General features: G+C 63.2%; 323 protein-coding genes, 3 tRNA genes and 2 riboswitches (1 of these 328 only partly in view). Of the genes, 157 read left to right on the top strand and 169 right to left on the bottom strand.

The genetic code is table 11. From position 1 onward, the window contains the following. Window positions 1-259: 259 nt before the first annotated feature. Window positions 260-1,204 (bottom strand): LysR family transcriptional regulator, encoded by a 945-nt coding sequence (locus BLU15_RS11450; RefSeq protein ID WP_060521343.1) that lies wholly within the window; start codon window positions 1,202-1,204, stop codon window positions 260-262. Window positions 1,205-1,535: 331 nt separating this feature from the next. Here BLU15_RS11450 and BLU15_RS11445 point away from each other — a divergent pair, with 331 nt between their 5' ends. Both BLU15_RS11445 and BLU15_RS11440 read left to right on the top strand, forming a co-directional pair. Continuing rightward, window positions 1,536-3,131 (top strand): GMC family oxidoreductase, encoded by a 1,596-nt coding sequence (locus tag BLU15_RS11445; RefSeq protein WP_060582918.1) that lies wholly within the window; start codon window positions 1,536-1,538, stop codon window positions 3,129-3,131. Between the two features lie 201 nt (window positions 3,132-3,332). After that, on the top strand, window positions 3,333-4,376 hold the full coding sequence (locus BLU15_RS11440) for a Tim44 domain-containing protein (RefSeq protein ID WP_371589773.1): 1,044 nt from the start codon (window positions 3,333-3,335) through the stop codon (window positions 4,374-4,376). 75 nt (window positions 4,377-4,451) lie between these two features. Here the strand turns inward: BLU15_RS11440 and BLU15_RS11435 are convergent, their stop codons facing one another. After that, the gene (locus BLU15_RS11435; RefSeq protein WP_244546731.1) at window positions 4,452-5,381 is read right to left on the bottom strand and encodes a LysR substrate-binding domain-containing protein; all 930 of its coding nucleotides are present in this window, start codon (window positions 5,379-5,381) and stop codon (window positions 4,452-4,454) included. 80 nt (window positions 5,382-5,461) lie between these two features. Between BLU15_RS11435 and BLU15_RS11430 the strand changes: the two genes are divergently transcribed. The 10 genes from BLU15_RS11430 to BLU15_RS11385 all read left to right on the top strand — a co-directional run bounded on the left by BLU15_RS11430 (window position 5,462) and on the right by BLU15_RS11385 (window position 14,657). After that, complete coding sequence (locus tag BLU15_RS11430) at window positions 5,462-5,950, top strand: DMT family transporter (protein WP_060521346.1); 489 nt, start codon at window positions 5,462-5,464, stop codon at window positions 5,948-5,950. Between the two features lie 257 nt (window positions 5,951-6,207). Further along, window positions 6,208-6,780 carry an MFS transporter gene (locus BLU15_RS11425; RefSeq protein ID WP_090295426.1) on the top strand — a complete coding sequence of 191 codons (573 nt, stop codon included), beginning with the start codon at window positions 6,208-6,210 and terminating at the stop codon, window positions 6,778-6,780. A gap of 51 nt (window positions 6,781-6,831) precedes the next feature. Then, on the top strand, window positions 6,832-7,452 hold the full coding sequence (locus tag BLU15_RS11420; RefSeq protein ID WP_090295424.1) for an MFS transporter: 621 nt from the start codon (window positions 6,832-6,834) through the stop codon (window positions 7,450-7,452). A gap of 63 nt (window positions 7,453-7,515) precedes the next feature. Next, the gene (locus tag BLU15_RS11415) at window positions 7,516-8,994 is read left to right on the top strand and encodes an aldehyde dehydrogenase family protein (RefSeq protein WP_090295421.1); all 1,479 of its coding nucleotides are present in this window, start codon (window positions 7,516-7,518) and stop codon (window positions 8,992-8,994) included. A 116-nt stretch (window positions 8,995-9,110) separates the two neighbouring features. Next, window positions 9,111-10,031, top strand: coding sequence for a polyphosphate kinase 2 (ppk2, locus tag BLU15_RS11410; protein WP_060530005.1), 921 nt, complete (start codon window positions 9,111-9,113; stop codon window positions 10,029-10,031). A 122-nt stretch (window positions 10,032-10,153) separates the two neighbouring features. After that, window positions 10,154-10,996 carry a MurR/RpiR family transcriptional regulator gene (locus BLU15_RS11405; RefSeq protein ID WP_034802348.1) on the top strand — a complete coding sequence of 281 codons (843 nt, stop codon included), beginning with the start codon at window positions 10,154-10,156 and terminating at the stop codon, window positions 10,994-10,996. 292 nt (window positions 10,997-11,288) lie between these two features. Then, on the top strand, window positions 11,289-12,752 hold the full coding sequence (locus BLU15_RS11400) for an MFS transporter (protein WP_034802351.1): 1,464 nt from the start codon (window positions 11,289-11,291) through the stop codon (window positions 12,750-12,752). Then, window positions 12,749-13,408 carry an aspartate/glutamate racemase family protein gene (locus BLU15_RS11395; protein ID WP_060521350.1) on the top strand — a complete coding sequence of 220 codons (660 nt, stop codon included), beginning with the start codon at window positions 12,749-12,751 and terminating at the stop codon, window positions 13,406-13,408. The genes BLU15_RS11400 and BLU15_RS11395 overlap by 4 nt, the downstream gene beginning before the upstream one ends. Before the next feature lie 132 nt (window positions 13,409-13,540). Continuing rightward, window positions 13,541-14,131, top strand: coding sequence for an ankyrin repeat domain-containing protein (locus BLU15_RS11390; RefSeq protein ID WP_060611016.1), 591 nt, complete (start codon window positions 13,541-13,543; stop codon window positions 14,129-14,131). A 22-nt stretch (window positions 14,132-14,153) separates the two neighbouring features. Then, window positions 14,154-14,657, top strand: a complete 504-nt coding sequence (locus tag BLU15_RS11385) for a YHS domain-containing (seleno)protein (protein ID WP_051659626.1) — start codon at window positions 14,154-14,156, stop codon at window positions 14,655-14,657. 27 nt (window positions 14,658-14,684) lie between these two features. On the opposite strand, the gene BLU15_RS11380 is transcribed toward BLU15_RS11385, so the two are convergent. Next, window positions 14,685-16,904: an adenylate/guanylate cyclase domain-containing protein gene (locus BLU15_RS11380; RefSeq protein ID WP_090295418.1), complete on the bottom strand. Its 2,220-nt coding sequence runs from the start codon at window positions 16,902-16,904 to the stop codon at window positions 14,685-14,687. A 170-nt stretch (window positions 16,905-17,074) separates the two neighbouring features. On the opposite strand from BLU15_RS11380, the gene BLU15_RS11375 reads away from it, so the two are divergent. Genes BLU15_RS11375 through BLU15_RS11365 form a run of 3 tightly spaced genes read left to right on the top strand, consistent with a single transcriptional unit; the run spans window position 17,075 to window position 20,395 of the window. Beyond that, window positions 17,075-18,493, top strand: a complete 1,419-nt coding sequence (locus tag BLU15_RS11375; protein WP_090295415.1) for a DUF1254 domain-containing protein — start codon at window positions 17,075-17,077, stop codon at window positions 18,491-18,493. Window positions 18,494-18,510: 17 nt separating this feature from the next. Then, on the top strand, window positions 18,511-19,533 hold the full coding sequence (locus tag BLU15_RS11370) for a DUF1254 domain-containing protein (protein WP_090295475.1): 1,023 nt from the start codon (window positions 18,511-18,513) through the stop codon (window positions 19,531-19,533). Between the two features lie 34 nt (window positions 19,534-19,567). Beyond that, window positions 19,568-20,395 (top strand): alpha/beta fold hydrolase, encoded by an 828-nt coding sequence (locus tag BLU15_RS11365; RefSeq protein ID WP_060521353.1) that lies wholly within the window; start codon window positions 19,568-19,570, stop codon window positions 20,393-20,395. Window positions 20,396-20,443: 48 nt separating this feature from the next. On the opposite strand, the gene metH is transcribed toward BLU15_RS11365, so the two are convergent. From metH to BLU15_RS11345, 4 genes are all read right to left on the bottom strand, one after another. Next, window positions 20,444-24,214 carry a methionine synthase gene (metH, locus tag BLU15_RS11360; protein ID WP_090295414.1) on the bottom strand — a complete coding sequence of 1,257 codons (3,771 nt, stop codon included), beginning with the start codon at window positions 24,212-24,214 and terminating at the stop codon, window positions 20,444-20,446. 165 nt (window positions 24,215-24,379) lie between these two features. Next, the gene (locus BLU15_RS11355) at window positions 24,380-25,534 is read right to left on the bottom strand and encodes an AGE family epimerase/isomerase (protein WP_162728692.1); all 1,155 of its coding nucleotides are present in this window, start codon (window positions 25,532-25,534) and stop codon (window positions 24,380-24,382) included. Between the two features lie 9 nt (window positions 25,535-25,543). After that, complete coding sequence (locus BLU15_RS11350; RefSeq protein WP_034802370.1) at window positions 25,544-26,038, bottom strand: heme-degrading domain-containing protein; 495 nt, start codon at window positions 26,036-26,038, stop codon at window positions 25,544-25,546. A gap of 5 nt (window positions 26,039-26,043) precedes the next feature. After that, window positions 26,044-26,940: an ROK family protein gene (locus tag BLU15_RS11345; protein WP_090295407.1), complete on the bottom strand. Its 897-nt coding sequence runs from the start codon at window positions 26,938-26,940 to the stop codon at window positions 26,044-26,046. Between the two features lie 252 nt (window positions 26,941-27,192). On the opposite strand from BLU15_RS11345, the gene BLU15_RS11340 reads away from it, so the two are divergent. Together BLU15_RS11340 and BLU15_RS11335 are read left to right on the top strand one after the other, a co-directional pair. Beyond that, window positions 27,193-27,269, top strand: a tRNA-Arg gene (locus tag BLU15_RS11340). A gap of 54 nt (window positions 27,270-27,323) precedes the next feature. Next, window positions 27,324-27,860, top strand: coding sequence for a GNAT family N-acetyltransferase (locus BLU15_RS11335; protein ID WP_244546730.1), 537 nt, complete (start codon window positions 27,324-27,326; stop codon window positions 27,858-27,860). Between the two features lie 7 nt (window positions 27,861-27,867). Here the strand turns inward: BLU15_RS11335 and BLU15_RS11330 are convergent, their stop codons facing one another. After that, window positions 27,868-28,770 (bottom strand): LysR family transcriptional regulator, encoded by a 903-nt coding sequence (locus BLU15_RS11330; RefSeq protein ID WP_090295402.1) that lies wholly within the window; start codon window positions 28,768-28,770, stop codon window positions 27,868-27,870. A 112-nt stretch (window positions 28,771-28,882) separates the two neighbouring features. On the opposite strand from BLU15_RS11330, the gene BLU15_RS11325 reads away from it, so the two are divergent. After that, complete coding sequence (locus tag BLU15_RS11325) at window positions 28,883-29,605, top strand: SDR family NAD(P)-dependent oxidoreductase (protein WP_090295399.1); 723 nt, start codon at window positions 28,883-28,885, stop codon at window positions 29,603-29,605. Window positions 29,606-29,686: 81 nt separating this feature from the next. Here BLU15_RS11325 and BLU15_RS11320 read toward each other — a convergent pair whose 3' ends face one another. Further along, window positions 29,687-29,890 (bottom strand): hypothetical protein, encoded by a 204-nt coding sequence (locus BLU15_RS11320; RefSeq protein WP_090295397.1) that lies wholly within the window; start codon window positions 29,888-29,890, stop codon window positions 29,687-29,689. Between BLU15_RS11320 and BLU15_RS11315 the strand changes: the two genes are divergently transcribed. Next, window positions 29,889-30,158 carry a hypothetical protein gene (locus BLU15_RS11315; protein ID WP_090295394.1) on the top strand — a complete coding sequence of 90 codons (270 nt, stop codon included), beginning with the start codon at window positions 29,889-29,891 and terminating at the stop codon, window positions 30,156-30,158. The two genes, BLU15_RS11320 and BLU15_RS11315, sit on opposite strands and share 2 nt — an antisense overlap. A 40-nt stretch (window positions 30,159-30,198) precedes the next feature. On the opposite strand, the gene BLU15_RS11310 is transcribed toward BLU15_RS11315, so the two are convergent. The 3 genes from BLU15_RS11310 to BLU15_RS11300 all read right to left on the bottom strand — a co-directional run bounded on the left by BLU15_RS11310 (window position 30,199) and on the right by BLU15_RS11300 (window position 31,732). Continuing rightward, window positions 30,199-30,567 (bottom strand): VOC family protein, encoded by a 369-nt coding sequence (locus BLU15_RS11310; RefSeq protein WP_060582868.1) that lies wholly within the window; start codon window positions 30,565-30,567, stop codon window positions 30,199-30,201. Window positions 30,568-30,693: 126 nt separating this feature from the next. Beyond that, the gene (locus BLU15_RS11305; RefSeq protein WP_089044368.1) at window positions 30,694-30,855 is read right to left on the bottom strand and encodes a Thivi_2564 family membrane protein; all 162 of its coding nucleotides are present in this window, start codon (window positions 30,853-30,855) and stop codon (window positions 30,694-30,696) included. Window positions 30,856-31,009: 154 nt separating this feature from the next. After that, entirely contained in the window at window positions 31,010-31,732 is a 723-nt protein-coding gene (locus tag BLU15_RS11300) for an META domain-containing protein (protein ID WP_090295391.1), read from the bottom strand. 208 nt (window positions 31,733-31,940) lie between these two features. On the opposite strand from BLU15_RS11300, the gene dxr reads away from it, so the two are divergent. Continuing rightward, a complete protein-coding gene (gene dxr / locus BLU15_RS11295) occupies window positions 31,941-33,116 on the top strand; it encodes a 1-deoxy-D-xylulose-5-phosphate reductoisomerase (protein WP_090295472.1) in 1,176 nt (391 codons plus the stop codon). Window positions 33,117-33,161: 45 nt separating this feature from the next. On the opposite strand, the gene hemA is transcribed toward dxr, so the two are convergent. From hemA to BLU15_RS11275, 4 genes are all read right to left on the bottom strand, one after another. Beyond that, entirely contained in the window at window positions 33,162-34,376 is a 1,215-nt protein-coding gene (gene hemA, locus BLU15_RS11290) for a 5-aminolevulinate synthase (protein ID WP_090295389.1), read from the bottom strand. Window positions 34,377-34,704: 328 nt separating this feature from the next. Next, window positions 34,705-35,502 (bottom strand): FAD binding domain-containing protein, encoded by a 798-nt coding sequence (locus tag BLU15_RS11285; protein WP_090295386.1) that lies wholly within the window; start codon window positions 35,500-35,502, stop codon window positions 34,705-34,707. A gap of 15 nt (window positions 35,503-35,517) precedes the next feature. Beyond that, on the bottom strand, window positions 35,518-37,863 hold the full coding sequence (locus BLU15_RS11280; protein WP_090295382.1) for a xanthine dehydrogenase family protein molybdopterin-binding subunit: 2,346 nt from the start codon (window positions 37,861-37,863) through the stop codon (window positions 35,518-35,520). A gap of 99 nt (window positions 37,864-37,962) precedes the next feature. Further along, window positions 37,963-38,451 carry a (2Fe-2S)-binding protein gene (locus tag BLU15_RS11275; protein WP_034802397.1) on the bottom strand — a complete coding sequence of 163 codons (489 nt, stop codon included), beginning with the start codon at window positions 38,449-38,451 and terminating at the stop codon, window positions 37,963-37,965. Window positions 38,452-38,881: 430 nt separating this feature from the next. Here BLU15_RS11275 and BLU15_RS11270 point away from each other — a divergent pair, with 430 nt between their 5' ends. From BLU15_RS11270 to BLU15_RS11255, 4 genes are all read left to right on the top strand, one after another. Continuing rightward, complete coding sequence (locus BLU15_RS11270; protein ID WP_034802400.1) at window positions 38,882-39,139, top strand: glycine zipper domain-containing protein; 258 nt, start codon at window positions 38,882-38,884, stop codon at window positions 39,137-39,139. Between the two features lie 221 nt (window positions 39,140-39,360). Beyond that, a complete protein-coding gene (locus BLU15_RS11265; RefSeq protein ID WP_060521366.1) occupies window positions 39,361-40,590 on the top strand; it encodes an MFS transporter in 1,230 nt (409 codons plus the stop codon). Between the two features lie 257 nt (window positions 40,591-40,847). Further along, window positions 40,848-42,761 carry an autotransporter assembly complex protein TamA gene (locus BLU15_RS11260; RefSeq protein ID WP_082566522.1) on the top strand — a complete coding sequence of 638 codons (1,914 nt, stop codon included), beginning with the start codon at window positions 40,848-40,850 and terminating at the stop codon, window positions 42,759-42,761. A gap of 103 nt (window positions 42,762-42,864) precedes the next feature. After that, window positions 42,865-47,043: a translocation/assembly module TamB domain-containing protein gene (locus BLU15_RS11255; protein ID WP_090295379.1), complete on the top strand. Its 4,179-nt coding sequence runs from the start codon at window positions 42,865-42,867 to the stop codon at window positions 47,041-47,043. Between the two features lie 202 nt (window positions 47,044-47,245). Here BLU15_RS11255 and BLU15_RS11250 read toward each other — a convergent pair whose 3' ends face one another. Beyond that, on the bottom strand, window positions 47,246-47,740 hold the full coding sequence (locus tag BLU15_RS11250) for a MerR family transcriptional regulator (RefSeq protein WP_051659627.1): 495 nt from the start codon (window positions 47,738-47,740) through the stop codon (window positions 47,246-47,248). A 231-nt stretch (window positions 47,741-47,971) separates the two neighbouring features. Here BLU15_RS11250 and BLU15_RS11245 point away from each other — a divergent pair, with 231 nt between their 5' ends. Continuing rightward, complete coding sequence (locus tag BLU15_RS11245; protein WP_244546729.1) at window positions 47,972-48,763, top strand: APH(3') family aminoglycoside O-phosphotransferase; 792 nt, start codon at window positions 47,972-47,974, stop codon at window positions 48,761-48,763. A 66-nt stretch (window positions 48,764-48,829) separates the two neighbouring features. Here BLU15_RS11245 and BLU15_RS11240 read toward each other — a convergent pair whose 3' ends face one another. Together BLU15_RS11240 and BLU15_RS11235 are read right to left on the bottom strand one after the other, a co-directional pair. Further along, complete coding sequence (locus BLU15_RS11240; protein ID WP_034802409.1) at window positions 48,830-49,312, bottom strand: VOC family protein; 483 nt, start codon at window positions 49,310-49,312, stop codon at window positions 48,830-48,832. 111 nt (window positions 49,313-49,423) lie between these two features. Continuing rightward, the gene (locus BLU15_RS11235; protein WP_034802411.1) at window positions 49,424-49,858 is read right to left on the bottom strand and encodes an Lrp/AsnC family transcriptional regulator; all 435 of its coding nucleotides are present in this window, start codon (window positions 49,856-49,858) and stop codon (window positions 49,424-49,426) included. 155 nt (window positions 49,859-50,013) lie between these two features. Here BLU15_RS11235 and rocF point away from each other — a divergent pair, with 155 nt between their 5' ends. From rocF to BLU15_RS11215, 4 genes are all read left to right on the top strand, one after another. Beyond that, window positions 50,014-50,937 carry an arginase gene (rocF, locus tag BLU15_RS11230; RefSeq protein WP_060582860.1) on the top strand — a complete coding sequence of 308 codons (924 nt, stop codon included), beginning with the start codon at window positions 50,014-50,016 and terminating at the stop codon, window positions 50,935-50,937. Window positions 50,938-51,074: 137 nt separating this feature from the next. Then, window positions 51,075-52,280 carry an ornithine--oxo-acid transaminase gene (gene rocD, locus BLU15_RS11225; protein WP_090295376.1) on the top strand — a complete coding sequence of 402 codons (1,206 nt, stop codon included), beginning with the start codon at window positions 51,075-51,077 and terminating at the stop codon, window positions 52,278-52,280. A 285-nt stretch (window positions 52,281-52,565) separates the two neighbouring features. Next, window positions 52,566-53,045 carry a chemotaxis protein CheW gene (locus BLU15_RS11220; protein ID WP_034803080.1) on the top strand — a complete coding sequence of 160 codons (480 nt, stop codon included), beginning with the start codon at window positions 52,566-52,568 and terminating at the stop codon, window positions 53,043-53,045. A gap of 421 nt (window positions 53,046-53,466) precedes the next feature. Then, window positions 53,467-55,251, top strand: a complete 1,785-nt coding sequence (locus tag BLU15_RS11215) for a methyl-accepting chemotaxis protein (protein WP_090295374.1) — start codon at window positions 53,467-53,469, stop codon at window positions 55,249-55,251. A 144-nt stretch (window positions 55,252-55,395) separates the two neighbouring features. On the opposite strand, the gene BLU15_RS11210 is transcribed toward BLU15_RS11215, so the two are convergent. The 7 genes from BLU15_RS11210 to BLU15_RS11180 all read right to left on the bottom strand — a co-directional run bounded on the left by BLU15_RS11210 (window position 55,396) and on the right by BLU15_RS11180 (window position 63,446). After that, window positions 55,396-55,629 (bottom strand): formate dehydrogenase subunit delta, encoded by a 234-nt coding sequence (locus tag BLU15_RS11210; RefSeq protein WP_034802422.1) that lies wholly within the window; start codon window positions 55,627-55,629, stop codon window positions 55,396-55,398. Further along, on the bottom strand, window positions 55,619-56,458 hold the full coding sequence (gene fdhD, locus BLU15_RS11205) for a formate dehydrogenase accessory sulfurtransferase FdhD (protein ID WP_090295371.1): 840 nt from the start codon (window positions 56,456-56,458) through the stop codon (window positions 55,619-55,621). Before fdhD ends, BLU15_RS11210 begins: the two co-directional genes overlap by 11 nt. Before the next feature lie 21 nt (window positions 56,459-56,479). Further along, window positions 56,480-59,359, bottom strand: coding sequence for a formate dehydrogenase subunit alpha (fdhF, locus tag BLU15_RS11200; protein ID WP_034802427.1), 2,880 nt, complete (start codon window positions 59,357-59,359; stop codon window positions 56,480-56,482). 10 nt (window positions 59,360-59,369) lie between these two features. Further along, window positions 59,370-60,926, bottom strand: a complete 1,557-nt coding sequence (locus BLU15_RS11195; protein ID WP_090295368.1) for a formate dehydrogenase beta subunit — start codon at window positions 60,924-60,926, stop codon at window positions 59,370-59,372. Continuing rightward, the gene (locus BLU15_RS11190; RefSeq protein ID WP_060586415.1) at window positions 60,923-61,402 is read right to left on the bottom strand and encodes a formate dehydrogenase subunit gamma; all 480 of its coding nucleotides are present in this window, start codon (window positions 61,400-61,402) and stop codon (window positions 60,923-60,925) included. The genes BLU15_RS11195 and BLU15_RS11190 overlap by 4 nt, the downstream gene beginning before the upstream one ends. 176 nt (window positions 61,403-61,578) lie before the next feature. Then, a complete protein-coding gene (locus tag BLU15_RS11185) occupies window positions 61,579-62,475 on the bottom strand; it encodes a LysR family transcriptional regulator (RefSeq protein WP_060521374.1) in 897 nt (298 codons plus the stop codon). A gap of 203 nt (window positions 62,476-62,678) precedes the next feature. Continuing rightward, on the bottom strand, window positions 62,679-63,446 hold the full coding sequence (locus BLU15_RS11180; RefSeq protein WP_090295366.1) for an SDR family NAD(P)-dependent oxidoreductase: 768 nt from the start codon (window positions 63,444-63,446) through the stop codon (window positions 62,679-62,681). Between the two features lie 172 nt (window positions 63,447-63,618). On the opposite strand from BLU15_RS11180, the gene BLU15_RS11175 reads away from it, so the two are divergent. From BLU15_RS11175 to BLU15_RS11140, 8 genes are all read left to right on the top strand, one after another. Beyond that, entirely contained in the window at window positions 63,619-64,383 is a 765-nt protein-coding gene (locus tag BLU15_RS11175; protein ID WP_043619091.1) for a DeoR/GlpR family DNA-binding transcription regulator, read from the top strand. 131 nt (window positions 64,384-64,514) lie between these two features. Next, the gene (gene glpD, locus BLU15_RS11170; protein ID WP_090295363.1) at window positions 64,515-66,032 is read left to right on the top strand and encodes a glycerol-3-phosphate dehydrogenase; all 1,518 of its coding nucleotides are present in this window, start codon (window positions 64,515-64,517) and stop codon (window positions 66,030-66,032) included. A gap of 130 nt (window positions 66,033-66,162) precedes the next feature. After that, entirely contained in the window at window positions 66,163-67,233 is a 1,071-nt protein-coding gene (locus tag BLU15_RS11165; RefSeq protein WP_090295360.1) for an ABC transporter ATP-binding protein, read from the top strand. 21 nt (window positions 67,234-67,254) lie between these two features. Continuing rightward, on the top strand, window positions 67,255-68,325 hold the full coding sequence (locus BLU15_RS11160) for an ABC transporter ATP-binding protein (RefSeq protein ID WP_034802449.1): 1,071 nt from the start codon (window positions 67,255-67,257) through the stop codon (window positions 68,323-68,325). Window positions 68,326-68,327: 2 nt separating this feature from the next. Continuing rightward, window positions 68,328-69,194 (top strand): carbohydrate ABC transporter permease, encoded by an 867-nt coding sequence (locus BLU15_RS11155; protein WP_034802451.1) that lies wholly within the window; start codon window positions 68,328-68,330, stop codon window positions 69,192-69,194. Between the two features lie 22 nt (window positions 69,195-69,216). After that, complete coding sequence (locus BLU15_RS11150) at window positions 69,217-70,035, top strand: carbohydrate ABC transporter permease (RefSeq protein ID WP_090295357.1); 819 nt, start codon at window positions 69,217-69,219, stop codon at window positions 70,033-70,035. Continuing rightward, window positions 70,035-70,457 (top strand): DUF2160 domain-containing protein, encoded by a 423-nt coding sequence (locus BLU15_RS11145; protein ID WP_034802456.1) that lies wholly within the window; start codon window positions 70,035-70,037, stop codon window positions 70,455-70,457. Before BLU15_RS11150 ends, BLU15_RS11145 begins: the two co-directional genes overlap by 1 nt. 82 nt (window positions 70,458-70,539) lie before the next feature. Beyond that, window positions 70,540-72,261 (top strand): ABC transporter substrate-binding protein, encoded by a 1,722-nt coding sequence (locus tag BLU15_RS11140; RefSeq protein WP_034802459.1) that lies wholly within the window; start codon window positions 70,540-70,542, stop codon window positions 72,259-72,261. Window positions 72,262-72,377: 116 nt separating this feature from the next. Here BLU15_RS11140 and BLU15_RS11135 read toward each other — a convergent pair whose 3' ends face one another. Beyond that, window positions 72,378-72,833 carry a hypothetical protein gene (locus BLU15_RS11135; RefSeq protein ID WP_143034210.1) on the bottom strand — a complete coding sequence of 152 codons (456 nt, stop codon included), beginning with the start codon at window positions 72,831-72,833 and terminating at the stop codon, window positions 72,378-72,380. 334 nt (window positions 72,834-73,167) lie between these two features. On the opposite strand from BLU15_RS11135, the gene BLU15_RS11130 reads away from it, so the two are divergent. Together BLU15_RS11130 and BLU15_RS11125 are read left to right on the top strand one after the other, a co-directional pair. Then, window positions 73,168-74,652 (top strand): nucleobase:cation symporter-2 family protein, encoded by a 1,485-nt coding sequence (locus BLU15_RS11130; RefSeq protein ID WP_090295352.1) that lies wholly within the window; start codon window positions 73,168-73,170, stop codon window positions 74,650-74,652. 156 nt (window positions 74,653-74,808) lie between these two features. Then, entirely contained in the window at window positions 74,809-75,720 is a 912-nt protein-coding gene (locus BLU15_RS11125) for a DMT family transporter (RefSeq protein WP_090295349.1), read from the top strand. Window positions 75,721-75,781: 61 nt separating this feature from the next. Here BLU15_RS11125 and BLU15_RS11120 read toward each other — a convergent pair whose 3' ends face one another. Beyond that, window positions 75,782-76,210 carry a Fur family transcriptional regulator gene (locus BLU15_RS11120; protein ID WP_034802472.1) on the bottom strand — a complete coding sequence of 143 codons (429 nt, stop codon included), beginning with the start codon at window positions 76,208-76,210 and terminating at the stop codon, window positions 75,782-75,784. A gap of 120 nt (window positions 76,211-76,330) precedes the next feature. Between BLU15_RS11120 and BLU15_RS11115 the strand changes: the two genes are divergently transcribed. The 4 genes from BLU15_RS11115 to BLU15_RS11100 are packed head-to-tail and all read left to right on the top strand — an operon-like array spanning window position 76,331 to window position 79,873. Continuing rightward, window positions 76,331-77,236, top strand: a complete 906-nt coding sequence (locus BLU15_RS11115; RefSeq protein ID WP_034802475.1) for a metal ABC transporter substrate-binding protein — start codon at window positions 76,331-76,333, stop codon at window positions 77,234-77,236. Then, window positions 77,233-78,168 (top strand): manganese/iron ABC transporter ATP-binding protein, encoded by a 936-nt coding sequence (locus tag BLU15_RS11110; RefSeq protein WP_090295347.1) that lies wholly within the window; start codon window positions 77,233-77,235, stop codon window positions 78,166-78,168. Before BLU15_RS11115 ends, BLU15_RS11110 begins: the two co-directional genes overlap by 4 nt. Then, a complete protein-coding gene (locus BLU15_RS11105; RefSeq protein WP_090295344.1) occupies window positions 78,165-79,025 on the top strand; it encodes a metal ABC transporter permease in 861 nt (286 codons plus the stop codon). The genes BLU15_RS11110 and BLU15_RS11105 overlap by 4 nt, the downstream gene beginning before the upstream one ends. Continuing rightward, on the top strand, window positions 79,022-79,873 hold the full coding sequence (locus BLU15_RS11100) for a metal ABC transporter permease (protein WP_060611074.1): 852 nt from the start codon (window positions 79,022-79,024) through the stop codon (window positions 79,871-79,873). The genes BLU15_RS11105 and BLU15_RS11100 overlap by 4 nt, the downstream gene beginning before the upstream one ends. A 40-nt stretch (window positions 79,874-79,913) precedes the next feature. On the opposite strand, the gene BLU15_RS11095 is transcribed toward BLU15_RS11100, so the two are convergent. Together BLU15_RS11095 and BLU15_RS11090 are read right to left on the bottom strand one after the other, a co-directional pair. Beyond that, a complete protein-coding gene (locus tag BLU15_RS11095; protein WP_090295342.1) occupies window positions 79,914-80,663 on the bottom strand; it encodes a F0F1 ATP synthase subunit A in 750 nt (249 codons plus the stop codon). A 330-nt stretch (window positions 80,664-80,993) separates the two neighbouring features. Continuing rightward, window positions 80,994-81,899 (bottom strand): aminoglycoside phosphotransferase family protein, encoded by a 906-nt coding sequence (locus BLU15_RS11090; RefSeq protein ID WP_090295339.1) that lies wholly within the window; start codon window positions 81,897-81,899, stop codon window positions 80,994-80,996. Between the two features lie 41 nt (window positions 81,900-81,940). Between BLU15_RS11090 and BLU15_RS39510 the strand changes: the two genes are divergently transcribed. Together BLU15_RS39510 and BLU15_RS11085 are read left to right on the top strand one after the other, a co-directional pair. Continuing rightward, the gene (locus tag BLU15_RS39510) at window positions 81,941-82,102 is read left to right on the top strand and encodes a hypothetical protein (protein WP_162731870.1); all 162 of its coding nucleotides are present in this window, start codon (window positions 81,941-81,943) and stop codon (window positions 82,100-82,102) included. A gap of 81 nt (window positions 82,103-82,183) precedes the next feature. Further along, complete coding sequence (locus BLU15_RS11085) at window positions 82,184-83,098, top strand: DUF6030 family protein (protein ID WP_060521384.1); 915 nt, start codon at window positions 82,184-82,186, stop codon at window positions 83,096-83,098. Window positions 83,099-83,134: 36 nt separating this feature from the next. Here the strand turns inward: BLU15_RS11085 and BLU15_RS11080 are convergent, their stop codons facing one another. Then, the gene (locus BLU15_RS11080) at window positions 83,135-83,566 is read right to left on the bottom strand and encodes an Lrp/AsnC family transcriptional regulator (protein ID WP_043619168.1); all 432 of its coding nucleotides are present in this window, start codon (window positions 83,564-83,566) and stop codon (window positions 83,135-83,137) included. A 125-nt stretch (window positions 83,567-83,691) separates the two neighbouring features. Here BLU15_RS11080 and BLU15_RS11075 point away from each other — a divergent pair, with 125 nt between their 5' ends. Further along, on the top strand, window positions 83,692-84,795 hold the full coding sequence (locus BLU15_RS11075) for a saccharopine dehydrogenase family protein (protein ID WP_034802496.1): 1,104 nt from the start codon (window positions 83,692-83,694) through the stop codon (window positions 84,793-84,795). A gap of 86 nt (window positions 84,796-84,881) precedes the next feature. Here BLU15_RS11075 and BLU15_RS11070 read toward each other — a convergent pair whose 3' ends face one another. The 8 genes from BLU15_RS11070 to BLU15_RS11035 all read right to left on the bottom strand — a co-directional run bounded on the left by BLU15_RS11070 (window position 84,882) and on the right by BLU15_RS11035 (window position 94,555). Next, window positions 84,882-86,309 (bottom strand): mannose-1-phosphate guanylyltransferase/mannose-6-phosphate isomerase, encoded by a 1,428-nt coding sequence (locus BLU15_RS11070; RefSeq protein WP_090295337.1) that lies wholly within the window; start codon window positions 86,307-86,309, stop codon window positions 84,882-84,884. 178 nt (window positions 86,310-86,487) lie between these two features. Next, on the bottom strand, window positions 86,488-86,889 hold the full coding sequence (locus BLU15_RS11065) for a F0F1 ATP synthase subunit epsilon (RefSeq protein WP_034803086.1): 402 nt from the start codon (window positions 86,887-86,889) through the stop codon (window positions 86,488-86,490). A gap of 120 nt (window positions 86,890-87,009) precedes the next feature. Next, on the bottom strand, window positions 87,010-88,527 hold the full coding sequence (gene atpD, locus BLU15_RS11060; RefSeq protein ID WP_034802502.1) for a F0F1 ATP synthase subunit beta: 1,518 nt from the start codon (window positions 88,525-88,527) through the stop codon (window positions 87,010-87,012). Between the two features lie 24 nt (window positions 88,528-88,551). Beyond that, entirely contained in the window at window positions 88,552-89,433 is an 882-nt protein-coding gene (locus BLU15_RS11055) for a F0F1 ATP synthase subunit gamma (protein WP_034802504.1), read from the bottom strand. A gap of 27 nt (window positions 89,434-89,460) precedes the next feature. Continuing rightward, window positions 89,461-90,990, bottom strand: a complete 1,530-nt coding sequence (gene atpA / locus BLU15_RS11050; protein WP_034802507.1) for a F0F1 ATP synthase subunit alpha — start codon at window positions 90,988-90,990, stop codon at window positions 89,461-89,463. Next, on the bottom strand, window positions 90,990-91,556 hold the full coding sequence (locus BLU15_RS11045) for a F0F1 ATP synthase subunit delta (protein ID WP_034802509.1): 567 nt from the start codon (window positions 91,554-91,556) through the stop codon (window positions 90,990-90,992). The genes atpA and BLU15_RS11045 overlap by 1 nt, the downstream gene beginning before the upstream one ends. 257 nt (window positions 91,557-91,813) lie before the next feature. Beyond that, window positions 91,814-92,200: an AGROH133_08824 family phage infection protein gene (locus BLU15_RS11040; protein ID WP_034802512.1), complete on the bottom strand. Its 387-nt coding sequence runs from the start codon at window positions 92,198-92,200 to the stop codon at window positions 91,814-91,816. A gap of 138 nt (window positions 92,201-92,338) precedes the next feature. Next, complete coding sequence (locus BLU15_RS11035) at window positions 92,339-94,555, bottom strand: primosomal protein N' (RefSeq protein WP_090295334.1); 2,217 nt, start codon at window positions 94,553-94,555, stop codon at window positions 92,339-92,341. Between the two features lie 179 nt (window positions 94,556-94,734). Between BLU15_RS11035 and fsa the strand changes: the two genes are divergently transcribed. Continuing rightward, on the top strand, window positions 94,735-95,388 hold the full coding sequence (fsa, locus tag BLU15_RS11030; RefSeq protein WP_034802519.1) for a fructose-6-phosphate aldolase: 654 nt from the start codon (window positions 94,735-94,737) through the stop codon (window positions 95,386-95,388). Window positions 95,389-95,443: 55 nt separating this feature from the next. Here fsa and BLU15_RS11025 read toward each other — a convergent pair whose 3' ends face one another. Together BLU15_RS11025 and BLU15_RS11020 are read right to left on the bottom strand one after the other, a co-directional pair. Beyond that, window positions 95,444-96,577, bottom strand: a complete 1,134-nt coding sequence (locus tag BLU15_RS11025; protein ID WP_090295332.1) for an AAA family ATPase — start codon at window positions 96,575-96,577, stop codon at window positions 95,444-95,446. Between the two features lie 68 nt (window positions 96,578-96,645). Then, window positions 96,646-97,569, bottom strand: a complete 924-nt coding sequence (locus BLU15_RS11020) for a GNAT family N-acetyltransferase (protein WP_090295330.1) — start codon at window positions 97,567-97,569, stop codon at window positions 96,646-96,648. Window positions 97,570-97,704: 135 nt separating this feature from the next. On the opposite strand from BLU15_RS11020, the gene BLU15_RS11015 reads away from it, so the two are divergent. After that, window positions 97,705-98,640: a tyrosine recombinase XerC gene (locus BLU15_RS11015; RefSeq protein ID WP_034802532.1), complete on the top strand. Its 936-nt coding sequence runs from the start codon at window positions 97,705-97,707 to the stop codon at window positions 98,638-98,640. Between the two features lie 99 nt (window positions 98,641-98,739). Next, window positions 98,740-99,825 carry a TraB/GumN family protein gene (locus tag BLU15_RS11010; RefSeq protein ID WP_090295327.1) on the top strand — a complete coding sequence of 362 codons (1,086 nt, stop codon included), beginning with the start codon at window positions 98,740-98,742 and terminating at the stop codon, window positions 99,823-99,825. A gap of 44 nt (window positions 99,826-99,869) precedes the next feature. Here the strand turns inward: BLU15_RS11010 and BLU15_RS11005 are convergent, their stop codons facing one another. After that, on the bottom strand, window positions 99,870-101,108 hold the full coding sequence (locus BLU15_RS11005) for an MFS transporter (RefSeq protein ID WP_090295326.1): 1,239 nt from the start codon (window positions 101,106-101,108) through the stop codon (window positions 99,870-99,872). Window positions 101,109-101,232: 124 nt separating this feature from the next. Here BLU15_RS11005 and BLU15_RS11000 point away from each other — a divergent pair, with 124 nt between their 5' ends. Next, complete coding sequence (locus BLU15_RS11000) at window positions 101,233-101,829, top strand: TetR/AcrR family transcriptional regulator (RefSeq protein WP_090295324.1); 597 nt, start codon at window positions 101,233-101,235, stop codon at window positions 101,827-101,829. Here BLU15_RS11000 and BLU15_RS10995 read toward each other — a convergent pair. After that, window positions 101,826-102,302 carry a DUF2867 domain-containing protein gene (locus BLU15_RS10995; RefSeq protein WP_090295322.1) on the bottom strand — a complete coding sequence of 159 codons (477 nt, stop codon included), beginning with the start codon at window positions 102,300-102,302 and terminating at the stop codon, window positions 101,826-101,828. The two genes, BLU15_RS11000 and BLU15_RS10995, sit on opposite strands and share 4 nt — an antisense overlap. A gap of 199 nt (window positions 102,303-102,501) precedes the next feature. Between BLU15_RS10995 and BLU15_RS10990 the strand changes: the two genes are divergently transcribed. Next, the gene (locus BLU15_RS10990) at window positions 102,502-102,996 is read left to right on the top strand and encodes an acyl-CoA thioesterase (RefSeq protein WP_034802542.1); all 495 of its coding nucleotides are present in this window, start codon (window positions 102,502-102,504) and stop codon (window positions 102,994-102,996) included. 149 nt (window positions 102,997-103,145) lie between these two features. Here the strand turns inward: BLU15_RS10990 and lpdA are convergent, their stop codons facing one another. The 17 genes from lpdA to sdhC form a co-directional block, all read right to left on the bottom strand. Continuing rightward, window positions 103,146-104,552 (bottom strand): dihydrolipoyl dehydrogenase, encoded by a 1,407-nt coding sequence (gene lpdA, locus BLU15_RS10985; RefSeq protein ID WP_090295320.1) that lies wholly within the window; start codon window positions 104,550-104,552, stop codon window positions 103,146-103,148. 24 nt (window positions 104,553-104,576) lie between these two features. Next, window positions 104,577-105,329, bottom strand: coding sequence for an SDR family oxidoreductase (locus tag BLU15_RS10980; RefSeq protein WP_090295465.1), 753 nt, complete (start codon window positions 105,327-105,329; stop codon window positions 104,577-104,579). Further along, entirely contained in the window at window positions 105,326-105,826 is a 501-nt protein-coding gene (locus tag BLU15_RS10975; RefSeq protein ID WP_089044341.1) for a hypothetical protein, read from the bottom strand. Before BLU15_RS10975 ends, BLU15_RS10980 begins: the two co-directional genes overlap by 4 nt. Before the next feature lie 2 nt (window positions 105,827-105,828). Then, on the bottom strand, window positions 105,829-106,470 hold the full coding sequence (locus BLU15_RS10970) for a LysE family translocator (RefSeq protein ID WP_090295318.1): 642 nt from the start codon (window positions 106,468-106,470) through the stop codon (window positions 105,829-105,831). After that, window positions 106,467-106,892 carry a VOC family protein gene (locus BLU15_RS10965; protein WP_090295317.1) on the bottom strand — a complete coding sequence of 142 codons (426 nt, stop codon included), beginning with the start codon at window positions 106,890-106,892 and terminating at the stop codon, window positions 106,467-106,469. The genes BLU15_RS10970 and BLU15_RS10965 overlap by 4 nt, the downstream gene beginning before the upstream one ends. Window positions 106,893-106,923: 31 nt before the next feature. Then, window positions 106,924-107,337, bottom strand: a complete 414-nt coding sequence (locus tag BLU15_RS10960; RefSeq protein ID WP_060521399.1) for an MAPEG family protein — start codon at window positions 107,335-107,337, stop codon at window positions 106,924-106,926. Between the two features lie 151 nt (window positions 107,338-107,488). Then, complete coding sequence (odhB, locus tag BLU15_RS10955; protein WP_090295315.1) at window positions 107,489-108,721, bottom strand: 2-oxoglutarate dehydrogenase complex dihydrolipoyllysine-residue succinyltransferase; 1,233 nt, start codon at window positions 108,719-108,721, stop codon at window positions 107,489-107,491. 56 nt (window positions 108,722-108,777) lie between these two features. Next, on the bottom strand, window positions 108,778-111,774 hold the full coding sequence (locus tag BLU15_RS10950) for a 2-oxoglutarate dehydrogenase E1 component (RefSeq protein ID WP_060521400.1): 2,997 nt from the start codon (window positions 111,772-111,774) through the stop codon (window positions 108,778-108,780). A gap of 244 nt (window positions 111,775-112,018) precedes the next feature. Then, the gene (gene sucD / locus BLU15_RS10945) at window positions 112,019-112,921 is read right to left on the bottom strand and encodes a succinate--CoA ligase subunit alpha (RefSeq protein WP_034802559.1); all 903 of its coding nucleotides are present in this window, start codon (window positions 112,919-112,921) and stop codon (window positions 112,019-112,021) included. A 15-nt stretch (window positions 112,922-112,936) separates the two neighbouring features. Next, window positions 112,937-114,130: an ADP-forming succinate--CoA ligase subunit beta gene (gene sucC, locus BLU15_RS10940; RefSeq protein WP_090295314.1), complete on the bottom strand. Its 1,194-nt coding sequence runs from the start codon at window positions 114,128-114,130 to the stop codon at window positions 112,937-112,939. A 108-nt stretch (window positions 114,131-114,238) separates the two neighbouring features. Continuing rightward, window positions 114,239-115,204, bottom strand: coding sequence for a malate dehydrogenase (gene mdh, locus BLU15_RS10935; protein ID WP_034802565.1), 966 nt, complete (start codon window positions 115,202-115,204; stop codon window positions 114,239-114,241). Between the two features lie 183 nt (window positions 115,205-115,387). Further along, window positions 115,388-116,542, bottom strand: a complete 1,155-nt coding sequence (gene zapE, locus BLU15_RS10930; protein WP_090295312.1) for a cell division protein ZapE — start codon at window positions 116,540-116,542, stop codon at window positions 115,388-115,390. Window positions 116,543-116,601: 59 nt separating this feature from the next. Continuing rightward, window positions 116,602-117,150 (bottom strand): protease inhibitor Inh/omp19 family protein, encoded by a 549-nt coding sequence (locus tag BLU15_RS10925; protein ID WP_034802570.1) that lies wholly within the window; start codon window positions 117,148-117,150, stop codon window positions 116,602-116,604. A gap of 299 nt (window positions 117,151-117,449) precedes the next feature. Beyond that, the gene (locus tag BLU15_RS10920) at window positions 117,450-118,229 is read right to left on the bottom strand and encodes a succinate dehydrogenase iron-sulfur subunit (RefSeq protein ID WP_034802573.1); all 780 of its coding nucleotides are present in this window, start codon (window positions 118,227-118,229) and stop codon (window positions 117,450-117,452) included. An 18-nt stretch (window positions 118,230-118,247) separates the two neighbouring features. Further along, complete coding sequence (gene sdhA, locus BLU15_RS10915; RefSeq protein WP_060521403.1) at window positions 118,248-120,089, bottom strand: succinate dehydrogenase flavoprotein subunit; 1,842 nt, start codon at window positions 120,087-120,089, stop codon at window positions 118,248-118,250. 7 nt (window positions 120,090-120,096) lie between these two features. Then, complete coding sequence (gene sdhD, locus BLU15_RS10910) at window positions 120,097-120,477, bottom strand: succinate dehydrogenase, hydrophobic membrane anchor protein (protein WP_034802578.1); 381 nt, start codon at window positions 120,475-120,477, stop codon at window positions 120,097-120,099. Window positions 120,478-120,493: 16 nt separating this feature from the next. Further along, window positions 120,494-120,886 carry a succinate dehydrogenase, cytochrome b556 subunit gene (gene sdhC / locus BLU15_RS10905; RefSeq protein ID WP_060586452.1) on the bottom strand — a complete coding sequence of 131 codons (393 nt, stop codon included), beginning with the start codon at window positions 120,884-120,886 and terminating at the stop codon, window positions 120,494-120,496. Window positions 120,887-121,191: 305 nt separating this feature from the next. On the opposite strand from sdhC, the gene BLU15_RS10900 reads away from it, so the two are divergent. Continuing rightward, window positions 121,192-122,013: a hypothetical protein gene (locus tag BLU15_RS10900; RefSeq protein ID WP_090295311.1), complete on the top strand. Its 822-nt coding sequence runs from the start codon at window positions 121,192-121,194 to the stop codon at window positions 122,011-122,013. 76 nt (window positions 122,014-122,089) lie between these two features. Here the strand turns inward: BLU15_RS10900 and BLU15_RS10895 are convergent, their stop codons facing one another. Genes BLU15_RS10895 through tsaD form a run of 5 tightly spaced genes read right to left on the bottom strand, consistent with a single transcriptional unit; the run spans window position 122,090 to window position 125,709 of the window. Next, the gene (locus tag BLU15_RS10895) at window positions 122,090-122,749 is read right to left on the bottom strand and encodes a class I SAM-dependent methyltransferase (RefSeq protein ID WP_090295309.1); all 660 of its coding nucleotides are present in this window, start codon (window positions 122,747-122,749) and stop codon (window positions 122,090-122,092) included. 48 nt (window positions 122,750-122,797) lie between these two features. After that, a complete protein-coding gene (locus tag BLU15_RS10890) occupies window positions 122,798-123,229 on the bottom strand; it encodes an EVE domain-containing protein (protein WP_090295307.1) in 432 nt (143 codons plus the stop codon). A 7-nt stretch (window positions 123,230-123,236) separates the two neighbouring features. Next, on the bottom strand, window positions 123,237-123,530 hold the full coding sequence (locus BLU15_RS10885; RefSeq protein WP_034802587.1) for a YciI-like protein: 294 nt from the start codon (window positions 123,528-123,530) through the stop codon (window positions 123,237-123,239). A 56-nt stretch (window positions 123,531-123,586) separates the two neighbouring features. After that, entirely contained in the window at window positions 123,587-124,588 is a 1,002-nt protein-coding gene (locus BLU15_RS10880; protein WP_090295306.1) for an NAD(P)H-dependent glycerol-3-phosphate dehydrogenase, read from the bottom strand. Between the two features lie 26 nt (window positions 124,589-124,614). After that, window positions 124,615-125,709 (bottom strand): tRNA (adenosine(37)-N6)-threonylcarbamoyltransferase complex transferase subunit TsaD, encoded by a 1,095-nt coding sequence (gene tsaD / locus BLU15_RS10875; RefSeq protein ID WP_077968123.1) that lies wholly within the window; start codon window positions 125,707-125,709, stop codon window positions 124,615-124,617. 74 nt (window positions 125,710-125,783) lie between these two features. Between tsaD and hemC the strand changes: the two genes are divergently transcribed. The 6 genes from hemC (at window position 125,784) to BLU15_RS10845 (ending at window position 131,723) form a co-directional block, all read left to right on the top strand. After that, on the top strand, window positions 125,784-126,713 hold the full coding sequence (gene hemC, locus BLU15_RS10870; RefSeq protein ID WP_089044334.1) for a hydroxymethylbilane synthase: 930 nt from the start codon (window positions 125,784-125,786) through the stop codon (window positions 126,711-126,713). A 4-nt stretch (window positions 126,714-126,717) separates the two neighbouring features. Continuing rightward, entirely contained in the window at window positions 126,718-127,431 is a 714-nt protein-coding gene (locus tag BLU15_RS10865) for a uroporphyrinogen-III synthase (protein WP_090295304.1), read from the top strand. A 102-nt stretch (window positions 127,432-127,533) separates the two neighbouring features. Next, window positions 127,534-128,814 carry a COG4223 family protein gene (locus tag BLU15_RS10860; RefSeq protein WP_090295302.1) on the top strand — a complete coding sequence of 427 codons (1,281 nt, stop codon included), beginning with the start codon at window positions 127,534-127,536 and terminating at the stop codon, window positions 128,812-128,814. An 11-nt stretch (window positions 128,815-128,825) separates the two neighbouring features. Further along, entirely contained in the window at window positions 128,826-130,472 is a 1,647-nt protein-coding gene (locus tag BLU15_RS10855) for a heme biosynthesis protein HemY (protein WP_090295301.1), read from the top strand. 26 nt (window positions 130,473-130,498) lie between these two features. Beyond that, window positions 130,499-130,981 (top strand): tellurite resistance TerB family protein, encoded by a 483-nt coding sequence (locus tag BLU15_RS10850; RefSeq protein WP_090295299.1) that lies wholly within the window; start codon window positions 130,499-130,501, stop codon window positions 130,979-130,981. Between the two features lies 1 nt (window position 130,982). Beyond that, complete coding sequence (locus BLU15_RS10845; protein ID WP_371589731.1) at window positions 130,983-131,723, top strand: glutamine amidotransferase; 741 nt, start codon at window positions 130,983-130,985, stop codon at window positions 131,721-131,723. A 21-nt stretch (window positions 131,724-131,744) separates the two neighbouring features. Here the strand turns inward: BLU15_RS10845 and BLU15_RS10840 are convergent, their stop codons facing one another. Beyond that, window positions 131,745-132,986 (bottom strand): MFS transporter, encoded by a 1,242-nt coding sequence (locus tag BLU15_RS10840; RefSeq protein WP_060521413.1) that lies wholly within the window; start codon window positions 132,984-132,986, stop codon window positions 131,745-131,747. 237 nt (window positions 132,987-133,223) lie between these two features. On the opposite strand from BLU15_RS10840, the gene BLU15_RS10835 reads away from it, so the two are divergent. Beyond that, window positions 133,224-133,517 (top strand): YggT family protein, encoded by a 294-nt coding sequence (locus tag BLU15_RS10835; protein ID WP_089044330.1) that lies wholly within the window; start codon window positions 133,224-133,226, stop codon window positions 133,515-133,517. Window positions 133,518-133,538: 21 nt separating this feature from the next. Further along, window positions 133,539-133,856, top strand: coding sequence for a DUF167 domain-containing protein (locus BLU15_RS10830; protein ID WP_090295297.1), 318 nt, complete (start codon window positions 133,539-133,541; stop codon window positions 133,854-133,856). A 3-nt stretch (window positions 133,857-133,859) separates the two neighbouring features. Here BLU15_RS10830 and ppa read toward each other — a convergent pair whose 3' ends face one another. Then, window positions 133,860-134,393, bottom strand: a complete 534-nt coding sequence (gene ppa / locus BLU15_RS10825; RefSeq protein WP_090295295.1) for an inorganic diphosphatase — start codon at window positions 134,391-134,393, stop codon at window positions 133,860-133,862. 160 nt (window positions 134,394-134,553) lie between these two features. On the opposite strand from ppa, the gene BLU15_RS10820 reads away from it, so the two are divergent. Beyond that, window positions 134,554-135,153, top strand: coding sequence for a hypothetical protein (locus BLU15_RS10820; RefSeq protein WP_090295293.1), 600 nt, complete (start codon window positions 134,554-134,556; stop codon window positions 135,151-135,153). Between the two features lie 33 nt (window positions 135,154-135,186). Here the strand turns inward: BLU15_RS10820 and BLU15_RS10815 are convergent, their stop codons facing one another. From BLU15_RS10815 to BLU15_RS10805, 3 genes are all read right to left on the bottom strand, one after another. Further along, window positions 135,187-135,693 (bottom strand): GNAT family N-acetyltransferase, encoded by a 507-nt coding sequence (locus BLU15_RS10815; RefSeq protein WP_034802619.1) that lies wholly within the window; start codon window positions 135,691-135,693, stop codon window positions 135,187-135,189. A 208-nt stretch (window positions 135,694-135,901) separates the two neighbouring features. Continuing rightward, window positions 135,902-137,728, bottom strand: a complete 1,827-nt coding sequence (gene typA, locus BLU15_RS10810) for a translational GTPase TypA (protein ID WP_034802622.1) — start codon at window positions 137,726-137,728, stop codon at window positions 135,902-135,904. A 201-nt stretch (window positions 137,729-137,929) separates the two neighbouring features. Then, entirely contained in the window at window positions 137,930-139,495 is a 1,566-nt protein-coding gene (locus BLU15_RS10805) for an alkaline phosphatase D family protein (RefSeq protein ID WP_090295292.1), read from the bottom strand. Between the two features lie 263 nt (window positions 139,496-139,758). Here BLU15_RS10805 and BLU15_RS10800 point away from each other — a divergent pair, with 263 nt between their 5' ends. Beyond that, window positions 139,759-141,069, top strand: coding sequence for an amidase (locus BLU15_RS10800; RefSeq protein ID WP_244546728.1), 1,311 nt, complete (start codon window positions 139,759-139,761; stop codon window positions 141,067-141,069). Here the strand turns inward: BLU15_RS10800 and BLU15_RS39505 are convergent. Together BLU15_RS39505 and BLU15_RS39500 are read right to left on the bottom strand one after the other, a co-directional pair. Next, window positions 141,040-141,210: a hypothetical protein gene (locus tag BLU15_RS39505; RefSeq protein ID WP_162731863.1), complete on the bottom strand. Its 171-nt coding sequence runs from the start codon at window positions 141,208-141,210 to the stop codon at window positions 141,040-141,042. The genes BLU15_RS10800 and BLU15_RS39505 overlap by 30 nt on opposite strands. 163 nt (window positions 141,211-141,373) lie before the next feature. Then, window positions 141,374-141,535 carry a hypothetical protein gene (locus BLU15_RS39500; protein ID WP_090295460.1) on the bottom strand — a complete coding sequence of 54 codons (162 nt, stop codon included), beginning with the start codon at window positions 141,533-141,535 and terminating at the stop codon, window positions 141,374-141,376. A gap of 241 nt (window positions 141,536-141,776) precedes the next feature. On the opposite strand from BLU15_RS39500, the gene BLU15_RS10790 reads away from it, so the two are divergent. The 6 genes from BLU15_RS10790 to BLU15_RS10765 all read left to right on the top strand — a co-directional run bounded on the left by BLU15_RS10790 (window position 141,777) and on the right by BLU15_RS10765 (window position 148,044). Continuing rightward, window positions 141,777-142,280: a hypothetical protein gene (locus BLU15_RS10790; protein ID WP_034803102.1), complete on the top strand. Its 504-nt coding sequence runs from the start codon at window positions 141,777-141,779 to the stop codon at window positions 142,278-142,280. 147 nt (window positions 142,281-142,427) lie between these two features. Next, on the top strand, window positions 142,428-143,573 hold the full coding sequence (locus tag BLU15_RS10785) for a PspA/IM30 family protein (protein WP_244546727.1): 1,146 nt from the start codon (window positions 142,428-142,430) through the stop codon (window positions 143,571-143,573). A gap of 5 nt (window positions 143,574-143,578) precedes the next feature. Further along, entirely contained in the window at window positions 143,579-144,208 is a 630-nt protein-coding gene (locus BLU15_RS10780; RefSeq protein ID WP_090295287.1) for an OB-fold-containig protein, read from the top strand. Window positions 144,209-144,240: 32 nt separating this feature from the next. Then, window positions 144,241-145,917: a flotillin family protein gene (locus tag BLU15_RS10775; RefSeq protein ID WP_060611126.1), complete on the top strand. Its 1,677-nt coding sequence runs from the start codon at window positions 144,241-144,243 to the stop codon at window positions 145,915-145,917. A 430-nt stretch (window positions 145,918-146,347) separates the two neighbouring features. Beyond that, a complete protein-coding gene (locus BLU15_RS10770; protein ID WP_162731864.1) occupies window positions 146,348-147,454 on the top strand; it encodes a DUF937 domain-containing protein in 1,107 nt (368 codons plus the stop codon). A 92-nt stretch (window positions 147,455-147,546) separates the two neighbouring features. Beyond that, window positions 147,547-148,044, top strand: a complete 498-nt coding sequence (locus tag BLU15_RS10765) for a hypothetical protein (protein ID WP_090295283.1) — start codon at window positions 147,547-147,549, stop codon at window positions 148,042-148,044. Between the two features lie 332 nt (window positions 148,045-148,376). On the opposite strand, the gene BLU15_RS10760 is transcribed toward BLU15_RS10765, so the two are convergent. After that, window positions 148,377-148,466: transfer RNA gene (locus BLU15_RS10760), tRNA-Ser, on the bottom strand. A gap of 295 nt (window positions 148,467-148,761) precedes the next feature. Between BLU15_RS10760 and rplU the strand changes: the two genes are divergently transcribed. From rplU to BLU15_RS10740, 4 genes are all read left to right on the top strand, one after another. Then, entirely contained in the window at window positions 148,762-149,136 is a 375-nt protein-coding gene (gene rplU, locus BLU15_RS10755) for a 50S ribosomal protein L21 (protein ID WP_034802644.1), read from the top strand. Between the two features lie 33 nt (window positions 149,137-149,169). Continuing rightward, on the top strand, window positions 149,170-149,439 hold the full coding sequence (gene rpmA, locus BLU15_RS10750; protein WP_034802646.1) for a 50S ribosomal protein L27: 270 nt from the start codon (window positions 149,170-149,172) through the stop codon (window positions 149,437-149,439). Window positions 149,440-149,565: 126 nt separating this feature from the next. Then, window positions 149,566-150,198 (top strand): GNAT family N-acetyltransferase, encoded by a 633-nt coding sequence (locus BLU15_RS10745; protein WP_034802649.1) that lies wholly within the window; start codon window positions 149,566-149,568, stop codon window positions 150,196-150,198. Continuing rightward, on the top strand, window positions 150,195-150,779 hold the full coding sequence (locus BLU15_RS10740; RefSeq protein WP_060586506.1) for a GNAT family N-acetyltransferase: 585 nt from the start codon (window positions 150,195-150,197) through the stop codon (window positions 150,777-150,779). The genes BLU15_RS10745 and BLU15_RS10740 overlap by 4 nt, the downstream gene beginning before the upstream one ends. Before the next feature lie 42 nt (window positions 150,780-150,821). On the opposite strand, the gene BLU15_RS10735 is transcribed toward BLU15_RS10740, so the two are convergent. Further along, window positions 150,822-151,682, bottom strand: coding sequence for an endonuclease/exonuclease/phosphatase family protein (locus BLU15_RS10735; RefSeq protein WP_090295281.1), 861 nt, complete (start codon window positions 151,680-151,682; stop codon window positions 150,822-150,824). A 135-nt stretch (window positions 151,683-151,817) separates the two neighbouring features. On the opposite strand from BLU15_RS10735, the gene obgE reads away from it, so the two are divergent. The 10 genes from obgE (at window position 151,818) to BLU15_RS10685 (ending at window position 162,091) form a co-directional block, all read left to right on the top strand. Continuing rightward, entirely contained in the window at window positions 151,818-152,840 is a 1,023-nt protein-coding gene (obgE, locus tag BLU15_RS10730) for a GTPase ObgE (protein WP_090295280.1), read from the top strand. A 1-nt stretch (window position 152,841) separates the two neighbouring features. Then, window positions 152,842-154,011 carry a glutamate 5-kinase gene (gene proB, locus BLU15_RS10725; RefSeq protein ID WP_060521426.1) on the top strand — a complete coding sequence of 390 codons (1,170 nt, stop codon included), beginning with the start codon at window positions 152,842-152,844 and terminating at the stop codon, window positions 154,009-154,011. Further along, window positions 154,004-155,287, top strand: coding sequence for a glutamate-5-semialdehyde dehydrogenase (locus BLU15_RS10720; RefSeq protein ID WP_090295457.1), 1,284 nt, complete (start codon window positions 154,004-154,006; stop codon window positions 155,285-155,287). Before proB ends, BLU15_RS10720 begins: the two co-directional genes overlap by 8 nt. A 16-nt stretch (window positions 155,288-155,303) precedes the next feature. Further along, window positions 155,304-155,912: a nicotinate-nucleotide adenylyltransferase gene (locus tag BLU15_RS10715; protein WP_089044395.1), complete on the top strand. Its 609-nt coding sequence runs from the start codon at window positions 155,304-155,306 to the stop codon at window positions 155,910-155,912. 102 nt (window positions 155,913-156,014) lie between these two features. Beyond that, the gene (rsfS, locus tag BLU15_RS10710) at window positions 156,015-156,446 is read left to right on the top strand and encodes a ribosome silencing factor (RefSeq protein ID WP_034802667.1); all 432 of its coding nucleotides are present in this window, start codon (window positions 156,015-156,017) and stop codon (window positions 156,444-156,446) included. 263 nt (window positions 156,447-156,709) lie between these two features. Continuing rightward, the gene (rlmH, locus tag BLU15_RS10705) at window positions 156,710-157,192 is read left to right on the top strand and encodes a 23S rRNA (pseudouridine(1915)-N(3))-methyltransferase RlmH (RefSeq protein WP_060521428.1); all 483 of its coding nucleotides are present in this window, start codon (window positions 156,710-156,712) and stop codon (window positions 157,190-157,192) included. Between the two features lie 159 nt (window positions 157,193-157,351). Further along, the gene (locus BLU15_RS10700; protein WP_090295278.1) at window positions 157,352-158,746 is read left to right on the top strand and encodes a murein hydrolase activator EnvC family protein; all 1,395 of its coding nucleotides are present in this window, start codon (window positions 157,352-157,354) and stop codon (window positions 158,744-158,746) included. Then, window positions 158,736-160,058 carry a S41 family peptidase gene (locus BLU15_RS10695; RefSeq protein WP_034802677.1) on the top strand — a complete coding sequence of 441 codons (1,323 nt, stop codon included), beginning with the start codon at window positions 158,736-158,738 and terminating at the stop codon, window positions 160,056-160,058. The genes BLU15_RS10700 and BLU15_RS10695 overlap by 11 nt, the downstream gene beginning before the upstream one ends. A gap of 244 nt (window positions 160,059-160,302) precedes the next feature. Then, window positions 160,303-161,517: a divergent polysaccharide deacetylase family protein gene (locus BLU15_RS10690; protein WP_034802692.1), complete on the top strand. Its 1,215-nt coding sequence runs from the start codon at window positions 160,303-160,305 to the stop codon at window positions 161,515-161,517. Between the two features lie 52 nt (window positions 161,518-161,569). Then, window positions 161,570-162,091 carry an RNA pyrophosphohydrolase gene (locus BLU15_RS10685; protein ID WP_090295277.1) on the top strand — a complete coding sequence of 174 codons (522 nt, stop codon included), beginning with the start codon at window positions 161,570-161,572 and terminating at the stop codon, window positions 162,089-162,091. A gap of 76 nt (window positions 162,092-162,167) precedes the next feature. On the opposite strand, the gene bfr is transcribed toward BLU15_RS10685, so the two are convergent. The 5 genes from bfr to BLU15_RS39495 all read right to left on the bottom strand — a co-directional run bounded on the left by bfr (window position 162,168) and on the right by BLU15_RS39495 (window position 169,083). Then, window positions 162,168-162,659 carry a bacterioferritin gene (bfr, locus tag BLU15_RS10680; RefSeq protein WP_034802698.1) on the bottom strand — a complete coding sequence of 164 codons (492 nt, stop codon included), beginning with the start codon at window positions 162,657-162,659 and terminating at the stop codon, window positions 162,168-162,170. Next, a complete protein-coding gene (locus BLU15_RS10675; protein WP_034803108.1) occupies window positions 162,625-162,936 on the bottom strand; it encodes a (2Fe-2S)-binding protein in 312 nt (103 codons plus the stop codon). The genes bfr and BLU15_RS10675 overlap by 35 nt, the downstream gene beginning before the upstream one ends. Before the next feature lie 360 nt (window positions 162,937-163,296). After that, window positions 163,297-166,665: an error-prone DNA polymerase gene (locus tag BLU15_RS10670; protein ID WP_090295276.1), complete on the bottom strand. Its 3,369-nt coding sequence runs from the start codon at window positions 166,663-166,665 to the stop codon at window positions 163,297-163,299. Next, entirely contained in the window at window positions 166,662-168,215 is a 1,554-nt protein-coding gene (locus tag BLU15_RS10665) for a DNA polymerase Y family protein (RefSeq protein WP_244546733.1), read from the bottom strand. Before BLU15_RS10665 ends, BLU15_RS10670 begins: the two co-directional genes overlap by 4 nt. Beyond that, on the bottom strand, window positions 168,130-169,083 hold the full coding sequence (locus BLU15_RS39495) for an ImuA family protein (RefSeq protein WP_090295274.1): 954 nt from the start codon (window positions 169,081-169,083) through the stop codon (window positions 168,130-168,132). Before BLU15_RS39495 ends, BLU15_RS10665 begins: the two co-directional genes overlap by 86 nt. A 169-nt stretch (window positions 169,084-169,252) precedes the next feature. Between BLU15_RS39495 and BLU15_RS10655 the strand changes: the two genes are divergently transcribed. Continuing rightward, on the top strand, window positions 169,253-169,687 hold the full coding sequence (locus tag BLU15_RS10655; RefSeq protein WP_034802708.1) for a metallopeptidase family protein: 435 nt from the start codon (window positions 169,253-169,255) through the stop codon (window positions 169,685-169,687). Window positions 169,688-169,962: 275 nt separating this feature from the next. Here the strand turns inward: BLU15_RS10655 and BLU15_RS10650 are convergent, their stop codons facing one another. Together BLU15_RS10650 and BLU15_RS10645 are read right to left on the bottom strand one after the other, a co-directional pair. Further along, complete coding sequence (locus tag BLU15_RS10650) at window positions 169,963-170,169, bottom strand: DUF1737 domain-containing protein (RefSeq protein ID WP_034802710.1); 207 nt, start codon at window positions 170,167-170,169, stop codon at window positions 169,963-169,965. Continuing rightward, window positions 170,166-171,071 carry an HpcH/HpaI aldolase/citrate lyase family protein gene (locus BLU15_RS10645; RefSeq protein WP_090295273.1) on the bottom strand — a complete coding sequence of 302 codons (906 nt, stop codon included), beginning with the start codon at window positions 171,069-171,071 and terminating at the stop codon, window positions 170,166-170,168. The genes BLU15_RS10650 and BLU15_RS10645 overlap by 4 nt, the downstream gene beginning before the upstream one ends. 125 nt (window positions 171,072-171,196) lie before the next feature. Here BLU15_RS10645 and BLU15_RS10640 point away from each other — a divergent pair, with 125 nt between their 5' ends. The 9 genes from BLU15_RS10640 (at window position 171,197) to BLU15_RS10600 (ending at window position 178,399) form a co-directional block, all read left to right on the top strand. Further along, window positions 171,197-171,451, top strand: a complete 255-nt coding sequence (locus BLU15_RS10640; RefSeq protein ID WP_060521435.1) for a hypothetical protein — start codon at window positions 171,197-171,199, stop codon at window positions 171,449-171,451. A gap of 217 nt (window positions 171,452-171,668) precedes the next feature. Beyond that, window positions 171,669-172,085, top strand: a complete 417-nt coding sequence (locus tag BLU15_RS10635) for a VOC family protein (protein WP_034802718.1) — start codon at window positions 171,669-171,671, stop codon at window positions 172,083-172,085. 155 nt (window positions 172,086-172,240) lie between these two features. Then, window positions 172,241-172,846: a 3-isopropylmalate dehydratase small subunit gene (gene leuD, locus BLU15_RS10630; protein WP_034802725.1), complete on the top strand. Its 606-nt coding sequence runs from the start codon at window positions 172,241-172,243 to the stop codon at window positions 172,844-172,846. A 9-nt stretch (window positions 172,847-172,855) separates the two neighbouring features. Further along, on the top strand, window positions 172,856-173,236 hold the full coding sequence (locus tag BLU15_RS10625) for a RidA family protein (protein ID WP_034802728.1): 381 nt from the start codon (window positions 172,856-172,858) through the stop codon (window positions 173,234-173,236). A gap of 104 nt (window positions 173,237-173,340) precedes the next feature. Continuing rightward, window positions 173,341-174,180 carry an AAA family ATPase gene (locus BLU15_RS10620; protein WP_034802731.1) on the top strand — a complete coding sequence of 280 codons (840 nt, stop codon included), beginning with the start codon at window positions 173,341-173,343 and terminating at the stop codon, window positions 174,178-174,180. Then, window positions 174,177-174,620 (top strand): NUDIX hydrolase, encoded by a 444-nt coding sequence (locus BLU15_RS10615; RefSeq protein WP_090295271.1) that lies wholly within the window; start codon window positions 174,177-174,179, stop codon window positions 174,618-174,620. The genes BLU15_RS10620 and BLU15_RS10615 overlap by 4 nt, the downstream gene beginning before the upstream one ends. A 242-nt stretch (window positions 174,621-174,862) precedes the next feature. After that, a riboswitch (SAM riboswitch) is annotated at window positions 174,863-174,940 on the top strand. Between the two features lie 61 nt (window positions 174,941-175,001). Next, window positions 175,002-175,928, top strand: a complete 927-nt coding sequence (gene metA, locus BLU15_RS10610) for a homoserine O-acetyltransferase MetA (RefSeq protein WP_034802737.1) — start codon at window positions 175,002-175,004, stop codon at window positions 175,926-175,928. A 6-nt stretch (window positions 175,929-175,934) separates the two neighbouring features. Next, window positions 175,935-177,119: a vWA domain-containing protein gene (locus BLU15_RS10605; protein WP_090295270.1), complete on the top strand. Its 1,185-nt coding sequence runs from the start codon at window positions 175,935-175,937 to the stop codon at window positions 177,117-177,119. Between the two features lie 263 nt (window positions 177,120-177,382). Further along, on the top strand, window positions 177,383-178,399 hold the full coding sequence (locus tag BLU15_RS10600; protein ID WP_090295268.1) for an aldose epimerase family protein: 1,017 nt from the start codon (window positions 177,383-177,385) through the stop codon (window positions 178,397-178,399). 166 nt (window positions 178,400-178,565) lie between these two features. On the opposite strand, the gene BLU15_RS10595 is transcribed toward BLU15_RS10600, so the two are convergent. Continuing rightward, a tRNA-Gly gene (locus BLU15_RS10595) sits at window positions 178,566-178,640 on the bottom strand. A 251-nt stretch (window positions 178,641-178,891) separates the two neighbouring features. Here BLU15_RS10595 and BLU15_RS10590 point away from each other — a divergent pair. The 4 genes from BLU15_RS10590 (at window position 178,892) to BLU15_RS10575 (ending at window position 181,507) form a co-directional block, all read left to right on the top strand. Next, window positions 178,892-179,401 (top strand): prolyl-tRNA synthetase associated domain-containing protein, encoded by a 510-nt coding sequence (locus BLU15_RS10590; RefSeq protein ID WP_082572987.1) that lies wholly within the window; start codon window positions 178,892-178,894, stop codon window positions 179,399-179,401. 58 nt (window positions 179,402-179,459) lie between these two features. Further along, entirely contained in the window at window positions 179,460-180,434 is a 975-nt protein-coding gene (gene trxA / locus BLU15_RS10585; RefSeq protein ID WP_034802750.1) for a thioredoxin, read from the top strand. Window positions 180,435-180,626: 192 nt separating this feature from the next. Further along, window positions 180,627-181,307: an LON peptidase substrate-binding domain-containing protein gene (locus BLU15_RS10580; RefSeq protein WP_034802753.1), complete on the top strand. Its 681-nt coding sequence runs from the start codon at window positions 180,627-180,629 to the stop codon at window positions 181,305-181,307. Window positions 181,308-181,318: 11 nt separating this feature from the next. Then, window positions 181,319-181,507: a Trm112 family protein gene (locus tag BLU15_RS10575; RefSeq protein ID WP_034802755.1), complete on the top strand. Its 189-nt coding sequence runs from the start codon at window positions 181,319-181,321 to the stop codon at window positions 181,505-181,507. A 166-nt stretch (window positions 181,508-181,673) separates the two neighbouring features. On the opposite strand, the gene BLU15_RS10570 is transcribed toward BLU15_RS10575, so the two are convergent. After that, on the bottom strand, window positions 181,674-182,888 hold the full coding sequence (locus tag BLU15_RS10570) for a ubiquinone biosynthesis hydroxylase (RefSeq protein ID WP_034802758.1): 1,215 nt from the start codon (window positions 182,886-182,888) through the stop codon (window positions 181,674-181,676). Between the two features lie 84 nt (window positions 182,889-182,972). On the opposite strand from BLU15_RS10570, the gene tesB reads away from it, so the two are divergent. The 7 genes from tesB to BLU15_RS10535 all read left to right on the top strand — a co-directional run bounded on the left by tesB (window position 182,973) and on the right by BLU15_RS10535 (window position 192,988). Then, window positions 182,973-183,857 (top strand): acyl-CoA thioesterase II, encoded by an 885-nt coding sequence (gene tesB, locus BLU15_RS10565; protein ID WP_060521446.1) that lies wholly within the window; start codon window positions 182,973-182,975, stop codon window positions 183,855-183,857. 234 nt (window positions 183,858-184,091) lie between these two features. Next, window positions 184,092-184,430, top strand: coding sequence for a P-II family nitrogen regulator (locus tag BLU15_RS10560; RefSeq protein WP_034802765.1), 339 nt, complete (start codon window positions 184,092-184,094; stop codon window positions 184,428-184,430). Between the two features lie 28 nt (window positions 184,431-184,458). Beyond that, complete coding sequence (locus BLU15_RS10555) at window positions 184,459-185,820, top strand: ammonium transporter (RefSeq protein WP_060611213.1); 1,362 nt, start codon at window positions 184,459-184,461, stop codon at window positions 185,818-185,820. A 236-nt stretch (window positions 185,821-186,056) separates the two neighbouring features. Further along, complete coding sequence (locus tag BLU15_RS10550; protein ID WP_090295267.1) at window positions 186,057-188,714, top strand: FtsK/SpoIIIE family DNA translocase; 2,658 nt, start codon at window positions 186,057-186,059, stop codon at window positions 188,712-188,714. A 206-nt stretch (window positions 188,715-188,920) separates the two neighbouring features. Then, the gene (locus BLU15_RS10545) at window positions 188,921-189,583 is read left to right on the top strand and encodes an outer membrane lipoprotein carrier protein LolA (RefSeq protein WP_034803111.1); all 663 of its coding nucleotides are present in this window, start codon (window positions 188,921-188,923) and stop codon (window positions 189,581-189,583) included. Window positions 189,584-189,763: 180 nt separating this feature from the next. Beyond that, window positions 189,764-190,570 carry an exodeoxyribonuclease III gene (locus tag BLU15_RS10540; protein ID WP_060611217.1) on the top strand — a complete coding sequence of 269 codons (807 nt, stop codon included), beginning with the start codon at window positions 189,764-189,766 and terminating at the stop codon, window positions 190,568-190,570. A 234-nt stretch (window positions 190,571-190,804) separates the two neighbouring features. Next, entirely contained in the window at window positions 190,805-192,988 is a 2,184-nt protein-coding gene (locus BLU15_RS10535; RefSeq protein WP_090295265.1) for a TonB-dependent siderophore receptor, read from the top strand. Between the two features lie 19 nt (window positions 192,989-193,007). On the opposite strand, the gene BLU15_RS10530 is transcribed toward BLU15_RS10535, so the two are convergent. Both BLU15_RS10530 and BLU15_RS10525 read right to left on the bottom strand, forming a co-directional pair. Beyond that, the gene (locus BLU15_RS10530) at window positions 193,008-193,463 is read right to left on the bottom strand and encodes a cyclic nucleotide-binding domain-containing protein (RefSeq protein WP_034802780.1); all 456 of its coding nucleotides are present in this window, start codon (window positions 193,461-193,463) and stop codon (window positions 193,008-193,010) included. Window positions 193,464-193,586: 123 nt separating this feature from the next. Continuing rightward, on the bottom strand, window positions 193,587-194,270 hold the full coding sequence (locus BLU15_RS10525) for a response regulator transcription factor (protein ID WP_034802783.1): 684 nt from the start codon (window positions 194,268-194,270) through the stop codon (window positions 193,587-193,589). Between the two features lie 143 nt (window positions 194,271-194,413). On the opposite strand from BLU15_RS10525, the gene BLU15_RS10520 reads away from it, so the two are divergent. Further along, a complete protein-coding gene (locus BLU15_RS10520) occupies window positions 194,414-194,962 on the top strand; it encodes a L,D-transpeptidase family protein (RefSeq protein ID WP_090295264.1) in 549 nt (182 codons plus the stop codon). A gap of 18 nt (window positions 194,963-194,980) precedes the next feature. On the opposite strand, the gene BLU15_RS10515 is transcribed toward BLU15_RS10520, so the two are convergent. From BLU15_RS10515 to rplS, 5 genes are all read right to left on the bottom strand, one after another. After that, window positions 194,981-195,517, bottom strand: coding sequence for a SixA phosphatase family protein (locus BLU15_RS10515; RefSeq protein WP_034802788.1), 537 nt, complete (start codon window positions 195,515-195,517; stop codon window positions 194,981-194,983). A gap of 131 nt (window positions 195,518-195,648) precedes the next feature. Further along, a complete protein-coding gene (gene leuC, locus BLU15_RS10510; RefSeq protein ID WP_060521449.1) occupies window positions 195,649-197,058 on the bottom strand; it encodes a 3-isopropylmalate dehydratase large subunit in 1,410 nt (469 codons plus the stop codon). A 243-nt stretch (window positions 197,059-197,301) separates the two neighbouring features. Then, on the bottom strand, window positions 197,302-198,123 hold the full coding sequence (locus BLU15_RS10500; protein ID WP_060521450.1) for an amino acid ABC transporter permease: 822 nt from the start codon (window positions 198,121-198,123) through the stop codon (window positions 197,302-197,304). Window positions 198,124-198,132: 9 nt separating this feature from the next. Further along, entirely contained in the window at window positions 198,133-198,942 is an 810-nt protein-coding gene (locus BLU15_RS10495; RefSeq protein WP_034802798.1) for a transporter substrate-binding domain-containing protein, read from the bottom strand. A gap of 126 nt (window positions 198,943-199,068) precedes the next feature. Further along, window positions 199,069-199,587 carry a 50S ribosomal protein L19 gene (rplS, locus tag BLU15_RS10490; RefSeq protein WP_043625625.1) on the bottom strand — a complete coding sequence of 173 codons (519 nt, stop codon included), beginning with the start codon at window positions 199,585-199,587 and terminating at the stop codon, window positions 199,069-199,071. 327 nt (window positions 199,588-199,914) lie between these two features. Here rplS and BLU15_RS10485 point away from each other — a divergent pair, with 327 nt between their 5' ends. Further along, window positions 199,915-200,661 (top strand): sulfite exporter TauE/SafE family protein, encoded by a 747-nt coding sequence (locus BLU15_RS10485; RefSeq protein ID WP_060521571.1) that lies wholly within the window; start codon window positions 199,915-199,917, stop codon window positions 200,659-200,661. Here the strand turns inward: BLU15_RS10485 and trmD are convergent. The 6 genes from trmD to BLU15_RS10455 all read right to left on the bottom strand — a co-directional run bounded on the left by trmD (window position 200,643) and on the right by BLU15_RS10455 (window position 205,109). Further along, window positions 200,643-201,335 carry a tRNA (guanosine(37)-N1)-methyltransferase TrmD gene (trmD, locus tag BLU15_RS10480; RefSeq protein ID WP_090295450.1) on the bottom strand — a complete coding sequence of 231 codons (693 nt, stop codon included), beginning with the start codon at window positions 201,333-201,335 and terminating at the stop codon, window positions 200,643-200,645. The two genes, BLU15_RS10485 and trmD, sit on opposite strands and share 19 nt — an antisense overlap. An 11-nt stretch (window positions 201,336-201,346) precedes the next feature. Further along, complete coding sequence (gene rimM / locus BLU15_RS10475) at window positions 201,347-201,910, bottom strand: ribosome maturation factor RimM (protein WP_034803120.1); 564 nt, start codon at window positions 201,908-201,910, stop codon at window positions 201,347-201,349. 145 nt (window positions 201,911-202,055) lie between these two features. Further along, entirely contained in the window at window positions 202,056-202,418 is a 363-nt protein-coding gene (gene rpsP / locus BLU15_RS10470; RefSeq protein ID WP_060521452.1) for a 30S ribosomal protein S16, read from the bottom strand. 37 nt (window positions 202,419-202,455) lie between these two features. Then, window positions 202,456-202,791: a chorismate mutase gene (locus BLU15_RS10465; protein WP_034802805.1), complete on the bottom strand. Its 336-nt coding sequence runs from the start codon at window positions 202,789-202,791 to the stop codon at window positions 202,456-202,458. Window positions 202,792-202,805: 14 nt separating this feature from the next. After that, entirely contained in the window at window positions 202,806-204,371 is a 1,566-nt protein-coding gene (ffh, locus tag BLU15_RS10460; protein ID WP_090295262.1) for a signal recognition particle protein, read from the bottom strand. Window positions 204,372-204,626: 255 nt separating this feature from the next. After that, a complete protein-coding gene (locus BLU15_RS10455) occupies window positions 204,627-205,109 on the bottom strand; it encodes a MarR family winged helix-turn-helix transcriptional regulator (protein WP_090295261.1) in 483 nt (160 codons plus the stop codon). Between the two features lie 78 nt (window positions 205,110-205,187). On the opposite strand from BLU15_RS10455, the gene BLU15_RS10450 reads away from it, so the two are divergent. From BLU15_RS10450 to BLU15_RS10425, 6 genes are all read left to right on the top strand, one after another. Then, complete coding sequence (locus BLU15_RS10450; protein ID WP_034802812.1) at window positions 205,188-206,201, top strand: MBL fold metallo-hydrolase; 1,014 nt, start codon at window positions 205,188-205,190, stop codon at window positions 206,199-206,201. A gap of 92 nt (window positions 206,202-206,293) precedes the next feature. Beyond that, on the top strand, window positions 206,294-207,205 hold the full coding sequence (gene dapF / locus BLU15_RS10445; protein ID WP_089044391.1) for a diaminopimelate epimerase: 912 nt from the start codon (window positions 206,294-206,296) through the stop codon (window positions 207,203-207,205). Further along, complete coding sequence (gene mtaB, locus BLU15_RS10440; RefSeq protein WP_090295259.1) at window positions 207,202-208,476, top strand: tRNA (N(6)-L-threonylcarbamoyladenosine(37)-C(2))-methylthiotransferase MtaB; 1,275 nt, start codon at window positions 207,202-207,204, stop codon at window positions 208,474-208,476. The genes dapF and mtaB overlap by 4 nt, the downstream gene beginning before the upstream one ends. Before the next feature lie 18 nt (window positions 208,477-208,494). Beyond that, window positions 208,495-210,309 carry a signal recognition particle-docking protein FtsY gene (gene ftsY / locus BLU15_RS10435; RefSeq protein WP_090295258.1) on the top strand — a complete coding sequence of 605 codons (1,815 nt, stop codon included), beginning with the start codon at window positions 208,495-208,497 and terminating at the stop codon, window positions 210,307-210,309. A 108-nt stretch (window positions 210,310-210,417) separates the two neighbouring features. Continuing rightward, entirely contained in the window at window positions 210,418-211,050 is a 633-nt protein-coding gene (locus tag BLU15_RS10430) for a septation protein A (RefSeq protein ID WP_090295448.1), read from the top strand. A 5-nt stretch (window positions 211,051-211,055) separates the two neighbouring features. After that, complete coding sequence (locus tag BLU15_RS10425) at window positions 211,056-211,640, top strand: DUF2585 domain-containing protein (protein ID WP_060611309.1); 585 nt, start codon at window positions 211,056-211,058, stop codon at window positions 211,638-211,640. Window positions 211,641-211,899: 259 nt separating this feature from the next. Here BLU15_RS10425 and BLU15_RS10420 read toward each other — a convergent pair whose 3' ends face one another. From BLU15_RS10420 to ccmA, 5 genes are all read right to left on the bottom strand, one after another. After that, window positions 211,900-212,508 carry a DsbE family thiol:disulfide interchange protein gene (locus tag BLU15_RS10420; protein WP_060521458.1) on the bottom strand — a complete coding sequence of 203 codons (609 nt, stop codon included), beginning with the start codon at window positions 212,506-212,508 and terminating at the stop codon, window positions 211,900-211,902. Further along, entirely contained in the window at window positions 212,505-212,681 is a 177-nt protein-coding gene (gene ccmD, locus BLU15_RS10415) for a heme exporter protein CcmD (RefSeq protein WP_090295256.1), read from the bottom strand. Before ccmD ends, BLU15_RS10420 begins: the two co-directional genes overlap by 4 nt. Beyond that, window positions 212,678-213,448, bottom strand: a complete 771-nt coding sequence (locus BLU15_RS10410) for a heme ABC transporter permease (RefSeq protein ID WP_060611226.1) — start codon at window positions 213,446-213,448, stop codon at window positions 212,678-212,680. Before BLU15_RS10410 ends, ccmD begins: the two co-directional genes overlap by 4 nt. A 164-nt stretch (window positions 213,449-213,612) precedes the next feature. Then, the gene (gene ccmB / locus BLU15_RS10405; protein WP_034802831.1) at window positions 213,613-214,272 is read right to left on the bottom strand and encodes a heme exporter protein CcmB; all 660 of its coding nucleotides are present in this window, start codon (window positions 214,270-214,272) and stop codon (window positions 213,613-213,615) included. A 63-nt stretch (window positions 214,273-214,335) separates the two neighbouring features. After that, complete coding sequence (gene ccmA / locus BLU15_RS10400; protein ID WP_090295254.1) at window positions 214,336-214,986, bottom strand: heme ABC exporter ATP-binding protein CcmA; 651 nt, start codon at window positions 214,984-214,986, stop codon at window positions 214,336-214,338. 271 nt (window positions 214,987-215,257) lie between these two features. Here ccmA and acnA point away from each other — a divergent pair, with 271 nt between their 5' ends. The 3 genes from acnA (at window position 215,258) to BLU15_RS10385 (ending at window position 219,646) form a co-directional block, all read left to right on the top strand. Next, window positions 215,258-217,948, top strand: coding sequence for an aconitate hydratase AcnA (gene acnA / locus BLU15_RS10395; protein WP_034802837.1), 2,691 nt, complete (start codon window positions 215,258-215,260; stop codon window positions 217,946-217,948). 205 nt (window positions 217,949-218,153) lie between these two features. Next, on the top strand, window positions 218,154-218,927 hold the full coding sequence (locus tag BLU15_RS10390) for a DUF1223 domain-containing protein (RefSeq protein WP_090295252.1): 774 nt from the start codon (window positions 218,154-218,156) through the stop codon (window positions 218,925-218,927). A 314-nt stretch (window positions 218,928-219,241) separates the two neighbouring features. Then, window positions 219,242-219,646 carry a DUF2794 domain-containing protein gene (locus tag BLU15_RS10385; protein WP_176960281.1) on the top strand — a complete coding sequence of 135 codons (405 nt, stop codon included), beginning with the start codon at window positions 219,242-219,244 and terminating at the stop codon, window positions 219,644-219,646. A gap of 118 nt (window positions 219,647-219,764) precedes the next feature. Here the strand turns inward: BLU15_RS10385 and BLU15_RS10380 are convergent, their stop codons facing one another. The 4 genes from BLU15_RS10380 to BLU15_RS10365 form a co-directional block, all read right to left on the bottom strand. Beyond that, a complete protein-coding gene (locus BLU15_RS10380) occupies window positions 219,765-220,319 on the bottom strand; it encodes a GNAT family N-acetyltransferase (RefSeq protein ID WP_034802847.1) in 555 nt (184 codons plus the stop codon). A gap of 123 nt (window positions 220,320-220,442) precedes the next feature. Then, window positions 220,443-221,189: a Bax inhibitor-1/YccA family protein gene (locus tag BLU15_RS10375; protein WP_090295248.1), complete on the bottom strand. Its 747-nt coding sequence runs from the start codon at window positions 221,187-221,189 to the stop codon at window positions 220,443-220,445. 221 nt (window positions 221,190-221,410) lie between these two features. After that, window positions 221,411-223,963 carry an ABC transporter permease gene (locus tag BLU15_RS10370; protein ID WP_090295246.1) on the bottom strand — a complete coding sequence of 851 codons (2,553 nt, stop codon included), beginning with the start codon at window positions 223,961-223,963 and terminating at the stop codon, window positions 221,411-221,413. Next, a complete protein-coding gene (locus BLU15_RS10365) occupies window positions 223,960-224,685 on the bottom strand; it encodes an ABC transporter ATP-binding protein (protein WP_090295445.1) in 726 nt (241 codons plus the stop codon). Before BLU15_RS10365 ends, BLU15_RS10370 begins: the two co-directional genes overlap by 4 nt. Before the next feature lie 66 nt (window positions 224,686-224,751). Between BLU15_RS10365 and BLU15_RS10360 the strand changes: the two genes are divergently transcribed. Beyond that, window positions 224,752-225,393 (top strand): arylesterase, encoded by a 642-nt coding sequence (locus tag BLU15_RS10360; RefSeq protein ID WP_090295245.1) that lies wholly within the window; start codon window positions 224,752-224,754, stop codon window positions 225,391-225,393. A 114-nt stretch (window positions 225,394-225,507) separates the two neighbouring features. After that, entirely contained in the window at window positions 225,508-226,098 is a 591-nt protein-coding gene (gene thpR / locus BLU15_RS10355; protein WP_090295243.1) for an RNA 2',3'-cyclic phosphodiesterase, read from the top strand. Here the strand turns inward: thpR and BLU15_RS10350 are convergent. After that, complete coding sequence (locus BLU15_RS10350) at window positions 226,035-226,511, bottom strand: low molecular weight protein-tyrosine-phosphatase (protein ID WP_090295240.1); 477 nt, start codon at window positions 226,509-226,511, stop codon at window positions 226,035-226,037. The genes thpR and BLU15_RS10350 overlap by 64 nt on opposite strands. A gap of 85 nt (window positions 226,512-226,596) precedes the next feature. Here BLU15_RS10350 and BLU15_RS10345 point away from each other — a divergent pair, with 85 nt between their 5' ends. The 7 genes from BLU15_RS10345 to BLU15_RS10315 all read left to right on the top strand — a co-directional run bounded on the left by BLU15_RS10345 (window position 226,597) and on the right by BLU15_RS10315 (window position 232,719). Beyond that, complete coding sequence (locus BLU15_RS10345; RefSeq protein WP_060611238.1) at window positions 226,597-226,914, top strand: 4a-hydroxytetrahydrobiopterin dehydratase; 318 nt, start codon at window positions 226,597-226,599, stop codon at window positions 226,912-226,914. Window positions 226,915-227,000: 86 nt separating this feature from the next. Then, window positions 227,001-227,378, top strand: coding sequence for a YkvA family protein (locus BLU15_RS10340; protein WP_034802857.1), 378 nt, complete (start codon window positions 227,001-227,003; stop codon window positions 227,376-227,378). Window positions 227,379-227,775: 397 nt separating this feature from the next. Continuing rightward, window positions 227,776-228,279 carry an invasion associated locus B family protein gene (locus tag BLU15_RS10335; RefSeq protein WP_034803141.1) on the top strand — a complete coding sequence of 168 codons (504 nt, stop codon included), beginning with the start codon at window positions 227,776-227,778 and terminating at the stop codon, window positions 228,277-228,279. 232 nt (window positions 228,280-228,511) lie between these two features. Continuing rightward, window positions 228,512-229,747: a dual-specificity RNA methyltransferase RlmN gene (gene rlmN / locus BLU15_RS10330; protein WP_034803143.1), complete on the top strand. Its 1,236-nt coding sequence runs from the start codon at window positions 228,512-228,514 to the stop codon at window positions 229,745-229,747. Window positions 229,748-229,886: 139 nt separating this feature from the next. Then, a complete protein-coding gene (locus BLU15_RS10325) occupies window positions 229,887-230,840 on the top strand; it encodes an ABC transporter substrate-binding protein (RefSeq protein ID WP_090295239.1) in 954 nt (317 codons plus the stop codon). A 209-nt stretch (window positions 230,841-231,049) separates the two neighbouring features. Further along, the gene (locus BLU15_RS10320; protein WP_090295237.1) at window positions 231,050-231,928 is read left to right on the top strand and encodes an ABC transporter permease; all 879 of its coding nucleotides are present in this window, start codon (window positions 231,050-231,052) and stop codon (window positions 231,926-231,928) included. Continuing rightward, window positions 231,925-232,719, top strand: coding sequence for an ABC transporter ATP-binding protein (locus BLU15_RS10315; RefSeq protein ID WP_034802864.1), 795 nt, complete (start codon window positions 231,925-231,927; stop codon window positions 232,717-232,719). The genes BLU15_RS10320 and BLU15_RS10315 overlap by 4 nt, the downstream gene beginning before the upstream one ends. 63 nt (window positions 232,720-232,782) lie before the next feature. Here BLU15_RS10315 and BLU15_RS10310 read toward each other — a convergent pair whose 3' ends face one another. Further along, window positions 232,783-233,424, bottom strand: coding sequence for a LysE family translocator (locus tag BLU15_RS10310; protein WP_090295236.1), 642 nt, complete (start codon window positions 233,422-233,424; stop codon window positions 232,783-232,785). Between the two features lie 171 nt (window positions 233,425-233,595). Between BLU15_RS10310 and BLU15_RS10305 the strand changes: the two genes are divergently transcribed. Beyond that, window positions 233,596-234,813, top strand: coding sequence for an argininosuccinate synthase (locus BLU15_RS10305; RefSeq protein WP_034802869.1), 1,218 nt, complete (start codon window positions 233,596-233,598; stop codon window positions 234,811-234,813). Window positions 234,814-234,912: 99 nt separating this feature from the next. On the opposite strand, the gene BLU15_RS10300 is transcribed toward BLU15_RS10305, so the two are convergent. The 5 genes from BLU15_RS10300 to BLU15_RS10280 form a co-directional block, all read right to left on the bottom strand. Continuing rightward, entirely contained in the window at window positions 234,913-236,145 is a 1,233-nt protein-coding gene (locus BLU15_RS10300) for a multidrug effflux MFS transporter (RefSeq protein WP_060521468.1), read from the bottom strand. Then, window positions 236,142-236,645 (bottom strand): MarR family winged helix-turn-helix transcriptional regulator, encoded by a 504-nt coding sequence (locus BLU15_RS10295; protein ID WP_034803154.1) that lies wholly within the window; start codon window positions 236,643-236,645, stop codon window positions 236,142-236,144. The genes BLU15_RS10300 and BLU15_RS10295 overlap by 4 nt, the downstream gene beginning before the upstream one ends. Before the next feature lie 159 nt (window positions 236,646-236,804). Beyond that, window positions 236,805-238,631: an ABC-F family ATP-binding cassette domain-containing protein gene (locus BLU15_RS10290; protein ID WP_090295234.1), complete on the bottom strand. Its 1,827-nt coding sequence runs from the start codon at window positions 238,629-238,631 to the stop codon at window positions 236,805-236,807. A gap of 3 nt (window positions 238,632-238,634) precedes the next feature. Beyond that, window positions 238,635-239,285: a thiamine diphosphokinase gene (locus tag BLU15_RS10285; RefSeq protein WP_060586625.1), complete on the bottom strand. Its 651-nt coding sequence runs from the start codon at window positions 239,283-239,285 to the stop codon at window positions 238,635-238,637. Between the two features lie 84 nt (window positions 239,286-239,369). Then, window positions 239,370-239,855 (bottom strand): GNAT family N-acetyltransferase, encoded by a 486-nt coding sequence (locus tag BLU15_RS10280; RefSeq protein WP_060586552.1) that lies wholly within the window; start codon window positions 239,853-239,855, stop codon window positions 239,370-239,372. 135 nt (window positions 239,856-239,990) lie between these two features. After that, window positions 239,991-240,109, top strand: a riboswitch (TPP riboswitch). 51 nt (window positions 240,110-240,160) lie between these two features. On the opposite strand from BLU15_RS10280, the gene thiB reads away from it, so the two are divergent. The 4 genes from thiB (at window position 240,161) to BLU15_RS10260 (ending at window position 245,351) form a co-directional block, all read left to right on the top strand. Further along, window positions 240,161-241,189, top strand: coding sequence for a thiamine ABC transporter substrate binding subunit (thiB, locus tag BLU15_RS10275; protein ID WP_090295233.1), 1,029 nt, complete (start codon window positions 240,161-240,163; stop codon window positions 241,187-241,189). Between the two features lie 7 nt (window positions 241,190-241,196). Continuing rightward, window positions 241,197-242,822: a thiamine/thiamine pyrophosphate ABC transporter permease ThiP gene (gene thiP, locus BLU15_RS10270; protein ID WP_255380607.1), complete on the top strand. Its 1,626-nt coding sequence runs from the start codon at window positions 241,197-241,199 to the stop codon at window positions 242,820-242,822. After that, window positions 242,819-243,538 carry a thiamine ABC transporter ATP-binding protein gene (gene thiQ, locus BLU15_RS10265; RefSeq protein WP_060586556.1) on the top strand — a complete coding sequence of 240 codons (720 nt, stop codon included), beginning with the start codon at window positions 242,819-242,821 and terminating at the stop codon, window positions 243,536-243,538. The genes thiP and thiQ overlap by 4 nt, the downstream gene beginning before the upstream one ends. Before the next feature lie 301 nt (window positions 243,539-243,839). Continuing rightward, window positions 243,840-245,351 carry a M48 family metalloprotease gene (locus BLU15_RS10260; RefSeq protein WP_034802887.1) on the top strand — a complete coding sequence of 504 codons (1,512 nt, stop codon included), beginning with the start codon at window positions 243,840-243,842 and terminating at the stop codon, window positions 245,349-245,351. A 217-nt stretch (window positions 245,352-245,568) separates the two neighbouring features. Here the strand turns inward: BLU15_RS10260 and BLU15_RS10255 are convergent, their stop codons facing one another. The 8 genes from BLU15_RS10255 to BLU15_RS10220 form a co-directional block, all read right to left on the bottom strand. Continuing rightward, window positions 245,569-246,435, bottom strand: a complete 867-nt coding sequence (locus BLU15_RS10255; RefSeq protein ID WP_034802890.1) for an RNA polymerase factor sigma-32 — start codon at window positions 246,433-246,435, stop codon at window positions 245,569-245,571. A 310-nt stretch (window positions 246,436-246,745) separates the two neighbouring features. Then, window positions 246,746-247,315, bottom strand: a complete 570-nt coding sequence (locus BLU15_RS10250) for a CarD family transcriptional regulator (RefSeq protein WP_034802893.1) — start codon at window positions 247,313-247,315, stop codon at window positions 246,746-246,748. A gap of 411 nt (window positions 247,316-247,726) precedes the next feature. After that, window positions 247,727-248,065 (bottom strand): ferredoxin FdxA, encoded by a 339-nt coding sequence (fdxA, locus tag BLU15_RS10245; RefSeq protein ID WP_060521473.1) that lies wholly within the window; start codon window positions 248,063-248,065, stop codon window positions 247,727-247,729. A gap of 270 nt (window positions 248,066-248,335) precedes the next feature. After that, entirely contained in the window at window positions 248,336-248,749 is a 414-nt protein-coding gene (locus tag BLU15_RS10240; RefSeq protein ID WP_060521474.1) for an RNA-binding S4 domain-containing protein, read from the bottom strand. 8 nt (window positions 248,750-248,757) lie between these two features. Continuing rightward, window positions 248,758-251,823 (bottom strand): helicase-related protein, encoded by a 3,066-nt coding sequence (locus BLU15_RS10235; RefSeq protein WP_034803172.1) that lies wholly within the window; start codon window positions 251,821-251,823, stop codon window positions 248,758-248,760. A gap of 653 nt (window positions 251,824-252,476) precedes the next feature. Then, window positions 252,477-253,202: a beta-ketoacyl-ACP reductase gene (locus tag BLU15_RS10230; protein ID WP_034802902.1), complete on the bottom strand. Its 726-nt coding sequence runs from the start codon at window positions 253,200-253,202 to the stop codon at window positions 252,477-252,479. Window positions 253,203-253,219: 17 nt separating this feature from the next. Next, the gene (locus BLU15_RS10225; RefSeq protein WP_210187437.1) at window positions 253,220-253,471 is read right to left on the bottom strand and encodes a hypothetical protein; all 252 of its coding nucleotides are present in this window, start codon (window positions 253,469-253,471) and stop codon (window positions 253,220-253,222) included. Between the two features lie 121 nt (window positions 253,472-253,592). Then, complete coding sequence (locus tag BLU15_RS10220) at window positions 253,593-254,774, bottom strand: acetyl-CoA C-acetyltransferase (protein WP_034802919.1); 1,182 nt, start codon at window positions 254,772-254,774, stop codon at window positions 253,593-253,595. Between the two features lie 223 nt (window positions 254,775-254,997). Between BLU15_RS10220 and phaR the strand changes: the two genes are divergently transcribed. Beyond that, entirely contained in the window at window positions 254,998-255,576 is a 579-nt protein-coding gene (gene phaR, locus BLU15_RS10215; RefSeq protein WP_034802922.1) for a polyhydroxyalkanoate synthesis repressor PhaR, read from the top strand. A gap of 94 nt (window positions 255,577-255,670) precedes the next feature. On the opposite strand, the gene BLU15_RS10210 is transcribed toward phaR, so the two are convergent. The 5 genes from BLU15_RS10210 to mtgA all read right to left on the bottom strand — a co-directional run bounded on the left by BLU15_RS10210 (window position 255,671) and on the right by mtgA (window position 258,815). Then, on the bottom strand, window positions 255,671-256,072 hold the full coding sequence (locus BLU15_RS10210) for a membrane protein (protein ID WP_034802925.1): 402 nt from the start codon (window positions 256,070-256,072) through the stop codon (window positions 255,671-255,673). Window positions 256,073-256,229: 157 nt separating this feature from the next. Continuing rightward, window positions 256,230-256,415, bottom strand: coding sequence for a 50S ribosomal protein L32 (rpmF, locus tag BLU15_RS10205; protein ID WP_034802928.1), 186 nt, complete (start codon window positions 256,413-256,415; stop codon window positions 256,230-256,232). Window positions 256,416-256,560: 145 nt separating this feature from the next. Then, window positions 256,561-257,208: a glutathione S-transferase family protein gene (locus BLU15_RS10200; RefSeq protein ID WP_034802931.1), complete on the bottom strand. Its 648-nt coding sequence runs from the start codon at window positions 257,206-257,208 to the stop codon at window positions 256,561-256,563. After that, entirely contained in the window at window positions 257,205-257,939 is a 735-nt protein-coding gene (locus tag BLU15_RS10195; RefSeq protein WP_089044288.1) for a DUF1868 domain-containing protein, read from the bottom strand. Before BLU15_RS10195 ends, BLU15_RS10200 begins: the two co-directional genes overlap by 4 nt. 102 nt (window positions 257,940-258,041) lie before the next feature. Then, entirely contained in the window at window positions 258,042-258,815 is a 774-nt protein-coding gene (gene mtgA, locus BLU15_RS10190; protein WP_060529995.1) for a monofunctional biosynthetic peptidoglycan transglycosylase, read from the bottom strand. A 145-nt stretch (window positions 258,816-258,960) separates the two neighbouring features. Here mtgA and BLU15_RS10185 point away from each other — a divergent pair, with 145 nt between their 5' ends. From BLU15_RS10185 to BLU15_RS10175, 3 genes are all read left to right on the top strand, one after another. After that, entirely contained in the window at window positions 258,961-259,875 is a 915-nt protein-coding gene (locus tag BLU15_RS10185; protein ID WP_090295225.1) for a polyprenyl synthetase family protein, read from the top strand. A 4-nt stretch (window positions 259,876-259,879) separates the two neighbouring features. Continuing rightward, window positions 259,880-260,935: a histidinol-phosphate transaminase gene (gene hisC, locus BLU15_RS10180; RefSeq protein ID WP_090295223.1), complete on the top strand. Its 1,056-nt coding sequence runs from the start codon at window positions 259,880-259,882 to the stop codon at window positions 260,933-260,935. Window positions 260,936-261,016: 81 nt separating this feature from the next. Next, window positions 261,017-261,658, top strand: a complete 642-nt coding sequence (locus BLU15_RS10175) for a LysE family translocator (protein WP_090295222.1) — start codon at window positions 261,017-261,019, stop codon at window positions 261,656-261,658. A gap of 31 nt (window positions 261,659-261,689) precedes the next feature. Here the strand turns inward: BLU15_RS10175 and ispG are convergent, their stop codons facing one another. The 4 genes from ispG to BLU15_RS10155 form a co-directional block, all read right to left on the bottom strand. Beyond that, the gene (gene ispG, locus BLU15_RS10170; protein ID WP_034803175.1) at window positions 261,690-262,943 is read right to left on the bottom strand and encodes a flavodoxin-dependent (E)-4-hydroxy-3-methylbut-2-enyl-diphosphate synthase; all 1,254 of its coding nucleotides are present in this window, start codon (window positions 262,941-262,943) and stop codon (window positions 261,690-261,692) included. Window positions 262,944-263,106: 163 nt separating this feature from the next. Beyond that, the gene (locus BLU15_RS10165) at window positions 263,107-264,291 is read right to left on the bottom strand and encodes an MFS transporter (protein ID WP_034802948.1); all 1,185 of its coding nucleotides are present in this window, start codon (window positions 264,289-264,291) and stop codon (window positions 263,107-263,109) included. 29 nt (window positions 264,292-264,320) lie between these two features. Continuing rightward, entirely contained in the window at window positions 264,321-264,707 is a 387-nt protein-coding gene (locus tag BLU15_RS10160; protein ID WP_090295220.1) for a VOC family protein, read from the bottom strand. Then, window positions 264,704-265,486 carry a DeoR/GlpR family DNA-binding transcription regulator gene (locus BLU15_RS10155; RefSeq protein WP_090295219.1) on the bottom strand — a complete coding sequence of 261 codons (783 nt, stop codon included), beginning with the start codon at window positions 265,484-265,486 and terminating at the stop codon, window positions 264,704-264,706. The genes BLU15_RS10160 and BLU15_RS10155 overlap by 4 nt, the downstream gene beginning before the upstream one ends. Window positions 265,487-265,759: 273 nt before the next feature. Here BLU15_RS10155 and BLU15_RS10150 point away from each other — a divergent pair, with 273 nt between their 5' ends. The 3 genes from BLU15_RS10150 (at window position 265,760) to BLU15_RS10140 (ending at window position 268,078) form a co-directional block, all read left to right on the top strand. After that, window positions 265,760-266,533, top strand: coding sequence for an amino acid ABC transporter substrate-binding protein (locus BLU15_RS10150; RefSeq protein WP_090295217.1), 774 nt, complete (start codon window positions 265,760-265,762; stop codon window positions 266,531-266,533). A gap of 106 nt (window positions 266,534-266,639) precedes the next feature. Then, window positions 266,640-267,320 (top strand): amino acid ABC transporter permease, encoded by a 681-nt coding sequence (locus BLU15_RS10145; protein WP_090295216.1) that lies wholly within the window; start codon window positions 266,640-266,642, stop codon window positions 267,318-267,320. Further along, a complete protein-coding gene (locus tag BLU15_RS10140; protein ID WP_060586573.1) occupies window positions 267,317-268,078 on the top strand; it encodes an amino acid ABC transporter ATP-binding protein in 762 nt (253 codons plus the stop codon). Before BLU15_RS10145 ends, BLU15_RS10140 begins: the two co-directional genes overlap by 4 nt. Before the next feature lie 121 nt (window positions 268,079-268,199). Here the strand turns inward: BLU15_RS10140 and pyc are convergent, their stop codons facing one another. Next, window positions 268,200-271,658: a pyruvate carboxylase gene (gene pyc, locus BLU15_RS10135; protein ID WP_060586575.1), complete on the bottom strand. Its 3,459-nt coding sequence runs from the start codon at window positions 271,656-271,658 to the stop codon at window positions 268,200-268,202. A gap of 119 nt (window positions 271,659-271,777) precedes the next feature. Next, on the bottom strand, window positions 271,778-272,518 hold the full coding sequence (locus BLU15_RS10130; RefSeq protein WP_034802969.1) for a helix-turn-helix transcriptional regulator: 741 nt from the start codon (window positions 272,516-272,518) through the stop codon (window positions 271,778-271,780). Between the two features lie 388 nt (window positions 272,519-272,906). On the opposite strand from BLU15_RS10130, the gene BLU15_RS10125 reads away from it, so the two are divergent. Both BLU15_RS10125 and BLU15_RS10120 read left to right on the top strand, forming a co-directional pair. Next, on the top strand, window positions 272,907-274,664 hold the full coding sequence (locus BLU15_RS10125; RefSeq protein WP_090295215.1) for a glucan ABC transporter ATP-binding protein/ permease: 1,758 nt from the start codon (window positions 272,907-272,909) through the stop codon (window positions 274,662-274,664). Between the two features lie 154 nt (window positions 274,665-274,818). Continuing rightward, window positions 274,819-275,451 carry a LysE family translocator gene (locus BLU15_RS10120; RefSeq protein ID WP_090295214.1) on the top strand — a complete coding sequence of 211 codons (633 nt, stop codon included), beginning with the start codon at window positions 274,819-274,821 and terminating at the stop codon, window positions 275,449-275,451. Between the two features lie 29 nt (window positions 275,452-275,480). Here BLU15_RS10120 and BLU15_RS10115 read toward each other — a convergent pair whose 3' ends face one another. From BLU15_RS10115 to BLU15_RS10105, 3 genes are all read right to left on the bottom strand, one after another. Further along, window positions 275,481-276,635: an OpgC family protein gene (locus BLU15_RS10115; RefSeq protein ID WP_090295213.1), complete on the bottom strand. Its 1,155-nt coding sequence runs from the start codon at window positions 276,633-276,635 to the stop codon at window positions 275,481-275,483. A 315-nt stretch (window positions 276,636-276,950) separates the two neighbouring features. After that, the gene (ndvB, locus tag BLU15_RS10110; protein WP_090295212.1) at window positions 276,951-285,578 is read right to left on the bottom strand and encodes a cyclic beta-(1,2)-glucan synthase; all 8,628 of its coding nucleotides are present in this window, start codon (window positions 285,576-285,578) and stop codon (window positions 276,951-276,953) included. Window positions 285,579-285,939: 361 nt separating this feature from the next. After that, window positions 285,940-286,833, bottom strand: a complete 894-nt coding sequence (locus BLU15_RS10105) for a LysR family transcriptional regulator (RefSeq protein ID WP_034802979.1) — start codon at window positions 286,831-286,833, stop codon at window positions 285,940-285,942. 113 nt (window positions 286,834-286,946) lie between these two features. Between BLU15_RS10105 and BLU15_RS10100 the strand changes: the two genes are divergently transcribed. The 4 genes from BLU15_RS10100 (at window position 286,947) to BLU15_RS10085 (ending at window position 292,660) form a co-directional block, all read left to right on the top strand. After that, window positions 286,947-288,347 carry a 2-oxoadipate dioxygenase/decarboxylase HglS gene (locus tag BLU15_RS10100; protein ID WP_034802982.1) on the top strand — a complete coding sequence of 467 codons (1,401 nt, stop codon included), beginning with the start codon at window positions 286,947-286,949 and terminating at the stop codon, window positions 288,345-288,347. Window positions 288,348-288,357: 10 nt separating this feature from the next. After that, complete coding sequence (locus BLU15_RS10095) at window positions 288,358-289,779, top strand: FAD-binding oxidoreductase (protein ID WP_090295210.1); 1,422 nt, start codon at window positions 288,358-288,360, stop codon at window positions 289,777-289,779. Window positions 289,780-289,868: 89 nt separating this feature from the next. Further along, entirely contained in the window at window positions 289,869-291,401 is a 1,533-nt protein-coding gene (locus tag BLU15_RS10090) for an L-piperidine-6-carboxylate dehydrogenase (RefSeq protein ID WP_090295209.1), read from the top strand. A 26-nt stretch (window positions 291,402-291,427) separates the two neighbouring features. Further along, the gene (locus BLU15_RS10085; RefSeq protein ID WP_034802990.1) at window positions 291,428-292,660 is read left to right on the top strand and encodes a pyridoxal phosphate-dependent aminotransferase; all 1,233 of its coding nucleotides are present in this window, start codon (window positions 291,428-291,430) and stop codon (window positions 292,658-292,660) included. 34 nt (window positions 292,661-292,694) lie between these two features. Here BLU15_RS10085 and BLU15_RS10080 read toward each other — a convergent pair whose 3' ends face one another. Continuing rightward, window positions 292,695-293,243, bottom strand: coding sequence for a cupin domain-containing protein (locus BLU15_RS10080; RefSeq protein ID WP_034802993.1), 549 nt, complete (start codon window positions 293,241-293,243; stop codon window positions 292,695-292,697). Window positions 293,244-293,392: 149 nt separating this feature from the next. Between BLU15_RS10080 and BLU15_RS10075 the strand changes: the two genes are divergently transcribed. Then, on the top strand, window positions 293,393-294,730 hold the full coding sequence (locus tag BLU15_RS10075; RefSeq protein ID WP_090295207.1) for an omega-aminotransferase AptA: 1,338 nt from the start codon (window positions 293,393-293,395) through the stop codon (window positions 294,728-294,730). A gap of 111 nt (window positions 294,731-294,841) precedes the next feature. Here the strand turns inward: BLU15_RS10075 and BLU15_RS10070 are convergent, their stop codons facing one another. The 9 genes from BLU15_RS10070 to BLU15_RS10030 form a co-directional block, all read right to left on the bottom strand. Further along, window positions 294,842-296,107, bottom strand: coding sequence for a glycerate kinase type-2 family protein (locus BLU15_RS10070; protein WP_090295442.1), 1,266 nt, complete (start codon window positions 296,105-296,107; stop codon window positions 294,842-294,844). Between the two features lie 9 nt (window positions 296,108-296,116). Beyond that, window positions 296,117-296,434: a Dabb family protein gene (locus BLU15_RS10065; RefSeq protein WP_090295206.1), complete on the bottom strand. Its 318-nt coding sequence runs from the start codon at window positions 296,432-296,434 to the stop codon at window positions 296,117-296,119. A gap of 7 nt (window positions 296,435-296,441) precedes the next feature. Continuing rightward, the gene (locus tag BLU15_RS10060; RefSeq protein ID WP_034803005.1) at window positions 296,442-298,097 is read right to left on the bottom strand and encodes a GMC family oxidoreductase; all 1,656 of its coding nucleotides are present in this window, start codon (window positions 298,095-298,097) and stop codon (window positions 296,442-296,444) included. A 104-nt stretch (window positions 298,098-298,201) separates the two neighbouring features. Next, window positions 298,202-298,981 (bottom strand): 3-ketoacyl-ACP reductase, encoded by a 780-nt coding sequence (locus tag BLU15_RS10055; RefSeq protein WP_034803008.1) that lies wholly within the window; start codon window positions 298,979-298,981, stop codon window positions 298,202-298,204. After that, window positions 298,978-300,477 carry an FAD-dependent oxidoreductase gene (locus BLU15_RS10050; RefSeq protein WP_090295204.1) on the bottom strand — a complete coding sequence of 500 codons (1,500 nt, stop codon included), beginning with the start codon at window positions 300,475-300,477 and terminating at the stop codon, window positions 298,978-298,980. Before BLU15_RS10050 ends, BLU15_RS10055 begins: the two co-directional genes overlap by 4 nt. Window positions 300,478-300,483: 6 nt before the next feature. Further along, the gene (locus tag BLU15_RS10045) at window positions 300,484-301,599 is read right to left on the bottom strand and encodes an ABC transporter ATP-binding protein (RefSeq protein WP_034803014.1); all 1,116 of its coding nucleotides are present in this window, start codon (window positions 301,597-301,599) and stop codon (window positions 300,484-300,486) included. Between the two features lie 4 nt (window positions 301,600-301,603). Then, window positions 301,604-302,485: a carbohydrate ABC transporter permease gene (locus BLU15_RS10040; RefSeq protein WP_034803016.1), complete on the bottom strand. Its 882-nt coding sequence runs from the start codon at window positions 302,483-302,485 to the stop codon at window positions 301,604-301,606. Continuing rightward, a complete protein-coding gene (locus BLU15_RS10035) occupies window positions 302,485-303,363 on the bottom strand; it encodes a carbohydrate ABC transporter permease (protein WP_090295203.1) in 879 nt (292 codons plus the stop codon). Before BLU15_RS10035 ends, BLU15_RS10040 begins: the two co-directional genes overlap by 1 nt. Window positions 303,364-303,538: 175 nt before the next feature. Continuing rightward, window positions 303,539-304,771: an ABC transporter substrate-binding protein gene (locus BLU15_RS10030; protein ID WP_371589769.1), complete on the bottom strand. Its 1,233-nt coding sequence runs from the start codon at window positions 304,769-304,771 to the stop codon at window positions 303,539-303,541. A 314-nt stretch (window positions 304,772-305,085) separates the two neighbouring features. Here BLU15_RS10030 and BLU15_RS10025 point away from each other — a divergent pair, with 314 nt between their 5' ends. Then, window positions 305,086-306,150 (top strand): LacI family transcriptional regulator, encoded by a 1,065-nt coding sequence (locus BLU15_RS10025; RefSeq protein WP_034803036.1) that lies wholly within the window; start codon window positions 305,086-305,088, stop codon window positions 306,148-306,150. A 99-nt stretch (window positions 306,151-306,249) separates the two neighbouring features. Here BLU15_RS10025 and BLU15_RS10020 read toward each other — a convergent pair whose 3' ends face one another. From BLU15_RS10020 to BLU15_RS10000, 5 genes are read right to left on the bottom strand one after another with little or no spacing between them, the layout of a single operon-like run. Further along, window positions 306,250-307,758, bottom strand: coding sequence for an aldehyde dehydrogenase family protein (locus BLU15_RS10020; protein ID WP_090295200.1), 1,509 nt, complete (start codon window positions 307,756-307,758; stop codon window positions 306,250-306,252). Next, on the bottom strand, window positions 307,758-308,537 hold the full coding sequence (locus BLU15_RS10015) for an enoyl-CoA hydratase/isomerase family protein (RefSeq protein WP_090295199.1): 780 nt from the start codon (window positions 308,535-308,537) through the stop codon (window positions 307,758-307,760). The genes BLU15_RS10020 and BLU15_RS10015 overlap by 1 nt, the downstream gene beginning before the upstream one ends. Then, window positions 308,530-310,149, bottom strand: a complete 1,620-nt coding sequence (locus BLU15_RS10010) for an acyl CoA:acetate/3-ketoacid CoA transferase (protein ID WP_090295197.1) — start codon at window positions 310,147-310,149, stop codon at window positions 308,530-308,532. Before BLU15_RS10010 ends, BLU15_RS10015 begins: the two co-directional genes overlap by 8 nt. A gap of 4 nt (window positions 310,150-310,153) precedes the next feature. Continuing rightward, window positions 310,154-311,155 carry a Gfo/Idh/MocA family protein gene (locus tag BLU15_RS10005; protein ID WP_090295195.1) on the bottom strand — a complete coding sequence of 334 codons (1,002 nt, stop codon included), beginning with the start codon at window positions 311,153-311,155 and terminating at the stop codon, window positions 310,154-310,156. Continuing rightward, window positions 311,152-312,192, bottom strand: a complete 1,041-nt coding sequence (locus tag BLU15_RS10000) for a LacI family DNA-binding transcriptional regulator (RefSeq protein WP_090295193.1) — start codon at window positions 312,190-312,192, stop codon at window positions 311,152-311,154. The genes BLU15_RS10005 and BLU15_RS10000 overlap by 4 nt, the downstream gene beginning before the upstream one ends. 297 nt (window positions 312,193-312,489) lie before the next feature. On the opposite strand from BLU15_RS10000, the gene BLU15_RS09995 reads away from it, so the two are divergent. After that, window positions 312,490-313,662 (top strand): dihydrodipicolinate synthase family protein, encoded by a 1,173-nt coding sequence (locus tag BLU15_RS09995; protein ID WP_089044270.1) that lies wholly within the window; start codon window positions 312,490-312,492, stop codon window positions 313,660-313,662. A gap of 88 nt (window positions 313,663-313,750) precedes the next feature. Here the strand turns inward: BLU15_RS09995 and BLU15_RS09990 are convergent, their stop codons facing one another. Then, window positions 313,751-315,904 (bottom strand): TonB-dependent receptor domain-containing protein, encoded by a 2,154-nt coding sequence (locus BLU15_RS09990; RefSeq protein WP_090295440.1) that lies wholly within the window; start codon window positions 315,902-315,904, stop codon window positions 313,751-313,753. Between the two features lie 165 nt (window positions 315,905-316,069). On the opposite strand from BLU15_RS09990, the gene BLU15_RS09985 reads away from it, so the two are divergent. Next, complete coding sequence (locus BLU15_RS09985; RefSeq protein ID WP_090295192.1) at window positions 316,070-317,545, top strand: glycosyl transferase family protein; 1,476 nt, start codon at window positions 316,070-316,072, stop codon at window positions 317,543-317,545. A 17-nt stretch (window positions 317,546-317,562) separates the two neighbouring features. On the opposite strand, the gene BLU15_RS09980 is transcribed toward BLU15_RS09985, so the two are convergent. From BLU15_RS09980 to BLU15_RS40620, 3 genes are all read right to left on the bottom strand, one after another. Next, window positions 317,563-319,626, bottom strand: coding sequence for a M3 family metallopeptidase (locus tag BLU15_RS09980; RefSeq protein WP_090295190.1), 2,064 nt, complete (start codon window positions 319,624-319,626; stop codon window positions 317,563-317,565). 106 nt (window positions 319,627-319,732) lie between these two features. Continuing rightward, on the bottom strand, window positions 319,733-320,374 hold the full coding sequence (locus BLU15_RS09975) for a LysE family translocator (protein WP_034803056.1): 642 nt from the start codon (window positions 320,372-320,374) through the stop codon (window positions 319,733-319,735). A gap of 47 nt (window positions 320,375-320,421) precedes the next feature. Next, complete coding sequence (locus BLU15_RS40620) at window positions 320,422-320,553, bottom strand: hypothetical protein (RefSeq protein WP_255380610.1); 132 nt, start codon at window positions 320,551-320,553, stop codon at window positions 320,422-320,424. 197 nt (window positions 320,554-320,750) lie between these two features. On the opposite strand from BLU15_RS40620, the gene leuB reads away from it, so the two are divergent. Both leuB and BLU15_RS09965 read left to right on the top strand, forming a co-directional pair. Next, entirely contained in the window at window positions 320,751-321,863 is a 1,113-nt protein-coding gene (gene leuB, locus BLU15_RS09970; protein ID WP_090295188.1) for a 3-isopropylmalate dehydrogenase, read from the top strand. A 230-nt stretch (window positions 321,864-322,093) separates the two neighbouring features. Beyond that, window positions 322,094-322,783, top strand: a complete 690-nt coding sequence (locus BLU15_RS09965; protein ID WP_034800174.1) for a phosphatase PAP2 family protein — start codon at window positions 322,094-322,096, stop codon at window positions 322,781-322,783. A 101-nt stretch (window positions 322,784-322,884) separates the two neighbouring features. Here BLU15_RS09965 and BLU15_RS09960 read toward each other — a convergent pair whose 3' ends face one another. Further along, on the bottom strand, window positions 322,885-324,774 hold the full coding sequence (locus BLU15_RS09960) for an MFS transporter (protein ID WP_034800173.1): 1,890 nt from the start codon (window positions 324,772-324,774) through the stop codon (window positions 322,885-322,887). A 485-nt stretch (window positions 324,775-325,259) separates the two neighbouring features. Between BLU15_RS09960 and BLU15_RS09950 the strand changes: the two genes are divergently transcribed. Together BLU15_RS09950 and BLU15_RS09945 are read left to right on the top strand one after the other, a co-directional pair. After that, window positions 325,260-326,294, top strand: a complete 1,035-nt coding sequence (locus tag BLU15_RS09950; RefSeq protein WP_034800169.1) for an aspartate-semialdehyde dehydrogenase — start codon at window positions 325,260-325,262, stop codon at window positions 326,292-326,294. A gap of 193 nt (window positions 326,295-326,487) precedes the next feature. Beyond that, window positions 326,488-327,309 carry a lytic murein transglycosylase gene (locus tag BLU15_RS09945; protein WP_034800180.1) on the top strand — a complete coding sequence of 274 codons (822 nt, stop codon included), beginning with the start codon at window positions 326,488-326,490 and terminating at the stop codon, window positions 327,307-327,309. A gap of 79 nt (window positions 327,310-327,388) precedes the next feature. Here BLU15_RS09945 and BLU15_RS09940 read toward each other — a convergent pair whose 3' ends face one another. Beyond that, window positions 327,389-328,042, bottom strand: a complete 654-nt coding sequence (locus BLU15_RS09940) for a carbonic anhydrase (RefSeq protein WP_034800167.1) — start codon at window positions 328,040-328,042, stop codon at window positions 327,389-327,391. A gap of 129 nt (window positions 328,043-328,171) precedes the next feature. Beyond that, window positions 328,172-329,053: a pyridoxal kinase PdxY gene (gene pdxY, locus BLU15_RS09935; protein ID WP_060609297.1), complete on the bottom strand. Its 882-nt coding sequence runs from the start codon at window positions 329,051-329,053 to the stop codon at window positions 328,172-328,174. A gap of 285 nt (window positions 329,054-329,338) precedes the next feature. Here pdxY and BLU15_RS09930 point away from each other — a divergent pair, with 285 nt between their 5' ends. Beyond that, window positions 329,339-334,132 carry an NAD-glutamate dehydrogenase gene (locus tag BLU15_RS09930; protein ID WP_090295186.1) on the top strand — a complete coding sequence of 1,598 codons (4,794 nt, stop codon included), beginning with the start codon at window positions 329,339-329,341 and terminating at the stop codon, window positions 334,130-334,132. A 132-nt stretch (window positions 334,133-334,264) separates the two neighbouring features. After that, window positions 334,265-335,692, top strand: a complete 1,428-nt coding sequence (locus tag BLU15_RS09925; RefSeq protein WP_090295185.1) for an MFS transporter — start codon at window positions 334,265-334,267, stop codon at window positions 335,690-335,692. Between the two features lie 55 nt (window positions 335,693-335,747). Here BLU15_RS09925 and purH read toward each other — a convergent pair whose 3' ends face one another. From purH to htpX, 4 genes are all read right to left on the bottom strand, one after another. Then, window positions 335,748-337,358 (bottom strand): bifunctional phosphoribosylaminoimidazolecarboxamide formyltransferase/IMP cyclohydrolase, encoded by a 1,611-nt coding sequence (purH, locus tag BLU15_RS09920; protein WP_090295437.1) that lies wholly within the window; start codon window positions 337,356-337,358, stop codon window positions 335,748-335,750. A gap of 223 nt (window positions 337,359-337,581) precedes the next feature. After that, a complete protein-coding gene (locus tag BLU15_RS09915; RefSeq protein ID WP_090295183.1) occupies window positions 337,582-339,267 on the bottom strand; it encodes a heparinase II/III family protein in 1,686 nt (561 codons plus the stop codon). A gap of 213 nt (window positions 339,268-339,480) precedes the next feature. Further along, a complete protein-coding gene (locus tag BLU15_RS09910; protein WP_090295182.1) occupies window positions 339,481-340,893 on the bottom strand; it encodes an RsmB/NOP family class I SAM-dependent RNA methyltransferase in 1,413 nt (470 codons plus the stop codon). Then, window positions 340,893-341,852 (bottom strand): zinc metalloprotease HtpX, encoded by a 960-nt coding sequence (gene htpX, locus BLU15_RS09905; RefSeq protein WP_034800156.1) that lies wholly within the window; start codon window positions 341,850-341,852, stop codon window positions 340,893-340,895. Before htpX ends, BLU15_RS09910 begins: the two co-directional genes overlap by 1 nt. Window positions 341,853-341,977: 125 nt before the next feature. On the opposite strand from htpX, the gene BLU15_RS09900 reads away from it, so the two are divergent. Further along, complete coding sequence (locus tag BLU15_RS09900; protein WP_034800155.1) at window positions 341,978-342,178, top strand: DUF1674 domain-containing protein; 201 nt, start codon at window positions 341,978-341,980, stop codon at window positions 342,176-342,178. 124 nt (window positions 342,179-342,302) lie between these two features. Here the strand turns inward: BLU15_RS09900 and acs are convergent, their stop codons facing one another. Then, window positions 342,303-344,252 carry an acetate--CoA ligase gene (gene acs, locus BLU15_RS09895; protein ID WP_060583722.1) on the bottom strand — a complete coding sequence of 650 codons (1,950 nt, stop codon included), beginning with the start codon at window positions 344,250-344,252 and terminating at the stop codon, window positions 342,303-342,305. A 227-nt stretch (window positions 344,253-344,479) separates the two neighbouring features. On the opposite strand from acs, the gene BLU15_RS09890 reads away from it, so the two are divergent. Next, complete coding sequence (locus BLU15_RS09890) at window positions 344,480-345,181, top strand: DUF1013 domain-containing protein (protein ID WP_034800153.1); 702 nt, start codon at window positions 344,480-344,482, stop codon at window positions 345,179-345,181. 75 nt (window positions 345,182-345,256) lie between these two features. On the opposite strand, the gene BLU15_RS09885 is transcribed toward BLU15_RS09890, so the two are convergent. Next, window positions 345,257-345,643 carry an ectoine synthase gene (locus tag BLU15_RS09885; protein ID WP_043624205.1) on the bottom strand — a complete coding sequence of 129 codons (387 nt, stop codon included), beginning with the start codon at window positions 345,641-345,643 and terminating at the stop codon, window positions 345,257-345,259. Between the two features lie 140 nt (window positions 345,644-345,783). Between BLU15_RS09885 and BLU15_RS09880 the strand changes: the two genes are divergently transcribed. Continuing rightward, window positions 345,784-346,653: a LysR substrate-binding domain-containing protein gene (locus BLU15_RS09880; RefSeq protein ID WP_371589669.1), complete on the top strand. Its 870-nt coding sequence runs from the start codon at window positions 345,784-345,786 to the stop codon at window positions 346,651-346,653. Between the two features lie 43 nt (window positions 346,654-346,696). On the opposite strand, the gene BLU15_RS09875 is transcribed toward BLU15_RS09880, so the two are convergent. Together BLU15_RS09875 and BLU15_RS09870 are read right to left on the bottom strand one after the other, a co-directional pair. Further along, entirely contained in the window at window positions 346,697-348,604 is a 1,908-nt protein-coding gene (locus BLU15_RS09875; RefSeq protein WP_090295180.1) for a propionyl-CoA synthetase, read from the bottom strand. 112 nt (window positions 348,605-348,716) lie between these two features. Beyond that, complete coding sequence (locus tag BLU15_RS09870) at window positions 348,717-349,376, bottom strand: YggS family pyridoxal phosphate-dependent enzyme (protein ID WP_060583727.1); 660 nt, start codon at window positions 349,374-349,376, stop codon at window positions 348,717-348,719. Between the two features lie 223 nt (window positions 349,377-349,599). Between BLU15_RS09870 and leuS the strand changes: the two genes are divergently transcribed. From leuS to holA, 3 genes are read left to right on the top strand one after another with little or no spacing between them, the layout of a single operon-like run. After that, window positions 349,600-352,227 (top strand): leucine--tRNA ligase, encoded by a 2,628-nt coding sequence (leuS, locus tag BLU15_RS09865; protein ID WP_090295178.1) that lies wholly within the window; start codon window positions 349,600-349,602, stop codon window positions 352,225-352,227. Then, a complete protein-coding gene (lptE, locus tag BLU15_RS09860; protein ID WP_034800148.1) occupies window positions 352,214-352,738 on the top strand; it encodes an LPS assembly lipoprotein LptE in 525 nt (174 codons plus the stop codon). Before leuS ends, lptE begins: the two co-directional genes overlap by 14 nt. 11 nt (window positions 352,739-352,749) lie before the next feature. Continuing rightward, window positions 352,750-353,784: a DNA polymerase III subunit delta gene (holA, locus tag BLU15_RS09855; protein ID WP_090295177.1), complete on the top strand. Its 1,035-nt coding sequence runs from the start codon at window positions 352,750-352,752 to the stop codon at window positions 353,782-353,784. A gap of 208 nt (window positions 353,785-353,992) precedes the next feature. Here holA and BLU15_RS09850 read toward each other — a convergent pair whose 3' ends face one another. The 5 genes from BLU15_RS09850 to mnmE form a co-directional block, all read right to left on the bottom strand. After that, window positions 353,993-354,883 (bottom strand): ParB/RepB/Spo0J family partition protein, encoded by an 891-nt coding sequence (locus BLU15_RS09850; RefSeq protein WP_034800146.1) that lies wholly within the window; start codon window positions 354,881-354,883, stop codon window positions 353,993-353,995. A 35-nt stretch (window positions 354,884-354,918) separates the two neighbouring features. Continuing rightward, on the bottom strand, window positions 354,919-355,713 hold the full coding sequence (locus BLU15_RS09845) for a ParA family protein (protein ID WP_060521519.1): 795 nt from the start codon (window positions 355,711-355,713) through the stop codon (window positions 354,919-354,921). A gap of 14 nt (window positions 355,714-355,727) precedes the next feature. Beyond that, window positions 355,728-356,369 (bottom strand): 16S rRNA (guanine(527)-N(7))-methyltransferase RsmG, encoded by a 642-nt coding sequence (gene rsmG, locus BLU15_RS09840; protein ID WP_034800144.1) that lies wholly within the window; start codon window positions 356,367-356,369, stop codon window positions 355,728-355,730. Then, entirely contained in the window at window positions 356,366-358,249 is a 1,884-nt protein-coding gene (mnmG, locus tag BLU15_RS09835) for a tRNA uridine-5-carboxymethylaminomethyl(34) synthesis enzyme MnmG (RefSeq protein ID WP_090295175.1), read from the bottom strand. Before mnmG ends, rsmG begins: the two co-directional genes overlap by 4 nt. A 90-nt stretch (window positions 358,250-358,339) precedes the next feature. Then, a protein-coding gene (gene mnmE, locus BLU15_RS09830; RefSeq protein WP_090295174.1) for a tRNA uridine-5-carboxymethylaminomethyl(34) synthesis GTPase MnmE crosses the window boundary here: on the bottom strand, window positions 358,340-359,161 show its 3' portion. 507 nt of this gene lie beyond the right edge of the window; only the last 822 of its 1,329 coding nucleotides appear in the window; the start codon falls outside the window, past its right edge; it ends in the stop codon at window positions 358,340-358,342.

Raw genomic sequence — 359,161 nt, 5'->3', positions numbered from 1 at the left:
CAGGAAACTCTAGAGCGAAGGTCGTCGTCGCCAGCAGCGCCGCCGCCCTCGTCAGTGATCGGGCTTATAGACCCCCATCCTCACAGACGTCAACAGCCACGTTCAAAAAAACTTCAAAAATCGACAAATCTCTGAATTTAAACAATAATTCCAGCTGTTGATAAACTAGGTCGATTTTGATCCGCGAGACCCCGGTCTTTCGGTCCGTAAATCACTGCCCTTGGTTGCAAGATCATATATCGCCACAATCAGGCAGGATTTAGGAGCGCGATAGGTGCCTAACGTCTGTGGTCGGCAGTGCCATTTCACGGGTGAAATGGCCGCGGTTTTCCCTGACGCTCTGCATCAGGAATTCGCGCACCGCCCTTACCCGCGGGACGGCAACCAGGTCTCTATGGCAAACCAGCCAGTAGGTGCGCTTGAGCTCGATCTCTTCCGGCAGAACGATCTCCAGGTCGTCTTCCTGCTGCGCGATGAAGTGCGGCAAGACGCAAAGACCCAGCCCCTGCCGCACGGCCTTCAACTGCGTCAGGATGCTCGAACTCTGGAAATGGGCATGCAGGCCCGGCTGCAGCTCCCCCAGGTAATCAAGACCCGGCGCGAAGATCATGTCGTCGATATATCCGACGAAGCGGTGTGCGGCGAGATCGTTGCGCCCGGTGATCGGCGGGTGCTTCGAGAGATAGCTGCGCGCGCCATAGACATGCAGCGTGTAGGGCGTCAGCACCTCGGATTGGTAAGGCCCGGCCTTCGGCGCCGTCAGCGCCACCTGGATATCCGCCTCCTTGCGCGACAGAGACATGATCTGCTGGATCGCCAGCATCTCCAGGGAGACGTTCGGATAGCGCGCCGCAAAGTCCGCCAGCCGGTCGGCCAGAAAGAAGTTGCCGAAGCCTTCGAGTGTGCTGAGACGGACGACGCCGCGCTGCGCCGTCAGACCGTCATTGATGTCGAGCTGCAATTGTTCGGTCTCGCGCTCGATCCGCTCGGCGGTTTCGACGAAGCGCTGGCCCATGCCGGTCAAGATGTAGCCGCGCGGATTGCGCTCGAACAGCTTGACCTTGAGCGCGAATTCCAGCCTGTCGATGCGACGAGACACCGTGGCATGGCTGGTCCTCAAGCGCCGCGCCGCCGTCGACAGTTGCCCGGTGCGGGCCACCGCCAGAAAGAACTGCAGATCGTCCCAGGTGAAATTCGGATTCATGCTTACTCCCCGTCTGTCCGAAAATGAACAGATCCTGTTTTGCAATTTACGGTTCCGGACGCTTGCATCCAAGCGGTTTTTTCCCGATTGTACGCGTCAGAGCGGACATCTGAGGAGCATGTCTGGCCAAATATGAACAGACCGAAACGAACGCCCCCGGCGGCCACCATCCGGCGCCGGAGTATTCCTGCGTTCGTTCGCGGCGGCTGGCGGTTCAGGAAGAAGACAAGATGACGAAGCTCAAGAATGCGGCGCCGGGGCGCGGCTGAAGGAGCGATGTCGCCCGAACCCGGGATCTGAAGGGTCGCGCCGTACATATCGAGGGAGAACCATGGACATATACGACTTCATCGTCGTTGGGGCAGGTAGCGCCGGCTGCGTGCTTGCCAACCGCCTTTCGGAAAACCCGGGGCATCGCGTGCTGCTGCTCGAAGCCGGCGGCCGCGACAACTACCATTGGATCCATATTCCGGTCGGCTATCTCTATTGCATCAACAATCCGCGCACGGACTGGTGTTTCACGACCGCAGCGGAAGAGGGCCTGAACGGCCGTTCACTCGGCTATCCCCGCGGCAAGGTGCTCGGCGGCTGCTCGTCGATCAACGGCATGATCTATATGCGCGGCCAGGCTGAGGACTACGACCACTGGCGCCAGCTCGGCTGTACCGGCTGGGGCTGGGACGACGTGCTGCCGCTCTTCAGGAAATCCGAGGACCACTATCGCGGTGCCAACGAGATGCACGGCGCCGGCGGCGAATGGCGGGTGGAAAAGGCGCGCGTGCGCTGGGACGTGCTCGACGCTTTTCAGAAGGCGGCAAGCGAAGCCGGCATTCCCGAGACGCCGGATTTCAACCGCGGCAGCAACGAAGGCTCCGGTTATTTCGATGTCAACCAGCGTTCCGGCATCCGCTGGAACACCGCAAAGGCATTCCTGCGCCCGGCCCAGAAGCGCGGCAACCTCACAGTTCTGACCAAGGCGCATGTGCGCAAGCTGATCATCGAGGGCGATCGCATCGCCGGCGTTGAATTCCAGCATGACGGCACAGTCAAGCGCGCCGGCGCAACCCGCGAAACTGTGCTCTCCGCCGGCGCGATCGGCTCACCCCATATCCTCGAACTCTCCGGCATCGGCCGTGGTGACGTGCTGCAGGCAAACGGCATCGAGCTTCGCCACGAACGCGCCGGCGTCGGCGAAAACCTGCAGGATCATCTGCAGCTCCGCATGGCCTACAAGGTCACCGGCGTACCGACGCTCAACGAAAAGGCAAACTCGCTGTTCGGCAAGGCGTCGATCGGACTCGAATATCTACTGAAGCGTTCCGGGCCGATGGCAATGGCGCCGAGCCAGCTCGGCATCTTCACCCGCTCCGGGCCGGAAAAGGAAACGCCGGATCTGCAGTATCATGTGCAGCCGGTGTCGCTCGACAAGTTCGGCGAGCCGGTTCATTCCTTCCCGGCAATCACCGCCAGCGTCTGCAATCTGCGCCCGGAAAGCCGCGGATCGGTACATCTGAAGGGTCCGGATTTTGCCGCCGCGCCGGACATCAGGCCGCGCTACCTGACGGCGGAGGCCGACCGCGATGTCGCGGTCAGCGCCATCCGGTTGACGCGGCAAATCGTCAAGCAACCCTCGTTCGCCCGCTTCAACCCGGTCGAGTTCAAGCCGGGCCCGTCCTACGAGACCGAGGAGGACCTGAAGCGCGCGGCCGGCGATATCGGCACGACGATCTTCCATCCGGTTGGGACCTGCCGCATGGGCGCCGATCCGGAGAGCGTCGTCGATCCGGAACTGCGCCTGCGCGGTCTGAAGGGATTGCGCATCGCCGACGCCTCGGTCATGCCGACGATCACCTCGGGCAACACCAATTCGCCGACGATCATGATCGCCGAAAAGGCGGCAACGATGATCCTGGCAGTCAATCGTTAGGCGTCAGCGGCAAGGGCGGGCGGCACTCGGGCGTCCGCCGAAGATGCTGATTCCATGCCGGATTCGGCCAGCTAGCGGTGTCGGATAACGGTAAACTGGCCGAAAAGCGACGCGAAAAGCTTAAATCTCAGGCGTTGAGCCCCTATATCAGGTCCTGATGGCTCGGTTGAGCCCAAGCAAGATTTAGGGGTTGTGATGGCAATGCAGCGATTTGGGCGTTTTGGACGAACTCTGGCAATGATGGCGATCGGCATGGTCGTTGCGCTGACCGTTGTGGACGTCGCCGAAGCGCGGCGTTCGGGCGGCGGCTTCGGTAGCCGCGGCACCCGCACCTTCTCGCAACCGCCGGTCACCCGTACCGCGCCGACCAACGCGGCACCGATCGACCGTTCGATGACGCCGCGCCAGGACGCAGGCCCGGCCGCGACCAATCCGGCAGCCGGCCAGACGCGCCCGAACGCCACCCAGCCGAACGCCCGTCCGGGCTTCTTCAGCGGCTTCGGCGGTTCGCTGCTCGGTGGCCTGATGGTCGGCGGCCTCATCGGCATGCTGATGGGCGGCGGTTTCGGCGGTGCTGCCGGCTTCCTCGGCCTGATCGTGCAGATGCTCCTGATCGGTGGCCTGATCATGCTCGCCATGCGCTTCTTTAACCGCAACCGCCAGCAGACAGCCTATGCCGGCCCGTCCGAGCGCTCGTCGGGCCAGCAGCCATCGAACGGCATGCCGTCGTTCAAGATCCCGAGCATCGGCGGCGGCCAGGCAAGCGGTCAGGCGCAGGCTCGACCCCAGGCAGCCCCTCAGGCGGCGCCCGTCACCGACGGCCCGGCCGATGAAATCGGCGTCCAGGGGTCTGACCTCGAGCAGTTCGAAAAGATGCTGAAGGACGTGCAGGCGGCTTACGCCGCGGAAGACTACGGCACGCTGCGTCGCCTGACGACGCCGGAAGCCATGTCGTACCTAGCAGAAGAGCTCAGCGACAACGCCACGAGCGGCGTCAAGAACGATGTGCGCGACGTGCACCTCGTTCAGGGCGACGTCGCCGAAGCCTGGTCGGAGAACGGTACCGAATTTGCGACCGTCGCCATGCGTTACGAGAGCATCGACGTCATGCGCGACCGCACCACCGGCAAGGTGATCAGCGGCGATCCGGACAATCTGACGGAAGCCGTCGAGCTCTGGACTTTCGTGCGCAAGCCGGGTGCCGAATGGCAGGTTTCGGCGATCCAGGGCGTCAGCCACGACTGAAGCGCAGCAAAGCCTATAGAAAAAAGGCCCGGTCGGCATCGCCGCACCGGGCCTTTTCGTTTTCAGGCCGTCCAATCACACGGCCGCGGGGGCCCCAGTCGGCGGCGCGAGGATGCCGGTGATCAGATCCCGCAGCCAGCGATGGGCGGGGTCGCCGTCGCGCCGCCGGTGCCAGATCTGCCGGAAGGCGAAGGGCGGGATCGCGAAGGGTGGCGCGAAGATGGCGAGCGGCCCGATCTCCCCGTCGCGGGGCAGGATCCGGCGCGCAACCGTTAGCACGAGGTCGGTTCCCGGAACGAGACCCGGCGCCGCACTCCAATGAGGCAGGGCCAGCGCAATGCGGCGCTTGTGTCCAATAGCCGAAAGCGCAAGGTCGATCTCGTTGCCGGTATCGCCACGCAGGGAGACGAGAATATGCGGCCGCTGCAGATAGGCCGAAAGATCCATCGTCGTTTCGCCGCCGAGGCTCGCGCGATCGGCCAGGCAGGCGAAGTGCTCCTCGAACAGCAATGATGTCCTCAGATCCTCGGCAAGCGTCGGGAAAACCCCGAGCGCCAGATCGATTTCGCCGTCGACGGCCTGCGCCATCATCACTTCGCGGCTTGCCTGGCTGACGAGGAGATCGACGTTCGGCGCCTGCCGGCGCAGCACGGTCATCAGTTGCGGCAGCAGCACAAGCGCAGCGTAATCGGACATCGCCAGCCGGAAGACGTGGGGCTCGCGCGCCGGATCGAATGGCTGAGAACCCATGAGCAGACGCATATGCGCGAGCGCTTCGGCAAGCTGCGGCGCGATCGCCAGCGCCCGCACCGTCGGCTCGAGATGGCCGCCATGGCGAACCAGCAAGGGATCGTCGAACAGAGCGCGCAACCGCGCCAGCGCATGGCTGACGGCAGGCTGGCTCTTGTTCAACCGCAGAGCCGCGCGCGAGACGTGGCGCTCCGCCAGGAGCGCGTCGAGCACCACGAGCAGGTTCAGGTCGATTGCGCCAAGATTATTCATCATACGAATATAGCACGTGAAAAATTGGAATTTCCATTCCCAAGATAGATGATGGAGGGTCGCCGCAACAAAAAGGAAAAACAATGCCCAATCTCTCCTCCCTCCTGTTGCTTGCCGTGGCGATCTTCGCCGGCGCCGTCGTCCCCCTCCAGGCCGGCGCCAATGCCAACCTTGGCCGCCTCCTCGGCCATCCGCTCTGGGCGACGGTCGTCTCGCTCGGCGTCAGTCTCGCGCTCATCCTGCCGATGCTGATTGCCTTCCGGGCGCCGTTGCCCAGCCTGGCTGTGGCATTCAAGGGTCCGTGGTGGATCTGGGTCGGCGGCCTCGCCGGCGTGATCTACATCACTGCGGCTCTTCTCCTTGCGCCGAAGCTCGGCGCGGCAAGCTTCATTGTCGCCGTCATCGCCGGCCAGATGGTCATTTCCATGTTGATCGATCACTACGGCCTGATGGGTTTCCCGCAAAAGCCGGTCAATGCGGCGCGGCTGACCGGCCTGTTCTTCATCGTCGGCGGCATGGTGATCACCCAGATCGCCAATGTCACGCCGGCCTTGGCCAACGCGCCGCGATAGCACAGAGCCGCATCTCGGCAGCGGCAGCCATGACGATCAAGGCTGCCGCTTGTCACCTGAGAAGCACCCATGGTAAATGGCTGACCATGTCGAGCGAACCCCATTTGATGGCCTGATTTGCCCCGCAAGGCGGGGCTTGCATCTGTGAGCCCAGAACCGTCCGCCTCTTGCGCGGGCTTATCCTGTTCGCATTCGATCTCATCAAACCTGCCCAATACAGCAGACCCGAGATCGATTGCGTCTCATCGGGCTCTCCTATGGACAAATCCAATCTTTGGGGCGATGCCGCCTTCCGGCGCATCAGCCTCGTCCTCACCGTCGATTCCTTCTGCTCCTGGATGCTCGTCGCCGCGCTGCCGCTCGTCGTTGCAAGCCGCTTCGGCGCCGGTGCGGAACTGGTCGGCAGTCTTGCCTTGCGTCTGCTGCCGAGCCTCCTGCTTGCGCCGATCGTCGCCTCGCTCCTACGGCGCAGCGGCCCGCAGCTTCCGGTGCTGTGCTGCCTGTCGGTGACCGCCATCGCCATTCCCGGCCTTGCGTTCGCGCCGGACGCAATGACATTGCACATGATCGTCCTGGTCATCGGCGCTGCGGACGCGGTGGTCACGCCGGGTCTGTTGATGCTGCGCGCCGCCGTCGTTCCAGCCGGCCGCAACATGGAGGCCAACACCGCCTTCCAGGCGATCGACCGCTTCGCCAAGATTTTCGGTCCGCCGGCGGCGGGTCTGGCAGCTGCCTCCACCTCGATCGTGACAACCCTTCTTGCGCTGTCCCTTGCCCAGATCGGGGCAGCCCTTCTGCTGGTGCTTCAACCACGCGACAAGCCGGTGTAGGAGAACGCGGCACCCTCGCACGCATCGGGCTTCGGACGGGAAACCCTTGCGATGTTTCGCGAGAACCCCTTGCTCTGGGCTTTGCTGCTCCCGGCCTTCGGCTACATGGTCTCGCTCGGGACACTGCAGCCGTTCCTGTTCTGGCTCAGTCGTGACCAGTTTCATCTCGGCCCGGAGATGTGGACCTTGCTTCTGGCGGCACAGGGCGCCGGCGCCCTGATTGGTGCCGTCGTCTCGCACCGATTGGCGGGAGCTTTGACCAGTACGCAGGCGCTGCTTCGCGCCTATCTTCTCTCCAGCCTGCTCGAAGGCCTTTCGACCTTCGCGCTGATTTTTGCCCCCAACTCCCTGGTGGCCAGCGGACTGCTGATCGTCGGCGGCATACCGGAGATGATCGCTTTCGCTACCTACTTTACCCTCCTGCAACGCTGCCTGTCCCTGGAGCGCCAGGCAGTGTTTTACGCCGTGAGCTTGCCACTCATGGATGCCTGCTTGATCGCCGGCATCGTCTCGGGAGCCTTCTATACCAGCGATCTCGTGACCCTCGGGCAGTTCTGGCTCTTTGCCAGCGCCTGCGCCGTGCTTCCGGTTCTGCCGTTCCTCGCGTGGCGCGGGTCGGCGACCGACCGTCAGAGCAGTGTCTCGCGGCAAAAAGATCAACGCCAGCCGTAACTTACGGCTGGCGTGTTTCACTTTGACTGGCCATACTCGCACCGGGCTATAAAGGGGTATTGCATGCAGGACCGGTTGTTCATCGATGGCAAATGGGAAAAACCGCGGCGCGGCGGCACGCTCGACGTGATCGATCCGGCGACGGAGGAGATCATCCATCGTGCACCTGCGGCAACCTACGAGGACGTGGACCGGGCCGCAAAGGCGGCCCGCATCGCCTTCGATAGCGGCCCCTGGCCAAAACTTTCGGGCAGCGAGCGCGCCGCCTATCTGCGTGCAATCGCCGCCAAGATCGAGGAAAAGCGCCACTCGCTGGCCCGGCTCGAAGTCGCCGACAACGGCAAACCGCTGCCGGAAGCATTGTGGGACATCGACGATGCTGCAGGCTGCTTCCGCTATTATGCCGGCCTCGCCGAGGAACTGGACACCAGCCCTGAGGAGGCGATCGCCGTCGGCGACAGCCGCTTCACGTCACGCGCCGTGCGCGAACCGCTGGGCGTCGTCGGCGCGATCACCCCGTGGAACTATCCGTTGCTGATGGTGTCGTGGAAGGTGGCGCCGGCGCTGGCCGCCGGCTGCACCATCGTGCTCAAACCGTCGGAGCTGACACCGCTGACAGCACTTGAGCTCGGCGTCATCGCCGAGGAAGTCGGGCTGCCGGCCGGCGTGCTCAACATCCTCACCGGCACCGGCCAGGACGCCGGCCAGCCGCTGACCGAGCATCCACTGGTCGACAAGCTTGCCTTCACCGGCTCCGTCGTCACCGGCCGCAAGGTGATGATGGCCGGTGCCCAGGACATCAAGAATGTCAGCCTCGAACTCGGCGGCAAGTCGCCCTTCGTCGTCTTTGCCGACAGCGACATCGACAAGGCCGTCGAATGGATCATGTTCGGCATCTTCTGGAACCAGGGCCAGGTCTGCTCGGCGACCTCGCGCGTGCTCGTCGAGGAGACGATCTACGAGACCGTCGTCAAGCGCCTCTGCGAAGAAGCGGCGAAGATCACCATCGGCAATGGTCTGGAAGACGGAAACCTGCTCGGGCCGATCGTCTCGAAGGGGCAGTACGACAAGATCATGGGCGCGATCGACCGCGCCCGCCAGGACGGCGCCACGGTGGCTGCCGGCGGCGGCCGCCCGGCCGGCCTCAACAGCGGCTACTTCATCGAACCGACGGTGCTGACCGATATGCGCGAAGACAGTTACGTCTGGCGCGAGGAGATCTTTGGTCCGGTCGTCTGCGTCAAGCCGTTTGGCGAAGAGGCCGACGCGATCCGCATGGCCAACAACAGCCGCTTCGGTCTTGCAGCCGCCGTCATGTCGGCCGACAGGGACCGCTGCGAGCGCGTCGCCCGCGCTTTTCGCGCTGGCATCGTCTGGATCAACTGCTCGCAGCCGACCTTCACCGAAGCACCCTGGGGTGGCTACAAGCAATCGGGCATCGGCCGTGAGCTCGGCCGCTGGGGCCTTTCCAATTATCTGGAGACCAAGCAGATCACCAGTTTCGACGCCGACGAGCCCTGGGGCTGGTACATCAAGGGATAGCGCCGATCGGGGCGTGGAGGTCAGCGTCAAATTCCCTTCATGCGGCTGTGAAATAAGCCGACTAACGATGGCATCACGCAAAGTTGTCGTCGAACACACGCAATCCGGAGGGTCAGATGAACAGGTCGAACGACGAGATCGAAACGCAGGACTGGCTGGAAGCGGAACTGGCCGACACGCTCGACGAGGACTACGAACTCGAGCTTTCCGAACCGGCGCTGTCGGAAGAGATCCGCAAGATCTACCGCAAGAACCACCCGCCATCGATCCCGCGCATCGATTACTTCCGCTCGCTGCTGAAGTTGCAGTCGGAACTGATCAAGCTGCAGGACTGGGTGGTCCATCACAAGGAAAAGGTGGTGGTGATCTTCGAGGGCCGCGATTCCGCTGGCAAGGGCGGCGTCATCAAGCGCATCACCCAGAGGCTCAATCCCCGCGTCGTGCGTGTCGTCGCGCTGCCGGCACCGTCCGACCGCGAAAAGACGCAATGGTATTTCCAGCGCTACGTGCCGCACCTGCCGGCCGGCGGCGAGATCGTGCTCTTCGACCGCTCCTGGTACAACCGCTCCGGCGTTGAGCGCGTCATGGGCTTCGCCACCGAGGACCAGGTCGAGCAGTTCTTCGACGACGTGCCGGAATTCGAGCGCATGCTGGTTCGCTCCGGCATCCGGCTGGTGAAGTACTGGTTCTCGATCACCGACGAGGAGCAGCAGATGCGCTTCCTGGTGCGCATTCACGACCCGTTGAAGCAGTGGAAGCTGTCGCCGATGGATCTGCAGTCGCGGGTGCGCTGGGAAGGTTACACCAAGGCCAAGGAGGAGACCTTCGCCCGAACCAACATCCCGGAAGCACCCTGGCATATCGTCGAAGGCAACGACAAGAAGCGCGCCCGTCTGAACTGTATCGACCACCTGTTGAGGCAGATCCCCTACGAGGACGTGCCGCACGAGGAAATCTCCCTGCCGGAACGCGTCTTCAACCCGGACTACGAGCGCAAGGTTCTGCCGCCGGAACTCTACGTGCCGTCGAAATACTGACGCACGCGGGCAACCGCCCGCGTCTGCAGCCGTTGAAAGCGAGGCGGCATCCGCCCGCCTCGCTTGCAATATCCCCGCGAAAATCAGAGATTGCCGTGAAACGCCAGTTTCATGGACATCGCATGAGCCCGAAAGAACGTTCCTTCCTCACCCGTGTTCGCCAAGTGCTGCCGGAACTGCATCCGGCCGAGCGGCGGCTGGGCGACTTCCTCTGCGATTTTCCAGGCGAGGTCGCCAGCTACTCAGCCCAGGAACTGGCGGCGCTCGCACATGTGTCGAAGGCGACGGTCTCTCGCTTCATCCAGCGGCTCGGCTACGACAATTACGAAGAAGCGCGTCGGCATGCCCGCGCCGACAAGCAGACCGGTTCGCGCCTGTTCCTTGCAACCGCCACCGACAGCGGCGGCGAGCAGTCGCTCACGTCCCATGTGGCGCAGGGCGTGGCCAATATCGAAGCGACCTTTCTCGCCATTTCCGAAACCCAGGTGACGGCGGCGGCAACCGCCATCCTTGGCGCCCGCAAAGTCTGGGTCATCGGCTTTCGCGCCAGCCATTCCTTCGCCACCTATCTGCAATGGCAGATGACACAGGTGGTCGAGCACATCTCGGCCATTCCCGGCGGCGGCCAGACGCTCGGCGAACATCTGGTCAGCATCAACAACGACGACGTCGTCATCCTTTTCGGCCTGCGCCGGCGCGTCACGTTGATGGAACCGATCCTCGCGCAGCTCGAAAAATCGGGCGCAAGGCTGCTCTATATCACCGACGAAGGCGTTCCCTTCCTCAACCAGGCAGAATGGCATTTCCGCTGCCAGACGCTGGCGCCGGGGCCCCTGTTCAACCACGTCTCGGTGATGGCGCTCTGCCATCTGCTCACCACGCGTTGCATCGAAATCGCCGGTCCCGCCGGCCGAAACCGCCTGCGCGGCATCGAGGCGATCAACGACGCTCTCGACGAATTGTGAGCGCCGATTGGGCATTTGCCTGAAACGGCAGAACATTTTTCGAGCACAAGAAATCTGGGTTTCAACCGCCCGTTAGAGTGCAATCTGTCGCCAAGCTTTTGACGGCAAACGAGAAACTGTCGTTTCCCGTCGAGTGGCACGAAATCTGCATTCCATAACCTGGGTTGCGAGCGGCCATTTCCTTTCGCAGCGCGTCATAGAATCTCCTATGAAACTCAGATTTCATGATGTAGATTTCATGAAACTGAGTTTTCACATTTTCACGTTGTTAAGCCATAAAGGGGAACGAACCATGGCAGCGGAAAATATGGTACCGTCCGGCAGGTCATCGCCGGTCATCAGACAGTTGGAATCAGCCTTCACCAAGATCGGCGTCACCGGCGCCCACAAGCAAATTCTCGCCCTCGTGCTCATCGGCTGCCTGTTCGACAGCTTCGAACAGAACACCATCGGCGTTGCCGGCCCGATCCTGAAAGAACATTGGGGCCTTACCGGCACCGACATCGGTTTCCTCAACACCATCACCTTTGGCAGCGCGGCGATCGGCCGCCTGCTTTCAGGCATCCTCGGCGACCGCTACGGCCGACGCGTGATGCTGACCATCAACCTCCTGCTCTTCACCATTGGCTCGGCCGCCTGCGCCATGGCGCCGAACTTCGCCACGCTCTGCTTTGCCCGTGCCATCGTCGGCTTCGGCGTCGGCGGCGAAATCTCGACGGCCGTTACCATGCTGTCGGAATTCTGCTCGCCGAAATTCCGCGGCACGGCGGCCGGCCTCGTCAATGTCGGCGCCGGCGGCTTCGGCAACTTCCTGGCGCCCGCCTTCGGCCTGATGATCTTCACCCTCTTCCCGGGTGAAAACAGCTGGCGCTGGCTCTTCGCCGCCCTCGCGCTCCCGGCTCTGCTCGTCGTCTTCTACCGCCGCTTCGTGCCGGAGACCCCGCGCTTCCTGGCTTCGCAGGGCAAGATCGACGAAGCCAACAAGGTGCTCTCCATCCTTGCCTCCGGCTCGTTGCGCCCGCGCAATCTCAAGGTCCAGGAGTATCTGACCAAGGATCACCTGAAGGACGAAGAGCCGGCCAAGAGCGACTGGAAGGAACTCTTCCGCGCGCCCTTCATCGGCCGCACGATCCCCGTCGCCATCGCCATCCTGATGAGCTACGGCGCCCAGCTTTCCGTGCTGACGCTGATGCCGATCATCTTCGTCTCCATGGGCTACACGCTGCAGGGCAGCCTGCTCTACAGCATGATCATCCAGAGCGGCAGCGTGCTTGGTGCCATCGCCGCCTCGATGTTCGGCTACTACTTTCCGCGCAAGAAGGTGCTGACGCTCGGCGCCGTGTTCGCCTGCCTCGCGGCGGTCTCGATCGCCTATCTCGGCACCAACATCTATCTGGTGCTGATGTTCGGCGCGATCTTCCAGTTCTTCGTGCTGCTGCTCAACACCTCGATCTGGATCTATGCGCCCGAACTCTTTCCGACCCGCATCCGCGCCTTCGGCGTGGCGCTGATCCTGGCAACCGGTTCGGCCGCGGGTTCCTTCGTCCCCACCATCGCCGGCGCCCTCTTCGACGTCTACGGCATGGTCGGTGTCTTCGGGCTTGCCGCCGGCATGTATGCGGTCTTTGCCTTCTGCATCCAGCTCGGCCCCGAAACCTACGGCATGTCGATGGAAGACCTCACCCAGCCTGCCGATGCCGACCTGGCAAAGGCTGACACTTCTGAAATCAAAGTCGGCGTGGAACTGAGAACGTGAGCGCACATATCCTTCTGATCAACCCGAACAGTTCGCGTGCCACGAGCGACATGATGGTCGCCATCGCACGCCGGGCGGCATCAGGACGCATGGCCGTGGCAGTCGCCACGGCCATGCGGAACCCGCCGATGATCGTCACGCCGGAGCAGCTGGACGCATCCGCTGCCGAGGTCGTCGAGATCGGCGAAAAGCATGAGGCCGGATGCCTCGGCATCGTCGTCAGCGCCTTCGGCGATCCCGGCCTTGCCGCGCTCAAGCACCGGCTCGATATCCCCGTCATCGGAATCTGTGAGGCCTCGATGATCGAGGCCTCACAGGGCGGCCGCAAATTCGGCGTCGCCACCACGACGCCGGAACTGATCCAGGCGATCGACGACCGCGCCCGCGATCTCGGCGTCTGGGAACAATATACCGGCATCCGTTGCACTTCGGGCGATCCGCTGGCGCTTTCCGCCCACCCGGATCGGCTGCTTTCGGCTCTCGGCGATGCGGTCCGCCAATGCATCGAGCTCGACGGCGCCGAGGCCGTCATCATCGGCGGCGGCCCGCTCGGCCAGGCGGCCGACGAGCTCCAGCCGATGTTTTCGACGCCGATCATCGCCCCCATCCCGAGCGCAATCGGCCGCATGCTCGACCTGATGCAGGTCGCCGCCTGACAGGCATTCCTCATCGCAGACACCCAAAAGGAGTATGGATCGGGCGGCGCTAATGCCTGTTTCCGCCGGCCGCCCTGTGGTATTTTCGCCCTTCCTAATTGGCGAGACCGAAGCTGGGGCGGAGGTTACGCGATGAAATCTCTCTTTGCTTCGCTGGTCGCGGTGGCGTTCTTCGCCGCGGCGGCGAACGCGGGTCCTTTGCATGACGCGGCACGGGACGGCGACACGGAACGCGTCAAACAGTTGCTCGATCAGGGAACCGACATAACCGAGCCGGATGCGGCCGGTGAACCGGCGCTGTTGATTGCCGCTCTCAAGGGTCGCGCCGAGGTCGTCGCCCTTCTCATCGAGCGCGGCAACGACATCGAGATCCGCAATAAGGGTGGTCTCACCGCGCTTCACGCCGCGGCCTATGGCGGCAATCTCGAAACCGTCAAACTACTCGTCGCCAAGGGCGCGGCGGTCAACGACGTCGCCAACTTCTACAAGATGTCGCCTCTGCATGCAGCAGCCGAAGAAGGCCACGCCGAAGTGGTCGCCTTCCTGCTTGCCAACAAGGCAGACATCGAAGCCAAGGAGCGCAACGGCTATACGCCGCTCACCCAGGCCGGCTGGCGGTCCTATTGGCCGGCCGCCGAACTTCTGTTGAAGGCCGGCGCCACCTGCCAGAAGGCCGAGCTTGTCGGCGAATGGCTCTACGGCGAATGCACGAAACGTCAATAGATCCGGAAACGGAGGAAACGGCATGTCTCGACACTCCATACGATTTATAATCGCGGCGACAGCGGCGTTCCTTGCGCCGGCCGTCCCGTCACTGGCAGAAGAGCCCGTGAACACCGGCTACTTCGGTGACGTGGCGATCAAGGGTTACGATCCCGTCGCCTATTTCACCGAGAACAAGGCTGTCGAAGGATCACCCGAATTCAGCTATCGCTGGCTTGGCGCCACCTGGCAGTTTGCCAGCGCCGAGCATCGCGACCAGTTCATCAAGGAGCCGACCCGCTATGCGCCGCAATATGGCGGCTACTGCGCCGATGGCGTCTCCTTCGGCACGGTCACGACCAACATCGATCCCAAAGCCTGGCGCATCATCAAGGACAAGCTCTATCTCAGCTACGATCCGGGCGCAGCCGACGGACTGGTGAAGAACCCGAACAAGGTGGTCGATTCGCGCAAGCACTGGTCCGAGGTCGAGCAGACGCTGCTCACCGAGAAGGCGAACATCAACTGGACGCAGCCCCGGCCCTGAAGGCCGGCGGCTCGGCGATGACAACCGTCACTTCTCGATCGAGAAGAACTTCAGCGACTGCGGCGTGACATTGATGTAGTCCGCCGTGCGCTCGCCCTTTGCCGTATTGCGGTAGACATAGCCGCAGACCATGCGGTCGAGAAAATAGCCGTCATATTTTTCGCAGAGCTGGTTGCCCTTCACTTCAATCCGACCGGTGATGTTGGTGTTGCTGGTGCGATAGGCGGTGTTGCCGTCCTTGTCGAAAAACTGCGCAAAGCCCGTGCCGTTCTTGTGCACGCCGACCCAGGTCTTGTCGGTGGTCAGTTGTTTCAGCTCGGCCGGGCCGAGCCGGTCGCTGGCGGCGCCGACGAAGCCGAAGGGCCATTCCGGAATACCGGCGACGCGAAGGCCGAAGAGGTGGCGATAGAGATCCTCTTCGCGCCAGTAGTCGTAGAGATAGCCGTAGTAGCTCAGGTTCGTGTCCGGGAAGAGCTTCAACAGCTCGTCCGCTTCGGCGGCCGCACTCTGCTGGTCGCCGCGCTGGGCATAGGCCGACGCCAGATACTCCCGCACCGCCTCCGCCTTTGGCAAGGATGCGCCGGCCGCTTCAATCAGGGGGATCGCCTTCTCAAGGTGACGCGTCGTGTAATAGACGATGCCCGAAAGCAGCTGCAGGCTCGAAGATGGCGACGGATCAAGCCTCAGCGCCCGCTCGATATCGTCGAGCGCCTGCTCGTGTTCACCGGTCTGGGCCAGTATCAGCGCCAGATTGGCGAGCGCCTCGGCATCCCCCGGCTGCGCCGAGACGGCTCGAAGCGCCGATTCCTTTGCCTCAAGGGGACGGCCGTCCACCAGCTGCAGCAGCGCCAGCACGGTATGGGCGCGGGCGTTGTTGGCGTCGAGCTTCAGGGCCTGTCCCGCCGCATCATAGGCGATCTTGCGCGCCACGGCCGCGGACCAGAGATAGTTGTAGTCGTTGCGCCAGACGTCGACGGCGACCCGGGCGATACCGGCATGCGCATCGGCGAACTTCGGATCGAGATCGATCGCCCGCTGATAATAGGAAAGCGTCTGGCGATAGGTGTCGACGTCGCGCCAGATCAAGCCCTGCTGCTCGGCGCGCATGTAGTTGTCGTAGGCCTCGAGATTGTCCGTCGGAATGCGCGCCAGCTGGTCGCGTTCGCCCTCGCTGAGCTTGACCTCGAGCGCTGCGATGATCTTGCCGATCACGTCGTCCTGAACCGCAAAGAGGTCGGCGTATTGCCGATCGTAGCGCTCGGCCCAGAGCGAAAGACCGCTCATCGCATCGATCAGCTTGACGTTGATGCGCAACCGCTGGTCCGCCCGCTGCAGCGTGCCCTCCAGCACATAGTGTACGCCAAGCTCGGCGGCCACGTCCTGGATCTTGTCGGTACTGCCCTTCAGCGCGAACACCGAATGGCGCGCGATGACAAAGAGGCCGGACACTTTCGAGAGTTCTGTGATGAGATCGTCCGTCAGCCCCTCGGCCAAATGGTCGTGATCGCTGTCGCCGCTGACATTGATGAAGGGCAGCACGGCAACCGAAGGCTGGTCCGGCAGCGGATAGGCGAAGCGCTGCGCCATCCCCTCCTGCCCGATCCACGTCCAAGGCTGCCACCAGGCGACCGCAGTCGACAGCGCAATCGCGACGAGACCAACGACCGATCCCTTCACCCAGGCCGCATTGCGTCGAGGCTTCTCGACAACCGTCCTGCCGGCGGCCCCCGGATCGAGGAGGACCCGGTAAACCCGGATCGGCTCGGCAAGCCCCTTGACCGTCTGTTGACCCAGGGACGCAAATCCGACTTTCAGCTTGGAGCTGACCTGGTCGTAAGCCGTGCCGGAGATCGCAATACCACCCGGCTCGGCAAGTCCCTGGACCCGATCGGCGATGTTGACGCCGTCGCCATGGATGTCGTCACCCTCGACGATGATGTCGCCAAGATTGATGCCGATGCGGAAGTCCAGCCTCTCGCCATCTGGCGCCTTGTCGGCTTCCGCCTCCGCCTTGCGCCGCTGGATCTCGACTGCGCATTGGGTCGCGTCGACAACGCTGCGGAATTCGACGAGCAGGCCATCGCCCATCGTCTTCACCAGACGCCCGTGATGCTCGCGGAAAAGCGGCTCGAGAATATCGCCGAGATCCGACTGGAATCGCAAGCGCGTCCCTTCCTCGTCCAGCCGGCTCAAGCGGCTGTAACCGACGACATCCGCGATCAGGACGGCTGCGAGACGGCGCTCCATCGACGGGCTCTCAACGTGCGATGTACTCCAGAGGCAATGGTACCGCAGCTTGGCGGGCGGCGCCATCGGCACGCATGGACGAGACGCGTCGACCAGGCCGTAACCGTTACGTACTTGCAGGACCTCGCTGAAGTGCCACGATTACAGGCGATCATCCGAAGGAAGCTGCCATGCTCAAACGACGGTCTCTGCTGGTGCTCGGCGCTCTTGCCACGGCACTTCCCGCACTCAAGTTGACGAGCGCGAGGGCTGCCGATGCAGGCCTCTCTGCGGACGAGGCGCGCGCCATTGCCAAGGACGCCTATATCTACGGTTTCCCGCTGGTCGACAGCTACAGGGTGCAGCATTCCTATTTCGTCGATCACGGCAATCCCGAGTTCAAGAGCGGCTGGAATACGCTCAACAATACCGCGCGGGTCTATACGCCTGACGACAAGGCGATCCAGACGCCAAATTCCGATACGCCCTACTCCTTCCTGGGCGCGCACCTGCGCGCCGAGCCGCTGGTCCTGACCGTGCCGGCGGTCGAGAAGGAGCGCTACTACTCGCTCCAGTTCGTCGACATGTACACCTTCAATTTCGCCTATGTCGGAAGTCGCGCCACCGGCAGCGAGGCTGGCACCTTCCTGCTGGCGGGACCGGGCTGGAAGGGTGAAACCCCGCCCGGGATCAAGGCGGTGATCCGGTCGGAAACGGAATTCGCTTTCGTGCTTTACCGCACGCAGATGTTTGATCCCGCCGACATCGAGAACGTCAAGAAGATCCAGGCGGGCTACAGGGTCGAGCTGCTGTCGAGCTTCCTTGGTCAGCCGGCTCCGGCACCGGCCGCGGCCGTCGATTTTATCACCCCGTTGAGCGCGGCTGACGAAAAGACCTCGCCTGACTTCTACAGGGTCCTGAATTTTATCCTGCATTACTGCCCGACGCACCCGTCCGAAACGGCGCTGATGCAGCGTTTCGCCGATCTGAACATCGGTGCGGGCAAGACGTTCGACATCACGGCTTTCTCGCCGGAGATCCAGAAGGCGATCACTGACGGCATGGCGGACGCCTGGGCGGCGTTCAAGGAACACAAGGAAACCGAAATCGACACCGGCAAGGCTTCGAGTGCCGACGCGTTCGGCACGCGGGAGTTCCTGAAGAACGACTATATGCAGCGCATGTCCGGCGCGGTTCTCGGTATCTACGGCAACTCGAAGGACGAAGCTCTCTATCCCGCCTATTTCGTCGATGACCAGAAGAAGCCGCTGACCGGGTCGGGCCACTACACCTTGCGCTTCGAACCCGAGCAACTGCCGCCGGTCAACGCCTTCTGGTCGCTGACCCTCTACGAACTGCCGTCGAGCCTGCTCTACGCCAATCCGCTTAACCGCTATCTCATCAACTCGCCGATGCTACCGAACCTGCAAAAGGACGCCGATGGCGGCGTGACGCTCTACGTCCAGCACGAGAGCCCTGGGCCTGACAAGGAAGCAAACTGGCTGCCGGCGCCGAGCGGCCCGTTCTTCACCGCCATGCGGCTCTACTGGCCAAAGCCGGACGCATTGGACGGAAAATGGAAAGCGCCGCCGATGCGGCGCGCCAACTGATCAACGAGGATTTGAATATGAAACACTATCGTTCGTTCCTCATTGCCAGTGCACTGGCGATGGCTGCCGCAACCCAGGCAAGCGCCGCCGACCCCGTAACCGTCGGTGTCGACAACTTCGTTCGTGCCGAGAGCGACATGTACCTCGCCTCCATGGTCAAGGACGGCGCCTTCGGCAAATTCGTGCATCGGCGCGAACCGGCTTCGATCGACAATCAGACCGTCATTCGCCTCAACCGCGATACGCTCTATTCATCGGCCGTGTTCGATCTCGACGCGGGCCCGGTTACGGTCACCATGCCGGACGCGGGAAAACGCTTCATGTCGCTGCAGGTGGTCAATGAGGACCACTATGTGCCGGAGGTCGTCTACGGCGCCGGAGAGGTGACGTTGACCAAGGAAAAGGTCGGCACGCGCTACGCCGTTGTCGGCGTCCGCACCCTGGTCGATCCGACCGACCAGAAGGATATCGCCGAAGTCCACGCCCTGCAGGATGCGATCAAGGTGACCCAGGAGAAGGAAGGCACGTTCGAAATCCCGGCCTGGGACCCGGCCAGCCAGAAGAAGGTGCGCGAAGCCCTGCTTGCGCTCGGCGCCACCATGCCGGACTTCAAGAAGGCCTTCGGCACCAAGGCCGACGTCGACCCGATCCGCCATCTGATCGGCACCGCGACCGGCTGGGGCGGCAACCCCGACAAGGACGCGTCCTATCTCAACGTCACGCCCGCCAAGAACGACGGCAAGACCATCTACAAGCTCGACGTCAAGGACGTACCGGTCGATGCCTTCTGGTCGGTCAGCGTCTACGACGCGCAAGGCTTCTACGAAAAGAACGCCTACAATGCCTACGCGATCAACAATATCACCGCCAAGAAGGGCGACGATGGCAGCGTCTCGATCCAGTTCGGCGGCTGCGACGGCAAGATCGCCAACTGCCTGCCCGTGGTCGACGGCTGGAACTATACGGTGCGGCTCTACCGGCCGCGCAAGGAAATCCTCGACGGAACCTGGTACTTTCCCGAGCCGCAGCCGGTAAACTAGGCGTGCCGCGAATTTGGCAGCGGAGGCCGCATGCATGGAACACAGCGATGACAACCTTGCGGCCTTCGCCGAGCATGGCGCAACGCCCCTGCCCGCAGCAACGGGTGAAGGCCGTGTCGAGCGTGACGGCGCACGAATCTGGTATGCGACCTATGGATCGGGCGAACCGGTTATCCTCTTGCACGGCGGCCTTGGCCACAGCGGCAACTGGGGCTTTCAAGTCCCGGCCCTGCTCGACACTGGCCACCGCGTCATCCTGATCGACAGCCGCGGCCATGGCCGCAGCACCCGCGACCGAAAGCCCTACACCTACGAACTGATGGCGGCGGACGTGCTTGCGGTGATGGACAGGCTGGATATTCAGAAGGCCGCCTTTGCCGGCTGGAGCGATGGCGCCTGCATCGCGCTTATCCTCGCCTCACAGACGCCGGAACGCGTCAGCGGCGTCTTCTTCTTCGCCTGCAACATGGACCCGAGCGGAACGAAGGACATCGAGCCGAGCCCGGTGCTCGACCGTTGCTTCAGCCGTCATGCCGAAGACTACCGCGCGCTGTCGGCGACGCCCGACGATTTCAGCACCTTCGTCGACGCCGTCAGCGAAATGCAGAGAACCGAGCCGAACTACACGGCGGAAGATCTCGGCAAGATCCGCGTGCCGGTCGTGATCGTCCAAAGCGAAAACGACGAGTTCATCAAACACGAGCATGCTGACCATCTCGCCCGCAGCATTCCCGGCGCCGCGTTCATCCTTCTCGATGGCGTCAGCCACTTCGCCCCGCTGCAGCGGCCCGACCGCTTCAATGCCGCGCTCACGGCTTTCCTTGTCGCACTCGAAGACGAGCCCAAAGGCGACGCGCAATGACGGCATTGACGAGCCCTTGTCGGCTCGTCATCTCGCCCTCAGGCGACGCTACTCGGCCGCTTCGGTCTCAGGCATCGGCACGTAGTTGAGGATCGGCGACAGCCAGCGCTCGACCTCGCGCACCGGCATGCGTTTACGTGTCGCATAGTCCTCGACCTGGTCGCGCTCGACCTTGGCGACACCGAAGTAATAGGCTTCGGGATGGCCGATATAGAGGCCGGAAACCGACGAACCCGGCCACATCGCATAGCTCTCGGTGAGGCTGACGCCGATCGTTGCTTCTGCGTCAAGCAGCCGGAAGAGCGTTGCCTTTTCCGTGTGATCGGGCTGGGCCGGATAACCCGGCGCCGGGCGGATGCCGGCATAGGGCTCCCCAATCAGCTCCACGGGCGTAAACGTCTCGTCCGCCGCATAACCCCAGAGTTCGGTGCGCACATATTCATGCATGCGCTCGGCAAAGGCCTCGGCGAAACGATCGGCCAGCGCCTTGACCATAATCGAGGAGTAATCGTCGTTGGCGCGCTCGAAGCGCTCGGCGATCGCCACTTCCTCGATGCCGGCTGTGACAACGAAACCGCCGACATAGTCGTTGGAGCCGCTATCAACAGGCGCGACGAAGTCGGAAAGGGCCACGTTCGCACGGCCATCGCGCTTGCTGAGTTGCTGGCGCAGCGTGAAGAAGGTCGCAAGTTCAGCGGCCCGATCCTCTCCGGTAAAGAGCCGGATATCGTCGCCGACCGTGCCTGCCGGCCAGAAGCCGACAACCGCCTTCGGCGCAAACCACTTCTCCTCGATGATCTTTTTCAGCATCGCCTGCGCGTCGTCGAACAACTGGCGGGCAGCCGCACCTTGCGCCTCGTCGTCGAGGATCTTCGGATAGACGCCCTTCAGCTCCCAGGTCTGGAAGAACGGCGTCCAGTCGATGTAGCGGGCAAGCTCCGCCAGATCCCAGCTTTCGAACACGCGCGTGCCGAGGAACGAGGGCGTCTTGGCCTGATAATTCGACCAGTCAACCCGATGCTGATTGGCACGTGCCTGCGACAGGGGCAGCCGGCGCTTTTCCGCCTCGTTGCGCGCATGCGCGTCGGCGACCTTGCGATACTCCGCCCGAACCGTCTCCATGTAATTGTCGCGCGCTTCGGGCGAGAGCAAGCTCGATACGACGCCGACGGCGCGGCTGGCATCGGTCACGTAGACCGTCTGGCCGCGATCGTAGCGCGGATTGATCTTGACGGCGGTGTGCACGCGGCTGGTGGTCGCGCCGCCGATCAGCAGCGGTACGTCGAAGCCTTCGCGCTCAAGTTCCGAGGCGACATGCACCATTTCATCCAGTGAGGGCGTGATCAGGCCAGAGAGACCGATGATGTCGACCTTCTGCTCGCGCGCCACTTCGAGGATCTTCGCCGAGGGCACCATGACGCCGAGATCGATGATCTCGTAATTGTTGCAGGCCAACACGACGCCGACGATGTTCTTGCCGATGTCGTGCACGTCGCCCTTGACCGTCGCCATCAGGATCTTGCCGGCGCTTTCGCGCGCCTCGCCGCCATTGGCGAGCTTTTCTGCCTCCATGTGCGGCAAGAGCACGGCGACCGCCTGCTTCATAACGCGTGCGGATTTGACCACCTGCGGCAAGAACATCTTGCCGGAACCGAAGAGGTCGCCGACGACGTTCATGCCGGCCATCAGCGGGCCCTCGATGACATGCAGCGGCCGCGCTGCCTCAAGCCGAGCCTCCTCGGTATCAGCCTCGATGTATTCGGTGATGCCGTTGACCAGCGCATGTTCGAGGCGCTTTGCCACCGACCATTCGCGCCAGGAAAGATCCTTCTCGCGGCCCTGCGAGCCGCCCTGTCCGCGATAGCGCTCAGCGATCTCCAGCATGCGCTCGGTCGAATCGGCGCGGCGGTTGAGCACCACGTCCTCGCAGGCCTCGCGCAGATCGGCATCGATGGCGTCATAGACGGCGAGCTGGCCGGCGTTGACGATGCCCATGTCCATGCCCGCCTGGATGGCGTGGTAGAGGAACACCGCGTGCATTGCCTCGCGCACCGGCTCGTTGCCGCGGAACGAGAAGGAGAGGTTGGAGACGCCGCCCGACACATGCACGTGCGGCAGGGTCTTGATGATCTCGCGCGTCGCCTCGATGAAGTCGACACCGTAGTTGTTGTGTTCCTCGATGCCCGTCGCCACGGCGAAGATGTTCGGATCGAAGATTATGTCTTCGGGCGGGAAGCCCGCCTGTTCCGTCAGGAGCTTGTAGGCGCGTGTGCAGATCTCGATCTTGCGCGCCTGGGTGTCGGCCTGGCCGACCTCGTCGAAGGCCATGATGACGACGGCGGCACCGTAGGCGCGGCAAAGCCTGGCATGGTGCAGGAACGCCTCTTCGCCTTCCTTCATCGAGATGGAATTGACCAGCGGCTTGCCCTGAACGCATTTCAGGCCCGCCTCGATCACTTCCCACTTCGACGAATCGATCATCACGGGAACGCGGGCGATATCGGGTTCGGAGGCGACGAGGTTCAAGAACTCGATCATCGCCTGCTTCGAATCGATCAGGCCCTCGTCCATGTTGATGTCGATGATCTGGGCGCCGTTCGCCACCTGGTCGCGCGCGACGTCGAGAGCGGCCGAATAATCGCCGGCAGTGATCAGCTTGCGGAACTTCGCCGAGCCGGTGACGTTGGTGCGCTCGCCGACGTTGACGAAGGGAATGTCGGAGGTGAGCGTGAAGGGCTCCAGCCCGGAGAGCCGCATCAGCGGCTCGACCTTGGGGATCTCGCGCGGCGGATGCTTGGCAACGGCCTTGGCGATCGCGCTGATATGGGCCGGCGTCGAGCCGCAGCAGCCGCCGACAATGTTGAGCAGCCCGTCGCGCGCAAAGGCTTCCACCTGGGCGGCCATCTGCTCCGGCGTTTCGTCGTACTGGCCGAACTCGTTCGGCAGGCCGGCATTGGGATAGGCGCAGACGAAGGTATCGGCAACGCTTGAAAGTTCGTCGATATGGGCGCGCATGGCATTGGCGCCGAGCGCGCAGTTGAGCCCGATGGTGAAAGGCTCGGCATGGCGCACCGAGTGCCAGAAGGCCGTCGGCGTCTGCCCGGACAGGGTGCGGCCCGAGAGGTCGGTGATCGTGCCGGAGATCATGACGGGCAGGTCGATACCCTTCTCCGCAAAGACTTCCTTGGTCGCGAAGATCGCCGCCTTGGCGTTCAGCGTATCGAAGATCGTCTCGATCAGAATGATGTCGGCGCCGCCGTCGATCAGACCGCGGATCTGTTCGGCATAGGCGATTCGCAAATCGTCGAAGGTGACGGCGCGATAACCGGGATTGTTGACGTCGGGCGAAATCGACGCCGTGCGGTTCGTCGGCCCGAGCGCGCCGGCGACGAAACGGCGGCGACCGTCTGCGGCTTCGGCCCGCTTGGCCGCGCGCCGAGCCACTCGGGCACCATCGCGGTTGAGATCATAGACCATGTCTTCCATGCCGTAATCGGCCTGGGCGATGCGGGTCGAGGAGAACGTGTTGGTTTCAAGGATATCCGCGCCGGCGATGGCATAGGCGTAATGGATGTCCTCGATCGCCTTCGGCTGGGTCAGCGTCAGAAGGTCGTTGTTGCCCTGTTGATGACAGGCGCAGCCGCCAAATCGGTCGCCGCGGAAATGCTGCTCGACAAAGCCGAGCTGCTGGATCTCCGTGCCCATCGCGCCATCCATGATCAGGATGCGTTCGCGCGCGGCCTGGGCCAGCGCCCGCTTGATCTCGGAGCCATCCGGCTTGCAGGAAACATCGCCGAAAAGGGCGTCGATGGCGGACATGGGAAATCTCCCGTTCTGAAAACGACAAACACTAAGGCAAGTCAATCACATAAAGATATCTTTATGTCAACATATGCGGCAATCACATTTACCCCTCGGAGCAAAGAAAATGGCCCGCCGCAATCGCGACGGGCCATAATGAAAGCGATACTCTGGATCGGCAAATCAGATCCGGGCTAGGCAGTCCTCGGTTTCATAAATGGCGCAGAGGATATGGTAGAAGCTGCTCGCCGGCGCCGGCTCCTCGACGAAGGTGCCGTCGGCCTTCTGCTTGTCGCGCCAAAGGCCCGCAATCGGCGTCGCCAGAAACGTCTGAAGGGCCGCCGCTGCTCGCGCGGCCGAAGCAAGATAACGCTCGCGCTCGGCACCATTGGTGAGTGCGGCAAAGCGGACGGCCGCCTTCAGCCACTCGGTCTGCGGCCAAAGCCTCGCGATCGGATCTGCCACCGACAGATCGTCGAGAAGCGTCATGATCGCGACGTTGCGGTTCGCGCAGATGCCGTGGGCCTCACCGATATCGAACAGCCGCCGTGCCTTGACGATCGCCTCGGCGCTGCCGCGGCGCTCCGCCCAGCGCAAAAGCAGCCACGCCCATTCGAACAGATGTCCAGGCTCGACGATCCGGCCCTTTTCGCCTGCCATCGGCGCCCAGTCGTGATCGAAGAATTCGCGCAGCACACCGCTCTCGGCATCGATGAAATAATCCATCGCCAGATGCGCAATTTCGTCGGCGAGGTTCGCCCAGCCAACCCGATCGAAGCCCTCGACCGTCTCGCTCGCCAGGCACGCCTCAAAGAGATGCATATGCGGATTGGAGCAGAGCGGCAGGCGCGAGGGATTGTCTTCCTCGAAGCCGGCGACCGGATGCTTGACATGCGCCTCGATCCGCGAGCGAAGGTCATTGCTGCGCTCGATCATCTCGGCCTTGCGGGCCGGCACGACCTCGCCCAGATAGGCGAAGGCAAGCAGCGCGAAGGCCTGGTTGTAGAGGTCAAAGGACGGATCGAGCAGATTGCCGTCGGCATCGGCGAGCGCGCCGTAAAAGCCGCTCGGCTGCTTGAAAATGCGATCGAAATAGGCAAGCCCGCCTTCGGCGGCACCGCGCCAATCACCGGACCAGCCGCGCCGCCCGGCCTCGGCGAAACAGTAGACCTGCCGCGGCTGAACGCGTGCACGCCGGTTGGCGCGAGTCGGCTCGCCTGCCATATCGATCGTCTCGACGAAGCCGCCTGAATGATCGACACCCTTGTCGCGCCAGAGCGGCAGGGCCTTGTCTGCCAGCCAATCCGACAGCACGCGTGATTGCGAAATTATATCCAATGCCAATTCTCAGTCCTCGAGCTTCAAGGCGCCATGATCCTTGCCGAGCAGGGCCGAGAGCGCTTCGACCACCATGTTGTGGTCCTCGCGTTGCGGCAGGCCGGATACGGTGACGGCACCGATACAGCCGGTACCTTTGACGACGATCGGGAAGCTGCCACCGTGCGCTGCATAATCCGCATCGGCAAGGCCGAGCTTGGCCTGCAGATTGGTCTGCGCCTTGGCCAGCTCGCGGCCGGTGGCATAGCTGCTCTTGAACAGGCGGAACACGGTGTTGCGCTTGCGGCGAACCCAGTTCGGATTATCCGGCGTAGCCCCGTCGAGCGCGGCATAGAACACCTGCATCGAGAAGAGCGTGATGTCGATGACGACGCCAAGCTTGCGCTCGGCCGCCATCTTGCGCAGCAGTGAGCCAAGCTCCCACGCCGCATCGAGATCGAAGCGCTCGAACTGCAATTCCTGTTCCTGCCGCGCGATGCGGGCGAGGTCCTTGTCGATATTCATGGGGGTCATTCCTTCCAGAGCCAGGCCGCACCGCGCACGCCGGAACTGTCGCCGTGCAGGGCCTTGCGAATGGGCGTTTCGAACGTGTCGCCGAAGAGGTAGTTGACGACCCGCGGCGGCACGTCCTGGTAGATCTCGTCGACATTCGACATGCCGCCGCCAAGCACGTAGACATCCGGGTCGACGATGTTGGTGAGCAGTGCCAGGCTGCGCGCCAGCCGGTCGACGAAGCGCTCATAGACGCCCGTTGCAACCGGATCGCCCGCCCGCTTCGCCTCGATGATATCGCGCCCGCGCTTCTCGCCGCCGGTCGTCAGGCGATAGTCGAGCTCGACACCCGTGCCGCAGGCATACATGTCGAGGCAACCGTGCTTGCCGCACCAGCATTTGTGGCCAGGATATTCGTCCTGCGTCATCCAGGGCAGCGGATAATGGCCGATCTCGGCGGCAACGCCCTGGTAGCCGGCGTGCACCTTCTTGTCGATCGCAAGGCCGCCGCCATGGCCAGTGCCGACGATAACGCCGAAGACCACATGCTCATTCTTGCCGGCGCCGTCGACCGCCTCCGAGACCGCCAGGCAATTGGCGTCGTTGGCAAGCCGGACCGGCCGGCCAAGCGCCGTTTCGAGGTCACGCCCAAGGGGCTTGCCATTGATCAGCACCGCATTGGAATTGCGCACGATTCCGGTGCGCGGATTGGGACTGCCGGGAATGCCGATGCCGATCGAGCCCTGTTCGCCCGCCGTCTGCTCGGCGGCAGCAACCAGATCGAGAACGGCGCGGATGCAATCGTCATAGCCGCTGGTCGGGGTCGAGACGCGATGACGGGCGCGTGTTTCGCCATCGCGGCCAAGCGCGATGACTTCCATTTTTGTGCCGCCCCAATCTATTCCGATGAACATATGTGGATCAGGTCTCTGATGAAGGACTCAATGGGGAGCGCCAGCTTCCTCGGGCCGGCGCTTGCTTTGCTTAGCATTCAGAGGACATGGAAGACCAGCCCCCGTTTCATCGTCGTTTTCAAGCCTGCCGGTCCGCGTCGGCACACCACCCGGACGAGACGACCCAAGCTCGCCGCCACCTGCATTTCCGCGGGCACGCACGCAAAAACACTTGGCGAAGAGCCCTTGCTTTTGTATGGGTGCTATTCAAGTGGTCCCGTAGCTCAGCAGGATAGAGCACCAGATTCCTAATCTGGGGGTCCCGCGTTCGAATCGCGGCGGGATCACCATTCTCCAAGACCCCCCTTAATCGAATTGGACGCGGCGCACGCCGTGCTGACGCCGTGGATGACAGCAAAGCAACCCCCTCCGGAGAAAACACGGTTCATCTGCTCGTGACCTATATGGAAATGCTCGAACGTCCGGCGGGCGACGCGTTTCCGGCACCGATCGCGCAAGCGGTGGTCGCGTCCGAACGTCCGGATGCCGCTGCGTTTCTTTCGCTCTATCGCGCCGTCGGCGAACCGTTGCGCTGGGATCAGCGGCTGCGCATGCCGACGGCCGATCTCGACGACTTTCTCAGAAGCGCCTCCACGATCCTCTACATCGTCCGGCTGGATGGCCGCGCAGTCGGGCTCTGTGAATTCGACCGCGCCGATACCGGGGATGTCGAGCTCACCCATTTCGGCCTGATCCCGGATGTTTACGGCCAAAGGCTGGGGCCATTTCTGCTCGATAGCGCGCTGCGCGCCGTCTGGGACCGAGGTGCAAACCGGATCTGGCTACATACGGACGAATGGGATCACCCGAAGGCGCAGGCTACCTATCGCCGCGCCGGCTTCAGCGCCTTTGCGCAGAAGCTCGAGGAGATCGTGCCCTAACGCACGCTCACCGAAGCGGCTGCCACGCCGGGCCGCCCCAGGCTTTGAGTTCCTGCAGAAACACCTGCAGCCGCGATGGCAGGAAGCGCCGCGTCGGATAGACCGCATGCACAAAGACATCCGGCGCGGACCATCCCGGAAGCACGCGCAGAAGCTTGCCGCTCGCAAGCAGGCTGTCACAGAAGATCGGCGGGAGCCGGCCGATGCCGTGGCCGCGCTCGGTCATGGCACTCGCCGACTGGATATCGTGGACCGACACCGCCCCGGTCACACGCAGGCTGGCCGCTTCGCCACCCTTGACCAGATGCCATTCGGCCTCGTTGCCCCGGGCATTGACCAGGACACAGCGGTGGCCACTCAGGTCTTCGGGTCGCGATGGGGTGCCATGTTTGTCGAGATAGCCGGGTGCGGCCACCAGGAAATGGGTGCTTCGACCCAAACGCTGCGCGACAAGCGACGAATCGCGCAAGTCTCCGAACCGCACTGCGACGTCGATGTTTTCGGCAACGAGGTCCATGAACATGTTGGTGACGAGCAGATCGACCTCGATCTCGGGATACGTCTTCAGAAATGCGGACAGGAAATCAAAGAAGGGCGGCTGCCCGAGGGTCATGGGAACGGTGACCCGCAGCAACCCCTCCGGTCTTCTCTGTGCCTCGCTCAGCACCCGCTCCGCGTCGCGAAGCTGCTTCAGCGGTTCGCCGCATTCCGCATAATAGGCGCGCCCCTGCGCCGTGAGACTGAGCTTGCGCGTCGTGCGCTGGATGAGCGTGACGCCCAGTTGCTCCTCGAGCGCCGTGACCTTGCGGCTGACGGTGGAGACCGGCATGCCGAGCGAACGTGCCGCCCGGCTGAAACTCTCGAATTGGGCAACGGCCGCAAAGACCGCGATATCATTCAGATCGACCATGGGAAGATTTTTGCATCGTTGGAAAAGTAATTCCAGATATTTCCGCCTAATCGCACAATCTGGCAGCAGCCATATTGATCTCACCGAAACCGTCCATCCACGGAGAGATCAGATGACAAACAAAGTCGCCATCATCACCGGTGCATCCCAGGGCATCGGCGCGGGCCTCACAAACGCTTTTCTGGCAGAGGGCTACAGCGTCGTCGCAACCTCGCGCAATGTCAGCCAATCGCGCGAAATCACCGAATCGGACCGACTGGCCCGGGTCGACGGCGATATCGCCGATCCGGAGACGGCGAAACGCGTGGTCGAAACCGCGATCGCCCGGTTCGGCTCGATCGACGCGCTCGTCAACAATGCCGGCATCTTCTTCACCAAGCCCTTCGTCGACTACACCGCCGAAGACTACCGGCAGCTGAGCGCCACCAACATCGAGGGATTCCTCCACACGACCCAGCTTGTGATCAAGCAGATGCTTTCGCAGAAAAGAGGCGGCAGCATCGTCAGCATCACGACACCCCTTGCCGACCGACCGATTGCAGGCATGAACGCTTCGGTCGCCATGCTGACCAAGGGCGGCATCAACGCGATCTCGAAGAACATCGCCATGGAATACGCAAGGGACGGAATCCGCGTCAACGTCGTGGCCCCCGGTGTCGTCGACACGCCGCTCCACAAGGACAACCCGCGGGATTTCCTGAACACGCTCTCGCCGATGCACAGCATTTCCAGCGTGGCCGAGATCGCGGATGCCGTCCTGTTCCTGACCGGGGCGCCGCGCATAACCGGGGAGGTGCTGAACGTGGACGGCGGCGCGCATCTGGGCAAATGGTAGAGTGGGAGCGCCCGTTGCTGGCGCAGGGCGGCGCAGGGGAAAAGAAACGCGCTGACGTCATGCGCCTGTCACGAACGACAGCTAAACAACACTCACATCTTCCTGATGACCACGGATGAACTGGCATCGACGGAAGGTGATGAGGAAGGTCGGGTTTGCCCCGGCCTTTTTTTGTTGGGCCGGTCCCGTTCCTTCGATCACGATCGCAAGGTTGCCGCGCTGGGCGGCTGGCTTGACAGGAGATGCAGTCTGCCTGACGGTGCGCGCCTGACGGGAGGACACCATGGGTAAGCTTCTGCAAATCATCGCCATCGTCATCATCCTGGCCGCTCTGGCCGCCGCGATCGCGCTGCTCGCTGCCGATCCGGCAACGGCGCAGCTTCGGGCGCTCGTCATACTGCCTTGGGCCTTGAGCGCGATCCTGAGCGGCATACTTCTCGCGGCTTTCGGCTCGATGCTGCGGCAGCTCAGCGCGATCCGCGCCGCGACCGAGCGTCAGGCCGCCCTGTTCCAGGCCATCCTTGACCGCAGAGCGCCGACGGCCGCGCAATAAGCGTTGCTATCCGCGTTCGGTCCACCAAAACCTGATGATTTCAATCATCGGGCCGGCACACGCGCAGCCGATGTCCATCCGGGTCCAGCGCGACGAAGGTGCGGCCGAAGACCGCCGTCTTCAGCTCCTGCTCGATCGTGATCCCTTTGCTGCGCCATTCCGCATAAAGGCGCTCGACCTCGGCATCGTCCTTGACCATGAAGGCGACTTCAGAGCGGTGACCGCTTCCCGACGAAACGAAATCCCGTGCACCGGTGGACCAGAGACTGAACGTCAGCCCGTTTTCGAGTTGGAAGGCGACATAGGTCGGGAAGGATGCAACGGGTTCGCGTCCAAGCAGGCCGGTATAGAAGGCAGCGCTTCCGGTTGGGTCTTCGACATAGAGCAGGATAAGGTTCGGTGACAGCATCGTCGGGTCTCCTTTTCGATGCCCGGACCCTAGGCACTGCCGCTGTCAGATCCTGTCAGCATCAACCGGACGGTCAAAGGCCGCCGGGCCTTGCGATCCGGCGGCCTTTGGCTGGAAGCCGACACATCAGAAGACGGCGAGATATTTCAACAGAGAGATGATGCCGATGATGATGACGATGATCTGGACGATCTGCTTGGCGCGCGCGTCGAGCGGCAGACGCTGGACGAGATAGAGCACCAGCACGATGACGAGGAAGGTAATCAGAATTCCGATAAGCAGCCCCATGGAACACTCCCATTTTCACACAACAGCGCCGCGATGGCGTCGGGATTGTAACTAGGACGCGAAGGAAAAAGTTCCAATCGAGGCGACAACTTATGCCACTGGTTCACCCAGGCGCAGGCCGCGCCTGGTGTTTCCGCTCAGGCGAGAAGCCGGCTCAGGATGCCGGCTTGCAGGCGGTTCCCCGATCCTCGTCGCCTTTGGTGGCATCATACAGCGTTGCTTCCTCGCCCTTCGTCCACCAGACATATTGCCCGCCGGCATATTTGGCTCCGGACGCAGCTATCACGTTTGAGGCGACGACGAATGTGCCGTCGATGGTGAAGGTCACCAGCGAAACCGGGCCGGCATTGATGTATTCCGCCTCGATCGCCTTGCCGCCGCAGTCGTAGCGGACCGATTGCCGGTCCACCGCATCGGCGCCGGGAACGCGGATCGTCACGTCGGCGCCTTCAGACGCTGCCGTCATAGACGCCAGTTTCAGGGCGATGCCGCCGCCGGCCTTGCCAAGCACGAGCTTCGATCCTTCCACCGACCAGGAAAGCTCGTTGCTGAGCGCCTTGAGGAACTTCTGCTCCTGGTTCATCACCGCGTGCACGCACATCTTGCGTGTCGATGCCGCCGGGCCGAAGGTGATCTTCGAGCCGGAGAGACTGAAAGTACCGGTGAAATGGTTGCAGCCGGCCATGCCGCCATAGGTCCCGTCCTCGCGGATCTCCAGGGTCGACTGGAGATTGTCGATGACCCCACCCCCACCGATATCTTCGGCAAGCCAGGTGGCGACGAGCTGCGGCGGCACGTTTTCTGCCGCAACCGGCTGCATCGATGCCATTTCGATCGCGACGCAGGCGCAGGAAACGGCGGTTATGATTTTCAGCATCGCGAACTCCTCCGGACCCCGACTCAAGGCACCCAATTCTTAGCCTGCGGACGAGACGGAATGAAGACCGCGCCCTTGTTGCCGGCGGATTTCGCCTGTAGAGCCTAGCAAACAACATAAAAACTCGGATCGATCTCGTGAAGATCATGCGCCCGCGGCGAAGGCTCAGCCGGGCATCCCGTCCGAAAAGAAGAACATGGGTATTGGCATGGCATCCCACGACAGTGCGAAGCGCCGACTGACGATCCTCGGCTCGACCGGTTCGATCGGCACCAACACGCTCGACGTTATCGAGCGCCTTGGCGGCCGTGAGCGCTTCGACGTCGTCGCCGTCACCGGCAACGGCAACATTCCCCTGCTCGCCGAGCAGGCCGTGAAAGTTGGCGCCGAACTCGCCGTCACCGCCAACGATAGCCAGTACGAAAACCTGAAGGCCGCGCTCGCCGGCACCGGCATTCAGGTTGCCGCCGGCAAGAGCGGCCTGATCGAGGCGGCCGAGCGCAGCGCGGACTGGGTGATGGCGGCGATCGTCGGCAATGCCGGCCTGGCGCCGACGCTTGCCGCCGCCCGCCGCGGCGCCGACATCGCGCTTGCCAACAAGGAGTGCCTGGTTTCCGCCGGCAGTCTGTTCATCGACGCGGTGAAGAAAGGCGGCGGTCGGCTGCTTCCGGTCGACAGCGAACACAATGCCATCTTCCAGGTTCTGGAAGAACACCAGCGCCATGCGGTCGAGCGCATCATCCTGACCGCTTCCGGCGGCCCGTTCCGCACCAAGTCGCTGGAAGAAATGCGTCACGTGACGGCGGACGTGGCGCGCGCCCATCCGAACTGGTCGATGGGGCTGAAAATCTCGATCGACAGCGCCTCTATGTTCAACAAGGCGTTGGAGATGATCGAGGCAAAGCACCTCTTCGCGCTCGAACCCGCGCAGGTCGAGGTGATCGTGCATCCGCAGTCGGTGATCCACTCGATGGTCGGCTATACCGACGGATCGGTGCTCGCCCAGCTCGGCTGCCCGGACATGCGCACCGCCATCGGCTATGCGCTCTCCTATCCGAGCCGCTGCAGCCTGCCGATCGAGCGGCTCGATTTCGCCAAGCTGTCCCGCCTCGATTTCGAGGCTCCGGACGAAGTGCGCTTCCCGGCCATCCGCCTGGCGCGACGCGCCATGGTCGAAGGCGGGGTGCAGGGTGCGGTCCTCAACGGCGCCAAGGAAACCGCGCTCGACGCGTTCATCGCCGGCCGCACCGGCTTTCTCGCCATGGCAGAGATCGTCGAAAAGGTCATGGACAAGCTCGCCGACCTGCCGGCGGCAGCAACGATGGACGACGTCTTTGCCGCCGACGAAAAAGCCCGGCACTTGGCGGCCGGGCTGCTTCGGTAATTCAGAGCTTTCTGACCGGCGCGCATGGCGCCGGCAAGATTGGCCTTACGCGACAGCGCGGGCCAGCGCACAGCGCGACCACAGCGAATGCAGCGCGCCGACGAGATGGTCGATATCGGCATCCGAATGGAGCGGCGTCGGGGTGATGCGCAGGCGCTCGGTCTTCTTCGGCACCGTCGGATAGTTGATCGGCTGCACGTAGACGCCGAAATTATCGAGCAGGAGATCCGAGATCCACTTGCACTTGGCAGCGTCGCCAACCATGACCGGCACGATATGGCTCGGGTTCGGCATGTGCGGAATGCCGCGCTGGTCGAGCAGCGAGCGCAGGCGACGCACACGTTCCTGGTGCGCGAAACGTTCGACCTGGCTTTCCTTCAGGTGGCGGATCGAGGCGAGCGCGCCGGCGGCAAGCGTCGGCGGCAGCGCCGTCGTGAAGATGAAGCCGGAGGCAAACGAGCGGATGAAGTCGCAGAGTGCGGCGGAGCCGGTGATGTAGCCGCCCATGACGCCGAAAGCCTTGCCGAGCGTGCCTTCGATCACCGTCAGGCGGTGCATCAGGCCTTCGCGCTCGGCAATGCCGCCACCGCGCGGGCCGTACATGCCGACCGCATGCACTTCGTCGAGATAGGTCATGGCGCCGTACTTGTCGGCGAGGTCGCAGAATTCCTTGATCGGCGCGATGTCGCCATCCATCGAATAGACGGACTCGAAAGCGATGAGCTTCGGCGCACGCGGATCGGCGGCAGCGAGCTTGGCCTCGAGGTCAGCGACCGAATTATGCTTGAAGATGACGCGTTCGCACTTGGAGTGACGGATCCCCTCGATCATCGAAGCGTGATTCCCGGCGTCCGAGAAGACGATAACACCGGGAATCTTGGAACAGAGCGTTCCGAGCGCGGCCCAGTTGGACACGTAGCCCGAAGTAAAGAGCAGTGCCGATTCCTTGCCATGCAGGTCCGCGAGCTCGCGCTCAAGCAGGACGTGGTAGTGGTTGGTACCGGAAATGTTGCGGGTGCCGCCGGCGCCGGCGCCGCATTCGTCGATGGCGCGCTTCATCGCCTCGGTGACGACAGAATGCTGGCCCATGCCGAGATAGTCGTTCGAACACCAGACGGTGACTTCCTGAACGCCTTCAGCCGTATGGCGCACGGCCTTCGGGAATTGGCCGCGATGACGGGCGAGGTCTGCGAAAACCCGGTAGCGGCCTTCCTGATGCAGCCCGTCCAGCTCGTTCTTAAAGAAATTCTCGAAATCCATCATTTTCTCCAGTGCCCGGCCGCTTTTCTTCAATCAAAGCGACCTGGGGTCAACCTCGGAATGCCCAGCATCTGCCAACTGCGGCAAAAGGCCCTTGACGCGCTGCCTTCCCAGCGAGTGCATCCGAGATGATCTAGCATTTTTGAGCCTGAGCATCTTCGCTGCTTTCACTGAAACCGTTTCAACGGGAACAGCCCTAGTTTTGAAACATTCCAAAGAAAGCCTTAGTGCATGTTCATCACGTCAAGCTTGATCGAAGTCAAGCAAGGATGAAAAAAGGACGGCCGAAGCCGTCCTTTTTCAATGTTGGTGTGACGGCGAAGGCTGGTCATGCCGCCGCAACGGCGCGTTTGGCCATGACCTTCACCAGATTGGCGCGATAGGCCGCATCCGCGTGAATGTCGGAGAGCAGCTCCGAGGCATCGACGCTAATATTGCCGAGCGCATCCGGCGTCCAGTTGGCAGCAAGGGCTGCCTCCATCTCCGCCTGACGGAAAACGCCATTTGCGCCCGCACCCGTGACCGCGACCCGGATCTCGCCATTGTCGCGCTTGGCGACGAAGACACCGGTCATCGCGTAGCGCGAGGCCGGGTTGGCGAATTTCTGGTAGGCGGCCTTTGCCGGGGCGTCGAAGCTGACCGCGACGACGATCTCGCTGTCTTCCAGCGCCGTTTCGAACAGACCGGTGAAGAAATCGTCGGCCGCGATCTCCCGCCGGTTGGTCACGATCGTCGCGCCGAGCCCGAGCATCGCTGCCGGATAATCCGCCGCCGGATCGTTGTTGGCGATGGAGCCGCCGATCGTGCCCATGTGTCGCACATGCGGATCGCCGATATGGCTGGCAAGGCTGCAGATCGCCGGACACACAGCTTTGAGCGCCGCCGACGAGGCGACCTCATAATGTGTCGTGGCCGCGCCGATCCGCACGGATCGGCCGTTGACTGAGATGCCCTGCATGTCGGCGATGTGCCGAAGGTCGATCAGATCGCTCGGCGACGCCAGCCGCTGCTTCATCGTCGGAATGAGGGTCATGCCACCGGAGACGTACTTGCCTTCGCCGGCCGCATCCATTCGGCTGACGGCGTCCTGAACCGAGGACGCCCGGTGATATTGGGTCTCGTACATGAGGTGTCCTCCCGTTCACTTGGCCGCGTGCGCCGCCGCCCACACCTTCTGCGGTGTCGCCGGCATGGTAAGCGCGTTGTTGCCGATGGCATCTGTGATGGCGTTGATCAGCGCCGGTGGCGAGCCGATGGCGCCGGCCTCGCCGCAGCCCTTGATGCCCAGCGGATTGTTCGGGCAGGGCGTGTTCGAGGTCGAGACCTGGAACGACGGCAGGTCGTCGGCGCGCGGCATGGCGTAGTCCATGTAGCTCGCCGTCAAAAGCTGGCCGGAGGCATCGTAATGCACGCCTTCGAGCAGCGCCTGGCCGATGCCCTGGGCAATACCGCCATGCACCTGTCCCTCGACGATCATCGGGTTGATGATGTTGCCGAAGTCGTCGGCCGCGACAAACTGGATGATCTTGGTTCGGCCCGTTTCCGGATCGACCTCCACCTCGCAGATGTAGCAGCCGGCCGGAAAGGTGAAGTTGGCAGGGTCGTAGAAGGCCCCCTCCTTCAACCCCGGCTCCATGCCGGCCGGCAGATTGTGGGCGGTGTAGGCGGCAAGCGCCATCTGGAACCACGGCACGGTCTTGTCGGTGCCGGCGACCTTCAGTTCGCCGTTTTCGATGACGATGTCGCTTTCGTCCGCTTCCATCAGGTGAGCGGCAATCTTCTTCGCCTTGGCTTCGACCTTGTCGAGCGCCTTGACGACGGCCGACATGCCGACAGCACCGGAGCGCGAGCCGTAGGTGCCCATGCCCATCTGCACCTTGTCGGTATCGCCATGCACGATGTTGACGCTGTCGATCGGCACACCGAAGCGGTCGGCGACAAGCTGGGCAAAGGTCGTCTCGTGGCCCTGGCCATGGCTGTGCGAGCCGGTCAGGACCTCGATCGTACCGACGGCGTTGACCCGCACTTCGGCCGATTCCCAAAGACCGACGCCAGCACCGAGCGAACCCACCGCCGCCGACGGTGCGATGCCGCAGGCCTCGATGTAACAGCTCATGCCGATGCCGCGCTTCATGCCGCGCTTTTCCGCTTCCGCCTTGCGGCCGGCAAAGCCATTCCAGTCGGCCGCCTGCATGGCCGCTTCGAGCGAAGCGTCGTAGTCGCCGGCGTCATAGTTCATGATGACAGGCGTCTGATGCGGGAAGGAGCGGATGAAATTGACCCGACGCAATTCGGCAGGCGAGACGCCGAGTTCGCGGGCCGCCGTCTCCATCGTGCGTTCCAAGAGATAGGTCGCCTCCGGCCGCCCGGCGCCGCGATAGGCGTCGACGGGCGCAGTGTTGGTATAGACCGTGCGCACATTCGCATGGATCGCCGGGATGTCGTACTGCCCGGAGAGCAGCGTCGCATAGAGATAAGTCGGCACCGCCGAGGAGAACAGCGACATGTAAGCGCCGAGATTGGCGATCGTATCGACCTTGAGCCCGATGATGCGGTTGCTCGCATCGAACGCCATCTTCACCTTCGACACGTGGTCGCGACCATGCGCATCGGTGAGGAACGCTTCGGTGCGGTCCGACGTCCATTTGACCGGCACGCCGGTGCGCTTCGACGCCCAGAGACAGACGATCTCCTCCGGATAGATGTAGATCTTCGAGCCGAAGCCGCCGCCGACATCGGGCGCGATCACCCGCAGCTTGTTTTCCGGCGCGACATTATAGAAGGCGCTCATCACCAGCCGGGCCACATGCGGGTTCTGGCTGGTGGTGTAGCAGGTATAGTGGTCGTCGCCGGCGTCGTAGATGCCGATCGCCGCACGCGGCTCCATCGGGTTGGGCGAAAGCCGGTTGTTGTGGATGGTGATTTCGGTGACATGCGCCGCAGCGCCGATCGCCTTGTCGGTCGCCGCTTCGTCGCCGATCTGCCAGTCGAAGATCAGGTTACCGGGCGCTTCCGGGTGAAGCTGCGGCTGTCCCGCCTCAAGCGCCTTTGAGGCGTCGATCACGACGGGAAGCTCCTGGTATTCGACGACCACGGCTTCGGCAGCATCACGCGCCTCGGCGACGCTGTCGGCAACGACGATCGCCACCGCATCGCCGACGTATCGCACGGTCTCGTGCGCGAGCGGCCGCCAGGCGCCCATCTTCATCGGCGATCCGTCCTTGGAATGGATCATCCAACCGCAGATCAGGTTGCCGATACCATCGGCGAGCAACTGCTTGCCGTCGAGCACGCCGATCACGCCTGGCATGCCGATCGCCGCCGACCCGTCGACTTTGAGGATCTTCGCATGCGCATGCGGGCTGCGCACGAACACCGCATATTTCATCCCCGGCACGGACATGTCGTCCGTATAGCGGCCCTTGCCGGTCAGGAACCGCTTGTCCTCCTTGCGCGCCACGCGCGCGCCAATGCCTTCAACGCCCATTGCCTATCTCCTCCCGAGATATCCAGCGACAGTCCCGACGGCCATGCATCGGTCCTGAGTGACATGCGTCAGGGGCGAGATTCCGCCCCCGTTCTGCCGCTATTCTGCGGCCACACGGGCGCCGCTCATCTCGGCGGCGGCGGCAAGGATCGCTTTCACGATGTTGTGGTAACCGGTGCAACGACAGATGTTGCCTTCGAGCTCGGCGCGCACCGTCGCCTCGTCCAGCTGACCCTGATGCCTGCGGATCATGTCGACGGCCGTCATCACCATGCCGGGCGTGCAGAAGCCGCATTGCAGGCCGTGATTGGCCTTGAAGGCCGCCTGCACCGGATGCAGTTCGCCATCGGCCGCCAGCCCTTCGATGGTGGTGATCGTAGAGCCTGCGGCTTGCGCGGCGAGGATGGAACAGCTCTTGACCGACTTTCCGTCCATATGGATGACGCAGGCGCCGCACTGCGAGGTATCGCAGCCGACATGGGTGCCGGTCAGTCCGAGATTTTCGCGTATGAATTGCACCAGCAATGTGCGGTCGTCGCAATGACCGCTCACCTGACGGCCGTTGACCGTCATTGTTACTTTCGCCATTTCGCTCCTCCGGGGTCGGTCAATGCCAACACGAGCGCGGCCGGAAAGTCGGGTGAGATGGTTCACGCGACTAGGGTACGCGCCAACTGATATCGATGCCCGTCGCCCACGGATCCGCTCCTCCGGATTTTCGCAGGCTTGTTTGTATCATTTGTCTTTTTTTGGAATGCCGCAACCGCCCCTGCCCGCCGAACGACAAAATTTTTCCACGCCGGTTGTGCCGAAGGGAACTGCCTTCATGTCCCGTTCAGGAACGATATCATTATCTTGCCGGCAGGAAGAAACCGCAGCGCTCCCGTAGACTTTCGATGGGGACCGCGTATTTTCCGAACCGCAAGTTCCGGTGGAGCGGGATGTTCCCGGCTTCGCCATCATCCACGGGACGGACTGAGCGATAGGCTTGAGATCCGTAGACATCGGAGAGAACAACATGAAGAAAGCCATCGCACTTGTGCTGGTCGCCCTGGCGGTCGCAAGCTGCACCCAGACGGAAAAGGGCGCCGGCATCGGTGCCGTTTCCGGCGCGATCATCGGCGGCGCTGTTACCGGCGACGTCCGTGGCGCTGCAGTCGGCGCGGCAATCGGCGGTGTTTCCGGCGCAGTCATCGGCAACGTCACCGAGCAGCCCGGCCAGTGCTACTATCGCGACCGCTACGGCCGCCGCTACATCGACTCGTGCCCGCGCTAAGGCGACAGGCAGCCTGCCGTCGGCTGCAGCTTGAGCCGCCCGACGGTCTGGTTTGATGTTTCCCCCTCACGGCTGACCGCCCTGAGGGGGTTTTTCGTTGCGGCAACCGCATCCTCTGCCGCACACAACGCGCAGCGGCCAACGAAGGCGCCGAAATCGGGTGGCAACCGCCGAAGCAATCCCGTCTGCTGACCTCGACGTTTCATGATCGAGGTTCTTCCATGCCAAACCCACCACGCGACACCCTGCCACCGGCCTTCAAGCGCATCGGCTGGTCTAACCTGTTCGCACAGTTTTCCGAGCAGATGGCGCTGGCCGCCGCTCCGCTCGCCGCCGTGCTTCTGCTCGCCGCAGGCCCTGCGGAAACCGGATGGCTGCAGATGGCGCAGACGCTGCCATTCCTTCTGCTCTCCATTCCCGCCGGTCTCGTTGCCGACCGCGCATCGCGGCGCAGGCTGATGGTCTCCTCGGAAATGCTGCGCGCGCTGTCGCTGGTTGCCACGCTGTTGCTGATGCTCGGCGGCCTGCTGTCGCTGCCGCTGCTCGCCGTCATGGGCTTCGTCGGCGCCATTGGCACGGTCTGCTACAATGTCGCCGCCCCAGCCCTGGTGCCGGCGATCGTGCCCCGTCACCAACTCGCCGACGCCAATCGCTGGCTGGAGCTCGCCCGCAGTCTCGCCTATTCCGGCGGACCGGCGATCGGCGGCGCGATCGTCGCATGGACCGGCGCATCGCTCGCCTATGTCGCCGCCACATCCCTGTCCCTTCTCTCTGTCGTCCTGCTCGCCGGCCTTGGCGACCAGCAGCAACCGACCGCTCCCAGGCGCAACCTCCTTCAGGATCTCGCCGAAGGCGCCCGGTTCCTGGGCGGCCACGCGCTGCTCAGGCCCATTCTGGTGACCGCCATCGTCTTCAACACGGCCTGGTTCGTGCTGCAGGCGGTCTATGTCGCCTATGCCATTCAGACCCTCGGGCTGACGGCGACCGGCGTCGGCATCACGCTTGGCATCTATGGCGCCGGCATGATGATCGGCGCCTTCGCAGCCCCCGCCATTGCGCGCCGGATCCCCTTCGGCCTGATGATCGCCCTCGGCCCGCTCGGCGGGTTGACGGCTGCGGCCGTGATGCTCTCGACCATCTGGGTTCCCTCAGGCGCCCTTGCCGGTTTGAGCTTCTTCCTGTTCGGCGCCGGCCCGGTGCTCTGGTCGATCGCCACGCTCACTTTGCGGCAGGCCGTCACCCCCAATGCGATGCTCGGGCGCGTATCGGCCTTCATCACCACCGCCACCTTCGGCGCCCGGCCGATCGGTGCAGCGCTCGGCGCCATCGTCGCCACACGCTTCGGCGTCGAGGCGTGCCTTGCCGTCGCAGCGGTCGGTTTCCTCATCCAGTTCCTCGTCATCATCGCTTCCGGCGTACCGCAATTGCGGGCGCTGCCCGAGGCGGCGTAGCGGCTCGATACAGCGGACAAGGCGGCATTTAAGCCTCCAAAAAGGCGCAGCGCCTTACTGGTTGTCGGCGGTGGTTGTGCTGCGCCGACAACATTTCCGCGCTTTTTCGACGGAATCGGCACCGAAATTCGGCATCAGGGGTGGATGCAGCGGATCGTCATCGTTAACAGATGGAAAACCTTAGGCATGCGATAGTGACCCAGCCGCATAAGCAGGCAGTTTGTATTGGGTCGCCTGAAGACGGGATGCGGAAGCGAATGTCCCCACCACGGTCGAGTATTGCGTACTGGAAGGCAGCGACTTCGCTTGCTGTTGCCTTTTCGTGCGCGCTCGGCCCGCTTTCCGCCGAGAAGGCCTATGCCTTCAAGCTCTTCGGCATGAAGTTTTTCGAGAGCGACGAGGAAGAGGCGCCGGTGATCGACCCGGTCAACTATACCCTCACCTTCGACGCCGGCACCGAAGACAAGGAACTGAAGGAAGCGCTGGAAAACAGCTCGCAGCTCGTGCAGGGCCAGGAAAAGCCTGTCTCCGGCGATCTTGGCCTGGCAATTCGGGCGCGTGACGACCGCGACCGGCTGCTTGCCGCACTCTACGAAAAGGCCCGCTACGGCGGCACCATCGCGATCCGCATCAACGGCCAGGATATCGACAGTCTGCCGCCGGATCCGTCTTTCCCGGATGGCAAGCCGATTCCGGTCACCGTCACCGTGACGCCGGGTCCGGTCTTCAACGTCGGTTCCGTCAAGTTCGAAGGCGATGCGGCCGGTTTCAGTCCCGCTGATTACGGCCTGCCCGCCGGCGCGCGTGCCGATTCCACCTTGATCATCAAGGCCGGCGAAAAGGTCGTGAACGATCTGCGCGAGCAGGGTCGCCCCCTGGCCAAGCTCACCGAACGCAGCGCTGTCGCCAACCACGCCAACTCGACCGTCGACATCGTCATCGGCGCCAGCGGCGGCCCGGTTGCCCCAGTCGGCGAAGTCAGCGTCGACGGAACGAAGACCGTCGACCCGGGTTTCGTGCGCGACTACTCACGCCTCAACGAAGGCCGTCCCTATTCGCCCGCGGACATCCGCAAAGCCTCCGAGCGCCTGCGCCAGCTCGGCGTCTTTTCGAGCGTCACCATCAAGGAAGCCAATGCGCTTTCGCCCGATGGATCTCTCCCGATGAAGATCGAGGTGTCCGAAGGCAAGCACAAGTATTTCGGCTTCGGCGCCCAGGTCTCGACCACCGACGGCCTCGGGCTTTCGGGCTACTGGGGACACCGCAACCTTTTCGGCCGCGCCGAATCGCTGCGCATCGAAGGATCGGTCGACCGCATCGGCGAGACCAAGGAACTGGACAAGCTCGACTATTCGGTTGGCATCCTGTTTGCCAAACCCGGTGCCTTCGGCCCGGCTTCCACCTTTACCGCGAGCGTCAAGGCCAACATCCAGGACCCAGACGCCTACCGCGCCAAGATCCTGACGGCAGCGGCCGGCGCCACCTTCGAGCTCTCGGACACCGACACCGTCTCAGGCGGCGGCGAGCTCAGCTGGGCCAATATCGACGACGCCTTCGGCTCGAACTCCTATCTGACGGCCGCGATCCCGCTCGAATATGTGCGCGATACCCGTAACGACAAGCTGAACGCGACCGAAGGCTACCGGGCGATGATAAACGCCAAGCCGAGCTACGAAATCAAGGGGCAGACCTTCTTCTCGTCCTTCGAAGCCTCGGCATCCGGTTACCATGCGCTCGGCGACGAGAAGCGCTTCGTGCTTGCCGGCAAGATCGGCGCCGGCATGCTCGTCGGCGGCAGCGGGCTCGAAGACATTCCTGCCAACCGCCGCTTCTATCTCGGCGGTGGCGGCTCGGTACGCGGCTATTCCTACCAGGAGATCGGCCCGCGCAATTCCGACAACGAGGAGACCGGCGGACGCTCCTATGTCAATGCCTCGCTCGAAGCCCGCATCGCCATCACCGACACCATCGGCGTCGTGCCTTTCATCGACGCCGGTACGGTGTCTGCGAAGACGACGCCGGATTTCTCCGACATCCGCGCCGGCGCCGGCATCGGCCTGCGTTACGCCACGCCCTTCGGCCCGATCCGCCTCGACTTTGCCGTTCCGCTTAACAAATATCCCGGCGGCACCAAGTACGGCATCTATGCCGGTATCGGCCAATCCTTCTGATCCGGGCCGTTTCTTCCACCAGAACCTGCAAATCGCCGCCATTGCCGGATAGTTTCTGCCGGCGGCGATTCCGCTTGGGAGCAACTTGCGTTATGGGTAGATCATGAATCAGGTCGTCCGCTTCCTTCGCGCGACGCTGCGCTATGGCCTTCGTGTGCTTGGCGTGATTGCGGTCGTTGCCCTTCTTCTCGTCGCCTTCGTGGGCTTTACCACACCCGGCGCAAGGCTCGTCGCCTGGGCAATCGAGAAGTATGCGGCAACCCCCGACCAGATCGTGCGGATCGCCGATCCGAGCGCGCTGTTGACCGGCAAGTTCACGGCCGGAAGCATCACGCTGTTCGATGGCGAGGGCGTCTATGCCGAAGTGCGCGACCTCGATCTCACCTGGTCGCCCGCCGCCCTTCTCTCCTTCCGCTTCGAAGCCGCAGCACTCTCGGCCGGCTCGGTGCGCGTCGAGCGCCTGCCGATCCCCTCCTCCGAGACCAAGGAAGTCCGCTCGACCTTTGCGCTTCCCGTGGACGTCAAGATCGACGCGATCGATCTCAAGGAGGTCATCATCGGCAAGGCGATCGCCGGCGAGGACCAGTTCCTGACCGCCAGCGGCAAGGTGAACGCGACCAACGAGAGCATCGCCCTTCAGCTTGCGGCCGCCCAGCGCGACCGGCCGGAGGCGCGCGCGGTCGCCGATATCGTCTTCAATCCGGCGGGCAACGAACTGAAGCTCGAGGCGACCGTGGACGAGCCCAACAACGGCGTGCTGGCAAAGCTGCTTCGCCTGCCCAACGAGCCCGCAGTCAACATCAAGCTGACCGGCGAAGGCCCGCTTTCCGACTGGGCCGGCAGCGCCACGGCCGCACTCGACGGCAGCGAAATTCTCAAGCTCGACGGTCGCCACGTCCAGACGCCCGACGGAATGCACCGGCTGACCGTTAACGGCGGCGGCGGTTTCGGCTCGCTGATGCCGCCGGCGCTGCGCCCGATGTTCGAGGGTGACACCAGTCTCGACATCGCCGCCGCGTTCAACGACCAGGGGCTGGTTCAGGTCGACAAGGCTCATGTGACGACGGGCGCGCTCTCCTTTGCCGCTTTCGGTACTTACGACAGCAAGGGCGAGAACAACCTCAAGGCCAGGCTTGCCGGCACCAACGGCCCTGTCGACTTCCGCTGGCCGCTGCAGAAGGGTGAAGCGCAGGCCAAGATCAATGCCGTCGATTTCTCGCTGATCGGCGACGCGCAAGCCGCGATCCTCGATCTCACCGCAGACGTCACCTCCCTGGCGGTGCCCGACGTGGCGCTTGGCGCAGTCAAGCTTTCGGCACGCAGCGACGGCTTCAATCTCCAGGCGCAATCCGGTCCGGTGAAGGCGGCAATCGAGGTGGGCGAAGCCGGCTTCAACGACCCCAACCTCGCCCGCCTGGTCCAGGTGCCGCTGAAGGTGGACGCAATCCTCTCCGTGACGAAGGAAAACATCGCCTTCAACCCGGTGACGATCGAAAGCCCCGGTATCGGCGGTTCGCTCACCGGCGCCTTTTATCGCGACGAGAACACGGTTTCCGCGGCCTTCAAGCTCTTCGCCGTTCCGGACGCGTTGCCGCCGGCGGCCGCCGCGAAATTCGATGGCACGATCGCACTCTCGGGCGAAGTGAAGACGGCAACCGACGGCGGCGTCACCGTGGAGGGCCTCGAGCTCAAGTCGGGCACGATCGAGGCCGCCGGCACCGTTGCGCTCGCGCAGAGCAACCTGACGGCCGACCTTAGGGGTACCCTGCCTGATCTCGGCAAGCTGCTTGCCGATGCCAAGGGCCAGGCCGACTTTACCGCCGCCGTGACCGGCCCGCTTTCGGAACTCGGCATCAAGGCCGAGTTGACGTCGAGCGGCGCGACACTGGCCGGACGCACGCTCAGCGACCTCAACGTCAAGGCCGACGCCAAGGCCAACCCTTCGAGCCCGCAGGCAAGCCTGACGGCGACCGGTGCACTCGACGGCCAGGCCATCGACGTCAAGGCCGACGTCGTCTCGAAGGATGGCCAGACCGCAATCCCGGTGCTCGAAGCCAGGATCGGCGAGAACAAGCTGACCGGGGCGATCAGCTTCACCCCCGATTTCAAGCCGGACGGCACGGTCAGCTTCGACCTGCCCGATATCGGCCTCTTGGCCGCCATGGCCGGGCAGAAAGCATCCGGCGACCTCAACGGCTCGGCGGCCATCAAGACTCAAAACGGCATCACCTCCGTCGTCGTCAAGGCCGGCGGCAGCGGCATCAAACGTGACGCACTGACGATCTCCAGGCCGACCGCCGACATCACCATCGCCGACCTCGCGGCCCTGGCGATCAAGGGCAGCATCCGCGCCGAAACGGTGGCGCAGGGCGAAAACCGTGTTTCCGGACTTGCCGTCGATTTCGAGCAACAGGCCGGCCGCACCGGTTTTGCCATCGACGGCAAATATGACGGCGGACCGCTGACGGTGAAGGGCGACCTCGCGGGCGCCAAGGGCCGCACGGAAATCCGCCTCGCATCCTTTGGCGCAACGCCGAAGGGCATTGCCCTGAAACTGGCGCAGCCGACGGTGATCGCCATCGAAAACGGCACCGTCCGTCTCAACGCGCTGACGATCCAGGCATCGAAAGGCACGATCGCAGTCAACGGCACGGCTGGCGAAAAGCTCGACATCACTGCGAAGCTCAACGCCCTGCCCGCAGCACTGGTCAACGCCTTCGCACCGGACCTCGGCGCCGAGGGCACGATCGCCGGCACCGTCGATGTCGAGGGCGCAGCGTCTGCCCCGGTCGTCGCCTACGACCTCAAATGGTCGGGCGCCTCGCTCGCGGCAGCCCGCACCGCGGGCGTTGCGGCCTTCGATGTGACGGCGGACGGCAAGTTTGCCAACAACAAAGTGACGCTCGATACGACGCTTTCGGGCGCCGGCGGACTTTCCTTCAAGGGCGGCGGCAATGTCGACATCGGCGGCAACATGCCGATCGCGATGAAGTTCAGTGGCAACGTCCCCTTCGCCCTCATCGCCAACCTGATGGCGGAGAAAGGCTTCACGCTGACGGGCCAGGCAAATGTCGATGTGGCAATCTCCGGTTCCGCCAAGGCGCCGCAGATCGCCGGCACGATCACCACGTCAGGCGGGCGCCTCGTCGACGTGCGTCGCAACCTGGCGCTCAACGACCTGACCGCCAATGTCGCGCTCGATGGCAAGCAGGCGACGATCTCCAGGCTCTCGGCCAATCTCGCGACCGGCGGCTCGGTCGAAGCCAGCGGTACCGTCGGCACCGTACCCGGTTCCGGCTTCCCGGCCAACCTGACGATCAAGCTGAACAACGCGACCTACGTCGATGGCACCCTGTTCAACGCCAACGTTGCCGGCGAGATGACCTTGACCGGTCCCCTGGTCGCGACCCCGACGCTCGGCGGCAAGGTGACGATCCGCAAGGCATCGATCACCATTCCGGAGAAGTTGCCGACGTCGCTTTCGGCCATCGACATCAAGCACAAGAATGCGCCGCCCAAGGTGCGGAAGATGGTCAAGGACCTGCGCAAGGACGAAGTGCCGGCCGCAGGCGCCAATGCCAGCGGCGTGATTGCCTTCGATCTCGGCGTCAACGCCCACCAGATCTTCGTGCGCGGCCGCGGCATCGACGCGGAGCTTGGCGGCGACCTGACGATCCGTGGCACCGCCGTGCAGCCAATTGTTTCCGGCGGCTTTGAGATGCGCCGCGGACGGCTCGAAATCCTCGGCAAGCGCCTGACCTTCACCGACGGCAATATCGGCTTTGGCGGTGACCTGATCCCGACGCTCGACCTCAAGGCGACCTCCAGCGTCGGCGCGACCACCATCACCGTCGCGGTCGCGGGCCTCGCCAACAATCCGCAGATCGCCTTCTCTTCCTCCCCGGCGCTGCCGCAGGACGAAATCCTGGCGCAGCTCATCTTCAACCGATCGCTGTCAAACCTCTCGGCCTTCCAGATCGCCCAGCTCGCCTCGGCCGTCAGCCAGCTTGCCGGTGGCGGATCGACCTCGCTGCTCGACGGCCTGCGCAACAAGCTCGGCGTCGACGATCTCGACGTCACCACCGACGAGAATGGCGGCGCCTCCGTGCGCGCCGGCAAGTATCTCAACGACCGCACCTATATCGAGCTGCAGCAGGGCTCCGATTCCGCCTCCAGCAAGGCGGTCATCAATCTCGATGTCGGCAAGGGCGTGAAGCTCAAGGGCTCGGCCGCCGGCGACGGTTCGGCCTCGGGCGGCGTCTTCTTCGAAAAGGAATATTGAGCGGCGGCGGGCGTAAACACGCCTGTCCCGCCCGCATCACAAGGAAGCCGGTGGGTCGATCGCGATCCACCGGCTCCAGAGCCCCTGTGTTGCCCGCTCGACAGCAAACTCACTATGGTCCTTTGGAGGCACCGGCGGCGCCTGAAGCCGTGATCGGTCGCATGTCATCGGCGCGGAGCGCGCTGCCCTTCTTGCGCCTGTTTCAGGCCCAGCCATTCTCGGGGACGAAGGAGACCTCGCGGCGTGGGCGCGTCAGCTCGTAGCGGTTCCATGCGACGGCGTCAGGCGACAGGCCGGTCATCTCGGTTTTTCGGGCGAGCATGAGGAGTTCGTCGATCGACAGGGCATCGCCGCGCTCGATCTTCTGGAGCGCCGCATCGATCAAGGACAGGCTGTGTTCGACACGGTCGCGCAGGTCCAAGAACGCCGATTGCTGGACGGCTAGCGTTTGTCCGAGGGCCGGCGCAGTACCGGCGAGCATTTCGGTAATCCGGGTGAGGCTAAGGCCAAGCCGCCTCAAAGCCATGATTTCGGTCAGCCGCGCGATTTCGACCGCACCATAGAGCCGCCACTTCTTCTCCGTCCGCCGCGGCGTGATCAGGCCGCGGTCCTCATAGACCTTGAGAGCGCGGATGGTAAGGCCAAGACGGTCGGCGCATTCGGCCGCCGACAGCAGTTCATTGTGGTTCACGCCCATGAGCACCTCTTCGAAACACTTCTAAAAAGGTGACTTTGCGGTCGAGCCGAGCGGGCTTTGCGAAGCTTTGATGGAGATTTGGCGAAGACGCACCGTGAAAGGCGATTTACCGGCACGCGCCGTCAAAACTTGCGGGACCGCTCCGTGGAAATGCCACTTTGCCAAACCTACATCGGCATCCAGGCGCGACCGCGCGCCCCGTTGTTTCATTCCTTTTTTCAGGTGATTGCCTTGCCCTCTTCTTTTCCGCGTCCCGAACTGCCCGAACCATTCCGCCCTCTTGTCGCTGGCTATCAGTGGAACCGTGATCTGCTCGGGCAATCCGACTCGAGCATCTTTCTTCTGAAGGCGCCCGATCGACCCATGCTGGTGCTGAAGCTCGAGGAAGCCGGCCCGTTCAGCGAGTTCGTCGACGAGGCGGCGCGGCTTGATTGGCTGGCATCAAAGGACTTGCCCTGCCCGCGGGTGATCGCTCGTGCCTTCGGCGCGGAGACGAACTGGCTGCTGCTGCAAGCAGTGCAAGGGACGGACCTCGCCTCCACGACGCTCTCGCCCAAGGACCAGATCGTCATCCTCGCGGACGCGCTGAAGCAACTGCATGCGCTGGATATCGCCAACTGCCCCTTCGATCACCGGATCGAAGAGCGCATCGCCATCGCGAAGGCGCGCACCCAGGCAGGCGTGATCGATGAAAGCGACTTTGACGAGACGCGGCTCGGCCGAACGGCGGCGGATCTCTTTGCCGAACTGCAGGCGCACGTGCCCCAACCCGGTGAACTCGTCGTCACCCATGGCGACGCCTGCCTGCCGAACATCATCGAGAAGAACGGCCGGTTTTCCGGCTTCATCGATTGCAGCCGGCTGGGCGTCGCCGACCCCTACCAGGACATCGCTCTTGCCTGCCGCAGCATCGTCCACAATCTCGGCGAGGAGTGGGTTCAGCCGTTTCTGACCCGCTATGGCCTCGACAAGGACGATTCGGAGAAACGTGACTTCTACTGCCTGCTCGACGAGTTCTTCTGATCGTCAGGCAGCAGGCATAAAATCCACCCAGAGCACATGCCCGGGTAGCGAAAGGCCCGCAACGTCTCAGGCGGCGTTGCGGGCCTCGATGCTCAGATCGACGACGTCGGCATCTTCCATAGCGTTGAACAACGCCCAGATGTGGCCGAAGGGGTCGATGAAGGCGCCGACGCGATCGCCCGTCGACAAGGTTTCGGCCGCATTGCGAAGGCTTGCGCCTGCGCCGATCGCTCGGCCGATGACGCGATCGACGTCGCGCACATGCAGCTCCAGGATCACCGCCGTGGTGCCGAGCGCATGCGGCGAGCGCGGCCCGCCAAGCTTGGGTTCCGCATCGCGGCGCGGATTGGCCCCGGCAATACGGAACACCGATTCCCCGATCCTCAGATCCGCACTCGTCAGAATGCCGCTCGGCCATTCATGCCTTTGCAGCAGTTCGGCGCCGAGTGCTTCGCGATAGAAGGCGATGGCGCGATCCTCGTCGCCATGCCTGACGAACAGCTTCACACAGATCTGCCGATCGGCAAGCCTGCCGCCATTGGCAACCATGACATCCTCCATCTTGGGTGAGGCGGCCATCATAGCGAAATACGAGAACAAATCAAGAACAATTCGACTCTGAGAGGCATTTTCCTCACCGCTTCGGGCGGCCAGAAATGCTCAGAACGCGCCGGTCATCTTGCTGGTTTTCAACAGGATATTCGTCTCCGTAACGGTGATGCCGTCGATCAGGCGGATGCGCCGCAGCGTTTCGTCGAAAGAGACGAGATCGCGGTCCTGAAGCTCGGCGATGAAGTCCCAGCGGCCATTGGTGCTGTGCAGCGCCCGCACCTGCGGCAGTCCGCGCAATTGCTCGGCGACACGATCGGCCATCTTGCCGTGCACCTCGATCATGACCACGGCGCGCACCCCGGAGGTCGGGATTTCGGCACCGGTGCGGATGGTGAAGGCAGCGATCGTACCATTGGCGACCAGCCTGTCGATACGGGCCGCCACCGTCGCCCGCGACACGCCCGTCATTTCCGATAGCGTCGAAACGGGAATGCGCGCATTCTGGCGCAGAGCGCTTATCAGCGCCTGGTCGAGATCATCCATAGTCTGCCACTTTGTAAAATCGGACTTAGCAATCTGTCGAAACTAGCTCACTAATCGGCAGTTTTCCATCTTTTTGCTGACGCCCATTTTGGCCATAATCCACACATCCCGGACGGGATCACATGGGAATTATCTTGAAAAGGAATCGGGCGGACATGACGACCATCACGCTGATCGGCGCACCCATCGAGGAAGGTTCTGGACGACGCGGCGCGGCCATGGGCCCGACGGCTCTGCGCATCGCCGGCATCGATACGGTGCTGCGCGATCTCGGCCATACGGTTCACGACGAAGGCGACGTCAAGCCGCTGCCGGCGCGCGATCTCGCCAACCATCCCGGCGCCAACAACCTGCAGATCGTCGCAGCCTTCGCCCGCGCCCTGCATGATTCCGTGCACGACACCGTGCGCAAGGGCCATTTCCCGATCATTCTGGGTGGCGACCATGCGCTTTCGATGGGCAGCGTCTCCGGCATGGCGCGCTATGCCGCAGACGTCGGCCGGCCGCTGTTCGTGCTCTGGCTCGACGCCCATGCCGACTTCAACTCGCCGTCGACCTCGCCCTCCGGCAACATGCACGGCATGCCGGTCGCCTTCTTCTGCGGCCAGGCCGAATTCGCCCCGATCCTGCCGTCCGACCGTCCTCTCGTCGATCCGAAGAAGGTCTTCCAGGTCGGTATCCGCTCGGTCGACGACCGCGAGCGCGAAGAGATCACAGAACATGGCGTGCGCGTCTTCGACATGCGCGCCGTCGACGAACTCGGCATGGCTCACATCATGCGCCAGATCCTCGAAGAGGTCCGCGCCGCCAATGGCCTGCTGCATGTCAGCCTCGATGTCGATTTCATGGATCCGGAACTGGCGCCCGGCGTCGGCACCACCGTTCCGGGCGGCGCCACCTTCCGCGAGGCGCACCTGATCATGGAAGTGCTCTGGGAAAGCGGGCTCGTTTCCTCGCTCGACGTCGTCGAGCTCAACCCCTTCCTCGACGATCGCGGCAAGAGCGCGCGCATCCTGGTCGAACTGACGGCGAGCCTCTTCGGCCGCCGCGTCCTCGACCGGCCGACCCGCAGCGCCTAGATCACGGAGATCTTGGGTCGACTGGATCCAAGATCATAAGCGTGAACGGCTCTCATAAGTCTAAGCGGGATGCAGGCGGAAAACCGCGCACACTTTTCCTCATCCCGCTCAGACAAAGAAACACCGGAGGACGATATATGAACACGACGGCTGCCCTGATCGAAACCGAATACCGGCTTGGCGCCCATAACTACAAGCCGCTCGACGTGGTGCTTTCGCGCGGCGAAGGTGTCTATGTCTGGGATATGGAAGGCAACCGCTACCTCGACTGTCTCTCGGCCTATTCTGCCGTGAACCAGGGCCATTGCCACCCGAAGATCCTGAAGGCGATGATGGAGCAGGCGCAGAAGCTGACGCTGACCTCCCGCGCCTTCCGCAACGATCAGCTGGCGCATTTCTACGAAGAGATCGCTGCGCTGACCGGCTCGCACAAGGTGCTGCCGATGAACTCTGGCGCCGAAGCCGTCGAGACCGCCGTCAAGGCCGTGCGCAAGTGGGGCTACGAGGTCAAGGGCGTGGCCGAGAACAAGGCCGAGATCATCGTCTGCTCCAACAACTTCCACGGCCGCACCATGGGCATCGTCGGTTTCTCGACCGATCCGGATGCCCGCACCGGCTTCGGCCCGTTTGCGCCGGGCTTCAAGGTCGTACCCTTCGGTGACATCGACGCCTTCCGTGCGGCGATCAACGAAAACACGGTCGCCTTCCTGGTCGAGCCGATCCAGGGCGAAGCCGGTGTCATCGTCCCGCCGGTCGGCTACTTCACGACGGTGCGCGAGCTCTGCACCAAGCACGGCATCACGCTGATCCTCGACGAGATCCAGACCGGGCTTGGCCGCACCGGCAAGCTGCTTGCCGAAGAGCATGAGGCGATCGAAGCCGACGTGACACTGATCGGCAAGGCTCTGTCCGGCGGCTTTTATCCGGTCTCGGCGGTGCTTTCGAATTCCGAAGTGCTCGGCGTCTTGAAGCCCGGCCAGCACGGCTCGACCTTCGGCGGCAACCCGCTTGCCTGCGCCATTGCCCGCGCGGCGCTGAAGGCGCTGACCGAGGAAGGCATGATCGAGAACTCGGCAAAGATGGGCGAGCGCTTCCAGAAGGGCCTCACCGACATCCGTTCCAACATCATCAAGGACGTGCGCGGTCGCGGCCTGATGCTGGCGGTGGAACTGGTGCCGGAAGCCGGCGGCGCGCGCAAGTATTGCGAAGCGCTGAAGCAGCTCGGCATCCTTGCCAAGGACACCCACGGCGACACGATCCGCATCGCGCCGCCGCTCGTCATCACCGCCGAGCAGGTGGATTGGGCGGTCGAACAATTTGCCAGGGTTCTCGCCTCCGCTTGATCGCAAATCGCTTCCGCCCCGGGGTCACGCCCGGGGCGAGATCTTCGTAAGCACTTGCAAAAGCAAGTCTTAACGAATCCCGGCCTATAGTCCTTTCCCAAAGCGCAAAGCGGTTCCTCCGCGCATGATGCAGCTGCGCCCTGCCGGATGTGATCGGCGGACTGGAAGGATCTCTCCTTTACGGATCATTGACCGCGCCTGATGCGCCGTCAGCCATGCGGAGAGATCTGGAGTTTGGCGGTGTCGCGCCCAGAGGCGTCGACCGGAAAGCTGGAAGGACCTTCGATGACAAGCACACTCAGGACGGCCGGGTTCGACGGCGAGACGCTGGAAATCATTGCGTTCCGCCTCCACGATCAGGAATTCTGCGTCAAGACGACGACGATCCGTGAAATCCGCGGCTGGGCGCCCTCGACGCCTATCCCGCATTCGCCGCCGGAAGTGATCGGCGTCATGAACCTGCGCGGCACGGTGATCCCGATCATCGACCTCGCCCACAAGCTCGGCATGAAATCGACCACCGCCAACGAGCGCAGCGCCATCGTCGTCGCCGAAGTGCACAACATGGTCATCGGCCTCGTCGTCGACCGCGTGTCGGATATCCTCACGGTCCAGGGCAGCCAGGTGCAGCCGGTGCCGGAAGTGACCGCCTCCTTCGACAAAAGCTTCGCCGAAGGCATCATCGCCAACGAAACCGGCATGATCTGCTTCCTGAACCTTGCCCGCATGTTCAAGGAACGCGAGGTCGAGGAACTGGCCGCCTAAAGCAACAGCTCAGCGATATTCAAGGCCGTCCGACGTCTCGTCGGGCGGCTTTTTTGTTGGTTATTTGCTCAGCCGGAGGGCAATACTTTAGAAAAACAGGAGAAACTAATTCAACTAAAATTGGGATCTACGAGTTCTTACAACTGAAATTTGATAGTTGCTATTTTAACACCTGCTTAATAGTCCTATCACTAACCTAGATTGCATAAACACGGCGCCTGGGCATGAAGCCCGCCAGTTCGAACTCCCCTCACGAAGCACTAAATCGCTGACCCGGTGGGCCGGCGCGGGACGACCAGACATGTTTCGGCAGGCCGGCATTTGTCTTAGTCCGGGAGTTTGCGCCGCTTCGGCTCCGCAAACCCTGTCAAAGAAGGCACGAAGCCCCCGGCTTGAGCCAACAAACGAGAAGAGGGTTACAATGTTCGCTCTCGGAAAAATTGCAGACGCGAACCAGATCATCGCCGCGCTATCGAAGTCGCAGGCTATCATCCAGTTCGACCTGACCGGCAAGATCCTGACCGCCAATGAGAATTTCTGCCAGGCACTCGGTTACAACCTCAGCGAAATCGTCGGGCAGCACCACCGCATGTTCTGCCCCGCCGACTACGCCCAGACGCAGGAATACCGCGACTTCTGGGCCCGGCTCGGCCGCGGCGAATTCGACGCCAATGCCTACAAGCGTGTCGCCAAGGGCGGCCGCGAAATCTGGATCCAGGCGACTTACAACCCGGTGCTTCGGGGCGGCAAGCCCTACAAGGTGGTCAAGTTCGCAAACGACATTACTGCCGCCAAGGCAAGGGCCACGGAAGATGCCGGCAAGCTCGACGCGATCTCCCGCTCCCAGGCTGTAATCGAATTCACCCCATCGGGCGAGATCCTGACCGCCAACGAAAACTTCTGCGCCGCGCTCGGCTACAGCCTCCAGGAAATCCAGGGCAAGCACCACAGCATGTTCTGCGAGCCCAACTATGCCCGCACCGCCGAATATGCCGACTTCTGGAAGCGGCTCGCCGCCGGCGAGTTTTTCTCCAACGAGTTCGTGCGCTACGGCAAGGGTGGCAAGGAGATCTGGATCCAGGCGGCCTATAACCCGATCCGCGACTTCAGCGGCAAGGTCTACAAGGTCGTCAAGTTCGCGACCGATGTCAGCGAGCGCATGAGCGCCATCAACAGCCTCGGCGCGGGCCTGCGGGCGCTCGCCGAAGGCGATCTGACGCGCAACCTCGACACGCCCTTCGTACCAAGCATGGAAGCGGTGCGGATCGACTTCAACGATGCCACCGCAAAGCTGCGCGGGGCGATGCGAACCGTCGGCGACAATGCCAGCGCGATCGCCTCCGGCGCCCGCGAGATCCGGGCTGCCGCCGACGACCTGTCGAAGCGCACCGAGCAACAGGCCGCTTCCGTGGAAGAGACCGCCGCAGCGCTCGACGAGATCACCACGACCGTCTCGGACTCCAGCCGCCGCGCCGAGGAGGCCGGAGGCCTGGTCGGCAAGACCAAGGCCGGTGCCGAACGCTCCGGCAATGTGGTCAAGAGCGCGATCGGCGCCATGGACCAGATCGAACAGTCGTCACGCGAAATCTCCAACATCATCGGCGTGATCGACGACATCGCCTTCCAGACGAACCTTTTGGCGCTGAACGCCGGCGTCGAGGCGGCGCGCGCCGGTGAAGCCGGCAAGGGCTTCGCCGTCGTCGCCCAGGAAGTGCGTGAGCTGGCCCAACGCTCCGCCAGTGCCGCCAAGGACATCAAGTCGCTGATCGGCACCTCGACCGAACACGTCAAGAACGGCGTGTCGCTGGTCGGCCAGACCGGGGCGGCGCTTGAGGAAATCCTCGTCCAGGTCCAGGAGATCAACGCCAACGTCTCGGCGATCGTGGAGGCGGCACGGGAACAGTCGACCGGCCTCAAGGAGATCAACCAGGCGGTCAACTCGATGGACCAGGCGACCCAGCAGAACGCCGCGATGGTCGAGGAAAGCACGGCCGCAAGCCACGCCATGGCCCGCGAGGCCGAAGCCCTGCACGAACTGCTCCGCCAGTTCCGCTACGGCGAGCAGGCCCAGGTCGTCGACGCGAACCGCCACCTCGAAGATCGCGCGCAGCCATCACGCCTGCATGCCACCGCCCGCGCCATGCGCGGCGGACAACGAACAAGCCTCGCCGCGGCACCGGCTGCGGATGGCTGGCAGAATTTCTGAGCGCACATCCCTGCACCCCGCGCTCGGGAATGGGGAAGGCGGCGACCGGTAGCCGCCTTCCCTTAAATCTTTTCAGGAGAGTGCCCGCTTAGGAAAACACTCTCGATGAGCGCGCAGAAAGCGCTGGCGGGTAAGGAATGCAGGCTAGGCCGCTTCCGGACGTTTGATCTTTGCGGCCGCCTCCAGCACCAGCGGCGTCAGCCCCTCGCCGCCATTGTCGATATGCTCGAACAATTTGCGCCGCATGCGCGGCTCCCAGTACTTGTTGATATGGGTGGCAACGCCCTGCGCCGCCTCGCTCTCAGGCTGGCTCTTGAAGAAGGTGGCGATCTGGTTCGCCATATAGATCAGCTTGGCGTTGGTATTGTCATGCGACATCGACGGCAGCTCCGGACTTGATACGTTCGGCATGGGTGAAAATCTCGAATTCGTCGCCGCGCACGAGCGCAATCAGCGTCATGCACGCAGCTTCCGCCGTGCGGATGGCAAGCGCCGTCGGCGCCGAAATGGCGATGATCACAGGGCTGCCGACGACCGCCGTCTTCTGCACCATCTCGACGGACACCCGACTGGTGACGACCACGGCGCCCTCGCTGCCCTTGAAGCCGGCGCGTGCGGCGGCACCCACCAGCTTGTCGAGCGCATTGTGGCGGCCGACATCCTCACGCACCGCGATCAGCCCTCGGCCCGGCACATAGAAGGCGGCACCGTGCACGGCGCGCGTTTCGAAATGCAGCGGCTGCTGGCCATTGAGCAGCGCTACGGCCGAAACCACGTCCTCCTGCGACAACGTCAGTCTCGAACGGGAAACGTCCGGCGTCGGCCGTACCGCCTGCTCGATCGATTCGATGCCGCAAAGGCCGCAACCGACCGGCCCCGCCATGTGCCGTCGGCGTTGACGCAGCATGTCGTTCTCTTCGTCCTGAAGCACGATCTGCAAGTCGATGCCGAGATTGCCGGCGACCGTCTCGGAGACGACCTCGACCGTTTCGATCTGGCCGGGATCGGTAATGATGCCTTCGGTCAGGCTGAAGCCGACGGCGAAATCCTCGAGATCACCGGGCGTGGCCATCATCACCGCATGGGTCGAACCACCATAGCTGAAGGCGACCGGCGTCTCCTCCGGCACGGCGCGCGCACCGTCCCGAAGCGCGCCGTTGCGGCGGGCAGCCTCGGGAACGGTCTTGGATGTCCTAAACGTCGCCATGATCGGTCGCAGCGAAAGGCATTACTCCGCCGCCTCCAGCTTGCCGGAAATCCGGCGCGACTGGCGGGCCTGCTCGTCATAGTCGACCTGCCAGTCCGACGGGCCGTTCGACGGCATCACTTGCACCGCCGTCACCTTGTATTCCGGGCAGTTGGTGGCCCAGTCGGAGAAGTCGGTGGTGATGACGTTTGCCTGCGTCGTCGGGTGGTGGAAGGTGGTGTAGACGACGCCGGGCGCGACGCGATCGGTGATCAGCGAACGCAGGGTCGTCTCGCCGGCGCGGCTTGCGAGCCGGATCCAGTCGCCATCACGGATGCCGCGCTGCTCGGCGTCGTGCGGGTGGATCTCCAGCCGGTCTTCCGCATGCCAGACGACGTTGTCGGTGCGTCGCGTCTGGGCGCCGACATTGTACTGGCTAAGGATGCGGCCGGTCGTCAAAAGCAGCGGGAAGCGCGGGCCCGTGCGTTCATCCGTCGCCACATATTCGGTGCGGATGAACTTGCCTTTGCCACGCACGAAACCGTCGATATGCATGATCGGCGAACCCTCGGGATGCGCCTCGTTGCAGGGCCACTGCACCGAGCCCATCTTTTCGAGATAATCGTAGGAAACCAGCGCGAAGCTCGGCGTCGTCGCGGCGATCTCGTCCATGATCTCGGACGGATGGCGGTAGTTCCAGTTGAGGCCCATGGCCTGGGCGAGCTTCTGCGTGACCTCCCAGTCGGCATAACCGTTCTTCGGCGTCATCACCTTGCGCACGCGGTTAATGCGGCGCTCGGCATTGGTGAAGGTGCCGTCTTTTTCGAGGAAGGTCGAACCGGGCAGGAAGACGTGTGCGTAGTTGGCCGTTTCGTTCAGGAACAGGTCGTGCACGACGACGCATTCCATCGCGGCGAGGCCGGCTGCCACATGCTTGGTGTCCGGGTCGGACTGCAGGATGTCCTCGCCCTGGATGTAGAGCGCCTTGAAGGTGCCGTCGACCGCGGCATCGAGCATGTTGGGGATGCGCAGGCCCGGCTCGTTGGAGATCTCGACGCCCCAGAGCTTCTCGAAGGTCTCGCGGGTGGCATCGTCGGAGATGTGACGGTAGCCCGGCAGCTCGTGCGGGAACGAACCCATGTCGCAGGAACCCTGCACGTTGTTCTGGCCGCGCAACGGGTTCACGCCGACGCCCGGCCGGCCGATATTGCCGGTGACCATGGCGAGGTTGGCGATCGCCATGACCGTCGTCGATCCCTGGCTGTGCTCGGTGACGCCGAGACCGTAATAGATCGCGCCGTTGCCGCCGGTGGCATAGAGCCTGGCCGCGCCCCGCACGAGATCGGCCGGCACGCCGGTATAGGCTTCGGTCGCCTCCGGGCTATGGTAGGGCTCGGCCACGAAGGCGGCCCAATCCTCGTACTCCGACCAGTCGCAGCGCTCGCGGATGAACTGTTCGTTGGCGAGGCCTTCGGTGACGATCACATGGGCGATCGAGGTCAGGATCGCGACGTTGGTGCCGGGCTGCAGCGGCAGGTGATAGGCGGCCTCCACGTGCGGCGAGCGCACGATGTCGGTGCGGCGCGGATCGATGACGATCAGCTTGGCGCCTTCGCGCAGCCGCTTCTTCAGTCGCGAACCGAAGACCGGATGGCCGTCGGTCGGGTTGGCGCCGATGATGACGGCGACGTCGGTGAACTCGACACTGTCGAAGTTCTGCGTACCGGCCGAGGTGCCGAAGGCCTGGCCGAGGCCGTAGCCGGTCGGCGAATGGCAGACGCGGGCGCAGGTATCGACATTGTTGTTGCCGAAGCCGGCGCGCACCAGCTTCTGCACCAGATAGGTCTCTTCATTGGTGCAGCGCGACGAGGTGATGCCGCCGACGGAATCGCGGCCGTACTGATACTGGATCCGCCGGAACTCGGAGGCCACATGCGCGTAAGCCTCCTCCCAGGTGACCTCGCGCCAGGGATCGGAGATCTTCTCGCGGATCATCGGGTTGAGGATGCGGTCCTTGTGGTTGGAATAGCCGTAAGCGAAGCGGCCCTTGACGCAGGAATGGCCGCGGTTGGCCTGGCCATCCTTCCACGGCACCATACGCACCAGTTCCTCGCCGCGCATTTCCGCCTTGAACGAGCAGCCGACGCCGCAATAGGCGCAGGTCGTCACTTCGGAATGTTCGGGCTGGCCGATCTCGATCACCGACTTTTCGATGAGCGTCGCCGTCGGGCAGGCCTGGACGCAGGCGCCGCAGGAGACGCATTCCGACGACATGAAGTCTTCCGCCATCCCGGCCGAAACGCGGCTGTCGAAACCGCGGCCGCCGATCGTCAGCGCGAAGGTGCCCTGCACTTCCTCGCAGGCGCGCACACAGCGCGAGCAGACGATGCATTTGGCCGGATCGTAGGTGAAATAGGGATTGGACTCGTCCTTCGGCATCCACTTGGCGTTGATCTCGCCATTGTTGCGCGCCGTGACGTGGTTCTCGCCCTCATAGCCGTAGCGCACGTCGCGCAGGCCGACTGCGCCGGCCATGTCCTGCAGCTCGCAATCGCCATTGGCAGCACAGGTCAGACAGTCGAGAGGGTGGTCGGAAATGTAGAGCTCCATCACCCCGCGGCGCACGTCCTTCAGCCGCGGCGTCTGGGTGGAGACCTCGATACCGGCTGCAACCGGCGTAGTGCAGGAGGCCGGCATGCCGGCGCGTCCCTTGATCTCGACGAGACAGAGCCGGCAGGAGCCGAAGGCATCCATCATGTCGGAAGCGCAGAGCTTCGGCACTTCTATGCCGGCATCCATCGCCGCGCGCATGATCGAAGTGCCCTCGGGCACGGTGACCTCGCGTCCGTCGATCGTCAGCGTCACCAGTTTTTCGGACTTGGAGGCCGGAGTGCCGTAGTCGATTTCATGAATGAGAGACATGGTCTTTTCCTCACTCCGCCGCTTGAACGCGCGGTGCCGGCTGAAAATCATCCGGGAAATGGGTCATGGCGCTCATGACCGGATAGGGCGTGAAGCCGCTAAGGGCGCAGAGCGAACCGAACTTCATCGTGTTGCAAAGATCGGCGAGCAGTTCGCGGTTCTTCTCCGGCTCGATGCCAGCGGCGATCCTGTCGGTCACCTCGACACCGCGCGTCGAACCGATGCGGCAGGGCGTGCACTTGCCGCAGCTTTCTACCGCGCAGAATTCCATCGCAAAGCGCGCCTGGTGCAGCATGTCGACGGTGTCGTCGAAGACGACGATGCCGGCATGGCCGATCAGACCGTCACGCGCGGCAAAGGCTTCGTAGTCGAACGGCGTATCGAACAGGGCACGGGGAAAATAGGCGCCGAGCGGACCGCCGACCTGCACGGCCTTGACCGGCCGGCCACTCGCCGTGCCGCCGCCGATGTGATCGATGATCTCGCCGAGCGCCAGGCCGAAGGCGGTTTCGTAGAGACCGGCATGCTTGACGTTGCCGGCGATCTGGATCGGGATCGTGCCGCGCGACCGGCCCATGCCGAAGTCGCGGTAATAGGCGGCGCCCTTGTCCATGATGATGGGGACGGAGGCGAGCGAGATCACGTTGTTGATCACGGTCGGACAGTCGAAGAGGCCCTTGTGCGCGGGAAGCGGCGGCTTGGCCCGCACGATGCCGCGTTTGCCTTCGAGGCTATTGAGCAGCGCCGTTTCCTCGCCGCAGACATAGGCACCTGCGCCCTCGCGCACTTCCATATCGAAGGCCCGACCGGAACCGAGCACCGAGGTGCCGAGCACGCCGGCCTTGCGGGCGATCTCGATCGCCTCAGCCATCGCCGCGATCGCATGCGGGTATTCGGAGCGGGTGTAAATGAAGCCCTTGGTCGCGCCGGTCGCGATGCCGGCGATCGCCATGCCCTCGATCAGCACGAAGGGATCGCCTTCCATGATCATCCGGTCGGCAAAGGTGCCGCTATCGCCCTCGTCGGCGTTGCAGACGATGTACTTCCGATCACCCGCCGCATCGAGAACGGTCTTCCACTTGATGCCGGTCGGAAAGCCTGCGCCGCCACGGCCGCGAAGGCCGCTTTCGGTCACCTGCGCGACAATGTCCTGCGGCGCCATGGCAATGGCATTGCGCAGACCGGCGAGTCCGCCATGGGCCTGGTAATCGTCGAGCGAAAGCGGATCGATGATACCGCAGCGGGCAAAGGTCAGCCGCGTCTGCTGCTTCAGGAAGGGGATCTCCTCGGTCTTCCCGAGACAGAGTGCATGATCGCCGCCGTCGAGCAGGGCGGCATCGAGCAGCGAGGAAACGTCACGTGCCTTGACCGGGCCATAGGCAACACGGCCGTCAGCCGTTTCCACCTCGATCAGCGGCTCCAGCCAATGCATGCCGCGCGAACCGTTGCGCACAATCGTGGCGTCGAGGCCGCGTGCGCCGATCGCCTCGGCCATTGCCTTGGCTACCTTGTCGGCGCCGAGCGCCACGGCCGCGGCGTCCCGCGGAATGTAGATCTTTGCGGTCATCGACGCGCCTCCTGAACGAGCGCTTCGAGATCGGCGGCATCGACCCGGGCATGCACTTCTCCGTCCAGCATGGCGGAGGGTGCGCAGGAACAGAGCCCGAGACAGTAGACCGGCTCCAGCGTCACCGCGCCATCCGGGGTCGTCTGGTGAAAATCGATGCCGAGCAGCCGCTTCGCGCGCTCGGCCAGCTGGTCGCCGCCCATCGACTGACAGGCTTCGGCGCGACAGAGCTTCAGCACGTGGCGCCCGGCGGGGTGCTCGCGGAAATCATGGTAGAAGCTCATCACCCCATAGACTTCGGCGCGCGAGAGGTTGAGTTCGCGGGCAATCACCGGAAGACATTCCTGCGGCACATAGCCGAACTCTTCCTGCAGCTCGTGCAGGATCGGCAGCAAGGGGCCTTCCAGCCGCTTCAGCTCCTCGACGATGGCGAGCGTGGTTTCCGCGATATCGGCGCGCGGCTGATGGATGTTCAACGGGAGCCCTCCCGGCTCGTGGGCGAGGCGGCAGCACCCGAAACGGACGACCGGCCCAGCCGACATTTCACTTCTGGCGAAGGCCGTTCCTCGGCGGTCTCCGGCCATGATCAAAAAGCTTCGCGCTTATGGCCGCATGGGTCAATAAGGCTGTTCCGTCGATCGATAGAAAAAATCTATTGAGCCTGATTCCGCTCGCCGAGAATGCGTGCTTCGTGAAGCAAGGCCGACACCAGCGGCGTAAACGGCTCACGATGCGTCGCAACCAGGCCGACCGTGTGACGGGCGTCCGGATCGACGATCGGGATCATCCGGATATCTTCGTGAAAACCGAATGATTTCGCGACGTTGAATGGCATGATGCTGGCCCAGCGGCCGGTGCGCACATGCGAAAAAAGCACGATCATCGAGTTCGATTCGAGCGTCGGTTTGGCGACGGCACCGGCCTCCGAAAAATGCTGGTTGATGATGCGGCGGTTCTGCATATCGGCCGTCAATAGACAAAGCCGAACGTCGCTAACCTCTTTCCACGTCACGCTTTCCCGCTCCGAAAGCGGTGTTCCGGCGGCGGTGACGAGGTGATAGCGCTCGACCTGGAGCGGAACGCTCGTCACCCGGCCGAGCGGCTCGTTCTCCAGATAGGTGAGCCCCGCATCGATCTCGAGATTTTCGAGCAGCGCCAGGATCTGCACCGATGTCGTCGAGAGCACGGAAAAGGTGACATCAGGGTGCTTTTCCTGGAACGGCGCGGTGATCATCGGCACCATGGCAAGTGTCGTCGGCACCGCGGCCAGCCGGATATGGCCGGAAAGACCCTTGCGCGCCGCCCGCATCTCCTCACGCATGGTGCGGGTATCGCCGACGATGCGCCGCGCCCATTCGAGTACGCGCTGGCCCTCGGGCGTCAGGCCCTGAAAGCGCGACCCGCGGCTGACGAGCATGACGCCGAGCTGATCCTCAAGCTGGCGGATGGCCGCCGACAGCGTCGGTTGCGTCACCCCACACTCCTCCGCCGCGCGACCAAAATGCCTTTCGCGGGCGAGAACGAGGAACATTTCCAGCTTGTCGATCATGTCCGGCCTTCAGTTGTTGTGGCTCTGCCCCTCACCCTAACCCTCTCCCGCTTGCGGGACGTGGCGCTTCGCGAGGTCGCCCCTTCATGATGCAGGCCCCGAATGGAATGGGGACGCGAGCGGGCGCCGCAGCCTTCCTTCTCCCCGCAAGCGAGGAGAAGGTGCCGGTAGGCGGATGAGGGGCAGCCGACTTCATCTACCGCTCAAACGATCAGCTGCCCGCCATTCACCTCCAGCACCTGCCCGGTGATGTAACCCGACAGCACATGCGAGGCGAGGAAGAGATAGGCGGGCGCGCAGTCTTCCGCCGTCCCGAGCCGACCAAGCGGAATGGTCTTGCGGGTCGCCTCCAGCTTCTCCGGCGATGAGTAGCGCTCGTGGAATTCGGTGGTGATCGTCCCCGGCGAAACGCAGTTGACCCGGATGCCCTCGGGCGCGAGTTCCCGCGCCAAGGCCTTGGAATAGGTGGAAACGAACGCCTTCGTCGCCGAATAGATCGACGACCCGGCGCTGCCGCCGGTAACCGCAGAGATCGAGACGGTGTTGACGATCGCCGGATGCGTACCCTTGCGCAACAGCGGCAGCATCGCCCGCGTCATCTCGACGACCGCGGTCTGGTTGAGCTGGACGACGGTCTGATACTGCTCGTCGGACAGCTCCGCCGCCGGGAAGCGGCCGACCATCGTGCCGGCATTGTTGATGAGGATATCGATGCTCTGGAAGCGGCTGCGCACCACGTCGGCCAGCCCCTCGACACCATCCGGCGCGAGAAAGTCCGCCGTCGCCACATAGGCCCGGCCTTCCGTCGCCGCAGATTCGAGAAAATCGGGCAGGTCGCCGATCGACCGGCCGGCATGGACGAGTACATGCGCGCCACAATCCAGGAACTGCCGGGCAACCTCGAGCCCGATGCCGCGCCCGGCACCGGTGATCACGACGGTCATGCCCTTGAACAAGGCCGGATGAAACATGTCTTTCCCCTCTTCACTCCTAAGGCAGGGTCGCCTATCGCCGTAGCGAATGCAACGCGCGCCGACACCCTGGACCCGCTGCGAAAGCAATTTCGCCGCAAACGCCGATTCTGAAATTGCGCGGCTTTCGTTTTTGCATATTATGAAACAAAACGAAAATGGGGAGGATGGAATGTATTTGACCGGTCGGCAGGAGGAGATCCTGGAACTGGCAAAAAGCGAGGGCCGGGTACTGGTCGAGGAGCTGGCGCAGCGCTTTTCCGTCACGCCGCAAACCATCCGAAAGGACCTGAACGACCTCTGCGACGCCAAGATCCTGAACCGCATTCATGGCGGCGCGATCTTCCCGAGCGGCAAGGAAAACGTCAAATACGACGCCCGCCGCCAGATCGCGGCACTTGAGAAACAGGCGATCGGCAAGGCCGCCGCCGAACTCATCCCCGACAACGCGTCGCTGTTCATCAATATCGGCACCACCACCGAAGCTGTGGGCGAGGCCCTGCTCGACCACAAGGAACTGATGGTCATCACCAACAACATCAATGTCGCCAATCGCTTACGCGTTTTCCCCTCGATCGAGGTGGTGATCACCGGCGGCGTCGTGCGCGGCTCGGACGGCGGCATCGTCGGCGAGGCCGCCGTCGATTTCATCAAGCAGTTCAAGGTCGACTTCGCCGTCATCGGCGCCTCGGCGATCGACCATGACGGCGCGCTGCTGGATTTCGATTTTCGCGAAGTGAAAGTCGCCCAGGCGATCATCGCCAATGCGCGCCATGTCATTCTGGTTTCCGACTCGACCAAATTCGAAAGAACCGCGCCTGTTCGCATCGGCCATATATCGCAGGTCCAGACCTTCATCACCGACCGCTGCACGCTCGAAAACGTCAGGAAAATCTGTGTTGAACAGGACGTTCGCCTGATCGAAACCGACGCCTGAAACGGGAGATTTAGCCACCCCTAAAGATTCGGGGAGCATTCGTTTGACATTCGATATGTTTTCGTTTTAACTGATTTCACTTTCGCTGATGCATCAATTTGTGCATCGCGAAATGTGGAGGGGAAACAGCAGTGTCAGAGCAGGCAATCTACGACGTCTTCGTCATCGGCGGCGGCATCAACGGATGCGGCATCGCGCGCGACGCGGTCGGCCGTGGGTACTCGGTCGCCTTGGCCGAAATGAACGATTTCGCTTCCGGCACGTCCTCCGGCTCCACCAAGCTCATTCACGGCGGCCTGCGCTACCTCGAACATTACGAATTCCGCCTCGTGCGCGAAGCGCTGATGGAGCGCGAAGTGCTGTGGGCGATGGCGCCGCACGTCATCTGGCCGATGCGCTTCGTGCTGCCCTATCACAAGGGCGGCCTGCGCCCGGCCTGGCTCATCCGCCTCGGCCTCTTCCTTTACGACCATATCGGCGGCCGCAAGCTGCTGCCGGCAACGGCGACGCTGGACATGAACCGCGATCCCGCCGGCAAACCGCTGAAGCGCCTGTTCAACAAGGCCTTCGAATATTCCGACGGCTGGGTCAACGACGCCCGCCTCGTGGTCTTGAATGCCCGCGACGCTGCCGACCGCGGCGCCGTCATCATGGCCCGTACCCGCGTCGTCGCTGGACGTCGCGACGGTGGGCTCTGGGCCATCGAAACCGAGAACCAGGCAACCGGCGAACGCAAGACGCTCAAGGCCCGCATGCTCATCAATGCCGCCGGCCCCTGGGTCGACGCGGTTCTCTCGGGCGCGCTCGGCAAGAACGACGTGCACAATGTCCGCCTCGTTCAGGGCAGCCACATCGTCGTGAAGAAGAAGTTCGACGATCCGCGCGCCTATTTCTTCCAGAACCCGGATGGCCGCATCATGTTCGCCATCCCTTACGAAGAAGACTTCACGCTGATCGGTACCACCGACCGCGACTACACCGGTAATCCGGGCGAGGTGCGCATCAGCGACGCGGAGGTCGACTATCTCTGCCGGGCAGCAAGCGAGTATTTCCTTGAGCCGGTGGAAAAGGACGACATCGTCTGGACCTATTCGGCCGTTCGCCCGCTTTACGACGACGGCGCCAGCAAGGCGCAGGAAGCGACGCGCGACTACGTGCTGCGGGTCGAGGGTGACAAGGGTGCGGCACCGCTGCTCAACGTCTTCGGCGGCAAGCTCACGACCTATCGCCGCCTCGGCGAATCCGCGCTGGAAAAGATCGGCGAGGCGATCGGCGTCAAGGGTTCGAAATGGACCGCCGGCTCCAGGCTTCCGGGCGGCGATTTTCCCGCCCAGGGTTATGCCGACGAAGTCGCAAGACTGCGGAAGCAATATCCCTTCCTTGCGCCCCAGCATGCGCGTCGCCTCGTGCGCCTCTATGGCACGCGCGCCGCAGCACTTCTGGGTTCGGCGTCGAACGAGGCCGGTCTCGGCCACCATTTCGGCGCCGATCTCTACGAGGCCGAGGTCAAGTGGCTGATGACGCAGGAATGGGCGCGGCACGCCGAGGACGTGCTGTGGCGGCGCACGAAACTGGGATTGAAGCTGACGCCGGGCGAGGCGGCAGCGCTGGAGGAATACATGCGAGGCGCGGCCAACGCAGCCGCCTGACAACGCTCGCATTCAATGCATTTCCAACACGGGCGCGCGCGCCCGGAAATGCAGAAAACCGATGAGATAGAGCGTTTCCGCGCTGGGGTGGAAAACGCTCGGACTGCCGACAGGCTGGGTGGAGAATTCAATGCTTGAAATGAAGAAGATATCCAAGGTCGTAGGCGGGGAGACGCATATCTACCCGACCGACCTGGTGCTGGAGAGGGGGTCGCTGAACGTTCTGCTCGGCCCGACCCTTTCCGGCAAGACGTCGCTGATGCGGCTGATGGCCGGTCTCGACAAGCCCGCCTCCGGTTCGCTCCTTTTCGACGGCGCCGACGTCACCGGCCTGCCGGTGCAGAAGCGTTCGGTCGCCATGGTCTACCAGCAGTTCATCAACTATCCGGCGATGACCGTTTACGAAAATATCGCCTCACCGATGCGCATCAGCGGCGCCGACACCGCCACCATCGACCGCGAGGTGCGCAAGGCGGCCGATCTGCTGAAGCTGACGCCTTATCTCGACCGCACGCCCTTGAACCTCTCGGGTGGCCAGCAGCAGCGCACGGCACTTGCCCGCGCCATCGTCAAGAACGCCGATCTGGTGCTGCTCGACGAACCGCTCGCCAACCTCGACTACAAGCTGCGCGAGGAACTGCGCGAGGAACTGCCGAAGATCTTCGCCGCCTCCGGCGCCATCTTCGTCTATGCGACGACCGAGCCTTCAGAAGCGCTGCTGCTCGGCGGCAACACCGCAGCCCTCAGCCAGGGCCGCATCACCCAGTTCGACAAGACAATCGACGTCTATCGCCGCCCGGTCGACCTGATCACCGCCCGCACCTTCGCCGATCCGCCGCTGAACTGCATCGAGCTGGTCAAAGCGGGTTCGGCCTTCACGCTCGACGGCAAGTCTGTGCTCACCGTCCCGGCACATCTGGCTGGCATTGGCGAAGGTCCCTGCACCGTCGCCTTCCAGCCGCATCACCTGTCGTTTGACCGCCCGCAGGGCGGCGGCGATGCGCTGACGGTGAAGACGGCGATCTCCGAAATTGCCGGCTCCGAAAGCTTCATTCACGTCGGTTTTGCCAATGCGCGCTGGGTGATGCTGGCGCCGGGCATTCACGACATCGAACCCGACGCGACCCTCGAGGTCTTCGTCGATACCCGCCATCTCATGGCCTTCGGGCCGGACGGACGCGCCATCGGCGGCACGGCCTAAAGGAGGCGCTGGGAGGAAAACATGGCACGCATCAATCTCAACCATATCCGCCACGCCTATGGCGCCAAGCCGAAGTCGGAAAACGACTACGCGCTGAAGGAAGTGCACCACGAGTGGAACGACGGCGGCGCCTATGCGCTGCTCGGGCCCTCCGGCTGCGGCAAGACCACGCTGCTCAACATTATCTCTGGCCTGATCAACCCGTCCGAAGGCGAGATCCTCTTCGACGGCAAGGACGTGACGCATCTGTCGACCCAGGAACGCAACATCGCCCAGGTGTTCCAGTTCCCGGTCATCTACGACACGATGACGGTTTACGATAATCTGGCCTTCCCCTTGCGCAACCGGCATGTGCCGGAGGCCGAGGTCGACCGCCGCGTCAAGGAAACGATCGAGATGATCGGCCTTGGCGGCTGGGCGAAGAAGACGGCTCGGGGCCTCACCGCCGACCAGAAGCAGAAGATCTCGCTCGGCCGCGGCCTCGTGCGCAACGACGTCAGCGCGATCCTCTTCGACGAACCGCTGACGGTCATCGATCCGGAAATGAAGTGGGTGCTGCGCTCACAGATCAAGCGCCTGCACAAGCAGTTCGGCTTCACCATGGTCTACGTCACCCACGACCAGACCGAGGCGCTGACCTTCGCCGACAAGGTCGTCGTCATGTATGACGGCCAGATCGTGCAGATCGGCACGCCGGCGGAACTCTTCGAGCGCCCGCGCCACACCTTTGTCGGCTACTTCATCGGCTCGCCGGGCATGAACGTGCTGCCGGTCAAGCTCGACGGCGGCACCGCGACGATCGGCGGCGAGCAGTTGGGCCTCACCTTCCAGCCCAAGGTCAAGGCCGGCGCCAAGACCGAGCTCGGCATCCGCCCGGAATTCGTCTCGCTCGGTCGCGAAGGCATGCCGGTCGCGATCACCAAGGTCGAGGATATCGGCCGCCACAAGATCGTGCGCGCCCGTTTTGCCGACCAGCCGATCTCGATCATCGTCGACGAGGACGGCGAGATCCCCGCCGAGCCGCGCGTCACCTTCGACCCGAAAGCCATCAATATCTACGCCGATTCCTGGCGCGTCGGCGAGGAGGCCTGACCATGGAGAAAACCTGGAACAACAAGGCCTGGTTCATGGTGCTGCCGGTCCTCGTGCTGGTCGCCTTCTCGGCCGTCATCCCGCTGATGACCGTCGTCAACTATTCGGTCCAGGACACCTTCGGCAACAACCAGTTCTTCTGGGCCGGCACCGACTGGTACGTGCAGGTGCTGACGTCGGACCGCTTCTGGGACGCGCTCAGCCGCAACCTGATCTTCTCGGCGATCATCCTGGCAATCGAAATCCCGCTCGGCATCATCATCGCGCTCAACATGCCGAAGAAGGGTCTCGGCGTACCGGTCTGCCTGGTCCTGATGGCGCTGCCGCTCTTGATCCCGTGGAACGTCGTCGGCACCATCTGGCAGGTCTTCGGCCGCGTCGACATCGGCCTGCTCGGCCGCACGCTCGAAGCGATCGGCATCAACTACAATTACGTGCAGAACCCCGTTGCCGCCTGGGTCACGCTGATCGTCATGGACGTCTGGCACTGGACGAGCCTCGTCGTCCTGCTCTGCTATGCCGGTCTCGTCTCGATCCCCGACGCCTATTACCAGGCGGCCAAGATCGACGGCGCCTCGCGCTGGTCGGTGTTCCGCTACATCCAGCTGCCGAAGATGAAGCGCGTGCTTTTGATCGCCTTCCTGCTGCGGTTCATGGATAGTTTCATGATCTACACCGAGCCCTTCGTCGTCACCGGCGGCGGTCCCGGCAACTCGACAACCTTCCTGTCCATCGACCTCGTCAAGACGGCCATCGGCCAGTTCGACCTCGGTCCTGCGGCAGCGCTATCGATCATCTACTTCCTCATCATCCTGCTGCTCTCGTGGATCTTCTACACCGTGATGACCACGAGCGACGCGCAGGGCTGACAAAGGCGGGAGGAGAAACAAAATGCAAAAACAACTACTTACCGAACGCCTCTCCTGGCTGGTGCCGACGGTCTACATCGTCTTCCTGCTCCTGCCGATCTATTGGCTCGTCAACATGAGCTTCAAGGAAACGAGCGAGATCCTGAGCACCTTCTCGCTCTGGCCGGTCAATCCGACGCTCCGGAACTACCAGGTGATCTTCACCGATCCCTCCTGGTACAACGGCTACATCAACTCGATCATCTACGTCGTCATGAACACGGTGATCTCGGTGACGGCAGCGCTGCCGGCGGCCTACGCCTTCTCGCGCTACCGCTTCCTCGGCGACAAGCACCTGTTCTTCTGGCTCTTGACCAACCGCATGGCGCCGCCGGCCGTCTTCGCGCTGCCCTTCTTCCAGCTCTATTCGGCCTTCGGCCTGATCGACACGCACATCGCGGTTGCCCTTGCGCACTGCCTGTTCAACGTGCCGCTCGCGGTCTGGATCCTGGAAGGCTTCATGTCGGGCGTGCCGAAGGAGATCGACGAGACCGCCTATATCGACGGTTACTCGTTCCCGCGCTTCTTCGTGAAGATCTTCATGCCGCTGATCGCCTCGGGCATCGGTGTCGCTGCGTTCTTCTGCTTCATGTTCTCCTGGGTCGAACTGCTGCTTGCCCGCACGCTGACGACCACGGACGCCAAGCCGATCGCCGCCACCATGACCCGCACGGTCTCCGCCTCCGGTCTCGACTGGGGCGTGCTGGCGGCCGCCGGCGTGCTCACCATCATTCCGGGCGCACTCGTGATCTATTTCGTTCGCAACTACATCGCCAAGGGCTTTGCCCTGGGGAGGGTATGATGACCGCTCAACCCGTTCGCAACGCTCGCTGGCAACTGCCGTTTGCCGCCGTTCTCGTCGTCTACGCCGCCGTTGCCGGGCTGCTCTTCAGCATGCTGCCCATCAAGGACGGCGCGCGCGACTGGTTCGCGCCGCTTATCCCCGGTGGCTGGATGGCCTGGTCGTTTCCGTCGGCCATGTTCTTCCTGACGATCTTCGCACTGCTGTCGATGATGGCGGTCTGGGAATATGCCTCGCCCGGTGGCAACCCGCGCGTCGGCATCCTGCGCTTCGAGACGACACGGGGCGATCGCCTCTTCGTGTCACTGCTCGGCAGCGCCTTCATTCACCTCGCATGGCTCGGCTTCGTCGGCGGGCAGAACCTGTGGTGGGCGCTCGCGCTCTCCCTGGTCTATGCCGTCGGCGTCTTCCGCTACGTCTGAGGCGAACCGATTTGAGGGGCCGCCAGACGGGCGGCCCCTCGAAAGATAAAGAACCGCATTCGCAAACCTAAGGGAGGGAATTATGCGACGGCATCTTTTGACTACGACGGCAGCTATGCTGCTGGCTTTCACCGGCAGCGCTTTTGCCGGCATGGACGAAGCCAAGAAATTCCTCGACAGCGAGATCGGCGACATGTCCTCGCTCGACCGCGCCGGCCAGGAAGCCGAAATGCAATGGTTCGTCGATGCGGCGAAGCCCTTTGCCGGCATGGAAATCAAGGTCGTTTCCGAAACGATCACCACCCATGAATACGAATCGAAGACCCTGGCCAAGGCCTTCTCCGACATCACCGGCATCAAGATCACCCACGACCTGATCGGCGAAGGCGACGTCGTCGAAAAGCTGCAGACGCAGATGCAGTCGGGCGAAAACGTCTATGACGCCTACATCAACGACTCGGATCTGATCGGTACCCATTGGCGCTACCAGCAGGCCCGCAGCCTGACCGACTTCATGGCCAATGAAGGCAAGGACGTCACCAACCCGAACCTCGACATCGACGACTTCATCGGCAAATCGTTCACGACAGCACCGGATGGCAAGCTCTACCAGCTTCCCGACCAGCAGTTCGCGAACCTCTACTGGTTCCGCTACGACTGGTTCAACGACGAGAAGAACAAGGCGGACTTCAAGGCGAAGTACGGCTACGACCTCGGCGTTCCGGTCAACTGGTCGGCCTATGAGGATATCGCCGAGTTCTTCACCGGTCGCGAAGTCGACGGCAAGAAAGTCTATGGCCACATGGACTACGGCAAGAAGGACCCGTCGCTCGGCTGGCGCTTCACCGACGCCTGGCTGTCGATGGCCGGCAACGGCGACAAGGGCATCCCGAACGGCAAGCCGGTCGACGAGTGGGGCATCAAGGTCGACGAAAACTCGCGCCCGGTCGGCTCCTGCGTTGCCCGCGGTGGCGACACCAACGGCCCGGCCGCTGTCTACTCCATCCAGAAGTATCTCGACTGGATGAAGGCCTACGCACCGGCAGCTGCGCAGGGCATGACCTTCTCGGAATCCGGCCCGGTTCCGTCGCAGGGCGAAGTCGCCCAGCAGATGTTCACCTACACGGCGTTCACCGCCGACTTCGTCAAGCCGGGCCTGCCCGTCGTCAACGAGGACGGCACGCCGAAGTGGCGTTTTGCTCCGAGCCCGCATGGCGTCTACTGGAAGGACGGCATGAAGCTCGGTTACCAGGACGCCGGTTCCTGGACGCTGCTGAAGTCCACGCCTGACGACCGCGCCAAGGCCGCCTGGCTCTATGCGCAGTTCGTGACCTCGAAGACCGTCGACGTGAAGAAGAGCCATGTCGGCCTCACCTTCATCCGCCAGTCGACGCTGGACCACAAGAGCTTCACGGACCGCGCTCCGAAGCTCGGCGGTCTGATCGAGTTCTACCGTTCGCCGGCCCGCCTGCAGTGGTCGCCGACCGGCACGAACGTTCCTGACTATCCGAAGCTGGCTCAGCTTTGGTGGCAGGCGATCGGCGATGCATCCTCGGGTGCCAAGACCGCTCAGGAAGCCATGGACTCGCTGTGCGCCGAGCAGGAGAAGGTTCTCTCCCGTCTCGAACGCTCGGGCGTTCAGGGCGACATCGGTCCGAAGCTCGCCGAAGAGCACGATCTCGAGTACTGGAACAAGGATGCCGTTTCCAAGGGCAACCTCGCTCCGCAGCTGAAGATCGAGAACGAGAAGGAAAAGCCGCAGACCGTCAACTACGACGATCTGGTCAAGAGCTGGCAGAAGTAAGAAACCAACGGCCGCCTGCAAAACGGGCGGCCCTCATCTCCTCGGGAGATGCGGCACCGGGGTCGGCAACGGCCCCGGTATTTCTTTGCCCATAGGCGTGAAAGGACCTGTCGCGCCTACATGTGGGCAAGCCGCAGGCGTCCGGATTTCTCGGATCGTCGCTTGTCGAAGATGGCCCTGACCGCCTGCGTCGAGCCATCATCCATCCGCACGCTCATATCCATGTGGAGATGCTCATCGACGATCGTGATGCGGATGTCGAACGGCTTGCCGCGATAGCGGCCGGCGCCGTCCTCGTTCCAGCGCCCGATGCCCGCAGCGCTCGAACCGCCGCCGACGCGCCCGAGATGGGTCACCGCGAACCATCCATCCCTCCCCGTCACCTTCAGCACGGGGCCGTTCCGCCGGATCTCGACCGAGCAGCTCTCGAAGTCACCGGCGCCGGACGTGACCTGCTGCCATTGCCCCTGGAAGCTGACGCCGCTCGCCCCGGCGATCGCCGGCCAGAGAACGATCAGCAACACGAAAAGCGCACGGCAGGGAGACGAAAAGGCCAATCTGCAAGATTTCATCGACATGATCCCCAACGAACCGCGGCGGAGCCTTCGCACCCGGCGCGACGAACCATCGTCGCTTCGCATTGCAGCAACGTTGCATCGTTGCTAGGATCAAGCTGTTCGTTGGCGCGCCTTGAGGCCTTCTTCGGCAATACCTGCCCGGTCGGCGCCGTTCGACGGTCAAATCCGAACCTTTCCCGCCCGGATCACCCCTCGACAACTTCCCCCGAAATCCGGAAAGTGTTTTCGTTCCGGCGATACTTGCGACATTCTGTCTCGACAACCGAAGATAGCGTTCCCCTGTTGGAGGACGGGGGCCGGACTGGTCGATGTAATGGGAGGAGGAACCATGAGCGACGTTTCCAGCATACACCCGGTGGACGAGAGGCTGCCCGTGGGCAGACTTGCGACCCTCGGGTTGCAGCATGTCCTTGTCATGTATGGCGGCGCCGTCGCGGTGCCCCTGATCGTCGGCCGCGCCTTGCAGCTCAGCCCCCAGGACGTCGCTTTCCTGATTTCCGCCGATCTTTTCGTTTGCGGCCTCGTCACCATCATCCAGTCGCTTGGCCTCGGCCGCAGCATCGGCATCCGGCTTCCGGTCATGATGGGCGTTACTTTCGCCTCGGTCGGCCCGATGGTCTCGATGGCGGCGATGACACCCGGGCAAGAGGGTGCCCGGATGATTTTCGGCGCCATCATCGGCGCCGGCCTCGTCGCGCTCCTGCTCGCGCCGGTCATGGGCCGGCTTCTGAGGTTCTTCCCCCCCGTCGTCACCGGCACGATCATTCTCGTCATCGGCGTTTCGCTGATGCGCGTCGGCGTGAACTGGATCTTCGGCAATCCCTTCGGTCCGACCGCACCCAAGCTCGTCGATCCGAGCCATGCGGAATGGCTGGCGGAGCTCAAGAAGGCCGCGGCCACCGGAGGCCCGGCGGTACCGGACGGCCTGGTGCTTGGCGCCAGCGTCCCGAACCCGCTCTACGCCGAGCCGAGCCACATTGCGCTGGCCGGCTTCGTGCTCCTCTCCATTCTCGTGATCACCCGCTTCGGCCGCGGACTGATCAGCAACATCGCGGTGCTGACCGGCGTGGTCGTCGGCTGCGTCGTCGCCGCAGCACTCGGCATGATGCATTTCGACCGGGTGGCCGATGCCGGCTGGTTCGCGGTGGTCACGCCGCTGCGCTTCGGCATGCCGATCTTCGATCCGGTGCTGATCGCCACCATGTCGCTGGTGATGATCGTCGTGATGATCGAATCGACCGGCATGTTCCTGGCACTCGGCGAAATCACCAATCGCGAAGTCTCGCGGCAGCAGTTGACGGCGGGGCTCAGGGTCGATGGCCTCGGCACCATGATCGGCGGCCTGTTCAACACCTTCCCCTACACGAGCTTCTCGCAGAATGTCGGGCTTGTCGGCGTCACCGGCGTCAAGAGCCGCTACGTCTGCGTGATGGGGGGCGTCATCATGATCGCGCTCGGCCTCATCCCGAAGATGGGCGCACTGGTCGAAGCGGTTCCGACCTTCGTGCTCGGCGGCGCCGGCCTGGTGATGTTCGGCATGGTCGCTGCGACCGGCGTGCGCATCCTGTCGACCGTCGATTTCAAGTCGTCGCGCAACAACCTGTTCGTGGTTGCCGTCTCGGTCGGCTTCGGCCTGATCCCGCTGATCGCGCCGAACTTCCTGATCTGGCTGCCGCATGCGATCCACCCGATCATCGAGTCCGGCATCGTGCTTGCCTCGATCTCGGCCGTCGTGCTCAACGCCTTCTTCAATGGCCTCAGCTTCGAAAGCACAGCCAGCGTCAACGCGGCCAAGCTCGCCGACAGCCATTGAGCCACCCGCAATCACGGAACCCCGGCTTTCCCACGAAAGCCGGGGTTTCGCTTTTTCACATCTCGGAGGATCCCGATACTTCGATCGCCAACGAAGCATCCGCCGTAAGCGTCGCGCTAGAACGATGGCAACAATGACGACAAGGATGCGATCCCGATGGCCAAGACCAACCTTTCTTTCGAACTCCTGCTGCTTCTTGCGCTCGCAACGCTCTGGGGCGCCTCCTACACCTTCATCAAGATCGGCATCGAGACCATTCCGCCGGTTACACTGATTGCCGCCCGCACCCTGATTGCCGGCGCGCTTCTTCTTGCCGTTCTGCGCTGGCGTGGTCTCAGCCTGCCGCGTGACGCGGCGACCTGGCGGCGCTTCCTGTTCCAGGCCTGCCTCAACAGCGTTGTGCCCTTCACGCTGATCGCCTGGGCCGAGCAGACGATCGATGCCGGCATCGCCTCGATCCTCAATGCGACGACGCCGATCTTCGCCTTCCTGATGACGGCGCTGATCACCCGCCACGAAGCGGTCACGGCCCGCAAGCTCGTTGGCATCGTCGCCGGCATGACCGGCATCAGCCTGATCATCGGCATGGAGGCCCTCGGCGGCCTCGGGGAACAGTTGCTGCCACAGTTGGCCGTGGTGCTCGCCACCGTCTGCTACGCGGGCGCCGCCATCTTCGGTCGCAGCTTCAAGGGACTCGACCCGATGATGCCCGCCGCCGGCTCGTTGATCGCAGGTGCTGCCCTGCTGATCCCGGTAAGCCTCGTCGTCGACAGGCCCTGGACGCTTGCGCCGTCGACGGAGTCGCTGCTGGCACTGCTCGGCCTCGCCGTCTTCTCGACCGCCCTTGCCTTTGCCATCTACTTCCGGCTGATCCAGACACTGGGCTCGGTCGGCGCCACGGCACAGGCCTATCTGCGCGTGCCGATCGGCGTTGCCATCGGCGCGCTCTTCCTCGGCGAACGGCTGTCGGACACCGCCTGGATCGGCCTTGGCTGCGTCATCGTCGGGGTCGCGGCCATGACCATTCCGGCGCGGCGACGCGTCGCCGCGATCGCCGACCGCGGCTGAGGCCACTTACGGATAAAGAGAAGAGATTGCGCGCGCCGTCTGGCGCGCCATTGCCGACGCCTCAGTCCTTGCGCTTGCGGCAGTAGAGTTCCAGCCGGTGACGTACGAGGTCATAGCCGAGTTCGGCGGCGATTTCCGCCTGAAGCTGCTCGATCTTGTCGGAGCGGAACTCGATCACCGCACCGGTGTCGATGTCGATCAGATGATCGTGGTGCGGCGCGTCGGCGGTCTCGAAGCGAGCGGTCGCACTCTCAAAGGCATGGCGCTGCACCACGCCCTGTTGCTCAAGCGCAGACAACGTCCGGTAGACCGTCGATAGCGAGACGGTGGCGTCGATTTCCTTCGCCCGGCGATGCAGTTCGTTTGCATCCGGATGGTCTTCGGCGGTGGCGAGGATCTTCAGAATAGCGGCACGCTGGCGCGTCACGCGCACGCCGCCATCCCTCAACACGCCTTCCAGTTCTTCGACACGATTCTTGTTCTGTTTCATGGTCGTACACTAGCCAAGGGCACGGCCTTTGAAAATAGCTAGTTGCGAATGCTTCTCATTTGCATTGACTTATGCAAATCATTCCCCTACTCCTGTGAGCATCAACACTGGGAGTAGAGAATGATCGATCAGACGAGGCGCGCGATCCTGGCGGCAATGACGGCCGTCGCAGCCATTGCGCTCGTTCCAGGCGCCGCTTACGCGCAGGAGAAATTCAAGGCAGTGACGACTTTTACGGTCATTGCCGACATGGCAAAGAACGTCGCGGGCGACGCGGCCATCGTCGAATCGATCACCAAGCCGGGCGCCGAGATCCACAACTACCAGCCGACGCCGCGCGATATCCTGAAGGCGCATGACGCCAAGCTGATCCTCTGGAATGGCCTGAACCTGGAGCGCTGGTTCGAGAAATTCTTCCAGAACTTCGACGATGTTCCCGGTGTCGTCGTCTCGACCGGCATCGACCCCATGGGCATTGCCGAGGGCCCCTATACCGGCAAGCCCAATCCGCATGCCTGGATGTCGCCATCGGCCGCGTTGATCTATGTCGACAACATCCGCGACGCCTTCGTGAAGTATGACCCTGATAATGCCGAGACCTACAAGGCCAATGCCGAGGCCTATAAGCAGAAGATCGAGGCGACCATTGCACCGATCCGCGCCGAGATCGCCAAGATCCCCGAGGACAAGCGCTGGCTGGTCTCGAGCGAAGGCGCCTTCAGCTACCTGATCCGCGATTTCGGAATGAAGGAACTCTATCTCTGGCCGATCAACGCCGACCAGCAGGGTACCCCGCAGCAGGTCCGCAAGGTGATCGACGCCGTCCGGGCGAACCATATCCCTGTGGTCTTCTCCGAAAGCACGATTTCGCCGGACCCGGCAGAACAAGTGGCGCGCGAGACCGGTGCAAAATACGGCGGTGTGCTCTACGTTGATTCCTTGAGCGAAGCGGACGGCCCGGTTCCGACCTATGTCGACCTGCTGCGCGTCACATCGGAAACCATCGCCAAGGGTCTTGCACAATGAACCTTCAGGTGAAGACGCGCTCCGGGCCAGCACCTTCTTCCGGTGAGCAAGGAAGCGGCATCCGCGTCGCGGGTGCCACCGTCACCTACCGCAACGGCCTGCGGGCGCTGCTTGACGCCAGCTTCGAGATCCCGACCGGCACGATCACCGCGCTCGTCGGCGTCAACGGCAGCGGCAAGTCGACGCTGTTCAAGGCGATCATGGGTTTTGCCCGCCTGTCGCGCGGCGAGATCGCGATCCTCGGTCTTTCCGTGCCGGACGCGCTGAAGAAAAACCTCGTCGCCTATGTGCCGCAGGCCGAAGAAGTCGACTGGAACTTCCCGGTGCTGGTCGAGGACGTGGTCATGATGGGCCGTTACGGCCACATGAACATGTTGCGCATCCCGAAGAAAGTCGATCACGAAGCGGTCGAGGCAGCCCTTGCCCGCGTCGGCATGAGCGACTACCGCAAGCGCCAGATCGGCGAACTCTCCGGCGGCCAGAAGAAGCGCGTCTTCCTCGCACGCGCCCTTGCCCAGGACGGCAAGGTCATCCTGCTCGACGAACCCTTCACCGGCGTCGACGTCAAAACCGAGGACGCGATCATTCGGCTTTTGATCGGCCTTCGCGACGAGGGCCGGGTCATGCTGGTCTCGACCCACAATCTCGGCAGCGTACCGGAATTCTGCGACCGCACCGTGCTTCTGAAGAACACCGTGCTCGCCTATGGCCCGACCGAGACGACCTTCACCCGCGAGAACCTCGAGCTCGCCTTCGGCGGCGTGCTGCGGCACTTCGTGCTCGGCGGCGATAGCCTGCACGACGACGCCGATCCCCGCCAGCTTGCCGTCATCACCGACGACGAGCGTCCGCTCGTCATGTATGGCGACAAGGACCGCATGGTGGCGCAACCGGCAAAGCCCGAGACCAACGGGGAACAGAACGGCAAATGATCGCCACGCTCTCCGAACCCTTCACCTACGGCTACATGCTCAACGCCATGTGGGTGAGCGCACTGGTCGGCGGCGTCTGCGCCTTCCTGTCCTCCTATCTGATGCTGAAAGGCTGGTCGCTGATCGGCGACGCGCTCTCGCACTCGATTGTGCCCGGCGTTGCCGGCGCCTACATGCTCGGCCTGCCCTTCTCGCTCGGCGCCTTCTTCTCCGGGGCCCTTGCCGCCGGCGCCATGCTGTTTCTCAATCAGCGCACAAGGCTCAAGGAAGACACGATCATCGGGCTGATCTTCACCTCCTTCTTCGGCCTCGGCCTCTTCATGGTCTCGCTGTCGCCGACGTCGGTGAACATCCAGACAATCGTGCTCGGCAACATCCTGGCGATCACGCCCGCCGACACGCTGCAATTGGCGATCATCGGCATCGTCTCGCTCATCATCCTGACGGCCAAGTGGAAGGACCTGATGGTGACCTTCTTCGACGAGAGCCACGCCCGCTCGATCGGCATCCCGACGACCTTCCTCAAGGTCTTGTTCTTCACGCTGCTTTCGGCCTGCACGGTCGCGGCCCTCCAGACCGTCGGCGCCTTTCTCGTCATCGCCATGGTCGTAACACCGGGCGCCACCGCCTATTTGCTGACGGATCGTTTTCCGCGGCTGATCCTCATCAGCGTCGCCATCGGCACGCTGACGAGCTTCTTCGGCGCCTATTTCAGCTATTTCCTCGATGGCGCCACCGGCGGCATCATCATTGTGCTACATACGCTGATCTTCCTCACGGCCTTCGTCTTTGCCCCGAAGCACGGGCTTCTGGCCGCGCGCCGGCGCGGCGCCGAACCGGTGGAGGCCGGCCGATGATCTCGCTCGACATGATGCTTGCCGTGTTCGAATTCGAGTTCATGCGCAACGCGCTTTTGATCTCGGTGCTGGTGGCGATCCCGACCGCGATGCTCTCCTGCTTCCTGGTGCTGAAGGGCTGGTCGCTGATGGGCGATGCGATCTCACATGCCGTCTTTCCCGGCGTGGTGATCTCCTACATCGTCGGCCTGCCGCTCGCCGTCGGTGCCTTTGCCGCCGGCATGTCCTGCGCGCTGCTCACCGGCTATCTCAAGGAAAACAGCCGCATCAAGCAGGATACCGTCATGGGCGTGGTCTTCTCCGGCATGTTCGGTTTCGGCCTGGTGCTCTACACCAAGATCCAGAGCGACGTGCACCTCGATCACATCCTCTTCGGCGACATGCTCGGCATCGGCTGGCCGGACATTGTCGAGACCGGCGCGATCGCGCTCGTCGCCGCCGGCATCCTCGCGGTCAAGTGGCGGGATTTCCTGCTGCATGCCTTCGACCCGGCCCAGGCCAAGGCGGTCGGCCTGCCGGTCAACTGGCTGCACTATGGGCTGCTGGCGATCCTGTCGCTAACGATTGTCGGTGCGCTGAAGGCGGTGGGGCTGATCCTCGCCATCGCCATGCTGATCGCGCCCGGCGCCATCGCCTTCCTGATCACCCGGACAATGGGCATGATGCTCATCGTCGCCGTGCTGATCGCGATGACGGCGTCCTTCACCGGCGTCTATCTGTCCTTCTTCATCGACAGCGCGCCGGCGCCGACCATCGTGCTCCTGATGACCGCAATGTTCCTGATGGCCTTCGCCTGGTCGTCCTGGCGGACCTACCGCAACGAAGCCCGGCGCGTGGCGGCCGAATGAAAAAGAGGCTCCCCTTGGCGGGGGAGCCTCTTGCCTTTTCTCAGTGGCTCGGATGCAGCGCGTCGTTGAGATACATGCAGGTCAGCATGGTGAAGATATAGGCCTGGATCAGGGCCATCAGCAGCTCCAGCCCCGTCAGCGCCACCGTCATCAGCAGGGGCATGATCGCCGCCAGAATGCCAAGCGCGCCGAAACCGCTCAAGCCCACGACGAAGCCGGCGAAAACCTTGAGCGTGATATGACCGGCGAGCATGACCGCGAACAGACGGACCGAGTGGCTGACCGGGCGCGACAGGTAGGAGACCACCTCGATCGGGATGATGATCGGTGCCAGGATCAACGGCACGCCTGAGGGCATGAACAGCCTGAGAAAGCCGAGGCCGTGCCGGTAGAGGCCGTAGAGCGTGACCGTCAGGAACACCAGCATCGCCAGCGCGAAGGTGACGGCGATATGGCTCGTTACCGTGAAGGCATAGGGAAACATGCCGATCAGGTTGGCGGTCAGGATGAACATGAACAGCGAGAACACCAGCGGGAAGAAGCGCATGCCCTTTTCGCCGGCGTTGTCGCGCAAAGTCTTTGCCGCAAACTCATAGAGGATTTCGGCAGCCGACTGCGCCCGGTTCGGCACGAGGCCGCGTCTCCTGGTCGACAGGATCAGGAAGAGGCTGGCGATCGCGATCGTCAGCACCATGTAGGCGGCCGAGTTGGTAAAGCTGATCTGGTGGCCGCCGACTTCGGCGATTGGGAAGAGCGACTTGATCTCAAATTGTTCGATGGGTCCGGCCATCATCAACCTCGTGCGTTGGTGACGAAACGTCGGCGGCGCGCGCAGGCGGCCACCTGCGCGCTTCAATATGTTGGGAAAGCGATCGGCGGCCGAGATCGTTCCACGAAACGATGGCTTCCGGCGGGGCAATTGGGCTGCTCGATGAAGGAATTGGTCACGCGGACGTGCCGCGGGCTACAGGGCTGCATGGTACGATCGTCTCCAATATCTCGGTCGAGATAATGGGGCCGTCCCCAGGCGAAACACCGACGCGGGTCGTCCCGCGTCCGCCTGACCTAGAGGCAATTTGCGCCGGGGTCAAGTCGGCGCTTGGCCGCCGCGCAACCGGTCTCAGCCGTAGCGACGGTGATCCGCAAGCACCTCGTCGATCACCACGCGCTGCTTTGCCTTTTCGCTCGCGGGCGCGCCAGTCATGTCGGCAAGGACGATCAGCGCCTTCCACAGCGTCCAGCCGCGGCCGCGCGCCCAGGCGCCGCGATCGAGAGCCATGCCGTCGCGGAAAACCTCGCGGCTCTCGCCGTCGAAAAACGTCCAGGCGATCGCCAGATCGCAGGCCGGATCCCCGACGCCGGAGGTGCCGAAGTCGATGACGCCGCTCAAGCTGCCGTTCTCGACCAGCAGGTTGCCCCAGGCGATATCGCCGTGAAACCAGACAGGCGCTCCTTCGAAAGACGCGGCAAGTGCGGCCTCCCACACCTCTGCTGCCACTGTCGTATCGACATTGTCCGCAAGCAGCGTGAGCGCCTGACGCGTCTGCGCGTCATAGAAGGCGGGCGGTCCGCCGCGATGGAAATTGTGATCGCCGGGCAAGGGTGCCCCGATGGCATCCGCTTGCATCAGCGCGCGCAGGAACCGCGCCAGGTCCTTCGCCACCTGACTGACATCGTCGACCCGCTCGACAGCCAGTGTTTGCCCGGGGAGATAACGATAGACCGACCAGGGCCAGGGAAAACCTTCTCCCGGCACGCCCTTGCCGAGAGGCACCGGAATGGGCAGCGGCAGTTGCGACGCCAGCAGCGGCAGCCAGCGATGTTCCTTTTCGACCTGCAGAACGTAGTGTTCGGCGCTCGGCAACCGGACGGTCATCCGGTCGCCGAGGCGAAACGTCCGGTTATCCCAGCCGCCCGGTTCGATCGGCCGTACGTCGAGTTCCGACCATTGCGGAAACTGCGCCGCGAGCAGCCGGCGCACCAGTGGTACGTCGATCGAGGGAGTTGCGGATGTCGGCTCTGTCATGACGAACGTACGCCCCGTTTGAATGTCTGCGGACGCAAGCTATGCAATCGCTTCCGGATTTCAACTTTTTAGTTCACGCCGACAACCATTCACCGGCGCGTTGCACCGGGATGCAACAGTCGCCGCGCGGTTATCGGCGGTTGCATATTGCCGTCGCGACGGATTTCGAGGATGAAGAAAGCTTGGACATCTTGCTAGCCTGAGATCATGGAAACCCGGCAGACCGATCGCCCTTCGCTGGAGGCTCCGCAGCTCATCGCCCATCATCGGGCGGGCGAGGCTGCATGAGCACGGCCAAGGGCAAGACGCCCGCCGGCAAGCCGGCCCGCAGCACCGGTCTGCGCTTCTTCATCGTGGCCCTGCTGCTGATCGTCACCGCAATCGTCGCGACGGCCCTGCTCGCCAACGAGCAGCGCAATCTGAAAAGGGTTCTGCTCGCATTCGGCCTGCCGACGACCTTCCTCGAACGGGGAAAGCCAGACGAGACGACGGGCACGAAGCGCGCGAGGCGCGTGCCACCGCGCATCGCCCTGCCCGCCTGGACCTTCCAGGATCTGCAGACGCCGGAGCAGCCGTTCCTGCGCGCCATCCGCAGCGACCCCAAGGCGCTTTGCGACGAGTTGCGCGACGCCGGGTTTCGGGAACTCGAATGGAAATCGAGCGCCGGCGAACAGGCCCAATGGGAATGCTCCTCGCTCATTTCCTTCCCCCGGCCGGGCGAGGACAAACCCTCCTCGATCTTCATCTTCGTCAAGGGCAGCGGCGAGGAAGAGATCTCATCGTTCCGGGTCAAGCTCAACATCGAGCGCCAGGAGGACAGCCAGGCGGTGACGACGGCGGCGGCCCGCGCGGCATCCGTGTTCCTCGACCACGTGCGCTGGGCGGATGCGGCCAGCGTCACCTTGCAGATCCAGGCGCTGAGGGAATTCGACCTCAAGCGCTTCGGCAGCCGCATCCAGCTCAAGCGTGAATCCGACGAGGAGACGCAGCGCTACAATTTCCTCGCCAATCAACCCGCCCGCGCCCGCCCGAAGAACATTGCCGAACAATATTTCGACCGCAGCAAGTGGCTCGCCTATGGCGATGGCAGCCTGCGCAGTTTCGTTCGGGGGCCGAGCGCCTGGAACGCTCCAGCCAAGGTGCCCGACGGAACGGGTAGCAACAAAGAGGAATCCGCGCCGTCCGCTAGCCCACCCTGACGGCCGCGTCGCTTGTCGCTTGAGCCGAAGGACGGCCTAGCGGTCGATCCGCGTCGAGAGGATGATCGACGACAGCGTCCGGTCGACACCGTCGATTTCGCCGATCCGATCGATCAGCAGATCGAGTTCGCTGATCGACGTCGCGGCGACCACGGCGATCAGATCGAAGCTGCCGCTGACCGAATGCAGCGTCTGGATTTCCCGGATGGCGCTCAGTTCTGGGGTCACGCGCGAGAGCGCCCGCGGCGCAATGGTGATCAGCACATGCGCCTTGACTAGCCCCTTCTCGTAGCTTTCCGAGAGGCGCACGCCATAGCCGGCGATGATGCCTTCGCGCTCCAACCGCTCGATACGGGCCTGCACCGTCGTGCGCGACAGACCAAGCCTTCGGGCAATCGTCGCCGTCGGCATGCGGGCGTTCTCGCTCAAGATGGCGAGAAGCTCGCGATCCTTGTCGGTGATCTGCATTTCGTCGATCCTGTTGGGCAATCTGCCGAATTTAGATAGGCGATTTAGTCATATCAGCGCTTCAAATCAACAGCCCCTCCCGCGACAATAGAGACACAAACAGTTCTCATACCCCGGGGGAAAGAATGAAGAATATCGTCGTCATCGGAGCAGGCAAGATCGGCTCCACCATCGCTCGCATGCTGGCCCACACCGGCGACTACAGCGTCTGCGTCGCCGACCGCGCCGCCGAGCAGCTGGAACAGGTCGAAAAGCATGCCGCGATCACGACGGCAACCGTCGACATCGGCGACAAGAAGGCGCTCGTCGCCCTTCTCTCCGGCAAGTTTGCCGTGCTCAGCGCCGCTCCGTTCCACCTGACGGTCGCAATCGCCGAAGCCGCTGCCGAAGCCGGCATCCACTACCTGGATCTTACCGAAGACGTCGAATCCACCCGCCAGGTCAAGGCGATCGCCGCCAAGGCGAACACCGCCTTCATCCCCCAGTGCGGCCTCGCACCGGGCTTCATCTCGATCGTCGCCAACGATCTCGCCAGCCGCTTCCAGACGCTGGAAAGCGTGCGCATGCGCGTCGGCGCCCTACCGCAGTACCCGTCGAACGCTCTGAACTACAACCTCACCTGGAGCACCGACGGCGTCATCAACGAATACATCGAGCCCTGCGAGGCGATCGTTGAGAGCAACCTGATCGAAGTTCCGGCCATGGAAGAGCGCGAAGAATTCTCGCTCGATGGCGTCACCTACGAAGCCTTCAACACCTCGGGCGGCCTCGGCACGCTCTGCGAGACGCTGAAGGGCAAGGTCCGCACGCTGAACTACAAGACGATCCGCTACCCGGGTCACGCAGCCATCATGAAGGCGCTGCTGAACGACCTCGGCCTGCGTCACCGCCGCGAAGTCCTCAAGGACATCTTCGAAAATTCGCTACCGACCACCACCCAGGACGTCGTCGTGATCTTCGTTACCGTTTCGGGCTTCCGCGACGGTCGCCTGATCCAGGAAACCTACGCCAACAAGGTCTATAGCGGCGTCGTTGCCGGTCGCATGCAGAGCGGCATCCAGATCACCACGGCCGGCAGCATCTGTGCCGTGCTCGATCTGCTCGCCGAAGGCAAGATCGCCCAGAAGGGTTTCGTTCGTCAGGAAGACATCGGCCTCGACACCTTCCTCGCCAACCGCTTCGGTCACTACTACGCCCAGAAGGGCGAGAGCGCGCGCGTCGCCGGCTGAGCCAATCAGTCCTGACGCGCCGACTTCAATGCCCGGGTTCAGCCCGGGCATTTTTCGTTTCACGGTCCGCCAACGATGCGATGCGCTTAGTTGCGGCCGAATTCGTCTTCAATGCGAACGGTGTCGTCGTCGCCGAGATAGGAGCCGGTCTGCACCTCGATCAGCTCGAGCGGAATCTTGCCCGGGTTGTGCAGCCGGTGCACCGTGCCCTGCGGAATGAACACGGACTCGTTCTCGTGCAGGAGCCGCGTCTCGCCGCCCATAGTGATCTCCGCCGTGCCGCGCACGACGATCCAGTGCTCGGCGCGGTGATGGTGCTTCTGCAGGGAGATCTTCTTGCCGGGCGTCACACGCAGCCGCTTCACCGAGAAGCGCTCGCCGTCGGAAAGCGCGGCCACCGCGCCCCAGGGACGGTAGGCAGTGGGGTGCACTTCCGTCAGCGCTGCGGTTTTGGGAGAACGCGCGAGCGCCTTGACGATATGGCCGACGCTCTGGCTGTCGTCTAGCCGCCCGACATAGACGGCGTCCTCGCCGGCGATGACGGCCACGTCTTCCAACCCCTGCACCGCCAGGTGAATGTCGCGTGACAGAACCAGCGAGTTGCGGGTGTTCGACACCGTCGCCCGGTCCGTGACGACATTGCCGTCGTCATCCTTGCGCCCGGTCTTCCACACCGCATCCCAGCTTCCGAGATCCGACCAGGGGAAGGACGACGGCACAACGGCTGCATGGTCGGTCTTTTCGAACACGGCGTAGTCGACGGAAATATCCGGAGCGGCTGCAAAGCTCTCGCCGTGCAGCCGGGTGAAATCGAGATCCTTGTAGGCACCTTCGACCGCAGCCTTCGCTGCGTCGAAGACTTCGGGCGCAAAGCGCTTCAACTCGTCGAGGAAGAGCGTCACCGGCAGCATGAACAGGCCGGAGTTCCAGAGATAGCGCCCGGTCGCGATCATCGACTCGGCTTTCGCCCGATCCGGCTTCTCGACAAAACGCACCACCCGGTTCGTACCTTCGGCCAGCTCGTCGCCACACTCGATATAGCCGTAACCGGTGGCCGGCTCGGTCGGCGTGATGCCGAAGGTCACCAGCTCTCCCCGCCCGGCGGCCGCCTGCGCTCTCAGGATGCAGTCCTCGTAGAGGACGCCGGCATCGATCTCGTGATCGGAGGCGAGCACCTGCATGATCGCCCCTTCGCCGTAGCGGCCAAGGACTGCAAAGGCGGCGGCGGCAAGGGCCGGTGCGGTGTTGCGCGCCACCGGCTCCAAGAGGATGTCGCCGAGCTCAGCCTCGATCGTACGGGCTTGCTCGGCGACGATGAAGCGAAAGTCGCTGTTGGTGACAACGATGGCAGGTTCGTATCGCGTGCGGTCGCCCACGCGTTCGAGCGTCTGCTGGAACAGCGATCGCTCGGAAAGAATCTGCAGGAACTGCTTGGGCGCGGCGGAGCGCGAGAGCGGCCACAGTCGGGTGCCCTTTCCGCCGGCCATGATGACAGGAACAATCTTCGACGTCATGCCAGCGGTCTCTCTTCCTAGGCTGAACGATGCCGGCTCAGTACAGCAGCTCTAATGAAGAATGGCTAAAGCGGCCGGTCCGGCTGCTATTGGTTACAAGATCGGACAAAACAGGCAACAAAAAACCCCGCTCGAGGGCGGGGCTTTCTCATTCGCTTCACCCTTCCGGGTGTCCCTTTCAGGCCGGGATCACGATCTCGCCGAGCTTCGTCAGTTCGGCGACGAACTGCTCCAGACGGGTCTTCTTTTCGTCGCCGGCGCCTTCCAGCTCGGCACGAACCGCGTCGATACGGCTTTCGAGAGCCGTGCGGTCGAGTTCATCGACATGAACGGCGGATTCGGCGAGCAGCGTGCAGCCGGTCGGCAGGATGTCGGCAAAGCCGCCAAACACCGCAAAGCGCTCCGTCTTGCCGTCGGCCAGCTTCACCGTGACCACGCCGGGCTTCACCGTCGTCATCGTCGGCGCGTGATTGGCCATCACGGTCATCTCGCCCTCGGTCGCCGGGATGACGACTTCCGTCACCTTTTCAGAGACGAGCAGGCGCTCGGGGGAAACAAGCTCAAAGTTGAAATCGGCCATGACCATTCACTTCTTGTGGGCGCGCCACCTGAGAGGCGGCTGTGCATGTCTTCCCTATCCTTGCGAAAGGACAGGATGAAAGCCTCGGCGCTTGTGCAGCGCCGAGGCTTAACAGTGCTATCAAGCGGCTTCGGCAGCCAGCTTCTTGGCCTTTTCAATCGCTTCTTCGATCGAGCCAACCATGTAGAAGGCAGCTTCCGGCAGGTGGTCGTACTCGCCGTTGACCAGGCCCTTGAAGCCCTTGATCGTGTCTTCGAGAGCGACGAGCTTGCCCGGCGAACCGGTGAAGACTTCGGCGACGAAGAACGGCTGCGACAGGAAGCGTTCGATCTTACGAGCGCGGGCAACGGCCAGCTTGTCTTCTTCAGACAGTTCGTCCATGCCCAGGATGGCGATGATGTCCTGGAGCGCCTTGTAGCGCTGCAGGGTCGTCTGCACCTTACGCGACACTTCATAGTGCTCTTCGCCGACGATCATCGGGTCGAGCATGCGCGAGGTCGAGTCGAGCGGGTCAACGGCCGGGTAGATACCCTTTTCGGCGATCGAGCGCGACAGAACGGTCGTTGCGTCCAGGTGGGCGAACGAGGTTGCCGGTGCCGGGTCGGTCAAGTCGTCGGCCGGAACGTAGATGGCCTGAACCGAGGTGATCGAGCCCTTGGTCGTCGTGGTGATGCGTTCCTGCATCTGACCCATGTCGGTCGCCAGCGTCGGCTGGTAACCCACGGCCGACGGAATACGGCCGAGCAGAGCCGACACTTCGGAACCTGCCTGGGTGAAGCGGAAGATGTTGTCGACGAAGAACAGAACGTCCTGGCCCTTGTCGCGGAAGTCTTCAGCGATCGTCAGACCCGTCAGGGCGACACGAGCGCGGGCGCCCGGCGGTTCGTTCATCTGGCCGTACACGAGAGCAGCCTTGGAGCCTGCGCCACCGCCGTGCTTGTTAACGCCGGACTCGATCATTTCGTGGTAAAGGTCGTTGCCTTCGCGGGTACGTTCACCCACGCCTGCGAACACCGAGTAACCACCGTGCGCCTTGGCGACGTTGTTGATCAGTTCCATGATGAGAACGGTCTTGCCGACGCCTGCGCCGCCGAAGAGGCCGATCTTGCCGCCCTTTGCGTAAGGAGCGAGAAGGTCGACGACCTTGATGCCGGTGACGAGGATCTGCGCTTCCGTCGACTGCTCGACGTAGGACGGCGCTTCCTGGTGGATGGCGCGCTTGCCCGAGGTGACGAGCGGGCCTGCTTCGTCAACCGGCTCGCCGATGACGTTCATGATACGGCCGAGCGTTTCGTCGCCAACCGGAACCGTGATCGGTGCGCCGGTGTCGGTGACCGACTGGCCGCGGACGAGACCTTCGGTCGAGTCCATGGCGATCGTACGGACGGCGTTTTCGCCGAGGTGCTGTGCGACTTCGAGAACGAGGCGGTTACCGTTGTTGTCGGTTTCCAGCGCGTTCAGGATCTGCGGAAGCTGGCCTTCATCGAACGCGACGTCGACGACGGCGCCGATGACCTGCGTTACGCGACCGACAGCGCCGGTTGCGGCTGCTGCTGCGGTCTTGGCGGAAGCTGCCTTCCTCGGTGCAGCGGGCTTCTTCTCCGCTGCGGTTTCTTTCGGGGTAGCTGCCTTAGCCATAATCCTTACCCTCTTCTCGTGACCTTAGAGCGCTTCCGCGCCCGAGATGATTTCAATGAGTTCCTTGGTGATCTGAGCCTGGCGCTGACGGTTGTAGTTCAGCGTCAGCTTGTTGATCATCTCACCAGCATTGCGCGTCGCGTTATCCATCGCGCTCATCTTGGCGCCCATTTCGCCGGCGACGTTCTCGAGCAAGGCCCGGAAGATCTGCACCGAAATGTTGCGCGGAATGAGATCGCTGAGGATCGCGCCCGCGTCCGGCTCATATTCGTAGACAGCGGAAGCATCCGATGCTTCCGCTGCGACCGGGCCGGCCGAAGCGGGGATCAGCTGCTGAGCCGTCGGAATCTGGGCGATAACGGACTTGAACTCAGAATAGAACAGCGTGCAGACATCGAACTCGCCCTTTTCGAAGAGCGCGATGATCTTGTGGCCAATCTGGTCGGCGTTTTCAAAGCCGATCTTCTTGACCTCACGCAGGTCGACACGATCGATGATCAGCGACGCGTATTCGCGGCGCAGAATATCGAAGCCCTTCTTGCCGACGCAGATGATCTTGACCGTCTTGCCGGCTGCAAGCAGCTTGCGAACGTGGTCGCGGGCATGACGGGCGATCTGCGAGTTGAAGCCGCCGCAAAGGCCGCGTTCAGCCGTGCAGACGACCAGAAGGTGCGTATCGTCCTTGCCGGTTCCGGTCATCAGCGCAGGCGCGCTGTCGTCCGCGCCAACCGCCTGGGCGATGTTGGCGAGAACGGCAGCCATACGCTGCGAGTAAGGCCGGGCGGCCTCGGCCGCCTCCTGCGCGCGCCGAAGCTTCGCCGCGGCGACCATTTTCATCGCCTTGGTGATCTTCTGCGTCGCCTTGACGGAGGCGATCCGGTTCTTCAGATCCTTAAGTGAAGGCATCCGTTATCCGTCCTAAATGAAATCCGCTCAGGCGAAAGACTTGGCGAAGCTGTCGATTGCAGCCTTCAGCTTGCCCTTGACGTCGTCGGAGATCGCCTTGTCCTTGCGGATGGTTTCCAGGATGTCCTTGCCTTCCGAACGCATGTACGAAAGCAGGCCCTGCTCGAACTTGCCGACCTGGTTGACCGGCAGCTTGTCGAGGTAACCGTTGACGCCTGCGAAGATGACAGCGACCTGTTCTTCCGTCTTCAGTGGCGAGAACTGCGGCTGCTTCAGGAGTTCGGTCAGGCGGGCGCCGCGGTTCAGCAGGCGCTGCGTAGCGGCGTCGAGGTCCGAGCCGAACTGCGCAAAGGCGGCCATTTCGCGATACTGGGCGAGTTCGCCCTTGATCGAGCCGGCAACCTGCTTCATCGCCTTGATCTGCGCGGCCGAGCCAACGCGCGAAACCGACAGACCGACGTTAACGGCCGGACGGATGCCCTGGTAGAACAGGTCGGTTTCGAGGAAGATCTGGCCGTCGGTGATCGAGATCACGTTCGTCGGGATGAACGCCGAAACGTCGTTACCCTGCGTTTCGATGACCGGCAGAGCCGTCAGCGAGCCAGCGCCCATGTCGTCGTTCAGCTTTGCAGCGCGCTCGAGCAGACGGGAGTGCAGGTAGAAAACGTCGCCCGGGTAAGCTTCGCGGCCCGGCGGGCGGCGCAGCAGGAGCGACATCTGGCGGTAGGAAACAGCCTGCTTCGACAGGTCGTCGTAGCCGATCAGGGCATGCTTGCCGTTGTCACGGAAGTATTCGCCCATCGCGCAACCGGCGAACGGTGCGAGGTACTGCATCGGAGCCGGGTCGGAAGCGGTCGCAGCAACGATGATCGAGTACTGCAGAGCGCCACGCTCTTCCAGAACCTTCACGAACTGGGCAACGGTCGAACGCTTCTGGCCGATTGCGACGTAGACGCAATACAGCTTGTCACCTTCCGGACCATTGTCGTGAATGGCCTTCTGGTTGAGGATCGTGTCGAGGATGATCGCGGTCTTGCCGGTCTGGCGGTCGCCGATGACGAGTTCGCGCTGGCCACGGCCAACCGGGATGAGGGCGTCGATGGCCTTGAGGCCGGTCGACATCGGCTCATGCACCGACTTGCGCGGAATGATGCCCGGAGCCTTGACGTCAACGCGCGAGCGCTGCTTGGCGTTGATCGGGCCCTTGCCGTCGATCGGGTTGCCGAGCGCGTCGACGACGCGGCCGAGCAGTTCCGGACCAACCGGAACGTCCACGATGGCGCCAGTCCGCTTGACGGTGTCGCCTTCCTTGATGTCGCGGTCCGAACCGAAGATAACGACACCGACGTTGTCGGCTTCGAGGTTCAGCGCCATGCCGCGAATTCCACCCGGGAATTCGACCATTTCGCCTGCCTGGACATTGTCGAGGCCGTAGACGCGGGCAATACCGTCACCGACGGAAAGCACCTGACCGACTTCGGAGACTTCTGCTTCCTGGCCGAAATTTTTGATCTGATCTTTGAGAATTGCGGAAATTTCCGCGGCGCGGATATCCATCAGCCGACCTCTTTCAGTGCAAGCTTAAGGGTAGAGAGTTTGGTGCGAAGGGAAGTGTCAATCTGGCGGGACCCGACCTTGACGATCAGACCTCCAAGAATAGACGGGTCGACGGTGACGTTGACCGCCACGTCTTTGCCGGTGACGCTCTTCAGCGTCGCCTTCAATTCAGTTTCCTGCGCCGCGGAGAGCGCATGGGCCGACGTGACGTCGGCGGAAATTTCACCACGATGGCGCGCGGCGATCAGGCGGAACGCCTTGATCATGCCCGGCAGCGCGAAGAGGCGGCGATTGCGGGCAACGACCTTGAGGAAGTTACCGACGAGCCCGGAGATGCCAGCCTTCGCGGCAACTGCCGAAATGGCCTTGAACTGGTCGTCTGCAGAAAAGACCGGGCTGGCGATCAGCCGCTTCAGATCGTCGCTGCCGTCGATCAGGGCCTGGACGCGGGTAAGATCCGCACCGACTGCCTCGACCGAACCGGCGCTGAGCGCGAGTTCAAAAAGCGAGGACGCATATCTTTCTGCAACACCGGAAATAAGCTGGGATGTGTCTGCCACGGGCACAAGCTTCTCTCAATTTCATCCAAGAACTGCGCTGGCGGTGGGCCGTCAACTTAAAATCTTGAATTTGCTGCAATAATTTGCAGGATATCGAGGCCTGGCGACCCACTTCCCCCGCAATTCGCGGTTCGTCTAGCATAGGATGTTTGGACTCGCAACACGCGAAGGGCAGGAATGCGGCATAAGTCGGCCACCTTTGGCCGAATTTTGCCGTAAATTCGGTCCTGCGCTGTGAATCGCGGGGAAGCCCGCAATCGCAATCAGATCATGCCGAAGACATAGGCGAGCGGAAGGATGGCGAGTGCCGCCTGAACGATGAGCGCCGCCCAGTTGTAGAGCGTGCTGCCGTTGTCGCTCATCATCGAGAGGATTCGGCCGAAGGCGGCGAGCGCAAAGGCCGCGCCGACAGCGAGATAAACCATCGGCTGGGCGAGCAGAATGGCGGCAAGACCGAGCCCCACATGCATGCCGCCCATGGTCGAGCGCGCCTCGGCAAGGCCGCCGCGCCGCCCCTCGGCAATACCGATGCCGGCTGCGCGAAAGGTCAGCCGCGGAGCAAACAGCATGACGACGCCGATCAACGCTGCTACCGCCGCCGCGCAGAAGGCGAGGAACTCGCCGGTTTCCGTCGGAATATAAAACTCCATGCCCGTTCCCGCAGATGAGCCCGTTGTCATGCTGCCCCGTCGTCGGCCGGAGCAATGCGTCCCTGACCTCTAGCGCATGTAGCCCCGGTTGTGAATCGCCCACGGGCTTCAGAATGCGGCGATCACAGGAAACTTGAACTACAGGAAGCTCTGCGGATCGATGTCGAGCTGGACGCTGATCGAGCCGCGCTCCTTGGGACCGGCGGCGATCATCGCCTTGACGAAGGCCTGCATGTCGCTGTTACGCCGGCCATGCACCAGCAGCCGGAAGCGATGCCGCCCACGCACCAGCGCCAGCGGCGCCTCGGCCGGACCGAGAATACTGATACCCTCGGTGCGGGGGGCGGCCATCCGCAAGCCGCGCGCGTGGCCCTCGGCATCCTGGCGCGTGTCGGCCGAAACGATCAGCGAGGCAAGCCGGCCAAAAGGCGGCAGCAGCGCTTTCTCGCGCTCGGCGATCTCGCGGTCGTAGAAGGCGTCGGCATCGCCGGAAACGATCGCCTGCATCACCGGATGCTGCGGCTGATAGGTCTGCAGCAAGCCGAGGCTTTTGAGACCCGTTCGGCCCGCACGACCCGTCACCTGCGAGAGCAGCTGGAAGGTCCGCTCCGCCGCACGCGGATCGCCGTTCGCAAGACCCAGATCCGCATCGACAATGCCGACCAGTGTCATCAGGGGGAAGTTATGTCCCTTGGCGACGAGTTGCGTGCCGATGACGATATCGGCTTCGCCACGCGTGATGGCTTCAAGCTCCAGCCTCAACCGTTTGACGCCCATCAGGTCGGAAGAAAGCACGATGGTGCGCGCCTCGGGGAAATGCCGCTCCACCTCTTCGGCGATGCGCTCGACCCCCGGCCCGCAGGCCACCAGATGATCGAGCGTGCCGCATTCCGGGCAGGCTTCCGGCGTGCGCTCGGAGTAGCCGCACTGGTGGCACTGGATCTGCCCGCGGAAGCGATGCTCGACGAGCCAGCTCGAACAATCCGGGCACTGGAAGCGATGGCCGCAGACGCGGCAGAGCGTCAGCGGTGCGTAGCCGCGACGATTGAGGAAGAGCAACGCCTGTTCGCCACGCTCGACCGCCTTGCCGACCTGGTTCAAGAGCACCGGCGACAGAAAGCCGCCGCGTGCCGGCGGGTGCTGACGCATGTCGACGACGCCGAGCCGCGGCAGCGCCGCATCGCCGAAACGGGTCGGCAGGTGGATCGGCTTGTAACGGCCGACGTCGCCATTGACCCGGCTTTCGAGCGACGGCGTCGCCGAGACGAGCACGACGGGAAAGCCGGTGATGCGACCACGAACGACCGCCATGTCGCGCGCATTGTAGAAGACGCGATCTTCCTGCTTGTAGGCGGGGTCGTGCTCTTCGTCGACGATGATGAGGCCCAGTTCCTCGAAGGGCAGGAACAGCGCCGAGCGGGCGCCGGCCACGACGCGGACGGTGCCTGTCGTCACCTGGCGCCAGACCTTTTCGCGGGTGCGGGGAGCCAAGTCCGAATGCCACTCGGCGGGCTTGGCGCCAAAACGATCCTGGAAGCGCTCGAGGAAGCTCGACGTCAGCGCGATTTCGGGAAGCAGGATCAGCACCTGCTTCCCGGCGCGAAGGGTCGCAGCGATCGCCTCGAAATAGACCTCGGTCTTGCCGGATCCGGTGATGCCGTCGATCAGCGACACCGAGAAGCCGCCCTCCTCTACCGCTGCCAGCAGATCGGCGGCCGCATCCTTCTGTGGGCCTTCGAGCCGGGGCGCGGCGAAATCGGGATCTGGCAAGGCGACGACAGGCGGCGGCGCCATGAAGACGGTCTCGAAGACGCCTTGCTGGGTTAGCCCTTCGATCACACTCGACGACGTGCCGGCGGCATGCGCCAGCCCCGAACGAGTCCAGGAAAAACCGTCACTGGCGGCAGCGATTACGCGCTCGCGCGCAGCCGTCATGCGCTCCGGCCGCATCTCGGTGAGACGCAGTGCCTCCACCATCGGTTCGGGATCGAACGCCGCCGGTGCGCGGAGCGCCATACGCGCCACCAGCCCCGGCGGCGTGACGGTATAAGCGGCCACCCAATCGAGAAAGGTCCGCATGTCGCGCGTCAGCGGCGGGCAGTCGAAAGCCTTCTCGATCGTCTTGAGTTTCTTGGCATCGACGCTCCCGTCATCATCGCCATCCCAGACCACGCCGACGACGAGACGGGGGCCCAGAGGCACCTGCACGATCGAGCCCGGTTCGACCGCCATGCCGTCGGGAACCGCATAGGAATAGGCTTTCGGCGCCGGCATGGGCACCAGGACCGGCACGACGCGACGGGCCGAAACGGGCCCGAGCAAATCGCCGAATAAATCGGTTGAATCGCGAGTCATTTTGCCGTGACCTTGCCACGTGTTTCGGTTAAAGAAAACTGCGCTGCGAACCGCAGCCTTGCAGGCCGCAGGGTTTGTCACGGTTCCACCAGAGTTTCAACGCGCGCGATCTCTGCCAACGGAATTCCTCCCCGGTAGATATGCGCCGAACGGCAATCGTGCCCCAAGGGAGTGACCCCATGAAATTTTTCGTTGATACCGCCGACGTCAAGGAAATCCGTGAGCTGAACGATCTCGGCCTCCTCGATGGCGTCACCACCAACCCGTCGCTGATCCTGAAGTCGGGCCGTGACATCACGGAAGTCACCAAGGAAATCTGCGGCATCGTCGAAGGCCCGGTTTCGGCTGAAGTGACCGCAACCGAATACGCCGAGATGATGAAGGAAGCCGCCGTTCTCTCGAAGATCGCCGACAACATCTGCATCAAGCTGCCGCTGACGCTCGACGGCCTCAAGGCCTGCAAGGCGCTGACGTCTGACGGTCACCAGACCAACGTGACGCTGTGCTTCTCTGCCAACCAGGCCCTGCTCGCCGCCAAGGCCGGCGCGACCTTCGTCTCGCCTTTCGTCGGCCGCCTCGACGACATCGCGTTTGACGGCATGGACCTGATCCGCGAGATCCGCCACATCTACGACAACTACGGCTACGAGACCGAAATCCTCGCAGCTTCGATCCGCACCGTGAACCACGTCAAGGAAGCCGCCCTCATCGGCGCGGACGTCGTCACCGCACCGCCGGCAACGCTGAAGGCGCTGGTCAAGCACCCGCTGACCGACAAGGGCCTCGAAACCTTCCTGGCCGACTGGGCCAAGACCGGCCAGAAGATCGCCTGATACTTTCAGGAAAGTTCAGAAAGAGCCCGGCCACCGCGCCGGGCTTTTTTGTTGCCTACTCGTCATCGTCCATCAGCCCTGTCAGCCGCATGCCGTCGATCCAGGTGGCGCTGTCCTTGCGGATCACTCGCCGCGGACGAATGCCCGAGCGTTGACGCACTTCCTGCGCCAGCCGCTCCGAATGGGTGACGATCCAGACCTGGCTTTCGCGCGACGCGCTGGCGATCATGTCGGCAAGCGCCGGCAGCATGTCCGGGTGCAGGCTCGTCTCCGGCTCGTTGAGCGCGATGAAGCGCGGCCGGCGATAGGAAAGCAGTGCGGCCGCCAGCGCCAGAAAACGCATCTGCCCGTCGGAAAGCTCGCGCGGCGAAAACGGTCTGTTGGGAAAATCCGGAAAGACCAGCGAAAACTCGGCGAACTGGCCAGGTTCGGGAACACCGAGGTAAGCGCCGCCGAACGCGTCGGCGATGGCCCGGTCGAGATCGACCGTGTCCTCGCGCGTGTGACGGAGCGTTGCAAAGACGGCCGCCATATTGACGCCGGTCTCGTCGAGCATCGGCGCGGTCACCGCAAGGCAGGGCAGCCGCAACGGCGAATCGCGGTCGGTGCGGAAGCCGTGAAAAAAGCGCCACTGCTCGACCGCACGGCGGAAGGTGCCGACCTCCGGATAATGGCCGGCATCGCCGAGCAGCGAGATCGCCGTTTCGGACGTCAGCGCCTGCTCCGGATAATCCTCCATCCGCCCGCGTTCGCCGCGCACGAAGATGCCGGGGCCCACGCGTTTCATCATCGTCACCGGGCGGCGGCCGGTTTCGACCGTCAGTTCCTCTTCCTTGACCTGTGGCTCATAGGCGAACCCGGCCGCAGCCTTCGGCGGACGCAGCCCGGCCTCGATGCGGTAGCGGAAGGTGATGGCCCGCTCCTCGTCCAGAAGCTCGGTTTCGAGCCTTATGCGCGCCGGCTTGTCGGCACGCCGGCGGCCGCTCCAGAGCGCCGACGACATTCCGCCCTCTTCGGCAATCTCGCGCGCCAAAGTGCCCCGCGTGGCGGCTTGCACGAGTTGAAGCGCCCGGTAGAGATTGGACTTGCCGACGCCGTTTTCGCCGATGAACAGGTTGACCCCGGTCAGATCCATGCGGATCGACCTCAGCGAACGGTAGTTTTCGGCAAACATGGATTGAAGCTGCATGGCTCAGACCTAGCCGATCCGCCGCGCGGGGTGAAGCCCGCCAGCGTTTCCGTAAGCCACGACAGTCGCTAGAGCGCGGCCGCCGTTTGCAGCCGGGGCTTGAAGGCCGCGTCGGCATCCAGCGCCAGATCGAAGACCGTGTGTCGTTCGAGCGCCTTCGTCACCTCGCCCGTTTCACCTTCCAGCGCCTCCGGCGGGATGAGGTTGCCGATGCGAAAGTCGAAAAGATCGCCCTTCTTGTTCAGCAGTTCGTGGAACACGGTCATGTCGCGCAGCTCGGTCGACCATTTGGCGAACCAGTAGAACAGGCCGGAATTGCGGGCGCTCATATGCACCGGCAGGATCGGCAGGCCGTATTTGCGCGCAAAGCCCACGGCCGATGTCTTCCATGGCCGCTCGTTGAGACATCCTTCGGCCCAGTAGGCGATGCGTCCCGAGGGGAAGAGCACCGTCGCCTTACCCTCGCCGATCGCCCGGTTGGTCACCTGCAGCGTCTCACGCGCCTTCAGCTTGCTCTTGTGTTCCTCGCGCCATTCGACCGGGATGACCATTTCGACGAAGCGCGGATTGACGCGGATGGCGTCGCGATTGGCGAAGAACATCATGTCCGGCCGCCGGCTCTTCAAGAGGTCGAAAACGGCGATCCCATCGGCAATGCCGGTCGGGTGGTTGCTGACGAGCAGGAAGCCGCCCTTGGCGGGAATGCGCTCGGCCCGGTCGACCTGCACCTCCAGCGAAAGCAGCGAGCTCAGGTGCTCGAAGGCCTGGAATCCCGGCATGTTGGCGACGGCATCGGCGAACTCGTGCGCCTTGCGATAGTTCAGCAACGTGTAGAGAAAAGGCCGCATCAGCGGCCATAGCGGGCTCTTGACGATCCGCTGGCCACGCTCCGCGATCAGCGTGTCGACGATGTGGCCAGGCTGCCCCTGGGAGACCAGGGTGATTACTTCTGCAAAATGCGCGAATCCGTTCACCGAATCCCGTCCCGCCATAGTCCGATCCGTTTGTTTGCGGCTGACCATCGCAATTCTATATGATCGAAGGATGACAGATTCCAAGGGTGCATTAGCAAAAACCTAAGATGCGTCAGGGCATTGTCGCGGACCGACAAACTCAGGAAAACGACAATGAACGAGTTCCTCGTCATCGGCCATCCCGAGCTACTTGCCGAGCGTCAGCGCTGGCTGGACGGCCTCATGCGGGAGCGCCGCCTCTCCGACAATACCGTCGAGGCCTATGAGCGCGACACCCGGCAATTCCTGACATTTCTCACCGGCCATCTCGCCGGGCCGCCACGGCTTTCCGATATCCGCACGCTGAGGCCGGCTGACCTTCGCGGCTTCCTCGCCCAGCGTCGCAAGGGCGGCGCCGGCGCCCGCACGCTCGGCCGCGGGCTGGCCGGGCTTCGCTCCTTCCTGCGCTATCTCGAACGCAACGGCCTTGCCAACGCGGCCGGTGCGGCTGCGGTGCGTTCGCCCAAACAGCCCAAATCCCTGCCGAAGCCGCTCACCGATCGCGAAGCGCTGAATGTCGTGACGTCCGAGGCGCAACTTGCCGAGGAACCCTGGATCGCGGCGCGCAACGCAGCGGTGCTGACCCTGCTCTACGGCTGCGGCCTGCGCATTTCCGAGGCGCTCGGCCTCACGCCGTCAGCATTTGCCGGCGCGCCCTCGTCGCTGCGCATCGTCGGCAAGGGCGACAAGACCCGCATCGTGCCGCTGATCGAAGCGGCGCGCGAGGCCGTCGCCACCTACTTGAAGCTCTGCCCCTATCCGATCGCGGCCGATGCGCCGCTGTTCCTGGGCGCGCGCGGCGCCAAGCTGCAGCCGGCGATCATCCAGCGCGAAATGCAGAAGCTGCGCGGGGCGCTCGGCCTGCCCGAGACGGCAACGCCGCATGCGCTGCGCCACTCCTTCGCCACCCATCTGCTGGCCGGCGGCGGCGATCTCAGGACCATTCAGGAACTGCTCGGCCATGCCAGCCTGTCGACCACCCAGGTCTATACCGGCGTCGATTCGGCTCGGCTTCTGGAAATCTACGACCGCGCTCACCCGCGCGCCTGATTTTCGGCGAAAGGGCGGATTAACCATGCCCGTTAGGGAAGCCGTGACCGGCCCGGGCCTAGGGTCGACTATCGACCATGCGACTGTCAGGGAAGAACGATGACCGCCTTTGCGAGACCTCAGCAAAACCTGCCGCGGCACCTGCTTGCGCGGCTCGCCGATGGCGCACTTTGGCTGGCCGCCCTGCTCCATGTCATGCTCGCCGCCTGCCTCCTTGTCGCTCTCGTCTTCGTCGCTGAGGCTGATGCCACGGAGGTCGAATGTGGCGGCGCGAATGTTCTGACCGCGCTTGCAAAATCCGACCCGACGAAACTGGCCGCACTCGAAGCGGAAGCTGCCGCCATCCCGAACAGCAAGGGCATCTTCTGGAAGATCGAGAAGGACGGTGTCGCGCCGTCCTGGCTGCTTGGCACGATGCATGTCACCGATCCGCGCGTGCTGGCCCTGCCGACTGAGGCGCCCGCCGCCTTTGAGGCAGCCTCGACCGTCATCGTTGAATCGGACGAGATCATCGATGAGAAGAAGTCGGCCGCCGCGATCCTGATGCGGCCCGATCTCACCATGCTTCCGGACAACAAGACGATCGCCGACTTCCTGAAGCCCGACGACCGCGAACAGCTCGAAACAGGCCTTAAGGCACGCGGCATTCCGCTGACCCTGGTTTCCCGCATGAAGCCCTGGATGATCGCGAGCTTCGTCGCGCTGCCCGCCTGCGAAATGAGCCGCAAGGCTGCAGGCGCCTCCTTCCTCGACAAGAAGATCGCCGAGGATGCCGTCAGTCAGGGCAAGAGGCTGAAGGGGCTGGAAACGCTGGTCGAGCAGCTCGCCGCCATGGACTCGCTGCCGACCGAACTGCATCTACGCGCCCTCATCGAGACGCTCGCGCTCGGCAAGACCATCGACGACGTCTTCGCGACGATGACCGATCTCTATCTCGTAGGCGACACCGGCATGATCATGCCGATGATGAAAGCCGTTTCGAACAAGAGCGCCGAGGATTTCGGCTATGCCGATTTCGAGCAGCGCATCATCGTCGACCGCAACAAAACCATGGCGACGCGCGCCGAACCGATCCTCAAGGACGGCGGCGCCTTCATGGCGGTCGGCGCACTGCACCTGCCGGGCAAGGAAGGTCTGGTCGAACTGCTTCGCGCCCAGGGTTTTACGGTCACGTGCGCCAACTGACGGGCCGGCCGTCAGCGAGCGCCCGCCGGCACGACGCTCCCTTCTCAGCCTTGCGCACCGGCACGGGAAACGACCTCGGACGCGCGCGCAGTGGTAGAATCACTCTCGATCCACGACAGACGGCGATAACCCCAGAACGCTGCGGCAAGGATCAAGGCCCCGGCGGCGAGCGCAATGGTGAAGCCGGCCTGAACGCCGAAGCGCGCGACCACGCCGCCTGACACCGCCGCGCCCGCCGCAACACCGATGCCGAGACCGGTGGTCAGCCAGGTCAGCCCTTCCGTCAGCTTCGACGGCGGCACGGCGGTTTCGCCGATGCTCAAGGCAACGATCATCGTCGGCGCAAAGAACACGCCCGAAATGAACATCATCGTCGCAAGGCTGCCGATCCCGTCGGCAAAGAGCAGCGGCAATGTGCTGGCGGCGGTCATGCCCGCACCGATCATGAACAGCTTCGCCAAAGGCAGGCCGATCCGGACCGCACCGAACGCCAGACCGGCGATGCAGGAACCGAGGGCATAGAGGGAGAGCACGAGGCTCGCCGCCGCTGGACGCCCTTCGGCCTCGGCAAAGGCGACGCTGACCACGTCGATCGTGCCGACAATGATGCCCATGCCGGCGAGCGCGACAATCAGCACGCGCAGCGCCGGGTAACGAAGGACCGAACCGGGCGCCATCGTCTCGGCCGGCTTGACCGGTGGCTCGGTGCCTTTCTGCAGCACGAAGGCGGTGACCCCGATGGCCAGGCATGCCGCAGCCGCCAGCGGTCCGGCCTCGGGAAACAGGCCGACGCTTAAGCCCACGGCGATCGGCGGCCCGACGATGAAGCAGATCTCGTCGAAGACCGATTCGAGCGAAAAGGCGGTCTTCAGCTCCGGACGGCCGCGATAGAGCTCGGTCCATCGCGCCCGGGTCATCGCCGACATGCTGGGCGTGCACCCGGCAAGAATGGAAAAGACGAAGAGTGTCCAGTCCGGCGCCCGCCAATGGGTCGAGACGAGGAGAGCCGAGCTGCCGAGAAGGCTGAGTGCCGCGGCGACCGGCAGGACGTGGCTCTGGCCGAAGCGATCGACGAGCCGGGAAACCTGCGGCGCCAGCAGTGCCGAGGCCAGCGTGAAGGCGGCGGCCACACCGCCAGCCAGCCCGTAGCTGCCGCGGGACTGAGCCAGCATGGTGATGATGCCGATGCCCATCATCGACAATGGCAACCGTGACACCAATCCCGCCAAGGTGAAGCCCACCGTGCCTTTGGCAGCAAAGATCTGTGCATAGGGATTGGCCATGAAAACTCCTGCAATACATGTCTGAGCGTCGCGTCATTAACATACGCCGCGTATGGCAGTGATATTGACATACGCTTCGCATGTCAATTAACATACGAACCGCATGCAAAAGGAGGAGCTGCAAATGACAAGGCGCGCGCGCAGCGACATGATCGCGGAAACGAAGGCAAAGCTGATCGCCGCCGCCCGGGAAGCGTTCAGGCAACGCGGATATGCGGAGACTTCGATGGACGATTTCACCGCCTTGGCCGGGCTCACGCGTGGGGCGCTCTATCATCATTTCGGCGACAAGAAGGGCCTGCTGCGTGCGGTCGTGGAGACTCTGGACGGCGAGATGGACGCACGGCTCGACGCAGCCTCCGCGACCCCGGAGCCGTGGGACGGTTTCGTGCGCCGCTGCAGGCTCTATCTGGAAATGGCGCTCGAACCGGAAATCCGACAGATCGTGTTGAAGGATGCGCCGGCCGTACTCGGAGCAAGCGTGCTGGAACCGAGCCGGCGCCAATGCCTCGCGTCGTTTGCCACCAGGCTTTCGGCGATGATCGCCGCGGGCGTCGTACGTCCGGGAAATGCCGAGACATTGGCGCGGCTGATCAATGGCGCGCTCTCCGATGCGGCGCTCTGGATTGCCGAGGCGGAAGATCCGGCCATGCGCCTCACCAGCGCACGCGACAATCTCGACCTGCTTTTGTCCGGACTGAAAATTGAACCCCGGACTTAACCGCCGGGACCTGCCACCCGCGCCAGAAGTGTCGGCACGATAGCCTTGTGAAACGGCGTGACGGCCATGAGGTAAACCCGCCCGAGCGTGTTGTGCCTGCGCACAAGCGTGGTGACGCCGACGATCTGATTGACCGCCGACCCCGCCCGGACGTCGACGACGATGCGGAAATCGAGATGCTTGTCATCGAAGCCGAGCACCACTTCGTCATCACTCTTCGAAACGACAGGAAACGCCCCGATCAGTCCCAGACGGCTGGACGGCGCCGCCGACTTCAGGCCGATGATCGAGACGATGCGGTTGCGCAGGCGCAGCAACACGCGGACCCATCGCGGCGACCGGCCAAGCGAACGTTCGGCGGCTTCCGCCGCGGTCACGCCCTTGCCATCAAGGGCAAGCTCGAAGCGGTCGGCCCAATCGGCATTCGGTAGATGCCGGCTCGGCAACGATATGGCCACGGCTCTCGGTTTCATCTTTCCTCCTGACGCGCGCGTCGTCTGTCCTTGCAGACATGATCGCGCCCTCCCCCGTGCCTGGACAGAAGACCGCTTGTCGCAGCCCTCGGGCCAATCGTCACATCCCCTCTTCCAGATCCTCCGCCCTCCACCCCTTCCCTTCGCTCCGGCAAGCTGCATAACTCAGGCGGGACGCTGCAAAATCTGGAGATGGACAATGGAAACCAGCTACGACACACGCGAACTCGAGATGGTCGTACTGATGACGCCGGATATGGCGAACTTCAGCGGTAAGGTCCATGGCGGTGCGCTGCTCAATCTCCTCGATCGCGTGGCCTTCTCCTGTGCCTCGCGCTATTCTCAGCAATATGCCGTGACGCTCTCGGTCGACCAGGTCACCTTCCGCCAGCCGATCCATGTCGGCGAGCTCGTCACCTTCCGTGCAGCCGTCAACAATGCCGGCCGCACCTCGATGGAAATCGGCATCCGGGTCGAGGCCGAGAACATCAGGAGCGGCGAGCGCCGCCACACCAATTCCTGCTATTTTACCATGGTCGCCGTCGATGCCGACGGCAGCCCGACTCCGGTTCCGACCCTTGTCACCGACACGGCCGACCGCAAACGCCGGCAGCGCGCTGCCGAGGCCCGGCGCAGCCTGAGGCGCGAGTTCGAGGAGCGTTTCCACGCCCTCAGGTCTGCTTCAGAAGAATGATACGGTCGCTTGGCGAACAGGACTGCCGATGGCGACAATGTCAGCGGGCGCTGACGCCACTGAGTGTGCAATGACCACAAGGGCCAGCCGGCACGCACGAGCGCGGCCGGAAACAGGGGGCCGCGTGATCGCAGCCCCCTGCATGATCCTTACATGTGGATCGGCTTGAAGAAGGTCGAAAGTGCCGCTTCCTTGACCGCTTCCGACATGGTCGGGTGCGCGTGGCAAGTGCGGCCGAGGTCTTCCGACGAACCGCCGAATTCCATCAGAACCGCGATCTCGTGGATCATCTCGCCGGCGCCGAAGCCGACGATATGGCCGCCGAGCACACGGTCGGTTTCCTTGTCCGCAAGGATCTTCACGAAGCCGTCGGTGGCGAGCATCGCGCGCGCACGGCCATTGGCGGTGAAGGGAAACTTGCCGACCTTGTAGGCGACACCAGCCGCCTTCAGCTCTTCTTCGGTCTTGCCGACGGAGGCGACTTCCGGCTGGGTGTAGACGACGCCGGGGATGACGTCATAGTTCACGTGGCCGGCCTGACCGGCGAGGATCTCGGCAACGGCAACACCTTCGTCTTCCGCCTTGTGGGCGAGCATCGGGCCGCGCACGACGTCGCCGATCGCGTAGACGCCGGCGACGCTTGTCTGGAAGTGATTGTCGATCTCGACGCGGCCGCGCTGGTCCATGACGACGCCCGCTTCCGCAAGGCCAAGACCGTCGGTGTAGGGCTTGCGGCCGGTGGCGATCAGCACGACATCGGCATCGAGCGTCTGGGCGTCACCGCCCTTGACCGGCTCGAACGTCACCTTGGCGCCCTTGCCGTCCTTGACGACGCCGGTCACCTTGGCGCCGAGCTTGAAGTCCATGCCCTGCTTGGCGAGCATGCGCTGGAACTGCTTGGCAACCTCGCCATCCATGCCGCCGAGAAGCGTGTCGAGATACTCGACAACGGTGACCTTGGCGCCGAGGCGGGCCCAGACCGAGCCGAGTTCGAGGCCGATGACGCCGCCACCGACGACGATCATGTTGGCCGGAACCTTCTCGAGCGCGATGCCGCCCGTCGACGAGATGATCACCTTCTCGTCGATATCGACCTTGACGCCCGGGATGCCAGCGACGTCGGAGCCGGTGGCGATCACGATGTTCTTGGTTTCGAGGATCTGTTCCTCGCCCTTGTCGTTGGTGACGGAGACCTTGCCCTGGCCGAGCACCTTGCCGGTGCCCTGGATGCCGTCGATCTTGTTCTTCTTGAACAGGAACGAGACGCCGTCGACATTGGCCTTAACGGTCGCGTCCTTGTGGGCCATCATCTTTTCGAGGTTCAGCTTCGGTGCCGCGACTTCGACGCCGAGCGCGTCAACACCGTGGGCAACCTGATGGAACATCTCGGAAGCATGCAGCAACGCCTTCGACGGGATGCAGCCGATGTTGAGGCAGGTGCCGCCGTAGGTGGCGCGCTTTTCGACGACGCCGACCTTCAGACCGAGCTGGGCCGCCTTGATCGCGCAGACATAGCCGCCGGGGCCGCTGCCGATAACGATGAGATCATAAGCCATTAGAATATCCTTCCTTCAGGACGGTTACCGTCCGCCGCTGACATTGAGAATTGCCCCCGTCACATAAGTCGCCTTATCCGACAGGAGGTAGAGAACCGCGTCAGCGACTTCCTCGGCCGTGCCGGGTCGCTGAACGGGAATGGTGAAGGCGAGATCACGCGCCCGGTCCGGCAGGCCGCCGGAGGCGTGGATCTCGGTATCGATGATGCCGGGCCGTATCGCGTTGACGCGAATGCCTTCGGTCGCGACCTCGCGCGAAAGCCCTGTCGTGAAGGTGTCGATCGCACCCTTCGAGGCGGCGTAATCGACATACTGCGCCGGCGAGCCAAGCGTGGCGGCAACCGAGGAGATGTTGACGATGACACCGCCCTGGTGCCCGTATCGTGTCGACATGCGCCGGACGGCTTCCGCTGCACAGCGGATGGAGCCGGTGACGTTGATGCGGAACATGCGCTCAAGCCGCTCGGGCGACATCTCGTCGACACGTGCCGTCTGTCCGACGATGCCGGCATTGTTGACGAGCCCGTCCAGCCGGCCGAAAGCCGAATCGACGGCAGCAAAGATCGCTTGGACATCCGCCTCGGAGCCGACATCGCCCTGAACTGCGATCGCCGTGCCGCCGGCCCGCTCGATCGCGCCGACAACCGCATCGGCCGCATCGCGGTTCGACGCATAATTGACAACGACCCGCCAGCCGGCTTTTGCAGCGCCAAGGCAGATTGCAGCACCGATGCCGCGGCTGCCGCCGGTCACGAGAAGAACAGGGCTCGCACTCATGCGGCGCATCCCTTGAACGTGAAGGCATCCCAACTGTCGGCCTCGGCCTTGCCCTTGCCCCAGGCGGTCGAAGCGCGAAGCGACGGACCGAAGTCGGGAAGCAGCAGTTGCTCGGCCGCCGTCTCGGTCTCTTGCGGGATCTCGCTGATCGCGCCGGCCTTGTCGAGCGCGTAGACGACACCCTGCCACACAGTACAGGCGCGCAGTTCCTCGCCGGTCGCATCCCCCTCGGGGCAATTGTGCATGATCAGCCCGGTCGCCCGTTCCGGCTCGCCCGCCGGCATGACGACGCCATCGAGCAGCAGGCCGGGCTTGAGAACCGCCACCTTGAAGTGGTTGCTGGTCGCGGCGCTTGCCGAGCCGACCGGTTCGAAACGCAGCTCGTAGGCCCCGTCGCGGTCGCCGTAGATCGCGTGCGACTGCTTGCAGTCAGCGGCGATCGCCGGCGCAGCAAAGGCAAGACCGAGCAGGGCTGAAAGGAGACGACCGGAGCGCATGATCAGGCAGCCTTCTCCGTCGCGAGCTTGAGGCCGAGCGCGATGAAGACCACGCCGCTGGCGCGGTCGATCCACTTGCTGGCGCGGGTAAACGCAGCACGCATGCGCGGCGTCGTCATGAACAGGCTGACGCCGACGAACCACGAGATCAGGCAGGTCGCCATGACAAGGCCGTAGCCGAACTTGATCATCATCGGCGTATGGGCGTGAACGACCGTCGAGAAGATCGACAGGAAGAAGAACACCGGCTTGGGGTTGAGCGCGTTGGCGGCAAAGCCGAGGCCGAAGGCCTTGGCCGCCGACTGGCCCTTGACCGGCCGGTTGCCTTCCGTGTGGTCGACGTTGATCTCCGTCTGGCCGGCGCGAAGCGCCTTGATGCCGATATAGATCAGGTAAGCGACGCCGCACCATTTGACGATGTTGAACAGATAGATCGACTGCGAAATGATCAGCCCGAGGCCGAGGATCGTGTAGGTCACATGGAACATCAGCGACGTGCCGATGCCGAAGGACGTGATGATCGCCGGGCGGCGGCCATGCACGATCGACTGGCGCATGACCATCGCGAGGTCGGCGCCGGGTGAGACGATGGCGAAGGCGAAGATCGCCATCAGCGATGCGAGTTCGAAGAAATACTGGCTCATGGGTTTGCGACCGGTGCGTTGAAGGCCCAGACGTGGCCGAAGGGATCCTGGATGCGCGCGTAGCGTGCGTGCCAGAAGGTATCCTGCGGCTCCAGAACTGTCGATGCCCCGGCGGCCACCGCCTTGTCGTAGGCTGCGTCGACATCGGCAGCCTTCGCCAGGTTGATGCTGATCGCAACGCCGGTACCGCCGATCGTGTTCGGCGAAAGCACGCTGCCGCCGAATTCGGGGAATTCGTCGTGCAGCATCACCTCGCCGCCGTAGATCGCCAGACTGGCGTGCATGACGCGTTTGCCGTCCTCGGCCATCGCGTGGAATGTATTCACCGCACCGAGCGCCTTCTCGTAAAAGGCGATGGCGGCAAGCCCGTCCTTGACGCAGATATGCGCCTGGATCGGCGGAACGTCGGGTCCGAATGCCATGCCAGTCTCCTCTTGCCTTGTCGCCGGGATGCTATGCCATGAGCCGGACGACCATCAGCAACAGCGCAATGATCGACACGAACCAGACGAGGGTGCGCAACACGGGAACGCCGGCCGCGTAGAGAACAGTGTAAGCCAGCCGTGCCAGAAGCCAGGTCACTGCGCCGATGGCGCCGAGACCGCCGGTCTTGCCGGTCACCGCCAGGGCGAGCGCAAGCCCAACAAAGGCCGGATAGGTTTCCAGCATGTTGCGAAGCGACCGCAGCAAACGCCCTGCCACGATGCTCTTCGAAACGCGCTGTTCGTCGCGGGGGCCGAGCAGATATTTGAAACCGAGATCGCCGGCGAGATCGAGCGACAGCGCCTGCACCAGGATGTGCACGATCAGGAACACCACGCTCCAGCCAAGCACCCAGATTTCAGTCGACGCTGCGGCGGCTTCCATCATCCCTCGCAATCGCAGGAGCGGTTCGGATCGACATCATCGGCCCTGACGGCCAGTCTCTCCGGCCAGGCCGCAGAGACGGTTTTCGCCGCGCGTGATCGCGGACGGCGAACGGCGGGGGCATGAAGGACGCCCCCGCTGTTTCCGGATATCAGAGATCGAGAACCAGGCGTTCCGGATCTTCCAGGCTTTCCTTGACGCGCACGAGGAAGGTCACGGCTTCCTTGCCGTCGACGATGCGGTGATCGTAGGAGAGCGCGAGGTACATCATCGGGCGGATGACGACCTGGCCGCCGATGGCGACCGGACGCTCCTGGATCTTGTGCATGCCGAGGATGCCCGACTGCGGCGCGTTGAGGATCGGCGAAGACATCAGCGAACCGTAGACGCCACCGTTGGAGATGGTGAAGGTGCCGCCCTGCATGTCGGCCATCGACAGCGCGCCGTCACGGGCAGCCTTACCGAGGCGACCGATGTCCTTTTCGATCTCGGCGATCGACATCTGGTCGGCATCGCGAACGATCGGAACCACAAGACCCTTGTCCGTGCCGACGGCGACGCCGATGTGGCAGTAGTTCTTGTAGATGATGTCGGTGCCGTCGATCTCGGCGTTGACGGCCGGGATTTCCTTCAGCGCGTGGGTGACGGCCTTAGTGAAGAAGCCCATGAAGCCGAGCTTCACGCCGTGCTTCTTCTCGAAGATGTCCTTGTACTTGTTGCGCAGCGACATGACGGCGCTCATGTCCACCTCGTTGTAGGTGGTGAGCATGGCGGCAGTGTTCTGCGCATCCTTGAGGCGACGGGCAATCGTCTGGCGCAGGCGGGTCATCTTGACGCGCTCTTCGCGAACGACGTCTTCAGCCGTCGACGGCGCACGGGCCTGGACCTTGGCTGGCTCGGAAGCGGCCGGCGTCGAGATGCCCTTGGCGACGGCTGCAAGGACGTCGCCCTTCAGCACCTGGCCACGCTTGCCGGAGCCGTCGACCTGATCGGCCGAGAGGTTGTTTTCGGCAAGCAGCTTGCCAGCCGACGGTGCCGGCGGCATCGACGAGGCAGCCGGTGCTGCAGCAGCGGCCGGGGCGGCAGCAGCCGGCTCGGCCTTCTTTTCGGCGGCAGCAGCCGGAGCGGCCGCTGCGGCGCCAGCGGCACCTGCAGCGATCTGGCCGAGCAGCGCGCCGAGCCCGACGGTCTCGCCGGCCTGGGCGACGATTTCAGAGAGCGTGCCTGCGGCCGGAGCCGGAACTTCGATCGTCACCTTGTCGGTTTCGAGTTCGAGCAGGGGTTCATCGGCCTTGATGGCGTCGCCGACCTTCTTGAACCAGGTGCCGACGGTCGCTTCGCTGACGGATTCGCCAAGGGTGGGAACGCGGATTTCTGTTGCCATGATTTTTGTTCCGTTGATCAGATATCTGTTTCTATTGGCTCAGAGCGTGGGGAGCATCAGCCCCCCAGCGCGTCCTCGAGGAAGGCGGCAAGCTGCGCCAGGTGCTTCGACATCAGGCCCGTCGCCGGCGATGCGGCAGCCGGACGGCCGGTGTAGCGCACGCGCTGATACTTGGCGTCGATATGGGCGAGAACCCATTCGAGGTACGGGTCGATGAACGACCAAGCGCCCATGTTCTTCGGCTCTTCCTGGCACCAGACCATCTCCGCGTTGCGGAAGCGGCTGAGCTCGTTGATGAGCGCCTTGGCCGGGAACGGATAGAGCTGTTCGACGCGCAGCAGGTAGATGTCGTCGATGCCGCGCTTTTCGCGTTCTTCGAGCAGGTCGTAGTAGACCTTGCCCGAGCAGAGCACGACGCGACGGATCTTCGAGTCCTTCTGCAGCTTGATCGGGCCGTCCTTGATCACCTCGGCATCGTCCCACAGCAGGCGGTGGAACGAGCTCTCGCCGGCCATTTCCGACAGGCTGGAGATCGCACGCTTGTGACGCAGCAGCGACTTCGGCGTCATCAGGATCAGCGGCTTGCGGAAGTCGCGCTTCACCTGGCGGCGCAGGATGTGGAAGTAGTTCGCCGGCGTCGTGACGTTGGCGACCTGCATGTTGTCTTCCGCGCAGAGCTGCAGGAAGCGTTCCAGGCGAGCAGACGAGTGCTCCGGACCCTGGCCTTCATAGCCGTGCGGCAGCAGGCAGACGAGACCCGACATGCGCAGCCACTTGCGTTCGCCCGACGAGATGAACTGGTCGAAGACGACCTGCGCACCGTTGGCGAAGTCGCCGAACTGAGCTTCCCAGAGGGTGAGCGCGTTCGGACGGGCGAGCGAGTAGCCGTACTCGAAGCCGAGAACCGCCTCTTCCGAAAGCATCGAGTTGATGACTTCGTAGCGCGCCTGGGTCGGCGACAGGTTTGCGAGCGGGATGTAGCGCTCTTCCGACTGCTGATCGTAGAGCACCGAGTGGCGCTGCGAGAAGGTGCCGCGTTCGCAGTCCTGACCCGACAGGCGGATCTTGGTGCCTTCCGTGACCAGCGTGCCGAAAGCGAGCGCCTCAGCCATGGCCCAGTCGACACCCTCGCCGGTCTGGATCATGTTGGCGCGGTTTTCCATGAAGCGCTGGATCGTGCGGTGCGCGCTGAAACCAGCCGGGATCTCAGAGATCTTGCGGCCGACTTCCTTCAACTGCTTCATCGGCACCGAGGTCTTGCCGCGGCGCTGTTCGTCCTGGTTGTCGGCAGAGCGCAGGCCCGACCAGACACCGTCAAGCCAGTCGGCCTTGTTCGGCTTGTAGGACTGGCCGGCCTCGAACTCCTGTTCGAGATGCGCACGCCAGTCGGCCTTCATCTTCTCGACTTCGCCTTCGGAAATCAGGCCCTCGGCGATCAGGCGGTCGGAGTAGACCTGGACGACGGTCCTGTGGGCGCGGATGACCTTGTACATCTTCGGCTGCGTGAACGCCGGCTCGTCGCCTTCGTTGTGGCCGAAGCGGCGATAGCAGAACATGTCGATGACGACAGGCTTGTGGAACTTCATCCGGAATTCGGTGGCGATCTTGGCCGCGTAGACAACCGCTTCCGGATCGTCGCCGTTAACGTGGAAGATCGGCGCTTCGATCATCTTGGCGACGTCGGACGGATAGGGCGACGAGCGCGAGAAGGCCGGATTGGTGGTGAAGCCGATCTGGTTGTTGATGATGAAGTGGACCGTACCGGCAACGCGGTGACCGCGCAGGCCGGAAAGCCCGAGGATTTCAGCAATCACGCCCTGGCCGGCAAAGGCAGCGTCGCCGTGCAGCAGAAGCGGCATGACCTTGGAACGTTCGCGCAGCGGAATGATGTCGCCTTCAAAGACGGTCGCCATCTGGTCCTGCTTGGCGCGTGCCTTGCCCATGACCACGGGGTTGACGATTTCCAGGTGCGACGGGTTCGCCGTCAGCGACAGGTGAACCTTGTTGCCGTCGAATTCGCGGTCGGAAGACGCACCGAGGTGGTACTTCACGTCGCCCGAACCTTCGACGTCGTCAGGCGCGTAGGAGCCGCCCTTGAACTCGTGGAAGATGGCGCGGTGCGGCTTTGCCATGACCTGGGAAAGCACGTTCAGACGGCCGCGGTGGGCCATGCCGAGCACGATTTCCTTGAGGCCTTCCTGGCCGCCGCGCTTGATGATCTGCTCGAGCGCCGGGATGAGCGACTCACCGCCGTCGAGACCGAAGCGCTTGGTGCCCTTGTACTTGACGTCGATGAACTGCTCGAAGCCTTCGGCCTCGATCAGCTTCTGCAGGATCGCCTTCTTGCCTTCCGGCGTGAAGTCGACGCCCTTGTCCGGACCTTCGATGCGCTCCTGGATCCAGCCCTTCTCTTCCGGGTTGGACATGTGCATGAACTCGACGCCGATCGTCGAGCAGTAGGTGCGCTCGAGGATTTCGACCATCTCGCGGAGGGTCGCGTATTCGAGGCCGAGCACGTTGTCGATGAAGATCTTGCGGTCGAGATCCTTGTCCTCGAAACCGTAGTTCGAGGGCGAAAGCTCGTTGTAGTCTTCAACCGGGGCAGCCAGGCCGAGCGGGTCGAGCTTGGCATGCAGGTGGCCGCGGGCGCGATAGGCGCGGATCATCATGATGGCGCGGACGGAATCGCGCGTCGCCTGATGGATGTCAGCAGCGCTGGCGACGGTGCCGGTGGCGGCCGCCGTTTCCTCGGCCTTCGCCTTGACCTTCTTCTCGATGACCTTCTCGACCGTGCCCCAGTCGCCATCGAGCGCCGAGACCAGTTCGCCATTGGCCGGGATCGGCCAGTTGTTCTTTTTCCAGGAGGCGCCCTTGGCTGCCTTCACCACATCTTCCGGCCGGTCGGCGAGCGCCTTGAAGAAGGCCTGCCATTCAGCCGACACGGACGCCGGGTCCGCCTCGTAGCGTGCATGGAGCTGCTCGATATAGGCGGCGTTGGCGCCGTCCAGAAACGAAGTGAGCTGGAATTGCTCGTTGGCCTCTTGCCTTGTCATGGTCTCACGCGGACTGATCTGTCCGCCTCCTGACTGAAGTTGGGTTGCCGGGTATCCCGGTCGTTCATGTTCGTTCGGCGCGTCCGGGCGCCGGGCCTTTTTCCTACGGCGCCGCGCATCGTCAGGACGCGCTGGGTCACCGTGGCAGTCATTGCCGCATGTCCTGATCTTCAATCAGCCAAGGAAACAGGCGGCAGGCACGTTGTCCGGGCCGGATCGACCGGCCCGGACAAATGGTTTGAGATCAGCCCTTGAGGACTTCGACCAGCGTCTTGCCGAGACGAGCCGGCGAAGGCGATACGCGGATGCCTGCCTGCTCCATCGCAGCGATCTTGGATTCCGCATCGCCCTTGCCGCCGGAAACGACAGCGCCGGCGTGGCCCATGGTACGGCCCTTCGGAGCGGTACGGCCCGCGATGAAACCGGCCATCGGCTTCTTGCGGCCCTTCTTGGCTTCGTCGATGAGGAACTGTGCAGCATCCTCTTCGGCCGAGCCGCCGATTTCGCCGATCATGATGATCGAGGTCGTGGCTTCGTCCGCCAGGAACATCTCAAGCACGTCGATGAACTCGGTGCCCTTGACCGGGTCGCCGCCGATGCCGACGGCCGTCGTCTGGCCGAGGCCCTCGTTGGAGGTCTGGAACACGGCTTCATAGGTCAGCGTGCCGGAGCGCGAGACGATGCCGACCGAACCCTTGCGGAAGATCGAGCCCGGCATGATGCCGATCTTGCATTCTTCCGGCGTCAGGATACCGGGGCAGTTCGGGCCGAGCAAACGCGACTTGGAGCGGTCGAGGCGAGCCTTGACGCGTACCATGTCGGCAACCGGGATGCCTTCGGTGATGCAGGTGATGAACGGGATTTCCGCATCGATCGCCTCGATGATCGCGTCCGCGGCACCTGCCGGCGGAACGTAGATCACGGATGCGTCCGCGCCGGTCTTTTCACGGCCTTCGGCAACCGAGGCGAAGATCGGCAGGCTTTCGCCCTTGGAGCCGGTCCAGGTTTCGCCGCCCTTCTTCGGGTGAATACCGCCGACCATCTGCGTGCCGTAATAGGCAAGCGCCTGTTCGGTATGGAAGGTGCCGGTCTTGCCGGTCAGGCCCTGAACGAGGACCTTGGTGTTCTTGTTAACGAGAATCGACATGAGGTGGTCCTTCAGTTAGCCGTTGATCGCGGCGACGATCTTCTTGGCAGCATCGTCCAGATCGTCGGCGGCGGTGATCGCCAGGCCGGATTCATTCAGGATCTTCTTGCCAAGCTCGACATTCGTGCCTTCGAGACGAACGACCAGCGGAACCTTGAGGCCAACTTCCTGCACGGCCGCAACGACGCCTTCAGCGATGACATCGCACTTCATGATGCCGCCGAAAATGTTGACGAGGATGCCCTCGACCTTCGGGTCGGCCGTGATGATCTTGAAGGCTGCCGCGACCTTCTCCTTGCCGGCGCCGCCGCCGACGTCGCAGAAGTTCGCCGGCTCCTTGCCGTAGAGCTTGATGATGTCCATCGTCGCCATGGCAAGGCCGGCGCCGTTGACCATGCAGCCGATGTTGCCGTCGAGCGCGACATAGGCGAGATCCCACTTCGAGGCCTCGATTTCCTTGGCGTCTTCTTCGGTCTCGTCGCGCAGAGCCTTGATGTCGTCGTGGCGGAAGAGCGCGTTGCCGTCGAACGAGACCTTGGCGTCGAGAACGCGCATGCGGCCGTTCTTCATGACGATCAGCGGGTTGATCTCGAGCAGGCTCATGTCCTTCTCGACAAAGGCCTTGTAGAGGATCGGGAAGAGCTTTTCAGCGTCAGCCTTGGCTTCGCCGTCGAGCTTCAGGGCCGCGGTGAGCTTGGCAAGATCAGCGGCGGTGACGCCGGCTTCCGGGTTGATCGCGACGTTGACGATCTTTTCCGGCGTGTCGTGCGCAACAGCCTCGATGTCCATGCCGCCTTCCGTCGAAACGACGAAGGCAACCTGGCCGACCGAGCGGTCGACGAGCAGCGACAGATAGAGTTCGCGCTCGATGTCGGCGCCGTCCTCGATGTAGAGGCGGTTCACCTGCTTGCCGGCCGGGCCGGTCTGCGCGGTGACGAGCGTGTTGCCGAGCATTTCCTTGGCATGAGCCTTGGCTTCGTCGATCGAGAAGGCAAGACGAACGCCGCCCTTGGCGTCGGCGGACAGTTCCTTGAACTTGCCCTTGCCGCGGCCGCCCGCATGGATCTGGCTCTTGACCACGTAGAGCGGGCCCGGGAGCGACTTGGCAGCAGCTTCAGCTTCGTCAGCCGAGAAGATCGCGACACCTTCCGCGACCGGTGCGCCATAGCTCTTCAGGAGAGCCTTGGCCTGATATTCATGAATGTTCATGGTGTTTTTCCTGTCTGAGCATTGTGCGGGCAGGTGGGGCACCTACCCGCACCAATGCGGCAAAAACAATGAGGTCGAGCGGATCAGCGTCCGCCCGACGGGAGGCGATTACTGCTTGAGGCTCGGCGCAATGCCGATGCAGGCTTCGCAAAGACCGGCGACCGAAGCGACGGACTTGTCGAACGCTTCCTTCTCGGCCTTGTTGAGATCGATCTCGATGATGCGCTCGACGCCGCCGGCGCCGATAACGGTCGGAACGCCGACATACATGTCCTTGACGCCGTACTGGCCGGTCAGGTGTGCCGCGCAGGGCAGAACGCGCTTCTTGTCCTTGAGGTAGGCTTCAGCCATTTCGATCGCCGAGGCGGCCGGTGCGTAGTAGGCCGAACCGGTCTTGAGCAGGCCGACGATTTCGGCGCCGCCGTCACGGGTGCGCTGGATGATTTCTTCGAGGCGTTCCTTGGTGACCCAGCCCATCTGCACGAGGTCGGTCAGCGGGATGCCGGCAACGGTCGAGTAGCGGGCGAGCGGCACCATGGTGTCGCCGTGGCCGCCGAGAACGAAGGCGGTGACGTCCTGGACCGAGACGTTGAATTCCTGCGAGAGGAACAGGCGGAAGCGCGAACTATCGAGAACGCCGGCCATGCCGACGACCTTGTTCTTCGGCAGGCCCGAGAACTTCTGCAGCGCCCACACCATGGCGTCGAGCGGGTTGGTGATGCAGATGACGAAGGCGTTCGGGGCATACTTCTTGATGCCGGCGCCGACCTGTTCCATGACCTTGAGGTTGATGCCGAGCAGGTCGTCGCGGCTCATGCCCGGCTTGCGAGCGACGCCGGCGGTGACGATGCAGACATCAGCGCCTTCGATGGCGGAATAGTCGCTCGCACCCGTCAGGTTCACGTCGAAGCCTTCGACCGGGGAGGACTGGCCGATGTCGAGACCCTTGCCCTGCGGAATGCCGTCGGCGATGTCGAAGAGGACGATGTCGCCCAGTTCCTTCAGGCCGGCGAGATGCGCCAGCGTGCCACCAATCATCCCTGAACCGATAAGTGCGATCTTGTTGCGAGCCATGAAAGTGCTTCCTTTGTGATCCCAATATGATCAAGGCCTGAAACGCGGCAAACGCCAAACCTTCGCCGGAAGCCATTAAACGGCAATCGGTAAAATATCAATCGATACTTTTTGGTGGAACAATTTCAATCGGTTAGATCATAAAATTCTTACGTAAACGTAAGAATTTTCGCCACATCTGCGTCACGAAACAGCAACATTTGCGGGATGCGCAGCGGCATATTCCTCGCTTTGCATCTCGATCAGACGTGAAACCGTGCGGTCGAACTCGAAGCCTTCCGTGCCCTTTTTCTGGGTCAAGAGATCCTGCGGCTCTGCCGCCGCCGAGGCAAAGAGCCGGGCGCCGTTGTCGTAGAGCGTATCGACCAGCAGGATGAAGCGCTTGGTCTCGTTGCGCATATGCGGACCGAGATGCGGTACGTGGTCGACGAAGATCGTCGAATAGCGCTCGAGGATGGCGAGATAGTCGGCAGCCCCAAGCGGTTGCTGGCAGAGGTCGGCGAAATTGAAGCGTGCACTCTTTCCGGACGCGGCCGGTACGGGGATCTTGCGCCCCTTGCGCGGCACGTCCGCCGGAGCGGCCGGCACATTGCCGGTCTCATGAGCCCAGGCGCGCGCCATCGCCGCATCCGCCTCAGGCCCGAGCGGCGAGAGCCACACCGGGCTGCCGTCGGTCTTTGTCAGCCGGTAGTCGGTGTCCGTGTCCAGCGAGATAACCTCGGCATTTGCCTTAAGGAGTTCGATGAACGGCAAAAACAGGCTGCGGTTGAGGCCATCGCGATAGAGATCGTCGGGCGCCACGTTCGAGGTCGCAACCAGCACGCAGCCCTTGGCGAAGAGTTCGCCGAACAGGCGGCCGAGGATCATCGCATCGGCGATGTCGGTCACGGAGAATTCGTCGAAGCAGAGCAGCCGCGCTTCACCGAAGAGCTCGGAGGCGACGGGCGGGATCGGATCGGCCTGCTTGGTCTCGCCGTTCTTCAGCTTCTGCCGGTGCTTGTAGATGCGCTCGTGCACATCGGCCATGAACTCGTGGAAATGCGCCCGGCGCTTGCGCTGGATCGGCACCGCCTCGAAGAACATGTCCATCAGCATGGTCTTGCCGCGCCCCACGCCGCCGTGGATGTAGAGGCCCTTGACCGGCGGGTGGTCCTTCTTGCGCGAGGCAAACAGCCAGCCGAGCGCATTGGTCTTGCGCGACGGGCGGCTGGCGAGCAGCTCGGCCGAGAGATGATCGAACCGCCGCGCGATCGTAAACTGCGCCGGGTCACGCTTGCGCTCGCCGTTCGCGACGAGCGCTTCGAGCTTGCGGTAAATGCTGTCGTCAGGATTGAGCACGTCTCACCCGAGATGGGACGGAAAACAAAAGCCCGGCATGAGACCGGGCTGGAGAAGCGTCAGCGGCTGAGGCTGACCGGCTGGCCGCCATTGGTCGAGCCGTCGAAACGCGCGTCGGCCGTCTTGTAGAGGCGGGCGATGGCATTGCCGCTACGGTCCTTGAGGACCACCTGCTTGCCGGCCACTTCCCAGGAGCCCATGGTCGTCAGCTCGCCGGCGCAACCGCGGGTGCCGCCGCGCGAACCGGAGCCAAGATTGGTGAGCGTCAGGAACATGTCGCAGGAGCTGCCGGCGCTGGAGACGCGCCAGTTGCCGACCATCGCTTCCTTGGTGACGTCGAGCCCGCCACCTGCAGCCGCGGCGACCTGCGTGCCGGGCTGCTGGACAGCGCCGCCGGCAACCGCCGTGCCGCTCGCCGGTGCAGCCGGGAATTGCGACGTGTTTCCGGTTGGTGCCGGAAGCTGGTTCGACGAAACCGAAGGGACCGGTGCGGCCTGGATGGGAGCGGGCGAGGCGTCCTGGGAGCTGAAACCGCCCATCGACGTCCGTTGGCATCCGGCCAGCGCAAGCACAACCGCCAGCCCCGCCGCCGCATGAATTACCCGCATATCCCTACTCCTGTTCGTGTCCGCGAACCATGATGCAACGCGATAATATAGGCCGAAATACAGCAAATCCACCTGACAAATCAAGGGACGACGATTCCTGGCGACCTGTTGCAGGATTGAAACGTCCGCAGGGCCGGATCGCGCGCCACGTCCTCGCTGCGTATCATCGCCTCCTGCCGTCGGCCCGCCTCTCCCGCATCGGCACAATCACGAATTGTCCGCCGCCCTGGAGAGGCGCAAAACAGAAAACGGCGAGCCAGGGCCCGCCGTTTCCAAAACTTCATGTCCGGTCCGGCCGATTACACACGGCGCTCGACCAGCATCTTCTTGATCTCGCCGATCGCCTTGGCCGGGTTCAGGCCCTTCGGACAGGCCTGGGCGCAGTTCATGATCGTGTGGCAACGATAGAGGCGGAAGGGATCCTCGAGGTTGTCGAGGCGCTCGCCGGTCGCTTCGTCGCGGCTATCGATCAGCCAGCGGTAGGCCTGCAGCAGAACCGCCGGACCGAGGTAACGGTCGCCGTTCCACCAATAGCTCGGACAGGAGGTCGAGCAGCAGGCGCACAGGATGCACTCGTAGAGGCCGTCGAGCTTGAGGCGGTCCTCGTGGCTCTGCTTCCATTCCTTGGCCGGCGTCGGCGACACCGTCTTCAGCCAGGGCTCGATCGAGCGGTGCTGGGCGTAGAAGTTGGTGAGGTCGGGAACCAGGTCCTTCACGACCGGCATGTGCGGCAGCGGATAGACCTTTACCGCACCCTTCACCTCGTCCATTCCCTTGGTGCAAGCAAGCGTGTTGGTGCCGTCGATGTTCATGGCGCACGACCCGCAGATACCTTCGCGGCAGGAGCGGCGCAGCGTCAGCGTCGGGTCGATCTTGTTCTTGATGTAGAGCAGACCGTCGAGCACCATCGGGCCGCAATCGTCGACATCGATGTAGAAGGTATCGATGCGCGGATTGGCACCGTCATCCGGGTTCCAGCGATAGATGCGGTATTCGCGAACGTTGGTCGCGCCGGCAGGCTTCGGCCAGACCTTGCCTTCCGTCATCTGCGAGTTCTTGGGGAGAGCGAGTTCAACCATGTGGCTTGTTCCTCAAGATCAATAGACGCGGGCCTTCGGCTCGATCTTCTTGGGATCGATGCCGTCGGCGATCAGGTCGGTATGGACGGGGCGGTAGTCGAGCTTGACGTCGCCGGCCTCGTTGACCCAGGCGAGCGTGTGCTTGCGCCAGTTGACGTCGTCGCGGCCGCCGAGCGGACCCTCGGTGTAGTCCTCGCGGGCGTGCGAACCACGGCTCTCCTTGCGCGCTTCGGCGCCGTAGATCGTCGTGATCGCGTTGGCCATGAGGTTTTCGAGTTCCAGCGTCTCCACGAGGTCCGAGTTCCAGATCATCGAGCGGTCGGTGACCTTGATGTCGGGCATCTCTTTCCAGATCGCCGAGATGCGCTTGCAGCCCGATTCCAGCGATTCCTGGGTACGGAACACGGCCGCGTCTTCCTGCATGGCGCGCTGCATCTTTTCGCGCAGCACGGCGGTCGGCGTGGAGCCATTGGCGTTACGCAGGCGGTCGAAGCGGTCCATGATCCGGTCGCAGGCGGCCTTGTTGAGTTCCGGCACCGGCTCGTTGCGGTCGATGACCTGGCCGGCGCGGATGGCGGCGGCACGGCCGAAGACCACGAGATCGATCAGCGAGTTGGAGCCGAGGCGATTGGCGCCGTGTACCGAGGCGCAGCCGGCTTCGCCGACGGCCATCAGGCCGGGCGCAATGCGCTCCGGGTTCTGGCTGTCAGCATTCAGGACTTCGCCCCAGTAGTTGGTCGGCACGCCGCCCATGTTGTAGTGCACCGTCGGCAGAACCGGGATCGGCTCGCGGGTCACGTCGACACCGGCAAAGATCTTCGCCGATTCCGAGATGCCCGGCAGGCGCTCGTGCAGGACGGCCGGATCGAGGTGATCCAGGTGCAGGAAGATGTGATCCTTGTTCTTGCCGACGCCGCGGCCTTCGCGGATTTCCATCGTCATGCAGCGCGAGACGACGTCACGCGAGGCAAGGTCCTTGGCGGACGGCGCATAGCGCTCCATGAAGCGCTCGCCTTCGGAGTTGACGAGGTAGCCGCCTTCGCCGCGTGCGCCTTCGGTGATCAGGCAGCCCGCACCGTAGATGCCGGTCGGATGGAACTGGACGAATTCCATGTCCTGCAGCGGCAGGCCGGCGCGTGCAATCATGCCGCCGCCGTCGCCCGTGCAGGTGTGCGCCGAGGTCGCCGAGAAGTAGGCGCGGCCGTAACCGCCGGTCGCCAGCACCACCATCTTGGCGGAGAAGCGATGGATCGTGCCGTCGTCGAGGTTCCAGGCGACGACGCCGGTGCAGCGGCCGTCATCCGACATGATCAGGTCGAGCGCGAAATACTCGATGAAGAACTCGGCGTTGTTGCGCAGAGACTGACCATAGAGCGTGTGCAGGATCGCGTGGCCGGTACGGTCGGCAGCAGCACAGGTGCGCTGGACCGGCGGGCCTTCGCCGTAGTTCTGCATGTGGCCGCCGAAGGGCCGCTGGTAGATCTTGCCTTCGGCATTGCGCGAGAACGGCACGCCATAGTGTTCGAGCTCATAGACCGCCTTCGGCGCTTCCATGGCGAGATATTGCATGGCGTCGACGTCGCCGAGCCAGTCGGAACCCTTGACGGTGTCGTAGAGGTGCCACTGCCAGCTATCCGGAGTCATGTTCTGCAGCGAGGCGGCAATGCCGCCCTGGGCGGCAACCGTGTGCGAGCGGGTCGGGAAGACCTTGGTGATGCAGGCGGTCTTCAGACCCTGCTCGGCCATGCCGAGCGTCGCGCGCAAGCCCGCACCGCCGGCGCCGACGACGACGACGTCGAAGGCGTGATCGACATATTGATAGGCCTTGCCGTTTGCAGCGGGTGAACTGTTCGATGCCATGGCGAAATTACCCTGCAAAAGCGATCTTCAGGATGGCGAAGAGACAGAGCCCGCCAACCGCGATCGTGAAAAATGTATTGAGCATGAGAAGCACGATCTTCATGCCTTCACCATGCACGTAGTCTTCGATGATCACCTGCATGCCGAGCCGCATGTGAACGAGGCCCGAGAGCACGACGAGCGCCATGACGACGGCGACGAAGGGGTTCGCGAGCGCGGCGACGACATCCGCATAGGGCGCACCTGCGTAGCGAACGAGAAAGATGACGAAGAAGATCAACAGCGGAACGTTGGCGACGGCCGTCAGGCGCTGGCGCCAGAAATGGTCCGTGCCTTCCTTGGCCGAGCCAAGACCGCGAACCTTGCCGAGAGGAGTGCGCATATCCATGAGTATTCTCCCTCAGTCAGCGAACGAGATAGCCGACCACCCAGATCAGCAGCGTCAGCGCCACCGAACCGATGATCGTTGCCTTGGCCATCCTGGTGGCGAAGTGCTTCTCGTAGCCGTAGCCGAGATCCCAGGCAAAGTGGCGCAAGCCGCCGAGCATGTGGTGCACCAGGGCCCAGGTATAGCCGAACAGCACCAGCTTGCCGATCAGCGTACCGAACAGCCAGCTGACCCAGTCGTAATAGGCAGCACCCGACGCAGCGGCGATCAGCCACCAGGCGACGAGGATGGTCCCGAAGTAGAGCGCACCACCGGTGATGCGGTGCACAATGGACATGACCATCGTCGGGATAGGTTTATAGATTTGAAGATGCGGCGAGAGTGGCCGGCTTCTTGTGACATTCGTCATCGGAACCTCACGGAATGCCCGGATTTCCGCCCAAAAAACTGGACGATTTTAGTCCGGTATCGCACCTGATTGTGCGCAATTCAGTCATTCGGACCTTTAATCACCATAAAGCTTAACGACAAGTGTGTTTGCGGTGCAAAATCAATTTAATCGATTAGACGAATTGCGCCATTTTCCTGCCAGCCGAAGACATGGGCCGGCGTTAACGATAGCGACAAAAAGCCAAGCAATTCCGTGACTTTCCCGACGATGTGGCCCAGAGTGCCCTTAACGATTTGTTAAGCGTCACCCGGAGGGCGAGCAGAATGATTCTGTTCAGGGCAATCCATGCGACCAAAGTGCTAGCGCTTGCCGGCCTGGTCATCGCCACCAGCTACATCCCGATGGAAGCTCGAGACCGGGGCGGACTGTCGGGGGTACAGACACGAACACGCCATGTCAGGATGAACGCCGATCACGGCTATCCACGTCACGATTTCGACCGGAGGGGTTATCGCAACGACTGGGACCGCCATCGCGGACCGCGCCGCGACTGGGCGTCCAACGGTGGCCCGCCGGAAGTGAACACGCGCACCCGGCACGTTCGCCTGCCGCGCTACCGCCCCTACCCCGGCGCTTACGCCGGACGGCCGGAGCATCGTGGCGGATGGGTGCGCGACGGAGCCGGTCGCGACTACTGGACATCCGACGCCCGCAGGCACGACGGTCGCCCAGGCATCTCTGACGTGCCGCCGCAGGTCTCGACCCGCACCCGCCATGTCCGCCTGCCGCAATATCGGGCCTATCCCGAGCGGTGGGGCAATGGCGGCGGATGGGGGCGCGATCAGGCCGGGCGCGAGATCTGGACATCGAGCAACCAAGGCCGAGACTATCGCCCGAGCTATTATGGCGGTGATGAATATCCGGACATCATTCCTGGTATCGGCACCTATGTCGGCGGCATTTCGGCCTATGTCGACGTCGGCAACGGCATCTATTTCAGCCAGGAAGGCGACTACGGCTACGCGGATGAGGCAGACATTGCACCGCCGCCCGAGGCGAAACGCGGCAAGATCATCAACGTCACGCCACAGACCATGAACGGTTCCTGCACCTACGAACACGGCGTCTGCGTCATCCGCCGGTAATCGCAGCTACAGCGATATCAGCCCGTCAGGCCAACGGTTTCGATGATCGGGGGCATCGTCGGAAGTGCGGGTATAATTAATCGCGTACGGCCGTGCCAAAGCGCCAGACGGTGGTACGCTTGACCTCGCTGTCCTCCAGCGCCCGGGTGACGGGGACCTCGTAGCTGGCAAGCGCCGTCATCATCTCGCGCGGGCAATAGGAACGTCCTGGATCGCCGACGATCACCGAGGCGCCGTTCGCGGCAAGTCCCGAAAACCACGGTTTCAACCGGTCGGCAAAAGCCTTGTCGTAGAAGACGTCGCCGGCGAGATAGACCTCGGCTTCAAGATCGCGGCCAGTGATGTCCTCGCCGGTATAGGAAAGCGTGACCCCGTTGAGTGCGGCATTGAGCTGGACGGCCGTTTCCGCCCAGGGGTCGATATCGGCGGCCAGCACCGATACTGCACCCGCCTTCATCGCCGCGATCGCCACCAGACCCGAACCGGAGGCAAAGTCGACGACACGGCGGCCGCGCACCGCTTCGGGGTGATCGAGGATGTAGCGGGCGAGCCCCTGCCCGCCGGCCCAGGCGAAGGCCCAGAACGGCGGCGGCAGGCCGATCTCCTGCAACTCTTCCTCGGTCTTCAGCCAGAGCTCATGCGCTTCGGTCGCCAGATGCAGACGGATCTCCGGCACATGCGGCGGCGTGAGCACATCGGTGTTTTCGAGGATGAAGCTTTCCGGATCGGTCTTCACAAAACTCTCCGCGCCTGCCCGAGCGTCCCGGACAGGCGGAAAACAAGACTAACGCGGCGGATTGTCGAGCCCGCCCATGCGGCAGACCTCGAGCCATTCGTCCTCGGTCACCGGCTGCACCGACAGGCGCATGGAGGTGACGAGCGACATCTTGGCGAGCTTCGGATTGTCCTTGATCTCCTTCAGCGTCACCGGCCGCGGCATGTCGACAACCGCGCGGATATCGACGCAGTCCCAGCGGGCGTCACCCTCGGCGGTCGAATCCGGATGCGACAGCGCGCAGACCTCGGCGATGCCGACGATCTCAAGCCCTTCGTTCGAGTGGTAGAAGAAGCCCTTGTCGCCGATCTGCATCGCCCGCATGTTGTTGCGCGCCTGATAGTTGCGCACGCCGGTCCATTCGGTGCCCTTGGCGCCGGCATCCTTCTGCATCTGCCAGGACCATTTGAACGGTTCGGATTTGTAGAGCCAATGCGCCATCTTGGTCTCAAGCCTCCGGATTGTTGAAGACCCAGTTGAAGGCCTTGATCTCGACATTGGAAAAGAGCCCGGCCTTGGCATAGGGATCGGCTTCGGCGATCGCACGCGCCTCGTCGATCGTCTCTGCCTTGACGAGCACCAGGCTACCGGTCGGCTTGCCGTCGTCGCCGAGGAACGGACCGGCCATCTTCAAAATGCCCTTGGCGTTAAGATCGTTGAGATAGGCGACGTGATCAGGGCGGGTATCGAGCCGAAGCTGCAGCGCGCCTGGCTTGTCGGTACAATGAAGTGCGAAGAGCATGCTTCCTCCTAGAGTTTTCGTTGGCGCGGGATGCGGGCGGAAGATCGCCGCTCCCTTCATTCCTGAGTGATCGGGCGGGTCATCAACTGTTCGAGCGCGGTGCGGACATCGAGCTTGCCGTCGATGATCGCCGCCACCGCTTCGGTGATCGGCATTTCGACGCCGAGATCATGGGCAACGCGGGCAGCAACCGATGCGGCGAACGCGCCTTCGACCAGTTCGCCCTTGCGTCCGCTGGCGCGACCATCCTTGCCGAGCGCGATGCCGAAACGCAGGTTGCGCGACTGGTGGCTGGTCGCCGTCAACACCAGATCGCCAAGGCCGGAGAGACCGCGCACAGTATCGGCCTCGCCGCCCTCGGCAGCAATGAAGCGCGACATCTCCGCAAGGCCACGCGAGATCAGCGCGGCACGGGCGCTGTCGCCAAGGCCTGCGCCCTCGACGATGCCACAGGCGATCGCCAGCACATTCTTCAGCGCGCCGCCGAGCTGCACGCCGATGCGATCCTGCGAGGGATAGAGCCGGAAGGTCGGACCCGAGAGCACCTCGGCCAGCATCGTCGCCGTCTGACCATCGGCCGCGGCGACCACCATAGCCGTCGGTAGGCCCTTGGCGATATCGGCGGCGAAACCCGGACCGGAGAGCACGCCGACTGCATGGCCGGGCAGCTCCTCCGCCAGCACGTCGGTCAGCAACCGTCCCGTCGCCTGCTCCATACCCTTGGCGCAGGTGACGATCGTGGCAGCCGCATTGATATGAGGACCATACTGTCTCGCCGCATCCCTATGCGCCTGCGACGGCATCACGAAGAGCACGACCTCGGCATCGGCAAGAACCGAGACATCGGCCGTATGCTTCAGCGCCGGCGGCAGGTCGATGCCCGGCAGGGCGTCCTCATTGCGGCCGGTGTCGCGGCAGGATTCGGCAATCTCCGGACGACGGGCAAGCAGCGTCACGTCGCTGCCTTCGGTCGAGGCGGCAACCGCGGCGAGCGCGGTGCCAAAGGCGCCTGCGCCGACCACGACGATCTTCGGCCCGTTCTTGGAAATGTCGTTCATGCTCTATCCGTATGCTTTAGATCTTGTCACGCCTTGGCGCCGCGTTTACCCGAACCGAGCAGCGCCTGCGCCTGGGCGTCGAGCGGCCAGCGCGAGCGCGGCGCGACATCAAGGCCGTCGGCCGCCATGCCTGCCGCCAGCCGCTCGGCACCGGCCCAGGCGATCATTGCCGCGTTGTCCGTGCAGAGCGAAAGCGGCGGCGCGATGAAGTCGAAACCGGACTGCGCGCACAAGGTCTGCAGCGTCGAGCGCAGCACCTGATTGGCGGCGACACCGCCGGCAACCACCAGCGCCGGGCGCGCCACACTGCCATGCTCCGCCTTGAAGCGCTTCAGGCCGCGCCCGACCCGATCCTTGAGCGTGCGGGAAATCGCCCGCTGGAACGAGGCGCAGATATCGGCGATGTCCTGCTCCGTTACCGGCTCCAGCGATTGCGCCGCCTGGCGCACCGCCGTCTTCAATCCCGAAAAGGAAAAATCGAGCCTGGCGTCACCGACGAGCGGTCGCGGAAAATCGAAACGCTGCGGATCGCCGGCAAGTGCTGCCCGCTCGACCGCCGGACCACCCGGATAGGGGAGGCCGAGCAGCTTGGCCGTTTTGTCGAAGGCTTCGCCGAGCGCATCGTCGATCGTCGTGCCCCAGCGTTCGTATTCGCCGACGCCCTTGACGAGGATCAGTTGCGTGTGACCGCCGGAAACGAGCAGCATCAGATAGGGGAAGGAGAGCCCATCGGTCAGCCGCGCGGTCAGCGCGTGGCCTTCGAGGTGATTGACGGCATAGAGTGGCTTGCCGGTTGCGCGCGCGATCGCCTTGCCGGTCATCAGCCCGACGATCAGGCCGCCGATCAGACCGGGACCACTTGTCGCAGCAATGGCGTCGATGTCGGAAAGCGTGACGCCGGCCCTGAGCAGCGCTTCCTCGATCAGCGTGTCGAGCGCCTCCACATGGGCGCGCGCCGCGATCTCCGGAACCACGCCGCCATAGGCGCTGTGCTCTTCCAGCTGGCTTAAGACCACGTCGCCGAGGATGTGGCCCTTACCGTCGGAATCGCGCAAAATGACGGAAGCGGCGGTTTCGTCGCAGCTTGTTTCTATGCCGAGGATGCGCAGGGGCGGAGACATCGGGAACTACTCAAAGATTGCGGTCGCACCGAAAGGTGGGTACACGGAACTCCGGTAACAATGGATAGCCTTTGATGCAAACAAAACCTTTCCGGATCGGCACGCGCGGCAGCCCGCTGGCGCTCGCTCAAGCCCATGAAACGCGCGATCGCCTCGCAGCGGCGCATGGTCTGGCGCCGGAAATGTTCGAGGTCGTCATCCTTTCGACCAAGGGCGACCGGATCACCGACCGCTCGCTCGCCGAGATCGGCGGCAAGGGCCTGTTCACCGAAGAGATCGAGCAACAATTGCTGTCGGGCGAACTCGATTTCGCTGTGCATTCGTCCAAGGACATGCCGACGAAACTGCCTGACGGCCTCTGTCTTTCCGCCTTCCTGCCGCGTGAGGACATTCGAGATGCCTTCATCGGTCGGACGGCAAAAAAACTGATGGAACTGCCGCAAGGCGTGACCGTCGGCTCGTCGTCGCTGCGCCGCCAGGCGCTGATCCGCCGGCTGCGTCCGGATATCAATGTCATCACCTATCGCGGCCAGGTGGAAACGCGGCTGAGAAAGCTCGCCGAGGGCCAGGTCGATGCGACACTGCTTGCCTATGCGGGCCTCAAGCGTCTCGGCATGACCGACGTTCCGACCGAACTGCTCGACCCCCAGGAATTCCCGCCGGCGCCGGCCCAAGGCGCGATCTGCATCGAGAGCCGCATCGGCGACAGCCGCATCAACGACCTGCTCGCAGCCATCGACGATCCCCGCACCCATGAGGCAGTCGCCTGCGAGCGTGGCTTCCTCGCGACGCTCGACGGCTCGTGCCGCACGCCGATCGCCGGTCTCGCCACCTCGGACGGCACCCATCTCAGCTTTTCCGGCATGATCCTCACGCCCGACGGCCAGACCCATCACCGGGTTACGATCGAGGGCAAGGCCACCGACGCCGAAGCGCTTGGGCAAAAGGCCGGAGAAGAGATCCGCGCCAAGGCCGGCCCCGGCTTCTTTGCAAGCTGGACTTAAAGCCATGCGCGTGCTCGTCACCCGGCCGCTCCCCGCCGCCGAGGCGACGGTACGCCGGCTGGAAGCCGCCGGCCACCGGCCGATCCTGCTGCCGCTGATGCAGGCGACCCATCTTGCTGCCGTCTCCGTTGCCGCGCTTGAAGTGCCGCATGCGGCGATCGTGCTCACCAGCGCCGAAGCCATTCGGATGCTCGTATCGTCAGATGCAGACCTGTCACAGCATCTGGCGACCCCGTGCTTCTGCGTGGGCGCCGCCACGGCGCAAGCAGCAGCCGGGCTCGGTTTCTCCGATCTGCGCATAGCGGAGGGTACCGGCCAGTCCCTGGCGGACCTAATCGGCGCGACCATCGACACGCTGCCGCCACTTCCCCTGCTCTATCTGGCAGGAACGCCGCGCTCCGAAGGGCTGGAAAAGGGGCTGAGACAACGCGGCATAGAGCACCGGACGGTCGAGTGCTACCGCATGGAGCCGATCGCCCATTCGCGCGCCGCGATCGAAGATCTGCGGCGGAGCAGCCGTCCCGACGCCGTGCTTTTATACTCGCGAGAGACCGCGCGACAGTTCGTTCGCCTGCTTTCCGAAGCCGGTGTCAATGCTGCTTCCTTTGCGCCGCGCTACCTCTGCCTCAGCCCCGTGGTGGCCGAGGCGCTGCCGGGTAACGTCGTGGCGGAGACCGCCGCAAGGCCCGATGAAGACAGCCTTTTCAGTCTTCTCTAACATCGAATTCATCCAAAAACGGAACGGAGGGGCTTTCCCTCACCGTTCCGGCTGACTAGGTTTGAAGGAAGAGCCGACAGGCACTAACGGTAAGAGGTCACCATGGTATCGGAAAACCCGCCGCGCCGCTCGAAGTCCGAGAAGGAACCGCTGACGATCGACCTCGAAGCGGAGAAAACCGTTGCGGAACCGGCCGGCCCGGAAGCAACCGGCGAGACGCTGGCAGACGCTGCGGCCGAAAACACAGCGCACAAAGCCGAGACGGATGAGCCGATAAGGGACACCAGCGACGACAGCGCCGCCGGATCCCGCCTGGACGAAGAAATCGAGGAGCAGCGCGCCGATGCCGCTGCCGACGCGGCCGCGGCCGTCTTCGCCGAAGAGCCGCCGCATGTGGCCCGCGAGCCCGAACCGGCACCGCCGCAGAAGCCGGTATCGAACTCCGGTGCGCTCGCAGCCGGCATCGTCGGCGGTCTCGTGACGCTGCTCGGCTTCGGCGGCCTGCAATATGCCGGCATCGTGCCTGGACTTGGGCCGACCCGCGGCGTCGAGCAGAACATTTCCGGCGAACTGCAGGCCCTGCGCGACCAGATCGCGGCGCTGCCCACCCCCGCAGCCGTCGTCGACAACACCGCACTCGAAGGTCGTATCGCCGCGCTCGAACAGTCGGCCTCCCAACCGGCTGCGAGCGGCGCGCCGAGCGCCGAGGTCGAGACGCTGAAGGCGGAAGTCGACAATCTCACCAAGGAGCTTGCAGGTCTGAAGACGGCGCTCGCCGATGCGCAGCAGTCGGCGACCGCCGAGAAGGCGGAACTGACGAGCCGCATCGAGACCGCCGAGCAGAAGCTCAACGAGCCGGTCAACGATATCCAGATGGCGAAAGCCGTTGCGGTCACTGCACTGAAGTCGGCGATCGATCGCGGCGGGCCTTTCCTCGCCGAACTCGACGCGCTGCGCAGCATCGCGCCGGACGAACAGGCCGTCGCCGCGCTCGCCCAGGATGCCCAGGTCGGCGTGCCGACCCGCACGGATCTGCGCCGCGAGTTCCCGAAAACCGCCGACGCCATGCTCGACGCTCTCAACCAGCCCGACCCGAACGAGGGTATCTTCGACCGGCTGGTGTCCAGCGCCATGTCTGGCATCCGCGTGCGTCCCGTCGGCAGCGTCGAGGGTGAAACGCCCGAAGCCGTCATCGCCCGGATCGAGGACAAGCTGAACAATGGCGACCTCAAGGGCGCCGCTCTGGAGTGGAATGGCGTGCCCGACACCGCCAAGCCGGCGGGCGAGGCTTTCAAGGCCAAGCTCGACCAGCGTTTGCGGGTCGAAGCCGCGATCGATGCCGCCGTCGCTGCGACTATGGCAAAACCAGGCACGGAAGGCTGAGGGAACCAGATATGATCCGCATTCTGATTTTCATCCTGATCGTGCTTGGTCTCGGCCTCGGCTTCGCCTGGCTCGCCGACCGGCCGGGCGAACTTTCGGTCGTCTGGCAGGGCCAGTTGATCGAGATGAGCCTGATGCGCGCGGCATCGCTGCTGATCTCGCTGATTGCCGCGGTGCTGATCGTCGTCTGGCTGGTGCGCACCATCTGGCTTTCGCCGCACACGGTCACCCGCTATTTCCGCGCCCGCAAGCGCGACCGCGGCTACCAGGCGCTGTCGACCGGCCTGATCGCCGCCGGCGCCGGTGACGCCAATCTTGCCCGCAAGATGACCGCCCGCACCCGCGGCCTGATCAGCGCCGACCAGGAACCGCTGATCCACCTGCTCGAAGCCCAGACCGCACTGATCGAAGGCAAGTACGACGACGCCCGCCGCAAGTTCGAGCTGATGGCCGACGATCCGGAGACGCGCGAACTCGGGCTTCGCGGCCTTTATCTCGAGGCCAAGCGGCTCGGCGCCCACGAGGCCGCGCGGCAATATGCCGAGCGCGCCGCCGAAAAGTCGCCGCACCTGCCCTGGGCAGCGCTTGCAACCCTCGACAGCCAAAGCCAAGCGGGACAGTGGGACGATGCTTTGCGTCTGCTCGACCAGAGCCGTGTCGCCCACGTGGTCGATCGCAAGGAAGCCGATCGCAAGAAGGCAGTGCTGCTGACGGCGCGCGCAATGACGAAGCTCGAGGGCGACGTGAAAGGTGCGCGGGACGATGCGCTTGCCGCGCTGAAGCTCGACGAACATCTCGTGCCGGCGGCGCTGACGGCCGCCAAGGCGCTGTTTCGCGAGGACAACCTGCGCAAGGGCACCTCGATCCTGGAGAAGAACTGGAAGCACGAGCCGCATCCGGACGTGGCCCGGCTCTACGTGCGCGCCCGCGGCGGCGACACTGCGGTCGACCGGTTGAAACGGGCGCGCAAGCTCGAAGCCTTGAAGCCCAACAATGCCGTGGCGATGGCTGCCGTCGCCGAAGCCGCGCTCGAAGCGCGCGAACTGCTTCTGGCGCGCACCAAGGCGGAAGCCGCCGCCCGGCTCGACCCGACCGAGAGCATCTTCCTGCTGCTTGCCGACATCGAAGAGGCCGACACCGGCGACGAGGGCCGCATCCGTCACTGGATGGCGCAGGCGCTGAAGAGCCCGCGCGATCCGGCCTGGACCGCCGACGGCGTGACCTCGCCGACCTGGCTGCCGGTCTCGCCGGTGAGCGGCCGGCTCGATGCCTTTGAATGGAAAGCGCCACCGCATACGCTTTCGGCCACCGTCGACCACGACCAGTCGAACGCCGACGAGGCGATCCGCAGCCTGCCCGCCGTGGTGGAGGCGCATGTGCACCAGCCCGCACCCGCAGCCCGGCGCAGTGAGACGCCGGTGATCCTGGAGGCCGAGCGCGAGGAGCCGCGTCCGGCACCGCAGCCGATCAAGGTCGCCGAACGCAAGGCGCCGGAACCGGTTGCCGACAAGCCTCCGGTCAAGGCGGAGAAGGAAGAGGGTGCGAATGGCGAGCACAGGCCCGATCCCTTCTTCGGCCGCCCGCCGGATGACCCCGGCGTGCGCGATCCGGCCGCTGGCGAGAAGGCGCCGGAAAAGACGACTTTCCGATTGTTCTGAGTTCTCAAGGGGTTGTGGCAAAATACATGTTTGAACGCTTACGGACGTTTCTCGATGGTCTGACCGGCCCGGCGAAGCGCATAGAGCATGGCGATCCGCGCGTGGCGGTCATCGCTCTCTGTTTCCAGGTGATGGAGGCCGACGGCCGGATCCTCGCGTCCGAGCGGCGCAAGATGCGCAAGGTCATCAAGGAGCATTACAAGCTCGACGATGCCTCGCTCTCCGCTTTGATCGCAGCCGGCGAGACTGCCGAGAGCGAGGCGATCGACTTCTACCAATTCACCGCCGAGCTCAAGCGTCACCTCTCCGAGGAGCAACGCGTCGAACTCGTCGGCATGCTCTGGGACGTCGTCTATGCCGATGGCGAGCGCAGTGAGATGGAAGATCACGTGATCTGGCGTATTGCCGATCTGCTCGGCGTTTCCGGTCGCGACCGGGTGTTGCAGCGCCAGGAGGCGGCGGCCAGAAGCGACACGGTCGAGAAAGCCGAGTCACAACAGGATAACTGAAATGCCGATGCCCGACGACAGCGCCCGAAAACCCGTCCTGATCATCCTGCATCAGGAGCGATCGAGCGCCGGCCGCGTCGGCCAGATACTCGAGCAGAAGGGTTTTGGGCTCGACATCCGTCGTCCGGCGCTCGGCGACGATCTGCCGGAAACGCTGGAACGGCACAGCGGCACGATCGTGTTCGGCGGTCCGATGAGCGCCAATGACGAGGAAGAGTTCGTCCGCCGCGAGATCGACTGGCTTTCCGTGCCGCTCAAGGAAAACAAGCCCTATCTCGGCATCTGCCTCGGCGCGCAGATGCTGGCGCGCAACCTCGGCGGCTCGGTGGCACCCCATCACGAGGGCATGACCGAGATCGGCTGGTATCCGCTGGTTGCGACCGAGGCCGGCAAGGCGCTGATGGACTGGCCGGCCATGGTCTACCATTTCCACCGCGAAGGCTTCGACCTGCCTTCCGGTGCCGAGTTGCTCGCAACCGGCGACACATATCCCAACCAGGCCTTCCGCTATGGCGACAATGCCTGGGGCATCCAGTTCCACGGCGAACTCACTCGCGCGATGATGCATCGCTGGGTGGTGCACGGCGCCCATCGCTTCGAGATGCCCGGTGCCCAGGTGGGCAAGGCCCATCTCGACGGACGCATGCAGCACGACGGGCCGCTGCGCACCTGGATGGAAAACTTCCTTGAGTTGATCTTCCTGCGCGATGAACGGCCGGGAGAAAAGGCGGAAAGCGTGTAACGTGCTGTCCGCTCGCACCGCTTACTTGTGGTGATCGGGCACGTCGAGCGTATCGATCTTGCGCAATTGCGGAAAGCCAAGCGCCCAAAGCCCTGAGACGAGCAGCGTGCCCATGCCACCGAAGACGACGGCAAAGACCCCGCCGAAGCCGGACGCCATCATGCCGGCGCGGAATTCGCCAAGTTCGTTCGACGCGCCGATGAAGACCATGTTGACGGCGTTGACCCGGCCGCGCAGTTCGTCCGGCGTCCAGAGCGTGATCAGCGTCTCGCGCACATAGACCGATACCATGTCGGCAGCACCCATGACGACGAGGGCCGCGATCGAGACCCAGGGGGTCGCTGAAAGGCCGAAGATAACGGTGCCGAGACCGAAGAGCGCCACGCCGATGAACATGTAGAAACCGGCGCGATGGCGGATCGGGTGCGCCGCCAGCCAGACCGCCATGGCAACGGCGCCGACACCCGGGGCCGCGCGCAACAGGCCGAGCCCCCAGGGGCCGAGGTCGAGGATATCGCGGGCAAAGACCGGCATCAGCGCCACGGCGCCGCCGAGCAGCACTGCAAAAAGGTCGAGCGATATGGCGCCGAGCACCACCTTCTCCGCCTTGATGTAGCGGAAGCCGGCGGTGATCGTCTGCCAGCTTTGCGCCGAGGCCTGGGTGCGCGTCGCCGGCTTCGGAATGGCAAAGACCATGAATGCGGAGGCGAGGAAGAAGCAGAAGCCGATGGCATAAGGAAAGACCGCGCCGAGCGCGTAGATGAGACCACCCGCGACCGGGCCGACGATCATCGCGGTCTGCCAGGAGGTGGAGTTCCAGGCAATCGCGTTGGGCAGATCTTCCGGGGGCACGAGGTTTGGTGCCAGCGATTGCGACGCGGGCGCAAGGAACGCACGTTCGATGCCGAAGACCACGAGAACCGCATAGACCGGCCACGGCGAAAACAGCCCGGTCACTGTCAGCGCGAGCAGCGCCGCTGCGCAAAGCGTGCTGACCACCATGCAGACGCCCATGATCATGCGCCGGTTGTAGCGGTCGGCCACGGATCCTGTGACGAGGATCAGCACCAGCGATGGCAGGAACTGGAAAAGGCCGATCAAGCCGAGATCGAAGGGATCGCGCGTCAGATCGTAGATCTGCCAGCCGACGGCGACAGAGATGATCTGGATCGCGAAATAGGCGAGGAAGCGCGAGAAGAAGTAGCGACGATAGCCGACATGCCGAAACGCGGCAAAACGATGCGAGGCATGGACGGCGGACATGAGGAAGTCGCTCCTGAAGCGGGTCGCGCAAAACTGGGTCGCGGTTTTGCGATAACGACAAGTGAAACGTCAATATTCAAAAGGCAGGCAGCGCATCTGAAGGATCGCGACATGCTTTCGTCGGCACCGACTGTCGAGCGGCCACACGTTAAACATGATCGCGCCCGATAAACCGGCGTACTTGCTCGTTTAGGTCTCAATGTCTACATGTCTGTCAATAACGATTTGGAGACCGGCATGCTTGCTGTTATCGGCACCTTGAACTTCATCATCAACATCGCGTGGTTTCTGGTCATCGCGTCGGCCATCTTTTCCTGGCTTTACGCGTTCAATGTCATCAACGTGAACAACCAGGCGATCAACATGATCGGCCGCTCGCTTTACCAGTTGACCGAGCCGCTCTACCGCCCGATCCGCCGCATCCTGCCCGACATGGGCGGCGTCGACCTTTCGCCGCTGGTCGTTCTGGTAATCCTCTATTTCATCCAGCTTTTCCTGAACACGACGATCGCGCCGGCCTTGCTGGGCTGACGACGGCCGGCCAGGTGCAGGGTGAGTAGCACGGCCTTCACCGCGCATGGCGACCATGTTCGCCTGACGGTGCGCCTGACGCCGAACGGCGGCCGTGATGCCATCGACGGGCTGGAAGCGGCTGCTGATGGCGAAGAATATCTGAAAGTGCGCGTCCGCGCGGTCCCGGAGAAAGGCAAGGCCAATCAGGCACTGCTTGCCTTTCTTGCCAAGACGCTCGGGCTTGCCAAGAGCAAGCTCTCCCTCATCTCAGGCGAAACGCAGCGCAAAAAAATCCTCCGGATCGAGAGCGACCCGGAGGATCTGATGAAACGCCTTGCCGAACTGGCCGGCAGATAGAGCTTACTTGGCGCCCTTGGCGCGCTCGACGGCTTCCTTGATCAACTGGCGGGCGGTGGAAGCATCTTTCCAGCCGTAGATCTTCACCCACTTGCCGGGCTCCAGATCCTTGTAGTGCTCGAAGAAGTGCTCGATCTGCTTCAGCGTGATTTCCGGCAGGTCGGTATATTCGTGAACCTTGTCGTAGCGTTGCGTTAGGTGACCCGACGGAACGGCGATGATCTTCTCGTCCTGACCGGAATTGTCTACCATCATCATCACGCCGATCGGGCGCACATTGATGACGCAGCCCGGAACCAGCGGACGGGTGTTGCAGATCAAAACGTCGATCGGATCGCCATCGTCCGAGAGCGTATGCGGCACGAAGCCGTAGTTGCCCGGATAGGTCATCGGCGTATAGAGGAAGCGGTCGACGACCAGCGTGCCGGCTTCCTTGTCCATCTCGTACTTGATCGGATGGCCGCCGACGGGAACCTCAACGATCACGTTGACATCTTCTGGTGGATTCTTTCCGATGGAAATCGCGTCGATGCGCATGGATCTACTCCAGGGTCGGTTTGAGAAGTTTGCCCGTCGGATAAAGGGAAACATGCCGCGATGCAACATAACTTTCGTCCGTAGCGCAGATTCAACCGGTCGTTTTGCGCCTGCCCATCGACCTCTACAGGTCTGCCAATCGCGTTTGAGGGAGTTTCGTATGAACGGAAGGGTTGCATGCCTGGCGCTGGTGCTTTTGTCCGCCGGCCCCGTCTTGGCCAATGAGAGCGTCTATACCGACATCGGCCGCGACAAGTGCAAGACGATCGCCGAAGAAGAGGGCATGTACGCGTTGATGACCTGCCCCGGACATGCGGACTATCCCGTTCGCTTCAAGGAAGCCGACATCCGCCAGAGTGTCTCGTTCGGTCACCTGAACCAGCGCTATGCCGACGACGCTTTCGAGAGTTTCATTCCATTCAACCACGCCGGCACGACCGTGGAGTGGCGGGTTGCCAAGGATGGCAAGGCCGTAGCGACGATCCTGCGCTGGTTCATCGAGAACACGGACGCGTCCGGCGCTTCGGTTCCTGCACTTCAGGGGCAGGTGCTCGTCATTTCCAAGGTGGCCGAGAAGGATGACGGCAAGGGCTGCGTCGCCGGCTATGTCGATGCGCTTGCCAATCCCGATACGAATGCATTCGCCCGCAAGATCGCCGACGAGGTGGCACCGACCTTCCGCTGCGGCGTCGACAAGCCCGCCTATCACGGCACGCGGGGCGACAAGGCGGCCGATCCCAACAACGAACTGCCTGAGTAAGTCTTTGATTTCAGTGTCGCGGAGGCGTCGGGCCTAGTTCCAGGCGAAGCCGACCTTCTTCAGGTGCTTGTCGCCGAAATCTTCCATGCCTTCGGCGATATCGGTGCCGCCGGCACCCTGGAAGAACTGGTAGGCATGCTCGCTGTCTTCGAGGCACCAGACGACGAGGCCACGACAGCCGAGCGAACGCAGCAGGCTCTTGGCCTCGCCGAAGAGAATGCGCCCGAGGCCGATGCCCTGGTATTCCGGCCTCAGGTAGATCTCGTAGATCTCGCCTTCCTGCGGCAGGGCCTTGGCGCGGCTGAGGCCGAGCGTTGCATAGCCGGCGATGGTTCCGGCGACGTCGACGACGAGCAGCGTGGCAGGACCGCGGGTCGCCTTGCGCCACCAGGTCTCGTCACGGCGATTGACCATCTGAACGAGCGGACGATGGGGAATGAGACCGCCATAGGTCTGCAGCCACGAAACGCGGTGCACATCGGCAATTGCCGACGCTTCCTGCGGCTCTCCGGGCCGAATCTCTATCGAAACAGTCTTCATGACTCGCGACTCTAAACACACACAAGGCGAACAGGAATCCCGCCCGGTTGCCAGCCTGCGTTAACCCACAGGCAACTTTAACGGCACCCAATGGAAGGTTAACGCCTTTTTAACTTTATCCGCAAGTCGCCCATCGGTGGCACACACAGCAAAAAACCCCGGATCGCTCCGGGGTTTTTCTGAAAGTCGTAGGATCGATCAGGATCGATCAGGCAGCGCCAGCCGTGCGGGCCTTTTCGAAGCGCTTGCGATCGTTCGGGTCGAGGTGCAGCTTGCGCAGACGGATCGACTTCGGCGTCACTTCGACCAGCTCGTCGTCCTGGATCCAGGAGAGCGCGCGCTCGAGCGTCATGCGGATCGGCGGCGTCAGGCGAACAGCTTCGTCCTTGCCGGCAGCGCGCATGTTGGTGAGTTTCTTGCCCTTGAGCACGTTCACTTCGAGATCGTTGTCGCGGGTGTGGATGCCGATGATCATGCCGGCATAGACCTTCTCGCCGGCGTCGATGATCATCGGGCCGCGGTCTTCCAGGTTGAACATCGCGTAGGCAACCGATTCACCGGCGTCGTTCGAAAGCAGAACGCCGTTGACGCGACCACCGATCTCGCCCTTGTAGGGCTGGTAGGCGTGGAACAGGCGGTTCATGATCGCCGTGCCGCGGGTGTCGGTCAAAAGTTCCGACTGGTAGCCGATGAGGCCGCGGGTCGGAGCGAAGAACACCAGACGGACGCGATTGCCGCCAGACGGACGCAGTTCGACCATCTCGGCCTTGCGCTCGGACATCTTCTGCACGACGACGCCCGAATGCTCTTCGTCGACGTCGATCACGACTTCTTCGATCGGCTCGAGCATCTGGCCGTTGTCATCCTTGTGCATGACGACGCGCGGACGCGAAACGGCAAGCTCGAAGCCTTCACGACGCATGGTTTCGATGAGAACCGCAAGCTGCAGTTCGCCGCGGCCCGATACGAAGAAGGAGTCCTTTTCCGAGGATTCTTCGATCTTCAGCGCAACGTTGCCTTCGGCTTCCTTGAACAGGCGGTCGCGGATGACGCGGCTCGTGACCTTGTCGCCTTCGGTGCCGGCAAGCGGGCTGTCGTTGACGATGAAGGACATGGTGACGGTCGGCGGGTCGATCGGCTGCGCGGTCAGCGCTTCGGCGACCGACGGATCGCAGAAGGTGTCGGCGACGGTGCCCTTGGTAAGGCCGGCGATCGCAACGATGTCGCCTGCCTGCGCTTCTTCGATCGGCTGACGCTCGATGCCGCGGAAGGCGAGGATCTTCGAGATACGGCCGGTTTCAAGCAGCTTGCCATCCTGGCCGAGAACCTTAACGGCCTGGTTCGGCTTGACGGTGCCCGAGTGAACGCGACCGGTGATGATGCGGCCGAGGAAGGGGTTGGCTTCGAGGATCGTGCCGATCATACGGAACGGGCCTTCGGCAACCGTCGGCTCCGGCACGTGCTGCAGCACCAGGTCGAGCAGCGGCGCCATGCCCTGGTCCTTCGGACCTTCCGGGTTGACGTTCATCCAGCCATCGCGGCCCGAACCGTAGAGGATCGGGAAGTCGAGCTGCTCGTCAGAGGCGTCGAGGTTGGCGAAGAGGTCGAAGACTTCGTTGATGACTTCTTCGTGGCGGCCGTCCGGACGGTCGATCTTGTTGATCGCGACGATCGGCTTCAAGCCGACCTTCAGCGCCTTGCCGACGACGAACTTCGTCTGCGGCATCGGGCCTTCGGAAGCGTCGACGAGAACGATGGCACCGTCCACCATCGACAGGATGCGCTCGACTTCACCGCCGAAGTCGGCGTGGCCAGGGGTGTCGACGATGTTGATGCGCACGCCCTTCCACTCGACCGAAGTCGCCTTGGCGAGGATGGTGATGCCGCGTTCTTTTTCGATGTCGTTGGAGTCCATGACGCGTTCGGCAACGCGCTGGTTTTCGCGGAACGAGCCCGACTGCTTCAGGAGCTCGTCAACAAGGGTCGTTTTCCCATGGTCGACGTGCGCGATAATCGCGATGTTACGAATGCTCATTTTTCGTCTCGGAAGGTTCAGGGCAAGCCCCGATGGGCCACGCCGCTTTTTCAATGGTCGCGCTCATACAGGTTTTTTTGCGATTGCGAAAGGGGGGCGCGCGCATGAGCGTCGTGTTCAAATGCCGGTAGGCCATGGGTTTGCACTCGTCAGGGGTCTCACGAACGCCGTTTGCAAAGCTGTTGGCCGCGACCGAATTCCTCATGCAATTGCGGCCGGATCGAGCGTCACGCGCCAGAGTTCCTGGTCCTGCCGGTCCATCAGCCGCACCGTCATCTGCTGCGTCTGGCCGTTGATATCGACGATGCCGAAAAACTGCAGACCAGCCGATGGCGGCAGGTTCTGGTCGATGCCGCCGCCGGATGCCTTGATGAAACGAACCTCCGGCCCGAAGGTCATGTCGAGCTCCTTCGGCCCATAGGTGCCGGAATGCAGTGGACCGGACACGAACTCCCAGAACGGCGTGAAATCCCTGAATGCGCCGCGCCCCGGATCGTAGTGATGCGCGGCGGTGTAGTGCACGTCCGCCGTCAGCCAGACGAGGTTGTCGATGCCGTTGTCGCGGACGAAGCGCAGGAGATCGGCAAATTCGCGTTCGCGCCCCGCGGGCGGGCCGTTGTCGCCATTGGCGATCGCGTCCGAACCGCGCCGGTTGGTGTAATCGTCCCAGACGACGAGACCGATCGGCATGTCGCAGGCGATCACCTTCCAGGTGGCCCGCGAGGCAGCAAGTTCGCGCTTAAGCCAGTCGACCTGCCGCCAGCCGAACAGGGAGCCGCCGCCGTCTTCTCCCTGGTTGGCGCCGCGATAGGATCTGAGGTCAACGAAGAACACGTCGAGCAACGGACCATAGCCGATCTTGCGGAAGACGCGGCCGGGCTGCGTTGCCGGCATGCGGATCGGCGTCATCTCGTGGAACGCCCGCGCCGCCCGCTCCGCATAGACGGCAACATCCTTTTCCGGATAGCGCGCGTCGTCGCGCAGGTCGGTCGAGGCCGACCAGTTGTTCAGCACCTCGTGGTCGTCCCATTGATAGAATGTGGGGCACACGGCGTTGAGTTGCCGCACGTGGTCGTCGAGCAGATTGTATTTCCACTGGCCGCGATACTCTTCCAGCGTGCGAGCGACGTCGCGCTTCTCGTGCGTCACCACCCGGTTCTTCCAGACACCGCCATCACGTAGCGCTATCTCGTCGGGGATCGGGTTATCGGCATAGATCGTGTCACCGGAATGAATGAAGAAGTCCGGCTCGTGCTGGCGCATGGTCGAATAGGTCTTCATGCCGACATCATCAATGCCCCAGCCCTGCCCGGCCGTGTCGCCGGACCAGACGAAGCGGATCGAGCGCTTGCGCAAGGGGGCGGTGCGAAACCGGCCGGTGACCGGCGCGGAGACGCGGTTGACGTCGTAGAGATCCGTGGCGGTGAAGCGGTAGAAGATATCCTGGTCCGGCAGCAGCCCGTCGAGCGAACATTTGATCGCGCAATCCGTCTGCGGCGTCGCCGTCAGATCGGAAAGGCGAAGGGGGTTAGAGAAGCTCTCGGTGGTCGAGTATTCGACCGACACCTTCGACGGGCGATCCACCCGTGTCCAGATCATGCCGGAGGACGTATCGACATCGCCCGATTGCACGCCGTGAATGAATTCCGGCCGGCCGTAGCCGCGTGCATAAAAGGGTGTCGCAAGACCGGATGAGGCCACGAAGCCCGCGGCACCGGCGGAAAGCAGGAAAGAACGCCTCGAAAGCGTCTTGAGGATATCGGCCAAACAGACCTCCGATTCGGCAGCGCCACCGCGCGTGCCGGACCTTTGGTCATCTGGGTGTCAGCGACGTAACAGGCGCATGAAACTATTTGAACGGTTTGGCGACAGTTCGGTGAAGGCCGGAGCTGGCCGCGGCGACAATGGGACGATGGCAAACTCCGCCAATGCTGTTATCAAAGGCGATCAGCGTTGGCCCTGGTGAATCCGGGCAACGAACCCGCCTCCTGCCTCCGTTCGGTGGCCTCACAAATCGACAGGTGATCATCGTGTCCCATGCCGCCAACGTCTCCGTCCGCGACCGCCTGGAACAGATCCTGAGCCGGCTCAACAATCGTCGGCACGAGCAAAAGGCTTTTGTCCGGCTCTACGAAGAGCGCGCGCGGAGCGAGGCAGACGCGGCCGACCGCCGCCGGCAGGCGGGGGACAGCCTTGGGCCGCTCGACGGCAAGATCGTTTCAATCAAGGACCTGTTGGATATCGCCGGCGAACCGACGCTTGCCGGCTCCATCATCCGGCGCGACGCGCCGCCGGCCCAAAAAGACGCGCTCGTTGTCCAGCGGCTGCGTGCTGCCGGTGCGGTCATTATCGGCAAGACGCATATGACCGAATTCGCGTTTACGGCCGTCGGCCTCAATCCGCACTACCCGGTACCCGGCAACGCCACCGACGAAAGCCTGATCCCCGGCGGTTCGTCCTCGGGCGCTGGCGTGTCGGCGGCAGAAGGCACCTGCGACATTGCCATCGGTTCAGATACCGGTGGCTCGATCCGCATCCCCGCGGCGCTGAACGGCATCGTCGGCTTCAAGCCGACAGCCAGCCGCATCCCGCTCGATGGCGCCTTTCCGCTCTCGCCGGTTCTGGATTCGCTCGGGCCGCTCGCCCGGACCGTTGCCGATTGTGCGGCGACCGATGCTGTGATGGCCGGCGAGCAGCCAAGGCCGCTTGTCGCCCGTCCTGTCGCAGATCTTCGTATCGGCATCCCCCGTGGCAGGCTGTTTGAAGACCTCTCCCCCGAAGTCGCCGACGCCTTTGCGGCAAGCCTCGACCGACTGGCCAAAGCGGGTGCCAAGATCGTCGACTGCACCATCGATGACTTGATCGAGAAGCTCGGCCAAGCGACGCGGATCGGCTCGATTGCGGGCCTGGAGGCAAGCCGTATCCACGCCGGATGGCTGGGTGATGCGGCCGTCCCAGTCGACGAAAGGGTCAAGTTCTCGCTTCGCCGCCGCCTTTTGGTGCCCGACGCGACGATCTCGGCCCTGCTGCAAACCCGGCATGCGCTCGCTGCCGCCATGGACGAGCGGCTCTCGCCCTACGATCTCATCGCACTGCCGACGACGCCGATTGCGGCCGTGTCCATCGCAAGCGTCGACACCGACGCGGCGGAATACGACCGCGTGGAGAGCCTGCTGCTGCGCAACTGCCAGGTCGCCAACCAGTTCGATCTCACCGCTATCACCCTGCCGATGCCGGGCCTTGTGCGGCCGGCCGGACTGATGCTGGTTGGGAGAAACGGAACCGATGCGACCGTACTGGCGTCAGCCCTTTCAGCCGAAGCGCTGCTTCAGCAAGCTTGAACGGCGCGCCCGATGGTCATCGAATGAAACACCGGCCTGCAAGCAGGCCGGTTCGGCAGTCGTCGTCGCCCGAAGGATCAGCCAGACCGGTACGCCGATAATCAGCAGCGCTATGACCGTATGCCAGATAGAAAATGTCATGCTTGTGCGCCTCCCCTAGCGCAAGCGATACGTGGCCGCGAACTCTCCCGACATCCGACGCGTCGCCGATTGGAACCCGGTCAGAACAGGACATCCCTGATTCGATTCGCAACCGATGGCGGATTACGTTCGAAAAATAGTTCGTGGAGGAGACGCGCTCCGCTCAATGCATCGTTTCGCCGGAGATCTCGTCACGGAGGATGCGGAAGGCATCTTCAAGCGCGGCGACCAAGACATCGGTCAGTTCGTCGCCGTCATTGTTCGCGAGATAGAGGGCAACCATCTTGTCGGATGGGTCGCGGTAATGCTCGATATCGTTTGACATATCATTGTCCTTCATTCGCCGTGTCACATCCCGGCCATTGAGGTGACTATAGGCGAAGGGACTTGCGTAAAGCTGGATGCATGACATCAGGCGAAGGGCACAGCACGCAGCGTCGCGTTATTCTCCATGCGCTCCCTAACGGGGTCGACCGACAAAGGATAGAGGATAGCGACCTATTTCGCTCGCGCCGGGCGCACGAGCACGCTAGAGCATGTCGCCGACGAACGACGCGGGAATGAGCATGTCGAAGAAAACCAAGAGCGACGAAACCGCGGACGTGCAGCGCCTGAAACTCGATTTTCCCGACATCCATGCGGATCTGATCGCCGGCCGCATCCCGTCGCTGCGCAAGGCGCTTATCGCGGCAGGGCTTAAGGACGAGCGCACGCGCCTCGACAAGCTCAAGAATTCCTGGACCAAGGCAAGCCCCACCGAGCGTGAAACGTTCCTCAAGTGGCTGAGCAGCAATGGCGGCCCGGACGGGCTTGCCCCACACGCTCATATCGATCCGCCGCTCGCAGCGCCCCCCGCGATTGCCAGCGGTCGCTACCTGCTCCCCGAAACGATCGCCGAAATCCGCACGATCATGAATCGCCGCCGGATGCGGGCGAACGACATCATGGCCGAGATGGGATTTGCCGGCGACGACCTGTCCCTCACCCGCGCCCTGTCCAAGGGCGCAAGCCTGCGGCTCTCGGTGATTGCCGCGCTGGAAACCTGGTTGCGCAACAACGCGGCGGAGTGAACCCGCCGGACATCGTCCGCTTTCAACGCGCCCCTCTTCCGCCCGCTGCAACCCGCATTGCCGGCGCGCGACCGTTGCGCGCGTTCAGCAGAAGAAAATTGCAACTTAAACCTGAGCCAATCCTTGAAAGCACGAAAGTGGTGCTTTATGTTATTGCTCATGGCTCAGGGCAACCACACGTCGATCTTGTACTACGATCTCGCGCCGGACGCGGAGGCCAGACGTGCGCTGGAAGAAACCTTCGTTGCCTACGGCGACATGCTGGCGATGCTCGATGAACTCGCCGGCGAAAAGGCGGGCGCCAATCTCGTAACGTTGCATGAACTTGCCTACGAAACGGTCCGGGAGCGCACCGGGCTTCCGGCGCGCATGGTCACGCTTGGACTGCGTGACTTCGCGGCAAACCGCGGACAGCAGGCCAATGCCGAAAGGCTGCCGCTGGACGACAAGCTTTTCGCAATCAAGGGACCGTCGGATCTGACCGTCGCCACCGTGCGTGGTCGCGTCGCGATCCCATACGACGTCGCCGGCTATTCGCCGGGCACTCTGAATATCTTCGCCGCCCAGCTCGTTGCACAGAAAGGCGGCTATCAGATCCACATTGGCGTCACCACGCATTCCGACCGAACGGAGAAGAAAATGATGACGAATGAAGGCATCCTATCCCGTATGGGCCGCTTGATCGCCGGTCTCGCCAATGCCGCCGTCGACAAGGCGGAAGGCAGCAACAAGATCGTGATCGTCGAACAGGCGCTCCGCGAAATCGACGCGGCCGCCGAAGAGGCCCGGGTCGATATCGGCCAGGCACGCGCCGAGGAGTATCGCATCCTCAGCCGCCGCGACGAAATCGGGGCCGATCTCGAAAAGCTGGACGAAAAGATCAGCACCGCCATCTCTGCCGCCCGGGAAGACCTTGCCAAGGCCGGCGTCGCCCGCCAGATCGACCTGGAATCGCAGCTGGCCGCGCTGGACAAGGCGCTCGCCGGCGCCCGCACCGATCTCGAAGAGGGCCAGCAGGCGCTGCAGGCGGTGCTTGCCACCCGCCGCGAGGCCGAGGCGCGGCTCGCCGATCTCAAGCGCAGCATCGCCCAGTTCCCCGAGAGCAAGGTTTCGGGCCTGGCGAAGCCCAGCCCGGTGGACGGTGCCGCCCGCGCCGCTGCCGCCGTCTCCCGCGCCACGGGCGTACCGGGCGGAGAACACGGCAACAGCGCCGAGCTGGACGAACTCGACCGCCTGCATCGCGATCGGGCGATCGAGGCGAGACTGGCCGCACTCAAGGCAAAGCAGCACTGACGCCGATGCTGTTCTTCCTCGCCCCGGAATCCCTACCCTTCGCGGTTGCGGCGGTGATGTTGGCCGCCTTCACCGGCATCGAGCTCCTCTGCCTGCTGCTCGGCTTCTCACTGGGCGAGGCGATCGACAAGGCCTGGCTGGACGACCACAGCGCATTGGGCGGGCTGATGTCCTGGTTCAATGTCGGCGGCGTACCGCTGCTCGTGCTGCTGATGCTTTTCCTCGGCCTCTTCGCGATGATCGGTTTTGTCATCCAGGCGGTGGCCGGGGCCCTGTGGGCGCCGCTGCCTGCCCTTGTCGCGGCGCTACCGGCACTCGCCGTCTCGCTGCCCGCAGTTCGGATGTCGACCCGATGGGTGGCAAAGATCGTGCCGCGTGACGAAAGCTATGCCGTCGATCTCGGCGATTTCGTCGGCCGCAGCGGCGAAGTCACCGTCGGCCCACTGGACCAGGGCCTGCCGGGACGCATCCGCCTCAAGGATCGCCACGGCAACTGGCATGTGCTGCGCGCGCGCGCCGCCCGCAACGAGCAACCGATCGCCATCGGCGCGCAGGTGCTCGTCGTCGACCGCGTTTCCAACATTTTCATTGCGATATCGGCGCCGGCAGAGCTGCTGACGCCGCCCAATCCTTAAAATTCCACGTCTTAAAGTCTCACGGAGCAACCATGTTTTATGAACTCTTGGTGCCGGCCGGCATCGGCATCGTCCTGATCCTCGGCATCGGCTTTGTTCTTGCATCGCTCTATACCCGCTCGAGCCGCGACGAAGCCTATGTGCGCACGGGCCTTGGCGGCCAGAAGGTGGTCCTCGACGGCGGCTCCATCGTGCTGCCGATCTTCCACTCGATCGCCCGCGTCAACCTGAAGACGCTGCGCCTTGAAGTCCGTCGTGGCGAAGGCGACGCGCTGATCACCAAGGACCGCATGCGCGTCGATATCGGCGCGGAATTCTATGTGCGCGTGAAGCCCGACGCTTCCTCGATCGCGCTTGCAGCCCAGACACTCGGCGACCGTACCAACGATGCCGAACAGCTGCGCGTGCTGATCGAGGCCAAGTTCGTAGACGGTCTGCGCTCGGTCGCCGCCACCATGAGCCTCGACGCGCTGCAGGAACAGCGCATGGATTTCGTCAAGGCGGTGCAGGAAGCGGTCGGCGCCGACCTGCAGTCGAACGGTCTCGAACTCGAATCCGTTTCGCTGACCCGTCTCGACCAGACGGATATCAAGCACTTCAACGCCAACAACTTCTTCGACGCGCATGGTCTTGCGGCGCTGACCCGCATTACCGAGGGCCGCAAGAAGGAGCGCAACGAGATCGTGCGCGATACCGAAGTCGCGATCGCCCAGAAGGATCTGGAAGCCCGCCAGCAATCGCTGACGATCGAGCGCACCAAGCGCGAGGCGGAGCTGAACCAGGAACGCGACATCGCCAACAAGTCGGCCGCCACCCGCGCCGAAACCGCGCAGCAGGAACAGGCGGCCAAGCGCGCCGAGGAAGAAGCTCGCATCGCCGCCGAGCAGGCGATCGCCGAACGCGAGGCGCTTGCCAAGCAGGCGCGTGAAAGCGCCAACATCGACGCCACCCGCGCCGTGCAGCAGCGCGACACGGAAGCCCGCCGCGACCTGCAGATCGTTTCGCAGGAAAGCGCCATCGCGGTTGCCAACAAGAGCCGGGAAGAGTCCGAGGCGAAGGCCCAGGCTGAAACCGCCCGTGCGCTCGCCATTGCCGCGGAAGAAAAGGTGGAAACCGCAAAGGCCGTGGAAATCGCTGAACGCGAACGCCAGATCGCCGTCATCGACGCCCGCAAGAACGCCGAAACCGAAGCGACCGCCGTGACCGTCGGCGCCGAAGCCGAAAAGCAGGCGGCCCTCGACCAGGCCGATGCGATCAAGACGCTGGCCACCGCCGAGGCCGACGCCGCGATCATCAAGGCGAAGGGCGTGCTCGAAACCGGCAAGGCCGCAGCCGAGAGCGAGGCGCTGCTCAACGAAGCCCGCAACAAGCTGAGCTCCGCCATCATTGAATTCGAGATCCTGCGCGAACGCATCCGCATCATTCCCGAAGCGCTGGCAGAAGCGGTCAAGCCGATCGAGAAGATCTCCGACATCCGCATCTTCGACACCGGCGGCATGCTCGGCCGCAACGGCGGCGGCGACGGTGCTGCAAACGGCATCGGCCTTGGCGACGGGTTGGCGGGCCAGCTCCTGTCCTACCAGGCCAACAAGCCGATCGTCGACCAACTGCTGAAGGAAGCCGGCTTCAACGGTGAAAATGCCATCTCGTCGCTGCTCGGCAACCTGCAGGCGGCACCGCCGCCGGCGGAGAAATCGCCGAAGAAGTAACGCGAAACCGACGGGATCCCTGGCCTCGCGGCCGGGGATCAGACTATGGGTGCGGGCATCAGGTCAGGCCGGCCCGCGCGTGACCGCAAGCATCCTGCGGCGCTGTCGTCGCGACCCTTAAACCGGCCCTGCGGCCGACGGTCCGCCTTCTTCCCTCCTGCCTCGGCTGCCGGGTCACGGGCCGCTCAACATGCTGGCGCACTAGCGCGCGTGTTCAATGCGCCACGTTCTGCCGTTTCCGCAAGTTGCCGAGAACTGGCCATTTACATCCACAAGTGCTAATATTTTTGGGCCGAAGGTTCCAGAGGAACCCGCCTCGCGGCCGACAATCAGATAAACGCGAATTGCTTGCAGCCAATTGCCGCGCCGTCGGACGACCGCTCCATGAGCGCCGTCGATGTCCGACGACATCAACGTGGAGGAAAAGCCAATGGCCAGCAATCTTGTTTCGTATATCGCGCAGATGCTTACCCCTGACATGATCGCACGCATCGCTTCGGCGCTCGGGCTCGACAGCAGCAAGGTGCAGGGCGCCGTCAGCGCCGCCATTCCCGCGGTGCTGGCGGGACTGACGGGTGTCGCCGCGCAACCGGGCGGGGCGCAGAAGATCGCCGATACCGCCAGTCAACAGGGCGGATCGCTCGACAGTCTCATCGGGATGCTTCAGGGAGGCGATCAGGCGACGCTTAGCCAGAACGGGTCACAGATCATTTCGTCAATCTTCGGGGCAAAGGACGGCAGTGCGCTTGCGAACGCCATCGGCGGGATCTCCGGCATGGACCCGCGGGCGAGCGGTTCGTTGCTGGCGACGCTTGCTCCCCTCGTGCTGGGTGGCCTTGCCCGGCAGAGCGGCGGCGATCTCAGCGCCAATGGCATCGCCGGACTGCTCGCGAGCCAGAAGGACAACATCGCGGCCGCCCTGCCCTCCGGCGCAAGAGAACTGCTTGGCGGAACAGGCTTGCTCGGCGGGCTCGGCGCTTCGGCACAGTCTGCCGCGGCCTCGGCGAGCCAGGTCGCCCGCAGCGCCGCGACAGCGGCTTCGTCCGTCGGTGGAGCCGGTCAGCGCGCAGCCGAGGCGGCGACGCCGTCCGGGTCGCGCAACTGGCTCTACTGGGTGATTGCCGTACTCGCGCTTGCAGCCGTGCTCTTCTATCTGTTCGGCAGACCGAGCGGAGAGGTCGCGCCACAGGCTGGTACGGCGGGGCAAAGCTTGACGGTCGGCGGGGTCGACATCGGCCGGCAGGTCCAGGACAGCATGGCGAGCCTGCAGACAACGCTGACCGGTGTCACGGACGCCGCCTCGGCCACGGCCGCCCTGCCGAAACTGGAGGAGATTTCAGCCGGGCTCGACAAAGTCACGGGCGCCACCGGGCAACTGTCTGCCGAACAGAAGGCAGCCCTTTCCGCGCTCGTCGGGCCGATGATGCCAACACTCAACGGGCTTTTCGACAAGGTGCTTGCGATACCCGGCGCTTCCGACATCGTGAAACCCGCAATCGATGCATTGAAGACCAAGCTCGCCTCACTGGCGACCTGAAGAACCAGCCCCAGCATGAGCTGCCGGCCCTGCATTCCGCACGGACCGTTGGCGATTGTCATCGACGAAACCGGATAGGAAGGAAGACGGCCATGGCCGACAAATCGACATTCACCCCGGAAGAATGGACGCTGCTCCTGGAGAGCGTGATGATGGCCGGCATTGCCGTGACGGCCGCGGAGCCGAGCGGCCTCTGGGGGATGATGAAGGAAGGCATCGCCAACAGCAGCGCACTTCTGCAGGCAAAAGCCGATGCCGCAGCAAGCCCGCTCGTCAAGGCGCTGGTCGCCGACTTCGAAACCTCGGAGGGCCGGACCGCCGCTCGCGATGGGCTGCAGACGAAACTCAAGGGTGCCAAGCCGGAGGACATGAAGGCCAGATGCATTGAAACGCTGAATCAGGCCCGGACACTCGTCGAGACCAAGGCGCAGGGTGATGTCGCAGCCTTCAGCACATGGCTATACCAGATCAGCCAGAAGGTGGCGGAAGCCGCCAAGGAAGGCGGCTTCCTGGGCTTCGGCGGCGTCGCTGTCAGCGATGCGGAGAAGGCCACCTTGTCGGAAATTTCCGCGGCGCTGAAAATCGCCTAGCGCAGCTGCGTTTCGCCGCGGAAGCACGAACGTGCCGTCAGCCCGGCCGCCGACGCCCTTGCCCGGTTCGCAACGGCATCGATGGCTATAGTTCGGCAAACCGCAATCGCTGGCGACAACGCCGCGACAGCGTTGTCAGATGGGTCACCCTTTGACGCGACGCACGACCCGCGATCGCCATATCAGGGCTATCGAGCCTGCTGGCGATTTTGTTTCCTGGACGCCGAAGTCGAGTTGATAGAGACGCGCGTTTAAACAACGAACCCCGGAAGCTTCCGTGAACCGCCCTGGATCGGGCTGCTTCGCATAGCACATGGTGGTGAGATAGATTATGGCGGAGAGGGTGGGATTCGAACCCACGGTACGGTTGCCCGTACGCCGCATTTCGAGTGCGGTGCTTTCGACCACTCAGCCACCTCTCCGCTTTGCTGGTCGGCGCTTGTTCGGCGCGGTCGGGTTCATAGCGGCAGATTCGGGTGCTGGCAAGGGCCTTGTTTGAAGAATATGTAACGGCCTCGTTGCTTTCGCCTTGACACGCCTGTGCAAATCCTTGTAATCCGCGCAATGAAGTGGTGTGGCCTAGCTTCACCGCAGCGGGTGCGATTTGCGCCCATTCACCGGTGGATATCCGAAAAGGAGATCCACTCAACTGTCGACTGAGAAAAAGACGGCCTTGTCTTCGTGCAGAGAGCCGGATCGAACATGAAAGGATAAAAAATGTTCGCAGTCATCAAGACCGGCGGTAAGCAGTACCGCGTGGCCGCCAACGACGTCCTCACCATCGAAAAGCTGGAAGGCGTTGCAGGCGACAAGATCGAATTCACCGAGATCCTGATGGTCGGCGTTGGCGCCGATGCAACCATCGGTGCTCCGTTTGTCGAAGGCGCCGTTGTCAGCGCTGAAGTTGTTGAGCAGGGTCGCGCCAAGAAGGTCATCGCCTTCAAGAAGCGTCGCCGCCAGAACTCCAAGCGCTCGCGCGGTCACCGCCAGCACCAGACGACCGTCCGCATCCTGGACATCGCTGCTGCCGGTGGCAAAGCAAAGAAGGCTTCGAAGAAGTCTGAAGCTGCCGCTGAAGCCGCTGCAAACTGAGTTCAGGGATCTAAGGTTTAAAGGAGAACACCAATGGCACACAAAAAAGCTGGCGGTTCGTCGCGTAACGGTCGCGATTCTGAGTCCAAGCGCCTTGGCGTGAAGAAGTTCGGCGGCGAGAACGTCATTGCAGGCAACATTATCGTGCGCCAGCGCGGTACGAAGTGGCATCCGGGCGCCAATGTCGGCCTCGGTAAGGACCACACGATTTTTGCACTTACGGCCGGCAACGTGGACTTCCGTACGAAGGCCAATGGCCGCGTGTACGTGTCTGTAATGCCGAAAGCCGAAGCAGCGGAATAAGCCGGTAGCGCTCTAAAACAGCCGGCGTCTCATCGACCCGGCTGACGCACCTGATGGTTCCAAGCCAGACTTCAAAGGGGAGATGGGGCAATACCCAACTCCCCTTTTTCGTTTCTGGAGGAAACCATGCAAACCGAGTTGTTGAGGGAAGACCAATCCCGGTCTCCCGAGCAGAGGCTGAGGCCCCAACGGTCAAGGACCGATTGCCCGATATTGTTGTCACCCCGGCTCGTTCTGCGCGCGCCCCATGAAGACGATATCGACGCCCTTGCCCATCTTGCCAACAATGCCAATGTCGCGACCATGGTTTCGCGCATGCCGCACCCGTATACGACGGCCGATGCCGCCGACTTCGTGCGACGCGCGAAAGCCGGCACGATTGGCAAGTGCGTCTACGCGATTACCAAAGCGGACAATGGCGCATTTCTCGGTTGTTGCGGTATCGAGCCGCATCCCGATGGCAAGACGGCGGAGCTCGGCTATTGGCTGGGCGAGCCCTATTGGAACCAGGGCTATGCCACCGAGGCCGCCCAGGTCCTGACCGACATGGCCTTCCGCACCCGCGACATCGACCAGATCGATGCGCGCTGCCGGGTCATGAACTTGGCATCGCGCCGGGTCATCCAGAAGTGCGGTTTCCAGTTCCAGGGCAGCGGCATGGTCGGCAGCCTGGCGCTCGGCGGCTCGATCGCCGTCGAATGGTACCGACTCGACCGCAAGACCTGGGTCTCCTTGAGAAGCTGGGGAGGCATGCGATGAACGCGCTCGCTTCCGAACGCCAGCGGATCGTTGCCCGCCCCGGTCCCGGCCCCTGCCCGGTCATCGAGACCAAGCGCCTGGTCCTGCGCCCGCATCGGCGAAACGACGCCGAGGCGATCGCCCAGTCGCTCGGCGATTTCCAGGTGGCGCGCATGCTGGCGCGCGTTCCCGCGCCCTACGATCAGCAGGACGCGCTCGACTGGCTGACGGCGCAGACTTCAGGTTTGACGCCAGACTGGACCTTCGCCGTCACCACCGGTGACGACGTGCACATCGGCTGCGTCGGCATCGAGCTCCGCCACGGCCAATGGCATGTCGGCTACTGGCTGAACCGCTTCTACTGGGGCAAGGGCTTTGCCTCGGAGGCTGCCTATGCGGCGGTCGAGCGCTTCTTCCGCCGCATGCCCGAAACGACCCTGCATTCCGGCGTCTTTGCCGACAATCCGGGATCGCTGAAGGTGCAGGAGAAGATCGGCTTCCAGATCACCGGCTGCGCCCAGGTCTATGCGCTCGCGCGCAACGCCATGGTCGCCCATATCGAGACGCGGCTGACCGCCGCCGATCTGCGCCGACCGCACTAGAGAACATCCCCGCGAAGCTCGGGCTTCGCGGGGACTTTTTTGTCATGCGAGCGTGAAACCGACAGGCAGGTGGTCGGAACCCTTGGCCTCATAGTCGGTCCAGGCATCGATGAGACGAGACGCAAGGCCGGCGCTCAAGAAACAATAGTCGAGATGCATGCGTTTTTCGGGGTTTTCGGGATGGATCCAGCTATAGCTTTCAGGCGTCAGGCGGCCGAGATGGGCAAGCGCATCGACCGGATTCTCAAGCCGCAGCGAACGGCCGTAGAAGGCGTCGCGCGAGCCCGTCATCGCGCAGTATTCCGGCGTCTCCGGCTCCATGTTGAAATCGCCCATGACGACGAAGTCCTCCGGATGCGGCGGCTCGGCCATGCCGAAATCGGCCGCCCCGGTGATCGCGCCGCCTTCGAGCGGATAACCGAGCAGCCGGTCCTTGAGATAACGGATCTGGGCAATACGCTCGGCCGGCAGCACATGATCGAGATGCACGGAATAGACCCGGAGCGGACCGGCGGGCGTTGCGATCAGCGCTTCCGTCGCCCCGCGCTGCAGGTTCATCGGGCTGATCGTGCGGGTGCGCGGCAAGGGGATGAGCCGGGTTGCAAGGATCGGCCAGCGCGACAGGATCATGTTGCCGAACTGGAAGCGCCGGCTGACGGCGCGTCCATCCTCGATCGCCGAACCGATGTCGATGTCGCAAGGCGCGTGGAAGGCCGCGAAATGGCCAGGAAACAGCTTCTCGAAGCGGGTGACGAGATCGACATGGCCGTTGCGGTGGAAGCCGCGCGTCACTTCCTGAAGCGCGATGATGTCGGCGTCCCCGATCGAGGCGGCGATACGCTCGGGATCGAAGCGGCCGTCGAGGCCGATGCCGTATTGGATGTTGTAGCTAACGAACCGCACGATATTCTTTGACCTCCGAATAAACCGCCTATATCGATGGCGGCAAATTACAGCGCCGCGCATCCTTTAGGACCTGCAAAGGTCGCTGTAACACTTTCTAAGACCGCGCACTTACACCGAACAGATGGCAGCCCAATGAAATTTCTCGACGAAACGAAAGTCTATATCCGCTCCGGCGACGGTGGCGCAGGCGCCGTCTCGTTCCGGCGCGAGAAGTTCATCGAGTTCGGCGGACCGGACGGCGGCGACGGCGGCCGCGGCGGAGACGTCTGGGTGGAGGCCGTCAACGGCCTGAACACGCTCATCGACTTCCGTTACCAACAGCACTTCAAGGCCAAGACCGGCCAGCACGGCATGGGCCGCAACCGCACCGGCGCCGGCGGCGACGACGTGACGCTGAAGGTCCCGGTCGGCACCCAGATCTTCGAGGAAGACAACGAGACGCTGATCGTCGACATGGTCGCCGAGGGCCAGCGCTATCGGCTGGCCGCCGGCGGCAATGGCGGCTTCGGCAACGCCCGCTTCAAGTCCGCGACCAACCAGGCGCCGAACTGGGCCAACCCCGGTCTCGAGGGCGACGAGAAGACGCTCTGGCTGCGGCTGAAGCTGATCGCCGATGCCGGTCTCGTCGGTCTGCCGAACGCCGGCAAATCGACCTTCCTTGCCGCCTGCACGCGCGCTCGCCCGAAGATCGCCAACTATCCGTTCACGACGCTGCATCCCAATCTCGGCGTCGCCACCATCGACGGCAACGAGTTCATTATCGCCGACATTCCCGGCCTGATCGAAGGTGCGCATGAAGGTGTGGGCATCGGCGACCGCTTCCTCGGCCATGTCGAGCGCACGCGCGTGCTGCTGCACCTCGTCTCCGCCCAGGAGGAAGATGTCGCCAAGGCCTATAAGACGGTCAGGCACGAGCTCGAAGCCTATGGCGGCGGGCTGGAAGACAAGCCGCAGATCGTCGCGCTGTCGCAGATCGACGTGCTCGACGAGGACGAGCTGAAGATAAAAGCCAAGGCGCTGGCCAAGGCCTGCGGCGAGCAGCCCCTGCTGCTCTCTGCCGCCGTCGGCAAGGGCATGACCGAAGCGCTGCGAGCGTTGCGCAGCGTCATCGTCGCCGCCAAGGCCGGTGAAGGCTATGGCGAGGAGAACCTCTGAGATGACCAAGACCCGCAAGCCGCTTTTGAAGTATCGCCGGGTCGTCATCAAGATCGGGTCGGCATTGCTGGTCGACCGCGCCACCGGGCTGAAGAAGGCCTGGCTTGACGCCATGTGCGCCGACATCGCCGGCCTGAAGGCCAAGGGCGTCGAAGTGCTGGTCGTCTCCTCGGGCGCGATCGCGCTCGGCCGTACCGTGCTCAACCTGCCGGCAGGTGCCCTGAAGCTCGAAGAGAGCCAGGCGGCCGCCGCCGTCGGCCAGATTGCGCTCGCGCGCGCCTGGTCGGAGAGCCTTTCGACCGATGCCATCGTCGCCGGACAGGTGCTGCTGACACTCGGCGACACGGAAGAGCGCCGCCGCTACCTCAACGCCCGCGCCACCATCAACCAGCTGCTGAAACTCGGCGCCGTGCCGATCATCAACGAGAATGATACGGTCGCGACCACAGAAATCCGCTATGGCGACAACGATCGCCTCGCCGCCCGTGTCGCCACTATGGTCGGCGCCGATTTGCTGGTGCTGCTCTCCGATATCGATGGGCTCTACACGGCCCCGCCGCATCTCGACCCGAACGCCCGCTTCCTCGAAACGATCGCCGAGATCACCCCTGAGATCGAGGCCATGGCCGGGGGTGCGGCATCCGAGCTTTCGCGCGGTGGCATGCGCACCAAGATCGATGCCGGCAAGATCGCCACGACCGCCGGCTGCGCCATGATCATCGCCTCAGGCAAGCCGAACCATCCGCTGGCGGCGATCGAGGACGGCGCCCGTTCGTCCTGGTTCGCACCATCAGGCTCGCCGGTGACCGCGCGCAAGACCTGGATTGCCGGGCAATTGCTACCGGCCGGAACGCTTGCCGTCGATGCCGGTGCCGAAGAGGCGCTGCGCTCGGGCAAGAGCCTGCTGCCGGCCGGCGTCCGTGACGTGACGGGCAGCTTCAGCCGCGGTGACACCATCGCCATTCTCGGCACCTCCGGCCGGGAGATCGCCCGTGGTCTTGCCGGCTACGATGCCGACGAAGCCCGCCAGATCGCCGGCAAGAAATCGGCCGAGATCGCCGCGATCCTCGGCTATGCCGGCCGCGCCGCCATGGTGCACCGCGACGATATGGTGATGACCGGAAAACGCGCTGAGGCCGAGGGCAGCCGGAAGGATGAAGTCCATGCTTGACGAGGTGAAAAACAAGGGCGACGTCGAGACCGTCATGCTGGAGATCGGCCGCAACGCCAAGGCCGCCAGCCGACCGCTTGCCATCGCCAGCGCCGAACGCAAGCACGCCGCCCTGATCGCCATGGCCGATGCGATCGTCGCCCGCACGGACGAGATCCTCTCGGCCAATGCGATCGACCTTGAAAACGCCCGCGAAAGCGGCGTCGCCGCCTCTTTCATCGACCGCCTGACGCTGAGCGAAGGCCGCATCCGCGACATGGCAAACGGCATTCGCGCGATTGCCGAGTTCAAGGATCCGGTCGGTGACATCATTGCCGAATGGGACCGGCCGAACGGCCTGCACATCGAGCGCGTGCGTACGCCGCTCGGCGTCATTGGCGTCATCTATGAAAGCCGGCCGAACGTGACGGCTGATGCCGGCGCGCTGTGCCTCAAGGCCGGCAACGCCGTGATCCTGCGCGGCGGCTCCGACAGCTTCCATTCCTCCGGCGCGATCCATGCCTGCCTCGTCGAAGGGCTGAAGGCCGCCGGCCTGCCGGAACATGCGATCCAGATGGTGCCGGTCTCTGACCGCGCGGCCGTCGGCGCCATGCTCTCGGGTCTTGGCGGCACGATTGATGTGATTGTACCGCGCGGTGGCAAGAGCCTCGTTGCCCGGGTGCAGAACGAAGCGCGCGTGCCGGTCTTTGCCCATCTCGAAGGCCTCTGCCACATCTATGTCGATGCCTCTGCCGATCTAGCCATGGCGGAAAAGATCGTCGTCAACGCCAAGATGCGCCGCACCGGCATCTGCGGTGCTGCCGAAACACTGCTGATCGACCGCAACGACGCCGACCGACTGGTCAAGCCGCTGCTGAACGCCCTGCTGTCAGCGGGCTGCGAAGTACGCGTCTCCGACGAGCTCTCAGGCGCGGTCGACGGCCTGAAGGAAGCGACCGACGAGGATTGGGCAACGGAATATCTCGACGCCATCATCTCGGTGAAGCTGGTCGACGGGATCTCCGGTGCGATCGAGCACATCGGCACCTGGTCGTCGGCCCACACGGAGGCCGTCATCGCTGAGGATCCCGAGGTCGTCGAGCGTTTCTTCTCGGAGATCGATTCCGCGATCTTGCTGCATAACGCCTCGACCCAGTTTGCCGATGGCGGCGAATTCGGCATGGGCGGTGAAATCGGCATCGCCACGGGCAAGATGCATGCGCGCGGACCGGTCGGCGTCGAACAGCTGACCTCTTTCAAGTATCGGGTGCGTGGTGCTGGACAGGTCAGGCCCTGAGGTGACGGCAGGCAGGGTGAACGCCCGCTACCTGCGCATGCCCCATGTCGAAGCCGGCATGGTGGTGGGCCTCTTCGGCGGATCCTTCAACCCGCCGCATGAGGGCCATGTGCTCGTTGCCGACACGGCGATCCAACGGCTCGGGCTCGACCAGCTCTGGTGGATGGTGACCCCCGGCAATCCGCTGAAGGACCACAACAATCTGGCGCCGCTTGCCGACCGCATCGCCATGAGCGAAGCGATCGCGCACAACCCACGCATCAAGGTGACGGCCTTCGAAAAGGCGTTGGGGCAGAGCTATACCGCCCGCACGCTCGAAATCGTGCAGGCGCGAAACCGCGACATTCGCTTCGTCTGGATCATGGGCGCCGACAACCTGAAGAGCTTTCATCGCTGGCAGAACTGGCAGAAGATCGCCCGCACTTTCCCGATCGCCGTCATCGATCGGCCGGGCTCGACGCTCGCCTATCTCTCCTCACGCATGGCGAAAACCTTCGACTATGCTCGCATCGACGAGGACGACGCGCGGCGCCTCCCCTTCCACCGCGCGCCAGCCTGGACCTTCATCCATGGACCTCGCTCATCGATGAGTTCGACGGCGCTTCGCGCCGCCGGTGGAGTATGATTTCCAGGGATTCAGTTCTGCTGTCTTGAAACAGCTACGGTTTGATGCCTACATTCATGGACGGTTCGATCTTTGTTCGAATCGGAAGTGCCTGTTCTGTTCATGTGGAAAGGAAAGACCCTGACAACAGCACACGCCAAGGGATATGCGGTTACCGCATTCCCGCGCAGCACGGGATCTAGCGACGAAGCCGCTGTCCGTGCGCTTCAACTGGTCCTCGAGAGCCTAGAGGACTCGAAGGCAGAAGACATCGTCAGCATCAACATTGCCGGAAAGTCGGCGCTGGGAGACTTCATGGTCGTTGTCTCCGGGCGATCGAACAGGCATGTGATGGCCATTGCAGATCACCTGACGACCGACCTGAAAGACGGGGGCTTTGGCAATGCCCGTGTCGAAGGTCTGGAAGGCGGTGACTGGGTGCTGATCGACACCGGTGATGTGATCGTTCACATCTTCCGGCCGGAAATCCGGGAGTTCTACAACATCGAGAAGATGTGGGCGGCTCCCGAGATCGAGGACGGTACCTTGCATTGAGACCGACCGGGTCGCCGCGCAGCTGAATGCCGGACGAGCCGAGTTGCGGTCATGCATGAATGTGAAGGGCTGGCGCCGCCTTGGGCGGCGTTGTCAGCCGGATATTTGTTGCGACTGATCGTAACCTGCAGGCCCGTCAACCGGACAAGGCGCGCAACGACGCTGCAAGGCTCCAGGAACGCGGTATAAGATTCTCCTTGAATCGACCCGATTTCAGGAACTATGCAGTGCGCGTTGCAGCGCAAGCGAGGACGGACAAGGTCATGCGTATCGGACTTTTCGCAGTCGGCCGCCTCAAGGCGGGGCCGGAAAAGGATCTTGCGGCCCGTTATCTCGATCGCTTCTCCAAGGCCGGTCCGGCGATCGGGCTTGAGCTTTCCCGCGTCGTCGAAGTCAACGAAAGCCGTGCTTCGAACGCCGAGACGCGCAAGCGCGAGGAAGCCGCACAGCTCGAAAAGGCACTGGCCGAAGGCAGTCTGCTCGTGCTCTTGGACGAACGCGGCAAGGCGCTGGATTCGGAAGGCTTCTCATCGCTTCTCGGCACGTTCCGCGACAGCGGCAAGCGTGACCTGATGATCGCGATCGGTGGCGCCGATGGTCTCGATCCGAGCCTTCATGCCCGCGCCGATGCGGTGCTGAACCTTGGAAAGATGACCTGGCCGCACCAGCTCGTGCGCATCCTGATCGCCGAACAGCTCTACCGGGCCGTCACCATTCTCTCCGGCCACCCCTATCATCGGGTCTGAAGCGGCGGGGCTGCTTTTCGGGCAACCTCTCCCGGTACACGCGGCGATAACGAGAATATGCTTGGTCGTGCGCGCCAAATCAGATTAGGTTTTTTCCTCATATTTTCGGATGGACGCACGCAACGGATGACGCCCCGAGGCAGGACCAGCGTTTTCGGCATGGGAAGAGACGGCACAGGACGGCTTGCCCGTACTGCGGCGGCCTTTGCGCTTGCGCTTGCGATCGGCCTGCCGGCGAGCGCCCAGGAGGCCACGCCGCCCGCCGCCGCGACCGGTCAGGAGCAGGGCCCGCCCGACCCCGCCGCCGACCTCACGCTTCGCCGCAACAGTACGCGCAGCGAACTGGATGCGCTCTCCAAGACGATCACGCTTTCCCAGGAGCGCGCCAATGCGCTGACGGAAACCATTGCCGAAATCGACAAGACCAACGAGACGCTGCGCGCCGCAATCGTCGAGTCCGCAAAGAAACGCCAGGATCTCGAACAGCAGATCGTCGATGGCGAGAAGAAGCTGAGCGACCTTAGAAGCAAGGAAGACACGGTCCGTCGCTCGCTGCGCTCACGCCGGGGCGTGCTTGCCGAGGTGCTCGCCGCCCTGCAGCGGATGGGGCGCAACCCGCCGCCGGCGATCCTGGTGACGCCTGAGGATGCGCTCGGCTCCGTGCGCAGCGCCATTCTGCTTGGCGCCGTCGTGCCCGGCCTGCGCAAGGAAACCGAAAACCTCGTGGCCGACCTCAAGGCGCTCGCCGACATCCGCATCGGCATCGACCGGCAGCGCGAGGACCTGACTGCGGCAATGACCGCCAATGTCGAGGAAGAGCGCCGCATGTCGATGCTGGTTGCCGAAAAGGAAAAGCTGCGCCAGACGAGCGCCAGCGAACTTGCGGCCGAGCAGCGCAAGGCGCAGGAACTGGCCTCGCAGGCGACCAATCTCCAGGGCCTGATCGGCTCACTCGAGGACCAGATCTCCTCCGTTCGCGAGGCTGCCGAAGCGGCGCGCGCGCAGGAGGAAGAACGCCGTCGTATGAGCGAGGCAGAGCGCGAGGCGGCGCGGGAACTCGCCCGCAATGCGGTGCCTGACAAAAACCGCATTGCGCCCGCATATGTGTTTTCGGAGCTGAGGAACAAGCTTGCCTATCCGGCCGCGGGATCGCTGTTGCGCAAATTCGGCGATGCAGACGGCACGGGGCATTCCCTGCAAGGGATCATGTTGGAAACCAATCCCGGCGCGCTGGTGACTGCGCCGTCAGATGGCTGGATCGTCTATGCAGGCAATTTCCGCAGTTATGGGCAGATGATCATTCTCAACCCGGGCGACGGCTACCACGTCGTGCTTTCGGGGATGGAGAAGGTGAGCGTTCAGACTGGGCAGTTCGTCGTCGCCGGAGAACCGCTGGCGACGATGGGCGCAAAAAGAGTGGCGAGCGCTGCGGCCTTGGCGCTGGAAACGGACCGGCCGACGCTTTACATTGAATTCCGAAAAGACGGAAAACCGGTTGATTCCCGACCATGGTGGACCGCAGCAGAGGTTGGAAAGGCGCGAAATGATACGTAGGGCTTCACTTGTTCTGGTCGGGGCGCTGATGGGCGCGACCGCGATGGGCGTGGTTTATTCGGCTGTCGTTCCGGCCGTCGCTGCCAACACCTCGACCTATCGCGAACTGGCAATCTTCGGCGACGTGTTCGAACGCGTGCGGGCGCAATACGTGACGCCGCCGCAGGACGACAAGCTGATCGAGAACGCGATCAACGGCATGCTTTCCTCGCTCGACCCGCATTCGAGCTACATGAACTCGACCGATGCCGAGGACATGCGCACCCAGACGCGCGGTGAATTCGGCGGCCTCGGCATCGAAGTGACGATGGAAGACGACCTCGTCAAGGTCACGAGCCCGATCGACGACACACCTGCGGCCCGCGCCGGCGTGCTTGCCGGCGACTTCATTTCCAAGATCGACGGTGCGGATGTTCGCGGACTGAAGCTCGAAGACGCCGTCGAAAAGATGCGCGGCGCCATCGGCACCCCGATCAAGCTGACGATCCTGCGCAAGGGCGCGGACAAGCCGATCGAACTGACGATCGTCCGCGACGTCATCGCCGTTCGTGCGGTCAAGTTCCGCACCGAAGGCGACGTCGGCTACCTGCGCGTCATATCCTTCACTGAAAAGACCTATGACGACCTGAAGAAGGGCATCGAGAAGATCAAGGCGGAAGTGCCGGCCGACAAGCTGAAGGGCTACGTGCTCGACCTGCGCCTCAACCCGGGCGGTCTGCTCGACCAGGCGATCAACGTCTCCGACGCCTTCCTGGAACGTGGCGAAGTCGTTTCGACCCGCGGCCGCAACCCGGACGAGACCCGTCGCTTCAACGCCACGCCGGGCGATCTGACCGATGGCAAGCCGGTAGTCGTGCTGGTCAACGGCGGCTCGGCCTCCGCTTCGGAAATCGTCGCCGGCGCCCTGCAGGACCTGAAGCGCGCGACCGTGCTCGGCACGCGCTCCTTCGGCAAGGGTTCGGTCCAGACGATCATCCCGCTCGGCGAAGCCGGTGCGCTGCGTCTGACGACCGCGCTCTACTACACGCCGTCGGGCAAATCGATCCAGGGCACGGGCATCACGCCTGACATCAAGGTCGAACAGCCTCTGCCGCCGGAACTGCTCGGCAAGGTCGAGGCTCAGGGCGAGTCCGATCTGCGCGGCCACATCCAGGGCCAGAGCGAGACCGACGAAGGCTCCGGCTCGGTCGCCTATGTGCCGCCGGAAGCCAAGGACGACCTGCAGCTCAACTATGCGCTCGACCTTCTGCGCGGCAAGAAGACGGACCCGTCCTTCCCGGCGAGCCCCGAACAGGCACAGTTGAAGAAATAAGCCTCACAGACACGAAACGAAGCGCCGCATGTTCACCCGAACATGCGGCGCTTCGCATTTGGCCCCATGACTGGGCCGGACGATGCACTGGTCAAGCCTTCGCCACTAAATTATAGGGTTAGCAAGCGCTGCCGCGGCCACTGATTCTTCTAAGGCATACGGCGTGCGACGGGAGAGGATCGGCACGCGTCCTGGCGCCGGCCTCACTCTAGCGGCAACATCCCCAGCTCGACCGAGGCTCCGTTTGGGAACTGATCTCAATGCTCCGCTCGGCCAGAACCGGCGGGCCAAGCCAGTGTCGAAGCGCAATCCCCAGCGAACGCTCGGGTTTTCTCTTGCCGGCCTTTGCATCGCCGCGGTGATTGGCATTTCCGCCTGGAACACGCTTTCGCCAGACGGTTTGCGGCGTGATTCCGCATCGCCGGTCGTAACGGCCGAGAAAGCGAAGAGCCCAGGCGACAAGGCATCCAACCCGGCCAGCGGCCAGACGGGCGTCGGCTCCGGAACGATGGCACCGGGAACGGCCTATTCCGGCGCCGATGTCGAGCGCACGCTTACCGACGACGGCTCCACCGTCACGACGTTCTCGCCGCGCAGCCGCGACGGCAAGGGACCGGCCCTCATCAATGTCGGTCCGATCCGCGGCCAGGATCCGCGCATGGCGGCGATGCCCAATGACGACCTGCTGGAAGAAAGCCCCGCCGGACGCCTGCCGATCATCGGCCCCGACGGGCTGCGTCCGCTCGATCAATATGCGCGCCCCTGGTCGGGCGCGCGCGGCACACGCATCGCACTTGTCGTCGGCGGGCTCGGCCTCAGCCAGACGGGAACCCAGAAGGCGATCCGCGACCTGCCGGGCGAGGTGACGCTCGGCTTTGCCACGGCTGGAAACAGCCTGCAGCGCTGGATGCAGGAAGCGCGCCGCAGCGGCCACGAGATCCTGTTGCAGCTTCCGATGGAGCCGTTCGACTATCCGGCCAACGATCCGGGCCCCAATGCGCTGCGCGTCGGCCTCGGCGAAAAGAAGAACCTCGCGGAACTGCACCGCAACCTCGCCGAGATCACCAATTATACCGGCGTCATGAATTATCTTGGCGGCCGCTTCCTGTCCGATGCCGATGCGCTGGAGCCGGTCATGCGCGATCTCGGCAAGCGCGGCCTCCTGTTCCTCGACGATGGCACCTCGGCGCAGTCGCTGTCCGGCAAGCTTGCCGGCGCCTTCGACGTGCCGCACGGCTTTGCCGACCTGACGCTCGACAGCGAACTCAGCCGCAACGCGATCCTGAAGAAGCTTGATGAGCTCGAACGCATCGCGCGCCGCAACGGTACCGCCATTGGCGTCGCTTCTGCCTTCGACGAGAGCGTCGGCGCGATTGCCTCCTGGATCGGTGAAGCGCAGGGGCGCGGCATCGAGATCGTCGGCGTTTCCGCGCTCGTCAAGGATCCGCAACAGAACTAGCTTAAAGCCGTCCCCACGGGACCAATGAACGTTTGCACAGAAGAGGCAGCCGATGAGCAAGGACAAGAAACTGAAGGCGGATGACCTTCCCTATCGCCCCTGTGTCGGGGTGATGGTGCTGAACCGGGCGGGCCTCGTCTGGGCCGGTCATCGTATCGCCGTCGGCAATTCCGAATATGACGGCTCGCCACAGCAATGGCAGATGCCGCAGGGCGGCATTGACAAGGGAGAGGATCCGCTGAAGGCCGCCTATCGCGAGCTTTACGAAGAGACCGGCATGAGCACCGTCTCGCTGCTGGCCGAAGCGCCCGGCTGGATCAACTACGACCTGCCTGAACATCTGATCGGTATCGGCCTCAAGGGCAAGTATCGCGGCCAGACGCAGCGCTGGTATGCCTTCCGCTTTGAAGGCGAGGAAAACGAGATCGCCATCAACCCGCCGCCGGGCGGACACGAGCCGGAGTTCGACGCCTGGGAATGGAAGCCGATGCGCGACCTGCCGGAGCTGATCGTGCCGTTCAAGCGCAAGGTCTACGAGGAAGTGGTTGCGGCTTTCACGCATCTGGCGCCGTGAACCGGACCTGCCCGTTCCTGAAACGACAAAGGCCGGCGATATCGCCGGCCTTTATGTTTGCAAGCTTTTACCAGGCTCAGTCGGCTTCGGCCTCGTTGGCCGGAGCGGCATTGAGCTGGCCGTATTTCTCTTCGCCGATCTTGTCGAGCAGCTCGAGCTGGGTTTCGAGGAAGTCGATATGGCCTTCCTCGTCGGCAAGCAGCTCTTCGAAGAGCTTCATGGAGACGTAGTCTCCGGCGGCATGACAGATGTCGCGGGATTTCTTGTAGGCGGTGCGGGCGTCGTATTCGCCGGCGAGATCTGCCTTCAGCACTTCCTTTACGTTCTGGCCGATGCGCAGCGGCGCGACCGTCTGCAGGTTGGGATGGCCTTCAAGGAAGATGATGCGCGCGACGAGCTTGTCGGCATGTTGCATCTCCTCGATGGATTCGGCCCGCTCCTTCTTGGCGAGAAGCGTATAGCCCCAGTCTTCGAGGAGGCGGTAGTGCAGCCAATACTGGTTGACGGCACCGAGTTCGAGATAGAGCGCTTCGTTAAGCTGCTCGATGACTTTTTTGTCGCCTTTCAAGATCCGCCCTCCGGTTGTCGTCGTGGAATTGTCTGAGGCGGGTCATGAAATCAAATATCTCTGCGTCCGTCGAGTCGCGGTGCGCGTGATATTGCTCGGTGGTGCGGATGATGATGTCGACGACATTGGGGAAACAGCCGCAGCAACGGCCGCGTTTTTCCATCGCGTGGTAGACTTTCGCCGGCACGATCAGCTGCCAACAGTCCTCATCGAGGAGACCAATGATCGTGTCCTCGATCTCTTTTTCCGTGATGAAATTGCAGCTGCAAACCAGCATGTCGTCTCGCCTGTCGTACGCAACGCCCTGTATCAGCGCATAAAGCAAAACAGGACATTTAGTGTCAACTAAAAACTCCGCGAGCGGAAGTTGCGGGTGGATTAGAACGACTCTAAACTTGACAGAAAACTTCGCCTTTTCAGAATTTTAGAGATTCCTGAGCGACTGCGCCTGCAAACCCTGAATGGGTCATGAGGCGCACAGCCTGCGACATTTTTACACACCTCCGGTCGCGACGGCGGGAAACCCTGCCCATGACCCCGCGCCGGAAGCATTCCATGGAATCCCTCCGACGTATCTGGCCGTCCCTTCGCCAAACCGCCCCACACAATCGGGAGACAGCAAAGCCGGGTCGGGCTTTCAATGGAAATTGCGCCCCTTCGGCATCACGTCGGCCACCTCGGCTGTCGCTCGATCCGGGTTGCTGGAACTGCTGCCGGAATGGCGGGGGATCGGTAGGCGCTGGTCGCCTTGCGCCCGCTTCATGCGCGCGTCGCCGGTCGGTCTCAGTGCCTCATCGGCACGCTCGCTTGCGCCGAACCGCCGCGCTTCCTTGCGCAACAACCCGAGCATCGGCGTGATATCCTCGATGTGCTCGGCGACCACATGGATGACGCTGCTTTCGCGCTGCAGCCGGCCGCGGATCTTCACGAGACGCGCACCCATGACCACCGGCCGATAGGTCGCAAACACCTTCGGCCACACGATCGCATTGGCAACACCGGTCTCGTCCTCGATCGTCATGAAGATGACGCCCTTGGCCGAACCCGGACGCTGGCGGACGAGCACCAGCCCGGCAACGCTCACCCGCCGCCCGACCGGAGCGGTCGCAAGCATGCGGCTCTGGACGATCCCTTGCGCGGCAAGCGTGTCTCGGAGGAAGGAGACCGGATGCGCCTTCAGCGAGAAGGAGAGATAACGATAGTCGTTGATCACCTGCTCGCCTGCCAGCATCTCCGGCAGGATCATCGCGGGCTCCGGCCGCAACTCCTCTCTCGCAGCCCCCTCGAAAAGCGGCAGCCGCTCGGCCGCACTTTTTTCATCGAGCGCCTTCACCGCCCAGAGCGCCTTGCGCCGATCGAACCCGATCGAGCGGAAGGCATCCGCATCCGCAAGCCTTTCGAGCGCGGAACGGGAGAGGCTGGAGCGCAGCCAGAGATCACGAACCGACCCGTAACCGGCGCCCCGGTTGGCGACGAGTTTATCTTCGAGTTCCCTTTGGTTCAGCCCCTTGATCGAATTGAAGCCGAGGCGCATCGCCTTCGTCGTCCTGATGACGTCCTCCATCTCGCGGTGGCGCGGCTCGATGGCGTTGCGATCCAGCCCCCCTTCTTCGAGATCGGCATCCCAGACCGAGTGGTTGATATCGACAGGCAGCACCCGGACCCCATGCTCGCGCGCATCGCGCACCAGTTGCCCGGGCGCATAAAAGCCCATCGGCTGCGAATTCAGGAGCGCCGCGCAGAAGACATCCGGATAATAGGTCTTGAGCCAGGAGGAGACATAGACGAGCAGCGCGAAGGACGCGGCATGGCTCTCGGGAAAGCCATACTCGCCGAAGCCTTCGATCTGCTTGAAGCAGCGCTCGGCAAAGTCCCGTTCATAGCCGTTCCTGACCATGCCCTCGATCATCTTCTCGTGGAAGGTATGGATCGTGCCGGTGCGCTTGAAGGTCGCCATGGCCCGGCGCAACTGGTCAGCCTCGCCGGGCGAGAAGCCTGCGGCAGTAATCGCGATCTGCATCGCCTGCTCCTGGAACAACGGCACGCCCAGCGTTCGCTTCAGCACGGCCTCCAGTTCAGGACTTGGATATTCGATGGGAATTTTTTTATCCCGCTGCTCCCGCCGCTTCAGATAGGGATGCACCATGTTGCCCTGGATCGGCCCGGGCCGGACGATCGCCACCTCGATGACGAGATCGTAGAAGATGCGCGGCTTCAGCCTTGGCAGCATGCTCATCTGCGCCCGGCTCTCGATCTGGAAGACGCCGATCGTATCGGCGCGACAGATCATGTCGTAGACGTCCTTCTGGTCATCCTTGAAGAGCTGATGCAGCGTTTTCTGCTCGTTGTAATGCCGGTCGAGAAGCTTGAAGGCACGGGCGATGCAGGTCAGCATGCCGAGCGCCAGTACATCGATCTTCAGGATCTTCAGCGTGTCGAGGTCGTCCTTGTCCCACTCGATCATGTAGCGGTCGGGCATCGCCGTATTCATGATCGGCACCACCTCGTCGAGCCGGTCGCGGGTCATCACGAAGCCGCCGACATGCTGGGAAAGATGGCGCGGGAAACTCATCAGCTCGGTGGCGTAATCGAGCACCTTCACCGTCGTCGGATCCTTCGTATCGAGCCCGGCCGCCTGCGCCTCGCGCTCCGAGAGATCGGCGACCGACCAGCCCCAGACGGAACCGGCAAGCGCCGATTGCACGTCTTCTGAGAACCCGAAGGCCTTGGCGGTCTCTCGGCCGGCCGAGCGCGCCCGGTAGCTGATGACAGCCGCCGTCAGTCCCGCATGCTCCTTGCCGTAGGTGCGGTAGATATGCTGGATCACCTCTTCCCGCTTCTCATGCTCGAAATCGACGTCGATATCCGGCGGCTCGTCCCGTTCGGTCGAAAGGAAGCGGTCGAAGAGCAGGGTGGTCTTAAGTGGATTTACCTCGGTGATGCCAAGGCAATAGCAGACGGTGGAATTCGCCGCCGACCCGCGGCCCTGGCACAGGATGTCGGCGCCGCGCGCGAACTGCATGATGTTGCGCACTGTCAGGAAGTAGGGCTCGTAGCGTTTCTCTGCGATCAGGCCGAGTTCGTATTCGATCTGCCTGGAAACCTGTTCGGAAATTCCTTCGGGATAACGCTCGCGCGCGCCCTCCATCGTCAGCCGCCGCAGCGTCTGCGTCGGCGTCTCGCCCGGAATGCTCTCATCCGGATATTGATATTCGAGATCCGACAGCGAGAACTTCAGCCTCTCGAAGAAATGCCCGGTATTGGCGATCGCTTCCGGATAGTCGCGGAAGATGCGGATCATTTCGGCGGGCGTCTTCAGATGCCGCTCGGCATTGGCATGGAGCCGATAGCCTGCGGTCGCGATCGTCACATGCTCGCGGATGGCGGTGACGACATCGGCAAGCGGCCGGCGGCCGGCGGCATGAAACAGCGGACTGTTGGTGGCGACGAGCCTGACCGACGCATGGCGGGCAATGGTTGCAAGCCCGGCAAAGGCGAACTGATCGAAGCCATCATAACGCGGCACCAGCGCCAGATAGAGCCGGTCGGCGAAATGCGGTTTCAGTCGCTTGAGAAAATCGGCAAGCAGGGTTGCCTCCGGTGCGCCGATAACCGGGTCCGGTAGAACCGCAAGAAGCAAATCCTCGCCCCATTCGATCAGATCGGTCTCGTAGAGCGTGCAGGTGCCCTTCTTGGCGCGCAGGTTTCCGGCGCTCAGCATTCGGCAGAGATTGCCCCAGCCGCGGCGGTTCAAGGGATAGGCGAGCACGTCGGGCAGGTCTTCGGCAAAGGTGAGCCGCGCACCGGGCTGGAAAGCCGACTTCTCCACCTTGGCCTGCGCATGGGCGCGCACCACGCCGGCGACCGTGTTGCGATCGGCAATGCCGAGGCCGCCAATACCGAGGCGGCTTGCCGCAACGACCATCTCACCCGGATGGGAAGCGCCTTCGAGGAAGGAGAAATTCGACCAGGCACCGATCTCGAAATAGGGGGTAGCGTCGCTCATGCGAAGACTCCATGCATGAACCAGCGCGGCGGGGCGCTCGCGCCATAATGACCCTCGCGAAACAGCCAGAACCGCCGGCCGCTATCGTCCTCCACCCGGAAATAATCACGCTCCAGCGCCGGCTCGCCATCAAGCCACCATTCGCCGGCGATCCGCTCCGGCCCCTCAGCGCGCGCGATACGGTGCAATGTGCGCCGCCAGCGAAAGCTTCTCGGCGGCCCCTCCGGCACTTCGGCCACCGCCTCCACCGGCTCGGGACTTGGAAAGAGCCGCTGCGGCCGGGCGGCGGCAGCAAGCAGGGGCGCCGGGATGTTGTTACCCGGTTCCTCAGCCTTGCCGATCAGCGCCAGGTCCGTGAGCGGCCGGAAGCTTGCCGCCCGCTCCGGCACATGGCTTTCCGAGAGCGCCGGCACCATGAGGCTTTCTGCGCCGAAGCGCGCCATGACCCGGTCGGCGAAGGCGGCAAGCGGACGCTCGCGATCCGGCGTGCCAGAGAAATCCTCCTGCATCACCTCGTATTTTTCGCTCTTCGGCACCGAAAGCCTGAGGATTTCGAAGCCGAAGCCGGCATCGAGATCTTCGTGCACCGCCTGCAGGCGTTCGCGGAAGAGACCCGCGACGCGACGCGGCTCGTTGAGCGGCGAGGACGTGCCGGCGGCGATGCGAAAGACCGCACCGTCGACGCGGAAAAGCAGCAGTTCGAACAGGCGCCCGCCCTCGCCGCGCTTCTCCAGTTCCGGTTTCAGCCGCAACGCCAGTTCTTCCGTCAGGCCCAAAATATCGTCTTCACCCTGGACCGGCTCGCCGAGCCGCCGCTCTGCCGAAAGGGCAGCGACGGGCAACCGTGGCGACAGCGGCTCGTCCTCGCGCCCGAGCGCCTGGTCGAGACGCAGAAGCAGGGTTGCGCCGAACCGGCGGGCGAGCGGTGCGCGCGGCGCCTCGATCAGGTCGCCGATCTGCTTGAGCCCGACCCGGCCGAGTGTTTCGATCGTTTCCTGCGGCAGCCGCAGCGCCGCCATCGGCAAGGGTGCCAGCGCTCGCGCCGCCTCGTCCTCGGCAAGGATAGCGTCGGAGCCGAAACGCGCCACTGCCCAGGAGAGCCCGGCGGACGAAGAGATCGCCGCCCGGGCCTCGACCCCCAGATGAAAGAGGCGAGCGAGCAGATCGTCGAGCAGCGCTTTTTCCCCGCCGAGAAGATGGGCGCAGCCGGTGATGTCGAGAAAGAGGCCGCTGTCGCCGTCGAGCGCGACGAGCGGCGTGTAGCGGCAACACCAGTCCGCCAGCCCTGCAAGCAGCGCCCGGTCGGCGGCGGGATCGGCCGGCAGCACGTCGATCTCGGGACACATGGCCCGCGCTTCGGCGACACCCTGGCCGATATGAAACCCACGCCTTTCAGCGAAACCATCGAGCGCAACGAGACGCATTGCGCTCTTCACCTTGTCGGCGAAGACGACGGGCGGATGCTCAGGACGCCCGCGGGAAAGCCACGAGTTCCCCCAGCGCTTGCGCGCGACCCGATCGGCCGGAAGATGCGGAAAGGTGAGCGACAGAATGCGCTGGTTCTGGATCTGCCGCAGCAGCGGCTGGTAGGGGCTCGACGGGGTAAAGGCGGCGGTCATGGGGGTTCCACTCCAGGAAGAAGCCGAGCGGCGCAGGAGCCCTGCTCTTCTCGGCAATGACGTGAAAGACGGGATGGCCGATGCTGCCGCGAAGCATCGATCCATCCGGTAGCGGTCGCTCGCGCGCCGGCGCCGGCTCGACGAGGAAGCGGAAGAAGGCGCTGCTCGCCTCCTCGTGTCCGGATTGGCGCAGAAGCAGAAGGGGGACGTGGCCAGCGCGCGAGCGCACATGCAGGCGTCGGCTCTCGCTGAGTGCCAGGGCGGCCGGGTTGCCGCGAATTTCAAGGATGACGGCACAGAAGCTCGGCACGGAAAGCGCGGCCTCGGCGATCCAGAGCGCATCCTTTATCGTGCGTGGCAGGCTGAAGACGAGGCCGCGGACATCGAGACCAAAGGCCTTCAGACCCAACCCATAGGGCATGCCCGCCTCGGTGGAAGCCATCGACTGGCTGATCCAGAGAACGGGGGCGGCCGGCTCGCCCTTTTCAAGCCGCGCCCGTTGACAGAGCACGCTGAGTGCTGCGGCAAAACCGGCGGCTGCACCGGCATCGCGCGTCTCGGCATTGCGGATTTCCGTCATGCCTTCGAGCGGCAGGCCGCCTTCGAGAAGGTCGTCCAGATCGGGAACGCCGAGCGCCAGCGCCTTGCGGCCAGGCTCGTCTTCTTCCCGTTGACGGAAGCCGCCGGGATCGGCCGCCTTGGCGGCGCGCACGACGCCCGGAAGCCGACGGTTTTCGATCCTGGCTATGGTTTCTCGGAGCGAAAGTACCGTCTCCCGCTGCACGGCTGTGTCGGCCATGACGGTCAACTCCCATCAGAATGTTCATGTTATGTTCTATTAGATTCCAGAGCTTCCTAAATGAGTCAACAGCCAATTCTAAGAATTTATTCCTGTCTCTGTGGTCAAGGAATTCAACACTCGAAAAACAAAGGCAAAATCGCTATATGGAGGGCAACAAGGAGTGCCTATGGCCCGCATTGACCAGACCGATGATTGGCGGGAACGCCACGCACCGACGCTTACCACTTTCGAGCAGCTTGCGCTGGAGGCCTATGGCCACCTGCCGCAGGAATTCCGCCAGCTGACGACCGACCTTATCATCGAAGTTGCCGACTTCCCGAGCGACGACGTTTTCGAGGACATGGCGCTGGAAACGCCTTTCGACCTGCTCGGCCTCTTCGAAGGCCGCGGCATCAGCGAACGCTTCACCATGGAAACCGGCCAGTTTCCGAACCGCATCACCCTCTACCGCCGCCCAATCATCGACTATTGGGCGGAGAACGAGGAGACGCTGGGTGACATCATCACCCACGTGCTGATCCACGAGATCGGCCACCATTTCGGCCTCTCCGACGACGACATGGAACGGATCGAGGCCAGCGTCGAGCACGTCGGCGGCTGACACTTCATTTGCCTATCATCGCGCGGTGAGGGCCGCCCCTCATCCGCACGGTGAGGAAGCCTCTCATCCGCCTGCCGGCACCTTCTCCCCGCAGGCGGGGCGAAGGAAACTCGCGATACGCATCCCAATCGGAGCACGACCGATTCCAGAAAGCAGGCCTCACACGCCGATTGTGAGCATCAACCGCGTCCCCTCGCCCCGCCTGCAGGGAGAGGTTAGTCCTCGGGCTAAACCCGAGGAGAGGGGCAAACCTGCGCGACGGCAAACAGCCTCGACTACTGCTCCGACAGCTTGATATCCGGGGTGTATTCCTTGCCTTCGACCTCCTTCACCACCGCCTGGCCGCACTGCATGTGCTGCGTGTCGGCATTGAAAGCATAGGTGGGCGAGCCATGCAGGCTCCAGCCCTGGTTTAGCGCCGCCGTCACCTTGTGGCAGAAGGAAGCGTCGTCAGGGCCGGTCAGGAAGCGGAAGAGTTTCAAGATCTTGTCTTTCGTTTTTCGATGAGGTCCGCCTTGGCGGCAAGCGTGACGGCCTGGTCGAGGTGCAGCCGCTCGACCATCCGCCCGCTGAGGTTGATGACGCCCTTGCCGGCGTTTTCGGGCAGCGCGAAGGCGGCGATGATCGCGCGCGCCTCGTCGACGGCGATCTGATCGACGCCGAAGCGCTCGTTCGCCGGGCCGATCTGCGCTGGATGGATCAGCATTTTGCCGTCATAACCCATGTCGCGGCCCTGCCGGCATTCCTCGTCGAAACCGGCACCATCGCGGAAATCGTTGAACACGGCGTCGATGACATCGAGCCCGCCGCCGCGCGCGGCAAGCAGGATCTGCATCAGCCAGGGGATGAGATAGGGCCGGCCCGGACGATCCGGAACGCCGGTCTCCTTGCGCAGGTCGTTGAGGCCGACGACGAAACAATCGAGCCTGCCACTGAAGGTACGGCCGGCCTCGGCGATTGCCGGCGCGTTGATCACCCCGCGTGGCGTCTCGATCATTGCCCAGAGGCGCAGCGTCTCCGGCGCATCGTTCTCGTCGAGCCAGTCGGCCGCCGCCTGGATATCCGCCGGGCTTTCGACCTTCGGCAACAGGATGGCGTCGGGATTGGCCGCAAGCGCCGCAGCAAGATCGCCCTGACCATAGTCGGAGCCGATCGCATTGATGCGAATGACAATCTCGCAATCCGGCCGGCTCGCCGTCAGATACTGCACCAGCGCCGCACGCGCTTCCACCTTGCGCTCGGGCGCTACCGCATCCTCGAGATCGAAGATCGCGACATCCGTCGCGAGTTCCGCGACCTTGGCAAGCGCGCGGGCATTGTCGGCCGGCACGCAAAGCACCGAGCGGCGCAGGCGTACAGGGTGATGTTCGCTCGATTTGTTCATGCTTCAGTTGTGCCCGCCTTTGCCGCGTTCCGCAAGACGAGGCGAACCGCCGCACCCCTTTCGAAAGCCCGCCTCTTGCAAGTCCGAAGGCGCGCCCCCACATCGCCATCAGAAAGGTGACGATTATGCAAAGCATTCGCTCTGTTCTCTTTACGGCCGCAGCCCTGACCATCACGTTCGCGGCCTTTGTGCTTACCGCCTCGCTGGCGCTGGCACTGGCCGGCATCGCCGCCGTCGTCGTGGTCGGCAGCGCCATTGCCACCCGGCTGAATTTCAGGCCTGCCCGCGCCACCGCGCGCCCGGCTGCCGCAGGTGCGGCCCAGGGCCAGCGCGAGATGCGCATCTGGAACGACGGCCGCGGCACGATCATCGACCTCTGATCCCCCTGGGTGTCGAAATCGATCCCTGGGCGTCGGAATCGATCCCCGGCGATCATTGCAATCGGGCCGATCCGTGATCGGCTCGAACCCTGTTGGCGGCCTTGAAAAACGTCATGGCTGCGATTTTTTTTCGACCCCATGTCGGATCGGAGATTCCATGTCCGTCCTTGAGGCAGGCCAGCACGGTCCTGGCTCTTCGAACAGGATGGAGAACGATATGGATACCCAGACGCAGCAGCCGGCACCGGTCCTCAACGGCCTTCTGCCCTATCTTCAGGTCGATGGCGCCGCCAAGGCGTCCGAATTCTACCAGCGCGCCTTCGGGGCCAAGGAAGTGGGCCGGCACCCGCTCGACGAGCAGGGCCGCACGATGCACATCCACCTCTATGTCAACGGCAGCTCGCTGATGCTCGCCGATGCCTATCCGGAATACGGTCATCCGCTGGAAAAGCCGCAGGCCTTCACCCTGACGCTCACCGTCGACGACATCGATGCCTGGTGGGACCGTGCGGTTGCCGCCGGCACCGAGGTGGTCATGCCGATCGAGGTGATGTTCTGGGGCGACCGCTACGGCCAGCTCCGCGATCCCTTCGGCGTTCTCTGGGCCATGAACAGCCCGGTGAAGGCAAGCTAAGTCCCTGCAGACAATCGAGATCCGGACGAAGCTCTCGCCGGGCGGGCATTTTCACCCGCCCGGCGAAGCGCATTTGAACAGATTTTCCTTCATTTCGGCGCAAAACTCATCTAAACGCTAGCGCAACATTCTTCTGAAATCGAAGGCCTGAAGTTATGGAAAAATTCGTCAAGCTCACCGGTGTCGCCGCCCCCCTCCCCGTCGTCAACATCGACACGGACATGATCATTCCGAAGGACTACCTGAAGACGATCAAGCGCACCGGCCTTGGCAAGGGCCTCTTCGCCGAAGCCCGCTACAATGAAGACGGCTCGGTCAACCCGGACTTCGTGCTCAACAAGCCGGCCTACCAGAACGCCAGCATTCTCGTTGCCGGCGATAACTTCGGCTGCGGCTCCTCGCGCGAGCATGCTCCGTGGGCGCTGCTCGACTTCGGCATCCGCTGCGTGATCTCCACGTCCTTTGCCGACATCTTCTACAACAACTGTTTCAAGAACGGCATCCTGCCGATCGTCGTCAGCCAGGCTGACCTCGACAAGCTGATGGACGACGCCTCGCGCGGCTCCAACGCCATCCTCTCGGTCGACCTGGAATCCCAGGAAATCACCGGTCCGGACGGCGGTTCGGTCAAGTTCGAGGTCGACGCCTTCAAGCGTCACTGCCTCTTGAACGGCCTCGACGACATCGGCCTGACGCTGGAAAAGGCAACCGCCATCGACAGCTTCGAAAAGACGGTCGGCGCCGCGCGCCCCTGGGCATAAAACGAAGATATGGCGCGCAAGCTCATCTCCTCGGGCTCGCCCTTCGAAAAGACGGCAGGCTATTCGCGTGCCGTCGCGATGGGTGACTGGTGCTTCGTCTCCGGAACGACCGGCTATGACTACGCCACCATGACCATGCCCGAGACGGTGGAAGAGCAGGCGCGCAATTGCCTGAAGACGATCGAGGGCGCGCTGAAGGAAGCGGGCTTCTCGATGAAGGACGTGGTGCGCAACCACTATTACGTCACCGATGCCAGCTTCGCCGACCGGGTGTTCCCGATCTTCGGCGAAGTCTTCGGCGAGATCCGCCCGGCCGCAACGATGATCGTCTGCGACCTGATCCGCCCGGAAATGCTGATCGAGATCGAGGTCACCGCGCTTCGCGGCTGACCCCCCTGATCGCGCCCACCCTCAAAACGATTCCGATTTAAGCCATTATGCGATAGTCCATAGGGCATGACTTCGCCTGACTTACGCTGAACCGGAAGACGCCCATGCAATTTCAAGGCACCGCCGACTATATCGCCGACAAGGACCTGATGATCGCCGTCAACGCCGCGATCCGGCTGGAGCGGCCGCTGCTGGTCAAGGGCGAGCCCGGCACCGGCAAGACCGAGCTTGCCCGCCAGATCGCCGCCGCCCTTGGCCTCGAACTCATCGAATGGAGCGTCAAGTCGACGACCAAGGCACAGCAAGGCCTCTATGAATATGACGCCGTGTCGCGGCTGCGCGACAGCCAGCTCGGCGACGAGCGTGTCAACGAGGTCCGGAACTATATCCGCAAGGGCAAGCTCTGGCAGGCCTTCGAGGCCGATCGCCGCGTGGTGCTTCTGATCGACGAGATAGACAAGGCCGACATCGAGTTTCCGAACGACCTGTTGCAGGAGCTCGACCGCATGGAATTCCATGTCTACGAGACCGGCGAGATGATCGGCGCGCGTCACCGGCCGATCGTCATCATCACCTCCAACAACGAGAAGGAGCTGCCGGACGCGTTTCTGCGCCGCTGCTTCTTCCACTATATCCGCTTCCCCGATGCAGACACGCTCGCCCGCATCGTCGAGGTGCATTATCCCGGCATCCGCAAGACGCTGCTTTCGGCGGCGCTCGCCGCCTTCTACGACATCCGCCAGGTGCCGGGGCTGAAGAAGAAGCCCTCCACGTCAGAGGCGCTCGACTGGATCCGCCTGCTCGTCGCCGACGAGGTCGATCCGGCCGACCTCAGGGCCGATGCCAAGACCATGTTGCCGAAGCTGCACGGTGCGCTCCTGAAGAACGAACAAGACGTGCACCTCTTCGAGCGCCTCGCCTTCATGGCCCGCCGCGACGGATGAGGCCGGACGCGCACAAGGTCCTGATCTACGCCACCTGGCAGGACCGCCTGCTGGTCTTCGACGAGCCGGATTTCCCAGAGATCGAGCTGCAGGTGCCCGGCGGTACGATGGAACCAGGCGAAAGCCCGGAGACATCGGCTCAGCGGGAATTCATCGAGGAAACCGGGCTGACGCCGCCGGAAGCACTCACCCATCTCGTCACGCAGGACTACCACTACCCGAAGGACGGCAGGACGATCTGTCATCGGCGGCACTACTTCCACATCGCCCTTGCCGGCGAGCAACGGCAGACCTGGATACATCAGGAAATGACGCCCTTTGGCGGCGGTGACCCGATTCGCTTTCGTTTCTTTTGGCTCGGTATCGATCAGGCTGACCGCCGGCTGGGTTATGGCATGCGGGATGCTCTAAGCCTGCTGCAGACCAGCCCCTCTCCCTGACCCTCTCCCCGCGGGCGGGGAGAGGGGACGAGGACGACGGCTGCCCCCAAGCCGAGACGTGCCGACAGCGAACCCGGCTGCCAAGATGGGCCGAACGGTCGCTGAGCTTAGCTCGTGGAACGATCGGGTGCGGCAAGGCCGCTTCTCCCCGCCAGCGGGGAGAAGGTCGCGGCAGCGGGATGAGGGGCAGCCGCCCCCTACGCGAATCGTTTTTCTTGACCCCCGCGGCCCACTCGCGCTATCAAATTCTCCGTGGTGATTTGGCCGGCCGGCTTGCAGCCACGTTAAACAAGTCGCTAAAGGGCCGAGGAAAGTTGGATTTCCGAGGACCGGTCGCGATCAATCGCCGCCGGTTTTTTTGTATTGATCGAGTGGAAGCCCATGCCCATCAAGATTCCCGATACGCTGCCCGCCTTCGAAACCCTCGCGCATGAGGGCGTGCGGGTGATGACCGAGACCGTGGCGATCCGTCAGGATATCCGCCCGCTCCAGATCGGGCTCCTGAACCTCATGCCGAACAAGATCAAGACAGAGATCCAGATGGCGCGCCTGATCGGCGCTTCGCCGCTGCAGGTGGAACTGTCGCTGGTGCGCATCGGCGCTCACCGCGCCAAGAACACCTCGGAAGATCACCTGCTCTCCTTCTACGAGACCTGGGAAGAAGTGCAGGGCCGCAAGTTCGACGGTTTCATCATCACCGGCGCCCCGGTCGAGACGCTCGAATACGAAGACGTCACCTATTGGGACGAGCTGAAGCGCATCCTCGACTGGACCGAGACCAACGTGCATTCGACGCTCAACGTCTGCTGGGGCGCGATGGCGGCAATCTATCACTTCCACGACGTGCCGAAGTATCCGCTGAAGGAAAAAGCCTTCGGCGTCTATCGTCACCAGAACCTCAACCGCTCCTCCGTCTATCTCAACGGCTTCTCCGACGATTTCGCCGTCCCCGTTTCGCGCTGGACCGAAGTGCGCCGCGCCGACATCGACAAGGTGCCGAGCCTCGAAATCCTGATGGAATCGAAGGAGATGGGCGTCTGCCTCGTGCACGAGAAAAAGGGCAACCGGCTCTACATGTTCAACCACGTGGAGTATGATTCGACCTCGCTGTCGGACGAATACTTCCGCGACGTGGATGCGGGCGTGCCGATCAAGATGCCGCACGACTACTTCCCGCACAACGATTCGACCCTGCCGCCGCAGAACCGCTGGCGCAGCCATGCACATCTCTTCTTCGGTAACTGGATCAACGAGATGTACCAGACGACGCCCTACGATCTCGCGGAGATCGGCACCGGGAAAAGCTGAGGTCAGATGTTCATTCCCTTCTTCCTCGAACTCAAGGCAGCGAAGGTCCCGGTCACGCTCCGGGAATTCCTGTCCTTGATCGAGGGGATGGAGGCGGGCATCGCCACCTTCGACGTCGAAGCCTTCTACTATCTTGCGCGCACGGCACTGGTGAAGGACGAACGCCATATCGACCGCTTCGACCGGGTGTTCCAGCACTGCTTTTCGGGTCTCGAAGCAGTCAACCCGATGGAAGCGAGCGAAGAGGCCACCATCCCCGAGGATTGGCTGCGCAAGCTCGCAGAGAAGCATCTGAGCGAGGAAGAAAAACGCCTGATCGAGGCACTCGGCGGCTTCGACAAGCTGATGGAGACCTTGCGCCAGCGGCTGCAGGAGCAAAAGGGCCGCCATCAGGGCGGCTCGAAATGGATCGGTACCGCCGGCACCTCGCCTTTCGGCGCCTATGGCTACAATCCCGAGGGTGTGCGGATCGGCCAGGACCAGTCGCGCCACCGCCGCGCCGTCAAGGTTTGGGACCGGCGCGAGTTCAAGGATTATGACGACACGATCGAGCTCGGCACGCGCAACATCAAAGTGGCCCTGAAGCGGCTCCGGCGCTGGGTGCGCCAGGGTGCCGCCGACGAACTCGACCTCTCCGGCACGATCCGCGCCACCGCCGAACACGGCTATCTCGACGTGGTGACGCGGCCGGAGCGCCGCAATGCGGTGAAGCTTCTGATGTTCTTCGATATCGGCGGATCGATGGACGATCATATCCGCATCGTCGAGGAGTTGTTTTCAGCGGCTCGCAGCGAGTTCCGCCATATGGAGCATTTCTACTTCCACAATTGCGTCTACGAGGGCCTGTGGAAGGACAATCGCCGCCGCCGTGTCGACATTACCCGTACGACGGAAGTGCTGCGCACCTACGGCGGCGACTATCGCGCCATCTTCGTCGGCGACGCTTCGATGAGCCCCTATGAAATCAGCCACCCCGGCGGCTCGGTGGAGCACTGGAACGACGAGGCGGGCGCCCTCTGGCTCTCTCGTCTGACGGCACATTTTCCGCGCTCCATCTGGCTCAATCCCGTGCCCGAACAGCACTGGGGCTATACCCAGTCGATCACGATGGTGAAGGGCCTGTTCGAGGGACGAATGTTCCCCTTGACGCTCGCCGGCCTGCAGGAGGCGACCAAGCAGCTGTCGCGCTGACATGTCTGCCGAGAGGTCGCTATAGCACCTTGAATAGCTGGATGTTTTTGCTCTCAGGCCGGAGACGGCGCCAGGCCGCATTTAGTATGATTTTCCGGTTGCCGTGCCTTTGGAAATGACGCAGGTTGCTGCGATCGCACCGTTGCATGTTTCCTTGGATCCTAACCGAGCCAAGGACAAAACATGCAGCAATTCAAAAGTGTACGGCGACCTTTGTGCGTCTGGGGAGACGCGCAGCGCTGTAGTGGGAGCCAGCGGTGAATATGCATCAGAACACGGAAATCTTCGGCCACCTGCCATCCGGCGAGCCGGTCCATCGTGTGGTGCTCTCCGGTGGCGGCCTCACCGCCCATGTCTTGACCTGGGGCTCGGTGATCCAGGACCTGCGCCTGGAAGGCCATGGGCCGCCGCTGGTGCTCGGTTTCACCGATCTCGAAAGCTATCTCGCCCATTCGCCCTATCTCGGCGCCACGCCTGGACGCTGCGCCAATCGCATCGGCAACGGCCGCTTCACGCTCGATGGCGAGGCCTACCAGCTCGAACTGAACGAGAAGGGCGTCACGCATCTGCACGGCGGCAGCGACAATATCGGCAAGCGCAACTGGACGATCCTAAAGCAGACGCCCGACAGCATCACGCTCGCCATTACCGACCCGGATGGCCGCGCCGGTTATCCCGGCAACTGCAAGGTCACCTGCACCTACCAGCTGAAGCCCGGCGGCGTCTTGAGCGTCGTCTACGAGAGCGAAACCGACCAAGCGACGCTCGCCAATGTCTGCCAGCACAGCTATTTCAATCTCGACGGCAGCGCCGACGCCCTCGGCCACGACATCATGATCGCTGCCGACCATTATCTGCCCACCAGCGAACGCCAGGTGCCGACGGGCGAGATCCGCCCGGTCGAGGGCACTGCCTTCGATCTGCGGGAAATGACGCGGCTCAGCCGCCAGACCGAAGGCGAGCGTATCGCCTACGACCATAATTTCTGCCTTTCGAACGAACGCATGGCGAAACATTCGGTGGCGCTTGCTCGCAGCATCGATTCGGGTGTCACGATGGAAGTGCTGACGACCGAGCCCGGCGTGCAACTCTATACCGGCGCAAAGCTGAACATCCCCGTCCCCGGCCTCGAGGGCCGCCGTTACGGCGCCTTTGCCGGCTTCTGTCTCGAAACCCAGATCTGGCCGGATGCGGCCAACCACGCCGGCTTCCCGAACGCGGTACTTCGCCCCGGCGAGATCCGCCGGCAGGAGACGGACTACGTGTTCATGAAGAGCTGAGCGCGGAAACGGCGACCGGCTTTACCAACAAAGGCAAAATGCAAAAGGAGCCGTCTCGGCGGTCCGAACCACATGGTGCGGACGGCACTATCGGCGCATGGAATGCCTGACGGCAAATGCCGTTTCATTCCAGAAATGACTGTGAAATGAAGTGGTTGGGAGAAATTGGAGCGGGTGAGGCGATTCGAACGCCCGACCCCAACCTTGGCAAGGTTGTGCTCTACCCCTGAGCTACACCCGCTCATCATCCAAGGTCCGGGGGTAGTCGGTGGACCGTGGCGTCGGCGCTGTCTTGCGGCGACGGGCGGTATATGGCCTAAGCGATTTTGGAATGCAACAGGGAAATGACGAGAAATCGAATATTTTTTTGGACACCCTTCGCAAAGCCCGGAAATGCCGCGTTTTCGGCCGGCCTCGCCGCCTGTGAGATTGCGTCCTGACGGCCTTCTCCCCTAAAGCAGAGACGAAACGAACGCCGTGGGGATGAGAATCATGCGTGAATCACAGCCGAAAACCGCCGAAGACCTCTTCAATTTTCTCGATGGACTTGGAATCGAGTATAAGACGAAGAACCACGCTCCGGTTTTCACCGTGGCCGAATCGGTGGCGCTTCGTGACGAGATGCCCGGTGGCCACACGAAAAACCTCTTCGTGAAGGACAAGAAGGACAACTATTTCCTGCTCACCGTCGAGGAGCACGCGACGGTGGACCTGAAGACCGTGCACCAGGTGATCGGCGCGGCAAGCAAGGTATCCTTCGGCAAGCCGGAGAAGCTGATGGAGTATCTCGGCGTCATTCCGGGGGCCGTAACCGCCTTCGGCGCGATCAACGACACCGGGGGCAACGTCAAGGTCATCCTCGACGAGGCGCTGATGACGTTCGATATCGTCAACTGCCACCCGCTTTCCAACGACGCAACGACCTCGATCGCTTCGAAGGATCTGTTGCGCTTCATGGAAGCGACCGGACACGAACCGCTTGTCTTGAAAGTCACGGCCTGACATACGATCTTTGGCGCGAATGCAGTAAGCTGGCGGACGAGCCGGCGAGGAGAGAAGAATGACGGGCAGCGACAATCCCTATGCAGGGTCTTTCGGCACTCAGATGACGGCTTCGGCCTCCTTCGGCCAGCCGGCGCCGGCGGCCGCGTCGGGCGGTGACCTGATCAAGGAAACCACCACTGCCAACTTCACCAAGGACGTGCTCGAAGCCTCCAGGCAGCAGCCCGTTCTCGTCGATTTCTGGGCGCCCTGGTGCGGTCCCTGCAAGCAGCTGACCCCTGTCATCGAAAAGGTGGTCACGGAAGCCGCAGGCCGCGTCAAGCTCGTCAAGATGAACATCGACGATCATCCCTCGATCGCCGGCCAGCTCGGCATCCAGTCGATCCCGGCCGTCATCGCCTTCGTCGGCGGACGCCCGGTCGACGGCTTCATGGGCGCAGTTCCGGAAAGCCAGATCAAGCAGTTCATCGAAAAGATCGCCGGTCCCGCCGTTGACGACAGCAAGGCCGAGATCGAGGCGGTTCTCGCCGACGCCAAGGCGCTCATCGATGCCGGCGATGCCGAGAACGCCGCCGGCCTCTATGGCGCCGTGCTGCAGGCCGACCCGGAAAATGTCTTGGCGATCGCCGGCATGGTCGATTGCATGATCGCGCTCGGCCAGCTTGCCGAGGCCCGCGAGGCGCTGTCCAGCCTACCGGAAGATCTTGCCAAGGATGCCGGCATTGCCGCCATCGGCAAAAAGCTCGACCAGATCGAGGAAGCCCGCAAGCTCGGCGATCCCAACGAGTTCGAACGGCGCCTCGCCGCAAACCCCGATGATCACGAGGCGCGCGTGCTGCTCGCCAAAATCCGCAACGTCGAGGGCGACCGGATGGCTGCGGCCGACCATCTGCTCACGATCATGAAGCGCGACCGGGCTTACGACGACGACGGCGCGCGGCGCGAGCTGCTTTCGTTCTTCGAGGTTTGGGGCCCGAAGGATCCGGCAACCATCGCCGCGCGACGCAAGCTCTCGTCGATCCTGTTCTCCTGAGCCGTCAGACATGTTTTTGAAAGGGGCGCTATCTGCGCCCCTTTTCGTAAGCGGATCCGATCACGATCCATCTTCACCTGTGAAGATCGACGGGCTCGTCCCTTGAGATTTTCAAGCAGCGCACCATCTTTTGATCTGGTTGACCACGCTTCCTTGGCGGGGCAAAGCGAATACCGGCAGGGTCTATCGGAAATGCACGTCGGAAATGCACGCTATCTCGGTCCGAAGGACTTGCCGGAGATCATTCCGGTGTTTCCGCTGACCGGTGCATTGCTGCTTCCCGGCGCCCAGCTTCCCCTCAACATCTTCGAGCCGCGCTACCTCGCCATGCTCGATGACGCCCTTTCCGGCAACCGCCTGATCGGCATCGTACAGCCGTCCTTCTGCGAGGGCCGCAACGACACCGCCACCGGACCGATGCAGGCGCTCTGCGAGGTCGGCTGCATCGGCCGCATCACCTCCTTTGCCGAGACCGGCGACGGCCGCTACATCACCTCGCTCACAGGCGTCTGCCGCTACCGGCTGTTTTCGGAAGTCGGGGGCACCCGCGGCTACCGTCGCTTCCGTATCGGCCCCTTCGCGGCAGATCTCGAAAACCGCGACGACGAGACCCTCGTCGACCGGGCAGCGCTTCTGGCCGCCTTCAAGGCCTATCTCGAAGCCAACAAGCTGAAAGCCGACTGGGAAAGCGTCGAGCGGGCGAGCAACCGCACGCTCGTGAACTCCATGGCGATGATGTCGCCCTATGGCCCGGCGGAGAAACAGGCGCTGCTCGAGGCTCCCGATCTCAAGACCCGCGCCGAAACCCTGATCGCCATCACCGAAATCGTGCTTGCGCGCGACTTCGGCGATATGGACAGCATTTTGCAGTGAGCAACGGATAGATGGATATCAACGCCAGCAAGGTCGATCCGAAACTGCTCGAACTGCTCGTCTGCCCGCTGACCAAGGGACGCCTCAGCTATCACGCCGAAGCCAATGAACTGATCTCGGAAAAGGCGCGCCTCGCCTATCCCATCCGCGACGGCGTACCGATCATGCTGATCTCGGAAGCACGCAAGATCGAGGATTGAGGGCCGCGTCGGCCCGTTACCCGTAGAGTTCTCGACTGCCCCTCATCCGGCCTGCCGGCCACCTTCTCCCCGCAAACGCAGCGAGGCGTCCCCTCTCCCATCCTGCGAGGAGAGGGCTAGTCCTCGGGTTTAACCCGAGGAGAGGGGCAACCCCAGCCGTAAAGCCTCAGATCGGCTGACCCGACAACAACCGCGGATCGGTCTCCCCGGCAATACCGGCCGCCTGGCGGATAAAGAAGCTCTTGAGAGATGGCAGCCGGTCGACGAGGCCCAGGCCGAAATCCCTGGCGATCCGGACCGGGGTGATGTCGTTGGAAAACAGCCGGTTGAGCACGTCGGTCGTAACACCCATGCGGAACGTGTCGAAACGCCGCCAGCTCTGGTAGCGCTCAAGCACCGCGAGCGAACCGATGTCGAGCCCGAGACGATCCGCCTCGACGATGGTTTCGGCAAGTGCTGCCACATCCTTGAAGCCGAGATTGAGCCCTTGCCCCGAGATCGGGTGAATGCCATGGGCGGCGTCACCGGCAAGCGCGAAGCGTGGTTTCACGAAATCGCGGGCAAGCGTCAGGCCGAGCGGAAAGGCCCGCCGTCCGCCGACCACCTTCAGGTGACCAAGCTTGTGGCCGAAGCGGCGCTCCAGTTCTTCCTCGAACAGGAAATCGTCGCCCTTGACCAGGCGTTCGGCGTCCTCGGTGCGCTCGGTCCAGACCAGTGACGAGCGATTGTTCTTGAGCGGCAGGGTGGCGAAAGGCCCGGCCGGCAGGAAATGCTCCTCCGCCGTGCCCTCGTGCGGCCGCTCATGCTCGACGGTGGTGACGATGCCGGACTGGCCATAGTCGAATTCGACGGTCTTGATGCCGGCGGCATCGCGCAGCTTGGAGCGCACGCCGTCACAGGCAACCAAAAGACGGGCCTCCAGTTCTTCGCCGCCGGCAAGCGTAACGGCAACTGCGTGGTCGCCGCTCTTGAAGCTCTCGACCATGGTCGACTGGCGATTGACCACGCCGAGCGCCGAGCAGGCACCGCGCAGTGCGCCGACCATCGCCGTATTAGGCACCATATGGGCAAACGGACGACCCTCGCCGCCGTCACCGTCGAAGGTCAGGAACACAGGCCGCACCGGATCGGCCGCCTTCGAATCGGTAATCACCATGCGGCGGATCGGCTCGGCCTCCGGCGCGATCTCATCCCAGACGCCAAGCACGTCGAGCATGCGCTCGGCCGCGGACGCAACGGCGGAAGCGCGCTGGTCCTTCTTCCAGGCGCCTTCCGGCGCGCCGTCGATCACCATCACGTCGAGATGAGGCGCCGCCTTCTTCAGCGAAACCGCGAGCGAAAGGCCGACATAGCCGCCACCGGCAATCAAGACATCGAGCATCGGCTTTCTCCGTCGCACTTGAGCATCGTTTTATGTCTATATAGATCAATGCCATCGACGTTCCTACCATCGGAGAAAGCCGAAATGTCGCGCCCCACCGAGACCTCCACCCCCATGGATGCGCTGCTGGCCATTCTCGATCTCGAAAAGCTCGAGGAAAACCTGTTCCGCGGCCGTAGCCCGCAGGTCGGCTGGCAGCGCGTCTTCGGCGGCCAGGTGATCGGCCAAGCGCTGGTGGCAGCGCAGCGAACCGTTGATGAGGGGCGTTACGTGCATTCGCTGCACGCCTATTTCATGCGGCCGGGCGATCCTTCCGTACCTATCATCTATGAAGTCGACCGCATCCGCGACGGTTCGAGCTTCGCCACCAGGCGGGTGGTCGCCATCCAGCATGGCAAGGCGATCTTCTCCATGTCCGCCTCTTTCCAGTATGACGAAGATGGTTTCGACCACCAGATCGACATGCCTGATCTCGCCATGCCCGAGACGCTTCCGGGCGAACAGGAACTCAAAGAGAAGTTTCTCGTCCACGCGCCCGAAGCAATCCGGCGCTATTGGGAAAGGCCGCGGCCGATCGAGATCCGGCCGGCGTCGCTGCAGCACTATTTTACCCGCAACGACGGCAAGCCGATCCAGGACGTCTGGGTCAAGGCGGTCGGCACCGTTCCCGACGAGCGCCATATCCAGGCAGCGATCCTTGCCTATCTCTCCGACATGACCCTGCTCGACACCTCGCTCTATGCGCACGGCACTTCGGTCTTTGACCGGAACCTGCAGGTGGCGAGCCTGGATCACGCCATGTGGTTCCACCGCCCCTGCAAGATGGACGACTGGCTGCTCTATACCCAGGACAGTCCGAGTGCACATGGTGCCCGCGGGATGACCAGAGGCAGCCTTTTTACGCGTTCCGGTGTGCTGATCGCCTCTGTCGCCCAGGAAGGGTTGATCCGGAAAAAGGCATCTGAATAGGAAATAAGCAGAATCTTCGTTCTGCCTATTTTTTAATCTTATAAAGTGACGATTTTTTGATGCGCCGCAGCAATCGTGCTGCGGCTTTCTTTTTTTCTATTTGTTTTCATTACCTTAAGTCGAGCGTCAGAATCTGGCACGCCCCTTGAATGTCATGGTTCGGTTGCACGGCGCTCTGGCGCTCCGCAGCAAGGAGAGACGGCCTCCGCCGGAGGCGAACAAGGATGAAACCAGATGAAAATTGTGATGGCCATTATCAAGCCGTTCAAGCTCGATGAGGTTCGCGAAGCCCTCACTGCTGTCGGCATCCAGGGCCTGACCGTGACCGAAGTCAAAGGCTACGGCCGCCAGAAGGGACATACCGAAATCTACCGCGGTACCGAATATGCCGTGAGCTTCCTGCCGAAACTGAAGGTCGAGATCGCCGTTCCTTCAGAACTCGTCGACAAGGCCGTTGAAGCGATCGCCGCAGCCGCCAAGACCGGCCAGATCGGCGACGGAAAGATCTTCGTCTACGCCATTGACCATGCGGTGCGCATCCGCACCGGCGAAACCGATTCAGAAGCGTTGTAAACCACGCCGTTCAGGGAGCACTACCTCGATGTCATCACTTAAGCTTTCCACCTCTCTTGGACGCCTGGGCGCAATGACCGCCGCCCTGCTTGCGCCGGCCGTGGCCTTCGCGCAGGAAGCGGCACCGGCGGCGGCCGCAGCCGCAGCCGTACCGGTGCCGGACAAGGCCGATACCGCCTTCATGTTCATCTCGACGCTTCTCGTCTTCTTCATGCTGATCCCGGGCCTCGCGCTGTTCTACGGCGGCCTGGTGCGCGCCAAGAACATGCTCTCGGTGCTGATGCAGTGCACCGTGATCGGCGCGACGATGATGATCGTCTGGGTCGTCTACGGATACTCCTTCGCCTTCGGCGGCTCGACCAGCCCTTATTTCGGCGGCTTCGCCAAGATGTTCCTCGCCGGCGTCACCACTGAGAGCACGTCGGCCACCTTCTCGGAAGGCGTCGTCATTCCGGAATACATCTTCATGCTGTTCCAGATGACCTTCGCGGCACTGACCCCGGCGCTGATCGTCGGCGCCTTTGCCGAGCGCATCAAGTTCTCCGCAGCCGTGCTCTTCTCGGTGCTCTGGGCGACCTTCGTCTACTTCCCGATCGCCCACATGGTCTGGGACGGCAACGGCCTGCTCTTCGGCATGGGCGCGCTTGACTTCGCCGGCGGCACCGTCGTTCACATCAATGCCGGCGTTGCTGGCCTGATCGGCGCGATCATGGTCGGCAAGCGCACCGGCTACGGCCGCGACATGATGGCACCGCACTCGATGACGCTGACGCTGGTTGGTGCTGCCATGCTCTGGTTCGGCTGGTTCGGCTTCAACGCCGGCTCAAACCTCGAAGCCTCGGGCGGCGCCATGCTCGCGACCGTCAACACCTTCCTTGCAACCGCAGCCGCCATTCTCTCCTGGTCGGCCGTCGAAACCTTCACCCGCGGCAAGGCCTCGATGCTGGGCGCCGCCTCGGGCATGATCGCCGGTCTCGTCGCCATCACGCCCGCCGCCGGCATTGCCGGCCCGATGGGCGCGATCGTCATGGGCGTGCTCGTCTCGCCGCTCTGCTACTTCTTCGTCTCTGTCGTGAAGAACAAGTTCCACTATGACGACACGGCAGACGTCTTCGGCGTCCACGGCGTCGGCGGCTTCTTCGGTGCGCTTGCCACCGGCATCTTCGCCTCCTCGTCGCTCGGCGGCATCGGTTATGCCGACGGCGTCACCATGGGCGGCCAGTTCATGACCCAGCTGACCGCGGTTGCCATCACCATCGTCTGGTGCGGCGTCGTCTCCGTCATCCTCTACAAGCTGGTGGACTCGATCGTCGGCCTGCGCGTCTCCGTCGAAGCCGAACGCGAGGGCCTCGACCTCTCGTCGCACGGTGAAGCCGCCTACCACAGCTAAGCGGATCGCGGCGCCGGCAATTCGGCGCCGCCTACAGTCCCGTCGCGATCCGCCCCACGCGGATCGCCCTTGGCCCGGATCGGAAGCTCCGGGCCTTTTTTCGTGCCGATCGGTCCGGCTGCGACTGCTATTTTAGCGCCAACTACGCATGGTTAATGTCGCATTAACCGTACACCGCTTAGGTTGATTCCATGGCGCGCAATGCGCCGTGAAGATCGAGACGGGCAGCAGGCAACATGAGCAGAAGCAATCCGGCAGCGCTTGACAGCCGTTCCAACCGGTTCGTGCTAACCACCTTCGTTTGGCGACAGATCGCGTCGCTGGCGGGCTTTGCGCTGTTCGGCGCATTGGCGCTGGCCGTCGCAGCGCTCTCGACATGGAACGTCGCCGATCCCAGCTTCTCCTACGCCACGTCACAAGCGCCGACCAACGTGCTCGGTTACACGGGTGCTGCCTTTGCCGACATCTTCATGCAGTTCTTCGGGCTGGCCAGCGTCGTCGCCCTCCTGCCGGCCGTCGCCTGGGCCCTGGTGCTGATCGGCGGCAAACGTTTCGACAAGGTCTTCAAGCGCCTCGGTCTCTGGTTCGTCGGCTCGGTGCTTGCCGGCGCAGCACTCAGCTGTGTTCCCGCCCCCATCACCTGGCCGCTGCCCAACGGCCTTGGAGGCGTCTTCGGCGACATGATCCTGCGCTTCCCCGCGCTCTTTACCGGCGCCTTCCCGACCGGCACGCTTGCGACCATTCTTGCCTGCATCTTCGCCGTCCCCGCCGCCTGGTGCCTGGTCTATAGCGCCGGCCTGATCGGCGTCAGCGACGAGGAGGAGGAAGAGGAAATTGCCGAGCCGACGCCGAGCAAGGCGCGCACCGTGCGCGACGAACTGGACGAGGACGACAGCGAAGGTCCCTTCACCCTGCTGATGGGCTCTTTTGCCCATATGCGCTACACCATGCACGCGCGCATGCGCCGCATTTTCGGCATGAGCGGCACCCGCGCCACGCCCAAGCGCCAGTACGACGAACCCTATGATTTCAACAACGACGAGTTCGGCACGCTGAACGAACCCGCCCGGCCGAAGCCGCTGGCCGCCGGCGACCGCATCGAGCCCTCGCTCGACCGCTCCGAGCGCCGCATCCTCACCCCGCCGCCGATCATGGCCGACGACGAGGATGACGACCTGCCCTTCGACATTGACGAGCGCCGCCCCGCCGGCATTCTGCCTGACGACGAAGACTACGATGCAGCCGCCGACTGGGCGCCGAAGGCGGCACCGCCGAAGCAGGGCCTGCCCAAGGGCGGCTCGCGCGTTTCGACGCCTGCTCCTCGCCCGAAGACGGGCCAGCGCGTCGAGCGCGAAGCCCAGCGCTCCTTCGTCGACGACAACGATGGCGACTTCACGCTGCCGCCGATGCATTTCCTTGCCGAGCCGAAAAACGTCGGTCGCGACGCCTCGCTCTCGCCCGATGCGCTGGAGCAGAACGCCCGCATGCTCGAAGGCGTGCTTGAAGATTTCGGTGTCAAGGGCGAGATCATCCACGTTCGCCCTGGCCCGGTCGTTACCCTCTACGAACTGGAACCGGCGCCGGGCATCAAGTCCTCCCGCGTCATCGGCCTTGCCGACGACATCGCCCGCTCGATGAGCGCGATCGCCGCGCGCGTCGCCGTCGTTCCCGGCCGCAACGCCATCGGCATCGAACTGCCGAACCAGCGGCGCGAAACCGTCTATCTGCGCGAACTCATCGGCTCGCGCGATTTCGAGACCTCCAAGGCCCGCCTTGCCATGGCGCTCGGCAAGACGATCGGCGGCGAGCCCGTCGTCGCCGATCTCGCCAAGATGCCGCATCTGCTCGTCGCCGGCACCACCGGTTCGGGCAAATCGGTCGCGATCAATACCATGATCCTGTCGCTGCTCTATCGGCTGAGCCCCGATCAGTGCCGCCTCATCATGATCGACCCGAAGATGCTCGAACTTTCCGTCTATGACGGCATCCCGCACCTGCTTTCGCCGGTTGTGACCGACCCCAAGAAGGCGGTCGTCGCACTGAAGTGGACGGTGCGCGAGATGGAAGAGCGCTACAAGAAGATGTCGAAGATCGGCGTGCGCAACATCGACGGCTTCAACAGCCGCGTCGAGCAGGCGCTTGCCAAGGGCGAACAGATCACCCGCACGGTGCAGACCGGCTTCGACCGCCAGACCGGCGAAGCCATGTACGAGACGGAAGAATTCGATCTGGCGCCAATGCCCTACATCGTCGTCATCATCGACGAAATGGCCGACCTGATGATGGTCGCCGGCAAGGACATCGAGGGCGCAGTGCAGCGGCTCGCCCAGATGGCCCGCGCCGCCGGCATCCATGTCATCATGGCGACGCAGCGCCCCTCGGTCGACGTCATCACCGGCACGATCAAGGCCAACTTCCCGACCCGCATCTCGTTCCAGGTGACCTCGAAGATCGACAGCCGCACCATCCTTGGCGAACAGGGCGCCGAACAGCTGCTCGGCATGGGCGACATGCTCTACATGGCCGGCGGCGGCCGCATCCAGCGCGTCCACGGCCCCTTCGTCTCCGACACCGAGGTCGAAGAAGTCGTCGCCTACCTGAAGACGCAAGGCGTACCGCAATATCTCGATGCCATCACCGAGGATGACGACGAGGATGGCGAGGGCGGCGGCCCGGCCGGCACCTTCAATCTCGCCGATTCCGACGATCCTTACGACCAGGCGGTTGCGGTCGTCCTGCGCGACGGCAAGGCCTCGACTTCCTACGTGCAGCGTCGCCTCGGGATCGGTTACAATCGTGCCGCATCGCTGATCGAGCGCATGGAGCAGGAAGGCATCATCGGCCCGGCGAACCACGCCGGCAAACGCGAGATCCTCGTTCCGACCGAAGAGTAAGTCACCGGACGACAGGGCAATTCCCGCAGATTCGCGTGAGGCGAATGCATTGATAGAAAAGACGCCCGGCGGATGCGGGCAGAGGCCCTGCATAAAGGGTCAAACCGGTAACAGTCATGTGAGAGCGCGAGCGAAAAAGCTCGAAAATGGCGCCTTGAAGGCGCCGCACTTGCGCTCCAGATGATTCGTAAATGAAGGAGACCGAGATGACAGAGACTAAGACTGGCGAGCGCAACCACCCGGTGATGTCGCGCCGCCTCTTCGTGTGCGGGCTTGCGGCACTTGGCGGCATCGGCGGCACCGGTCTCGACCTCGGCCAGGCCTTTGCCCAGGCCCCGAGCGCTGCCCAGAAGATCGCCGACCATTTCTCCTCGGTGAAGACCATGGCCGGCGAATTCGTCCAGTTCGGCCCGCGCGGCGAGCAGACCGGCGGCAAATTCTATATCCGCCGCCCCGGCCGCATCCGCTTCAACTACGAGGCCCCCTCGCCGATGCGCGTCATCGCCGACGGCAAGTCCGTCGTCATCGGCAACATGAAGCTCAAGACCTGGGACATCTATCCGCTGTCGAAGACTCCGCTCAACCTGCTGCTCAGCGAGAGGATCGACCTGACCGGCAAGATGGTGCGCGACGTCAAGGAAGAGTCCGACCTCATCACCATCGTGCTTGGCGACCGTTCGATCTTCGGCGATTCGACCATCACCATGATGTTCGACCCGAAGACCTACGATCTGCGCCAGTGGACCATCACCGACGCGCAGAAGAAGGACACCTCGGTCATGATCTTCAATGTCAAGACCGGTATGGCGCTGGACGACAAGGTCTTCCAGATCCCCTATGACGAGGTCCGCAACAAGCGCGGCGGCTGAGCGACATCATGCGCCAAGCCGACCTTCGCGCGTCCATAGGACGCGCGGTTTTTAGTGCGGCCTCGTTCAGGCATTCCTTGTCCCGGCGCGCCGGACCTGCTTAAAGCTCGGGTCAAACATCCATCCCGAGCCGGCCTTCCCTTCGCGAGCGTCCGGCCCCAGCCGATCAGGGAATGACGCATGGCCCTTTCCGTCGCCACTTGGAACATCAACTCCGTTCGCCTGCGCATGCCGCTGGTCGAGCATCTGCTGCAGACTTGGCAGCCTGACATCCTCTGCCTGCAGGAAACCAAGTGCCCGAACGACCAGTTTCCCTCCAAGCCCCTGAAGGCGCTCGGCTACAATCATATCGAGATGCACGGCCAGAAGGGCTATCACGGCGTGGCGACGATCTCGCGCCTGCCGCTGCATGAGCTTAGCGATCGCCGCGACTATTGCGGCATCGGCGACGCCCGCCATCTCTCGGTCGTTTTCGAAGCCGGCGGCAAGAAGATCCGGCTGCATAATTTCTACGTGCCTGCCGGCGGCGACGAGCCGGACCGCACCATCAATCCGAAATTCGGCCACAAGCTCGATTTCGTCGAGGAGATGAAGCTGCTGCACGCCGAAGCCGAAGCCGGCATTTCCTCGATCCTCGTCGGCGACCTCAATATCGCGCCGCTGGAAGACGACGTCTGGTCGCACAAGCAGCTCCTGAAGATCGTCAGCCATACGCCGGTCGAAACCGAGGGGCTGACCACGGTCATGAACGGCGGCGGCTGGGTCGACCTGATGCGCCAGCACACGCCATCCCCGACCAAGCTTTACACCTGGTGGAGCTACCGGGCGAAGGACTGGGAAGCTGCCGACCGTGGCCGCCGGCTCGACCATATCTGGTCGTCCGCCGACCTCGCGCCGGCGCTCAAAAACGTCGATATCCTGCGGGAAGCGCGCGGCTGGGAGCGCCCCTCAGACCACGTGCCCGTCATCGCGCACTTCGACATCTAGGACGTCATTTTCTGGGCGGCGGCACGCGCCTTCGGCGCCCGCCGTTCCATCAAGAAAAACATGACTAAAAGAATCATATTTTTCTTGATGCGCATTTCCAAACGGACTATCCCTCTTGTCGGGCGGCGGGGACACCGCCTCCGATGGCCGCTCAGCCGTCGTTTTCACTGATATTCGGGTGCTTTGCTCTGGCTTTGGCCGGAGGGTTTTCGTGCGCCCGCAAGAGGGCCAGAGATGCCAAAGACCTTGCCGACCACCTTCCTGCGCGCCTCGCGCCGCGCGCTGTCCGCGACCACCGTGCTCGCCGCAAGCGCTGTCGCCGTGATCCTTTCGCCGACAGCGACCCATGCGCAATCGGCCGAAAGCCAGAAGACCACCCGTCTGGAAAAGATAGAAGCGACGGCCGGCAAGGCAGCTGCGACGATCGCCGAGGATAACGACACGATCGTGCCGACACGCAACGTCTCGGCGCTGAAGACCGACACCCCGCTGATCGAAACGCCCCGCTCGGTCTCGGTGGTCACGCGCAAGGAGCTCGAAGAACGCGGCGTGCAGGACATGATCCAGGCAACGCGTTATGCCGCCGGCGTCACGACCGGCGCCTTCGGCTTCGATCCGCGTTTCGACCAGATCTATATCCGCGGCTTCGAGACGACGACGACCGGCGATTTCCGTGACGGCCTGCGCCAGCCCTACATGAACTACGGCACCTTCCCGACGGAGGTCTACGGCCTCGAGCGGATCGAGATCCTGAAAGGTCCGGTCTCGGTCATGTACGGTGCTGCCGGCGCCGGCGGCATCGTCAACCGCATCTCGAAGATGCCGGAGGAGGAGCCCCACCGCGAGGTCGAGCTGCAATATGGCACGATCGGTCGCGCCCAGGCCGCCTTCGATGTCGGCGGACCGGTAACGGCTGACGGCGACGTCCTCTATCGCATCGTCGGGCTTCTGCGAAACGGCGAGACCAACTACGACGTTGCCGACGATCGTTACCTGCTGCAGCCCTCCTTCACCTGGAAGCCGGACGAAGGCACGTCGTTGACGGTCTACGGCCTGGGGCAGAAGGGCGAAAGCGACGCCAGCCCGCGGGTGCTCGAGCATGAGGGCCGGCTGCTGCGCTACAGCGACCCGGACTATGACTACCAGAAGGTCGGGCAGGTCCAGGCCGGTTACAAGTTCGAGCACGAGTTCGACAACGGCCTGACCTTTCGCCAGCACGGCCGCGTCAGCGATCTGGACCTCAAGGCCCGTTACCTGCAGTTCGGGACGGAGGTCGCGCCCGGCGTCTTTGACCGCTCGCCCGTCGCCATCAAGGACGACCAGCGCGCCTACCAGATCGACAACCAGCTCGAAGCCAACTTCGACACCGGTGCGGCCTCGCACACACTGCTGACCGGCCTCGATTACACCTGGATCACCTCGGACTTCGGCCTCGGCTTCGGCGCCGTCGATCCGGCCTATCGCTTCGATCTCAACAACCCGACCTTCGGCGTCGGCGGTCCGACGCCAGCACTTACCAGCTTCAGCGGGCGGGACCTGCGGCAGACGGGCATCTATGTCCAGGATCAGCTGGAGGTAGGCAACTGGCGCGCCATTGGTGGCCTTCGCTACGACTGGGTCGACCAGACCAGCACCAACAAGAACACCGGCGTCGTCGATCGCAAGGACGATGGCGAGCTCACCGGACAGGCCGGCCTGCTCTACCTCTTCGACAACGGCATCGCGCCCTATGCCAGCTACAGCACCTCCTTCGTGCCGCGCACAGAGCTTTCGGCCGATGGCCGCGTGCTCGATCCGACGACCGGCGAGCAGGTCGAACTGGGCGTGAAGTACCATCCGGAAGGCGAAGCCTATTCACTGAGCGCGGCCTATTACCGGATCGTCGAAAGCGGCGCGCCGCAATACGTGTCCGACCCGTCCCTTCCCGTCGGCTACTACTACAAGTCGGCCGGCGAGGTGACGACCAATGGTTTCGAGGTGGAAGGACGCCGGGAGTTCGACAACGGCCTGAGCTTCATCGCCGCCTACAACTACAACGACGCTGAAATCACCGGAAACGTCGATCCGTCGCTGATCGGCAACGTGCCGTCGACGAAGCCGCGCCATGTCGCATCGCTGTGGGTGAACTATCTTTTGCCCGAAGACACGCAGCTTGCGGGCCTCAGCCTCGGCGGCGGCGTACGGCTGGCGTCAAGCTCCTACACGTCCGATGCCAACACCGCCAAGAACGGCGGCGCCGTCTATTTCGACGCCTCGATCGCCTACGACTTCGGCGTCAAGAATCCCGAACTCGACGGACTGTCGCTCGCCGTCAGCGCTACCAATCTCGGCGATCGCCGCGAAGAGGTCTGCACCGATGGCTACTGCTATTTCGGCCAGGGCCGCACCGTGCTCGGTTCGCTGAAGTATCGGTGGTAGCGGGAAACCGTAGCGCGGTTCAAGCAAAACGGCCGGCGAGCGCGCCGGCCCGGCGGATCATCGCCTGCAGGTTTTCGCGGATGCGCGCTTCGACGAGCTCGGCCACTTCAGGATATTCCTCCAGCATGCGGCGGAAGAGCGGCCGATTGATGCGAATGACTTCGCTGTCTTCCTCGGCCGTTGCCGTGAACTTACGCTCGACCATCGAGATCAGCGCCAGTTCCGACAGAAGCGCTCCGCGACTGACGGTCGAGACCGTCGTCTCAGAACCGTCGAAACCGGCCTTCGACAGGGACAAGCTGCCGCTGGCGATCGCATAGGCGCAATCGGCCGGCGCCCCCTCGCGAAACAGCTCCTGTCCCTTGAAGATGCGGCGCCGCTCCGCGCCGAAGGCGATCAGCCTCAGCTTGTCCTCGCTGATATCGGCAAACAGCGGCACGTTGGACAGAAGCACGATATCGTCGTTGAGCGCCAAGCGGCTAACCTCCCACGGTCACGCCAGTGCCGGTCCCGATGGACCGGATCGCGCACGCGACCGATGCAAACAACAGTCTACGGAGAACGCGCGAGAAGTGGTTTGCCACCCTGCGCACCCCGGCTACGGAACGATCTTGTAGCCGCCGTTCTCTGTCACCAAAATCTCGGCATTGGAAGGGTCCCGCTCGATTTTCTGGCGCAGACGATAGACGTGGGTTTCGAGCGTGTGGGTGGTCACGCCGGAATTGTAGCCCCAGACTTCTTCCAAGAGCACGTCGCGCGTCACCACCTTCTGGTCGGCGCGGTAGAGATAGCGGATGATCGCCGCTTCCTTTTCGGTAAGCCGGATCTTCTGGCCGTTTTCGAGCGTCAGCAGCTTCTGGCTCGGCTTGAACGTGTAGGGCCCGACGCTGAAGGTTGCGTCCTCGCTCTGCTCGTGCTGGCGCAGCTGCGCGCGGATGCGGGCGAGCAGTACGGCGAAACGGAACGGCTTCGTCACATAGTCGTTGGCGCCGGCCTCAAGGCCGAGAATCGTATCGGAATCGGTGTCGTGGCCGGTCAGCATGATGATCGGCGCCTTGAAGCCGCCCTTGCGCAGCAGCTTCACCGCTTCGCGACCGTCCATGTCCGGCAGGCCGACATCCATGATCAACAGGTCCACCTGCTGGGCACGCGCCGTCTGGATGCCCTTGCCGGCAGTCGCTTCCTGGATGAGGTCGAATTCCTCGTAGAGCGAGAGCTGCTCGACCAGGGTCTCGCGCAGGTCATTGTCGTCATCGACAAGAAGAATGGTACGGGTCGCCATGGGACAATTCCTGTTTGCTTCCGTTTTCAAACTAGCTCAAATGCCTGTGTTGGCAAGCGAACCAGCGTTGCTACCTCTTTATATCCGTAACCGTGCTTATGGTGCCCCCCAAATCACGGGCAAAGCAAAAATCCGTGAGAATGATGCTCAAGAAAACGTCGGGAAGAAGACCAGCCAAATCTGTCATCACCGTGCGCGCCGCACCGCGCGATCGCAAGCGAGCACTTGTCTCGTTCGACGGCCGCGTCGAGCACGCCGCCATCGGGCGAAGTGGCATTACCAGCCTGAAGCGCGAGGGCGATGGCGCCACGCCACGCGCCGCGATGAAGCTGATCGGCGGCTATGTCAGGCGCGACCGCCTCCTCCTGCCGCCGACGCCGCTGCCGACCCGGACGACGCGCACGGGCATGCTGTGGTGCGACGCGACGCGCCACGCGCTCTACAATCGTCCGGTCAAGGCACCCTTCCAGCCGAGCCATGAGGAATTAATGCGTGACGACGGGCTCTACGACATCTGCCTGGTGATGGACTGGAACCTGCTCGCGCGCCGGCGAAATGCCGGTTCGGCGATCTTCTTTCACCTGATCCGGCCGGGCTACGAGCCGACGCAGGGCTGCGTCGCCGTCAGCCTGCCGGCGATGCGTCGGCTGATCCCGCATATGCGCCGCGGCACCGTCGTGAAGGTAATCTGACCTCGACGTCCGATCGGCTCAATCGAGCGAACGCGGCGTCACGAAGCGCGCGAGCCTGGCCCCGCCGGACAGAAGCTCACGCCAGCCAGTCGCTTCGAATTCAAGGACGGCAAGCGCCGCCGTCGGAAACTTGTCCGCCATGCGCATACGCAGATCCGCATCGCCAGAGCCGACGAGTTCATGCGCCAGGTCCTCCATGCCGGGATTGTGGCCGACGATCAGCAGCGTCCTGATAGCCGGGTCGGTTGCACGAAGCACGCTGAGGATCTGGGCGGCCTCCACCTCATAGATCGCCCGGGTGTTTTCGACCGTGATGCCGGGCGGCAAGGCAGCGGCTACCAGTGTCCAGGTCTCCTGCGCCCGTTTCGCGGTCGAGACGAGGGCGAGATCCGGCACGAGCGCATGCCGAGCCATATAGCCCCCCATCAGTGGCGCCGCCTTGCGGCCTCGCTCGCCGAGCGGTCGGTTGATGTCGGCAACGCCGTCCGGCCAGGCGGACTTGGCATGGCGCAACAGCAGCAGACGGTAGCGTTGCACAGGCAGATCGTCGCTCATCCCATCATTCTCCCCAAGGTGCCTCGGCCCGCACAGCTTAACCCATTTCAGGCGCGCGGGCGGGGAGAGCGCCAAATAAAAAAGGCCGCCCCGAAGGGCGGCCATTGACGCCGGAAAAGCTCAGACCCGGCCTATTTCCATTCGCGGATATCGACGAAATGACCCGCGACCGCAGCGGCTGCCGCCATCGCCGGCGAGACCAGATGCGTGCGGCCCTTGAAGCCCTGACGGCCCTCGAAGTTGCGGTTCGATGTGGAGGCGCAACGCTCGCCGGGCTTCAGCCGGTCGTCGTTCATCGCCAGGCACATGGAGCAGCCCGGCTCGCGCCAGTCGAAGCCCGCTTCGCGGAAGATCTTGTCGAGGCCTTCGGCCTCGGCCTGTTCCTTCACGAGGCCGGATCCCGGAACGATCATCGCCGAAACGGTCGAGGCGACCTTGCGGCCTTCGACCACCTCGGCCACGGCCCGGAGGTCCTCGATGCGGCCGTTGGTGCACGACCCGATGAAGACGCGGTCAACGGCGATGTCGGTGATCTTCGTGCCCGGCTTCAGGCCCATATAGTCGAGCGCGCGCCACTTGGAGGCCCGCTTGTTCTCTTCCTGGATCTCATCCGGATTGGGAACGATGCCCTGAACCGAGATGACGTCTTCCGGCGACGAGCCCCAGGAGACGATCGGCGGCAGGTTGGCAGCGTCGAGCACGACGACGCGATCGTAATGCGCACCCTCGTCCGTGTGCAGCGTCTTCCAGTAGTCGAGCGCCATGTCCCAGGCCTTGCCCTTCGGTGCGCGCGGCTTGTCCTTGATATAGGCGAACGTCGTTTCGTCAGGCGCGATCAGGCCGGCGCGGGCGCCGCCTTCGATCGTCATGTTGCAGATGGTCATGCGGCCTTCCATCGACAGCGAGCGGATCGCTTCGCCGGCAAACTCGATGACGTGGCCGGTGCCGCCGGCAGTGCCGATCTCGCCGATGATGGCGAGGATGATGTCCTTGGCGGTGACGCCCGGCGGCAGCTGGCCGTCGACGCGCACCAGCATGTTCTTCGCCTTCTTCTGGATCAGCGTCTGGGTCGCGAGCACGTGCTCGACTTCCGACGTGCCGATGCCGTGGGCCAGCGAACCGAAGGCGCCATGCGTCGAGGTGTGGCTGTCACCGCACACGATGGTCATGCCCGGCAGGGTGAAGCCCTGCTCGGGGCCGACGATGTGCACGATGCCCTGGCGCTTGTCGTTTTCCGAGTAGTATTCGACGCCGAAGTCGGCGGCGTTCTTGGCGAGCGCCTCGACCTGGATGCGGCTTTCCTCGTTCTTGATGCCGAGGTGACGGTCGGCCGAAGTCGGAACATTGTGGTCGACGACAGCGAGCGTCTTTTCAGGCGCACGGACCTTGCGGCCGGCCATGCGCAGACCTTCGAAGGCCTGCGGACTCGTCACTTCGTGAACGAGGTGACGGTCGATGTAGAGAAGACAGGTGCCGTCGTCCTGTGCGTTGACCAGGTGATCATCCCAGATCTTGTCATAGAGGGTACGCGGTGCGCTCATGGCGGTATATCCATCGAGTTTTCAAAAAAAGTAGGAAAGCCGGCGGCAAGGCGGCCGGAAGCACTGATCAGGAGATCAGGATAGGCGGCTTGTAAGCGCCCCGTGGACGCGCGCAAAGAAGCGTGCCGGCAGGCGCTTGTGGTCCTGCAGCACGACGATTTTCTGCTCGCTACATCCGAATTTGGATTCCATGGCCGTGTTCATATCAATTTTCTGACAGGTCGGCAATTGCTGGAAACGGACTCAGCGCTGCTCCGCGCGCCTGAGCCGCCGCTCCAGCCCCCGCAATCCCAGCGACAGACCGATGGTCAGCACGAGATAGACATAGGCAACGATCGAATAGGTCTCGAAGAAGCGAAAGGAGCCGGAGGCATAGACCTTGCCCATCTGCGTGATGTCGGCGACGCCGAGCACCGAGACGAGCGAACTGTCCTTGACCATGGCGATAAAGTCGTTGCCAAGCGGCGGCAGGATCACGCGGATCGCCTGCGGAAAGATGACGAGACGAAAGCGCTGGTAGCGTGAAAGCCCGAGCGCCTTGGCGGCTTCGACCTGCCCCTTGTCTACCGAGAGGATACCCGCCCGGAACACTTCGGCGATGAACGCAGAATAGCCGATCATCAGCGCCAGGATCGCCCGCCACATCAATGAGATGTCGCGCACGACAACCGGCTCCATCCAGCCGGCGCTGATCAGCGGTGCTGAGATGAAATTGGCCGCGACGACGAGCCCCGGCGCGCCGACGAAGGCAATGTAGAACAGAAGCACCAGGATCGGCACGCCGCGGATGACTTCCGTATAGAAGCGGGCGATCTGCCGAAGGGACGAGTGCTCGGAGAGCGCCATCAGCGCGATGCCGAGGCCGAGCGTCGTCGCCAGCACGAAGCCCATGAGGGTCACGAAGACGGTGACGCCAAGGCCCTTGAAGACGACGGTGAAGACTTCCGAGAAGATGTCATTGCTGATGATCACGGCGGCGAGCGCCACAGCGATCACAACAAGGGCGACCAACCACCAGGGATAGTCGCCCTTGCCGGACATGTCTGAAGATTGTGGAGCGGCCATAGCCTGCTATCAGCCGCCCATCTTGTATTCGAGGAACCACTTCTTATCGAGGGCGTCGAAGGTACCGTCTTCCTTCAGCGCCTTGATCGCGGCGTTGACCGGAGCCACGAGATCCGAGCCCTTCGGGAAGATGAAGCCGAAATCCTCGGTGCCGAGCGGCCCACCGACGACCTTGAGCTTGCCTTCGGAGGAATCGACATAGCCCTTGGCGGCGACGCTATCGGTCAGGACCACATCGACGTCGCCGGCCTTCAGCGCCTGAACGGTCGCGCCGAAGGTCTCAAACAGCTTGATGCGCGGGTTCTGCTCGTTGCCGTCGAGCATTTCGTAGACGGCGGTGTAGAACGGCGAGGTACCCGGCTGTGCGCCGACGAGACCGTCGGCAAAGGCGCCGAAGCTCTTGCCATCGTTGAAGCGGGCCTCGTCGCTGCGCACCAGCATGAACTGCTGCGAGCGCATGTAGGGGTCCGAGAAATCGACCTTTTCCTTGCGGTCGTCCTTGATGGTGATGCCCGTCATGCCGATCTGGTACTGACCGTCATGCACCGCCTGGATCATCGCGTCCCAACTGGTGTTCTGGTATTCGACCTTGAAATTCAACCGCTTGGCGATCTCGTTCATCGCGTCGTACTCCCAGCCCTTGGCTTCGCCGGACTTCGGATCGACAAACTGCAGCGGCGGGTAGGCGTTCTCCGTGACGACGACGACCGTCTTGCCGCCGAGGTCAGGCAGGTCGGCGGCCAGCGCCGGTGCAGAAAACGCAAAAGGTGCTGCAAGTGCGGCTGCGATGCCCGCAAGCACGTGGCGACGGATTGTCATTGGAGGAGCTCCCGAAAAGTGTGGCAGCGGAAAATGTCACAAATTCCGTCGAAAAGACAAGCGGATAGTACCAAAAAAGAAAGGCGGCCGAGGCCGCCTTTCCAACAATCCCTAGGGATTGAAATGTTATTCTGCTGCGGCTTCCGCTGCTGCCTTTGCTTCGGCGGCTTCGGCTGCTGCCTTCTCGGCGGCGAGCGCCTGAGCTGCTGCAACCTTTTCAGCCTCGATGCGTGCCTTTTCCTCGGCAATCGCCTGACGCTCGGCTTCGTTCAGCTTGCGGGCGCGCGTGCCGGTGTTCTCTACGATACGAGCCGACTTACCGCGACGGTCGCGCAGGTAGTAGAGCTTGGCGCGACGGACCTTACCGCGGCGAACCACTTCGACGCTCTCGACGAGCGGAGAGTAAACCGGGAATACGCGCTCGACGCCTTCGCCGTAGGAGATCTTGCGAACGGTGAAGCTTTCGTTGATGCCGCCGCCCGAACGAGCGATGCAAACGCCTTCATAGGCCTGGACGCGGGTACGGTTGCCTTCGACAACGCGGACGTTGACGCGGAGCGTGTCGCCTGCGGAGAATTCCGGGAGCGTGCGCTTGGCGGCGATCTTGGCGGCCTGTTCGGCTTCCAGCTGCTGGATGATGTTCATCGGTCTAACCTTTCAAGTTCTTCTGAAACAGCCAGAGCGCTCTCGATGAACCTGTCGGGCCAGCCTTCAGGTCTTGCCGGATACCGGCAGGAGCGGATTCGCCATTCTTTGTTTTGGTCGACGGGCATGGAACCCGAACCGGGGCGGCACTTACACCAATCGCACTGCCTTGTCATCCCCGAAGGCCATAATTTCTAAGGCATCCGCGCCAGGAAAGCCGAATTTATCAGAAAATACGCAAACACGCGCGTGATGATTGTCCGATGCAACGGACTTGCGGCCGGCACAACCACCGGCTATCCCGAGCATGAGGGGTCGGGGGAGACCATGAACATCTTCGAAATACTCATGCTGTTTGCGGCCGGCTTCCTGTCCGGCGTCGTCAATGCCATTGCCGGCGGCGGAACGTTCCTGACCTTCGGGGCGATGACGCTTGGCGGTCTCTCGCCAATCGTCGCCAACGCGACCTCGTCGATCATCCAGTTTCCAGGCTACATCACCTCGGCGCTCGCCTATGCCAAGGAGATCCGCGCCGACAAGCGCTATGCGATCCTGCTCGGCGTCATCTCCGCACTTGGCGGTCTGGCCGGCGCGCTGCTGCTCATCTCGCTCTCCAATGCCTCCTTCCGCGCGCTTGTGCCCTGGCTGCTGCTGGCGGCAACGGCGATCTTCGCTGCCGGGCCGCTCCTGAAGCCTAAGGCCCGCGTCGACGAGCATGCGATCAATCCGGTCGGCATCGGCGCCCAGTTCGTCACCTCCATTTACGGCGGCTTCTTCGGCGCCGGCATGGGCATCATGATGCTGGCAGTGCTGGGGCTTGCGACCGGCGGCGGCTATCACCGGCTGAACGCGCTCAAGAACTTCATCTCGATCGTTATTGCCGCGATCGCCATCGTCGTCTTTGCCGCCGGCGGGGTCGTGTCCTGGCTGCACGCGGCAATCATGGTGCCAGGGGCCGCCCTTGGCGGCTACAGCGGCGTCTGGGCAGCAAGACGCGTGCCGCAGGCGGTCATCCGCGCGCTGGTCGTCGCCGTCGGCCTGCTGCTTGCCGCCTATTACTTCTTCACGGGCTGATTAAGAAGATCGGGCCGGCGCTCGGCGGTCAGCCGCCGCGCCTCCGCCTCGCGCCATTTGGCAATGGCGCCGTGATTGCCCGAGGTCAGCACTGCCGGGATTTCGCGGCCTTCGAAGACCTGTGGGCGGGTGTAGTGCGGATGCTCGAGCAGCCCGCCTTCGAAGCTCTCATGCACACCCGAAAGCTCGTTGCCCATGACACCCGGCAGAATGCGCACCACGGCATCGAGCAGCGTGAGGGCCGCCGGCTCGCCGCCCGAAAGAATATAGTCGCCGATCGAAACCTCTTCGAGGCCGCGGGCGTCGATCACCCGCTGATCGACACCTTCGAAGCGTCCGCAAACGATGACGACGCCGGGGCCGGCGGCGAGTTCACGCGCCCGCTCCTGTGTCAGCGGTCGGCCACGCGGGCTCATCAGCAATCGCGGCCGATCGTCGTTCTCCGAGACACGATCGATCGCGCGCGCGAGCACATCCGGCTTAAGCACCATGCCGGCGCCGCCGCCAGCCGGCGTGTCGTCGACAGTGCGATGCTTGTCCTCGGCGAAATCACGGATCTGCACCGGCTCGATCGACCACTGGCCACGCTCGAGCGCCTTGCCGGAAAGCGAGGCGCCGAGATGGCCCGGAAACATTTCGGGATGGAGCGTCAGGATGGTCGCGCGAAACGTCATGGCCGCAATGCTCACTTGCGCTTCGCGGAAAACGGACTACCCGGATCCTGGTCCTTGTCGTCGGTCAGGCCGGCCGCAACCGGATCGACCAGCAGCCGCCCCGCTTCCAGATCGATCTCCAGCACCGACCATTCGGTAAACGGGATCAGCACCGGACGTCGGCCTGGCCCCTTCAGCTCAAGGAGATCGCCGGCGCCGAAATCGAAGACACCGCTGACCTTGCCGTAGCTCGTGCCATTGCCGTCGATCGCTTCCAGGCCCTCGAGATCGGCATAGAAGAACTCGTCCTCGTCGAGATCGTCGTCGGGCAGGTTGTCGCGCTCGATGAACAGGTCGAGACCGTTGAGCGCCTCGGCGGCATTGCGGTCATTGACGCCGCGAAAGCGAACGATGACCACGTTTTTCGCCTCGCGAATCTCCAGCACCTCGAACACACGGCCGTCTGCGCTGTGCAGATTGCCATACTCGCCGAGCGCCGTCGGATCATCGGTAAAGGACTTGACCCTGACCTCGCCGCGCAGGCCCTGCGCCGCGCCAATCGTCGCCATCAGAACCGGGTTTTCGAGTTTGCTCATCGTCCGCGTCCGTTTCGGTATATCTCGGTGCACATAACGGAAAACGGGCGGCATGGAAATGCCACCCGTTTCCTTAAGTCACGGCCAGCCGGAGAGCTGCGTCGGCAGATGACCGCCGATCACTCTCCGGACCGTTCGCCGGCTGTTATTCAGCAGCAGCAGCAGCGGCGTCTTCAGCCTTCTGCTTGGCTTCAGCAGCGCGCTCCTGAGCCTTCTTGCCCGGGGCACCCTTGGTCGGGTTGTTGCGAGCCGGGCGCTTTGCGAGACCGGCCTGGTCGAGGAAGCGCAGAACGCGGTCGGTCGGCTGGGCGCCCTGGGCGATCCAGTGGTTGACGCGCTCGGCGTCGAGCTCGACGCGCTTTTCGTCGTCCTTGCCGAGCATCGGGTTCCACGAGCCGATCTTCTCGAGGAAGCGGCCGTCACGCGGGCTGCGGGCGTCGGCAACGACGATCTGGTAGTAAGGACGCTTCTTGGAACCGCCACGGGCGAGACGAATTTTCAGTGCCATTTGAGTAACTCCTTGCAGGCTTTCTTGACCGCTTGGTTCAAGCGGAATGGTTTGTGCCGGCGTTGCCCGCGGAATGCGAGCGATCGGCGGCGATGGCTTCATGATGCCGGATGACTTCCTTGATGATGAAGTTCAGGAACTTCTCGGCGAAATCCGGATCCAGATTGGCATCCTTGGCCAGGCGGCGCAGGCGTTCGATCTGGTATTCTTCGCGCGCCGGGTCGGCCGGCGGCAGTTCGTGCTTGGCTTTCAGAACGCCGACTGCCTGGGTGCAGCGGAAGCGTTCAGCCAGCATGTGGACGAGCGCGGCATCGATATTGTCGATCGACTGCCGGTAGCCCGCCAATTCCTTTTTGATTTCGGGATCAATCATCTTTTAAGCGATCCTCACTTCTTCTTCGGCAGGCCGGGAAGGCCGGGGAAGCCGCCACCAAGACCCGGAAGCTTGGCGCCGCCCAGACCTGGCAGGCCACCGCCGCCAAGGCCCGGCATACCGCCCGGCTTCAGACCGGCGGCTTCCGCCTGCTTCTGCAGGGCTTCGAGCTGCTTCGGGTCGAGCTTCGAGAGATCAGGCATGCCGCCGCCACCGAGGCCGCCAAGGCCCATCTTGTTGGCAAGGCCGCCCATCATCTGCTTCATCATGCCGCCTTTGCCCTTACCGCCCATCATCTTCATCATGTCCGCCATCTGGCGGTGCATCTTCAGAAGCTTGTTGATGTCGGCGGCATCGGTGCCGGAACCGGCGGCGATGCGCTTCTTGCGCGAGTGCTTGAGCAGATCCGGGTTGGCGCGCTCGGCCTTGGTCATCGACGAAATGATGGCGAGCTGGCGCTTGAACAGGCTGTCGTCGAGGCCGGCCGCGGCCATCTTGTCCTTCATGCCGGCCATGCCGGGCATCAGGCCCATGATGCCGCCCATGCCGCCCATCTTCTGCATCTGGCCGAGCTGGTCTGCGAGGTCGTTCAGGTCGAACTTGCCCTTGGCCATCTTGGCGGCCATGGCAGCCGCCTTCTCGGCGTCGATGTTCTCGGCAGCCTTCTCGACGAGCGAGACGATGTCGCCCATGCCGAGGATACGGTCGGCGACGCGGCGGGGGTGGAACTCTTCGAGTTCGCCCATCTTTTCGCCGACGCCGATGAGCTTGATCGGCTTGCCGGTGACCGCACGCATCGACAGCGCTGCACCGCCACGGCCGTCGCCGTCCATACGGGTGAGCACCAGGCCGGTGATGCCGACGCGTTCGTCGAAGTTGCGGGCGAGGTTGACGGCGTCCTGACCGGTCAGCGCATCTGCCACGAGCAGGATTTCATGCGGATTGGACTTCCGCTTGATCTCCGCCATCTCGATCATCAGCGGCTCGTCGATATGGGTACGGCCCGCCGTGTCGAGAATGACGACGTCGTGGCCGCCGAGCTTGGCAGCCTGAACGGCGCGCGCAGCGATATCGGTCGGCGACTGGCCGGCAATAACAGGCAACGTGTCGACGCCGGTCTGCACGCCGAGCTGGCGAAGCTGCTCCTGGGCTGCCGGACGACGCGTGTCGAGCGATGCCATCAGGACCTTCTTCTTGTCCCTGGCCTTCATCCGGCTGGCGATCTTGCCGGTGGTCGTCGTCTTACCGGAGCCCTGCAGACCGACCATCATGATGACGACCGGCGCCGGCGCATTGAGGTCGATCGTGACGCCCTCGGAGCCGAGCATCTCGACGAGCTGATCATGGACGATCTTGACGACCATCTGGCCGGGCTTGATCGACTTCAGGATCTCGGCGCCGACGGCCTTTTCACGAACCTTTTCGGTGAAGGAGCGCACGACGTCGAGCGCGACGTCGGCTTCGAGCAGCGCACGGCGAACCTCGCGGAGCGCAGCGGAAACATCGGCTTCCGACAATGCGCCGCGGCCGGTCAGTCCATTCAATATGGAACCAAGGCGGTCCTGGAGGCTCTCGAACATTCTCACTTCCTTCTGGTTTCCGGTGGCGATCAACTCGCCGGAAACGTGGGTTCCTTCGCGCAGAAAACAAGGCGCAAAGCCAAAAACCACCCGAGGGCGCCACGCGCTGTCGGGTGTTGACCTCCGGGTTCTCTTTATACCTCTACGGGACCCGGTCGGTGGCTTCGAAGACTTGAGCTTGCGAAGGAATTGGCGCGGATAAACAGGAAAGCGCGGCAAAAGTCAAGGACGGCAGGCAAATGAGGCGCTTTCGGCTCAGAGCGCCCCGTCCTTGCCGGCGTCGTCGAGTTCGCCGGCCAGCTGCTCGAAGGCGGTCGACACCCGCGTCATCACCCGAAGTGCGGCCACCACTTCGGTCTGGTTGATATCGCCGAGCAGGGCATGCAGCAACTCCACCTCGCGGCGATGGATTTCCGCGAACAGATCACGCCCGGCCGCCGTCGGCGCGCAAAGATAGGCGCTGCGGTGTTCCGGGTTCGGCCGTCTTTCCAGCAACGTCTTGTCCATCAGCCCGTTGACGACCCTGAGCACGAACTGCCGTTTCATCGACAGGCGCCGTCCGGCTTCCGGCACCGTCAGCGGCGTTTCGCAAAAAAGTTCGAGAACCGCCCGCTCCGCCACTGATATGCCGGCACCATCGAGCATATGTTCTGCCGAGCGCTGCATATTGAGATGGATGGAGCGGACCAGCTTCAGGGTCTTGTAGAGACGTTCTTGCGGGTCGAATCGAACGAGCATGGAACCACGATAGCAATCCAGTTGCTGTCTTCAAGAATTTATTAAACCTTGACCTTTCAACCAAGGCGAACCGCCCGGATGAAGACACGCAATCCCTATTACCAAGGTCCCGTCACCGATCATTTCGACGGCACCAGGTTCTTCAATCCCGACGGCAAACCGCCCAAGGGCGCGGCAGATCTCCTGCGCTGGCAGTTCGGCAGCGGCAAGGTGCGCTGGCCCGCGCACAATCCAAGCCCGTTCGCGCCGGTGAAGCCTGAACTCAGCGTCGAAGGCGATCGCCTGCGCGTGACGATGGTCGGACACGCGACGCTGCTCATCCAGGTGCATGGGCTCAACATTCTCACCGACCCCGTCTGGTCGCATCGCGCCAGCCCGTTTGCCTTTGCCGGCCCGCAGCGCCGCAACGCGCCCGGCATCGAACTCGACGACCTGCCGCCGATCGACATCGTGCTCGTCACCCACAATCACTACGACCACCTCGATGTCGAGACGCTGGCAGCCCTTCACGAGGAACATGCTCCCCGCATCGTCACGCCGCTCGGCAACGACACGATCATCCGCCGCGCCGTTCCCGACGTCGAGATCGACGTGGTCGACTGGGGCGACCAGCTCGATTGCGGCGATGACGTCATTCTTCACGCCGAGCCCTGCCACCACTGGTCGGCGCGCGGCTCGCGCGACCGGCGCATGGCGCTCTGGGCCGCCTTCGTCGTGGAGACGCCGGCCGGCAAGATCTACCACGTCGGCGATACCGGCTTTCACGACGGCATCAACTATCGCGCCGCCCGCGAAAAACACGGCGCCTTCCGCCTCGCCAACCTGCCCTTCGGGGCCTACGAGCCGCGCTGGTTCATGCAGGACCAGCACCAGAACCCGGAGGAAGCCGTGCGCGGCATGGTCGATTGCGCCGCCGCCCATGTCGCCGGCCACCATTGGGGTACGTTTCGCCTGACCGACGAAGGCGTCGAAGAGCCGCGACAGGCGCTGGAACGGGCGCTCGATGCGGCGGGCATCGCCCGCAGCCGCTTCCGGCCGCTTCGCCCCGGCGAAATCTTCGATGTACCGACCGGCGGCGAGGGAGCCGAATAAAGGCGGCACTGGTATTTTCCGGGCTTTTCCGCCATATACAGCCCGAATGAAGGATGGCCCGCCCGGAGCGGGCCCGTTTGGACAATCGCGACATGACCGACAACGTGCAATTTGCCAGGATGAACGGGCTTGGAAACAAGATCCTCGTCGTTGACATGCGCGGTCGGAAGGATCGGGTGACGCCGGCCGCTGCGATCGCGCTCAATGCCGATCCGGCAACCGCCTTCGACCAGATCATGGCGATCCACGACCCCAAGGCTCAGGGCACCGACGCCTGGATCGATATCGTCAATTGCGACGGCTCCATGGCCCAGGCCTGCGGCAACGGCACGCGCTGCGTCGTCCAGGCACTGGCCGCCGAAACCGGCAAGAAGGCCTTCACCTTCCAGACCATTGCAGGCATCCTCAACGCCATCGAGCATGAGGACGGCACGATCTCGGTCGACATGGGCAAGCCGGTCTTTGCCTGGGACAAGATCCCGCTTGCCGAGGAATTTGCCGATACGAGCCGCATCGAACTGCAGATCGGACCGATCGACAATCCCGTCCTGCACTCGCCCTCGGCCATGTCGATGGGCAATCCGCACGCCGTCTTCTGGGTCGACAAGGACCCGATGTCCTTCGATCTCGATCGTTTCGGCCCGCTGCTCGAAAACCATCCGATGTTTCCCGAGCGCGCCAACATCACGCTGGCGCAGGTGCTTTCGCCCTCGTCGCTGCGCACCCGCACCTGGGAACGCGGCGCCGGGTTGACGCTTGCCTGCGGCTCGGCGGCTTGCGCGGCTGCGGTCAGCGCCGCGCGCACCGGCCGCACCGGCCGCAAGGTGGTGATCGACGTCGCATCAGCCCCTGCCCCGGCAAAGCTCACGATCGAATGGCGTGAGCACGACGATCATGTCGTCATGACGGGACCTGCCGAATGGGAATGGTCCGGCACGCTGAACCCGACGACCGGAACCTGGCAGCGCGACGAGGCCGAAGCGGGCGGAGCCCGGGCGCTTTGAGCGGCGTCGAGGTCATAACCTTCGGCTGCCGTCTCAATACCTACGAATCCGAAGTGATGCGGGCGGAAGCCGAAAAGGCGGGGCTGAACAACGCCATCCTCGTCAACACCTGCGCCGTCACCGGCGAGGCCGTGCGCCAGGCGCGCCAGGCGATCCGCCGTGCCCGGCGCGACAATCCGCATGCCCGCATCATCGTCACCGGCTGCGCCGCCCAGACCGAAAAAGAGACCTTCGCCGAAATGGTCGAGGTCGACGCCGTGCTCGGCAACGAGGAGAAGCTGAAGAGCGCCTCCTATCGTTCACTGCCGGATTTCGGCGTCTCGGCTGAAGAAAAGCTGCGGGTCAACGACATCATGAGCGTGCGCGCCACCGCACCGCAGATGGTCAAGCACATCGATGGCCACGTGCGCGCCTTCATCCAGGTGCAGAACGGCTGCGACCACCGCTGCACCTTCTGCATCATCCCCTATGGCCGCGGCAATTCCCGCTCCGTGCCGATGGGCGCCGTCGTCGACCAGGCACGCAGGCTGGTTGAGAGTGGCTATTGCGAGATCGTCTTGACCGGCGTCGACGCCACCAGCTACGGCGCCGACCTGCCGGGCACGCCGACCCTCGGGCTGCTGGCGAAGACGCTTCTGAAACAGGTTCCGGAAATCCGCCGCCTGCGGCTTTCCTCGATCGACGGCATCGAGGCCGACAAACACCTCTTCGACCTGATCGCCGACGAGGCGCGCTTCATGCCGCACCTGCACCTGTCGCTGCAGCATGGCGACGACCTGATCCTGAAGCGCATGAAGCGCCGTCATTCGAGCGCCGACGCCCGCGCCTTTGCCGATCAGGTCCGGCGCTTGCGCCCCGATATCAGCCTCGGTGCCGATATGATCGCCGGCTTTCCGACCGAGACCGAAGAGATGTTCGAAAATGCCGCGAGCCTCGCCGAGGACTGCGGCATCGCGCATCTGCACGTCTTTCCCTACAGCCCGCGTCCCGGCACGCCGGCGGCACGCATGCCGCAGCTCGACCGGGCGCTCGTCAAGGATCGCGCTGCGCGGCTTCGCGCCGTCGGCGCGACGCTCTACGCCCGCCACCTCGAAGGTATGGTCGGCAGCGAGCAGACGATCCTGGTCGAGAACAACGGGCTTGCCCACACACAAAACTTCACGCTCGTCGACGCGGCTGACCTGACGCCCCGTGCGCTTGTCCCGGTCTCAATCACCGGCCACAATGGCAAGCATCTGACGATGCAGGTAAAACAGATGGCTGCGGCCTGATTTATGCGGAATTCCTGAATGGCAATGGGTTTCATCAAGAGGATCTTCACCTTCGGCAAGGGCGCGGTGGAGGAAACGAAGCCGCCGGAAGGTGTACCGGAGGAGACGATCGTCTCTGCGCCCGAAGTCGAGGCGCAACCGGAGCCGAGCGCCGAGGCGGTCGAACCGCCTGCCGCCGTTGCCGAGGCAGAGATCGTCGAAGAGAGCCCGGAAACCGCCTTCGAACCACCTGTCGACATCGAGACCCTGCCGTTGTCCGACGACGATCCGGTGCTTGAGGCCGAGATCGAGACGGCCGGTGGCCCGGCCTCCGACGACGCCGAAGAGCTGGCGCGTGACGAAGCCGCCCCGGTCGAAGCTGTGGTAACGCCGGCCGAGACTGAAGCCGCGATACCCCCCTCTGTCCCTTCGGGACATCTCCCCCTCAAGGGGAGAGAGCAGACGGAGACCGAGGCCACAGCTGAGGAAGCAACAGCTGCCACCGAGACTGCGGCGCCTGTTGCGCACAAGGCGCCTGCTCCCTCCGATGAGATCATCGTAGCCTCCCGCGAGGCCGAAATCGTCGAGAGAATCGAGGAAGCTGCTGACGATGCCGAACCCACGGCAAGCGACGTCACGACTGCCGAAGCAGACGAGGTCACGCCAACCGAAACGCTTGCTTCCGAACTCGAGAGCGAGCCCAGCGTGATCTCCGCCCCTGTGGGGGAGATGCCCGGCAGGGCAGACGGGGGTGAAGCCGCAGCCCTCCGCGAAAGCATCGAGACCGCAGAAGCCAACGCAGCAGATGCCGCCACCGACGTCGCGCCGACCGAGACAGCCGAGGCCGAGCCCACTGCTACGCCCGCTTTGCCCAAGGGCTTCTCCGCCACAGAGCGCAAGCCCAAGGAAGAACCCGTCGCCGCGCCGAAGGAAAAGCTCAGCTGGTACCAGCGCCTGCGCCGCGGCCTCGCGCGCACCTCGTCGCAACTGACCGGCCAGATCGCCAGCCTGTTTACCAAGCGCAAGCTCGACGAAGCGACGCTGCAGGATCTCGAAGACCTGTTGATCCAGGCCGACCTCGGCGTCGAAACGGCGATGCGCATCACCGACACGCTCGCCTCGGAACGCTACGGCAAGGATGTCTCGGGCGAGGACGTGTCGCGCATTATGGCCGGCGAGATCACCAAGGTGCTTTCGCCCGTCGCCAAGCCGCTGGAACTCGATCTCAGCCACAAGCCGCACGTGATCCTGGTGGTCGGCGTCAACGGCACCGGCAAGACCACGACGATCGGCAAGCTCGCCGCCAAGCTTTCCGGCGCGGGCCTGAAAGTCATGCTCGCCGCCGGTGACACCTTCCGGGCCGCAGCGATCGAGCAGCTGAAGATCTGGGCCGAGCGCACCAACTCAGAAATCGTCTCGTCCAAACTCGGCGCCGATGCCGCTGGCCTTGCCTACGAGGCTTTCCAGCAGGCGCGCGAGAAGAAGTCCGACGTCCTGATCATCGACACCGCCGGCCGCCTGCAGAACAAGGCGGAACTGATGGCCGAACTCGAAAAGATCGTGCGCGTGCTCGGCAAGCTCGATCCGGATGCGCCGCACACCGTGCTGCAGACGCTCGACGCCACCACCGGCCAGAACGCGCTGCAGCAGGTCGAGATCTTCCGCAACGTCGCCGGCGTCAGCGGGTTGATCATGACCAAGCTCGACGGCACAGCGCGCGGCGGCATCCTCGTCGCCATCTCCGCCAAGCACAAGTTGCCGGTCTATTTCATCGGCGTCGGCGAAGGGATCGACGATCTCGAGCCGTTCGAAGCCAAGGATTTTGCCGAGGCGATCGCCGGCGTTGCCGCCTGACGGGGCGATCGGGCCTGCGCGTAGTTACGCCGGCCCGTTGCCTTGATATGGTTTTGCCGCAAAGCTGGTGTTATGAGCAGCAGGTACATGCAGAAACAGGACCCCCAGATGTCGTCGATCGAGGCTGCCAAGCCGCAGAAGGAAGTCAGCCCCTTGCTCAAGTTGGTGCTGGAGCTTGGGCCGCTGATGGTCTTCTTCTTTACCAATTCGCGTGGCGAATGGTTGGCCGGGCATTTTCCGGCGCTCGCCGAACTCGGCGGTCCGATCTTCATCGCCACCGGCCTGTTTATGGCCGCGACCGCAATCGCGCTTGCCGTCTCCTGGCTGCTGACCCGCACCCTGCCGATGATGCCGCTGATTTCGGGCATCGTCGTCTTCGTCTTCGGCGCGCTGACGCTCTGGCTGCAGAACGACACCTTCATCAAGATGAAGCCGACGATCGTCAACACGCTGTTCGGCACGATCCTGCTCGGCGGCCTGCTGTTCGGCAAGTCGCTGCTCGGCTACGTCTTCCACTCCGCCTTCAAGCTGGATGAGGCCGGCTGGCGCAAGCTGACGCTGCGCTGGGGCCTGTTCTTCCTGGTTCTCGCCGTGCTCAACGAAGTGGTCTGGCGCTCGTTCACGACCGATTTTTGGGTCGCCTTCAAGGTCTGGGGCACGATGCCGATCACCATTCTCTTTACGCTCGCCCAGATGCCGCTGATCATGAAGCACTCGCTTGACCAGGAGAACGCCGAGTGAGCACGATGCTCGAGGAGAATGACAGCCGCAACCGGCACGCACTCCTCTGGCTCGCCGCCTGTTTTGCTGTTCTCATCATCCAGATCGTCACCCAGCATCTGATGGGTCGCCTCTGGATCTGCGAATGCGGCTACGTCAAACTGTTCGAGCCCGTGGTCAAATCCAGCGGCAACTCGCAGCATATCGCCGACTGGTACACGCCGTCGCACATCATCCACGGCTTCCTGTTCTACGGCCTCGGCCATCTGCTCCTGCGCGGCAAGCCGCTGACGGCAAAGCTCTTCCTTGGGACCGTGATCGAATCGGCCTGGGAGATCGCCGAAAACACGCCGATGGTGATCAACCGCTACCGCTCCGCAACGATTTCGCTCGACTATTTCGGCGACAGCATCCTGAATTCGACGATGGATACACTGGCCATGGCCGCCGGCTTCCTGTTTGCCGCCCGCATGCCCGTCTGGCTGACCGTAACGGTCGCCATCGTCTTCGAACTCTTCACCGGCTGGCTGATCCGCGACAATCTCACACTCAACGTGCTGATGCTCGTCTGGCCGCTTGATGCGGTCCGGGACTGGCAGGCGGGGATTTAAGCGGGCTTCGGTCGCCGTCGCAGCCCCTCATCTCGCATCCGCGACCTTCTCCGGCAGATGGGGCGAAGGGACTGAGGCACTCACTTTCATTCCACGACTGCCCGGCAGGGAAAGCACGGTTTTATGCCGTCGATGCGATGCGAGAGTTTAGGGCAACCGAGCGCTAAGTGTCTTCTTCGCCCCGCTTGCGGGCAGAACGCCGGCAGGCGGATGAGGAGCAAATCCCTCCCATCCGAATGAGAGCTAATGCCGGGAGCGGTTACGAACCCGCAGTCGCCTTTTCGATCGCCGGCAGCAGACCCGTCTTCACGCTGTTTTCGTCGAACGGGCCGACGCGCTTGTAGAGGATCGTGCCGTCAGCGCCGACGAGATAGGATTCCGGAATACCGTAGACGCCCCAGTCAATCGCCGCCTTGCCGCGCGGGTCGACGCCGATGGCGGAGAAGGGATTACCGAGTTCGCCGAGGAACCTGAGCGCGTTTTCGTTCTGGTCCTTGTAGTTGATACCGACGACGGTCAGCCGCGGATCCTTCGACAGTTCGAGGATGAAGGGATGCTCCTGCCGGCAAGGCACGCACCAGGAGGCCCAGACGTTGACGAGCGTCAGCTTGCCCTTGATCGCCGCATCGGTCAAAGCCGGCATCGGCTGGCCATCGCGCGTCGCACCTTCGAGCGCCGGCATGTCGAGTTTCGGCGCCTTGGTGCCGATCAGCGCGGAGGGGATTTCGCTCACGTCCTTGCCGGAATTGAGCTGGCTCCAGAAGATCGCCGCAAGCCCGGCGAATATGACGAGCGGCAGCGCCGCCAGCACGAAACGCATGGGGCCGGGTTTGCGCTCCTCGTTACCCGGAGCGGGTGCGTTGCTCATCGTGTTTCTCCGGTAGCCGGTTCGGCCGAGCGCCGGCGGATGCCTGCGGCTTCGAGTTCGGTGAGTTCACGCCGGCGGGCACGACCGTCGAGCACGACCCAGGCAATCAGACCTAGGACCGTCAGCGTGGCTATTCCATAGCTCGTGAAAACGTAGGCGGCGTGGCTCATCATTGTGCGCGGGCTCCCCGTCCGGCAGCACGGGCCGCAAGGCGCCTGAGCGCCGTGACGCGCCGGCGCAGGATTTCGTTGCGCATGGCGGCGATGTGCAGCGTGAAAAACAGCAGTGTAAACGCGACCGCCATCACGATCAGCGGCCACAGGAACTCCGGATCGATCGTCGGTCCGTCGAGCCGCATGACGCTCGCCGGCTGATGCAGCGTGTTCCACCACTCGACCGAGAACTTGATGATCGGGATGTTGACGAAGCCGACGAGAACCAGAATGGCCGAAACCTTGGAGGACCGCGCCGGATCGTCGATCGCGCGGTTGAGCGCCATCAGTCCGAGATACATCAGGAACAGCACGAAGACCGAGGTCAGCCGCGCGTCCCAGACCCACCAGGTGCCCCACATCGGCTTGCCCCAGAGCGAGCCGGTGACGAGCGCCAGGAAGGTGAAACAGGCGCCGATCGGAGCTGCCGCGCGCGAGGAGACGTCGGCAAGCGGATGGCGCCAGACGAGCGTACCGAGAGCTGCCAAGGCCATCACCGAATAGCACATCATCGACAGCCAGGCCGCGGGCACGTGCACATACATGATGCGCACCGTTTCGCCCTGCTGGTAATCACCTTCCGTCGTGAAGGAAAGCCAGACGCCGGCAACGAAGAACAGCGCCGTCAGCCCGGAAAGCCAGGGCAACAGACGGTCAGCCAACGCCAGGAACCGCGTCGGGTTGGCGAGATCGCTGAATTTGCGGATGGCCAGGCTGTTTTCGCTCATGTTGGCTCTTTAACGCTTAAGGCGCCCGCCTGCAATTGATCCGCGTCAATCGCCCGATCACGATCGAGTTGGAACGCGGATCATAAATGTTATCGATCTGAACGGCTTAGCGACAAATCCATGGGAATGCCGCAAACACTTTCGCCCGTTCTGGCCCGATTGCGTCAATCGGACGCGTGCCGAAGTGCTGCGGCGGCGGCAACCGGGCCGATGACGGCGAAGAACAGGGTGATTGCCGCAAGGATCATCAAAGGTGGCAGGAACGGCGCCGGATCCTCGATCGCCGCATAGACAGCGCTGACACCGAAGATCAGCACCGGGATCGCCAACGGCAGAACAAGGATCGAAACCAGCAGCCCGCCACGCGGCAGCGACACGGCAACGGCCGCCCCCACTGCACCGATGAAGGTGATCGCCGGCGTGCCGATCAGAAGCGTCAGCATGGTGGCGCCGATGGCGATCTCGCTCATGTTCATGAAGAGGCCGAGCAAGGGCGAGGCAATCACCAGCGGCAGGCCGGTCGCCGCCCAATGCGCCGCACATTTGACGAAGACGGTGAAAAGCAGCGGCGTTTCCTGCATCAGCATCAGGTCGAGCGAGCCGTCGTCGCGCTCCGCCTGGAACAGCCGGTCGAGGCCGAGCAGCGAGGCGAGCAGCGCGCCGATCCACAGGATCGCCGGTCCGATGCGCGAAAGCAGGTTCAGGTCGGGACCGACACCGAAGGGAATGACTGCCACCACAGTCATGAAGAAGAGCACGCCGATCATCGCCCCGCCGCCGGCGCGGATCGACAGTTTGAGATCGCGGAAAAAGAGCGCGATCATAGCGGCAACCTCCGGATCGGCACGCGCGCGTTTTCCGGCAATGGGCTTCCAGGCATTGCGACCCTATGCATCATGCCAGCGATCTCCTGCCAGATGCTCGAACCCCGTCATGTGCAGCTCCTTCGTGCGGTCGAGCCCGAGTGGCTGGTGGGTCGCCGCAATGACGATGCCGCCTTTGCCAAGATGCGCCTTCACCAGATCGGCAAACAGCCGGTCGGCGCCGGCGTCAAGCGCTGCGGTCGGCTCGTCGAGGATCCAGATCGGGCGATAGGCAATGACCAGCTTGGCCATCGCCATGCGCCGCTGCTGGCCGGCCGAGAGATAACCGAAGGGCAGATGGGCGATATCCGGCAGGCCAACCGCTTCGACCGCCTCGGTGAGCGTGGCGCCGCGCGCCCCGGGCGAATCACCCATGAAGTCTCGCCAGAAGGAAAGATTTTCCGCGACGGTCAGTTCACGCTTCATCGCGTTGCGGTGTCCGAGATAGTGGCTGAGCTCGGATGGATGGGCGATTTCCGGGGGGCCATTCTCAAGTTTCAGGTGCCCGCTTTCGGGCCTCAACAACCCCGCAAGAACCCGCAGCAAAGTGGACTTGCCGGAGCCGTTCGGACCCGTCACGACAAGGGCTTCCGAGGCGTCGAGAATAAAGGAAATATCGTTAAAAATCAGGTCCTCACCGCGCTTCGCGCTCAACCCTTCAGCCATGAGGCGCATGAATTTTCAGCTTCCCTTCACTCTCTTTGCCGCAGGGCAAAAAAAAGTCCCGTTTCGACCTTCGTTGCTCTGGCACGTTTTGGAGAAATTATCTATAAGGCGGCCAACACGCCAGCGGTCGGCGTGAATTTCATCCTAGCGCCGAACATGGAATGAATTTCCACGTACGGACAGCGGAAATGGCCGCACCCGCATCCCAATTCGCGCTTCACAGGCGCTCGGGCGTTCGTACGTCAGTTTTTGGCGATCAGACGGAACGGGGTATTATCCAGTGTCCAAATCCCTAGACAGCTTCAATTGTCGCTCCACGCTCACCGTCAACGGTGTCGACTACGTCTATTACAGCCTGCCCAAGGCTGAGGCGAACGGTCTCGCCGGCGTTTCCAAGCTGCCCTATTCGATGAAGGTTCTGCTCGAGAACCTGCTGCGCAACGAAGATGGCCGCTCCGTCACCAAGAAGGACATCGAGAACGTTGCCGCCTGGCTCAACGACAAGGGCACGGCTGAAAACGAAATCGCCTACCGCCCGGCCCGCGTTCTGATGCAGGACTTCACCGGCGTGCCTGCTGTCGTCGACCTCGCGGCGATGCGCGACGCCATGGTCTCGCTCGGTGGCGACCCGGAAAAGATCAACCCGCTCGTCCCCGTCGACCTCGTCATCGACCACTCCGTCATCGTAGACGAATTCGGCACCCCGAACGCCTTTGCCCGCAACGTCGAGCTCGAGTACGAGCGCAACGGCGAGCGCTACCGCTTCCTGAAGTGGGGCCAGCAGGCGTTCAAGAACTTCCGCGTCGTTCCGCCCGGCACCGGCATCTGTCACCAGGTCAATCTGGAGTATCTGGGCCAGACCGTCTGGACCCGTGAAGAAGATGGCGTCGTCACCGCCTACCCGGACACCTGCGTCGGCACCGACAGCCACACCACCATGATCAACGGTCTCGGCGTTCTCGGCTGGGGCGTGGGCGGCATCGAAGCGGAAGCTGCCATGCTCGGCCAGCCGGTCTCCATGCTCCTGCCTGAGGTCATCGGCTTCAAGCTCACCGGCAAGCTCAAGGAAGGCGTCACCGCGACCGACCTCGTGCTTATGGTCGTGCAGATGCTGCGCAAGAAGGGCGTTGTCTCGAAGTTCGTCGAATTCTTCGGCCCGGGCCTCGACAACATGACGCTCGCCGACCGCGCCACCATCGGCAACATGGGTCCGGAATACGGTGCCACCTGCGGCTTCTTCCCGGTCGACAGCGAAACCATCAACTACCTCACCATGTCCGGCCGTGAAGAGCAGCGCATCGCTCTCGTCGAAGCCTATTCCAAGGCTCAGGGCATGTGGCGTGACGGTGACGGTTCCGAGCTCGTCTTCACCGACACGCTCGAACTCGACCTCGGCGACGTCGTTCCGGCCATGGCTGGCCCGAAGCGTCCGGAAGGCCGCATCCCGCTCGAAAGCATCGCATCGGGCTTCGCAACCTCGCTTGAAGGCGACTACAAGAAGCCGGGCCAGCTTTCGAACCGCTATGCCGTCGAAGGTACCGATTTCGATCTCGGCCATGGCGACGTTGCCATCGCTGCGATCACGTCCTGCACCAACACCTCCAACCCGTCGGTCCTGATCGCTGCCGGCCTGCTCGCCCGCAACGCGGTCGCCAAGGGCCTGAAGTCCAAGCCGTGGGTCAAGACCTCGCTCGCACCGGGATCGCAGGTCGTCGGCGAATACCTCGCCAAGTCCGGCCTGCAGAAGGACCTCGACGCGCTCGGCTTCAACCTCGTCGGCTTCGGCTGCACGACCTGCATCGGCAACTCCGGCCCGCTGCCGGCGCCGATCTCGAAGACGATCAACGACAAGGGCCTGATCGCCGCCGGCGTTCTTTCGGGCAACCGTAACTTCGAAGGCCGCATCTCGCCGGACGTCCAGGCGAACTACCTCGCTTCGCCGCCGCTCGTCGTCGCCTACGCGCTTGCAGGTTCCGTCCAGAAGGACCTGACCAACGAGCCGCTCGGCGAAGACCAGGACGGCAAGCCGGTCTTCCTCAAGGACATCTGGCCGACCTCCAAGGAAATCCAGGAGTTCATCTTCAAGTACGTCACCCGCGAACTTTACGCGACCAAGTACGCCGACGTGTTCAAGGGCGACGAAAACTGGCAGGCCGTTCAGGTTCCTCCGGGCCAGACCTATGCCTGGGACGACGGTTCGACCTACGTGCAGAACCCGCCCTACTTCGTCGGCATGGGCAAGTCCGGTTCGGGCATCTCCGACATCAAGGGCGCCCGCGTGCTTGGTCTCTTCGGCGACAAGATCACCACCGACCACATCTCGCCGGCCGGTTCGATCAAGGCGGCCTCGCCGGCCGGTGCCTACCTCATCGGTCACGGCGTCGGCGTTGCCGACTTCAACCAGTACGGCACGCGTCGTGGCAACCATGAGGTGATGATGCGCGGCACGTTTGCCAACATCCGCATCCGCAACCACATGCTCGGCCCGAACGGCAAGGAAGGTGGCTACACCATCCACTATCCGTCCAAGGAAGAGATGTCGATTTACGACGCCGCCATGCAGTACAAGGAAGAGGGCGTTCCGCTCGTCATCTTCGCCGGCGTCGAATACGGCAACGGTTCGTCGCGCGACTGGGCTGCCAAGGGCACCAACCTGCTCGGCGTCAAGGCCGTCATCGCGCAGTCCTTCGAGCGTATCCACCGCTCGAACCTCGTCGGCATGGGTGTCATTCCCTTCGTCTTCGAGGAAGGCACGACCTGGGAATCGCTTGGCCTCAAGGGCGATGAGATCGTCACGATCGAAAACCTCGCCAATGTCCAGCCGCGCGAAAAGCGCGTTGCCAAGGTAACCTACGGCGACGGCAGCGTGAAAGATGTGCCGCTCGTCTGCCGTATCGATACGCTGGATGAAGTGACCTACGTCAACAACGGTGGCATCCTGCAGACGGTTCTGCGCGACCTCGCCGCCTAATCGCGCGAGCGCATACGAGGCTCCGGAGCCGGGACGCCGAAAGGCGCCCCGGCTCTTTCTTTGAGGTGCACCTGCCGACGATCCGGTGCCGGGTCGCGCTCACTTGCCACCTCACTCCAACGTGACTTCCCGTTGATGCAGGGGCGTCGTATGTAGTGAACTCCCCCACAAGGAGTAGGCCGACGGCCGGTAACGAAGTGACGCCATGACATCCGCAGACCGTTCTTTCATTCGCCCTGTTGCACTGGCTTTCGGGCTGCTCGCAGCCGCCGGTGCCCCTGCCGGGGCGCAGGAGAAACAGGCGGTCAAGGGCGTTGTCGAACTGTTCACCAGCCAGGGCTGTTCGTCCTGTCCGCCGGCGGATGCGGCGCTGAAGTCGCTGGTCGACGAGGGCGATGTGGTGGCGCTCGCCTATCACGTCGACTACTGGAACTATCTCGGCTGGGCCGACACGCTGGCATCGAAGGAAAACACCGAGCGGCAATATGCCTATGCGCGCATGCTCGGGCGCAACGGCGTCTACACGCCCCAGGCGATCCTGAATGGCCGCGACCACTTGAACGGCGGCAATCTGCAGGCAATCAAGACGCGGCTGGAAACGATGAAGGCGGAAGGCAAAGGGCTTGCCGTTCCCGTCGGCGCCAAGATCCTCGGCGAAGAAATCCAGATCACCATCGGTAGCGGCATCGGCAAGGCCAACGTCGTCGTCGTCTATTTCGACCGCGCCAAGATCGTGAAGATGGAGAAGGGGGAGAACCGCGGCAAGGAAGTCCCCTATTGGCATGCGGTGCGTGACATACAGACGATCGGCATGTGGGACGGCCAGCCCGCGTCCTTCACGCTGCCGGCGACGGTGCTGACCGAGCGCCCGGGAAACAGCGGCTGCGCGATCCTGCTGCAATCGATGAAGGACAAGGAAACGCCGGGTGCCATCATCGGCGCTGCGGCCGTGCTCGCCGGCCCTCAGGGCAAATTGTAGGGACGGCGAAGCGCAAGGGGTTGGTTCGGCCCGGCAGCATCGAGGGGCTGGGGCTGAGGGTTCGAAGTTACCGGACCGAACCGGCCATAACTGCGTTCGGTGAACTCCCGCAGCATGACGATCTGACCGGACATACGGTGGCAACGACTCTGTCCGTCAGCGCCCGCGAGTTTTGCGATGAATTGGGGCGCCGGTTTGACTGAAATGGGGCAGAGGCAAGAAATGACCTCATCGTCCCATGGCTTCCAGCTTGCTTTTCGGCTCGTGTCAGGCACACTGTAATCGTTCTGTCACAACAGAAGGCCGGATTGCCGATGACCGATGAGCCGGATTTGCCGCAAGGCGAGGCGCGCCATCAGCGCGAGACCACTTCCGAAGTGGTCATCGATCTACACGAATACAAGAACGCCAAGAACGCTCCCCCCATCACTTTCCATCGTCGCGAATTGGATCAGATCCTGTGGGTCTACGGCCGTATGGTCGGCGAAGGCGAGTGGCGGGACTACGCGATCGACCACCTGAGGGACCGCGCGGTCTTCTCAGTGTTCAAGCGTTCGGGCGAAATGCCGCTCTACCGGATCGAGAAGAACCCGAAACTGGCCGCGAAACAGGGCGCCTATAGCGTGCTGAACATTCACGGCACGATCCTGAAGCGCGGTCACGAGCTCGCCCAGGTGCTCAAGGTATTCGACAAGGTGCTGAGGCTGGTGGAAACCTGACCAGCGGGAAAGGGTGCCATCAGGAGACGCACGCCGACGTCACGGGCAGCAACGGCACGACCTGCCTACGGCGCGCTGCGAGGCGCTTCGCCGACTGACATTCTTCAGCAAGCGATGGTCACTGGTAGAGGGTGTCCGGATAGACGTCTTCCGGCGGGTCGGTCGCCTGGCCCTCGCCGAGCGCGAGCTGCATGATCGTCGTGTCGAGCCAGCGGCCATGCTTGAAGCCGGTCGCTTTCATCGTGCCCTGGAGTTCGAAGCCGAGCGACCGGTGCACGGCGATCGAGGCCGGATGGGCACCGCCGATCACCGCGACCATCTGGCGGAAGCCGAGTTCCGTGCAACGCCGGACGAGTTCGACCAGCAGCGCCTTGCCGGCACCCTTGCCGCGCGCTTCCGGCGCCAGGTAGATGGAATCCTCGACCAGGAAGCGATAGGCCGTGCGCGTGCGGAAGCCGGATGCGTAGGCATAGCCGATGATCGTCCCGCCCGCGTCTACCGCAACCATGTACGGGTAGCCGCTGCCGATGATCGTTTCGAACCGCGCCCGCATCTCCTTTTCGGATGGCGGGTTGATCTCGTAGGTCGCAACCCCGTGCAACACGGATTCGCGATAGATCTCGGTGATGACGGGAAGATCGGCCAGGGTGGCGTCGCGCAGGGTCAGGGACATGGCTAAAGACTTTGATCCCAAGGTTTCGTCGTCCTTTCACTCCCACGGAGTCCGGACGCTTTCAAGCTGCTTCAGCAAACAAAAAAGGCGGCCGAAGCCGCCTTTTCCGTGTGCTGTTCAGACTTAGTTGTTCCGGTTGCCCATGAACTGGAGCAGGAACATGAACAGGTTGATGAAGTCGAGGTAGAGCGTCAGCGCGCCCATGATCGCCTTGCGGCCGGCAACGGCGCTGTCATCGGCTTCGTAGTACATTTCCTTGATCTTCTGCGTGTCGTAGGCGGTGAGGCCAGCGAAGATCAGCACGCCGATCACGCTGATCGCGAAGGCGAGCGCCGAAGAGGCGAGGAAGATGTTGACGATCGACGCGATGATGACGCCGAACAGACCCATGATCAGGAACGAGCCCATGCCGGACAGGTCCTTCTTCGTGGTGTAGCCGTAAAGCGACAGGGCGCCGAACGAGGCGGCCGTCACGAAGAACGTCTGAACGATGCTCTGGCCGGTGTAGATCAGGAAGATCGACGACAGCGACAGGCCCATCAGGGCCGCATAGATCCAGAACGTCGTCTGCGCGGCAGAAACGCTCATGCTATTGATGCGGAAGCTCATGAAGAACACGAGCGCCAGCGGCGCCAGCATCACCACCCACTTCAGCGGGCTCGTATAGATCGCAGCACCGAAGGCAGTCAGCTGGCCATCCGAAAACGCCATTTGGAAGGCCAGGTAGGCCGCGACGCCAGTGATCGCCAGACCAAGCGCCATCAGGTTGTAGACCTTCAGCATGTATGCGCGAAGGCCTTCGTCAATCACGGCACCCGCCTGAGCGCCGGCGGGCGACATTCGGGTTTGGTAATTTCTCAGATCAGCCATTGTTTCCTCATTCAAGCTCCGGTGGAAGTTACGGTGTCGGGCGGCGAATATCGCCCTGGAAGATGAGCTTCCACGCCCAGGCGCCGCTGCGGAGCTCCAGCATGCCTGTGGACAAATATGATGCCGAAACCCGCTGCACACAAGACCCGGCACTCCCGGATTCCGTTGCACTGGACCGATTCAGACCGGCGCAATAGGGATTTACGGTTAACTCGGCCCGGTCAAAGTTCGCGCAGGACCGGCGCCGCCTTCTGCCCGAGAATGCGCCATGTACCGGCAAGTCCGATGCCGACCGTCATCACCAGCGCTGCCACAACCGTCACGATCGCCACGTCGGGCAGGAAGCTCGACGGCAGCGTCATGATGCGGTTGACGACGAACCAGGCGGCGATACCGCCGGCAAACAGCGCAAAAACTGCGGTTGCAAGACCGAGGATCGCGTATTCGTAGCTGAACGCCTTGATCAGCGTCACCCGCGTTGCCCCCAGCGTCTTCAGGACCACCGCATCATGGACGCGCGCCCGGTTGCCGGCCGCAAGCGCGCCGGCCAGCACCAGCACGGAGGCGACGAGCGCCACGGCCGCGGCCGCCCGGATCGCCGTTGCCAGCTGACCGAGCAGCCCATTCACAATGTCGAGAGCGTCCTTCACCCGTACGCTGGTGATCGTCGGATAGGCATTGGTGACGGCCTTCAGGACCGCCGCCTCCTCTTCCGGCGTCGCCGACGGATCGATCACAGTCGCCAGCCAGGCATGCGGCGCGCCGGCAAAGGTGTTCGGCGAGAACACCATGACGAAGTTGATCGACAGCGATTCCCACTCGACATTGCGGAAGTTGGCAATCTTGGCGGTGATGTTGCGGCCGAGCACATTGACGGTGACCGTATCGCCGATCTTCAGGCCGAGTTCGCCGGCCTCCTCGGACGAGAAGGAAACCAGGGGTTCGCCGCTGTAGTCGGCCGGCCACCAGGCACCTTCGGACAGCGTCGAATTCTCCGGCTTGTTCTTGGCGTAGGTGATACCGCGGTCGCCGCGCAGCACCCATTGGCCTGCAGGCGGCACGTTGCGGCTGTTCACGTCCTCACCGTTGAAGGCGGTGATGCGGCCGCGCAGCATCGGCACCTCGATGACCTTGCCCTTCGGGATCGCCTGGTTCAGCACCGAGCGGAAACCTTCAATCTCGCTGCCCTGGATATCGACGAAGAAGAAATTCGGCGCTCGCTCCGCCATGCTTCCGGTGAGTTCGCGGCGCAGATTGCCGTCGATCAGCGCCAGCGTCACCAGAAGCGCCAGACCGAGCCCAAGCGACAGCACCACCGAGGAGGTCAGCGCACCCGGACGGTGAATGTTGCCGATCGCCAGTCTGAGAGCCGGCGAATTGACCCGCGGGCTGCGGCGCGCGAGCCAGGCGATCGCGAGCGCAACGGCCCTGAGCACGATGAAGGCGAAGGCAATCGCGCCGAGGAAGACGAGCGAAATATAGCGGTCGTAAGCCGTAAAGATCGCCAGGCCGGCGAGCGCGGCAAGACACGCGACGGCGCCGAGCAGATAGGGCCAGGCCGGAAAACCCGAGGGATCGAAACCCTGCTGGCGGGAGAGTGCGGTCGCAGGAATGGCGCGCGCCCGTCCGAGCGGCAGGATGGCGAAGGTCAGCGCCGTCAGCACGCCGAACAGGGCGGCAAGCCCGAGCGCGCCCGGATAGAGATGGAAGGCGGTCGAAATCGGCAACAGGTCGGCCAAAAACTGCGCCGCGACAAAGGGGATCAGAGCTCCGAGCGCGAGCCCGATAACGATGCCGATCAAGGCGATCATCAGGATCTGTGCGAGATAGATCATCGCCACCAACGCAGCGGGCGCGCCCAGGCATTTGAAGGTCGCGATCACGCTGCGCTTGGCATCGAGATAGGCGCGCACCGCATTGGCGACGCCGACGCCGCCGACGATGAGCGCCGTCAGGCCGACAAGCGTCAGGAACTGCGAGAAACGCGTGATGTTGGCCGTCAGCGCCGGTGCTGCGTTGCCGCTGGTGCGGATCGACCAGCCGGCTGCCGGCTGGCTTTTCTCCGCCTCGGTGCGAACGGCCGCAACCCCTGCCGGATCGGCGAGCTTCACCTTGTATGTGTGCTCGACGAGGCTTCCGGTCTGCACCAGTCCCGTCGCCGCCAGGGCTTCGTCCGAGACCATCAGGCGGGGCGCGAAGCCGAAGCCGTCGGAAAGCGCATCCGGCTCGCGCGTGATCGTGCCGGCGATCCGGACACGGGCGTTGCCGAGAAGGATTTCGTCTCCGACCTTAACGTCCAGGCGGTCGAGCAGCAGAGGCGCCACGACCGCACCGAAGACGTCGCCGTCGCGTGCGATGAGGTCGTGCAGCGGCCTGTCGGGTTCGCTCTCCAGCGTGCCATAGAGCGGATAGGCCGCTTCGACGGCCTTCAGTTCCACCAGGGCTTGATTGGAACCGTCGGGCAGCCGCGCCATAGATCTCAGGCCAGCGGAAACCGCAACGGTTCCAAGACCATCGAGATAGGCGCGCTCTTCGGTCGTTGCGACACGATTGTTAAGCTCGAAGCGAATATCGCCGGCGAGCAGTTCCTGACCCTGCGATGCGATCGTCGCTGTGATCGATTGCGACAGCGAATTGACGCCGGCAATCGCCGCCGTACCCAGCGCAATGCAGGCGAGGAAGATGTAGAAGCCCTTGAGCCCGCCGCGCATTTCACGCAGCGCCAGCCGCAGGGCAAGCAGCGGCCGCAGCCGTACCGAAGGCGCGCCGATCATGCCGAGGCCGCCTGCTGGACCGGCGCCACGGCCACGGGGTCCGCGGCGCCGCCGGCAACGATCTCGCCCGAGCGCACCCGCACCTGCCGCGCGCAGCGGTCGGCAAGGGCGGCGTCATGGGTCACGAGCACGAGTGTCATGCCGCGGTCACGCTGTTCGGCGAAAAGCAGATCGGCGATCTGCCGTCCGGTTTCAGCGTCGAGGTTGCCGGTTGGTTCGTCGGCGATCAGAAGCTTCGGCGAGGGCGCAAGCGCCCGGGCGATCGCAACGCGCTGCTGCTCGCCGCCCGAGAGCTGGCCGGGATAATGGCTGAGCCGCTCGCCGAGGCCGACGGCGACAAGCTCCTTGCGCGCGATCTCGAAGGCGCCCGACACATTGGCCAGTTCGAGCGGCACGGCGACGTTTTCGAGTGCCGTCATGTTGGGAATGAGGTGGAAGGACTGGAAGACGATGCCGATGTTGCGCCCGCGAAAGTCCGCCACCCGGTCCTCGTCGAGCCGGTGCAGCGGCGTGCCGTCGATGACGATCTCGCCGCGATCCAGCCGCTCGAGCCCGGCAAGCACCATTAGCAAAGTCGACTTGCCTGAACCGGACGGGCCGACGATGCCGACCGATTCTCCGGCATTGATCGTCAGGCTCATGCCTTTCAGCACATGCACCGAGGCGGCCGCCTCGCCCAGCGTCAGATCCGCGTTTTTAAGTTCGATGATGGTGCTGGCCAAGCGAAACAACCCTATATGAAACGAAGTGGGGAACAGAAACGGCATTCGGGATTTAGGAACAGGCCCATGGCATTAAAAGGATTTCAACGGGTTTTCTTGGCACTGATGATGACATTTGCGTTATCATGCACCGCACGCGCCGAGACGATCAGCCTGATCGGGTTCGGCGACAGCCTGATGGCGGGTTATCAGCTCCCGCCGGAGGACGCCTTCCCGGCTCGGCTCGAAAAGGCGCTGAAGGAAAAGGGCTTCGACGTGACGATCGCGAACGCCGGCGTTTCCGGCGACACGAGTTCCGGCGGTCTTGCCCGCATCGACTGGTCGGTGCCGGATGGTACCAATGGCGTGATCCTCGAGCTTGGCGCCAACGACGCGCTGCGCGGCATCGCGCCTGAAGAGACCCGCAAGAACATCGAGGCGATGATCACCCGGCTGAAGGACCGCGGCATCGCCGTGCTGCTCGCCGGCATGATGGCGCCGCCGAACATGGGCGGCGACTACGCCGCCCGCTTCAACCCGATCTATCCGGAACTCGCCAAAAAATATGGGCTGGAACTCTATCCGTTCTTTCTCGACGGCGTGGTGACGGAGGCCAAGCTCAAGCTCGAAGACGGCATGCATCCCAATGGCGACGGCGTCGGCGTCATGGTCGAGAAGGCCCTGCCCGTCGTCGAGCGGTTTCTGGCAACGCTGAACAAGACGGAGTGATGACATCGTCCACAGTTAAGGCAACGTTAATATTCTGAAGCGTCAAATACCAGTTGCGTGCAGATGCGATGCGTGATTCGCTAAGACATCTGCAAGAGATTCGGGGAGCTCGCCATGCCGAGACTATTCACCGCCCTCGAAATTCCGCGCAATGCTGCAATGAGTCTTTCATTGCTGCGCGGAGGTCTTCCCGGAGCTCGCTGGATCGATGTGGAGAACTACCACATCACCCTGCGCTTCATCGGTGACGTCGACTGGCGCACCGCCGACGAGATCATCGACAAGCTCGATCGCATCGAACGTCCTGAATTCCAACTGCAACTGAACGGCACCGGCGCATTCGGCTCGAAGAAGCCGCACTCGGTCTGGGCCGGCGTTACCAACCATCCGGAAATGTATGCGCTGCAGGCCGAAATCGAGCGCATCTGCCAAAGGCTCGGACTGGGGCCGGACCCGCGCAAGTTCACCCCGCACGTGACGCTGGCGCGGCTGCGCTCCAGCCGTGTCGAAGACGTGGTCGAGTACCTCTCGGGGCGCGGCAACTTCATGACCTCGCTCTTCACGGTCTCCCGCTTCGTGCTGCTCTCGTCGCGCGATTCAGTCGGCGGCGGACCGTACCTGACGGAAGAGCTTTTCCCGCTTCACGAGGTGCGTTCGCCGAGCCTTTCGAGCAACGACGAACATCCGGCCTCCAGCATCTGGTAAAGCGCCTCGAAGGCTTCCCGCCCTTCGTAATAGGGATCCGGCACGTCCCGCAGGTCGCCTGACGCATAATCGAGAAAGAGATGCACCTTCTGCGCCGTGCCATCCGGCGCGAGCCTTTTCAGCGTGCGGACATTGTTCTCGTCCATGCCGAGGATGAGGTCGAAATCACTGAAATCTGCCGCCGCCACCTGGCGTCCGCGCAGTGTAGAAATATCGATGCCGTGCCGCCGCGCCGTCTCTATCGATCGCCGGTCCGGCGGATCGCCGATATGCCAGGCGCCGGTTCCGGCCGAATCGATCTCCAGCGCTACAGCCAATCCCTCTTGCTTCGCCAATGCGCGCAACACGCCCTCGGCAAGCGGCGACCGGCAGATGTTGCCGAGACAAACGAAAAGAACTCTGACCGGTTTCATGCTATTCAGATTCGAAGGCTGGAGACAGTTGACGCTTATACGCGACAGCTCGGGCTTCGAACAGGCGCATGGGAGGAGACAAGCGATGGCAGCGGAGAGACTGGACGAGGCGACGATTGCCGACAACCTTCACAAGATGGAAGGGTGGGTGCGGGCCGAAGACGGCAACTCGATCTGGAAGGCGTTCCGCTTCAAGAACTTCGTCGAGGCCTTCGGCTTCATGACCGAATGCGCGATCGTCGCCGAGAAGCTCAACCATCACCCGGAATGGTTCAACGTCTACAATCGCGTCGACGTGACGCTGACGACCCATGACGCCGGCGGATTGAGCGAACTCGACTTCAAGCTGGCGGCGCGCATGGACAAGGCAGCGTCAGGCCGCATGCCCGATCATTTGAAATAGGACGCGGAATTCCCATATTGAAAGCGCCGGAGCGCCGCGCGTTCACGAGAACGCCTGGCGGCCGAGAATATAGCGGAAGCGGGACGATGGACGACATCAAGATTGGTGAAATTCTCTTGCCTGGCGAAGAATCCGAGCAGGAGCGGCGGGAAAAGCGCGTGAAGCGCCGCTTCTGGCCGACCTTTCGCCGAGCTGCCCGCCAGATCCCATTCAGCCGCGACCTGGTTGCCGCCTATTACTGCGCCATCGATCCGAAGACCCCGACACGCACCCGCGGCATCCTGCTTGCAGCCCTCGCCTATTTCGTGCTGCCGATCGATATCATCCCCGACGTGCTGGCCGTCGTCGGCTTCTCCGATGACGTTGCCGTCTTGACCGCGGCCTTTGCTGCCATCAGCGGGCAGATCAAGGAAACGCACTATACCAAGGCCGATGAGACGCTGGCCGATACGCCGGAGAGCTGACGTCGGACGCCGCCTGTCCGGTTGTGGCGCCGCATTCCCGCCCGAAAGTCAAACTCTTGCCTAATTCTTTGTGGCATAGATCTGCAAGTGACGCTGGTCGCGCGCTTTGGTGCGGCTGACGCCATGCAATGGCTTGGGGCAGGAAACCTTCTGGAACGGGCATTCCGAGGTAACGCGCATCCTCGATCGAGCCCGGTTCGGCGAAGGCGCGAATCGGCGGTCGAAAGGCACTGTGCGATGGGGCAAACCGCTCCATTTCGGGGCTAAAGCCGCGGTTTTCGGCCACCGTTGACGGTTTGGTAACCTGAATTAAGTCAAAACAAATCAAATCATGACTACGCGTCGCCCGTCTGACCTGTTTCGGGTGATCGAAAAGCAAGAAAAGCGGCAGGACCTCATGTTTGTAAGAAAGATCGCAACCGCAATCGCACTCGTTCTGGCCACCGCCAGCATGGCTGCCGCCCAGTCTCCGACGCGCATCCAGCAGTTCAACGCCTGGGGCGCCTATTCCTACAATGCCGGCGGCGGCAAGGTCTGCTACGTCCTTTCGGTTCCGAAGGAAAAGAGCCCGGCCGGCGTCGACCATGGCGACATCTTCTTCCTCGTTTCCCAGCGCCCCGGCCAGAACATCAGCTACGAGCCTCAGGCAATGATGGGCTATGCGCTGCAGGAGAACTCCAAGGTCAACGTCGTCATCGACGGCCGCACCTTCGTGATGTTCACCAAGGGCAATTCGGCCTGGGTCGAAAATGCTGCCGAAGAGCCGGCACTGGTTGCCGCCATGAAGAACGGCAAGGCCATGTCGGTCAACGCCAAGTCGCGCAAGGGTACCGCGACCTCCTACTCCTACTCGCTCTCGGGCATCTCCGCTGCGCTGAAGCAGATCGAAGCCTGCAAGTAATCGCGAGACCGAAAGTCACGCGTAGGGGCCGGCTGCAAAGCCGGCCTTTTGCGTTCAAGGGGCCTGCCTCGTGACTCCCGGCCAAAACAATGCTAAAGGGCGGCCAACTTGAGAGCCTCCGCGCCCCGATAGGCCGCTTTCGATGGCTCGACCGATTTCAATTCGCGCATCAGGACGATTTCCGGACCCGCTCCCCGGACGGCCTCTCGCCGTATGACAGGACATCATGAGCATGGCAGCCACTGAAATTCTGAACCGGGTGGAAATCGCCAAGGCGCCGCAGGTGCGCGCAGCCGTAGAGGCGGAAAAGCCGTCGCTGATCGGACTTCTGCGCGAGGACATGGCCAAGGCACTGGTCGAAAAGGGCGTGCCGGAACGCCAGGTCAAGATGCGCGTCAGCCAGCTCTGGCACTGGCTCTACGTGCGTGGCGTCTCCGACTTCGATCACATGACGAACGTGTCCAAGGACATGCGCGAGATGCTGAAGCAGCATTTCACCATCGCGCGCCCGGAGATCGTCGAGGAACAGATTTCCGGCGACGGCACCCGCAAGTGGCTGTTGCGCTTCCCGGCGCGCGGGGCCGGACGACCGGTCGAGATCGAGACCGTCTACATTCCCGAGGAAGGCCGCGGCACGCTCTGCATTTCGAGCCAGGTCGGCTGCACGCTCACCTGCTCCTTCTGTCACACCGGCACCCAGAAGCTGGTGCGCAACCTGACGGCCGAGGAAATCCTCGCGCAGCTGCTGCTTGCCCGCGACCGGCTCGGCGACTTCCCGGAGCGCGACACCCCGCAGGGCGCGATCGTGCCGGCTGAAGGCCGCAAGATCACCAACATCGTGATGATGGGCATGGGCGAGCCGCTCTATAATTTCGAGCAGGTCAAGACCGCCCTTCTGATCGCCTCTGACGGCGAAGGCCTGTCGCTGTCCAAGCGCCGCATCACGCTGTCGACCTCAGGCATCGTGCCGGAAATCTATCGCACCGGCGAAGAGATCGGCGTCATGCTGGCGATCTCGCTGCATGCCGTGCGCGACGACCTGCGCGACATGCTGGTGCCGATCAACAAGAAGTACCCGCTGAAGGAACTGATGGACGCCTGCCGCGCCTATCCCGGCCTTTCCAACGCCCGCCGCATCACCTTCGAATACGTGATGCTGAAGGACGTCAACGACAGCCTCGAAGACGCCAAGCAGTTGGTGAAGCTCCTGAAGGGTGTGCCCGCAAAGATCAACCTCATCCCCTTCAACCCCTGGCCGGGCACCAACTACCAGTGTTCCGACTGGGAGCACATCGAGAAGTTTGCCGACTTCATCAACCAGGCCGGCTACGCCTCGCCGATCCGCACACCACGCGGCCGCGACATCCTTGCCGCCTGCGGCCAGCTGAAGTCGGAATCCGAACGCATGCGCAAGGTCGACCGCCTCGCCTTCGAAGCGATGATGATCGCCAATCACGGCGAAGATTGAGACGAAGCGCCTCCTCGGGTCCTTCGTTCCTCGCCCATCACCCATCGATGAAGAACTTTGATGGGTGATGCAGTTCCTATCGATTGATTTCATGTCATCGGTTTCCTAAGAAAGCGGGACATCAATTGGAGGACAACCCATGCGCTCACTTCTCATCGCCCTTGCCGCCACGGTGGCATTCACCCTGCCCGCCCGTGCCGATGAGGTGACCGTCGCCGTAACCGCGATCGTCGAGCATCCGGCACTCGACGCGGCACGCGACGGCGTGAAGGACGCGCTGACCGCCGCCGGCTACAAGGAAGGCGAGAACCTCAAATTCATCTACGAGTCGGCCCAGGGCAACCCGGCGACCGCCGCGCAGATCGCCCGCCAGTTCGCAGGCGAAGCGCCGAACGTGATCGTTCCGATCTCGACGCCGTCGGCCCAAGCGGTCGTCTCCTCGACCCGCGATATCCCGGTCGTCTTCACCGCCGTTTCCGACCCGGTCGGCGCCCAACTGGTCAAGGACATGGACAAGCCCGGCGGTAACGTCACTGGCCTCTCCGACATGTCGCCGGTTGCCGAACACGTTGCCCTGATCAAGGAAATCCTGCCGAACGCCAAGTCGATCGGCTACCTCTACAATTCCGGCGAAGCCAACTCCGTTTCGCTGCTCGCGGTGCTGAAGACCGAGGCCGAAAAGGCCGGCCTGACCGTCGTCGAGTCCGCCGCGACCAAGTCGGCTGAAGTCCAGGGTGCTGCCCGTGCCCTCGTCGGCCGCGCCGATGCGATTTACGTGCCCACCGACAACACGATCATCTCCGCACTTGAAGGTGCCGTCGCCGTCGCCGAAGAAGCCAAGCTGCCGCTCTTCACCGCCGACACGGACTCGGTTGCCCGCGGCTCGCTCGCAGCCCTCGGCTTCAACTACTACGACGTCGGCAAGCAGACTGGCGAAATCGTCGTTCGCATCCTCAAGGGCGAAAACCCGGGCGATATCGGCGTCAAGGTTGCTGCCGGTTCCGACCTGGTGATCAACAAGAAGGCCGCCGAGAAAATGGGCGTCACCCTTCCGGAAAGTGTCGTAAAGCGCGCAACCCGCGTCGTTGAATAAGGCTTTCGGCCTTTTCAGGTTCAAGTTTGTTGCGTTTTGCCCGCCTCCGTTCCATACGGGGGCGGTTCGCTATGAGGGGCCCGGAACACCGGAGGCCGCTCCAAGTTTCTAAGCCGCACATGCGCCCGGCCGTGCGCCCCATGTGCCAAGCGGGAGCGTCGCGCTCATAAGCACAATCAGGCGCGACAGGTAGAAAAGAGGGTCTGGGGTTGAGTCTAATTGCTTTCTGGGGAGCCGTGGAGCTGGGGCTGGTCTATGCCTTCGTTGCCCTCGGCGTCTTTCTCGCATTCCGGGTTCTCGATTTTCCCGACCTCACGGTCGACGGATCGTTTCCGCTGGGCGCCGCCGTCACCGCGGTGCTGATCATCGCCGGCGTCAATCCGTGGCTTGCCGCCTGCGTGGCGATGGTCGCGGGTGCCGCAGCCGGCATCGTCACGGCGATGCTCAACGTGCGCTTCAAGATCCTCAACCTGCTCGCCTCGATCCTGACGATGATCGCGCTGTTCTCGGTCAACCTGCGCGTCATGGGCAAGCCGAACGTCGCGCTGATCAACGCCGACACGATGCTGTCACCCTTCTACGGCCTCGGCTTGCGCGATTTCTACGTCCGGCCGCTGTTTATCGGCGTGCTCGTGGTCGTCGCCGTCATCATCGTCTGGCGCTTCCTTGAGAGCGATGCCGGCCTTGCGATGCGCGCCACTGGCGCCAATGCCCGCATGGCCCGCGCACAGGGCGTCGACACCAACCGCCAGATCTATCTCGGCATGGCAATCTCCAACGCGCTCGTCGCCTTCGGTGGCGCTTTGTTCGCCCAGACCAACGGCTTTGCCGACGTCACCTCGGGTGTCGGCACCATCGTCGTCGGGCTTGCGGCGGTCATCATCGGCGAGACGCTGCTCGGTGCCCGCGGCATCCTGATTGCGCTGATCGGCTGCGTGCTCGGCTCGATCCTCTACCGCATATCGATCCAGCTGGCGCTGTCGACCGACATGCTCGGCCTGCAGGCCTCCGACCTCAACTTCGTGACCGCGGCACTCGTCACCTTCGCCCTCGTCCTTCCCCGTCTGCGTCGTGGAGGTGCGGCATGATCAGCGTCAACAACATCGAGGTCATCTTCGGCAAGGGCACGCCGCTGCAGAAGCAGGCGCTGAACGGCGTCAGCCTGACGATCGAGCAGGGCTCCTTCGTCACCGTCATTGGCTCCAACGGCGCCGGCAAGTCGACGTTGCTCGGCGTGCTCGCCGGCGACGTGCTGCCGAGTGCCGGCCAGGTGACGATCGGCAAGACAGACGTCAGCCGCAAGGGTACCGCTGCGCGCGCGGGCCTCGTCGCTCGCGTCTTCCAGGATCCGCTGACCGGCAGCTGCGGCGCGCTCTCGATCGAGGAAAACCTGGCGCTTGCTGCCAAACGTGGCGAGGCTCGCGGCCTCACAGCCGCGCTCGGCCCGAAGCGCCGCGAACATTTCCGCGAGCGTATCGCCGAGCTCAACCTCGGCCTTGAAAACCGCATGGGCGACCGCATGGACCTTCTGTCCGGCGGCCAGCGCCAGGCGGTCTCGCTGGTCATGGCGACGCTCGCAGGCTCCGAAGTGCTGCTGCTCGACGAGCATACGGCAGCCCTCGACCCTGGCATGGCCGAGTTCGTGATGAACCTGACGCAGAAGATCGTCTCGGAGCGAAAGCTGACGACGATGATGGTCACCCATTCGATGCGCCAGGCACTCGACTACGGCCACCGCACCATCATGCTCCACGGCGGCGAGATCGTGCTCGACGTCGCCGGCGACAGCCGCAAGGAACTGCAGGTCGAGGACCTGATCGCCATGTTCCGCCGCATCCGCGGCCAGACGCTCGACGACGATGCGCTGCTGATCGGCTGAGTACAGAAGACTAATTCATAACAAGGCCCGGGCATCCAAGATGTCCGGGCTTTTTGTTTTTGTTTACCGAGCCGTCGTCATGAAAATCTTCACCGCAAACACCGAGAAGACGCCGGCGAAGCTGAAATTAAGTGCCCGCATCACGCCCTTATTGCGCTGCAGCCAGGAGGCAAGCCAGTCGGCGGTGAAGACGACCAGCATGTTCACCGGCATGCCGATGGCGATGAAGAACAGGCCGAGGAACAGAAGCTTGCCGGTGACCGAGGGATCATCGGCGCTGACGAACTGCGGCAGGAAGGTCATGAAGAAGATGATGACCTTGGGGTTCAACAGGTTCACCCAGAAGCCGGCCGAGATGTTGGCAAGCGCCTTGCCTTCCGTCGGCTCGACCTTCTGCACCGAAATGCTGGAGCCGAAGCGCATCGCCTGCACCGCAAGCCAGAGCAGGTAGGCGGCACCGCCGGTCTTGAGGATGGTGAATGCGGTTGGCGAGGCGGTGATCAGCGCCGAGATGCCGAACGCGACGAGCAGCGTATGCACGACGATGCCGAAGCTGGTGCCGAGCACGACGAAGAGCGCGGCCTTCTTGCCCTGGGCGAGCGCCCGGCTGATCGAAAGCGTCATGTCCGGACCGGGTGTGGCCGCCAGAAGCAGCGTCGCAGCGGCAAAGGTCAGGAGGGCCGGCAGGCTGGGAATGAAGTCCATCGTCGTTTCCTCGGCACGGGGGTCGCCTCCAGTAATCCTGCGCCTGCGCTTTTGCCAGCGGATTCGCATCGTCAAGCGTTCTAGCGCTTGTATCGCCGCAGGTTCTGGCTAAAGTGCCGCAGATTTGCACGCGGCATCGCCGCCCTCCCCAAGACCAGACGGACGGAAACCATGGCATCGCATAAAGACGTGAAAAAGGTCGTTCTCGCCTATTCGGGCGGTCTCGACACCTCGATCATCCTGAAGTGGCTGCAGACCGAACTCGGCGCGGAAGTCGTCACCTTCACCGCCGACCTCGGCCAGGGCGAAGAGCTCGAGCCGGCCCGCAAGAAGGCCGAAATGCTCGGCATCAAGGAGATCTACATCGAGGACGTCCGCGAGGAATTCGTCAAGGATTTCGTCTTCCCGATGTTCCGCGCCAACGCCGTCTATGAAGGCGTTTACCTGCTCGGCACCTCGATCGCCCGCCCGCTGATCTCCAAGCACCTGATCGATATCGCCAAGAAGACCGGCGCCGACGCGATCGCCCATGGCGCGACCGGCAAGGGCAACGACCAGGTTCGCTTCGAGCTTTCGGCCTATGCGCTGAACCCGGACATCAAGATCATCGCGCCGTGGCGCGACTGGTCGTTCAAGAGCCGCACCGACCTGCTCGAATTCGCCGAGAAGCATCAGATCCCGGTTGCCAAGGACAAGAAGGGCGAAGCGCCGTTCTCCGTCGACGCCAACCTGCTGCACTCCTCCTCCGAGGGCAAGGTTCTCGAAGACCCGGCACTGGAAGCCCCTGAGTACGTGCACATGCGCACGATCTCGCCGGAAGCCGCTCCCGACCAGGCCACCGTCATCAAGATCGGCTTCGAGCGCGGTGACGCCGTCTCGATCAACGGCGTACGCCTGTCGCCGGCAACCCTGCTTGCCAAGCTCAACGAGTACGGCCGCGACAACGGCATCGGCCGTCTCGACCTCGTCGAGAACCGCTTCGTCGGCATGAAGTCGCGCGGCGTCTACGAGACCCCCGGCGGCACCATCCTGCTCTCCGCGCACCGCGCAATCGAGAGCATCACGCTCGACCGCGGCGCCGCCCACCTCAAGGACGAGCTGATGCCGCGCTACGCCGAGCTGATCTATTACGGCTTCTGGTTCTCACCGGAGCGCGAGATGCTGCAGGCCGCAATCGACAAGAGCCAGGAGCATGTCGAAGGCGAAGTGACGTTGAAGCTCTACAAGGGCAACGTCATGGTCATCGGCCGTGAGAGCGACAAGTCGCTCTACTCCGACAAGCTCGTCACCTTCGAGGACGACCAGGGCGCCTACGACCAGAAGGATGCCGCCGGCTTCATCAAGCTCAACGCGCTGCGCCTGCGCACGCTGGCCGCGCGCAACCGCTAAGACGACGCGTTCTGAAAAAAGAAGCCTCCGCGACCCGTTCGCGGAGGCTTTTTCATATGCAGGCCGAAGCGGTATCGATGCCGATGCCGCACCAGATTTCTACTCCGCCGCTTCCGAAAGCGGATCCTTGACCGGCACGGCGAGCGGCTGCGAGCGAACATTGCGGCTATACCAGACATAGCTCAGGATGCAGACGAGGCCGAAGCATGGAATGATCGTGCCGAGCGCCAGCACCGGAGCGCCGACCGCAGCGGCGATCGCGCCACCAAGCAGCCCCGAGCCCATCTGTACGAAACCCATCACTGCCGACGCCGTGCCAGCGATGTCCGGAAACGGCGCCATCGCCGCCGTCATCATATAGGGCATGACGAAGGCGATGCCGAAGGCATAAATCCCGATCGGCAGCATGACCGAGAGGAAGCTCGGCTGCAGAATGTGCATGGTGTAGGCAAGCGCGAGGCTGGCCGCACCGATGAAGACGAGGCCGGCCGGCACCAGCGCCTGCGGCGTGAAACGCCGCATCAGCAGCCGCACCACCACGGTTCCCGAAAAGAAAAGGCCCGACTGCATCAGCATGCCGACGCCGAACTCGGTCGGTGTCAGCCCCACCGCATTGATCAGTACGAAGGGCAGCATGGTCGCCCAGGCATAAAGTGCGCCGACCGCTCCGCCGATCACAAGTGTCGAGGAAACGAAGCGGCTGTCGCTCACCAACCGCCGATAGGCCGCAAGGATGGGCTTCAAGTGGCCCTTGGCCGGATCCGGGGTCGCGGTCTCGGCCATGAAAAACTGCACGGTGAGACAGGCCATGGCGGCAAAGCCGACCATCAGGAAGAAGATCGACTGCCACCCGAAGAGACCGAGCGCCAAGCCGCCAAGCGTCGGGGACACGGCGGGTCCGAGGGCCAGCATCATGCCGATCATGTTCATGATGCGTGCGGCCTCAGTCCCGGTGAACTGGTCGCGCACGATCGCCCGCGCCACGGTCATCCCGACGGAGGCGCCGATGCCCTGCACCAGGCGGCCGGCCAAAAGCACCGCGACGGAAGGCGCAAAGGCCGCCATCAGGCTACCGACGAGGTAGATCGCCATGAAGATCAGCGTCGCGCGGCGGCGACCGATGACATCGGAGAGCGTGCCAGACACCAACTGGGCAAAGGCGAAGCCGGCGAAATAGAGCGACAGCGTCATCTTGATCGCCGCTTCGCTGGAGGAGAAGGCGCGCACCAGTTCAGGCATCGCCGGCGTATACAGCGCCATGGAAACGGGGCCGAGCGCCACCAGGAAGGCACCGATGATGCTTGTGCGCCGCTCGCTCATGCGACGCGTCATTGCGCGGCTCCGACCCGGACTTCGGCCTTCTCCGCTGTCTCCTTACCGGCAAGGCACGGATCGAGCTGACGCAAATTGTCACGCAGGATGCGCAGGTTGGAACAGAGAAGCGCGCGCGCTTCCGAGTCCAGCCCTTCCGTATAGGCATCCATCATTTCGCGAAGACCGGTCATCAGCTCGTTGAACAACGGACCGGCCTTTTCGGTGATGACGACATTCTTGGCGCGGCGATCCGCCGGATCGGGAACGCGGGCGACGAGCCCGTTCGCCTCCAGCCTGTCGAGATAGGCCGACAGCGTCATAGGCTCAATGCCCATGCGTGTGGCGATTTCGGCCTGTTTGATGCCCTCGGTGAGCGCCACCTGGATCAGCGTGCGCGCCTCGCCAGGCGTGATGCCCAGATCCATGGCATTGACCTTGCGGTCGAAGGCCCCGCGCAAGAGGCGCGAGACATCGGTCAGAAGCATTCCAATGGTTTCGGATTCTAGCTTGAAGGGCATCATGATCGTTCACAGGTGATATAATAAGTTTTACTTATCATACCCTGTGAAAACGTTCAACGCGGAAGGCCATCTTTCCCTTGCCAGTTTAACGGTAAAACTCGCAAGGATTCAACGTATTACCTTCGCAATCCCGCGCGGGACCGTCTTTGTTGTGTCTCAGCCCTCAAGCTCCTCGCGCAGCATTTCGAGTTCCAGCCATTCCTCTTCCATGCGAGCGAGGTCGGCACGCAGCTTTTCCAGCTCCTGCGCCAGCTTCGCAAAAGCATTTGGATCTTTTGTGAAAAGATTGGGGTCCGCCATCTTTTCTTCGCGCTTGGCAGCCTCGGCTTCCGCCTTGGCAATCTCTTTCGGCAGGTTTTCGAGCGCGAATTTCTGCTTGTAGGAAAGCTTACCCTTGGCAGCCTTCGGCGCTTCGGCGGCCGGTGCGGCTGCATCGGCCTTGGCCTTTTCCGCCTTCTCGGCCTTGCGCTTCTCCTCGATCGCGCCCTTGCGCTGCGCCATCATGTCGGAATAGCCGCCGGCATACTCGATCCAGCGTCCATCCGGCGCCTCCGGATTGGCCGGCGCAATCGTCGAGGTGACGGTGCGGTCGAGGAAGTCGCGGTCGTGGCTGACGAGGATGACAGTTCCGGCAAAACCGGCGACGATCTCCTGCAAAAGGTCGAGCGTCTCGATGTCGAGATCGTTGGTCGGCTCGTCGAGGATCAGAAGGTTGGTTGCTCGCGCGAGGATGCGCGCCAGCATCAGCCTTGCGCGCTCGCCGCCCGAAAGCTCGCGGATCGGGGTGCGCGCCTGCTCTGGCTGGAACAGGAAGTCCTTCATGTAGCCGGTGACGTGGCGCTGCTCGCCATTGACCAGCAGGTTGTCGCCGCGCCCGTCCGTCAGGTAGTGCGCCAGCGTGTCGTCGAGATTGAGGTCTTCGCGCTTCTGGTCAAGCGTCGCGATTTCGAGATTGGTGCCGAGCTTGACCGTGCCCGTATCCGGCTCGATCTGTCCGGTCAGGATCTTCAGGAGCGTCGTCTTGCCGGCGCCGTTCGGGCCGACCAGACCGATGCGGTCGCCGCGGTGCACGCGGATCGAGAACGGCGCGACGATGGTGCGCTCGCCATAGGCCTTGGTGACCTTCTCCGCCTCGATCACCAGCTTGCCCGATTCCTTGGCGTCGGCGGCCGTCGCCTGTACCGTTCCCTGCGGCCCCTTGTGGCCGCGATAGGTCGCCCGCATGGTCTGCAGCTCACCGAGGCGGCGCATGTTGCGCTTGCGTCGAGCGGTCACGCCGTAGCGCAGCCAATGTTCCTCGCGCTCGATCGCCTTGCCGAGCTTGTGCTGTTCCAGCTCCTCGGCCTCCAGCACCTCGTCACGCCAAGCCTCGAAATGGGCAAAGCCGCGGTCGAGCCGCCGCGACTGGCCACGGTCGAGCCAGACGGTCGCGGTCGAGACCTTCTCCAGGAAGCGCCGGTCGTGCGAGATCAGAACGAGCGCCGAACGGCTGCGGATCAGTTCGTCTTCCAGCCATTCGATCGTCGGCAGATCGAGATGGTTGGTCGGCTCGTCGAGCAGCAGGATATCCGGCTCCGGCGCCATGACACGGGCAAGCGCCGCGCGACGCGCCTCACCGCCCGAAAGGCGCTTCGGGTCTTCCTCGCCGGTCAACCCCAGGTGCTGCAGCAGATAGGCGACGCGATAGGGATCGTCACTCGGGCCGAGTCCTGCCTCGGCATAGGTCTGCACCGTGTCGTAGCCGTCGAAATCCGGCGCCTGGTGCAGATAGCGGATGGTCGCGGAGGGATGGCGGAAGATTTCGCCCGACTGCGCCTCGGCCAGGCCCGCGGCAATCTTCATCAGCGTCGACTTGCCCGAGCCGTTGCGGCCGACCAGACAGATGCGGTCGCCCGGTTCGACTTGAAAATTGGCGCCGGCTAGCAGCGGCGCGCCGCCGAAGGTGAGGAAGATGTCGTCGAGTTTCAGAATGGGAGGCGCCAAGGCTCAGGCTCCGGAAAGATCATAGGGGCGGGCGAGCACAATGGCGCGACCGCTCTGGAGAGTGAAGCGAAGGGGACCCTCCGCAACGTTGGAAACGGTTCGGGACGAGCCGAACGGCAAGGTGAAATCGTCGAGCGGATAGCGCGCATTGACGATCGAAAGACCGGTAAGCTCGGTCAACCCGAGCACCGAGAAGAGGCAGCCCTTGGGTAGGTCGAGGTCGAGCGAGCCGGCCAGCAGCGGATAGGCCTCTTCCTCGCCCGAGGTCATCAACACGGAAAGGCCACGCTCGGCAAGGGCGACGGCATGCAGCAGGTGCATGAAGGCGTGATCGCTGCGGGTACCGCCGAGGGCGCCGGCGAAAATCAGGCGATCGGCTCCACGCGACAGCGCCGCCTCGACCGCGATCTCCCCGTCCGTCGCGGCCTTCGCCGCCGGATAGGGCTCGCGCGGGACGGAGGCGTAGTCCGCAAGAAGGGCTTCCTCGGTCGAGTCGAAATCACCGACCCAGACATCCGGCACGATGCCGAGCAATCGGGCATGGCGCATGCCGCCGTCAGCCGCAATGAAGCGACTTGCGGCCAGCTGGTGAGCCAGCCGGTCGGTCAGCGAAAGGGCGCCGCCAAGCAGAATGGTGAAGGTCGATCGAGCCATGGCAAAGCCCATAGCGCAAAGGACCGCCGAAGGAAAACGAAGAAAACCGTCGAACGAGCGGTTCTCGATATTTTGGTCAGACCATCAATGCCCCTCGGGCACCGGATCGGGAAAAAGCATGCCGGCATAAATGCCGGGGGTCGAATCCGGAATTTCGACGGCGCCGGCCACCCGCTCGTAGAACTTCGCCGGCCCGACGCCGCCGATAATCGCGTAGCCATAGCCGGCCTCGCGCATGGCCGTGAGGCTTGCAAGCAACAGTGCCTCACCGATCCCCTGCCCGCGCATGCTTTCGTCGACGCCGGTCGGACCGAAGAAGCCGAGTGCCGTTACGTCGTGGCAGGAAAAGCCGACGATCTTTTCGTCATGGACAGCGACGTGCATGCGCGTCGGGGTGGAGGAAAAGGCGGCTTCCGCCTCGCCCGCCCATCCGGCACCGAAAGTCTTTTCAATCCAGGAAACGACCAGGCGGCGCTCCGGCGCCATGGCGCGGCGAATGCTGATGCCAAGGCCAAGCTTCGACTGAGGTTCAGCCGGCAGGGCATAAAGTCGAACAAGCATATCGGGCATGACATTTCCTCCTCGCTGCCGTTGTGTAGCGCAGTTGGCGGCATACGCAAACACGAGCCATTGTGCTGGCCAGGCGTCCCCTTGCTTCGCCGTAAACATCGCTTGCCATGGGACCGAGGCAGCGGTAAATCTCTTGCCGCTCTAACGGGGTGCCTCCCGACCGCATTGCGGCCGGAGGCTGAGAGGCGTCAAAACGCCAACCCGCGGAACCTGATCCGGCTCATACCGGCGGAGGGATTAGACGCGATCGGATCGATACGCCCTTTTCCCATGCAACAACGAACTTTGGGAGAGAGGTCCTCGCCATGTCCAATTCATCGCAACTTAAATTCTTTAGCCGGCTAGCCCTTGCGACGGCCGCGAGCCTTGTTTTCTCCGGCGCCGCGACCGCCGCCGACAAGACGCTGACGGTGTACACCTATGAGAGCTTTATCACCGAATGGGGCCCGGGCGCCAAGGTCGCAGAAGCCTTCGAGAAGACCTGCGAATGCAAGGTCAACTATGTCGGCGTGGCCGACGGCGTCGAGCTGCTCACCCGCCTGAAGCTCGAAGGCGAGGCTTCCAAGGCCGACATCGTGCTTGGCCTCGACACCAACCTCGTTGCGGAAGCCAAGGCAACGGGCTTCTTCGCGCCGCACGGCGTCGAGGCAACCGGCGTCACCGTTCCCGGCAACTTCTCCGACGACACGTTCCTGCCCTATGACTACGGCCACTTCGCCGTCGTCTACGACACCGAGACGCTGAAGACGCCGCCGAAGAGCCTGAAGGAGCTGGTAGAAGGCGACCCGTCGCAGAAGATCGTCATCGAGGATCCGCGTACGTCGACGCCGGGCCTCGGCCTCCTGCTCTGGGTCAAGGCCGTCTATGGCGATGAGGCGGGTGCCGCCTGGACGAAGCTGAAGGACCGCGTTCTGACCGTCACCCCCGGCTGGTCGGAAGCCTATGGCCTCTTCACCAAGGGCGAGGCGCCGATGGTGCTGTCCTACACCACGTCGCCGGCCTACCACATGGTCGCGGAAAACACCGAGCGCTATCAGGCCGCTGCCTTCTCCGAAGGGCACTACATCCAGATCGAAGTCGCCGGCATGACCAAGAACGCCAAGGAGCCGGAACTGGCAAAGCAGTTCCTCGCCTTCATGACCGGTCCGGACTTCCAGTCGATCATCCCGACGACGAACTGGATGATGCCGGTCGCAGCGACCAAGGAGCCGCTGCCGGACGCCTTCAATAAGCTGGTCAAGCCGGAAAACACCTTCCTCCTGCCCTCGGAGGACGTCGCCAAGAACCGCAAGGCCTGGATCGACGAATGGCTTGCCGCCATGAGCAAGAACTGAGGCCGGATTGTTCGCACTGCGCGAAAATCGTATGACAGTGGTCGCCGGGGCAGCCTGCCTCGGCGTCTTCGTCCTTTTCGTCGGTCTTGCGATCGTCGCCTTGCTGAGCCAGACGGGCGGCGCGAGCGACGATGCGCTGTTCGACGCCTACATCTGGCGCGTCACCCGCTTCACGCTGCTGCAGGCGACCCTCTCGACGTTGCTGTCCGTGCTCTTTGCCATCCCCGTCGCCCGGGCGCTAGCGCGACGACCGCAGTTCCCCGGCCGCATCTGGCTGCTGCGCTTGATGGCGCTGCCACTCGGACTGCCGGTTCTGGTTGGCGCACTCGGGCTGATCGAGATCTGGGGGCGGCAGGGTTTCCTCAATTCCGGCCTACGCTGGCTCGGCCTCGCGCAGCCCGTCAGCATTTACGGCCTGTTCGGCATCCTGCTTGCCCACGTCTTCTTCAACATGCCGCTTGCAGCGCGCCTGTTCCTGGCCGGGCTCGAGCGCATCCCCGCCGAATACTGGCGCAGCGCCGCCAATCTCGGCATGCCGTCACGCGCACTCTTTCGCTTCATCGAATGGCCCGTGCTGCGCGGCCTCCTGCCGGGTGCCGCCGGCCTCGTCTTCATGCTCTGCGCCACCAGCTTCACCCTCGTGCTGACGCTCGGCGGCGGGCCTGCGGCCAGCACAATCGAAGTGGCGATCTACCAGGCGCTGCGTTTCGATTTCGATCCGCCGCGCGCGATCGCGCTGTCAGCCCTGCAGATCGCCATGACCGGCCTGCTGCTGCTCCTGCTTCGTCATCTGGCGACCGAGCCGGAAGAGGGCATGACCGGTGGCCGCACTGTGCGCCGTTTCGATGGCGCGTCAAGGATCGCGCGCCTGAGTGATGGCACCTGGATCACGCTTGCCTTTCTGTTTCTCGGCGCGCCGCTGGTCGCGGTTCTCATCTCCGGACTCGAAGCCGATCTGCTGAAGCTCGCCCGCGATCCGGCGGTGCACCGGGCGCTGCGGACGAGTGCGGCAATCGCGCTCGCCTCGGCACTCGCCTCCGTCACCATGGCAGCCGTGATGATCCGGGCGGCGGCAACCGCCACCGCGCCGCGTCACGCGACGTCGCTCTCCCGCGGCTTTGCCGGTGCCATCGGTGCCAGCACCTCGCTGATCCTCTTGGTGCCGCCGGTGGTGCTCGGCGCCGGATGGTTTCTGCTTTTGCGTCCCTTCGGTGACGTCGCGCGCTTTGCACCTGCCATCGTCGTTGCGATCAACGCGCTGATGGCGCTGCCCTTCGTCCACCGCATCCTCGCGCCGGCAATGGCGACCCATGCGGCACGGTCCGAACGGCTGACGGCAAGCCTTGGCATTCGTGGTTTTGATCGTCTGCGATGGATCGACTTTCCGGCGCTGCGCAAGCCGCTATTGATGGCCCTTTCCTTCGCCATGGCGCTGTCGCTCGGCGACCTCGGCGCCGTCGCTCTCTTCGGCAGCCAAGACATGGTGACGCTGCCGTGGCTGCTCTATAGCCGTATGGGCAGCTACCGCACCGCCGACGCCGCCGGTCTCGCCCTTTTCCTCGGGCTTCTCTGCCTGATATTCACCATCCTCGGCACGGCCAATGACAGCCGGCCGGAAGGACGCAAAGCATGATCGATCCCGTTCCCGCGATAGAGTTGCGCGATGTCGAGGTCCGTTTCGAAACGGCCAAGCTCACCTTCGATTGCACCATCGCCAAGGGGGGCATCGTCGCTGTCGCCGGTGCCTCGGGCTCCGGCAAATCGACGCTGCTCCACCTCATTGCCGGGTTCGAGGATCCCGATCGCGGCGAGGTGCGCATTCTCGGCGAGAACGTTGCCGATCGGGCGCCGTCGGAACGGCCGGTCTCGATGATCTTCCAGGACAACAACCTCTTCGCCCATCTCGACGTCGCGACCAACATCGGACTCGGCATCGACCCGGCGCTTCGGCTGAGCGCAACCGACCGCGAGAAGATTGAAGACGCGCTCCGCCGCGTCGGGCTCGAAGGCTTCGGGAAAAGGCTGCCGCCGACGCTTTCAGGCGGCGAGCGCCAGCGCGTCGCCCTCGCCCGCGCGCTTGTGCGAAAGCGCCCCCTGCTGCTGCTCGACGAGCCCTTCGCAGCGCTTGATCCCGGCATGCGCGCCGGCATGCGCACGCTCCTGCGGGAACTGCACGAGGAGGAAGGCAACACGATCCTGGTGATCACACACCATCCCGAAGACGTGAAGGCCCTGGCCGACGGCGTGCTTTTTCTCGACCAGGGGCGTATCATCGCAAACGACACCCTCGACCGCTTCCTGGCGCGGCGGGACAATGCGGCGATCGACCGCTTTCTCGGCAATACTTGAAGGACGGATCGGATTCTCCACGCCCTTGGCCGATTGCCACAATTTGACCGCGGCGCCATGCGACGCGCGAAATATCCGGCAAGGGCGCGAATATTCCCGCATCCGTTGCCGTGATACCACGGGGCAACTATTTCTACCGAGACAAACTAGGCAGGTGGCGCTGAAATCAGATACAGCAAGACCAGGACTGAGAGGTCGCGGCAGAGCAACGCTGCCGGGCTGAAAAAGTAGGACTTTCAACGCTGTCGTACCACTTGTCCGCAGGATGCGGGCGGAGCGATGGATGGGAACGGGCTGAGGCATGGAGAGGCATACAGTCACACACGACCGGTTCCCGCCGAAGGGCGGACGGCTGCGTGGACGCGCCGTGGTTGCATTGCTTGCGACCACGCTCCTTTCCGCATGCCAATCCGTGATCGAGCAGACCTACCAGCCGACCGTTTCGCCCTCCTCCAATCCGCAGATCGTCGAGGAAGTCCAGAAGAACGATCCGCGGGCGCAGCTGGGCGCGCGCGAACATCCGCGCATCGTCGCAAGCTACGGCGGCGAGTACAAGGACGCCAAGACCGAGCGCCTGGTCGCGCGCATCACCGGCGCGCTGACGGCGGTCTCCGAGAATCCGCAGCAGTCCTATCGCATCACCATCCTGAACTCGCCGGCGATCAACGCCTTCGCGCTGCCCGGTGGTTATCTCTATGTCACCCGCGGCCTGCTGGCGCTTGCCAACGATGCCTCCGAGGTCGCAGCCGTGCTGTCGCACGAGATGGCGCATGTCACCGCCAACCACGGCATCGAGCGTCAGCAGCGCGAGGAAGCCGAAGTGATCGCCAGCCGCGTGGTCTCCGAAGTCCTCTCCTCCGATATCGCCGGCAAGCAGGCGCTCGCGCGCGGCAAGCTCCGGCTCGCGGCCTTCTCGCGCAACCAGGAACTTCAGGCCGACGTGATCGGCGTGCGCATGCTCGGCGAAGCCGGCTACGACCCCTATGCAGCGGCGCGCTTCCTCGATTCGATGGCCGCCTATAGCCGCTTCACGGCGGTCGATCCGGAATCCGACCAGAGCCTCGACTTCCTGTCAAGCCACCCGAACGCGCCGCAGCGTGTCGATCTCGCGCGTCGGCACGCCCGCGCCTTCGGTCCGGAAGGCACCAGCGGCGACCGCGGTCGCGACTATTATCTCGCCGGCATCGACGGCCTGCTCTATGGCGACAGCCCGCAGGAGGGCTACGTGCGCGGCCAGACCTTCCTGCACGGCCAGCTCGGCATCCGCTTCGACGTGCCCGCCGGGTTCCAGATCGACAACAAGGCCGAAGCGGTTCTGGCGACCGGCGCCGGCGACATCGCCGTGCGCTTCGATGGCGTCGCCGACACGGGCGGCCGAAGCCTGACGGACTATATCGCCAGCGGCTGGGTCACCGGCCTGAAGCCCGACACGATCCGGCAGATCAGCGTCAACGGCCTGGAAGCCGCAACCGCGCGCGCCTCCGCCGACCGCTGGGATTTCGACGTGACGGTCATCCGCATCGACACGCGGATCTACCGCTTCCTGACCGCCGTGCCCAAGGGGTCGAGCGCACTCGAGCCGACCGCAAACCAGTTGCGCAGCACGTTCCGCCGCATGACGGCCGCTGAGACGCAGTCGCTGAAGCCGCTGCGGATCCGGGTGGTGACGGTCCGGCCCGGCGACACGATCACCACGTTGTCGGCCCGCATGATGGGAACCGATCGTAAGCTCGACCTCTTCCGGGTGATCAATGCGATGCAGGTCAGCTCGACGGTGAAGCCGGGCGACAGGGTGAAGATCGTTTCCGAATAGGATTGAGACAGGCGCAGCTGAAGCGCGTTCGGTTGCGGGCGTGAATTGCCTGCCATCTGCTAGGCAAGCACGTCGCGAGGCGCCTGAACGGTCACGAACGAAAGCACGCTGCGCCAATCGTCATCGCCAAATTGACAGCGGACAGTGCCGCTTCCCGGCGCAATGCGGGGTTCCGGCGAATAGTACGGGCATGCGGCAGACGGTCGGCGTCAGGCGGTCAATGAATGCCTGCGGTCAGCGCCGGCGCTCGCGTCGCCAAGGCCGCCCGGAGCTTCTCCAGCGCCCGAGTTTCGATCTGGCGCACACGTTCCTTGGATATGCCGAGATCGATGCCGAGCTCTTCGAGCGTCGCTCCTTCTTCCGTCAGCCGCCGGGCGCGGATGATGCGCATTTCGCGCTCCGTCAGCGCGCACAGCGCGTCGCGCAGCCACACACGTGCCCGTTCGCCGTCGATCATCTCGCTCACCTGCTCGTCCGGCAGCGGCGCGTCGCTGGCGAGGAAATCCAGCCGTTCACCGCCATCGGAATCACTGCCGCCGACCGGCGCCTGCAGCGAGGTGTCGCTGCCGGAGAGACGTGCATCCATCGTCTGCACGTCGGCGATACTGACGCCGAGGGCAGCCGCAATCTCCTCATGCATAGCCTGCGATGTAAGCTGCCTGTCGCCCTGGGCAAGCCGGGCGCGAAGACGCCGAAGGTTGAAGAACAGGGCCTTCTGCGCCGAACTGGTGCCACCGCGGACGATCGACCAGTTGCGCAGGACATAGTCCTGCATCGACGCTCGGATCCACCAGGTGGCATAGGTGGAGAAGCGGACCTCGCGGCTCGGCTCGAAACGGGCCGCCGCCTCCAGGAGACCGATATGGCCCTCCTGGACGAGATCGCCCATCGGCAGCCCGAAATTGCGAAACTTCGCGGCCATCGAGATTACCAGACGCATATGCGACATGGCGATCTTGTTGCGGGCTTCCTGATCGTTGTCGTTTCGCCAGGCTTGCGCCAGCTTGTGCTCCTCGTCGCGCTCGAGATAGGGCGCCTCCATTGCGATCTTGATCATCCGCCGGTCTGCAGTGAGAGTCTTCATCGATCACTCCGTGACTGGCGCCGGGCGCCATTGCGTGTGAAGTCCAAAAGGCCGGACGGATGCAGTGTCCGGCAGCAGGGGGCGTCTCGCGCCGCGATGTCGAAACTTGAAGAAACGACGCGGCGCCCTAACTTCGAAGTCACGAACCTGAACGGTGACGGGATCACAGAAGCAAGATCGCCCGGCGCGAAAGCGGCGCGCTTCTGCCGGCCTTTATAAATGCGCCCGGACGGCAAAAGTTCCATGCGATCAAAGAAAAAGCCCGGCGCGATGGCCGGGCTTTTTGGTAGTCTCAGTGCAGTCGGACAGCTTATGCAGCTTCGTCCTGAGCGTCGTCTTCGTCGATCGCCTTGCCGCGCTTCGGACCCTTGCTGAGGTTGGCCTCGACGAGGCGAACAGCTTCGGTTTCCGACATCTTGTTGACGGCAGCGATTTCGCGCGCCATGCGGTCGAGGGCAGCTTCGTAGAGCTGGCGTTCGGAATAGGACTGTTCCGGCTGGTTTTCGGCGCGGTAGAGATCGCGCACGACTTCCGCGATGGAAATCAGGTCGCCGGAATTGATCTTGGCATCGTATTCCTGGGCGCGGCGCGACCACATGGTGCGCTTCACGCGAGCCTTGCCCTGCACAACCTTCAACGCGCGGTCGACGAAATCGGTTTCGGAGAGCTTGCGCATGCCGATGCTGACGGCCTTGGCCACTGGCACTTTCAGGCGCATCTTGTCCTTCTCGAAATCGATGACAAAAAGCTCAAGCTTCATGCCGGCGACTTCCTGCTCTTCGATCGCCACGATCTGGCCAACGCCGTGGGCCGGATAGACGATCGATTCACCGGTCTTGAAGCCCTGGCGTGTCGAAGATTTTTTCTGCTGGGTCGTCATTCGTTTCAAAAACTCCCTGTTTCGCGCCGGCCATTCTGGCCGGGGCCGGGTCAGTGAGGCCCGGGATAGACGGGGATACCGCCGGGTGGGTACATCCTGGTCCGTCCAAGGAATGCAAACAGCCTCATAAAATGCGGTCACAACAGAGCAACGCCATGTTGCGTACTAGGGAGAAACCGCGTTTTGGAGATCGTTTGCTTTCGTGATGGTTTTCGGGCGCGCAAAAACACCCTCTGTGGATCAGTAGAAGGAACCTATCACAAAAAAGTGCCGAAATCAATAATTTGCTGCATGGCAGCCATCAAGCCACCATTCTCGCAACTGCGAGCGCGGCTCGTGTTTTCCCCAGCTTTGCGCCCCGGGGGCAGCTTTGCTTCGTCAGCCTCGACGAACGGCGGCGACCGCTTCGTCTCAGTCGCCCTGGCCCGGCTCGGTCGAGAAGAACTTCTCGTACTTGGCTTCGACGCCGTCCATCTCCTTCGCTTCCGGCATCGGATCGCGCTTGACGGTGATGTTCGGCCACTTCGAAGCGAAATCCGCGTTCAGTTTCAGCCACATATCAAGACCCGGCTCGGTATCCGGCTTGATCGCCTCGGCAGGACATTCCGGCTCGCAAACGCCACAATCGATGCACTCGTCGGGATGAATGACGAGGAAATTCTCACCCTCGTAGAAGCAGTCCACGGGGCAGACTTCGACACAGTCCGTATACTTGCAGCGAATGCAATTGTCGGTCACGACATACGTCATGAGGTACTCCAGCCAATGCTCACGTTTGATGGCAGACGGCAATCAATGGTGATGCTCGTCGTCCGCGCATGCTAGGAATGTCCGGCGCGCATAGCTGCCGAAGCAAACCCGATGCACCCAACGTGGGTCTGTCAGGTAAAGGCTTTATGGACCCTTTGCAAGAATATTCAATGCGCGAAACGCCACGGCAAAGGCAGAGTTTTCTAAAGGCTGTCGCGCAAAAGCGCGTCGTGTTTTACAGCCAGCGGCGGGCAGGGTTGGCGGCGCCCATCAGTCCTCGCGCGGATCGAAATCGGGCTTTAGCCGATCGGTTTCCCGCCGCTCCTTCTTCGTCGGCCGGCCCGCTCCGCGCTCGCGCGTGGCAAGCTCGTAGGCCGACAACTTCTCCTTCGGCTGCTCTGGCGTCAGATCGTCGTAAAGCAGACGCGCTTCCTCATAGGGACCGCGCCGCTCACCCGGGCCCAGGACCCGGACGATCAGACTGCGCCGGTCGAGCGCAAGTTCGAGCATATCGCCCGTCTTCAATTGAAACGACGACTGCGTCACGCGCTCGTCGTTGACGGCGACACGGCCATCCTCGATCGCCTTTTGCGCAAGCGATCGGGATTTGATCAGCCGCGTGAAAAACAGCCACTTGTCGAGACGCTGGCGCGATGCCGGGTTGGACGCAGGCTGTTTTTCCATGGTCTACCTTACTTCTTCATCTGCTCCTTGAGAGCAGCAAGCTTGGCGAAGGGCGAATCCGGATCCACCGGCTTTTCGCGACGCGGCGGACGCGCCTCGAATTTGCCCTGACCCGGCTTGCCGCCGCGGTCGTGACGATCATGACGCTCGCCGCGATCCTGACGCGGGCCGCCTTCCGGCTTGCCACCGTCATGGCGCTTGCCACGCGCCTGCTGACCACCCTTGCGCCCGCCTTCACGTCCTTCGCCCTGGCCCTGGCCCTGGCCACGCCCGTGGCGCTGACCGCCGCGACGCTGGTCGCCCTCGTGGCGGCCACCGCCCTGGCGCTGGTTGTCCTGACGGGTGCCAGGACGCCAGAGCAGAACGGGCTTGGCTTCGACCGGCTCGCCGGTCTCCGTCACTTGGGTCTCGGTCACCTGAGCCTCAGCAGGCTGGGCCCCGTCGGCAGCGACGGCAACGTCAGCTTCGGCCTTTTCGGCCTCGGCAGCAGGTGCCTCGACGACTGCAGTCTCGGCTTCTGCCGCACTGTCGCCGGCATCGGCGTCATCAACCGCAGCGACCGGTTCGGAAGCGGCGGCAGCAGCCGCAGCACCACCATCCTGACCCATGAGGAAGGCCTGGGCCTCCTCGGCCTTGACGCTGTCTGCGCGGTAGCCGAGGCCCTTCAGGATCTCTTCCATGTCGTCGGGCGTTGCACCGAGGATCGAGAGCATGGAGGTGGTCGCTGTAAAGCGGCGACCGTCATAGGCGCCTTCCGGACGCGGCTGCGTGCCCGGCTTCCACTGAAGGAGCGGTCGAATAAGGTCAGCGAGGCGCTCGAGGATATCGATGCGCACCGCGCGCTTTCCGAGGAAGCGGAAACCGGCGAGCTTGTAGAAGGTCCGCTCGAAAGACGGATCGGTAACGACAGACGTACGGCCGGCGGCGAGCATCGGGATGAGGTCGCCATAGCCGGGCTTGTCGAGGCCGTCGTTCTTCAACGCCCAGAGGAGCGTGATAAGTTCGGCCGGCGCCGGCTTCAGGAGCGCCGGCAGGAAGATGTGGTAGGCGCCGAAGCGAACGCCGTACTTGCGGATCGAAGCGCGACCGTCCTGGTCGAGCGACTTGACGTCGTCTGCGACATCGCGGCGGAACAGTACGCCGAGGTTTTCGACGAGCTGGAAGGCGAGGCCCTTGGCGAGACCTTCGAGATCTTCAGCGCGCGAAATATCGTCGAGCGGCTTCAAGACCGTTCCGATGTGATGGTTCACGAAACGCTCGATGCGCGCCAGAACGTGCTCGCGGGCGTTCGCCTGCAGCTGATCGTCGGCCAGCAGGATGACGCGCGGGCGCATGACGTGGTCGCTTGCCGTCAGACGGGCGACGGGATCGCCGAGCCAGCGCACAAGACCATCCGACGAAAGCGCCAGGTCGTTGTTGCCGGAAGCATGCAGCCGCGCGGCGCGTGCCTCAAACTCGAGCGCCAGCGCCTTCTGGGCAGCACCCTGCACAGCCTTGGCATCCGGGCCATCGCCGCCGGTCGCCAGCGTAAACCGGAAACCGGTTAGTTGTCCTACGTGATGACCTTCAACGAAGACATCACCATTCACACTGATTTCAGCTTCCAGCATAGCATTCTCTCTCAGGCGCTTCATGAGCACAGATGTCCTGCGATCAACAAAGCGTTTCGTCAACCGTTCATGTAGTGCGTCGGATAATCGATCTTCAATTTCCCGCGTCTTTTCTTGCCAGTGTGTCGGATCGGCCAGCCATCCTGGCCGGTTCGACACATAAGTCCATGTCCTGATCTGCGCGATTCGCGCCGAAAGTGTGTCGATCTCACCGTCCGTATGATCGGCCCGCCTGACCTGCTCGGCCATGAAATCTTCGTTTACGGTACCGCGGCGGACAAGATCCGCGTAGATCGTCGAGATCAAGTCGGCATGTTGAGCCGGTGTAATGCGCCGATAGTCCGGCAGCGCGCAGGCTTCCCACAGTTTTTCCACCCGCTCGGCATTGGTCGTGATGTCGACGACCTCAGGGTAGCGGGCCAAATGCTCGAACGCCTGCTGGTCTACCGCAGGTAGCGCCCGGGCAAGGCCGGGAACCGTCGGCGCGGCCTCAAGACTCTTCTTCAGAGCGGCAATCGAAGCGTAGTCGAACGCCTTCGAGCGCCACTGTAGTACCTTCACCGGATCGAACTCATGCGCCTCGATACGGTGGACCAGCTCGTTGTCGAAGGGATCGACGCGGCCGGTCACACCGAACGTACCGTCACGCAAGTGCCGGCCGGCGCGGCCGGCGATCTGCGCGAGTTCGGCCGGGTTGAGATTGCGGAACTGATAGCCGTCGAACTTGCGGTCCTGCGCGAAGGCGACATGGTCGACGTCGAGATTGAGGCCCATGCCGATCGCGTCGGTCGCGACCAGGTATTCGACGTCACCTTCCTGGTAGAGCGCCACCTGCGCATTGCGCGTGCGCGGCGACAGCGCGCCGAGCACGACGGCGGCACCGCCACGCTGGCGGCGGATCAGCTCGGCGATCGCATAGACCTCGTCGGCAGAGAAGGCGACGATCGCCGTGCGGTGCGGCAGACGGGTTATCTTCTTCGAACCGGCATAGAGCAGTTGCGACATGCGCGGTCGCTCGACGACGGTGATGCCGGGCAGCAACTGCTCGAGGATCGGCCGCATCGTTCCGGCACCAAGCAGCAGCGTCTCGCCGCGACCGCGCAGGTGCAGGATCCGGTCCGTGAAGATATGGCCGCGCTCGAGATCTCCGGCAAGCTGCACTTCATCGATCGCGACGAAGGACGCCGTCGTCTCGCGCGGCATGGCCTCGACGGTGCAGACCGAATAGCGCGCGCGATGCGGGGTGATCTTTTCCTCGCCGGTGATCAGCGCGACATTGTGGTGGCCGACCCTTTCGACCAGGCGCGTATAAACCTCGCGCGCGAGAAGCCGCAGCGGCAGGCCGATGACGCCGCTGTCGTGCGCAATCATGCGCTCGATCGCGTAGTGCGTCTTGCCGGTATTGGTAGGCCCGAGCACCGCGGTGACACCGCGGCCGCTCAGGATCATGGGGTGAACGGACACGTCATCGATCCCGGGCATTCAGAAATTACGGCAGCGTCTTTTCACGCTGGCGGCAAACACATGCCCACGCACCGAGCCAAACGCAAGGGGCGCCGACAACTAAAACCATCGCTTGGCATCTCTTAGCCCATTGCACCACCTGTTGTGGTCGGCGCAATCGACAATTGGAACAGCCGTGGAACGAATCGGCGACGAATCGACGACTCATTGTGATTCACTGTATGTTCACGACTACATATAGATTTCAACGCCGAACGTTGCACCACATGCTGAATCTGGAGCTGATTCCGCGCATCAGGCCCTTTGGCGCGCAACAATCCCGGCTCTGCCATTGCCTGACAGGTCCAAGGATTCCGAATCCAAGACTCTGGAAAGCCTGGAAAATTTTTCACGAAATTCGTCAGGGATTCACCCAAGTGAGAGAATGAGAATCGCAGTTTAGAGTCGCGACCAGTGCGGGAACATTCGGCAGCGACTCGCAGACCGCGCGTCATTCCACCTTTGTTCTCCACAAGATATAGTGTCTACGCCCCCCTCCGGCAACGGAACTGCCAGCGCAACTTCAGGATTTCGAGCGGGATTCTTAGCGCTGCCGCCGCATGGAAACGGCGCCTCGAAAGGCGCCGTCCGGTAATGTTCGGCTTGTCTGATGCTCAGACGAAAAACTGTCCGCCGTTCGCCGAAATCGTCGAGCCGGTGATGAAGCCGGCATCGTCGGAGGCGAGGAACACCACGCAGCGGGCGATTTCTTCCGGTTCGCCGAGGCGGCCAACCGGGATCTGCGGGATGATGCGCTCGTTGAGCACCTTCTCCGGCACCGCCCGCACCATCTCCGTGCCGATATAGCCGGGGCAGATCGCGTTCACGGTAATGCCCTTGGCAGCCCCTTCCTGGGCGAGCGCCTTGGTGAAGCCGAGATCGCCGGCCTTGGCCGCCGAATAGTTGGCCTGACCCATCTGGCCCTTCTGGCCGTTGATCGACGAGATGTTGATGACGCGACCGAAGCCACGGTCACGCATGGCCGACCAGAGCGGATGCGTCATGTTGAAGAGACCGGTGAGGTTGGTGCCGATCACCTCACCCCATTGCTCCGGCGTCATCTTGTGAAACATGGCATCTCGGGTGATGCCGGCATTGTTGACGAGCACATCGACCGGACCGAGATCGGCCTCGACCTTGGCGATGCCCTCGGCACAGGCCTGATAGTTGGAAACGTCCCATTTGTAGACCGGGATGCCGGTTTCCTGCTTGAAGGCCTGAGCCTTCTCGTCATTGCCGGCATAGTTGGCAGCCACCTTGTAGCCGGCATTCTTGAGTGCGATGGAAATTGCCGCACCAATGCCGCGCGACCCACCCGTGACCAATGCTACCCTGCTCATATGCGCCTCCCACTTGATCAGTTCAGTTTTTCGAATGCCTTCTGCATCAGCTTTTCGCCGACCTGTTGCCCGTAGAGCCCGGCGGCCGCTTGAAACTGCGGCGTAGCCAGCGCGGACAGAGCCACCTCGCACTTCTCCAGCGCGAGACCCATCATCACCGCGGAGAGCTGCTCCAGCGACACCTTCAATGCGCCGCTGTCATCGTTCAAGGCCGCGACCATCACGTCCTTGAAAACGCTCTCCTCGTCGGAAGTCGTATGTTCCAGCATGCATTCTACCAGCCGCGCCTCGTTAAGAGGCGCGGGATTGGCATGTGCAGAAACGATCGGCGAACCGGCCAGAAGCAGGGAAAATGGAACCCACCTGGCGCTGTTCATGCCGCCAGACCGATCAGAACCGCTCGACGCACATGGCGACGCCCATGCCGCCGCCGATGCAGAGGGTTGCAAGCCCCTTGGAAACGCCGCGGCGCTTCATTTCGAACAGCAGCGTGTTGAGCACGCGGGCGCCCGACGCGCCGATCGGGTGACCGATGGCGATCGCGCCGCCATTGACGTTGACGATCGACGGATCCCAGCCGAGGTCTTTGTTGACCGCGCAGGCCTGGGCAGCAAAGGCTTCGTTGGCTTCCACCAGTTCGACATCGCCGATCGCCCAGCCGGCCCTTGCCAACGCCTTGCGCGACGCCGGGATCGGGCCGGTGCCCATGACCTGCGGATCGACGCCGGCGGTTGCCCAGGAAACGATACGGGCGAGCGGCTGGATGCCGCGCTTGGAGGCCTGCGCCTCGGTCATCAGCAGGGTGGCTGCGGCGCCGTCATTGAGGCCGGAAGCGTTGCCGGCGGTGACCGTGCCTTCCTTGTCGAAGGCGGGGCGCAGCTTCGTCATCTGATCGAGCGTTGCGCCGTGGCGGATATATTCGTCCTGGTCGACGGTGACGTCGCCCTTGCGACCCTTGACGATGAAGGGAATGATCTCGTCGGCAAAGCGCCCGGCCTTCTGGGCGGCTTCGGCCTTGTTCTGCGAGGCGAGCGCGAACGCATCCTGCTCCTCGCGGCTGAGCTGCCACTGGCGAGCGACGTTCTCGGCGGTGATGCCCATGTGATAACCGTAGAAGGCGTCGGTCAGGCCGTCCTTGATCATCGTGTCGATCATCTTGAAGTCGCCCATCTTCACGCCGCCGCGAAGATGCGAGCAATGCGGCGCCATCGACATGGACTCCATGCCGCCGGCGACGATGATCTCAGCATCACCGGTTGCAATCTGCTGCATGCCGAGCGCGACGGCGCGCAGGCCCGAGCCGCAGAGCTGGTTCATGCCCCAGGCGGTCTTTTCCTGAGGAACGCCCGCCTTCATCGCCGCCTGGCGCGCCGGGTTCTGGCCTTCGCCTGCCTGCAGCACCTGGCCGAGGATCACCTCGTCGACCTCGGCAGCCTCGACGCCTGCGCGCTCGAGCACGCCCTTGATGACGGCAGCGCCAAGTTCGTGCGCCGGCGTATTGCCAAAGGCACCGTTGAAGGAACCGACCGCGGTGCGGCCGGCGCTGGCGATCACGATGGAGGGATTGCTCATGGGACGTTTCCTCAGATCTTCTTGCCTAATGCAGGCAGACTGGCAAAGCGCGCGACGCAAGTCAAACGCCTTGATGCAGTGCCACAAAAGCGTCACCTAAAACGCAACCGCAAGATTTTGCACTTGCGTCGCCGCAACGCACAAAGACATTGTCAGCGGCGCGCTTTTGCGGATACTCTGAAAAACGCAATAAAGACGGGATGATGGGGGAGAGGAGACCCTGATGGCGAAGCACGAAGGCCAGATCGTTATCAAAAAATATGCGAACCGGCGGCTCTACAACACCGGGACCAGCACCTATGTCACGCTCGACGACCTGGCTGTGATGGTGAAGAAGGGTGAGGACTTCATCGTTCAGGATGCAAAATCCGGCGAGGACATCACCCATTCCGTGCTGACGCAGATCATCTTCGAGCAGGAGTCCAAGACCGGCAACACGCTGCTGCCGATCTCCTTCCTGCGCCAGCTGATCTCGTTCTACGGCGACCAGATGCAGATGGTGGTGCCGAGCTATCTCGAACACTCGATGCAGGCTTTCACCGAGCAGCAGTCGCAGATGCGCGAGCAGATCAACAAGGCCTTCGGCGACACGCCGCTCGGCAAAAACCTGCAGGTTCCGCTGCAACTTGTCGAAGAGCAGGTGCGTCGCAACACCGAGATGTTCCATCAGGCCATGCAGATGTTTTCGCCCTTCATCACCGCGCCGCCCGTGAAGGAAACAAAGAAGGCCGAAGCCAAGGATATCGACGAGCTGAAGGAGCAGCTTCGCGCGCTCCAGACCAAGCTCGACAATCTCGGCTAAGCAGGACCACCAGGCAGGAATGCGGTTCCTGCCTTCACCTCACCTGAACAGAGATCGCGGAAATCGGGGCGGCGTCGCCCCGAACCGTCTGGACCTAGAGGCCGATCGACACGTCCCGGCCGGCCGAGCGCATCGATACGGCAAAGCCGGCGATAACATCGATGAAGCTGATGGTCATCAGGATGAAGAAGAGCTGCGTTGCCGCCGGTGCGAGCAGCAGAAATTCGATCAAAAAGACGATGAACAGGATCATCGAGAGCAGATGATCCATCAGTGCGCGGCTGCTCGTGCGCGTCGCTTTCAGCAATTCGACGAAGAGCAGCAGCAGGGCGCCGACGATCAGAAGGTCGCCGAAGCGCATCGTCCAGGTCGCGCCTGATAGCATGGAGAGCGACACCATGTCGGCGTTCAGGCCGGCGAGGCCGCCGAACATTCCGATCATCGCGAGATTGTAGATTGCAAAAGGTAGGATCAGCAGCGGTATGGCAGCAAGCATCAGAACTCCTTGACCGCGTTTATGGTGGACCATGTATATGCGGCGTCGTCACGCAAGGCGCCAGCGATACCACGGCGTCCAAGCAAGATCATGTCAGATGCAAAACAAAAGGGCCGGCAGAGCCAGCCCTTTGAACCTAATCCGCGAACGGAAACGCTTATGCGCTTTCCTTCGGGGTCAGAACCTGACGGCCACGGTACATGCCGGTCTTCAGGTCGATGTGGTGCGGGCGACGCAGTTCGCCGGAGTTCTTGTCTTCGACGTAGGTCGGGGTCTTCAGAGCGTCAGCCGAACGGCGCATGCCACGCTTGGACGGGCTCGTTTTTCTTTTAGGTACAGCCATTTCATTCTCCACTTATCGGGCAAACACTGTTCAGCAGCCGAAATGGCCGTGTAAAACAGATGTTAATCACGGAAATTTGGCGCGCTTATACATGGACAACTGCCGTTTGACCAGTCCCCACGGGCAATTTTTCGACTCGACCCTTTCAGACCTCGTCTTCGGCGACGACCCACGGCTCTGCGCGGGCGGCCTCCTCCCATTTCAGGAACGCCGGATGTGCCTTCACGCGGTTCATGTAGCCGAGCGTTTCTCGATCCGCAACGAGATCGTAGACGTCGAAGCGGTTAACCACAGGCGCGTACATCGCATCGGCCGCGCTGAAGGACCCGAAGAGGAACGGGCCACCGGAACGCGCAAGCGCCTCCGTCCAGATCTGCTCGATACGTGCCACGTCCGCGCGGACGTCCGCGCCAACGTCCAGCGCCTGCTTTGGCCGACGGATGTTCATCGGGCAGGCACCACGCAGAGCGCGAAAACCGGACAGCATCTCCATCGAATAGCTGCGCGCCCGGGCGCGCGCCTGAGGGTCGGCCGGCCACAGCCCGGCGTCGGGAAAGAGTTCGGCGACATATTCGATGATCGCCAGCGATTCCCAGATAAGCAGGTCCCCGTGGCGCAGCAGCGGCACCTTTCCGGTCGGCGAGATCGCCCGGATCTCCGGATTGCCGGCGGCGAAATCGAACGGAATGACCACGTCCGAGAAATCGATGCCGACTGCCGTCATCGCGATCCATGGCCGCATCGACCAGGACGAATAGTTCTTGTTGCCGACATAGAGTGTAAGTCCGGTCATTTCTGTTCCTTGATTGCTGGTCTCTCCGAGAAAACGATCAGTTCCTCGAAATGGTTCATGTCCTCGAACGAGCAGAAGGCCGGCGGATCGAGCGCGATCACCGGCGCCTGCTCGCGCAGAAAAGCGAGCTGCTCGTCCAGCATCGCCTGCCAGCGCGGCAGCGCCGCATCGTCGAGCCAGTCGACGGGGTAAGCATAGGTGATGTGGAATTGGTAGTCGTCATGATCCGGATGGCGATAGCCGAAGGCTTCCGCGAAAGCGTCGCGCCAGGCCTTGAGACAGGCGCGGTCGGCGGCACCGTCGCCTTCGAGCGCAAGGCCCGTCGGCGTGATCTCGGTCACGCGGGCGCGGAACTGCTCCAGCGGCGCAAAATGCGCAAGCCGTTCGCGGTAGTGCGCCGTCATCACCTCGATCGGCGTATCGAGCGGCATGTCGGCCGGCCAGTAAGGGAGCTTCCGGCGGTGTTCGATGATGCCCTGGAAGATCGTCATGTGCAGGCTGGACGGGTGGGTAAAGGCGAACTGCCCCGCCTCGGGCATCGCCATCACCCGGTCGCGCACCGCAAGCACGGCGGCCTCGGACGGCGATCCGGCGGCAACGTGAGACACAACCGTGTTGCCCGGTTCCGAAAGGAACTGGCCTTCGGTGTTGTAGCGCGTTCCGAGATGTCTCGGCGGGGCATCGTTGGCGCTACGGCCAAGGGCGAGAAGCGAGGGGGAAATCAAGGTCATGGAGCAATCGGGCCTTTCGAAGGGAGAGAGGCCCAGATGGCAGAACTCTACTACGCGAGCATGACATCGCCCAGCGAGCGCATCCAATGAAAAGGTCTGATCCTAGTTATAAAGGCAGGTGATGTAACCGCCGGAGCGGCTGGCGCGGCGCTCGATCAGGTTCGCCAGGCGCTTGAGCCCGCGGCCGGGTTTTCCGGCGTTGCGCTCCTTCGGATTGGGCAGCGAGACCGCAAGCAGCGCCGCCTGCCGGCGCGAGAGCTTCGACGCCGAAACCCCGAAATGATGGCGGGCGGCCGCCTCGATACCATAGATCCCGTCGCCCCATTCGGCGATGTTCAGATAGATCTCCATCATCCGCCGCTTGCTCCACACGAAGTCGGCGGCGACCGCCAGCGGCAGTTCCATGCCCTTGCGCAGGAAGGAGCGACCGTTCCAGAGATAGAGGTTCTTGACCGTCTGCATCGGAATGGTGCTCGCGCCGCGGGTGGATTCCCCTTCGAGCGCATCCTCGACCACGCCCCGCATCTGGCCCCAGTCGACGCCGTCATGGGCGCAAAACTGCCCGTCCTCCGACATCATCACCGACTGCACCAGAACCGGGGCGATATCATCGAACTCGACCCATTGCCGATCGTAGCCGCGCAGCAGCACGAGATCGCGCAGCATGAGCGTCGAGACGGGATGGATGAACTCCACCAGGTAGAGAACGATCAGCGCGTAGGGAAGGACGAGAAAGCCCAGAACAGCCAGGACGATCTGGCGGCGACGCGTGCGCAACGTCCGGCGAAGCGAAGACCAGCGACTGGAAGGCAATTCGCCCTCCTCGCGCGCTTCCGGAACGACGTTCGCGGCCTGACTGTTCACCTCGCTGTCCATCCGCTTCTCTTAGTGCATGCGCAGGCAGAGTTGAACGGGCTTTCTGGCAAAAGGCAAGGCGCGGAGAAGGCTGTCCCAGGGAAAGCGCGCGGCTGCGACACGAATCCCCGTTGAAAGCCCTCTTCGCCCATGTCAAAGAGCGCGCATGAGCCAGGACACATCGCCTTTTACCCGTCGCCTCGCCACCAATGCCCGCACCGTCGAGGGTCTGCTGGAACGTCTGCTCGGCCAGACGACGGAAGCCGACGAAATCGCCCGGCCGGCAAACCTGCTCGCGGCCATGCGCCACGGCGTGCTGAACGGCGGCAAGCGTCTGCGCCCCTTCCTGGTGATCGAATGCGCCGATCTGCTCGGCGGCAATCGCGATGCGGCCTTGCGCGTCGGCGCGGCACTCGAATGCGTGCATTGCTATTCGCTGGTCCATGACGACCTGCCGGCGATGGACGACGACGACATGCGCCGCGGCCAGCCGACCGTGCACAGGGCCTTCGATGAGGCGACGGCGATTCTTGCCGGCGACAGCCTGCTGACCTTCGCCTTCGATATCATCGCAGCACCCGAGACAGCGCTTTCGGATGCGCAGAAGGTGGAACTGATCCTGGCGCTCGGACGCGCCGCCGGCCACGGCGGCATGGCCGGCGGACAGGCGCTCGACCTGGCCGCGGAAAAGTCGCCACCGGACGAGGCCGGGATCGTCACGCTGCAGGCGATGAAGACAGGTGCCCTGATCCGCTTTGCCTGCGAGGCTGGCGCCATCGTCGCCGGCGCTTCGAAGGAGGACCGCGCGCGGCTTCGCGCCTTCGGCGAAAAGATCGGCCTTGCCTTCCAGCTTGCCGACGACCTGCTCGACCTTACCGCGGATGCGGAGACCATGGGCAAGGCAACCGGCAAGGACGCCGCCCGTGGCAAGGGCACGCTGGTCGCGCTCAACGGCCAGACCTGGGCGGAAGACCGGCTGGAGCAACTGGTCGTCGAAGCCGAAGCGCTGCTTGCGCCCTATGGAGCGCGCTCGGCCATTCTCGTCGAAGCCGCCCGTTTCATCGCCAATCGCAGGAGCTAGATCCATGAGCAAATACTGGTCGCCGATCGTCTCCAAGCTGAAGCCCTACGTGCCTGGCGAACAGCCGCGCATCGCCAACCTGGTGAAGCTCAACACCAACGAATGCCCCTACGGTCCGTCTGAGAAGGTGCTCGACGCGATCGCCGCGGCAGCGAGCAGCGATCTTCGCCTTTATCCGGACCCGCTGGCGCTGAAGCTGCGCCAGGCCATCGCCGTACGCTATGGCGTGACCGCCGAAGAAGTCTTCGTCGGCAACGGCTCGGACGAGGTGCTGGCGCACATCTTCGCCGGCTTGCTGAAGCACGACGCGCCGCTGCTCTATCCGGATATCTCCTACAGCTTCTATTCGACCTATGCGCGGCTCTTCGAGATCGACACGGTCGAGATCCCGCTCAGCGATCGCTTCGAGATCGATCTCGCCGACTACGACCGGCCCTGCGGCGCCATCATCCTGCCGAACCCGAATGCCCCGACCGGCATCGCTTTGCCGCTCGCCGACATCGAGCGGCTGGTCGCAAGCCATCCGGACCAGCCCGTCGTCATCGACGAGGCCTATGTCGATTTCGGCGGCCAGTCGGCCGCAGAACTGGTTTCGAAATACGAGAACCTCTTGGTCGTCCAGACCTTCTCCAAGTCGCGCGCACTTGCGGGCTTGCGCGTCGGCTTCGCCATTGGCCAGCGCCCGCTGATCGAGGCGCTGGAGCGGGTGAAGGACAGCTTCAACTCCTATCCGCTCGGCCGCCCGGCCCAGGCCGGCTCCATCGCAGCGATCGAGGATGAAACCTGGTTCGAGGAGACTCGCGCCAAGATCATCGCGTCGCGCGACCGGCTCACGGCCGAACTGACAGCGCGCGGCTTCGAGGTGCTGCCTTCGTCGGCAAACTTCGTTTTCGCACGGCATCCCGGCCATCGCGGAGAAACGCTGGTGAAGGCGCTCCGCGAGCGCGCCGTGCTGGTGCGCCATTTCGCCAAGCCGCGCATCTCCGATTTCCTGCGCATCACCATCGGCACCGATGCCGAATGCGCGCGCCTGATCGAGGCGCTAGACGAGATCCTCTAAGTTGTCTCGGTGACATTTCGCTGTTTCAAACCGGCGACGAACTGATCTAGCCTCCGGCGACCGAGCCGGAGCTTTTCTCGCATGTTCGACCTGACGCCCTATCTGCCGCAGCTTCTCATTGCCTGGACCGCCTATCTGATCGCGACCGCATCGCCGGGGCCGGCGATCCTGGCGATCATCACCACCTCGGTCAGCCAGGGACGAAAGGCGGGCCTGGCGCTTGCCCTTGGCGTTCTGACGGGAAGTTACACCTGGGCAATGCTGACGGCCTCCGGTCTCTCGGCGCTGATCCGCGCCTATGGCCACGCGATCATCGTCTTGAAGATCGCCGGCGCCTGCTATCTCTTCTGGCTCGCCTATAACGCACTGCGCGCCGCCATGCGCAGCGACAAGAGCGCGATCGTACCGACGGCAAAGGTGCAGACCTCGCTGAAGCGGCTCTATCTCAAGGGGCTCGGCATCCACCTGACGAACCCCAAGGCGATCTTCTCCTGGATCATGCTGGTGTCACTCGGCATGCCCGCGGGCGCGCCGGTCGGCGTTACCGCCACTTTTATCGGCGGCTGCATGGTCTTGGGTCTGATGACCTTCTGCGGCTTTGCGATCGTCTTCTCGCTCACGCCGGTACACCGCGCTTATCTGAAGTCCAGGCGGCTGATCGAAAGCCTGATGGCCGGTTTCTTTGCCTTTGCCGGGCTGAAGCTGCTGACGTCGCGGCTCTGATCGCCCACAATTGCCGTAGACGGGCTGTCCGTTATTCGGCCGCCGCCTGGCCGCGGCCGTAGCGCTTCTCGATATAGTCGGAAACCAGCGTCTCGAAGTCGCCGGCAATGTTGGGGCCGCGCAGCGTCATTGCCTTCTCGCCGTCGATGAATACGGGGGCGGCCGGCATTTCGCCGGTGCCGGGCAAAGAGATGCCGATGTCGGCATGTTTGCTTTCGCCCGGGCCGTTGACGATGCAACCCATGACCGCGACCTTCAGGCCCTCGACGCCGGGATACTTCTCGCGCCAGACCGGCATGTTGCGGCGGATGTCGTCCTGGATCTTCTGGGCGAGTTCCTGGAACACCGTGGATGTGGTGCGTCCGCAGCCGGGACAGGCGGCAACAACGGGGATGAACTGACGGAAACCCATGACCTGCAGCAATTCCTGCGCCACCTGCACCTCGCGGGTGCGGTCGCCGCCGGGCTCAGGCGTCAGCGAAATGCGGATCGTATCGCCGATGCCCTGCTGCATGAGGATGCCGAGCGAAGCGGACGAGGCGACGATGCCCTTCGTGCCCATGCCGGCCTCGGTGAGGCCGAGATGCAGTGCGTGGTCCGAGCGGGCCGACAACATGGCATAGACGGCGATCAGGTCCTGAACGCCGGAAACCTTGGCCGAAAGGATGATGCGGTTGCGCGGCAGACCGATCTCTTCGGCGAGTTCCGCCGAGAGCAGCGCCGACTGCACGATCGTCTCGCGCGTCACCTCTTGCGCCGTCAGCGGAAAACCGTTCGCCTTGTTCTCGTCCATCAGCCGCGTCAGCAGTTCCTGGTCGAGCGAACCCCAGTTGACACCGATGCGCACCGGCTTGTCGTAGCGGATCGCCATCTCGACGATCTCGGCGAACTGCTTGTCCTTCTTGTCCTTGAACCCGACATTGCCCGGATTGATGCGATACTTCGCAAGCGCCTCGGCGCAGGCCGGATGATCGGCAAGCAGCTTGTGGCCGATATAGTGGAAGTCGCCGACGAGCGGCACGTCAAGACCAAGGCGCTCGAGCCGCTCGCGGATCTTCGGCACCGCCGCCGCACTCTCGTCGCGGTCGACGGTGATGCGCACCAGTTCCGAACCGGCCTTGTGCAGCGCGGCCACCTGGGCCACGGTCCCATCGATATCGGCCGTATCGGTGTTGGTCATCGACTGGACCACGACCGGTGCGCCGCCCCCGACGATGACGCCGCCGACATCGACGGCGACGGAGGCGCGGCGGGGCTGCGGATCGAAATCGAAGGCGGAAGACATGAAGGCCTCTTCGTGGGTCACTGAGCCGGGCGAGGATGCGGGCAGAACCCGCATGGACTTTCCTCAACTCGCCCTGGCCATTTGCCCATCAGGTGGATGAGGAAAGCCTGATTGTCAACGGCGACATCATGCCCTGACGGCGATTTGATGGCGCCGTTCCGTCTCAGTGCCCCTTAGCGTGATCCGCATGGATCGCATGGTGCGACAAGAGAAGCACGACGATGAAGAGCAGCGGCACCGAGGCGAAGATGATGGCAAAGCCCGTATGCTCGGCAACGAAGCCGATCAGCGACGGTGCGAACAGCATGCCGGAATAGCCCATGAAGGTCGCGACCGAGAGCCCGATGCCCGGCTGCAGGCCCGGCATGTTGCCGGCGGCCGAGAACGCGATCGGCACCATGTTGGAGATGCCGATGCCGGCGATCGCAAAACCGAGGATGGCGATATAGGCATTGGGCGCCGTGCCCGCGACGATCATGCCGACGAGTGCCGTGACGGTGCAGATGCGGAGCGTCCGTTTGGCGCCGAAGCGATCCCGCACGAAATCGCCGGCAAAACGCATGGTCGCCATGGTGGCGGAGAAGGCGGCAAAGCCGAAGCCGGAAAGCTCAACGGAGGCGCCAAGCTCGTTGCGCAGATAAAGCGCACCCCAGTCGAGCACTGTGCCCTCAGGCACCATCGAGAACAGCGCCATGATGCCGATCAGCCAGGGGAGCGGCGTCATCGGCAGGCGCAGTTTTTCCTTGGCTGCGCCTGGATGCGGCTTGTCAGCCAGGATCATCGGCCAAGCGGCGACAATCAGTACCAGGCAGATCGCAGTGACGACGAGGACATGCGGCAGCACACCGAAGCGGGCCATGAGGAAGCCGCCGATACCGGCACCGATCAGGCCGCCGAGGCTCCAATAGGCATGGCAGGACGACATGATCGCCCGACGCATGGATTTCTCGACCTCGACGGCATTGGCGTTCATCGCGACGTCCATTGCGCCGGCAAAACCGCCAAGCAGGAACATGGCGACAGCCGCCGTCCAGACATCGGGGACAAGCGTCAGAAGCAGAAGCAACGGCGACAGTATGATGGCGGTGACCTTGACCACCTTCTGCGACCCCACACGGGCGATGTAGCCGCCGGCAATCGGCATGAGCACCAGCGAGCCAATACCGAACATCAGGATCAACAGGCCGAGCACGCTTTCGCTGATGCCGAGCCGGTCCTTGAATTCCGGGATCTTCGGCGCCCAACTGCCGATGACGAAGCCGTTCAATAGGAAGAGCAGCGAAACCGCCAGCCGGTTGCGGGTCATGTAGCCTTGGCGGACGGTCGCGGAAGGAGAACGTTGGTCCATGGTCTTGCCTCTGTGCCGGGTCGCCCGGCTCAAATTGTGATTTCGATCAGATTTCCATCGGGGTCGCGAACAACAGCCTCATAGAAGCCATCGCCGGTCCATCGCGGTTTTGCGACCAGAATGCCGTTAGCCTCGGCGCGCGCGGCCATCGCCTCGACCGCCTGCTCGCTGCCGAGCGACAGCGCCACATGGGCAAGGCCGGTACGTTCTTCAGCCGGATCGGCCTGCCCAACCCAGGGGCCCTCCATGATCTCGAATGCCGGGCCGTCGCCAAGCGTCAGGAACCGCGAGCGAAAGCCCGGCCGCCGTCGGCTTTCATAGATCTCGCCGACTTCGGCGCCGAAGAAGGACGACCAGAAGCTGGCAATCGCCTCGAGGTTCCGCGTCCAGAGCGCCACATGCGTGATCGTCGTCATTCCGTCTCTCCCGCCATCAGGACCTCTGCCCTTGTCGCCTCGAAGGCCGACCGATGCTCGGCCGACGCATCCGCCTCGAGCAGCAGCGTCACCTTGTCATTGATATCGACGACCCCGTGCGCGGCGGCCGTACCGAGTTTGTCGCTGGTGACGGCGACAACCAGGCGCCGGCTGCGCAACGCAATGAGCCGCTTGAATTCCGCATCCTCGAAATAGATCGCCGTCAGGCCCGCAACGGCGTCGGCGCCGCACGTGCCGAGAAAGCAGAGATCGGGCCGGAGCAGCTCCGCGTCGCGCTGAGCCCGCGCGCTGATCGCCGCACCGACGGCACGGTTGAGCGGGCCACCGAGCAGGATCAGATCGACACCCGGCTTCTCCATGAGCGCGACGGCAATCAGCGGTGTGTTGGTGACGACGGTGACCGGCAGCTCCGGCTCGATCAGTTGCGCGATCGCAAGATTGGTCGAGCCGGCATCGAGGAACACGGTCATATCAGGCTTGATCAGGCCGACCGCCGTGCGCGCCAGCGCCGCCTTGCGTTCCGGCGCCATCGCCACCCGTTCTCGCAATGTGCTGTGGGCCGCCGGCGCGACCGGAAGTGCGCCACCATAGACGCGCTCGCACAGTCCTGCCGCGGCCATTTCCCGGAGATCGCGGCGGATCGTGTCTTCTGAAACGCTAAGCTCAGCCGCAAGATCAGCAGCCAGCACCCGGCCATTGGCCTTCAACCGCTCCTGGATCAGCGTCTTTCGCTCACGAAGAAGGAGTTCCCCTGACATTTTCACCAACCGTGCATAAACGTGCATGAATCGCCATAAATGCGCATAGCAATTTTTGAAACCGTTTTCAAGCCGGCACAGCGCCCAAATCGGAGCGGCGCGCGAATTTCGACAAACCGTGGCTTTTGCGCGCAATCGGGGTCAATTCGAGGAAAATTCTTCATCAAAACGCTCAGGAATTGGTGTTTTATACGCTCAGATCGCCGATTTTTTATGCGATTGTCCGCTCAATCCGGACGACGGGCCGGGCAAGAAAGAAGATGGAAAATCACGATGAAACTCCTCCCCACGCTGTTTGCCGCCGCTCTGATGCAGGTTGCCGCACTTGGCTCCGCTGAAGCCGGCGAGAATCTCGATGCGATCAAATCTGCCGGTGTCCTGAAGATCGGCACCGAGGGCACCTATGCCCCGTTCACCTATCACGACGCCTCCGGCAAGCTCGTCGGCTTCGACGTGGAGATCGGCCAGGCCGTCGCCGAGAAGCTCGGCGTCAAGGCTGAATACCTCGAAGGCAAGTGGGACGGCCTGATCGCCGGCCTCGACGCCAACCGCTACGACACGGTCATCAACCAGGTCGGCATCACCGAGGAGCGCAAGAAGAAGTACGACTTCTCCGAGCCCTATATCGCCTCCAAGGCTGTGCTGATCGTCAAGTCGGACAACGAAGAGATCAAGGGCTTTGCCGATCTCAAGGGCAAGAAGTCGGCCCAGTCGCTGACCAGCAACTTCGGCAAGCTCGCAACCGCGTCCGGCGCCGAACTCGTCGGCACCGACGGCTTCGACCAGTCGATCCAGCTCGTCTTGACCGGCCGTGCCGACGCGACGATCAACGACAGCCTCTCCTTCCTCGACTTCAAGAAGAAGAAGCCCGACGCCCCGGTCAAGATCGCCGCTGAGCAGGCCGATGCCGACTTCTCCGGCATCATCATCCGCAAGGGCGAGCCGGAGCTTCTCGAGGCGATCAACAAGGCGCTCGTCGACATCAAGGCCGACGGCACCTACGACAAGATCTCGCAGAAGTACTTCGGCGCCGACGTCTCGAAGTAACCCGATCACTGGGCCCTCGGCCGGTTTCTCAGCCGGCCATTCTCGGCTATGAAAAGCGATCCGTTCCGGACCCCGGGGCGGATCGCGCTTTTTGAAAGGCTCGCCCTTGACCACCTGGCTCCCACTGATGCTGGAATCCTTGCCGTCCCTGCTCTGGGCCGGCCTGACCTTTACCATCCCCCTGACGCTGCTTACCTTCATCTTCGGCCTGATCCTGGGGCTCGTCACCGCCGTCGCCCGGCTCTTCGGGCCGGCACCGGTCGCCTGGATCGCGCGCTTTTACGTCTGGGTGATCCGCGGCACGCCGTTGCTGGTCCAACTCTTCGTGATCTTTTACGGCCTGCCGAGCGCCGGCATCCTGCTCGACGCCTTCACCGCAGCGCTCATCGGCTTCTCGCTGAATGTCGGCGCCTACACCTCCGAGATCATTCGCGCGGTGATTTCGTCGGTCCCGCGCGGACAATGGGAGGCAGCCTATTCGATCGGCATGAGCTGGAGCCAGGCAATGCGCCGCACGATCCTGCCGCAGGCAGCCCGCGTCGCCGTGCCGCCATTGTCGAACACGTTCATCTCGCTGGTGAAGGATACGTCGCTTGCCGCCGCCATTACTGTGCCCGAGATGTTCCAGACAGCGCAGCGCATCGTCGCCACCACCTACGAGCCGCTGATCCTCTACATCGAGGCGGCGCTGATCTATCTTGCCATGAGCTCCGTTCTTTCCGCCCTGCAGGTCAGGCTGGAGCGACGCTTCGCCCGCTATGGCGGCTTCCTGGAGGCACGCACATGATCGAGCTCTCCCACATCGAAAAGCGCTTCGGCGACAATCTCGTGCTGAAGGATATTTCCGTGACGCTCGCCGAGGGCACTGTGACCGCGCTGGTCGGCCCGTCCGGCGGCGGCAAGAGCACGCTGCTGCGCTGCATCAACCTTCTGGAGATCCCGACCTCCGGATCGATCAAGCTTGGCGACGAGAAGCTTGAATTCGCCCCTGGCCGCAAGATCGGCTGGACGGCGATCCAGCGTCTGCGCCGGCAGACCGGCATGGTGTTCCAGAACTTCCAGCTCTTCCCGCACCAGACCGCACTCGGCAATGTCATGGAAGGCCTCGTCACCGTGCTGAAATGGCCGGCGGACAGGGCAAAGACCCGGGCAATGGAACTGCTCGAAAAGGTCGGCATGGCGCACAAGGCCGACGCCTGGCCGGCAACACTTTCCGGCGGCCAGCAGCAGCGCGTGGCGATCGCCCGTGCCCTTGCCCCTTCGCCGCGCGTGCTTCTCTGCGACGAGCCGACCTCGGCGCTCGACCCTGAACTGGCGGAAGAAGTGGTCGAAGTCCTGAGCCGGCTTGCCCGCGAAGGCACCACCATGGTCATGGCCACCCACGACCTCCGGCTCGCCTCGCGCGTTGCCGACAAGGTGATCTTCCTCGACGGCGGCCTCATCGTCGAAAGCGGCGCGCCAAAGACGATCTTCTCGGCGCCCGAGCGCGAGCGAACGAAGAAGTTCATTGCCTCGCTCAGCGCTCCGCACGACTACGAGATCTGAAGGGAAGCATTGGGACCGGTTCCATTGGCCTAGGCGCTAAGCAGCCGTCGTCTCATCCATCGCAAAACAAAAACGGCCGGATTCGCATCCGGCCGTTTTTGTCTGTCCGTGTGGCAAACGCTTACGCGTCGAAGACGATCAGCAGGTCCTTGGCGTCGATCTGGTCGCCGGCGCGCACCAGAACTTCGGCGATCGTGCCGTCCTTCTCGGCATGCAGCGCCGTTTCCATCTTCATCGCCTCGATCGAGAGCAGCACGTCACCGGCCTTAACCGCCTGGCCCGGATGAACCGCGACCGTGGAGATGACGCCCGGCATCGGAGCGCCGAGCTGGGCAGCATTGCCGCCTTCGGCCTTGCGGCGCACGGCGCTCGTCGCACTGCGGTTGCGGTCCGGTACCTTGATCAGGCGCGGCTGGCCGTTGAGTTCGAAGAACACCTTGACCATGCCCTTCTCGTCCGGCTCGCTCTTGGCCTGGTGCAGGATCACCAGCGACTTGCCGCGCTCGATCTCCGGCTGCAGCTCCTCGCCCGGTCCAAGCCCATAGAAATAGGCCGGCGTCGGCAGCACGCTGACCGGACCATAGGTGTCGGCCGCGACCGCGTAATCGGTGAAGACCTTCGGGTACATCAGGTAGGAGGCGAACTCGAAGTCGTCGACCTTGCGCTCGAGCTTGTCCTCGATCGCCTTGCGCTCCGCGTCGAGATCGGCCGGCGGCAGCAGCGAGCCGGGAACGGCGGTGTAAGCCTTCTCGCCCTTCAGCGCCTTCTTCTGCAGCGCTTCCGGCCAGCCGCCCGGAGGCTGACCGAGATCGCCCTTCAGCATCGAGACGACCGAATCCGGGAAGGCGATATCCTTGGCCGGGTTCTCGACGTCGGCGACCGTCAGGTCTTGCGAGACCATCATCAGTGCCATGTCGCCGACCACCTTGGAGGACGGCGTCACCTTGACGATGTCGCCGAACATCTGGTTGGCATCGGCATAGGCCTGGGCAACGCGGTGCCACTTGGTTTCCAGCCCGAGCGAACGGGCCTGCTCCTTGAGGTTGGTGAACTGACCGCCCGGCATTTCGTGCAAGTAGACTTCCGACGCCGGTCCCTTGAGGTCGCTTTCGAAGGCGGCGTACTGGTAACGCACTGCTTCCCAATAGAAGGAGATGCGGCGGATCCATTCGGGATCGAGGCCCGGATCACGCTCCGAGCCGCGCAGCGCCTCGACGATCGAGCCGAGGCAGGGCTGCGAGGTGTTGCCGGAAAGCGCATCCATCGCCGCATCGACCACATCGACGCCGCTATCGACCGCGGCAAGCACGGTTGCAGCCGCAATGCCCGAGGTGTCGTGCGTGTGGAAATGGATCGGCAGATCCGTCGCTTCGCGCAGCGCCTTGAACAGCACGCGCGCGGCGGCCGGCTTCAACAGGCCCGCCATGTCCTTGACGGCGATCATGTGCGCACCGGCCTTTTCGAGCTCGGCCGCCAATGCCGTGTAGTACTTGAGATCGTACTTCGGGCGGGCCGAGTTCAGGATGTCGCCAGTGTAGCAGATTGCCGCCTCGCAGATGCGGTTCTCTTCAGCAACGGCCTCCATCGACACGCGCATGTTGTCGACCCAGTTGAGGCAGTCGAAGACGCGGAAGACGTCAATGCCGCCCTTCGCCGCCTGGCGGACGAAGTACTTCACGACGTTGTCGGGGTAGTTCTTGTAGCCGACGCCGTTGGCGCCGCGCAAAAGCATCTGCAGCAGCAGGTTCGGCGCGTCCTCGCGAATGCGGGCGAGACGATCCCACGGGTCCTCGGTGAGGAAGCGCATGGAAACGTCGAAGGTCGCACCACCCCAGCATTCGAGCGAGAACAACTGCGGCAGCGCACGAGCATAGGTGCCGGCGACGCGGGCGATGTCATGCGTACGCATGCGGGTCGCAAGCAGCGACTGATGGCCGTCGCGCATCGTCGTATCGGTCAGGAAAACCTGCTTTTCACCGCGCACCCACTCGGCGAATTTCTTCGGGCCGAGCGCGTCGAGCTTCTGCTTGGTACCGGCGGGGATTTCGCCCTGGATGAACGGCACGACGGGCTTGGCCGCATCCGCCGGCGGCTTCGGACGACCCTTGGCCTCCGGATGACCGTTGACGGTGACGTCGGCGAGATAGGTCAAGAGCTTCGTCGCACGGTCCTGGCGCCGGACCTGCTGGAAGAGTTCCGGCGTCGTATCGATGAAGCGGGTGGTGTAGGTGTTGTTGCGGAACTGCTCGTGGCCGATGATCGCCTCGAGGAAGGTGAGGTTGGTCGCCACACCGCGGATACGGAATTCGCGCAGCGCCCGGTCCATGCGGCTGATCGCTTCCTGAGGCGTGCTGCCCGAGGCCGTGACCTTCACCAGCAGCGGATCGTAGTAGCGGGTGATGTAGGCGCCGGTATAGGCCGTGCCGCCGTCGAGACGGATGCCGAAACCGGCCGCCGAACGATAGCCGGTGATGCGGCCGTAGTCGGGAATGAAGTTCTGCTCCGGATCTTCCGTGGTGATGCGGCACTGCAGCGCGTGGCCGTTGAGGCGGATGTCAGCCTGGTCAGGCACACCCGATTGCGGCGTGCCGATCGCCTCGCCGTCGAGAATGTGGATCTGCGCCTTGACGATGTCGATGCCGGTCACCACTTCGGTGACGGTGTGCTCGACCTGGATGCGCGGGTTCACTTCGATGAAGTAGAACTTGCCGGTGTTCACATCCATCAGATACTCGACGGTGCCGGCGCCGATGTAGTTGGTCGCCTTGGCGATCTTCAGCGAGTAGTTGGCCAGTTCCTGCCGCTGCGCATCGGAGAGGTAGGGCGCCGGCGCGCGCTCGACGACCTTCTGGTTACGGCGCTGGATGGAGCAGTCGCGCTCGAACAGATGCACGACATTGCCGTGGGTGTCGCCGAGGATCTGGCTTTCGACGTGGCGGGCGCGCTCGACCAGCTTTTCGAGATAGACCTCGTCCTTGCCGAAGGCGGCCTTGGCCTCGCGCTTGGCTTCCGTCACCTCGCGGATCAGATCCTTCGGATCGCGAATGGCGCGCATGCCGCGTCCGCCGCCGCCCCAGGAGGCCTTGAGCATGACCGGGTAGCCGATCTCGGCGGCGAGGCGATGGATTTCCTTTTCGTCGTCCGGCAGCGGATCGGTGGCCGGCACGACCGGAACGCCGACGGAAATGGCGAGGTTGCGGGCTGCGACCTTATTGCCGAGCTGACGCATCGTCGCCGGGCGCGGACCGATGAAAATGATGCCGGCGGCGTCACAGGCATCGACGAATTCCGGGCTTTCCGACAGCAGGCCGTAGCCCGGATGAATGGCGTCGGCACCCGAGAGTTTGGCGACGCGGATCACTTCCTCGATCGACAGGTAGCTTTCGATCGGGCCGAGGTCGCGCGCAAGATGCGGGCCGCGGCCGATCTGGTAGCTTTCATCCGCCTTAAAGCGGTGCAGCGCGAGTTTGTCCTCTTCCGCCCATATCGCGACCGTTTTCAGACCGAGTTCGTTTGCAGCGCGAAAAACGCGGATGGCAATTTCAGAACGGTTGGCAACAAGGATCTTCGAGATAGGCAAGTCGGTCTCCTCAATGACTTGATATTGCGGGAAATGCTGCACCCGCGAAATAAAGTATTAGCGGGTCACCGGGCAGAGCGCAATTTCAGATGCGACAGGAAACCGAATGCCTTTCGACTTTAGGAAATCAGGCCGAGACGGAAGGCGATCGCCACGACGTGGTGGCGGTTCTTGGCCTTCAGCTTTTCCTGGATTCCGTTCATGTACCAATCGACCGTGTGGCTCGAAATATCCAGCACCTTGCCGATGTCGTTGGAGGTCAGTCCGTCGGCGAGATAATTGAGGGCTTCCATTTCGCGCCGCGTCATTTGCACTTCGACACGCGAACCGAGCTCGGCCGAAACCTCGGGGTCGGTCAGGTCCAAGAGCTTCCAGAACAGCCGCTTGGCGATCGAGTCGAACAGGCTGATCTCGACAGGGCTCAGGTCGACGACGCGGCCGCCGACCGTCAGGTTGCCGAGCAGACCGCGCCGGCCGTGCACCGGGAAGATGTAGCCGTCGTAGAGACCGTGGTTGCGGGCCTCGATCATCATGCTTTCCATGCGCTTGCGATGCGGATCGGAGCGGAAAGCAAACAGCGTATCGCGCCAGCGGAAACCACGCTGGGCATGGCCGAGATAGCGGATGGTCGGGTCGATCACCACGAACTTCTTGCGGATATAGATCTGCGGCCAGCCCTCGGGCCAGCGACCGGCAAGCAGCAGCCTCAGCGGGTTGTCATGCGGCTTGGGCTGGCGCACGACGCCGTAGAAGTCGAAGCCGCAGCGATCGAGCAGGCGCTCGAATTCCGGGATGATTTCCTCGCGTGTCTTCATCTCCTCCAGAAGCGCGAGAAACTGTACGAGCAGCGTAATGTTCATGGATCACCTTCCAGGTCGATGCATATGGTCGCATTTCCGAATCCGGACATAAAGGCACCGTTCAGCGACCATTCATGTTGCACCCGCGATAATCCGTCATACCACGCCCGGTCTTATGCGAAATATGCAAGAAATCGGAGTTGGCACGACAGATAGCAGACTATGAATATTCTCGCCAAGCTCACAGACGAGCGAAACGGGAAAACGAGTGGCTGTCCTGCGTCCGGCTACGGCTTCCCATTGCCGCAAAAGACCGTCTCAGCGCGGCCCCGAGTGCTCTAACGGCGCGAGGCTTCAATGCTCGCCATGGGGAACCTCGAGGACGCGGGTGCATCCGCCGCAGAAGGTCTGCGGCGCGTCAAATCCGGTACCCGGAAGGGGTGAGACAGTGTCATTGTTCCAGGTGTATGCAAGAGCGCTCCAGTATCTTGCGGTTCACAAGTTTCGCGTCTCAGCGATCGTGCTTGCCAACGTCGTTCTGGCAGCGATCACAATTGCCGAACCGATCCTGTTCGGTCGTATCATCGACGCCATCTCGTCGAAGGGCGAAGTCACGCCGATGCTGCTCATGTGGGCAGGCCTCGGCGTCTTCAACACCGTCGCCTTCGTGCTCGTCGCCCGCGAGGCCGACCGGCTGGCCCATGGCCGCCGCGCCACGCTCCTGACGGAAGCCTTCGGCCGCATCGTTTCCATGCCGCTTGCCTGGCATAGCCAGCGCGGCACGTCCAACGCCCTGCACACGCTGCTTCGCGCCTGCGAAACCCTCTTCGGTCTCTGGCTCGAATTCATGCGCCAGCATCTGGCGACCGCCGTCGCCCTCGTTCTGCTCGTTCCGACCGCCTTTGCCATGGACGTGCGCCTGTCGCTCGTGCTCGTCGTTCTCGGCGCGCTCTATGTGGTGATCAGCAAGGTGGTCATGAGCCGCACCAAGGAGGGCCAGGCTTCGGTCGAGAACCACTACCACACGGTTTTCTCGCACGTTTCCGACGCGATCAGCAACGTTTCGGTCGTGCACAGCTACAACCGCATCGAGGCTGAAACCCGCGAGCTGAAGAAGTTCACCGAGCGGCTGATCTCGGCCCAGTTCCCGGTACTCGACTGGTGGGCACTCGCAAGCGGGCTGAACCGCGTCGCCTCGACCATCTCTATGATGGCGATCCTCGTGATCGGTACCGTGCTGGTGCAGCGCGGCGAACTCGGCGTCGGCGAAGTCATCGCCTTCATCGGCTTTGCCAACCTGCTGATCGGCCGCCTCGACCAGATGAAAGCCTTCGTCACGCAGATCTTCGAAGCTCGTGCCAAGCTCGAGGACTTCTTCACCCTCGAAGACGCCGTGCGCGAACGCGACGAGCCGGCCGGTGCGACCGAGCTGCCGCCGGTTGTCGGCGAGGTCGAGTTCCGCAACGTCTCCTTCGACTTTGCCAACACGAACCAGGGCGTGCACAACGTCTCGTTCACCGCCAAGGCCGGCCAGACGATCGCCATCGTCGGCCCGACGGGTGCCGGCAAGACGACGCTCGTCAACCTCTTGCAACGCGTCCACGATCCGCGCGACGGCCAGATCCTGATCGACGGCAACGACATCTCGAAGGTAACGCGCAAGTCGCTGCGCCGTTCGATCGCCACCGTCTTCCAGGATGCGGGCCTGATGAACCGCTCGATCTCGGAAAACATCCGGCTTGGCCGTGACGACGCGACGATCGAGGAAGTCATGGCTGCCGCCGAAGCGGCTGCTGCCTGCGACTTCATCGAGGGCCGCACGACCGGTTACGATACGGTCGTCGGCGAGCGCGGCAACCGTCTGTCGGGTGGCGAGCGCCAGCGTGTGGCCATCGCTCGCGCCATCCTCAAGAACGCGCCGATCCTGGTGCTCGACGAGGCGACCAGCGCGCTCGACGTCGAGACCGAGAACCGCGTCAAGGAGGCGATCGATGCGCTGCGCAAGAACCGCACGACCTTCATCATCGCCCACCGCCTGTCGACGGTGCGCGAGGCCGACCTGGTGGTCTTCATGGACCAGGGCCGGATCGTCGAGATGGGCGGTTTCAACGAGCTCAGCCAGAGCAACGGCCGCTTTGCAGCCCTGCTCCGCGCCAGCGGCATCCTGACGGACGACGACGTCCGCATGAGCCACACGGCAGCGTAACGCTCGCCCGACGTCAGGCAAATCGTACATCAAGCCACCCGCGGTCAGCCGCGGGTGGCTTTTCTTTTTGGACAAGCGCCGCATCAGGAAGTCTTGTCATTCGCCAAATTGTTGGTAGACGGGAATTCCGGCTTCAATTCCAAGGGAATCACCAATGCCGGATATCTCCACCATCGCTCTGTTTGCCGCCGCAAGCCTCGTGCTCACCGCTACGCCCGGCCCCGACATGCTGCTCATTGCCTCGCGTAGTGTCAGCCAGGGACGCGCAGCCGGCTTTCTCACCTATGCCGGCATTGCGCTTGGCACCTACTGCCATGCGCTCGCGGCGGCGCTCGGCCTCTCGCAGCTCTTCGTCTCCGTACCGGTTGCCTACGAGATCGTGCGCTGGGCGGGCTGCGGCTATCTGCTTTATCTCGCCTGGAAGACCGTCCGCTCGCATCCCTCGGGCGCGTCTCCGACGTCGACGCTCAAGCGGCTCTCAGGCCGGCGGGTCTTCGGCGAGGGACTGATGACGAACCTGCTCAATCCGAAGATGGCGCTCTTCGTGCTGGCCCTGTTTCCCCAGTTCGTAGACCCCAATGGCGGGTCGATGCTCGTGCAGATGCTTCTGCTTGCGACGGTTCTGAACGGAATCGGCCTGCTGGTGAACGGTTCGGTCATCCTCGTCGGCAGCCATCTGCGCGCGCGGCTGTCCGGCTTCCGGCGTTTCCCGAAGCTGCCGCAATACCTCCTCGCCGGCGTGTTCACGGGGCTCGCCTGCCGCCTGGCACTGGGTTCAAGAACCTGACGCTGACGCACGGTCAAGGGCGGCGTTTGCTACGCCGCCCTTAGCGGTTTGGCAGACGCGATGCCGCGCAGCCATTCGAGATAATAGGCATAGGCAAAGTGCAGGCCGATGCCGGCGAGCACGAAGAGGCTGCCGAAGACCGGGTTCTTCCCCGTCACGAACAGCAGCACCTGGCCGGACATCGCCAGGATCGTGCCGAAGATGAAGATCGGTAGCGAATGACGGCCGACCACCGCCAGCGGATGATCGCGGTCGAGTTTGGCGAGGTTGCTGATCCGAGGCGTCACCGCGATGATGTAGCCGAGCGCCAGCACATGCAGCAATCGCGGCATGGACAGGAAGGTCTTATCGAAGCCTGTCAGAACGGCCGGAAGACCGAAGGAGAGGTCGATGCTCCAGAACGAGAACAAGACCCAGACGGCGGAAACGGCAAGATAGGCACAGGACAGCATGACCAGCCAGGGCCAGCGCGGCAGCGATCCGCCGTTGCGCACATAGGTCATCATCACCACGCCGATGACGAACAGGAACTGCCAGGACCAGGGATTGAGAAACCAGTAGCCCTCGTCGAGGAAGTTCGACGGCACGAACTTGAAGATGCCCGCGGCGAACCACAGCGCGGCCGAGAGCAGAAGCAGCAGTTTCTTGCTGACGCCGTTCAGCCAGAGGATGCCCGGCAGCAGCAGGAACAGCGCCGCATACATCGACAGGATGTTGTTGTAGCCGAGCTGATGTCCCAAGAGCACCATGGCAACGATGCCCTGCTCCGTCTGCTCCACCATCGGGCGGATGTTGATCTCGCCGATCAGGTCCTGCCTTCCGAAATAGATCGCGCCGCCGGCAAAGATCGCCAGCGTTACGATGCTCGTCATGATGTGGGCGACGTAAAGCGCCAGGGCCCGGCGCCAGATTTTGAGCGTCATGGCCAGCCGACCGCCGGAGACGAACTTGCCGCCATAGGCGATCCCGACCGAGAGGCCCGAGATTAGGACGAAAGCTTCAGCGGAATCGGAAAAGCCGAAGTTCTTGTGGGTCAGGTATTCGAGATATTGCCCGGGAACGTGATTGACGAAAATCGTCAGGAGACACAGCGCCCTGAACACATCAAGGCGTGTGTCACGCTCCTTCGGAACCAATCGGGCGGACATCGGGTCGACGCCACCCTGAAAAGTCTTTTGCAGCATGCGGTCCGTTTTCCAGGATTTGGCGCCCCTGCCCCATCCCTGTTGAAACGGGTACCGACGTCCCGCCTTTCGCGCGATGCCCGGCACCATGAAGGAGAGCGGGAGGCCATCTGCAGGCGGTTTCCCGCCCGGCACCCCGGTCACGAAATCTACAGCGCCGCGCGTCTTATCAGACGCGCAAAGGTCGCTGTAGGACTTTGAATTCCTGCACGACGCTCAGCCGTCGAGGTCGCGCCGCCGGCAAATCCGCAAAGAAAAACCGGCCTTGCCCTTGCGGGAACAAAGCCGGTTTCATCCTGTCTTCAATGCCGGCCGTTACAGCAAAATGCCTTCATGCGCGTTTTTTGTGACACTATTGTTGACGCTGACGATCGGCTCGCCACTTTTCTTGTCGCGTTCGACCGAAATCTTGTGCCGCGCGCCATTGAGCGTCACTTCGGCCGAGTAGCCGTTCCAGGCTGCCGGCAGCACCGGGCGGATGACCAGCCTGTCGCCCTGCCGGCGAATACCGAGGATGCCCTCGACGCCGACACGGTAGAGCCAGCCGGCAGATCCCGTATACCAGGTCCAGCCGCCACGTCCCGCCAGATCGCCTTCACCGTAGATATCGGCGGCAACGACATAGGGCTCGACGCGATAGTGTTCCGCGGCTTCGCGGTTTTCGGCATGCGAGATCGGATTCAGCATCTGGAAGACCCGCCAGGCCTCTTCCGCCCTGCCCTGTTCGGCAAAGGCCAAGGCGACCCAGGTGGCGGCGTGAGTATATTGCCCGCCATTCTCGCGCACGCCGGGCGGATAGGCCTTGATGTAGCCCGGATCCTGCGACGTCCGCTCGAGCGGCGGTGTGAACAGCCGCACGATGCGCTGGTCGGGATCGACCAGTTCAGCCATGACCGCATCCATCGCCTTCAGCGAACGCTGCTCGTCGCCTTCGCCCGAAAGCACGCTCCAGGACTGAGCGATCGAATCGATCCGGCACTCCAGAGCCTCACTGGTGCCAAGCGGCGTGCCGTCGTCGTAATAGCCGCGACGGTAGTAGTCGCCATCCCAGCCGGCGGTCGCGAGCGCCTTCTTGAGCGCTTCGAGATGCGCCTCCCAGCGCGTGATGCGCGCCTCGTCCTTGCGCTCGCGCGCGAAGGGCAGGAAGCCACGCAGCGTGCCGGCGAGGAACCAGCCGAGCCAGGTGCTCGTGCCTTGCCCCTTCTCGCCGACCCGGTTCATGCCATCGTTCCAGTCGCCGGCAAGGAACAGTGGCAGGCCGTTCTCACCGGTCCGCTTGATCGCAAGATCGAGTGCACGGGCGCAATGCTCGTAGACGTCGCCGACCTCTTCGGAAATCTCCGGCTTGTAGAAGGCGTCGTGCTGCCCCGCTTCGAGCGCCGGGCCAGTGATGAAGGCAAGCTTCTCGGCAAGGAGATCGGACGTGCCGGTCACCGTGCAATAGCGGGTCACGGCATGGGCGAGCCAGACGACGTCGTCGGAGATCATCGTGCGCACGCCGGCGCCTGTTCCCGGCAGCCACCAATGCTGCACGTCGCCTTCGGTAAACTGGCGGGAGGCAGCGTTGAGGATCTGTGCCCGGGCGAGTTCCGGACGATGGATCAGGAACGCCAGCGTATCCTGCAACTGGTCGCGGAAACCGAAGGCACCGCTTGCCTGATAGAAGGCCGAGCGCGCCATGATGCGGCAACCGAGGCTCTGATAGGGCAGCCAGTTGTTGATCATGGCGTTGAAGGCCGGATCCGGCGTTTCCACCTTCACGATGTCGGTGAATTCGCGCCAGAACGTCTTGTTCGCCTCAAGCACCGTGTCGAACGCGGTCTCACGCAGTTCGCCGATGATGGCTCGAACCTGATCGTCCGTATCGGTATCGCCGAGGATGAACGTGACCTGCCGTTCGGCACCGGGCTCGATGGAAATGTCCGTTGCGACCACCGCGCAAGGATCGCCGTCGACATCGACGGAGCCCGAAAGATCGGCACCCGAAGTGACCGCCTGCGGCGCCAGAATGCCGCCGATCGCGCCCAGGAACTCCCGGCGGCTGGCGGTGTAGCCGGCCGCATCGCCGCCATCGACGGCGAAGAAGGCGGATCGGCCGGCAAAATCGATGCTGTAAGGGTTGGTCGCCACCAGCGCCTCGGCCGTCTCGTCCCATTTCGAAAGGACGAAGGGCGCCGAACGGGCACGGTTGTTGCCAAGCACCCACTCGTTGTAGCCGTAGAGCCTCAACTGCCGCGCCGACGCCGCACGGTTGCGGACAGACACGCGGACGAGCTTGGCCGGCAGGTTGCGATGCACCGTCTGGACGACCTCGATCTCAAGGTCGTCCTGGGTGCTGCGGAAGATCGAATAGCCGAGCCCGTGCGCCGTCTCGAAGACGACGGAACGGCGGCGCGAGAGCGCCGCATAGGGCGTGGCGACCGTGCCGCTTGTCATGTCGCGGATGAAGATGGCTTCGCCCGGCCGGTTGACGACCGTATCATTGGTCCAGGGCGTCAGCTGGTAGTCGCGCGAGTTGCGGCTCCAGGAATAGGCCGCACCCTCGGCCGAGATGTGGAAGCCGAAAGCATCATTGGAGATGACATTGATCCACGGCTGCGGCGTCGCTTCGCCGCCGCGCAGGCGCACGACGTATTCGCGACCGCCATCGGCGAAACCGCCGAAGGCGTTCCAGAAGGAAAGGCCATCGCCCTTGATTTCCGCCGGAGCGGCATCCGCGTCCTCCTGCGGCGCTGCCAGCAGCGGGCCTGAGAACTCGGCGCTCTTTTCGGAGCCTTTCACCGGTGCCGGCGAATAGAGCGAGTTGGCGCGGGCGATCTGGTCGGAGATCGTGCCGTTGCGGGCATGGAAGACCGCGCGCGAGGCCGACAGCAAGGTCGACCACGTCTCCGCCTCCATCAGGTCGCGACGCACCGAGAAGATGTGCTGGCGCGGACCGTCCGAGAGACCGCGAAGCCTCAGGTTCTCGCACATGGAGTCGAGCGCGTGCTGCATGTCCTGGGCATAGGACGAGGCGCGCTCGTTGATGATCACGAGATCGGCGGTGATGCCGCGGGCGCGCAGGTATTCCTGGGCGCGCAGCGCCTCCCGGGCGATGCCGAGATCGCCGTCGTCATTGATGCGCAGGCAGAAGATCGGGTAGTCGCCCGAAATCGCCAGCGGCCAGAGCTTCGACTGAGAATCCAGGCCGGCCTGAACCGTCGCCGAATCGGCGCGCAGATGCATGTCCGGATAGACGAGGTAGCGGCCGAGCATCTGGAAGCTTGCCGCTTCCTGCGAGGTCACGCCGACATGGCGCATCTGCACCTGGCTGCGGGTCCAGGCGTGGATGAGCTCCTGGTTGAAGGTCTCCGGATGGCGGTAGCGGTCGATCGCGCGATCGACCTCCTCGCGGCTCGGGGCGGCGATCGTCCAGAAGACGACGCTGACCTTCTTGCCGGCGGGTACGCGCACGACCCGGCGCAGCGACATGATCGGATCGAGCGTGAAACCGTCCGTGCCGGAAAGCACCGCATCCGTATCGAAGGCAGCGGCTTCGGCAAGCGTGCGGCCCGGACCGATGAAGCGGCGACGGTCGGTCTCGGCTTCCGTATGGCGGTCGCTGCCGGCATTGTCAGTGACGAGATGCGCCACTTCCATGTCCGGATCGCCGGAGCTGCGCTTGTTGCGGCTGACGCGGATGACATCGCCGCGGCGGCTGATTTCCGTGCGCAGGAACATCTTCGAAAACGCCGGGTGTGCACTGTCGGCCTCATCGGTCGAAAGCACCGGCTCGGCATAGGAGGTCACTTCGATGAAGCGGTCCTGGGTGCCGGTGTTGAGCAGCATGACCCGGCGCCCTTCGGCATCGTGTTCGGTGGCGACGATGCATTCCACCTCGCTGGTGAGATCACCGACGGTCTTGACGAATTCCGCCTTGTCGTCGCCGAAGCGCGTCAGCATCTTCTCACCGGCCGCGCGTCGCGGCTCCGACGTCGCCGACCACCAGTCGCCGGTCGTCGTATCGCGCAGGAAGATGAAGGTACCGGTACGGTCCTCGACCGGGTCCGGCTTCCAGCGGGTAACCGACTGGCCGTTCCAGCGGGCGTAACCGGCGCCGTTGGCCGTCAGCATCACCGAGTAATGGCCGTTGGAGAGAAACACGGTCTCGCGGTCCTGCGAAAGCGGGTTCTCGATGATGCGGACCTCAGGGCGCAGGAGATCGTCCTGGCCCTTGCCGACCGATTCCGGCTCGCGCTTGGCATTCATGATCGGAATGTCGCGCGGCGCCTTTTCCTGCAGCAGCAGTTCGGCGGCTTCTATCACCGGATCGGCGTGGAACCACTCGCGCAGGCGGCCGTTGAAGACGACGTTGGCGACAGCCGCGATCGACATGCCATGGTGGTGGGCATAGTAGTTGCGAACCACCGCGCACTTCTGGCCCTCAGGCACGCGCGTCGGCGTGAAGTCGACGGCGTCGTGGTAGCCGTATGCGCCGAGCGCGCCGACCTCGCGGAGACGCCCGAGGTTGGCGAGCGCCGACTTCGGATCGTACATGCAGGCGAGGATCGAGGCGTAGGGCGCGATGACCGCGTTCTGGCCGAGACCACGCTTGAGACCGAGCGTCGGCACACCGAAGTTGGTGTACTGATAGGTGAGCTCGTGGTCACGCGCGTTGAAGGCGGCTTCCGAGATGCCCCACGGCGTGCCGAGGCGACGGCCGTGGTTGATCTGTTCCTTCACGACCAGATTGTTGGTCTGGTTGAGGATACCACCCTGACGCTCCTGCATGACCAGCGGCGGCATCAGGTATTCGAACATCGAGCCGGACCAGGAAATCAGCGCACCGCGTGCGCCGATCGGCACGATCGGCCGGCCGAGCTTGTACCAGTGCTCCGTCGGAAGATCGCCCTTGGCGATGGCAAACAGGCTGGTGAGACGGGCTTCCGACGCAAGAAGGTCGTAGCAGGCCTCATCGAGCTCGTTGGCGTTGACGCGGAAGCCGATCGACAGCAGGCGCCGCTCCGGACGGAACAGGAAACCGAAATCCATCGAGAAGGCGATGTCGCGTGCCCGGTCCTTCATCACCAGCAGGCGCTGGCGCAGCGATTCGATTGCGCCGAGATCGAAGACGCCATCGGCGATATGGGCTTCGCAGGTGGTGACGAGCGAGTTGGCCCACTTCGTCACTTCGCTGCTTTGCGGCGTGCGCACCTCATGGTCGAGGTTGACGGTGAGCTTGTGCATGTCGCGCGCCAGAACGGCCAGGTTGATCACGCGGATCGAAGCGAACTCGTGTTCGCGCATAATCGCGGCGAGCGCGTTCTGGAAGCCAACGATGCGTTCTTCGATCAGGCGACGCAACGGACGCACCGTCTTGCGGTCGTCGGGCAGGTCGCGCAGCACTTCCTGAAGTATCGCAGCAACGTCGCCGATACCGGTGAGACTGCCCTGGACATGCGCCGACGGCGCTTCGGCCCAGTCGCGACACATCGACGACACGGCGATCAGATGACCGGCCAGATTGCCGCTGTCGACTGACGAAATGTAGCGCGGCTCCATGGTTTCGAGCGTATTCGTCCGGTACCAGTTGAACAGGTGGCCGCGATATTTCGGCATCCGGTCGATGGTGGCGATCGTCTGCTCCAGCCGGTTGATCGTCTCCTCGAAGCCGATCCAGCCGAAATCGCGCGCCGACATGACGGAGAGCAGGTAGACGCCGATATTCGTCGGCGACGTCCGCTCGGCGAGAACCGGCTGCGGCGTTTCCTGGAAGTTGTCCGGCGGCAGGAAGTGCTGCTCGGCGGTGACGAAGGTCTCGAAGTATCGCCAGGTGCGGCGCGCGATCAGGCGCATCTCGTCGATCGCCTCATCGGAAACGACAAGCTGGTCTTCGGTTTCGGCCGACTGGCTGACGAACCAGGCAACGGCTGGAGACAGGGCCCACAGCAGCGCAAAGGGAATGCCGATGAAGGGCAGGCCGGTGTCGGAAATCGCCGCAAGGGCCAGCGAGATCGCCGACAGCGCCGGCGCAACCCACATGGCGCGGTAATAGTCGCCAATGGTGCCGTGGCCGGCGCTCTGCACCTGCGCGGCCGTGCGCCATTCCAGCATCAGTTTGCCGCTGACAAACGTGCGGTAGAGCGAACGCACGATGGCGTCGCCCATCATCGCCGCATTGTGGGCGATGAAGACGATGCGCAGCGCGACCTGCGCGTTGGCGGCACGGACTTCGTTCAAGACCGCATGCAGGTGCGCTCGGGCAACGATGTCGTTGCGGCGCGGCAGGAGACCGTTGATCAGCGACAGCGTCGGCGCCACGAACAGGCTGAAGATCAGCACGATCTGCCAGATCAGCGCTTCGGTCGGCTCCATGTAGTACCAGCCCATGACCGAGGCGACGAGCCAGGCAAGCGGGATCAGCGAGCGGCGCAGGTTGTCGTACATCTTCCAGCGTCCGAGCATCGACAGCCCGTTCGACAGATTGAAGATATAGGGCAGCAGCTGCCAGTCGCCGCGCGCCCAGCGATGCTGGCGCGACATTTCCACCTCGTAGCGGGTCGGGAAGTCCTCGACGAGTTCGACGTCGGTCACCAGCGCGCAACGCACGTAGGAGCCTTCGAGCAGGTCGTGGCTGAGAACGGCGTTTTCCTGGATGCGCCCCTTCAGCGCCGCCTCGAAGGCGTCGACATGATAGAGGCCCTTGCCGGTGAAGCTGCCTTCGCCGGCAATGTCCTGATAGACGTCCGAAACGGTGAAGACGTAAGGGTCGATGCCGCGGTTGGAGGAGAAGATACGCTGGAAGGCGGAGGCTTCGCTGCCCGTCGTCAGCGACGGCGTGACGCGCGGCTGCAGCAGGCTGTAGCCGGCGATTACGTTCTGCGTTTTCGGATCGACAACCGGACGGTTGATCGGATGGTACATCTTGCCGACGAGCTTCGTCACCGCATCGCGCATCAGGCGCGTGTCGGAATCGAGCGTCATCACGTACTGAACGTTGTCCGGCACCGTGTTGGCGCCCTGCAGGAACGAGGTGTCGCGGTCACCGCGCAAGAGCATGTTCAGCTCGTGCAGCTTGCCGCGCTTGCGCTCCCAGCCCATCCACACGCCTTCCTGCTCGTTATACAGGCGGCGGCGATGCAGCAGGTAGAATCGGGTCTTGCCGTCATAGGCATAACGCGCCGAGAGCTGAGCGATCTCGCGCTTGGCATAATCGAGCACATCGGCGTCGGTGCTCGATTCCTCGTCCTTGCTGTCAGCCCAGTCGCTGACCAGTGCAAAGTAGATCTCACCGCGCGGGTTGGCGAGATAGTGGACCTCGAGATTGCGCACCAGTTCGTCGACGTGATCGCGCTTTGAAATCAGGCACGGCACCGCAACGAGCGTGCGGGCGTCCTCGGGGATCCCGTCGAGGAACTCGTAGCCGACCAGCCGCGACGGTTTGACGAACAGCGTCACCAGCGTGTTGAACAGGCCCATCGCGCCTTCCGAGGCCGGCAGCGCGAAGAGTAGCAGCATGATCAGCTTCGCGCCACTCGGGATCGCCATCGGGCTGACGAAGGAGTAGACGGCGAACATCGCCAGGATGGTCAGAAGGATGTTCGGCCCGGCGATCGCAAACCAATCGAGCCTGCGGCTGAGGCGAATGATGGTCTGCAGCACCGACGGCCGGTAGCTGATCTTCTTTTCCAGAAGCTTGCGTTGCTTGCCGACGAGGAAGGATCCGACATTCGGCTGCTGCAGCGGCGCTTCCGTCTCGGCCGCGACTTCCGCCTCGCGCACCATCTGGATGGCGATTTGCGTCACTTCGAATTCGCTGTGCCCCGAACGGCGCGCCAGCTTTTCGATCGTGTCGCGGTACTTGTTGCGCGACCCGAAATCGAGCGCCGCATAATCGGAGCCTTCACGCAGCGCCGCATCGATCTTGCTGACGCTTTCGAACCAGACGGCCCAGTCGGTGTCGTCGATCTCACGCAGGCTGCGGATGATGTTGCTCATCGTCGCATTGCCGGACGACAGACGGTTCTGCTCGGCGACCAGCGCGCTTTCGACATCGCTGCCGCGCTTCTCGAGCTGATCCTCGATCCAGCCGATCACGGCGCCCGAGGTCTGCGACCCGTCACGCATGCGGTAAAGCAGTTGCGCGACGAAGGTGTTGTCGGCCGCCAGCGCTTCCGATTCCGCAAGCAGCGTGCGCGACTTTTCCGGATCGCTGAGGCGAATGATCTGGTCGGCGACGTCGTTTGCCTTGCGCCGCATGCCGCGCGAGCGTTCGACGCGGATGGCAATCCGCCGCAAATTTTCGATCAGCACGAAGCGCAGGATCGACGGCAAGGCCCAAAGTTCGCCGATCTTGAAGGTCTCGTGCTTCTGGAAGCCCTCGACCATCGCCGTGATGCTTTCGCGCGTCACCGTGCTGTGGGTGTGGGCAGCGTAGAGCCAGGCGAGCGCCATGGTGCGCGGAATCACCGTGCCCGAAACCGAAATCGTCGGGAGCTGGCGATAGAACCGGCGCGGGAAATCGCGCCGCACTTCCTGGATCGCCTCTTCGACGACGTGATGGTTGTCGAGCAGCCATTCGGCGGCCGGCGTGATCGTTGCCCCGGCCTCGACGTCCGCGGCCGTCGCCCGGTAGACGCGCAGGATCTCGTTCTCGTTCTCGCGATGCCGCGGACGGAACTCGAACGGGAAGAAGCCCGGCAGCGAGGAGACACCCTTTGCCGCGAGATCCTCGCCGCATTGCCGGAGGTCCTCCATCGAAAAGAAGGTGGAGCGGATCGAATCGTTGTAATCGATCTGCTTCGCTTCCGGTTCGCGCGGTGAGGTGGGCGGCGTAGTTTGGAGCTGCATGGGTACGGGTTCTGAATCCAACCGGGGTTGATCGGCCCGGCCCTCGTCGGGGTGCCGGGTTGGCTGCGGTCCTGAGAAATCAGGCTGAGCCGGCGCGTTGCTAGACACGGTCATGTGTCCTCCCATCCACCGTCATTTCCCGGGAAACCGGGATCTGGCGGTAACAGGCACCGCCCTCGACTGGGCATCGGAGATCGCAAAGCCGGCGGCGCATTGGTTTTCAAGGCCGCGGTGATGCATGAAAATGGCATTTTTTAGCCGTGGTGCCAACAGCTTGCAAGGATTGCTCATACAAGATCGGACGTTTTGCGCACAGCCGAATCAAGCCGGAACCGGCCGCTGTGCGCGCCCCCAGTGGCACTTCGATACAACTCTTTCAAATGCCCTCTTTCAAGCTTCATCGCGGGTGGCAGACGAGGCGAAACGTGATGGGGCGAGGAAGGTTCCCACGAATTTTCGACAAAAGCACCACAGGTCAGCCCACCTGCTCGGTGATCCACTCGCGAAACGCCAGGCTGATCGGGTTTTCTAGCTTGCCCTCGGGCACGGCGAGGTAATAGCTGTTTTCCGTCTGCATCGGCCGGTCGAGCACGATCTGCAGCGTGCCGGCGGCAATTTCCTGCTCGATCAGGTAGCGTGGCAAAAGAGCAAAGCCGAGCCCGGCGGTCGCCGCCTCGATCACCATGGAAAACTGATCGAAACGGTTGCCGCGATAAGCGCCGCGCCCGTCCATGTCGTTGGCCTCGAACCATTGCGCCCAGAGTTTTGGCCTTGTGGCGAGATGGAGCATCGGCCCCGTGACGATATCTTCAGGGGAGGCAACCGGATGGGTTGCCAGCATGGCGGGACTTGCGGCGGGCACGATGATCTCACTGCAGAGATAGCTGCAGGTCGCGCGCGCCCAGACCGGCTGCCCGTAATGGATAGCCAGATCGAAATTCTGCTCCTCGAAATCGAACGGCGCAGAGCGCGAGGCGATGTTGATCACCGTGTCCGGATGGCGCTTGAGGAAATCGGGAAGACGCGGTACCAGCCAGCGGCTGCCGAAAGTCGGCAATGACGCGATCGAGAGCGTTGAATCCGCCCTGGCAGACGCCATCGCCCGCACCATCAGTTCCTCGGTCTGGTTGAGCAGGCGACGCACCTCCGGCAGAAACTTCTGCCCGGCATCCGACAGGATCACTCGCTGACGCACGCGCTCGAACAAGAGCACCCCGAGCTGGTTTTCGAGATCCTTGATCTGGCGACTGACGGCGCTCTGCGTGAGGTTCAACTCGGCTGCGGCCTGCGTGAAGCTGCCGTGTCGCGCCGCGCATTCGAACGCCTGCAGCGTCGTCACGTCGGGAACCAGTCTTCGGCTCAACTTCATTCCGCCCTCGCATCAACATAGTCAGAAGCAACGCGATCAATGGCCAGTTCGATCGGATATGATCCGAAATGAGAATGACCTTGTCCTTCACCCATAGCGCGAGGCGAGCCCCAGTGAAAGAGAATAGTTTCGTATCCGCCGACGACATCCGCTCGGCCTTTTCCGCAGCCATGTCGGTCATGTACCGCGAAGAGGTGCCGGCCTACGGCACGCTGATGGAGCTGGTCGCCAAGGTCAACGACGATACGCTCGCCGCCGACCCCAAGCTGAAGGAGCGCCTCGACGCGACGGACTCGCTCGACCGCATCTCCGAGGAGCGCCACGGCGCGATTCGGCTCGGCACCCCCGCCGAACTCGCTATGATGCGCCGCGTCTTCGCCGTCATGGGCATGTACCCGGTCGGCTACTACGATCTCTCGACCGCTGGCGTTCCCGTGCATTCGACCGCCTTCCGCCCGGTCGGCGACGCCGCGTTGAAGCGTAATCCGTTCCGCGTCTTCACCTCGCTGCTCCGTCTCGACCTCATCGCCGACGAAACGCTGCGTGCCGAAGCCGAAGTTATTCTGGCCGCGCGCCAGATCTTCACCGCCGGCGCCGTCGAACTCACGGAAAAGGCCGAGCGCGACGGCGGTCTCGACAAGGTGGATGCAGAGCGCTTCGTCTCGGAAGTGCTCGAAACATTTCGTTGGCACGACAAGGCCAATGTCAGCCCCGACATGTACAAGCGCCTGCATGACGCCCATCGCCTGATCGCCGACGTCGTCTCCTTCAAGGGCCCCCACATCAACCACCTGACGCCGCGCACGCTCGACATCGACAAGGTGCAGGCGCTGATGCCGGAATACGCGATTGCCCCGAAGGCCGTCGTCGAGGGCCCGCCGACCCGCAAGTGCCCGATCCTGTTGCGCCAGACCTCGTTCAAGGCGCTCGAAGAGCCGGTTTCCTTCAAGGATGCCGACGGCACCTGGAAGGAAGGCTCGCACACCGCCCGCTTCGGCGAGATCGAACAGCGCGGCATCGCGCTGACACCCAAGGGCCGCGCGCTTTACGACGAACTGCTCGACGCCTCGCGCAAGATCGTCCGCCCGGCGGCCGACGGTTCCAACGCGCGCGAATACGAAGCGGCACTTGCCGGGGCTTTCGAGCCTTTCCCGGACACCTGGGCAGGCATCCGCGAAGCCGGGCTCGGCTACTTCAGCTATTCGCTGACGGAAAAAGGCCGCAAGGCCGGCGTCTCCAGCAAGCACGACATCGAAGCGTTGATCGCCGCTGGCCTCGTCCAGTTCGACGCGATCGTCTATGAAGACTTCCTGCCGGTCAGCGCCGCTGGCATCTTCCAGTCGAACCTCGGCGACGGGGCGCAGCAGGATTTCGTCGCCAGCCCGAACCAGAAGCGCTTCGAGGCCGATCTCGGTGCGACCGTGCTCAACGAGTTCGATCACTATGCCGGTATCGAGCAGGCTTCGATCGAAAGCTGCATTCAGGCCTTGACCGGCGCCATCGCTGCGGAATGATGCTTCCCTGATGATCGACCAACTGCACATCGACGCGCTCACCGACATCCTTGGAGACAAGGGTGTCGTCACGCGTCCGGAAGACCTGGAAGCCTACGAGACCGGCGCGCGCTATGATCGCGGCCGGACGCCGCTCGTGCTGCGGCCGGCGACGACCGAAGAGGTTTCCGCCGCTGTCGCCTATTGCGTCACCAACGGCATCGCGCTGATCCCGCAGTCCGGCAACACCGGCCTCGTCTCCGGCTCGACGCCGGATCAGTCGGGCGACGAAGCCATCCTCAGCCTCGACCGGCTGGCAAAACGCTTCGAACTCGACCTCGACAACCGCTCGGTTCGGCTCGATGCCGGCTTCCGGCTGTCCGATCTCAACCGGCGGCTGGAAGAGCACGGCCTGTTCTTCCCGATCGATCTCGGCGCCGACCCGCGCATCGGCGGCATGATCGCCACCAATACCGGCGGCTCACGCTTCCTGAAATACGGCGACGTGCGCCGAAACACGCTCGGCCTCAAGGTGGTGCTGGCCGACGCGGACGGCACCGTGCTCGACCTGCAATGCGACTTGCGCAAGAACAACACCGGCGTTGACTGGAAGCAGATCTTCGTCGGCACCTCGGGCGCCTTCGGCATCGTCACCGAATGCGTGCTCAACCTCGAGCGCCTGCCGCAGCAGACGGCAACGGCACTGCTGGTTCCGGCGAGCGGCGCCCATGTGATGCCGCTGCTGCGCGCCATGGAAGAACGCCTCGGCGCCTACCTTTCGGCCTTCGAGGGCATGTCGAGCAATGCCGTCAAGGCAGCCTTTGCCCACGTGCCGTCGCTGAAAAACCCGTTCCAGGCTGGCCAAGTCCCTGACTACGTCATCCTCGCCGAGATCAGCCGCACCTGGGCACCGCGCGAAGGCGAACAGTCGCTCGACGCCGTGCTGGAAACGGCGCTGGCCGAAATCTGGGAGATGGACGAGGCACCGCTCGCCGACGCCTTCGTCGGTCCGCCGCACGAAATCTGGGCCCTACGCCACGCGCTGTCTGAGGGCGTCAAGCACCTGGGCAAGCTGATCGCCTTCGATGTCTCCTTCCGCCGGGGTGACATCATGGCCTTCTGCGACCATATGAAGGCCGAAATGCCCTCGAAATTCCCCGACGTGACCGTCTGCGATTTCGGCCATATCGGCGACGGTGGCGTGCACTTCAACCTCGTCGTGCCGAAGAACAGCGACCTTCTCAAGGACGAGACTTTCGAACCCCGGCTACGCGAATGGGTTTTCGCCGTCGCCGTCGAGGAATATCACGGCAGCTTCAGCGCGGAACATGCGATCGGCCGCCGCAATCAGGCCTATTACGACTTTTATACACCAGACAATCTCAAGGACATGGCCGCGGGCCTGAAGACGCTGACCTCGCCAGGAAAGCTCGGCAGTGTGCGTTTCGGATAGGCCAGAGCGGAATGAGGAAAGTGTGTGCGGTCTTCCGCCGACATTTCGCTCCAACGAATGATCTAAACCAATAAAACGGGAGTCAGACCATGAACATCGCAACCAAGAAAGTCGACGTGACCAAGGAAGCCGCCGCGCTTCTCGAAAAGATGGGCGTCGCCAAGGAACTCTACACCGGCGGCGACATGCCTTCCTATAGCCCGGTCACCGGCGAGAAGATCGCGGCCCTCAAGACGGTTTCGGCCGCTGAAGCCGCCGCCAAGATCGACCAGGCGCATGAAGCCTTCAAGGCCTGGCGCCTGGTTCCCGCCCCGAAGCGCGGCGAACTGATCCGCCTGCTCGGCGAAGAACTGCGCGCCTTCAAGGCCGACCTCGGCCGCCTGGTTTCGATCGAAGCCGGCAAGATCACCTCCGAAGGCCTCGGCGAAGTCCAGGAAATGATCGACATCTGCGATTTCGCAGTCGGCCTTTCCCGCCAGCTCTACGGTCTGACGATCGCCACCGAGCGTCCCGGCCACCGCATGATGGAAACCTGGCACCCGCTCGGCGTCGTCGGCGTCATTTCCGCCTTCAACTTCCCGGTCGCCGTCTGGTCGTGGAACACCGCACTGGCGCTCGTCTGCGGCAACTCCGTCGTCTGGAAGCCGTCTGAAAAGACCCCGCTCACGGCGCTTGCCTCGCAGGCGATCTTCGAGCGCGCGCTCGCCCGCTTTGGCGATGCGCCGGCAGGCCTGTCGCAGGTCCTGATCGGTGACCGCACCGTCGGTGAAGTTCTCGTCGACAACCCCAAGGTTCCGCTCGTATCGGCCACCGGCTCGACGCGCATGGGCCGCGACGTCGGTCCGCGCCTCGCCAAGCGCTTCGCCCGCGCCATCCTCGAGCTCGGCGGCAACAATGCCGGCATCGTCTGCCCGTCGGCCGATCTCGACATGGCGCTGCGCGCCATCGCCTTCGGCGCCATGGGCACCGCCGGCCAGCGTTGCACCACCATGCGCCGCCTGTTCGTGCATGAAAGCGTCTACGACCAGCTCGTTCCGCGCCTGAAGAAGGCCTACGGTTCGGTCTCTGTCGGTAACCCGCTCGAAACCACCGCCCTCGTCGGCCCGCTCGTCGACAAGGCTGCCTTCGACGGCATGCAGAAGGCAATCGCCGAAGCCAAGTCGCATGGCGGCACCGTCACTGGCGGCGAGCGCGTCGAGCTCGGTTATGACAACGGCTACTACGCCAAGCCCGCTCTCGTCGAAATGCCCAAGCAGGCCGGACCGGTTCTCGAAGAAACCTTCGCGCCGATCCTCTACGTCATGAAGTACAGCGACTTCGACGCCGTCGTTGCCGATCACAATGCAGTCGCAGCCGGCCTGTCGTCCTCGATCTTCACCCGCGACATGCAGGAATCCGAGCGCTTCCTCGCCGTCGATGGCTCGGATTGCGGTATCGCCAACGTCAACATCGGCACCTCGGGCGCCGAAATCGGTGGCGCCTTCGGCGGTGAGAAGGAAACCGGCGGCGGCCGCGAATCCGGTTCGGACTCGTGGAAGGCCTACATGCGTCGCGCCACGAACACGGTGAACTATTCGAAGGCTCTGCCGCTGGCGCAGGGCGTGTCGTTCGACATCGAATAATCGGCGCACCCAGGTAGGTAGAGACCATGACCATCAACGCAACGGTCAAGGAGGCGGGCTTTGAGCCCGCCTCGCGGATCTCCTCGATCGGAGTGTCCGAAATCCTCAAGATCGGCGCCCGCGCGCAGGCCATGAAGCGCGAAGGCAAGCCGGTCATCATCCTCGGTGCGGGCGAGCCGGATTTCGACACACCCGACTTCGTCAAGGACGCCGCCTGCGAGGCGATCAAGCGCGGAGACACCAAGTACACCGCCCTCGACGGCACGCCGGAACTGAAGAAGGCGATCCGCGAAAAGTTCCAGCGTGAAAACGGCCTTGCCTACGAGCAGGACGAGATCACGGTTTCGACCGGCGCCAAGCAGATCCTGTTCAACGCCATGATGGCGTCGATCAATCCGGGCGACGAGGTTGTCATCCCGACGCCCTACTGGACCTCCTATTCGGATATCGTCCAGATCTGCGAAGGCAAGCCGGTTCTGATCCCCTGCGACGCCTCCTCCGGCTTCCGGCTGACCGCCGACAAGCTCGAGGCCGCAATCACGCCGAAGACGCGCTGGGTGCTTTTGAACTCGCCTTCGAACCCGTCGGGTGCCGCCTACAGCGCGAGCGACTACCGGCCGCTGCTCGACGTGCTCCTCAAGCATCCGCATGTGTGGCTGCTGGTCGACGACATGTACGAGCACATCGTCTATGACGGCTTCCGCTTCGTCACCCCGGCCCAGCTCGAGCCCCGCCTCAAGGACCGCACGCTCACGGTCAACGGCGTTTCCAAGGCCTATGCCATGACCGGCTGGCGCATCGGCTATGCCGGCGGTCCGCGCGACCTGATCAAGGCGATGGCTGTTGTCCAGAGCCAGGCGACCTCCTGCCCCTCCTCCGTCAGCCAGGCCGCTTCGGTTGCCGCGCTGACTGGTCCGCAGGAGTTCCTGAAGGAACGGACCGCCAGCTTCCAGCGCCGCCGCGATCTCGTCGTTACCGGCCTCAATGCCATCGACGGCCTCGATTGCCGCGTCCCGGAAGGTGCCTTCTACACCTTCTCCGGCTGCGCCGGCATGCTCGGCAAGGTCACGCCCTCGGGCAAGGCAATCGCAACGGATACGGACTTCTGCGCCTACCTCCTCGACGACGCCCACGTCGCCGTTGTTCCGGGCTCGGCCTTCGGTCTCTCGCCGTTCTTCCGCATTTCCTATGCGACCTCGGAAGCGGAACTGAAGGAAGCGCTCAAACGCATCGCCGACGCCTGCGCTCGGCTTTCTTGACGAACTCCGGACGGCGCCTCGGCGCCGTCCGCTCCTAGAACGTCGGCGGCGTACAGGCGCTGATCACTTCGCAAGGCACCGGCCCGACGCAGCGGAAACGATGCGGCCGCCGGCTTTCAAAATAATAGGCATCCCCCGGTCCCAGGATCCGCCGCTCATCGTCGACGGTGACCTCGATGCGGCCCGACAATACGATGCCCCCTTCCTCGCCGTCATGCACCAGCGGCACTTTCCCGGTATCGGCGCCCGGCTGATAGACCTCTTTCAGGATCTGCAGGCTGCGGCCGAAGAGGTTTTCGCCGATCTGGCGATAGGAAATCGGCCCCTTGCCGATCTCGACCAGTTCCTCCGCCGCATAGAACGCCTTGCGCGGTCGTTCCGGCTCGAAGGAGAAGAATTCCGCAAGCCCGATTGGAATGCCGTCGAGAATACGCTTCAGCGCACCGACGGAAGGATTGGAGGCGTTCGACTCGATCAGCGAGATCGTCGAATTGGTGACGCCGGCGCGCTTGGCCAGTTCGCGCTGCGACAGATTATGCATCAGGCGGAGATGACGAAGCCGGCTTCCGATATCGACGGTCATATGATCCAAGCCCTTGGTGTTCAGGTTGTTCGAAATAGCGCAAACATACTACAACGGTACAATAAATTTCAATGACTTAATTGACAGCAGAAAAGGACTTGTTTGGCAAATCAAATCATGGCGTCAATCGCCGAACTCAGGAGGATGCCATGAACCAGCACACCAAACCCAACGCCCCCGTTCTCGACAGCTATTGGATGCCGTTTACCGCCAACCGGCAGTTCAAGCAGGCTCCCCGCCTGCTCGCGTCCGCCGAAGGGATGCACTACACCAGCGCCGATGGCCGCACGATCCTCGACGGTACCGCCGGACTCTGGTGTGTGAACGCCGGCCATGGCCGCCGTCAGATCGCCTCGGCCGTCGAGCGCCAGCTGTCGACCATGGATTTCGCCCCGTCGTTCCAGATGGGCCATCCGATTGCCTTCGATTTTGCCGAGCGCCTCGCCGAAATCGCGCCGGGTCCGGAAGGCCAGAAGCTCGACCGCGTCTTCTTCACCGGTTCGGGTTCTGAATCGGTCGACACGGCCCTGAAGATGGCGATCGCCTATCAGCGCGCGATCGGCCAGGGCACCCGCACGCGCCTGATCGGCCGAGAACGCGGCTATCACGGTGTCGGCTTCGGCGGCATTTCGGTCGGTGGCATCCTCAACAACCGCCGCGTCTTCCCGCAGCTTCCTGGCTCCGACCACCTGCGCCACACGCATGACCCCGCGAAGAACGCCTTCGTCAAGGGCCAGCCGGAACACGGCGCCGAGCTTGCCGACGATCTCGAGCGGCTGGTGGCGCTGCATGGCGCCGAAACCATCGCCGCCTGCATCGTCGAGCCGGTCGCCGGCTCAACCGGCGTGCTGATCCCGCCGAAGGGATATCTTGAGCGTCTGCGCGCCATCTGCGACAAGCACGGCATCCTGTTGATCTTCGACGAAGTCATCACCGGCTTCGGCCGCCTCGGCGCCGCCTTTGCCACCGACTTCTTCGGTGTAACCCCGGATATGGTGACGGCGGCCAAGGGTCTCACCAACGGTGCGATCCCGATGGGCGCGGTCTTTGCCAGCCGCAAGGTGCATGACGCGCTGATGCATGGGCCCGAAAACGCGATCGAGCTCTTCCACGGCTACACCTATTCCGGCCATCCGGCCGCCTGCGCTGCCGGTATCGCCACGCTCGACATCTACCGCGACGAGGGCCTCATGACCCGCGCCGTCGAGCTGCAGGACGCCTGGCACGACGCCATGCACTCGCTGAAGGGCCTGCCTTATGTCATCGACATCCGCACGATCGGCCTGATCGCCGGCATCGAGTTGCAGTCGCGCGACGGCGCAATCGGCGCCCGCGCCTACGACGTCTTCGTCGATTGCTTCGAGAAGGGCCTGCTGATCCGCGTCACCGGCGACATCATAGCCTTCTCGCCGCCGCTGATCGCCGAAGAGAAACATTTTGGCGAGATCGTCTCGATCCTCGGCGATGCGCTGAAGCGCGCCAAGTAAGCCCAAGCGACGCACGACAAGGCAACGCCGCCGCCGAAGATCTCGGCGGCGGCGTCTGCATTTCGATTGCACACCTGAATCCGGCTAACGTCTCTACGCGCGAGGCGCGTCCTAACGAATCAACAGCGCCCGGAAATCGTTGACGTTGGTTCCGGTCGGTCCGGGCACGAAGAGATCGCCGCTCACGTCAAAGGCCGACCAGGCGTCGTGCCGGGTAAGATGTAGACGTGGATCGATGCCAGCCGCCCGCATGCGGGCAATGCTCTGCCCATTTGCAAAGGCACCGGCATTGTCTTCGGAGCCGTCGATGCCGTCCGTATCGGCGGCAAGCGCATCGATCCCCGACACGCCGTCGATATCGAGCGCCAGCGACAACAGGAACTCGCTGTTGCGCCCGCCCTTGCCGTGGTCCTTGCCCGAAATCGTCACCGTCGTCTCACCACCGGAAAGCAGTACGACCGGCTTGCCGAACGGCCGGTCTCTCAGCGCCACTTCGCGGGCAAGCGCTGCATGCATGCGACCGATATCGCGCGCTTCACCCTCGATCGCGTCCGAGAGTATATGCGCCTCGATGCCGAGTTCGCGCGCCTTGGCCGCCGCCGCTTCGAGCGAAACGCTTGCCGAAGCAACGACGTGACACTCATGCGCGGCAAACCGCGGATTGTCCGGATCGGGCGCTGCAGCGGCCTCCGAGCGCAGATGCGTCACCACTTGGTCGGGAAGTTCCATGCGATAGCGGGCAACGATCTCCAGCGCCTCGGCCGCCATGCTGCGATCCGGAACGGTCGGCCCCGAAGCGACGAAGGCCGGGTTGTCGCCGGGTACGTCCGAAACGACCAGACTAACGACACGCGCCGGAAAGGCGGCTGCAGCGAGCCGCCCGCCCTTTATCCGCGACACGTGCTTGCGAACGACGTTCATAGCCGAGATCGGCGCGCCGGAGGCAAGCAGCGCCTTGTTGACGGCGATCTCGTCGGCGAGCGTCAAACCCTCAGGCGGCGCCGGGAGCAGGGCCGAGCCGCCACCGGAAATCAGCGCGATGACCAGATCGTCCGCCGTCAAACCGGCCACGGCCTTCAGCAAGGCATCCGAGGCAGCAAGCCCCGCCTCATCCGGCACCGGATGAGCCGACTGCAGCACAGTGATCGTCTCACACTGTTCGATCGGTCCATGACGGGCGACGACCGTTCCGGAGAAGGGATGCTTCCAGAGCTTCTCGAAGGCGGCGGCCATCTGGCTTGCCGCCTTTCCCGCGCCGACGACCACCGTCCGCCCTTTCGGCGGGGCGGGCAGATGCGCCTTGATCGCCTCATAGGGATCGGCGGCTCGAACGGCCGCCTCGAAGAGCTCTGTCAGGAAGGGGCGCGCTGCGATCATCGCTGCCACTCAGCCGGCGATTTCGAGATCGTAGACGAGGATGCCAGCAATACCGCCCTCGGCCGCAGCAACGATCTTGGCGCCGGTCTTGCGGTGCTCCTCGTCTTCCAGATAGGCATCGCGCGCCGCCGCGTCAGTGAAGTCGACGATGAAGCCTTCGGCAAAGCCCTTGTCCATGCCCACTTCCGGGCTGACATTGGCGCCGATATGGGCGGCAAGGAATCCCTGTAGCCGGGCCTTCAGCGCGGCAATCTCCCCGAAGATCACCGCCTTCTCCTCGCTGGAGATTTCGGGGCGGAAGCGAATGAAGACACAATGGCGGATCATGGGGACCTCAACGGATATCGGCGCGGGCGCGCGGGCGGCTGTCGTTGCGTTCGTGGGCGAAGATCGCCGGCGGCAGGGGCTGGCGCTCGCGGATGATGTCGGCGCCCTTCTCCCCCATCATGATCGTCGGCCCGTTGGTGTTGCAAGAGGGAACGCGCGGCATCACCGAGCTGTCGCAGACGCGCAGGCCTTCAAGGCCACGCACCTTGAGATCGAGCCCGACCACCGCCATCGCGTCCGTGCCCATCTTGCAGGTGCCGACGGGGTGATGGTCGGTCTTGGCGTTGGCGCAGCCGTAGTCGAAGAACTGCTCATCGCTGACGACCGAATTGCCCGGCAGGCGCTCCGCCAGCACGAAGGGCTTGAGCGCCGCCTGCTGCATGATCTCGCGGGCGATCTTCAGGCCTTCGATGGACATCCTGCGATCATGCGGATCCTCCCAGTAGTTGGGATCGATCAGCGGCGCTGCCGCCGGATCGGAGGAGGAAAGCCGCACCGTTCCGCGCGAGCGCGGATGCAGATAGGCGGAGTTCAGCGTCACGCCGGCATTCTTCAGCTTTTCGACGCCCGCCTCGATGCCCGAGCCGAGACCGAGATGGAACTGGATATCGGGCGAGCGGGCGTTCGGATCGGCATACCAGAAGCCACCGGTCTCAAACAGCGACGACGCCACCGGGCCCGAGCGGAAGAGTACATATTGCAGGCCGGCCCATAGCGTACGATGGAGTTTTGCGACGCCGTCATAGGTGTGGTCGCCGGTGCATTCGGAAATGACAAAGAGATCGAGGTGATCCTGCAGGTTGCCGCCGACACCCGGTAGGTCATGTTTTACCGCGACACCCACCGATTTCAGGTGATCGGCAGGCCCAATGCCGGACTGCAACAAGAGCTTGGGCGAACCGATGGCGCCGGAAGTTACCAGCACCTCACGCTCCGCCCGGATGATCTCGCTGCCCTTGCCGGTGACGACTTCGACGCCGACGGCACGTGTACCCTCAAGCACGATCCGCGCCACGCGCGCGCCGGTGCGAACCGTCAGATTGCGGCGATCCTTAATCGGCGAAAGATAGGCAAGCGATGCGCTCGAGCGGCGGCGATTGCGCTGGGTGAGTTGATAGAAGCCGACGCCCGCCTGCTGGCGACCGTTGAAATCATGATTGTAGGGAATGCCGAGCTCCTGACCGGCGCGGATATAGGCGTCGCAGATCGGCAGCGCCGCCGTAGGCATCGAGACACCGAGCGGGCCGCCATAGGCGTGATAGTCGTCGGCAAAGCGCTGGTTGTCTTCTGAGCGCTTGAAATAGGGAAGCACGCTGCGATAGTCCCAGCCGGTGCAGCCGTCTTCGGACGCCCAGAGGTCGTAGTCGGCGGCGTTGCCGCGGGTATAGAGCTGGGCATTGATCGACGAGCCACCACCGATGACCTTGGCCTGGGTATAGCGTAGCACCCTGCCCTTCATGTGCTTCTGCGGCACGGTCTCCCAGCCCCAGCTGGCAACGCCCTTGGTCATCTTGGCAAAACCGGCCGGCATATGAAACAGCGGATTCCAGTCGCCGCCACCGGCCTCCAGCAAAAGGACACGGACCGATGGATCCTCGGAGAGGCGATTGGCGAGTACGCAGCCGGCCGGGCCGGCGCCGGTGATGATGTAGTCGTAGCTCATTCCCTGTCTTCCCTCCGCCGTCACCAATTTGGAACGTTCCAAATTTTCGACGTGTTCAATTCAAACCCTGCCCGCTTGCGAGCCTCAAAAATCCTGCGCGTTTCCTAGAGACGGCCGATCGAAAGCCCGCCATCCGCCTGGATGACCGAGCCGGTGGCAAAGGCGAATTTGCCGCCGGCAAGCCCGGCCGCGATATTGCCGATGTCATCGGGCTCGCCCCAGCGCCGCATCGGCACCAACCCGCCGTCAATCAAGCCATCGTATTTCGCCGAGACGCCGGCGGTCATGTCGGAGCGGATGATACCCGGCCGGATCTCGAAAACCGAGATGCCGGTATTGGCAAGCCTGAGCGCCAGCCCCTGGCTGAAGGCGGCAAGGCCGGCCTTGGTCATGCAATAGTCGAGCCGCTCGGGCGACGTCATCGTTGCCGAAACCGAGGTGATGTTGATGATCGACCGCGGTGCTACATCAGCCGGATCCGTCAGCATCGAGACGAGCACGGCCTGGGTGAAGAACACCGTTCCCCGCAGGTTGGTGGCGACGATCGTGTCGAAATTTTCCGGCAGCAGATCGAGGAAATCACCCCGCATCACCGAGGCGATGCCGGCATTGTTGACGAGGCAGCGGATCGGACCGAGCTCGGCGCGAACACGCTCGACAGTCGCCGCATGGCCGCTGATATCGGCAAGGTTCGCTTCGATGTAGATCGCCCGGCCGTGGTCGCCGGAAAGTTCCGACAGCGTCTGGGCGGTCGTCGCGTCCGCCGCACCGAGGCCGGTGAGCGCAATATCGAAGCCCTCGCGGGCGAGCGCACGGGCGACGCCGAGACCGATGCCGCGGCGGCCGCCGGTGACGATGGCGACGGGGCGCGTCGATGACGTCATGATCGAAACTCCCTAGTGGCGATATGGTCGGCGACCCTGAGCGCCTGAGCGGCAACGGTCAGCGCCGGATTGACGGCAGCCGATGTCGGCAGGAAGCTCGCGTCGACGACGAAGAGGTTCGGGTGGTCGTAGGCGCGACAGTAGGTGTCGAGCGGCGCATGCTTCGGGTCTTTGCCCATCCGCACCGTGCCGCACTGGTGTGACGGCGTGCGTTTGTCGAAAGCCTGGGACAGCACGATCGGATAACCGGCTGCCTTGAAATGCGCGCGCATCTTCGCTTCGAGCCCGGACAGCGCCTCCATGTTCGAGCGTCGCCACTGCATGATGATGCCGTTGCCGTCGACCATGATGCGGCTTTCCGGGTTCGGCAGGTCCTCCGTCATCATGTACCAGTCGACCGCATGGCCGGCCATGAAATCGAAGGCAAACCGCGGTGCCCAGAGGGGCGCATTGGCCTTGAGGATGTCGCCGTTGATCTTGCCGAGCAGCTGGACGTTGCCGAGCGGCAGGCCATCCCTGCCGCCGGTGAGGTAATAGTCGTTCAGCATCAGCGTCTTCTGGTAGATGCTGTCGTTGCGCTTGAACGGGTTGATTGCCAGCATGGCGCTGCAATTGTGGTTCATGAAGTTGCGGCCGACCTGGTCGGAGGCGTTGGCGAGCCCCTTGCCGTCGCCGGAGCGCAAGAGGATGGCGGCCGAATTGATCGCGCCCGCCGACAGGATCACCAGCTTCGGCGACAGCTTCTTCTTCTCGCCCCTGTGGGTGTAGTGGATCGCCTCGATCCGGCCGCCGGGTCCCGCCTCCAGCGTGTCGACATGCGCCGAGGTGATCAGCTCGATATTGGGATCCTTCAGTGCGGAAGCGAGCGATGCGGTTTCAGCGTCCATCTTGCCGTTGCCGGTGTTCGGAAACCCGTCCCAGGGCGTGCGCCCGCCGGCAAGCCAGGCGTCGATGTCGACGCCGAGCGGCAGCGTTGCCGGATTGAGCCCCTGCGCCTTCAGCTCTGCACGGGCCCGCGCAATCGCCGGCTCGTCCGGCACCGGGCCGAAAGTGTAAGGCGAGCTGTGGAACGGCTCCGTCGGGTCGTCGCCCAATTCGCCGCGCACCTCAAACAGCTGCTCGGCCTTGCCGTACCAGGGCTCCAGCTCCTCGTAAGGGAAAGGCCACGCCGGCGAAACGCCGCCGAGATGCTGCATCTCGGTGAAATCTTCGGCCCGGTAGCGCAGGAGCACCGCACCGAAGAGCTTGGAATTGCCGCCGACGAAGTAGAAGTTTCCGGGGTTGAACTCGGTGCCGTCGGGTTCGCGCCACATCTCCCTCGGGCGGAAGTGGCCCTTGACGAAGATCGAGCTGTAGCTGCGCGCCTCCGGCGTATCGGGCAGGCGGTCGCCACGCTCGAGGATGGCGATGCGGGCGCCGGAGCCGGCAAGCCCCGCCGCAAGCGTGGAGCCGCCGATCCCCGACCCGATAATGACGATCTCCGGCTGCTGCTGCATCGTTGGTTACGCGATCCGCTGCTGGCTCTGCGGATCGAAGAACACCGCCTTGTCGAGATTGAAGGCAAGGCGCGAGGTCTGCCCGGGCGCGATGCGGGCATCGGCTCTCAGCCGGGCAACGATCTCCTTGCCGCCGAGACGGGTGACCGCAAAGGTATCGGAGCCGGCCGGCTCGACCACCTCGATCAGGCACTCGCCCTCGGCGACCACCTTGGCATTGCGGTCGGCGCCATCAGGATCGGTCAGCGCTTCCGGACGGATGCCGAAGACGACGTCCTTGCCGGCATAGGCAGACAGTGCGCCGTTGGCCTGAGGCACCGCAAGCTTCAGCGGCTCGGCATTCGGACGCGTCAGCGTGACCGCAATGTCGGAGCCGCTCTTTTCGATCCGCGCCGTCAGCAGGTTCATCGCCGGCGAGCCCATGAAGTCGGCGACGAACATGTTGGCCGGGTTGTTGTAGATCTCGGCCGGCGTCCCGAACTGCTGCAGCACGCCATCCTTCAGCACCGCGATCTTGGTCGCCAGCGTCATCGCCTCGATCTGGTCGTGGGTCACGTAGACGATCGTCGTCTTCATGCGGTTGTGCAGCCGCTTGATTTCGGTGCGCATGTCGACGCGCAGCTTTGCGTCGAGGTTGGAGAGCGGCTCGTCGAACAGGAAGACCTGCGGGTTGCGCACCAGCGCCCGGCCCATGGCGACGCGCTGGCGCTGGCCGCCCGAGAGCTGGCTCGGCTTGCGATCGAGCAGATGGCCGATCTGCAGCATTTCCGAGACCTGCTTGATCGCCTTTTCGCGCTCCTCCTTCGGCACGCCGCGGATTTCCATGCCGAAGGCGATGTTTCCGGCAACCGTCATGTTCGGGTAGAGCGCGTAGGACTGGAACACCATGGCGATGTCGCGCTTCGAGGGATGCAGATCGGCAACCGAACGACCGTTGATGGCGATCTCGCCCGATGTGATCGGCTCCAGACCGGCAATGGTGTTGAGAAGTGTGGACTTGCCGCAGCCCGAGGGGCCGACCAGCACCAGGAAGCCGCCTTCTTCGATCTCCAGGTTGATATCCTTCAGGATCTCGAGCGAGCCATAGGATTTGCGCAGGTTGCTGATTTTCAAGAAAGACATGAGCTTATCCTTTCACGGCGCCCGACATCAGCCCGCGAACGAAGTAGCGGCCGGACACGATGTAGACGATGAGCGTTGGCAGGGCGGCGAGGATCGCGCCCGCGAAGTGGACGTTGTATTCCTTGACGCCTGTCGAGGACGAAACGAGGTTGTTCAGCGCGACCGTCATCGGCGTCGAATAGGGGCCTGAGAAGGACGCGCCGAACAGGAAGTCGTTCCAGATGTTGGTGAACTGCCAGATGACCGAGACGACGATGATCGGACCGGAGGACGGCAACAGGATGCGCCAAAAGATCTGGAAGAAGCTGGCGCCGTCGATCTGCGCTGCGCGCACCAGCTCGGTCGGGAACGCTTCGTAGTAGTTGCGGAAATAGAGCGTCGTGAAGCCGATGCCGTAGATCACATGGACGAAGATCAGGCCCCAGATCGAACCGGCTATCCCAAGGATGCCGAGGATGCGTGCCATCGGGATCAGCACGATCTGGAACGGGATGAAGCACGAGAGCAGCAGCATGCCGAAGAAGATGTTGGCACCGGGAAAGCGCCACTTCGTCAGCACGTAGCCATTGAGTGCGCCGATGATCGTCGAGATTGCTACGGCCGGCACGACCATCAGGATCGAGTTGATGAAGAAGGGTTTCAGGCCGGTCGGCTGCACGCCGATCTGCGCCGTCGACCAGGCCTGAAGCCACGGCTCGACCGTAAAGGTCTGCGGCAGGTTGAGCATGCCGCCCTGGCGGATCTCGTCGAGCGGCTTCACCGAGTTCACCAGCATGACGTAGAGCGGCAACAGCGAATAGAGCGCAAAGAGGATCAGCGCGGTGTAGATCAACGCGCGGGTGAGGCGGTTGTGTGAAATGATGTTGTCTGGGCTCGGAGCGCTCATCAGCGTCGTGCTCCCCGGATTTCGGAATAGAGATAGGGAACGATGATCGAGAAGATCATCACCAGCATGATGATCGCCGAGGACGCGCCGATGCCCATCTGGTTGCGGGTGAAGGTGTAGGAATACATGAAGGTCGCCGGCAGTTCGGTCGCCTGGCCGGGGCCGCCGCCGGTGAGCGCGATGATCAGGTCGTAGGCCTTGATCGCCAGATGCGCGAGCACCACGAATGCGGAAAGAAACACCGGCCGCATCAGGGGAATGATGATCCGGCGATAGATCGTCGAGGTCTTGGCGCCGTCGATCTGCGCTGCCTTGATGATCTCGTTGTCGACGCCGCGAAGGCCCGCAAGGAACATCGCCATGATGAAGCCGGTCGACTGCCAGACCGCGGCAATGACGACGCAGTAGATCGCGTAGTTGCGGTCCTTGATCCAGTTGAACGAGAAGCTCTCCCAGCCCCAGAGGTGCATGGTGTTCTCAAGGCCGATGCCGGGATCGAGGAACCACTTCCAGGCCGTTCCGGTCACGATGAACGAGAGTGCCATCGGGTAGAGGTAGATCGGCCGCAGGAAACCTTCGGCCCGGATCTTCTGGTCGAGCAGGATTGCCAGCCCAAGGCCGAGCACGGAGCAGATGGTGATATAGAGCGCGGCGAAGATCGCCAGGTTGCTCACCGCCCGCCACCAGTGCGGCAGCGCCCACAGCTTCGAATAATTGCTTAACCCGACGAAATTGTAGGACGGCAGCATCTTGCTGTCCGTCATCGACAGAAAGCCGGTATAGGCAATAAAGCCATAGACAAAGATCAGGACGATGAGGAAGCTCGGGGCAAGCACCAGCTTCGGTATCAGGTCCTGCAGGCGACTGCGGCTATCCATGAACGTTCACCACTTCTGGCGCGGCCGTCGGGAAATCCCTGATATCGGCATCCGCGCGAGGTTCTGGGTATCAAAGCGCCCCTCCCCGCGTCCTGTTGGCCACGGCGGTTCGACGGCGCCTGCATGTCGGAATAGGGTGTCCGGGGCGCCTAGAGTGCGCCCCGGAGCGAGCCCGTTACTTCGCGGCCTCGACGGCCGAGACCAGTTCCTTGACGGCCTCTTCGGACGTCAGTTCGCCGTTGAACTCGCGCGTCACGACGTCGTAGATCGCGTTCTTGACGGCAGCCGGGTTGGCATGGCCATGGGCCATGGAGCCGAAGAGCTTGCCGTTGGTGTTGGCTTCTGCCAGGTCCTTGATGCCCTTCTTGCCGCAGGCGTCGAAGTCCGTGTCCGGAACGTCGGTGCGCGCCGGGACCGAGCCCTTGACCACGTTGAAGGCCGACTGGAAGGTCGGGCTTTCGATCGCCGAAGCCATGGCGAGCTGGGCCGGAACCTTGTCGTCGGCAACCTTGAACATCGCGAACTGGTCGGAGTTGAAGGTCACGGACCCTTGCGTACCCGGGAAGCGCATGCAGACGAAATCGGTGCCCGGCACCTTCTTGGCCTTCAGGAATTCGCCCTTGGCCCAGTCGCCCATGAACTGCAGGCCGGCCTTGTTCTCGATAACCATGGCGGAAGCGAGGTTCCAGTCACGGCCCGAGAAGTTGTCGTCGACATAGGAGCGCAGCTTCGTCATGCGGTCGAAGGCTTCCTTCATCTTGTCGCCGCCGAGCGCTGACGGGTCGAGATCGATGAAAGCCTGCTTGTAGAAGTCGGTGCCGAGCGAAAGCACGACGGCGTCGAAGATCGTCGCATCCTGCCAGGGCTGGCCGCCATGGGCGATCGGGGTGATCCCCTGGGCCTTGAAGTTGTCGAGCAGGGCAACCAGTTCGTCCCAGTTGGTCGGCTCCTTGCCGCCAGCCTTGTCGAGGGCGGCCTTGTTGATCCAGACCCAGTTGGTCGAATGCACGTTGACCGGCGCTGCGATCCAGTGGCCGTCATACTTCGAGAATTGCTGCAGGGCGGTCGGGATCACCTTGTCCCAGCCTTCCTTGGAAGCGGTCTCGTCGAGGTTGCCGAGTGCGCCTTCCTTGGCCCAGTCGAGAATGTCGAAGCCGAGCATCTGCACGGCGGTCGGAGCGTTGCCCGCGGTGACGCGAGCGCGCAGAACCGTCATCGCTTCCGTACCGCCACCGCCGGCAACCGGCATGTCGGTCCAGGTGATGCCCTTGCTTTCCAAGTCCTTCTTCAGAACGTCGAGTGCGGCGGCTTCGCCACCGGATGTCCACCAGTGCAGAACTTCCACATTTTCGGCTGCGCGCGCGGCGGTGGCCGCCATCATCAGCGCCACAACGGCCGTCGTCGTCATCAACTTGCGCATCGTTTTCCTCCCGTTTGCAAGTTAACGAGGCGGAACCTCCTCCACCCCGGAATTCGCGCCGCTTCAGCCAGCGGCTGGCCATTTAAAACGTTATAAATTCAGCAAGTCAAGCATTCCGCCATTTTGTATTTTAGCACCTTCGGAACCGTTTGAATTTACTGAATTATATAGCTCACATTAGCTATTGCAGTGCAGCAAGCCATGCCGCGATGCGAGATTTAAAACGTTTTCATGATTCGATTGCCTAAGCCCTCGCACCACGATACAAACACCGCTCCCGCCCGCGTTCAGAAAGACTAGCATTGGCCGATCCCTCCAAGCCCGCCCACGCCGAAGACATTGGTTCTGCCGTCAAGCGCGGCAAGCCGACCCTTCGCACGATCGCGGAAATCACCGGCCTTGCGGTCACCACCGTTTCGCGTGCCCTTTCCGATGCGCCGCAGATCTCGCTCGATACCCGCAAGCGAGTGCGCGAGGTCGCAGACGAGATCGGCTATTCGCCCGACCGGGCCGCCCAGCGCCTGAAGACCGGCCGCACCAATGTCATCGGCGTGCTGCTCGACCCGCACGAGGAAATCCTCGGCTACGGCACCTCGATCATGAGCGGCATCGCCAAGGCACTTCAGGGCACGGCCTACCACCTGATCGTCATGCCGAACTTCCTGAACTCGACCAATGTCGAGGCGGTCAACTACATCACCCGCAACGCGATGGCCGATGGCCTGATCTTCTCGCGCACGGAACCGCTCGATCCCCGAGTCCGATTGCTGTCCGATCTCGGCTTTCCCTTCGTCACCCATGGGCGCACGGAGCTTTCCACCCCGCATCCCTATGTCGACTACGACAACTTCACCTTTTCCTACCAGGCGACGAAGCGCCTGATCGCCAAGGGCAGGCGCAAGCCGGCCCTGATCAGTGGCCCCGCCGATTTCACCTTTGCCGGCCATCTTCAGCACGGCTTCATGACCGCCGTGCGCGAGGCGGGCTGCGCCTACGAAATCCTCTCGGGCATCGATCTCGACAGCCCGGCAGGCGCCATCCGCGACCGCGTGCGCCAGCGCTACGCCGAGCCCGATCCACCGGACAGTTTCATGTGCGGCGGCGAAGTCTGCGCGCTCGCAACCATCACCGGCATGAGCGATTGCGGGCTGACGCTCGGACGCGAATACGACATCGTCGCCAAGCAGACCTCGCATCTCCTGAGCGCCATCCAGCCGCAGGTCGAGACGATCTACGAGGACCTGACGGCGACCGGCGAGGACATGGGCCGGGTGCTCCTGCAGAAGATCGGCGGCGAAAGCGACGTCAGCAAGCTGCAGCTGCTGCTCTGTCCGCAGATCCCATCGAGCTTCGGCGCGGCCGGCTGAGCGGGCGAACACGGCACGCAAGGCGGTGTCACGTGACGCTGCCTCCTGCCCCAATGTTCTCCCCATCGTCCGCATGTCCTCTCCTCCCCTGTTTCAGCCTTAGCGCGGCATCCACCAGCCGGTACGCGGCCCCATATGCATGTTGAGCGTCTTGGTCTCGGTGTAATCCTCGACCGAATGCCGGCCGAGTTCGCGGCCGAGGCCGGACTGGCGGTAGCCGCCGAAGGGCAGTTCCGACGCACCATCCATGAAGGTGTTCATCCAGATGGTGCCGGCGCGCACGCGGCGGCCGATCGTCAGGCAGGTGTCGAAGTCGCGGCTCCACACCCCGGCCGAAAGACCATAGTCGATCGCATTAGCGATGCCGATCGCCTCTTCCGTCGTCTCGAAGGTCAGCACCGAGAGAATCGGGCCGAACACTTCTTCGCGCGCCACCGCCATGTCCGGGCGCACGGAAGAAAGGATCGTCGGCGCCATGAACTGGCCCATGCCGAGATCGAGCGCGGTGCCGCCATGGGCAACCGCAGCGCCATCCTTGGAAGCAGCAGAAACATAGCTGGCGATCTTTTCCAGATGCTGCGGCGTGATGATTGCGCCGACCTGGGTTTCCGGATTGAGCGGATCGCCGACCTTCACCTTGGCCGAGAGCTCGGCGATGCGGCGCGTCACCTCGTCGGCGATGTCACGGTGCAGGATCAATCGCGAGCCGGCATTGCAGCATTCGCCGGCATTGAAATAGGCGCCGAAGACGGCGGCATCGATGAATTCGTCGAGATTGGCGTCGGGGAAAACGATCTGCGGGTTCTTGCCGCCGAGTTCCAGCGAGACCTTCTTCAGCGTCTGGGCAGCATTGGCCATGGTCAGGCGGCCGACGCCGGTCGAGCCGGTGAAGGACACCATGTCGACATCCGGATGCGTCGTCATTGGCGCGCCGACCTCCGGCCCCGTGCCGGTGATGATGTTGACCACGCCGGCGGGAACGCCGGCGGCTTCGAGGATTTCACCGAGCAGCAGCGTCGAGGCCGAGGTCAGCTCGGACGGCTTGACGACAGTGGTGCAGCCAGCGGCCAGCGCAAAGGGCAGCTTCTGGCTGACGATCAGGAACGGGAAATTCCAGGGCGTGATGATCGAGACGACACCGATCGCCTCGCGCAGCACGACGCCAAGTGTACCGTCACCGAGCGTGTTGTAGCTTTCGCCATGCAGATCGCGGGCGAGAGCCGCGGCGTAGCGCCAGATATCGGCGGCACCGCCGAGTTCGCCCTTGGCTTGGCTGATCGGCTTGCCGGATTCGATCGCATCGAGATAGGCAAGCTCATCGGCGCGCTCGGCAATGATATCGGCTGCGCGCAAAAGCACCAGCGAACGCTGCGAAGCGGTCATGCGCGGCCAGGTGCCCTCGTCGAAGGCACGGCGTGCGGCAGCAATCGCTTTTTCGGCGTCGGCCTTGGTGCCCGCCTGATAGCGGCTGACGACGACGCCGTGGCCCGGCGCCACGCGCTCGATCGTACGGCCCTCGGCGCTGTCCACCCATTTGCCGTCGATCAGCATCTGGAAGGCGCGAACCTTTTGGCCGTCGATCGGCTTGGGTTTCACGAGCACGGTCATTACCATTCTCCCTTGAATTGGGCTTCACGCTTTTCGGAGAAGGCAACGACACCTTCCTTGAGGTCGCCGGTCTTGGCGACAAGGATCGAGCCGAGCGCTTCGACTGCGGATCCGTTGTCTTCGCCATTCGCCGAAGCGAGCATCAGTTTCGAAATCTCGAGCGCCGCAGGCCCGCGCTTGGCGACACGCGCCGCATAATCGCGGGCAGCTGAAAGCACCGTGCCGGTCTCGACGACGGCATCGACCAGACCTTCGCGCAGAGCAGCCTCGGCGGTGAACATCTCGCCGCCCAGCACCATGCGCCTGACGATCTGGGCGCCAAAGCGAGAGACGAGGCGCTGCGTGCCCGACCAGCCGGGCACCATGCCGAGGCTCGTCTCCGGCAGCCCGATCTTGATCTGCGCTTCGGCCAGCCGGATATCGGCGGCCGCCGCCAGTTCCAGCCCACCGCCAAGCGCATGGCCGTTAAGAGCGGCGATGACGGGCATGCGCAGCGTCGCCAGCCGCTCGAACACGCGGTGGCCGAACCGTACCCAGTCATGCCCGAAGGCAGGCGCATCCATACCGCCCCAGGCTTTGATGTCACCGCCGGCCGAAAATGCCTTGCCCTCGCCGGTGAGGATGACGACACGCACATTGCGGTCGGCTTCAATCTCGTCGCAAGCCGATGCCAACGCCTTCAGCATGTCGATATCGAAGGCATTGAGCTTGTCCGGACGGGCAACCGTCATGGTCGCGATCGGTCCATCAACCTCGATGCGGATACGGCCTTCAGCCACGGTCGCCTCCCTGAAGCCGGCGCGCCGGCTTCTTCGGCAGTTCAAGACCAAGCAATGCATCCTGGAACAGACCCGCATCCATGGTCTTCAGTCTGTCGGAAACGATCAGTGGGAATTCCGACTGGTCGAGAATATGCGCCTGCAGGTCGACTCCCGGCGCGATCTCGGTCAGCATCACGCCCTCGGGCGTCAGCTTCATCACGCAGCGCTCGGTGATATAGGTGATGTCCTGGCCCTGCTCGATGCCGCGACGGCCTGAGAAGGTGACGTGTTCGACCTCGTTGACCAGCTTCTTTAGCTTGCCTTCCTTTTCGATCACCAGTTTGCCGTCGGCGACCGCGAGCTTGGCGCCGGCATTGAACATGCCGGAGAAGACGATCTTCTTCGCCCGTGCCGTTATGTCGACGAAACCGCCGGCGCCGGCCGTCACATGCGGGCGGAAAGAGAGTTTCGACACGTTGACCGAGCCGTTGCGATCGATCTCAAGGAAGGAGAGCAGCGAGGCATCGAAGCCGGCGCCCTGGAAATAAGTGAACTGATAGGGCGAGGGCATGAAGGCATCGGCATTGGAGGCGCAGCCGAAGGCGAAGTCGAGCAGCGGCACACCGCCGACAGCGCCCTGCTCGATCACCCAGGTGACCGCACCGTGCAGCCCCTCTTCGAGCAGGATGCGCGGCACATTGGCCGAAATGCCGAAGCCGAGATTGACGGCGCTGCCGGCTTCAAGCTCCTGCGCCACGCGGCGGGCAATGACCTTCTGGATATTGAATTCCGGCACCCGGAAACTGTCGAGCGGCCGGAAGATCTCGCCGGAAATCGCCGGATCGTAGAGCGTCTGGGTCGTCTGTTTCTGGTCGGGATCGACGATGACATAATCCACCAGCACGCCCGGCACGCGCACGTCGTGGGGTTTCAGTGAGCCTTCCTTGGTGATGCGCTTGACCTGGGCAATGACGATGCCGCCATTGTTGCGGGCAGCGAGCGCCTGGTCGAGACCACCGAGATAGGCGCCCTCGTGCTCATAGGTGAGATTGCCGCGCTCGTCCGCCGTCGTCGCGCGGATGATCGCCACTTGCGGCGCGATCGCCTTGAAATAGAGCCAGTCCTCGCCTTCGAACGAGACCTTCTTAACCATGGGCTCAGCCGCGGCCGAAGCATTCATGGCGCAGCCTTCGCGCGACGGATCGACGAAGGTGTCGAGGCCGACCTTGGTCATCACGCCCGGGCGCTTGGCCGCGGCCTCGCGGTGCATGTCGAACAGGATGCCGGAGGGCACGTTGTAGGCCGCCACCTCGTCAGCGCCGATCATCTGCCAGATCAACGGCGGTTCCGCACTCGACGGACCCGAGGGATAGGAGCCGCCGATGATCTTCTTCAGCAGACCCTTCTTGGCGATATAGTCGACGCCCTTGATGCCGCTCATGTCGCCGGCGGCAATCGGATGCAGCGTCGTCAGGTCGCGTGGGTGGCCGGTCGTCTCGAACCGCTCGCCGATCGCCTTGAGCATCAGATCCGGGCAGCCGAGGCCGCTGGACGAGGAGACCGAAACCACCGCGCCATCCGGGATCAGGGCAGCCGCTTCGGCCGGCGAGATGTGCTTTTTCATCGACATGAGTTCAAAGTCCCGTTTCGATCGCCACGGCCCGGCCGGTGGCCGCCGCCTTGACGACGGCAAGGCCCGTTGCCAGCGACCAGACGCCATCCTCGCCCGTCGCAGATGGACGGCCGTTGCCCCGGGCAGCGGCATGGAAAGCGGAAAGCGCTGTTTCGTAGAGATTGCGGTGGTCGAGCGTCAGCTCGCTCTCGCCATCGGCGTTGCGCAGCGTCACCGTGCCTGTCGGCTTCTGCGTCATCACGTTGCGGCCGATCAGCGATCCTTCGGTGCCATGCACCTCAAGACCGGTCTCTGCGTATTTGGTGGTGAAGGCATCGTGGAACTGTGCGATGACGCCGGAGCGGAAGTGGATGACACCCATGACGCCATCCTCCAGGCCTTCCTTGCCCATGCCGGCACTGTGACTGATGGCAACGGCCTCGATCGGATCGTCGTTGAGGATGAAGCGCAGCGTATCGGCGTCATGCACGGTGATGTCGAGAATGACGCCGCCGCCGGCGTCCGGCCTCTCCAGTCGCCAGCCCTGGAGATGCGGCGGCAGATAGACGGCGTGGAAGACGCGGGCTGCAATCGGCCGGCCGATCCTGCCCTCGGCGATCGCATCGCGCATTGCGCGGTGGCTGGCGGCATTGCGCAGGTGGTGGTTGGTAGCAAGAACGACACCCGCTTCCTGCGCTGCGCTCACCATGTCGCGCGCATCCTCCAGCGTCATCGCCAGCGGCTTCTCGCAGAGCACGTGCTTGCCGGCAGCGATCGCCGCCAGCGTCTGCTCGCGATGCAGTTCATTGGTGGTGGAGACATAGACGGCATCGACATCGGGATCGCCGACGAGTTCGGCAACAGTGGTCACCGACTTGGCGATGCCGTTCTCCTCGGCGTAAGCCGCGCCGCGCTCCGCGCTCGTGCTCATGACGGAGACGACCTCGCCTCCGGCGGCGCGGATTGCGCCGATCACCCATTCGCGCGCAATCGTGCTTGCGCCGATCAGACCCCACCGTGTCATGCCAGTGCCTCCCTTTTTCTCTCGATTGCAGCGCCGCAGCTCTGGCGAACGACGAGACGAACCGAACCGACGATGGCTTCCGGCTCCGCCTTACCGGCCTTGATCTGCTTCAACAGCAGTTCGGCCGCCCGTTGGCCCATGCCTTGCGGATCGACGGACACCGTCGTCAGCGCCGGAACTGCTGTCTTCGCCTCGATCACGTCGTCGAAACCGATAACGGCAAAATCGGCACCCGGCTCAAGCCGCCGGGCCCTCAGGCCATCGCAGACGCCGAAAGCGACCGCATCATTGAAGCAGAGTGCGGCCGTCGGCCGGTCGGCGAGCATCATCGCCTGCTCCACCGCCGTCACCCCGCCGGCACGCGACGGCGCCGAACCGATGATCAGCGATTCCGAAACCGGCATGCCGGCCTCGACGAGCGCATCGCGGTAGCCGCGCATGCGCGCCTCGAAGACGGCGGTGTCGGAAAAGCCGCCGAGGAAGGCGATGCGCTGGTGACCACGTTCGATCAGATGACGCACCGCGGCCACGGCACCAGCGTGGTTGTCGGAGATCAGCGAAGAGACATTTGCACCGGCAATGTCGCGGACGACGAGCACGACGGGAATGCCGCTCTCGACCAAAGGCGCAAGATCGGCCGCTTCGGTGCCACGCGCCGGCGAGATGATCAGGCCGGAAACGCCATGCTCGCGCATCGACGCGACCACTTCGCGCTGGCGCTCGATCTTTTCGCCGGTATTGGCAAGAAACTGCACGAAGCCTGCCGATTGCACGACCGCATCGACGCCGACGGCGAGTTCCGCAAAGAAGCTGTTGGTGAGATCGTTGACGACGATGCCGATGATCTTGGACTTCGATTGCCGAAGATTGGCAGCACCGCGATTATAGACATAGCCGAGATCGCGGATGGCGGCATTCACTTTGGCGCGCGTCGCCTCATTGACGAGCGAGCTGCCCTGAAGAACGAGCGACACGGTCGACTTCGACACGCCGGCAGCGTGCGCAATATCGATGACCGTTACCCTCTCCTTAACCACAGCATCCTCCCGAATTCTTCTGCCTGCTTTCTTCTTTCATAATTGGAACGTTCCAATTTCGTCAAGAGTTGGTTGATCACTTTTTTCCCGTCCAGCCGCGCTCGGTCTAGACAAAAGGCACCTTGAGAAGCGTCGCGATCTGCGGTTTGACGGATTATTTAATTGAATTTCAATGATATTATTGGAGATCCGCAATCGCCTGGAGGAGGATCGCCTCGCCTGAAAAACATTGCCGCTTGCCATTTGGAACGATCCAAAGTATTCCAGGACAAACGTCCGCGGAGGAGACCAACCCCAATGACAAGCCTGACGCTGCCGCGCCAAGACGGCTCGCTTGAACAGTATCGCCTGACCGGAACGCCGATCGAACGGCCCAACACGCCGCCGACCTTCAACCGCATCGCCTATGCGGCCGCCCATGTGGTCTCGGATCCGCTCAAGGATCTCGATCCCTGGGGCAACCCGGCGATCGACTGGGACGTGACGATGGCGTTTCGCCATCACCTCTGGAGCCTGGGTTTCAAAATCGCCGAGGCGATGGACACCGCCCAACGCGGCATGGGCCTTGCCTGGCCGGGCGCGCAGGAGCTGATCCGCCGATCGCTCAGCGATGCGCGGCAGGTAGCGGGCGCCGATCTTGCCTGTGGCGCCGGCACCGACCATCTTGCGCCCACCGATGCACGCTCGCTTGACGATGTGATTGCCGCCTATGAGGAACAGGTCGGCTTCGTCGAAGGCGAGGGGGGCAGGGCGATCATGATGGCAAGCCGGGCGCTCGCCCGCGTCGCGCGATCGGCCGACGACTATCGCCTCGTCTATGGCCGCATCCTCGGCCAGACCAGGCACAAGGTGGTGTTGCATTGGCTCGGCGACATGTTCGATCCGCAACTTCGGGGCTATTGGGGTTCGGAGAATTTCGACCAGGCGCTCGATACGGTGCTCTCGATCATCGAAGCCAACCGCGACAAGGTCGAAGGCATCAAGATTTCGCTGCTCGACAACGCCAAGGAAGTGGCACTGCGCAATCGCCTGCCCGAAGGCGTGCTCTGCTTTACCGGCGACGACTTCAACTATGCCGAGCTGATCGAGGGCGACGGCACGAAGTACAGCCACGCGCTGCTCGGCATCTTCGATGCGGTGGCGCCCTCCGCCTCCAAGGCACTCGCGGCGCTGGCGAAGGACGATCTCGCCACCTTCCGCGGCGTGATCGAGCCGACCGTGCCCCTGTCCCGCAAGATCTTCGAGGCGCCGACACAGTATTACAAGGCCGGCGTCGTTCTCCTCGCCTGGCTGAACGGCCACCAGCGCCACTTCACCATGCCCGCCGGCATGCAGTCCGCCCGCGGGGTGCTGCACTACGCCGATATCTTCCGCCTCGCCGACCGCGCCAATGTGCTCGACCGGCCGGAACTGGCGCTCCAGAGAATGAAAAGCCTGCTATCGACCCTCGGCGTGGACCAAAGCGCCTGAGAAAGAGCGGCGCTTGAGAAATGACAGACGGCGCCTTCCCGGCGCCGTCTGTTTTCGATCGGGAGCCGGGCAGGGGCCGGCCGGATGATCAGAATGTTGCCGTTAGGCTCATCCAGAAGCGGCGGCCTTCCATGACCGTGTTGAAATCGGTCTGCTCGACTTCCTTGTCGAAGAGATTGTAGACCGCGGCGTTCAGCGTCAGGCCCTCGCCGACATCATATTTCGTGCCGATATCGACCGTCGTATAGGCGTCGTACTTGCGGCCCTGCTGGCCGTTGATCGTCACCGGCTTGCCGTTGGTGCCGATGCGCGGGCCGGCGGCGATCTCTTCGCCGTGATAGCTGACGGAAGCCCAGGCTTCTAGCCCTTCGACCGGCGTGTACCAATCAGCCCTGAGATTGGCCATGTGTTCCGGCGTGCGCGCCAGCGGGAAGCCGGCAAAGGTGCCGGTCTTCTGTTCGGACTGCGTGTAGGTGTAGCTCGCGCGAAGTGTCAGATCCGGCGTCGCATTCCAGGTCGCGGTGAGCTCGACGCCCTGAATGATCGCGTCGTCGATATTGTAGTTGTACCAGAGGCGGTAGTTCGGGTCCTCGCTCCAGCGCACCGGATTGCCGGCCGAATCCAGCACCATCGAGTTGGAGATCTTGTCCCGGAAATCCGTATAGAAATAGGTACCACCGAGAATGACGTCGCCATTGTCCCAAACCGCGCCGATTTCATAGCTCGTGCTCGATTCGGCCTTCAGGTTCGGGTCGGCGATGATCACGCCGCAGGTGCCGGTCGGACCATAAGAGCAACCGCCACCGCCGGTCGTATAGGCATAACCCGGCGCGATGCTGCGGATATCGGGCGCACGGAAGCCGGTGGAAATGCCGCCCTTTACCGTCAGCATGTCGGTCGCGTTCCAGACGCCGTAGATGCGCGGGCTCAAGTGGTAGCCATATTCCTCATGATGATCGAGACGCAGGCCCGTGGTCAGCGCGAAGTCATCGACCATGCGCCATTCGTCTTCGGCAAACAGCGCCCATTGCGTCGCCGAGAAGGTCTCGTTCAAGCCCGTGCGTCGACCCGGGTTCTGGTCGGAAAGCCGCGCCTCGAAATATTGCCCGCCAGTCACCAGCGTGTGGCTGCCGCCGAGATCGAAGGGGGTGGTGAACTTGCCGTCGATGACGGTGTTGCGCACCTCGGGCGCGCGCGGCTGCTTGACGAAGCGACCGTCTGCCTGGCTGTAGTTGTAGGTCCGGCGCTCCGCCCATTCCTGCAGGATGGAGAAGTCAGACGTCGTCGGTCCCCAGCGGCCCGTATGGGAGAACGACCAGTGATCGCGGTCGTTGTCGTTGTAGGTGCTGACCGCGCGCGGTCCGGGCTCGATCGTCTTGCCGACATTGGCATCGCGGCGAAGCCGTGCGGTCCCGCCTTCGAGGAAGAAGTCATGATCCTCGTTCGGCGTATAGGAAAGCCGCGCCGTCAGATCGTGTTCCTTCGAACCGGTGATGCCGGAAAGGAACCTGTCCTCACTGCGCTTCAGGCCGCGGCCCCAGATCTGTACGCCGAGCGTGTCTTTCAGGATCGGCCCGCTGGTGTAGAACGACATTTGGCCCGAATTGCCGAACTGCTTGTGCTGCTGCATCGTGCCGTCGGTGGTGAACGAGCCGGTCCAGCTGTCGGCGACCTTGCGGGTGATGATGTTGATGACCCCACCCATGGCATCGGAACCGTAGAGCGACGACATCGGCCCACGGACGATCTCGATACGCTCGATGGCGGCGGCCGGCGGAATGAAGCTCTGCTCGAAACCGGAGTTGCCATTGGTGCGCGCGTCACGCGTGCTCTGGCGCTTTCCGTCGACAAGAATCAGCGTGTAGGAGCCGGGCAGGCCGCGGATGAAGATGTCGCGCTCGTTGGCGACACCTGTCACCGCAACCCCTTGCGCGTCGCGAAGCGCATCGGTGAGATCGCGGAACGACCGCTTTTGCAGGTCTTCGCCCGAGATCACCGTGATGCTCGCCGGCGCATCCTTGACGTTTTGCTCGAACCCGGTCGCCGTCACCACAATCTGCTCGAGTTCGGTCGCCTTCTCCTTCTCCTTTTCCTTGGCCTTCTGTGCCAAGGCTTCCGTCGGCACCGTCAGCGCCGTGCCGGCGAGGCAGGCGCAGACGAAACGACGTGACCATCCGGCCGAGCCGCACCGGTTCCAGCGGTCCCCTTGCCGCTGCCCCTCGGTTTCGGTCTCAGGCCCCATCCGCTTCATCATCTTCGCCCCGCATATATCTTGAGTAATGAACTCCACTTAGTTATTGGCGAGGGAGACGGTCAACGACGCTGTTTTGGAACCGTTCCAAATACGAAACGACGCAAAACAGCGCCCGCGAATATGCCGGATGAGACAGAAAGGCGGGACGGAACCATGGCGAAAGCAACGGCGAGCGTGACAGGAGGCGCGTCGGCGTCCAACGAACGTCAGACGGATCTGAGCAAGCTGCGCCTGCTCCTGGCGCTGGACGCACTGCTACGCGAAAACAGCGTCAGCCGTGCCGCTTCAAGCGTCGGTCTGCAGCCCTCGGCAATGAGCCGCTTGCTCGGTCAATTGCGTGAGGACTATGCCGATCCGCTGTTCCTGCGCACAGGTCATGGCCTGCGCCCGACCCCGCTTGCCGAGTCTCTGCGGCTACGCGTGCGCGCTCTTGCCGCAGAGACCGAAGCCCTGCTTGACGCACGCGCCGCTGGCTCCGCGTCCGCACCCACACAGACAGGTCACGCCGGCTGGGAAGGGCAGGCACTGACCGACGCACCACCGCTGGCGGTCCGGCCAAGCCGCCTGCTTGAGGGGGAGCCGGCACCGGAACAGTTCGCCGCAAAGCTGGCCGAAATCGGCGACGATGCCGCCCCTGAACGACGATTGGCTCGCTGCATCGCGACTGTCGGCACCGGCGCCGGCCGCAGCCGCCCCTTGAGCGAAGAGGAGGCCGAGGACGCGCTGGCGATCATCCTTGCCGGCGAAGCGGACCCGGTGCAGATCGGTGCGCTGATGACGGTGCTGCATTATCGCGGACCGACGGCGGTGGAGGTGGCCGGTTTCGTGCGCGCCATGCGCCGCCATATCGGCGCAATTGAACCGGGAAACGGCATCGCCGACCTCGATTGGCCCTGCTACCTCTCGCCCAAATTGAAGACTGCGCCCTGGTTCCTGCATGCGGCACGGCTTGTCGTCGATGCCGGGCATCGCGTCGTGCTGCATGGAAGCTACGGTGAAGAGGGTACGGATCGGTACAAGCTGGAGGTGGCCGCTTCCGCAGCCGGCATCCCGATCTGCACGTCGATCACGGCCGCCAAGACAGCGCTTCGGTCGGCAGGCATCGCCTATCTGCCGCTCTCGGCCTTTGCGCCGCAGGTCTATCGCTTGCTGGGGCTCTATCGGCTGATGGAGATGCGCATGCCGCTAAACGCCGCCATACACCTCATCAATCCGATGGGCGGACGGACAAGCCTTCTCGGCGTCGCCAATCCCTCGAGCCGCACGCTCAGCCGCGACATCGCCATGCTGCTCGGCACGAGAGAGTTGACGATCCTCGGCAACACCCGCGACCACGCTGAGTTCACGCCCTACCGCCAGACGCCCCTTTTCCGCCTTGTCGGCGGCGAAGCCTCCGAAGTCATCATTCCCGCGAAAATCGCGCCGCCGGCCGAACCGCGCACCGGCTTGAGCAGCCGCGAATACTGGCAGGCGGTTTGGACTGGTGCTGCCCGCGACGAGCGCGCGGAAACCACCATCATTACGACGGCGGCTGCCGCCCTTGTCAGTCTGCGCAATCACGACGACTTCGAGGCTGCTTGCGAGACAGTGCGGGGACTTTGGAACAACCGATCACGCCGGATGGCGTGATCGGAAATCGGCGTGGCTCAGGCAGCCAGGCCCTTTTTCGCGAGCATCGCATCCGGGCTCGGCAGTTTGCCGCGAAAGGCCTTGTAGGCATCCTCCGGATCGATCGAGCCTCCGACCGAATAGATGTTGTCCTTGAGGCGGGCGGCCATGGCCGGATCGAAGGCGTTGCCGGTTTCCTCGAAGGCGGCGAAGGCATCGGCGTCGAGCACTTCCGACCACATGTAGGAATAGTAGCCGGCCGAGTAGCCGTCGCCCGAGAAGACGTGCAGGAAGTGCGGGCTGCGATGGCGCATGACGATGGATTTCGGCATGCCGATCTCATCGAGCTTCTTGGCTTCGAGCGCCATCGGTTCCGCCGTCACCGCGGCCGTATGATAGGCCATATCGACCAGTGCGGACGACGTGAACTCGACCGTGGCGAAGCCCGAGTTGAAGGTTCGCGCCGCCAGCACCTTGTCGAGCAGCGCCTGCGGCATCGGCTCGCCCGTCTGGTAGTGCACCGCATAACGCTTCAGGATCTCCGGCACCGTCAGCCAATGTTCGTAAAGCTGCGACGGCAGCTCGACGAAGTCACGCGACACACCCGTGCCGGACACCGAAGGGTAGGTGACGTTGGATAGCATGCCATGCAATGCGTGCCCGAACTCGTGGAAGAGCGTTCGGGCATCATCGAGCGACAGCAGCGCCGGCTTGCCCTCGGCGGGCTTGGCGAAATTGCAGACGTTGTAGATGATCGGCAGCTCGCCTTCGGCGCCGTTCTTCAGCTTGAGCTTGTGCTGCGACTGGAACGAACTCATCCACGCACCGGAGCGCTTCGAAGACCGGGCGAAGTAGTCGCCAAGGAACAATGCCACCAGCTTGCCGGATGCATCCTTGATCTCGAAGACGCGCACGTCGGGATGGTAGGCGGCAATGCCCTTCTTCTCCGTCGCGGTAATGCCGAACAGACGCTTGGCGACATCGAAGCAGGCCTCGATGATCTTTTCGAGCTGCAGGTAAGGCTTGAGTTCGCCTTCGGAGAAATTGAACTTTTCGGCGCGGAGCTTCTCGGCGTAATGGCGCCAGTCCCAAGGCATGACGTCGTGATTGCGGCCCTCGTCGGCAACAAGCCGGGCAAGCTCGGCCTCTTCCTCGCGGGCGCGGGCAACCGCCTTTTCCCAGACTTGCATCAGCAGGCCGTTCACGGCAGTGGGCGTCTTCGCCATGGTATCGTCGAGCTTCAGCGACGCGAAGTTATCATAGCCGAGCAGCTTCGCCTTTTCGGCCCGCAGCGCCAGCATCTCGGTGATCAGCCCGCGATTGTCGGTGTCGCCGCCATTTTCACCGCGCGCGATCCAGGCGCGGAAGGCCTGCTCGCGAAGCTCGCGATTGTCGGAGAAGGTCAGGAACGGTTCGATGATCGAGCGCGACAGGGTGACGGCGTACTTGCCCTTCTGGCCGCGGTCTTCGGCAACCGCCGCCATGGCGTCGCGCAGGAAGTCCGGCAGGCCGGCGAGCTGTTCCTCGCTCTCCAAGAACAGAACCCAGCTCTTCTCATCGGCGAGCACGTTCTGCCCGAACCTGGCGCCGAGGCCGGCGAGTTTCTCGTTGATCGCTGCCAGCCGCTCCTGCTCGGGCTTTGCGAGCTTGGCGCCGGATTTGACGAAACCCTTCCAGTGGCGCTCGAGTACGCGCGTCGCTTCAAGATCGAGGCCAAGCCCTGCGCGCCCTTCCCACAGCGTGTCGATGCGCTTGAAGAGCGCCGCATTCATGCCAATTTTCGAATAGTGCCGGGACATCTTCGGCGCGATATCGCGCTCCAGCGCCTGGATCGTCTCGTTGGTGTCGGCGCCGGCCTTGTTCCAGAAGATCGAGGATACGCGCGACAGTCCGTCACCGGCGATCTCCAGCGCAATGATCGTGTTTTCGAAGGTCGGCGCCGCCGGGTTTTCGGCAATCGCGTCGATCTCCGCCTCATGTTCCCTGAAAGCCGCGTCGAACGCCGGAGCAAAATCCTCGTCCTTCACCAGGTCGAAACGCGGCAGGCCTTCGTGGCCGGTCCATGCGGTGAGCGCGGGATTGAGCGGGGTGCTGGTGGTCATCAGAAATCCTTTCGCATGCGGTCCGACGCGGGGCCGGGGAGGGGCGTCGCTGATCTATGACATCAGGACGCGGAGGCAATGGAGGTGGTCGTGAGGGGGCTTGCCGTCAAGGCCTGCGCAAACCGAGAAGCCCGGGGGCAGCGTGCCAGACCGCCTGAACGGCAAAGCCGATGAACAGGAGACCGGAGAGCCGGACGATCGCGAGTTCGTGGCGTCGGTAGAAACGCCGCACGACGGAGGTGCCGATGATGACGATCAGGATCAGATCGGCCACGAGAAATCCGATCAGCGAGACGCCGAGCAGCGCCGGCAGCGCATCGAACTCGAGCGCGTTGGCCGAGCTGGCCAGCAGCGCCGTGAAGGTTGCGAGCGCTACCGGATAGCCCTTGGGATTGGTGAGTCCAAAAATCAGTCCGCGTCTCAAAGGACGCTCGACTGTCACGAGCGCGCGGTTCTCCCCGGCGGGGCGTGCGCGCAATGCCGTCCAGCCGATCCAGCCGAGATAGGCGCCGCAGAAGAGACCGAGGATATCGAAAATCGTCGTGCCGACGGAGCGCGCGCCGACGATTGCGACCAGCGCCAGGGTCGACCAGAGAACGTCACCGGCAAGGTGTCCGCCCATGAACAAGGCGCCTGCCTTGCGCCCCTGGCCGGCGCCGATGCCGAGCAGCGCCAGAAACGCCGGTCCGGGAATAAGGACATAGGAGAGGGCGGCGAGAAAGGCTCCAATCAGCAGCGTCTCGGACATGGCGGGTTCCCAGTTGCGTTACCCGCATTCGATCCGGAGGCACCGTTTCAGTCAAGAGGAAAGCTAAGCCAACTATAGGACGACGCGGGTGAGCGCTTGCCGGAAGGCCGGCCAGTAAAGGTCAGGTTCTTGGTCGTGGCGCGGATATGGGCGGCGACGGCGTGAACGAAATTGCTCATGTTTTTCTCCTCGAGGGATCGACGGCCAGGCAGGTACACGGCTTCTAGACCATCATCGCAGTGCCCCGGCCGATCAGCTGTTCCGTAGGGAACGTTCCGCTCGCGGCCGCGCACAAATCTTTCGTTTCGCCGATTTCCCTCGATACGAAGTTGCGCTAGAACGCGGCCGAGTTTTCCCCCCGCGAGAAGGACTATCCATGACTGTGCGCAACCTCTTCCTTCTGCCCGGCGACGGCATCGGCCCGGAAGCCATGGCGGAAGTCCGCAAAATCATCGCCTACATGAATGCCGAGCTTGGTGCCGGCTTCGTGACGGACGAGGGGCTGGTTGGCGGTTCGGCCTATGACGCCCACGGTCAGGCGATCTCGGAAGAGGACATGGCGAAGGCGCTTGCCGCCGATGCGGTGCTGTTCGGCGCCGTCGGCGGTCCGAAGTGGGATGCGGTGCCCTACGAGGTGCGCCCGGAAGCCGGTCTGCTGCGCCTGCGCAAGGATCTCGAGCTCTTCGCCAACCTGCGCCCGGCGATCTGCTACCCGGCGCTTTCCGCCGCCTCGTCGCTGAAGCCGGAACTGGTCGAAGGCCTCGACATCCTGATCGTGCGCGAGCTGACCGGTGGCGTCTATTTCGGCGAGCCGAAGGAGATCGTCGATCTCGGCAACGGCCAGAAGCGTGGCATCGACACCCAGGTCTACGACACCTACGAGATCGAGCGCATCGCGGGCGTCGCCTTCGAGCTGGCCCGCACCCGCAACAACCGCGTCTGCTCGATGGAAAAGCGCAACGTCATGAAGTCGGGCGTGTTGTGGAACCAGGTGGTGACCGAGACGCACAAGGCGAAGTACTCCGACGTCCAGCTCGAGCACATGCTGGCGGACGCCGGCGGCATGCAGCTGGTGCGCCAGCCCAAGCAGTTCGACGTCATCGTCACCGACAATCTGTTCGGCGACATGCTGTCGGACGTGGCGGCGATGCTCACCGGTTCGCTCGGCATGCTGCCGTCCGCCTCGCTCGGCGCACCGGATGGTGTCAGCGGCAAGCGCAAGGCGCTCTATGAGCCGGTGCATGGCTCGGCACCCGACATTGCCGGCCAGGGCATTGCCAACCCGATCGCGATGATCGCCTCGTTCGCCATGTGCCTGCGCTATTCCTTCAACCTGGTGACGGAAGCCGACAATCTGGAGAAGGCGATCGCCACCGTGCTCGACCAGGGCATCCGCACCGGCGACATCATGGCCGAAGGGGCGAAGAAGGTCGGCACCACCGAGATGGGCGACGCCATCCTTGCCGAGTTCAAGGCGCTGTCGGCGTAAGCGACAACCGATCCTGAACGGCGTCACGCTGACGCCAACAGGCCTACGAAAACCAACACCTCCGGAGCGCATCCGGAGGTGTTTTGCGTTTCACGGCCTTGAATTTGCCAAAAGAACCGACACATCGGAAAAAGACGGACCGGGGCCGCCTGGCGCGGGAAGCGCCCTGCATCGTGCCCCGACAGGAACAGACAATTGCCGCGCGATCTGGGTGGCAGGATGGGAGAACCATGAACCGACCACTTGCGGCCACCGGATGGATCGTGCTGACAACAGCCATCCTCGTGTTCGCGCTCATCCCGCTCGATCCGTTCCTGTCACAGCGCGCGCAAGGCCTGCCGGACAACATCGTCACCTTCAATGAAAGGATCACCGATTTCGGTACCTTTGGCTGGATGATCTATCTTTCCGGTATCCTGCTTGCGGGGGCCTTCGTGCTGCGCCGGGCGGCAAGCCAGGGGCCGCTTCAAAACAAGGCGCGCACTGCCCGCGACCTCGCCGCCTATTTCCTTTTGACGATCGGCACCGCCAGCGCGTTGGTGCATACGCTGAAGCTCCTGATCGGCCGGGCACGACCGGAACTCTTTGCCGAGCTCGGCGCCTACAGCCTGACGCCGTTCGCCGCCAGTGATCTCTATGAGAGCTTTCCGTCCGGGCACTCGACTGCGGCCGGTGCGTTTTTCGGCGTCTTCGCCATGCTGCTGCCGAGACTGAGGCCACTCTTTCTGGTCCTGGCGCTGACGATCGGTGTTTCCCGCGTCATCGTTGGCGCACACTATCCGAGCGACGTCGCCGCCGGGCTGCTGCTCGGCCTTTGGACATCGGTGATGATGGCGTTTGTCTTTGCCAAATACGGTCGCCTGTTTCGCCTCGGCCCGGGCGGTTGGCCGCTTGCCGGACGCAGCGAGCCGACCCAATAAAAAAGCCGGCGCGGAAGACCGCGCCGGAGTCAGGAGAGCCATGATAGCTCGGGGAAGATTTGAGGTGCCCCCGGGATTTGTTCTCTCCGGGAGCGCCGGGCTTAATCCATCGCGTGGATGTCGCGATCCTTCGTTTCCGGCAGGAACAGGAGGCCGATGACCAGCGTGATCCCTGCAAAGACGATCGGGTACCAGAGGCCGTAGTAGATATCGCCCTGGGCAGCACTCATCGCGAAGGCCGTTGCCGGAAGCAGCCCGCCGAACCAGCCGTTGCCGATGTGGTAGGGCAGCGACATGCCGGTGTAGCGGATGCGGGTCGGGAAGAGTTCGACCAGCAGGGCTGCGATCGGGCCGTAGACCATCGTCACGTAGATGACGAGCACGGTGAGCACCGCGATGATCGTCGTCCAGTTGACGTTGGCAGGATCCGCGACCATCGCGTAGGTGCCGCCGCCGGCGATCGTGTAGACGGCCATTTCGGTGGCAGCGCCCACTTCATCCTTGGTCAGCAGCTTGTCGGCGATGAGCTTTTCGGCCGGAACCATGGTCTTTTCGCCGCCGCGGACAGCGGCTGCGTCAAGCGACAGTTCCGGGTTGGCGGTGACAAAACCGTCAAGCTTGGCGTCCGGAACCTTTGCCGCGCCACGAACCAGCGGGTAGCCGGCATTGTGGAGCGCCATGTTGGTCTGCTTTTCGAAGGCGGCGTTGGCGGCCTTGGCACCATCGCCAGCAGCGACTGCGTCGTAGCTGTTGATCGTGGTGTCGCCGACCTTGACCGTCGCCGCCGTGCCCGCCGCAGCCGTCGTGACGACGTCGTAGGGAACGGAGTTCTTGGTGAGGAACGCGGTTGCGATGTCGCACGAGGTTGTGAACTTCGCCGTGCCCGTCGGGTTGAACTGGAATTTGCAGTCGCCGGGAGCCGCGGTCACCGTTGCGCGAACGGTTGCCTGGGCTTCAGCGAGTGCAGGGTTACCGGCCCAGGTCAGCGCCTTGAACAGCGGGAAGTAGGTGAGCATCGCAAGCAGCAGACCGGCCATGATGATCGGCTTGCGGCCGATCTTGTCGGAGAGCCAGCCGAATAGCACGAAGAAGCCCGTGCCAATCAAAAGCGAGGCGGCGACCATGATGTTGGCCGACTGACCGTCTACTTTCAGGACGCCGGTCAGGAAGAACAGCGCGTAGAACTGACCGGAGTACCAGACCACGGCTTGTCCGACGACGGCACCGAACAGCGCCAGAAGCGCGATCTTGGCGTTCTTCCACTGGCCGAAGGCTTCCCGAAGCGGCGCCTTGGAGCCCTTGCCCTCTTCCTTCATCTTCTTGAAGGCCGGGGATTCGTTCATCTTCAGACGGATCCAGACGGAAATGCCGAGAAGCACGCAGGACAGCAGGAACGGAATGCGCCAGCCCCAGGCGGCGAAGGCTTCCTTGCCGAGCGCGAACTGCACGAGCAGGATCACCACCAGCGACAGGAACAGACCGAGCGTCGCCGTGGTCTGGATCCAGGACGTGAAGTAGCCGCGACGCCCATGCGGGGCGTGTTCGGCCACGTAGGTTGCCGCACCGCCATATTCGCCGCCGAGCGCCAGGCCCTGCAGCATGCGCAGCACGATGAGCAGGATCGGCGCGGCAATGCCGATCGAGGCAGCGCCGGGCAGGATGCCGACCAGGAAGGTCGACAGACCCATGATCAGGATCGTCACGAGGAAGGTGTATTTGCGGCCGACGAGGTCACCCAGGCGACCGAAGACGAGCGCGCCGAACGGGCGAACCAGGAAGCCCGCGGCAAAGGCCAGAAGCGCGAAGATGTTACGCGTCGTTTCCGGGTAGGAACTGAAGAAGGTCGCGCCGATGTAGACGGCGAGCGAACCGTAGAGATAGAAATCGTACCATTCGAAGACGGTACCGAGCGACGAGGCGAAGATGACCTTCTTCTCCTCGCCGGTCATCGGACGCGTTTTTGCGTCGTCCGCTGTCGCGACATTTGCCATTTTGATAATCCTCCACTCCAAAGGAGCGCCCATTGGCTGGTCCAGCATTCCTCCCTCGAACGTCCGGACGTGGTGCGCCTGAAATGAGGATGTCAGAAAAGTGTCATCACAGGCAGAGATGCTTTCGGCTTATGACTTTCGTCTAATGCGGCGATCGATCGCGGGCAGGGCGGGGGCGTGCCGGCGCGCGGCAATGTCTTGACTCTTCCCCAAAACCGCGTAAGAGCAGCGACGAACGAGGAAATCACCACCATGCGACCGATCGGTCCAGCCATCGCTGCTTTGATCCTGCCGGCTCTTGCCGCGGGGCAGGATGTCGATTTTTCGTTCGCTTGCAAAACAACGGCCAAAACGACGACGAAAACCGTCTGACGTCTCTGGCCCTCCGCTCTCTCCCCGGTTTGGCCGGGGACAGGAACCCTCGCGGCAGGTCGCGCGGTTTCCCCCTCACCCGACGAGGAGAGACAGAAAAGAGAGCTTAGATCATGGGTTTCAAGATTGCAGTCGCAGGCGCCACCGGCAATGTCGGCCGGGAGATGCTGAACATCCTTTCCGAACGCGGCTTTCCCGCGGATGAAGTGGTCGCCCTCGCTTCCGCCCGCTCCCAGGGCACCGAAGTTTCCTTCGGCGACAAGACCCTCAAGGTCAAGAACCTCGAAAACTACGACTTCTCCGACACCGATATCTGCCTGATGTCGGCTGGCGGCGCCGTATCGCTGAAGTATTCGCCGAAGATCGGCCAGCAGGGCTGCGTCGTCATCGACAACTCCTCGGCCTGGCGCTACGACGCCGAAGTGCCGCTGATCGTTCCGGAAGTGAACCCGGACGCGATCGCGCAGTTCACCAAGAAGAACATCATCGCCAACCCGAATTGCTCGACCGCCCAGCTTGTCGTCGCGCTGAAGCCGCTGCACGACCACGCCAAGATCAAGCGCGTCGTCGTCTCGACCTACCAGTCGGTTTCCGGCGCCGGCAAGGACGGCATGGACGAACTCTTCAACCAGACCCGCGCCGTCTTCGTTGCCGATCCGATCGAATCGAAGAAGTTCACCAAGCGCATCGCCTTCAACGTCATTCCGCACATCGACGTGTTCATGGAAGACGGCTACACGAAGGAAGAGTGGAAGGTTCTCGCCGAGACCAAGAAGATGCTCGACCCGAAGATCAAGGTGACCTGCACCGCCGTGCGCGTTCCCGTCTTCATCGGCCATTCGGAATCGGTGAACATCGAGTTCGAAAACGAGATCACCGCTGACGAAGCGCGCGACATCCTGCGCGAAGCGCCGGGTTGCCTCGTCGTCGACAAGCACGAGAACGGCGGCTACGTCACTCCTTACGAGTGCGCCGGCGAAGATGCGACCTACATCTCGCGCATCCGCGAAGACGCAACCGTCGAGAACGGCCTCAACCTGTGGGTCGTTTCCGACAACCTGCGCAAGGGTGCCGCTCTGAACGCGATCCAGATTGCCGAGCTGCTGGTCAATCGTGGCCTCATCAAGCCGCGCAAGCAGGCTGCCTGAAAACGGCATTAGAACCATTCACTCCCGCCAGGCTCTTTCGAGCCTGGCGGGTTTCCTGTTTCACGAGGGGCCGATCCTTCCCGGATTCACGTGAAACCACGATAAAGTTACCTGCCGCTTGCGGTAGGTGACACGGCCGGCGAAGGCTGGCATTTTTAAGAGCAACGAGATTCGGGCTATGACGGGGTATTTCATGCACAGGGCGAAGTGCGCAGCAGTGGGGCTTGCCGCCCTGATTTCGACTGCAGTTTTTCCGGCGGTGGCATCTGCCGCCCAATGCGGCAATGACGGAAGCGGCTTTGAAGCCTGGGTGCAGAACTTCAAGCAGCAGGCCTCCGGCAACGGCATCAGCCCGCAGGTGCTCGACCGTGCACTCTCCGGCGTCTCCTACAACAAGGCGACGATCCGCGCCGACCGCGGCCAGAAGAGCTTCAAGCTGTCGCTCGAGCAGTTCATGCAGAAGCGCGGCGGCCAAGTGATCATTTCCCGCGGCAAGAAGATGAAGCAGCAGAACGCCGCACTCTTTACCAGCATCGAGCGGCGCTACGGCGTGCCGGCTGGCCCGCTGATTGCCATCTGGGGCATGGAAACCGGCTTCGGCGGTTTCATGGGCAAGGAGCACACGCTCTCGGCCGTTTCGACGCTGGCCTATGACTGCCGTCGCTCGGACTACTTCACCAACCAGCTCTATGCGGCCCTGCAGCTCGTGCAGCGCGGCGATCTGAGCCCGGATGCGCGTGGCGCCGCCCATGGCGAAATCGGCCAGACCCAGTTCCTGCCCGCCAACGTCCTGAAATACGGCGTCGATGGCGATGGCAACGGCCATGTCGACATGGTTCGCTCCAAGGCTGACGCGCTGGCATCCACCGCCAATTTCCTGCGCGGCCATGGCTGGCAGCCGGGCGCCGGCTATCAGCAGGGCCAGGCGAACTTCGCTGCGATCCAGGGCTGGAACGCCGCAAGCGTCTACCAGCAAGCGATCGCCATCATCGGCGCCGAGATCGACGGTCTCTAGGATTTTCGTCCTTCGGAACGCATAACCAACCAGACAAAAGGCCCGGTTCGAAAGAGCCGGGCCTTTTTTTGCTGACCGCTTACATTCCCGGGCGGGAAAAATCGCCCGTCACCGGGTCCATCACCCAGAGTTCGCCGGTCGAGATGTCGAACCAGGCGCCGTGCAGGTGGAGCTTGCCCTTGGCCTCGAGGATCTGGACGCACGGGAAAGTGCGCAGATTGGCAAGCGAGTTGCGGATCGAAACTCGCTCGAGCGCACGCTGGCGCTCCGCCTGCGTCATCACGTCGTTGCTCTGGATCTGCTCAGCCGCGGGCCTCAGCAGATGCATCCAGCGACCGATGAAATCGCCCGGTGACAGAGGCTCCGCATCGGGATCGAGTGCCGCTTTGATACCACCACAGCGGCCATGGCCCATGACGACGATGTCGCTGACGCGCAGCGACTGCACGGCGAACTCGAGGGCCGCCGAAGTGGAGTGGTAGTGACCATCCGGCTCGTAGGGCGGCATGAGATTGGCGACGTTGCGCACGACGAAGAGTTCGCCCGGGCCGCTGTCGAAGATCGTTTCCGGCGCAGCACGCGAGTCGCAACAGGCAATCACCATCGTCTTCGGCTTTTGACCGGTTTCCGCCAGCGCCTTGTAGCGTTTCTGCTGCTCGCTGAAGCGACCGTTCATGAAGTTGTGGTAGCCGTTCAGAAGATAGTCCGGAAAACGCTGCTGCTGCTTGTCCATCGATTGCTCCGCTCGTGCTTCAAGGCGGCATGGCCGGCTTTCGCCCACCTGCGCCTCCGTCATGAAAATGATCGCGATCTAAAATTCAATCCACGATGCCATAGGGGTGGCGGTCCGTGAACAGCTTCTTCACTTGCGCCGCATCTGATTCGGATGAACCAGTCGGCGCATCTGCACCATCGCCATTGGCGTCGATAGGCTCGACGCGTCCTGCTCGATGGTCAGTTCATCCGCGCCGCGCTTGACGCTCCGCGCGATGATCTCAAATACGCTCGCAGTCGCCATCTGCAAGGCACGTTCCTCTGAAAGTCCTTCAAGGATCCGGGCGAGAAACACCGCCGCCAACAGGTCGCCCGTACCATTCGGCGGGTTTTCGACCAAACGATGTTCGGCAAGCAGGGCGTGGTTGCCCGAGAGAAAGAGATTACCGGTCCCGCCGCTCATCATCGGCACGGCAGACGTCACCAAGACGCGGGCCGGACCGAGGCCGAGCGCTGCGTCAAGGATCGCCGTGTTCGTCTCCAACGTCGCCCCGGCAAGCCAGGCAAGCTCGTAACGGTTCGGGGTCGCGAGATTTGCAAGCGGCAGCAACCGGTCGCGAATGGCAACCGCCGTGGTTTCCGGCACATAGAGACCGCCAGCATCGCCGATCACGGGGTCGCAGGCGTAGATCAGTTTGGGATTGCGCTCCTTCAGCGCCGTCACCAGCCGGGCCACGCTTTCGGCCTGTCCGGCCGAGCCTAGGTAGCCCGAAAGCACGGCGCGCACCTCTCCGGCCCAGGGTGCTGCCATGAGGTCATCGATCACCGACCCGAAATCCTGATCGGAAATGGTGACCCGCGTCGAGCGGCCGTGGCCCGGGTGCCAGGGGAGGATGACGGTCGGGAGGGCCCAGACTGGATGCCCCAGAGTTTCGAGCGCGAAGACCACGGCCCTGTTGCCCACCTTGCCGCGCACGACATGGCTCGAGATGACGATGACGGCGCCGGGCAGGGAAGGCATTTCGGGCATCGACCAGTCCAATCCTACGATCTCGAAACTCTGTTCACCCGACTGTCACCCCCCTGTCAACAGCCGATGTCAGATAGGCTCCGGAGAAGCCTCTGGCGTTTTCGTGCTTTTTCTTCGATTTTCGAGCAATTTTCGCGAAATTACCTTCGATTTAAATGGATTTAAGCTGTTTTCACGTGAAATTCTCCGATTTTGGGCTCGATTTTGCCGAAATCAGCGTAAAAAGCGGTCGCCATTAGCCATGGTTCTGATAGGGTTTGGCCTATCATGAATGGGAGAGACTTCATGGGCGTGAAATACAATCCGAAGCGGGACAGACACATCGACGCAGCGAAGGCGGCCGCCATCAAACTGGGCGTCGAGGCGCTGGCGCCGGAGATCCTCTTCGGTGGGGCCAGCAACGATGACCTCGATCTCTATTCGGCGGACATGCTGGCGCTGACGGCCGCCCATGCCTATCAGGAACTCGCCCGCTGGGATGGCGGCAAGCCGCAGGTTTCCGTCGAAACCGTCGCCGGTGTAGCACCTGGCGGCACCGAGGTGTCGATCATCGCGGTCACCGAACGCAACATGCCGTTCCTCTATGATTCGGTCATGGGGGAAATCACCAGCACCCACCGTGACATTCACCTCGCGATCCACCCCATCCTGGTCAAGGAACCGGGCAAGCCGGCAAAGCTCTTCGATCCCGAAGAAGAAAGCGATCCGTCGCACCGCGTCAGCCACATCCAGATCCATCTGACGAAGCTCGCGCCGGTCGAGGCCGAACAGCTCAGCAACCGCATTCGCGACGTGCTGGAGCAGGTGCACCAGGCTGTGCACGACTGGCCAGCGATGACCGCGCTGCTCGATCATGCGATGCAGGAGCTGGAGGCCTATAACGCCTCGCGCAAGAAGAGCGACCGCGACGAGGCGCTTGCCTTCCTCCGCTGGTTGCGTGACAACAACTTCACCTTCCTCGGCATGCGCGAATACACCTATTCCGGTAAGGGCGGAAAGGCGATGGTCGAGCGCGGCAAGGGCAGGGGCCTCGGCATGCTCTCCAATCCCGATGTGCGCGTGCTGCGCCAGGGCAAGGACGCGGTGCTGACTACGCCTGAAATTCTCGCCTTCCTCGAAAGCCCGGATTTCCTGATCGTCACCAAGGCCAACGTCAAATCGGTCGTCCATCGCCGCGCCTATATGGATTATATCGGTGTCAAGCGCTTCGACGCCGACGGCAATGTCGCCGGAGAACTGCGCATCGTCGGCCTCTTCACCTCCTCGGCCTATACCCGCCAGGCGGCCGAGATCCCGCTTTTGCGCCACAAGATCGAAAAGATCGTCGATCACTTCGGCTACGATCCGCAGAGCCATTCCGGGAAGATGCTCGACAACACGCTCGAATCCTATCCGCGCGACGATCTCTTCCAGATCGATGTCGGCCTGCTCGCCGCTTTCTGCGAACAGATCAACGAACTCGGCGACCGGCCGCGCATCCGAGTACTGCCACGCATCGACCATTTCGACCGCTTCGTCTCGGTCATCGTCTTCGTGCCGCGCGAACAGTACGATTCGGATGTGCGCGAAAAGATCGGCGACTACTTGAAGACGGTCTATGACGGTCGCGTCTCCGCCTACTACCCGGCCTTCCCGGAAGGGGGCCTTGCCCGCGTCCACTTCATCATCGGCCGCTCCGCCGGCAAGACGCCGCGCATTCCGCAGGCCAAGCTCGAAGAAGCCGTTCGCGGCATCGTCACCCGCTGGATCGACCGGTTCGACCTGCTTGCCCGCAAGGACGGCATCGAGCTCGATGTCGACAATGCCTACCAGTCGTTCTTCACGCCGGCTGAAGCCTATGCCGATCTGGCCGACATCGCCGCCTGCAAGGGCCCGGATCCGATCCGCATCGAGTTCTACCACTATCCGCGCGCCGTCTCGCGGCCGGACACCGCCGAGCTCAAGATCTTCCACGCCAGCGAACCCGTGTCGCTGTCGCGCCGCGTACCTTTGCTTGAAAACCTCGGCTTCCGGGTCATCAGCGAACAGACCTACGACATCGGCGTCAATGCCCACGGCGAAGAGAAGCGCAAGGTCGTGCTGCACGACATGGAGCTGATCCATCGTGATGGCCTTGCGCTGAACCTCGAAAAATCCGGCCCGGCGCTGGAAGAGGCGTTCCTGGCCGCCTGGAACGGCGCGATCGAGGACGACAACTTCAACCGGCTGATCCTGCTTGCGGGCCTCAACGCCCGCGAGGTGACGGTGCTGCGCGCCTATGCCCGCTATCTGCGACAGGCCGGCATCACCTACTCTCAGGGCTATATCGCCGACACGCTGAACAAGTATCCGGCGATTGCCGCCGATATCTTCAAGCTGTTCGTGACCCGGATGGATCCGCAACTCGAGGAAAAGCCGCGCGCCAAGAAGTGCAACGCGCTGCTGTCGGCGATCGAGGACGCGCTCTCGGCCGTGCCGAGCCTCGACGAGGACCGGATTTTGCGACGCTACGTCAACGCGATCGAAGCGACGCTCCGGACCAACTACTTCCAGCATGACGCCGACGGCAAGCCGCGCGCGGTACTCGCCTTCAAGCTGGACCCGAAGCAGCTCGACGGTCTGCCGGAACCGCATCCGTTCCGCGAAATCTTCGTCTACGGCACCGAGGTCGAAGGCGTGCACCTGCGCTTCGGCAAGGTCGCCCGCGGCGGCCTTCGCTGGTCGGACCGCGCCCAGGACTACCGCACGGAAGTGCTCGGTCTGGTGAAGGCGCAGCAGGTCAAGAACGCCGTTATCGTGCCCGTCGGCGCCAAGGGCGGCTTCTATCCGAAGCTGCTTCCGGCGGGCGGCACCCGCGACGAAATCTTCAAGGCCGGCACCGAAGCTTACAAGACCTTCATCCGCACGCTGCTGTCGGTCACCGACAACATCGTCGGCCAGGATGTCGTACCGCCGGCCGACACGCAGCGCCATGACGGCGACGACCCTTACTTCGTCGTTGCTGCCGACAAGGGCACCGCGACCTTCTCCGACACGGCCAACGGCCTTGCACAGGAAGCGGGCTTCTGGCTCGACGACGCCTTCGCATCGGGCGGTTCCGCCGGCTACGACCACAAGAAGATGGGCATCACCGCCCGCGGCGCCTGGGAGACCGTCAAGCGGCACTTCCGTGAGATGGACACCGACATCCAGACGACGCCCTTCACCGTTGCTGGCGTTGGCGACATGTCGGGCGACGTCTTCGGCAACGGCATGCTTCTGTCCGAGAAGATCCGCCTCATCGCAGCCTTCGATCATCGCGATATCTTCATCGATCCGAATCCGGATATCGATGGGTCCTTTGCCGAGCGCAAGCGCATGTTCGACCTGCCGCGTTCGAGCTGGCAGGACTATGACCGCAAGACGCTTTCGAACGGCGCGATGATCATCTCGCGTGCCGAGAAGTCGGTGACGTTGACGCCTGAGGCGATGGCCGCCATCGGCCTCGACAAGCAGAAGGCAACGCCCTTCGAGATCATGAACGCGATCCTGAAGAGCCAGGTCGACCTGCTCTGGTTCGGCGGTATCGGCACCTATGTGCGCGGCAGCAACGAAACGGACGCCGAAGTTGGCGATCGCGCCAACGACGCCATTCGCGTGGCAGCCGAAGAGGTCCGCGCCCGCGTCATCGGCGAGGGCGCCAACCTCGGCGTCACCCAGAAGGGCCGCATCGGCTTCGGCCTCAATGGCGGCCGCTGCAACTCGGATGCCATCGACAATTCGGCGGGCGTCAACTCCTCCGACGTCGAGGTCAACATCAAGATCGCGCTGGCTTCCGCCATGCGCGATGGTCGCCTGACCCGTCCGAAGCGCAACACGCTGCTCGCCTCGATGACCGAGGAAGTGGGCCACCTAGTGCTGCGCAACAACTACGAGCAGTCGCTGGCGATCTCTCTGACCGCCATGCAAGGGCTCGGCAACCGCACGACGCTCGGCCGGCTCATGACCCGGCTGGAGGCCGACGGCCATCTCAACCGCAAGGTCGAGACGCTGCCGACCGACCAGGCCATGACCGAGCGTTACCAGGCGGGCAAGCCATTGACCCGCCCGGAGATCGGCGTGCTGCTCTCCTACTCCAAGCTCGTTCTCTTCGATGAGCTGATTGCGAGCGAGCTGCCCGACGATCCGTACTTCACGGCGACGCTCGAGCGTTACTTCCCGGGCAAGATGCGCAAGGCCTATGCCGGCGATATCCACGGTCACCGCCTGCGCCGCGAAATCATCGCGACGATCCTCGCCAACGAGGTCATCAACCGCGGTGGTCCGGCCTTTGTCTCGACCCTGACGGACGCCACCGGCTTCCTCTCGGCCGACGTCGTCAAGGCGGCGGTGCTGGCGCTCGACGGCTTCGACCTGCCGCGGATCTATGACGAGATCGACGCGCTCGACAACAAGATCGGCGGCGGCCTGCAGAACATCCTCTACCAGGAAGTCGGCCGCATCTTCACGCTCGTCACCGAGCGGGCGCTGCGCACCCATGCGGCGACCGGCTCGGTCTCCGAGGCCGTATCGCGCCTCGGCGACGGCCTGCAGAAGCTGCGTGCGACCATGCGCACTGCAGTGTCCGGCGAGAGCGCCGAAGAAGCCCGGTTGAAGACGGCAGCCTTCGTCGAGGGTGGCGTTCCCGCCAAGCTCGCCGAGGAAATCTCGGAACTGGCGCTGATGACGCTGGTGCCCGAGATCATGCAGATTGCCGCAGAAACCGGCGAGACGCTGAGCCGCACGGCGCAAGGTTATTTCGCCGTCACCGACACGCTTCGCATCAACCGTCTGCTGGCGGCATCCGATCGCGTTCCGGCAACCGAGCAGTTCGAGGCCATGGCTCTGTCACGCGCTGTATCCGATATCGCGGCGGCACGCCGGGATATCACCGCGGCAGCCCTGCGCGAGCAGAAGAAGGAGCGCAGCCCGGTTGCGGCCTGGGAAGAAAGCGAGCGCGTCCGTGTCGCCCAGGCGACTGGCCAGCTGCGCCTTCTGACCGAGAAGGGTGAAACGACGCTTGCCAAGATCACCGTCGCTGCAGGTCTCCTCAACGACCTGGCACGCGGAAGGGCCAAGTAACGGTACCAAAGAGGATGCGGGCAGTTTTTTCGCCCGCGTCCGGTTCCAGACCTTTTGGAATCGGTTCAATTGAAGATAGGCTGCGCCGCGCGTTCGAGGGGACGCGTGGCGCAGTCGTTTCGGGAGGGGACTTTGCAGATTTCGGCCGGGGGGACTGAAGACCAGCCACGCACGTCCCGTGCGGGCATCGGCGGCTGGATGCTGTTCGACTGGGCCGCGCAGCCCTTCTTCACCGTCATCACGACCTTCATCTTCGGCCCCTATTTCGTATCGCGGCTGACGGAGGACCATGCGGTCGGCCAGGCGATGTGGGGCTACACGCTCACGGTTTCGGGCATCATCATCGCGGTTCTTTCGCCGGTGCTCGGCTCGATCGCCGACGCCACCGGGCCGCGCAAACCCTGGATCGCCTTCTTCGCCGTCATCAAGATCGCATCGCTGGCTATGCTCTGGTTCGCAGCCCCCGGCTCGCCGATCCTCTATCCGGCGATCTTCATGATCCTCGCGACGGTCGCGGCCGAGTTCTCGATCGTCTTCAACGATTCGATGATGCCCCGTCTGGTGCCGGAGAAGGACGTGGGGCGCATTTCCAACATCGCCTGGGGGCTCGGCTATCTCGGCGGCATGATCGTGCTGGTCGCCGTCGTGGCCTTGCTTGCCGGAAGTCCTGAGACCGGCAAGACGGCGCTTGGCATCGACCCTCTGTTCGGCCTGGATCCGGCAAAGGGGGAGGATGCACGCATCACCGGCCCGATCTCCGCCGTCTGGTACCTCGTCTTTATCCTGCCGATGTTCCTGTTCACGCCCGATGCCACCAAGGCGGCAATGTCGCTCGGCAAGGCAACCGTCACTGGCCTCAGGGAGCTCAAGGGCACGCTCGTCGAGCTTCGGGAAAGGCGTGGGATCCTGCGCTTCCTGATCGCGCGCATGGTCTTCCAGGACGGCGTCAATGGTCTGCTGGCACTCGGCGGCACCTTCGCGGCCGCGATGTTCGCCTGGCAGACCCTGGAGCTCGGCGTCTACGGCATCATTCTCAACGTCGTCGCGATCGGCGGCTGCCTCTGCGCCAGCTGGCTGGATGCGCACCTTGGCTCCAAGGTGATCGTCACCGCCAGCCTGATCTGCCTGACGATTGCCACGATCGGCATCGTCTCGACAGGCCCCGGCTTCACGCTGTTCGGGCTGCTGCCGCTGTCGATGGAAGATACCGGCGGCCTGTTCGGCACGGCCGCCGAAAAGGCCTACATTCTCTACGGCCTGCTCGTCGGTGTCGCCTTCGGCCCCGTTCAGGCCTCGTCGCGCTCCTACCTCGCCCGCAGCGTCAGCCTCGACGAGGCCGGTCGCTACTTCGGCCTCTATGCGCTGTCCGGCCGGGCCACCTCGTTCCTCGCCCCCGCATCCGTTGCCACGATCACGCTTGCCACCGGCTCGGCACGGATCGGCATGATGGCGCTGATTGCTTTTCTGGTGATCGGCCTGCTGATCCTTCTGCGCACGCCCTATCCGGCCGATGACGGTCGCAAAAAAGCCGCCGCATCCTGGGGAAGCGACGGCTTCTGACTGTTGGGCCTTAGCGGCCAATTCCGGACAGACGCCCAGCGCCCGCCCGACGATCTTAGTGGCGGAAGTGGCGCATGCCAGTGAAGACCATGGCGACGCCATGCTCGTTCGCAGCCGCAATCACCTCTTCGTCACGCATGGAGCCGCCCGGCTGGATGACGGCCGTAGCACCCGCGGCGATCGCCGAGAGCAGGCCGTCGGCAAACGGCAGGAAGGCTTCGGAGGCAACGGCCGAACCCTTGGTGAGCGGCGTTGCAAGGCCCAGCGCTTTTGCGGCTTCTTCGGCCTTGATCGCGGCGATGCGGGCGGAATCGACACGGCTCATCTGGCCGGCGCCGATGCCGGCCGTCTGGCCGTCCTTGGCATAAACGATCGCATTCGACTTCACGTGCTTGGCCACCTTGAAGGCGAACTTCATGTCTTCGAGTTCCTGGGGCGTCGGCGCGCGCTTGGTGACGACCTTGAGTTCGAGATCCTCCACCATGCCGTTGTCGCGCGTCTGCACGAGCAGGCCGCCCGAGACGGTCTTTGCGGCAAGACCCGGAATGCGCGGATCCGGCAGGCCACCGGTCGCAAGCAGACGCAGGTTCGGCTTGCGGGCAATCACGGCCTTGGCCGCATCGCTGACCGAAGGCGCGATGATCACTTCGGTGAAGAGCTTGACGATCTCTTCGGCCGTCTCCGCATCGAGCTCCTGGTTGAGCGCGATGATGCCGCCGAAAGCCGAGGTGGAATCGCAGGCAAGCGCTCGGCGATAGGCTTCGGCAAGCGTCGGCGCGGTCGCGACGCCGCAAGGGTTGGCATGCTTGATGATCGCGACCGCCGGTGCCTTCTCGGGCAGGAACTCGGCCACCAGCTCGAAGGCGGCATCCGTGTCGTTAATGTTGTTGTAAGAGAGCTGCTTGCCCTGCAGCAGCGTCGCGGTGGCGACACCCGGGCGGTTCTCTCCGGTGAGATAAAAGCCCGCCTTCTGGTGCGGGTTTTCGCCGTAGCGCATTTCTTCCTTCAGGACGCCGCCGATGACGCGATGGCGCGGCATCGGGGTGTCGAGCGCCTCGGCAAACCAGTTGGAAATGGCCGCGTCATAGGCGGCAGTCCGGGCATAGGCCTTGGCGGCCATCTTCTGGCGGAAGGCATAGGTCGTCTTGCCGGAAGCAAGCTCTTCGAGCAGCACCGGATAGTCGGCCGGATCGGTGACGATCGTCACATAGGCATGGTTCTTGGCCGAGGCGCGGATCATCGCCGGGCCGCCGATATCGATGTTTTCGACCGTCGTCGGGTAGTCGCCGCCCTTGGCCCTGACCTCTTCGAAGGGATAGAGGTTGATGATCGCGAGGTCGATGGCGGTGATGCCGTGCGTCGACATGGCCGCAACGTGATCGGTATCGTCACGGATCGCCAAGAGGCCACCGTGAACGCCCGGATGCAGCGTCTTCACGCGGCCGTCCATGACCTCGGGAAAGCCGGTCAGCTCGGAAACGTCGCTCACCGGCAGGCCAGCCTCGGAGAGTGCCTTGTGGGTCCCGCCCGTCGAAACGAGCCGGATGCCCTTTTCGTTAAGGGCGCGCGCGAGCTCGACGACGCCCGTCTTGTCGGAGACGGAGAGGAGGGCGGTGCGGACCGTAACCTCGTTCGGGGCGGGGATTTTCTTGGAGGCGACAGCCACAACCATGCTCCTTTGGCGGCGCCGGACGCCCCGGGAGGAAGCTCCGGCGGTTGAGATGGCTGCCCGTTAGCATAGCTTGCCGGGCGAAGGAACCTCGCCGGGCCTGAAGATCGCGATGAATCTGGATCGGATCGATCCAAATTCTTCAATGCGATCGCTCCTGAAACGCGAACGGAAAACTTGAGGCGCTTTCTTGGGCGTGCCCGTCGTCGAGACAGAAGGCTCAGATCGCGCGTGAAAACGTCCACTGGATCTCCGGCTGCTGCGCAATCGCAAAGGTCACCGTCAGCTGCTGCGAGGCCCGGATACCCGAAGGATCGGCAAAGAAGATGTCCTCCTCGACGGCAAGGTCACCATCCTGGCAGGCAAACAGCCAGATCTCGCCATCGGGCGCCGTCAGGAAGATCTCGCGGGCGCTGTTCTGGCGAATGGCGACCGCCGGGTGAATGTGGAACCGCGCCACGGCAATCGCGGTATCGCTTGCCTCCGGGTCGCTGCCGTCGGCGCGCGACAGCCGGTCGCGACCGCGGACCATGCGACCGCCGTTCAAAACACCAATGCCACGCTCGTGGACCAGGCCGAAGGCGGCAAGATAGCCATCGTGGCTTGCGGTCACCGATTCGAGCCCGCCCGCTTCGTCCTTGCGGGCCGCCGTCACGTGCTTGACGCCCGACGTCATGATCGGTCCGAGAAAGCGCGATTGCGAGAAGCGCGACGACGACGTGTCGTTGACCGTCACGGTCGAATGGGCAGCCGTCATCCGCGCCATCTGGCGGAATCGCTCCCCGGCAAACTTCGGGGCGCCGGAATTGACGACGAAGCGCGTCTTGCCCGAGGACATTTCGAAGGACAGGCAGCCGGCATGGGCACTGCGCGACAGGTCTACGGAAAGCGGCCGGCCGGTGTCCATGATGACAACGGTGTTTTCCATGGCCATACGTTCGTAGTGGGCGTGCGGCAGCGAGCGGAAGGGTTCGCCGGCCGTCTCGTCATAGCGCAGCACCGACGCCAGTTCATGCGCCAGAACCGAGGTAGCACCATTAAACAGCGCGAGTTCGCCGCCCTGGTGCCGGAAGAAGCGCAGGGCAGGGTACATCCGGTCGATGCAGGGAATGAGGCGCGACGGCACGTCATGCCCGAGATTAACGTAGGTCTGGCGGAGTGGCAGCAGATCCAGCAACAGCTCTAGGCCCGCGCGCGGACTACGCGAGAAGTGGCTGCCGTCGGGCAGGATCTGGCGGTCGAGTTCGAGATCGAGATGGCGCGATGCCTTGCGGATGGCGCTCGGCGATGCCGGCATGGAAACCGACGCCATGGCAAGCGCAAGCCGCACCCGAAGCCTCTGCTCGCCGTCGCGCACGGTATCGGCGATATGCCTGAGATAGCGTACCTGCAGCGCCAGGCTCTTCAGGAAACGGCGGTAGAAGCCATGCTCGGCATTGCGCAGCACCACCGGCGAATGGGACAGCCAGGCGATGATGCGCTGCGCCATGATATCCGCATCCCAGGCGATGCCGCCGAGATCGCGTCCATGGGTGCCGATCCAGTCGTCGACGATCTGCCGCAGCCGGACGAAACCCGCATCCTCGCGGATCGCCCGCAGGTGCCGCAGCCAGCCGAAGGAATGCAGCCGGGCCGCAAATTCGCGCGACGGCAGATCGATCTCGAACGGCGACTCGCCCTCCGTGTCGAGCACGCGGCCGGCAAGAGGGAAGCGCCCGGCAAGAATTTCTTCCGCGACAAAGGGATCGACGGCCCTCAGATCCGTCGGCGCAACGATCAGACGATTGGGGGTGGAGCCAGTAAAGCGCAGAGTGGAGACGCGCCCGATCGACAGGCGACGCGACACGCGGCGCCAGCCTTCACGCACATACAGGTAAGAAAGCCTTCGCCTGCCGGAAAACAACATCAACGCCGCCGGTTACCTCATTTCTGGCACGATCACTCACATCATCGGAGCGCGCCAGGACCTCGCGCCAGCGTCCGCATGGTGCCGCGAAGACCATTAAACTTTTATCAATCCTGCCATCTTTGATAGGCTTCCCGGTCGAAAGCGTCAAATGATGCGGTGAAACAGGGCCTTGAGGCCCGGTTCGAGCTGCTGAAAGCTCAGTTTGCGCTGTTATTTGCGCCGAATCACCGCCGCGTAGAAACCATCGAGGCCACTCGAAAACGGTGCATCGAGCGGCAGCATGGCCGGCGTCGTCCGCATTTCGCCGACCGGCGTGATCGCGTCCTCGAGCCCCGGCCAATCCGCTGCGGAAATCGGAACGCGCTCACAGTTATCGCCCGAACCGATAACCCGGGCAACGACCTCTTCGCCTTCACGCGGGTCGAGGGAGCAATTCGAGAAGACGACGGTGCCACCGGGCTTGACCACCGTCAGCGCATGACGAAGCAGCCGCTCCTGCAGGTCGGCAAGCTTTTCGATGTCTTCCGGTCCCTTGGTCCACAACACATCAGGGTGACGTCGTGTCGTGCCGGTCGAGGAGCAGGGAGCGTCGAGAAGCGCCGCATCGAACAGGGCTTCCGGCTGGAAGTCCGCCATGTTGACTTCCTTGGTCTCGGCCTCGAGCCCCAGCCGCTTGAGATTGCCCTTCAGCCGGCGCAAGCGGCTGCCGGACTGGTCCAGCGCCGTCACTTCGGCGCCGGCAAGAATGAGTTGGGCCGTCTTGCCGCCCGGTGCGGCGCAGAGATCGACGGTCCGCTTGCCCTTGAGGTCGCCAAAGAGCCGCGCAGGGATCGATGCAGCCGCGTCCTGGACCCACCAGCCGCCATCATCGAATCCGGCTAAGGAGGGGATGGAGCCGGAGAATGCGCCGAGCCGCACAGAGCCGGTCGGCAGGACGGTGCCACCAAGCCGCTCGGCCCAAGCCGCAGGCTCGGATTTGACGGAAAGATCGATTGCCGCCGGCGTCAACTGCGCCTCGGCGATCTTCTCGGCCGCCGCTGCGCCGTAGTGGACAATGAGGCGCTCGAAGAACCATTCCGGCATCGCCGGAATATGGCGCGTGCTTTCGAGAACGGCTTCCTTTTCGCGCGACAGGCGCCGCAGCACGGCGTTCACGAGATTGGCGAAGCGGCGGTTGCGCGGATCGTTCTGCGCCTGTTCGACGGCGAGATCGACGGCGGAATGATCGGGCACGTCGAGATAGAGGATCTGTGCCGCTGCCACGGCAAGCACATGCTCCAGCGCCCGCGCACCCTCCGGTAGGGGCGTCTGCAGCAGCGAGTTGATCGCAGCCTGCACGCGCGGGAGATGGCGAAGGGCGGAATTGAGTATTGCCCGGACCAGAGCGCGGTCGGCGTCGTTAAGCTCGCGATAGGCCGGGTTGCCGTGCTCGCTGTCGAGCATGCCGTCGAGCGACGTCTTGCGGTCGATAACTGCTGCCAAGATCTTCGCGGCGGCCTGACGAGCCCTCAACCCCGGCTTCTCCGGACCACGCGGCGCCGGAGCGGGCTTCTTCGATTTCGCTGCGCCGCCGTTGCGGTGCGATCGTTTCGGACGTGAATCGTTGTTGTTTTCTGCAGACATCAGGACCAGGGACCTTTGGGCGGTTCGGAACCACCGCGACCCCATCCGGTAGAGGGCACAGAGCGCGATTTGCGCACGGGATTATCAGCACGAACCGGCGGCGTCGAGACCGAAGACATCTCCTGCGCCATCTGCTGCAGGGCCGCGATGCGGTTTTCGGTGTTCGGATGGGTCGAGAACAGGTTGTCCATGCGCTCGCCGGAGAGCGGATTGATGATGAACATATGCGCCGTTGCCGGGTTGCGCTCGGCATCGTCATTGTGGATCTGATGGGCGGCGCCTGCGATCTTCTGCAGCGCCGAAGCGAGCGCCAGGGGCTTGCCGCAAATCTCGGCGCCGCGACGGTCGGCCGAGTATTCGCGCGTCCGGCTGATCGCCATCTGCACCAGCATTGCCGCCATCGGCGCCACGATCATCGCGACAAGCGTGCCGATGAAGCCGAGCGGATTGTTGTTTTCACGGTTGCCGCTGAAGAAGAAGGCAAAGTTGCCGAGCATCGAGATCGCGCCGGCAAGGGTTGCCGTCAGCGTCATCGTCAGCGTATCGCGGTTCTGCACGTGCGCGAGTTCATGCGCCATCACGCCGGCGACCTCGTCATAGTCGAGAGCGTGAAGCAGCCCGGTCGACGCGGCGACCGCGGCATTCTCCGGATTGCGACCGGTGGCAAACGCGTTCGGCTGCGGGCTATCGATCACATAGACGCGCGGCATCGGCAGGCCGGCATTGCGAGCGAGGTCACGCACGATGCCGTAATATTCCGGGGCACTGCGCTCATCGACCTCCTGCGCGCGGTACATGCGCAGCACCATCTTGTCCGAGTTCCAATAGGAGAAGAAGTTCATGCCTGCGGCCATGACGAAGGCGATCATCATGCCGCCCCGTCCGCCAATGGCGAAGCCTACCGCCATGAACAGGGCGGTCATGACTGCAAGCAGCATGGCGGTGCGGACAAGGTTCATCAGGAGGCTCCGGGTCGTCTACGTTTCACGTGAATCAGGGTTCCCGTCCGGGGAACGGCATCCTATATGATGGGTGCAAACACCCAATTCTTCAATATTGATGCTCGAATCCGGATACCGTTCAGATGCAGAACGACAATGACAACGCCGCCGACCGCCCGAAGAAGCCGCTGCCGCCCGCCGCTGTGCGGGCGCTGAAGGAAGCGGAAGAGCGGCGTCAGGCGGAGATCAAGAAGGAACTGCCGCAGGAGATCGGCGGGCGCGGAGGTGAAGATCCAGCCCGCTACGGCGACTGGGAGATCAAGGGTCGGGCGATCGACTTCTAAGTTCAGGTCGGGCGCCTGCGCCTGCAACCTCGATCTGAATCCGGCTCACGAAATGGTTTGACGGCCACCTGGCGACGAGAGGGGAACCGCCGCACGTCCAAGAGACGCGCGGCGGTTTTCAAGGTCAGGCCTTGTTCTGGCGGTTCGCGATCAGATCATCGACAACGGCCGGATCGGCGAGCGTCGAGGTATCGCCGAGCGCACCGAAGTCATCCTCCGCGATCTTGCGCAGGATGCGGCGCATAATCTTGCCCGAGCGGGTCTTCGGCAGGCCCGGAGCGAACTGGATCTTGTCCGGCGTCGCGATCGGCCCGATTTCCGAACGGACATGCTTCACCAAGGCGGCGCGCAGTTCGTCGTTGCCGATTTCACCAGCCATCAGCGAAACATAGCAATAGATGCCCTGGCCCTTGATCGGGTGCGGATAGCCGACGACGGCCGCTTCCGAGACGAGATGATGCGACACGAGCGCCGATTCCACTTCGGCCGTACCGAGGCGGTGGCCGGAGACGTTCAAGACATCGTCGACGCGGCCGGTGATCCAGTAGTAGCCGTCCTCATCGCGGCGGCAGCCGTCACCGGTGAAATACTTGCCCTTGTAGGTGGCGAAGTAAGTCTGACCGAAACGCGCATGGTCGCCGTAGATCGTGCGCATCTGGCCCGGCCAGCTGTCGGTGATGCAGAGGTTGCCGTCGGCAGCACCTTCCAGAACATTGCCTTCGTTGTCGACGAGCTGCGGCTGAACTCCGAAGAACGGCCGCGTGGCCGAACCGGGCTTGAGATCGGTCGCACCCGGCAGCGGCGTGATCAGGATGCCGCCGGTCTCGGTCTGCCACCAGGTATCGACGATCGGCGACTTCTGCTCGCCGACGACGTTGTAATACCACTCCCAGGCTTCCGGGTTGATCGGCTCGCCGACCGAACCGAGCAGGCGAAGCGACGAGCGCGAGGCGCGCTTGACGAAGTCGTCGCCGGCGCCCATCAGCGAGCGGATCGCCGTCGGCGCGGTGTAGAAGACGTTGACCTTGTGCTTGTCGACCACTTCCCAGAAACGCCCCGCGTCCGGGAAATTCGGCACACCTTCGAACATCACGGTCGTCGCCGCATTCGCGAGCGGACCATAGACGATATAGGAGTGACCAGTGACCCAGCCGACGTCGGCGGTGCACCAGTAGACCTCGCCATCGCGGTAGTCGAAGACATATTCGTGCGTCATCGACGCATAAACGAGGTAGCCGCCGGTCGTATGCAGCACACCCTTCGGCTTGCCGGTCGAGCCCGAGGTGTAAAGGATGAACAGCGGATCTTCCGCCTTCATCTTCGCCGGCTCGCAATGCGGCTTCACGGTCGCGATTTCCTGGTGGTACCAGAGGTCACGGCCCGGTGCCCAGGCGGTCTTGCCGCCGGTGCGGCGCACGACCAGAACCTTGTTGACGATGACATGCTGCTTGGCCGCGATGTCGATCGCCGTATCGGTGTTTTCCTTGAGCGGGACCGGCTTGCCGCCGCGCACGCCCTCGTCGCAGGTGATGACGAAGGTGGACTCACAGTCGACGATACGGCCGGCAAGTGCGTCCGGCGAGAAGCCGCCGAAGACGACCGAATGGATGGCGCCGATGCGGGCGCACGCGAGCATCGCATAGGATGCTTCCGGGATCATCGGCATATAGATGGTGACGCGGTCGCCCTTCTTGACGCCATGCTTCTTCAAGACGTTGGCAAGGCGGCAGACCTGCTCGTAGAGCTGGTTGTAGGTGATCTTCTTGTCGATATAGGGATTGTCGCCTTCCCAGATGATGGCAGTCTTTTCGCCATGCGTCTTCAGGTGGCGGTCGATACAGTTGTAGGAGACGTTGGTAAGGCCGTCTTCATACCACTTGATCGAGACCTTGCCTTTGAAGGACGTGTTCTTGACCTTGGTATAGGGCTTGAACCAATCGATCCGTTTGCCGTGCTTGCCCCAGAACTTTGCCGGATCGGAAACGCTCTCCTCGTACCACTTCAGGTAAGTGGCGTTATCAAGCAGCGTCCGGCTCTTGGCAGACTTCAACACCGGATAGATTTTGGCGGACATATTTTCCTCCCTACGCATTCCTAGTGTGGCTCGCCCCTCCTAGGGCTCCCCCGTTTCGCGGACATTCATAGCAGGTCAAATGCCCGCCGCAATTAGACAAAAGGACATTTGGAACTGAAGAATTGCAATTTCGCGACAACGACGGTATAGAGGCCCACATTTCCCGGAAATCAGTGGTAGACTCCACGGCCCGCGACACCGGCGCGGCGGACAAAAGGACTATATCCATGGCTCAGCAACTGCTTATGCCCAAGGCGACCGCCGTCTGGCTGGTTGACAATACCGCGCTGTCCTTCGACCAGATCGCGCAGTTCTGCAAGCTGCACCCGCTCGAAGTTAAGGCGATCGCCGACGGTGAATCCGCGCAGGGCATCAAGGGCCTCGACCCGATTGCGACCGGTCAGCTTTCGCGCGACGAGATCGCGCGCGCCGAAGGCAACCCCAACCACAAGCTGAAGCTGTCCGAGCCGAAGGTTCGCGTACCTGATAGCAAGCGCAAGGGCCCGCGCTACACCCCAGTTTCCAAGCGCCAGGATCGCCCGAACGCCATTCTGTGGCTGGTTCGCAACCATCCGGAGCTCAAGGACGCGCAGATCTCGCGCCTCGTCGGTACGACCAAGTCGACGATCGAGCAGATCCGTGAGCGCACCCACTGGAACTCCGCCAACCTGACGCCGATGGATCCGGTAACCCTCGGCCTCTGCTCGCAGATCGACCTCGACCTCGAAGTCGAACGCGCTTCCAAGGGCCGTCCGCTGCCGACGGCTGCCGAACTCGGCCAGACACTGGAATCGGCCCAGGAAACCGAAAAGCTGGGCTTCAGCTACGAGCGTGAGGAAGAGAAAGAAATCGACGCCGATGCCGTCTTCGCCAAGCTCAAGTCGCTGAAGTCGGACCGCAAGGACGAGGACGAAGACGACCAGTACTGATCGCCGTCCAGCCCATTGAAAAAAGCCCGGATCGACGATCCGGGCTTTTTTGTTGGTCAGTGCTCAGCAACGTGCTCAGTAGGCCGAACCGGATGGATCATTGAGGTTGTGGCGCTCGGTCCCCTTGAGCGGCGGATTGAAAATGCTGACGAGGATCAGGTCTTCGTCCTTGCCGCCGCGCAAGAAATGCTTGTCGTGCTGGTCGAGCACGTAGATATCGCCCTTGTTGATCGGGAAGACCTTGCCCTGCATGTCCTCGACCTCGCCGTGCCCGGCGATGCAATAGCAGGCTTCGAGATGGTTGCGGTACTCGAGCAGCGATACCGTTCCGGCGCGCACCACCGTGTGGCAGACGGTGAAACCCATACCGTCCCTCTCGGTGAGCAGCCGATGACTGGTCCCGCTGCCCCACTCGACGAAATGATCAGTTGCTTCGATCTGCTGCAGGCTGCGGACGAACATGGGCCTCTCCATCTGTAAACATCTCTAATATCCGCCAACGGAAAAGCTCTCTCCCGCCTCGATTGGAAGCCCAGTATTCGTTGACATCGACAGCCAATCAAACGACGATTCCTCAAGGATTTGATGAGGAAAACTTACAGATGATGTTGCCCCCACTCGGCATGCTGCGTGCCTTCGAAGCCGCAGCGCGTCTGGCGAGCTTCTCCCGCGCCGGTGACGAACTGCATGTGACGCACGCCGCCATCAGTCACCAGATCCGGCTGCTGGAGGCGTGGTTCGGCCGGCCGCTCTTCGTGCGCGAGAAGCGTGGGGTCAGTCTGGCGCCGGAGGCGGAGAACCTGTCCGCCGTGTTGACATCGTCATTCGAGCGCATCGCCGCGGAAACGGAGTTGCTGCGGCTGAACGCCAAGGCGCAGTTGAGCGTTGCCTGCATACCCTCGATCGCCACGCGATGGCTGATCCCGGCACTCGGCGAATTCCTGCAGCGTCACCCCGAGGTGGACGTCAAGGTCGTCTACGCGATGGCCGAACAGCAATTGCGGGAAACCGGCTGCGACGTCCTCATCACGCTCGGCGCCGACAAGAGCGAGGGGACCCGCTCCGATCGGCTGTTCTCCCGCATCAATCGGCCGGTTGCGAGCCCCCGTTATCTCGAGCGGAAAGGCGCGTTGAGGACACCAGAGGCAATCGCGTCTGCCGATCTGCTGCACGACGAAACGACGTCACGCTGGCGCGATTGGCTGGCAAGAGCAGGGCAGGAGACCACGCAGACGTTGCGTGGCCCGATTTTCCAGGATTTCAATCTTCTGGCGACGGCGGTCATTGCCGGCCATGGCGTGGCGCTTTGCCCGGTCGAAGTCTTCCGCCGCGAAATCGAAAACGGTGACCTGGTGATCCTGTCCGATGTCGCCACCCTGGAGGACGAGAGCTACTTCCTGATCACCAAAGTCACACGCTCGAAGGCGGCAGCCAGTTTCGCCGATTGGTTCGCGGCCGTTGTGCACGCCTAATACGGAATGCACCTCGCAGATTCATGAGCCGGCTTAGCAATCGTTATACACCGATGCCGCGCCCTTGCAGCGCAACGGTGATTTCGTCGAGGATGACTGGATCGTCGATCGTCGCGGGCATCTTCCAGGGCTGGCGGTCAGCGATCTTCTGGATCGTGGCGCGCAGGATCTTGCCCGACCGCGTCTTCGGCAGCCGCTTGACGCAGATCGCCAGGCGGAAGGCGGCAACAGGTCCGATGCGTTCGCGCACGAGGCTGATGACCTCGCGCTCGATCTCCGACGTTTCACGGGAAACATTGGAGTTGATGACGAGGAAGCCGGCCGGTACCTGGCCTTTCAGGTCGTCGGCAATGCCGATCACGGCGCATTCGGCCACATCGGGGTGGCTGGCGCAGACCTCCTCCATCGCTCCGGTGGAGAGGCGATGGCCAGCCACGTTGATGATGTCGTCCGTCCGCGCCATGATGAAGATGTAACCATCCTCATCGAGGTAGCCGGCATCGGCAGTCTTGTAGTAGCCGGGAAACTCGTCGAGATAGGCCGCACGGAACCGATGGTCAGCATTCCAAAGCGTCGGCAGGCAGCCGGGTGGCAGCGGCAGCTTTACCACCACATTGCCGAGCGTACCGGCGCCAACCGGATGTCCGGCATCGTCGAGGATCTGGACGTCGTATCCCGGCAGCGGAACCGCCGGAGAACCGTACTTTACCGGCAGGAGCCCGAGCCCCATCGGATTTCCCGCCACGGGCCATCCCGTTTCCGTCTGCCACCAATGGTCGATGACGGGCACGCCGAGCGCGTTTTCTGCCCATTGGATCGTGTCGGGATCCGCCCGTTCTCCGGCAAGAAACAACGCGCGGAATTTCGACAGGTCGTATCGGCGAACGTGGGAAGCCTCCGGATCTTCCTTGCGGATCGCTCTCAGCGCCGTCGGCGCGGTGAACATCACCACGACGCCGTGTTCGGCAATGATGCGCCAATAGGTGCCTGGATCCGGCGTGCCGACCGGCTTGCCTTCGAACAGGATCGAGGTGCTGCCGTTGAGGAGCGGACCGTACACGATATAGGAGTGGCCAACGACCCAGCCGATATCGGACGCAGCCCAGAACACTTCGCCCGGCTGCACGCCGAAGAAATTCTCCATCGACCATTTGAGCGCGACCATGTGGCCGCCATTGTCGCGCACCACGCCCTTGGGCTGGCCGGTCGTGCCCGAAGTGTAGAGCACATAGAGCGGATCGGTCGAGGCGACCGGAGTACAGCCGATCTCTTCTCCCGCCTGCTTGGCCGCCGCCAAAGCCGCAGCGAAATCGATGTCGCGTCCCTCGGTCATGGCGGCTTCCGCCATCTCGCGTTGGAAGACGAGGCAATGGGCCGGCTTGTGGGTCGCGATGTCGAGTGCCGCATCCAGCAGCGGCTTGTAGGCCACGGTGCGCCCAGGTTCGATGCCGCAGCTTGCGGACACAATGAGCTTGGCCTGGCAATCGTCGATGCGTACGGCGAGCTCGTTGGCGGCAAAACCGCCGAAAACCACGGAATGCACGGCGCCGATGCGCGCAGCCGCCAGCATAGCAACCGCCGCCTGCGGGATCATCGGCATATAGATGATGATCCGGTCGCCCTTGCCAACGCCGAGTTTCCGGTAGACGGCGGCAAGCGCTGCTACATCGCCGAGCAGAGACGCATAGGAGATGCGCTCGACCCGCCCGGTGACGGGACTGTCATAGATGAAGGCGATTTGCTCGCCACGGCCCGCGGCCACATGGCGATCCAGGCAATTGTAGCAGGTATTGGTGATGCCTTCGGCGAACCAGTGCCCATAGATGCCAGCGTCCGCATCAAATGCACGTGCCGGTCTTTCAAACCAGTCGATCGCATTGGCGGCATTTGACCAGAAACTCTGCGGGTCCGATTTCCAGCCCGCGTACACGTCGGCATAGCGACTCGCCATGTCCGTTCCTCCCTGCGCATATTGCCGGACATGTCCGGCCTCCTCGTGCACAAGGATAGGCTAATGAGGGACGAGGGGAACCCCGACGAAAGCGGTATGTGACGAACGGACCTCAGCGCGCGCCGAAAATGGCCGAACCGACGCGAACGCCAGTGGCGCCGAACTGGACGGCCGTCTCGAAGTCGCCTGACATGCCCATCGACAGCTTCTCGAGCTTGCAGGCAGCAGCCAGTTTGGCGAGCAGGGCAAAATGCGGGCCGGGATTTTCTTCCACCGGCGGAATGCACATCAGCCCCTCGATCGAAAGACCCAGCTCGTTGCGGCACAGATCCACGAAGGCAACGGTCTCCTCCGGCGCGATGCCGGCCTTCTGCGGCTCCAGCCCGGTGTTGACCTGGACGTAGAGCCTAAGCGCCCGGCCCTGCCTCTGCATTTCGGCCGCAAGCGCGCGGGCGATCTTCTCGCGATCGACCGTCTCGATGACATCGAACAGCGCGACGGCTTCCGCCGCCTTGTTCGACTGCAGCGGGCCGATCAGGTGCAGTTCGAGACCGGATGTCTCGGCCTTCAGCTCCGGCCACTTGCCTTGCGCTTCCTGCACGCGGTTCTCGCCAAAGACCCGCTGCCCGGCGGCAATCACCGGGCGGATGGCGTCGGCGTCGAAAGTCTTGGAAACAGCGACCAGCGTGACGGCACCCTTGGCGCGACCGGCAGACTTCTCCGCTGCCTGAATCCGGCTCACGACGTCCTGCAACCGCTCTTGAACTTCCATGGACCTGCTCTCCGACACGGGATTTCCAAACCACTGACCGAGCGGCTTAGGCAAAGTTGAGCCGATTGCCAAGGCCGCTCCGCCATGGACCGGCTCAAATCCGCCAAAGTGTCGCGGCAAACCCTTCAAAAACTTGACCGTCAGACGGTTTCGTGGTGAAGGTCACCCCAACTATCATGAGGCGCCACTATGCGCCGCAGAACTTCCGGAACATCGAAAAGACATGTCTAGCGAACGATACAATCCGCGTGATGCCGAGCCCCGTTGGCAGCAAGAATGGGACAAGAACGAAGTCTTCCAGACCGAGAACGACGATCCGCGCGAAAAGTACTATGTGCTCGAGATGTTCCCCTATCCCTCGGGCCGCATCCACATGGGCCACGTGCGCAACTACACCATGGGTGACGTGGTAGCGCGCTACAAGCGCGCCCGCGGCTTCAACGTGCTGCATCCGATGGGTTGGGACGCCTTCGGGATGCCGGCCGAAAACGCCGCCATGGAGCGTGGCGTGCACCCGGCCAGCTGGACCTACCAGAACATCGCCTCGATGAAGGCGCAGCTGAAGGTTATGGGCCTGTCGCTCGACTGGAACCGCGAGTTCGCCACCTGCGACCCCGCCTATTACCAGCGCCAGCAGTACCTGTTCCTGGACTTCCTGGAAAAGGGCCTCGTCTACCGCAAGCAGTCCAAGGTCAATTGGGACCCGGTCGACAACACCGTGCTCGCCAACGAGCAGGTGATCGACGGCCGTGGCTGGCGCTCCGGCGCGCTGGTCGAACAGCGCGAACTGACGCAATGGTTCTTCCGCATCACCGACTTCAGCCAGGAACTGCTCGACGCGCTCGATACGCTGGATCAGTGGCCCGAGAAGGTGCGCCTGATGCAGAAGAACTGGATCGGCCGCTCCGAGGGCCTGTCGCTGCGTTGGGAAATCGTCGAAGGCACCGCCGGCGACGCAACCGAGCTCACCGTGTACACCACCCGTCCGGACACGCTCTTCGGCGCCTCCTTCCTGGCGATCGCCGCGGATCACCCGCTGGCAAGGCAGGTGGCGGCCAGCAACCCTGAGGTCGATGCATTCTGCGAGGAATGCCGCCGCGCCGGCACCTCCCTTGCCGCGCTGGAAACGGCAGAGAAGAAGGGTATCGACACCGGTATCCGTGCCAAGCATCCGCTCGATCCGAGCTGGGAGCTGCCGGTTTATGTCGCCAATTTCGTGCTGATGGACTACGGCACGGGCGCCATCTTCGGCTGCCCCTCCGGCGACCAGCGCGACCTCGACTTCGCGCGCAAATACGACCTGCCGGTCGTTCCCGTCGTCATGCCGAGGGACGGCGATGCCGCGACCTTCGCCATTGGTGACGAGGCCTATATCGGCGACGGCGTGATGATCAACTCGCGCTTTCTCGACGGCCTGTCGACGGAAGACGCTTTCGAGACCGTTGCTTCGAAGCTCGAGAAGGAAATGCTCGACGGTGCGCCGCGTGCCGAGCGCAAGGTCAATTTCCGCCTGCGCGACTGGGGCATCTCGCGCCAGCGCTACTGGGGCTGCCCGATCCCGGTCATCCATTGCGAGGACTGCGGCGTGGTACCAGTTCCGAAAGCCGACCTGCCGGTCGTGCTGCCGCCGGACGTTACCTTCGACAAGCCGGGCAATCCGCTCGACCGTCACGCCACCTGGCGCCACGTCGCCTGCCCGCACTGCGGCAAGGACGCCCGTCGCGAGACCGACACGATGGACACCTTCGTCGATTCGTCCTGGTATTTCACGCGCTTCACCGCACCCTGGGAAGACAATCCGACCGACCCCAAGGTCGCCAACCACTGGCTGCCGGTCGATCAGTACATCGGCGGTATCGAGCACGCCATCCTGCATCTGCTCTATTCGCGCTTCTTCACCCGCGCGATGAAGGCCACCGGCCATGTTGCCGTCGACGAGCCGTTCAAGGGCCTGTTCACACAGGGCATGGTCGTGCATGAAACCTATAGTCGCGGCGAAGGCGCCCAGCGCGAATGGGTGACGCCGGCCGAGATCCGCATCGAGGAGATCGATGGACGCCGTAGCGCGACGCTGATCGAAACCGGTGAGGAAATCACCATCGGCTCGATCGAGAAGATGTCGAAGTCGAAGAAGAACGTCGTCGATCCCGACGACATCATCGCTTCCTATGGCGCTGATACCGCCCGCTTCTTCGTTCTCTCCGATTCGCCGCCGGATCGTGACGTGATCTGGTCGGAAGCCGGTGTCGAAGGATCGCATCGCTTCGTGCAGCGCGTGTGGCGTCTGATCAGCGAAGCGGCCGAGAAGCTGCGGGTAATCGAGGCCGCCCCGGCGCTCGAAGGCGAGGCTCTCGCTGTTTCGCAAGCCGCGCACAAGACGCTGCGCGCGGTCGAGGCGGATTACGACAAGCTCGCCTTCAACAAGGCCGTGGCGCGCATCTACGAGCTCGTGAACACGCTTGCCGCACCGCTGACCCAGGTAGCAGCCGGCAAGGCCGACGCGGCCCTGGCGGGGGCTGTGAAGGATGCGACGACGATCCTGATCAACCTCATCGCACCGATGATGCCGCACCTCGCCGAGGAATGCTGGCGCGAGGTCGGGGGCGAGGGCCTGATTGCGGAACGCGGCTGGCCGGCGTTCAACCCCGCTTTGGTCGTCGAGAACGAAATCACCATGCCGGTGCAGATCAATGGCAAGAAGCGCGCCGATTTGACAATCGCTCGCGATGCGGATCAGAGTGCGATCGAAAGCGCCGTCCTGGCGCTCGATGCCGTCAAGTCCGCGCTCAACGGCAGCAGCCCCAAGAAAATCATCGTCGTGCCCCAGAGGATCGTCAATGTCGTTGTCTGATAGAGCTGGTTTCCGTATCCGGTCGATTCCGGTTCTGGCTGGCGCGCTCATGTTGACCGCGCTCGCCGGCTGCCAGGTCCGGCCGCTCTATTCCGACCCGGTCGGCACCTCGACAGCACTGGCGGCGATAGAGATTTCCGAAGCCACCGACCGTGTCGAGCAGGAAGTGCGTAACGCGCTGATCTTCCTGGCCGCAGGTGGTCAGGGCGAGCCCGTGAATCCGCAGTATCACCTGGCGCTCACCGTCACGCACCGGTCGATGGGCGTGCTCTACGATCAGGCCAAGGACCGCGCCGGCGCCGGCCGTATCGTCGTCAAGGCGGACTACAATCTGACGAAGATCGGTACGGGCGAGACCATCAAGTCCGGCAACCGCACGGCCGTTGCTCTCGTTGACTTCCCGGTCCAGGAATTTGCCAAGGTGCGCGCCGTTCGTGACGGCGAAAACCGCGCAGCCAAGGAACTCGCCGAGCTGATCCGGGCCGACATCGCCGCGGCTCTCAGCCGCTAACGGGTGTCGGCATGAGCGAGGTCAAGTCGCACGAGTTCGACTCCTTTCTCCAGAAGTCAGCCGGAATCTACCGGCTTTTCATCCTCTACGGGCCCGACCGCGGGCTCGTCTCCGAGCGTGCCTCTGCAATCGCCGCCCGTTGCGGCGTGCCGCTCGACGATCCGTTTTCCCTGTTGAAGCTCGATGTCAGTGAACTGACGCAATCGCCCGGGCGGCTGCTCGATGAAGTAAACTCGATCGGCCTCTTCGGTGGAGAAAAGCTCGTCTGGGTCCGTGGCGCGACCAATGAAAAGCCGCTGGTCGATGCGTTGCAGATCCTTTCGTCCGAGCCACCGACCGGAAGCTATGTGATCGTCGAAGCCGGCGACCTCAAGAAGGGGTCCGCACTTCGAAAGATCGGCGAGAGCGCGCGTTCGGTCGCCTGTATCGCCTGCTACAGTGACGACGCGCGCAGCCTGCAGGCGCTGATCGACAAGGAACTCGGCGACGAGAAGCTGGGCATCAGCACCGCGGCACGGCAACGATTGCTGGAGGCGCTCGGTGGCGACCGCCTGGCCTCACGAAACGAGCTGCGCAAGCTTGCGCTCTACTGCCGTGGCAAGTCCACGGTGGACGAAGAAGACGTGCTCGATATCGTTGGGGATGCCAGCGCCATCTCCGTCGACGATGCCGTCGATGCCGTGCTGAAGGGCGACCTCGATGGATTGCTGCATGCGATGCAGAAGATCACCACATCCAAGACGCCGGCCTTTCTGGTGCTGCAGGCGTGCCTGCGCCAGTTTCAGCAGCTCGATGTGATGCGCGCCGAGATGGATGCAAGCCGCCAGCAGGCGGGGCAAGTGATCGCGACGCTGGGGCGTGGGCTGCACTTTCGCCGCAAGCCGATCGTCGAGGCAGCCTTGAAGCATTGGTCGAGCCCGGCCATCCGCCGCGAGCTCAATCGCCTGCAGACGACCATCTTTCAGAGCCGCAGCCGTGCGAGCCTGGAGGAAAGCCTGGTGCTGCAGAACCTGATGGCGATCGCGGTGCAATCGGCGCGACGCTGACCTGCCTCTGTCGACCCAGTCCCGTTACCGCAGCCTAGTGTTCGAATTTCGCCAACAGGTCTTCAGGCTGCATGAGGGAGATGGGTGGACCTCGCCGTCCGAAACTCAACTGGACGCCAAAAGATCTCATCATATCAAATAATTAGGCGCGCCGCTCGTTGGAGAGACGCGCCATCAATACGCCAAAGCAAAAATACGCAGGAGTGGCTTATCGCCGCTCGAGCAGCCGGCAGATTTCTTCCAGTTGATCCAGCGTCTTGTAGGCGATGCGCAAATGACCACCGGATGCCTTGTGGTTCACGGTAACCTCAAGCCCGAGGCTATCCGACAACGTGCGCTCGAGCGCTAGCGTATCGGCATCCTTCTCGTCGCGACGGACGGTCTTGCCGTAATTCGGATCGTTCTGCGCGCGAATATCGTTCTGCGCGATGCGCTCGGCGTCACGCACCGAGAGCCCCTTGGCAATGATCGTCCGGGCGAGGGTTGCCGGATCCGAGGTCGGAATGAGTGCACGGGCATGTCCGGCCGAAAGCGCGCCTTCCGACAACATGTCTCGAACAGGTTCCGGCAGTTTCAAAAGACGCAGGCTATTGGCGACATGGCTTCGGCTCTTGCCGATGATCTCGCCGAGATCGTTCTGCGTATAGCCGTGCTCGGCGATCAACTGCTCGTAGCCAAGCGCTTCGTCGAGCGGATTGAGATCCGAGCGCTGGACGTTTTCGACGATAGCGATTTCAAGCGCCGTGCGATCGTCAACGTCGCGAATGATAACCGGGATTTCGGTGAACCCGGCCAGTTGTGCGGCACGCCAGCGGCGCTCGCCGGCGATGATCTCGTAGCGATCGACGCCGATGGTGCGAGCAACGACAGGCTGGACAATACCATGCTGACGGATCGAATTGGCGAGATCCTGGAGTTCGGCTTCGTCGAACTGACGACGCGGGTTGCGCGGATTGCGCGATACGAACTCAATCGGCACGCGCCGATCCGGATTGACCGGGGCAGGGGCAGCTGCCCCAGTTTGCAACGGCTGATCCATCTCGCCGATCAACGCGGCCAGTCCGCGACCGAGCCGCCTCTTCGAGCTATCGTCGTTCATATCGTCACCCGAGTTAAATTACGCTACCGAAATGATTATGCCGCTTTGCGCTGGCGCTCGCGTTGAATGACTTCGGAGGCCAGTTGCAGATAGGCCTGACTGCCAGCGCACTTCAGATCATAAAGAATGGCCGGCTTGCCATAGGAAGGCGCTTCCGAGACGCGAACATTGCGCGGGATCAGGGTGTGGTAGACCTTGTCGCCGAGATGCGTCCGCACATCGCTAACAACCTGCTGTGCCAGGTTGTTGCGCGAATCGAACATGGTCAGGACGATGCCCTGGATATCCAGGCTCGGATTCACGGTTCGGCGAATCTGATCCACAGTCTCCAGCAGCTGGCTCAGACCCTCGAGCGCGAAGAACTCGCACTGCAGAGGGACAAGCACCGAATGGGCGGCCGCCATCGCGTTCATCGTCAGCAAGTTGAACGATGGTGGGCAATCGACAAGCACGTAGGAATATTCCATCGCGGCGGGACTAACCAAGGCCTTGCGTAAACGGAAGACACGATCCGGTTCCTGCGAAATTTCCATCTCGACGCCGAGAAGGTCCATGGTCGATGGAATGATCGAGAGATTCGGAACGGCTGTCTGCTGAGCGATCTCGCCGATCCCGTGCGATCCCATCATCAGCTCATAGGATGACAGGTTCCGATCGCGGCGTTGAATGCCGAGCCCGGTGCTGGCGTTGCCCTGCGGGTCCAGATCAACGATCAAAACGTGTTCGCCGATAGCCGCCAATGCGGTCGCCAGATTGATGGCGGTCGTGGTTTTGCCGACGCCGCCTTTCTGATTTGCGATTGTGATGATCCGGTTTTTGCCACCAAACATGTTTCCGCTCGCGATCACTGGGCCCTGCGCGCCAGATTTGCGATCTCGAGCACGACAGAATCCGGCTCGACCACGCTTGGATGTTTTACCAGATCAAACTGATAGCGGCCAACGGCTTTGTCGATTTCGCGCTGGTAATCCCGCCCTTTATGGAAGTAGGCGACCGCTTTCTGCTCCTTCGCCGTCATCCATGGCGCAGAATAGTCGAGGAGCAAGGTCAAATCCGCGAGCGCGCGCGCCGAAACCGCGTCCGCGCGGGGAATCAATGCGCCTGCTTCTTCGATTCGAACCGGGTGAACCGAACCGCGCGCACCCGTTTCGGCCAGGGCGACACGCAGAAAGGCAGCCTTCTTGTTGTTGCTTTCAACGAGATGGACCCAACCGTCGCCAAGTTCGGCGAGATAGATCGCCGTGATGACACCTGGAAAGCCGCCACCGCTGCCGAGATCGACCCAGGTCTTCGGACCAGGAGACAACTGCGCGAGCTGCAAGCTATCGACAATGTGCCGGCGCCAAAGATCCTCGATCGTGGACGGCGCAACAAGATTGATCGACTTCGCCCACTTCTGAAAGAGCTTGGCAAAATGCTCCAACCGTTCATTCGTTTCACGTGAAACACGCAGTCCGTTCAACACATCGATTGGACTCGCCTTCATTGTACGCTGGCCTTTTCTTCACGTTCTACGGTTCGGTTCTGTCGCTTCACCCACGCCAGGATCAGCGACGCTGCTGCCGGTGTCATACCGTCGACCTTCATCACGTGAGCCAGATTGCGGGGCGCCTGCTGCTTCAGCTTCTGCTTCAGCTCGTTGGAGAGGCCCGAGAGCATATCGAAGTCGAAGCCATCGGGTATGGCAAGATTTTCCTCGCGCTGAATGCCGGCGATATCCGCTGCCTGACGATCCATATAGACCGCATAGACCGCATCGATTTCAAGCGCCTCAACGACGCGCGGACCAATCGCCGACAGCTCGGGCCAGATGGGTTGCAAACCGGCAATCGACTGATCGGGATAGGACAGGATCTCGAAAGCAGTGCGCCGTTGGCCATCCTGGTTGAGCTTAAGGCCATGACGGTTACCTTCAGCCGGGGTTACCGAGAGGCCTTTCAACAGGGCACGCCCTTCGTCGAAACGCGCGCGCCAATCGACAAAGCGTTCGCGCCGCGCAGCCGAGATGCAGCCGACCTTCATCGCAAGCGGTGTCAGGCGCGCATCGGCATTGTCGGCCCGCAGCGACAATCGATACTCCGCGCGGGAAGTGAACATGCGATAGGGCTCGGTGATTCCACGCGACGTCAGGTCGTCGATCATGACACCAATATAGGACTGCGTTCGGCTGAACACGATTTCGGGACGGTTGGTCGCGGCCAAGGCGGCGTTCAAGCCGGCAACAAGACCTTGCGCCCCGGCTTCCTCATAGCCGGTCGTACCGTTGATTTGACCGGCGAGGAAAAGCCCTGGCATCTTGCGGACAGCAAGGGTCGCGTTCAGTTCACGCGGATCGACGTGATCGTACTCGATGGCGTAACCAGGCTGCAGTATCGCGACATTCTCCAATCCTGGGATCGTCTTGATAAAGGCTTCCTGGATGTCAGCCGGCAGCGACGTCGAAATGCCGTTCGGGTAGATCGTATCGTCGTCGAGACCCTCCGGTTCCAGGAAGATCTGGTGACCATCACGCTCGCCGAATCGTACGATCTTGTCCTCGATGGACGGACAATAGCGCGGTCCGACACCCTCGATCTGTCCCGAGTACATCGCCGACTTGCCGATATTGTCGGTAATAATCTTGTGCGTCTCTTCCGTCGTCCGCGTCACACCGCAATCGATCTGGCGATTCACGATCCCGTCGGTCATGAACGAGAAGGGCACAGGATCTTCGTCTGGACCTTGCCGGCCAACACGCGCCCAGTCAATGGTGCGTCCATCCAGGCGGGCGGGCGTTCCGGTCTTCAGGCGGCCGAGCCGCAACCCAAAACGCAGCAAGGTTCCCGAGAGCCCGACGGACGGTTCCTCACCGACGCGACCAGCCGGTATCTTCTGATCGCCAATATGGATGAGGCCCTTCAAGAACGTGCCCGTCGTCAGAACAACGGAGTTCGCTTGAAAGCTGCGGCCGTCCTTCATGACGACACCGTGGATGCGGCCTTGCTCTTCCAGAAGGTCGAAGGCATCGCCCTCGATAACGGTCAGATTCTCGATGGCAGCGATCTCCCGCTGCATGGCTTCGCGATAGAGGCGGCGATCGGCTTGCGTACGCGGTCCGCGCACTGCCGGACCCTTACGGCGGTTGAGCAAACGAAACTGAATACCGCCGGCATCAGCGACGCGCCCCATCAGGCCGTCCATCGCGTCGATCTCGCGGACCAGATGTCCTTTTCCCAAGCCGCCGATCGCCGGGTTGCAGGACATAACGCCGATCGTGGATGCCTTGTGCGTGATCAACGCTGTGTTGGCGCCCAGACGCGCAGCCGCAGCCGCGGCTTCGCAGCCGGCATGGCCACCGCCAATGACGATTACGTCAAATTGCATCATTGCCTCTTCTCCGGGGTTAACCCGGCACGAATCGTTTCACGTGAAACACAACGAAGGACTCGCACACGTTGTATTGCACTGGCCTACTGGTTATTTCCCGATACAGAATTCAGAAAATATCACATCGAGAAGGTTCTCAACATCCACGCGGCCGGTTATCCGTCCAATTGCGTCGCCAGCAAGGCGCAACAGTTCCGCGCGTATATCCAGCCCCAAGTCCTGACTTGCCAAGCTGTCGTCGATCGACCGCTGCGCCTGCCGGAGACTATCGACATGGCGCCGCCGCGAAGGCAGCGACAGCGAGGTCCGCCCACTGAGATCCGGCAGGTGCGCCGCGATCGCGTCCAGCAGTCGCTCCATGCCTTCGCCGGTTCTCGTCGAGACCAACACATCCGCGGCCCCCTCGCGCCAGCCATCACTGCCGCGATCAAGTTTGGTTCCAACCCGTAGCACGGGCGTCGTGTCGGATGGGAAGTCGGACATGACATCAAAACCGTCCGGCGCATCGGCCAACAGCAAGATCAGATCTGCTCTCTCGATAATTTCTCGTGCGCGACGAATACCTTCTTGCTCTACTCTCTCGTCGGTTTCCCGCAGCCCCGCCGTATCGTAGAGCTTAACGGAGAATCCGGCTAAGGAAAGGTCCACGGAAAGAACGTCGCGGGTCGTACCAGCAATCTCGGTGACGATTGCAATGTCACGCTGGGCCAGTGCATTGAGCAAGCTCGACTTGCCGGCGTTCGGCGCGCCGGCGATGACGATCTTCAGGCCGTCGCGGATGATCTCCGCGATCGGCGCATCGGCAATATGTGCTGCTATCTCTTGCGACAGTATGGACATATCCTGCCAGATGCGCTGGCTGACCGAGCCCGGCACATCGTCTTCATCGGCAAAATCGAGCTCGGCCTCGAT

Origin of the sequence: Ensifer sp. YR511 (assembly GCF_900103045.1) — a bacterium.
Taxonomy (GTDB): domain Bacteria; phylum Pseudomonadota; class Alphaproteobacteria; order Rhizobiales; family Rhizobiaceae; genus Ensifer; species Ensifer adhaerens.
Note: the sequence above shows the minus strand (reverse complement) of the source record. Positions and strands in the feature narration are given on the sequence as shown.

What these genes read in the sequence shown, in the direction of transcription:
- BLU15_RS11450 (WP_060521343.1), bottom strand. Translation starts at nt 1,204, where the DNA reads ATGAATCCGAATTTCACCTGGGACGATCTGCAGTTCTTTCTGGCGGTG.
- BLU15_RS11445 (WP_060582918.1), top strand. Translation starts at nt 1,536, where the DNA reads ATGGACATATACGACTTCATCGTCGTTGGGGCAGGTAGCGCCGGCTGC.
- BLU15_RS11440 (WP_371589773.1), top strand. Translation starts at nt 3,333, where the DNA reads ATGCAGCGATTTGGGCGTTTTGGACGAACTCTGGCAATGATGGCGATC.
- BLU15_RS11435 (WP_244546731.1), bottom strand. Translation starts at nt 5,381, where the DNA reads ATGATGAATAATCTTGGCGCAATCGACCTGAACCTGCTCGTGGTGCTC.
- BLU15_RS11430 (WP_060521346.1), top strand. Translation starts at nt 5,462, where the DNA reads ATGCCCAATCTCTCCTCCCTCCTGTTGCTTGCCGTGGCGATCTTCGCC.
- BLU15_RS11425 (WP_090295426.1), top strand. Translation starts at nt 6,208, where the DNA reads ATGGACAAATCCAATCTTTGGGGCGATGCCGCCTTCCGGCGCATCAGC.
- BLU15_RS11420 (WP_090295424.1), top strand. Translation starts at nt 6,832, where the DNA reads ATGTTTCGCGAGAACCCCTTGCTCTGGGCTTTGCTGCTCCCGGCCTTC.
- BLU15_RS11415 (WP_090295421.1), top strand. Translation starts at nt 7,516, where the DNA reads ATGCAGGACCGGTTGTTCATCGATGGCAAATGGGAAAAACCGCGGCGC.
- ppk2 (WP_060530005.1), top strand. Translation starts at nt 9,111, where the DNA reads ATGAACAGGTCGAACGACGAGATCGAAACGCAGGACTGGCTGGAAGCG.
- BLU15_RS11405 (WP_034802348.1), top strand. Translation starts at nt 10,154, where the DNA reads ATGAGCCCGAAAGAACGTTCCTTCCTCACCCGTGTTCGCCAAGTGCTG.
- BLU15_RS11400 (WP_034802351.1), top strand. Translation starts at nt 11,289, where the DNA reads ATGGCAGCGGAAAATATGGTACCGTCCGGCAGGTCATCGCCGGTCATC.
- BLU15_RS11390 (WP_060611016.1), top strand. Translation starts at nt 13,541, where the DNA reads ATGAAATCTCTCTTTGCTTCGCTGGTCGCGGTGGCGTTCTTCGCCGCG.
- BLU15_RS11385 (WP_051659626.1), top strand. Translation starts at nt 14,154, where the DNA reads ATGTCTCGACACTCCATACGATTTATAATCGCGGCGACAGCGGCGTTC.
- BLU15_RS11380 (WP_090295418.1), bottom strand. Translation starts at nt 16,904, where the DNA reads ATGGAGCGCCGTCTCGCAGCCGTCCTGATCGCGGATGTCGTCGGTTAC.
- BLU15_RS11375 (WP_090295415.1), top strand. Translation starts at nt 17,075, where the DNA reads ATGCTCAAACGACGGTCTCTGCTGGTGCTCGGCGCTCTTGCCACGGCA.
- BLU15_RS11370 (WP_090295475.1), top strand. Translation starts at nt 18,511, where the DNA reads ATGAAACACTATCGTTCGTTCCTCATTGCCAGTGCACTGGCGATGGCT.
- BLU15_RS11365 (WP_060521353.1), top strand. Translation starts at nt 19,568, where the DNA reads ATGGAACACAGCGATGACAACCTTGCGGCCTTCGCCGAGCATGGCGCA.
- metH (WP_090295414.1), bottom strand. Translation starts at nt 24,214, where the DNA reads ATGTCCGCCATCGACGCCCTTTTCGGCGATGTTTCCTGCAAGCCGGAT.
- BLU15_RS11350 (WP_034802370.1), bottom strand. Translation starts at nt 26,038, where the DNA reads ATGAATATCGACAAGGACCTCGCCCGCATCGCGCGGCAGGAACAGGAA.
- BLU15_RS11345 (WP_090295407.1), bottom strand. Translation starts at nt 26,940, where the DNA reads ATGTTCATCGGAATAGATTGGGGCGGCACAAAAATGGAAGTCATCGCG.
- BLU15_RS11330 (WP_090295402.1), bottom strand. Translation starts at nt 28,770, where the DNA reads ATGGTCGATCTGAATGATATCGCGGTCTTTGCGGCCGTTGCCCAATTC.
- BLU15_RS11325 (WP_090295399.1), top strand. Translation starts at nt 28,883, where the DNA reads ATGACAAACAAAGTCGCCATCATCACCGGTGCATCCCAGGGCATCGGC.
- BLU15_RS11315 (WP_090295394.1), top strand. Translation starts at nt 29,889, where the DNA reads ATGGGTAAGCTTCTGCAAATCATCGCCATCGTCATCATCCTGGCCGCT.
- BLU15_RS11320 (WP_090295397.1), bottom strand. Translation starts at nt 29,890, where the DNA reads ATGGTGTCCTCCCGTCAGGCGCGCACCGTCAGGCAGACTGCATCTCCT.
- BLU15_RS11310 (WP_060582868.1), bottom strand. Translation starts at nt 30,567, where the DNA reads ATGCTGTCACCGAACCTTATCCTGCTCTATGTCGAAGACCCAACCGGA.
- BLU15_RS11305 (WP_089044368.1), bottom strand. Translation starts at nt 30,855, where the DNA reads ATGGGGCTGCTTATCGGAATTCTGATTACCTTCCTCGTCATCGTGCTG.
- BLU15_RS11300 (WP_090295391.1), bottom strand. Translation starts at nt 31,732, where the DNA reads ATGCTGAAAATCATAACCGCCGTTTCCTGCGCCTGCGTCGCGATCGAA.
- dxr (WP_090295472.1), top strand. Translation starts at nt 31,941, where the DNA reads ATGGCATCCCACGACAGTGCGAAGCGCCGACTGACGATCCTCGGCTCG.
- hemA (WP_090295389.1), bottom strand. Translation starts at nt 34,376, where the DNA reads ATGGATTTCGAGAATTTCTTTAAGAACGAGCTGGACGGGCTGCATCAG.
- BLU15_RS11285 (WP_090295386.1), bottom strand. Translation starts at nt 35,502, where the DNA reads ATGTACGAGACCCAATATCACCGGGCGTCCTCGGTTCAGGACGCCGTC.
- BLU15_RS11280 (WP_090295382.1), bottom strand. Translation starts at nt 37,863, where the DNA reads ATGGGCGTTGAAGGCATTGGCGCGCGCGTGGCGCGCAAGGAGGACAAG.
- BLU15_RS11275 (WP_034802397.1), bottom strand. Translation starts at nt 38,451, where the DNA reads ATGGCGAAAGTAACAATGACGGTCAACGGCCGTCAGGTGAGCGGTCAT.
- BLU15_RS11270 (WP_034802400.1), top strand. Translation starts at nt 38,882, where the DNA reads ATGAAGAAAGCCATCGCACTTGTGCTGGTCGCCCTGGCGGTCGCAAGC.
- BLU15_RS11265 (WP_060521366.1), top strand. Translation starts at nt 39,361, where the DNA reads ATGCCAAACCCACCACGCGACACCCTGCCACCGGCCTTCAAGCGCATC.
- BLU15_RS11260 (WP_082566522.1), top strand. Translation starts at nt 40,848, where the DNA reads ATGTCCCCACCACGGTCGAGTATTGCGTACTGGAAGGCAGCGACTTCG.
- BLU15_RS11255 (WP_090295379.1), top strand. Translation starts at nt 42,865, where the DNA reads ATGAATCAGGTCGTCCGCTTCCTTCGCGCGACGCTGCGCTATGGCCTT.
- BLU15_RS11250 (WP_051659627.1), bottom strand. Translation starts at nt 47,740, where the DNA reads ATGGGCGTGAACCACAATGAACTGCTGTCGGCGGCCGAATGCGCCGAC.
- BLU15_RS11240 (WP_034802409.1), bottom strand. Translation starts at nt 49,312, where the DNA reads ATGGTTGCCAATGGCGGCAGGCTTGCCGATCGGCAGATCTGTGTGAAG.
- BLU15_RS11235 (WP_034802411.1), bottom strand. Translation starts at nt 49,858, where the DNA reads ATGGATGATCTCGACCAGGCGCTGATAAGCGCTCTGCGCCAGAATGCG.
- rocF (WP_060582860.1), top strand. Translation starts at nt 50,014, where the DNA reads ATGACGACCATCACGCTGATCGGCGCACCCATCGAGGAAGGTTCTGGA.
- rocD (WP_090295376.1), top strand. Translation starts at nt 51,075, where the DNA reads ATGAACACGACGGCTGCCCTGATCGAAACCGAATACCGGCTTGGCGCC.
- BLU15_RS11220 (WP_034803080.1), top strand. Translation starts at nt 52,566, where the DNA reads ATGACAAGCACACTCAGGACGGCCGGGTTCGACGGCGAGACGCTGGAA.
- BLU15_RS11215 (WP_090295374.1), top strand. Translation starts at nt 53,467, where the DNA reads ATGTTCGCTCTCGGAAAAATTGCAGACGCGAACCAGATCATCGCCGCG.
- BLU15_RS11210 (WP_034802422.1), bottom strand. Translation starts at nt 55,629, where the DNA reads ATGTCGCATGACAATACCAACGCCAAGCTGATCTATATGGCGAACCAG.
- fdhD (WP_090295371.1), bottom strand. Translation starts at nt 56,458, where the DNA reads ATGGCGACGTTTAGGACATCCAAGACCGTTCCCGAGGCTGCCCGCCGC.
- fdhF (WP_034802427.1), bottom strand. Translation starts at nt 59,359, where the DNA reads ATGTCTCTCATTCATGAAATCGACTACGGCACTCCGGCCTCCAAGTCC.
- BLU15_RS11195 (WP_090295368.1), bottom strand. Translation starts at nt 60,926, where the DNA reads ATGACCGCAAAGATCTACATTCCGCGGGACGCCGCGGCCGTGGCGCTC.
- BLU15_RS11185 (WP_060521374.1), bottom strand. Translation starts at nt 62,475, where the DNA reads ATGATCGACAAGCTGGAAATGTTCCTCGTTCTCGCCCGCGAAAGGCAT.
- BLU15_RS11180 (WP_090295366.1), bottom strand. Translation starts at nt 63,446, where the DNA reads ATGTTTCATCCGGCCTTGTTCAAGGGCATGACCGTCGTGATCACCGGT.
- BLU15_RS11175 (WP_043619091.1), top strand. Translation starts at nt 63,619, where the DNA reads ATGTATTTGACCGGTCGGCAGGAGGAGATCCTGGAACTGGCAAAAAGC.
- BLU15_RS11165 (WP_090295360.1), top strand. Translation starts at nt 66,163, where the DNA reads ATGCTTGAAATGAAGAAGATATCCAAGGTCGTAGGCGGGGAGACGCAT.
- BLU15_RS11160 (WP_034802449.1), top strand. Translation starts at nt 67,255, where the DNA reads ATGGCACGCATCAATCTCAACCATATCCGCCACGCCTATGGCGCCAAG.
- BLU15_RS11155 (WP_034802451.1), top strand. Translation starts at nt 68,328, where the DNA reads ATGGAGAAAACCTGGAACAACAAGGCCTGGTTCATGGTGCTGCCGGTC.
- BLU15_RS11150 (WP_090295357.1), top strand. Translation starts at nt 69,217, where the DNA reads ATGCAAAAACAACTACTTACCGAACGCCTCTCCTGGCTGGTGCCGACG.
- BLU15_RS11145 (WP_034802456.1), top strand. Translation starts at nt 70,035, where the DNA reads ATGACCGCTCAACCCGTTCGCAACGCTCGCTGGCAACTGCCGTTTGCC.
- BLU15_RS11140 (WP_034802459.1), top strand. Translation starts at nt 70,540, where the DNA reads ATGCGACGGCATCTTTTGACTACGACGGCAGCTATGCTGCTGGCTTTC.
- BLU15_RS11135 (WP_143034210.1), bottom strand. Translation starts at nt 72,833, where the DNA reads ATGAAATCTTGCAGATTGGCCTTTTCGTCTCCCTGCCGTGCGCTTTTC.
- BLU15_RS11130 (WP_090295352.1), top strand. Translation starts at nt 73,168, where the DNA reads ATGAGCGACGTTTCCAGCATACACCCGGTGGACGAGAGGCTGCCCGTG.
- BLU15_RS11125 (WP_090295349.1), top strand. Translation starts at nt 74,809, where the DNA reads ATGGCCAAGACCAACCTTTCTTTCGAACTCCTGCTGCTTCTTGCGCTC.
- BLU15_RS11120 (WP_034802472.1), bottom strand. Translation starts at nt 76,210, where the DNA reads ATGAAACAGAACAAGAATCGTGTCGAAGAACTGGAAGGCGTGTTGAGG.
- BLU15_RS11115 (WP_034802475.1), top strand. Translation starts at nt 76,331, where the DNA reads ATGATCGATCAGACGAGGCGCGCGATCCTGGCGGCAATGACGGCCGTC.
- BLU15_RS11110 (WP_090295347.1), top strand. Translation starts at nt 77,233, where the DNA reads ATGAACCTTCAGGTGAAGACGCGCTCCGGGCCAGCACCTTCTTCCGGT.
- BLU15_RS11105 (WP_090295344.1), top strand. Translation starts at nt 78,165, where the DNA reads ATGATCGCCACGCTCTCCGAACCCTTCACCTACGGCTACATGCTCAAC.
- BLU15_RS11100 (WP_060611074.1), top strand. Translation starts at nt 79,022, where the DNA reads ATGATCTCGCTCGACATGATGCTTGCCGTGTTCGAATTCGAGTTCATG.
- BLU15_RS11095 (WP_090295342.1), bottom strand. Translation starts at nt 80,663, where the DNA reads ATGGCCGGACCCATCGAACAATTTGAGATCAAGTCGCTCTTCCCAATC.
- BLU15_RS11090 (WP_090295339.1), bottom strand. Translation starts at nt 81,899, where the DNA reads ATGACAGAGCCGACATCCGCAACTCCCTCGATCGACGTACCACTGGTG.
- BLU15_RS39510 (WP_162731870.1), top strand. Translation starts at nt 81,941, where the DNA reads ATGCAATCGCTTCCGGATTTCAACTTTTTAGTTCACGCCGACAACCAT.
- BLU15_RS11085 (WP_060521384.1), top strand. Translation starts at nt 82,184, where the DNA reads ATGAGCACGGCCAAGGGCAAGACGCCCGCCGGCAAGCCGGCCCGCAGC.
- BLU15_RS11080 (WP_043619168.1), bottom strand. Translation starts at nt 83,566, where the DNA reads ATGCAGATCACCGACAAGGATCGCGAGCTTCTCGCCATCTTGAGCGAG.
- BLU15_RS11075 (WP_034802496.1), top strand. Translation starts at nt 83,692, where the DNA reads ATGAAGAATATCGTCGTCATCGGAGCAGGCAAGATCGGCTCCACCATC.
- BLU15_RS11070 (WP_090295337.1), bottom strand. Translation starts at nt 86,309, where the DNA reads ATGACGTCGAAGATTGTTCCTGTCATCATGGCCGGCGGAAAGGGCACC.
- BLU15_RS11065 (WP_034803086.1), bottom strand. Translation starts at nt 86,889, where the DNA reads ATGGCCGATTTCAACTTTGAGCTTGTTTCCCCCGAGCGCCTGCTCGTC.
- atpD (WP_034802502.1), bottom strand. Translation starts at nt 88,527, where the DNA reads ATGGCTAAGGCAGCTACCCCGAAAGAAACCGCAGCGGAGAAGAAGCCC.
- BLU15_RS11055 (WP_034802504.1), bottom strand. Translation starts at nt 89,433, where the DNA reads ATGCCTTCACTTAAGGATCTGAAGAACCGGATCGCCTCCGTCAAGGCG.
- atpA (WP_034802507.1), bottom strand. Translation starts at nt 90,990, where the DNA reads ATGGATATCCGCGCCGCGGAAATTTCCGCAATTCTCAAAGATCAGATC.
- BLU15_RS11040 (WP_034802512.1), bottom strand. Translation starts at nt 92,200, where the DNA reads ATGGAGTTTTATATTCCGACGGAAACCGGCGAGTTCCTCGCCTTCTGC.
- BLU15_RS11035 (WP_090295334.1), bottom strand. Translation starts at nt 94,555, where the DNA reads ATGACTCGCGATTCAACCGATTTATTCGGCGATTTGCTCGGGCCCGTT.
- fsa (WP_034802519.1), top strand. Translation starts at nt 94,735, where the DNA reads ATGAAATTTTTCGTTGATACCGCCGACGTCAAGGAAATCCGTGAGCTG.
- BLU15_RS11025 (WP_090295332.1), bottom strand. Translation starts at nt 96,577, where the DNA reads ATGCAGCTTCAATCCATGTTTGCCGAAAACTACCGTTCGCTGAGGTCG.
- BLU15_RS11020 (WP_090295330.1), bottom strand. Translation starts at nt 97,569, where the DNA reads ATGGCGGGACGGGATTCGGTGAACGGATTCGCGCATTTTGCAGAAGTA.
- BLU15_RS11015 (WP_034802532.1), top strand. Translation starts at nt 97,705, where the DNA reads ATGAACGAGTTCCTCGTCATCGGCCATCCCGAGCTACTTGCCGAGCGT.
- BLU15_RS11010 (WP_090295327.1), top strand. Translation starts at nt 98,740, where the DNA reads ATGACCGCCTTTGCGAGACCTCAGCAAAACCTGCCGCGGCACCTGCTT.
- BLU15_RS11005 (WP_090295326.1), bottom strand. Translation starts at nt 101,108, where the DNA reads ATGGCCAATCCCTATGCACAGATCTTTGCTGCCAAAGGCACGGTGGGC.
- BLU15_RS11000 (WP_090295324.1), top strand. Translation starts at nt 101,233, where the DNA reads ATGACAAGGCGCGCGCGCAGCGACATGATCGCGGAAACGAAGGCAAAG.
- BLU15_RS10995 (WP_090295322.1), bottom strand. Translation starts at nt 102,302, where the DNA reads ATGAAACCGAGAGCCGTGGCCATATCGTTGCCGAGCCGGCATCTACCG.
- BLU15_RS10990 (WP_034802542.1), top strand. Translation starts at nt 102,502, where the DNA reads ATGGAAACCAGCTACGACACACGCGAACTCGAGATGGTCGTACTGATG.
- lpdA (WP_090295320.1), bottom strand. Translation starts at nt 104,552, where the DNA reads ATGGCTTATGATCTCATCGTTATCGGCAGCGGCCCCGGCGGCTATGTC.
- BLU15_RS10980 (WP_090295465.1), bottom strand. Translation starts at nt 105,329, where the DNA reads ATGAGTGCGAGCCCTGTTCTTCTCGTGACCGGCGGCAGCCGCGGCATC.
- BLU15_RS10975 (WP_089044341.1), bottom strand. Translation starts at nt 105,826, where the DNA reads ATGCGCTCCGGTCGTCTCCTTTCAGCCCTGCTCGGTCTTGCCTTTGCT.
- BLU15_RS10970 (WP_090295318.1), bottom strand. Translation starts at nt 106,470, where the DNA reads ATGAGCCAGTATTTCTTCGAACTCGCATCGCTGATGGCGATCTTCGCC.
- BLU15_RS10965 (WP_090295317.1), bottom strand. Translation starts at nt 106,892, where the DNA reads ATGGCATTCGGACCCGACGTTCCGCCGATCCAGGCGCATATCTGCGTC.
- BLU15_RS10960 (WP_060521399.1), bottom strand. Translation starts at nt 107,337, where the DNA reads ATGGAAGCCGCCGCAGCGTCGACTGAAATCTGGGTGCTTGGCTGGAGC.
- odhB (WP_090295315.1), bottom strand. Translation starts at nt 108,721, where the DNA reads ATGGCAACAGAAATCCGCGTTCCCACCCTTGGCGAATCCGTCAGCGAA.
- BLU15_RS10950 (WP_060521400.1), bottom strand. Translation starts at nt 111,774, where the DNA reads ATGACAAGGCAAGAGGCCAACGAGCAATTCCAGCTCACTTCGTTTCTG.
- sucD (WP_034802559.1), bottom strand. Translation starts at nt 112,921, where the DNA reads ATGTCGATTCTCGTTAACAAGAACACCAAGGTCCTCGTTCAGGGCCTG.
- sucC (WP_090295314.1), bottom strand. Translation starts at nt 114,130, where the DNA reads ATGAACATTCATGAATATCAGGCCAAGGCTCTCCTGAAGAGCTATGGC.
- mdh (WP_034802565.1), bottom strand. Translation starts at nt 115,204, where the DNA reads ATGGCTCGCAACAAGATCGCACTTATCGGTTCAGGGATGATTGGTGGC.
- BLU15_RS10925 (WP_034802570.1), bottom strand. Translation starts at nt 117,150, where the DNA reads ATGCGGGTAATTCATGCGGCGGCGGGGCTGGCGGTTGTGCTTGCGCTG.
- BLU15_RS10920 (WP_034802573.1), bottom strand. Translation starts at nt 118,229, where the DNA reads ATGGTTGAACTCGCTCTCCCCAAGAACTCGCAGATGACGGAAGGCAAG.
- sdhA (WP_060521403.1), bottom strand. Translation starts at nt 120,089, where the DNA reads ATGGCATCGAACAGTTCACCCGCTGCAAACGGCAAGGCCTATCAATAT.
- sdhD (WP_034802578.1), bottom strand. Translation starts at nt 120,477, where the DNA reads ATGGATATGCGCACTCCTCTCGGCAAGGTTCGCGGTCTTGGCTCGGCC.
- sdhC (WP_060586452.1), bottom strand. Translation starts at nt 120,886, where the DNA reads ATGACGAATGTCACAAGAAGCCGGCCACTCTCGCCGCATCTTCAAATC.
- BLU15_RS10900 (WP_090295311.1), top strand. Translation starts at nt 121,192, where the DNA reads ATGATTCTGTTCAGGGCAATCCATGCGACCAAAGTGCTAGCGCTTGCC.
- BLU15_RS10890 (WP_090295307.1), bottom strand. Translation starts at nt 123,229, where the DNA reads ATGGCGCATTGGCTCTACAAATCCGAACCGTTCAAATGGTCCTGGCAG.
- BLU15_RS10885 (WP_034802587.1), bottom strand. Translation starts at nt 123,530, where the DNA reads ATGCTCTTCGCACTTCATTGTACCGACAAGCCAGGCGCGCTGCAGCTT.
- BLU15_RS10880 (WP_090295306.1), bottom strand. Translation starts at nt 124,588, where the DNA reads ATGAACGACATTTCCAAGAACGGGCCGAAGATCGTCGTGGTCGGCGCA.
- tsaD (WP_077968123.1), bottom strand. Translation starts at nt 125,709, where the DNA reads ATGTCTCCGCCCCTGCGCATCCTCGGCATAGAAACAAGCTGCGACGAA.
- hemC (WP_089044334.1), top strand. Translation starts at nt 125,784, where the DNA reads ATGCAAACAAAACCTTTCCGGATCGGCACGCGCGGCAGCCCGCTGGCG.
- BLU15_RS10865 (WP_090295304.1), top strand. Translation starts at nt 126,718, where the DNA reads ATGCGCGTGCTCGTCACCCGGCCGCTCCCCGCCGCCGAGGCGACGGTA.
- BLU15_RS10860 (WP_090295302.1), top strand. Translation starts at nt 127,534, where the DNA reads ATGGTATCGGAAAACCCGCCGCGCCGCTCGAAGTCCGAGAAGGAACCG.
- BLU15_RS10855 (WP_090295301.1), top strand. Translation starts at nt 128,826, where the DNA reads ATGATCCGCATTCTGATTTTCATCCTGATCGTGCTTGGTCTCGGCCTC.
- BLU15_RS10850 (WP_090295299.1), top strand. Translation starts at nt 130,499, where the DNA reads ATGTTTGAACGCTTACGGACGTTTCTCGATGGTCTGACCGGCCCGGCG.
- BLU15_RS10845 (WP_371589731.1), top strand. Translation starts at nt 130,983, where the DNA reads ATGCCGATGCCCGACGACAGCGCCCGAAAACCCGTCCTGATCATCCTG.
- BLU15_RS10840 (WP_060521413.1), bottom strand. Translation starts at nt 132,986, where the DNA reads ATGTCCGCCGTCCATGCCTCGCATCGTTTTGCCGCGTTTCGGCATGTC.
- BLU15_RS10835 (WP_089044330.1), top strand. Translation starts at nt 133,224, where the DNA reads ATGCTTGCTGTTATCGGCACCTTGAACTTCATCATCAACATCGCGTGG.
- ppa (WP_090295295.1), bottom strand. Translation starts at nt 134,393, where the DNA reads ATGCGCATCGACGCGATTTCCATCGGAAAGAATCCACCAGAAGATGTC.
- BLU15_RS10820 (WP_090295293.1), top strand. Translation starts at nt 134,554, where the DNA reads ATGAACGGAAGGGTTGCATGCCTGGCGCTGGTGCTTTTGTCCGCCGGC.
- BLU15_RS10815 (WP_034802619.1), bottom strand. Translation starts at nt 135,693, where the DNA reads ATGAAGACTGTTTCGATAGAGATTCGGCCCGGAGAGCCGCAGGAAGCG.
- typA (WP_034802622.1), bottom strand. Translation starts at nt 137,728, where the DNA reads ATGAGCATTCGTAACATCGCGATTATCGCGCACGTCGACCATGGGAAA.
- BLU15_RS39505 (WP_162731863.1), bottom strand. Translation starts at nt 141,210, where the DNA reads ATGACATTTTCTATCTGGCATACGGTCATAGCGCTGCTGATTATCGGC.
- BLU15_RS39500 (WP_090295460.1), bottom strand. Translation starts at nt 141,535, where the DNA reads ATGTCAAACGATATCGAGCATTACCGCGACCCATCCGACAAGATGGTT.
- BLU15_RS10790 (WP_034803102.1), top strand. Translation starts at nt 141,777, where the DNA reads ATGTCGAAGAAAACCAAGAGCGACGAAACCGCGGACGTGCAGCGCCTG.
- BLU15_RS10785 (WP_244546727.1), top strand. Translation starts at nt 142,428, where the DNA reads ATGTTATTGCTCATGGCTCAGGGCAACCACACGTCGATCTTGTACTAC.
- BLU15_RS10780 (WP_090295287.1), top strand. Translation starts at nt 143,579, where the DNA reads ATGCTGTTCTTCCTCGCCCCGGAATCCCTACCCTTCGCGGTTGCGGCG.
- BLU15_RS10775 (WP_060611126.1), top strand. Translation starts at nt 144,241, where the DNA reads ATGTTTTATGAACTCTTGGTGCCGGCCGGCATCGGCATCGTCCTGATC.
- BLU15_RS10770 (WP_162731864.1), top strand. Translation starts at nt 146,348, where the DNA reads ATGGCCAGCAATCTTGTTTCGTATATCGCGCAGATGCTTACCCCTGAC.
- BLU15_RS10765 (WP_090295283.1), top strand. Translation starts at nt 147,547, where the DNA reads ATGGCCGACAAATCGACATTCACCCCGGAAGAATGGACGCTGCTCCTG.
- rplU (WP_034802644.1), top strand. Translation starts at nt 148,762, where the DNA reads ATGTTCGCAGTCATCAAGACCGGCGGTAAGCAGTACCGCGTGGCCGCC.
- rpmA (WP_034802646.1), top strand. Translation starts at nt 149,170, where the DNA reads ATGGCACACAAAAAAGCTGGCGGTTCGTCGCGTAACGGTCGCGATTCT.
- BLU15_RS10745 (WP_034802649.1), top strand. Translation starts at nt 149,566, where the DNA reads ATGCAAACCGAGTTGTTGAGGGAAGACCAATCCCGGTCTCCCGAGCAG.
- BLU15_RS10740 (WP_060586506.1), top strand. Translation starts at nt 150,195, where the DNA reads ATGAACGCGCTCGCTTCCGAACGCCAGCGGATCGTTGCCCGCCCCGGT.
- obgE (WP_090295280.1), top strand. Translation starts at nt 151,818, where the DNA reads ATGAAATTTCTCGACGAAACGAAAGTCTATATCCGCTCCGGCGACGGT.
- proB (WP_060521426.1), top strand. Translation starts at nt 152,842, where the DNA reads ATGACCAAGACCCGCAAGCCGCTTTTGAAGTATCGCCGGGTCGTCATC.
- BLU15_RS10720 (WP_090295457.1), top strand. Translation starts at nt 154,004, where the DNA reads ATGCTTGACGAGGTGAAAAACAAGGGCGACGTCGAGACCGTCATGCTG.
- rsfS (WP_034802667.1), top strand. Translation starts at nt 156,015, where the DNA reads ATGTGGAAAGGAAAGACCCTGACAACAGCACACGCCAAGGGATATGCG.
- rlmH (WP_060521428.1), top strand. Translation starts at nt 156,710, where the DNA reads ATGCGTATCGGACTTTTCGCAGTCGGCCGCCTCAAGGCGGGGCCGGAA.
- BLU15_RS10700 (WP_090295278.1), top strand. Translation starts at nt 157,352, where the DNA reads ATGGGAAGAGACGGCACAGGACGGCTTGCCCGTACTGCGGCGGCCTTT.
- BLU15_RS10695 (WP_034802677.1), top strand. Translation starts at nt 158,736, where the DNA reads ATGATACGTAGGGCTTCACTTGTTCTGGTCGGGGCGCTGATGGGCGCG.
- BLU15_RS10685 (WP_090295277.1), top strand. Translation starts at nt 161,570, where the DNA reads ATGAGCAAGGACAAGAAACTGAAGGCGGATGACCTTCCCTATCGCCCC.
- BLU15_RS10675 (WP_034803108.1), bottom strand. Translation starts at nt 162,936, where the DNA reads ATGCTGGTTTGCAGCTGCAATTTCATCACGGAAAAAGAGATCGAGGAC.
- BLU15_RS10670 (WP_090295276.1), bottom strand. Translation starts at nt 166,665, where the DNA reads ATGAGCGACGCTACCCCCTATTTCGAGATCGGTGCCTGGTCGAATTTC.
- BLU15_RS39495 (WP_090295274.1), bottom strand. Translation starts at nt 169,083, where the DNA reads ATGGCCGACACAGCCGTGCAGCGGGAGACGGTACTTTCGCTCCGAGAA.
- BLU15_RS10655 (WP_034802708.1), top strand. Translation starts at nt 169,253, where the DNA reads ATGGCCCGCATTGACCAGACCGATGATTGGCGGGAACGCCACGCACCG.
- BLU15_RS10645 (WP_090295273.1), bottom strand. Translation starts at nt 171,071, where the DNA reads ATGAACAAATCGAGCGAACATCACCCTGTACGCCTGCGCCGCTCGGTG.
- BLU15_RS10640 (WP_060521435.1), top strand. Translation starts at nt 171,197, where the DNA reads ATGCAAAGCATTCGCTCTGTTCTCTTTACGGCCGCAGCCCTGACCATC.
- BLU15_RS10635 (WP_034802718.1), top strand. Translation starts at nt 171,669, where the DNA reads ATGGATACCCAGACGCAGCAGCCGGCACCGGTCCTCAACGGCCTTCTG.
- leuD (WP_034802725.1), top strand. Translation starts at nt 172,241, where the DNA reads ATGGAAAAATTCGTCAAGCTCACCGGTGTCGCCGCCCCCCTCCCCGTC.
- BLU15_RS10625 (WP_034802728.1), top strand. Translation starts at nt 172,856, where the DNA reads ATGGCGCGCAAGCTCATCTCCTCGGGCTCGCCCTTCGAAAAGACGGCA.
- BLU15_RS10620 (WP_034802731.1), top strand. Translation starts at nt 173,341, where the DNA reads ATGCAATTTCAAGGCACCGCCGACTATATCGCCGACAAGGACCTGATG.
- BLU15_RS10615 (WP_090295271.1), top strand. Translation starts at nt 174,177, where the DNA reads ATGAGGCCGGACGCGCACAAGGTCCTGATCTACGCCACCTGGCAGGAC.
- metA (WP_034802737.1), top strand. Translation starts at nt 175,002, where the DNA reads ATGCCCATCAAGATTCCCGATACGCTGCCCGCCTTCGAAACCCTCGCG.
- BLU15_RS10605 (WP_090295270.1), top strand. Translation starts at nt 175,935, where the DNA reads ATGTTCATTCCCTTCTTCCTCGAACTCAAGGCAGCGAAGGTCCCGGTC.
- BLU15_RS10600 (WP_090295268.1), top strand. Translation starts at nt 177,383, where the DNA reads ATGCATCAGAACACGGAAATCTTCGGCCACCTGCCATCCGGCGAGCCG.
- BLU15_RS10590 (WP_082572987.1), top strand. Translation starts at nt 178,892, where the DNA reads ATGCGTGAATCACAGCCGAAAACCGCCGAAGACCTCTTCAATTTTCTC.
- trxA (WP_034802750.1), top strand. Translation starts at nt 179,460, where the DNA reads ATGACGGGCAGCGACAATCCCTATGCAGGGTCTTTCGGCACTCAGATG.
- BLU15_RS10580 (WP_034802753.1), top strand. Translation starts at nt 180,627, where the DNA reads ATGCACGTCGGAAATGCACGCTATCTCGGTCCGAAGGACTTGCCGGAG.
- BLU15_RS10575 (WP_034802755.1), top strand. Translation starts at nt 181,319, where the DNA reads ATGGATATCAACGCCAGCAAGGTCGATCCGAAACTGCTCGAACTGCTC.
- BLU15_RS10570 (WP_034802758.1), bottom strand. Translation starts at nt 182,888, where the DNA reads ATGCTCGATGTCTTGATTGCCGGTGGCGGCTATGTCGGCCTTTCGCTC.
- tesB (WP_060521446.1), top strand. Translation starts at nt 182,973, where the DNA reads ATGTCGCGCCCCACCGAGACCTCCACCCCCATGGATGCGCTGCTGGCC.
- BLU15_RS10560 (WP_034802765.1), top strand. Translation starts at nt 184,092, where the DNA reads ATGAAAATTGTGATGGCCATTATCAAGCCGTTCAAGCTCGATGAGGTT.
- BLU15_RS10555 (WP_060611213.1), top strand. Translation starts at nt 184,459, where the DNA reads ATGTCATCACTTAAGCTTTCCACCTCTCTTGGACGCCTGGGCGCAATG.
- BLU15_RS10550 (WP_090295267.1), top strand. Translation starts at nt 186,057, where the DNA reads ATGAGCAGAAGCAATCCGGCAGCGCTTGACAGCCGTTCCAACCGGTTC.
- BLU15_RS10545 (WP_034803111.1), top strand. Translation starts at nt 188,921, where the DNA reads ATGACAGAGACTAAGACTGGCGAGCGCAACCACCCGGTGATGTCGCGC.
- BLU15_RS10540 (WP_060611217.1), top strand. Translation starts at nt 189,764, where the DNA reads ATGGCCCTTTCCGTCGCCACTTGGAACATCAACTCCGTTCGCCTGCGC.
- BLU15_RS10535 (WP_090295265.1), top strand. Translation starts at nt 190,805, where the DNA reads ATGCCAAAGACCTTGCCGACCACCTTCCTGCGCGCCTCGCGCCGCGCG.
- BLU15_RS10525 (WP_034802783.1), bottom strand. Translation starts at nt 194,270, where the DNA reads ATGGCGACCCGTACCATTCTTCTTGTCGATGACGACAATGACCTGCGC.
- BLU15_RS10520 (WP_090295264.1), top strand. Translation starts at nt 194,414, where the DNA reads ATGCTCAAGAAAACGTCGGGAAGAAGACCAGCCAAATCTGTCATCACC.
- BLU15_RS10515 (WP_034802788.1), bottom strand. Translation starts at nt 195,517, where the DNA reads ATGAGCGACGATCTGCCTGTGCAACGCTACCGTCTGCTGCTGTTGCGC.
- leuC (WP_060521449.1), bottom strand. Translation starts at nt 197,058, where the DNA reads ATGAGCGCACCGCGTACCCTCTATGACAAGATCTGGGATGATCACCTG.
- BLU15_RS10500 (WP_060521450.1), bottom strand. Translation starts at nt 198,123, where the DNA reads ATGGCCGCTCCACAATCTTCAGACATGTCCGGCAAGGGCGACTATCCC.
- BLU15_RS10495 (WP_034802798.1), bottom strand. Translation starts at nt 198,942, where the DNA reads ATGACAATCCGTCGCCACGTGCTTGCGGGCATCGCAGCCGCACTTGCA.
- rplS (WP_043625625.1), bottom strand. Translation starts at nt 199,587, where the DNA reads ATGAACATCATCCAGCAGCTGGAAGCCGAACAGGCCGCCAAGATCGCC.
- BLU15_RS10485 (WP_060521571.1), top strand. Translation starts at nt 199,915, where the DNA reads ATGAACATCTTCGAAATACTCATGCTGTTTGCGGCCGGCTTCCTGTCC.
- trmD (WP_090295450.1), bottom strand. Translation starts at nt 201,335, where the DNA reads ATGACGTTTCGCGCGACCATCCTGACGCTCCATCCCGAAATGTTTCCG.
- rimM (WP_034803120.1), bottom strand. Translation starts at nt 201,910, where the DNA reads ATGAGCAAACTCGAAAACCCGGTTCTGATGGCGACGATTGGCGCGGCG.
- rpsP (WP_060521452.1), bottom strand. Translation starts at nt 202,418, where the DNA reads ATGGCACTGAAAATTCGTCTCGCCCGTGGCGGTTCCAAGAAGCGTCCT.
- BLU15_RS10465 (WP_034802805.1), bottom strand. Translation starts at nt 202,791, where the DNA reads ATGATTGATCCCGAAATCAAAAAGGAATTGGCGGGCTACCGGCAGTCG.
- ffh (WP_090295262.1), bottom strand. Translation starts at nt 204,371, where the DNA reads ATGTTCGAGAGCCTCCAGGACCGCCTTGGTTCCATATTGAATGGACTG.
- BLU15_RS10455 (WP_090295261.1), bottom strand. Translation starts at nt 205,109, where the DNA reads ATGCTCGTTCGATTCGACCCGCAAGAACGTCTCTACAAGACCCTGAAG.
- BLU15_RS10450 (WP_034802812.1), top strand. Translation starts at nt 205,188, where the DNA reads ATGAAGACACGCAATCCCTATTACCAAGGTCCCGTCACCGATCATTTC.
- dapF (WP_089044391.1), top strand. Translation starts at nt 206,294, where the DNA reads ATGACCGACAACGTGCAATTTGCCAGGATGAACGGGCTTGGAAACAAG.
- ftsY (WP_090295258.1), top strand. Translation starts at nt 208,495, where the DNA reads ATGGCAATGGGTTTCATCAAGAGGATCTTCACCTTCGGCAAGGGCGCG.
- BLU15_RS10430 (WP_090295448.1), top strand. Translation starts at nt 210,418, where the DNA reads ATGTCGTCGATCGAGGCTGCCAAGCCGCAGAAGGAAGTCAGCCCCTTG.
- BLU15_RS10425 (WP_060611309.1), top strand. Translation starts at nt 211,056, where the DNA reads ATGCTCGAGGAGAATGACAGCCGCAACCGGCACGCACTCCTCTGGCTC.
- BLU15_RS10420 (WP_060521458.1), bottom strand. Translation starts at nt 212,508, where the DNA reads ATGAGCAACGCACCCGCTCCGGGTAACGAGGAGCGCAAACCCGGCCCC.
- ccmD (WP_090295256.1), bottom strand. Translation starts at nt 212,681, where the DNA reads ATGATGAGCCACGCCGCCTACGTTTTCACGAGCTATGGAATAGCCACG.
- BLU15_RS10410 (WP_060611226.1), bottom strand. Translation starts at nt 213,448, where the DNA reads ATGAGCGAAAACAGCCTGGCCATCCGCAAATTCAGCGATCTCGCCAAC.
- ccmB (WP_034802831.1), bottom strand. Translation starts at nt 214,272, where the DNA reads ATGATCGCGCTCTTTTTCCGCGATCTCAAACTGTCGATCCGCGCCGGC.
- ccmA (WP_090295254.1), bottom strand. Translation starts at nt 214,986, where the DNA reads ATGCGCCTCATGGCTGAAGGGTTGAGCGCGAAGCGCGGTGAGGACCTG.
- BLU15_RS10390 (WP_090295252.1), top strand. Translation starts at nt 218,154, where the DNA reads ATGACATCCGCAGACCGTTCTTTCATTCGCCCTGTTGCACTGGCTTTC.
- BLU15_RS10385 (WP_176960281.1), top strand. Translation starts at nt 219,242, where the DNA reads ATGACCGATGAGCCGGATTTGCCGCAAGGCGAGGCGCGCCATCAGCGC.
- BLU15_RS10380 (WP_034802847.1), bottom strand. Translation starts at nt 220,319, where the DNA reads ATGTCCCTGACCCTGCGCGACGCCACCCTGGCCGATCTTCCCGTCATC.
- BLU15_RS10375 (WP_090295248.1), bottom strand. Translation starts at nt 221,189, where the DNA reads ATGGCTGATCTGAGAAATTACCAAACCCGAATGTCGCCCGCCGGCGCT.
- BLU15_RS10370 (WP_090295246.1), bottom strand. Translation starts at nt 223,963, where the DNA reads ATGATCGGCGCGCCTTCGGTACGGCTGCGGCCGCTGCTTGCCCTGCGG.
- BLU15_RS10360 (WP_090295245.1), top strand. Translation starts at nt 224,752, where the DNA reads ATGGCATTAAAAGGATTTCAACGGGTTTTCTTGGCACTGATGATGACA.
- thpR (WP_090295243.1), top strand. Translation starts at nt 225,508, where the DNA reads ATGCCGAGACTATTCACCGCCCTCGAAATTCCGCGCAATGCTGCAATG.
- BLU15_RS10350 (WP_090295240.1), bottom strand. Translation starts at nt 226,511, where the DNA reads ATGAAACCGGTCAGAGTTCTTTTCGTTTGTCTCGGCAACATCTGCCGG.
- BLU15_RS10345 (WP_060611238.1), top strand. Translation starts at nt 226,597, where the DNA reads ATGGCAGCGGAGAGACTGGACGAGGCGACGATTGCCGACAACCTTCAC.
- BLU15_RS10340 (WP_034802857.1), top strand. Translation starts at nt 227,001, where the DNA reads ATGGACGACATCAAGATTGGTGAAATTCTCTTGCCTGGCGAAGAATCC.
- BLU15_RS10335 (WP_034803141.1), top strand. Translation starts at nt 227,776, where the DNA reads ATGTTTGTAAGAAAGATCGCAACCGCAATCGCACTCGTTCTGGCCACC.
- rlmN (WP_034803143.1), top strand. Translation starts at nt 228,512, where the DNA reads ATGGCAGCCACTGAAATTCTGAACCGGGTGGAAATCGCCAAGGCGCCG.
- BLU15_RS10325 (WP_090295239.1), top strand. Translation starts at nt 229,887, where the DNA reads ATGCGCTCACTTCTCATCGCCCTTGCCGCCACGGTGGCATTCACCCTG.
- BLU15_RS10315 (WP_034802864.1), top strand. Translation starts at nt 231,925, where the DNA reads ATGATCAGCGTCAACAACATCGAGGTCATCTTCGGCAAGGGCACGCCG.
- BLU15_RS10310 (WP_090295236.1), bottom strand. Translation starts at nt 233,424, where the DNA reads ATGGACTTCATTCCCAGCCTGCCGGCCCTCCTGACCTTTGCCGCTGCG.
- BLU15_RS10305 (WP_034802869.1), top strand. Translation starts at nt 233,596, where the DNA reads ATGGCATCGCATAAAGACGTGAAAAAGGTCGTTCTCGCCTATTCGGGC.
- BLU15_RS10300 (WP_060521468.1), bottom strand. Translation starts at nt 236,145, where the DNA reads ATGACGCGTCGCATGAGCGAGCGGCGCACAAGCATCATCGGTGCCTTC.
- BLU15_RS10295 (WP_034803154.1), bottom strand. Translation starts at nt 236,645, where the DNA reads ATGCCCTTCAAGCTAGAATCCGAAACCATTGGAATGCTTCTGACCGAT.
- BLU15_RS10285 (WP_060586625.1), bottom strand. Translation starts at nt 239,285, where the DNA reads ATGGCTCGATCGACCTTCACCATTCTGCTTGGCGGCGCCCTTTCGCTG.
- BLU15_RS10280 (WP_060586552.1), bottom strand. Translation starts at nt 239,855, where the DNA reads ATGCCCGATATGCTTGTTCGACTTTATGCCCTGCCGGCTGAACCTCAG.
- thiB (WP_090295233.1), top strand. Translation starts at nt 240,161, where the DNA reads ATGTCCAATTCATCGCAACTTAAATTCTTTAGCCGGCTAGCCCTTGCG.
- thiQ (WP_060586556.1), top strand. Translation starts at nt 242,819, where the DNA reads ATGATCGATCCCGTTCCCGCGATAGAGTTGCGCGATGTCGAGGTCCGT.
- BLU15_RS10260 (WP_034802887.1), top strand. Translation starts at nt 243,840, where the DNA reads ATGGAGAGGCATACAGTCACACACGACCGGTTCCCGCCGAAGGGCGGA.
- BLU15_RS10255 (WP_034802890.1), bottom strand. Translation starts at nt 246,435, where the DNA reads ATGAAGACTCTCACTGCAGACCGGCGGATGATCAAGATCGCAATGGAG.
- BLU15_RS10250 (WP_034802893.1), bottom strand. Translation starts at nt 247,315, where the DNA reads ATGACGACCCAGCAGAAAAAATCTTCGACACGCCAGGGCTTCAAGACC.
- fdxA (WP_060521473.1), bottom strand. Translation starts at nt 248,065, where the DNA reads ATGACGTATGTCGTGACCGACAATTGCATTCGCTGCAAGTATACGGAC.
- BLU15_RS10240 (WP_060521474.1), bottom strand. Translation starts at nt 248,749, where the DNA reads ATGGAAAAACAGCCTGCGTCCAACCCGGCATCGCGCCAGCGTCTCGAC.
- BLU15_RS10230 (WP_034802902.1), bottom strand. Translation starts at nt 253,202, where the DNA reads ATGAGCAGGGTAGCATTGGTCACGGGTGGGTCGCGCGGCATTGGTGCG.
- BLU15_RS10225 (WP_210187437.1), bottom strand. Translation starts at nt 253,471, where the DNA reads ATGCTGGAACATACGACTTCCGACGAGGAGAGCGTTTTCAAGGACGTG.
- BLU15_RS10220 (WP_034802919.1), bottom strand. Translation starts at nt 254,774, where the DNA reads ATGAGCAATCCCTCCATCGTGATCGCCAGCGCCGGCCGCACCGCGGTC.
- phaR (WP_034802922.1), top strand. Translation starts at nt 254,998, where the DNA reads ATGGCGAAGCACGAAGGCCAGATCGTTATCAAAAAATATGCGAACCGG.
- BLU15_RS10210 (WP_034802925.1), bottom strand. Translation starts at nt 256,072, where the DNA reads ATGCTTGCTGCCATACCGCTGCTGATCCTACCTTTTGCAATCTACAAT.
- rpmF (WP_034802928.1), bottom strand. Translation starts at nt 256,415, where the DNA reads ATGGCTGTACCTAAAAGAAAAACGAGCCCGTCCAAGCGTGGCATGCGC.
- BLU15_RS10200 (WP_034802931.1), bottom strand. Translation starts at nt 257,208, where the DNA reads ATGACCGGACTTACACTCTATGTCGGCAACAAGAACTATTCGTCCTGG.
- BLU15_RS10195 (WP_089044288.1), bottom strand. Translation starts at nt 257,939, where the DNA reads ATGACCTTGATTTCCCCCTCGCTTCTCGCCCTTGGCCGTAGCGCCAAC.
- mtgA (WP_060529995.1), bottom strand. Translation starts at nt 258,815, where the DNA reads ATGGACAGCGAGGTGAACAGTCAGGCCGCGAACGTCGTTCCGGAAGCG.
- BLU15_RS10185 (WP_090295225.1), top strand. Translation starts at nt 258,961, where the DNA reads ATGAGCCAGGACACATCGCCTTTTACCCGTCGCCTCGCCACCAATGCC.
- hisC (WP_090295223.1), top strand. Translation starts at nt 259,880, where the DNA reads ATGAGCAAATACTGGTCGCCGATCGTCTCCAAGCTGAAGCCCTACGTG.
- BLU15_RS10175 (WP_090295222.1), top strand. Translation starts at nt 261,017, where the DNA reads ATGTTCGACCTGACGCCCTATCTGCCGCAGCTTCTCATTGCCTGGACC.
- ispG (WP_034803175.1), bottom strand. Translation starts at nt 262,943, where the DNA reads ATGTCTTCCGCCTTCGATTTCGATCCGCAGCCCCGCCGCGCCTCCGTC.
- BLU15_RS10165 (WP_034802948.1), bottom strand. Translation starts at nt 264,291, where the DNA reads ATGGACCAACGTTCTCCTTCCGCGACCGTCCGCCAAGGCTACATGACC.
- BLU15_RS10160 (WP_090295220.1), bottom strand. Translation starts at nt 264,707, where the DNA reads ATGACGACGATCACGCATGTGGCGCTCTGGACGCGGAACCTCGAGGCG.
- BLU15_RS10155 (WP_090295219.1), bottom strand. Translation starts at nt 265,486, where the DNA reads ATGTCAGGGGAACTCCTTCTTCGTGAGCGAAAGACGCTGATCCAGGAG.
- BLU15_RS10150 (WP_090295217.1), top strand. Translation starts at nt 265,760, where the DNA reads ATGAAACTCCTCCCCACGCTGTTTGCCGCCGCTCTGATGCAGGTTGCC.
- BLU15_RS10140 (WP_060586573.1), top strand. Translation starts at nt 267,317, where the DNA reads ATGATCGAGCTCTCCCACATCGAAAAGCGCTTCGGCGACAATCTCGTG.
- BLU15_RS10130 (WP_034802969.1), bottom strand. Translation starts at nt 272,518, where the DNA reads ATGAACATTACGCTGCTCGTACAGTTTCTCGCGCTTCTGGAGGAGATG.
- BLU15_RS10120 (WP_090295214.1), top strand. Translation starts at nt 274,819, where the DNA reads ATGCCGGATATCTCCACCATCGCTCTGTTTGCCGCCGCAAGCCTCGTG.
- BLU15_RS10115 (WP_090295213.1), bottom strand. Translation starts at nt 276,635, where the DNA reads ATGCTGCAAAAGACTTTTCAGGGTGGCGTCGACCCGATGTCCGCCCGA.
- ndvB (WP_090295212.1), bottom strand. Translation starts at nt 285,578, where the DNA reads ATGACCGTGTCTAGCAACGCGCCGGCTCAGCCTGATTTCTCAGGACCG.
- BLU15_RS10105 (WP_034802979.1), bottom strand. Translation starts at nt 286,833, where the DNA reads ATGAAGTTGAGCCGAAGACTGGTTCCCGACGTGACGACGCTGCAGGCG.
- BLU15_RS10095 (WP_090295210.1), top strand. Translation starts at nt 288,358, where the DNA reads ATGATCGACCAACTGCACATCGACGCGCTCACCGACATCCTTGGAGAC.
- BLU15_RS10090 (WP_090295209.1), top strand. Translation starts at nt 289,869, where the DNA reads ATGAACATCGCAACCAAGAAAGTCGACGTGACCAAGGAAGCCGCCGCG.
- BLU15_RS10085 (WP_034802990.1), top strand. Translation starts at nt 291,428, where the DNA reads ATGACCATCAACGCAACGGTCAAGGAGGCGGGCTTTGAGCCCGCCTCG.
- BLU15_RS10080 (WP_034802993.1), bottom strand. Translation starts at nt 293,243, where the DNA reads ATGACCGTCGATATCGGAAGCCGGCTTCGTCATCTCCGCCTGATGCAT.
- BLU15_RS10075 (WP_090295207.1), top strand. Translation starts at nt 293,393, where the DNA reads ATGAACCAGCACACCAAACCCAACGCCCCCGTTCTCGACAGCTATTGG.
- BLU15_RS10070 (WP_090295442.1), bottom strand. Translation starts at nt 296,107, where the DNA reads ATGATCGCAGCGCGCCCCTTCCTGACAGAGCTCTTCGAGGCGGCCGTT.
- BLU15_RS10065 (WP_090295206.1), bottom strand. Translation starts at nt 296,434, where the DNA reads ATGATCCGCCATTGTGTCTTCATTCGCTTCCGCCCCGAAATCTCCAGC.
- BLU15_RS10060 (WP_034803005.1), bottom strand. Translation starts at nt 298,097, where the DNA reads ATGAGCTACGACTACATCATCACCGGCGCCGGCCCGGCCGGCTGCGTA.
- BLU15_RS10055 (WP_034803008.1), bottom strand. Translation starts at nt 298,981, where the DNA reads ATGACGTCATCGACGCGCCCCGTCGCCATCGTCACCGGCGGCCGCCGC.
- BLU15_RS10050 (WP_090295204.1), bottom strand. Translation starts at nt 300,477, where the DNA reads ATGCAGCAGCAGCCGGAGATCGTCATTATCGGGTCGGGGATCGGCGGC.
- BLU15_RS10045 (WP_034803014.1), bottom strand. Translation starts at nt 301,599, where the DNA reads ATGTCTTTCTTGAAAATCAGCAACCTGCGCAAATCCTATGGCTCGCTC.
- BLU15_RS10040 (WP_034803016.1), bottom strand. Translation starts at nt 302,485, where the DNA reads ATGAGCGCTCCGAGCCCAGACAACATCATTTCACACAACCGCCTCACC.
- BLU15_RS10035 (WP_090295203.1), bottom strand. Translation starts at nt 303,363, where the DNA reads ATGGATAGCCGCAGTCGCCTGCAGGACCTGATACCGAAGCTGGTGCTT.
- BLU15_RS10030 (WP_371589769.1), bottom strand. Translation starts at nt 304,771, where the DNA reads ATGACGACGACGGCCGTTGTGGCGCTGATGATGGCGGCCACCGCCGCG.
- BLU15_RS10020 (WP_090295200.1), bottom strand. Translation starts at nt 307,758, where the DNA reads ATGACCGTGCTCGTGAAACCCAAGCCGATCGACGGCCAAAAGGTTCGC.
- BLU15_RS10010 (WP_090295197.1), bottom strand. Translation starts at nt 310,149, where the DNA reads ATGTCGATGAAAAAGCACATCTCGCCGGCCGAAGCGGCTGCCCTGATC.
- BLU15_RS10005 (WP_090295195.1), bottom strand. Translation starts at nt 311,155, where the DNA reads ATGACACGGTGGGGTCTGATCGGCGCAAGCACGATTGCGCGCGAATGG.
- BLU15_RS09995 (WP_089044270.1), top strand. Translation starts at nt 312,490, where the DNA reads ATGACAAGCCTGACGCTGCCGCGCCAAGACGGCTCGCTTGAACAGTAT.
- BLU15_RS09990 (WP_090295440.1), bottom strand. Translation starts at nt 315,904, where the DNA reads ATGGGGCCTGAGACCGAAACCGAGGGGCAGCGGCAAGGGGACCGCTGG.
- BLU15_RS09985 (WP_090295192.1), top strand. Translation starts at nt 316,070, where the DNA reads ATGGCGAAAGCAACGGCGAGCGTGACAGGAGGCGCGTCGGCGTCCAAC.
- BLU15_RS09980 (WP_090295190.1), bottom strand. Translation starts at nt 319,626, where the DNA reads ATGACCACCAGCACCCCGCTCAATCCCGCGCTCACCGCATGGACCGGC.
- BLU15_RS09975 (WP_034803056.1), bottom strand. Translation starts at nt 320,374, where the DNA reads ATGTCCGAGACGCTGCTGATTGGAGCCTTTCTCGCCGCCCTCTCCTAT.
- BLU15_RS40620 (WP_255380610.1), bottom strand. Translation starts at nt 320,553, where the DNA reads ATGAGCAATTTCGTTCACGCCGTCGCCGCCCATATCCGCGCCACGACC.
- leuB (WP_090295188.1), top strand. Translation starts at nt 320,751, where the DNA reads ATGACTGTGCGCAACCTCTTCCTTCTGCCCGGCGACGGCATCGGCCCG.
- BLU15_RS09965 (WP_034800174.1), top strand. Translation starts at nt 322,094, where the DNA reads ATGAACCGACCACTTGCGGCCACCGGATGGATCGTGCTGACAACAGCC.
- BLU15_RS09960 (WP_034800173.1), bottom strand. Translation starts at nt 324,774, where the DNA reads ATGGCAAATGTCGCGACAGCGGACGACGCAAAAACGCGTCCGATGACC.
- BLU15_RS09950 (WP_034800169.1), top strand. Translation starts at nt 325,260, where the DNA reads ATGGGTTTCAAGATTGCAGTCGCAGGCGCCACCGGCAATGTCGGCCGG.
- BLU15_RS09945 (WP_034800180.1), top strand. Translation starts at nt 326,488, where the DNA reads ATGCACAGGGCGAAGTGCGCAGCAGTGGGGCTTGCCGCCCTGATTTCG.
- BLU15_RS09940 (WP_034800167.1), bottom strand. Translation starts at nt 328,042, where the DNA reads ATGGACAAGCAGCAGCAGCGTTTTCCGGACTATCTTCTGAACGGCTAC.
- pdxY (WP_060609297.1), bottom strand. Translation starts at nt 329,053, where the DNA reads ATGCCCGAAATGCCTTCCCTGCCCGGCGCCGTCATCGTCATCTCGAGC.
- BLU15_RS09930 (WP_090295186.1), top strand. Translation starts at nt 329,339, where the DNA reads ATGGGCGTGAAATACAATCCGAAGCGGGACAGACACATCGACGCAGCG.
- BLU15_RS09915 (WP_090295183.1), bottom strand. Translation starts at nt 339,267, where the DNA reads ATGTTGTTTTCCGGCAGGCGAAGGCTTTCTTACCTGTATGTGCGTGAA.
- BLU15_RS09910 (WP_090295182.1), bottom strand. Translation starts at nt 340,893, where the DNA reads ATGTCTGCAGAAAACAACAACGATTCACGTCCGAAACGATCGCACCGC.
- htpX (WP_034800156.1), bottom strand. Translation starts at nt 341,852, where the DNA reads ATGAACCTTGTCCGCACCGCCATGCTGCTTGCAGTCATGACCGCCCTG.
- BLU15_RS09900 (WP_034800155.1), top strand. Translation starts at nt 341,978, where the DNA reads ATGCAGAACGACAATGACAACGCCGCCGACCGCCCGAAGAAGCCGCTG.
- acs (WP_060583722.1), bottom strand. Translation starts at nt 344,252, where the DNA reads ATGTCCGCCAAAATCTATCCGGTGTTGAAGTCTGCCAAGAGCCGGACG.
- BLU15_RS09890 (WP_034800153.1), top strand. Translation starts at nt 344,480, where the DNA reads ATGGCTCAGCAACTGCTTATGCCCAAGGCGACCGCCGTCTGGCTGGTT.
- BLU15_RS09885 (WP_043624205.1), bottom strand. Translation starts at nt 345,643, where the DNA reads ATGTTCGTCCGCAGCCTGCAGCAGATCGAAGCAACTGATCATTTCGTC.
- BLU15_RS09880 (WP_371589669.1), top strand. Translation starts at nt 345,784, where the DNA reads ATGATGTTGCCCCCACTCGGCATGCTGCGTGCCTTCGAAGCCGCAGCG.
- BLU15_RS09875 (WP_090295180.1), bottom strand. Translation starts at nt 348,604, where the DNA reads ATGGCGAGTCGCTATGCCGACGTGTACGCGGGCTGGAAATCGGACCCG.
- BLU15_RS09870 (WP_060583727.1), bottom strand. Translation starts at nt 349,376, where the DNA reads ATGGAAGTTCAAGAGCGGTTGCAGGACGTCGTGAGCCGGATTCAGGCA.
- leuS (WP_090295178.1), top strand. Translation starts at nt 349,600, where the DNA reads ATGTCTAGCGAACGATACAATCCGCGTGATGCCGAGCCCCGTTGGCAG.
- lptE (WP_034800148.1), top strand. Translation starts at nt 352,214, where the DNA reads ATGTCGTTGTCTGATAGAGCTGGTTTCCGTATCCGGTCGATTCCGGTT.
- holA (WP_090295177.1), top strand. Translation starts at nt 352,750, where the DNA reads ATGAGCGAGGTCAAGTCGCACGAGTTCGACTCCTTTCTCCAGAAGTCA.
- BLU15_RS09850 (WP_034800146.1), bottom strand. Translation starts at nt 354,883, where the DNA reads ATGAACGACGATAGCTCGAAGAGGCGGCTCGGTCGCGGACTGGCCGCG.
- BLU15_RS09845 (WP_060521519.1), bottom strand. Translation starts at nt 355,713, where the DNA reads ATGTTTGGTGGCAAAAACCGGATCATCACAATCGCAAATCAGAAAGGC.
- rsmG (WP_034800144.1), bottom strand. Translation starts at nt 356,369, where the DNA reads ATGAAGGCGAGTCCAATCGATGTGTTGAACGGACTGCGTGTTTCACGT.
- mnmG (WP_090295175.1), bottom strand. Translation starts at nt 358,249, where the DNA reads ATGATGCAATTTGACGTAATCGTCATTGGCGGTGGCCATGCCGGCTGC.